The sequence below is a fragment of the Pseudolabrys sp. FHR47 genome (genome assembly GCF_005153485.1).
Lineage (GTDB): Bacteria > Pseudomonadota > Alphaproteobacteria > Rhizobiales > Xanthobacteraceae > Pseudolabrys.
The window spans coordinates 2,621,105-3,069,813 of record NZ_CP039740.1 but is presented as its reverse complement, the minus strand read 5'-3'; the positions used below and the strand labels follow the sequence as shown (position 1 = coordinate 3,069,813).

429 protein-coding genes, 3 tRNA genes, 5 pseudogenes and 1 riboswitch (2 of these 438 running past the window's edge) are annotated in these 448,709 nt (G+C 63.5%); of the genes and pseudogenes, 254 read left to right on the top strand and 183 right to left on the bottom strand.

What is annotated here, in order from left to right:
- The 14 genes and pseudogenes from E8Q40_RS15075 to E8Q40_RS15010 form a co-directional block, all read left to right on the top strand.
- Positions 1-915 (top strand): annotated as a pseudogene (locus E8Q40_RS15075) (ABC transporter ATP-binding protein); it begins 137 nt to the left of the window's first position.
- Complete coding sequence (locus E8Q40_RS15070) at positions 912-1,814, top strand: ABC transporter permease (protein ID WP_137045314.1); 903 nt, start codon at positions 912-914, stop codon at positions 1,812-1,814. Before E8Q40_RS15075 ends, E8Q40_RS15070 begins: the two are co-directional and overlap by 4 nt.
- A complete protein-coding gene (locus E8Q40_RS15065; RefSeq protein WP_137045313.1) occupies positions 1,811-2,617 on the top strand; it encodes an ABC transporter permease in 807 nt (268 codons plus the stop codon). Before E8Q40_RS15070 ends, E8Q40_RS15065 begins: the two co-directional genes overlap by 4 nt.
- An 11-nt stretch (positions 2,618-2,628) precedes the next feature.
- Entirely contained in the window at positions 2,629-3,753 is a 1,125-nt protein-coding gene (locus E8Q40_RS15060) for an FAD-binding oxidoreductase (RefSeq protein ID WP_137045312.1), read from the top strand.
- A complete protein-coding gene (locus tag E8Q40_RS15055) occupies positions 3,734-4,030 on the top strand; it encodes a (2Fe-2S)-binding protein (protein ID WP_137045311.1) in 297 nt (98 codons plus the stop codon). Before E8Q40_RS15060 ends, E8Q40_RS15055 begins: the two co-directional genes overlap by 20 nt.
- On the top strand, positions 4,027-5,451 hold the full coding sequence (locus E8Q40_RS15050; protein WP_137045310.1) for an FAD-dependent oxidoreductase: 1,425 nt from the start codon (positions 4,027-4,029) through the stop codon (positions 5,449-5,451). The genes E8Q40_RS15055 and E8Q40_RS15050 overlap by 4 nt, the downstream gene beginning before the upstream one ends.
- Positions 5,448-6,596, top strand: a complete 1,149-nt coding sequence (locus E8Q40_RS15045) for an FAD-binding oxidoreductase (protein ID WP_137045309.1) — start codon at positions 5,448-5,450, stop codon at positions 6,594-6,596. Before E8Q40_RS15050 ends, E8Q40_RS15045 begins: the two co-directional genes overlap by 4 nt.
- Before the next feature lie 263 nt (positions 6,597-6,859).
- Entirely contained in the window at positions 6,860-8,479 is a 1,620-nt protein-coding gene (locus tag E8Q40_RS15040) for an ABC transporter substrate-binding protein (RefSeq protein WP_137045308.1), read from the top strand.
- Positions 8,480-8,546: 67 nt separating this feature from the next.
- A complete protein-coding gene (locus E8Q40_RS15035) occupies positions 8,547-9,500 on the top strand; it encodes an ABC transporter permease (protein ID WP_137045307.1) in 954 nt (317 codons plus the stop codon).
- Positions 9,501-9,504: 4 nt separating this feature from the next.
- A complete protein-coding gene (locus E8Q40_RS15030; protein WP_137045306.1) occupies positions 9,505-10,392 on the top strand; it encodes an ABC transporter permease in 888 nt (295 codons plus the stop codon).
- Complete coding sequence (locus tag E8Q40_RS15025) at positions 10,389-11,459, top strand: ABC transporter ATP-binding protein (RefSeq protein ID WP_137045305.1); 1,071 nt, start codon at positions 10,389-10,391, stop codon at positions 11,457-11,459. The genes E8Q40_RS15030 and E8Q40_RS15025 overlap by 4 nt, the downstream gene beginning before the upstream one ends.
- A complete protein-coding gene (locus tag E8Q40_RS15020; protein ID WP_137045304.1) occupies positions 11,456-12,448 on the top strand; it encodes an ABC transporter ATP-binding protein in 993 nt (330 codons plus the stop codon). Before E8Q40_RS15025 ends, E8Q40_RS15020 begins: the two co-directional genes overlap by 4 nt.
- A 34-nt stretch (positions 12,449-12,482) precedes the next feature.
- Positions 12,483-13,232 carry an aspartate/glutamate racemase family protein gene (locus E8Q40_RS15015; RefSeq protein WP_137045303.1) on the top strand — a complete coding sequence of 250 codons (750 nt, stop codon included), beginning with the start codon at positions 12,483-12,485 and terminating at the stop codon, positions 13,230-13,232.
- 209 nt (positions 13,233-13,441) lie between these two features.
- Positions 13,442-14,191 (top strand): GntR family transcriptional regulator, encoded by a 750-nt coding sequence (locus E8Q40_RS15010; RefSeq protein WP_137045302.1) that lies wholly within the window; start codon positions 13,442-13,444, stop codon positions 14,189-14,191.
- Between the two features lie 12 nt (positions 14,192-14,203).
- Here the strand turns inward: E8Q40_RS15010 and E8Q40_RS15005 are convergent, their stop codons facing one another.
- Positions 14,204-14,629, bottom strand: coding sequence for a nuclear transport factor 2 family protein (locus tag E8Q40_RS15005; protein WP_137045301.1), 426 nt, complete (start codon positions 14,627-14,629; stop codon positions 14,204-14,206).
- A gap of 250 nt (positions 14,630-14,879) precedes the next feature.
- On the opposite strand from E8Q40_RS15005, the gene E8Q40_RS15000 reads away from it, so the two are divergent.
- The 4 genes and pseudogenes from E8Q40_RS15000 to E8Q40_RS14985 all read left to right on the top strand — a co-directional run bounded on the left by E8Q40_RS15000 (position 14,880) and on the right by E8Q40_RS14985 (position 20,754).
- Complete coding sequence (locus E8Q40_RS15000) at positions 14,880-16,064, top strand: ABC transporter substrate-binding protein (RefSeq protein ID WP_137045300.1); 1,185 nt, start codon at positions 14,880-14,882, stop codon at positions 16,062-16,064.
- Positions 16,065-16,145: 81 nt separating this feature from the next.
- Positions 16,146-17,017: pseudogene (locus E8Q40_RS14995) on the top strand (branched-chain amino acid ABC transporter permease).
- A 4-nt stretch (positions 17,018-17,021) separates the two neighbouring features.
- On the top strand, positions 17,022-19,517 hold the full coding sequence (locus E8Q40_RS14990; protein ID WP_137045299.1) for a branched-chain amino acid ABC transporter ATP-binding protein/permease: 2,496 nt from the start codon (positions 17,022-17,024) through the stop codon (positions 19,515-19,517).
- Between the two features lie 4 nt (positions 19,518-19,521).
- Positions 19,522-20,754, top strand: a complete 1,233-nt coding sequence (locus E8Q40_RS14985) for an amidohydrolase family protein (protein ID WP_137045298.1) — start codon at positions 19,522-19,524, stop codon at positions 20,752-20,754.
- A gap of 72 nt (positions 20,755-20,826) precedes the next feature.
- Here E8Q40_RS14985 and E8Q40_RS14980 read toward each other — a convergent pair whose 3' ends face one another.
- Entirely contained in the window at positions 20,827-21,714 is an 888-nt protein-coding gene (locus tag E8Q40_RS14980) for a helix-turn-helix domain-containing protein (protein ID WP_168197852.1), read from the bottom strand.
- Positions 21,715-22,209: 495 nt separating this feature from the next.
- Here E8Q40_RS14980 and E8Q40_RS14975 point away from each other — a divergent pair, with 495 nt between their 5' ends.
- The 6 genes from E8Q40_RS14975 (at position 22,210) to E8Q40_RS14950 (ending at position 29,143) form a co-directional block, all read left to right on the top strand.
- Positions 22,210-24,360: a TonB-dependent siderophore receptor gene (locus E8Q40_RS14975; RefSeq protein ID WP_137045296.1), complete on the top strand. Its 2,151-nt coding sequence runs from the start codon at positions 22,210-22,212 to the stop codon at positions 24,358-24,360.
- Positions 24,361-24,477: 117 nt separating this feature from the next.
- Entirely contained in the window at positions 24,478-25,314 is an 837-nt protein-coding gene (locus E8Q40_RS22250; protein WP_246662862.1) for an alpha/beta hydrolase, read from the top strand.
- Positions 25,311-26,432: an ABC transporter substrate-binding protein gene (locus E8Q40_RS14965; RefSeq protein WP_246662861.1), complete on the top strand. Its 1,122-nt coding sequence runs from the start codon at positions 25,311-25,313 to the stop codon at positions 26,430-26,432. The genes E8Q40_RS22250 and E8Q40_RS14965 overlap by 4 nt, the downstream gene beginning before the upstream one ends.
- Before the next feature lie 25 nt (positions 26,433-26,457).
- Positions 26,458-27,516 (top strand): iron ABC transporter permease, encoded by a 1,059-nt coding sequence (locus tag E8Q40_RS14960; RefSeq protein ID WP_137045293.1) that lies wholly within the window; start codon positions 26,458-26,460, stop codon positions 27,514-27,516.
- Positions 27,516-28,313: an ABC transporter ATP-binding protein gene (locus E8Q40_RS14955; protein WP_205995547.1), complete on the top strand. Its 798-nt coding sequence runs from the start codon at positions 27,516-27,518 to the stop codon at positions 28,311-28,313. Before E8Q40_RS14960 ends, E8Q40_RS14955 begins: the two co-directional genes overlap by 1 nt.
- A gap of 98 nt (positions 28,314-28,411) precedes the next feature.
- Positions 28,412-29,143, top strand: a complete 732-nt coding sequence (locus E8Q40_RS14950) for a siderophore-interacting protein (RefSeq protein ID WP_246662860.1) — start codon at positions 28,412-28,414, stop codon at positions 29,141-29,143.
- A 324-nt stretch (positions 29,144-29,467) separates the two neighbouring features.
- Here the strand turns inward: E8Q40_RS14950 and E8Q40_RS14945 are convergent, their stop codons facing one another.
- Positions 29,468-30,256 (bottom strand): alpha/beta fold hydrolase, encoded by a 789-nt coding sequence (locus E8Q40_RS14945; protein ID WP_137045291.1) that lies wholly within the window; start codon positions 30,254-30,256, stop codon positions 29,468-29,470.
- A gap of 122 nt (positions 30,257-30,378) precedes the next feature.
- On the opposite strand from E8Q40_RS14945, the gene E8Q40_RS14940 reads away from it, so the two are divergent.
- Complete coding sequence (locus E8Q40_RS14940; protein WP_137045290.1) at positions 30,379-31,230, top strand: alpha/beta fold hydrolase; 852 nt, start codon at positions 30,379-30,381, stop codon at positions 31,228-31,230.
- Between the two features lie 18 nt (positions 31,231-31,248).
- Here E8Q40_RS14940 and E8Q40_RS14935 read toward each other — a convergent pair whose 3' ends face one another.
- Entirely contained in the window at positions 31,249-32,010 is a 762-nt protein-coding gene (locus tag E8Q40_RS14935) for an enoyl-CoA hydratase-related protein (protein ID WP_137045289.1), read from the bottom strand.
- A 194-nt stretch (positions 32,011-32,204) separates the two neighbouring features.
- On the opposite strand from E8Q40_RS14935, the gene E8Q40_RS14930 reads away from it, so the two are divergent.
- The 14 genes from E8Q40_RS14930 (at position 32,205) to E8Q40_RS14865 (ending at position 46,139) form a co-directional block, all read left to right on the top strand.
- Positions 32,205-33,251, top strand: a complete 1,047-nt coding sequence (locus E8Q40_RS14930; RefSeq protein WP_205995545.1) for an acyl-CoA dehydrogenase family protein — start codon at positions 32,205-32,207, stop codon at positions 33,249-33,251.
- Positions 33,251-34,414, top strand: a complete 1,164-nt coding sequence (locus E8Q40_RS14925; RefSeq protein WP_246662859.1) for an acyl-CoA dehydrogenase family protein — start codon at positions 33,251-33,253, stop codon at positions 34,412-34,414. Before E8Q40_RS14930 ends, E8Q40_RS14925 begins: the two co-directional genes overlap by 1 nt.
- Positions 34,415-34,432: 18 nt before the next feature.
- Positions 34,433-35,350, top strand: a complete 918-nt coding sequence (locus E8Q40_RS14920; protein WP_137045287.1) for a 2-hydroxyacid dehydrogenase — start codon at positions 34,433-34,435, stop codon at positions 35,348-35,350.
- A gap of 82 nt (positions 35,351-35,432) precedes the next feature.
- On the top strand, positions 35,433-36,104 hold the full coding sequence (locus E8Q40_RS14915) for a glutathione S-transferase family protein (RefSeq protein WP_205995542.1): 672 nt from the start codon (positions 35,433-35,435) through the stop codon (positions 36,102-36,104).
- Entirely contained in the window at positions 36,104-37,306 is a 1,203-nt protein-coding gene (locus E8Q40_RS14910; protein ID WP_137045286.1) for a CaiB/BaiF CoA-transferase family protein, read from the top strand. Before E8Q40_RS14915 ends, E8Q40_RS14910 begins: the two co-directional genes overlap by 1 nt.
- 50 nt (positions 37,307-37,356) lie before the next feature.
- The gene (locus E8Q40_RS14905) at positions 37,357-37,968 is read left to right on the top strand and encodes a carboxymuconolactone decarboxylase family protein (RefSeq protein WP_137045285.1); all 612 of its coding nucleotides are present in this window, start codon (positions 37,357-37,359) and stop codon (positions 37,966-37,968) included.
- Positions 37,969-37,995: 27 nt separating this feature from the next.
- Positions 37,996-38,925 (top strand): 3-keto-5-aminohexanoate cleavage protein, encoded by a 930-nt coding sequence (locus tag E8Q40_RS14900; protein WP_137045284.1) that lies wholly within the window; start codon positions 37,996-37,998, stop codon positions 38,923-38,925.
- Positions 38,922-39,851 carry an MBL fold metallo-hydrolase gene (locus tag E8Q40_RS14895; RefSeq protein ID WP_137045283.1) on the top strand — a complete coding sequence of 310 codons (930 nt, stop codon included), beginning with the start codon at positions 38,922-38,924 and terminating at the stop codon, positions 39,849-39,851. Before E8Q40_RS14900 ends, E8Q40_RS14895 begins: the two co-directional genes overlap by 4 nt.
- A gap of 141 nt (positions 39,852-39,992) precedes the next feature.
- A complete protein-coding gene (locus E8Q40_RS14890) occupies positions 39,993-41,048 on the top strand; it encodes an ABC transporter substrate-binding protein (protein ID WP_137045282.1) in 1,056 nt (351 codons plus the stop codon).
- 147 nt (positions 41,049-41,195) lie between these two features.
- Positions 41,196-42,881 carry an iron ABC transporter permease gene (locus E8Q40_RS14885; RefSeq protein ID WP_137045281.1) on the top strand — a complete coding sequence of 562 codons (1,686 nt, stop codon included), beginning with the start codon at positions 41,196-41,198 and terminating at the stop codon, positions 42,879-42,881.
- A 31-nt stretch (positions 42,882-42,912) separates the two neighbouring features.
- The gene (locus tag E8Q40_RS14880) at positions 42,913-44,013 is read left to right on the top strand and encodes an ABC transporter ATP-binding protein (protein ID WP_137045280.1); all 1,101 of its coding nucleotides are present in this window, start codon (positions 42,913-42,915) and stop codon (positions 44,011-44,013) included.
- A 3-nt stretch (positions 44,014-44,016) separates the two neighbouring features.
- Complete coding sequence (locus E8Q40_RS14875; protein WP_137045279.1) at positions 44,017-44,649, top strand: flavin reductase family protein; 633 nt, start codon at positions 44,017-44,019, stop codon at positions 44,647-44,649.
- Positions 44,636-45,505, top strand: coding sequence for a fumarate hydratase (locus E8Q40_RS14870; RefSeq protein WP_137045278.1), 870 nt, complete (start codon positions 44,636-44,638; stop codon positions 45,503-45,505). The genes E8Q40_RS14875 and E8Q40_RS14870 overlap by 14 nt, the downstream gene beginning before the upstream one ends.
- 4 nt (positions 45,506-45,509) lie before the next feature.
- Entirely contained in the window at positions 45,510-46,139 is a 630-nt protein-coding gene (locus E8Q40_RS14865) for a fumarate hydratase C-terminal domain-containing protein (RefSeq protein WP_205995540.1), read from the top strand.
- Here the strand turns inward: E8Q40_RS14865 and E8Q40_RS14860 are convergent.
- Positions 46,136-47,362: a CaiB/BaiF CoA-transferase family protein gene (locus E8Q40_RS14860; protein ID WP_137045277.1), complete on the bottom strand. Its 1,227-nt coding sequence runs from the start codon at positions 47,360-47,362 to the stop codon at positions 46,136-46,138. The two genes, E8Q40_RS14865 and E8Q40_RS14860, sit on opposite strands and share 4 nt — an antisense overlap.
- A gap of 190 nt (positions 47,363-47,552) precedes the next feature.
- Between E8Q40_RS14860 and E8Q40_RS14855 the strand changes: the two genes are divergently transcribed.
- Positions 47,553-48,305, top strand: coding sequence for a GntR family transcriptional regulator (locus tag E8Q40_RS14855; protein WP_137045276.1), 753 nt, complete (start codon positions 47,553-47,555; stop codon positions 48,303-48,305).
- 199 nt (positions 48,306-48,504) lie between these two features.
- On the opposite strand, the gene E8Q40_RS14850 is transcribed toward E8Q40_RS14855, so the two are convergent.
- The 7 genes from E8Q40_RS14850 to E8Q40_RS14820 all read right to left on the bottom strand — a co-directional run bounded on the left by E8Q40_RS14850 (position 48,505) and on the right by E8Q40_RS14820 (position 54,773).
- A complete protein-coding gene (locus E8Q40_RS14850; RefSeq protein WP_168197851.1) occupies positions 48,505-49,233 on the bottom strand; it encodes an alpha/beta fold hydrolase in 729 nt (242 codons plus the stop codon).
- Positions 49,234-49,255: 22 nt separating this feature from the next.
- Positions 49,256-49,975: a GntR family transcriptional regulator gene (locus tag E8Q40_RS14845; protein ID WP_137045274.1), complete on the bottom strand. Its 720-nt coding sequence runs from the start codon at positions 49,973-49,975 to the stop codon at positions 49,256-49,258.
- A 102-nt stretch (positions 49,976-50,077) separates the two neighbouring features.
- Positions 50,078-50,557, bottom strand: a complete 480-nt coding sequence (locus tag E8Q40_RS14840; RefSeq protein WP_246662858.1) for a MaoC family dehydratase — start codon at positions 50,555-50,557, stop codon at positions 50,078-50,080.
- Positions 50,558-50,610: 53 nt separating this feature from the next.
- Positions 50,611-51,546, bottom strand: a complete 936-nt coding sequence (locus E8Q40_RS14835; protein WP_137045273.1) for a dihydrodipicolinate synthase family protein — start codon at positions 51,544-51,546, stop codon at positions 50,611-50,613.
- 1 nt (position 51,547) lies between these two features.
- Entirely contained in the window at positions 51,548-53,134 is a 1,587-nt protein-coding gene (locus E8Q40_RS14830) for an acyl CoA:acetate/3-ketoacid CoA transferase (protein ID WP_137045272.1), read from the bottom strand.
- A 9-nt stretch (positions 53,135-53,143) separates the two neighbouring features.
- Positions 53,144-54,286, bottom strand: a complete 1,143-nt coding sequence (locus E8Q40_RS14825) for an acyl-CoA dehydrogenase family protein (RefSeq protein WP_137045271.1) — start codon at positions 54,284-54,286, stop codon at positions 53,144-53,146.
- A 40-nt stretch (positions 54,287-54,326) separates the two neighbouring features.
- Positions 54,327-54,773: a hypothetical protein gene (locus E8Q40_RS14820; RefSeq protein ID WP_137045270.1), complete on the bottom strand. Its 447-nt coding sequence runs from the start codon at positions 54,771-54,773 to the stop codon at positions 54,327-54,329.
- Between the two features lie 91 nt (positions 54,774-54,864).
- On the opposite strand from E8Q40_RS14820, the gene dapA (E8Q40_RS14815) reads away from it, so the two are divergent.
- The 5 genes from dapA (E8Q40_RS14815) to E8Q40_RS14795 all read left to right on the top strand — a co-directional run bounded on the left by dapA (E8Q40_RS14815) (position 54,865) and on the right by E8Q40_RS14795 (position 60,247).
- Positions 54,865-55,758: a 4-hydroxy-tetrahydrodipicolinate synthase gene (gene dapA, locus E8Q40_RS14815; protein ID WP_205995538.1), complete on the top strand. Its 894-nt coding sequence runs from the start codon at positions 54,865-54,867 to the stop codon at positions 55,756-55,758.
- Between the two features lie 64 nt (positions 55,759-55,822).
- A complete protein-coding gene (locus E8Q40_RS14810) occupies positions 55,823-56,797 on the top strand; it encodes a TRAP transporter substrate-binding protein (RefSeq protein WP_137045268.1) in 975 nt (324 codons plus the stop codon).
- Between the two features lie 77 nt (positions 56,798-56,874).
- Positions 56,875-57,396, top strand: a complete 522-nt coding sequence (locus tag E8Q40_RS14805; RefSeq protein WP_137045267.1) for a TRAP transporter small permease — start codon at positions 56,875-56,877, stop codon at positions 57,394-57,396.
- A complete protein-coding gene (locus E8Q40_RS14800; RefSeq protein WP_137045266.1) occupies positions 57,396-58,682 on the top strand; it encodes a TRAP transporter large permease in 1,287 nt (428 codons plus the stop codon). The genes E8Q40_RS14805 and E8Q40_RS14800 overlap by 1 nt, the downstream gene beginning before the upstream one ends.
- Positions 58,683-58,726: 44 nt before the next feature.
- Positions 58,727-60,247, top strand: coding sequence for an AMP-binding protein (locus tag E8Q40_RS14795; protein ID WP_205995536.1), 1,521 nt, complete (start codon positions 58,727-58,729; stop codon positions 60,245-60,247).
- 155 nt (positions 60,248-60,402) lie between these two features.
- Here E8Q40_RS14795 and E8Q40_RS14790 read toward each other — a convergent pair whose 3' ends face one another.
- On the bottom strand, positions 60,403-61,179 hold the full coding sequence (locus E8Q40_RS14790; protein ID WP_168197850.1) for an AraC family transcriptional regulator: 777 nt from the start codon (positions 61,177-61,179) through the stop codon (positions 60,403-60,405).
- Between the two features lie 144 nt (positions 61,180-61,323).
- Between E8Q40_RS14790 and E8Q40_RS14785 the strand changes: the two genes are divergently transcribed.
- The 8 genes from E8Q40_RS14785 to E8Q40_RS14750 all read left to right on the top strand — a co-directional run bounded on the left by E8Q40_RS14785 (position 61,324) and on the right by E8Q40_RS14750 (position 70,503).
- Positions 61,324-62,259 (top strand): proline racemase family protein, encoded by a 936-nt coding sequence (locus tag E8Q40_RS14785; RefSeq protein ID WP_168197849.1) that lies wholly within the window; start codon positions 61,324-61,326, stop codon positions 62,257-62,259.
- Between the two features lie 393 nt (positions 62,260-62,652).
- Positions 62,653-63,870, top strand: coding sequence for a Xaa-Pro peptidase family protein (locus tag E8Q40_RS14780; RefSeq protein WP_137045263.1), 1,218 nt, complete (start codon positions 62,653-62,655; stop codon positions 63,868-63,870).
- Positions 63,871-63,948: 78 nt separating this feature from the next.
- The gene (locus E8Q40_RS14775; protein ID WP_137045262.1) at positions 63,949-65,184 is read left to right on the top strand and encodes an amidohydrolase family protein; all 1,236 of its coding nucleotides are present in this window, start codon (positions 63,949-63,951) and stop codon (positions 65,182-65,184) included.
- 45 nt (positions 65,185-65,229) lie between these two features.
- Positions 65,230-66,483, top strand: a complete 1,254-nt coding sequence (locus E8Q40_RS14770) for an amidohydrolase family protein (RefSeq protein WP_137045261.1) — start codon at positions 65,230-65,232, stop codon at positions 66,481-66,483.
- The gene (locus E8Q40_RS14765) at positions 66,480-67,337 is read left to right on the top strand and encodes an ABC transporter permease (protein ID WP_246662857.1); all 858 of its coding nucleotides are present in this window, start codon (positions 66,480-66,482) and stop codon (positions 67,335-67,337) included. The genes E8Q40_RS14770 and E8Q40_RS14765 overlap by 4 nt, the downstream gene beginning before the upstream one ends.
- Before the next feature lie 5 nt (positions 67,338-67,342).
- The gene (locus E8Q40_RS14760) at positions 67,343-68,398 is read left to right on the top strand and encodes an ABC transporter ATP-binding protein (protein WP_137045260.1); all 1,056 of its coding nucleotides are present in this window, start codon (positions 67,343-67,345) and stop codon (positions 68,396-68,398) included.
- Positions 68,399-68,477: 79 nt separating this feature from the next.
- Positions 68,478-69,539 carry a PotD/PotF family extracellular solute-binding protein gene (locus tag E8Q40_RS14755; protein WP_168197957.1) on the top strand — a complete coding sequence of 354 codons (1,062 nt, stop codon included), beginning with the start codon at positions 68,478-68,480 and terminating at the stop codon, positions 69,537-69,539.
- Between the two features lie 85 nt (positions 69,540-69,624).
- Entirely contained in the window at positions 69,625-70,503 is an 879-nt protein-coding gene (locus tag E8Q40_RS14750) for an ABC transporter permease (RefSeq protein ID WP_137045258.1), read from the top strand.
- Between the two features lie 31 nt (positions 70,504-70,534).
- Here the strand turns inward: E8Q40_RS14750 and E8Q40_RS14745 are convergent, their stop codons facing one another.
- Positions 70,535-71,542, bottom strand: a complete 1,008-nt coding sequence (locus tag E8Q40_RS14745) for a GTP-binding protein (protein WP_205995534.1) — start codon at positions 71,540-71,542, stop codon at positions 70,535-70,537.
- 864 nt (positions 71,543-72,406) lie between these two features.
- Between E8Q40_RS14745 and E8Q40_RS14740 the strand changes: the two genes are divergently transcribed.
- Genes E8Q40_RS14740 through E8Q40_RS14710 form a run of 7 tightly spaced genes read left to right on the top strand, consistent with a single transcriptional unit; the run spans position 72,407 to position 78,671 of the window.
- On the top strand, positions 72,407-73,147 hold the full coding sequence (locus tag E8Q40_RS14740; protein ID WP_205995532.1) for an IclR family transcriptional regulator: 741 nt from the start codon (positions 72,407-72,409) through the stop codon (positions 73,145-73,147).
- 49 nt (positions 73,148-73,196) lie between these two features.
- Complete coding sequence (locus E8Q40_RS14735) at positions 73,197-73,940, top strand: transporter substrate-binding domain-containing protein (RefSeq protein ID WP_137045255.1); 744 nt, start codon at positions 73,197-73,199, stop codon at positions 73,938-73,940.
- A gap of 18 nt (positions 73,941-73,958) precedes the next feature.
- Complete coding sequence (locus E8Q40_RS14730; RefSeq protein ID WP_205995530.1) at positions 73,959-74,621, top strand: amino acid ABC transporter permease; 663 nt, start codon at positions 73,959-73,961, stop codon at positions 74,619-74,621.
- Complete coding sequence (locus E8Q40_RS14725) at positions 74,618-75,394, top strand: amino acid ABC transporter ATP-binding protein (RefSeq protein ID WP_137045253.1); 777 nt, start codon at positions 74,618-74,620, stop codon at positions 75,392-75,394. The genes E8Q40_RS14730 and E8Q40_RS14725 overlap by 4 nt, the downstream gene beginning before the upstream one ends.
- A gap of 6 nt (positions 75,395-75,400) precedes the next feature.
- Positions 75,401-76,003, top strand: coding sequence for a HutD family protein (locus E8Q40_RS14720; RefSeq protein ID WP_137045252.1), 603 nt, complete (start codon positions 75,401-75,403; stop codon positions 76,001-76,003).
- Complete coding sequence (locus E8Q40_RS14715; RefSeq protein WP_137045251.1) at positions 76,000-77,385, top strand: formimidoylglutamate deiminase; 1,386 nt, start codon at positions 76,000-76,002, stop codon at positions 77,383-77,385. Before E8Q40_RS14720 ends, E8Q40_RS14715 begins: the two co-directional genes overlap by 4 nt.
- Positions 77,386-77,411: 26 nt before the next feature.
- Entirely contained in the window at positions 77,412-78,671 is a 1,260-nt protein-coding gene (locus tag E8Q40_RS14710; RefSeq protein WP_246662856.1) for a Zn-dependent hydrolase, read from the top strand.
- Positions 78,672-79,040: 369 nt separating this feature from the next.
- Here the strand turns inward: E8Q40_RS14710 and E8Q40_RS14705 are convergent, their stop codons facing one another.
- Positions 79,041-79,403, bottom strand: coding sequence for a LysR substrate-binding domain-containing protein (locus E8Q40_RS14705; RefSeq protein ID WP_168197848.1), 363 nt, complete (start codon positions 79,401-79,403; stop codon positions 79,041-79,043).
- A gap of 86 nt (positions 79,404-79,489) precedes the next feature.
- On the opposite strand from E8Q40_RS14705, the gene E8Q40_RS14700 reads away from it, so the two are divergent.
- Complete coding sequence (locus E8Q40_RS14700) at positions 79,490-80,032, top strand: SDR family NAD(P)-dependent oxidoreductase (protein ID WP_137045249.1); 543 nt, start codon at positions 79,490-79,492, stop codon at positions 80,030-80,032.
- 30 nt (positions 80,033-80,062) lie between these two features.
- On the opposite strand, the gene leuD is transcribed toward E8Q40_RS14700, so the two are convergent.
- Positions 80,063-80,680, bottom strand: a complete 618-nt coding sequence (gene leuD, locus E8Q40_RS14695) for a 3-isopropylmalate dehydratase small subunit (RefSeq protein WP_137045248.1) — start codon at positions 80,678-80,680, stop codon at positions 80,063-80,065.
- Between the two features lie 11 nt (positions 80,681-80,691).
- On the bottom strand, positions 80,692-82,107 hold the full coding sequence (gene leuC, locus E8Q40_RS14690; protein ID WP_137045247.1) for a 3-isopropylmalate dehydratase large subunit: 1,416 nt from the start codon (positions 82,105-82,107) through the stop codon (positions 80,692-80,694).
- A gap of 127 nt (positions 82,108-82,234) precedes the next feature.
- Here leuC and E8Q40_RS14685 point away from each other — a divergent pair, with 127 nt between their 5' ends.
- From E8Q40_RS14685 to E8Q40_RS22245, 13 genes are all read left to right on the top strand, one after another.
- A complete protein-coding gene (locus tag E8Q40_RS14685) occupies positions 82,235-83,128 on the top strand; it encodes a GntR family transcriptional regulator (protein ID WP_137045246.1) in 894 nt (297 codons plus the stop codon).
- Positions 83,121-84,341, top strand: a complete 1,221-nt coding sequence (locus tag E8Q40_RS14680; RefSeq protein WP_137045245.1) for an ABC transporter substrate-binding protein — start codon at positions 83,121-83,123, stop codon at positions 84,339-84,341. The genes E8Q40_RS14685 and E8Q40_RS14680 overlap by 8 nt, the downstream gene beginning before the upstream one ends.
- 66 nt (positions 84,342-84,407) lie before the next feature.
- The gene (locus E8Q40_RS14675; RefSeq protein ID WP_137045244.1) at positions 84,408-85,280 is read left to right on the top strand and encodes a branched-chain amino acid ABC transporter permease; all 873 of its coding nucleotides are present in this window, start codon (positions 84,408-84,410) and stop codon (positions 85,278-85,280) included.
- Positions 85,277-85,756, top strand: a complete 480-nt coding sequence (locus E8Q40_RS22360) for a branched-chain amino acid ABC transporter permease (RefSeq protein WP_255473851.1) — start codon at positions 85,277-85,279, stop codon at positions 85,754-85,756. The genes E8Q40_RS14675 and E8Q40_RS22360 overlap by 4 nt, the downstream gene beginning before the upstream one ends.
- Positions 85,741-86,280 carry a branched-chain amino acid ABC transporter permease gene (locus E8Q40_RS22355; protein WP_255473850.1) on the top strand — a complete coding sequence of 180 codons (540 nt, stop codon included), beginning with the start codon at positions 85,741-85,743 and terminating at the stop codon, positions 86,278-86,280. The genes E8Q40_RS22360 and E8Q40_RS22355 overlap by 16 nt, the downstream gene beginning before the upstream one ends.
- A 4-nt stretch (positions 86,281-86,284) precedes the next feature.
- Positions 86,285-87,022, top strand: coding sequence for an ABC transporter ATP-binding protein (locus tag E8Q40_RS14665; protein ID WP_205995815.1), 738 nt, complete (start codon positions 86,285-86,287; stop codon positions 87,020-87,022).
- Between the two features lie 5 nt (positions 87,023-87,027).
- The gene (locus E8Q40_RS14660) at positions 87,028-87,729 is read left to right on the top strand and encodes an ABC transporter ATP-binding protein (protein ID WP_137046745.1); all 702 of its coding nucleotides are present in this window, start codon (positions 87,028-87,030) and stop codon (positions 87,727-87,729) included.
- Positions 87,730-87,732: 3 nt separating this feature from the next.
- The gene (locus tag E8Q40_RS14655) at positions 87,733-88,617 is read left to right on the top strand and encodes an oxaloacetate decarboxylase (RefSeq protein ID WP_137045242.1); all 885 of its coding nucleotides are present in this window, start codon (positions 87,733-87,735) and stop codon (positions 88,615-88,617) included.
- Positions 88,617-90,356: a hydantoinase B/oxoprolinase family protein gene (locus tag E8Q40_RS14650; RefSeq protein ID WP_137045241.1), complete on the top strand. Its 1,740-nt coding sequence runs from the start codon at positions 88,617-88,619 to the stop codon at positions 90,354-90,356. Before E8Q40_RS14655 ends, E8Q40_RS14650 begins: the two co-directional genes overlap by 1 nt.
- A complete protein-coding gene (locus E8Q40_RS14645; RefSeq protein WP_137045240.1) occupies positions 90,353-92,413 on the top strand; it encodes a hydantoinase/oxoprolinase family protein in 2,061 nt (686 codons plus the stop codon). Before E8Q40_RS14650 ends, E8Q40_RS14645 begins: the two co-directional genes overlap by 4 nt.
- On the top strand, positions 92,410-93,009 hold the full coding sequence (locus tag E8Q40_RS14640; RefSeq protein ID WP_137045239.1) for a cysteine hydrolase family protein: 600 nt from the start codon (positions 92,410-92,412) through the stop codon (positions 93,007-93,009). Before E8Q40_RS14645 ends, E8Q40_RS14640 begins: the two co-directional genes overlap by 4 nt.
- A complete protein-coding gene (locus E8Q40_RS14635) occupies positions 93,006-94,415 on the top strand; it encodes an FAD-dependent oxidoreductase (protein WP_137045238.1) in 1,410 nt (469 codons plus the stop codon). Before E8Q40_RS14640 ends, E8Q40_RS14635 begins: the two co-directional genes overlap by 4 nt.
- A 263-nt stretch (positions 94,416-94,678) precedes the next feature.
- The gene (locus E8Q40_RS22245; protein ID WP_246662855.1) at positions 94,679-94,819 is read left to right on the top strand and encodes a hypothetical protein; all 141 of its coding nucleotides are present in this window, start codon (positions 94,679-94,681) and stop codon (positions 94,817-94,819) included.
- 308 nt (positions 94,820-95,127) lie between these two features.
- Here E8Q40_RS22245 and E8Q40_RS14625 read toward each other — a convergent pair whose 3' ends face one another.
- The gene (locus E8Q40_RS14625) at positions 95,128-95,736 is read right to left on the bottom strand and encodes a TetR/AcrR family transcriptional regulator (protein ID WP_137045236.1); all 609 of its coding nucleotides are present in this window, start codon (positions 95,734-95,736) and stop codon (positions 95,128-95,130) included.
- Positions 95,737-96,023: 287 nt separating this feature from the next.
- Here E8Q40_RS14625 and E8Q40_RS14620 point away from each other — a divergent pair, with 287 nt between their 5' ends.
- The 10 genes and pseudogenes from E8Q40_RS14620 to E8Q40_RS14575 all read left to right on the top strand — a co-directional run bounded on the left by E8Q40_RS14620 (position 96,024) and on the right by E8Q40_RS14575 (position 105,581).
- Positions 96,024-96,596 (top strand): OsmC family protein, encoded by a 573-nt coding sequence (locus tag E8Q40_RS14620; RefSeq protein ID WP_205995528.1) that lies wholly within the window; start codon positions 96,024-96,026, stop codon positions 96,594-96,596.
- A gap of 48 nt (positions 96,597-96,644) precedes the next feature.
- On the top strand, positions 96,645-97,769 hold the full coding sequence (locus tag E8Q40_RS14615; protein WP_137045235.1) for an acyl-CoA dehydrogenase family protein: 1,125 nt from the start codon (positions 96,645-96,647) through the stop codon (positions 97,767-97,769).
- Between the two features lie 214 nt (positions 97,770-97,983).
- Positions 97,984-98,826, top strand: a complete 843-nt coding sequence (locus E8Q40_RS14610) for a sulfurtransferase (protein ID WP_246663104.1) — start codon at positions 97,984-97,986, stop codon at positions 98,824-98,826.
- A 92-nt stretch (positions 98,827-98,918) separates the two neighbouring features.
- The gene (locus tag E8Q40_RS14605; RefSeq protein WP_137045233.1) at positions 98,919-100,127 is read left to right on the top strand and encodes an NAD(P)/FAD-dependent oxidoreductase; all 1,209 of its coding nucleotides are present in this window, start codon (positions 98,919-98,921) and stop codon (positions 100,125-100,127) included.
- A gap of 4 nt (positions 100,128-100,131) precedes the next feature.
- Entirely contained in the window at positions 100,132-100,980 is an 849-nt protein-coding gene (locus tag E8Q40_RS14600; protein ID WP_137045232.1) for an ABC transporter ATP-binding protein, read from the top strand.
- Between the two features lie 22 nt (positions 100,981-101,002).
- Positions 101,003-102,247 carry an ABC transporter substrate-binding protein gene (locus tag E8Q40_RS14595; protein ID WP_137045231.1) on the top strand — a complete coding sequence of 415 codons (1,245 nt, stop codon included), beginning with the start codon at positions 101,003-101,005 and terminating at the stop codon, positions 102,245-102,247.
- Positions 102,244-103,083 (top strand): ABC transporter permease, encoded by an 840-nt coding sequence (locus E8Q40_RS14590; protein WP_246662854.1) that lies wholly within the window; start codon positions 102,244-102,246, stop codon positions 103,081-103,083. The genes E8Q40_RS14595 and E8Q40_RS14590 overlap by 4 nt, the downstream gene beginning before the upstream one ends.
- 11 nt (positions 103,084-103,094) lie before the next feature.
- Positions 103,095-103,217, top strand: a pseudogene (locus E8Q40_RS22240) (cyanase); the annotation flags it as partial.
- Positions 103,218-103,733: 516 nt separating this feature from the next.
- Complete coding sequence (gene dusA, locus E8Q40_RS14580) at positions 103,734-104,699, top strand: tRNA dihydrouridine(20/20a) synthase DusA (protein ID WP_246662853.1); 966 nt, start codon at positions 103,734-103,736, stop codon at positions 104,697-104,699.
- Between the two features lie 51 nt (positions 104,700-104,750).
- The gene (locus E8Q40_RS14575; protein WP_137045228.1) at positions 104,751-105,581 is read left to right on the top strand and encodes a sulfite exporter TauE/SafE family protein; all 831 of its coding nucleotides are present in this window, start codon (positions 104,751-104,753) and stop codon (positions 105,579-105,581) included.
- A gap of 12 nt (positions 105,582-105,593) precedes the next feature.
- Here the strand turns inward: E8Q40_RS14575 and E8Q40_RS14570 are convergent, their stop codons facing one another.
- The 3 genes from E8Q40_RS14570 to E8Q40_RS14560 all read right to left on the bottom strand — a co-directional run bounded on the left by E8Q40_RS14570 (position 105,594) and on the right by E8Q40_RS14560 (position 108,210).
- Entirely contained in the window at positions 105,594-106,295 is a 702-nt protein-coding gene (locus tag E8Q40_RS14570; protein ID WP_246662852.1) for a TIGR02281 family clan AA aspartic protease, read from the bottom strand.
- A 7-nt stretch (positions 106,296-106,302) separates the two neighbouring features.
- On the bottom strand, positions 106,303-106,506 hold the full coding sequence (locus E8Q40_RS14565; RefSeq protein WP_246662851.1) for a DUF1289 domain-containing protein: 204 nt from the start codon (positions 106,504-106,506) through the stop codon (positions 106,303-106,305).
- A gap of 108 nt (positions 106,507-106,614) precedes the next feature.
- Positions 106,615-108,210, bottom strand: a complete 1,596-nt coding sequence (locus E8Q40_RS14560; protein ID WP_137045227.1) for a HAMP domain-containing sensor histidine kinase — start codon at positions 108,208-108,210, stop codon at positions 106,615-106,617.
- 213 nt (positions 108,211-108,423) lie between these two features.
- On the opposite strand from E8Q40_RS14560, the gene E8Q40_RS14555 reads away from it, so the two are divergent.
- Both E8Q40_RS14555 and E8Q40_RS14550 read left to right on the top strand, forming a co-directional pair.
- Entirely contained in the window at positions 108,424-109,035 is a 612-nt protein-coding gene (locus E8Q40_RS14555) for a glutathione S-transferase family protein (protein ID WP_137045226.1), read from the top strand.
- Positions 109,036-109,202: 167 nt separating this feature from the next.
- Entirely contained in the window at positions 109,203-109,946 is a 744-nt protein-coding gene (locus E8Q40_RS14550) for an MBL fold metallo-hydrolase (RefSeq protein WP_137045225.1), read from the top strand.
- 116 nt (positions 109,947-110,062) lie between these two features.
- Here the strand turns inward: E8Q40_RS14550 and E8Q40_RS14545 are convergent, their stop codons facing one another.
- Both E8Q40_RS14545 and E8Q40_RS14540 read right to left on the bottom strand, forming a co-directional pair.
- Positions 110,063-110,245: a hypothetical protein gene (locus E8Q40_RS14545; protein ID WP_137045224.1), complete on the bottom strand. Its 183-nt coding sequence runs from the start codon at positions 110,243-110,245 to the stop codon at positions 110,063-110,065.
- Between the two features lie 92 nt (positions 110,246-110,337).
- A complete protein-coding gene (locus tag E8Q40_RS14540; RefSeq protein WP_137045223.1) occupies positions 110,338-111,210 on the bottom strand; it encodes an NAD(P)-dependent oxidoreductase in 873 nt (290 codons plus the stop codon).
- Between the two features lie 211 nt (positions 111,211-111,421).
- Here E8Q40_RS14540 and E8Q40_RS14535 point away from each other — a divergent pair, with 211 nt between their 5' ends.
- From E8Q40_RS14535 to E8Q40_RS14520, 4 genes are all read left to right on the top strand, one after another.
- The gene (locus tag E8Q40_RS14535; RefSeq protein ID WP_137045222.1) at positions 111,422-112,558 is read left to right on the top strand and encodes an Mrp/NBP35 family ATP-binding protein; all 1,137 of its coding nucleotides are present in this window, start codon (positions 111,422-111,424) and stop codon (positions 112,556-112,558) included.
- 187 nt (positions 112,559-112,745) lie between these two features.
- Complete coding sequence (locus E8Q40_RS14530; protein ID WP_137045221.1) at positions 112,746-113,837, top strand: TRAP transporter substrate-binding protein; 1,092 nt, start codon at positions 112,746-112,748, stop codon at positions 113,835-113,837.
- Positions 113,838-114,066: 229 nt separating this feature from the next.
- Positions 114,067-115,155, top strand: coding sequence for a TRAP transporter substrate-binding protein (locus E8Q40_RS14525; RefSeq protein ID WP_137045220.1), 1,089 nt, complete (start codon positions 114,067-114,069; stop codon positions 115,153-115,155).
- Positions 115,156-115,420: 265 nt separating this feature from the next.
- Positions 115,421-116,506, top strand: a complete 1,086-nt coding sequence (locus tag E8Q40_RS14520; protein WP_137045219.1) for a TRAP transporter substrate-binding protein — start codon at positions 115,421-115,423, stop codon at positions 116,504-116,506.
- An 82-nt stretch (positions 116,507-116,588) separates the two neighbouring features.
- Here the strand turns inward: E8Q40_RS14520 and E8Q40_RS14515 are convergent, their stop codons facing one another.
- The 5 genes from E8Q40_RS14515 to E8Q40_RS14495 all read right to left on the bottom strand — a co-directional run bounded on the left by E8Q40_RS14515 (position 116,589) and on the right by E8Q40_RS14495 (position 121,833).
- Positions 116,589-118,400 (bottom strand): TRAP transporter large permease subunit, encoded by a 1,812-nt coding sequence (locus tag E8Q40_RS14515; protein ID WP_137045218.1) that lies wholly within the window; start codon positions 118,398-118,400, stop codon positions 116,589-116,591.
- 29 nt (positions 118,401-118,429) lie between these two features.
- Positions 118,430-118,972 (bottom strand): TRAP transporter small permease subunit, encoded by a 543-nt coding sequence (locus tag E8Q40_RS14510; RefSeq protein ID WP_137046740.1) that lies wholly within the window; start codon positions 118,970-118,972, stop codon positions 118,430-118,432.
- 301 nt (positions 118,973-119,273) lie between these two features.
- A complete protein-coding gene (gene moaA, locus E8Q40_RS14505; protein WP_137045217.1) occupies positions 119,274-120,314 on the bottom strand; it encodes a GTP 3',8-cyclase MoaA in 1,041 nt (346 codons plus the stop codon).
- Positions 120,315-120,537: 223 nt separating this feature from the next.
- Positions 120,538-121,029: a hypothetical protein gene (locus tag E8Q40_RS14500; protein ID WP_205995526.1), complete on the bottom strand. Its 492-nt coding sequence runs from the start codon at positions 121,027-121,029 to the stop codon at positions 120,538-120,540.
- Between the two features lie 129 nt (positions 121,030-121,158).
- A complete protein-coding gene (locus E8Q40_RS14495) occupies positions 121,159-121,833 on the bottom strand; it encodes an HAD-IA family hydrolase (RefSeq protein ID WP_137045216.1) in 675 nt (224 codons plus the stop codon).
- 165 nt (positions 121,834-121,998) lie between these two features.
- On the opposite strand from E8Q40_RS14495, the gene rpiA reads away from it, so the two are divergent.
- The 5 genes from rpiA (at position 121,999) to E8Q40_RS14470 (ending at position 128,036) form a co-directional block, all read left to right on the top strand.
- Complete coding sequence (gene rpiA, locus E8Q40_RS14490; RefSeq protein WP_137045215.1) at positions 121,999-122,706, top strand: ribose-5-phosphate isomerase RpiA; 708 nt, start codon at positions 121,999-122,001, stop codon at positions 122,704-122,706.
- 13 nt (positions 122,707-122,719) lie between these two features.
- Positions 122,720-123,229, top strand: a complete 510-nt coding sequence (locus E8Q40_RS14485) for a DUF2059 domain-containing protein (RefSeq protein WP_137045214.1) — start codon at positions 122,720-122,722, stop codon at positions 123,227-123,229.
- 56 nt (positions 123,230-123,285) lie between these two features.
- A complete protein-coding gene (gene gor, locus E8Q40_RS14480; RefSeq protein ID WP_137045213.1) occupies positions 123,286-124,722 on the top strand; it encodes a glutathione-disulfide reductase in 1,437 nt (478 codons plus the stop codon).
- A gap of 93 nt (positions 124,723-124,815) precedes the next feature.
- Positions 124,816-126,198, top strand: coding sequence for a class II 3-deoxy-7-phosphoheptulonate synthase (locus tag E8Q40_RS14475; RefSeq protein WP_137045212.1), 1,383 nt, complete (start codon positions 124,816-124,818; stop codon positions 126,196-126,198).
- Between the two features lie 65 nt (positions 126,199-126,263).
- Positions 126,264-128,036 (top strand): NAD+ synthase, encoded by a 1,773-nt coding sequence (locus E8Q40_RS14470; protein WP_137045211.1) that lies wholly within the window; start codon positions 126,264-126,266, stop codon positions 128,034-128,036.
- A gap of 115 nt (positions 128,037-128,151) precedes the next feature.
- Here the strand turns inward: E8Q40_RS14470 and E8Q40_RS14465 are convergent, their stop codons facing one another.
- From E8Q40_RS14465 to E8Q40_RS14450, 4 genes are all read right to left on the bottom strand, one after another.
- Positions 128,152-129,201, bottom strand: coding sequence for a DUF2865 domain-containing protein (locus E8Q40_RS14465; RefSeq protein WP_137045210.1), 1,050 nt, complete (start codon positions 129,199-129,201; stop codon positions 128,152-128,154).
- Positions 129,202-129,276: 75 nt separating this feature from the next.
- On the bottom strand, positions 129,277-130,158 hold the full coding sequence (locus E8Q40_RS14460; RefSeq protein WP_246662850.1) for a DMT family transporter: 882 nt from the start codon (positions 130,156-130,158) through the stop codon (positions 129,277-129,279).
- A gap of 34 nt (positions 130,159-130,192) precedes the next feature.
- Positions 130,193-130,828: a maleylacetoacetate isomerase gene (gene maiA, locus E8Q40_RS14455; RefSeq protein WP_137045209.1), complete on the bottom strand. Its 636-nt coding sequence runs from the start codon at positions 130,826-130,828 to the stop codon at positions 130,193-130,195.
- A 44-nt stretch (positions 130,829-130,872) separates the two neighbouring features.
- The gene (locus E8Q40_RS14450) at positions 130,873-131,379 is read right to left on the bottom strand and encodes a MarR family winged helix-turn-helix transcriptional regulator (RefSeq protein ID WP_168197846.1); all 507 of its coding nucleotides are present in this window, start codon (positions 131,377-131,379) and stop codon (positions 130,873-130,875) included.
- A gap of 207 nt (positions 131,380-131,586) precedes the next feature.
- Here E8Q40_RS14450 and E8Q40_RS14445 point away from each other — a divergent pair, with 207 nt between their 5' ends.
- Positions 131,587-132,030 (top strand): DoxX family protein, encoded by a 444-nt coding sequence (locus tag E8Q40_RS14445; RefSeq protein WP_137045207.1) that lies wholly within the window; start codon positions 131,587-131,589, stop codon positions 132,028-132,030.
- On the opposite strand, the gene E8Q40_RS14440 is transcribed toward E8Q40_RS14445, so the two are convergent.
- Both E8Q40_RS14440 and E8Q40_RS14435 read right to left on the bottom strand, forming a co-directional pair.
- Positions 132,027-134,246 carry a hybrid sensor histidine kinase/response regulator gene (locus tag E8Q40_RS14440; RefSeq protein WP_137045206.1) on the bottom strand — a complete coding sequence of 740 codons (2,220 nt, stop codon included), beginning with the start codon at positions 134,244-134,246 and terminating at the stop codon, positions 132,027-132,029. The genes E8Q40_RS14445 and E8Q40_RS14440 overlap by 4 nt on opposite strands.
- Before the next feature lie 145 nt (positions 134,247-134,391).
- On the bottom strand, positions 134,392-134,700 hold the full coding sequence (locus tag E8Q40_RS14435; protein ID WP_137045205.1) for a hypothetical protein: 309 nt from the start codon (positions 134,698-134,700) through the stop codon (positions 134,392-134,394).
- Between the two features lie 356 nt (positions 134,701-135,056).
- Here E8Q40_RS14435 and cysS point away from each other — a divergent pair, with 356 nt between their 5' ends.
- The 5 genes from cysS to E8Q40_RS14410 all read left to right on the top strand — a co-directional run bounded on the left by cysS (position 135,057) and on the right by E8Q40_RS14410 (position 139,774).
- Positions 135,057-136,598: a cysteine--tRNA ligase gene (cysS, locus tag E8Q40_RS14430; protein WP_137045204.1), complete on the top strand. Its 1,542-nt coding sequence runs from the start codon at positions 135,057-135,059 to the stop codon at positions 136,596-136,598.
- Positions 136,595-137,065, top strand: coding sequence for a GFA family protein (locus tag E8Q40_RS14425; RefSeq protein ID WP_137045203.1), 471 nt, complete (start codon positions 136,595-136,597; stop codon positions 137,063-137,065). The genes cysS and E8Q40_RS14425 overlap by 4 nt, the downstream gene beginning before the upstream one ends.
- Positions 137,065-137,574, top strand: a complete 510-nt coding sequence (locus tag E8Q40_RS14420; RefSeq protein WP_137045202.1) for a GNAT family N-acetyltransferase — start codon at positions 137,065-137,067, stop codon at positions 137,572-137,574. Before E8Q40_RS14425 ends, E8Q40_RS14420 begins: the two co-directional genes overlap by 1 nt.
- Positions 137,575-137,793: 219 nt before the next feature.
- Positions 137,794-139,389: a citramalate synthase gene (gene cimA / locus E8Q40_RS14415; RefSeq protein WP_137045201.1), complete on the top strand. Its 1,596-nt coding sequence runs from the start codon at positions 137,794-137,796 to the stop codon at positions 139,387-139,389.
- 7 nt (positions 139,390-139,396) lie between these two features.
- Positions 139,397-139,774, top strand: coding sequence for a VOC family protein (locus E8Q40_RS14410; RefSeq protein ID WP_137045200.1), 378 nt, complete (start codon positions 139,397-139,399; stop codon positions 139,772-139,774).
- A gap of 1 nt (position 139,775) precedes the next feature.
- On the opposite strand, the gene E8Q40_RS14405 is transcribed toward E8Q40_RS14410, so the two are convergent.
- Positions 139,776-140,414: a TIGR00730 family Rossman fold protein gene (locus E8Q40_RS14405; protein WP_246662849.1), complete on the bottom strand. Its 639-nt coding sequence runs from the start codon at positions 140,412-140,414 to the stop codon at positions 139,776-139,778.
- A gap of 113 nt (positions 140,415-140,527) precedes the next feature.
- On the opposite strand from E8Q40_RS14405, the gene E8Q40_RS14400 reads away from it, so the two are divergent.
- The 4 genes from E8Q40_RS14400 (at position 140,528) to E8Q40_RS14385 (ending at position 145,488) form a co-directional block, all read left to right on the top strand.
- Positions 140,528-142,495 (top strand): ABC transporter ATP-binding protein/permease, encoded by a 1,968-nt coding sequence (locus E8Q40_RS14400; protein ID WP_137045199.1) that lies wholly within the window; start codon positions 140,528-140,530, stop codon positions 142,493-142,495.
- A 129-nt stretch (positions 142,496-142,624) separates the two neighbouring features.
- On the top strand, positions 142,625-143,323 hold the full coding sequence (locus E8Q40_RS14395; RefSeq protein WP_137045198.1) for a phosphatidylserine decarboxylase: 699 nt from the start codon (positions 142,625-142,627) through the stop codon (positions 143,321-143,323).
- A gap of 637 nt (positions 143,324-143,960) precedes the next feature.
- Positions 143,961-144,857 (top strand): CDP-diacylglycerol--serine O-phosphatidyltransferase, encoded by an 897-nt coding sequence (gene pssA, locus E8Q40_RS14390; RefSeq protein WP_137045197.1) that lies wholly within the window; start codon positions 143,961-143,963, stop codon positions 144,855-144,857.
- Between the two features lie 22 nt (positions 144,858-144,879).
- A complete protein-coding gene (locus tag E8Q40_RS14385; RefSeq protein WP_137045196.1) occupies positions 144,880-145,488 on the top strand; it encodes an urease accessory protein UreE in 609 nt (202 codons plus the stop codon).
- A 3-nt stretch (positions 145,489-145,491) separates the two neighbouring features.
- Here the strand turns inward: E8Q40_RS14385 and E8Q40_RS14380 are convergent, their stop codons facing one another.
- The 3 genes from E8Q40_RS14380 to E8Q40_RS14370 form a co-directional block, all read right to left on the bottom strand.
- Positions 145,492-146,160 (bottom strand): glutathione S-transferase family protein, encoded by a 669-nt coding sequence (locus E8Q40_RS14380; RefSeq protein ID WP_137045195.1) that lies wholly within the window; start codon positions 146,158-146,160, stop codon positions 145,492-145,494.
- 37 nt (positions 146,161-146,197) lie between these two features.
- Positions 146,198-146,512: an AprI/Inh family metalloprotease inhibitor gene (locus E8Q40_RS14375; RefSeq protein WP_168197845.1), complete on the bottom strand. Its 315-nt coding sequence runs from the start codon at positions 146,510-146,512 to the stop codon at positions 146,198-146,200.
- Positions 146,513-146,597: 85 nt separating this feature from the next.
- Positions 146,598-148,094: a CoA-acylating methylmalonate-semialdehyde dehydrogenase gene (locus tag E8Q40_RS14370; protein WP_137045193.1), complete on the bottom strand. Its 1,497-nt coding sequence runs from the start codon at positions 148,092-148,094 to the stop codon at positions 146,598-146,600.
- Positions 148,095-148,335: 241 nt separating this feature from the next.
- Here E8Q40_RS14370 and E8Q40_RS14365 point away from each other — a divergent pair, with 241 nt between their 5' ends.
- From E8Q40_RS14365 to E8Q40_RS14345, 5 genes are all read left to right on the top strand, one after another.
- Positions 148,336-149,121, top strand: a complete 786-nt coding sequence (locus E8Q40_RS14365; protein ID WP_137046736.1) for a motility protein A — start codon at positions 148,336-148,338, stop codon at positions 149,119-149,121.
- A gap of 36 nt (positions 149,122-149,157) precedes the next feature.
- On the top strand, positions 149,158-149,985 hold the full coding sequence (locus E8Q40_RS14360; RefSeq protein WP_137045192.1) for a flagellar motor protein MotB: 828 nt from the start codon (positions 149,158-149,160) through the stop codon (positions 149,983-149,985).
- A 164-nt stretch (positions 149,986-150,149) separates the two neighbouring features.
- Positions 150,150-152,033 carry a potassium transporter Kup gene (locus E8Q40_RS14355; protein ID WP_168197955.1) on the top strand — a complete coding sequence of 628 codons (1,884 nt, stop codon included), beginning with the start codon at positions 150,150-150,152 and terminating at the stop codon, positions 152,031-152,033.
- A gap of 172 nt (positions 152,034-152,205) precedes the next feature.
- The gene (locus E8Q40_RS14350) at positions 152,206-154,119 is read left to right on the top strand and encodes a potassium transporter Kup (RefSeq protein ID WP_137045190.1); all 1,914 of its coding nucleotides are present in this window, start codon (positions 152,206-152,208) and stop codon (positions 154,117-154,119) included.
- Positions 154,120-154,193: 74 nt separating this feature from the next.
- Complete coding sequence (locus E8Q40_RS14345) at positions 154,194-154,532, top strand: rhodanese-like domain-containing protein (RefSeq protein WP_137045189.1); 339 nt, start codon at positions 154,194-154,196, stop codon at positions 154,530-154,532.
- Positions 154,533-154,539: 7 nt separating this feature from the next.
- Here E8Q40_RS14345 and E8Q40_RS14340 read toward each other — a convergent pair whose 3' ends face one another.
- The 8 genes from E8Q40_RS14340 to E8Q40_RS14305 form a co-directional block, all read right to left on the bottom strand.
- Positions 154,540-155,010, bottom strand: coding sequence for a CYTH domain-containing protein (locus E8Q40_RS14340; protein ID WP_137045188.1), 471 nt, complete (start codon positions 155,008-155,010; stop codon positions 154,540-154,542).
- A 10-nt stretch (positions 155,011-155,020) separates the two neighbouring features.
- Positions 155,021-155,944 carry a lipid A biosynthesis lauroyl acyltransferase gene (locus E8Q40_RS14335; RefSeq protein ID WP_137045187.1) on the bottom strand — a complete coding sequence of 308 codons (924 nt, stop codon included), beginning with the start codon at positions 155,942-155,944 and terminating at the stop codon, positions 155,021-155,023.
- Positions 155,944-156,966, bottom strand: coding sequence for a zinc-binding dehydrogenase (locus E8Q40_RS14330; RefSeq protein ID WP_137045186.1), 1,023 nt, complete (start codon positions 156,964-156,966; stop codon positions 155,944-155,946). The genes E8Q40_RS14335 and E8Q40_RS14330 overlap by 1 nt, the downstream gene beginning before the upstream one ends.
- A gap of 27 nt (positions 156,967-156,993) precedes the next feature.
- Positions 156,994-158,265 (bottom strand): beta-ketoacyl-ACP synthase, encoded by a 1,272-nt coding sequence (locus tag E8Q40_RS14325; RefSeq protein WP_137045185.1) that lies wholly within the window; start codon positions 158,263-158,265, stop codon positions 156,994-156,996.
- An 11-nt stretch (positions 158,266-158,276) separates the two neighbouring features.
- Positions 158,277-159,482, bottom strand: a complete 1,206-nt coding sequence (locus tag E8Q40_RS14320; protein ID WP_137045184.1) for a beta-ketoacyl-ACP synthase — start codon at positions 159,480-159,482, stop codon at positions 158,277-158,279.
- Positions 159,475-159,948 (bottom strand): 3-hydroxyacyl-ACP dehydratase FabZ family protein, encoded by a 474-nt coding sequence (locus E8Q40_RS14315; RefSeq protein ID WP_137045183.1) that lies wholly within the window; start codon positions 159,946-159,948, stop codon positions 159,475-159,477. The genes E8Q40_RS14320 and E8Q40_RS14315 overlap by 8 nt, the downstream gene beginning before the upstream one ends.
- 11 nt (positions 159,949-159,959) lie before the next feature.
- Positions 159,960-160,241 carry an acyl carrier protein gene (locus tag E8Q40_RS14310; protein WP_056912728.1) on the bottom strand — a complete coding sequence of 94 codons (282 nt, stop codon included), beginning with the start codon at positions 160,239-160,241 and terminating at the stop codon, positions 159,960-159,962.
- Positions 160,242-160,426: 185 nt separating this feature from the next.
- The gene (locus E8Q40_RS14305) at positions 160,427-160,759 is read right to left on the bottom strand and encodes a hypothetical protein (protein WP_137045182.1); all 333 of its coding nucleotides are present in this window, start codon (positions 160,757-160,759) and stop codon (positions 160,427-160,429) included.
- Between the two features lie 88 nt (positions 160,760-160,847).
- Here E8Q40_RS14305 and E8Q40_RS14300 point away from each other — a divergent pair, with 88 nt between their 5' ends.
- Complete coding sequence (locus E8Q40_RS14300) at positions 160,848-161,210, top strand: hypothetical protein (RefSeq protein WP_137045181.1); 363 nt, start codon at positions 160,848-160,850, stop codon at positions 161,208-161,210.
- Positions 161,211-161,292: 82 nt separating this feature from the next.
- Positions 161,293-161,793 carry a copper chaperone PCu(A)C gene (locus E8Q40_RS14295; protein WP_137045180.1) on the top strand — a complete coding sequence of 167 codons (501 nt, stop codon included), beginning with the start codon at positions 161,293-161,295 and terminating at the stop codon, positions 161,791-161,793.
- Positions 161,794-161,833: 40 nt separating this feature from the next.
- Here E8Q40_RS14295 and E8Q40_RS14290 read toward each other — a convergent pair whose 3' ends face one another.
- The 8 genes from E8Q40_RS14290 to E8Q40_RS14255 form a co-directional block, all read right to left on the bottom strand.
- Positions 161,834-163,156, bottom strand: a complete 1,323-nt coding sequence (locus E8Q40_RS14290) for a TRAP transporter large permease subunit (protein ID WP_137045179.1) — start codon at positions 163,154-163,156, stop codon at positions 161,834-161,836.
- Positions 163,156-163,656 carry a TRAP transporter small permease subunit gene (locus tag E8Q40_RS14285; protein WP_246662847.1) on the bottom strand — a complete coding sequence of 167 codons (501 nt, stop codon included), beginning with the start codon at positions 163,654-163,656 and terminating at the stop codon, positions 163,156-163,158. Before E8Q40_RS14285 ends, E8Q40_RS14290 begins: the two co-directional genes overlap by 1 nt.
- Positions 163,656-164,747 (bottom strand): TRAP transporter substrate-binding protein, encoded by a 1,092-nt coding sequence (locus tag E8Q40_RS14280; protein WP_246662846.1) that lies wholly within the window; start codon positions 164,745-164,747, stop codon positions 163,656-163,658. Before E8Q40_RS14280 ends, E8Q40_RS14285 begins: the two co-directional genes overlap by 1 nt.
- A 164-nt stretch (positions 164,748-164,911) precedes the next feature.
- Positions 164,912-165,553 (bottom strand): carboxymuconolactone decarboxylase family protein, encoded by a 642-nt coding sequence (locus tag E8Q40_RS14275; RefSeq protein WP_205995524.1) that lies wholly within the window; start codon positions 165,551-165,553, stop codon positions 164,912-164,914.
- A gap of 69 nt (positions 165,554-165,622) precedes the next feature.
- Positions 165,623-166,003, bottom strand: coding sequence for a septal ring lytic transglycosylase RlpA family protein (locus E8Q40_RS14270; RefSeq protein ID WP_137045178.1), 381 nt, complete (start codon positions 166,001-166,003; stop codon positions 165,623-165,625).
- Positions 166,004-166,089: 86 nt separating this feature from the next.
- Positions 166,090-166,611, bottom strand: coding sequence for a low affinity iron permease family protein (locus E8Q40_RS14265; protein WP_137045177.1), 522 nt, complete (start codon positions 166,609-166,611; stop codon positions 166,090-166,092).
- A 72-nt stretch (positions 166,612-166,683) separates the two neighbouring features.
- On the bottom strand, positions 166,684-169,341 hold the full coding sequence (gene ligD / locus E8Q40_RS14260) for a DNA ligase D (RefSeq protein ID WP_137045176.1): 2,658 nt from the start codon (positions 169,339-169,341) through the stop codon (positions 166,684-166,686).
- Between the two features lie 14 nt (positions 169,342-169,355).
- Positions 169,356-170,225: a Ku protein gene (locus tag E8Q40_RS14255; RefSeq protein ID WP_137045175.1), complete on the bottom strand. Its 870-nt coding sequence runs from the start codon at positions 170,223-170,225 to the stop codon at positions 169,356-169,358.
- Positions 170,226-170,358: 133 nt separating this feature from the next.
- On the opposite strand from E8Q40_RS14255, the gene E8Q40_RS14250 reads away from it, so the two are divergent.
- A complete protein-coding gene (locus tag E8Q40_RS14250; RefSeq protein WP_137045174.1) occupies positions 170,359-170,538 on the top strand; it encodes a DUF1328 domain-containing protein in 180 nt (59 codons plus the stop codon).
- Positions 170,539-170,628: 90 nt separating this feature from the next.
- Here E8Q40_RS14250 and E8Q40_RS14245 read toward each other — a convergent pair whose 3' ends face one another.
- Together E8Q40_RS14245 and E8Q40_RS14240 are read right to left on the bottom strand one after the other, a co-directional pair.
- The gene (locus E8Q40_RS14245) at positions 170,629-171,168 is read right to left on the bottom strand and encodes a sigma-70 family RNA polymerase sigma factor (RefSeq protein ID WP_370455191.1); all 540 of its coding nucleotides are present in this window, start codon (positions 171,166-171,168) and stop codon (positions 170,629-170,631) included.
- 5 nt (positions 171,169-171,173) lie between these two features.
- Complete coding sequence (locus tag E8Q40_RS14240) at positions 171,174-171,362, bottom strand: NepR family anti-sigma factor (RefSeq protein WP_137046732.1); 189 nt, start codon at positions 171,360-171,362, stop codon at positions 171,174-171,176.
- Between the two features lie 248 nt (positions 171,363-171,610).
- Between E8Q40_RS14240 and E8Q40_RS14235 the strand changes: the two genes are divergently transcribed.
- The 3 genes from E8Q40_RS14235 to E8Q40_RS14225 all read left to right on the top strand — a co-directional run bounded on the left by E8Q40_RS14235 (position 171,611) and on the right by E8Q40_RS14225 (position 174,159).
- Positions 171,611-172,411 carry a response regulator gene (locus E8Q40_RS14235; protein ID WP_137045172.1) on the top strand — a complete coding sequence of 267 codons (801 nt, stop codon included), beginning with the start codon at positions 171,611-171,613 and terminating at the stop codon, positions 172,409-172,411.
- A 113-nt stretch (positions 172,412-172,524) separates the two neighbouring features.
- Entirely contained in the window at positions 172,525-173,643 is a 1,119-nt protein-coding gene (locus E8Q40_RS14230; RefSeq protein ID WP_137045171.1) for an HWE histidine kinase domain-containing protein, read from the top strand.
- Between the two features lie 33 nt (positions 173,644-173,676).
- Complete coding sequence (locus E8Q40_RS14225; RefSeq protein ID WP_370455190.1) at positions 173,677-174,159, top strand: DUF992 domain-containing protein; 483 nt, start codon at positions 173,677-173,679, stop codon at positions 174,157-174,159.
- Between the two features lie 76 nt (positions 174,160-174,235).
- Here the strand turns inward: E8Q40_RS14225 and E8Q40_RS14220 are convergent.
- From E8Q40_RS14220 to E8Q40_RS14210, 3 genes are all read right to left on the bottom strand, one after another.
- Positions 174,236-174,309, bottom strand: a tRNA-Gln gene (locus tag E8Q40_RS14220).
- A 155-nt stretch (positions 174,310-174,464) separates the two neighbouring features.
- On the bottom strand, positions 174,465-175,691 hold the full coding sequence (locus E8Q40_RS14215) for an MFS transporter (RefSeq protein WP_137045169.1): 1,227 nt from the start codon (positions 175,689-175,691) through the stop codon (positions 174,465-174,467).
- 938 nt (positions 175,692-176,629) lie between these two features.
- A complete protein-coding gene (locus tag E8Q40_RS14210; protein WP_137045168.1) occupies positions 176,630-179,011 on the bottom strand; it encodes a xanthine dehydrogenase family protein molybdopterin-binding subunit in 2,382 nt (793 codons plus the stop codon).
- A 284-nt stretch (positions 179,012-179,295) separates the two neighbouring features.
- Here E8Q40_RS14210 and E8Q40_RS14205 point away from each other — a divergent pair, with 284 nt between their 5' ends.
- Together E8Q40_RS14205 and E8Q40_RS14200 are read left to right on the top strand one after the other, a co-directional pair.
- Entirely contained in the window at positions 179,296-180,360 is a 1,065-nt protein-coding gene (locus E8Q40_RS14205) for a Ppx/GppA phosphatase family protein (protein WP_137045167.1), read from the top strand.
- A gap of 31 nt (positions 180,361-180,391) precedes the next feature.
- Entirely contained in the window at positions 180,392-181,075 is a 684-nt protein-coding gene (locus tag E8Q40_RS14200) for an RlmE family RNA methyltransferase (RefSeq protein WP_137045166.1), read from the top strand.
- Positions 181,076-181,093: 18 nt separating this feature from the next.
- On the opposite strand, the gene E8Q40_RS14195 is transcribed toward E8Q40_RS14200, so the two are convergent.
- Both E8Q40_RS14195 and E8Q40_RS14190 read right to left on the bottom strand, forming a co-directional pair.
- Entirely contained in the window at positions 181,094-183,364 is a 2,271-nt protein-coding gene (locus E8Q40_RS14195) for a tetratricopeptide repeat protein (RefSeq protein ID WP_137045165.1), read from the bottom strand.
- Positions 183,365-183,490: 126 nt separating this feature from the next.
- Positions 183,491-184,906, bottom strand: coding sequence for an MFS transporter (locus E8Q40_RS14190; protein ID WP_137045164.1), 1,416 nt, complete (start codon positions 184,904-184,906; stop codon positions 183,491-183,493).
- A gap of 189 nt (positions 184,907-185,095) precedes the next feature.
- On the opposite strand from E8Q40_RS14190, the gene E8Q40_RS14185 reads away from it, so the two are divergent.
- Positions 185,096-185,842, top strand: a complete 747-nt coding sequence (locus tag E8Q40_RS14185) for a DUF5131 family protein (RefSeq protein ID WP_137045163.1) — start codon at positions 185,096-185,098, stop codon at positions 185,840-185,842.
- Here the strand turns inward: E8Q40_RS14185 and tcmP are convergent.
- The gene (gene tcmP, locus E8Q40_RS14180) at positions 185,797-186,690 is read right to left on the bottom strand and encodes a three-Cys-motif partner protein TcmP (RefSeq protein WP_137045162.1); all 894 of its coding nucleotides are present in this window, start codon (positions 186,688-186,690) and stop codon (positions 185,797-185,799) included. The two genes, E8Q40_RS14185 and tcmP, sit on opposite strands and share 46 nt — an antisense overlap.
- A gap of 333 nt (positions 186,691-187,023) precedes the next feature.
- On the opposite strand from tcmP, the gene guaB reads away from it, so the two are divergent.
- From guaB to E8Q40_RS14160, 4 genes are all read left to right on the top strand, one after another.
- Positions 187,024-188,523, top strand: a complete 1,500-nt coding sequence (guaB, locus tag E8Q40_RS14175) for an IMP dehydrogenase (RefSeq protein ID WP_137045161.1) — start codon at positions 187,024-187,026, stop codon at positions 188,521-188,523.
- Positions 188,524-188,581: 58 nt separating this feature from the next.
- Positions 188,582-189,007, top strand: a complete 426-nt coding sequence (locus E8Q40_RS14170; RefSeq protein WP_137045160.1) for an MAPEG family protein — start codon at positions 188,582-188,584, stop codon at positions 189,005-189,007.
- A complete protein-coding gene (locus E8Q40_RS14165; protein WP_137045159.1) occupies positions 189,004-190,299 on the top strand; it encodes an RsmB/NOP family class I SAM-dependent RNA methyltransferase in 1,296 nt (431 codons plus the stop codon). The genes E8Q40_RS14170 and E8Q40_RS14165 overlap by 4 nt, the downstream gene beginning before the upstream one ends.
- 99 nt (positions 190,300-190,398) lie before the next feature.
- Positions 190,399-191,403, top strand: coding sequence for a hypothetical protein (locus E8Q40_RS14160; RefSeq protein ID WP_137045158.1), 1,005 nt, complete (start codon positions 190,399-190,401; stop codon positions 191,401-191,403).
- Positions 191,404-191,406: 3 nt separating this feature from the next.
- Here the strand turns inward: E8Q40_RS14160 and aat (E8Q40_RS14155) are convergent, their stop codons facing one another.
- Complete coding sequence (aat, locus tag E8Q40_RS14155) at positions 191,407-192,306, bottom strand: leucyl/phenylalanyl-tRNA--protein transferase (protein WP_168197844.1); 900 nt, start codon at positions 192,304-192,306, stop codon at positions 191,407-191,409.
- Between the two features lie 212 nt (positions 192,307-192,518).
- Between aat (E8Q40_RS14155) and guaA the strand changes: the two genes are divergently transcribed.
- On the top strand, positions 192,519-194,123 hold the full coding sequence (gene guaA / locus E8Q40_RS14150) for a glutamine-hydrolyzing GMP synthase (protein WP_137045156.1): 1,605 nt from the start codon (positions 192,519-192,521) through the stop codon (positions 194,121-194,123).
- Between the two features lie 58 nt (positions 194,124-194,181).
- Here guaA and E8Q40_RS14145 read toward each other — a convergent pair whose 3' ends face one another.
- Complete coding sequence (locus E8Q40_RS14145) at positions 194,182-196,404, bottom strand: right-handed parallel beta-helix repeat-containing protein (protein WP_137045155.1); 2,223 nt, start codon at positions 196,402-196,404, stop codon at positions 194,182-194,184.
- A 130-nt stretch (positions 196,405-196,534) separates the two neighbouring features.
- On the opposite strand from E8Q40_RS14145, the gene E8Q40_RS14140 reads away from it, so the two are divergent.
- The gene (locus E8Q40_RS14140) at positions 196,535-196,882 is read left to right on the top strand and encodes a hypothetical protein (RefSeq protein WP_137045154.1); all 348 of its coding nucleotides are present in this window, start codon (positions 196,535-196,537) and stop codon (positions 196,880-196,882) included.
- Positions 196,883-196,892: 10 nt separating this feature from the next.
- Here the strand turns inward: E8Q40_RS14140 and E8Q40_RS14135 are convergent, their stop codons facing one another.
- Complete coding sequence (locus E8Q40_RS14135; protein WP_246662845.1) at positions 196,893-197,432, bottom strand: GNAT family N-acetyltransferase; 540 nt, start codon at positions 197,430-197,432, stop codon at positions 196,893-196,895.
- Positions 197,433-197,682: 250 nt separating this feature from the next.
- On the opposite strand from E8Q40_RS14135, the gene E8Q40_RS14130 reads away from it, so the two are divergent.
- The 3 genes from E8Q40_RS14130 to arsK all read left to right on the top strand — a co-directional run bounded on the left by E8Q40_RS14130 (position 197,683) and on the right by arsK (position 200,790).
- Positions 197,683-198,453, top strand: coding sequence for an SDR family NAD(P)-dependent oxidoreductase (locus tag E8Q40_RS14130; RefSeq protein ID WP_137045153.1), 771 nt, complete (start codon positions 197,683-197,685; stop codon positions 198,451-198,453).
- Between the two features lie 163 nt (positions 198,454-198,616).
- The gene (locus tag E8Q40_RS14125) at positions 198,617-199,477 is read left to right on the top strand and encodes a DMT family transporter (RefSeq protein ID WP_205995521.1); all 861 of its coding nucleotides are present in this window, start codon (positions 198,617-198,619) and stop codon (positions 199,475-199,477) included.
- A 104-nt stretch (positions 199,478-199,581) separates the two neighbouring features.
- The gene (arsK, locus tag E8Q40_RS14120) at positions 199,582-200,790 is read left to right on the top strand and encodes an arsenite efflux MFS transporter ArsK (RefSeq protein WP_137045152.1); all 1,209 of its coding nucleotides are present in this window, start codon (positions 199,582-199,584) and stop codon (positions 200,788-200,790) included.
- Here arsK and E8Q40_RS14115 read toward each other — a convergent pair.
- Positions 200,787-201,707 carry a hydrogen peroxide-inducible genes activator gene (locus E8Q40_RS14115; protein WP_137045151.1) on the bottom strand — a complete coding sequence of 307 codons (921 nt, stop codon included), beginning with the start codon at positions 201,705-201,707 and terminating at the stop codon, positions 200,787-200,789. The two genes, arsK and E8Q40_RS14115, sit on opposite strands and share 4 nt — an antisense overlap.
- Before the next feature lie 211 nt (positions 201,708-201,918).
- On the opposite strand from E8Q40_RS14115, the gene E8Q40_RS14110 reads away from it, so the two are divergent.
- From E8Q40_RS14110 to E8Q40_RS14095, 4 genes are all read left to right on the top strand, one after another.
- Complete coding sequence (locus E8Q40_RS14110) at positions 201,919-202,917, top strand: TerC family protein (RefSeq protein WP_137045150.1); 999 nt, start codon at positions 201,919-201,921, stop codon at positions 202,915-202,917.
- Positions 202,918-203,041: 124 nt separating this feature from the next.
- The gene (locus E8Q40_RS14105) at positions 203,042-203,476 is read left to right on the top strand and encodes a VOC family protein (RefSeq protein WP_137045149.1); all 435 of its coding nucleotides are present in this window, start codon (positions 203,042-203,044) and stop codon (positions 203,474-203,476) included.
- Positions 203,477-203,714: 238 nt separating this feature from the next.
- A complete protein-coding gene (locus tag E8Q40_RS14100) occupies positions 203,715-205,289 on the top strand; it encodes a glycosyltransferase (protein ID WP_137045148.1) in 1,575 nt (524 codons plus the stop codon).
- Positions 205,290-205,299: 10 nt separating this feature from the next.
- Positions 205,300-206,181 (top strand): glycosyltransferase, encoded by an 882-nt coding sequence (locus E8Q40_RS14095; protein ID WP_168197843.1) that lies wholly within the window; start codon positions 205,300-205,302, stop codon positions 206,179-206,181.
- A 113-nt stretch (positions 206,182-206,294) separates the two neighbouring features.
- On the opposite strand, the gene E8Q40_RS14090 is transcribed toward E8Q40_RS14095, so the two are convergent.
- The gene (locus tag E8Q40_RS14090) at positions 206,295-206,657 is read right to left on the bottom strand and encodes a DsrE family protein (RefSeq protein WP_137045146.1); all 363 of its coding nucleotides are present in this window, start codon (positions 206,655-206,657) and stop codon (positions 206,295-206,297) included.
- Positions 206,658-206,785: 128 nt separating this feature from the next.
- Here E8Q40_RS14090 and E8Q40_RS14085 point away from each other — a divergent pair, with 128 nt between their 5' ends.
- Positions 206,786-207,757 carry an AraC family transcriptional regulator gene (locus E8Q40_RS14085; protein WP_137045145.1) on the top strand — a complete coding sequence of 324 codons (972 nt, stop codon included), beginning with the start codon at positions 206,786-206,788 and terminating at the stop codon, positions 207,755-207,757.
- A 16-nt stretch (positions 207,758-207,773) separates the two neighbouring features.
- On the opposite strand, the gene yghU is transcribed toward E8Q40_RS14085, so the two are convergent.
- Genes yghU through E8Q40_RS14070 form a run of 3 tightly spaced genes read right to left on the bottom strand, consistent with a single transcriptional unit; the run spans position 207,774 to position 209,620 of the window.
- Positions 207,774-208,652: a glutathione-dependent disulfide-bond oxidoreductase gene (gene yghU, locus E8Q40_RS14080; protein WP_137045144.1), complete on the bottom strand. Its 879-nt coding sequence runs from the start codon at positions 208,650-208,652 to the stop codon at positions 207,774-207,776.
- 57 nt (positions 208,653-208,709) lie between these two features.
- Entirely contained in the window at positions 208,710-208,997 is a 288-nt protein-coding gene (locus tag E8Q40_RS14075) for a YciI family protein (protein ID WP_137045143.1), read from the bottom strand.
- Between the two features lie 23 nt (positions 208,998-209,020).
- The gene (locus E8Q40_RS14070) at positions 209,021-209,620 is read right to left on the bottom strand and encodes a TetR/AcrR family transcriptional regulator (protein WP_137045142.1); all 600 of its coding nucleotides are present in this window, start codon (positions 209,618-209,620) and stop codon (positions 209,021-209,023) included.
- Between the two features lie 202 nt (positions 209,621-209,822).
- On the opposite strand from E8Q40_RS14070, the gene E8Q40_RS14065 reads away from it, so the two are divergent.
- The 7 genes from E8Q40_RS14065 (at position 209,823) to E8Q40_RS14035 (ending at position 214,838) form a co-directional block, all read left to right on the top strand.
- A complete protein-coding gene (locus E8Q40_RS14065; protein WP_137045141.1) occupies positions 209,823-210,245 on the top strand; it encodes a VOC family protein in 423 nt (140 codons plus the stop codon).
- A 15-nt stretch (positions 210,246-210,260) separates the two neighbouring features.
- Positions 210,261-210,932 carry a DNA-3-methyladenine glycosylase I gene (locus tag E8Q40_RS14060; RefSeq protein ID WP_205995519.1) on the top strand — a complete coding sequence of 224 codons (672 nt, stop codon included), beginning with the start codon at positions 210,261-210,263 and terminating at the stop codon, positions 210,930-210,932.
- Positions 210,933-211,013: 81 nt separating this feature from the next.
- Positions 211,014-212,219 carry a S9 family peptidase gene (locus E8Q40_RS14055; RefSeq protein WP_205995517.1) on the top strand — a complete coding sequence of 402 codons (1,206 nt, stop codon included), beginning with the start codon at positions 211,014-211,016 and terminating at the stop codon, positions 212,217-212,219.
- Position 212,220: 1 nt separating this feature from the next.
- A complete protein-coding gene (locus E8Q40_RS14050) occupies positions 212,221-212,952 on the top strand; it encodes an LOG family protein (RefSeq protein WP_246662844.1) in 732 nt (243 codons plus the stop codon).
- A gap of 184 nt (positions 212,953-213,136) precedes the next feature.
- On the top strand, positions 213,137-213,526 hold the full coding sequence (locus E8Q40_RS14045) for a helix-turn-helix transcriptional regulator (protein WP_137045138.1): 390 nt from the start codon (positions 213,137-213,139) through the stop codon (positions 213,524-213,526).
- A complete protein-coding gene (locus E8Q40_RS14040; RefSeq protein ID WP_137045137.1) occupies positions 213,523-214,056 on the top strand; it encodes an SRPBCC family protein in 534 nt (177 codons plus the stop codon). Before E8Q40_RS14045 ends, E8Q40_RS14040 begins: the two co-directional genes overlap by 4 nt.
- 32 nt (positions 214,057-214,088) lie before the next feature.
- Positions 214,089-214,838, top strand: coding sequence for a thioredoxin family protein (locus tag E8Q40_RS14035; RefSeq protein WP_137045136.1), 750 nt, complete (start codon positions 214,089-214,091; stop codon positions 214,836-214,838).
- A gap of 269 nt (positions 214,839-215,107) precedes the next feature.
- On the opposite strand, the gene E8Q40_RS14025 is transcribed toward E8Q40_RS14035, so the two are convergent.
- A complete protein-coding gene (locus E8Q40_RS14025; RefSeq protein WP_168197842.1) occupies positions 215,108-215,563 on the bottom strand; it encodes a MarR family winged helix-turn-helix transcriptional regulator in 456 nt (151 codons plus the stop codon).
- 173 nt (positions 215,564-215,736) lie between these two features.
- Here E8Q40_RS14025 and E8Q40_RS14020 point away from each other — a divergent pair, with 173 nt between their 5' ends.
- On the top strand, positions 215,737-216,591 hold the full coding sequence (locus E8Q40_RS14020; RefSeq protein WP_370455189.1) for an alpha/beta fold hydrolase: 855 nt from the start codon (positions 215,737-215,739) through the stop codon (positions 216,589-216,591).
- A gap of 56 nt (positions 216,592-216,647) precedes the next feature.
- Here the strand turns inward: E8Q40_RS14020 and E8Q40_RS14015 are convergent, their stop codons facing one another.
- Complete coding sequence (locus tag E8Q40_RS14015; RefSeq protein ID WP_137045134.1) at positions 216,648-217,139, bottom strand: SRPBCC family protein; 492 nt, start codon at positions 217,137-217,139, stop codon at positions 216,648-216,650.
- Positions 217,136-217,501 (bottom strand): metalloregulator ArsR/SmtB family transcription factor, encoded by a 366-nt coding sequence (locus E8Q40_RS14010; RefSeq protein ID WP_137045133.1) that lies wholly within the window; start codon positions 217,499-217,501, stop codon positions 217,136-217,138. The genes E8Q40_RS14015 and E8Q40_RS14010 overlap by 4 nt, the downstream gene beginning before the upstream one ends.
- A 123-nt stretch (positions 217,502-217,624) precedes the next feature.
- On the opposite strand from E8Q40_RS14010, the gene E8Q40_RS14005 reads away from it, so the two are divergent.
- Genes E8Q40_RS14005 through E8Q40_RS13995 form a run of 3 tightly spaced genes read left to right on the top strand, consistent with a single transcriptional unit; the run spans position 217,625 to position 218,614 of the window.
- Positions 217,625-217,882: a type II toxin-antitoxin system Phd/YefM family antitoxin gene (locus E8Q40_RS14005; RefSeq protein WP_137045132.1), complete on the top strand. Its 258-nt coding sequence runs from the start codon at positions 217,625-217,627 to the stop codon at positions 217,880-217,882.
- A complete protein-coding gene (locus E8Q40_RS14000) occupies positions 217,879-218,262 on the top strand; it encodes a type II toxin-antitoxin system VapC family toxin (protein WP_137045131.1) in 384 nt (127 codons plus the stop codon). Before E8Q40_RS14005 ends, E8Q40_RS14000 begins: the two co-directional genes overlap by 4 nt.
- 1 nt (position 218,263) lies before the next feature.
- On the top strand, positions 218,264-218,614 hold the full coding sequence (locus E8Q40_RS13995) for an ArsC family reductase (RefSeq protein WP_137045130.1): 351 nt from the start codon (positions 218,264-218,266) through the stop codon (positions 218,612-218,614).
- Here the strand turns inward: E8Q40_RS13995 and E8Q40_RS13990 are convergent.
- Together E8Q40_RS13990 and E8Q40_RS13985 are read right to left on the bottom strand one after the other, a co-directional pair.
- A complete protein-coding gene (locus E8Q40_RS13990) occupies positions 218,580-219,509 on the bottom strand; it encodes a LysR family transcriptional regulator (protein WP_137046726.1) in 930 nt (309 codons plus the stop codon). The two genes, E8Q40_RS13995 and E8Q40_RS13990, sit on opposite strands and share 35 nt — an antisense overlap.
- A gap of 13 nt (positions 219,510-219,522) precedes the next feature.
- Positions 219,523-220,494 carry a YeiH family protein gene (locus tag E8Q40_RS13985; protein ID WP_370455261.1) on the bottom strand — a complete coding sequence of 324 codons (972 nt, stop codon included), beginning with the start codon at positions 220,492-220,494 and terminating at the stop codon, positions 219,523-219,525.
- Between the two features lie 212 nt (positions 220,495-220,706).
- Here E8Q40_RS13985 and E8Q40_RS13980 point away from each other — a divergent pair, with 212 nt between their 5' ends.
- The 5 genes from E8Q40_RS13980 (at position 220,707) to E8Q40_RS13960 (ending at position 225,636) form a co-directional block, all read left to right on the top strand.
- Positions 220,707-221,264, top strand: a complete 558-nt coding sequence (locus E8Q40_RS13980; RefSeq protein ID WP_137045128.1) for a flavin reductase family protein — start codon at positions 220,707-220,709, stop codon at positions 221,262-221,264.
- Positions 221,265-221,470: 206 nt separating this feature from the next.
- Positions 221,471-222,811: a dicarboxylate/amino acid:cation symporter gene (locus E8Q40_RS13975; protein WP_137045127.1), complete on the top strand. Its 1,341-nt coding sequence runs from the start codon at positions 221,471-221,473 to the stop codon at positions 222,809-222,811.
- Positions 222,812-222,947: 136 nt separating this feature from the next.
- Positions 222,948-223,460: an Rrf2 family transcriptional regulator gene (locus E8Q40_RS13970; protein ID WP_137045126.1), complete on the top strand. Its 513-nt coding sequence runs from the start codon at positions 222,948-222,950 to the stop codon at positions 223,458-223,460.
- A 4-nt stretch (positions 223,461-223,464) separates the two neighbouring features.
- Complete coding sequence (locus E8Q40_RS13965) at positions 223,465-223,926, top strand: carboxymuconolactone decarboxylase family protein (RefSeq protein WP_137045125.1); 462 nt, start codon at positions 223,465-223,467, stop codon at positions 223,924-223,926.
- An 81-nt stretch (positions 223,927-224,007) separates the two neighbouring features.
- Positions 224,008-225,636: a peptide chain release factor 3 gene (locus E8Q40_RS13960; protein WP_168197840.1), complete on the top strand. Its 1,629-nt coding sequence runs from the start codon at positions 224,008-224,010 to the stop codon at positions 225,634-225,636.
- Between the two features lie 111 nt (positions 225,637-225,747).
- Here E8Q40_RS13960 and E8Q40_RS13955 read toward each other — a convergent pair whose 3' ends face one another.
- The 3 genes from E8Q40_RS13955 to E8Q40_RS13945 all read right to left on the bottom strand — a co-directional run bounded on the left by E8Q40_RS13955 (position 225,748) and on the right by E8Q40_RS13945 (position 229,260).
- Positions 225,748-226,812 (bottom strand): linear amide C-N hydrolase, encoded by a 1,065-nt coding sequence (locus tag E8Q40_RS13955; protein WP_137045124.1) that lies wholly within the window; start codon positions 226,810-226,812, stop codon positions 225,748-225,750.
- Between the two features lie 79 nt (positions 226,813-226,891).
- Positions 226,892-227,860 carry a tripartite tricarboxylate transporter substrate binding protein gene (locus E8Q40_RS13950; RefSeq protein ID WP_246662843.1) on the bottom strand — a complete coding sequence of 323 codons (969 nt, stop codon included), beginning with the start codon at positions 227,858-227,860 and terminating at the stop codon, positions 226,892-226,894.
- A 29-nt stretch (positions 227,861-227,889) separates the two neighbouring features.
- Positions 227,890-229,260, bottom strand: coding sequence for an FAD-dependent oxidoreductase (locus E8Q40_RS13945; RefSeq protein ID WP_137045123.1), 1,371 nt, complete (start codon positions 229,258-229,260; stop codon positions 227,890-227,892).
- Positions 229,261-229,359: 99 nt separating this feature from the next.
- Here E8Q40_RS13945 and E8Q40_RS13940 point away from each other — a divergent pair, with 99 nt between their 5' ends.
- The 5 genes from E8Q40_RS13940 (at position 229,360) to der (ending at position 233,726) form a co-directional block, all read left to right on the top strand.
- On the top strand, positions 229,360-229,941 hold the full coding sequence (locus E8Q40_RS13940; RefSeq protein ID WP_137045122.1) for an NnrU family protein: 582 nt from the start codon (positions 229,360-229,362) through the stop codon (positions 229,939-229,941).
- A gap of 34 nt (positions 229,942-229,975) precedes the next feature.
- Positions 229,976-230,797, top strand: coding sequence for a 3-methyl-2-oxobutanoate hydroxymethyltransferase (gene panB / locus E8Q40_RS13935; protein ID WP_137045121.1), 822 nt, complete (start codon positions 229,976-229,978; stop codon positions 230,795-230,797).
- Between the two features lie 222 nt (positions 230,798-231,019).
- A complete protein-coding gene (locus tag E8Q40_RS13930) occupies positions 231,020-231,715 on the top strand; it encodes a tetratricopeptide repeat protein (protein ID WP_137045120.1) in 696 nt (231 codons plus the stop codon).
- 8 nt (positions 231,716-231,723) lie between these two features.
- A complete protein-coding gene (locus E8Q40_RS13925) occupies positions 231,724-232,212 on the top strand; it encodes a hypothetical protein (protein WP_137045119.1) in 489 nt (162 codons plus the stop codon).
- Positions 232,213-232,364: 152 nt separating this feature from the next.
- Positions 232,365-233,726, top strand: a complete 1,362-nt coding sequence (gene der / locus E8Q40_RS13920) for a ribosome biogenesis GTPase Der (RefSeq protein WP_137045118.1) — start codon at positions 232,365-232,367, stop codon at positions 233,724-233,726.
- Positions 233,727-233,856: 130 nt separating this feature from the next.
- Here der and E8Q40_RS13915 read toward each other — a convergent pair whose 3' ends face one another.
- From E8Q40_RS13915 to E8Q40_RS13880, 8 genes are all read right to left on the bottom strand, one after another.
- On the bottom strand, positions 233,857-234,597 hold the full coding sequence (locus E8Q40_RS13915) for an SDR family NAD(P)-dependent oxidoreductase (protein ID WP_137045117.1): 741 nt from the start codon (positions 234,595-234,597) through the stop codon (positions 233,857-233,859).
- A gap of 105 nt (positions 234,598-234,702) precedes the next feature.
- The gene (gene purF, locus E8Q40_RS13910) at positions 234,703-236,217 is read right to left on the bottom strand and encodes an amidophosphoribosyltransferase (RefSeq protein ID WP_137045116.1); all 1,515 of its coding nucleotides are present in this window, start codon (positions 236,215-236,217) and stop codon (positions 234,703-234,705) included.
- Positions 236,217-236,843, bottom strand: a complete 627-nt coding sequence (locus E8Q40_RS13905) for a CvpA family protein (RefSeq protein WP_137045115.1) — start codon at positions 236,841-236,843, stop codon at positions 236,217-236,219. Before E8Q40_RS13905 ends, purF begins: the two co-directional genes overlap by 1 nt.
- Before the next feature lie 275 nt (positions 236,844-237,118).
- Complete coding sequence (radA, locus tag E8Q40_RS13900; RefSeq protein WP_137045114.1) at positions 237,119-238,522, bottom strand: DNA repair protein RadA; 1,404 nt, start codon at positions 238,520-238,522, stop codon at positions 237,119-237,121.
- Positions 238,523-238,615: 93 nt separating this feature from the next.
- Complete coding sequence (gene alr, locus E8Q40_RS13895) at positions 238,616-239,797, bottom strand: alanine racemase (protein ID WP_246662842.1); 1,182 nt, start codon at positions 239,795-239,797, stop codon at positions 238,616-238,618.
- Positions 239,798-239,846: 49 nt separating this feature from the next.
- Positions 239,847-241,481, bottom strand: a complete 1,635-nt coding sequence (locus E8Q40_RS13890; RefSeq protein ID WP_137045113.1) for a GMC family oxidoreductase — start codon at positions 241,479-241,481, stop codon at positions 239,847-239,849.
- Between the two features lie 253 nt (positions 241,482-241,734).
- Positions 241,735-243,252 (bottom strand): replicative DNA helicase, encoded by a 1,518-nt coding sequence (locus E8Q40_RS13885; RefSeq protein WP_137045112.1) that lies wholly within the window; start codon positions 243,250-243,252, stop codon positions 241,735-241,737.
- A 217-nt stretch (positions 243,253-243,469) separates the two neighbouring features.
- The gene (locus tag E8Q40_RS13880) at positions 243,470-244,729 is read right to left on the bottom strand and encodes a cyclopropane-fatty-acyl-phospholipid synthase family protein (RefSeq protein ID WP_137045111.1); all 1,260 of its coding nucleotides are present in this window, start codon (positions 244,727-244,729) and stop codon (positions 243,470-243,472) included.
- A gap of 328 nt (positions 244,730-245,057) precedes the next feature.
- On the opposite strand from E8Q40_RS13880, the gene E8Q40_RS13875 reads away from it, so the two are divergent.
- Positions 245,058-245,612 carry a hypothetical protein gene (locus E8Q40_RS13875; protein WP_137045110.1) on the top strand — a complete coding sequence of 185 codons (555 nt, stop codon included), beginning with the start codon at positions 245,058-245,060 and terminating at the stop codon, positions 245,610-245,612.
- 102 nt (positions 245,613-245,714) lie between these two features.
- Here the strand turns inward: E8Q40_RS13875 and rplI are convergent, their stop codons facing one another.
- The 5 genes from rplI to E8Q40_RS13850 form a co-directional block, all read right to left on the bottom strand.
- A complete protein-coding gene (gene rplI / locus E8Q40_RS13870) occupies positions 245,715-246,377 on the bottom strand; it encodes a 50S ribosomal protein L9 (RefSeq protein WP_137045109.1) in 663 nt (220 codons plus the stop codon).
- Between the two features lie 42 nt (positions 246,378-246,419).
- Positions 246,420-247,385, bottom strand: a complete 966-nt coding sequence (locus E8Q40_RS13865; RefSeq protein ID WP_168197839.1) for a DUF2232 domain-containing protein — start codon at positions 247,383-247,385, stop codon at positions 246,420-246,422.
- A gap of 186 nt (positions 247,386-247,571) precedes the next feature.
- A complete protein-coding gene (gene rpsR / locus E8Q40_RS13860) occupies positions 247,572-247,826 on the bottom strand; it encodes a 30S ribosomal protein S18 (RefSeq protein WP_056911489.1) in 255 nt (84 codons plus the stop codon).
- Positions 247,827-247,829: 3 nt separating this feature from the next.
- Complete coding sequence (gene rpsF, locus E8Q40_RS13855) at positions 247,830-248,282, bottom strand: 30S ribosomal protein S6 (protein ID WP_137045107.1); 453 nt, start codon at positions 248,280-248,282, stop codon at positions 247,830-247,832.
- Positions 248,283-248,553: 271 nt separating this feature from the next.
- On the bottom strand, positions 248,554-248,766 hold the full coding sequence (locus E8Q40_RS13850; RefSeq protein ID WP_137045106.1) for a hypothetical protein: 213 nt from the start codon (positions 248,764-248,766) through the stop codon (positions 248,554-248,556).
- A 249-nt stretch (positions 248,767-249,015) separates the two neighbouring features.
- Here E8Q40_RS13850 and fabD point away from each other — a divergent pair, with 249 nt between their 5' ends.
- The 7 genes from fabD (at position 249,016) to gmk (ending at position 256,102) form a co-directional block, all read left to right on the top strand.
- Positions 249,016-249,963 (top strand): ACP S-malonyltransferase, encoded by a 948-nt coding sequence (gene fabD, locus E8Q40_RS13845; protein WP_137045105.1) that lies wholly within the window; start codon positions 249,016-249,018, stop codon positions 249,961-249,963.
- Positions 249,963-250,700, top strand: a complete 738-nt coding sequence (fabG, locus tag E8Q40_RS13840; protein WP_137045104.1) for a 3-oxoacyl-[acyl-carrier-protein] reductase — start codon at positions 249,963-249,965, stop codon at positions 250,698-250,700. Before fabD ends, fabG begins: the two co-directional genes overlap by 1 nt.
- A gap of 337 nt (positions 250,701-251,037) precedes the next feature.
- Entirely contained in the window at positions 251,038-251,277 is a 240-nt protein-coding gene (locus E8Q40_RS13835; protein WP_056911484.1) for an acyl carrier protein, read from the top strand.
- A 209-nt stretch (positions 251,278-251,486) separates the two neighbouring features.
- Complete coding sequence (gene fabF, locus E8Q40_RS13830) at positions 251,487-252,752, top strand: beta-ketoacyl-ACP synthase II (RefSeq protein WP_137045103.1); 1,266 nt, start codon at positions 251,487-251,489, stop codon at positions 252,750-252,752.
- A gap of 547 nt (positions 252,753-253,299) precedes the next feature.
- Positions 253,300-254,421, top strand: a complete 1,122-nt coding sequence (mltG, locus tag E8Q40_RS13825) for an endolytic transglycosylase MltG (protein ID WP_246663103.1) — start codon at positions 253,300-253,302, stop codon at positions 254,419-254,421.
- Positions 254,422-254,532: 111 nt separating this feature from the next.
- Positions 254,533-255,423: a YicC/YloC family endoribonuclease gene (locus E8Q40_RS13820; RefSeq protein ID WP_137045101.1), complete on the top strand. Its 891-nt coding sequence runs from the start codon at positions 254,533-254,535 to the stop codon at positions 255,421-255,423.
- Between the two features lie 7 nt (positions 255,424-255,430).
- On the top strand, positions 255,431-256,102 hold the full coding sequence (gene gmk, locus E8Q40_RS13815) for a guanylate kinase (RefSeq protein ID WP_137045100.1): 672 nt from the start codon (positions 255,431-255,433) through the stop codon (positions 256,100-256,102).
- 92 nt (positions 256,103-256,194) lie between these two features.
- Here gmk and rsmA read toward each other — a convergent pair whose 3' ends face one another.
- From rsmA to lptF, 6 genes are all read right to left on the bottom strand, one after another.
- Positions 256,195-257,046, bottom strand: coding sequence for a 16S rRNA (adenine(1518)-N(6)/adenine(1519)-N(6))-dimethyltransferase RsmA (rsmA, locus tag E8Q40_RS13810; RefSeq protein WP_137045099.1), 852 nt, complete (start codon positions 257,044-257,046; stop codon positions 256,195-256,197).
- A gap of 9 nt (positions 257,047-257,055) precedes the next feature.
- On the bottom strand, positions 257,056-258,090 hold the full coding sequence (gene pdxA / locus E8Q40_RS13805; protein ID WP_137045098.1) for a 4-hydroxythreonine-4-phosphate dehydrogenase PdxA: 1,035 nt from the start codon (positions 258,088-258,090) through the stop codon (positions 257,056-257,058).
- Complete coding sequence (locus E8Q40_RS13800) at positions 258,087-259,025, bottom strand: SurA N-terminal domain-containing protein (RefSeq protein ID WP_168197838.1); 939 nt, start codon at positions 259,023-259,025, stop codon at positions 258,087-258,089. The genes pdxA and E8Q40_RS13800 overlap by 4 nt, the downstream gene beginning before the upstream one ends.
- 114 nt (positions 259,026-259,139) lie before the next feature.
- Complete coding sequence (locus E8Q40_RS13795; protein ID WP_137045096.1) at positions 259,140-261,635, bottom strand: LPS-assembly protein LptD; 2,496 nt, start codon at positions 261,633-261,635, stop codon at positions 259,140-259,142.
- Positions 261,635-262,729: an LPS export ABC transporter permease LptG gene (gene lptG / locus E8Q40_RS13790; RefSeq protein ID WP_137045095.1), complete on the bottom strand. Its 1,095-nt coding sequence runs from the start codon at positions 262,727-262,729 to the stop codon at positions 261,635-261,637. Before lptG ends, E8Q40_RS13795 begins: the two co-directional genes overlap by 1 nt.
- Positions 262,726-263,895: an LPS export ABC transporter permease LptF gene (lptF, locus tag E8Q40_RS13785; RefSeq protein WP_137045094.1), complete on the bottom strand. Its 1,170-nt coding sequence runs from the start codon at positions 263,893-263,895 to the stop codon at positions 262,726-262,728. The genes lptG and lptF overlap by 4 nt, the downstream gene beginning before the upstream one ends.
- A 370-nt stretch (positions 263,896-264,265) precedes the next feature.
- Between lptF and E8Q40_RS13780 the strand changes: the two genes are divergently transcribed.
- The 3 genes from E8Q40_RS13780 (at position 264,266) to E8Q40_RS13770 (ending at position 267,043) form a co-directional block, all read left to right on the top strand.
- Complete coding sequence (locus E8Q40_RS13780; protein ID WP_137045093.1) at positions 264,266-265,795, top strand: leucyl aminopeptidase; 1,530 nt, start codon at positions 264,266-264,268, stop codon at positions 265,793-265,795.
- A 25-nt stretch (positions 265,796-265,820) separates the two neighbouring features.
- Positions 265,821-266,273: a DNA polymerase III subunit chi gene (locus tag E8Q40_RS13775; protein ID WP_137045092.1), complete on the top strand. Its 453-nt coding sequence runs from the start codon at positions 265,821-265,823 to the stop codon at positions 266,271-266,273.
- A gap of 182 nt (positions 266,274-266,455) precedes the next feature.
- Complete coding sequence (locus E8Q40_RS13770; protein ID WP_137045091.1) at positions 266,456-267,043, top strand: hypothetical protein; 588 nt, start codon at positions 266,456-266,458, stop codon at positions 267,041-267,043.
- A gap of 12 nt (positions 267,044-267,055) precedes the next feature.
- Here the strand turns inward: E8Q40_RS13770 and E8Q40_RS13765 are convergent, their stop codons facing one another.
- Together E8Q40_RS13765 and E8Q40_RS13760 are read right to left on the bottom strand one after the other, a co-directional pair.
- Entirely contained in the window at positions 267,056-268,924 is a 1,869-nt protein-coding gene (locus tag E8Q40_RS13765; protein WP_137045090.1) for an ABC-F family ATP-binding cassette domain-containing protein, read from the bottom strand.
- Between the two features lie 50 nt (positions 268,925-268,974).
- The gene (locus tag E8Q40_RS13760) at positions 268,975-269,502 is read right to left on the bottom strand and encodes a DinB family protein (RefSeq protein WP_137045089.1); all 528 of its coding nucleotides are present in this window, start codon (positions 269,500-269,502) and stop codon (positions 268,975-268,977) included.
- A 153-nt stretch (positions 269,503-269,655) separates the two neighbouring features.
- On the opposite strand from E8Q40_RS13760, the gene ndk reads away from it, so the two are divergent.
- The 3 genes from ndk (at position 269,656) to E8Q40_RS13745 (ending at position 273,112) form a co-directional block, all read left to right on the top strand.
- Positions 269,656-270,078 carry a nucleoside-diphosphate kinase gene (ndk, locus tag E8Q40_RS13755; RefSeq protein WP_137045088.1) on the top strand — a complete coding sequence of 141 codons (423 nt, stop codon included), beginning with the start codon at positions 269,656-269,658 and terminating at the stop codon, positions 270,076-270,078.
- 115 nt (positions 270,079-270,193) lie between these two features.
- A complete protein-coding gene (locus E8Q40_RS13750) occupies positions 270,194-270,913 on the top strand; it encodes a TerC family protein (protein WP_137046722.1) in 720 nt (239 codons plus the stop codon).
- A gap of 96 nt (positions 270,914-271,009) precedes the next feature.
- Entirely contained in the window at positions 271,010-273,112 is a 2,103-nt protein-coding gene (locus E8Q40_RS13745) for a molybdopterin-dependent oxidoreductase (RefSeq protein ID WP_137045087.1), read from the top strand.
- Between the two features lie 116 nt (positions 273,113-273,228).
- Here E8Q40_RS13745 and E8Q40_RS13740 read toward each other — a convergent pair whose 3' ends face one another.
- The 3 genes from E8Q40_RS13740 to purM all read right to left on the bottom strand — a co-directional run bounded on the left by E8Q40_RS13740 (position 273,229) and on the right by purM (position 275,524).
- On the bottom strand, positions 273,229-273,675 hold the full coding sequence (locus E8Q40_RS13740) for a DoxX family protein (RefSeq protein ID WP_137045086.1): 447 nt from the start codon (positions 273,673-273,675) through the stop codon (positions 273,229-273,231).
- A gap of 108 nt (positions 273,676-273,783) precedes the next feature.
- On the bottom strand, positions 273,784-274,437 hold the full coding sequence (gene purN / locus E8Q40_RS13735) for a phosphoribosylglycinamide formyltransferase (RefSeq protein WP_137045085.1): 654 nt from the start codon (positions 274,435-274,437) through the stop codon (positions 273,784-273,786).
- A 4-nt stretch (positions 274,438-274,441) separates the two neighbouring features.
- The gene (purM, locus tag E8Q40_RS13730) at positions 274,442-275,524 is read right to left on the bottom strand and encodes a phosphoribosylformylglycinamidine cyclo-ligase (RefSeq protein ID WP_137045084.1); all 1,083 of its coding nucleotides are present in this window, start codon (positions 275,522-275,524) and stop codon (positions 274,442-274,444) included.
- 161 nt (positions 275,525-275,685) lie between these two features.
- Here purM and E8Q40_RS13725 point away from each other — a divergent pair, with 161 nt between their 5' ends.
- The 5 genes from E8Q40_RS13725 to ppx all read left to right on the top strand — a co-directional run bounded on the left by E8Q40_RS13725 (position 275,686) and on the right by ppx (position 281,903).
- Positions 275,686-276,231: a CDP-alcohol phosphatidyltransferase family protein gene (locus E8Q40_RS13725; protein WP_137045083.1), complete on the top strand. Its 546-nt coding sequence runs from the start codon at positions 275,686-275,688 to the stop codon at positions 276,229-276,231.
- Positions 276,228-277,328 carry an AI-2E family transporter gene (locus E8Q40_RS13720; RefSeq protein WP_246662841.1) on the top strand — a complete coding sequence of 367 codons (1,101 nt, stop codon included), beginning with the start codon at positions 276,228-276,230 and terminating at the stop codon, positions 277,326-277,328. Before E8Q40_RS13725 ends, E8Q40_RS13720 begins: the two co-directional genes overlap by 4 nt.
- A 16-nt stretch (positions 277,329-277,344) precedes the next feature.
- Complete coding sequence (locus E8Q40_RS13715) at positions 277,345-278,049, top strand: DnaA ATPase domain-containing protein (protein ID WP_137045082.1); 705 nt, start codon at positions 277,345-277,347, stop codon at positions 278,047-278,049.
- Between the two features lie 106 nt (positions 278,050-278,155).
- Entirely contained in the window at positions 278,156-280,378 is a 2,223-nt protein-coding gene (locus tag E8Q40_RS13710) for an RNA degradosome polyphosphate kinase (RefSeq protein ID WP_137045081.1), read from the top strand.
- A 31-nt stretch (positions 280,379-280,409) separates the two neighbouring features.
- Positions 280,410-281,903, top strand: coding sequence for an exopolyphosphatase (gene ppx / locus E8Q40_RS13705; protein WP_246662840.1), 1,494 nt, complete (start codon positions 280,410-280,412; stop codon positions 281,901-281,903).
- 119 nt (positions 281,904-282,022) lie between these two features.
- Here the strand turns inward: ppx and E8Q40_RS13700 are convergent, their stop codons facing one another.
- Genes E8Q40_RS13700 through E8Q40_RS13685 form a run of 4 tightly spaced genes read right to left on the bottom strand, consistent with a single transcriptional unit; the run spans position 282,023 to position 286,648 of the window.
- Complete coding sequence (locus E8Q40_RS13700; protein ID WP_137045080.1) at positions 282,023-283,057, bottom strand: low specificity L-threonine aldolase; 1,035 nt, start codon at positions 283,055-283,057, stop codon at positions 282,023-282,025.
- Complete coding sequence (locus E8Q40_RS13695) at positions 283,054-283,806, bottom strand: LamB/YcsF family protein (protein WP_137045079.1); 753 nt, start codon at positions 283,804-283,806, stop codon at positions 283,054-283,056. Before E8Q40_RS13695 ends, E8Q40_RS13700 begins: the two co-directional genes overlap by 4 nt.
- A 3-nt stretch (positions 283,807-283,809) precedes the next feature.
- The gene (gene rnd, locus E8Q40_RS13690; protein ID WP_137045078.1) at positions 283,810-284,961 is read right to left on the bottom strand and encodes a ribonuclease D; all 1,152 of its coding nucleotides are present in this window, start codon (positions 284,959-284,961) and stop codon (positions 283,810-283,812) included.
- A 58-nt stretch (positions 284,962-285,019) separates the two neighbouring features.
- The gene (locus tag E8Q40_RS13685; protein ID WP_137045077.1) at positions 285,020-286,648 is read right to left on the bottom strand and encodes a thiamine pyrophosphate-dependent enzyme; all 1,629 of its coding nucleotides are present in this window, start codon (positions 286,646-286,648) and stop codon (positions 285,020-285,022) included.
- Positions 286,649-286,910: 262 nt separating this feature from the next.
- Here E8Q40_RS13685 and aspS point away from each other — a divergent pair, with 262 nt between their 5' ends.
- Positions 286,911-288,707, top strand: a complete 1,797-nt coding sequence (gene aspS / locus E8Q40_RS13680; RefSeq protein ID WP_137046719.1) for an aspartate--tRNA ligase — start codon at positions 286,911-286,913, stop codon at positions 288,705-288,707.
- A 28-nt stretch (positions 288,708-288,735) separates the two neighbouring features.
- On the opposite strand, the gene E8Q40_RS13675 is transcribed toward aspS, so the two are convergent.
- Entirely contained in the window at positions 288,736-289,560 is an 825-nt protein-coding gene (locus E8Q40_RS13675; protein WP_137045076.1) for a helix-turn-helix domain-containing protein, read from the bottom strand.
- Between the two features lie 127 nt (positions 289,561-289,687).
- Here E8Q40_RS13675 and E8Q40_RS13670 point away from each other — a divergent pair, with 127 nt between their 5' ends.
- The 5 genes from E8Q40_RS13670 (at position 289,688) to E8Q40_RS13650 (ending at position 295,227) form a co-directional block, all read left to right on the top strand.
- Complete coding sequence (locus tag E8Q40_RS13670) at positions 289,688-290,134, top strand: hypothetical protein (RefSeq protein WP_137045075.1); 447 nt, start codon at positions 289,688-289,690, stop codon at positions 290,132-290,134.
- An 11-nt stretch (positions 290,135-290,145) separates the two neighbouring features.
- Positions 290,146-290,550: a hypothetical protein gene (locus tag E8Q40_RS13665; RefSeq protein ID WP_137045074.1), complete on the top strand. Its 405-nt coding sequence runs from the start codon at positions 290,146-290,148 to the stop codon at positions 290,548-290,550.
- A 576-nt stretch (positions 290,551-291,126) separates the two neighbouring features.
- Positions 291,127-292,245 (top strand): HlyD family efflux transporter periplasmic adaptor subunit, encoded by a 1,119-nt coding sequence (locus tag E8Q40_RS13660; RefSeq protein ID WP_137045073.1) that lies wholly within the window; start codon positions 291,127-291,129, stop codon positions 292,243-292,245.
- Positions 292,227-294,251: a glycosyltransferase gene (locus tag E8Q40_RS13655; RefSeq protein WP_137045072.1), complete on the top strand. Its 2,025-nt coding sequence runs from the start codon at positions 292,227-292,229 to the stop codon at positions 294,249-294,251. The genes E8Q40_RS13660 and E8Q40_RS13655 overlap by 19 nt, the downstream gene beginning before the upstream one ends.
- Positions 294,252-294,330: 79 nt before the next feature.
- A complete protein-coding gene (locus E8Q40_RS13650) occupies positions 294,331-295,227 on the top strand; it encodes an amidohydrolase family protein (protein ID WP_246662839.1) in 897 nt (298 codons plus the stop codon).
- Here the strand turns inward: E8Q40_RS13650 and E8Q40_RS22230 are convergent.
- Positions 295,224-296,449 (bottom strand): annotated as a pseudogene (locus tag E8Q40_RS22230) (DUF2254 domain-containing protein). The gene E8Q40_RS13650 and the pseudogene E8Q40_RS22230 overlap by 4 nt on opposite strands.
- 229 nt (positions 296,450-296,678) lie before the next feature.
- A riboswitch (SAM-I-IV-variant riboswitch) is annotated at positions 296,679-296,785 on the top strand.
- Between the two features lie 43 nt (positions 296,786-296,828).
- Between E8Q40_RS22230 and metA the strand changes: the two are divergent.
- Positions 296,829-297,794, top strand: coding sequence for a homoserine O-succinyltransferase (metA, locus tag E8Q40_RS13635; RefSeq protein ID WP_137045069.1), 966 nt, complete (start codon positions 296,829-296,831; stop codon positions 297,792-297,794).
- Here the strand turns inward: metA and E8Q40_RS13630 are convergent.
- Positions 297,772-298,695 carry a pirin family protein gene (locus tag E8Q40_RS13630; RefSeq protein ID WP_137045068.1) on the bottom strand — a complete coding sequence of 308 codons (924 nt, stop codon included), beginning with the start codon at positions 298,693-298,695 and terminating at the stop codon, positions 297,772-297,774. The two genes, metA and E8Q40_RS13630, sit on opposite strands and share 23 nt — an antisense overlap.
- 263 nt (positions 298,696-298,958) lie before the next feature.
- On the opposite strand from E8Q40_RS13630, the gene E8Q40_RS13625 reads away from it, so the two are divergent.
- A complete protein-coding gene (locus E8Q40_RS13625; protein WP_137045067.1) occupies positions 298,959-300,635 on the top strand; it encodes an EAL domain-containing protein in 1,677 nt (558 codons plus the stop codon).
- Between the two features lie 119 nt (positions 300,636-300,754).
- On the opposite strand, the gene E8Q40_RS13620 is transcribed toward E8Q40_RS13625, so the two are convergent.
- From E8Q40_RS13620 to E8Q40_RS13610, 3 genes are all read right to left on the bottom strand, one after another.
- Positions 300,755-301,336, bottom strand: coding sequence for a glutathione peroxidase (locus tag E8Q40_RS13620; RefSeq protein ID WP_137045066.1), 582 nt, complete (start codon positions 301,334-301,336; stop codon positions 300,755-300,757).
- Between the two features lie 723 nt (positions 301,337-302,059).
- Positions 302,060-302,206: a hypothetical protein gene (locus tag E8Q40_RS21990; RefSeq protein ID WP_168197836.1), complete on the bottom strand. Its 147-nt coding sequence runs from the start codon at positions 302,204-302,206 to the stop codon at positions 302,060-302,062.
- Between the two features lie 90 nt (positions 302,207-302,296).
- Entirely contained in the window at positions 302,297-303,292 is a 996-nt protein-coding gene (locus tag E8Q40_RS13610) for an NAD(P)-dependent oxidoreductase (RefSeq protein ID WP_137045064.1), read from the bottom strand.
- Positions 303,293-303,484: 192 nt separating this feature from the next.
- Between E8Q40_RS13610 and clpS the strand changes: the two genes are divergently transcribed.
- The 3 genes from clpS to E8Q40_RS21985 all read left to right on the top strand — a co-directional run bounded on the left by clpS (position 303,485) and on the right by E8Q40_RS21985 (position 305,044).
- Positions 303,485-303,805, top strand: coding sequence for an ATP-dependent Clp protease adapter ClpS (clpS, locus tag E8Q40_RS13605; protein WP_137045063.1), 321 nt, complete (start codon positions 303,485-303,487; stop codon positions 303,803-303,805).
- 161 nt (positions 303,806-303,966) lie between these two features.
- Positions 303,967-304,725: an SDR family oxidoreductase gene (locus E8Q40_RS13600; protein ID WP_137045062.1), complete on the top strand. Its 759-nt coding sequence runs from the start codon at positions 303,967-303,969 to the stop codon at positions 304,723-304,725.
- 145 nt (positions 304,726-304,870) lie between these two features.
- On the top strand, positions 304,871-305,044 hold the full coding sequence (locus E8Q40_RS21985; protein WP_168197835.1) for a hypothetical protein: 174 nt from the start codon (positions 304,871-304,873) through the stop codon (positions 305,042-305,044).
- Positions 305,045-305,048: 4 nt separating this feature from the next.
- Here E8Q40_RS21985 and E8Q40_RS13595 read toward each other — a convergent pair whose 3' ends face one another.
- The 7 genes from E8Q40_RS13595 to E8Q40_RS13565 form a co-directional block, all read right to left on the bottom strand.
- A complete protein-coding gene (locus tag E8Q40_RS13595; protein ID WP_115517932.1) occupies positions 305,049-305,264 on the bottom strand; it encodes a hypothetical protein in 216 nt (71 codons plus the stop codon).
- A 95-nt stretch (positions 305,265-305,359) separates the two neighbouring features.
- Positions 305,360-305,914 (bottom strand): thermonuclease family protein, encoded by a 555-nt coding sequence (locus E8Q40_RS13590; RefSeq protein ID WP_137045061.1) that lies wholly within the window; start codon positions 305,912-305,914, stop codon positions 305,360-305,362.
- Positions 305,915-305,962: 48 nt separating this feature from the next.
- Positions 305,963-306,787 (bottom strand): DUF2189 domain-containing protein, encoded by an 825-nt coding sequence (locus E8Q40_RS13585; RefSeq protein ID WP_137045060.1) that lies wholly within the window; start codon positions 306,785-306,787, stop codon positions 305,963-305,965.
- 750 nt (positions 306,788-307,537) lie between these two features.
- A complete protein-coding gene (locus E8Q40_RS13580; protein ID WP_137045059.1) occupies positions 307,538-308,179 on the bottom strand; it encodes a hemolysin III family protein in 642 nt (213 codons plus the stop codon).
- Between the two features lie 102 nt (positions 308,180-308,281).
- Positions 308,282-308,563: a transcriptional regulator gene (locus E8Q40_RS13575; protein ID WP_246662838.1), complete on the bottom strand. Its 282-nt coding sequence runs from the start codon at positions 308,561-308,563 to the stop codon at positions 308,282-308,284.
- A 165-nt stretch (positions 308,564-308,728) separates the two neighbouring features.
- Entirely contained in the window at positions 308,729-309,142 is a 414-nt protein-coding gene (locus E8Q40_RS13570; RefSeq protein WP_137045058.1) for a hypothetical protein, read from the bottom strand.
- Positions 309,143-309,238: 96 nt separating this feature from the next.
- Positions 309,239-309,814 carry a hypothetical protein gene (locus tag E8Q40_RS13565; protein ID WP_137045057.1) on the bottom strand — a complete coding sequence of 192 codons (576 nt, stop codon included), beginning with the start codon at positions 309,812-309,814 and terminating at the stop codon, positions 309,239-309,241.
- Positions 309,815-309,956: 142 nt separating this feature from the next.
- Here E8Q40_RS13565 and E8Q40_RS21980 point away from each other — a divergent pair, with 142 nt between their 5' ends.
- The gene (locus E8Q40_RS21980) at positions 309,957-310,277 is read left to right on the top strand and encodes a hypothetical protein (RefSeq protein ID WP_168197834.1); all 321 of its coding nucleotides are present in this window, start codon (positions 309,957-309,959) and stop codon (positions 310,275-310,277) included.
- 59 nt (positions 310,278-310,336) lie between these two features.
- Here the strand turns inward: E8Q40_RS21980 and E8Q40_RS13555 are convergent, their stop codons facing one another.
- The 3 genes from E8Q40_RS13555 to E8Q40_RS13545 form a co-directional block, all read right to left on the bottom strand.
- Positions 310,337-311,383 carry a DUF4062 domain-containing protein gene (locus E8Q40_RS13555; protein ID WP_137045056.1) on the bottom strand — a complete coding sequence of 349 codons (1,047 nt, stop codon included), beginning with the start codon at positions 311,381-311,383 and terminating at the stop codon, positions 310,337-310,339.
- Positions 311,384-311,509: 126 nt separating this feature from the next.
- Positions 311,510-315,196, bottom strand: coding sequence for a vitamin B12-dependent ribonucleotide reductase (locus E8Q40_RS13550; RefSeq protein WP_137045055.1), 3,687 nt, complete (start codon positions 315,194-315,196; stop codon positions 311,510-311,512).
- 906 nt (positions 315,197-316,102) lie between these two features.
- A complete protein-coding gene (locus tag E8Q40_RS13545; protein WP_137045054.1) occupies positions 316,103-317,293 on the bottom strand; it encodes a mechanosensitive ion channel family protein in 1,191 nt (396 codons plus the stop codon).
- Positions 317,294-317,414: 121 nt separating this feature from the next.
- Here E8Q40_RS13545 and E8Q40_RS13540 point away from each other — a divergent pair, with 121 nt between their 5' ends.
- Positions 317,415-317,825 carry an NADH:ubiquinone oxidoreductase subunit NDUFA12 gene (locus E8Q40_RS13540; protein WP_137045053.1) on the top strand — a complete coding sequence of 137 codons (411 nt, stop codon included), beginning with the start codon at positions 317,415-317,417 and terminating at the stop codon, positions 317,823-317,825.
- 157 nt (positions 317,826-317,982) lie between these two features.
- The gene (locus tag E8Q40_RS13535) at positions 317,983-318,921 is read left to right on the top strand and encodes a DUF2155 domain-containing protein (protein ID WP_246662837.1); all 939 of its coding nucleotides are present in this window, start codon (positions 317,983-317,985) and stop codon (positions 318,919-318,921) included.
- Here the strand turns inward: E8Q40_RS13535 and aat (E8Q40_RS13530) are convergent, their stop codons facing one another.
- A complete protein-coding gene (gene aat / locus E8Q40_RS13530; protein ID WP_137045051.1) occupies positions 318,922-319,593 on the bottom strand; it encodes a leucyl/phenylalanyl-tRNA--protein transferase in 672 nt (223 codons plus the stop codon). It lies immediately after the preceding gene.
- Between the two features lie 145 nt (positions 319,594-319,738).
- Between aat (E8Q40_RS13530) and E8Q40_RS13525 the strand changes: the two genes are divergently transcribed.
- The gene (locus tag E8Q40_RS13525) at positions 319,739-320,122 is read left to right on the top strand and encodes a response regulator (protein ID WP_137045050.1); all 384 of its coding nucleotides are present in this window, start codon (positions 319,739-319,741) and stop codon (positions 320,120-320,122) included.
- Positions 320,123-320,132: 10 nt separating this feature from the next.
- Here E8Q40_RS13525 and E8Q40_RS13520 read toward each other — a convergent pair whose 3' ends face one another.
- The 9 genes from E8Q40_RS13520 to E8Q40_RS13480 form a co-directional block, all read right to left on the bottom strand.
- Positions 320,133-321,242 (bottom strand): sensor histidine kinase, encoded by a 1,110-nt coding sequence (locus tag E8Q40_RS13520; protein WP_137045049.1) that lies wholly within the window; start codon positions 321,240-321,242, stop codon positions 320,133-320,135.
- Positions 321,243-321,248: 6 nt separating this feature from the next.
- A complete protein-coding gene (locus E8Q40_RS13515) occupies positions 321,249-321,701 on the bottom strand; it encodes a response regulator (RefSeq protein WP_137045048.1) in 453 nt (150 codons plus the stop codon).
- On the bottom strand, positions 321,698-323,212 hold the full coding sequence (locus E8Q40_RS13510) for a CHASE3 domain-containing protein (RefSeq protein ID WP_137045047.1): 1,515 nt from the start codon (positions 323,210-323,212) through the stop codon (positions 321,698-321,700). The genes E8Q40_RS13515 and E8Q40_RS13510 overlap by 4 nt, the downstream gene beginning before the upstream one ends.
- Before the next feature lie 247 nt (positions 323,213-323,459).
- Entirely contained in the window at positions 323,460-324,830 is a 1,371-nt protein-coding gene (gene accC / locus E8Q40_RS13505) for an acetyl-CoA carboxylase biotin carboxylase subunit (RefSeq protein WP_137045046.1), read from the bottom strand.
- 27 nt (positions 324,831-324,857) lie between these two features.
- Entirely contained in the window at positions 324,858-325,325 is a 468-nt protein-coding gene (gene accB / locus E8Q40_RS13500) for an acetyl-CoA carboxylase biotin carboxyl carrier protein (RefSeq protein WP_137045045.1), read from the bottom strand.
- 67 nt (positions 325,326-325,392) lie between these two features.
- The gene (gene aroQ / locus E8Q40_RS13495) at positions 325,393-325,845 is read right to left on the bottom strand and encodes a type II 3-dehydroquinate dehydratase (RefSeq protein WP_137045044.1); all 453 of its coding nucleotides are present in this window, start codon (positions 325,843-325,845) and stop codon (positions 325,393-325,395) included.
- Between the two features lie 149 nt (positions 325,846-325,994).
- A complete protein-coding gene (locus E8Q40_RS13490) occupies positions 325,995-327,131 on the bottom strand; it encodes a carboxylate-amine ligase (protein WP_137045043.1) in 1,137 nt (378 codons plus the stop codon).
- 130 nt (positions 327,132-327,261) lie between these two features.
- Positions 327,262-328,026, bottom strand: a complete 765-nt coding sequence (locus E8Q40_RS13485) for a DsbA family protein (RefSeq protein ID WP_137045042.1) — start codon at positions 328,024-328,026, stop codon at positions 327,262-327,264.
- A 21-nt stretch (positions 328,027-328,047) separates the two neighbouring features.
- A complete protein-coding gene (locus tag E8Q40_RS13480; protein ID WP_137045041.1) occupies positions 328,048-329,478 on the bottom strand; it encodes a M48 family metalloprotease in 1,431 nt (476 codons plus the stop codon).
- A 240-nt stretch (positions 329,479-329,718) separates the two neighbouring features.
- Between E8Q40_RS13480 and E8Q40_RS13475 the strand changes: the two genes are divergently transcribed.
- Complete coding sequence (locus E8Q40_RS13475) at positions 329,719-330,891, top strand: pyridoxal phosphate-dependent aminotransferase (RefSeq protein WP_137045040.1); 1,173 nt, start codon at positions 329,719-329,721, stop codon at positions 330,889-330,891.
- A gap of 6 nt (positions 330,892-330,897) precedes the next feature.
- Here the strand turns inward: E8Q40_RS13475 and ampC are convergent, their stop codons facing one another.
- The gene (ampC, locus tag E8Q40_RS13470; protein WP_137045039.1) at positions 330,898-332,046 is read right to left on the bottom strand and encodes a class C beta-lactamase; all 1,149 of its coding nucleotides are present in this window, start codon (positions 332,044-332,046) and stop codon (positions 330,898-330,900) included.
- Between the two features lie 107 nt (positions 332,047-332,153).
- A complete protein-coding gene (locus E8Q40_RS13465) occupies positions 332,154-332,825 on the bottom strand; it encodes a glutathione S-transferase family protein (protein ID WP_137045038.1) in 672 nt (223 codons plus the stop codon).
- A gap of 225 nt (positions 332,826-333,050) precedes the next feature.
- Here E8Q40_RS13465 and E8Q40_RS13460 point away from each other — a divergent pair, with 225 nt between their 5' ends.
- The gene (locus E8Q40_RS13460) at positions 333,051-334,268 is read left to right on the top strand and encodes a polyhydroxyalkanoate depolymerase (protein WP_137045037.1); all 1,218 of its coding nucleotides are present in this window, start codon (positions 333,051-333,053) and stop codon (positions 334,266-334,268) included.
- Between the two features lie 8 nt (positions 334,269-334,276).
- Here E8Q40_RS13460 and E8Q40_RS13455 read toward each other — a convergent pair whose 3' ends face one another.
- Together E8Q40_RS13455 and E8Q40_RS13450 are read right to left on the bottom strand one after the other, a co-directional pair.
- Positions 334,277-334,534, bottom strand: a complete 258-nt coding sequence (locus E8Q40_RS13455) for an RDD family protein (protein WP_137045036.1) — start codon at positions 334,532-334,534, stop codon at positions 334,277-334,279.
- A gap of 36 nt (positions 334,535-334,570) precedes the next feature.
- Positions 334,571-335,017 (bottom strand): hypothetical protein, encoded by a 447-nt coding sequence (locus tag E8Q40_RS13450; RefSeq protein ID WP_137045035.1) that lies wholly within the window; start codon positions 335,015-335,017, stop codon positions 334,571-334,573.
- A 134-nt stretch (positions 335,018-335,151) separates the two neighbouring features.
- Here E8Q40_RS13450 and E8Q40_RS13445 point away from each other — a divergent pair, with 134 nt between their 5' ends.
- The gene (locus E8Q40_RS13445; protein ID WP_137045034.1) at positions 335,152-335,778 is read left to right on the top strand and encodes a YitT family protein; all 627 of its coding nucleotides are present in this window, start codon (positions 335,152-335,154) and stop codon (positions 335,776-335,778) included.
- Positions 335,779-335,795: 17 nt separating this feature from the next.
- On the opposite strand, the gene E8Q40_RS13440 is transcribed toward E8Q40_RS13445, so the two are convergent.
- From E8Q40_RS13440 to E8Q40_RS13420, 5 genes are all read right to left on the bottom strand, one after another.
- A complete protein-coding gene (locus tag E8Q40_RS13440; RefSeq protein WP_137045033.1) occupies positions 335,796-336,305 on the bottom strand; it encodes a GNAT family N-acetyltransferase in 510 nt (169 codons plus the stop codon).
- A gap of 14 nt (positions 336,306-336,319) precedes the next feature.
- Complete coding sequence (locus E8Q40_RS13435) at positions 336,320-336,964, bottom strand: helix-turn-helix domain-containing protein (RefSeq protein ID WP_246662836.1); 645 nt, start codon at positions 336,962-336,964, stop codon at positions 336,320-336,322.
- An 80-nt stretch (positions 336,965-337,044) separates the two neighbouring features.
- A complete protein-coding gene (locus E8Q40_RS13430) occupies positions 337,045-337,902 on the bottom strand; it encodes an isochorismatase family protein (RefSeq protein WP_246662835.1) in 858 nt (285 codons plus the stop codon).
- 245 nt (positions 337,903-338,147) lie between these two features.
- Entirely contained in the window at positions 338,148-338,552 is a 405-nt protein-coding gene (locus tag E8Q40_RS13425; protein ID WP_137045032.1) for a hypothetical protein, read from the bottom strand.
- Positions 338,553-338,666: 114 nt separating this feature from the next.
- On the bottom strand, positions 338,667-340,391 hold the full coding sequence (locus tag E8Q40_RS13420) for a methyl-accepting chemotaxis protein (RefSeq protein WP_168197833.1): 1,725 nt from the start codon (positions 340,389-340,391) through the stop codon (positions 338,667-338,669).
- 236 nt (positions 340,392-340,627) lie between these two features.
- Here E8Q40_RS13420 and E8Q40_RS13415 point away from each other — a divergent pair, with 236 nt between their 5' ends.
- A complete protein-coding gene (locus tag E8Q40_RS13415) occupies positions 340,628-341,650 on the top strand; it encodes a S1C family serine protease (protein WP_137045030.1) in 1,023 nt (340 codons plus the stop codon).
- Positions 341,651-341,734: 84 nt separating this feature from the next.
- Here the strand turns inward: E8Q40_RS13415 and E8Q40_RS13410 are convergent, their stop codons facing one another.
- Together E8Q40_RS13410 and E8Q40_RS13405 are read right to left on the bottom strand one after the other, a co-directional pair.
- The gene (locus E8Q40_RS13410) at positions 341,735-342,064 is read right to left on the bottom strand and encodes a PsiF family protein (RefSeq protein ID WP_137045029.1); all 330 of its coding nucleotides are present in this window, start codon (positions 342,062-342,064) and stop codon (positions 341,735-341,737) included.
- A 127-nt stretch (positions 342,065-342,191) separates the two neighbouring features.
- The gene (locus E8Q40_RS13405) at positions 342,192-345,197 is read right to left on the bottom strand and encodes a ribonuclease E/G (protein WP_137045028.1); all 3,006 of its coding nucleotides are present in this window, start codon (positions 345,195-345,197) and stop codon (positions 342,192-342,194) included.
- A gap of 832 nt (positions 345,198-346,029) precedes the next feature.
- Between E8Q40_RS13405 and E8Q40_RS13400 the strand changes: the two genes are divergently transcribed.
- Entirely contained in the window at positions 346,030-347,112 is a 1,083-nt protein-coding gene (locus E8Q40_RS13400) for an N-acetylmuramoyl-L-alanine amidase (protein WP_137045027.1), read from the top strand.
- Positions 347,113-347,284: 172 nt separating this feature from the next.
- Positions 347,285-349,759, top strand: coding sequence for a penicillin-binding protein 1A (locus E8Q40_RS13395; protein ID WP_137045026.1), 2,475 nt, complete (start codon positions 347,285-347,287; stop codon positions 349,757-349,759).
- A 110-nt stretch (positions 349,760-349,869) separates the two neighbouring features.
- Here the strand turns inward: E8Q40_RS13395 and E8Q40_RS13390 are convergent, their stop codons facing one another.
- Positions 349,870-351,285 carry a hypothetical protein gene (locus tag E8Q40_RS13390; protein WP_137045025.1) on the bottom strand — a complete coding sequence of 472 codons (1,416 nt, stop codon included), beginning with the start codon at positions 351,283-351,285 and terminating at the stop codon, positions 349,870-349,872.
- A gap of 80 nt (positions 351,286-351,365) precedes the next feature.
- Between E8Q40_RS13390 and E8Q40_RS13385 the strand changes: the two genes are divergently transcribed.
- The 4 genes from E8Q40_RS13385 to E8Q40_RS13370 all read left to right on the top strand — a co-directional run bounded on the left by E8Q40_RS13385 (position 351,366) and on the right by E8Q40_RS13370 (position 354,942).
- Complete coding sequence (locus tag E8Q40_RS13385; RefSeq protein WP_137045024.1) at positions 351,366-352,574, top strand: glycerophosphodiester phosphodiesterase family protein; 1,209 nt, start codon at positions 351,366-351,368, stop codon at positions 352,572-352,574.
- Positions 352,575-352,723: 149 nt separating this feature from the next.
- A protein-coding gene (gene prfB / locus E8Q40_RS13380) for a peptide chain release factor 2 (RefSeq protein ID WP_137045023.1) occupies positions 352,724-353,855 on the top strand; the annotation gives its coding sequence in 2 pieces (ribosomal slippage) (positions 352,724-352,792 and positions 352,794-353,855; 1,131 coding nt in all).
- Between the two features lie 74 nt (positions 353,856-353,929).
- Positions 353,930-354,511: a TMEM175 family protein gene (locus tag E8Q40_RS13375; RefSeq protein WP_137045022.1), complete on the top strand. Its 582-nt coding sequence runs from the start codon at positions 353,930-353,932 to the stop codon at positions 354,509-354,511.
- A 191-nt stretch (positions 354,512-354,702) separates the two neighbouring features.
- Complete coding sequence (locus tag E8Q40_RS13370) at positions 354,703-354,942, top strand: hypothetical protein (protein WP_137045021.1); 240 nt, start codon at positions 354,703-354,705, stop codon at positions 354,940-354,942.
- Between the two features lie 3 nt (positions 354,943-354,945).
- On the opposite strand, the gene E8Q40_RS13365 is transcribed toward E8Q40_RS13370, so the two are convergent.
- The gene (locus E8Q40_RS13365) at positions 354,946-356,307 is read right to left on the bottom strand and encodes a M23 family metallopeptidase (protein WP_137045020.1); all 1,362 of its coding nucleotides are present in this window, start codon (positions 356,305-356,307) and stop codon (positions 354,946-354,948) included.
- 123 nt (positions 356,308-356,430) lie between these two features.
- Entirely contained in the window at positions 356,431-356,841 is a 411-nt protein-coding gene (locus E8Q40_RS13360) for a peroxiredoxin (protein ID WP_370455188.1), read from the bottom strand.
- 349 nt (positions 356,842-357,190) lie between these two features.
- Between E8Q40_RS13360 and E8Q40_RS13355 the strand changes: the two genes are divergently transcribed.
- On the top strand, positions 357,191-360,868 hold the full coding sequence (locus E8Q40_RS13355; RefSeq protein WP_137045018.1) for a hypothetical protein: 3,678 nt from the start codon (positions 357,191-357,193) through the stop codon (positions 360,866-360,868).
- Between the two features lie 109 nt (positions 360,869-360,977).
- Here E8Q40_RS13355 and tyrS read toward each other — a convergent pair whose 3' ends face one another.
- Positions 360,978-362,246 carry a tyrosine--tRNA ligase gene (gene tyrS, locus E8Q40_RS13350; RefSeq protein ID WP_137045017.1) on the bottom strand — a complete coding sequence of 423 codons (1,269 nt, stop codon included), beginning with the start codon at positions 362,244-362,246 and terminating at the stop codon, positions 360,978-360,980.
- Positions 362,247-362,357: 111 nt separating this feature from the next.
- Between tyrS and E8Q40_RS13345 the strand changes: the two genes are divergently transcribed.
- The gene (locus tag E8Q40_RS13345) at positions 362,358-363,440 is read left to right on the top strand and encodes an anhydro-N-acetylmuramic acid kinase (RefSeq protein WP_137045016.1); all 1,083 of its coding nucleotides are present in this window, start codon (positions 362,358-362,360) and stop codon (positions 363,438-363,440) included.
- Here E8Q40_RS13345 and E8Q40_RS13340 read toward each other — a convergent pair.
- Positions 363,424-364,353 carry a LysR family transcriptional regulator gene (locus tag E8Q40_RS13340; RefSeq protein ID WP_137045015.1) on the bottom strand — a complete coding sequence of 310 codons (930 nt, stop codon included), beginning with the start codon at positions 364,351-364,353 and terminating at the stop codon, positions 363,424-363,426. The two genes, E8Q40_RS13345 and E8Q40_RS13340, sit on opposite strands and share 17 nt — an antisense overlap.
- Positions 364,354-364,573: 220 nt before the next feature.
- On the opposite strand from E8Q40_RS13340, the gene E8Q40_RS13335 reads away from it, so the two are divergent.
- Positions 364,574-365,650 carry an acetylserotonin O-methyltransferase gene (locus E8Q40_RS13335; protein WP_246662834.1) on the top strand — a complete coding sequence of 359 codons (1,077 nt, stop codon included), beginning with the start codon at positions 364,574-364,576 and terminating at the stop codon, positions 365,648-365,650.
- Between the two features lie 13 nt (positions 365,651-365,663).
- Entirely contained in the window at positions 365,664-365,891 is a 228-nt protein-coding gene (locus tag E8Q40_RS13330; RefSeq protein ID WP_137045014.1) for a DUF1127 domain-containing protein, read from the top strand.
- 64 nt (positions 365,892-365,955) lie between these two features.
- On the opposite strand, the gene E8Q40_RS13325 is transcribed toward E8Q40_RS13330, so the two are convergent.
- A complete protein-coding gene (locus E8Q40_RS13325; protein WP_137045013.1) occupies positions 365,956-366,618 on the bottom strand; it encodes an alpha/beta hydrolase in 663 nt (220 codons plus the stop codon).
- A gap of 258 nt (positions 366,619-366,876) precedes the next feature.
- Between E8Q40_RS13325 and E8Q40_RS13320 the strand changes: the two genes are divergently transcribed.
- The 9 genes from E8Q40_RS13320 to E8Q40_RS13280 all read left to right on the top strand — a co-directional run bounded on the left by E8Q40_RS13320 (position 366,877) and on the right by E8Q40_RS13280 (position 375,755).
- A complete protein-coding gene (locus tag E8Q40_RS13320; protein WP_137045012.1) occupies positions 366,877-368,034 on the top strand; it encodes a cysteine desulfurase family protein in 1,158 nt (385 codons plus the stop codon).
- 97 nt (positions 368,035-368,131) lie between these two features.
- A complete protein-coding gene (gene sufB / locus E8Q40_RS13315) occupies positions 368,132-369,655 on the top strand; it encodes a Fe-S cluster assembly protein SufB (RefSeq protein WP_137045011.1) in 1,524 nt (507 codons plus the stop codon).
- A gap of 98 nt (positions 369,656-369,753) precedes the next feature.
- Positions 369,754-370,521, top strand: coding sequence for a Fe-S cluster assembly ATPase SufC (gene sufC / locus E8Q40_RS13310; RefSeq protein WP_137045010.1), 768 nt, complete (start codon positions 369,754-369,756; stop codon positions 370,519-370,521).
- 9 nt (positions 370,522-370,530) lie between these two features.
- Positions 370,531-371,844 carry a Fe-S cluster assembly protein SufD gene (sufD, locus tag E8Q40_RS13305; RefSeq protein WP_137045009.1) on the top strand — a complete coding sequence of 438 codons (1,314 nt, stop codon included), beginning with the start codon at positions 370,531-370,533 and terminating at the stop codon, positions 371,842-371,844.
- Between the two features lie 2 nt (positions 371,845-371,846).
- Entirely contained in the window at positions 371,847-373,088 is a 1,242-nt protein-coding gene (locus E8Q40_RS13300) for a cysteine desulfurase (protein WP_370455260.1), read from the top strand.
- Between the two features lie 62 nt (positions 373,089-373,150).
- A complete protein-coding gene (locus tag E8Q40_RS13295) occupies positions 373,151-373,510 on the top strand; it encodes an SUF system Fe-S cluster assembly protein (protein ID WP_246663102.1) in 360 nt (119 codons plus the stop codon).
- Between the two features lie 104 nt (positions 373,511-373,614).
- Positions 373,615-373,971 carry an iron-sulfur cluster assembly accessory protein gene (locus tag E8Q40_RS13290; protein ID WP_246662833.1) on the top strand — a complete coding sequence of 119 codons (357 nt, stop codon included), beginning with the start codon at positions 373,615-373,617 and terminating at the stop codon, positions 373,969-373,971.
- A 72-nt stretch (positions 373,972-374,043) separates the two neighbouring features.
- Positions 374,044-374,451, top strand: coding sequence for a TfoX/Sxy family protein (locus tag E8Q40_RS13285; RefSeq protein ID WP_137045006.1), 408 nt, complete (start codon positions 374,044-374,046; stop codon positions 374,449-374,451).
- A 74-nt stretch (positions 374,452-374,525) separates the two neighbouring features.
- Complete coding sequence (locus E8Q40_RS13280) at positions 374,526-375,755, top strand: hypothetical protein (RefSeq protein ID WP_137045005.1); 1,230 nt, start codon at positions 374,526-374,528, stop codon at positions 375,753-375,755.
- A 26-nt stretch (positions 375,756-375,781) separates the two neighbouring features.
- On the opposite strand, the gene E8Q40_RS13275 is transcribed toward E8Q40_RS13280, so the two are convergent.
- On the bottom strand, positions 375,782-376,849 hold the full coding sequence (locus E8Q40_RS13275; RefSeq protein ID WP_137045004.1) for a GGDEF domain-containing protein: 1,068 nt from the start codon (positions 376,847-376,849) through the stop codon (positions 375,782-375,784).
- Positions 376,850-377,022: 173 nt separating this feature from the next.
- Entirely contained in the window at positions 377,023-378,492 is a 1,470-nt protein-coding gene (locus E8Q40_RS13270) for a DEAD/DEAH box helicase (protein WP_137045003.1), read from the bottom strand.
- Positions 378,493-378,728: 236 nt separating this feature from the next.
- Between E8Q40_RS13270 and E8Q40_RS13265 the strand changes: the two genes are divergently transcribed.
- From E8Q40_RS13265 to E8Q40_RS13255, 3 genes are all read left to right on the top strand, one after another.
- Entirely contained in the window at positions 378,729-379,430 is a 702-nt protein-coding gene (locus tag E8Q40_RS13265; protein ID WP_137045002.1) for an alpha/beta fold hydrolase, read from the top strand.
- On the top strand, positions 379,399-379,920 hold the full coding sequence (locus E8Q40_RS13260) for an isoprenylcysteine carboxylmethyltransferase family protein (RefSeq protein WP_137045001.1): 522 nt from the start codon (positions 379,399-379,401) through the stop codon (positions 379,918-379,920). The genes E8Q40_RS13265 and E8Q40_RS13260 overlap by 32 nt, the downstream gene beginning before the upstream one ends.
- 117 nt (positions 379,921-380,037) lie before the next feature.
- Positions 380,038-380,559 carry a hypothetical protein gene (locus tag E8Q40_RS13255; RefSeq protein ID WP_137045000.1) on the top strand — a complete coding sequence of 174 codons (522 nt, stop codon included), beginning with the start codon at positions 380,038-380,040 and terminating at the stop codon, positions 380,557-380,559.
- 33 nt (positions 380,560-380,592) lie between these two features.
- Here E8Q40_RS13255 and E8Q40_RS13250 read toward each other — a convergent pair whose 3' ends face one another.
- Both E8Q40_RS13250 and parE read right to left on the bottom strand, forming a co-directional pair.
- Positions 380,593-382,203: a hypothetical protein gene (locus E8Q40_RS13250; protein WP_137044999.1), complete on the bottom strand. Its 1,611-nt coding sequence runs from the start codon at positions 382,201-382,203 to the stop codon at positions 380,593-380,595.
- A gap of 18 nt (positions 382,204-382,221) precedes the next feature.
- The gene (gene parE, locus E8Q40_RS13245) at positions 382,222-384,291 is read right to left on the bottom strand and encodes a DNA topoisomerase IV subunit B (RefSeq protein WP_137044998.1); all 2,070 of its coding nucleotides are present in this window, start codon (positions 384,289-384,291) and stop codon (positions 382,222-382,224) included.
- Positions 384,292-384,500: 209 nt separating this feature from the next.
- Between parE and E8Q40_RS13240 the strand changes: the two genes are divergently transcribed.
- The 4 genes from E8Q40_RS13240 (at position 384,501) to E8Q40_RS13225 (ending at position 389,186) form a co-directional block, all read left to right on the top strand.
- Positions 384,501-385,031 (top strand): DedA family protein, encoded by a 531-nt coding sequence (locus E8Q40_RS13240; protein WP_137044997.1) that lies wholly within the window; start codon positions 384,501-384,503, stop codon positions 385,029-385,031.
- Positions 385,032-385,151: 120 nt separating this feature from the next.
- On the top strand, positions 385,152-386,138 hold the full coding sequence (locus tag E8Q40_RS13235; RefSeq protein ID WP_137044996.1) for an MBL fold metallo-hydrolase: 987 nt from the start codon (positions 385,152-385,154) through the stop codon (positions 386,136-386,138).
- A gap of 328 nt (positions 386,139-386,466) precedes the next feature.
- Positions 386,467-387,525: an N-acetyl-gamma-glutamyl-phosphate reductase gene (gene argC / locus E8Q40_RS13230; protein ID WP_137044995.1), complete on the top strand. Its 1,059-nt coding sequence runs from the start codon at positions 386,467-386,469 to the stop codon at positions 387,523-387,525.
- 47 nt (positions 387,526-387,572) lie between these two features.
- Positions 387,573-389,186 (top strand): isovaleryl-CoA dehydrogenase, encoded by a 1,614-nt coding sequence (locus tag E8Q40_RS13225; protein WP_137044994.1) that lies wholly within the window; start codon positions 387,573-387,575, stop codon positions 389,184-389,186.
- 4 nt (positions 389,187-389,190) lie between these two features.
- On the opposite strand, the gene E8Q40_RS13220 is transcribed toward E8Q40_RS13225, so the two are convergent.
- The 4 genes from E8Q40_RS13220 to E8Q40_RS13205 all read right to left on the bottom strand — a co-directional run bounded on the left by E8Q40_RS13220 (position 389,191) and on the right by E8Q40_RS13205 (position 391,238).
- A complete protein-coding gene (locus tag E8Q40_RS13220; protein ID WP_137044993.1) occupies positions 389,191-389,589 on the bottom strand; it encodes an MAPEG family protein in 399 nt (132 codons plus the stop codon).
- Between the two features lie 89 nt (positions 389,590-389,678).
- Positions 389,679-390,458 carry a sulfite exporter TauE/SafE family protein gene (locus E8Q40_RS13215; protein WP_246662832.1) on the bottom strand — a complete coding sequence of 260 codons (780 nt, stop codon included), beginning with the start codon at positions 390,456-390,458 and terminating at the stop codon, positions 389,679-389,681.
- Between the two features lie 31 nt (positions 390,459-390,489).
- The gene (locus E8Q40_RS13210; protein ID WP_137044992.1) at positions 390,490-390,873 is read right to left on the bottom strand and encodes a rhodanese-like domain-containing protein; all 384 of its coding nucleotides are present in this window, start codon (positions 390,871-390,873) and stop codon (positions 390,490-390,492) included.
- A gap of 26 nt (positions 390,874-390,899) precedes the next feature.
- Positions 390,900-391,238, bottom strand: a complete 339-nt coding sequence (locus E8Q40_RS13205) for a helix-turn-helix transcriptional regulator (RefSeq protein ID WP_137044991.1) — start codon at positions 391,236-391,238, stop codon at positions 390,900-390,902.
- A 104-nt stretch (positions 391,239-391,342) separates the two neighbouring features.
- On the opposite strand from E8Q40_RS13205, the gene E8Q40_RS13200 reads away from it, so the two are divergent.
- Positions 391,343-392,230 carry an MBL fold metallo-hydrolase gene (locus E8Q40_RS13200; RefSeq protein WP_137046711.1) on the top strand — a complete coding sequence of 296 codons (888 nt, stop codon included), beginning with the start codon at positions 391,343-391,345 and terminating at the stop codon, positions 392,228-392,230.
- A gap of 7 nt (positions 392,231-392,237) precedes the next feature.
- Here E8Q40_RS13200 and E8Q40_RS13195 read toward each other — a convergent pair whose 3' ends face one another.
- The 3 genes from E8Q40_RS13195 to E8Q40_RS13185 all read right to left on the bottom strand — a co-directional run bounded on the left by E8Q40_RS13195 (position 392,238) and on the right by E8Q40_RS13185 (position 394,923).
- Positions 392,238-392,639: a type II toxin-antitoxin system VapC family toxin gene (locus E8Q40_RS13195; RefSeq protein WP_168197832.1), complete on the bottom strand. Its 402-nt coding sequence runs from the start codon at positions 392,637-392,639 to the stop codon at positions 392,238-392,240.
- The gene (locus E8Q40_RS13190; protein WP_205995513.1) at positions 392,636-392,869 is read right to left on the bottom strand and encodes a type II toxin-antitoxin system Phd/YefM family antitoxin; all 234 of its coding nucleotides are present in this window, start codon (positions 392,867-392,869) and stop codon (positions 392,636-392,638) included. The genes E8Q40_RS13195 and E8Q40_RS13190 overlap by 4 nt, the downstream gene beginning before the upstream one ends.
- Positions 392,870-392,985: 116 nt before the next feature.
- Positions 392,986-394,923: an alpha/beta hydrolase gene (locus tag E8Q40_RS13185; RefSeq protein ID WP_137044989.1), complete on the bottom strand. Its 1,938-nt coding sequence runs from the start codon at positions 394,921-394,923 to the stop codon at positions 392,986-392,988.
- A gap of 280 nt (positions 394,924-395,203) precedes the next feature.
- Here E8Q40_RS13185 and E8Q40_RS13180 point away from each other — a divergent pair, with 280 nt between their 5' ends.
- The 5 genes from E8Q40_RS13180 to recJ all read left to right on the top strand — a co-directional run bounded on the left by E8Q40_RS13180 (position 395,204) and on the right by recJ (position 401,224).
- Positions 395,204-395,569 (top strand): hypothetical protein, encoded by a 366-nt coding sequence (locus E8Q40_RS13180; RefSeq protein ID WP_137044988.1) that lies wholly within the window; start codon positions 395,204-395,206, stop codon positions 395,567-395,569.
- A 71-nt stretch (positions 395,570-395,640) separates the two neighbouring features.
- On the top strand, positions 395,641-396,858 hold the full coding sequence (locus tag E8Q40_RS13175) for an LL-diaminopimelate aminotransferase (protein ID WP_137044987.1): 1,218 nt from the start codon (positions 395,641-395,643) through the stop codon (positions 396,856-396,858).
- Positions 396,859-396,862: 4 nt separating this feature from the next.
- Positions 396,863-398,173 carry a homoserine dehydrogenase gene (locus E8Q40_RS13170; RefSeq protein WP_137044986.1) on the top strand — a complete coding sequence of 437 codons (1,311 nt, stop codon included), beginning with the start codon at positions 396,863-396,865 and terminating at the stop codon, positions 398,171-398,173.
- A gap of 90 nt (positions 398,174-398,263) precedes the next feature.
- The gene (gene glpX, locus E8Q40_RS13165; protein WP_137044985.1) at positions 398,264-399,259 is read left to right on the top strand and encodes a class II fructose-bisphosphatase; all 996 of its coding nucleotides are present in this window, start codon (positions 398,264-398,266) and stop codon (positions 399,257-399,259) included.
- A gap of 153 nt (positions 399,260-399,412) precedes the next feature.
- Positions 399,413-401,224 carry a single-stranded-DNA-specific exonuclease RecJ gene (gene recJ / locus E8Q40_RS13160; RefSeq protein ID WP_137044984.1) on the top strand — a complete coding sequence of 604 codons (1,812 nt, stop codon included), beginning with the start codon at positions 399,413-399,415 and terminating at the stop codon, positions 401,222-401,224.
- A gap of 83 nt (positions 401,225-401,307) precedes the next feature.
- Here recJ and E8Q40_RS13155 read toward each other — a convergent pair whose 3' ends face one another.
- Positions 401,308-402,720 carry a deoxyribodipyrimidine photo-lyase gene (locus tag E8Q40_RS13155; RefSeq protein WP_137044983.1) on the bottom strand — a complete coding sequence of 471 codons (1,413 nt, stop codon included), beginning with the start codon at positions 402,718-402,720 and terminating at the stop codon, positions 401,308-401,310.
- 50 nt (positions 402,721-402,770) lie between these two features.
- A complete protein-coding gene (locus tag E8Q40_RS13150; protein WP_137044982.1) occupies positions 402,771-403,100 on the bottom strand; it encodes a hypothetical protein in 330 nt (109 codons plus the stop codon).
- 251 nt (positions 403,101-403,351) lie between these two features.
- Here E8Q40_RS13150 and mscL point away from each other — a divergent pair, with 251 nt between their 5' ends.
- Together mscL and E8Q40_RS13140 are read left to right on the top strand one after the other, a co-directional pair.
- On the top strand, positions 403,352-403,765 hold the full coding sequence (gene mscL, locus E8Q40_RS13145) for a large conductance mechanosensitive channel protein MscL (protein ID WP_137044981.1): 414 nt from the start codon (positions 403,352-403,354) through the stop codon (positions 403,763-403,765).
- 74 nt (positions 403,766-403,839) lie between these two features.
- Positions 403,840-404,082 (top strand): hypothetical protein, encoded by a 243-nt coding sequence (locus E8Q40_RS13140; protein ID WP_137044980.1) that lies wholly within the window; start codon positions 403,840-403,842, stop codon positions 404,080-404,082.
- Positions 404,083-404,208: 126 nt separating this feature from the next.
- Here the strand turns inward: E8Q40_RS13140 and E8Q40_RS13135 are convergent, their stop codons facing one another.
- From E8Q40_RS13135 to E8Q40_RS13125, 3 genes are all read right to left on the bottom strand, one after another.
- Positions 404,209-405,786 (bottom strand): helicase HerA-like domain-containing protein, encoded by a 1,578-nt coding sequence (locus E8Q40_RS13135; protein ID WP_246662831.1) that lies wholly within the window; start codon positions 405,784-405,786, stop codon positions 404,209-404,211.
- Between the two features lie 90 nt (positions 405,787-405,876).
- The gene (locus E8Q40_RS13130) at positions 405,877-406,170 is read right to left on the bottom strand and encodes an ArsR/SmtB family transcription factor (protein ID WP_370455259.1); all 294 of its coding nucleotides are present in this window, start codon (positions 406,168-406,170) and stop codon (positions 405,877-405,879) included.
- A gap of 145 nt (positions 406,171-406,315) precedes the next feature.
- Entirely contained in the window at positions 406,316-406,702 is a 387-nt protein-coding gene (locus E8Q40_RS13125; protein WP_137046709.1) for a transcriptional regulator, read from the bottom strand.
- A gap of 126 nt (positions 406,703-406,828) precedes the next feature.
- Here E8Q40_RS13125 and E8Q40_RS13120 point away from each other — a divergent pair, with 126 nt between their 5' ends.
- From E8Q40_RS13120 to E8Q40_RS13100, 5 genes are all read left to right on the top strand, one after another.
- The gene (locus E8Q40_RS13120; protein ID WP_137044977.1) at positions 406,829-407,563 is read left to right on the top strand and encodes a cytochrome c biogenesis CcdA family protein; all 735 of its coding nucleotides are present in this window, start codon (positions 406,829-406,831) and stop codon (positions 407,561-407,563) included.
- A gap of 71 nt (positions 407,564-407,634) precedes the next feature.
- Positions 407,635-408,765: a polyamine ABC transporter substrate-binding protein gene (locus tag E8Q40_RS13115; RefSeq protein ID WP_246662830.1), complete on the top strand. Its 1,131-nt coding sequence runs from the start codon at positions 407,635-407,637 to the stop codon at positions 408,763-408,765.
- Positions 408,762-409,859, top strand: coding sequence for an ABC transporter ATP-binding protein (locus tag E8Q40_RS13110; RefSeq protein ID WP_137044976.1), 1,098 nt, complete (start codon positions 408,762-408,764; stop codon positions 409,857-409,859). The genes E8Q40_RS13115 and E8Q40_RS13110 overlap by 4 nt, the downstream gene beginning before the upstream one ends.
- Complete coding sequence (locus E8Q40_RS13105) at positions 409,856-410,758, top strand: ABC transporter permease subunit (protein WP_246662829.1); 903 nt, start codon at positions 409,856-409,858, stop codon at positions 410,756-410,758. The genes E8Q40_RS13110 and E8Q40_RS13105 overlap by 4 nt, the downstream gene beginning before the upstream one ends.
- Complete coding sequence (locus E8Q40_RS13100; protein ID WP_137044975.1) at positions 410,755-411,567, top strand: ABC transporter permease; 813 nt, start codon at positions 410,755-410,757, stop codon at positions 411,565-411,567. The genes E8Q40_RS13105 and E8Q40_RS13100 overlap by 4 nt, the downstream gene beginning before the upstream one ends.
- A 3-nt stretch (positions 411,568-411,570) precedes the next feature.
- Here the strand turns inward: E8Q40_RS13100 and E8Q40_RS13095 are convergent, their stop codons facing one another.
- Positions 411,571-412,299 carry a hypothetical protein gene (locus E8Q40_RS13095; RefSeq protein ID WP_137044974.1) on the bottom strand — a complete coding sequence of 243 codons (729 nt, stop codon included), beginning with the start codon at positions 412,297-412,299 and terminating at the stop codon, positions 411,571-411,573.
- Positions 412,300-412,392: 93 nt separating this feature from the next.
- On the opposite strand from E8Q40_RS13095, the gene E8Q40_RS13090 reads away from it, so the two are divergent.
- The 9 genes from E8Q40_RS13090 to E8Q40_RS13050 all read left to right on the top strand — a co-directional run bounded on the left by E8Q40_RS13090 (position 412,393) and on the right by E8Q40_RS13050 (position 420,914).
- On the top strand, positions 412,393-412,968 hold the full coding sequence (locus E8Q40_RS13090) for a thioredoxin family protein (RefSeq protein ID WP_137044973.1): 576 nt from the start codon (positions 412,393-412,395) through the stop codon (positions 412,966-412,968).
- A 192-nt stretch (positions 412,969-413,160) separates the two neighbouring features.
- Positions 413,161-413,616, top strand: a complete 456-nt coding sequence (soxY, locus tag E8Q40_RS13085) for a thiosulfate oxidation carrier protein SoxY (RefSeq protein ID WP_137044972.1) — start codon at positions 413,161-413,163, stop codon at positions 413,614-413,616.
- Between the two features lie 28 nt (positions 413,617-413,644).
- Positions 413,645-413,968, top strand: coding sequence for a thiosulfate oxidation carrier complex protein SoxZ (gene soxZ, locus E8Q40_RS13080; RefSeq protein WP_137044971.1), 324 nt, complete (start codon positions 413,645-413,647; stop codon positions 413,966-413,968).
- 62 nt (positions 413,969-414,030) lie between these two features.
- The gene (gene soxA / locus E8Q40_RS13075; protein WP_246662828.1) at positions 414,031-415,290 is read left to right on the top strand and encodes a sulfur oxidation c-type cytochrome SoxA; all 1,260 of its coding nucleotides are present in this window, start codon (positions 414,031-414,033) and stop codon (positions 415,288-415,290) included.
- A gap of 123 nt (positions 415,291-415,413) precedes the next feature.
- Positions 415,414-417,102, top strand: a complete 1,689-nt coding sequence (gene soxB, locus E8Q40_RS13070) for a thiosulfohydrolase SoxB (protein ID WP_137044970.1) — start codon at positions 415,414-415,416, stop codon at positions 417,100-417,102.
- A gap of 145 nt (positions 417,103-417,247) precedes the next feature.
- The gene (gene soxC / locus E8Q40_RS13065) at positions 417,248-418,510 is read left to right on the top strand and encodes a sulfite dehydrogenase (RefSeq protein WP_137044969.1); all 1,263 of its coding nucleotides are present in this window, start codon (positions 417,248-417,250) and stop codon (positions 418,508-418,510) included.
- Positions 418,494-419,162 carry a c-type cytochrome gene (locus tag E8Q40_RS13060; RefSeq protein WP_137044968.1) on the top strand — a complete coding sequence of 223 codons (669 nt, stop codon included), beginning with the start codon at positions 418,494-418,496 and terminating at the stop codon, positions 419,160-419,162. Before soxC ends, E8Q40_RS13060 begins: the two co-directional genes overlap by 17 nt.
- A 146-nt stretch (positions 419,163-419,308) precedes the next feature.
- On the top strand, positions 419,309-419,629 hold the full coding sequence (locus tag E8Q40_RS13055; RefSeq protein WP_246662827.1) for a hypothetical protein: 321 nt from the start codon (positions 419,309-419,311) through the stop codon (positions 419,627-419,629).
- Between the two features lie 13 nt (positions 419,630-419,642).
- Positions 419,643-420,914: an NAD(P)/FAD-dependent oxidoreductase gene (locus E8Q40_RS13050; protein WP_137044967.1), complete on the top strand. Its 1,272-nt coding sequence runs from the start codon at positions 419,643-419,645 to the stop codon at positions 420,912-420,914.
- Between the two features lie 21 nt (positions 420,915-420,935).
- Here E8Q40_RS13050 and E8Q40_RS13045 read toward each other — a convergent pair whose 3' ends face one another.
- From E8Q40_RS13045 to efp, 4 genes are all read right to left on the bottom strand, one after another.
- Positions 420,936-422,183, bottom strand: coding sequence for a lytic murein transglycosylase (locus E8Q40_RS13045; RefSeq protein WP_137044966.1), 1,248 nt, complete (start codon positions 422,181-422,183; stop codon positions 420,936-420,938).
- A gap of 167 nt (positions 422,184-422,350) precedes the next feature.
- The gene (locus E8Q40_RS13040) at positions 422,351-422,641 is read right to left on the bottom strand and encodes a hypothetical protein (protein WP_137044965.1); all 291 of its coding nucleotides are present in this window, start codon (positions 422,639-422,641) and stop codon (positions 422,351-422,353) included.
- Positions 422,642-422,728: 87 nt separating this feature from the next.
- Positions 422,729-424,441 (bottom strand): peptidoglycan DD-metalloendopeptidase family protein, encoded by a 1,713-nt coding sequence (locus E8Q40_RS13035; protein WP_137044964.1) that lies wholly within the window; start codon positions 424,439-424,441, stop codon positions 422,729-422,731.
- Positions 424,442-424,517: 76 nt separating this feature from the next.
- Entirely contained in the window at positions 424,518-425,087 is a 570-nt protein-coding gene (gene efp, locus E8Q40_RS13030; protein ID WP_137046704.1) for an elongation factor P, read from the bottom strand.
- 192 nt (positions 425,088-425,279) lie between these two features.
- On the opposite strand from efp, the gene epmA reads away from it, so the two are divergent.
- Positions 425,280-426,242, top strand: a complete 963-nt coding sequence (gene epmA, locus E8Q40_RS13025) for an EF-P lysine aminoacylase EpmA (RefSeq protein ID WP_370455187.1) — start codon at positions 425,280-425,282, stop codon at positions 426,240-426,242.
- Between the two features lie 10 nt (positions 426,243-426,252).
- Complete coding sequence (locus tag E8Q40_RS13020) at positions 426,253-427,296, top strand: lysine-2,3-aminomutase-like protein (protein WP_137044962.1); 1,044 nt, start codon at positions 426,253-426,255, stop codon at positions 427,294-427,296.
- A gap of 105 nt (positions 427,297-427,401) precedes the next feature.
- Here the strand turns inward: E8Q40_RS13020 and E8Q40_RS13015 are convergent, their stop codons facing one another.
- Positions 427,402-427,608 carry a hypothetical protein gene (locus E8Q40_RS13015; RefSeq protein WP_137044961.1) on the bottom strand — a complete coding sequence of 69 codons (207 nt, stop codon included), beginning with the start codon at positions 427,606-427,608 and terminating at the stop codon, positions 427,402-427,404.
- 180 nt (positions 427,609-427,788) lie between these two features.
- The gene (locus E8Q40_RS13010; protein WP_137044960.1) at positions 427,789-428,163 is read right to left on the bottom strand and encodes a helix-turn-helix domain-containing protein; all 375 of its coding nucleotides are present in this window, start codon (positions 428,161-428,163) and stop codon (positions 427,789-427,791) included.
- Positions 428,164-428,321: 158 nt separating this feature from the next.
- Between E8Q40_RS13010 and E8Q40_RS13005 the strand changes: the two genes are divergently transcribed.
- A complete protein-coding gene (locus E8Q40_RS13005) occupies positions 428,322-429,305 on the top strand; it encodes a DMT family transporter (RefSeq protein ID WP_137044959.1) in 984 nt (327 codons plus the stop codon).
- Here E8Q40_RS13005 and E8Q40_RS13000 read toward each other — a convergent pair.
- The 3 genes from E8Q40_RS13000 to E8Q40_RS12990 form a co-directional block, all read right to left on the bottom strand.
- Positions 429,256-429,495 carry a DUF2171 domain-containing protein gene (locus E8Q40_RS13000; protein WP_137044958.1) on the bottom strand — a complete coding sequence of 80 codons (240 nt, stop codon included), beginning with the start codon at positions 429,493-429,495 and terminating at the stop codon, positions 429,256-429,258. The two genes, E8Q40_RS13005 and E8Q40_RS13000, sit on opposite strands and share 50 nt — an antisense overlap.
- A gap of 112 nt (positions 429,496-429,607) precedes the next feature.
- Positions 429,608-431,341: a cation:proton antiporter gene (locus tag E8Q40_RS12995; protein ID WP_137044957.1), complete on the bottom strand. Its 1,734-nt coding sequence runs from the start codon at positions 431,339-431,341 to the stop codon at positions 429,608-429,610.
- 165 nt (positions 431,342-431,506) lie between these two features.
- Positions 431,507-432,388, bottom strand: coding sequence for an aldo/keto reductase family oxidoreductase (locus E8Q40_RS12990; protein WP_137044956.1), 882 nt, complete (start codon positions 432,386-432,388; stop codon positions 431,507-431,509).
- A gap of 161 nt (positions 432,389-432,549) precedes the next feature.
- On the opposite strand from E8Q40_RS12990, the gene E8Q40_RS12985 reads away from it, so the two are divergent.
- Positions 432,550-433,137 (top strand): TetR/AcrR family transcriptional regulator, encoded by a 588-nt coding sequence (locus E8Q40_RS12985; RefSeq protein WP_168197831.1) that lies wholly within the window; start codon positions 432,550-432,552, stop codon positions 433,135-433,137.
- A 74-nt stretch (positions 433,138-433,211) separates the two neighbouring features.
- Positions 433,212-433,586, top strand: a complete 375-nt coding sequence (locus tag E8Q40_RS12980) for a hypothetical protein (protein ID WP_137044954.1) — start codon at positions 433,212-433,214, stop codon at positions 433,584-433,586.
- 26 nt (positions 433,587-433,612) lie between these two features.
- Here E8Q40_RS12980 and E8Q40_RS12975 read toward each other — a convergent pair whose 3' ends face one another.
- The 3 genes from E8Q40_RS12975 to E8Q40_RS12965 all read right to left on the bottom strand — a co-directional run bounded on the left by E8Q40_RS12975 (position 433,613) and on the right by E8Q40_RS12965 (position 435,053).
- The gene (locus E8Q40_RS12975) at positions 433,613-434,167 is read right to left on the bottom strand and encodes an N-acetyltransferase (protein WP_137044953.1); all 555 of its coding nucleotides are present in this window, start codon (positions 434,165-434,167) and stop codon (positions 433,613-433,615) included.
- A gap of 122 nt (positions 434,168-434,289) precedes the next feature.
- Positions 434,290-434,365, bottom strand: a tRNA-Glu gene (locus tag E8Q40_RS12970).
- A gap of 232 nt (positions 434,366-434,597) precedes the next feature.
- Positions 434,598-435,053 carry a VOC family protein gene (locus E8Q40_RS12965; protein WP_137044952.1) on the bottom strand — a complete coding sequence of 152 codons (456 nt, stop codon included), beginning with the start codon at positions 435,051-435,053 and terminating at the stop codon, positions 434,598-434,600.
- Between the two features lie 65 nt (positions 435,054-435,118).
- On the opposite strand from E8Q40_RS12965, the gene E8Q40_RS12960 reads away from it, so the two are divergent.
- From E8Q40_RS12960 to E8Q40_RS12935, 6 genes and pseudogenes are all read left to right on the top strand, one after another.
- Entirely contained in the window at positions 435,119-435,880 is a 762-nt protein-coding gene (locus tag E8Q40_RS12960; protein WP_137044951.1) for a Sir2 family NAD-dependent protein deacetylase, read from the top strand.
- Between the two features lie 303 nt (positions 435,881-436,183).
- Positions 436,184-436,696 (top strand): annotated as a pseudogene (locus E8Q40_RS12955) (cold shock domain-containing protein); the annotation flags it as partial.
- 243 nt (positions 436,697-436,939) lie between these two features.
- Positions 436,940-437,389 carry a DUF192 domain-containing protein gene (locus tag E8Q40_RS12950; RefSeq protein WP_137044949.1) on the top strand — a complete coding sequence of 150 codons (450 nt, stop codon included), beginning with the start codon at positions 436,940-436,942 and terminating at the stop codon, positions 437,387-437,389.
- A gap of 111 nt (positions 437,390-437,500) precedes the next feature.
- Positions 437,501-437,577 (top strand) — tRNA-Pro (locus E8Q40_RS12945).
- A 438-nt stretch (positions 437,578-438,015) separates the two neighbouring features.
- Positions 438,016-439,182, top strand: a complete 1,167-nt coding sequence (locus E8Q40_RS12940) for a site-specific integrase (protein ID WP_168197830.1) — start codon at positions 438,016-438,018, stop codon at positions 439,180-439,182.
- A 367-nt stretch (positions 439,183-439,549) separates the two neighbouring features.
- The gene (locus E8Q40_RS12935) at positions 439,550-440,779 is read left to right on the top strand and encodes a porin (RefSeq protein ID WP_168197829.1); all 1,230 of its coding nucleotides are present in this window, start codon (positions 439,550-439,552) and stop codon (positions 440,777-440,779) included.
- Positions 440,780-440,863: 84 nt separating this feature from the next.
- On the opposite strand, the gene E8Q40_RS12930 is transcribed toward E8Q40_RS12935, so the two are convergent.
- Complete coding sequence (locus E8Q40_RS12930) at positions 440,864-441,745, bottom strand: alpha/beta fold hydrolase (protein WP_137044946.1); 882 nt, start codon at positions 441,743-441,745, stop codon at positions 440,864-440,866.
- 55 nt (positions 441,746-441,800) lie between these two features.
- Positions 441,801-444,134 carry a lytic transglycosylase domain-containing protein gene (locus E8Q40_RS12925; protein WP_137044945.1) on the bottom strand — a complete coding sequence of 778 codons (2,334 nt, stop codon included), beginning with the start codon at positions 444,132-444,134 and terminating at the stop codon, positions 441,801-441,803.
- A gap of 271 nt (positions 444,135-444,405) precedes the next feature.
- Here E8Q40_RS12925 and dapA (E8Q40_RS12920) point away from each other — a divergent pair, with 271 nt between their 5' ends.
- Positions 444,406-445,299: a 4-hydroxy-tetrahydrodipicolinate synthase gene (gene dapA, locus E8Q40_RS12920; RefSeq protein WP_137044944.1), complete on the top strand. Its 894-nt coding sequence runs from the start codon at positions 444,406-444,408 to the stop codon at positions 445,297-445,299.
- A gap of 184 nt (positions 445,300-445,483) precedes the next feature.
- Positions 445,484-445,957, top strand: coding sequence for an SsrA-binding protein SmpB (gene smpB / locus E8Q40_RS12915; RefSeq protein ID WP_137046703.1), 474 nt, complete (start codon positions 445,484-445,486; stop codon positions 445,955-445,957).
- A gap of 111 nt (positions 445,958-446,068) precedes the next feature.
- Here the strand turns inward: smpB and E8Q40_RS12910 are convergent, their stop codons facing one another.
- Complete coding sequence (locus E8Q40_RS12910; protein ID WP_137044943.1) at positions 446,069-447,019, bottom strand: threonine/serine dehydratase; 951 nt, start codon at positions 447,017-447,019, stop codon at positions 446,069-446,071.
- A 97-nt stretch (positions 447,020-447,116) separates the two neighbouring features.
- Here E8Q40_RS12910 and E8Q40_RS12905 point away from each other — a divergent pair, with 97 nt between their 5' ends.
- On the top strand, positions 447,117-447,806 hold the full coding sequence (locus E8Q40_RS12905; RefSeq protein WP_205995511.1) for a DJ-1/PfpI family protein: 690 nt from the start codon (positions 447,117-447,119) through the stop codon (positions 447,804-447,806).
- Positions 447,807-447,826: 20 nt separating this feature from the next.
- Here the strand turns inward: E8Q40_RS12905 and E8Q40_RS12900 are convergent, their stop codons facing one another.
- Positions 447,827-448,348 (bottom strand): superoxide dismutase family protein, encoded by a 522-nt coding sequence (locus E8Q40_RS12900; protein ID WP_137046702.1) that lies wholly within the window; start codon positions 448,346-448,348, stop codon positions 447,827-447,829.
- A gap of 153 nt (positions 448,349-448,501) precedes the next feature.
- Positions 448,502-448,709, bottom strand: partial view of a uracil-DNA glycosylase gene (locus tag E8Q40_RS12895; RefSeq protein WP_137044941.1) — the 3' portion only. 479 nt of this gene lie beyond the right edge of the window; only the last 208 of its 687 coding nucleotides appear in the window; its start codon lies off the right edge, out of view; its stop codon occupies positions 448,502-448,504.

The following is a 448,709-nucleotide window of genomic DNA, read 5'->3' as shown; positions in this document are numbered from 1 at the left end:
GCAGATGATCGCCGGCTTCGTCGAACCGACAGCCGGCGCCATTCTCCTCGACGGTAAGAATCTCGTCGCGATGAAACCGAGCCGCCGCGGCCTCGGCGTCGTATTCCAGAGCTACGCGCTGTTCCCGCATATGACAGCGGCGGAGAACGTCGCTTTCGGCCTTGAGATGCAGAAGGTGGGCCGCGCCGAGCGCGCCGAACGCGTCAAAAGCGCGCTTGAACTGGTTGGGTTGAGTGGCTTCGCCGACCGCTTTCCACGCCGCATGTCCGGAGGCCAGCAGCAACGCGTGGCCTTGGCCCGCGCACTGGTTATCCGTCCGCATATCTTGCTGCTCGATGAGCCGTTGTCCAACCTCGACGCCAAATTGCGCGAGGAGATGCAAATCGAATTGCGCCAGATTCAGCGCACGATCGGCACCACCACCGTTCTGGTGACTCACGATCAGGCCGAGGCGATGGCGCTGTCGGACCGAATTGTCGTGATGAACGGCGGCCATGTCGAACAGATCGGGTCTCCACAGGAGGTCTATGAACAACCTGCAACGGCTTTCGTGGCGGGCTTTCTCGGGAGGACCAACGAACTGTCGGGCATCGCGCGAACCGAAGGCGGCGAAACCCGCGTCGCGATCGCCGACGGCCAGTGGACCAGCCGCCGACCAATCGATGGCGCGGTGATCGCCTCGATTCGGCCGGAGAAGGTTGCGTTTGCGGACTGTGCCCCGGGCGATTGACCGGGATGGTCCGGACCCGGATTTTTCAGGGCAATCACTGGCTCTATCGTATCGATACGCAAGCCGGGCCGCTTTTTGTTATCCGCCAGAATGGCGGCGAGGCGATGCCCGCGGAGAATGAAAAGGTCGGTCTCGTCTGGCGCGGCGAGGACATGGCGCTCCGAGCTGCTGGAGCGCGCTCATGAGCACGGCCGGGCTAGGCAGCGAAGGCGTTTCGCGGGGCTGGTGGAAGGGCTCAGGCGCGGCTTGGCTGCTGAGCCTGCCGGCGCTCGTCTTTTTCGCGGTCATTGTCGTCTTACCCTTGCTCATGACCGTGGCGCTCTCGTTTCACGATTGGGGAGAGTACAAGGGCATCCAGCCAGTCTTCATCCTGAAAAACTGGATCGAAATCTGGTCGGATTCGTATTTCCACGAGATGTTCGCGCGCACCTTCCGTATTGCGGCTCTGGTCACCATTATCACGGCGGTGTTCGGCGCGCCCGAGGCCTACATCCTCAATCGCATGCGTGGGCCGTGGCGCGGCATCTTCGTGCTCATTCTGCTGGGGCCGCTGCTGATTTCTATCGTCGCGCGCACGCTCGGCTGGGCGCTGCTTTTCGGCGGCAATAGCGGCGTGGTGAACGCCGCCTTGATGAAGCTCGGCATTATTTCGTCGCCGATTCCGTTCATGTTCACAGAGACCGGCGTGGTGATCGCGCTGGCGCATGTGATGATGCCATTCATGGTGCTGTCGGTATGGGCGGCGCTGCAACGCGTCGATCCGAAGATCGAGGATGCGGCGGCGTCCCTCGGCGCCGGGCACTTCACGACTTTGCGGCGGATCATTTTTCCGCAGATCGTGCCTGGTATGTTGTCGGGCGGCATCATCGTCTTTGCGCTTTCGGCCAGCGCGTTCGCGACCCCGGCGATCATCGGAGGCCGCCGCCTCAAGGTCGCGGCGACGCTCGCCTATGACGAGTTTCTCAACACCTTAAACTGGCCCCTCGGCGCGGCGGTAGCGACCCTGCTGCTGGTAGCACTCGTCATCATCATCGTTACCGCCAACCGCTTGATCGAACGGCGCTACGCGGAGGTGTTCCGATGAGCCGCAATGGGCCGCTGGCGCTGTGCTACCACGCGCTGTTCGTCATCTTCATGCTGGCGCCGATCGCCATCGTTTGCATCGTCGCCTTTACTCCGGAAGGTTACCTCTCGCTCCCGACGAACGGGCTGTCGTTGCGTTGGTTCCGCGCCATCGCCCAGTATCCGGAGTTCGTTCGCGCTTTCTGGGTCAGCATCTGGCTCGGCGCGCTATCGTCGGCGATCGCGATCTCATTATCCGTACCGGCGGCGCTTGCTATCGCACGCTATCGGTTCAAAGGCCGCGACGCGCTGGCGACGCTGTTCATGTCGCCGCTGATGATACCGCCGGTCGTTCTCGGCATTGCGTTTCTGCGGTTCTTTTCGCTGGTCGGGCTGGGCGGTTCCTTTACCGGCTTGGTGTTGGCTCATATCGTGGTCGTGTTTCCCTTCGCCTTGCGGCTGACGCTTGCCTCCGCGACCGGCATGGACCGCGCCATCGAACAGGCGGCGATATCGCTCGGCGCATCGGACTGGACGGTGTTTAAACGGGTAACGCTGCCATTGATCTTGCCGGGCGTCATATCGGGCTGGGCGCTCGCCTTCATCCAGTCCTTCGACGAGGTCACCATGACGGTGTTTGTCGCGGCGCCGGGTACGGAGACGCTGCCGGTGCGCATGTTCCTTTACATCCAGGACAATATCGATCCGCTGGTGACATCGGTATCGGCGGTCGTCATCGCGCTCACGGCGCTGGCGCTCATAGCCCTCGATCGGGTCTACGGGCTGGAACGGCTACTGTCGGGCCGCGGCGTCAACGAGCCGTAGGAGAGTTGGACTTGGCAAAGGACTATGACATTGCGGTGGTCGGCGGGGGAGTGCTTGGCTCGGCCATCGCCTTTGGTCTGGCGCGCGACGGTCAGCGTGTCGTCGTTCTCGATGAGGGCGACATCGCCAAGCGCGCCTCGCGCGGTAATTTCGCGCTGGTCTGGGTGCAGAGCAAAGGTCTCGGCATGCCGGCCTACACCGGCTGGACTATCCGCTCGACGCAAAGTTGGCCGCAGCTTGAGGCGGAGCTGAAGGAGCGGACGGGGCTGGACGTCTGCCTCGAGCAAACCGGCGGTTTCAATATCTGCCTGTCCGAGCGCGAGATGGAGGCGCGGCGTGCAATGATGCGGCAAATCCACGCTCAGGAGGGCGTGGCAAAATACGAGGTCGCGCTGCTCGATCGCAGCGAAGTCGAAAAGATGCTGCCCGGCATCGGGCAGGACGTGGTCGGCGGGAGCTTTTGCCCGCTCGACGGCCACGTCAATGCGCTGCGTCTGTTTCACGCCTTTCATCTCGCCAATCATCGCCTCGGCATCGATTATCGGCCGAACCATCGGGTAGGCGGCATTGACTATGACAGCGGACTATTTCGCATTCATACGTCGCGAGGCGAGATCGAGGCGGGCAAGATCGTGCTCGCCGCCGGCAACGCCAATGCCCATCTCGCGCCAATGGTGGGCTTGAGCGCGCCGATGCAGTTCAACTGCCGCGGCCAGATCGTGGTCACGGAGCGCCTGCAGCGCTTCATGCGCTATCCGATCGGCACATTACGTCAGACCGACGAAGGCACGGTGATGATCGGCGACAGCTACGAGGACTCAACCGACGACGGAGGTATGAACTTTGCCATTAACTCCGTCATGCTCGATCGCGCGCAGCGCACGTTCCCGTTTCTGGCCAACGTCAACATCATACGAAGTTGGTCGTGCCTGCGCGTCATGACACAGGATGGATTTCCGATCTATGACCAGTCGGAAACATGCCCCGGTGCATTCGTTGCGTGCTGCCATTCGGGCGTCACGCTTGCCGCGGTTCACGCTTATGTCCTGGCGCCAATGATCGCGCGCGGTTCCCTTGATGCTCAACAAACCCAGGTCTTCTCGGCACAGAGGTTCCATGTTCAAAAGGCTGCCTGATACCCAGGGCGCCGCGGTCGCGGTGACGATCGACGGCGAACCCTTTGATGCCCGCGAGGGTGACAGTGTCGCAGCGGCCCTGCTGGCGGCCGGTCGCAGCCACTGCCGGGAGACGCCGGTCTCCGGTGCCATGCGTGCGCCTTACTGCATGATGGGCGTCTGTTTCGATTGCCTGGTTACGGTGGACGGCATTGGCAACCGTCAGGGCTGTCTCATTCGCGTCGAGCACGGCATGCGGATTGAAACCCAGCACGGCAAGCGGGAGGCGAGGGCATGACCGCTCTGCCATTACCGAAAGAACAATACGATGTTGTCATCATCGGCGCCGGCCCAGCCGGTCTTGCCGCGGCCAGCGTTGCCGGCAAGGCGGGACTGTCGACGCTGGTGCTCGACGAAAACGCGCAGCCTGGCGGACAGATATTCCGGGCCATCAACACCACGCCGGTCAAACGCCGCGATGTTCTCGGTGACGATTACTGGCGCGGTGAAACTCTGGTCGCGGAGGCCCGCGGCAGCGGTGCAACGATCGTACAGGGCGCGACCGTATGGAGTCTCGACCGCGATCTTCAGATTGCGGTGTCGCTGCTCGGTCAATCGCAAATTCTGAAGGCACGGCGCGTGATCATTGCAACCGGCGCGCTCGAACGGCCGTTCCCGATCCCGGGCTGGACGCTGCCCGGGGTGATGACGGTCGGCGCCGGTCAGACACTGCTGAAGGCCTCCGGTCTTGTGCCTGACGGCAAGGTCGTGCTCGCCGGGACCGGGCCGCTGCTCTGGCTCTATGCGGCGCAAGTCCTGCGTGGCGGCGGCGCCATCGAGGCCATTCTCGACACCACTCCGCGTGGCAACTATTGGCGCGCTCTGCCTCATGCCTTGCCGTTCCTGATGTCGCCTTATTGGACCAAGGGGCTCGCGCTGATGCGTGAGGTCAAGCGTCGGGTGCGCGTGGTCGCGAACGTCACATCCCTGGCGGTCCGTGGCGGCGATCGGTTGAATGCGGTTGCTTATTCGGTCGCCGGCGGCGGCGAGCAAAGCATGGCGGCCGATACGCTGTTGCTGCACCAAGGTGTCGTGCCCAATGTCAATCTGGCCAACGCGGCCGGTGTCGCGCATCGCTGGGACGACAGGCAATTGTGCTGGGCACCCTTGCTTGACGCCGACGGCAATACGTCTGTGCCGGGGATCGCTATTGCCGGGGACGGCGCTGGCATTGGCGGTGCGCAAGCCGCTGTAGAGCGCGGCCGCATCGCGGCGCTTGCAGCCGTCCAGGCGCTGGCGCCGGGAAAACGCAGCCTGACGCCGGATCGTACGGATACTGCGAAGGCATTGCGGCGGGCCGAACGTGGCCGTGCCTTCCTCGATGTCCTGTTCCAGCCGGCGTCTCAATTCCGCCTGCCAGATGGCGACACCATTGTGTGCCGTTGCGAGGAAGTGACGGCAATGCAGATCAAGGACACGATCGGGCTCGGCGTCGAAGGGCCGAACCAGCTCAAAGCGTTCCTGCGTTGTGGCATGGGCCCGTGCCAGGGCAGGCTGTGCGGGCTGACCGTGACCGAAATGATCGCGCAAGCGCGGGGTATTTCGCCCGAAGCCGTCGGCTATTATCGGCTGCGGCCGCCGGTGAAACCGGTGGCCTTGAAGGAACTGGCCTCGATCCCGCATTCGGAACAGGCCGAAAAAGCCGTCGTGCGTGGATGACGAAAACCGCCGATGTGATTGTGGTCGGCGGCGGCATCCACGGCTGCTCGACGGCGCTTCATCTGGCGCTTCGTGGCGTCAAGCCGTTGCTGCTCGAGAAGGACTATTGCGGGCGCCACGCATCCGGCGTCAACGCCGGCGGTGTGCGCCAGCTTGCGCGTCACGTTGCTGAGGTACCTCTGTCGGTGGCTTCCATGGAGTTGTGGGAGCGCATCGAGGATCTGGTCGGCGACGACTGCGGCTTCGAAAGCCACGGCCAGGTGCTCGTCGCCGAAGACGAGGCCGATTTCGACAATTGCCGCGCGCGTGTCGATGATCTGCGGTTGCGCGGCTTCACCCATGAAGAGCTGATCGACCGTTCGGAGCTCAAGCGTCTGGTGCCGGCGGTTTCGGATTACTGCCCGGGTGGCGTCGTATCGCGCCGCGACGGCGCGGCCGATCCGTTTCGCACGACGCAGGCCTTTCGCCGCCGCGCGATCGAATGCGGCGCGATGGTGCGCGAAGGCGTGCGCGTGTTGAGCATCGTTCGCCGCGGCGGCATCTGGCACGTGGCGACAACCGACGGCGCCTTGGAAGCACCGGTGTTGGTCAATGCCGCGGGTGCGTGGTCGGGGAGGCTGGCGGAAATGGCCGGTGAACCGGTGCCGCTCGACGTCATCGCGCCGATGCTGATGATCACCGCCCGCGTGCCGCACTTTCTCGACCCGGTGATCATCCTGCGAGGCCGCAAGCTGTCGTTCAAGCAATTCCGCAACGGTACCGTGCTGATCGGCGGCGGCCATCTGGGCAAGGCGTATCCGGATGAAAATACGACCGTGCTCGACTGGCAGAAGCTGACGGCCAGCGCGCGGACGGTCGATGAACTGTTTCCAGTGATGCGTGCCGCGACCATCGTCCGCGCCTGGGCGGGAATCGAGGCGCGTATGCCGGACGACATTCCCGTCATCGGGCCGAGTAAGGCGGCAGACGGCTTGTTTCATCAGTTCGGCTTTTCCGCGCACGGTTTCCAGCTCGGTCCTGGAGTCGGCGCGCTGATGGCCGAGCTGATCGCGACCGGCACCACCCACTTGCCGATTGAGCCCTTCCGCGTCGATCGCTTCGTGAAAAGAGCCTACGTGACCGGCGATGCGCCGGTCCTCGAATAGGCCTGCACTCTCGCAGCGCCCCGATGATCTGCTCCTCGGCGAACCTCTTGCGCTTCATCGTCCGTCTCCCTTTGGCGGGCCGGACTCTAACTCCGCGCGAGGAAATACTCAGTGGCAGGTCAACGTAAAGGCGCTGCCTAATAGATGGGCTTGTCGCCTGAGTGGCACGGGCCCTGCTTCTCTAAGGTACTGATCCAGCGCCAGTATTTGTTGGCATGGCAATTGCTGAATACCCGAAAGATCAACGTTCGAGGTAACAGCAAATGTTCAGTTTCAGAAAATCCGCCTTCGTTGCTCTGGGGCTGTCGCTCGCGGTCGCGACATCGGCTTCGGACCCGGCCTCGGCGCAGGGTGTGTTGCGCATCGGCATGACCGCGTCCGACATTCCGCTCACCACCGGCCAGACCGATCAGGGCGGTGAAGGCATGCGCTTCATGGGCTATACGGTCTATGACGGTCTCATCAACTGGGATCTGTCGAGCGCCACCAAGCCCTCCGGATTGGTGCCCGGCTTGGCCGAGAGTTACGGCGTCGATCCGGCCGACGCCGCGAAGAATCGCTGGCTGTTCAAGCTGCGTCAGGGCGTCAAATTTCACGACGGCTCGGAATTCGATGCCAATGCCGTCGTCTGGAACCTCGACAAGCTCCTGGTGTCCGAGGCGCCGCAATTCGACAAGCGTCAGTCGGCGCAGGGCAAGTCGCGCATTCCCTCGGTCGCTTCCTACAAGGTGGTTGACAAATACACCGTCGAGATCGTCACCAAGTCGCCGGACGCGACGCTGCCCTACCAACTCGCCTGGATCATGATGTCGTCGCCGGCGCAGTGGGAGAAGCTCGGCAAGAATTGGGAAGAGTTCGCCAAAACGCCGTCCGGGACGGGGCCGTGGAAGCTGTCGCTGTTCGTGCCGCGCGAGCGCGCCGAACTGACGCCGAACAAGGACTATTGGGACAAGGCGCGGGTGCCCAAGCTGGACAAGCTCGTGCTGTTGCCGCTGCCAGAAGTGAACGCGCGCGTCGCCGCCTTGCGCTCGGGCCAGGTCGACTGGATCGAGGCGCCGGCGCCGGATGCGGTCGCCTCGCTAAAAGGTGCGGGCTTCACCATCGTTACCAATGCCTATCCGCATAACTGGACCTGGCATCTGTCGCGCGCGCCGGGCTCGCCGTGGAACGACGAACGCGTGCGCAAGGCGGCCAATCTCGCTGTCGACCGCGAGGGCATGAAGGAACTGCTCGGCGGCCTGATGATCCCGGCCGAAGGTTTCTTCCCGCCGGGACACCAGTGGTTCGGCAAGCCGACCTTCAAGGTCAAGCACGACGTTGCCGCCGCCAAGAAGCTGCTCGCGGAAGCCGGCTACGGCCCGAACAAGCCGCTCGTCGTCAAGGCGATCATCTCGCCCTCGGGCTCCGGCCAGATGCAACCGCTGCCGATGAACGAGTTCATCCAGCAGAACCTCGCCGAGGTCGGCATCAAGGTCGAGTTCGAAGTGGTGGAGTGGAACCAGGTGATCAATCTGTGGCGCGCCGGCTCGTCCGATCCGAGCGCCAAGGGTGCCCAGAGCATCAACTTCTCCTACTTCATCCAGGATCCGTTCACCGGCTTCATCCGCCACCTGCAATGCAATCTGAAGGCGCCGAACGGAACTAACTGGGGCGGCTATTGCGATCCGGAGATGGACAAGCTGTTCGATCAGGTCCGCAACACCTTCGATCCGAAGGCGCAGACCGCGATACTCGAGAAGATCCACGAGAAGTACGTGAACGAGGCGCTGTTCCTCATGGTCACGCATGACGTCAATGCCCGCGCCATGAGCGCGAAGGTGAAGGGCTTCGTGCAGGCGCAGAACTGGTTCCAGGACTTCTCGCCGATCACGGTGGCGAAGTAACGACACGAGCGGGGAGCGCGCGTGAAAATCGCGCTCCCCGATTTCTTCGAAGAGCCGGGGCACGCGCATGCTGGCCTACACCCTCAAGCGAATTCTTTACGTCACGCCGGTTGCTATCGGCGTGAGCATTATCTGCTTCCTGCTGGTGCATCTGGCGCCGGGCGATCCGCTGACCTCGGTATTGCCGATCGACGCCACCGCCGAGCAGCAGGCGCAGATGCGCGCCGTCTATGGCTTCGACAAGCCGCTGGTGGTGCAATACGGCTTGTGGCTGTGGAAGGTGCTGCAGGGCGACCTCGGCAATTCAATTGCCTCCGGCCGGCCGGTGCTCGACGAGGTATCGCGCGCCGTCACCAATTCGCTGATCCTGGCCTCGGTAGCGACCTTGATCGGCTTTACTTTCGGTACTCTGTTCGGCTTCGTCGCCGGCTATTTCCGCAATTCGCCGGTCGACAAGGGCGCGTCCGCGCTGTCGGTGTTCGGCGTCTCCGTGCCGCATTACTGGCTCGGGATGGTGCTAGTCATCATCTTCTCCGTACAGCTCAACTGGCTGCCCGCGACCGGCGCAGGACCCGGCGGCTCCGATCACTGGCGGCCCGACGCACAGCATTTGCGCTACATCATCTTGCCCGCGATCACGATGTCGGTGATCCCCACCGGCATTATCGCGCGCACGGTGCGCGCGCTGGTCGCCGATATCCTGAGCCAAGAATTTGTGCAGGCGCTCCGCGCCAAAGGCCTGTCGGAATGGGGCGTGTTCAAGCACGTGGTCCGCAACGCCGCGCCGACCGCACTCGCCGTGATGGGCCTGCAACTCGGTTATCTGCTTGGCGGCTCGATCCTGATCGAGACGGTGTTTTCCTGGCCGGGCACCGGTTTTCTGCTCAACGCCGCGATTTTCCAGCGCGATCTGCCGCTCTTACAAGGCACGATCCTGGTGCTGGCGATGTTCTTCGTCGCGCTCAATCTCATCGTCGATGTTCTGCAAACCGCGCTCGATCCGCGCATCCAGCGGGCCTGACGTCATGTCGACCATCACCGCCTCGGCGCCCATCGTCGCCGTACCGCAGGCCAGCAAGGGCTACTGGGGAAGCGTGTTCGCGCGGCTCGTCAAGGACAAGGTGGCGATGGTGGCGCTCGCCGTCATCCTGATCATCGCGCTGGCGGCGATTTTCGCGCCCTATGTCGCACCGGCCGACCCGTTCAAGGGCTCGATGCTGCGCCGTCTGAAACCTATCGGCTTTCCCGGCTATCCGCTCGGCGGCGACGAACTCGGCCGCGACATGCTGAGCCGGCTGATCTATGGCGGAAGGCTGTCGCTGTTCATGGGCGTGTTTCCGGTGCTGTGCGCTTTCGTGGTCGGCTCCGGCATCGGCGTGTTCGCTGGTTATGTCGGCGGCTGGATCAACACGGCGGTGATGCGCATCATCGACGTCTTCTTCGCCTTTCCCTCGGTGCTGCTCGCCATTGCGCTGTCGGGCGCGTTAGGGGCCGGCATTCTCAATTCGATCGTGTCGCTGACCATCGTCTTTATTCCGCCGATCGCGCGGGTCGCCGAATCTGTGACGACGCAGATCAGGACGCGCGATTATGTCGAGGCGGCGCGCGTATCGGGGGCAGGGGCTTTTACCATCGTGCGCGTTCATGTGCTCGGCAACGTGCTCGGGCCGATCTTCGTGTTCTCGACCTCGCTCATCAGCGTATCGATGATTCTCGCCGCCGGCCTGTCCTTCCTCGGCCTCGGCGTGAAGCCGCCGGAAGCCGAGTGGGGTCTGATGCTCAATACGTTGCGCACCGCGATCTACAACCAGCCCATGGTCGCGGCATTGCCGGGCCTGATGATCTTTCTGACCTCGATTTCCTTCAATCTGTTCTCCGACGGTTTGCGCACCGCGATGGAGGTCAAGCAATGAATCGTCCCATCGGCGCTCCCCTTCACGAACCGCAGATCGGCGACGACCGCGGCGGCCCGGCAACGCCGCTGCTTGCGGTCAATGGTCTGGTCAAGCATTTCGGCCTCAAGGGTGGTCTTTTCAGCAAAGACCGACCGGTGGTGCGGGCGGTGGATGGAGTCAGCTTCGATGTCGCCAAGGGCGAGACGCTCGGCATCGTCGGCGAGTCCGGTTGCGGCAAGTCGACAGTGGCGCGCCTCATCATGCAGATCATCAAGCCGGACGCCGGCGAGTTGTTGTTCGACGGCGAGGCGGTCGGCTCGCCGGAGCTCGGGCTGGTGGACTTCCGCAAACAGGTGCAGATGATCTTCCAGGACAGCTACGCCTCGCTCAATCCGCGCCTGACGGTCGAGGATACAGTGGCGTTCGGGCCGCGGGTGCATGGTGCCACCCGCGCGCAGTCGACCACGCTGACGCACGATCTTCTGCGCCGCGTCGGCCTCGAACCCGGCCGCTTCGCCGGGCGCTATCCGCACGAACTGTCGGGCGGGCAGCGCCAGCGCGTCAATATCGCGCGCGGGCTGGCGCTCAATCCGCGCCTGCTCATTCTCGACGAAGCCGTGTCGGCCCTCGATAAATCGGTCGAGGCGCAGGTGCTGAACCTGTTGCTCGATCTCAAGGCCGAGTTCGGGCTCACTTACATCTTCATCTCGCACGACTTGAACGTCGTCCGCTTCATGTCGGACCGCGTCATGGTCATGTATCTCGGCAAGGTGGCCGAAGTCGGCCCCGCGGAAGAGGTCTTCGCCAAGCCCGGCCATCCTTATGCCGAGGCGTTGCTTGCCTCGATGCCGTCGATGAATCCGGATCAGCGCACCGAGGAGGCGCCGATCACCGGCGATCCGCCGAACCCGATCAATCCGCCGCCCGGCTGCCGCTTCCACACGCGCTGCAAATATACGGCCGATATTTGCAAGACCAACGAGCCGCCGCTGTTCGGTATCGCCGAGGGACATCTCTCGGCCTGCCATATCGCCAACCCGGCACCGGGTCATCCTCTCGCCAACGCATCGAAGGTGGCGGCATGAGCGAGCCTGGCGCCATTGTCGATGTGAAGGGCCTCACGGTGGATTTTGCCACCGGCGGCGGCAACAGCGTGCGCGCGGTGGCCGGGGTCGATCTCAATCTCAAGCCCGGCGAGACCTTGGCGCTGCTCGGCGAATCCGGCTCGGGTAAGAGCGTGACCTTGCGCGCCTTGATGCGGCTGCATCCAAAGTCAGCGAAGTTCGGTGGCTCGGTGACGGTGGACGGTAAGGACGTGCTGGCGATGACGCCCGCTGGCCTGGCGCGGTTGCGCGGCAGGATCGTCTCCATGATCTTCCAGGATCCGGGGCTTGCACTCGATCCGGTTTATCGCGTTGGCGATCAAATCGTAGAGGCGGTGCTGCAACACGAGAGCATTTCAAAGGCGGACGCGCGTGCTCGCGCGCTTGGCCTGTTCGAGCGCGTGCGAATTCCTTCACCTGAAAGACGCCTCGATAACTTTCCGCATGAAATGTCGGGCGGCATGCGCCAGCGTGCCATGATCGCGCTGGCGCTCGCGTGCCGGCCGAAGGTCCTGCTGGCCGACGAGCCGACTACCGCGCTCGACGCCACGGTGCAGATCCAGGTGCTGCTGTTGTTGCGCGAGTTGCAGCGCGAGCTGGGGCTGGCGGTGATCTTTGTGACGCATGATATCGGCGTCGCCGTCGAGGTCGCCGACCGCATCGCGGTGATGTATGGCGGCCGCATCGTCGAAATGGGCAAATGCGCCGATGTCATTCGTGGCGCGGCGCATCCCTATACGCTCGGACTGCTCGCCTCGCGCACCGATCATTCGGCCGTTAAAGGCTCGCGTCTGCAGGCCATCCCCGGTTCGCCACCGGACCTCACAGCGCTGCCGCCGGGCTGCTCCTTCAGCCCGCGCTGCCCGCGCGCCATAGAAGGGTGTCATCAGCTCCAGCCGCCGCCGGTCTTCACCGGACCGGAGCATTTCGCCGCCTGCATCCGTGTTGAATCCACGCTGGCGACCGCTTGATTGAACGCGGCCTGCGGCTGTACAGAGTGCCGCCATGCGCGTGCTGCTGCTCAATGCCAATACCAATCTGGCGATGACGGAGCATTGCGTCGCCGCGGCGCGCGCCTATGCGCCGGATATCGACTTTGTCGGCGCCACCGGGCGTTTCGGCTCGCCGCATATCGGCACGCGTGCGACCTATGCGATCGCGGCGCATGCGGCGCTCGATGCCTATGCCGCGCAGACCGAACGCTTCGATGCCGTCATTCTCGCCTGCTTCGGCGATCCGGGCTTTGCGGCTCTAAAGGAGATCGCCGATGGACCGGTGTTCGCGCTGGCTGAATCCGCCTGTCGCGCGGCGGCGCTCAGTCAGAAGCCGTTCTCCGTTGTCACAGGTGGCGCGCGCTGGGAGTCGATGTTACGAGAGTATCTGACGCCGCTCGGCTTGACGGATTACCTTGCCTCGATCCGCACCGTCGATGTCACCGGTTCGCAGATATTGGCCGATCCCGACAGAAGCATCGGAAAGCTCGCGCAAGCGTGCGACGCCGCGGCGCGCGAGGATGGTGCGACCAGAGTCATTCTCGGTGGCGCCGGCCTCATCGGTCTGGCGCCGCGGGTTCAGCCGAACGTATCGGTACAGGTCCTCGATTGCCTGATTCCGGCGATCGATGCCGCGCGGCTTGCTGCAGACGTTACACCGGTGCCGGTTTCCGCAGTGGCGGCGGCCGATGCAGCCGGTTTTCCTGGCCTGACACCGGAACTGGCGAAACGACTTGCCGCGGATATCGCGAAGAATCTCTAGGCGGCCCTGCAGCCACCGCGCCCAGCCGGGCGTCCGGCCATTCGCCGCGGACGAGTTGATTTTGCCGTGCTCGCTACGCGTCGAGGAAAGCTCAACCTTGACAGTCATGCGAGGGGGGACGCTTGACCTGCGCAGAATCTACGCGCCAAACTCGTGCGTATAATTTCAATTCCGCCGGCTCCGGCGAACAACCCTTCGTCGTGATTTCAATGGGCAAGACCAAGGCTAAGTCCGTTCCGGATCGGATGAGCGTCATTTACCGGGCGCTCCGGCACGCCATCATCGAACAGGCGCTGGCGCCCGGCGCCAAGCTGCCCGAGGATGCCATCGGCGAGCGCTTCGGCGTCAGCCGGACCATCGTGCGTGGAGCCTTGTCGCAACTGGCGGCGGAGGGGCTCGTCGAACTGCGCCGCAACCACGGCGCCTCCGTCGCCACGCCCAAATGGGAAGAGGCGCGGGACACGTTCGATGTGCGCATCGGGCTTGAACGGCTGGTCATGTCACGCCTTGCGGGCCGCCTGACGCCGGAGCAGATCCGGATGCTGAAGGCGCATGTTGACGAAGAGGAGAAAGCGCGCGGCAATAACGAGCAGCTTTCAATCCGCCTTGCGACCGAATTTCACATCGTGCTTGCCGACATGACCGGAAGTCCGGTGCTGGCGCGCTACGTAAGCGAAGTGTCGTCGCGCTGCGGCCTTATCCTCGCGCTATACAGCCGGCCGCATTCATCCGAATGCGCGGTCAATGAGCATCACGACATCATCGCCGCGCTGATCGCGGGCGACGCAAGGCGCGCATCGAAGGCGATGGAAGAACATCTCGAAGCCGTGGCGTCGCGCGCGCTGATCGTGCAGGGTCCCACCCGCGACCGCGACCTCAGGGACATTCTGACGTCCTATGCGGACGAGCCGCGCGCGCGGCCCGTGCCGAAAGCCGGCGGCAAGAGCCGCAAGCGCTAAGCGTCCGAGACGTCAGGCTTCAATGCCGTGACGAGTCAGCAGGCGCTCGGCGCTGTCGTTCCAGACATCCATCTGCACGATCTTGCCGTTTTTGACGACGAAGCGATCGACGTAGCGGTTGCCCTCGAACGGCGTGCCGTCCGGCCATTCGCCGTAAAGCGTGCCGGTGTTGTAGACGACGGTCTCGCCGACGCCCGGGGCGACGTCCGAGCGTTCCATCGCCTTCTTCACCCATTTGTAGCGCTTGGCGTTGAAGGCCGTGCTCTCGCGCGGATGCGAGAATTTGCGTCCGCCGGTGAAAGTGAGCTTCAGCGGCTCGGCGATGTACTGCGCTGCGGTTTCCGGATCCGGCACCATCGACGCGATCAGGAATTTCTCGACGATCTGTGCAGCTTCGGCTGTCTCGTCGGTCGGAAGAGCGGGGGCGGCGGCGAGCATGAAGGGACTCCTGAGGGCAAAACGGCTGGCCAGCCGGGATATGCATATTTCCGGCCAACGAGATTGTATGGGAAAATGCACAATATTGTATACAATATTGCATACAAAATGCTCAAATAGCTTCCGCCGGTGCCTGTTTGTCGAGCGGCGGACAGCGAAAAAAGGGCGAAAAGCCTGAAAAATTGAGCTGCCGCGCTTGGCATACACCTTGCGAAGAGACGGCTGGGTCCAACCCTCGAGAGGTGTCGCCATGACTGTTTCATCCCGCTTTTCCCAGATTACCCGCCGCCTGCTGATCGCCGGCGCGGCTGCTGCCATCGTGTCCGTGCCGGCTTATGCGCAAGACACGCTGAAGCTTGGCCTGGTCGCGGCCATGTCCGGCCAATCTGCCAAATCGGGGGAGGCGATCGTCCGCGGCCTCTCCGTTGCGGTCGATGAAATCAACGCCAAAGGCGGCGTGCTCGGCAAGAAGGTCGAGCTGATCGTGCGCGACGACGAAAGCAATCCGGCCAAGGGTGTGCTCGCCGCCCGCGAACTTGTTCAGCGCGAGAAGGTGGCCGGTCTGTTCGGCGGCCTCGATACGCCGGTGTCGATGGCGATCGTGCCGTTCGCCAATCAGGCCAAGGTGCCCTTCATGGGCGTGTGGGCGGCGGGTACGCCGATCACCCGCAACGGTGCGGCGGAGAACTATGTATTCCGCGTGTCGGCTGTCGACGTTCTGGTCGACAAGGCGCTGCTCGCCTATGCGATCAAGAAGTACAACGCCAAGAAGCCGGGCATGATCCTGATCAACAACTCATGGGGCGAGTCCAACGAGAAGGGCCTCAAGGAAGCGCTTGCCGAAAAGAACATCGCTGCCGCCGGCATCGAGAAATTCCAGGACGCCGATGTCGATGTCGTTCCCCAGCTTACGCGGCTGAAAGACGCCGGCGCCGACGTGCTGTTTATGGTTGCCAACGTCGCGCCATCATCGCAGGTCGTGAAGTCGCTCGACCGCATGGGCTGGGATGTACCGATCGTGTCACATTGGGGTCCTGCCGGTGGCCGGTTCTCGGAACTGGCCGGCCCGAGCGGTGCCAAGGTGCACTTCATCCAGACCTACAGCTTTGCGGGCAAGCTCTCGCCCAAGGGTGAAGCTGTGCTCGCCGCTCTCAAGAAGAAGTACCCGGAAATCAAGACGCTCGCCGACGTGACGCCCGCCGTCGGCATCGCCAATGCCTATGACGCCATGAACCTGATGACCTTGGCGATCGCCAAGGCCGGTTCGACCGAGGGCCCGAAAGTGCGTGAGGCCTTCTACGCCATCGATAAATACGAGGGGCTGATCAAGACCTACAGCAAGCCGTTCACGCCGCAGAATCACGATGCGCTGACGTCGGACGACTACATCTTCACATACTTCAAGGACGGTCAGATCCTCCCCCTGATGAACTGACCTGCGACCGACGGCGGGGTTGGGTCGCGCGCCATACCCCGCCGCTTCTTTCCTTCGCTCTCGTGTCTCGCCGGGGATGTCATGCTAATGATTTCTGCGATCGTCTCGGGCCTGGCTGTTGGCAGCATGTACGGCCTGATCGCGCTCGGTTTCCACGTTACCTACGTCGTCTCCAACACCGTGAACTTTTCGCAAGGCTCCTCCATGATGCTCGGGGCCGTGCTGGGCTATACCTTCGCCGTGACCCTCGGCTGGCCAATGCCGCTTGCTGCCGCGCTGGCGCTGGCGCTGTGCGCGCTGTTTGGTCTGGTCGTCGAGCGCGCACTGGTACGGCCTTTCGCCGAGCGCGGCTCGAACGCCTGGCTGATGGCGACCGTCGCCGGGGGCATTGTCCTGGACAACATTGTGCTCTTCACCTTCGGCAAGGAGCCGCGCGCTTTTCCATCGGTGATGGGCCAGACCCGCGTCGAGATATTCGGCACCGGCGTTTATGTGCTGCAACTCATCATTCCGGTTGTCGGGATCGCGGTCACTTTGGCCCTGCGCTATGCCTTCACCCACAGCCGGGCCGGCAAGGCGTTGCTCGCTGTCGTGCAGAACAAGGATGCCGCGCGGCTGATGGGTATCAATGTGCGCACAGCCATTGCGTTGTCCTACGCGATATCGACGGCGTTGGCCGGACTTGCCGGCTTGCTGATCGCGCCGCTGTTCAGCGTGCATTCCGACATGGGGACTCTTTTTGGCATCAAGGCCTTTGCGGTGGCGATCCTCGGGGGATCACGTCGGCATCGGGCGTGATGCTGGCGGGCCTGCTGTACGGCCTGATCGAAGCGATAGTGACGGCTTTTGCCGGTTCGACCTATACCCAGATCGTCGCCTTCACCACTGTCATCCTTGCGCTGGCGATTATGCCCAACGGCATTCTCGGCCGTGCCGCAATCAACAAGGTGTAAGGTGATGCGATCCTTCGCCCCCTCGTTGACGACCGTAGCGATCGCGCTGCTGACCGTGGCCGCGCTGGCGCTGGTGTTGTGGACTGAAGGCTACATCCATTTCATCATCGCGCTGGTCGCCCTGACCACGGTGGTTGGCGTCGGCCTCAATGTGTTGCTGGGATTAACGGGGCAGGTCTCGCTCGGCCATGTCGGCTTCTACGCCATTGGCGCCTATACGGCCGCGATCCTGACCGTCAAAGGTGCGAGTTTCTGGCTGGCCTTTCCGCTGGCCGGCCTGATGGCCGGGGCGATTGGAGCGGTGCTGGCATTGCCGGCCCTGCGCGTCACCGGGCCCTATCTTGCCATGGTGACAATTGCCTTCGCCTTTATCGTCCATCATACGGCGGTGGAGTGGAAGGACCTCACCGGCGGCCAGAACGGCCTGATAGGTCTTGTTCCGCCGCAATTCGGCGGCCGTGTCTTCGCGGAACGGGAACTGGCGATGCTGGCGATCCTGCTCGCGGCAGGATCGCTCTTCCTGTTCGCCAGGCTGGCTGCGAGCGCCTGGGGCAAGGCGATGGTCGCGGTGCGCGACAGCGAAACCGCGGCGCGCTCCATTGGCCTCAACCCCGTAACCGTCAAGACGGCCGCTTTCGCGGTGTCGGCGGTGTTCGCTGGGCTGGCGGGCGCGATCTTCGCGCCGCTGATGATGTTCGTGGCGCCGGACTCATTCCCATTCTCTCAGTCGATCCTGTTCTTGCTCGCCGTCATCGTCGGTGGGGCAGGGTGGGTGTTCGGCCCGGCAGTTGGCGCCGCGGTGACGGTGATGCTGCCCGAACTCCTGTCCGGCATGGCCGAGTACCGTCTGCTGTTCGTTGGCGCGTTGTTGTTGCTGGTACTGTGGCTGGCGCCCGAAGGCGTGATCGGCACGCTCGCCCGCTATGTCCGACGCACCGAACCCGCGGGTGCGCGGGACGATCGGGATTTCGATCTGGCGGCATTTCTGGGCGGTACGCAGCGCCATCGTCTCGAGGTGGCCGGCATCGGCATTTCGTTCGGCGGCGTCAAGGCGGCAAGCGGTGTGAGCTTCATCGCCGAGCCGGGCCGTGTCACCAGCGTGATCGGTCCGAACGGCGCGGGCAAGACCACCGTGCTCAACATGATCGGCGGCTTTTATCGGCCGGACAGCGGACGCATCGTTCTTGGCGACGCCGATCTCGCGGGCGAGCCGACCTGGCGCATCTCGCGGGTCGGTGTGGCGCGCACCTATCAGACCACGCAGTTGTTCGGCGAGATGAGCGTGCTCGACAACATTCTGGTCGCGATGCGCCGCGGCAATCTCGGTAACCCTGTCATCACTGCGGCTGCCGGGGAAGAACACCGCGCCGCCGAAGCGCTACTGTCGTTTGTCGGCTATCGGGGCGCGCTGGCCGCGCCGGCGGGCGGCCTGCCGCATGTCGATCGCCGGCTCGTTGAGATCGCCCGCGCATTGGCGACCCGTCCGCAGGTCCTCCTGCTCGACGAGCCTGCGGCCGGCCTGATGCAGGCCGACAAGGCCGCGCTCGGCAAGCTCATCCGCGGGCTGGCCGATCTTGGCCTCGCGGTCATTCTGGTCGAGCACGACATGGCGCTGGTCATGGGCATATCCGACCAAGTCGTCGTGCTGGACGCCGGCGCGGTGATCGCGTCCGGCGCGCCTGCCGAGATTCGCGTCAATCCGCGCGTGATGAAGGCCTATCTGGGCGACAGCGGCATGCGCGCTAGGCCGCGCGCCACGCCGTGGAATGGTTCGCAGGATGCGATCCTGACCTGCCTGAAACTCACCGCCGGCTATGGCGCCGCGCCCGTCCTCGACAATGTGTCGTTCACCGTGAAGCCCGGCGAGATGGTGGCCTTGCTCGGCTCCAATGGCGCCGGCAAATCGACGGCGATGCGCGCCGTCACCGGGCTGCTGCGGCCCGTCGATGGTTCGATCGTGCTGGACGACAACCGCATCGATGCGTTGTCCGCCGACCGGATCGCCGCGTCGGGCCTCGCCTTGGTGCCGGAAGGCCGGCAGGTGTTCCCCGAATTGACCGTGCGGGACAACATCCTGCTCGGCTCCTATACGCGCTCAGACGCCGACCGCGACAGCGAACTCGAAGCCATGCTCAAGCGCTTCCCCCGCCTGCGCGATCGGCTGACGAGCCGTGCCGGGCTTCTGTCCGGCGGCGAGCAGCAGATGCTGGCCATTGCCCGCGGGCTGATGGCGAAGCCGCGCATTCTGCTGCTGGACGAGCCTTCGCTCGGGCTGGCGCCGGCGATGATCAATGAACTGTTCGATGTCCTTGCCGAATTGCGCGATGACGGCGTGACGATTTTGCTGGTCGACCAGATGGCCGCGCTGGCGCTCAGCGTTGCCGACCGCGGCTATGTTCTGGAGTCAGGCCGTATCGTTCGCGACGATACGGCGGCGGCACTGGCGCAGGATCCTGCGCTCGAGGCGGCCTATCTCGGCCGTGCGGAGGCTGCGCAGTAAGGCCATGGCGTTCGACTTCATTCTTCGTAACGCGCGCATTGCCGGCCGCAGCGGCGAACCCGTCGACATTGCCATCAAGGACGGCCGGATTGCCAACATTGCACCCGCGATTACGGACGATGCACCGTCGGAAGATGCCGGCGGCCGGCTGGTGGTGCCGGGCTTCGTCGATACGCACATCCATCTCGACAAGTCCTGTATCCTCGACCGCTGCCGCAGCGAGCAGGGCACCTTGCCGGAGGCGATCGCGCAGGTCGCGGCGGCAAAGCGCGCCTTCACCGAGGACGATGTCTACGCACGCGGCAGGCGCACGCTGGAGAAGGCCATCCTTCAGGGCACGACGCATATGCGCACCCATGTGGAGGTCGATCCCCGCATCGGACTGACGAGCTTCAATGCCATCAAGCGGCTCAAGAACGACTACGCCTGGGGAATCGATCTGGAAATCTGCGTGTTCCCCCAGGAAGGGCTGATCAACGATCCTGGCACAGAGGAGTTGTTGATCGACGCCTGTGAAAATGGCGCGGACCTGATCGGCGGGTGTCCGTACACCGACAGCGATCCGAATGGGCAGATCGCACGCATTTTTGCCATCGCCAGGCGGTTCGACATCGACATCGACTTTCACCTCGACTTCGACCTCGATACATCCTGGATGGATATCGACGAAGTCTGTCGCCAGACCGAGGCGAGCAGCTACGGCGGGCGCGTTGCGGTCGGCCACGTCACCAAACTGTCGGCGCTGCCGGCGGAGAAGCTTGAAGCCGTAGCCAAGCAGCTTGCCGCCGCGGGCGTCGCAGTGACGGTTCTGCCGGCGACTGACCTGTTTCTCATGGGCCGTGGCAGCGATCACAGCGTGCCACGCGGCGTCACGCCGGCACACCGACTGGCCGCGCATGGCGTGACTTGTTCGCTCGCCACCAACAATGTGCTCAATCCATTCACGCCGTTCGGCGATTGCTCGCTGGTGCGCATGGCCAATCTTTACGCCAATATCGCACAGACCGGCACAATGTCCGACATCGCCGGTTGTCTCAATCTGGTGACGGCGTCACCGGCGCGGCTGATGAACCTTGCGGGCTACGGCATCGAGGTCGGATACCCGGCCGATCTCGTTGTGCTCGACTGCCAGAGCGAAGCCATGGCAGTGGCCGAAGTCGCGCAGCCGCTCATGGGTCTCAAGAATGGGCGAAAGAGTTTCGTCCGGCCTTCCGGCTTCCTTTGTTTCCCGATGTGAAAGGCTTGGGCCGGAAACGGGTAAGGGCCGGCAACCCGTCCCTGGGCACCATCTCCAATTCGGACATAGACGTTAAAGCTGGGCCCTAACGTTTTTCGGGGAGGTGCCGAATTGTCGCTTGAAGGCGGTCGCGAAATTGGCGGCACTGGCATAGCCGGCAATAAAAGCTGCTTGCGCGACCGAGACGCCTTCGGTTTCGAGCGCCTGCCGCGCACGATGCAACTTGCGGGTCCGCGTATACTCGAACACCGTGGTGCCGTGCATGGCGCGAAACAGCCGCTGCAAGGTGTTAACGCCGATGCCCACATCGCGAGCGATCGCTTCCAGAGACAATGGCCGGTCCAGGTTCGCTTCAAGAAAGCTGCATACCATGGCGACGCGCCGGTAGTCGTGCGGACGCAGCGTGCCCGAGGCCGGCTCAGCGGCTGACCGCGTGACGGCCTGAAACGCCTCACCGATGAACTCGATGGCGCGGCTTTCGCAATACAGATTGTGCATGAGCGGCAGCAGCACGGGCGGATGCAGCATCTGCTCCGCGATCGCGACAAGCCGTGGTGAGGGTTGCCACCGGATCGATGAGAGATGATCGCGGGCGAACTGAAGAACCGAAGAATGGTTCTCCAGACCGTCGAAGCCGACATTCTCCAACCACTCCGGACTGATGTTGATGGTCACCTTGCGGATGCGATCGCCGCGTGCCGAATAGCGTACAAAAGAGTCTGGCCGCGTGCGACAGGTAGCGACAGCTTCAAGGCCATTCGGCCGGTGTTCGGCTGCCGTGCCCATGAAGAAAGGTCGATCGCCGACCCACGTCTTGGCACCGCCGTTGAGAAACAGGGCGAATGTCATGCCGGGCGGCTGAACCGCCTCGGATTTGAGATCGTGAAGCTGGCGCATGTCCGTGGCGTGCAGGATTAGCCCGGATCGCAACTGCTCGCGCCGGAAGTCGCCATGCAGCACGACATCATCGTCGCCAAGTTCCGGCTGTAGCAGCCTAAAGTTGCTGCCGCCGATCTCCGCAAGCACCTTGAGTTGCCTGTGCCGCACGTTAGGGGCCGACGATGATGCCGGCGGAAGCGTGCCCCTGTCCTGCAGCTTGCCGTTCGACGATGTGCTGTGCGAATTCATGGCAGAACACTACAGCAGAATCGACGCTGCCCGAAGTGTTCGGTACGCATAGGCGATCGTCCTTAGAATAAATCTATTCCAAACTACGTGCCGTGCCGAAGTAGTGCGTGCTTCGCAGACAAAAACTGGTTTAAGAAGTGTTTGATTTGACGATACAACAAATGAAATACGCTGTCGTGCAAACGTATTTTGTCTGGAGAGTCATGGCATCTGGCGGTTAGCTCCACCGGGCTTAAGGCCGAAAAAAAGCGGCGTCCGCGAACCGTGTACCGGCGTTGGACCTGCGTGGCTGTCGAGCCGTACTCGGGTTTTTTGGGGGCTAATTCGATGATGGAGTTCTTCGGCGACGTTCGCCGCGACCGGTGTGTGTTGCTTCTGACGACCACGATTCTGGCAGGCATGTACGGAACTGCGGCGATGGCGCAAACCGTGTTGCCGACCATCGAAGTCCAGGGCGAACGCAGCGCGGTTCAGACCGAAGGCGTCGACAGCTACACGACGCCGCGCACCACCATCGGCAAGGATGCCCTGACGCTGAAGGAAATTCCTCAATCAGTAAGCGTGGTGACCCGCCAACGCATCGAGGACCAGAACATGATAGCGCTGGAGGATGCCGCGCGCGCCGCGCCGGGCGTCGTCATTTTCCAGAACGACCGCGGCCGCTCGTCGATCTTCTCCCGCGGCTACGAGTTCCAGATGTTCAGCATCGACGGTTTGCCGGCGCCCATGAACAGTATTTACGGCACGCAACCGGATCTTGCCCCGTTCGATCGCGTCGAGATTTTACGTGGCGCGGCTGGCTTGTTCGCCGGCACCGGCGAGCCGTCGGGCACGCTGAACGTCGCGCGCAAGCGGGCTCAGAGCAAGTTCGGCGCCTCGGTGAACGGCACCATCGGCTCCTGGAACACCTATCGCACCGAGGCGGACATTACTGCGCCTCTGACCCAGTCGGGCAATGTTCGCGCCCGCGCCGTCGGCGCCTTCACCGACAATGACTCGTTCGTCAACAAGGCCGACAATCAGTCCAAGGTCGGGTACGGAACGGTCGAGGTCGATCTAACGCCTCAGACCACGATGTCGCTCGTAGCGATGCATCAGGACAGGGATATGGTGCCGCAGAACGGATTGCCGACCTTCGCCAATGGTGCGCTGCCCGACGTGTCGCGCTCCACCTTCAGCGGCCGTAGCTGGAACTACTTCAAGAACAGGGTCGACGATTATCTGGCGGAATTCGAACATCGCTTCGACAATGGCGGACATGCCAAGGCCGGTATCCGCTATTCCGATCGCTTCGTCGATTTCAAATATGCTTACGGATCCAGCGCCATTAACGCGGCTACCGGCAATTACAACTCGACGGTATTGGCGCGTCAGTACTGGGAGAAGTCGTTGTCGGCCGACGCGCATGTCAGCACGCCGTTCGCCATGATCGGCCAGACGCACAATTTCATGCTCGGCGTCGACTACCGCCGCTTCGATCAGAAGCTTTACCAAGGGACCGCATCGAACGGCACCAACAACATCTACAATCCGACGGACTCAGCGGAGCCATCGATTGCATTGACGCCGCAGACCCAGGTCAAGCCGCAGCTGACCGGCTTGTATAGCCAGTTGCGCTTCAAGCCGGTTGAGGCGATCACGACCATTATCGGCGGCCGCATGAGCTGGTACGAACAAGATACGACGACGCTGACGACCGGTGCGGTGGCGAGTGTCAAGGACAACGGCAAGGTCACGCCTTACTTCGGTCTTATCGTCGACCTGACGTCGAACGTATCGGCCTATGGCATCTATACGGAGATCTTCCAGCCGCAACCGGGAAGCCTCACCGTAAACGGTGACAATGTCGATCCGCGGACCGGCGAGCAGTACGAAGCCGGCCTGAAGGGATCATTCTTTGGCGGCGCCTTGAACACCAGCCTCGGCTTCTTCATCACGCGGGATAAGAATCGCGCGGTCCGCGATCTCACGAACACGGCTTATGTGGTCGCCTCCGGCGAAGTCGAGGTGAGCGGCATTGAAGCGGAAATATCCGGCCAGCTATCGCCGGGCTGGCAGGTGCAGGCCAGTTACGCCTATACCGACAGCCAATACCTGAACACGGTCACGTCAAGCACGGGGACGACCTACACCGCGGGTCAGAGCTTTAGCCCCGGAACGCCGCGGCACTCGTTCAATGTGTGGAGCAAGTATGAATTCCAGGATCCGAAGTGGCAGGGTCTGCACGTCGCCGGTGGAGCCCGTGTCCAGAGCGAGATTTCCGCGCTGGTCAGTTCGACGGTCCAGATCATTCAGCCGGCTTTTGCCGTATTCGATGCTCAGGTCGGCTACAAGTTCAATAAGAACCTGGAAGCGACTTTTACGGTCAACAACATCTTCGACGAGATCTATTTCACGCGTGTCGGCTCGGTCTCGACCTTCAACTTCTATGGCGAGCCACGCAGCTACTGGCTGAAGGTCGCGGCCAAGACGCAATAGTCGCCGATCGGCGAAGAACGTTCCGGTTATGGTATGCAATCCACGTTAATAGATGGGGCGGCTGGCAACGACCAGCCGCCTTCGGCTGTTGTTCTGCCGGGCGCTGAGCAGCGCGCGGTGCGTGCGCGTGGCGGCGGCGAGTATCGCATTTTCATTGCCCGTCCGGCGGCGGGGATTCCGGCGCCCGCCGGCGGCTTTCCGGTCATCTATGCGCTGGACGGCAATACCTCGTTCGCAATTTTGGCCCAGATCGTTCGCGCGCGTTCGTCCGGCCCTTTTGCCGGCATCGAACCGGCCATTGTCGTCGGTATCGGCTATCCGACCGATGCCGCCTATGACATGGACCGTCGAATCTTTGACGACACGCCGCCTGCGAAGGTGCTGCGGCTGGCGCCACGTCCAGATGGCACGCCATGGCCCGCGGTCGGCGGCGCTGACCTGTTTCTCGACTTTATCGCCGCCGAACTGATGCCGGCGATCCTATGTGACTGTCGTGGCGACAGGAATCGTCAGGCCTTGTTTGGTCATTCGCTCGGCGGATTGTTCGTGCTGCATGTGTTGTTCACCCGGCCGTCGCTGTTCCGGCACTATGTGGCCGCCAGTCCATCGATCTGGTGGAACAACTGCTACATCCACGAGGAGGAGCGGGCCTTCACGACCGGTCTGCGGTCGCAGGCCGCCGACGCCGATCTTCTCATTGCCGTGGGCGGTGAAGAGCAGACGCTGACCGCGGCGGAACGAGCGCGGCCCGACTGGGAAGCCCGCGCGTTATGGAAAAGCCAGAACCGTATGCTCGACAATGCGCGCGCGCTGTCGCAGCGGCTCGTCGTGTTCGAAACGTCCGGTCTGCGCACGAGTTATGTCGAGTTCGCCGGCGAGGACCACGGCTCGGTCGTGCCGGCGGCACTCAGCCGCGCTGTGACGTTCATCTTGTCGGCAAGGAGATCGCCGTGACCTCTGCATTTCGCTTCTTGATCGGCGCCGCGCTGCTGGCGGCAGCATGGCTTGGCACGCCGGCGGCGCCAAAGGCGCAGGAAAGCATCACGTTGACGGATGTCGCCGGCCGCACGGTGACGGTAAAGCGGCCGGTCAAGCACGTGATCCTCGGCGAGGGACGTCAACTTCTGGCGCTTGCGCTCCTCCACCCCGACCCGGTTTCGATTCTGGCGGGCTGGCCGGCGGACCTGCAACGACAGGACAAAGTCACCTACGATCTTTATCGCCAGCGTTTCCCCGGTCTCGACCGGGTGCCGATCATCGGGCGCGGCAGCGCCGATACGTTCTCGATCGAGCAGGCTTTGGCGGTTCAGCCCGATCTGGCGATCCTGAGCGGCGGTTACGGACCGTCGTCGCATTCGCCTGAAATTCTCAGGCGTTTAGAGGCTGCTGGCATTCCCGTAGTATTCATCGACTTCGTAGCCAAGCCTCTGGAACATACGCTGCCGAGCATGGAGTTGCTTGGCAAGGTGCTGGGCCAGGAGGACAGGGCGGCCGCATTCATCGACTTCTATCGTAGCCACATGGATCGTATCGCCAGACGCTTGCGCGAGGCCGATCCGCCGAAGCCGACTGTGCTGATGCATGCCCATGCCGGACTTCAGGATTGCTGCAATTCGCCGGGCCGCGCCACGATCGGCGCCTTCATCGACGCCGCGGGCGGAGAGAACATCGCGGTCGGCGTCGTCAAGCAACTGTTCGGCAAGCTCAATCTCGAATATGTCATCGCGAAGAACCCGCAGGTCTATGTCGGCACCGGCGGAATTCACTTGCAGGGCACCGGCGGCCTGGTGATGGGGCCGGGTATTCCCGAAGAGGTGTCGCGGAAATTTCTGAGCGAGGTCGTGCAACGCCCCGGCATTGCCCAGCTCGACGCCGTGAAGAACGGCCGCGTCTATGGCCTGTGGCACTTGTTCAGCAACATACCGATCAACTTTCTGGCCGTTGAGGCTCTGGCGAAGTGGTTTCATCCGAAGCTGTTCGCCGATATCGATCCCGATGCCAGCCTGCGCGAACTTAACGAGAAGTTCTTGCCGGTGCCGATGCACGGCACCTATTGGATCGGCCTGAAGTGACCTTCCGGCCGGGCGAGGAAGCCGCATGACGAATTTGAGCGCCTCCGCTTCCGTCGCGCTGACCGGGCATCGTCGGCTGGTGCGCGCGCGCATCCTGTGGCTGCTTCTGCTCGGCGCCATCGCGCTGGCGAGCTTTCTTGCCGATGTCTCGACCGGACCGTCGTCGCTGACGGTCTATGACGTCGTGCATGCGCTGCTGCGGCCGCGCGAAGTGAGCGCCGGGACGCGCGTCATCATCTGGGACGTGCGCCTGGCACAGGCCATCCTCGCGCTGCTGGTTGGCATGGCGCTGTCGCTGGCCGGCGCCGAAATGCAGACCGTGCTCAACAATCCGCTCGCCAGCCCCTTCACGCTCGGCATGTCGTCGTCGGCAACCTTCGGCGCGGCGTTGGCGATCGTGCTGGGTATCGGTCTGCCCGGCGTGTCGCCGAACTGGATCATTTCGGTCAATGCCTTCGTGTTCGCATTCGGCTCGACCCTGTTGCTGCAATGGCTGGCGCGGTTGCGCGGCACCGGCGGCGAAACCGTCGTGCTGTTCGGCATTGCGCTGTTCTTCACGTTCAATGCGCTGGTGGCGATCATGCAGTTCATCGCTAACGAACAGGCGCTGCAGCAACTCGTGTTCTGGACTCTCGGCAGTCTCACCCGCGCCGACGGCGCCAAGGATGCGATCCTGGCGATCGTCGTGGCGGTCGTGTTGCCGTGGTCGCTGGCTTCGTCATGGAAGCTGACGGCGCTGCGGCTTGGCGAAGCCCGGGCGCGCAGTTTTGGCATCGATGTCGCGCGACTGCGCTTCGTGTCGCTGATGCGGGCGAGCCTGCTCACTGGCGTCGCGGTCGCCTTTGCGGGCACCATCGCCTTCATCGGTCTGGTCGGGCCTCATATCGCACGCCTCCTGGTCGGCGAGGACCATCGGTTCTTCTTGCCGGCGAGCGCGCTGGCAGGCTGTGCGGTGATGTCGCTCGCCTCCTGCGCCAGCAAGCTGGTCGTGACCGGCATGGTGCTGCCGATCGGACTTGTGACGTCGCTGATCGGCGTGCCGTTCTTCCTGGCGCTCATCATGGCGCGGCGGGAGCGGCACTGATGCCGGACATGACGCTCATCGTCAGGAACCTGTCGGCCGGTTATCCCGGCCGGCCCATTATTCGCGATCTGACCTTGCCGGAAATTACGGGCGGCGGAGTCACCGCTCTGGTCGGCCCGAATGCCGCCGGCAAATCGACTTTGTTGCTGGCGCTGGCGGGTCTCTTGCGTGTCCGTGGCGAGGTGAGGTTCGGCGGGCACGATCTCCTGCGCCTCGGCGCGGCCGAACGAGCGAGCCTCGTCACCTTCATGCCGCAGGCCTTGCCGCAGGGCGTGGCGCTCACGGTTCTCGATTCCGTCATCGCCGCGTTCAAGGCGTCGGCTCTGGACGAATCCGGAAGCGACGACGTCCGGCGCCGCGCGGTGACGACGCTCGATCGGCTCGGCATTGCGGCGCTGGCGCTGGAGCAACTTGACCGGCTCTCGGGCGGACAGCGCCAGCTTGTCAGCCTGGCGCAGGCGCTGGTGCGGGAGCCGCGGCTGTTGCTACTCGACGAGCCGACCAGTGCGCTCGATCTGCGTCATCAGGTCATCGTGATGACGCTGGTGCGCGCCTTGGCCGCCGAAGGCCGCGCTGTCGTCGTCGTCATGCACGATCTGAACCTCGCGGCACGCTGGGCCGATCGCGTCATCGTCTTTGGTAGTGGCACCGTCGCAGCTGCCGGCAGTCCTGCCGAGGCCCTGACGCCGGAGGTGATTGCAGAAGTCTATGGCGTCGCGGCGCGCGTGGAACGCTGCTCGCAATCCTCGCTTCAGGTCGTTGTCGACCGCGCATTGCCGGATAGAGTTTCATCATGACTGGAAACACATCGGGTGCCACTCTGCCTCCACGGGCCCAGCGCTATCGCGGCATTCGCGTGCTGCGGGTGTTGCGCAAGACGATGGTTACGCCGCGCATGTGCCGCATCACGCTCGGCGGTGAGGAGATCGATGGTTTCGGCGAAGGACCGAATGTCAAGGTGCTGATCCCGCCCGAGCACCTGAAAGCACCGGAATGGCCGACAGTCGGCCCCGATGGACGTGCCGTGTGGCCGGCCGGCGATCGGCGGCCGGCGGTGCGGACCTATACGCTGCGACATCATCGTCCGGCCGCGGGTGAGATCGACATCGACTTCGTGCTTCACGGCGACGAGGGTATTGCTTCGCGTTGGGCGACGCGTGCTCAAGCTGGCGATGTCGTCGGCATCGGCGGCCCGGGAGGACGAACCGTCACGCCAGCGGATTGGTACCTGTTCGCAGCCGATCAGACCGGTTTGCCGGCGGTCTCGCGTATACTCGAAACGCTGCCGGCGGAAGCGCGCGGCCGTGCCTTCATTGCGCTGCCCGACATGACCGAGCGTCAGGAAATCGGTCATCCCGGCATCGAGGTGACGTGGCTCAAGGATGACGCGACGATGGTACTTGCGGAATCTATCATGGCGCAGGCACTACCGGCGGATGCCAGACCATTCGTCTGGGCCGGTTGTGAATCTTCAGTGATGCGACAAATTCGCCAGCATTGGCGCAGTGCCGGAATCGACCGCCGGCAGATCCTTGCCATCAGTTACTGGCGGCGCGGCATGTCGGAAACGGCCTTCCATGATGCCTTCAATCACGATCGAGACGAAGATTACTATTTGGCGGGATAAGCCTTTAAGACGTCCTGGAAACCGTCGTCCGGTTCGAGATCCGGACGAGATCGACACCTACGCCGGCACGCCCTGCAAGCTGATTGATCGGGTCCCGGTGCGCATGCCTCTGAAGTATCCCGTCGGCCGGTCGAGATCATCCAGGGTAGGGCGGTTGTCGTGGTTCTTGCTCTTGCCGGTGAGCTTTAAGATACGAAGCGCCTTCACGGCGTTGTCGAACTCGGTCTTTACCAGCGGATACTTCTAGGCAATCTCGGCGAAGTCGAAGATTGGCGATAGATGTGACAGGCGCAACGGCCCCCTTCAATTGTCTAACTTGAGACCTTAGCTAAAAAGAAACGCGTCCAAGGCGCGGTTGAACTGCTCTGGCTGGGCAATATTGGGAATGTGGCCGGCACCGGCGATCTCCACCAGGCGCGATCCGGCGATGGCATCGCGCATGCGCGCCATGGTCTCCGGTATCCTGCCGTCGTCCTTGCCGACGATCAGCAGCGTCGGCGCCGTGATACGGGGCAGCACATCGACATAAGCGTAATTTTGCAGCGCGCGGGCACAGGCTTCGAACCCGGCGAAAGGCGTTGTTGCGATCATCTTGCGCACGCAGTCGGCGCGACCTTCCTTGACCTGATCGGACGAGAACCAGCGGGCGACCGTGGCGTCGGCGAAAGCCTCCATGCCGTCGCGGCGCGCCATCTCGATGCGTTCTTCCCAGCCGGCTGCGCCGGCCGGCGCGGTGGCGGCCTGGCCGTCGCAGAGCACCAGGCGTTCGATGCGCTGCGGATGCTTCGCATAGAGGTCAAGTCCGGTCGGCACGCCCATCGACAGGCCGACGAAGGTGCATCTGTCGATGCCGAGATGATCGAGCAGGGCAGCGACGTCGCCGCCAAGCTGATCGAAATTGCAGGGCGCGGACGGCACGCTCGATCCGCCTTGACCGCGCTGGTCGTAGCGCAGCACGCGGAAATCCGCCGCGAGAGCCGCCGCCTGATCGTCCCACAGCGACAGATCGGTACAGATCGAATTGCTGAACATGATCCACGGCGCGCCGTTGCGGCCATCGATCCGATAGCGGATTGAAACTCCGCCACGGGTGAAGGTGTTCGTCTCGCTCATTCTCTGACTCCGGCATGCGATTTCGCTGTTTGACAGAACATCGACCGTGGTCAAAAATCAATGACCTAGGTTATGAGATTATAGCGTCCCGCCTCGTTGAAGGCGCGGCCGGGGAGGATGGAATGAGCTTGTGGCCCAATGGGTGCATGTTCGCCTGCGCGCTCGCTGCAATCGCTTTTGCTGCGCCGGTACGCGCGGACGATGTCGTGGTGAAATCGGTGATCACTGGCGATGCCACGATCAGCTATCGCGCGCAGGGCCAAGGCCCGCTGATCTTGTTCATCGCCTCGACCGGGCGCGGCACCGAGGAATTCGGTGATCTGGCCAAGGACTTGGCGGAGCGCGGCTATCGCGTGTTGAGGCCCGAGCCGCGTGGCATCGGCGCCAGCAAGGGGCCGATGACCGGTGTGTCGTTTCACGACTTCGCCAACGATTTTGCGGCCGTGATCCGCAACGAAGGTGGCAAGGCCATCGTCGCCGGCCACGCTTATGGCGGCTGGATCGCACGTACGTTGGCCGCCGACCATCCGGAGCTGACGCGCGGCGTCGTCCTGGTGGCTGCCGGCGCGCGGAAGTGGCCGAAGGAATTGAGCGATGCCATCACCCTGATCAACGATCCGGCCTCGACGCGCGAGCAGCGGCTCGCCGGCTTGCGGCTGGCGTTCTTCGCCAAAGGCAACGATCCGACGGCGTGGCTCGACGGCTGGCATCAGGATGTCACCAAAAGTCAGCGCGCGGCTCGCAAATTGACGAAGCAGGCCGACTGGTGGGCGGCGGGCAAGGCGCCGATCCTCGATCTGCAAGGCGGCGCCGATCCGTTCCGTCCTGCTGAATCGCGGAACGAACTGAAGGCCGAATTCGGCGACCGCGTCACGGTCGCCGTCATCGACAATGCCAGCCATGCTTTGCCGGCGGAAAAGCCGGCCGAAACGACCAAGGCAATTGCCGACTGGGCCGATCGGCTCGGCAAATAGCGCGTTCACCGCGCGTCGTCAGCGGCCGACGAATACCGGCTTGCGCTTTTCGACGACGGCGCGCGTTGCTTCGCGCGCGTCTTCGGTCGCCATCAGGCGCGTGCTGTATTGCTGTTCGCGGGCGTAGCCGTCTTCTACCGGCATGAACTCGACCTCATTCAGCGCCTGCTTGCCGAGACGCAGCCCGAGCGGCGCTTTCTGCGCGATCACCTTGGCAAGATGATCGACTGTGGCGCCGAGCTCTGCGGCCGGCACGACTTCCTCGACCAGGCCGACGCGATAGGCTTCCGCCGCAGTGATCGGCTGGCCGGTGAAGAACATGCGTCGCAGCATGCCTTGCGGTATGAGCCGGCCGATATGAGCGCCGCCGCCACAACGGCCGACATTGATTTCCGGCAAGCCGAACGTCGCGGTTTCGCTGGCGATGCGCATGTCGCACAGCGAGGCAATGACGCAACCGGCGCCGAGGGCAGGGCCGTTCACGGCGGCGATCACCGGCACCGCGGCATGGCGGATGGCGCTGAAGCAGCGGCGGATGATGGCGGCGCGCTTGGGGTCTTCTTCCACGGTCGCGGCGAGGAATTCGTTGAGATCGAGGCCGGCGCAGAACGCACGCGTGCCCGCCGCGCCCAGTACGATGCAATTGACGTCGTGCCACTCACGGGTGCTTTCGAACAGGTCGGCGATCTCGCCGTAAAGCTGTAGCGTCAGCGCATTGACGGGCGGACGATCGAGGGTGACCCGGGCAATGCGGTCGGCTTTCTCGATTTTCAGTGTCATCCTCGGTGTTCCCTTGGCTACGCCGCGATGGGGCGGCTGTTGCCGGTTCTATACAGAAGGCGGATGCCTTGCGCACCTAAAAACTAGGTCTATGAGTTTTTACATTTGTTGATATTGCTATCCCAGTGGCAGGTGTGGTTGAACTGATCCGCCATAAAAGCTAATAAGCTATGCTTTACAATAACAGAGGAAGCATGTCCCGCAAGGAAGACGACGCGGCCGAAAATGTCCGCATGATCCGCGACAGCACTCGCGCCGTGGTGGCTGCCGACGGCAGCCTCGCTCGCATTCGCGCGCAGCGCTTTCAGGAGCCCGGTTTCGATCCCGCGATATTTGCCACCATGGCCGAGATGGGATGGCTGACATTGCATCTGCCGGAAGAGGCGGGCGGGCTCGGCCTCGGCATGGCGGAATATTGCGCGCTGACGCAGGAGCTCGGCGCCGGGCTGGTGCCCGAGCCGCTGATCGGCGCCGCGCTGGCGGTTCGCATGGCCGGTGCCGACTTGTCCGCTACGGGAATTTGCATCGCGGCGTGGCAGGATGAGGCAAACGAACTCGGTTGGCGGAAGTCATGCATCGAGGGCGGCCGCATCACCGGCAGCAAGCATTTCATTCCGAACGCCACCGGCGCCGACAGCTTCGCCGTCGCCACCGCCGACGGCATCGCCATTGTGGCGAAGGATGCCTTTGGTCTCCGCGTGACGTCAGAGTGGACGCAGGATGGTTGCGCGCTCGGCACGCTGGAACTCCGGGACGTCACGCCGCTGGCGGTTCACCCCGCCGACGCTGTCGATGACGCGCTCGACGAGGCGACGCTCGCCACCGCGTCCTATCTGTTCGGCCTGTCCGAGCGGGTCTTCGCGATGACGATCGACTATCTGAAAACCCGCAAACAGTTCGGCCAGCCGATCGGCAGTTTCCAGGCGCTGCAGCATCGCGCCACCGATGTCAAGGTTCAGCTCGAACTCACGCGTGCCTCGATCGCATCGGCTGCCGCGGCGCTCGATACCGGTGCCACGAAGACGACACGCGCCGCCGCGGTGTCGCGTGCCAAATGCCGCGCCAATGATACGGCATTGCTGGTATCGCGCGAAGCGATCCAGATGCATGGCGCCATCGGCTTCACTGACGAGTACGACGCCGGTCTGTTCGTGCGCAAGGCGATGACTTTGTGCAACCAATTTGGCTCCTCGGCCGTGCACCGCAGGCGTTTTGCTACCTTACTGAAGGAGGTGGCGTGATGTCATTTGCCGCCACTGAAGACCTGCGCGATATGCCGGACGACGACTTCCGCGTCCTCGTGCGGCGATTTGCCGAAGAGAGTTACCCGAAGGACATGCCGCGCCACTCGCAGCGACGGCTGCACTGGCGCGAGGTCAAGCCGTGGTACATGGCGCTGTCGAAGCGCGGCTGGCTGTGCCCGAACTGGCCACGAGACTACGGCGGCATGGGGCTGTCGGCGTCCAAACAGCTGATCATGATCGAGGAGTTCGGCCGCCACGGCTGCGCCCGCGTCAACGACATTGGCATCGTCATGCTTGGACCGTTGCTGATTCACCACGGTACGGATGAGCAGAAGGCGCATTTCCTGCCGAAAATATTGTCCGGCGAGCATATCTGGGCGCAGGGCTACAGCGAGCCGAATGCCGGCTCCGATCTCGCTGCCGTGCGCACCGAGGCCGTGCTCGACGGCGATGAATGGGTGATCAACGGGCAGAAGACCTGGGCGACGCTCGGCAACGATGCCAACTGGGTGTTCATCCTGGCGCGTACCGACAAGACGGCGAAGAAGCAGGCCGGTATCAGCTTTCTGCTGGTGCCGATGGACGCGCCTGGCGTCACGGTGCGGCCGATCGAGAACCTCGAACTGTTTGACGAGTTCAGCGAAATTTTCTTCGACAATGTCCGCATCCCGAAAGACAACCTGGTCGGCGAGGTCAATGGCGGCTGGACCATCGCCAAGGCGTTGCTCGGTCACGAGCGCGTCTTCATCGGCGCACCGCGGCTGTCGGCCAATGCGCTGACGCAATTGCGCGCGCTGGCAACGCGCATGGGCGTCACCGGCGATCCGGCATTCGAAGACCGCTTCGTGCGGCTGAAGCTCGACCTCGATGATCTCGCGGCCTTGTTCGAAAGCTATGTCGACAAGCTGCGCCGCGGCGAAACCATCGGCGCCGACGTGTCCATTCTCAAGATATTCCAGAGCGAGCTGTTCCAGCGCATCTCGGAAGAAATGCTCGAGGTCGCCGGCGAAACCGCAGGTCTGCGCAAGCCGCTCGATGGCGACGCGCGGCTGCATGCCGCCGGCGCTTATCTGATGGCGCGGCCGACCACCATCTTCGGTGGCTCCAGCGAAATCATGCGCAACGTGCTGGCTAAGGCCGTGCTCGGTTTGCCGAACTGAGATATCGAAGGGCGAGCGATGACCGATCGTTCCGACAAGCCGCGTGTTGCCATGCTGGGTGCGCTGGCGCCCGATCTGCGCGCGGGACTGGCCGAGCGGCTCGACCTCGTCGCGCCGGACCAACTGCCGCAACTTCCCGCCGCCGAGCGCGGCGGGATCAAAGGCGCCGTGACCATGGCGATGCAGGGCGCGCCCGAGGCGCTGCTCGATCTCTTGCCGTCGCTGACGACCCTGGCGAGCTGCGGCGCCGGGCTGGAGAAGTTCGACGAGCCGGCGCTGAAGGCGCGCGGCATCGCGCTCTATCCAACGCCGCACGTCATGACCGAGGACACCGCCGACATGGCCGTGGCGCTGGTCTACGCGGTGGCGCGCGACATCGTCGCCGGCGACGCCTATGTGCGCAGCGGGCGGTGGAAAAATGGCCGGCGCAGCCGCGCCACCCGTGTCGCCGGCAAGCGCGCCGGCATCGTCGGCCTCGGCCGCATAGGTCGTGCTGTTGCTGATCGTCTGGCCGGCGTCGGTCTTAACGTCAGTTACCACGGACCGCGCCCCAAGTCGGGCCTGCTGTATCACTATGTCGCTGACATCGTTGCGCTCGCCGCGGCCGTTGATTTCCTGGTGATGACCTGTCCAGGCGACGAGACGACGCGCCACATCGTCAATCGCGATGTGCTGCGCGCACTGGGGCCTAGCGGCTTTCTCATCAATGTGTCGCGCGGCACGGTCGTTGACGAAGAGGCGCTGCTCGAGGCGCTCGAGAACAAGACCATCGCCGGGGCAGGGCTGGATGTCTTCGCACAGGAGCCGGTGCCGAATTCGCGCTTCCTCGCGCTCTCGAATGTCGTGCTGCAGCCGCATGCTTCGGTGCTGACGCACGACAATCTGCGCGAACTGGTCGACGAGGTCTGCCGCATACTTGGCGCATCGGCACAATAAATCATAAACATGATTTATTGACATATTATCCCCGAGGCAGGTAACGTTTCGCCAACAAGCCGCCGGAAGGCGGCAAGGGAGGATGACTTTGAAACTGCACTGGTCGCCACGCTCGCCTTTCGTGCGCAAAGTGATGATCGTTCTGCATGAGACCGGTCTGACCGACCGCGTGACCTGCGTGCGCTCGCCGGTGGCCGTAGCCGCGGTGCCAAATCCCGATGTGCTCGTTGACAATCCGCTGGCCAAGATTCCGACTTTGGTGCTCGACGACGGGCGGACGCTGTTCGATTCCGCGGTCATCTGCGAATACCTCGACGCCATCACGCCGCAGACGCAGCTCGTGCCGCTGGGTCTCGATGGCCGCTTCGAATGCCTGCGTTGGCAGGCGTTCGGTGATGGTCTGATTGATGTGCTGCTGTTCTGGCGTATCGAAATGGCGCGCGGCGACAAGGCGAGCCAGGTCATTTCCGACGGCTACGACGTCAAGGTGCGCGCCTCGCTCGCTTGCCTCGAACAGGAAATGCCGCAGCTTGCCGCGCGCGATTTCGGCCTCGGCCATGTCGCCATCGCCTGCGCGCTCGGCCAGCTCAATTTCCGCTTCGCCGGCTGCGGCTGGGAAGCCAAACATCCGCGGCTCGCCGCCTGGTACGACGCGCTGCAGTCGCGGCCGTCGATCGCCGCCACCGTCGTCAAGGACGACAATCATCTGGCGATGGGCGACATTGTCATGCCGCTGCGCTTCGAGGCGGCGTGATGGCGGGGCCGCTGTCCCATATCCGCGTGCTCGATCTCAGCCGCATCATGGCCGGGCCGTGGTGCGGGCAGGTGCTGGCCGATCTGGGCGCCGATGTGATCAAGATCGAGCGCGCCGGCGTCGGCGACGACACGCGGCGCTGGGGTCCGCCTTATCTCAAGGACAAGAGCGGCGCGGCGACGAAAGAGTCGGGCTACTACCTGTCGGTCAATCGCGGCAAGCGCTCGGTCGAGCTCGATCTTGCCAGCGCCGAAGGGCAGGAGATCGCCCGGTCCATCGCCGCGGAGTCCGACATCCTGCTCGAGAATTTCAAGTCAGGGGATCTCGCGCGGTACGGCCTCGGCTATGACGATCTCAAGAAGATCAATCCGCGGCTGATCTATTGTTCGATCACCGGCTTCGGCAGCGACGGCCCCAAGGCCAAGGACGTCGCCTACGATTTCATGATTCAGGCCATGGGCGGCCTGATGAGCGTCACCGGCGAGGCCGATGGCGTGGCTGGCGGCGGGCCGCAGAAGGTCGGTGTGCCGATCATCGACATCGTCACGGGCATGTATGCCGCCGTCGGCGTGCTGGCGGCGCTGGCGCGACGCAACGAGACCGGCATTGGCGACTTCATCGACCTCGCCATGCTCGATGTCTCCACCGCGATCCTCGCCAACCAGGCCATGAACTATCTGGTGTCCGACACGGTGCCGGTGCGCCGCGGCAACAAGCATCCAAACATTCAGCCGCAGGACGTGCTCGCCGTGAAAGACGGCCACATCGTGCTCGCGGTCGGCAATGACGAACAGTTCGTGCGCTTTGCCGATACCATCGGCCGGGCGGATCTCGCCGCCGACGAGCGCTTCCGTCTCAACGAGGCGCGGGTGCGCAATCTGCCCGAGCTGATGACGATCATCAGCGGGCGGCTGATGCAGAACACCGTCGATTTCTGGCTCAACGCTTTCCGCATTGCCAACGTACCGTGCGGGCCGATCAACACCATCGATCGCGTCTTTGCCGAGCCGCAGGTCGAGCACCGCCAGATGCTGCGCCATCTGCCGCATCCGCTGGCCGGCACGGTGCCGCAGGTGGTGAGCCCGCTGCGGTTCCAGAATTCGCCGCTGAGCTATGACGCGGCGCCGCCGCTGCTCGGCGCACATACGGCGCAAGTGCTGGCCGAGCTCGGCATCGGCAAGGCGAAGCCGGACGACGCGTGACACGCGACGTTTGGGCTTCAACGAACGAACAGATAACTGGAGAGCATTCCTTGGCGACACCGGCGCGCATTCCTCTACCCGAACCCGACACGATGACGCCGGAGCAGAGGAAGGTCCTCGAGGCGGTGCTGAACGGGCGTCGCGGCGCGCTGATCGGGCCGCTGCGCGCGGCCTTGCACAACCCCGCGCTGGCCGATCGCTGGCAGCAGCTCGGCGAAATCCTGCGCTTCAAGACGGTGTTTCCACCGGCGCTCAACGAATTGGCGGTGCTGGTGACGGCGCGGCGCTGGAATTCCGAGCTCGAGTGGGTGATCCACGCAAAGGCGGCGCGCGATGCCGGGCTGCCCGAGCCGATCATTGCCGCGATCCGCGATCGCCAGTCGCCGGTGTTCGCCGATGAGGCCTGTCGCGAGGTCTACGACTACGTGCGTTCGCTGCAGAACGACGGCACGGTGTCGGACGACTGCTACGACGCCATCGTCAAGCGCTGGGGCGCCGTCGGCGTCGTCGAGCTCACCGCGCTGACCGGCTACTACGTCATGGTGTCGCTGACCCTGAACGCGCACCGCATTCCGCTGCCGGAAGGCCACAAGCCCGAACTCTATCCGACCGGCCCGAGCGATCCGACGCTGACGCCGATCCCGGTCTCGGCCGGCCGCTAACAAGAAAACCGAAGGGAGACGTCAATCGTGAGCGCTGAAACGATCATCACTTGTGCGGTCACCGGGTCGAGCCTCACGCCCTCGATGTCACCTTATCTGCCGATCACGCCGGAGCAGATCGCGAAAGATTCAATCGACGCCGTGGCCGCCGGCGCTTCGGTCGTGCACCTGCACGCCCGCGATCCGAACGACGGCCGGCCGACCAACGATCTTTCGGTGTGGAAGGAGTTCGTGCCGGCAATCCGCGCCAAATGCGATGGCATCATCAACATGTCGGCGTCGCGCGGCGCTACCGCCGATGAGCGCCTGTCGGCGGTGCTGCCACTGCGGCCCGAGATTGCCACGGTGATCGTCGGCTCGATGAATTACGGCCGCTTCCGCAAGGCCGAAGATCAGAAGGCCATCGAGTTCAAATATCAGTGGGAGCGCGATCTGCTCAGCGGCCCGGACGCCTACGAAGTCGTGACCTCGAACACTTTCGGCAAGATCGGCCGCATGATCGACATGCTGATCGACGCCGACATCGCCATGGAATTCGAGTGCTACGACGTCGGCCATCTCTACATCCTCGACTATCACCTGCAGTCGAAGAACGTAAAGAAGCCGATCATCGTCCAGTTTCTCACCGGCATCCTCGGCGGCATTCCCTCGGAGGTCGATCATCTCGTCCATCTGCGGCAGACCTCGGAACGGCTATTCGGCCGCGATTGCATCCTGTTCACGCACGGCACCGGCACGCGCAACATGCGCGCGGCGGCGACCGGCGCGCTGATGGGCACGCATGTGCGGGTCGGGCAGGAGGACAATCTGTTCGACAGACCGGGCGTGCTCTTCAAGTCGAACGCCGCGCAGGTGGAGAAGGTCTCGCGCATTCTCAATGACCTTAACTGCAAGATCGCGACGCCGGCCTCGGCGCGCAAGATCCTCGGTCTCGGCGAGAGGGTAGCGCTGTCGTGATCCGCTCCTGGCAGATCGGCGAGGCGATGGTCGTCGGCCTGACCGAATATTTCGGTCCGGTCCACGTGCCGAGCCTGCTGTTTCCGGCCATGGATCACGACGTGCTGCGCGGCTTGCGCAGCCAGTTCGAAGGCGTGCACTGGTTCGAGAGCGTCGATCGCCTGGTGATCGGCTTCCAGATCTGGATACTGCATCACGCCGGCCGCGTTATTCTGATCGACACCGGCGTCGGCAATCACAAGTCGCGCACGACGCCGCGCGCCAACAAGCTCAACACGGTGGTGCCGGCTTGGCTGGCCGCCGCCGACGCCGGTCCGGATCAGGTGACCGATGTGGTCATGACCCATCTGCACAGCGATCACGTCGGCTGGAACACGCAGCTCGATGGCGAGCGCTGGGTGCCGACGTTTCCGAAGGCGACCTATCACATCCCGAAGGACGACTATGCCTGGTTTCGCGAGTTCAATCTTAGCGGCAGGGCCAAGGACGGCGGCTCGTTTTACGACAGCGTCGAGCCGGTGGTGGAAGCGGGCCTTGCGCGCTTCGTGTCGCCGGGCGACCGCATCGCCGGCTGCCTCGATGCCGTGGCGGCCTTTGGTCACACGCCGGGGCACCTGAACTACTGGCTGCAATCCGGCGGACGGAGCGCGGTGTTCGCCGGCGACGTGCTGCATCACCCGGTGCAGGTTTATCGCCCGGCGTGGAATACGGTGGTCGATATCCAGCCGGAGATCGCCGCGGTGACGCGTGCCGCGTTTCTCGAACGGGTTGCCGACAGCGGCAGCTTGGTCATGCCTTGTCATTTCGGGCCGCCGAATTGCGGTTTCATCCGCCGCGACGGCGATGGCTATGCCTTCACACCGGCCGGAGGCGAGCTCTCATCCGGATTGGCGGCGCAAGACCCGTGGTCGCGCCATGCCGCTTGAATTTGTCGCAAACACGGAGTGCGAAATTGCGAAAGCCAGTTGCCAGCACGGCCACATGAGCTATAGATATAGCTTATAAGATCAAGAGAGCGCGGACGCTCCAGACATGATGTCGAGCACGGGGAAAACAGGGAGGAAAAATTGATCGATCGCCGCCAGGTTACATTGGGTCTTGCTGCCGCCGCCGCGACCGCGGCCACCGGCCCGTTCGGGCTGGGTCGCGCCAGCGCCGCCAGCCCCGAACTCGTCGCCGCCGCCGAGAAGGAAGGCAAGGTCGTCTGGTACACGACGATGATCGTGAACCAGGCCGTGCGTCCGATCGCCGACGCGTTCATGAAGAAGTATCCGAAGATCAAGGTCGAGTTTACGCGCGCCGGCAGCGGCGACACGGCGCTCAAGATCATCAACGAACATCAAGCCGGCCGCATGATGGGCGACGTGTTTGACGGCACCGCGACGTTTTCGTCGGTCATGCCGGCGGGCGCGGTACAACCTTACAAGGCGGCGGAAGCGGCAGCCTATCCGGATGAGTTGAAAGATCCGGACGGTTATTGGACCGCGCTCAATCTCTATTTCCTCACCGCCGCCTACAACACCAGTCTGGTCAAGCCGGACCAGGTGCCGAAGAACTTTGACGATCTGCTCGATCCGAAATGGAAGGGCCAGATGGTGTGGTCCACGGTGCCGGAGCCGGTCGCCGCGCCGGGCTTCCTCGGCAACATGCTGCAGATCAAGGGCGACAAGGCCGGCATGGAATACATCGACAAGCTGGCGGCGCAGAAGATCACCAACATGTCGTCGTCGCAACGCACCGTGCTCGACCGCGTCATCGTAGGCGACTTCCCGCTCGGCTTGATGGTGTTCAACCATCATGTCGAGATATCCAAGGCCAAGGGCGCGCCGATCGAGTGGCTGCATATGGAGCCGCTGGTGAGCGCCGCGAGTCTTCTCGGCCTCATCAAGGGCGGTCCCAATCCGAACGCCGGCAAGCTGCTGATCGAATACATGCTGTCGGAGGAGGGTCAGAAGGTGCTCGCCGGTACCAGCTATCTGCCGGCGCATCCCAAGGTGCAGGCCACGATCCCGACCCTGCTGCCGACCGGACCGAAGCCGTTCAAATACACGCTGATGTCGCCGAAGATTGTCGACGCCAACCTCAAGACCTGGATCAAGCTGCTCAACGAGAAGTTCGCCTGATCGCCGAACCTCTGACGACCGGTGCGCGGCGGGTCCTTAAGTCTGCCGCGCATCTATTCCCGATATCACTCTTGCGGCTAGCGATAACGCACGATGGAGGCAAGACTGAGCGCCCTTACGCCCAGCGCGACGGTTGAACGCAAGCGCATGAGCCAGACGGCCGTGCTCGCTTGGGTACTCGGCATCATTCTCGCCGTGCTGGTGCTGCCGCCGGCGATCATCCTCATCATGCGCTCGGTCGCGGTCACCAATGCCGACGCCACCGTGGGCGGCTTCACGCTCGAGCATTTTGCGCGCTTCATCCACAGTCCGGAACTGCTGCGCACCTTGTCGAACTCGCTGATCTTCGCGGTGTGTTCGACCATCATCGGTTTGCTCTTCGGGGGTACCTTGGCCTGGCTGGTCGAGCGCACCAATACGCGCTTCAAGGGTCTGGCTTATGTCACCACCATCATCTCGATGGGTACGCCCTATATCCTCTATGTCAGCGCCTGGCTGTTCCTGCTCGGCCGCTCGGGGCCGTTCAACGATCTCTATCGCCAGCTCACCGGCAGCTTCCGGCCGCTGTTCGATCCGTATTCGCTCGGCGGCATGATCCTGATCGAAGGCTTCCTCTGGTCCCCGCTGGTGTTCCTGCTGATGTCTTCGACGTTCCGCGCTGCCAATGCGGAAATGGAAGAAGCGGCGCGCATGAGCGGCGCCACCGTCTTCCGTACCATCTGGACGATCTCGATCAAGATGGCCAAGCCCGCGATTCTGGCGCTGGCGCTGTTCGTCTTTATCCGCGCCATCGAGGCTTTCGAGGTGCCGATCCTGGTCGGGCACCCCGGCAAGGTGAACGTGCTGACCACGGAAGTCTATCAGTCGATCAAGGAAACGATCCCGCCGGATCTCGGCTATGCCAGCGCCTATTCGGTGGTGCTGCTGGCGGTCGTCGCCGTGCTGCTGCACTTTTACAATCGCCTGTCGCGCAACGCCGGCCGCTACTCGACCGTCACCGGCAAGGGTTACCGGCCGCGGCAGTTCGATCTTGGCGGCTATCGCTGGATCGGCGACCTGCTGGTGCTGTTCAACTTCTGCATCGTGCTGTTGCTGCCGCTGATGGCGCTGCTGTGGCTGTCGCTCTTGCCCTACATGCGCGCCATGAGCTTCGCCGCGATCAGCAATTTCAGCCTGGCGAACTACGTCACGGTGCTAACCTCGGATTACTACCGCACTCTGGCGGCGAACACGCTCGCCGTCGGCGCGGTCGCCGCGACGCTCGGCATGATCCTGTCGTTCTTCGTCGGCTGGCTGAGCGCGCGGCGCCGGCCCGGCGGCCAGATTCTCGATCAGCTCGCCACCGTGCCTCTGGTGTTTCCCGGCGTCGTCATGGGCGTCGCCTTCTTGATGATCCTGCTCAACGTGCCGCTGCCGATCTACGGCACCATCTGGGCGCTGATTATCGCCTATGTCGTGCGTTATCTGCCTTACGGCCTGCGCTACACCTACACGGGCGTGTTGCAGATACACAAAGAACTCGAGGAAGCCGCTGGCGCCAGCGGCGCGACGCCGATGCAGGCGTTGCGGCGGATCATCGCGCCGCTGTTGTCGCCAGCGATCATTTCCGGCTGGCTGTTCATCTTCCTCATCGCGACCAAGGAGCTCGCCGTCGCCGTGCTGCTGGCCGGACCGAGCTCGCAAGTGGTCGCCGTCGGCATGTACGATCTGTGGGTCAACGGGCAGGGCGGTGAGCTTGCGGCCTTCGGCCTGATCTGGGCGGCGGTCATGGCGCTGGTCGCGTCGGCCTTCTACTTCGTCGCCGAGAAGAGTGGCCGCGGCGGCATCCAGTGACGGCACGGACCGGGAGACAGGGATAAGGACGATGCTGAAGCTTGAGCACCTCACCAAGGTCTATGCGGCGCTGCCCAACGAATATGCCGGCGGTATTCGCGACGCCAATATCGACCTGGCGCCGGGCACGTTCTTCACGCTGCTCGGGCCGTCTGGCTGCGGCAAGACCACGACCTTGCGCTGCATCGCGGGTCTGGAAACGCCCGATACCGGCCGCATCACCGTCGATGGCCGGCCGCTGTTCGACAGCGATCGCGGCATCTCGGTGCCGCTGCACCGGCGCAACATCGGCATGGTGTTCCAGTCCTACGCCATCTGGCCGCATATGAGCGTGTTCGAGAATGTGTCGTTCCCGATGCGCGTGTCGAAGACTCAGCGTTACTCGACGGCGGAAATCGCCAAGGCGGTGGACGAAGCCTTGGAGAGCGTTGGTCTCGGCGGCTATGCCAAGCGCTCGGCGACGCAGCTCTCCGGCGGCCAACAGCAGCGCGTCGCGCTCGCCCGCGCCATCGTGCACCGCCCGAAACTGCTGCTGCTCGACGAGCCGCTGTCCAATCTCGACGCCGCGCTGCGCGAAGACATGCGCACTGAATTGAAGCGCCTGCAGCGCGAGCTCGGCGTCACAGCGGTCTATGTGACGCACGATCAGTCGGAAGCGCTGGCGATGTCCGACACCATCGCCGTCATCGCCAAGGGCCGCATGATGCAGGTCGGCTCGCCGCGCGACATCTATTTCCGCCCGGCCAACGAGTTCGTCGCCAGCTTCATCGGCCATACCAACATCCTGCGCGGCCGCCTCGATGGCGTCGGCAACTCTGTCGAGCTGGAAGGCGGCGGCACCTTGCGCTGCCGCACGGACGGCGAAGCCGGCCCCGACGTCGCCATCTCGATCCGTCCGGAAGATATCGTCTTGCAGAAGGCGGCGCCGCAGAACGGCGAGACCATGAATGTGCTACCCGGCGTGGTGACGGCCGCGAGCTTCCTGGGCAATGTCGTGCATTATGAGATCAAGACGCGCAATGCCGGCAGCACCTTCCGCGTCGAAGGCGAGCCGGCGACGCCGTTCGACACCGGCGCCGAGGTGGTGATGTCGTTCCGCCCGGAAGACACGCTCGCCGTTCCGCGTAGCTGAGCCATGTTCTACGACCCGCGCAGCGAGCCGCACGGACTGCCGCACAATCCGTGGAATGCGCTGATCTCGCCGCGGCCCATCGGCTGGATCTCGACCGTGTCGACCGACGGCGTCGCCAATCTGGCGCCGTACTCGTTCTTCAACGCCGTCTCCGGCAGCCCGCCTTTCGTGATGTTTTCATCGACGCCGCGCAAGCATTCGCTGGCCAATATCGAGGCGACCGGCGAATTCGTCGTCAATGTCGTCAGTTTGGATCTCTGCAAGCAGATGAACCAGAGTTCGGCGGTCTATCCGCCGGAGGTTGACGAGTTCGAGCGGGTGGGGCTGGCCAAGGCGCCGTGCCGTAACGTGAAGCCGCCACGCGTCGCCGCGGCGCCGGCGGCGATCGAGTGCATTCTTTATCAGACCATCCCGCTCAGGCCGAAGAGCGGCTTGCCGTCGGCGACGACGATCGTGATCGGCGAGGTCGTCGGCATCCATATCGACGATGCCATCCTCACCAATGGCCTGGTCGACACGCGGCGCCTGAAGCCCGTGGCCCGGCTCGGCTACATGGATTACTCGGTCACCGAAGAAATCTTCGAAATGCTGCGTCCCGATTTTCAGTTCGCCGGGAGGCCCAATGCCGATCACTGACGCCATGGTCCGGCAGGCCGCCGAGGACCTCTATTCCTGGGCGCTGCGCAAGGTGCCGGACGACACCAAGGCGGCCCTGGCGCGGGCCATGGAGAAGGAGACCAAGGAAGCGGCGCGGCAGACTTTGTTGCTGCAACTGCGCAGCGCCGAACTGGCCGAAAAGCGCGACACTTTCGTCTGCTCCGACAGCGGCGTTCCGGTCTATTTCGTCAAGATCGGCAGTGCCGCGCCGCTGCAATGCGACTTTCCGGCGGCGATCCGCCAGGGCTACGAGCATCTGGTCGAGACCATCGACCCGCCGATCCTCAAGCATGTCACCAACCCGCTGACCCTGGAGCGTGGGTATCACGGCAAAGACATGCCGATCGTCAGCTACGACTTCGAGAGCGGCCTGGATTACGTCGAAATGACGTGTTCTCCCAAGGCGCTCGGCTCGGGGCGCTGGGCGGCCTTGCAATTGTTCACTTTTCCGACGCTGGAAGAAATAGAGACCTACATCCTCGACGTCGCAATCACCGCCGGCGCGCAGCATTGCCCGCCGGTGGTGATGGGCGTCGGCATAGGCGGTACGTTCGATCATTGTGCTTCACTTGCTAAGAAGCAGACCTTGCGGCCACTCGGCACCGTGAATACCGATGCAACCTTGGCGGCAATGGAGGAGCGGCTGACCCGCGCCGTCAACAAGCTCGGCGTCGGGCCGATGGGCACCGGCGGCGACACCACGGTGCTCGGCGTGCACATCGATTATGCCTCCGGCCACGGCTTCACGCCGGTGGCGGTGTGCTTCAATTGCTGGATCAACCGCCGCACCCGCGCCAGGCTCTACGGCGATGGCCGCATCGAGCGCATGGAGTGACGCGATGAGCGGCATGGTCGAGCACGATCTCAAGCTGCCGCTGTCCGACGCCGATGTGCGCGCGCTCAAGGTCGGCGACATTGTTTATGTCAGCGGCGAAATCCACAGCACGGCCGGCATTCCGACGCACAAACGCATGCTCGAATGCCTCGCACGCGGCGAGGCGCTGCCGTTCGATCTCAAAGGCGGCGCGCTGTTCCACCTCGGCAGCTACAATATCGAGGACGCCGATGGCGGCCTCAAGATTCTGTATATCAACCCAACCACCAGCACGCGTTTCAATGACCTGATGCCGCAACTGATCCCGGCGCTCGGCTTGCGCCTGACCGGCGGCAAAGGCGGGCTCGACGCCCGGTCGGCACAGGCGATGAAGGATGCGGGCTGCGTCTATCTGTCGTTCCTCGGCGGCGGCGCGCCGATCCTAACCGACGCGATCAAGCGCGTCACCGGCATCGGCTGGCGCGACATGATCTCGCATTATCGTCTGGTGCGGATCGAGGTCGAACGGCTGGGACCGCTCACGGTCGCCATCGATGCCCATGGCAACAGCGTCTATGACGACACCATCAAGGCGATACAGGACAAGCGCGCTTCGATCCTGGCCGAATTGCGCGCCGATCGCGAGCGCGCTTAACGGACCGCGCCTTTGGCGCGCAACGTCGCGATCTCGTCGGCCGACAGGCCGAGGACGTTGCGCAGCACATCGTCGGTGTGCTCGGCGAAAACCGGCGGCGGCAGCTTGGTGCCGGTCTCGGTAGCGGAAAAGCGGATTGGATTGGCGACGACGCGCACGGTGCCAGCCTTCGTGTGCTCAACGCTTTGCAGCAATTCGCGGTGTTGCACCTGCGGGTGCGCGAACACGTCCTCGAAGGTGTTGAGCGGACCGCTCGGTACGCCGACCTTGTCGAGCGCGGCGTACCAGTTGTCGGCGGTGTCGGTCTTCAGGCGCTCGGCCAGGATCGGGATCAGCGCGTCGGCATTGCGCACGCGCTCGAGGTTGGACGTGAAGCGCGGATCGTCGGCGAGCTCCGGCCGACCGAGCAGCTCGACGAAGCGGCGGAACTGCGTGTCATTGCCGACCGCGATCATGATCGGCCTGTCGGCGCAGTCGAAGCTCTGCCAGGGGCAGGTGATCTGCGAGGCGGTGCCGTTGCGCCGCGGCAGCTTGCCGGACGACAGATAATTGGTCGCCATGTGCGAGGCGGCATGAATCTGCGTGTCGAGCAGGGCAATGTCGATGAACTGGCCCTCGCCCGAATGGGTGTCGCGGTGATTGAGCGCGGCGAGGATGCCCACGACGGCATAGAGCCCGGCGGTGATGTCGGAGATCGAATAGCCGACCAGGGTGGGGCCAGCGCCCGGTTTGCCGTCGGCGACGCCGGTCATGCTGAGCACGCCGCTCATCGCCTGAAAGATCGGATCGTAGCCGGGCAGGTGACTTAAGGGACCGGTCTGGCCGAAGCCGGTGATGGAGCAATAGACGAGGCGGGGATTGCGCGCCGCCACGGATTGATAATTTAGGCCAAAGCGGGCGAGGTTGCCGACCTTGAAGTTCTCGATCAGCACGTCGGCGCAGTCAATGAGTTGAAGGATCAGCGCCTGGCCTTCGGGCGTGCCCATGTCGATGGCGATCGACTTCTTACCGCGGTTCATCGCCAGGAAGGACGAGGTCTCGCCGGTCGGCTCGCCGTCGGGGCCGAGATGCGGCACGCCCATGCGGCGCACGTCGTCACCGCCCTTGACGTGTTCGACCTTGATGACGTCCGCGCCGAGATCGGCCAGCATCTGCGCCGCCCAGGGCCCGGCGAAGACCCGGCTGAGATCGAGCACCTTGATGTGCGACAGGTTACCCGGCACGGTCGTTCCTCCGGGCGCGGCTCCGATGGCCGGCCCTTCTTATAGTAATGTGCTAGGTTTATGAGTAATAAGGCGCCATGCCCGGCTGTCAATTGATTAAAAGCTAGTTTTTTCTGGGTAATTCACTATTTTGGCGTAGGGACAAAATCGCCGGCCGGTTGCGGCCGGCCGCGATCGGACGGCACCACGTATGGGACAGACGGCCCTCGGCAATAACACCGCTGAAGCGCTGCGCAAAAGTTCGGTCGCGCGCTATCTGCAACTGGCGAGCCTGTTCCGCCGCCGTATCGAATCCGGCGAATGGCTGGTCGATAGCAAAATCCCGACGGTGAAAGAACTCGCCGATCAGTGCGGTGTCGCCAGCATGACCATCCGCCAGGCGCTCGATCTGCTCGAGGCCGACGGTCTGATCGAGCGCTTCCGCGCCAAGGGCACCTTCGTCAAGAAGCAGCCGCAGCGCGACCTGTGGTGCAAGGTGCACACCGACTGGACCGGCCTGTTGCTGGCGCGCGAAAACGCGGTGATCGAGATCCTCTCGGACGAGCGCAATGTGCAATTGCCGCCGTATCACGGCGATGCCGGCATCGCGGCGCCGGCTTACCGGCACCTGAAGCGCCGGCATTCGCGCAATGGCGTCGCCTTCCTCCTGGCCGATGTCTATGTCGATGAACGTATCGTGCCGCTCATTCCCGAGAGCGCCTTCACCACAGCGACGGCAATGCGTCTGGTCGCCGATATCGCCGACCAGAAGATCGTCGATGCGCGCCAGGAACTCACTATCGGCGCCGCCGATCTGGAAACCTCGACGCGGCTCAACATCCCGCTCGGCGAGGCGGTCGCCAAGGTGCAGCGCGTTGCCGTCAACCAAGACGGCCATCTCATCCTGGTGGCCAATGGCATCTATCGCGGCGATATGGTGCGGATCGAGATGAAGCTGCGTTAGCGTGCGGTGGCTCAGGCCGGCGAGAAGCGTGCCGGACTCATGATTGTCACGAGATCGGCGGCTTGGCGGAAGCCCCAGAATGTGCATTAAGGCGAAGATAAATAACGGAAACGTAGTAAACTAGATAGACCGCCGCTTCTCGATCGCTCCCATGATGGATGGCGTGGACTGACGGAAATTCGTTATTTCCGCCAGAGATCTAGCTCAACCGTAGCAGAGCTGTGTCGTACCTTTCGACGGATTTTTTTGAGTTTTCGACCTTTCTACTCGGAATGAACAGAATGTGGCCGGCGGTAGCGATCTCCACGAACTGAGCGCCGGAAATCGTATCGCGCATGTGGCACATCGTCTCCGGCATCTTGCCGTCGTCCTTGCCGGCGATCAGCAATGTAGGCGCCGTGATACGCGGCAGCACATCGGCATAGGCGTAGTTCTGCAACGCGCGGGCGCAGGCTTCAAACCCGGCGAAGGGCGTTGTTGCGATCATCCGGCGCGCGCTGTCGGCGCGGCCTTCCTTGGCCTGATCGAACGAAAACCAGCATGCGACCGTGGCATCGGCGAAAGCGTCCATGCCGTCGCGGCGCGCCATGTCGATGCGCTCTTCCCAACCGGCGCCGCCGCCCGGCCCGGTGGCGGCCTGGCCGTCGCAGAGCACCAACCGTTCGATCCGCTGCGGTTGTCTAGCGTAGAGGTCGAGGCCGGTCGGCACGCCCATCGAAAGGCCGACAAAGGTGCAGGTCGCGATGCCGAGATGATCGAGCAGGACGCCGACGTCATCACCCAATTGATCGAAGGTGCAGGCCAAGGATGGGACGCTTGACCCGCCATGGCCGCGCTGGTGGTAGCTCAGCACGTGGAAATTCGGCGCGAGGGCGGCCGCCTGGCTGTCCCATAACGATATGTCGGTGCAGATTGAATTGCTGAACACGATCCACGGCACGTACCGATGGTCAGGAATCGGCGCCGTCGCTCTCGCCGAAGCGATTGAGCATGTCTTCTGTCGCCGCTGCATGCTGCATGCGAACGATCGCCTCGGCGAGTTGCAAGTCCTGACGGCGGATCGCATCGATCAGCAGGCGCTTTTCGCGGGCGAGCCCACGCTGCCGGCCTTCGCCGTAGCCGAAGCGCCGCCGGAAAGCACTGATCAGTTCCCAGCCGCGCAGGAAGATGCGATGCGCTTCGTAGTTGTCGGCGGTGGCAACGATGGTGGCGTGGAATTCGCGATTGAGCACGAGACTGGCTTCGAAATCGCCCTTGTCGATCGCGGCCTCGAAGTCGGCAGCGAGTTTTTCCAGCGTATCGATCTTTTCCAGCGTCATTCTGCGAATGCCGCCCTTGAGCGCGAAAACGCGCAGCTCTGTATTGATCTCGAACAGGTCATTGACGAAATGCTGATCGAGACGACGCACTGTGGCGCCGCGGTTTGGCTCGATCTCGATCATGCCTTCGCCTTCGAGCTTGCGCAGCGCTTCGCGCAGTGGCATCGGACTGAAGCCGAATTGGCTCGACAGATCGGCAACCTTGAGGCGTTGGCCGGGGCTGTATTGCCCCGACACGATGGCCTGCCGGATCATTGTCGTGGCCTGCTCGACGGATGTGAGGGACAGGTCCTCGACGGCGCCCTGATCCCGGCTGCCGTTGGTCTTTGCTCGCCCGACATGATTTGCCATCAGAGCCTCACTTTAGCGCCCTGCCGCCCGGCAGGCGGTGCCACGTCGCTTTCATAGCGGGCGATGGGGCTGCAGGCAAAGATTGAAACATTCCATCCACTGTCAGACGGCTTGTGGACGCTTGCGCACCATGGCGGCATGGTCGGCGTCGATGACGACGGTCCCGTCCTGGTTGATGAGTTCGGTCTTTTCGATGACGATGCCGTGGCCGTTTTTGCTTTCGCGCTTGCTGTCGAACACGACGCGGACATGGAGCACGTCGCCGGGGAAAATCGGCTGACGAAATCGCACTTTGTCCCAGCCGAGCGAGGCGATCGAGGTGTTTTCGTAGAGTTTCAACTCGGATTTAAGCCCCTCGATCAGCGCCAGCCCATAGAGCCCATGGGCGATGGTCCGGCCGAAGCTGGTATTTTTGCAGTAGGCCTCGTCGGTATGCAGCGGATGGCGGTCGCGGGTGACGTCCGCAAACGTCAGGACGTCGCCGGTCGTGACCTCGTGGCTATCGCTGAGAACCTCATCACCGATCACGACGTCCTCATAATAGAGGTCGATGAATTGCTCTCGCGGCTTGGTCTGCATCATGCGTCTCCGGCGATAGGTGTCGCTGACATTCTGGTTGTCGTCGTCTCGATCGATTAAACGAATTCGCGCAGACCGGCCTTGTCGACGGTCTCGATGATCTTCTTCGCCGCCGCCGGCAGAACCGGCAGCAGAGGCGGGCGCGGAATGGGGTTATCGATGATGCCGAGATGGGCGAGGCCCATTTTCAGCCGCGTATGCATGTCGATCAAGGGCGGCGCGCCATAGATCGTGCGCGTAATCGGATACAGCCGGTCATTGATCGCGCGCATCAGCGGCAGGCCCTCGGCGACGGTCGCCTTCCACAAGGCGCACAGCCAATGCGGCGTCATGTTCGCCATGCCGGACAGAATGCCGTCGGCGCCGGTCGCCATCTGCGCGAACATCCAGAGATAATTCGACGCCAGAATGGCCACATCCGGCGCCGCCGCCTTGATCTGGCGCAGATTGTCTTCGTACAGCGTGATGTCGGCGCTGCCTTCCTTGATGGCGACGACGCGCTTGCGCTGACTCAGCTCAGCCAGAATGGCGGTGCTGAAACCGCTGCCGGACGCGACCGACTGCTGGAAGATCGACACCGGAATGTCGATTTTGGCCAGCACGGCATCGACGTAATCGAGCGCGAAACGCGGGTCGTTGCCGGCGCCGGCCGAAAATTGCGGCATCGGAAACAGCACCGCGACATCGGCGCCGTTATCCTGGGCTAGCTGCGCCTGCGCGATGGCGTCGGCGGTCGAGTAGGGGATGACACCGGACATCAGCGGCTTGTCCTTGCCGATGAAGGCGCGCGTGCGTTTGAGCACTTCGGCGCGCTCGGCCGGCGTCAGAGCCGCGCCTTCGCCGGCATGACCGTTGACGAACACCGCGGCGATGCCCTCCGGGGTCGTGCAATATTCCAGCAGCCGGTCGTAGCTCTTCCAGTCGATGGAGAGGTCGTCGTTGAACGGCAGGACGGTTGCGACGGTGACGCCGGAGAGGGACAGCTTCTTCATGTCAATTCCTTCGGTGCAACGCGGCTTCCGCCAGCGTCGCTTTCGGGCTCGTTTTCAGACCCATGGGGCCCGAGCGGAAAATGCGCGCATCCATGGTCTTGAGATCGGGCGACACCGCCGGCGCGAACTTCATCTGATCGAGCACGTCTTCTTTCAGACGAACGCCGGGCGCGATTTCGATGAGGACAAGGCCTTCTTGAGCGAGCCTGAATACGGCGCGTTCGGAAACGAACAGCACGTCCTGGCCGCGCTGCCGCGCCAGTCGGCCGTTGAAGCTAATCTGGCCGACCGCCGGCACGAACTTCTTGAACTTGCCTTCGCGCGCGATCGTCAGGGCGCCGTCGCCAATCGCGATATCGAGGCCGCCGCCGGTCAGCGTGCCGCTGAACACCAGACGCTTGGCGTTCTGCGTGATATCGATGAAACCGCCGGCACCGTCATAGCGATCGCCGAACCGGGTGACATTGACGTTACCCTCGGCGTCGACTTCGGCGAAGGACAGGAAGGCGCAAGTGAGGCCGCCGCCATCATAGAAGTCGAACTGATAGGGCTGGTCGATGATAGCGCGCGGATTATAGGCGGTGCCGAATTCGCGGGCGTAGCCCGGCACGCCGCCGATGACGCCGGCTTCCACGGTCAGCGTCATGATATCTTCGATTTCCTCTTCCGCGGCGACATTGGGAATCATCGCGGAAACGCCGACGCCGAGATTGACGACGTCGCCGCGGCGCAATTCGAAAGCGGCGCGGCGCGCGATGACGCGCTTGTCGCTCAACGGATCGGGCTTGATCGAAGAGATCGGAATGCGGGTTTCGCCGCAGCGGCTCGGATCGTAGACCGTGGTGTAGGTTTGCATCTGCTCCGGCACCACGACGAAATGGTCGATCAGAAAGCCCGGGATCTTCACCAATTGCGGATGCAAAGTGCCGCGTTTGACCTGCCGCTTGACCTGGCAGACGACAATGCCGCCGGCGTTGTGGACGGCCTGTGCGATCGACAGGTCTTCGCGGGTCGTGGCTTCGTGTTCCATCGCCACGTAGCCATCTTCGTCGACGCTGGTGCCGCGCAGGAAGGCAATGGTCGGCGTCGGCGCCTGGTACAGCAGCCAGTCGCGGCCGGCCAGCTGCACGAGTTCGACCATCGGCGTAATGGTGCGCTTGTTCATGCGCCCGCCTTCCTGGCGCGGGTCCATATAGGTGTGCAGGCCGACATGGGTGACGACGCCCGGCTGCTTGGCCGCCATGCTGCGGAACAGTTGCGTCATCACGCCTTGCGGAAAATTGTAGCCCTCCATCGCCTCATCGACGATCAGTTTCATGAACGGCAATTGCAGGCCGAAATTGCTGCCGAAGACGCGGGCGACAAGCCCTGGATAAGCAAGACAGCACAGGCCTTTTTCGGTGACGGCGCCGATACCGGTCACATGCAGCAAGGTCAGATCGCGCGGGTGGCTGTGCGCGACGAAGCGCTTTTCCAGGCTTTCGAGAATGGCTTCCGGCACGCCGGTGCCGCCATTGCCGCCGACGACAAGAATGTCGCCGTTCTTGACCAGAGCGGCGGCGTCATCCGGGCTGATGATGCTGATCATGGCGCGGCCTCAGGCGAGTTCTTTCTCGAGCTGGCGCGCGATGATCATGCGCTGGATCTGGTTGGTGCCTTCGTAAATCTGCGACAGGCGCACGTCGCGGAAGATGCGCTCGATGCGATATTCCTTCGAATAGCCATTGCCGCCATGGATCTGCAGCGCATTGGAGACGTGCTGCATGGCCATATCGGTGGTGAACAGCTTGGCGTGCGCCGCTTCCTTGGCGATCGGGAAACCGGCATCGTACAGCTTGGCGGCGTGATGGATCAGCAGGCGCGCCGCCGCGATGTCCTTCGACATGTCGGCCAGCATGAACTGGATCGCCTGGAACTTGATAATCTCGGAGCCGAACTGGCGTCGGCTCTTGGCATAGGCGACCGCGTCCTCCATGGCGCCTTGCGCCATGCCGAGCGCCATCGACGACATCATCAGGCGCGAGAAGTTGAAGTTTTCCATCGCCATCTTGAAGGCCTGGTTTTCCGGGCCGATGCGGTTCGCGACCGGCACGCGCACCTGGTCGAAGCTGATCTGGCAGTCTTCCAGACCGTGCATGCCGAGCAGCTCTTCTGATTTGCCGCGGGAGATGCCCTTGTGGTCGGCCTCGACCAGAATGCAGCTGATGCCGCGGTGGCCGGCATCCTTGTCGGTCTTGGCGAAGATCATAATGAAGTCGGCGATGCGACCGAAGGTGACCCAAGCCTTGGTGCCGCTGATCACGTAGTCGTCGCCGTCGCGCAGGGCGACGGTGCGCATCGCCGCGACGTCGGAGCCGCAGTCGGGCTCGGTGGCGGCGGTGGCCGGAATGGCATCGCCGCTGAGCAGGGCCGGGATCCACATCTTCTGCGTCTCGGTACCGTGCTGGTGCAGGAAGTGCGCGGCCTCGACCGGAATGGCGTAGGCGTTGCCAAGCGCACCTGAAGCGCGTGCGATTTCCTCCATGACGATGCAGGTGGTGACGGTGTCGAGCCCGGCGCCGCCGGCCTCCGGCGCCAGAGAGACACCGAACAGGCCGAGATCGGCCATTTCCTTGTACAAAGCACGCGGAAATACGTCGTCGCGGTCGATCGCGGCCGCGGCCGGCATGATCCGGTCCTGGGTGAAGCGGCGGACGCTGTCGCGGAGCATTTTCTGGTCGTCGGTGTAGAAGTGATCCATCTCTCAGCCCTCTGGCTAATATTTGATCAAATATGCAAAATTATGCGTCAGCCAATTGGCCGGCGTGGGACACCTCGCTGGGGTCTCGCTCGAAGAAGTAGATGACGACGGCCTTGGCCGTCGTGCCATAGGCGGCGGCGAGGGCCTCGGTGACCTTGGCGGCGGCGGCGGCGCGCAGCGCGCGGCTTCGGCTGTAGGCATGAAGTTTCACGAATATGCGTTTGGTGTCAGCCGCATCGCCGTATTTTCCCGCGTGACCGTAGGCTTCCGGAGCGATGGCGAAGAAATACAGTGACACGGTTTCCGGCTCGACCGCGAAGGCTTCGCACAGGGCGGCGGTGGCGCGCTCGGTCGCCATTTTTCGCGCCGCGGGCCGGGCGTCGAAGTCGAAGATTTCCAGGAAGGGCATGTCAGTCCTGCTTACCGATTGAGCAGAAAATGCAGCTGCGCATTTTTCTCGCAATAAATCCTGTTTCTGAATTGACATTTAATCTGATCAAATGTCAATTTGATAAAATAATATTAGATCAATAGCGGTGCGACTGGATTTCGCCGCTGTTATCGGTTCACGAGGAAGCGTGATGAGCGACTTTCGCGGCAGCTACACAGTGATGGTGACGCCCTTTGCCGATGACTGCCGCCTCGACGAGGCGCGGTTGCGCGGCTTCGTCGACTGGCAGATCAAGGAGGGCGTGCAGGGCCTGATCCCGCTCGGCAGCACCGGTGAATTCCTGTCGTTGACCCGCGAGGAGCGCCACATGGTGGCGTCCACCGTGATCAACGAGGCGAAGGGCCGGGTGCCGGTGCTGGTCGGCACCGCCGCCGAATGGACCGACGAGGCCGTATCACTGAGCAAGGAAGCCGAAGCGCTCGGGGCCGACGGCGTCATGGTGGTGCCACCTTATTACTCGTCGCCAACCGAGGACGAGTTGTTCGTGCACTACCGCAAGATCGCCGAGGCGATCTCGATCCCGGTGATGGTCTACAACAATCCCAATACCGCCAATGTCGATCTGAAGGCGAGCTTCGTCGCCCGCCTCGCCGAGATCGACAATATCTCCTACATCAAGGAATCGAGCGGCGACGTCACGCGGACCACCGAGATCATCCGTCTGTGCGGCGATCGCATGACCGTGTTCGCCGGCTATCACCCGTGGGAGAGCTACCTGGTCGGCGCGCAGGGCTACGTATCGGTCTTCTCCAACATCGCGCCGGCGCTCTCGACCGAACTCTTCAAGGTGACAGTCGACCAGGCCAACCCGAACGCCGGGCGCGATCTTTATTTCCGCATTCTATCGCTGCTCGAAGCACTGAGCGGCGATCTTTACGTGTCGGCGACCAAGGCGGCGCTCGGTTTGATCGGGCGCCCCGTCGGTCCGCCGCGGCCTCCGCGCCTTCCTCTCCCGGCTGGGAAGATCGCGTCATTGAAGCCGGTGCTTGCGAGCTTGGGACTGTTGCCGGCGTCCCGATAACACCGCCGGGCACGTCGTTGGCCCGGTCCATCGGAAATGCATGGAGTCACGAAAGGGGATTCTCATGAAGATCAGAATGACGCTGCTAGCTCTGTTATTGTCCGCCGCACCGCTGATGTCGGCCTCCGCGGCCGAGGTCGTCCTCAAGGCCAGCCATAACGCCAACGCGACCGAGCCGTACAATCTCGGTCTCGAGCGCATGAACGAGATTCTCAAGAAGAAGACCGGCGACAAGGCCGAAATCAAGATCTTCCCGAACGCCCAGCTCGGCGACGAGAAGGAAAGCATCCAGGGCACGCAGCTCGGCACCATCGACATCGCCGTGACCGCGAACGAGACCCTGGTGAACTTCGTTCCCGATCTCAGCGTGTTCAGCATGCCGTTCCTGTTCGGGGACGCGGCGCAGATGAACCGCGCACTTGCCGACCCGGCGGTACGCGACGACGTCAACAAGATCCTCGCCAAGAAGGGCTTCCATCTGCTCGGCTTCTTCTCGGCCGGTACCCGTCACATCATGACCAAGAAGCCGATCAAGTCGATCGCCGACCTTCATGGCATGAAGATCCGCACCATGCAGAACCCGGCCCATATCGCCGCGTTCAAGGATTTCGGCGCCAACCCGACGCCGCTCGCCTATAGCGAGCTCTACGGCGCGCTGCAGACCGGCGTCGTCGACGGCGCCGAAGCGGCCAACACCAACTACTTCTCCAAGAAGTTCTACGAAGTGGCGCCGGACTGGGCGCTGCTCGGCTGGCTCGAACTGGTCGCCCCGGTGATCATGGGCGAACAGCGCTTCCAGGCCCTGCCGAAGAACGTGCAGGTCGCGTTGACCGATGCCGCCAACGAAGCCTCCGCCTATCAGCGCAAGGTCTATCTCGACAGCGACAACAAGCTGTTCGACGAACTGGTCAAGCAGGGCGTCAAGGTGACCAAGCCCGACCCGGCGCCGTTCCGCGCCGCCGCGGAAAAGGTCTATGCCGGCTACATCACCACCGACGGCCAGAAAGAGCTCTTCAAGTTGATCAAGGCCGTAAAGTAAGATCGGGCGGGGCCGGGCGCCTGCGGGTGTCCGGCCTCGTTCTCTGCCACGCAAGCAGCGGAAAGGGCGGGCCAATCATGCAAGCGCGGAGCGCCGTTTCGGCCGGGATCGATGGCCTGCGCCAGGCGATGTCGGCGATCGTCATTGCGCTGTTCGTCGTCATGATGGCCGCGGTCATCATCCAGGTGCTCGGCCGCTACGTCTTCAACTATTCCATCGCAATCGCTTCAGAAGTCGCGACCTACGGCCAGATCTGGCTGGTCATGCTCGGCGCCGGCATCGCCATGGCGCGGCACCAGCATGTCGCCATCACCTTGTTTCACGGCCATCTCGCCCTGCCGGTGGCGCGCGCGATGAGCGTCGTAATCGCCGCCGTCACCATCGCCTTCCTCGGCGTCATCGCCTATGGCAGCATTCCGTTGATCCGGCTCGGTTTCATGCAGACCTCGGCGGCGATGGATATGCCGATGTGGATCATGTACGCCTCGATGCCGATCGGCGCCGCCTATATCGCGCTTGAGTTGGTCGTCTCGGTCATCGCGCGCTGGGGTAATCCATTCGTCCCGCCGGCCGCCGATTTCGAAGAGGATGTGGCGTAATGAGCGTCATTCTCGTCGGTTTCCTGCTGTTGTTGCTGCTCGGCGTTCCGGTTGTCTTCGTCCTTGGCGTCTCTGCGGTGATGGCGTTGTTGACCACCACCCAGGTGCCGGTGGTCATCGTCACCCAGCGCATTTTTGCCGGACTTGATTCTTTCACACTGATGGCGATTCCGTTCTTCGTCTTCGCCGGCATCGTTATGGATGCGGGCGGTATCTCGACGCGGATCGTCAATTTTGCCACCGCGCTGGTCGGCTGGATCACCGGCAGTCTGCTGCTGGTGTCCTGTGTCGCCGCCGCCGGTCTCGCTGCGATCTCCGGGTCCGGCTCGGCCGATACGGCGGCGATATCCTCGATCATGCAGCCACAGCTCAGGCGGCGGCGCTATGACGTCGATTTCGGCGCCGCCGTCATCGCCTGCGCCGGCGCGCTGGCGCAGGTCATTCCGCCAAGCCTGACCATGGTGATCATCGCGGTAATCTCCAACCTGTCGATCGGTGCGCTGTTCCTGGCCGGCGTCGTGCCGGGCTTGCTGTGCATCGTAGCCATCATGGTTTCGGCTTACGTCTTCGCGCGCCGGGGAGGGCCGCAATATCGCGAGATCGAGTCCTTCACGGTCGGACGGCTGCTGCGTACCGGTTACGAGGCGTTGCCCGCTTTCGGGATGCCGCTCCTGATCCTCGGCGGAATCCTGGGCGGTGCCTTCACCCCGACGGAGGCAGCAGCCGTTTCCGGCCTTTACGGCGTGTTGGTCGGCCTGTTCGTCTACCGCGAACTCAAGTTCAAGGCGCTGCCGCAGCTCATCCTGCGCGCGGCGTCGCTGTCGGCGGCGGTGATGCTGATCATCGGCACGGCCAGCGTATTCGCCTGGCTGATCGCCAATGACAACGTGCCGGCGCTGCTTGGCAACTGGATCAGCCACGTCGCCTCCGGCCCGGTGATGTTCCTGATCATCGTCAACGTCCTGTTCCTGATCATCGGCATGTTCATGGAGACGATCGCGGCGATCCTGATCGTCGTGCCGGTGCTGACGCCGCTCGCCGGGCACTTCCACATCGATCCGATCCACTTCGCACTGATCGTCGTGCTCAACTGCGCCGTCGGCACGGTGACGCCGCCTTACGGCATTTCGCTGTTCGTCGCTTCCAGCGTCGCCAACCGCACGGTGCTGCAGGTCGCCAACAGGCTCTGGATGCCGCTCGCCGCGATGGTCGCCGTTCTGCTGCTGGTGACCTTTGTGCCCGAGCTGTCGCTGGCCTTGCCGCGGATGGCGGGACTGCTGAAGTAGCCGCCGATGCCGGGTGACAAATGCCAGACGATAGGGACAACCGTATGATGGCCGAGGACGCCAAGGCGATGAGCTTCGGCGAGCGGCTGCGCCAGCTCGCGACCCAGCGTGGTGACCGGCCAGCGTTGACCATCCTTGAAGCGGGCGGCGGCGTACAGACAATTGGTTGGGCTGAACTCAACCGGCTGGTCGATCGGCTGGCGCATGTGATCGCGGGCCACGCGGCCGGCAAAGGGACGGTCGTCGGCATCGGTCTGCACAATGGCCTAGCCCATGTCGCAACGGTGCTGGCCACATGGCGCGCCGGTTGCACGACCCTGGTGTTCGATCCGGGCACGCCCATCGAGCAGATGATCCTTCTGTTCGACCGTGCCGGTGCGGCTCTTGCCATCGTCGAGGACGGGCAGGCGGGGGCTGAGCCGCGGTTGGTGGACCGGGCGGCCTTGATGGCGGCCGCGCAGGCGGCGCCGGAGACGCCGTTCGCCGACCGCGTGCCGCGGCCGGGCAAGATCATGATGACGGGCGGGTCAACCGGCTTGCCGAAGCTGATGGCGGACGACCTGCCATGGAAAAGCGTGCCGGGCGCGGCCTGGGGCAACGTCGCGCGCGCGCTCGGCTTTCGTCCCGACCAGGTGCAACTCGTATGCGGAGCGATGTCGCATAATGCGCCGCTCACCTGGGCGCAGCTCGGCCTGTTCGAAGGCCATCATCTGGTCGTCATGGAAAGGTTTGACGCATCGCGTGCGCTGCGCGCGATCGACGAGTACGGCGTCCAGTTCGTCATGGTGGTGCCGACCATGATGGTGCGGTTGCTCGATGCGCTGAAGGACATCGACGTGACGTTCGCGACGCTCGAGGCCTTCTACCATACCGCAGCCGTCTGCCCGATCTGGCTCAAACACGCCTGGATCGACAGGCTCGGGGCCAGCCGCGTGTTCGAAATGTATGGCTCCGGGGAAAATGTCGGGCAGACCATCATAACCGGTGACGAATGGCTCGCCCATCCCGGGTCGGTCGGGCGTTCCTTCGAGACAGATGTGCGTGTGCTCGATGCCGACGGCAAACCTCTGCCGGAGGGCGAGATCGGCGAACTGTTCATGAAGCGGTGGTCGACTGCGGGCGGAACCAGATTTCTCGATCCGGCCCATGTCGCGCGCTCCGATCCGGACGGTTTCGTCTGTGTCGGCGACTTGGCTTGGCTCGACGGCGATGGCTATGTGTACCTCGCCGGTCGGCGCGATGATGCGATCAATTCGGGCGGAATCAAAATTCATCCGGAAAAGGTCGAGGCGGCATTGTTGTCGCACCCGGCTGTGCGTGACGTGGTCGTCGTCGGCGTGAGCGACCGCGAATGGGGCCAGCGCGTTCATGCGGTGATCGAACTGCGCGCCGGCATCGGCGACGTTACGCTCGACGATCTACGCCATCATGGGCGCGTGCAATTGGCCGCCGCCGAGTTGCCCAAGAGCATGACCGTTGTCGAGCGGCTGCCGCGTGACGGCTTCGGCAAAGTGCGGCGGCGCGCGGTGCGCGATCTGCCCGCCGTCGCGCAAGCCGCGAACTGATGCCGGCGCGGCTGCTTCTTGCTGGTGCGTGTCCGGATGACTTGGCGGGCCGCCGCTCCTTCACGGAATTGGTGGACCCGTCGGCGTATTTGCACTCCTGAATAGTCGCCAACGCGTTTTGAGTTCGGGGCGCGCGGCTGTCATTTGGTCCGCGGCTATTTCGCATCGTTAGCCGCCTCATGGTGCAACTGCTGGTATTGCGACGGCGTCATGCGGACGGATTTGCGGAATTGTCGGGTAAACGCAGCCTGGTCGCCATAGCCGCAATCCAAGGCAATGCGGCTGATCGGGTCGTTGCTCTGGCGCAATCGGCTACAGGCGAGTTCAATACGGGTGCGCACCAGATATTGTCTGGTCGATACCCCGAACAGCGCCCGCATGCGAAGATCAAGTTGGAAAGCCGAGAGTCCGGCGCGCGCCGCTAGATCGCTCACGCGGACAGGGGTGTCGACGTTTGCGTGGATGTAGTCTATCGCGAGCGATAGGCTGTTCATATCGTAGTGCGTTTGCGATAGGGACTGCAGATCGCGGGAAATGCCGCACAAACCGACGATGCGCTTGTCGCGATTGAGAAGCGGCTCCTTCCAGGTCAGGCACCAGCCTTCCTCTCCGCTGGGGTAGAGAATGAGCTCCAGCTGGCCGTGCATTGGCCGCCCGGAGCCTGCGACGCTCATGTCCTGCGCAGCGATGCGCTGCCCGAGCAAGCCGGGAAATACTTCCTGGGCGGTAAGGCCGATCAATTCGCTCTTGTGCTTGCGACCGGTGCGAGCGACCAGCGTCTGATTAACCGCCGCATAGCGTCCCTCGAAGTCCTTAAGGAAGAACACGGTATCGGGAATAGCGTCGAAAAGATCCTCGCCGGCAAACGGCCGGTCGATCGCTGTGAGCAGGTGATCGCGGATTTCGCTTGGACTGGTGCTGCGGCGCTTCATGTCCATTGTGGTCGGGGGGGCGTCGTCGGGGGCCTTGGTCGAGAGACTGGTCCAGAGTTATGCCGATTCCGGGCGGGCCGCTATGGTTTCCGCTAAGACAAACCTACCACAGATTGGCGATATAGGCTGATGCGTGACGTGCCTATGCGAGTTATCGACAGTCATACGGAAGGTGAGCCGACTCGCCTCATCATCGAAGGCGGGCCGCCTCTTGGAACCGGGCCGCTCGATCTGCGCCGTCAGCGCTTCGCCGCGCAGTTTGATCGCTACCGCAGTTTCGCCGTGAACGAACCGCGCGGATACGATGCCCTGGTCGGCGCGCTGTTGTGCGAGCCGGAAGACAAGAGCTGCGCGGCAGGCGTTATCTTCTTTAACAACGTCGGCTACCTCGGGATGTGCGGGCACGGAACGATCGGGCTTGCAGTCACGCTTGCGCACATGGGCCGCATTCGTCTTGGGGCCCACAAGATTGAAACACCCGTCGGCATTGTGCATGTGAACCTTACCTCGTCGAATGAGGCAACGATCGAGAATGTCGCGAGCTATCGCTACCGCGAGGCGGTAAGCGTGAACGTCCCCGGGATCGGCGAGCTTGCGGGAGACGTGGCGTGGGGTGGCAACTGGTTCTTCTGCGTTCATGAAGCGCCATTCGCGCTGACGATGACTAACGTCCCAAACTTGTCGCGAACAGCCGACGCCGTGATGGCCGCGCTACGGGCGCAAGGGATCACGGGCAAGGACGGCGCCACGATTGACCATATCGAGTTCTACGGCCCGCCGACGCAAAAAGGCGCCCACAGTCGCAACTTCGTACTTTGTCCCGGCGGAGCTTATGACCGTTCGCCCTGCGGCACCGGTACAAGCGCAAAAATCGCATGCCTTGCCGCAGCCGGGACGCTTGGGCCTGGTGAAGATTTCGTGCAGGAGAGCATCGTCGGCAGTTCGTTTACGGCGCGCTATCGACGCGATGCAACAGGTGCGATCATCCCGAGTATCACCGGTCGCGCTTACGTTACCGGCGAGGGCACACTTCACCGGGCCCCTGCCGATCCTTTCGCCGACGGTCTGCGCACGATTTGAGCAGTTCTCTCCCGGCCAGTCAGCGTTTCTGTTGGACGAATCGGGTTCGCTTCCTGAACCGCCGCGGTGCTTTGCGCGGTGAGTGGTCCGGGGTTGTGCCGATTCCCCACTTGCCGCTTTCGCTTCCGCAAAGACAAATCTGCTGTCGGTCAGCGATCATTTTTCCAATGAGCAGCAGCCTCGAGTCGATACCAGGTGAAGGGCTGTTGGCCTGCTTTTTGCTCCGCCATACTGGCCCGGTTTCTTCTCCGTCGGCTACCCGGAAAATGGGGTTTGTACGGCGTTCATGGATCAACCGGTCACCAGACACGAATGTGCATCACCGGCGCCGCGATCCGGCTCTGAAATTGTGTAGTTCCATGGCCTCATTCGGCCTGAAAGGATTGGCCTTGCATGACCAAAGGCGTTGGTGGCTCGACTCCTGAACAGGAGTTCGCGCGTATGGAGAAGATGACTGCCGACGTCGTGCCGATTGGAAACGAGGAACGGATGGCGCGGATAGCGCACGCGCAAGCACTTATGCGCGAACAGGGCATCGCAGCGCTTTATCTCGATACGTCGGTCAATCTTTCCTATTTTACTGGGCTGAACCTCAAAGCCACAGAACGGCTTCACGGCGCGCTGATCCCGGCCGATGGGCCGGTTGTCTATCTCAGCCCCGCATTCGAAGAGCCGAAGACGCGCTCGCTACTCCACTTCGGTGACGATATCAGGGTGTGGGAGGAACACGAGGATCCGACCGCGCTCGTTGTCGAGACGGCTGCAGGGCTCGTCGCTTCGGGAACGACTATTGCCGTCGACCCGGCAACGCCCTTCTTCACCTTCGACGGCATGCGCCGCGCCGGCAATCGGTTCGATTTCACGAACGGCGCATCGATTACTGCCGCGTGCAGGGTTGTGAAATCGCCCGCCGAGATCGCCCTCATGCAGCGTGCCAACGAAGTCTCGCTGGAGGTTCACAAGGCCGCCGCGCGTATCCTCCGCGAAGGGATCACCACGACAGAGGTGCAGACTTTCGTCCTGGAAGCGCACCGGCGCCTCGGCGCAACCCCGCCTCCTGGCACGCCGCTCGTCCTGTTCGGCGAAGCGACGGCCTATCCCCATGGCGTCAGCTACCCGCAGACGCTTGCGTATGGCGACATGGTGCTGCTCGATATCGGCGGCTTCGTCGGGACCTATCGTTCGGATATGACGCGGACCTACGTGTTCGGCGAGCCAAATGCACGTCAGCGCGAAATCTGGGATCTCGAGAAGAAGGCGCAAGCTGCGGGCTTTGCCGCCGCGGTCATTGGGGCTCCGTGCGCAAGCGTGGATAATGCTGCGCGCGGCACGATCGCCGCCGCTGGCTTCGGCCCCGGCTACAAACTCCCTGGTCTCCCGCACCGAACCGGACATGGCATCGGGTTGGAAGTCCACGAGGAAACCTACATGGTCATGGGCAATATGACGCCGCTCGAAGCCGGCATGTGCTTTTCGGTCGAGCCGACGATTTGTATTTACGGCGAGTTCGGCATTCGTCTGGAGGACTGCGCCTACATGACGGCAGACGGGCCGCGCTGGTTCACCGAGCCCTGCGCAAACGTCGACGACCCTTTCGGCTATGATGCGTGATCGGCCGCCGCGCGCCGTTCGGCGCGAGCATGTTTTCGTAGCGCCGCCAACGGGCGCAAAACTGATGGAGACCGCGACGTGAGCCAATACCTCTTCAAGAACTTCGGTATGCTCGATCCCACGCGGGATGAAGTTCTTGGCGACCACGAGATCCTGGTCGAGAACCAATTGATCCGCGAAATTGCTGATCGCCCCATCAAGGCCGCGGATGCAGCGGTGATCGATTGCGGCGGACGGACATTGATGCCCGGACTGATCGATTGTCACGTGCATGTGGTGCTGAGCGAAGTCTTCATCCGCCAGCTCGAGAATATCCCGCTGACCCTGATGACGGCGCGTGCGATGCAGGCCATGCGTTCCATGCTCGACCGGGGCTTCACGACGGTGCGAGACACCGGCGGGGCCGACTGGGGCCTCAAGACCGCGGTCGACGAGGGGCTGATCGCCGGGCCGCGTCTCTTCATCGCTGGCCGCGCCATAGGCCCAACCGGCGGGCACAGTGACAGCCGGCGTCGCACCGACACCGCCATCAGCTGTCCGTGCTGCAGTGCGCTCGCCTTCAGCATGGGCGTGGCCGACGGCGAGACGGAGGTCAGGAAGGCTGTGCGCGAGGAGATGCGCCAGGGCTGCAATCACGTGAAGATCATGATGTCCGGCGGCGTCGCTTCTCCCTACGACCCTCTCGATTCCATGCAGTTCTCCGTAGGCGAAGTGGCGGCCGCGGTCGAAGAGGCGAGGGCGTTTGGACGCTATGTCTGCGCCCATGCTTATACGCCCGAAGCCATCACGCGCGCCGCGCATGCCGGCGTGCGCACGATCGAGCACGGCAATCTCATCGACGAGCCGACGGCCAAACTGATGGCCGAGAAGGACATGTTTCTCGTCGCCAATCTCGTTGCCTACTACGCGATGAAGGAGCGGGCGGCTGAATTCGGCATGAACGCCGAGATGCTGGAGAAAAACGATCTCGTTATCGAAGGCGGCCTGCGGTCCCTGGAGATCTGCAAGCGCGCCGGGGTGCCGGTTGCCTATGGCAGCGATCTTCTGGGCCCCCTCCAGGTCGACCAGAGCCGCGAGTTCCGGATCCGCAGCGAGGTCGTGTCGCCCCTGGAGATTATTCGCTCGGCAACCACCATCGCAGCCAAGGTCTTGAGGCAGGAAGGAAAACTCGGCTGCCTCGCTCCGGGCGCTTTCGCCGACCTGATCGTGGTTGACGGTGATCCGCTGCGCAACATCGACCTTCTCGGTGGGCAGGGCGATCACATCCCGCTCATCATGAAGGATGGCGCACTGCATAAAAACACACTGAATTGATCGGAGGATAGCTCTCCCTCGACATCTCGAAAATGGATTGCGAACATGACGGCGCGAAATCTCCTGCTCCTGAAGAATCTGCGGCTGCTCGAACCCGCATTCGAGGAGCCGCGCGACGGCTATGAAATCTTGATCGAAGGCGAGCGCATCAGCGAAGTCGCTGATCGTCCAATCGCCAGTGCCGCAGCCGACGTGATCGATTGCGGCGGCCGTGTCGTCATGCCGGGGCTGATCGACTGCCACGTCCACAGTATGCACAGCGAAGTTTACATGCGGCGCATGGAGGACGTGCCATTGACGCTCGCCACCGCGCGGGGCGCAAAACGCCTCAAGGAAATGCTCGATCGCGGCTTCACCACGGTGCGAGACACCGGCGGCACCGACTGGGGCATGAAGATGGCCATCGATCAGGGCCTGATTCCCGGTCCGCGCCTCTTTATCGCGGGACGCTCGATCGGCCCCACTGGCGGCCACAGCGATGGCCGTTCGCGGACTAACCCGGGCTATGCCTGCCCGTGCTGCAACGGCATGGCCTATCTGCGGCTGGTCGCCGATGGCGAGCCCGCCGTGCGCAAGGCGGTGCGCGAGCAGATGCGGCAGGGCTGCGATCACGTGAAGATCATGGTTTCGGGCGGCGTCGCTTCGCCCTATGACCCGCTCGACTCGCAGCAGTTCTCCGCTGCCGAAATCATCGCGGCGGTCGAGGAAGCCGAAGCCTTCGGCCGCTATACTCTGGCCCATGCCTATTCGGCCGAGGCCATTATCCGGGCCGTCACGCATGGCGTGCGAACGATCGAGCACGGCAATCTGATCGACGAACCCGCGGCCAAGCTGATGGCCGAACGCGGCGCCTATCTCGTCGCCAACCTCGTCGCTTACGTCGCGATGAAGGAACGCGCCGCCGACTATGGCATGCCGGCGACGATGCTGGAAAAGAACGAACTTGTCCTGCAGGGCGGCTACAAGTCGCTCGAAATCTGCAAAGCGGCCGGCGTGAAGGTTGCTTACGGCTCGGACCTCCTTGGCGCGCTGGCTGTCGACCAGAGCCGCGAATTCAGCATTCGCACGGAGGTGCAGAAGCCCATCGAAGTCATCCGCTCGGCCACGACGATCGCGGCCGAAGTCGTGCGCCGCCCTGGTCGGCTGGGAACGATCGCGCCGAATGCCTGGGCCGACATCATCGTCGTCGACGGCGATCCGACGCGCGACGTCACGCTGCTCGAAGGTCAAGGCAAGCATCTCGCCGCGATTATGAGAGGTGGCTGCTTCCACAAAAACCGGTTGGGAGCGGCAGCTTGACAACCGCCGCCCAAACAGCACGGGCAGTTTCGCGCAGGCCGATGGCTGACCGCCGGCGGATCGGCCGGTGGTTTCTGAAGGGTAGTGCCGCGATCGCCTTTGTCTATATCCTTCTGCCGCTGATCTTCATCACCTGGCTCTCGTTCTACCGCCAGGAAATTCCCTCGTTTCCGCCCGAGGGATATTCGTTGCACTGGTACACGCAAGCGGTTCAGAACGAGCGCTTCATCGACGCCTTCTTGTTCAGCGCGCAGTTAGGTGTCATTGCGACGGTGATCGGTCTCATTCTCGCGGTCCCGGCCGCGGTAGGCCTTTCGCGCCTGCGCTTCCGCGGCCATGGCTTGGCCAGCAACCTGTTGTTGATGCCGCTGGTCGTACCCGGCATCGTGCTCGGCATCGCAATCTACGTGTTCCAGACCGAAATCCAGATCGCCACGTCGCTTCCGATTCTGGGGTCACTTCCAAGCCTCGTATGGGGTCACGTCCTCCTGATTATTCCGTGGACCTTCAGGCTGGTCACGGCGAGCCTCGCCGGATTTGACAGGACTCTGGAGGAGGCGGCGCAGAACCTCGGGGCCGACAGGTTCACGACCTTCCGCCGCGTCACCCTTCCGGCCGTGCTGCCGGGCATCGTGGCGGGCGGCATGTTCGGATTCGTCGCGTCGTTCGGCAACCTGGAGATGAGCCTTTTTCTGGTGGGCCCAGGACGTCTCACCCTGCCAATTGCGATCCTTCAGTATCTGCAATGGAAGATCGATCCGACGATCGCTTCGATTTCCGTTCTCCAGATCGCGATCATCGCGGTCACGATGCTCGTGACCGATCGATTTGTAAAACTTAGCCGAGTGGTTTGAACGTAATGGCGCAACTTCAACTCGACAACGTCTCGAAGCGTTACGGCGATTTCCATGCCGCCCGCGACATCAACCTGACTGTCAAGGACGGTGAATTTCTCGTTCTGCTTGGCCCCTCCGGGTGCGGCAAGACCACGACCTTGCGGATGATCGCCGGCTTCATCGACCCTACCAGCGGTTCGGTCCGGATCGGTGACCGCGACGTTACGCATATGCCGGCCTGGAAGCGCAATACCGGTCTCGTTTTTCAGAACTACGCACTATTCCCTCATCTCACCGTAGCGCAGAACGTCGCCTTTGGGCTCGAGATGCGACGCACGCCCAAGGCGGACATCCCGGCGAAGGTCGACGAAGCCCTGCGTCTGGTGCGTCTCGGTCATCTGGGTGAACGCCTGCCGAGCAAACTCTCCGGCGGGCAACAGCAGCGCGTGGCACTGGCGCGCGCGCTGGTGTTCCATCCCGATGTCCTTCTTCTCGATGAGCCGTTGTCCAATCTAGATGCGAAGCTCCGCAGCGAGGTACGCGTCGAAATCCGAAGCCTCCAGCAACGGCTCGGCATCACCACCGTCATGGTCACCCACGACCAGGAAGAAGCGCTGACAATGGCCGACCGGCTTGTCGTCATGCGCGACGGCGCTATCCGGCAGATGGGCTCGCAGCGCGACCTCTACGAGCGGCCGGCGGATCGCTTCGTCGCCGACTTCGTTGGGCGATCAAGCTTCATCGAGGGGCAAATGACCGGCGACCGGCTGACGACGGACGGAGGGTTGGAGATCCGTTGCTCCAAGCGGATTGTCGGCGGCGCGGTTGTCGCGTTGCGACCCGAGCGGGTTGTTATAGCCGATAGCCTCGTCGAGACTGCCGACAACAGCTTCCCGGGCGAAGTCGAATTCGTCTCATATATGGGAGGATTGATCGATATCCATGTGAAGCTCTCCGACGTCGACCGGGTCATCGCTCAAGTGCCGAACCAAGAGTCCAGTATCCTGCCTCGGGTCGGCGACCGTGTGTATGTCGGCTGGTCGGCGACGGCTGCGGTTTTCCCGGCGGGGGATGCCTAGTCCGCTTCGATGGTCGGAGCGGACTGGAAAGTCAGTCGGCGTGCCGCCGCATGCCTTAACTGCGAGATGGGAGACAGAAATGATCAATGACTTGATCAAGCGACAAATCGGCCGGCGCAACGTCCTGAAAGGGTTGGCGGCCGCCACGGGCGCGGTGACACTCGGCATGCCGAATATCGCACGGGCCGCGTCGAAGGGCACGATCGTCGTCGGTACCTGGGGTGGCGACTATGCGCGGCTGTTGAACAAAAATATCGAGAAGCCGCTCCTCATTTCGCGGGACTGGGATGTCATTCAGGCGCAGGCCGGAGACCCGGAACGCCGCGGCAAGATGCTGGCGGAGCGCCGGCTGCCGCGCGGCTCGTCGGACCTCCAAGCTCTCAACGGTCCGAACATGTTTCAAGTCTATCAGCTCGGCGTCACGCAAAGAATAGACTACAGCAAAATTCCGAATGCGACGCATCTTCTGCCATCGATGAAATACGAATACGGCGTCGGCCATATCTATTCGGGTATGGTGCCGGTCTACAATCCCAAGATTGCGTCGAAACCGACCGGCTACAAGGACGCCTTCGATCCAAAGTTCGGCAACAGGATGGGCATCATCGATATCCAGTATCAGTACACCATTGTCGCGGCGGCTCTTGCCGCCGGTGGCTCGCCGACCAATCTCGAACCCGGCAAGAAGCTACTGCTCGAGGTGCGCAAGGCGGGCGCGCGCATCTATCCGACCAACGAGGCCTTCGCACAGGGGCTGAAGACTGAGGAAATTGACATCGGCATCATGTGGAAGGCCCGCACGGTCCAGTGGCAAAACTCCGGCATCCTGGTCGAGTCGGCGGCCCCATCCGAAGGCGCCCTGTCCTATGTGTCCGGCTTCGTGATCCCGAAGAACGCGCCGACTGTCGAGGGCGCCTATGCCTATCTCAACGCCATGCTGGAGCCTTCGGCGCAGGAAGCCTTCGCCAAGGACATGGGCTACAACCCCACTATCGATAACGCGGTCATATCGCCTGAACTGAACAAGCGGATCGGCTTCTCGAAGGCTGAGATCGACAATCTCAAGAGCCTCGATTTCGCATACATGACCGAGCACGACGTCGAACTGAAAGGCTGGTGGGACAAGGAGTTCAAGGGCTAATCCACCCGGTGTTCCAAGACGCAGGTGGCCCGCGCCGGCGCGATTGCCGGCGCGGGCGCACAACCATGATCGAGAGCTCCATCGCATGACCATTGCCGCGACTCAAACCCAGTCCCGCGGACCCTCGACCCTCTTCAGTGCCGCCTCGCTAATCGGGCCGGCAACCTTCGTCGTAGCGCTCGGCGTCATCGGCCCGCTGTTGATCCTCTTCCGTTACAGCCTCGACCGCTACGATCCGCGGCTCTTCATGGTCGGTGTTTTCACGCCCGACAATTACATGACTTTCTTTTCCGATCCCTATTATCTCAACGTCTTCGCCACGACGCTGCGGGTTGCCTTCATCTGCACGCTCGTGTGCCTGGTTGCGGGCTTTCCGCTCGCTTATATCGTTGCGCGCACGCAGACCCGCTTCAAGAACATTCTCATCATCGGCATCGTTACCCCGCTCTTCGTCGGCAACGCCGTCCGCGCCGCCGGCTGGATGTCGCTGCTCGGCAGCCGCGGGTTTATCAGTGTCACGTTGATGAAGCTCGGCATCACCGACGAGCCGACCGAGATCATGTTCACCGAGATGGCGGTCATCCTGGGCATCATCGCGGTGAACCTGCCCTATATGGTCCTGACGTTGCAGAGTGTGATCGAAGGGGTCAACCGCAATCTCGAGGAAGCCGCCTTCAGCCTCGGAGCCAGCCCGTTGACCATGTTCCGGCGCATTCTCTGGCCGATGACGCTTCCCGGAATTGCTGCGGGTGTTATTCTCACCTTCATTCTCGCGATGAACGCCTATGCGACCCCGGTGCTGCTGGGTGGACCGAAGTTCAAGATGATGGCGCCGCTGGTCTACGGACAGTTCCAATTGAATAACTGGCCTTTCGCGGCCGCGGTCGCCTTCATCCTGATGGTCACGACGCTCGCTTTGACAGTCGCTGCCGGTCTGGCAACGCGGCAGCGCTTCCGCAACTGACGTGCGAACGGATGCCGGCTATCCGAAACCCTCATCCTGCAACGCAGGCGTCGAAAAGCCGGGTAAGCGCTGTGGGGTCGAAGCTGCCGCGCCGTCCGATGGCGACGACACTGCTGACACCGGGCGCGCGTTCTTGGTCCGACACCAGTTCCGACCGCTTACCGACCAGATGAAAGACGAGCCGACCTTGATTGCCATCGACTGAACGCAGGACGCCTTTGGCACGCATCAGCCCTGAAGGGAGATCCCGAATTGCAGCGCGCAGCAGGGTCTCGTCGACGGGGTGCTCGCTGCGCCAGTTCCACGCCTCGAATTCGTCGCCATGGTCATGATGGTGATCATGGTCACCGTGTTCGTGGCCGTGAGCCGCCTCCTGCGCATGCAAATGGCGATGACCGGGGGAAGGGGCTAAAGCTTCCAGTTCGTCCTTTTGCGGCCGGATGCCAAAGAGCAGGTCGTGCGGCACCTCGGCATAGCGGGCACGGACCATGCGCAGGCGCGGCATGGGGCCGCGAAGCGTCGTCTCGATGGCGTTTAGTTCGTCCGGCGTCGCCGCATCGATCTTGTTCACAATGACGATATCCGATCCGGCAGCCTGATCGAGCGCGAGTTCGGTTGCTGCGTAGTCGAGATCGGCGAAGCCAGCGCCATCAACCATGCAGAAAATCCCGTCGAGGACGACGCGCTTGGCCAGACGGTCGACAGTCAGCGCGTCGGCGATCGGCAGCGGGCGGGACACGCCGCTGGCTTCGATGATCAGCCGGTCCGGCCGTGGCTCGCGGTCGAGGATTTGCGCGATCGCTTCGACAAGATCGTCGCGAATTGAACAGCATACGCAGCCGTTTTCGAGTGAAACCTGGTCGGTCGTGCTTGCCACCACCAGCGCCGCATCGATGTTGATCGCCCCGAAGTCGTTAATCAGGACGCCGAGCCTCACACCCTGCGGTTCGGCAAGGATGTGCTTGAGAAGCGTCGTCTTGCCAGCGCCGAGAAAGCCCGTGAGGATCGTGACCGGCACCGGCACATCTTGGTCTGGCATAATTGCTCCTTGCGGATCTTCGGCACGCGGCATGATCCTACGGCAGTATGACTCTGCGTCCGGTCCGTTTTCCCTTCGTACCGAACATCGGTCAACACTTTTTCGCCGGAAGCGTTCAGCAATTCGGATCGATTTCGTCTGATCGGGTATATGCGGTTGGGAGTTGCACCGTCTCTGTCCAAGGTAAGTTTACCGGCGGCTGCGCCGATTCCGGATTGAGAGGTGAGAGAAGTAGTTGCTGCAGGTTTGCGGTTCGACATCTCGCGCCAGGTCCTTGGCAAAGGCGACCAAATGTTGGCCGGTAGTGTCGCTGCATTTGAGGTCGCCGAGATCGCTGTTCTTGATTGTCTTGAACACCTGGGCCTTGGTGACGAGAACAGCATTTCTCGACGCCGCAACATAGTGGCCGGTGACCGCCGACAGCGTTTGATTTTCTTTCTCGTCGAGTCCGCCAGGCCTTTTCAGTTCGGCCTCGCTTCAGATTATGGGGGGGCCTCTCCAAGTCGATCCGCGTGCTTGAGGTACAATGAAAGCGCAATCGAGCGGTTGGGGCGCGCGTAAGAGGGCTCCCGGCGGCGGCACGCGGCTGGCAGTGCACATGGGCAAAGCTGGTTCGCAACAGCGGACGTGAGTGCTCGCTGCCTATTTTTTTGATCTTCACCTCTTCTTTCGCTGGCGGAATAGACGTGGTATCCAAATACCGTTTGGCGTCTCGAGCGTCCTGCGACGCGATTTTTCTCAACCACAACCAGCGCGGGTTCTGTCCGTCCGCACGGCCTTGAAAAAAAGAGACGATTATTCCCATCGTATGGGACTCGTCTGCAGACAGCCGGACGAGAGTAACTCTATCGTGAGGGTATGATCATGAGCGCGTCCCGATCAGTGGCCACGGCCGATCGAGTCCTGCAGGTGCTGGCAGAACTCGCCAAACAGGGTCGCGCATTGACTGCGGCCGACCTGATGGAGATCACCAGCCTTGCCCGCAGCACGCTGTACCGCCAACTAGCGCGCCTCAAGCAATGGGGATTCGTCAGCGAAATCGATGGCAGCTACGCACCCGGGCCGCTCAGCCTGCAGCTGGCGCTCGGTTTCGACCTTGCCTCCAACCTCGTGCAGGTAGCGCGCCCGCATATGACGGCGCTTGCCAAGCAATCGCGTGAGAGTGTCGGCCTCATCGTCCCGGTCAACGGTCAGGCGGTCTGTCTGGAGATGGTGGAAAGTGAGCAGTCGCTGCGCTGCTCGTTTGAAAAAGGCCGAAGTGTGCCGCTGAAGACCGGTGCTTCGGCCGGTTGCTTGTTGGCTCATCTGCCCGCGGCGCAGCGCCACGCCATGCTGGCCCGCCATTACCGGCACAACAGCGAAGAGTGGCATGCGGCCGAGCAAGAGCTGCAGGCCATTCAGCGGGCCGGACTCGCTGTCTCCGCCGGCAAGGTCGATGCCGGCGTGTGGGGCGTGAGTGCTCCCGTCCTTGGCGCGCCGGGGCACGCCATCGCGGCGGTCACCTTGATGGCGCCACTGTCGCGCGTGCAGGGGCGCGAAGCAGCCCTGATGAAGATGACCAAGGTGGCAGCAGCCCGCATGTCCCGCCAGCTTACACAGCCCTGAGAGATACTTTGACTACCACTGAAACCCATCAGACGAGGAGCTCTTTGATATGATTCGCCGTCGTAATCTGCTTCTGATCGCCGCCGCCGCTCTGGCACTGGGCAACTCGCCGCTCCGCGCGGAGGACAACGTGTTGCGCGTCGGTACCGACGCCACATTCCCGCCGATGGAATTCACCGAGAACGGCAAGCGTACCGGTTTCGATATCGATCTGGTCGAGGCCATTGCCAAGGCGATCAACAAGAAGGTCGAATGGATCGACATCGACTTCAAGGGCCTGATCCCGGGCCTGATCGCCAAGCGTTTCGATATGGCGGTGTCGGCGATCTACATCACCGACGAGCGCAAGAAAGTCGTCGATTTCACCGAGCCTTACTATGCCGGCGGCCTGGTCATCATGGTCAAGAACGGCAACAAGGCCATCACCAAGCTTGCCGATCTCGACGGCAAGAAGGTGACTGTGCAGGTCGGCACCAAGTCGGTCGGCTATCTGGAAAAGAATTTTCCCAAGGTGCAGCGCGTCGAGGTCGAGAAGAACCAGGAGATGTTCAACCTGGTTGATATTGGTCGCGCCGATGCCGCGGTGACCGGCAAGCCGGCAGCGTTCCAGTATGTACGCACCCGCGGCGGGCTGCATGTGCTGCCGGAGCAACTGACGACCGAGGAGTACGGTATGGCGCTGCGCAAGGACACGCCGGAACTGACGAAAGCGGTCAACGGCGCGCTCGCCAAGCTCAAGGCCGATGGCACCTACGCCGCCATCGTCAATAAGTGGTTTCCCGCCGGCAAATAGGGATTTTGAGTCTTGGAGTTGGATTTCTCTCCTGTCTGGGCGGGCTGGCCACAGCTCCTCAAAGGCGCCGCCGTTACCGTCGAGGTGACGGCGGCATCGCTGCTGCTCGGGTGCGTGATCGGCCTCTTGGTCGGCATCGGCCGGCTCGACCCGCGTAAATGGCTGATCTACTGGCTCTGCACCGCATATGTCTCCGTTATCCGCGGCACGCCATTGCTGGTGCAGCTTTTCATTCTGTTTTTCGGCTTGCCGCAGTTCAATATCCTGTTGCCGGCCTTTGTCTGCGGCATGCTCGGCATGGGCATCTATTCGGGCGCCTATGTGTCCGAGATCGTGCGCGGTGCGATCCAGTCGGTCGATCGCGGTCAGATGGAGGCGGCCCGCTCGCTCGGCATGCCGTCCGGGCTGGCGATGCGCTCGGTGATTTTGCCGCAAGCGCTGGTGCGCATGATCCCGCCGCTCGGCAACGAGTTCATCGCTCTGATCAAGAATTCAGCCCTGGTGTCGCTGTTGACCATCGACGACCTGATGCATGAGGGGCAGCGGATTATCAGCGTGTCCTACCGCTCGCTGGAAGTCTATCTGGCGGTTGCGGCGGTGTATTTCGTTCTCACCGGGCTCACCACCATCGCCTTGCGCCAGGTGGAATTGCGGCTGCGCGCGGGAGGCATGGTGCAATGAGCGGCGAGAAAAACGCTGCCGAGCCGATCGTCCGCATCCGCGGCCTGCGCAAGTCGTTTGGCGCGCATTTGGTACTCAACGGTATCGACTTCGATGTCCAGCCGTCGCAGGTTGTCGTGGTCATCGGGCCGAGCGGCTCGGGCAAGAGCACGTTCCTGCGCTGCTGCAACGGGCTGGAGCAGCCGGAAGGCGGCCGGATCGACATTTGCGGCCGCACCTTGGTCAATGACGGACACTTCCTGCCGGATGCCGAGCTGAACACCCTGCGTGAAGAAGTCGGCATGGTGTTCCAGTCCTTCAACCTGTTTCCGCATTTGTCGGCGCTGCACAATATTGCGTTGGCGCCGCGCAAATTGCGTGGCCTGTCGCGCGAGCAGGCGGATGCGGAAGCGCGTGCGCTCTTGGAAAAAGTCGGCCTCGTAGACAAAGCCGACGCCATGCCGGCGAGCCTGTCCGGCGGCCAGAAGCAGCGCGTCGCCATCGCGCGGGCTTTGGCGATGAAGCCGCGCGTCATGCTGTTCGACGAGCCGACTTCGGCGCTCGATCCCGAACTGGTCGGCGAAGTGCTGCAGGTGATGAAGGTTCTGGCCGGCGAGGGCATGACGATGATGGTCGTCACCCATGAAATGAATTTTGCCCGCGAAGTGGCCGATGTTGTGGTGGTAATGGACCACGGCACCATCATCGAGACCGGCGCGCCGGAGCAGATCTTCACCGAGCCGACACAGCCGCGCACGCGCGAATTCCTGCAGGCCGTGCTCAACCGTGGCTGACTTGCCGTGACGATCACGCCCTTCGCTGTTGCCGATCTCGCGCCGTCGCCCTGGAAGAATGGCGGTGGCGAGACGCGGGAAATTGTCTGTCAGCCGGCGGGCGCTGGCGCCGATGCGTTCGGCTGGCGGGCGAGCATCGCTACGATCGCGCGCGACGGTGCCTTCTCCATTTTTCCCGATGTTGACCGGGTGACGGTGCTGCTGCGCGGCGCCGGTGTGCGGCTGCGCTCGACCGATGGTCTGATCGATCATCGCCTCGATGCGCCTCTCACGCCCTTCGCCTTCGCCGGCGAAGTCGAAATCGACGCCGAACTGCTCGAGGGTGCGTGCCAGGATCTCAACGTGATGACCCGACGCGACGGCTGGCGCAGTGAAGTTCGGGTCGTCAGACACGAACAGAATCTGGCCGCGTCAGACCAGGGGCTGCTGTTGGCGGTCGACGGCGACTGGCGTGCCGAGGGTGTGGCACAAAATTTCCAACTGACATCGGGCAGTGGCCTGTGGTGGCAAGGGCAAACAAGGTGCTGGAGCCTGCAGCCATCGGATAATCAGGCGGCATTGCTGGCCGTCGTGATCGACGCAGTCGACCGGGAAGTGGGGCTTGCATGAATCACTCCGTCACGCGTCGCCTGTTCGCGCCCCAGGCTCTGCTGCCCGATGGCTGGGCGCGAGATGTTCTTCTGGAATGGGACGAGCGCGGTCGCCTTACCGGAGTTGACGTGGGCGCACAGCCAGGTCCGGGCATCCGCCGCGCGACCGGTCCATTATTGCCCGGCATGCCCAATCTGCATTCGCACGCCTTTCAGCGCGCTTTCGCCGGGCTGACCGAATATCGCGGCGACACCGAGGACAGTTTCTGGAGCTGGCGCCGTCTGATGTATCGTGCTGCGTCGACGCTGACGCCTGAGCAATTGGAAGCGATCGCCACGGCGCTTTACGTGGAGATGTTAGAGGCCGGCTACACCAGCGTCTGCGAATTCCACTACGTCCATCACGACACCGACGGCCGGCCTTATACCGACGATGCCACGCTGGCGCTGGCGCTGCTGCGCGCCGCCGAGCGCGCCGGCATCGGCATCACCTTGCTGCCGGTGCTGTATCAGAGCAGCGGTTTCGGCGGCCAGCCGTCGCATGAGGGCCAGCGCCGTTTCATCCGCAGCACGGACTCGATGCTGAAGCTGCTGGAGCGCCTCAAACCGGTTTGTGCCACGCAAGGCGCGCGCTTGGGTCTGGCGCCGCATTCGCTGCGCGCGGTGCCGCCCGACAGTCTGCGCGAGTCCCTGGCCGGGCTCGACGCCATCGACGCCACAGCGCCGATTCATATTCACGTCGCCGAACAGACCGGCGAGGTCGAGGCGTGTTTGGCATGGAGCGGCAAGCGGCCGGTGCAATGGCTGCTCGATCACGCCGCGGTCGATGCGCGCTGGTGCCTCATTCATGCTACCCACATGGACGATGACGAAGCGCGGTGCGCGGCCGCCACCGGCGCGGTCGCCGGACTGTGTCCGACCACTGAAGCCAATCTTGGTGACGGCATCTTCGACGCCTCGCGCTGGCGCGCCGGGCAGGGGCGCTGGGGCATCGGCTCCGACAGCCATATCTGCGTCAACGCCGCCGAGGAATTGATGGCGTTGGAATACAGCCAGCGCCTGCTGACTCGACGGCGCAATGTGCTGGCGACAGCGGCGCAGCGCTTTGTCGCTACGGCGATGACATTGGAAGCGGTGGCCGGCGGTGCGCAGGCGAGTGCGCGGCCGATCGCGGGTTTCGCCGTCGGGCAACAGGCCGATTGGGTGATGCTCGATGCGAGCCACCATTTGCTCGCTGGTCTGCCATCGGCCGATGCGATGCTGTCGGCACATGTTTTCGCCAGCCACCGGCATTCGGCGATTTCCGAAGTCGTGGTCGCCGGGACGACCCGCGTCAACGATGGTGCCCACGCGCTCGGCGCCTCGGCACGGGGAGGACTAGTCGCCGCGCGTCGTGGCTGACGGCCCTGACGACAGGAGAAATTGTTTTGGCTGCATCCAATCTCCCGCTCGATGGCGATCGGCTCTGGGCCGACGTGATGGACCTCGCCGCGCTCACCGAGCCAGACCGTCCCTATACCCGCCGGTCGTTCTCGCCGCTGTTTCTTCAAGGCCGCGAACTGGTGGCCAAGCGTTTCGCCGAGGCGGGGCTCGCTGTGCGCATCGACGCCGCCGGCAACATGATCGGTCGGCTTGAAGGCGCCGATCCGGCGCGCGGCGTCATCGCGGTTGGCTCGCACAGCGACACCGTGCCCGCCGGCGGGCGCTTCGACGGCATCGCCGGGCTTGCCACAGCGCTAGAGGTGGTGCGGGCGCTGCGCGATCAGGGGGCGCGACTAGACCATACCATTGAGGTCATTGATTTCCTCGCCGAAGAGCCGAGCGAGTATGGACTTTCCTGCATCGGCAGCCGCGGCATGGTGGGTGCACTGGAACCGTCTATGCTCGACCTGACCGAACCGGGCGGTGAGACGTTGCGGGCAGCGCTGCGCCGGGTCGGCGGCGACCCCGACCGGCTTGCTGACGCCAAGCGTTCGGACATCAAGGCATTTCTCGAACTGCACATCGAGCAGGGCGTGGTGCTGGAATCGCAAAGGCTCGATGTCGGCATCGTCACCTCGCTGGTCGGCATACGCCGTATGGAAATCGTATTCGAGGGCGCGGCCGATCATGCCGGCACCACGCCGATGCATCTGCGCCAGGATGCGCTGGTCGCCGGCGCCAGTACGGCGGTCTCGGTGCGTGTGCTCGCCGAGCAGTTGGCCGGCGAGGGGCAGGGCTATTTCGTCGCCACCGTCGGCATCTTCAATGTGGAGCCGGGTGCTTCCAATATCGTGCCCGGCCGCTGCCAGCTGGTGATCGATGCGCGCAGTACCAATCCGGTGCTGAGCGCGCGCTTCTTCGACGCCATCGAGCAGGAGAGTGGCGCGCATGCCACGGCGGCTCGGGTCAAGCGCCTGCCGATCGCCACGCTGTCCGACAGCAAGCCGGTGATCTGCGACGAGACCGTGCGCGCGGCCATGCACCAGGCAGCCCGCGATCTCGGCCTCAGCGCGACCGATTTGGCCAGCGGCGCCGGTCACGACGCCGGCTTCATGAGCCGCATCTGCAGGTCGGCCATGGTGTTCGTGCCGTGCAAGGCTGGCAAGAGTCACGTGCTGGAGGAATGGTCGGATCGCGAGCAGATCGCCGCCGGCGCCGCCGTCGTCCTGCAGGCGGTGAAGGCGCTCGACAAGACGCTGCGCTGACGGATCTCCGCTCAGGCCGCGAGGTCGGAAGTTTCAAGGCAAACGGCGGAGCGTCGCCCGGCCGAACCAAGCCCTTCTTTTGCCGCACTGGAAATCAGCGGCAATAGGCGTTAATCGATGCCAATTGAAGGCTCGGTGTCGCTCCAGCGGCGCCGACTTGCTTGAGAACTTCTGAAATGCCGCAAAGACGCTTCAGTATCGCCCCCATGATGGACTGTGGCGTCTGCCGGGATTAAGCAAGAAGAGCCAAGAACTTACCGTGACCGAGTAGGCGGAGGTCATACCCGTCGGACTTAGGGCGGCTCGACTTCTATACACGCGCTAGACTAATTGCACTGAACAAACGCTGCTTACTCCTAGGACGGTGTGTCAGCTGCGCCGGTACTCTCGGTCGAATTTCCGAATGTGGGCAGCGAATTGCTCGATGAATTCGAAGGCAATCGCGGTTGGCGCATGGTGCGACGAATAGAGCGCGAAGACCTCGATCGTCACGACCGGTTGGAACGGCCGGGCGACCACGCCGCGACCGAGGAATTCGCGGGCGGTGAACGGGTCGCAGATGCCGACGCCGAGGCCTGAGGAGACCAGGCCGCAGACGATCTCGGACAGATGGGTTTCCACCCGCATTACGCGGTAAACGCCGTGCTCGGCGAAAATAGCATCGACCTGACGCCGGCTCTGCGTCGAGTGATTTAGTGAGATGAAGTTTTCGCCGTCGAAATCCTTCGGCACGACCGTCTTCAGGCGCCGACAGCGGGTTGCTCAAGCTGAAAGTGGATAATAGAGTCGTGAGCGACATTGCTGAAGCCATCTAGGCTTTGCAGCGGCAGGCGGGCCGTATTGACATTCTTGTCAACAACGCCGGCATCAGCGGCTTTTCGAAGCCTATCGAGGCGATAGCGGAGGCCGATGTCGATGGCATGTTCGACACCCATGTCAAAGGCGCAATCTTTTTTGCCAAGGCGGTGATGCCGCGGATGAAGCAACAGCGCGCAGGGCGCATCGTCAATATTGCGTCCAATTTCGCAATGACCGGTCATGATAGCATGAGCCACTATGTAGCGGCGAAAAGCGCTTTGCTCGGTCTGACAAAGGCCTGGGCGCGGGAATTCGCGCCGTTCGGCATCACAGTGAATGCGGTAGCGCCCGGATTAATCGCGACGCCGTTGACGCGAAAGAGCATCGGCGAAGCCGCGCTCGAAGAACGCGGACGCGCGATTCTGCTCGGCCGTCTCCGATTCGCGCGAAATCGCCTTTGCGGTGGCATGGCTCGCCGGTCCCGAGGCGGCGATGATAACCGGCCAGACCAAGCCCGGACGGCGGCGCGTCGATTGTCGGGATCTGATGGGGCAGACGATTAGCCCGAACCGTGTCGCTTCGATTGTCAGGATCTAACGCTTGACGAAGGCTGCCCAAGGGCGCAATTCGCAGTCCCGCTTGAGAAACGTCTCTATTTGCGCCCGATAACTGTCGGTCAGGTCGATATCGTCCCAGCCATTGACCAACTGGCTCTTGCTCACGGGTTCGATGGCGAAGCCGTAGGAGCGGTTGCCGCAGACGATCGTTTGCTGCGGCAGATCGACAATCACCATCCGCTCCGGGTCGGCTTCAATGGCGGCCGCGATTTCGGCGGCATCGGCATCGGAGACGATGGCGGCGAGGAGGCCGTTCTTGACCGCATTCTGCGCGAAGATGTCGCCGAACGACGGTGCGATGACGCAGCGAAAGCCGTAGTCGTAAACCGCGTAGACCGCTGCTTCACGCGATGACCCGCCGCCAAAATTGCGACCTGCGACAAGAATTTTCGCGTCTTGCCAGGCTGGCTGGTTGAGCGGGAAATCGGCGATTTCCTGTCCCTCGGGATTCCGGCGCAGATCGGCGAACAGCACCTGACCGAGACCCTTGTCGCGCGGCCACTTCAGAAAACGCGCGGGCAGAATGGCGTCGGTGTTGATGTTGGGCTGCGGCAGCGGACAGGCCTTGGCGGTCAGGCGGGTGAATTTTTCCATTCGCGCTTTCCTTAAGCCTTGCGGCCGGCCAGCAGGGGACGCACATCGGCGAGATGCCCGGTCACCGCGGCGGCAGCGACCATGGCGGGCGACATCAGGTGCGTGCGTGCGCCGCGGCCCTGTCGGCCCTTGAAATTGCGGTTGGTCGTCGAGGCGCAGCGTTCGCCTTCGGGCACCAGATCGCCATTGATGCCGACGCACATTGAGCAGCCGGAGGCCGCCCATTCGAGGCCGGCATCCTTGAAGATGCGATCCAGCCCTTCCTGTTCGGCCTGCTTTTTTACCAGCGATGAACCGGGCGAAATCAGCCCCGGCACCTTGCTGACGCGGCCCGCCAGCACAGCGGCGGCGGCGCGCAAATCCTCGATGCGGGCATTGGTACAGGAGCCGATGAAGACGCGATCGATGGCGACGTCAGTCAGTTTCGTACCGGGACGGACGCCCATGTAATCCAGCGCATCGCGAATATAGGCCGCGCGCGCTTCGTCTGCCTCGTCGGCCGGATCGGGTACTCGCTGGTCGATCGGCAGGGCATCGTCCGGCGTGGTACCCCAGGTGACGATCGGCGCGATAGCGGCTGCATCGAGCGTGACTTCGCGATCGAATTCGGCGTTCGGATCGGACGGCAACATCGACCAGTCAGCAACGGCACGGTCGAAGTCATCGCCGGCAGGCGCATAGGGGCGTCCCTTCAGATAGGCAAAGGTCGTGGCGTCGGGCGCGACCATGCCGCAACGGCCGCCGCCTTCGATCGACATGTTGCAGAGCGTCAGGCGGCCTTCCATCGACAACGCCCGGACGGCGCTGCCGGCATATTCGATGGCGTGGCCTTGCGCGCCGTCGGCATGGATGCGGGCAATGATGGCAAGCGCGATGTCCTTGGCGGCGATGCCGGCTGTCGCTTCGCCGTTCACGACGATGCGCATACGCTTCGGCTTCTTCTGCCACAATGTCTGCGTCATCAGGACGTGCGCGACTTCGGACGCGCCGATGCCAAAGGCGTAGGCGCCGAAGGCGCCATGCGTCGAGGTGTGGCTGTCACCGCAGACAATGAGGAGGCCGGGCAAGGTCAGCCCTTGTTCGGGACCGACGACGTGAACGATGCCCTGGCGCGGATCGCGCAATCCGAACAAGGTAACGCCAGTGTCGCCGGTGTTCTGTTCGAGCTTGCGCACCATCTCCGCGATCTCGGCGTTGGCGATCGGTCGGTCGCGGTCGCGCGTCGGCACATAATGATCGGCGATGCCGAAAGTGAGGTTCGGCTCGGCAACCTTGCGGCCGCGAGCCTTTAATTGGCTGAAGCCGTGAAACGAGCCTTCATGCACGAAATGCCTGTCGACGAAGAGCAGCGCCGAGCCGTCTTCGCGCTGCGCGATTTCATGGCTCGACCAGAGCTTGTCGAACATGGTTTGGGGCCGTTGCCTCATATTGATCCGTCTCATGCTCGCAATTGCAGCAAACGGCAGGCTTGCCGGGCGGCCTCAATATTGTATGCTAAAGAATACCAAGTAAAGAGGCCGCCTCACGGGCGTGTTCACGGCGGGAGTTCGGACTTTGCGCGACTGGCTCGGCGAAGCGAAGGCAAAGCAGGTCTATCTGATCCTGCGCGACCGCATCTTGAGCGGCGCGGCAGCCTTTGGCACCCGGCTCGCGACCGAAAATGAACTGGCCGCGCTCTACGGCGTGTCACGGGTGACCGTCCGACGCGCGCTGGGCGAGCTTGAACGCGAGCGGCTGATCGAGCGCCGCCGTAGTGCGGGCACGCGCGTGAGTTACCGGCCGGCCCCGGCGCCGATGACTGCCGACATTTCCGGCGTTCTCGCCAATCTCGCCGATATGGGCCGCCGCACGGCGGTGAAGCTTCTCTCTTATGATTACGTTCCGGCCGAAGGGGCTGTGGCCGAAGCGCTTGCCGCAGGGCCGGGCGAAATGCTGCAGCGCGCGGTGCGCGTGCGCTCCGTCGACCGCATGCCGTTTTCCTATTTGACCACGCATGTACCGGAAAGCCTTTCGCTCACCTTCTCCCGGCAGGAATTGGCGTCACGTCCGCTGCTCGAACTTATCGATCGCGCAGGCGTGAAAGTCGGCCATGCCCGGCAACGCATCAGCGCGGCGCTTGCAGGTCCCGATGTGGCGGCGGCGCTCGGTGTTCATACAGGCTCTCCGCTCATCGAACTGGTCCGCATTGTCTACGACCAGAAGGAGCGCGGCGTCGAACATCTGCACGCGCTGTACCGGCCCGATCGTTACGCATTCGAGATCGACCTCGTGCGATCCGGCACCGCGGCCGGGGCAACCTGGTCGCCGGTTATCCGGGGCGATGCGCCGGCGAAGACCAAGTCCAAGACCAAAGACGCCACAGCGAAGTCATTACGCAGCAAGACCGTTGCGGGCGGGTCCCGGCCGCAACGGCAAATCAGGAAAAGAGGGGAGAGCGACTATGTTTGAGAAGAAATTTCCGCTGAGCCGCCGCCAGTTCATCACCAGCACCGCGTTGGGCGCGACCGCTGCCATCGCCATGCCGTCGGTGCTGCGCGCCGCCGGTACGCCGGTGAAGATCGGCATCCTGCAGCCGGTCACCGGCGCCTTGTCCTACTCGGGCACGCAGGGCCAGCTCGGCGCCATGCTGGCGATCGAAGAGATCAACGCGGCGGGCGGCATCAAGTCGCTCGGCGGCGCGAAGCTCGACCCGGTCGCGGGTGATGCGCAATCGACGCCGGCCGGCGGCACGGCCGAAGTCGAGAAGATGAACTCGGCGGGCGTTGCTTGCATCGTCGGCGGCTATGCCTCGGGCATCTGTCTGGCCACGACGCAAGCGGCGGCGCGCTATGACCTGCCCTATGTCGTCGACGTCGGCGTCGTCGACAATATCGTGAACCGCGGCCTGAAGAACACTTTCCGCTTCGGTCCCGGCTTCGGCGTCATCGCCAACTCGGCATTGGAAAATCTGGTGGCGATCAACAACGCCGCCGGCAAGCCGGCCAAGACCGTGATGATCGTTCACGAGGACTCGGCTTTCGGCAGCGGCCTTGCCAAGCTCCTGAACGCGAAACTGCCCGAGCAGGGCTTCCAGGTGATCGAAACCATTGCGCATCCGACGCCGACGCGCGATTTCAACACCATCGTGCTCAAGATCAAGGCGCAGAACCCGGACCTCGTCATTCCGGCGAACTACTACAACGAATACGTCCTGCTCGCCCGCACCATGCAGCAGCAGCAGGTCAAGCCGAAGGGCATCTATTCGGTGCTCGGCGGCGCGGCGTCGTCGTACAAGTTCGTCAAGGAATTTCCGGAAGCCGCCAAGGGCATCATGGACTGCAATCACTGGTTCAACCCGCTGAGCGACAAGGCGCAGGCGCTGAAGAAAAAGGTCGAGGCGAAGGGCCAATTCTTCACCTACGAGGTCTATCTCAACTACAGCTGCGTCGGGCTGGTGGCCGATGCTCTGGAGCGTGCGGCCTCGGCCGACCGCGCCAAACTGACCGAAGCGCTGGCCGGCTCGACCTGGAGCGGTCACATCATGCCGTACGGACCAACCAAGTTCGTCAACGGCCAGAATCAGGGCGCCGTGCCGTGCAACACGCAGGTGCAGGGTAATGACATCAAGGTGATCCTGCCGGCGAAGTTCGCCGACGCGAAGCCAATGTTCCCACTCACCTGATCCATCGAGCTGTCGCGGGCGGCCCGGGTGGAACCGGGCCGTCCGCCGCTCGCGTAAAGCGTTATCGTGCTGTCGCCCATCATACTCATTCCCGCTTTGCTCAACGGTCTTCTGACCGGGGCTGTCTATGCGCTGATCGCGCTTGGGCTGACGCTGATTTACGGCGTTCTGCACATTATCAACTTTGCCCACGGCGCCATGCTGACGGCGGCGATGTTCGGGGCCTATTTCGCGTTCAAGACGCTCGGCCTCGACCCTTATTTGTCGGTATTTGTCCTTGCACCTGTCTTTTTCGCGCTGGGATATGCGATCCAGCGTTTCGTCATCGGCCCTGCGTCGCATGGCGAAGACCGCAACATGCTGCTGGTGACCTTGGGGCTTGCCGTCGTCATCGAGAACGCGCTGCTGTTCAATTTCCGCGCCGACACTCGCACCATCGACGTCGCCTACGCCTTTGAAACTATCAATCTCGGGTTCACCTTCCTGGCGGTGCCGCGGCTGGTCGGTCTCATCGCGGTGTTCGTCGTTGCGGTTGCGTTGTGGCTGTTCATGAGCCTGACCGACACCGGACGCGCCATCCGAGCGGTGGCCAAGGAAAAGCTCGGCGCGCAACTGCAGGGCATCAATGTCGCGCACATTTATGCCGTGACCTTCGGTCTCGGCACGGCCTGTGTCGCGATTGCCGCGTGTCTTCTTATTCCGACCTATTACGTCAATCCGGGCGCGGGCAACGCCTTTGTCCTCGTGGCTTTCACCATTGTCGTACTCGGTGGCATGGGCTCGGTGCCCGGCGCGCTGATCGGCGGCCTTGCCATCGGCGTTGTGGAAAGCATGTCGAGCCTGTTCCTGGGCGACTCGCTCGGGCAGGTCGGCATCTTCCTGATTTTCATCGCCGTGCTGCTGGTGCGCCCGCAGGGCCTGTTCGGAGCCAAGGCATGAGATCGCTTGTGCCTGTCGCTTTTGTCATCGCAGCACTCGCCGCGGTGCCGTTGTTCGTGCAGTCGAATGTGGTGCTAAATTTCCTGGTCGTGACGCTGATGATCGCGCTGGCCGGGCAGGGCTGGAATATCCTTGGCGGCTATGGCGGTCAATATTCGTTCGGCCATGCCATCTTCTTCGGCACCGGCGCCTATGTCACCGCGATCCTGCAGGTGAAATATGGCGTCAATGCCTGGCCGGCCTTCGGCTGCGGCATTGTTGCTGGCGCAGCCGTCGGGACGGTCGTCGGCTGGTTGGCCTTCCGCGCCGGGTTGCGCGGTTCATATTTTGCGCTGGTCACCTTGGCTTTCGCCGAGGTGTTTCGCATCGTCGCCAGTGTGGCGCCGATTACGGGGGCGGCGTCGGTACCCTTGTCAATCTCGACTTGCGCTTCTCGGCGATGCAGTTCCAAAGCCGAGCCGTGTTCTATTGGCTGATCCTGGCGCTGGTCGCAGTCACGCTCGTCATCACTTGGCTGATCGAGCGATCCCGGTTCGGCGCCTGGCTGATCGCGGTGCGCGAGAACGAGGATGCGGCGCGCGCGCTCGGCGTCAATGCGCTAACGATCAAGCTTGCGGCCATGGTCATCTCCGGTGCCATCACCGCGGCCGCTGGCTGCTTCTATGTGCAGTATTTCTTGTTCGTCGATTCCGGCATCGCCTACGGTACCTGGATCTCGGTTGAAGCCTTGCTGACGCCGATCATCGGCGGCGCCGGGACAATTTTCGGGTCGCTGGTCGGCGCGCTGGTGGTGCGGGCGCTGGGCGAAGCCGCCTTGCTCGTGACAGGTCATGCGCCAGGCCTTGACCTGGTCGTGTTCGGATTGGTGCTGATCGTCGTCGTCGGCTTCTCGCCGAGCGGCATCATCGGATTGCGGAAGACATTGATCGCGAAGTTCAGACGCAGTGGTCGCGCCGCGCAAGCGACGAATTCTCCGGAGACGGAGATCCGTCATGACTGAAGCCTTGCTCGATGTCCGTGGCCTATCGCGCCGGTTCGGCGGTCTGCTCGCGCTGAGCAGTGTATCGATGACCGTGCGCGAAGGCGGCATCACCGCGCTGATCGGACCGAATGGCGCCGGCAAGACGACCTTGTTTTCGCTGATCTCAGGCTTCCTTAAGCCGAGTGAAGGCGAAATCTATTACGCCGGTCGGGACGTGACCGGAGAACCGTCGCACAAACTGGCACGGCGCGGCATCGGTCGCACCTTCCAGATCGTGCAACCTTTTGCCGGTCTGACCGTGCGCGAGAATATTCGCGTTGGCGCCTATCTGCGTCACCCAGGCCGCGAGGCGGCGATGGCCGCGGCCGAAGCTATCGCCCGCGAGGTAGGGCTCGAGGCGTTGCTGGACGCGCCGGCGGACACCTTGACGGTGGCCGCGCGCAAGCGGCTCGAACTCGCCAAAGCGCTGGCGACCGAGCCGAAGCTGTTGCTGCTCGACGAAGTGCTGGCGGGCCTCAATCCGTCCGAAATCCGCGATATCATTCCGGTGATCCGTGGTCTGCGCGACCGCGGCGTCACCGTCCTTATGATCGAGCATGTCATGCAGGCGGTGATGAGCCTTGCCGAACATGTCTTCGTGCTGGCGGAAGGCCGTCTGATTGCGGAAGGCGCGCCGGCCGATGTGGCCGGCAACCCCATAGTCATCGAGGCCTATCTCGGCCATGGCGCGGCGGCGCGGCTGGCGAGGGCATCGCAATGACGGCGTTGCTCGCCATTGAAGGCCTGCGCGCCGGTTACGGCGAAACCGAGGTTCTGCGCGGCGTCGACCTGACGGTCGATGCCGGCGAGATCGTCACCGTGCTCGGCTCAAACGGCGTGGGAAAGTCGACGCTCAACCGCGCCTTGTCGGGTATCTTGCGTGCCAAGACCGGCACCATCCGCTTCGACGGCGCGGCGATCGAACGCGAGAAGCCGCCGGCGATTGTCGAGCGCGGCCTCATCCATGTGCCGGAAGGCCGGCGCGTCTTCCCGAATTTGACGGTGCGGGAAAATCTCGATCTCGGCAGCTACGCGCGGGGCAAGCCGCGCCGAGCGCAGAACCGCGAGCGCGTGTTCACGATCTTTCCGCGGCTTAGGGAGCGCATGACCCAACGCGCCGGCACTTTGTCCGGCGGCGAACAGCAGATGCTCGCCATCGGCCGTGGCCTGATGGCCGAGCCGAAGCTGCTGATCCTCGATGAGCCGTCGCTCGGGCTGTCGCCCTTGCTGGTGGAAGAACTGTTCGCGCTGATCAAGCGCATTCATGCCGACGGCGTTGCGGTGATGCTGGTCGAGCAGAACGTGGTGCAAAGCCTCGAAGTGGCCGATCGGGCTTATATCCTGGCCGAAGGCCAATTCGTCATGTCGGGACCGGCGGCGGATATCGCGGCCGATCCGGAGCTTAAACGTACTTACCTGGGACTATGACCGATGCCGAATGAAAGTCTGAGGGCCCGTCTGTCGCGGCCATCGATCCTCGTCGCGCCGGGCGTTTACGATCCGCTGACGGCGTTGATCGCCGAGCTGGCGGGCTTCGAGGCGCTCTATGTGTCGGGCGCCGCGATTGCCTATACGCGGCTCGGACGTCCGGACATCGGACTGGTTTCAATGAGCGAGGCGATCGAGACGGTCGGGCTGATCCGCGATCGCGTCTCGGCGCATCTGGTGGTCGATGCCGATACCGGCTACGGCAACGCTCTCAACGTCGAGCGCACGGTGCGGCTTCTGGAGCGCGCCGGAGCAAATGGCATCCAGCTCGAGGATCAGGACTTTCCCAAGCGCTGCGGCCATCTCGACGACAAGTCGCTGATCCCGGCACTGGAAATGGCGGGCAAGATCAAGGCGGCGGTCGATTCGCGCCGTTCACGCGACACGCTGATCATCGCGCGCACCGACGCGGTGGCGGTTGAAGGCTTCGACAGTGCGATCGAGCGCGTCGGCATCTACCGCGAAGCCGGCGCCGACATGCTGTTTGTCGAGGCGCCGCGCGCGAGCGGCGAGCTCAAGCGGGTCGTCGAGCGCGTCGGAACGACGCAGCCACTGATGGCCAACATGGTCGAAGGCGGCAAAACGCCGATCCTGCCGGCGTCCGAGCTCGAGGCGCTCGGCTTTTCCTTCGTGATCTTTCCCGGCGGAATCGTGCGGGCGCTGGCGAAGGCCGCCCATGATTTCTACGTGACCTTGAAGGCCGAGGGCACGACCGATGCATTCCGCCCACGCATGTACGATTTCAATGCGCTGAACGAGCTGATCGGCACGCCGGAAACGCTCGAACGCGGACAATGGTACGCCGACTACAAGCCGGGCAGGAACTGATGCGTAAGCTCGATCCCGTGACGCTGGCCGTGCTTAACGGCCGGCTGGTGCAGATCGCAGACGAGATGGATGCGACTTTGTACCGTTCGGCGTTCAACCCAATCATCGCCGAGGCGCATGACGCCTGCCACGGCCTCTATCATGCCGAGACCGGTGCGACTTTGGTGCAGGGCACCTCGGGCCTGCCGATCTTCGTCGGCGCCATGGCCTTCGCCGTGAAAGCGGTGATCGATAAGGTCACCGCGCAAGGCGGTCTTGAAGAGGGCGACACGTACCTCTTCAACGATCCGTATGACGGCGGCACGCATCTCAACGATTTCCGGCTCGTCCGTCCGGTGATGCGCGACGGCAAGGTCTTCGCATGGCTCGCCTCGGTCGGTCACTGGCTCGATGTCGGAGGCAATGTGCCCGGCAATTTCAACGCCAAGGCGACCGAAAGCTTCCAGGAAGGTTTCCGCATTCCGCCGGTGAAGCTGATCAGCGCCGGCGTGTTCCGACAGGACATAGCCGATATTCTCGCTGCCAATTCGCGCGTGCCGCAATCCAATTGGGGCGACCTCAACGGCCAGCTCAACGCCTTGAAGCTTGGCGAACAACGCGTTCATGTGCTGCTTGATGAATATGGCGACGAGACGGTGACCGTCGCGCTGACCGCGTTGTCGGACCGCGCCGAGGCGCTGATGCGCGCCAATGTCGCGTCGCTGCCGGACGGCACCTATTCGTATGACGATTTCCTCGACAATGACGGCGTCACCGACGAGCCGTTGCGCATCGCGCTCGATCTGACGATCAAAGGCGACCGCATGACGCTCGATTTCTCGCGCTCGGCGCCGCCGTGCCGGGGGCCGCTCAATATCGCGCGGTCGACGGCGGTGGCTTGCTGCTATGTTGCGCTCAAGCATCTCTTCACCGACGTCCCCGCCAATGCCGGCTGTCTGGCGCCGATCGAATTCGTCATCCCCGACACGACATTGCTCGGCGTCAAGGCGCCAAAGCCGGTTGGTGGCTATACTGAAACTATTTTGCGTGTGATCGACACCGTGTTCGGCGCCTTCGCCAAGGCGGCGCCCGAACGCGCCAATGGCAGCCCCTATGCGACCATCAACGCGCTGTCGCTCGCCGGCTGGCGTCAACACGGTGCGCGCTGGGTGATGTTCTGCTTCTTCGGCGGCGGCCTCGGCGGCAATCCGGAAGGCGACGGCCTCAATCACGGCAACAATCCGATTTCGACCGCCACGATTCCGCCGGCGGAAATTCTGGAGTCGCTCTATCCGATCATGTTCACGCAATGGGCCTTGCGCCCGGATTCGGCCGGACCTGGCCGTCATCGTGGCGGTCTCGGCGCCGTCTATGAAATAGAAGCGCTCAATGAGGGTGACACCGATGTTTTTTTGCTCGGTGAGCGCGGAAAGTTTGCGCCGTTCGGCGTCAACGGCGGCGGGCAAGCGGCGCTCAATCGCTTCTTCTACCAGACCGACAATAGCGAGAAGTCGCCCGAACTTGTGTCGAAGATCACGGATGTTCGCATCAAACAGGGCCAGCGCGTGAGGCTGGAGACGCCGGGAGGCGGCGGCTTTGGCGATCCGATGACGCGGGAAGCGTCGCGCGTTGCGCGGGACGTTGCGCTGGGTTACGTGTCGCGGGAGGTCGCGCGCGAGAAGTACGGCGTCGCTCTGACTGGGAATGGCGCGGTCGATGAAGCCGGAACGCAAGCTCTCCGCAAGGGAGCCAAGCCATGAGCGCGCGTAAACCGATCGTCGGCGTCGACGTGGGTGGCACCTTCACGGATCTGTTTCTGTTCGACGAAACCGCGCGCGCGTTCCGCACGGCCAAGGTGCCGTCGAACCGTGGCAATGAGGCAGCCGGCTTTATGCAGGGTCTCGAAGCGCTCGGCGACGTGCGCAGCTTCGATTCCATTGTCCACGGCACCACCGTCGGCACCAATATGCTGCTGGAGCGCAAGGGCACGCGGGTCGGCGTCATCACCACACGCGGCTTCCGTGACGTGCTGGAGATGCGCCGCCGGGACCGCCGGCAGACCTGGGGCCTGTGGGGCGACTTCACGCCGATTGCCGATCGCGATCTGCGTCTGGAAGTGGACGAACGTATCCTTGCCGACGGAACGGTGCGCAAGCCTGTCGACGTCGCGGCGGTGCGAGAGGCGGCGGAAAAGCTGAAAGCGGGCGGGGCGCAAGCGCTGGCCATCATCTTCATCAACGCCTATGTCAATGCCGAGAACGAGAGAAAGGCATTCGAGGCCGCGAAAGCCGTCTGGCACAACGAACATGTCTCGGCCTCGCATCAGGTGCTGCCGGAGATCCGCGAGTTCGAACGTGCCTCGACCACCGGCCTCAACGCCTATCTGCAGCCCGGTATCGCTGCTTATCTCGAGCGGCTGGAGCAGGCACTCGCCGCCAACGACTTCAAGGGCACGTTCCATATCGTGCAGTCGAATGGCGGCGTCATGTCGACCAGAACCGCACGCCGCCTGCCGGTGCGCACGGCTTTGTCGGGGCCGGCGGCCGGCGTCATCGCCGCGGCCGCAATCGCGCGCGCGGCGGGATACGAGAACATTATTACCGGCGATCTCGGCGGCACGTCGTTCGACGTGTCCGTGGTGGCCGGCGGCAAGCCGTCGCTGGCGGCGCAAACCACGATCGATTTCGGCATGGTGATCCGCACGCCGATGATAGAGATCACCACCATCGGCGCGGGCGGCGGCTCGATCGCCTGGGTCGACCGCGGCGGCCTGTTGCAGGTCGGTCCGGAGAGCGCCGGTTCGGTGCCGGGGCCGGTGTGCTATGGGCAAGGCAACGATCGTCCGACCTTGACCGACGCTCATGTCGTGCTGGGCCGCATCAATGCTGCGCGCCCGATCGGCGGCAAACTCGACTCGCTCGATGTCGAGGCGGCCAAGCAAGCCATCGCCAGGCATGTGGCCGAGCCGCTGAAGATCGACGTCATGGCCGCGGCCGAAGCCATCGTTCGCGTCGCCGATGCGCGCATGGCCGGCGCCATCCGTCTGGTGTCGATCGAGCGTGGCCACGACCCGGCGAAGTTCGTCGCCATGCCGTTCGGCGGGGGCGGGGCGCTGCATGCCAGCGCGCTGCTGAAGGAGATCGGACTTAAAGGCGCCTTGGTGCCTCGGTTTCCGGGCGTGACCTCGGCACTGGGATGCGTCATCGCCGATCTGCGCCACGATCAGGTGCAGACGCTTAATCTCATGGTCGATGGTCTCGACCTTGCCACGCTTGATCGGCGCATGCTGACAGCGGGTGAAGAAGCAAAAGCGGTCGTGGACGCGGCCGGCATCGCGGTCGAACGGATCGACGTGCTGTTCGAACTTGATATGCACTATCTCGGTCAGACGCACACGGTGGCTGTGCCGCTATCGGTGACGTTGACGGCGGACGGCACCGGCATATCCGACGCCATTATTCGTGCCGCTTTCGATAAGACCTATGAAGCTGCGTTCGGCCGCTTGTTGCCGGGTATTCCAACGCGAATCGTGTCGTTGCGTACCGCCGCGATCGGCCGGCGTCCGGCTTTCGATCTGTCGGCATTCGCGCCGGGTGCGGACGCTTCGCGCGACAAGGCGGCAAAAGGGTCGCGCCCGGTCTTCCATGGCGGCCGTTGGCATGATGCCCGGGTCTGGTCTCGTCTCGATCTGCCGGTCGGGGCGGTGATCGAAGGTCCAGCGGTGCTGGAGCAGCCGGACGCCACAATTTTCATCGATCCCGATCTCAGCGGTCGGGTCGACGCCTTCGGCAATCTCATCCTGGAGCGCAAGCCGTGAACTGGCCATCCACCGCCTTGCTTCTGGTCGATCTGCAAAACGACTTTCTGCACAAGGACGGCGCCTATGCGCGCGGCGGTGCGACCAACCCCGATACGGTCGCCCTGCCGGCCAAGCTCAAACCGCTCGTCGATGCCGTGCGCCGCAAAGGTGGCGTGGTGGGCGCGACCTTGTTCACACTGGTGCCGGGCCGTGGCGGCGAGCCGATCATTTCGCCTCATTTGAAGATGTTGCGGCCGTTCCTGCGCAAAGGCGATTTCATGCCGGGGTCGTGGGGGCAGCAACTGGTCGACGGACTGGCGCCGGCCGATTTCACGATCGAGAAGCTTGCATACTCGGCCTTCTATATGAGCCGGCTCGAATGGGCTCTGCGGAAATTCGGCATCGAGCATCTGATCGTTGGCGGTATCGTTACCAATGGCGGCGTTGCGTCGACCGTGCGGGATGCTCATGTGCGCGACATCGAATGTACGGTGCTTGAGGACGGCTGCGCGGCGCCAACGCCGGCCTTGCACGCGGCCGCGATCGAAGGCCTGCGACCGGTTGCAAGTATCAGGACCATCGACGCCGTGATGGCGGACCTTGCCGCGTCATGAGCCTGCGCGATGCAGCCGGCGTTACGTTCGACACGCACGCGCCGCTGCTGATCGTGGGCGCTGGCGCCGCCGGTCTTTGCGCCGCTTTGGCAGCGAAAGAAGCGGGCGTCGATCCGGTGGTGATCGAGCGCGATGCTCTGCCGTCCGGCTCGACGGCCTTGTCGGCCGGCCTCATTCCCGCCGCCGGGACGCGCTTCCAGCGTGCCAAGGGCATCGACGATAGCGCCGATCGCTTTGCCGATGACATTCAGCGCAAGGCGGATGGGGGGAACGATCCGGCAATTGTCAAAGTGGTCGCGCGGGAATCGAGCGCCTTGATCGAATGGCTGGCCGACTGCCGCTCTATGCCGTTTGATGTTGTCGACAATTTCAATTATCCCGGCCACTCCGCGTTGCGAATGCATGGCCTGCCAAGCCGCAGCGGCCGTGAATTGATCGATCGCTTGCGCAGTGCCGCGGAAGCCGATGACATCGTCATCCTGACCGAGAGCGTTGTCGACGATCTTTATGTCGGGGAAGGCGGCGTCATTCGCGGCATCGGCTTGACGCGCGCCGATGGCCGCCGGGAGATGCTCGGTTGCGATGCGTTGATCCTGGCCTGCAACGGCTATGGCGGCGATGCTGGTCTCGTTCGCCGTTTCATTCCGGAGATGGCGGAGGCGCTTTATTTTGGCCATCCCGGCAATCGCGGCGATGCCGTGAGGTGGGGTGAAGCGCTCGGCGCGGAACTGAGATATCTGAGCGCCTATCAGGGGCACGGCTCGGTGGCGACGCCGCACAATATTTTGATCACCTGGGCTGTAATCATGCAGGGCGGTTTTCAGGTCAATCGCGATGGCCGTCGCTTCGGTGATGAATCGCACGGCTACTCGGAACAGGCGGCGGATGTGCTTCGGCAACCCGGCGGCGTAGCCTTCGATGTTTTCGACGATCGCGTTGCCGCGGTCGCGCGGCAGTTCGAGGACTTCCAGGCCGCCGAGCGCGGTGGCGCAGTGCTGCGGGCCGACAGCATGGAAGCTTTGGCGGTCATAATGAAAGTACCGGCGGATGCTCTGGCGGTTGAATGCAGCGAAGTCGAAGCCGTAAAAGCGGCGAATGGGCACGATCGCTTTGGCCGCCGCTTCGCGCCCGAGCAGCGCTTGGCACCGCCTTATTGTGCAGTCAAGGTAACGGGCGCGTTGTTTCACACCCAGGGCGGCCTGGCGATCGACGCGAATGCCCGCGTGCTCCGCAAGGATGGCAGCGCGTTTCCCAATCTCTTTGCCGCCGGCGGCGCGGCCGCGGGCGTATCGGGCGACACGGCGGCCGGCTATCTGTCGGGCAACGGCTTGCTGACCGCCACCACCCTCGGACGCCTGGCGGGGCGGTCGGCGGCGCGGCTTATTGGCAAAACCTATCGATCTTAATCATATTGATGGTCTCTGATGCGGTCCGCGGTACTGGAAATCGCCAGCAATACGCCCTAATGACAGGAAATTGGTGTTCGGCGCTGCTTCAAGGGCGCCCAATGCCCTGCGGAAGATCTCGAACAATGCTCCAAAGGCGGGTCAGTATCGCCCCCATGATGGACTGGATCGTTCGTTCCGAATTAAAAATATAACGCCGGCGATCGGCGGCCAGCTCTCTGTCGGGCGGCGAACGTCAACAGCTCGCTTTCGCCCGCGCCTTGATGACTCGTCCTCGTGTCGTCATGCTCGACGAACCGACCGCGGCACTGGCGCCGGCGTTGGTCGATGAGAGCTTCGCCCGTATCGCGCGTCTGCCGGAAGCCGGCACGGCTGTATTGCTGGTCGAGCAACGCGCACGTTAAGCGTTGGCCATCGCGCATCGCGGCGCCATCCTGGACGCCGGCAAGGTTGTTCTGTCGGGCGATGCCGGATCTCTGCTCGCCGATGATCGTGCGGCGGCCTTGTATCTCGGGCAGGAACAATAGAGCGCCGTCGACCGGCCGAGACTCCAGGCTGCCTCAAGTTGCTCTGAGATCGCCGCATTTGATCCGGAGCAGACGTGGCGCCGTAGCACTCGCGCCAACGAGGTGCTCGCAACGTGCCTTGGCAGATGTTCTCTGCGTCCTGCGGAGTGCTATGCGATTTTGGAATGTGGTCCGTGCTCGCCAGTTTAAACTGGCGCGCTTTCCAGAATTGACTTGCACGCTCGGGCCGCGATGTCGGCGGCCGAAGGATCGCGTGTGATCAGTGCAACGACAATGGCGCCGTCCATGATCAAGCCGATCGTATGCGCGATTTTCTCGGCTTCGGACATTCCCGCTTCGTCACATAAAGCCGACAATCGGTCGATCACGATCTTCTTGTGCGAGATGGCGAGTGCCCGCATGCGGTCGTCCGTCTTGTCGGACTCGCCGACCGCGTTGATGAACGGGCAACCGAAGAAATCGTCGCGCGTGAACCAGATCTTCAGGGCAGGGCCGATGCGGTCGAGGCGCTCGCGCGCCGAGCCGCCGGGGCCGTCGATCTCGGCGAGAAACCACGAACGCCAGGCTTGGCCCTCGCGATCGAGAACCGCTTCGACCAGCCCGTCCTTGGAGCCGAACAACTTATAGAGGGTCGTCTTCGCCGTTCCGGCGCGCTCGACAATGGCGTCGACGCCGACCGAGTTGATGCCATAGCGGCAGAATAGGTTCTTCGCGCTGTCGATCAGCCGCTCACGCGGTGGCGCCCGATCCTCGCTATCGGCCTGTGGAGCGTCGATCTGGGCTGCCTCTGTCATAATCAGCCAATACCGTTATCGGCCCGACTCTGCAATCCACGATACCGAAGGGTCTGTAGGGCGACTACTGCCGCGAAAATAGCTTTGCCCGAAACGAGGGCACAAATCGGCGCCATTTGACCGCGAACGTCGCAAATACCGGCTCGTCCCCCTCGTCCGGTACGGCGGCTCCTCTGAAAAAGTTCACATTTTCGCACCGCACAAGCTTGGCACGCTTCCTGCTTAATACAGACCGGTCTGTAGCTTTATTCGTCGTCAGAGGATTGGCGGCAAGGAGAGGAGATCCCATGACCAAAGTCGCGACTGCAATGACCGGTTGTCTCGCCCCCGACAGCCCGACCGCGATGACCGGGTGCCTGGCGCCTATCGACAAAGCCGGGCTCGATGACTTGATCGCCAAGGGCAAGGCCGATCCCAAGGTGATCAAGACGCTGAAGTGCAAGACGGTGGCCGAGGGTCGCTTCCGTCACCTCAACTTCATTCGCACGCTGCCGCCCTACATCGTCGATGAGCCGCCCGGACTGCTCGGCGATGACACCGCGCCGAACCCGTCAGAAGCCTCGCTTGCCGCGCTCGGCTCGTGCCTAGCCGTTGGCATTCACGCCAACGCCGTCGCCCGTGGCATCACCGTCTTCAAGCTCGAGATCGAGCTCGAAGGCGACCTCAACATCACCGCGGTCTGGGGCACCGGCGATCTGTCGGACAAGCCGGTCGGCTTCACCGACGTCCGCGCCAAGGTGAGTTTCGAAGCCGATCGTCCGCGCGAGGAACTCGAGGCGCTGGTCGCTCACGCCCGGCTGTGGTCGCCGGTCGCCAACACCTTCTCGCGTCCGGTCAATCTCGAAGTGGCTTTGGTCTGAGCGGGCGGTTCGCCCGCATCCTTCAACCGTTCAATTGTGGGAATACACATGTTGGATACGCAAACTTTGGAGCGAAGCGGGAAGAAACCGGAAACCGGCGTCGTTGAGGCGGTTCGCGCGGCATCCTCGCGCGAACTGCCGTCACTGGTGCATAAGATCGACGCCGAGGGTTATTACCCGGAAAGCGTGATGCGCGAATTTGGTCGCCTAGGCGCCTTTGCGCATCACTTGCCTAGCTATAGCGAAAGCGTCGACCTCAATGCCGCGATCAACGCCATGGCGGCGGCCGGCGAATACTGCCTGTCGACGTCGTTCTGCGTCTGGTGCCAGGACGCGCTCGGCTGGTACATCTACAATTCCGATAACAAGGCGCTGAAGACCGGCATCGGCCCTCAAGTGGCCCGAGGCGAATTCCTCGGCGGCACCGCGCTGTCGAATCCGATGAAGACCTTCTTCGGCATCGAACCGATGCGGCTGAAGGGCAAGCGGGTCGATGGCGGCTATGTCGTCAAGGGTCTGTTGCCTTACGTATCCAATCTCGGCGACGACCATTATTTCGGCGCCATATTCGAGGTGGACGAGGGCGGCACCAAGCGCAATGTAATGGCGATCGTGCCATGCGCCGCCGAAGGCCTCAGCCTCGCCGACAACACCAAGTTTGTCGCGCTCGACGGCACGCGCACTTTCGCGGTGCAGATGCGCGACGTCATAATCACCGACTCCTGGATCGTTGCCGATCCGGTCGACGAGTACATCAAGCGCATTCGCGCTGGTTTCGTTCTGCTGCAGGCCGGCATGGCCTTCGGTCTGATCCGCGATTGCATCCGGCTGATGGAGCAGACCAAGACCTCGCTCGGTCACGTCAACAAATATCTCGACGTGCAGCCGGAAATGCTGGCCGAGCAACTGGCGGGCATGGAGACGGCCGTCGCGCAGCTTGCCGCCACGCCGTTTGAGACCGATCCGGGTTACTGGCGCGCAGTGATCGAGGCGCGGCTTGCCGCCGGCGACGCCACGGTCGCCGCAGCGCACGCGGCCATGCTCCATTGCGGTGCCCGCGGCTACGTCACCAATGGCGCCGCGCAGCGGCGGCTGCGCGAAGCCTATTTCGTCGCCATCGTTACGCCGGCCACCAAACAACTAAGGAAGATGCTGGCCGACATGTCGCATTAGGAAATTGGCGCATCAGCGAATGGCGCTGCGGGGGCGCCATTCGTGACCGCCGATCAACGATCGCAACGCATGTAGCGAGGTGAAGCAACGAAAGGGCTCAAATCAGGCTGGCCCCCTTCCGCGATCGAGATCAATGCCGGGATGCGTTGAACATCGAGCACAGGAGCGACACGTGAGTGAAAAAGTCCTCGTTACGCCAGGCGAACTTTCCGACATGCTGGGCAACCCCGGCACGGTCGTCATCGATACCCGCGATCCCGCCAGTTACGCCGCCGGTCATCTGCCCGGCGCGGTCAATATCCACGACATCTTCACGTATCTCGCGACCTCGACGCCGGAGGGCGTTGCCGCGATGCGCGACAAGTTTGCGGCAATTTTCGGTGCCGCTGGGCTTTCCGGCGAGGAAACTGCTGTCATCTACGAGCAGTCGATGAACACTGGCTTCGGCCAGTCCTGCCGCGGCTACGTGCTGCTGCGCTATCTCGGCTATCCCAAGGTCAAGATCCTGCACGGCGGTTACGCCGCCTGGACCGCCGCCGGTCTGCCGGTGACGACCGAGGTGCCGACACCGGTGGCCAAGTCATTCGCCATCGATCCCAAGGCGGCCGACATTCTGGTCGACCTTGAAGCGATGAAGGCGGCAGTCGCCGATCCCAACATCGTCAAACTCGACACCCGCGATGTTGACGAATGGATCGCCGACAGCTCGTCGCCCTACGGCAAGGACTTCTGCCCGCGCAAGGGTCGTATCCCAGGCGCGGTGTGGATCGAGTGGTACCGCATGATGAAGCCGTCGGCGGCCGGTCCGATGTTCAAGTCGAAGGACGAGATCCTCGCCGAATGCGCCAGCGTCGGCGTTACGCCGGACACGCCGGTCGTTCTCTACTGCTTCAAGGGCGCGCGTGCTTCCAACACGCTGGTGGCGTTGAAGGAAGCCGGCATCAAGGACGTCAGCCTCTACTTCGGTTCGTGGAACGAATGGTCGCGCGATCCTTCGTTGCCGATCGAAGAAGGGCTGCCTTTCGCCTCGTCGGCCTCCAAGGCCGCGGCGGCATGAACAACCGGGCAGCGCGCCGGTCGCCGCCGGCGCGCCGCCTGCAGCGTCGCGTGCAAACTAGCGATTGAACGAAACGACGGACGTGTGACGGCATGAATAAGGTCAATTCCCTACAACGGGTCGTCGTGATCGGAGCAGGGCAGGCCGCCGCACAACTGGCGACCAGTCTGCGGCAAGGCGGCCATGTCGGTGAAATCCTCGTCATCGGCGAGGAGCCCTATCTGCCGTATCAGCGCCCGCCGCTGTCGAAAAAGTTTCTTACCGAGCGCCCGGCGCCCGAGAGCCTTTATCTGCGGCCTGACAGTTTCTGGCGCGATCAGCGTGTCGACATGGTGCTTGGCGCCGCGGTCGGCGCCATCAATCTGCACAATAAGATGGTGACGCTGACGACCGGCGCCGAATTCGCCTATGAACGGCTGGTATTTGCGACTGGCACCTGCGCGCGCATTCTGCCGCTGCCGGGACTGTCGTCGCCCAATGTCTTTTCGCTGCGGACGACGAACGACGCCAGAGCGATGCGCCCTGCGCTCGATCTCGCCCGGCGGGTGCTGATCGTCGGTGCCGGTTATATCGGCCTGGAAGTCGCGGCCGTGATGCGCGGTGAAGGGCGCGCTGTGACTGTCGTCGAAGCCGAGGATCGCGTGCTCAAACGCGTCACCTCGCCGGTCACGTCCGCTTTCTTCGATGCCTTGCACCGGGAGCGCGGTACAGATTTGCGCCTGGGCACGCGCCTTGCCGGCATCATGCAGGAACGCACCGGGCTGACGGCCGCGCTCGCCGGAGGCGAGACGATTGCCGCTGATGTCGCGCTGCTGGCCACCGGCGCCCGCGCTAACGACCAACTGGCGGCGGCCTGTGGCGTCGCTTGCGACGATGGCATTCTGGTCGACGAATACGGCCGTACCTCGATCGACGGCGTCTACGCCATCGGCGATTGCACGCGCTTGCCGAGCCAGCGCTACGCCCGCCGGATACGGCTGGAAAGCGTGCAGAATGCCATCGACCAGGCGAAAGCCGCCGCAGCCACCATTCTCGGCCATCAGGCGCCATACAATCCGGTGCCGTGGTTCTGGTCCGACCAGTTCGACGTGAAGCTGCAAATCGCCGGTCTCTGCGATGGTTATGACTGCGTCGACACCGTTGGCGAAGCATCGAGCGCAAAATTTTCGGTCGAATACCGGCGCGGTGGGCGTCTTATCGCCGTTGATGCGGTGAACGATCCGCGCGCGCACATGATGGCGCGGCGGCGCATAGCGGAGGAAACCGCCGCCGATGTGGCCGCCTTCGATGGAGCGGCCTAGCCCCATGAGCGGTCAGACCAAGAAGTGCAATCGTGGGGCGCATATCTCGGTGAGCGGCGTCAGCCATCGCTATCGCCGCACCGCGACCACCGTGCTCTCGGACGTCAATTTTGAGGTGCAGCCCTGTGAGGCACTGGCGCTGGTCGGCCGTTCCGGCTGCGGAAAATCGACTTTGCTGCACATCATGGCCGGATTGACCAAGCCGACTTTGGGCGAGGTGCGGATAGACGGTGCCGTGGTCGAAGGGCCGTCGCCGCACTGGATCGTCATGTTCCAGCAGCCGCATCTCTATCCGTGGATGACGGTTGAACAGAATGTCGGCCTCGGTCTCAAATTCGCTGGCCGGCCGCGCAAGGAAATCACCGCGCGCGTCGGCGAATTGCTCCAGCTCGCCGAGCTCGACGGCTATGCAGGCCGTAATGTGCAGGATTTGTCCGGCGGCCAGCAGCAGCGCGTCGCGCTGGCACGCTCGTTGGTCGTTGGCCCCGACGTGTTGCTGCTCGACGAACCGTTTTCCGCGCTCGACGCCGTGACGCGCCGCGCCCTGCAGCGCGACGTGCGCCGCATTGCCATCGAGATGGGCATCACGCTCGTCATCGTTACGCACGATATCCCGGAAGCCGTGGTGATGGCCGATCGCGCCTTGGTGATGGCCGCTAATCCGGGTCGCATCGCAGAAATCGTATCGATCGACAGCGATCATGTCGATCGCGACCGGCGCGGACCGGTCGTGCTGGCTGCTCAGGCCAAGTTGCAGAGCGCTTTCGAGCGCGTTGCGCAGCCGGCGGGCGAAGACAATCGCGAAACCCTCGGTTCGGAAACCCTCAAAGTCATTGCGTCCGGGCGCCGTTGACCGCCACAGCAAGGAGAATGAAATGTGTGAATTCTGCGGAGTTGACAACGACCACGCTAGCGACAGCGGAAGCCGCTTCGGCCTGACGCGCCGACAGACGCTCGATATGCTTGCGGCTGGCGGCCTTGCTGCGCTCGGCACCATGCTCGGCGGCTTTGGCCGCGCGGCGCATGCGGCCGACGACGACGTGGTGCGCATCGGCTACCTGCCGATAACCGATGCGACGGCTCTGCTGGTGGCGCATGGCATGGGCTATTTCAAGGACGAGGGCCTGACCGCCGAACGTCCGACCTTGATGCGCGGCTGGTCGCCGCTCGTTGAATCTTTCGCGGCCGGAAAATTCAATCTCGTGCATCTGCTCAAACCGATCCCGGTCTGGATGCGCTACAATAACAATTTCCCGGTCAAGATCATGGCCTGGGCTCACACCAACGGCTCCGGCGTCGTGGTCGGCGGGCATACCGACATCAAGTCGTTCGCCGATCTCGGCGGCAAGCAGGTCGCGGTGCCGTTCTGGTACTCGATGCACAACATCGTTCTGCAGTACGCCTTGCGCAAAGCCGGCCTCAAGGCCGTGATCAAGGCGCAGGGCGAGGCGCTGGCGGCGAACGAATGCAATCTTCAGGTCATGGCGCCGCCGGAAATGCCGGCTGCGCTCGCGGCCAAAAAGATCGACGCCTACATCGTCGCCGAGCCGTTCAACGCGCTTGGTGAGACCAAGGCTGGCGGCCGGATGCTGCGCTTCACCGGCGACATCTGGAAGAATCATCCTTGCTGCGTGCTGTGCATGCACGAGGAGGTGACGACCAAAAAGCCGGAATGGACGCAGAAGGTGATGAACGCACTGGTGCGCGCGGAGATCTACGCCTCGGCGAACAAGAAGGATGTCGCGAAACTTCTGTCCAAGGACGGCGAGGGCTATCTGCCGCTTCCCGCCGAGATCATCGAGCGTGCCATGACGCATTACGATGCCAAGGCCTATGGCGAGACCAAGGCGATCACGCATCCGGACTGGAAGATCGGCCGCATCGACTTCCAGCCTTGGCCCTATCCGTCGGCGACCAAGCTGATCGTTGAATCGATGAACGACACCGTGGTCGGCGGCGATACGACGTTCCTGAAGAAGCTCGATCCCGACTTCGTCGCCAAGGATCTGGTGAAATACGACTTCGTGCGTAACGCCATGAACAAGTATCCGGACTGGAAGAAGGACCCGAGTGTTAATCCGGCCGATCCCTTCACCCGTACTGAGGTGCTAGCCCCGTGAGTCTCGATCTGACCCTCGATGACGCGGCCACCGCCGAGCCTCGCGGCGAAGCGGTAGGCCGGCGGCTGGCGGGCGGGGCGCGGGGCTTCAGCTTCGTGCTGCTCGGCATCGGCGTCATGTTGGCGCTGTGGTGGCTCGGCGGCTGGATCGTCGCGTCCAATCCGGCGACCGCCAACTTCGCCGACTTCGCCCCGGCGCCAACTTTCGAACGGCTGTGGCAGATGCTGACGAGCGGCGAGGCGGTGCGTATGTCGCTGCCGAGCCTGGTGCGCATCGGCAGTGGGCTGGCCTGGGCCATCGCCTTCGGCGTGCCGTTCGGTATTCTCGTCGGACGTTTCCGCACCGTGCGCGAGGCGAGTTCGGTGCCATTTCAGTTCCTGCGCATGATCTCGCCTTTGGCGTGGATGCCGATCGCGGTGATGGCGTTCTCGACCTGGGACCGCGCCATCATCTTTCTGATCGGCGTTGCGGCAGTGTGGCCCATTCTGTTTTCGACCGCGCATGGTTTTCGCCGCATCGATCCAGCGTGGTTTAAGGTGGCGCGTAATCTCGGCGCGCGACCTTGGCACATGCTGTTCACGATCATCCTGCCAGCGATCGCGCAGGATGCGCTGGCCGGCATTCGTCTCGCCGTCGGCGTCGCCTGGATCGTCCTGGTGCCGGCGGAATATCTGGGCGTGACTTCTGGCCTCGGCTATTCGATCAACGACGCGCGCGACACGCTCGAGTACGACCGCCTGGCGGCGACCGTCGTGATCATCGGCATTATCGGCTTCACCCTCGATTTCATTTGCGAGCGCGCCGTGCGGCGCGCGAGCTGGCTACGCGAAGAGTAAAGGAGATGCCCATGACTCGCGAAGGGCTGACGGAAAAGCTTCTCGACATCAAACGCGACAAAGGCTGGACCTGGAAATATATCTGCGAAGCGATCGGTGGCATGTCGCCGATCCTGGTGACCGGCAAGTTCCTGCCGTTCAAGTATTACGGCGCCAAGGGTAATGAAATGCAGCTCGGGTTCAAAGAGGAATGAGGCAGGGTTGCGGCGTCGGGCCACTGGCGTGACACGGATGATCTAAGTCCGGCTATGGCCCTTAGCGGGTATGCCGCAGTGAGCTGCGAATGTCCGCTTTCGGGAAGAAGGGGTGAGCAATTTGCGGGACTTGTTGAGGGGCCGACTCGTTCACCGATTCCGATTTTAAGAGAGCAGGGCGCCTAGTCTCATGCGTTTGTCGTACCGTGGTTGCCCTTAGAAATTTCGCTTCTACTTTGATGAGGTGCCGACTGGCATTCTAATTTCGGCCTGTGCGGACGTGTAAGGCTGCATTTCATTTGCCGGGGGCGACGCCAGATCCAATTTTGCTGGGGTGGAAATGAGCGCCAATAAGCCGTAATGAGAGGCAATCGGACGGTCGACGCCGCTCCAGCGGAGTCGAAATCGCCTCAAAAGCCTCGGAAAATGCCGCAAAGACGCTTCAGTATCGCCCCCATGATGGATTGGACGGACCGGCACTGCCGGTTCTTCCATCGCCTCATGACGCGCCGGGCGCTTCTTTATACCGAGATGGTAACGACCGGTGCTGTGATCCATGGCGACCGGCAGCGGCTGCTCGGTTTCGATGCGGCCGAGCATCCCATCGCGCTGCAACTGGGCGGCAGCGATCCGGCGGCGCTGGCCGAGAGCGCCCGGATCGGCGAGGGCTTCGGCTATGACGAGATCAATCTCAATGTCGGCTGTCCTTCCGACCGCGTCCAGGAAGGCCGCTTCGGCGCCTGCTTGATGCTCGAACCCCAACTGGTCGCCGACAGCGTTGCCGCGATGAAGGCGGCGGTGAAAGTGCCGGTCACGGTCAAGTGCCGCATTGGCGTCGACGATCAGGAGCCGGAAGAGGTGTTGTTTGCCTTCGCCGGCGAGGTGAAGAAAGCTGGCGCCGATGCGCTCATTGTCCACGCGCGCAAGGCGTGGCTGCAAGGTCTGTCGCCGAAGGAGAACCGCGAAGTCCCGCCGCTCGACTACGCCATCGTGCACCGTCTCAAGGCGGCGCACCTGGACTGGCCGATTGTCCTCAATGGCGGGCTCGGCTGCCTCGAGCAGGCGCGCGAGAACATGGGCCAGCTCGATGGCGTCATGCTCGGCCGCGCCGCCTATCAGGAGCCGTGGCGGCTCCTCGACGTCGATCCGATGTTCTATGGCGAGCCGGCCCCGTTCGCCTCGGCCAAGGCGGCGGCCGAGGCGCTGATTCCCTATATCGAGCGCGAGATGGCCAAGGGCGTGCGGCTCAATTCCATCACGCGCCACGTCCTCGGCCTGTTCCGCGCCGTGCCCGGGGCGCGTGCCTTCCGCCGGCACCTCTCGGTTGAGGCGGTCAAGCCCGGCGCTTCCGCGGCGGTCATGGCTGATGCGCTGGCGCTGCTGGTGGACACGCCTGCCGATATGGCGCACATCGCTGCCTAGCAGTTTTTGCTGCCTGATTTTCCCGCCTGCGCCGTTCCTGCCGGACCTTCCATGCTGATGGGCTATCCCGTTTCCGAGCTCGCCTGGCTGGCAGTGCTCATTATTGTCGGCGGCGTCATCACCGGCTTTCTCGCCGGTCTGTTCGGCGTCGGCGGCGGCGGCGTCATTGTGCCGATCCTCTACGAAGTCTTCCGCTTCATGGACGTGCCGGCCGATCTGCGCATGCAGCTCTGCGTTGGCACCTCGCTGGCGATCATCGTGCCGACGACGTTGCGCTCCTATTCGGTGCACCAGAAAAAAGGCGCGGTGATCCCGGGCCTGCTGCGGCTGTGGACGCCGGCGGCGGTGGCCGGCATCGTCATCGGCTCGGCCGCGGCCTCCTTCGCGCCGGCCGAAGTGTTCAAGATCGCTTTTGTCACCTTCTGCGCGCTGATGGCGGCGAAGATGCTGTTCGGCACCCACCGCGGCAACCTCGGCACCGAACTGCCCGGCCGTGTCGTGCTGTCGCTCTACGGCTTTGCCATGGGCGCGCTGTCGTCGCTGGTCGGCGTCTCGGGCGGCGGCTTCTCCACCGCGATCCTTACGCTTTACGGCCAACCGATTCATCGCGCGGTGGCGACGTCCGCCGGGCTCGGCGTGCCGATCACCGTCGTCGGCACCATCGGCTACATCATCGCCGGCTGGCCGCATTTGAGCGAGTTGCCGCCTTTGTCGCTCGGCTTCGTGTCGCTGCCGGGCTTCGTGCTGATGGCGCCGGTGGCCGCCTACATGACGAGCTATGGCGTCCAGCTGGCGCACGGCCTATCGCGCCGCCATCTGGAAGTGGCCTTCGCCTGCTTCCTGCTGCTGGTCGGCACGCGGTTTCTCGTCAGTTTGTTCTGACGCTCACCGTCGCTAAGGCGTGCCGCGCATACGCAGCTTGTTGCCGCGTACTTCCCAGCTATCGAGCCGGTTGAGAAAGCTCATGCCGAGCAGCGACTGCTTGAGCTGACCCTGCTGCGCCACCAAAGCCGGCACCGAGCGCTCGATCAGGCCGCCGACCACGATACGCTCCAGCGTGACGGGCGCGGCGCGGGTGCGGCCGTTCGCGGTGTCGACATTGACGGTGTAGTTCAGGATTTCGATCGGCAGGCCCGAGGCCTTGGCGGCTTCCTGCGTCAGCACCACGGACGAGGCGCCGGTATCGACCACCATCGGCACGCGCGCGCCGTTGACATGCGCCGTCAGCGCAAAGTCGCCGTCGCCGCCGCGAACCACTTCGGCGTCCTGGCCGTGGCGCGCGACATAGCCCGGAACCACTTCGGCGATGACGCGGTCGGCGACGTCGCGCAATTCGAAGCGATAGGTGTAGCCGACCACCAGCACCAGCCCGAGCACGCCCCAGAACGCAATTGCCTCGAACGCCTTGGCGATGCGATCGCGGAACATGACGACGACGAGCCCGCCGACGAAGACCAGCAGCACCAGCTTCACGCTCAGCGACGCCACGTCGCGGCGCAGCAGCCCGGCGATCGGGTCGCTGTCCTGCATCGCGATCAGCGCCGCCAGCGACAGCGCCACGCCGGCGATGAAGATCCAGGTGATGCGCCGGCTCATGGCCGGCCTATCCGGTGAATTCTTGCGAGGCATTGAAGGCAGCGAGTCGTTCGGGAAGTGCGTTCATCACGCGGCGGCGATCGTCCGGCGTCATGCCGGCCCAGCGGGCGATTTCGTCCACGGTGCGGCCGCAGCCGAGGCACAGCCTGCGCTGCGCATCGAGCATACAGATTTTCACGCAGGGACTTTCGATCAAAGCACTTTCGATCATCGCGGTCTCTGGAATGGGGCGGCGAAGCACCCTGTCCGGAACATAGAGAGCGTTCGCCGGAACGCAATCGCGGAATTGCCGCGCCGAATTCTGCAACGCCGGCAATCATCACGTCCCGGCGCGGAACAGCGGCCGCTGGCGCAGGCGGCGACGCTCGTCGTCATTGAGGATGGGTTCACCCGGCGCCGGCGCCTGGGGCGCGATCGGTGGGGCCGGCTCCGCCATTGGCGCCATCGCCGCGACCACGCGCTCCGGCGGGAACGTGACAATGACTTCGGTGCCGATGCGCAGCTTGGAGCGCAGCGTGAAGGTGCCGCCGTGCAGGTCCACGAGGCTCTTGGCGATCGGTAGCCCGAGGCCGGCACCCTGTTCGGCCGACTTGATCGAGTTCGAGCCCTGGCCGAACGAGGCCAGCACCACCGGGATTTCCTCTTCCGGAATGCCGGCGCCGGTGTCGGTCACGCTCATGTACTGGCCGCCCGACGCGGTCCAGCCAACCTTGAGCCAGATGTCGCCGCCCTGCGGCGTGAACTTGATAGCGTTGGACAAGAGATTGAGACAGATCTGGCGGATGGCGCGCTCGTCGGCCCACAGCCGCGGCAGGCCCTGCTCGTAAACCTCGTGCAGATTGATGCCGCGATTGGTGGCGCGCAGTTTGAGCAGATGATGACAGTCCTCGACGATGCCGACCAGCGACACGCTCTCTTCGTTGAGTTCGTAGCGGCCGGCCTCGATGCGCGACAGATCGAGAATTTCATTAATGAGGCCGAGCAGATGCACGCCCGACGAATGAATGTCGGATGAATATTCCTTGTAGGCGGCGACCGAATGTTCGCCGAACACTTCGGTCTTCATCACTTCGGAGAAGCCGAGAATGGCGTTGAGCGGCGTGCGCAGCTCGTGGCTCATCTGCGCCAGGAAGCGCGACTTCGACACATTGGCGGCTTCGGCGCGCTGGCGCGCCTCGTCGGAGATCATCTTGGCCTGCTCGAGTTCGCCGATCAGGGCGTCCTTCTCGGCGCGCGCCTCCAGCGTCGCCAGCGTGGTCGAATAGAGCCGGTAGGCCAGAATGGCGAAGTAGCCCTGTGCGGTCACTGCCATGATGGCGAGGATGGAGTCGCGCAACGTGCCGAGCAGGGCGAAGTTGAGCGCGATCGCGGCCGTTACCGGGAAAGTCGCGGCGAAAGCCGCGATCGGCAGGCTGGACGCCAGCATGCTCGACACCGCGACGACGAGCAGCATCACGAACAGCATGAACGTGCCGGAGTTCTCGTCGGTGCCGACTGGATGGATCAGCACGAACATCCAGGCCAGACCGTAGAACAGGTCGAGCATGACGAAGCGGAAGCGCCAGGCCCGCGCGTCCACCGCGGACACTGGCAGCGCGAGCAACTGTCGGCACTTGGTCACGATCACCGCATGGATGACCAGCACCGAGGCGGTCCACGCGCCGGCCGCGACCGCGCCCGTCCAAAGGCTCGACAGGAAGCCGACGGTGGCGACCAGCAGCAGGATGACGAGCGAGGCGGAGAGGCGGTTCTGGGCGTATTGGCGCAGCAGTTCGACGTCGAAGACCGGCCGCGTGCCCGACGTCGAGGTCAGGCGGTCGCGGGCGTCGCGCACATACTGCGCGGCCAGCCTGCGCTTCACCGGCGAGCTTTGCGGCGGCAGCGCGGTCAGGTCGGGTTGCTCGCCAGGAACCATGGCACCAAAATCACGGACTAAATGACGCTACCGAAACGCGAAATTATTAGCCGGCACCGTCGCGCAAAATTCTTAAGACCGGCCTTAAAAGGCGAAAATCCCCGCAGGTTAATGAGCCTTAACCTTTGGCTTTTGACAGCCATTGCAGCCTGTGTTCGGCTCGCGCCGCACAAGAAACGCCGACACCAGCCAAACCTGCCGGAAACGCCACCCATGAAGCTTTATGACGCCAAAGGCGCGCCCAATCCGCGCCGGACCCGCATTTTTCTCGCCGAAAAGGGCATCGAAGTGCCGACCGAGCAGGTCGACATGATGAAGATGGAGCACAAGACGCCCGAATATACGGCCATCAACCCGCTGCAGCGCATGCCGGCGCTGGTCCTCGACGACGGCACCGTCATTTGCGAGTCGCTGGCGATCTGCCGCTATTTCGAGGCGCTGCGGCCGGAACCGCCGCTGTTCGGGCAGGGGCCGGTCGAGATCGGTCTCACCGAAATGTGGAGCCGGCGGGTCGAGAACAATCTGTTCGCGACCGTGGCCCAGGTCTTCCGCCATCTGCACCCGGCGATGAAGGAGCTGGAAGTCCCGCAGGTACCGGCCTGGGCCGAGGCCAACCGGCCGCGCGTGTTCGACTTCCTTGCCATTCTGGACCGGCAGCTTGCCGAGCATGAATTCATCGCCGGCGAGCGCTATTCGATCGCCGACATCACCGCGCAGGTGACCATCGATTTCATGAAGGTGCCGAAGCTGGCAGTGCCGGACGAATTGACCAACGTAAAGCGCTGGCACGCGGCGGTGTCGGCAAGGCCCAGCGCGAAGGCGTAGTTCTTCACCTCTCCCATTGGGAGAGGTCGACCGCCGAAGGCGGGCGGGTGAGGGGTTATAGCCTGCGATAGTTTGTAACCCCTCACCCCGCTCGCTATCGCTCGCGACCCTCTCCCAATGGGAGAGGGTAAGAAAGCGTCTTCCGTTCACTATTAGAGTATTTCTCCATGAACCTCACCATCATCGGCTCGGGCGATGCCTTCGGCTCCGGCGGCCGTTACAACACCTGTTTCATGCTCAAGACCGCGAAGGCGACGCTACTCATCGATTGCGGCGCGTCGGTGCTGCCGGCGCTGAACGCGCAGAACGTCGATCGCAATAGCATCGACGCCATCGTGATTTCGCATCTGCATGGCGATCACTTCGGCGGCCTGCCGTTCTTCCTGCTCGACGCGCAGTTCCTGGCGCGGCGTGAGCGGCCGTTACTGATCGCCGGACCGCCGGGCACCAAAGCGCGTCTCGAGGCCGCGATGGAAGTGTTCTTTCCCAAATCCACCGGTTCGAAATGGAAGTTCGCCTGGCAGGTCAAGGAAATCGACGTCGGCGTCGCCGACGATGTGCTCGGCCATTCGGTCATCACGGCTGAAGTCATCCATCAGTCCGGCGCGCCATCGACGGCGCTGCGTCTTAGCGATGGCGAGAAGACGTTCGCTTATTCCGGCGATACCGAATGGACCGACGCGCTGCTGCCGATCGCGCGCGATGCCGACCTGTTCATCTGCGAATGCTACGCCTTTGCCGGCAAGCTGACCGGCCATCTGACCTGGGAAGTGTTGCAGCCGCGCCTTGGCGATCTCGGCGCGAAGCAGACCATGGTCACGCACATGAATCCGACCATGCTGTCGCGCCTCGACGAGGTGAGGGCCGGCGGCGTACTGATCGCGGAAGATGGATTGAAGATGGAATTCTAAATCAAGCGCGGTCATTGCCCGCTGAATCAACACCCGTCATCCCCGCGTAGGCGGGGATCCAGTTCTTGTTGCAGTGCTGGATCCTCCGCTTTCGCGGAGGATGACTAGTGAGCCGCTCAATAAGGCCCCGATTGCCCCGCGCGCTTGAGATGGCGCAGGTCTTCCTTTTTTGGCGGCGGCAGTTTTGGCTCGGTGAAGGCGCGGACGATCGCGCGCACGATATAGACGGCGAGCGCGATGAGCGACGCAAACAGGGCGATGATCTCAACGAACGCCATGGTGGAGTAGATGACAGCCATGGCCGTGCCCTAACGGCTGCCGCCGCAGGTGACAAGTGCGCCAGGGGCAGGGCCGTTACCCTCTCCCCGAAAGCGGGGAGAGGGAGAAGTCGCTACTTCCGCTCCAGCCTTGCCAGCAGGCTCGACGTATCCCAGCGGCTGCCGCCCATCTTCTGCACGTCGGCGTAGAACTGATCGACCAGCGCGGTGACGGGCAAGGTGGCGCCGTTCTTGCGCGCTTCGGCGAGACAAATGCTCAGGTCCTTGCGCATCCAGTCGACCGCGAAGCCGAAGTCGAACTTGCCTTCGCTCATGGTCTTGTAGCGGTTCTCCATCTGCCACGACTGCGCCGCGCCCTTGGAAATGGTGGCGATCAGCTTCTCGATGTCGAGGTCGGATTTCTTGGCGAAGTGTAACGCTTCCGCCAGCCCCTGAACGGCGCCGGCGATGCAGATCTGGTTGCACATCTTGGCAAGCTGGCCCGATCCCGGTGCGCCCATCAGATTGCAGGCGCGGGCATAGGCGTCGATCACGGGCTTGGCCTTGTTGAAGACGGCCTCGTCGCCGCCGCACATCACGGTGAGCACGCCGTTCTCGGCGCCGGCCTGGCCACCCGACACCGGACCGTCGATAAAGCCGAAGCCGGCCTTGGTCGCGGCGGCATAAAGCTCGCGGGCGATCTCCGCCGAGGCGGTGGTGTGGTCGACGAAAATGGTGCCTTTGCCCATGGCCTGGAATGCACCGTCCTTGCCGAGCGTGACTTCGTGCAGGTCGTTGTCGTTGCCGACGCAGCACATCACGAAATCCTGGTCCTTGGCGGCTTCGGCCGGAGTCTTGCCGACCTTGCCGCCGAACTGCGCGGCCCATTTCTCGGCCTTGGCGGTGGTGCGGTTATAGACGGTAACGTCATGGCCACCCTTGTTCTTGAGGTGGCCCGCCATCGGGTAGCCCATGACCCCAAGGCCCAGAAACGCAACCTTCGCCATTGTCGTCCTCCCAAATTGCCCGGTCGTCCGGATCGAAAAGCCTCGCGGGCCCTCAAAGGGCCGGTTCCGGCGGTATAGGTCATTGTCGGGGCGGGCGCGTCAACCGTCTAGGTCCGCCGGGGCTGGCTCTCTTGCATCGGCTGCGGCAAACGGCCAAATGGCAGGCAGACGAGACCTTGGAATAGGTCCAGCCGGCGGAAAGGGAACGATCATGGCGGTGAGCAAGGAAGATGTCTTGAGCGCTCTGGCGAAGGTCCGTTCGCCCAATGGCGCGCCGCTCACCGGGGAGAAAGTCCTGTCCGATATCGTCGCCACGGACGGCAAGGTGTTCTTCTCGATCACCGTGGACGCGGCGGCGGTGAAGGCCTGGGAGCCGGTGCGCGCGGCCGCCGAGGCCGCGGTGCGGGCCGTGCCGGGCGTCACTTCGGCGCTGGTCGCGCTCACGGCCGAGAAGGCCGCCAAGGGCCCGGCGCCGGCACACCAGGCGCAGGGTCACGCTCACGGTCACTCGCACGGCCCCGCCAAGCAGGCCTCCGGCGCGCAGACCGGCATCCCCGGTGTCGATGCGGTGATCGCGGTCGCTTCCGGCAAAGGCGGTGTTGGCAAATCCACGACGTCGGTGAACCTCGCGCTCGGTCTCGCCGCGCTCGGTCTGAAAGTCGGCCTGCTCGACGCCGATATCTACGGTCCCTCTATTCCAAAGCTGCTCGACATCAAGCAGAAGCCTGAGACCCTCGGTGGCACGCGCCTGAAGCCGATCGAGAAATATGGCCTCAAGGTGATGTCGATCGGTTTCCTGATCGACGAAGAGACGCCGATGATCTGGCGTGGGCCGATGGTGATGTCGGCGATCACGCAGATGCTGCGCGAGGTCGAGTGGGGCAGGCTCGACGTCATGGTCGTCGACATGCCCCCCGGCACCGGGGACGCCCAGCTCACCATGGCGCAGCAGGTGCCACTCAAGGGTGCGGTCATTGTTTCGACGCCGCAGGACCTGGCGCTCATCGATGCGCGGCGCGGCGTTGCCATGTTCAAGCGCGTCAACGTGCCGGTGCTCGGCGTCGTCGAGAACATGAGTTACTTCCTCTGCCCGGAATGCGGCACGCGCTCCGATCTGTTCGGCCATGGCGGCGCGCGCCACGAAGCGGAACGGCAGGGCGTGCCGTTCCTCGGCGAAGTTCCGCTGCATATGACCATCCGCGAGAAATCGGATGCCGGTCTGCCCGTCGTCGCCACCGAGCCGGAAGGCGTGCACGCAAAGATTTATCGCGACATCGCCGCCAAGGTTTTGGAACAAATCAAAGGCGGTCCCTCGCGCAGCGCGCCGAAGATTGTCATCGAGGCGTGATCCATTACCGCACTTAGACGAAAGTCTAGGCACGCATTCCGCCGCTGCGACAATGATGCCTCGCATGCTTGCAATGCAGCCATGACGCTGGTCACCCCTGCGTGGACCGGCTAGCAGGCGCGCAAGTAATCGCCGTTTCGCGGCGGTGAAAGCTGCCAAAACTTTCGCAAAAAACGGAGTATATGGAATGAAACGCCGACAATTCCTGGGGGCGGCAGGCGTGGGCCTTGCCGCGAGCGCGGTCGCCGCGCCGGCCATCGCCCAGTCGAGCCCCGAAGTGAAGTGGCGCCTGACCTCGAGCTTCCCGAAGTCGCTCGACACCATTTACGGCGCCAGCGAAATCTTCGCCAAGGCGGTTGCCGAGGCGACCGACAACAAGTTCCAGATCCAGACCTTCGCCGCCGGTGAAATCGTGCCGGGGCTGCAGGCCGCGGATGCGGTGACCAACGGCACCGTCGAGATGGCGCACACCGCGTCATATTACTACGTCGGCAAGGATCCGACCTTCGCGATGTTCACGGCGCAGCCCTTCGGCCTGAACACGCGCATGCAGTCGTCGTGGATGGAATTCGGCGGCGGTCTCGAACTCGCCAACGCGTTCTACAAGAAATACAACTATCTCGCATTCCCGGCCGGCAACACCGGCTGTCAGATGGGCGGCTGGTTCCGCAAGGAGATCAAGACCGTCGACGACGTGAAGGGCCTGAAATTCCGCATCGCCGGATTCGCGGGCCAGATCTTCTCGAAGATGGGCGCGGTGCCGCAGGTGGTCGCCGGTGGCGACATCTATCCGGCGCTGGAGAAGGGCACCATCGACGCGGCCGAGTGGGTCGGTCCCTACGACGACGAGAAGCTCGGTTTCTACAAGGTCGCGAAGTACTATTACTATCCGGGTTGGTGGGAAGGCGGCGCCATGCTGCACAACTTCATCAACCTCGATAAGTGGAACGCGCTGCCGAAGACCTACCAGGCCATCGTCAAGGCGGCCTCGGCCGAGGCGCACAACTGGATGACCGCGAAGTATGACGCGGTGAATCCGGGCGCGATCAAGCGGCTGGTTGCAAGCGGCGCCGAACTGCGCCCGTTCCCGCAGCCGGTGATGGAAGCCGCCTACAAGGCGACGACCGAGACCTACGCCGAAGTCGGCGCCAAGAACGCGGACTTCAAGAAGGTCCACGACAGCATGGTCGCTTTCCGTGGCGACGAGTATCTGTGGTGGCAGGTCGCGGAACTCAGCTTCGATGCCTTCATGGTGCGCACGCGCCAGCAGCGCGGTTGACGAAGTGACCGGCGCCTGCCCGCGCCGACCAAGATAAAACACTGGAACCCTCGCCCACTTTGGCGAGGGTTCTTTTTTTGCGCCGCAGCGAAGTGGGCAGCGTTGTTTAGATTGCTGGATTTATCGTTCAGCCTCGCTCATCCTTCAGAGGTCCCCCCGATATACGAACTCAAAAATCAATGGCGGCAACGAGGGGCCCGCCTGAAAAATGGCAAGGGAGAACGATCTCATGAAGCGAAGGCAATTTATCAAATCGGCTGGCGTCGGACTGGCGGCGTCGGCAATCGCCGCGCCCGCTATTGCTCAGTCCTCGCCGGAAATCAGATGGCGTTTGACCGCGAGCTGGCCGAAGTCGCTGGATACGTTGTACGGCTCGTGCGAGACGTTTGCCAAATATGTCTCGGAGGCGACTGATAACAAATTCCAGGTGCAGACCTTCGCCGCCGGTGAGATCGTGCCGGGTCTACAGGTGCTCGACGCGGTTCAGAACGGCACAGTCGAGATGGGGCACACCGCTGTTTATTATTACATCGGCAAGGATCCGACCTGGGCGTTGTTCTGCTCGGTACCTTTCGGCATGAATGCGCGGCAGCAGAACTCCTGGTTCTATGAAGGCAACGGCCAGAAGCTTTTCGATGAATTCGCCGGCGGCTATCAGACGAAAGGCATGCCGATGGGCAATACCGGTTGCCAGATGGGCGGCTGGTTCCGCAAGGAGGTCAAAACGCTCGACGACCTCAAGGGCCTGAAAATGCGCATCGGCGGCTGGGCCGGCAAGACCGTCGGAAAGCTTGGTGTCGTCGCCCAGCAGATCGCGGCGGGTGACATCTATCCGGCGCTGGAGAAAGGCACCATCGATGCCGCCGAATGGGTGGGGCCGTATGATGATGAGAAGCTCGGCTTCTACAAGGTCGCCAAATTCTACTACTACCCGGGTTGGTGGGAAGGCAATTCGGCCAATCATCTTCTGATCAATCAGGCGAAGTGGAACGAGTTGCCGAAGAACTATCAGGCGATCGTCACGGCGGCGGCGGGGGCTGCGAATATCGAGCAGACCGCGCGTTACGACGGACGCAATCCGCAGGCTTTGCGGCGCCTCGTCGCCAATGGTGTGCAGTTGCGGCCGTACTCGGTGGAGATCATGGATGCGTGTCTCAAGGCCTCCAATGAGGTCAACGCCGAGGAATCGGCGAAGAACCCCAACTACAAGAAGGTGCTGACCGATATGGAGGCCTACCGCGGCAATGAATACCTGTGGTGGCAGGTTGCCGAGCACACCTACGACAGCTTCATGATCCGCGCCCGGGCGAAAGGCTGACCGTACCACAAACTGCCTGAAAATTTATCATTTGCACCAAGTTTGGAAGCTAGGGGCAGGGCCGGCGTCAAATGCCGGCCCTGTCTTATTGGATCGAGCCGGCTCCGGCCCGCGCCGTGTTAACTTTCGGGGCTTTTTACCAATGAAGGGCTGGATTTAAGCTTCGGTCTCCGCCATGTTCCGGGCAAGCCCCCGGTTCAGTGGGTGCATGTGCGGGTAGTCCGGGGGCTCCCGCATTTCAAGTGACATTGGGAGGATACCAGTAATGAAACGTCGTCAATTTATTCAGGCAGCCGGCTTGGGCGTTGCCGGCGCGGCGGTCGCGGCTCCCGCGATCGCGCAGTCGAACCCTGAAATCAAATGGCGCATGCCGGCCAGCTGGCCGAAGTCCCTCGATACCATCTACGGTGGCGTTGAGGTGATGTGCAAAGCGGTCTCGGATGCGACCGACGGTAAGTTCCAGATCCAGCCGTTTGCGGCCGGTGAAATCGTGCCGGGCCTCGCCATCGTCGACGCCGTGCAGAACGGCACGGTCGAAATCGGCCACACCGCTTCGTACTACTATTTCGGCAAAGATCCGACCTTCGGCTTCGGTACGTCGGTGCCGTTCGGCCCGAACTTCCGCCTGAACCAGGGCTGGTGGATGCAGGGCGGCGGTCAGGAAGTGCTCAACGAGTTCTATAAGAAGTACAACATCCGCGGCATCCTCGCCGGCAACACCGGCGCCCAGATGGGCGGTTGGTTCCGCAAGGAGATCAACACCGTCGACGATATCAAGGGTCTCAAGCTGCGTATCGGCGGCTGGGCCGGCAAGATCATGCAGAAGCTTGGCGCCGTGCCGCAGCAGATCGCCGGCGGCGACATCTATCCGGCGCTGGAGAAGGGCACTATCGACGCGGCCGAGTGGATCGGTCCCTACGACGATGAAAAGCTCGGCTTCTACAAGGTGGCCCCGCATTACTACGCGCCGGGCTGGTGGGAAGGCGGCTCGATGCTGCTGGCCTTCGTCAACCTCGACAAGTGGAATGCGCTGCCGAAGCATTACCAGGCCGTCCTCGAGCAGGCCGGTCATCTCGCCAACACCAACATGATGGCGAAATACGACGCGCTCAACCCGCAGGCGCTGCGTCGCCTGATCGCCGGCGGCACCAAGCTGCACGTTTACTCGCAGCCGATCATGGAAGCGGCCTACAAGGCGACCGTCGAACTGCACAACGAGACCGCGGCCAGCAACGAAAGCTTCAAGAAGGTCAACGACTCGATGCTGGCCTTTACGAAGAACAGCTATCAGTGGTTCCGCTTGGCTGAAAACAGCTACGATCAGTTCATGATGCGCGTGATGAGCTCCTGATCGCTCAGGCGGCACGGACGAAAAGAGAAACCCCGGAGCGTCGCTCCGGGGTTTTTTGTTGACCGGCTTTTCCGACGCAGCGCTATTTGAATGTCGGCGGCGCGAAGTCGAGCGGCGGCATGTTGAACTGCGGTACCTCGATCTTCACGGTGTTCGGATCGACGGTGGACGCGCTTGATTTGTAGTGCATGACCATTTGCGGGAAGATGATCACCAGCGCCACCATGATGAGCTGAATGCAGACGAACGGCACCGCACCCCAGTAGATCTGGCCCGTGGTCACCGGCTCCATGCGCAGGCCGGTGACGCGATCCGTATAGGCTTCCTTCGGCGCCACCGAGCGCAGATAGAACAGTGCGAAGCCGAACGGCGGATGCATGAACGAGGTCTGCATGTTGACGCCGAGGATGATGCCGAACCAGATGAGGTCGATACCGAGCTTTTCCGCCGCTGGCCCGAGCAGCGGGATGACGATGAAGGCCAGCTCGAAGAAGTCGAGGAAGAAGGCAAGGACGAAGACCAGCGCGTTGACGAAGATCAGGAAGCCGGTCGCGCCGCCGGGCAGCGAAGTGAGCAGGTGCTCGACCCAGATGTGTCCGCTGACGCCGTAGAAGGTCAGCGAGAACACGCGGGCGCCGAGCAGAATGAAGACGACGAAGGCCGACAGCTTGGCCGTCGATTCCACGGCCTGGCGGATCAGATCCCAGCTCAAGCGCCGCTTCATAGCCCCCAGTGCCAGCGCGCCGACCGCGCCCATGGCGCCGCCTTCGGTCGGCGTCGCAACGCCGATGAAGATGGTGCCGAGCACGAGGAAGATCAGGAACAGCGGCGGCACCATGACGAAAGTGGTCTGCTCCGCCATCAAGGTCATGAGGCGGAATCCGGTCGTCTTTTCGATCAGCGCGGCAATCACCGCGTAGAGCGCGCCGGCCGACAGCGCAGCGAGCAGCAAGGCCCAGTTCTGATGGCCGTGGTGATTGAAGTAATACCAGGCGCCTGCGAGGACCACGAACAGTATGAAGCTGACGTAGAAGTAGCGGGTACCGAACACGCGGTTGAACACAGCGCACAGGAACGACACGATCACGCCGACCGACATGGTCAGGATGACGAAATCGGCGCCGCCCCGCACATTGGTCTGGGTCATGAGGAAGTAGGCGACAAGTCCCGAGAACAGGACGAGCACGCCGAGCTGCCAGACGCCGCGGGCACCGCTCGGCTCCCGAAAGCCGATCGCTTCCAGCGGCAGGCCGGGCACCGCCATCGGCTTCACGAGGGTGACGAGGAAGATGTAGCCGGCATAGAGCGCGGACAGTACGAGGCCGGGAATGAAGGCGCCTTCGTACATGTCGCCGACCGATTTGCCGAGCTGGTCGGCCATCACGATCAGAACCAGCGACGGCGGAATGATCTGCGCCAGGGTGCCGGAGGCGGCGATGACGCCGGAGGCGACGCGGCGGTCGTAACCGTAGCGCAGCATGATCGGCAGCGAGATCAGGCCCATCGAAATCACCGAAGCCGCGACCACGCCGGTGGTGGCGGCGAGCAGGGCGCCGACGAAGACCACCGCATAGGCAAGGCCACCGCGCACCGTACCGAACAGTTGTCCGATGGTGTCGAGCAAATCCTCCGCCATGCCGGATCGTTCAAGGATCAATCCCATGAAAGTGAAAAACGGAATAGCGAGCAGCGTGTCATTGTTCATCACGCCGTAGACGCGCTCGGGCAGGGCCTGCAGGAAGTCCGGCGAAAATTGGCCGAGCTCGATGCCGATGATGGCGTACAGCAAGCCGACCGCGGCGAGCGAGAATGCCGCCGGATAGCCCAGCAGCAGAAACACGACCAGCGATACGAACATGATCGGAGCCATGTTCTCGATCAGAAAGGCAATCATTGTGTTACTCCAGGATCCGCTGGCGGCGCTTAGCGCTGTTCAATCGCTTCGACAGTACGTTCGACCTCGGCTTCGAGGGCGCTGACCGAACTTTCGTGCGGATCGGGAATGTGGCCGCGCATCACTGCGATGCGCTTGATCAACTCGGAGAGACCTTGGGCGAGGAGCAAAGCGAAGCCGATCAGGACCAGCGATTTCGATGGCCATTGCGGCAGGCCGCCGGCATTGCCGGACTGTTCGTTGATCATGAAGGAGCGCCAGAAGAACGGCGCACCGGTGACGATCATCAGGATGCACCAGGGCGCGAGGAACAGCGTATGGCCGACGACGTCGATCCAGTTGCGTGCCCTCTTCGGCATCAGGTTGTTCACGATGTCGATGCGGATGTGCTCGTTGGCGAGCAGCGTCCACGGCGAGCACAGCAGGAACACGACTCCGAACAGCACCCATTGCAGTTCGAGCCAGGAGTTCGAGGAGGTATCGAACAGTTTGCGGACTGTGGCATTCACCGCCGATACGAGTACGGCGGCCAGGATGAGCCAAGCCAGCCGCTTGCCGATCCAGGTCGTCATCGCATCGATGGCGCGGGAAACCGGCAACAGGCCTTTAAGCCATGCGTCGAGAACGCTCACTTTTGAATTCCCCCTCTGGCCGGCCGGATCGGCCGGCAAACCAATTTTACTTCTGTTTTATGCGCCCCACACGCATGCGGACGGCAGGTCCACATGCCTGTTAAGCCGATGGAAATGCCAGCCGTCAATGGTGAAAATGGCGGCAACTGGCCGCCCCAATGGGACTTTTGGCTAGGGGTGAAAAGGACGGCAGGATGAGCCTGTTTTGCGCCAATATCACCTTGACGCAGGCTCGACGGCCTCAACCGCCGGTCACACTCATATGACGGGCTAGCGCCGGCCGGTGCTGCCGGCGGTCGATGACAAAGTCGTGGCCCTTGGGCTTGCGCAGGATGGCAGCGTCGATGGCGCGGTGCAGCGCTTCGTCGCTTTCCGAGGCCCGCAGCGGTGCGCGCAGGTCGGCGGCGTCCTCCTGACCCAGGCACATGAACAAAGTGCCGGTGCAGGTGATCCGAACGCGATTGCAGGATTCGCAGAAATTGTGAGTCAGCGGCGTGATGAAGCCGAGGCGGCCGCCGGTTTCCTTGACCCGGACATAGCGGGCAGGCCCGCCGGTCTGGTAGTCGATATCCTCGAGCGTATAGCGCTCGGCCAGCCGCGCGCGCAGCATCGACAGCGGCAGATATTGATCGAGCCGGTCTTCGCCGACCTCACCCAGCGGCATGACTTCGATGACCGTCAGGTCCATGCCGCGGCCATGCGCCCAGGCGATCATGTCGCCGATCTCGTCTTCATTGACGCCCTTGAGCGCGACGGCGTTGATCTTGACTTTCAGCCCGGCGGCTTGCGCGGCGTCGATACCGGCCATCACCTTGTTGAGATCGCCCCAGCGCGTAATGGCGCGGAATTTGTCGGCATCGAGCGTGTCGAGCGACACGTTGATGCGCTCGACGCCATAGCTCTTGAGCTCGGCCGCATATTTCTCGAGCTGCGAGGCGTTGGTGGTGAGCGTCAATTCCTTAAGCGCGCCGCTTTCCAGGTGACGCGACAGCGATGCGAACAAGGTCATGATGCCGCGGCGGACGAGGGGTTCGCCTCCGGTGAGCCGCAGCTTGTTCACGCCTTTGGCGACGAAGGCACTGCACAGACGGTCGAGTTCCTCGAGGCTGAGCAGGTCGGCCTTCGGCAGGAAGCTCATATGCTCCGACATGCAGTAGACGCAGCGGAAGTCGCAGCGGTCGGTGACGGAGACGCGCAAATAGGTAATGGCGCGTGCGAACGGGTCGATCAACGCGCGGGGCTTTCCGAAGTCGCCGGATGCGGCATCGAAGGCCAATGTCATAATCCCGTTTCCACCGAAACTCGTTGGCACGCGCAAGCCTCCTTGCCGTACCAGGCGTCACGGCGCTTCATCACGAAGCACCGTAGACCTATTCCATATAGGCAGTTCGGCGGGACATGGCCATAGCGCCAGGCAATGGCTCTGTTTCGCAGTGCAACGAAGCCACAAGCAAAACGGCGCGCCAATCTGGCGCGCCGGGTTCAAGTCGACAGTCTTTTGGAACTCACTGCTGGCGCGGAGCCGGCCAGGGCGAGCTGCCGCTCGGTTGTGCGGCCGGAGCAGGGGCGGGCGCCGCGGCTGCCGGCTTGGCCGCCGCCGGCTTGGCGGTCGAGGGCTTTGCGGCCGGCTTCCGGGCGCGCGGCTTGGCGGCGGGCTTGGCTGGCGGAGCCGCGGTGAGTTCGACCATCACCGGGTTCGGCCGCAACTGCGGCAGGCTGCCGGACTGGTCGACCGGCTCGAGCGTTTCCTGCTCAGGCTGATAGCCCTGCAGGGTGAAGGTGACGGTCAGCGGCGCATCGACGGGCAGCGCCAGCGCACAGGGCGTCTTGCAGGTCTGGCCGTTCGAGGTCTTGGCTTCCGCTCCCGGCGGTTCGGATTCGAAGCGGACGGTGTCGAGCGTCGGGCCCGGCTTCAGACCATCGAAAAAGTCCGAAGAAGACGAACAACCGGCGAGAAGCAAGCCGCCGACGGCAACAGCAATGACTCGGTACATCATCTAACCCCGGTCCACGCGAGCGAATTCACTCGCCCTTTGTTAAGCACATTAAGAGCCACTCAAAGATGTGGCAACAAGTTGGGTTCTGTTAACCTTACCGCGTTAACCATAATTATGGCGGCTTTTGCCTTATTTGCCCTGCGAAAGGCTGGCAATTGCCTCCGATAATTGTTCGAAATGGCTGATCAGACGGTCCGGACCGTAATCCGAGACCGGTGCCGCGCTGTAACCGAAATCGACCGCGACGACTGGCAATTCGGCTGCGCGGGCGGTGAGGATGTCGGTCTCGGAGTCGCCGATCATGATGGCATGCGCTGGATCGCCGCCCGCGGCGAGGATCGTGCGCCGCAGCACCTCAGGATCGGGCTTGGCGATCTTGAAGGTGTCCTGGCCGACAATCGCTGCAAAACGGCTCGTCATCTTGAGGGCATCAAGCAACAACAACGACTGCTTCTCGAACTTGTTGGTGCAGACTGCGAGGCGATGGCCGCGTTCGCTCAAGGCATCGAGCGCGTCGATGACCCCGGGAAAAGGGTAGGAGCGGTCGGCCACATGCGCGGTGTAGTAGTCGATGAAGTCGTTGAACAGTCTGTCGAGGACCTGCGGCGTCACCGTGCGTCCTTCGGCGTTGAGTCCGCGCGTGATCATGGCGCGCGCGCCATGGCCGACGAAGGTTCGTGCTTCCTCGAAAGGGACCGGCGGGATGCCTTCGCGCTCGAACACGACATTAAGCGTATCGACGAGGTCGGGCGCGGTTTCGACGAGGGTGCCGTCAAGATCGAAGACGATGGTCTGGAGAGCCATGGCTTGTCGCTAGCCGCCGCGACGGCGCGATGCAAGGCCGAAATACGCTTGTGATATCGGCATTTTCGGCTATCCAGCCCCGGCGTTAAACGCTAGAAAACTTCCAGATTTTCAGCGCCGCCGGCTCCAGGCGGCATCGACCCGGGACCATCGAGAAACGCTTGAATGGACGCCGAAGCTCAAAAACGGGCCGCTGCTGCGCGCGCGGTTGAATATGTACAACCGGGGATGCGCCTCGGCCTCGGTACCGGTTCGACGGCGAAGCATTTCGTTGACCTGTTGGGTGAGCGCGTGCGTGCTGGCCTGAAAGTGGTTGGGGTACCGACCTCGGAGGCAACCCATGCCCAGGCCAAGGCCTGCGGTATTGCCCTGACGACGCTCGATGAGACGCCCGAACTCGATTTGACCATCGATGGCGCCGATGAGGTGGCCCCCGATTTCAGCCTGATCAAGGGTGGCGGCGGTGCGCTGCTGCGCGAAAAGATCGTGGCCTCGGCCTCGTCGCGCATGATCGTCATTGTCGATGCCGGTAAATGGGTGGATAAACTCGGCGCTTTCGCGCTGCCCATCGAAGTGGTGCCCTTTGGCTTCGGCGCGACATTACGGGCCATCGAAAAGACCATCGGCAGCGTGCAAAGCTTGGGGCCGATGAAGCTGCGGCAGACCAAGGAAGGCCATCCTTTCGTCACGGATGGCGGCCACTGGATTGTCGATGCCGCCCTGGGCCGGATTGACGACCCCCGGGCGCTCGCGCATGCGCTGTCGGCGGTGCCGGGCGTGATGGAGCACGGCCTGTTTATCGATCTTGCGTCGGTTGTGATTATCGGCGGCCCGGACGGTGCTAGAACCGTCGAGCGGCCCGCTTCCCGCTAAACGGAGTGTAGGAATGTTTGTTTCGACCCAATCCTGGCGCGGCCTTCGCGCGGTCGTCGTGGCGGCTTCGCTCGTTATGTCCGGCTCCGCCCTGGCCCAGCAGCCGTCGCCGGCGGCGCTGAAGATGGCCGGCGAAATCGTGAAGATCACCGGGGGGCTCGAATTGTTCGCTCCGATCGTGCCCGGCGTCGTCGAACAGTCGCGACAATTCTTCGTGCAGCAGAATCCGATGATCACCAACGACGTCAACGAAGTCGCCGCTCAGGTCCGCAAGGACTACGAGGCGCGAGTGTCGGAGGTGCATACCAAGGTCATCGAAATCTACGCCGCGAACCTGTCCGAACAGGAACTGAAGGATATTCTTGCTTTCTATACGTCGCCGGCTGGCAAGAAATTTCTGGTCGCACAGCCCAAGATCATCGACGAGAGCCTGAAATTTGCTCAGGAATGGGCCAATTCGCTGTCGGACGAAGTCATCGGCAAGATCCGCGAGGGCTTGAAGAAGAAGGGCCACAAGCTTTAATGAGCTTCACCCGCCCGCGCATCTGATGCGCTAAGAGCGGTGGAGCTCAGGCGGTTATGGCACCCAGTTCGGCATCCACTTCGGCACCTGCTTCCAAGTCTTCCTACGACGTCGATCTGTTTGTCATCGGCGCAGGCTCGGGCGGTGTGCGCGCCGCGCGCATTGCGGCGAGCTACGGCGCGCGGGTGATGATCGCCGAGGAATTCCGCGTCGGCGGCACCTGCGTGATCCGCGGCTGTGTGCCGAAGAAGCTGCTGGTGTACGCTTCGCGTTTTTCCCACGAATTCGAGGATGCCGCCGGCTTCGGCTGGACCGTGCCGCAGGAACCGACCTTTAGCTGGCCGACTTTGATCGCCAACAAGGATCGCGAGATCGACCGTCTCGAGGCCGCCTATGTCGCGACGCTCGAGCGCTGGAAGGTCAAGATCGTGCGCAGTCGCGCTGTGATCGAGGACGCACACACCATTCGCCTCGCCAACGGCGACAAGGTCACCGCCGGGACCATTCTCATCGCGACCGGCGGCTGGCCGCATATGGGTCCGAATATTCCAGGACTGGAACACGCCATCTCATCGAACGAGGCGCTGCATCTGCCCGAATTGCCCAAGCGCATCGTGGTGCAGGGCGGCGGCTATATCGCCGTCGAGTTCGCCTGCATTTTCGCCGGCATGGGCAGCGAAGTAACGCTCGTCTATCGCGGCGAGAACATCCTGCGCGGCTTCGACGACGATATCCGCGAGCATCTGCGTAACGAGATGCAGACACGCGGCATTAATGTCTTGTGCGGCCACACGGTCGACGCCATCGATCGCGCTGGCGACGAATACGTCACCCATCTCTCGGACGGCCGGAAGATCGCCAGCGACAAGGTGATGTTCGCCATCGGTCGCCGGCCGAATTGCATGGGCATCGGCATTGAAAATCTCGGCATCCGTTGCCACGAGCACGGCGGCATCGAGGTCGACGAATATTCGCGCACGTCGGTGCCGAACGTCTATGCCGTCGGCGACGTCACCAACCGCGTCAATCTCACGCCGGTCGCGATCCGCGAGGGCCACGCCTTCGCCGACACCGTTTATGGCGGCAAGCCGACCCGGGTCGATCATGCCGATGTGCCGACCGCGGTGTTCTCCGAGCCCGAACTCGGTGTCATCGGTCTGACCGAAACGCAGGCGCGAGCCCAGCTCGACAAGCTGGACGTCTACAAGACCACGTTCCGTCCCATGAAGGCGACCTTGTCCGGGCGGGCGACCCGGGTGTTCATGAAGCTCCTGGTCGATGGCACGACTAACCGGGTGGTCGGCTGCCACATCGCCGGTCCGGATGCCGGCGAACTGATCCAGCTCATCGGCATCGCCGTGAAAATGGGGGCCACCAAGGCCGACTTCGACGCCACCATGGCGGTCCATCCGACCATGGCCGAGGAACTGGTGACGATGCGCGAAAAAGCGGCGAGTTACAGCCGCCAGAGCGGTGACCAGGCCGCGGAATAGGGTGCCGGTCAGGGTTAACGGTGGCTGCGCTATTGGCTGGCGCCGCGTGGCCTAAATTGTGTATAACCCCGCAAAATTGCTGGAGTAACTGCGATGCCCGAGCGTTGGGCGCCCGATAGCTGGCGCAATAAGCCCATTCTGCAGGTGCCGGACTACCCGGACAAGCAGCTTCTTGCCGATACCGAGAAGCAGCTTGCGACGTTTCCGCCGCTCGTTTTTGCCGGCGAGGCGCGCAGCCTCAAGGCGGCGCTGGCTCGCGTCGCCAAGGGCGAGGCTTTCCTACTCCAGGGCGGCGACTGCGCCGAGAGCTTTGCCGAGCACGGCGCCAACAACATCCGCGATTTCTTCCGCGTCTTTCTCCAGATGGCGATCGTCTTGACCTATGCCGGTGCCTCGCCGGTCGTGAAGGTCGGCCGCATCGCCGGCCAGTTCGCCAAGCCGCGCTCGTCCGCGACCGAGAAAAAGGACGGCATCGAACTGCCGAGCTATCGCGGCGACATCATCAACGACATCGCCTTCACGCCGGAATCGCGCACGCCCGATCCGCGCCGGCAGATGGACGCCTATCGCCAGTCGGCGGCGACGCTGAACCTGCTGCGCGCTTTCGCCAAGGGTGGCTATGCCAGCGTCGAAAACGTGCACCGCTGGATGATGCAGTCGGTCACCGACTCGCCGCAGTCGAAGGCCTACGCCGATCTCGCCGATCGCGTTTCAGGCGCGCTCGATTTCATGCGTGCCTGCGGCCTGACCTTCGCTGTCGACAGTGCGCTCGGCACCACCGATTTCTACACCAGCCACGAGGCGCTGTTGCTCGGCTACGAGCAGTCGCTGACCCGCATCGACTCGACCACGGGCGACTGGTACGCGACCTCCGGCCACATGATCTGGATCGGTGATCGTACCCGCCAGCACGATCACGCGCATATCGAATATGCGCGCGGCATCAAGAACCCGCTCGGTCTGAAGTGCGGTCCGTCGCTCAAGGTCGATGATCTCCTGCGCCTCATCGACATCCTCAATCCGGACAATGAACCGGGTCGCCTGACGCTGATCGGCCGCTTCGGCGCCGAGAAGGTCGGCGAGCATCTGCCGGCTTTGGTGCGCGCGGTGAAGCGCGAGGGTCGCAGCGTGATCTGGTCGTGCGATCCGATGCACGGCAACACCATCACCTCGGCGTCGGGCTACAAGACGCGGCCGTTCGATCTCATTCTCAAGGAAGTGCGCTCGTTCTTCGACGTGCATGCGGCCGAAGGTTCGCATGCCGGCGGCGTGCATCTGGAGATGACCGGACAGAACGTCACCGAATGCACCGGCGGCGCTCGCGCGATCTCGGATGCCGATCTCAACGATCGCTATCACACGGTCTGCGATCCGCGGCTCAATGCCGAACAGGCGATCGATCTCGCCTTCCTGCTGGCCGACCGGCTGCGCAAGGAACGCTCGGCGCATCCGCTGCCCGCGGCGGCGGGGCTTTAGGAGCAAGGCTGGCCTGCACCGGCCGGCCATTGCCCGCTCTCGGGCCGAAGCGGTAGAGGTTTCACATGAACACCCGCGGCTCCGACGGAAGACCGGCCGACCGACTGGCGATTGCCTGTGCGCAGCTGAACGCGACTGTCGGTGATATCGCCGGCAACGGCGCCAAGGTGCGCCGCGCTCGTGACGAGGCGGCGCGGCAGGGCGCCGACATCGTCGTCTTCCCCGAACTGTTTATCGCCGGCTATCCGCCGGAAGATCTGGTGCTCAAGCCGGCCTTTCAGGCCGCCTGCCGTGCCGAGATCGAGAAGCTGGCGCGTGAGACCGCCTCGGGCGGCCCGGCGCTGGTCGTCGGCACGCCGTGGGTCGAGGACGGCAAGCTCTACAACGCCGTGGCTATTTTAGAGGCCGGCCGCATCGCGGCGCTGCGCTTCAAGGTCAATCTTCCGAACTATGGCGTGTTCGACGAGGCTCGCGTTTTCGCACCGGGGCCGGTGCCTGGCCCGGTGAATTTCCGCGGCGTCCGGCTCGGCGTGCCGATCTGCGAAGATATCTGGACCGAGTCCGGCGATTACGAAGACGTGGCCGAATGTCTGGCCGAGACCGGCGCCGAAATTCTCGTGGTGCCCAACGGTTCGCCCTACGACCGGGCCAAGGACGAAGTGCGGCTCAACATCGCGGTGGCGCGCGTCACCGAGCAGAACCTGCCGCTGCTGTACGTCAACCAGGTCGGCGGCCAAGACGAGCTGATTTTCGACGGCGCCTCCTTTGCGCTCAATGCCGATCGCTCGCTGGCGTTCCAGTTGGGCGCCTTCGAGGAAACCGTCGTCACCACGCAGTGGGTACGTCAAAACGGCGGCTGGGTCTGCGAGAAGGGGCCCTTCGTCAAGGCGCTCGGGGACGACCGCGCCGATTATGGGGCCTGCGTGCTGGGCTTGCGCGACTACGTCAACAAAAACGGTTTTCCCGGCGTCGTCATCGGTTTGTCGGGCGGCATCGACTCCGCTCTGTGTGCGGCCATGGCGGTCGACGCGCTTGGCGCCGAGCGCGTACGCTGCGTGATGCTGCCGTACAAATACACGGCGCAGGAATCGCTCGACGATGCGGCGGCCTGCGCCAAAGCGCTCGGCGTGCGTTACGAGATCCTGCCGATTGCGCCGGCGGTCGAAGGCCTCGAGAAGGCGCTGGCCGCGACATTTGCCGAAACGCAGCGTGACGTTACTGAAGAGAACCTGCAGTCGCGTGCGCGTGGCACCATCCTCATGGCCATCTCCAACAAGTTCAACCTGATGGTCGTGACCACGGGCAACAAGTCGGAGATGTCGGTCGGCTACGCCACGCTCTATGGCGACATGAACGGCGGCTTCAATCCGATCAAGGATCTCTACAAGACCGAAGTGTTCCGGCTGTCGCGCCTGCGCAATGAGTGGAAGCCGTCATTCGCTCTCGGGCCGGATGGCGTCGTTATTCCGGAGGCGATCATCGTGCGGCCGCCGACGGCGGAGCTGCGCGAGAACCAGAAGGACGAGGACTCGCTGCCGCCTTACAGCGTGCTCGATCCGATCCTCGAGGCACTGGTTGAGCGCGAGGAGCCGGTTTCAAGCATCGTCGCCGCCGGCTATGCCCGGGACACTGTGCTGCGCGTCGAGCGGCTTTTGAACATCGCGGAGTACAAGCGCCGGCAGGCGGCGCCTGGTGTGAAGGTGACGCTGAAGAATTTCGGCCGCGACCGGCGTTATCCGATCACCAACCGTTTCCGCGACACCGGCGAGCCTTTGCCCAAGCCGGACGTTTCGCTTTACACCGGCCAGCCGGCGAAGTCGGAAGCGTTTGATTTTTGATGCTCAGCGTCATCGTCCGCGAATGCGGACGATCCAGTAACCACCGACGTTCTTCAAGATGGCTGGCGCTGCGGCGTACTGGATGCCCCGCTTTCGCGGGGCATGACGTAGAGACTTACTGCTGCCGCTGCGGTACGAAGGCCGGGCCGACCGAGCGCACGTCGTTTGACGGTTGCGCCGATGATTGCGGTTGCTGTCCTTGCGCTGGATTTTGCGCAGGTGATTGCGGACGGATCGGCCGGCCAGCGGCATCGCGCGGCAGGGACAGGCGCTTGGCGCTTTCCTCGGTAACGACGACATCGCCCGGCGCCAGGGTCTGGTCGCCGCCCATCACTTTCATCGCCTCGGCCCAGCTTTCGCCGGGACGTCGGCAGCCGCAGGATTTGTCGAGCGCCTTGCGATAGGCGAACGCGGTCGGCAGCGCGGTGTAGGGCTGACCGTCGAGCGAGACCGCCTGGTTCACCTCTTCGCCGGGGTTGTGATAAACGTAAAGTTGAACCTGCGCCGCCGGGCATGAGCGCTGGCAGACCTGCGCGTCGTCGTTGAAGCGGTCGGGCGAGGTCGCATAGGAAATCGGGAAATAATAGCCGTCGCAGGTGCGCACGCAGATGGTGCGATAGGTGCCGCCCATCTGGCCCTGCGGTGTCGAAAAGATGCCGCTATTGGTGTTGCCGCCGAACAGCCGGTCGAAGAAGCCGCCTTGCTGACCCTGGATCGCGGCCGAACGGTATTGCGGGCCGCAATTATTGTCGCCGAGCGCGATCATCAGCGACTGGCGCTGCGCCATACGTTCGGTATTGCCGCCGGACAATTGCTCGAGCTCAACCTGAAGGCGCTCCAACGTCGAGCGCTGCTGGCCGATCTGGCGGTTGATGCCGCCGCATTGCGGGGGCGGGTTTGAGAAGATCGAGAAAAAGCCCGAGCTTTCGCAGCCGTTCTGGCGGCTCTGCGACACCAGGCGATCGACCTCGTATTGCTGGCGGTTAACCGCGTCTTCGGCGCGCCGGATGCGGTCCGCGCGCTGCGGGTCGGCATTGCCGCGGTCGAGCGAGGCGAGCTGCGCCTCGAGCCGCTGGCAGGTCGGATTGGCCGATTGGGCATTGGCTGCGGACACCGCCGTCAGGGCGGCGAGGGCGGTGATGGCGGGACGAAGAAAAGCTCTCATGCGGCGCACTCTAATCGGAAAATCATGGCCAAGCGAGGACACCCGCCAGCCGGATTCGGAAGGCCGGGCGCGGCCTCATGTCGCCCGGCGGCGCTCGGAGCGGAGGTTCCAGAGCACCCCGGCGATGATGACCAACGCACCAACCAGGACCCAGATATCGAGGGCTTCGCCGTAGAACGCCCATCCGACGACGGCAATGAGCGGAATCCGCATGAAGTCCATCGGCACCACGAGCGTCGCATCGCCGGCGCGGAATGCATTGCTCAGACAGAAGTGCGAGGTCAAGCCCGCAAGGCCGACGCCGATTGCGGGCAAAATGTGGCGCAGGTCGTAGAGGCCGGCGTCAAGAAAGACCGCCGGATTGCTGCCGATCAGCGACAGGGGCAGCTGGATCACCGCCATCCAGAAGATGATGCTGAAGGTTGACTGCGTGCTTGTCAGCGACTTGGTCATGATCATCATCACGGCGAAGCCGACGGCCGCCAGCAGCACGATGCCCGCGGCCGGGTTGAAGCCCGTAATGCCGGGCCGCAGGATCACCAGGATGCCAAGGAGCCCCAGGATCACGACGCCGATACGGCTCGGCGTCAGCTTCTCGCGCAGGAACCAGGCAGCGAGCAGGGCGGTCCACGCCGGGGTCGTGAATTCGAGCGCGAACACCAGAGCGAGCGGCAGCATGGTCACGCCATAGGCCCATGCGAACTGCGCACCGTAGTGGATGGTGTTGCGCAGCACATTGAAGCCGAGGCGGTGCGGGCGGACCTGCAGCCGCAGCTCGGGCCGCAACAGCAGCACGATGCACAGGATGATCAGCGCAGCGCCGCTCCGGATCGTGAAGATCTCGAAGATGCTCAATCCGGCGCGCGACAATTCGCGGATCGACACCGCCATCGCCGAGAACGACAGCAGCGCGCCGGCCATCCACAACACGACGCGGACGATATGAGAGCCGCTCACCGGACGGACTTTCTGTTTTGAACAGGAGGCGGCGCTACTCGGCGTCCGGCTGGTTCTCGGGCCGTGCCTTGTCGAAGGCCGGCAGTTTCAGGCACACGGTCTCGACGGCGACGATCTTCGGAAAAGCGTCGAGGGGCACTTTGAGGCGGCGCGCGTTGAACACCTGCGGCACGAGGCAAACATCGGCCAGCGTCACATGCGAGCCGAAGCAGTACGGACCGGGCGCGATCATCTGCTCGAGCGCCTTGAAGCCCTCGATCACCCAGTGGTGATACCAGGCATCAATTGCAGTCTGCTCCTGATTGAGATTGCGTTTGAGGTAGCGCAGCGCCACGAGATTATTGAGCGGATGGATATCGCAGGCGATGACCTGCGCCGCCGCGCGCACGCGAGCGCGGTCGAGTGCCTCCGCCGGCAGCAACGGCGGATCGGGATAGACCTCGTCGAGATAGTCGATGATGGCGAGCGACTGGGTCAGGACCTCGCCGCCCGACAATTGGAGCGCCGGCACCCGCATCTGCGGGTTGATGGCGCGGAAGGCGTCGGAGAACTGCCGCCCGCCATCCTTGGTGAGGTGGATCGACTCCATCTCATAGGACAAGCCCTTGAGATTGAGAGCGATGCGGACGCGATAGGCGGCGGACGAGCGGAAATAGCTGTAGAGCTTCACGAGCGGCGTTCCCCGGCAATCCCGAATGTGGATTTTGCCGCAACCTAACCGGCTTTGCCGCCCTTGGCGACATCGGCGGTGATCGCACCGGCCCTTTCGGTGAGCTGTTTGACCACGCGGGAGAAGGCTTCGCGGTCGCCGGGGTCGATCGTGGCAATGAGACGGTTGACGAACTCCACCGCCTGCGGCGCCACGTCGTCATAGACGGCGCGGCCGTCCGGCGTCAGCGACAGGAAGGCCTCGCGCAGATCGGCGACATTGGCCCGCCGGGTCACGAACTGGCGCTTCTCCAGGACCGCCACGGCACGCGATACCTTGGTCTTGTGCATCTGGCCGTGGACGCCGATTTCCTTGGCGGTCGCGCGGCCGAATTCGCCGAGAATGACGATGACCCGCCACTCCGGCACGCCGATCTGGTAGCGCTCGGCATAGATGCTGGAGAGGGCCGCTGAGACGCTGCCGGAGCACAGGTTGAGCCGGTGCGGCAGGAACTCGTCGAGCTTGAGCACCGGCGTGGCCTGCGAGGCCTGGTCCGCGGTGATCACTGACATTGCCGGTTTATGCATCGCGCCGCAGGGTCCCTTGCGCCGGCGGGTCTTGAGGCATCGACCGGCAAATACTGACGAATTTACCGATGTTGGGATACCGCGCAACCTTCTTGGAAGCATTCTAATCGTCCGCATGGTCGCGGAACCGCTAGACTGGCGGCCACCGGCCACGGAATCCTGCTCCGAGGAGACCGCCCAAAGGAGCCTGCCATGTCGGACGATTCGCGCCTGCTCATCCCCGCTCTGGACGGGCTCTACCGGACGCTCGCGCCGGTGACCGAAACCCTGGTGCGCCTCTGCGCCGGCCTGTCACTCGCCGCCCATGGCTATCCGAAGCTGTTCGGGGCGACCGCGGCCAATGCCGCCTTCTTCGAGCAGGCTGGATTCCACCCCGCGCTGTTCTGGACCATCCTCACCGGGCTCACGGAATTCGGCGGCGGCCTGTGCCTCGCGCTCGGCCTGCTGACGCGGCTTGCCGCACTCCCGGTGCTGGTCTTCCTCGCGGTCGCGATCAAATTCCACGCCGCCAACGGCTTCTACTGGAACAACCTCGGCTTCGAATATCCGCTGTTCTGGGCGCTGGTCGTGCTGCACTTCCTGGTGCGCGGCGGCGGACGCTTCTCGCTCGACCGGTTGATCGGCCGCGAGGTTTAGGATGTGCCCTGCGGCTTGTTGCCGTCGAGCACCTCGCGCACCTTCTTGGCCATCGCTTCCGTCGTGAACGGCTTGGTCAGAAGATCGACATCGCTGTCAAGCCGGCCATGATGGATGATGGCGTTGCGGGTGTAGCCGGTCGCGAACAGCACCGGCAGATCGGGATGCGTCTCTTTCACCGCATTGGCCAGCTCGCGCCCGTTCATGCCGCGGGGCAGCACGACGTCGGTGAACAGCAGCGCGATATCGGACATGCCCTTGAGTTTTTCCAGCGCTTCGGCCGCCGTCGCCGCATGGGTGACGTGGTAGCCGATATCGCTAAGCGCATCGATGACAAAACGGCTGACATCCGGATCATCCTCGACGAGCAGGATGGACTCCGAATGTTCGCCCGAACCCGGCGCCACCGGCTCGGTCTCCTCTTCCCACGCCGGGAAGGCGGACGGATCGGACAGCCGCGGGAAATACATCTTGATCGCGGTGCCCTGGCCGATCTCGCTGTAGATCTGGATGTGGCCGTGCGACTGCTTGACGAAGCCATAAACCATGCTGAGGCCGAGGCCCGAGCCAACGCCCGCCGGCTTGGTGGTGAAGAACGGATCGAAGGCGCGGTCGCGCACGTCGGCGCTCATGCCGCTGCCGGTGTCGCTGACCGCGACCAGCACGAACTGACCGGCTTCGACATCGGCGCCCGCCTGCCGCACATAGGCTTCGTCGAGATAGGCGTTGGAGGTTTCGATCGTCAGCCGCCCGCCGTCCGGCATGGCGTCGCGGGCGTTGACGGCGAGGTTGAGAATGGCGCTCTCGAGCTGGTTGGGATCGAGGGCGGTCTTCCACAGGCCGCTGGCCAGCACGGTTTCGACCCGCACGGTCTCGCCGATGGCGCGATGCAGGATCTCCGACATCTCCGCGACCAGCCGATTGACGTTGACGGCCTTGACCTCCTGAGGGTGCTGCCGCGAGAAGGTGAGCAGGCGCTGTACCAAAGTCGCCGCGCGGGTCGAGGCCTGACGAATAGCGCTGAGCGAATTGGCGACGCGTGCGTCTTCTGAGGAGTTGCGCCGCAGCGCCAGTTCGACATTGCCGATGATGGCGGTAAGCAGGTTGTTGAAGTCGTGGGCGATGCCGCCGGTGAGACGGCCAACCGCTTCCATTTTCTGGGCCTGGCGCAGCGCCATTTCGGTTGATTGGCGGCGTGCCGCTTCCTGCCGCAACAGCCCGTTGGCGGCGGCCTCGCGCCTTGCCTGGTGCAGGGCGAAAATGCCCAGTCCGACCATCATCAGCGTTGCCGGCAGACCGAAGACCAGATGCATCGCCATCGCTCGCATCCATCGGGCACGAACATGCGGGACGTCGAGCGCGGCATAGACATAGACATCGTAGTTCGGCAGCTTGCGATAGGCGCCGATGCGGCGTTCGCCGTCGGCCGATGATGTGCCATCGGTGATGCCACCCTCGGGATTAGCCGCGACCGCGCGCATGAAGATCGAGCCCGGCGCCGAGCGCCTGAATGCCGAATTTGTTGGGTACCGCGCCAGCGCAACGCCATCGTTGCGTACCAGTCCGGCCACCGACACATCGCTGCGCGGCAGCGTGGCGTAATAGTTCGAAAAATATTCCGGCGCGATTGACACGAGATAGACGCCGTTGAACCTGCCGCCGTTGCTGTCGCGTCTGCGGGTGATGGCGAAGAAATCGGTGTTGGCGGCGCGCGCGTCAATCACCTCACTGATGAAGATGTCGATGTTCGCTTTCTTGTGCGCGTCGAAATAGCTGCGATCGGACAAATCGAGATCGCGCGGTAGGGGATAGACGGTGCCGGCCACGAGTGGCCGGCCGTCCCTGTCGATGACCCAGAGATCGCGGAGCTGGGGCAGGGACTGGATGAACGTTCTGATGCGTCCGCTGTACTGCGCTTCGTTGTCGCGGATTTCGGAACTGGGGATATTGTCGAACATTTCCTCGAGATAGCGTTCGCTGATGGCGAAGGTCTCGAACACCTTGCTGGCGTGTTCCTGCATCGCGGACACAGTGCGCTGCAGGCGCTCGGTGGCTTCCGAAATATGCTGGCCGTAGGAAATCCAGGCGGCGATGAGATAGATCGCGATGGGGAAGGCGATCGAAGCCGCGATCAACAACTTCAGCGGCCGTTCGGCGCGGCTGACCGGACTCTCGACCGGCGGCGGCGGGACCTGAGGTTCGCGTGCTTTGACCATGCGCCCGTGCGTCGGAGGAAATACAGGTTCCTTCGTACCGGGCTCGTAGTGATAACTCAACCGCGCTTAAACGCGCGCAAGCTCTTACGCCCGTTAAAAAATTTCACACGGAGGATGGAACTTTCCGCGAAGTTCCCGACCGCGATCAGCGCGAACAGACGATGGCGACAACGTCGTCGCAATTCGCGCCTTTGCAGCCGCCCGATCCGCCGGCCGGAATGGCGCCGGTGATGTCCTCGCGGTCCACCTTGCTGAAAGACATCGCGGTGGCGAAGTTCTGGCTGCGGCAATAGGCAGCGGCGGCCGGTGCCCCGCAGGCCGCGCCGCTGGCCAGGCAGCGGTCGACGCCATAACCAACGTCGGCGCTGATGATGAACATCTTGCGCTCGGCCTGGGCCGGCCCGGCGAGGGTGAGGCCGGAGAGCAAGGCGACACTGACCAGTAGGCTACGCATGGGCACGTCCGTTCCTTATCGCGCGCGCCAACGGGCCGCGCGGGCTCGATCGAGGGCTTGTCGGTGAAGTCCGGCCGCTAAAATGCAGCGAAGTTTCTTAAAAGCCGTTTAACCGCTGCGGCGATTCGAAGGCCTCTAGCAAGTACTTATGTTTGCTGTGGAATTTTCGGGCCGCTTGACGCTAGCCGGGCAATTTGCGCAATGTGCCCGACAATGAACGGCCTGACCCTCATCCGCGGTATTTGCCGCCTGATTATTAGCTAGCGCACACACGCTGGCTGAGGCCGTCTTTTCTCGAATCGAGATAATAAGGGACGCCCCCGGCCAGCGGGATCGCCGGCATTGGTGTGACCCTTATGGAATTGCGGCTCTACGATACGCTGACGCGCGAGAAGCGCCCGTTCACGCCGATCGATCCGGCGAATGTGCGCATGTATGTGTGCGGACCGACGGTCTACGACTACGCCCATATCGGCAATGCGCGGCCGGTCATCGTCTTCGACGTGCTGTTCCGGTTGCTGCGCCACATCTATGGCGAGAGCCACGTTAAATACGTCCGCAACATCACCGACGTTGATGACAAGATCAATGCGCGCGCCGCCGAGCGCGGCATCGATATCCGTGAGTTGACGGAAGAGACCTATCAGAATTTCAAGGCCGACGTCGCGGCGCTGGGCTGCCTGCCGCCGACGGTCGAACCGCGCGCGACCGAGCATATCGAGGAGATGAAGACGATCATCGAGCGTCTCATCAAGTCGGGTCACGCTTATGTCGCCGAAGACAATGTGCTGTTCAACGTGCCGTCGATGACGGACTACGGCCAGCTCTCCAAGCGGCCGATGGACGAGATGATCGCGGGCGCTCGTGTCGAAGTCGCGCCTTATAAGAAAGACGCGCAGGATTTCGTGCTGTGGAAGCCGTCGAAGCCGGGCGAGCCCGGCTGGCCGTCGCCGGGTGGCATCAAGGAGCCCGGCCGTCCCGGCTGGCACATCGAATGCTCGGCGATGTCGTGGAAGCATCTCGGCGAGACCTTCGACATTCACGGCGGCGGCATCGATCTCGTCTTTCCGCATCACGAGAACGAAATCGCGCAATCGCGCTGCGCCTTCCATCAGAACGTGATGGCGAACTATTGGATGCACAACGGCTTCCTGCAGGTCGAAGGCGAGAAGATGTCGAAGAGCCTCGGCAATTTTCTCACTATCCGGGGTCTATTAGATAAGTGGCCGGGCGATGTTTTGCGTTTGCAGATGCTGATGACGCATTATAGGCAGCCAATTGATTGGACTGAGAACAATACCAGAGCAGCTTGCAATGAACTAGAAGATTGGGCCCATCTTCTTCAATCGCGTTATACATTCAATAATAACGAGGAACCGACCGAGGTTCTCAACGCATTGTCAGACGACTTGAATACTTCAAATGCTATTTCGGCATTAAGGGAGCTTTTTGCTAAGGCAAAGGTGGGTGGCTTTAAAGACGAGATGAAGTTTGCCGCTAACTGCCACCTGTTGGGGTTCCGGCATCTCGATAAGCCGGGGTATTTTCAATCTGGCGTACAAGCCCTCAATGTAGATCAGAGTATTCTTGGCCTCGGCGCAACTGTGCAGCTCTTAAGAGCTGCAACAGCAAATAACGCCCCCCAAATTGGTCAGATAATATCGACGATTGAATCGCGTGGATTGAAAGTCGAAAGTAGCAAAAACGGCACTTTGACTATTGTCAGCGGTGATAGGCAGCTTCTGAATGAGAAAATAGAGCGTCTTGTTGCAGACCGCACCGCTGCTCGCGCCGCGAAGAACTTCGCTGAATCCGACCGCATCCGCGACGAGCTCGCGGCCATGGGCGTGGTGCTGAAAGACTCCAAGGACGGCACAACCTGGGAGATCGCGCGATGAACACCATGCATTCCGGCGGCTGCCAATGCGGCGCGGTGCGCTTTCGCGGCTCGAAATTCGGCCGCTCGTCGATCTGCCATTGCCGCATGTGCCAGAAGGCCTTCGGTTCGCCCTTCGCGATGCTGGTCACCGTGCACGATCTCGAATGGACGCGCGGCGAGCCGAAGCGCTATCGTTCGTCGAACAAGGTCGAGCGCGGCTTCTGCGCCGATTGCGGCACGCCGCTGACTTATGAATACGGTGGCCCGACCGAAATCGCGGTCTGCACCCTTGACGATCCGTCGGTCGCGCCGCCGACCATCCAGGTCAATCCCGAGAGCAAGCAGCCGTTCTTCGACGGCTTGTGCAGCCTGCCGACGCGCCCGGAAGGCGCCGAGCCCAAGCAGGAGGCCTTCAAGGCTTCTATCGTCAGCCATCAGCATCCCGACCACGATACGGCCGAATGGCCGCGACAGGGGACACGCTGATGGCGACCGCTTCACCGAAGCTCGCGCTGCGGCCGTTCCTGCCCACGGATGCGCCGCTGCTCGCGGAGATCTTCCGCGAGAGCATTCTTGAACTGACAAGCGACGATTACAGCGAGGCCCAACGGGAGGCGTGGATTTCACGCGCCGAAGATCTGGAAGCCTTCGCGGCCCGCCTCAGCAAGCAACTTACTTTGATTGCGACCTTCGATGGCTCGCCGGTCGCCTTCGCTTCGCTCGCCGGCAACACCAAGATCGACATGCTGTTCGTGCATCCGATCGTCAGCGGGCAGGGCGCGGGTGCGCTGCTTGTCGACGCGCTGGAGAAGCTCGCCGGCGCGCGCGGCGCTTCGAGCCTCACCGTGGACGCCAGCGACACCGCGCGCGGCTTCTTCGAGAAGCGCGGCTATGTCGCGCAGCAGCGCAATTCGGTGTCGGTCGGCGACGAATGGCTCGCCAACACCACGTTGTCCAAGGCGCTCGTCAAGCCGAACGCCCAACCGGAGGCCTAAGTCGCTGCCATGGAAAAACCCGACACGCCGTTCCCGCGCCACTGGCTCTATTACATCGTGCTGAAGGTCGTGGTGATCGCTGCTGCGATTGCCGTCGCCACCAAGTATTTCGGTCTCTGGTAAGCGCGTCATGCAGCGGCATCACATCGTCATGGCGGCCGTCGCGCTGCTGGTCGCCGTTGCGCTGGCGGCGAACTATTATCTTTGGTGAGGCGTATCATGTCCCGCGAGCGGCTCTATCTGTTCGACACGACCCTGCGCGACGGTGCGCAGACCAATGGCGTCGACTTCACGCTCGCCGACAAGATCGCCATTGCCGATATGCTCGACGACTTGGGCATTGACTATGTCGAGGGCGGTTATCCGGGCGCCAATGCGACCGACACGGAATTCTTCGCGCAGGACCGCAAGCTCAAGGGCAAGTTCACCGCCTTCGGCATGACGCGCCGCTCGGGGCGCTCGGCCTCGAACGATCCGGGCGTCGCCGCGCTCATCGAGGCGAAAGCCGACGCCATCTGCTTCGTCGCCAAGTCGTGGGACTATCACGTCAAGGTCGCGCTGGAGACGACGCTGGAAGAAAACCTCGCTTCGATCCGCGACAGCGTGAAGGCGGCCAAGGCCGCGGGCCGGGAAGTGCTGCTCGATTGCGAGCATTTCTTCGACGGCTACAAGGCCAATCCGAAATTCGCCCTGGAATGCGCCAAGGCGGCCTATGACGAGGGCGCGCGCTGGGTGGTGCTGTGCGACACCAATGGCGGCACGCTGCCGCACGAGATCGAGAAGATCGTCGGCGATGTGGTGAAGGTCATCCCCGGCGATCATGTCGGCATCCACGCCCATAATGACACAGAGCAGGCGGTCGCCAATTCGCTGGCCGCGGTGCGCGCCGGCGCGCGGCAGATTCAGGGCACGCTCAACGGCCTCGGCGAGCGCTGCGGCAACGCCAATCTCGTTTCCATCATCCCGACGCTGAAGCTGAAGAAGGACTATGCCGACAAGTTCGACATCGGCATCAGCGACGAGGCGCTCAAGTCGCTCGGCAAGGTGTCGCGCGCGCTCGACGAGCGGCTGAACCGGCCGTCGTTCCGCTACGCGCCCTATGTCGGCGAGAACGCTTTTGCCACCAAGGCTGGCATTCACGCCTCCGCAATCATGAAGGCGCCGGAAACCTACGAGCACGTCAGTCCCGATCTCGTCGGTAACAAGCGCAAGGTGCTGGTGTCGGATCAGGCCGGCAAGTCGAACGTGCTCGCCGAACTCGATCGTATCGGCCTCAAGGTCGACAAGGACGATCGCCGCATCGGCCGCCTGCTTGAGATCGTCAAGGAGCGCGAGGCGATCGGTTATGCCTATGATGCGGCGGACGCCTCCTTCGAACTCTTGGCGCGGCGCACGCTCGGCACCGTGCCGGATTATTTCGACGTGTCGCAGTTCGACGTCAATGTCGAGCAGCGCGACAACGCGCTCGGCCAGCGCGTCACCGTCACGATGGCAGTGGTCAAAGTGAAGGTCGGCAGCGAAAGCCTGATCTCTGCGGCGGAAGGCAACGGTCCGGTCAACGCCCTCGACCAGGCTTTGCGCAAGGACCTCGGCAAGTATCAAGACTACATCAAGGGCCTCAAGCTCACCGATTTCCGCGTGCGTATCCTCAATGGCGGCACCGAGGCCGTGACGCGCGTGCTGATCGAAAGCGAGGATGAGAGCGGCGAGCACTGGACCACGATCGGCGTGTCGCCGAACATCATCGACGCCTCGTTTCAGGCGCTGATGGATTCGATCATTTACAAATTGGTGAAGTCCGGCGCGCCGGCGTGAGGGCCGCATGATCGACCACGTCTCCATCGCCGTCCGCGACCTCGGCGCCGCCACGCGCTTTTACGAGTCCGTGCTCGGCGCCATCGGCATGAAGCCGATCGACGTGCGCGCAGCGACCGTCGGCTTCGGCAAGCAGTATTCCGAGTTCTGGATCAATCTGCGCCGTGACATGGCGCCGATTGAGGCTGGCAGCGGCGCGCATGTCTGCTTCCGCGCGCGCTCGACCGAACTCGTCGATGCCTTCCACGCCGCGGCGCTCAAAGCCGGTGGCTCAAGCGATGGCGCGCCCGGTTTGCGCGAGCATGACGGCGAGGGCGGTTATTACGCCGCCTTCATCCGCGATCCCGACGGCAACCGCATCGAGGCGGTGACGTTTACGAAGTAAGCTACAACTTCTCCGCCACAGCTTCCGGCATATCCTTCGCCGTTTCCGACACGCCCTGCATCGCCTGGCGCAGCTTCGGGATGATGTCGCTCACCTCGTCTGCGACCAGCAGTTCGAACTCCATGCCGTCGCGGATGAAGGCCAGCGCCTTCATGTGATCGAGCAGAGCGGAGAGCGGATCCCAGAAGCCCTTGATGTTGGCGAGCAGGATCGGCTTCTTGTGACGGCCAAGCTGGGCCCAGGTCATCTGCTCGACGATCTCCTCGAGCGTGCCGATGCCGCCCGGCATGGCGACGAAGGCGTCGGCCATCTCGAACATCTTGCGTTTGCGCTCGTGCATGTCGCGGGTGACGATCAGGCCGTCACCGTTGAAACCGGCGCGCTCCTTGTTGAGCAGAAACTCCGGGATGATGCCGGTCACCGTGCCGCCATGGCCGCGCACCGCCTCGGCCACGGCGCCCATCATGCCCATGTCGCCGCCGCCATAGACCAGCCCGATACCGGCCTTGGCCATGGCGGCGCCTAGGGCGGTCGCCGCGGCGACGAAGGCCGGGTCGGTGCCCGGGCCGGAGCCGCAATAGACGCAGATTCGGGCGAGCGAGGCGGGTTTGTCAGGCGAGGTCATGGTCTGGATGTGCATCGCTACCTTCCGGGCGTCAAGGTGGCCCCGAAAAATCCGTAGGAAATACAGGGCGGAAGGGTGATTGCCGGCCAGTTTAGACCTATATGAAAGTGCCTGACCCCGGACCCCGAATGACGCCTCCGCACCAAGCCGCCCAACCTGAACCCCGCGTCTCAGCCGACCGCGGCGCGCTGATGGCGACCATCGTCCATCTGTGGCCCTACATTTGGCCGTCGGATCGGCGCGACCTGAAGATGCGCGTCGTCTGGGCGACCTTGCTGCTGCTGCTCGCCAAGTTCGCCACCATCGTCACGCCCTTCACCTTCAAGTGGGCGACCGATGCGCTGGCCGGCGCCGGCAGCGCGCCCCTCGGCGCCAATGACTGGCTGCTCTGGGCGCTCGCGGCGCCCGTTGCGATGACGCTCGCTTATGGCGGCATGCGCGTCATCATGGCGGTGACGACGCAGATGCGTGATGGCGTCTTCGCCAAGGTGGCGATGCACGCGGTGCGCCGGCTCGCCTACCGCACCTTCGTGCACATGCACGAATTGTCGCTGCGCTTTCATCTCGAGCGCAAGACCGGCGGCCTGACGCGCGTGCTCGAGCGCGGCCGCAACGGCATCGAGACCATCGTGCGCATGGTCATCCTGCAACTGGCGCCGACCATCATCGAGCTGACGCTGATCTGCGTCGTGCTGATGTGGCAGTTCGACTGGCGTTACGTTGTCGTCATCCTCATCACCGTCGCGCTCTATCTGGTGTGGACCTACTACGCCACCGAATGGCGCATCGGCATCCGCCGCAAGATGAACGACAGCGACACCGACGCCAATGTGAAGGCGATCGACTCGCTGCTGAACTACGAAACGGTGAAATACTTCTCCGCCGAGGACCGCGAGTCCGAGCGTTACGACCGCGCCATGGCGCGTTACGAGGACGCGTCCACCCGGGCCTATACCTCGCTCGCGGTGCTCAATGCCGGACAGGCAATCATCTTTACGGCGGGCCTTGCCGCCGCGATGGTGATGGTGGCGACCGAGATCCGCGCCGGCGGCAAGACGGTCGGCGATTTCGTGCTCATCAACGCCATGATGATCCAGCTTTACCAGCCGCTGAATTTCATGGGCATGGTCTATCGCGAGATCAAGCAGGCGGTGACCGATATCGAGCTGATGTTCTCGATCCTCGGCCGGCCGCCGGAAATCAAGGACATTCCCGGCGCCAGGCCACTCGCTGTCAGCGCCGGCAATATCCGTTTCGACAATGTCGCCTTCGCCTATGATCCGGCGCGGCCGATCCTGAAGGGCATCAGCTTCGAGGTGCCGGCCGGCAAGACCGTGGCGGTGGTCGGCCCGTCCGGCGCCGGCAAGTCCACCATCTCGCGGCTGCTGTTCCGCTTCTACGACCTGTCGGGTGGGCGCATCACCATCGATGGCCAGAACATCGCGCGGGTCGCTCAGAAATCCTTGCGCGAAGCCATCGGCATGGTGCCGCAGGACACCGTGCTGTTCAACGACACCATCCGCTACAACATCCGCTATGGCCGCTGGGAAGCGACCGACGCCGAAGTTGAGGAGGCGGCCCGGCTGGCGCAGATCGACGGCTTCATCCGCCTGTCGCCGCAGGGCTACGAGACCGAGGTCGGCGAGCGTGGCCTCAAATTGTCCGGCGGCGAGAAACAGCGCGTCGCGATCGCCCGCACGATCCTGAAGGCGCCGCCGATCCTGGTGCTGGACGAGGCGACCTCGGCGCTCGACAGCCACACCGAGAAGGAAATCCAGGACGCGCTGGAGCGGGTGTCCAAGGGCCGCACCACGCTCGTGATCGCGCACCGGCTTTCGACCATCGTCGGCGCCGACGAGATCATCGTGCTCGACAAGGGAGAGATCGTCGAGCGCGGCAATCACGCGGCGCTGCTCGCGGCCAACGGTCTCTATGCCAGCATGTGGAACCGGCAGCGCGAGGCCGAGGAGGCGCGCGAGCGCCTGGCTCGTGCCGGCGACGAGGAGGCGGCGCCCAACCGCAACCCGCCGCCGGTCGACGATCCGGTGCTGACGGCCGCCGAGCGGTCGGCCACGCCCGCGGATGCCGCGGAATAGCTATCGAATTGCGCGCCGGCTAAGGATATAGGAACGCCAGCGGCGCGCTCCGCGCGCCGCCCTCTCCCTGATGGGGAGAGGGGAAAGAGAGATCCCGGCAACGGTCGAGAAAACGGATAAGAACTTCCCATGTCCATCTACGACTCCATCCGCAAGCAGTTGGTGCCGATCACGCCCGAAGGCTATCCCTTCATTGGCGTATTCGCGCTGGTCAGTCTGGTCCTGTTCTGGATATGGACGCCGCTCGGCTGGATCGGCACGGTGCTCACCGTCTGGTGCATCTATTTCTTCCGTGATCCGCCACGCGTCACGCCGGTGCGCGACGGTCTGATCGTGTCGCCGGCGGACGGCCGCATCAGCATGGTGACGACGACGCCGCCGCCGCACGAACTTGGCCTCGGCCCGAAGCCGATGCTGCGCATCTCGGTGTTCATGAGCGTGTTCGACTGCCACGTGAACCGCTCGCCGGTCGCCGGCCGTGTCGAGAAGATCCTTTATCAGCCCGGCAAGTTCGTGAACGCCGACCTCGACAAGGCCTCGGTCGACAATGAGCGCAATTCGCTGGTGATCGCCACGGGCGGCACCCGCATCGCCGTGGTGCAGATCGCCGGCCTCATCGCGCGCCGCATCGTCTGCTACGTCAAGGAAGGTCAGCCGGTCGGCGCGGGCGAGCGTTTCGGCATGATCCGCTTCGGCTCGAGGCTCGACGTGTATTTGCCCGAGGGCACGCAGCCCCTGGTCGCCGTCGGCCAGACGGCGCTGTCCGGCGAGACCGTGCTGGCGGACCTTTCGGGCGGCGACGAAGGCCGCGGTTTCCGGGTCGGGTAGGGATCGGTGTTCATGTAGCCCGGATGGAGCGCAGCGAAATCCGGGGACAGCCGTTGATCCCGGGTTTCGCTGCGCTTCACCCGGGCTACAAGCGAGACCACCTCGCTCAGAAAATAGTCCTTGACTCTTATTCCTAGGATATTATAGGCTCAATCCGTCCTGCTCGGCCGGGGGCGTCATCTAGAGGCGTCTCGTTGACGGAGCAGGGCGCGGTGCCCGCGGGCCTGGCGAAACGCACGTCAGGCGCTTGGGCGGCGACGGGGCTCCGCCCGGAGGCACTATGACCTCCTGCAAGGAGCTTGCTGATGGTGAGCGCTACCCGCGAAAGCGGATCAGCCGCCAGAAGCGCGGCCCGTGCGCCGTAATGACACCGCGATGGAGCGCCGCGGGGCGCAGGCGTCCTCTCGCAAGGGACGCCTCGCACCCAAAAGGTGCGATCCACAAAGGGCGCCTCGCGGCGCTCCATCCCCTCGGCATGCGCCGAGGGTGGAAGGCTTGTCCCCGCGAAGGCGGGGAGGACGGCAGGCCGCCCCGGGCCTTCAAGAACAGGGGCGGTTAAGCACGTCCGGACGTGAGTCCCGTCACAATTGGGCGCCAAACGTGGCGCAGGCTCCGCCAAACGGCTATAGAGAGGCTCATGGTGTTCCAACCGATCGACCCCACGCCGTCGCCGCGCCGCCCCCGCTTCAAGGCGATCCCGGTGCGCACTCTGGTGCCAAACCTGATCACGCTGCTCGCGCTGTGCGCGGGCCTGACCGCCATTCGCCTCGCCATCGAGAGCAAGCTCGAATGGGCGCTCGCCGCCATCGTCTTTGCCGCGCTGCTCGACGGCATCGACGGCCGCGTCGCGCGGATGCTCAAGGGCACCTCGAAATTCGGCGCCGAACTCGACAGCCTGGCCGACTTCGTGAATTTCGGCGTGGCGCCGGCGCTCATTCTGTATTTCTGGGGCCTGCACGACCTCAAATCGGCGGGCTGGATTGTGGCGCTGGTGTTCGCCATTTGCGCGGGTCTGCGCCTCGCGCGCTTCAACGTCATGGCCGACGATCCCGATGCGCCCGCATGGGCCGGCAACTTCTTTACCGGCATTCCGGCGCCGGCCGGCGCGCTGACCGTGCTGCTGCCGATCTATCTCTATTTCCTCGGTGTACCGAACGGACCGGTGACGATCTGGCTGACCTTCTTCTATACGCTGACGATCGCGCTCCTGATGGTGTCGCGGCTGCCGGTGTTCTCCGGCAAGCGCGTCGGCAAGAGGGTGCCGCCGGAGATGGTGTTGCCGGTCTTCGTGGTGGTGGTGTTGTTCGTGGCGCTGCTGATCAGCTATCCGTGGGAAGTGCTGTCGGCCGGCGCGGTTGTGTATCTCGCCTGCCTGCCGCTCGGCTGGCTGTCCTGGCGCGATTATAAGCGCAAGGATGCGCTGGCGGCCGCCGCCGGTACCCCCGCGTCGCCTGCCGGTGCCGAAGCGGCGCCGCTCGCCGAACCCGGCCCGACCCCCGGCGCCGAGGGCGACCGCCCGGCGCGGCTCAACTGACCGTTACGAAAGCAATCCGACCATGCCGCGCGCGACCACCATCATTGCCGCTCACGACGCACGCGGCCTTGCCGCGGCCGACAGCGTGCTGCTCGACCACAGCCAGCGCGCCGGCGGTACGCTCAGCGTTGTTACCGTGAAAGGGCAGACGCTCAACTTCGCCTTCCAGGGCCGGCTGCGCCATGACGACGTCATCGCGCTCGACGACGGCAGCCATGTCGAAGTCGTCGCCAGGCCGGAGCCGCTCCTTGAGGCGCGCGCCGCCGACGTCTCGGCGCTGGCACGCATCGCCTGGCATCTCGGCGACCGTCACATCGCGGTGCAACTGTTGCCGAACCGCATCCGCGCACTGCGCGAACCGGCGACAGAGGAACTGCTCAAGGCGCTCGGCGCCAAGGTGACGCCGCTCGAGGCGCCGTTCGAGCCCGAAGGCGGCGCCTATGAGGTGCCGTCAGGTCACGATCATGATCATGGCCACGAACATCATGGGCATCATCACCACGCGCATGATCATCATTCTCATGATCATCATTCTCACGGCGATGCCTGCGGTTGTGGCCACGATCATGCGCATGAGCACGGTGACGACCATGGCCATCATGGCCATGGTCATCACCATCATCACAAGTAAGAATCAGACTTTCTTGTTGCGATAGCCCTGCGTGCCGAGCGGATAGCCCGGCATGAGGTCGTAGGGGTGAGCCCAGCCGGGCAGGGCCTCGATGCGCTTGAGCCAGGCGCCGATCGCAGGATGCTCCTTGGCAATATCGAAACCGAATTCCTCGGCCGGATAATAGAGATAGGCGCACATCGAAATGTCGGCGATGGTCGGGCGGTCGCCGAGCAGGAACGGCGACTTCTCTAGCCGCTTGTTGACGATGGCGAGGTTGCCGTCGATGCGACCCTTGAGAAAGGCGAGCACGGCCGGATCGCCCGGGGGCTTGGCCAGCGTGCGCAGGAAGCGGAACGGACCGAGGAAGCCGTTGACCTTCTGGTTGTCGAAGATCATCCAGCGCAGCGCTTCGAGTTCTTCGTCCTCGCCTTTGGGCAGGAACATGCCGGTTTTGCGCGCGAGATAAGTGAGGATGACGGCCGATTGCGTCAGCTTCTTTGCGCCGTCGACCAGCACCGGCACTTCGCCCATTTCGTTGACGTCACCGCGATATTCGGCCGAGCGCTGCACGCCGGCGCCGAAAAAGTCGATCCACACCGGCTCCCATTTGGCGCCGATCAGGTTGAGCATCAGCGCGGCGCGATAGGCGTTGCCGGATTGAGCGAAGCAGTAGAGCTGGTAGTCGGCCATTGAACAGAGCCCCCTTGGAGTTTCGTTGCGGCGAAGTTTAGCGCGAAAGCGTGAGCGGTGTCGCGGTGCCGGATTTTCCCGCGAAGCGGTCTCCGGCATTGCGGAAGGCACCGAGCGCGCCGCCTTCGTCATCGACGATGGTGAGTTCGCCATTGGCGAGCCGCCAGCGCCGCGCGAGGAAAAAGCGCTCCGGGCAGCCGCCATCGGGCGTCACGCGGCCTTCCGTTGCGCCCGGCGGCCCGATGAAGGTCAGCCCGCAGGTCGGCGCATTCGGGGCGGCGAGGACCCAGCGGCCTTCCATGCCGACTTCGGCGGCGGCTACGGCTTGCGGCTTTTCATCGTCGGCGGACATGAGCGAAGCGCCGCCGCCGCAAGCCGCGAGCGCGAATGACAGCATGGCAAATGAAAGGCCGATGGCGCGGCGCAACGTCGGTCCTTTACTTCATCGTCGGGATCGTGAACTCGGCGCCGCCTTTGGTGCCGCTCGGCCACCGCGACGTTACCGTCTTGGTCTTTGTATAGAAGCGTACCGAGTCGGGTCCATGCTGATTGAGGTCGCCGAAGCCGGAGCGCTTCCAGCCACCGAAGGTGTGATAGGCGAGCGGCACTGGAATGGCGAAATTGACGCCGACCATGCCGACCTGCACGCGGTTGACGAAGTCACGCGCCGCGTCGCCGTCGCGGGTGAAGATGGCGACACCGTTGCCGTACTCGTGCGTCGAGGGCAGGGCGACGGCTTCCTCGTAGTCCTTGGCGCGGACGACCGACAGCACGGGCCCGAAGATCTCTTCCTTGTAGATCTTCATGTCGGGCTTCACGTTGTCGAACAGGCAGCCGCCCATAAAGAAGCCATTCTCGTAGCCCTGCATCTTGAAGCCGCGGCCGTCGACGGCGAGCTTGGCGCCTTCCTTGACGCCGGTGTCGACGTAGTTTTTCACGCGTTCCAGCGCCGCTTTGGTGACCAGCGGGCCGTAATCGGCCTGCGGATCGGTGGATAGGCCGATCTTCAGCGTCTCGACGCGCGGGATCAGCTTTTCCATCAAAATGTCCGCGGTCTTCTGTCCGACCGGCACCGCGACCGAAATCGCCATGCAGCGCTCGCCGGCCGAGCCGTAGCCGGCGCCGATCAGTGCATCGACCGCCTGATCCATGTCGGCGTCAGGCATCACGATCATGTGGTTCTTGGCGCCGCCGAAGCACTGCACCCGCTTGTTGTGCGCGGCCCCGGTCGCATAGATGTATTGCGCGATGTCGGACGAGCCGACGAAGCCGATCGCCCGAACGCGCGGGTCGGTCAGGATGGTGTCGACCGCCTCCTTGTCGCCATTGACGACATTGAGGATGCCTTCCGGCAGGCCGGCCTCGAGGAACAGTTCGGCGATGCGCATCGGCACCGAAGGATCGCGCTCCGACGGTTTGAGGATGAAGGCGTTGCCGCAGGCAATGGCGGGTGCCGCCTTCCACAGCGGGATCATGGCCGGGAAGTTGAACGGGGTGATGCCGGCGACGACGCCAAGCGGCTGGCGGATGGAATAGAGATCGATGCCGGGGCCGGCGCCTTCGGTAAACTCGCCCTTGAGAAGGTGCGGAATACCGCAGGCGAATTCGACCACCTCGACGCCGCGCTGGATGTCGCCTTTGGCATCCGGCACGGTCTTGCCGTGCTCGGAGGACAGCAGCTTGGCGAGGCTTTCGGTCTCTTTGGCGATCAGCTCAAGGAATTTGAACATCACCCGGGCGCGGCGCTGGGGATTGGTCGCGGCCCAGGCCGGCTGGGCGGCTTCGGCATTGGCGATGGCCTTCTCGACCTCGGCCTTTGAGGCCAAAGCGACCTTGGCCTGCACCTCGCCGGTATTCGGATCGAACACATCGCCGGTGCGGCCCGAGCTCCCCTTGACGGTCTTGCCGCCGACAAAATGACCGATTTCGCGCATGGCTCCGAATCCTCCCGGTTAATTCTTTTCTAACAGCCGTAGCCGTCCCGACGCGCATTGGAAGACCTTTTGGCAAAGATTTCCAGCGTATTTGATCCGCTGGTTGCCGATCGGTCGTGGTTCACGGTCGTCCTGTATTTCCGTTCGATTAGCCTTTACCGGGTCTTAATAGCGACCGTCTAGGGTCTCGGGACGCGGCTATGCGTCCCGTGTGTGTCGCCTTTGTTGAGTGGAGTGAATGATGGATATCACGACCGGTATCGGCCTGGTGGCTGGCGTTGCCGTCATCGCGACACTCATCCTGATGGGCGGCGACTTCGGGATGTTCTATGACGTCCACGCCATCATCATCATCGGTGGTGGTTCGCTTTCCGCAACGCTCATCCGCTTCCCGCTCTCGGCGATGCTGCACGGCCTGCCGCTCGGCATGAAGTTCGCCTTCACCATGCGCAACATCACCCAGCGCGAACTGGTCGATGAGATCGCCGGACTTGCAGAAATCATGCGTAAGGAAGGCCCGATCGGCCTGGAGAAGGCCGAGACCGAAGACCCGTTCCTCGCCAAGGGCATCCGCTTTGTCGCCGACGGCTACGATGCCGGCTTCATCCGCGACAACCTCGAGCGCGATCGCGACAACTTTCTCACCCATCTCGACGAAGGGCAGAAGATCTATCGCGCGATCGGCGACTGCGCGCCGGCCTTCGGCATGATCGGCACGCTGATCGGCATGGTGCAGATGTTCGCCAACATGACCGACCCCTCCAAGCTTGGTCCGTTCATGGCCGTGGCGCTGCTGGCGACCCTGTACGGCGCGCTGGTCGCCAATCTGTTCTGTCTACCAATCGCCGACAAACTGCACGTCAAGCTGGTGGACGAAGAAATCAATCGCACGCTGATCATCGACGGCATCTTGATGATGCGCGAAGCCAAGAGCCCGGCGCTGGTGCGCGAGATGTTGCTCGCTTACCTGCCGGAGAAACACCGTCATTCCGAAGACGCGGCGGAGGGTGCTCCGGCGACGGCCTAAGGGCAGGGCGGGGCGTCCATTTCAGAGTATTAGTTTATGGCCAAGAAACGCGGCGGCGGACACGGTGGCGGTCACGGCTGGTTCGTCACCTTCGCGGACCTCATGGGTCTGCTGATGAGTTTCTTCGTGATGCTCGTCGCGTTCTCCACCCAGGATCAGGCCAAGCTACAGGTCGTCGCGGGCTCGATGCGCGATGCCTTCGGCGTTCAGGACAAGGTCCGTTATTCGGGCGTGCTCGAGGTCATGGGCTTGCCGACCCGGCCCAAGCTCAAGAGCGTCGCCAATATCGATCCCAAGGATGCCTCGCCGACGCCGGCGCCCGACGAAAAGGGCATGAACCGGACCTACGGCGCACGCATGAAGGAGGATCGCAAATTCGCACTGGCCGCCGCGTCCTTGCGTCAGGCGTTGCAGAGCATGCCCGAGATCACCGAAGTATCGAAGCACGTGATGCTGGAAGAGACCCGGCAAGGGCTCAACATCGAAATCACCGATCAGGACGGCCGTTCGATGTTCGCCGACGGCTCCAAAGAGCCATATGAGCGCACGCGGCTTCTGATCCAGCGTATTGCGCCGGCGCTCAAGGCGATGCCGTTCCGTATTTCCATTACCGGACACACGGCAACCTCCTCGATACCGCCGCGGCCAGGCTATGGGCCGTGGGAACTTTCCGCCGACCGGGCCAATGCGGTACGCCAGATTCTCGCCGCGGAAGGCGTGCCGGCCGGCCATATCTTCATGGTTGCCGGCAGGGCCGATACGGACCCGCTGTTTCCCGACAGCCCGTCGCTCGCGCCGAACCGCCGCGTGACCATCACGCTGATCCGCGAGGAGCCGCCGATACCGACCGATCTGAGCCCCTGACGGAGCTTACGGCTGTTCGGCCGGATCGATGTGCCGTCAACAAGTCAAGCGTAAAGGCCGGTATTCTCTCTCCGGGGCCGGTGATATAAGCCCGCCTTCCAGGTCCCGTCGCGGACCCGATAGCGAAGAGAGACGGTGTGAACGAACCGGCAGCGTCGGCCGACGTGACGGCCCCGGCCACTGGCGAGACCAAGGCACCGGGCTTCTATGCGCTCGCTCTTGGCAGCGTCGGCGTCGTCTACGGCGACATCGGTACCAGCCCGCTTTACGCATTCCGCGAGGCCGCCCTGGCGGCCAGCAACGAGCGCGGCGTCACCCCGGATATCGTGCTCGGCGTGCTGTCGCTCATCGTCTGGGCGCTGATCTTCACCGTGACGCTCAAATACGTGCTGCTGCTGCTGCGCGCCGACAATAATGGCGAGGGCGGCACTTTGTCGCTGATGGCGCTGGCCACGCGCGCGGTCGGCCGCCGCACTCCGTTCATCCTGATACTCGGCGTGATCGGCGCGGCCATGTTCCTCGGCGATTCAGTGATCACGCCGGCGATCTCGGTATTGTCCGCGGTCGAAGGCCTGAAGCTCGCCAACCCTGCGTTCAGTCATTACGTCGCGCCACTCGCCGTTCTCATCCTGATTGCGCTGTTCGCGGTGCAGTCACGCGGCACGGCCAAGGTCGCGGCATTCTTCGGACCGATCATGGTCATCTGGTTCGTGTCGATCGCGATCGCCGGCGCGCTGCACATTTTTGACGATCCGCATGTCCTGATGGCGTTGAATCCGGTCTATGCGGTTTCGTTTATGCTCAGTCACGGCCATATCGGTCTGATTACCTTGGGTGCCGTGTTTCTGGTGGTGACCGGTGGCGAAGCACTCTACGCCGACCTTGGGCATTTTGGCCGCAAGCCGATCCAGTTGGCTTGGCTCGGTCTCGTACTCCCGGCATTGCTGATCAATTATTTCGGGCAAGGCGCCCTCGTGCTCGCCAATCCGGCGGCCATTGAAAATCCCTTTTATCTTCTGGTGCCGCAGGGCCTGTTGTTGCCGATGATCGTGATGGCGACAGCCGCCACCGTCATCGCCAGCCAGGCGGTGATCACCGGTGCCTATTCGCTGGTCCATCAGGCAATCCAGCTCGGCCTGTTGCCGCGCCTGACCATCCTGCACACGTCGGCATCGCAGGTCGGGCAAATCTACATTCCGCGTGTGACCTTTGCCCTGCTGGTCGGAGTTCTGCTGCTGGTCGGTCTGTTCAGGTCGTCAGGCTCGCTCGCCGCGGCTTACGGTATTGCGGTGGCGACGACGATGGTGGTCGACTCGCTCCTCGGCTTCTTCGTGTTCTGGAAGCTTTGGCGGCTGAAGGTGTGGCAGGCGGCGCTTCTGGTCGCGCCGTTTGTTGTCATCGACTCAGTGTTCTTCTCGGCCAATTTGCTCAAGGTGACGGAAGGCGCCTGGCTGCCGCTCCTGTTCGGCGCGACGGTGGTGATGATCATTCTCACCTGGCGGCGTGGCACAGGCATATTGCTCAACAAGACGCGGCGCGCCGAAGTGCCGATCGATACGCTTCTGCGCAATCTCGAGAAGCGGCCGCCGCATATGGTGCAAGGCACCGCCGTATTCCTGACCAGTGATCCGGATTTCGCCCCGACCGCGCTGTTGCACAATCTCAAGCACAACAAGGTGCTGCACGAGCACAACGTCATCCTCACGATCGTTACCGGCGATACGCCGCGCGTTCCGGATACCGAGCGCGTACAGTTCACGCCGCTGTCGGAGCACTTCGCACGGGTAACACTGAAGTTCGGCTACATGGATACGCCAAACGTGCCGAAGGCGCTGGCGATCGCACGCAAGCACGGCTGGCAGTTCGACATCATGTCCACGTCGTTCTTCCTGTCGCGGCGCACGCTGCGGCCGTCGGCGCAGTCTGGAATGCCGACCTGGCAGGATCATCTATTCATCGCGTTGGCGCGCTCGGCGAGCGATGCCACTGACTTCTTCCAGATTCCGACCGGCCGCGTCGTCGAAGTCGGCACCCAGGTGACAGTCTGAGGGCTTTATCTAAGCCTTTGTATTCACAACAAAATAATTCCGATTGTCTTGTGCTTTCGGTACGCGCCGATAGCATGGCTTGCGAAAACGCAAGGCTGGGCCTTGCAGATTTGAGTTGATTGTACCGCCGTTCCGCGGCTTTGCATGGCCGTAGCAGCAGGATTCCTATTTCATGACCCAACCCGCATCCGCTATTTCGGGCCTGTCGGCCGACGGGGCCGGTGCGCGTCATGCCGGCTTCTGGGCGTTGACGCTCGGCAGCATCGGCGTCGTCTATGGCGACATCGGCACCAGCCCGCTTTACGCGTTGCGCGAGTCTGTCGTAGCGGCGGCGGGTGAGGGTAATCCAGTGACCGAGGCGATCATCCTCGGCATCCTGTCGCTGATCATCTGGGCGCTGCTTCTCGTAGTGACCGCGAAATATGTGCTGATCCTGCTGCGCGCCGACAACAACGGCGAAGGCGGCACGCTGGCGCTGATGGCACTTGCATCGCGCGCGCTCGGCCGTTCGAGCGGTTTCGTGATCCTGCTTGGCGTCATCAGCGGTGCGCTGTTCTATGGCGACGCCATCATCACGCCGGCGCTGTCGGTGCTGTCGGCGATTGAAGGTTTGAAGATCGTGACACCGGCCTTCGAGCATTACGTCGTGCCGCTCACGGTCGTCATCCTGGTCGCGCTGTTTGCCGTGCAGTCGCGCGGCACAGCCAAGGTGGCGACGTTCTTTGGGCCGCTGACCTTGATCTGGTTCGCGGCGCTGGCTGTTGCCGGCATCGTGCATATCGCCGGCAATCCGCTTGTGCTACTGGCCTTCAATCCATATTACGGCCTCAACTTCCTCCTGCATCATGGCATCATCGGCTTCTTCACGCTCGGCGCCGTGTTTCTGGTCGTCACCGGCTCGGAAGCGTTATACGCCGACCTCGGACATTTCGGTCGCGGTCCGATCCGCTTTGCCTGGCTTGTGGTGGTGCTGCCATCGCTGACCATCAATTATCTCGGGCAGGGCGCGCTGGTGCTGGCCGATCCGAAGGCCATCGCGAACCCGTTCTTCCTGATGTATCCGCAATGGGCGCTGCTGCCGATGGTGGTTTTGGCCGCAGCGGCCACCGTCATCGCCAGTCAGGCGGTGATCACCGGCGCTTATTCGCTGACGCGGCAGGCGATCCAGCTTGGCCTCTTGCCGCGGCTTGAAATTCGCCACACCTCGGAGGAGGTGTCTGGCCAGATCTACATGCCGCGGGTCAATCTTCTGCTGCTGATCGGTGTGCTTCTGCTGGTGGCGTTGTTCCGCTCGTCGAGCGCATTGGCTTCGGCCTATGGCATCGCCGTCACGGGCACCATGGTGGTGACCGCCTTGATGGCGATCGTCGTCATCAACAAGGTCTGGCGCTGGCCGCTCGTTGCGGCGCTGGCGCTGATGCTGCCATTCCTTCTCATCGACCTGACGTTCCTCGTCTCGAACCTGCTCAAGCTGTTCGAAGGCGGCTGGATGCCGCTGGCGCTCGGCGCTGTCGTGATGGTCGTGATGTATACCTGGCGGCGCGGCAGTCGGCTCCTGATCCAGAAAACGCGTAAGCTGGAAATTCCGCTCGAGACGCTCGTCTCCAGCCTGGAGAAGAAGCCACCGGCGCGCGTGCCGGGTACGGCCGTGTTCCTGACCGGCGACCCGGCCTTTGCGCCGACCGCGCTGATGCACAGCCTCAAGCACTACAAGGTGCTGCACGAGCATAACGTCATCCTCACCGTCGAGACGGCCGATACGCCGCGTGTCGACGTTGCCGAACGGGTGCGCATCGAGCCCGTCGGCGAGACTTTCTCACGCGTCGTGCTGCGCTTCGGCTTCATGGAGCAGCCGAACGTGCCCAAGGCGCTCGCTGTGGCGCGCAAGCTCGGCTGGACCTTCGATATCATGTCGACGTCGTTCTTCCTGTCGCGGCGCCTGCTCAAGCCGGCGGCCCAATCCGGAATGCCGCGCTGGCAGGACCGGCTGTTCATTTCGCTGTCGCGCACGGCCAATGACGCGACCGACTACTTCCAGATTCCGACCGGCCGCGTCGTCGAGGTGGGCACCCAGGTGACCATTTAGCGCCTTAAAAAGCCGCGTGCGGCAGGCTGAAAACCCGGCTAAACAGGGCCATTCGGACTGAAGGAGTTGCCGTCATGGCCGACGAAATGCCGCGCGCCGGCGAGGTGATCAATCTCACGCCGCAGGAGGTGGCCGAGGGCGTGCGCGCCGGCCGCATGCTTCTTATCGACGTGCGCGAGCCCAATGAGACGGCGGCAGAAAGCTACCCGGACGCGGTGGTGCTACCGCTGTCGTCGTTTGATCCGTCCGAAATTCCCGATCCGCAGGGCAGGCAGGTGGTCTTTGCCTGCCGCTCCGGCCGGCGGTCGATCACGGCGTCGGTGGCGGCGCAGGACGCCGGTTATCCCTACAACCATCATCTCGCCGGGGGCATCCTCGGATGGAAGGCAGCCGGGTTGCCGACCCGAACCTGACCCGGAGTCAACGCCCGGTGCTGGGCAGGCCGTTCGTCGCAAGCGATGAATTGCCGTAGCGCGGATCCCCGGTCACCTCGGCGCCGAGCCAGTGCGGTCGCTCGAATTCCGCCGTCTCGGCCGGCAGTTCGATTTCAGCGATGACGAGCCCGTCCAGATCGCCGGCGAACACGTCGATCTCCCAGCGCAAGAGGCCAGCCGGGGCAATGTGGCGCCGCTTCTCGATGATGCGGCCGGTTCTCAAGGCGAGCATGGCCTCGGCATCGACGAACGGGATGGCGATTTCGAATTCCTGCCGCGTCAGGCCGGCACCGGCGCTCTTGATGGTCAGGAACGCCGCGCGGCCCGAGAGACGCACGCGCACCGTGTTGGTGTCGGTCACCGACAGATAGGCTTGCCGGATATCGAGATGATCGGTGACGGATGACCTCCATCCGTCGCCAGCGACCAGAAATTTTCGTTCGATTTCGGTGGCCATGAAACGTGCGTCAGCGCCAGCGACGGTGCAGCCATAGCCATTGCTCCGGATGCTCTCGCACCCAGGATTCGATGATGCTGGTGATCATCTGCATGGTCGCGGCGATATCCACGTTGCCTTGTGCGTCGCGCATCGGCTTGATCTCGTCGGTCAGCTCCGCAGTAAAACGATTGCCCGGCAGGCGAATGACACGCACGCCGACGATGGGACAATCGAAATGCTGCGCCAGCCGCGCGATCAGCGGATTGGCGTTGGTCTTGCGGCCGAAGAACGTCACCTCGACGCCGCGCACGTAATACTGATCGACCAGCATGCCGATATGGGCGCCGCGTTTGAGCGCGTCGGCAATTCGCACCGGCGCATCGAGACCGGTCGCGATAAGTTCACCCATGCTGGCGGCGCGGGTCTTGCGCACCCAGCGGTCGATCGCGGCGATGTTCGGCCGGCGATACAGCACGGCGCTGTCGACGCCCTGCGCGGCGGCGAACACCGCCGGCAGTTCCCAGTTGGCCAGATGGGCCGTGAACACGAGCGCCGGTTTGCCGTCATTGGCCAGTTCGAGGAACTTGTCGAACAGCGGCTGCGGAATCTCGAGCCGTCCGCGTTCGGGGTGCGCGCGGTCGTAGTCGATGAGGCGGTCGAGCTGCGTGAACTCGGCGCCGACGCGGCCGAGATTGTCCCAGACGCCGAGCAGGATGCGGTCGATTTCCTGCGGCGACTTCTCTGGAAACGCAGCGGTGAGGTTGGCGCGGCCGATCTTGTGTTCGGGGAGCAGGGGGCCGATCAACCGCATGAAGCGGCCGGCTGCATTTGCTGCTGCGTCGGGGCGTGCCAGGCGCATCAGATGAATGACGCCGATCGCCAGCGCGCCGGCGATGGCGTTGCCCGTAGCCTTCAGGCTGCGGCGCCAGGCACTATTACGGGACGATGCCATCAGAAATTGACGATAACTTTGCCGAAGACCTGGCGACCTTCGAGCCGCGCCAGGCCCTTCTCGAAGTCGGTGAGCGCGAATTCGCTGTCGATGATCGTCGACATGCCGTCCGCCATCTTGGCGAGGCTCTCGTGGATGTTGCGGATGGTGCAGCCGAACGAACCGAAGATCTTGTACTGCTGCTGGAACAGCTGCATCAGGTTGATGGTCACGGTCGGACCGGCGGTCGAGCCGCAGGTGACGAGGCGGCCGCCGCGCTTCAGGCAGAACAGCGAGGCGTTGAAGCCTTCGCCGCCGACATGTTCGAACACGACATCGACGCCCTTCTTCTGCGTGAGCTTGCGCGTCACGCCTTCGAAGCGGTCGGTCTTGTAGTTGATGACATGATCGGCGCCCAGCGCCTTGGCTTTTTCGGCTTTGGCGTCGTCGCCGACGGTGGTGATGACGGTGCAGCCGAGCGCCTTGGCCATTTTGATCGCGACCGAACCGATGCCGGACCCGGCGGCGTGGACGAGGACAGTCTCGCCGTTCTTGAGCTTCGCGTTGTCGAACAGCATGTGCTGCGTGGTGCCGAAGGCGATCGGCGCGCAGGCGGCATCGCGCAGGCTGACATTATCTGGGACGGGGACCACGAGGCGCGCCGGTATATTCATGAGGTCGCGGGCGAAGCCGTCGATGTGGAAGCCGAACACGCCGCCGACATTTTCACACAGGTTGTCGCGGCCATCGCGGCAGTTGGCGCAATGCCCGCAGGTCATCGCGCCGTACATCGTGACTTTCTGCCCCGGCTTGAAGTTGGTCACGCCGGGGCCGACCGCGGCGATCTCGCCGGAGGCCTCAGCGCCGACGATCAGCGGCAGCTTGCGCTTGGCGAAAGCCATGCCGCGAAAGCCCCAGACGTCGAGGTGATTGAGGCCAACGGCCTTGATACGGACCTGGACTTCGCCCTCGGCGGGCGCGGCGGGGTCGGGCAGGTCGACCAGTTCGAGCTGGCGGTCGCCGATCAGTTGCAATGCGCGCATGTTTTATGAACTCGGCCGTGCGGCGACTTACGCCGCCGGTTCCAGGCCCATGATCAGCGACACGTTCTGACCGCCGAAGCCGAACGAGTTCGACATGGCGTGCGTGACGCGGGCATCGCGGGCTTTGTTGGGCACGACGTCGAGCTGGATCGCCGGGTCGGGCACGTCGTAATTGATGGTGGGCGGAATACGCTGGTTCTGCAGCGTCAGCAGCGAGAACACGGCCTCGACCGCGCCAGCCGCCGACAGAGTATGGCCGATCATCGACTTGTTCGACGAGATCGGTACCGTCTTCACGCGCTCGCCAAGGGCGGCGGTGAGGCCGGTATATTCCATCTTGTCGTTTTCAGGCGTCGAGGTGCCGTGTGCATTGATGTAGTCGATGGCATCGGCGTCGAGGCCGGCATCCTTCAGCGCGTTCTTGATGCAGCCGATGATCGGCTTGCCGTCCGGGCTCGAGCGGGTGCGGTGGAAGGAGTCGGCCATCTCGCCGCAGCCTTCCATCACGCCGATGATTTTGGCGCCGCGGGCCTTCGCCGAGTCGTAGCTTTCCAAGACTAGCGCGCCGGCGCCTTCGGCCATGATGAAGCCGTCGCGGTTCTTGGCGAAGGGGCGCGAGGCGCCCTGCGGATTGTCGTTGGTGGTCGACAGCGCGGACAGCAGCGAGAAGCGGATGACCGCTTCGGGATTGATCGAGCCATCGGTGCCGATGCAGAGCGCGGCGTCGGTGTCGCCGCGGCGGATCGCTTCGACGCCGAGCTGGATGGCGCTGGCGCCGGACGCGCAGGCGGTCGATAGCGAGATCGGCGAGCCTTGCGTGCCGAACTTGTCGGCGATGTGGTTGGCAACCGAGCCGAATAGGAAGCGTTCGTGATAGGCGGGAAACTGCGGGGCCACGCGCAGCAGGTCGTCATAAGTCAGCGCGGCATTGGCGCCCGACTTGGCGCTCAATTCCATGCGTTGCGGCCATTCGATTTCGATCGGCGGCACGGCGACGAACAGCGGGCCCGGGAACGATCCGGCAGAGCCGACGCCGGACTGCGCGACGGCTTCCTCGGCGGCGAGATCGGCGAAGCGTTCGGCCAGAGCGGCGGATGTCATCTCGCCAAGAAAATCGATGGTGCCGGCGATGCGGGTCTTCATGCCGTCGGTGGCGAAACGGGTGATCTCGCGAATGCCGGATTGGCCCGCGGTGAGCTTGGCCCAGTTGTCGACTTTGCCCGCGCCCAGTGAGGTGACGACGCCCAGGCCGGTTACAACGACGATGGGCCTGCCGAACTTGTCTTTCCCGGAAGCCATTTTGCTCTCCCTCAGCCGACGCGTTCGACCAGCGCCATGCCTTCGCCGCGCCAATGGCCGACGCCGGTCACCACGACCTGATCCAGAGGGCCGCTCATCGGCTTCTCCAGTCCGGTCGGATCGCTCGGCGGGTAAAGGCTACCATGAGCGAGCGCCACAGTCGCCAGGGCCACATTCATCGCGAATTGCGGCTCCATCCCATGACCGAGATAGGTGCCGGTAGCGCGCACGGCAAGCTCACCATGCTGCTCGAGGAAGGCGCGTTCTTCGGCGGTCGCCTGGGCGGCGCCGGTCGCGCCCGACAGGACGGCAGCATGGCCGCCTTTGACCTTGTCCTTGATCTTGTCCCAAAGCTTACCCAGTGTCTGGGTGATGGTGCCAGGCTGGCGCGAGGCGCGGTCGGCGACCACCGAGGACAGACGCGCCAGCGGCTTGGCGCCGCGCTTTTCGGCGTGCTCACGCGATTCAATTACCAGGAAAGCGCCCAGCGAGCCGAGCGCGAAGCCGCCCAAAGACCCGTTAATGTCGCCGCGCTCCCAAACAGGAACGAGCTTATCCTTCAGGCATTCTCCGGCGAATTCATAGAGCATGAGCATGTCGGGGCGTTCGCCGTTGTGGGCGCCACCGACGAGGGCGATGTCACTCTGGCCCGCGGCAATGCGCGAGAGAGCGATGCGTACCGCATCGACGCCGGCGGCTTCCTCGCCCATGAACGTCCGCGACGAGCCGGTGACGCCATGCACAATCGAAATATTGCCGGCGAGAAGATTGGATAGCTGCGCCAGGAAGAGGGTGGGGCGGAGATCGCCCATCAGGCGCTCATTGAGAAACGCCGCAGGATTGGCCGCTTGCGTGTAGCCGTTCAGGATCGTTGCATCGACCTTGAGATCGCGCTCACCGCCGCCGGCCGCGACGATCATGTCCATCTGCGAGAGGATTTCGGTGTTGCCTTTGACACCGGCGGAGTCGAGCGCGAGGCCGGCGGCGTAAGTGCCGATGCGCTGCCAGTTTTCCATCTGGCGCTGATCGCCCTTCTTCGGGATCTGCGCGTCGAAGTTCACTGGCGCCAGCGGATGTACGACGAACGGCGCGAAGGTGGTCGCGTCGGCGGATGGTTGACCCGCCGACAACTTCTGCCAGTGCGCGTCAACGCCTTCGCCGAGCGTGGAGACGATGCCGACACCCGTGATCCAGGCTTCGCGCTTCGCCTCATGCATTGAGTGCCGCCTCCGGCGTGAGGCCGACGCGGGCGGCCAGTTTGAGCATTTCGCAGGCGAGCTCCTTGTTGGGGAACTCCATCACGCGCAGGGTGATGGTGGCGTCGCAAACCTGCTTGCCGTTGTTCTTCACCTTGGCGTCGAGCACGGCATAGCCGGAGCCCTCGTGCACGAGCTTGGATTCGATGTTGAGCACGTAGCCGGGCAGGACGAAGGTGCGCATCTTGGCTTCCTTGACGGAAGCCAAAAAGGGCATGCGTTCGAAGCGGTTCATCGCCGAGATCAGCCAGCCGGAGGTCTGCGCCATGGCTTCGATGAGCAGGACGCCCGGCATCAGCGGAAAACCGGGGAAATGGCCCTCGAAAACAGTGCTGGCGGACGGCACCGTGGCCTCGCAGCTGATGCGCCGCTCGGCGAGATCAAGGTCGACGATGCGGTCGATCAGCTGAAAATACTCGAGGCGCATAGCGTTAGGCGTCAGGCCCCTTTGGCGGCCACGAGCTCGTCGATGCGAGCGGCCAGGTTCTTGAGGACGAAATACTGATCGGTGGTCGCCTTGCCGTCGGAGACCTCCTGGGTCCACTGCTCGAGCGGCAGCTTGATGCCAAACGCCTTGTCGATGGCGAAGGCGATATCGAGGAAATCCAGGCTGTCGATGCCCAGATCGTTAATGGCATGACTTTCGGGCGTGATGGAATCGCGCGGAATATCGCAGGTCTCGGCGATAATATTAGCAATCGTCTCGAAAGTGGATGACATCTTAACTCTCTGATTTTATTGACATTATTGCGGCAGCCCGGTGCGGGGCGCAAAAACTGTCAGAACCGGCCTGTTAGGGTCGCGAGCCCGTATAGCGAAGCCGCACCCCAAGTTCAATGCCGGGGGCTGCCCATAACCTCGAATTACCAAGGCCTTGGCGGGGATAACGAGAGGATTTCCGAGGATTAAAAGCGTTCCCGGGTTGGAACCTCGACTGGGGTGCAGTCGCGCCGGCCGGTCAGCACGCAATCCTGGTTCTTGCGCATGGTGGCCATGGTGTCGGCCAGCCAGTAACCGACCAGGCCCAGGACCACGACAAAAGCAAAGGCGACGGCGTTGACCGCCATGCGATGGCGGTAATCGTCCGAGGTTTCGTCGCGCGTATACTTGGTCAGGTCCTCGACGACGTCGGTCGTCCGGTCACCGGTTGGCCGTGGCGGCACGGGCGTACCGGGCCGCCGGCTGAAATTGAGTATTTGCGCACCCTGTTCCGGGGCAGGGGTATCGTCGTTCGGCATGACAATGCTCAGCCTATCATGCCTGCTGACGGGTTTCGATGGGACGCGGCGATGGACGCTTCGCAGCCGGAATCATAATATGCGCGCAATGCGCGGGACCTCACATCTTCGGCGTTTGCTGGCCGTGGCGGCAGCCTATGTCGTGGCGCTGCAGCTTGTGCTGCTGCCGCTGACATTAGCGGCGGCCGATCCGTTGTCCGGGCCGCTCTGTTCGCAAGCAGCGGCGAGCGCTGCCGTCCCAGCCGATCCGCTCAAGACGAACACCGGCTGCGCCTGCGCAGCGGGTTGCGGCACGCAATGCTGCGCCAGTTCGGCGTTGGCGGCGCCTTCGTTCACGCATGCCGTAGATCGCAATCCGCTGTGGACGGTGACGCCGACCCTTGTCTTCGGCTCGGCCACGCTGGCACAGGCGCGAAGCCCGCATAATCCGCGCGCGCCCCCGGCCGCGTGATACCGGATCGCCTTGCCATTCAACTTCAATTCGCAGGTCTCGACGCGCTGTGCGCGCGCCCTGCAACTTCAGGAGCTATTCGATGTTTCGTTTCATCTGCGCCGCCGCGCTTGCGGTCACGCTCGTATCACCGACGCTTGCCGCCGACTACACAGCCGGCTCACTCAAGATCTCACAACCTTGGGCGCGCGCGACGCCCAAGGGCGCGCAGGTCGGCGGCGGCTACATGAGCATCACCAATACCGGCTCCGCGCCGGATCGTCTGGTCGGTGGCTCGACCGGCATCTCGTCCTCTTTCGAAATTCATGAGATGAGCATGGACGGCGGCGTCATGAGAATGCGCATGCTGAAAGACGGTCTCGTGATCAAGCCGGGCGAGACCGTGATGCTGAGACCCGGCGGCTATCACGTGATGTTCATGGGCTTGAAGCAGCAGCTCAAGCAGGGGGAAACCTTCAAGAGTACGCTGCAGTTCGAGAAGGCCGGCAAGGTCGATATCGAATACAAGATCGAGAGCTTTGCGGAGGTCGGCCCTGCGAGCAATGGCTCTTCCGGCCACGGCAGCACGAACATGAAGCATTGACCGACGCGAAACGTCGAAAGACTTGCGCGAAGGCCGTCGGCTACCAGCCGATGGCCTTCGGCAGCCAGGTCGAAAGGCCGGGGAAGGCGAAGACCAACGCCAATGCCAGGATTTGCATGCCGACGAACGGGATGACGCCGCGATAGATATCGCCGGTCGTGACCTCCGGCGGCGCCACGCCGCGCAGAAAGAACAGCGCCCAGCCGAATGGCGGCGTCAGGAACGAGGTCTGCAGGTTCACGCAAATCAACGTGGCGAGCCACACCATATCGACATTGGCTGCGGTGAAGACCGGCAGGAACAGCGGCACGGCGATGTAGGAAATCTCGATCCATTCGATGAAGAAGCCGAGCACGAAGATGATGAACATCAGGAACCAGATGTCCGCATTGATGCCGCCCGGCAGAAACGCAAAGAGATCATGGACCAGGTCTTCGCCTCTCAGGCCGCGGAAGGACAGCGCGAAAATCTGCGCGCACATGAGGATGAACATCATCATGGCGGTGGTCTTTACCGTTGCCTGACCGGTCTCGCGCAGCACCTTCCACGAGAGTCGCCCCGTCAGGGCGGTAATGAGGATCGCGCCCAGTGCGCCCATCGAAGCGGCTTCGGACGGCGCGGCGACGCCGGCGATGATCGAGCCGAGCACGGCGGCAACGAGGCCGACCGGCGGAGCCACGACCTTGAACAGCTTGGCCGCCAGCGCGCCGCGCGAGAGCAGGGCGCGTTCTTCCGCCGGAATCGCCGGCACCTTCTCCGGCCTGACGATGCCTAGAATGAGGATATAGGCGCAGTAAATTCCAGCCAGCATCAGGCCGGGAATCATCGCGGCGGCGAACAAGGTGCCGACCGACTGATTGAGAATGTCGGCGAGCAGGATGAGGATCAGGCTCGGCGGGATGATCTGGCCAAGCGTTCCTGAAGCGCAGATCACGCCGCTGGCGAGACCTTTGTCATAGCCACGGCGCAGCATGCCGGGCAAGGTCAGAAGGCCGAGTGTGACAACCGTTGCGCCGACGATGCCGGTCGTCGCGCCCATCAGGATGCCGACCACGACGATACCGATGCCAAGACCGCCGCGCAGCGAGCCGGCGAGATGGCCGATCACGTCCATGAGGTCTTCGGCGAGCCTGGATTTCTCCAGCATCATGCCCATGAAGACGAACAGCGGGATGGCGACCAGCGTCGAGTTCGTCACCACGCCGAACAGACGGTGCGGCAACAGGTTGAACAGCGTCATGCCGAAGCCGAGATAGCCGAAGACGAAGCCGGAAATGGCCAGCGTCATGGCAACGGGAATGCCGGCCATCAACAGAACGAAGAACGACACCAGCATCAGGACAGCAAGGACTTCCAGCGACATCATGCTCTCCGGTAGGCGATATAGCTTTTGATCGCTTCCGAGAGCGACTGCAGGAAATACAGGGCGAAGCCGAGGGGGATCAGGCCCTTGACGATATAGCGGTAGTCGATGCCGCCGGGATTGGCCGTGCCCTCATTGATGCTCCAGGACTGGTAGACGTAGGGAATGCACAGCTTGATCACGAGCGCGCACAAGAGCATGCCGAGAACGGCGGTGATCACGTCGACCAGATGCTTGGTCTTGCCGCTGAAATATTGAAAGAGGACGTCCACCCGGACGTGCTCGCCGTGCAGCAGCGCGTAGCTCATGCCGAATACGCAGATCGGCACCATGATGTGCCACTCGAGCTCCTGCATCCAGATCGAGCCGATCGAGAAACCGTAGCGCAGCAGCACGTTCGTGCCCATGATGAGCGCGAGCCCCAGCGCCAGCCAGGACGTCGCGCGGCCGACGCGATCGACGATGATGTCGATCGCGCGGGCCAGTCGCTCCGCCGTCATCAGGAGGCCTTGCGAATCTTCGTGTGGTAGACGGTCTCGCTCTTGTCGGCCCATTCGTCGTACTTGGCCTTGTAGGCGAAGTAGGATTCATGAACTTTCTTGGTGACCGGGTCTTTCTCGACGGCTTCGGCGAGGATCTTCGTGGTCGCCGCGCGCAGCGCCTTGACGACGTCGTCGGGCAGGGGGCCGGCGATGACGCCCTGGTTCTTCACGAGGTCTTCGTAAGCTTCGGCGTTATTCTTCTGGCACCAGGCTTCGCTGATGACGTTGCAGGCCGCGCAGGCGTTCTCGACAATGGCCTTGAGGTCGGCGGGCAGACTGTCCCACTTGGCCTTGTTGATGGCGAGCTCGGAGGTGGTCGCCATCTCGTGCCAGCCGGTGGTGTAGTAGTATTTCGCGACCTTCTGCAGGCCGAGCTGACGGTCGAGATAAGGGCCGACGAATTCGGCGGCATCGATGACGCCGCGCTCGAGGTTCGGGAAGATTTCGCCCGGCGCGATCAGACGCGCATCGACTCCAAGCTCCTTGTAGACGCGTCCCGCGAGGCCCGGGATGCGCATCTTGATGCCCTTGAGGTCCTCGACCTTCTCGATCGGTTTGCGGAACCAGCCGGTCATCTGCACGCCGGTATTGCCGCAGGCAAAAGGCACGAGATTGAACTTGCTGTAGACCTCGCGCCACAGCTCCTTGCCGCCGCCATCGTAGTACCAGCCGTTGAAGCCCTGGAAGTTGAGGCCGAACGGCACGGCGGTGAAGTACTGGGCGGCAAAGCTCTTGCCGGTCCAGAAATAGGAGTTGGCGTAATTCATCTCGACCGTGCCGGACGACACGGCGTCGAAGCCTTCGGCGGCCGGGATCAGTTCGCCCGCGCCGTAGAACTGTATCTTCAGGCGGCCGCCGGACATCTCCTCGATGCGCTTACACAGGTCCTTGGCGCTGCCTGGGCCGGTTGAGTAGAAGGCCGCGTTCGGCCCGTAGAAGCTGGTCATCTTCCAGTTGAAGGTCGCCTGGGCGCGAACGACGGCTGGCGCCGCGACGGTTCCGGCGGCACCGGCCAGCAGCAGTTTCGAGAAATCACGACGTCGCATCATCCTCACTCCCTTCGTGGTTGGCGCGAAGGAAAGAGCAAACGATGTGCCACTATGCGGGCCGTGGTATTTTGTATACAAACGAAAGGTCTGCGGCAGTCACCTGCCGAAAAATGCAGCTGCATCTGCCTGCTTTGTGGTCAGTCGCTACGGCAACAGGTCGTCAATCAGCGCGGTTCGCTGAAAGCCAGAGCCTCGCCCTCCGGCGGCAGCATGGCGAAGACATTGAGCGTCATCGACACGGAAGAGTAGTAGCCGAGGATGCCGACCAGTTCGACGACACCTTTCTCGCCGAGCACGGCGAGTACGCGCTGGTAGGTGCGCTCGCTCACGCGCTTGGCCTTGTACATCTCCTGGATGAAGTCGTAGATCGCGCGCTCATCCTTGGCGGCCGTTTTCGGCACGCGGCCAGCGCGCAGGTCGGCGATGGTTTTCGCTTTGACGCCTTCCTTCGCGGCGACGTTCACATGGGCGTACCATTCGAATTGGGCGCGCCACAGCCGGGCCGTGCACAGGATGGCGAATTCGGACAGCCGCGGCGGCACGCTCGACTGATAGCGGCAGAAGCCGCCAAGCGCCTGCGCCAGTTGTCCGTATTCCGGCGCATGCAGCCACACCGCGAAGGGCCCCTGCGGCATGATGGACGCGCCACGCGGACCGGAGCGGATTGCCTGCAGCAATGTGCGCTGCGCCTCGTTCATCTCGGCTTCGGAAGGCGTGACGAGCCGCGGCGCGGGGCGCTTGATCGCCTTTTTGAGCGTCTTCCTTGTGGTGGCTTTGCGCTTTGATGGCGGGCGCTTGGCGGGCATGTCGATCCTCGGCTGTCCGGATGAAAGAACGAATCCGGATAGCACATCGACGAGGGCGTTACAGCCGCTCTACTGGACCGCGGCCGTGACCTTGATCAGGCCACGATTCTCCATCTTCAGGGCCTGCGCAGCGGCGTAGGAGAGATCGATGACGCGGCCCTTGATGAAGGGCCCGCGGTCGTTGACGACCACGGTGACGCTGCGTTTCGACACCTTGTCGACCACCAGGACCTTGGTGCCGAAAGGCAAGGTGCGGTGCGCGGCTGTAAATTTGGTGGGATCGTAGCGAACGCCGGAAGCGGTCTTACCGGAATAGCCCTTGCCGTAATGCGAAGCCATCCCGGAGAATTCCTTGGTAGCGCCTTGCGCTTTGGGCCCTTGAGCGAAGGCAGCGCCGGGCTCGCCTGCGCTCAACGCCGTTACGGCCGCGATCGCCAGCCAGGTTCTCATGGTGTGGTCCCCGAATTCGAATCCTTCCGACCGATAGAGAAAAGTTGTGACGAAAAAACGAACGCGCGCTCGGGCGTGGGACGCAGTTATTCCGCGGTGGCGTTCTGCCGCGGCTGGTTCCCGAATCCATTCGTCGGTGCCGGCCGGGCACGGCTGGCGAGTTGTTCCGCCGTCATCTCGGCGCGGGCGCGGCAGTCTTCGTGCAGCTGCTGCAATTCCTCATCGCTGAGATCCTCGATGGCGGCGAATCTGTTCTCGGCGCCCTTCATGGCCAGCACCAGTTCGGACAGCTTGAGCTGCATCGATAGCATGTCGCGGTTCTGGGTGTTCTGGATCAGGAATACCATCAGGAAGGTAACGATGGTCGTGCCTGTGTTGATGACGAGCTGCCAGGTGTCGCTGAAGCCGAACAACGGCCCGCTCACGATCCAGATCACGATCGTGGCGGTGGCGAGCAGGAACGCGGCAGGATGGCCCGTATAAGAGGCGGTCTTTTGCGCAAACGCCGCGAAAGCCTGTGATAGCGGGTGGCTGCGGCGGTTGACGCCATGTTTATCGACCGACGCGATGGCGGCGGCTTCGCATTTGGTAAGTTTTCTATCGGCCATGACTGCCCGGTCCGCAATGAGAGTTCCATGAACGCGCGACCCGGTGTCGCAGTTCCCGGCCACGCGGATCGGTCAGGCGTTAGGTAACTTCTGTCGGATGCGGCCAATGCCGGCCCACGGGTCCTTGCGCAGCCGTTTCAGGCGGGAGCGGATGTTGAGCACCGTATATTGGTCGGCGCTCTTGAGGCCGCCAAGTTCCGTCCAGGTAATCGGCGCCGACACGGCGGCGCCGGGCCGGGCGCGGGTGGAATAGGGCGCGACGGCCGTCGCCTCACGGCTGTTGCGCAGATAGTCGATGAAAATGCGGTTCTTGCGTTTGCTCTTGGTCGCGGTGGCGACATAACGGTCCGGATTGTCAGCGGCCATGGCCTGGGCCAGCGCCTGGGTGAAATCCTTGGCCTTGGCCCACGGCGTCGGCGCGATCGGCAGCACCACATGCAGGCCCTTGCCGCCGGAGGTCTTGAGATAAGTCTTGAGGCCGATGTCCTCGAGGCGGTCATGCACGTCGCGAGCCGCGGCGACGACGTCTTTCCAGCCGGTGCCGGGACCGGGGTCGAGATCGAAGACGAGGCGGTCGGCGTTCTCGCGATCATCGATCGTGGTGCCGCGCGTATGCACCTCAAGTACGCCGGCCTGCACCAACGACAGCAGGCCGTCGAGACTATCGACGGAGATGATCTTGTCGCCTTTTTCCGGGACGAGATGCAGATGTTCGGTGGTGATGCCGGCGGCGGCGTGCTTCTGGAAGAAGCATTGGCCGCTGGCGCCCTCGGGGCATCGCAGCAGCGAGATCGGCCGGCCGGCGACGTGCGGCGCCATCCACTTCCACACATCTTTATAATACTGGGCGAGGTCCTGCTTGGTGACGCCGGCATCTTCCCAATAGACGCGGTCGGGATGCGACAGAGTCACGGCGCCGATCGTGGCATTGGTTGCTTTCTTGGGTGAGGTCTTTTTTGCAGCGGCCCTGGCCACCGGCGCGCTGCGCTTGCGCGCGGTGGTTCTGCTTCTCGCCGCCACGCTCTCCATTGGCTTGTCCTCACGCACGACATCGGCCGCGGCCTTGTCTTCGCGCAACCCCTGATACGAGGCTTGGCGGATGCGGTCGCCGTGGGTCCAACCGTGGAAGTCGACTTCGGCGACCAGCTTCGGTTCCACCCAGATCGGTGCGCGGACGCCGCGCTCTTCCGTCGGCACGGCGGCGAAAGGCGTGCGCTCACGTTTGAGCGCCTTCAGCTTCCTGTAGAGCTCGCGCGCGGTCTGATGGGTGAAGCCGGTGCCGGTGCGGCCGGCATAGACGAGCTTGCCCTTGTCATGGAAGCCGAGCACCAGCGCGCCGACGGCATGAGCGTCGGCCGTCGAGGGCACAAAGCCAGCGATCACCAGTTCCTGCCGGCTTGAGCACTTGGTTTTGATCCAGTCGCGGCCGCGGCCGGAGCGATAGGGCGCGTCGGCAAGCTTGGAGATGATGCCTTCAAGGCCAAGCTGGCAGGCATGCTTGAGCAGGACGGCGCCGCGCTCGGCGATGGATTCGCTGAAGCGCAGCGGCGTGTTCTTCGGCGCGCTCTTGATCAACTGCGCAAGGGCCTCCTTGCGCTCGGAAAGCGGCAGGCGCCGCAGGTCCTGGCCGTCGAGATAGAGAAGGTCGAAGACGTAATAGATGAGCCTGTCCTGCCGGCCGGACTTGAGTTCCTCTTGCAGCAGCGAGAAGCTGGTGACGCCGTCGTCGCCTTCGACGACGAGTTCACCATCGATCAGCGCGCTGTCGGCATCGAGTTCGCCAACGGCGTCGGCGATGCCCTTGAACTTGTGCGTCCAGTCGAGACCCTTGCGGGTCAGCAGCTTGGCCTTGCCGCGGCCGAGCCGCGCCTGCAACCGGTAGCCGTCGAATTTGATTTCATGGATCCAGTTGGCGCTGTCCGGCGCCTTGTCGGCCAGCGTGGCGAGGCACGGCTCGACGAAGCCGGGCAGGGCGGCGCGTTTTGCGCCTTTGAGCCTGGGCCTGCGGTCGGTGATCGTGTCGTGCTTCTGCACGAGTTGCGCCGACGCCGCCTTCTTTCGCGTCGTCTTCTTTGTCGTTTTGGTCTTCAGCGCCGACATCTTCTTCTTGGTCGAGGTCAGCACCTTCTTCATCTTGGTTTTTTCTTTGGCACTCGCCCGCTCGCCGGCGGTGATTTCCTCCATCGTGCGCCCGGTCTTGATGGAGAAATCGGCTTCCTCGAGGATGTCCTTGTCGCGCACGCCGCGCGCCGCGTCGTCGTCCGATTTGATCAGCAGCCAGTTGTTGCGCTTTTCGCCGGGACGCTTGTGCAGGCGCACAAGATGCCAAGCGCCGTGAAGTTTGCCGCCGTTGAGGTCGAAGGCGAGGTGGCCCTTCTTGAGGCCCTTATGCGGATCGTCATGCGGGGCCCATGTGCCGCGGTCCCAAACCATCACGGTGCCGCCGCCATACTCACCCTTCGGGATGGTGCCCTCGAAGGTGTTGTACTCGATCGGATGATCCTCGACTTCGACCGCGAGCCGCTTCTCGCTCGGCACCAGGCTGGGACCCCGCGTCACCGCCCAGCTTTTCATGACGCCGTCGAGTTCGAGGCGCAGGTCGTAATGCAGCCGCCGCGCGGCGTGCTTCTGGATGACGAAAGCGTGGCCGCGTTTGCGTGCCACCTTGCCCTTCGGCTCGGCGGTGACGCCGAAGCGGCGCTTGCCGTGATAGGTCTTCAGCCCCGCCATCGGTTACGTCCGGTCTAGCTCGCCTTGCGCACCTTGCGCTTGGCGCTCGTGCGTTTGGCCCGCGTCGTCGTCTTGCGGCGGGACGATGAGGTGGGAGCGGGCTTGCGACGCTCGGCTTGCGCGCTGCGGCGCAGCGCGTCCATCAGGTTGATGACGTTGCTCGGCTTGGGCTCCGAAACGGCGATCGGCTTCTTGCCGGCGCGCTTGGCCTTGATGAGGTCCATCAGCGCAGTCTCATAGCGATCCTCGAATTTCGACGGGTCGAATTTGCCTTTCTTGGTCTCGAGAATGTGGGTCGCCAGCTTGAGCATGTCGGCCGGCACCTTGGTGTCCTCGATGTCGTCGAAATAATCCGCCTCGTCTCGCACCTCATTCTTGTACCGCAAGGTCGTAGCCAACAGCCCCTTGCCACGCGGACGGAGCAGCAGCAGGCGTTCGCGGCGGTAGACGACGACGCGGGCGAGGCCGGCGAGGTCTTCCTTGCGCATGGCCTCGCGGATCACTGCGAAAGCTTCCTGGGCGACGTCGTCTTGTGGCACCAGATAATAGGATTCGTCGAGATAGATGCGATCGACATCCGTCATCGGCACGAATTCGTCGATCTCGATGGTGTGCGTGCTCTCGAGCGCGACGTTGTCGAGTTCGTCCTCGTCGAGCAGGACGTATTGCCCTTTCTCGATCTCGTAGCCCTTCATGCGATCTTCCGGCGCGACCGGATCGCCGGTCTCGGCATCGACCACTTCGTTGCGGATGCGGTTCCCGGTTTCGCGATTGATGATGTTGAAGCGGATGCGCTGGCTCGTGGAGGTCGCGGGGTAGAGCGCCACGGCGCAGGATACCAGCGACAGTTTGAGAAAGCCCTTCCAGTTCGGACGCGGCGCCATAGCGATACTCCTTGCACAGTAGGCTGAATTCGCTGACGTGACGACGGGTTCCAGTCTAGCGCCTTCCGCCGGAACATTCATCCCGAGATCGAGTTTGAATCGGCATCTAACTGGTCAACAGAGGAGACTGCTCATGTTCGGTTGGGCGCTGACCTTTCTGATCGTCGCGTTGATCGCGGCCATTCTCGGTTTCGGCGGTATCGCGGGCGTCGCGGTCGAAGCCGCCAAGATCGTCTTCTTCGTCGCCCTGGTGCTGTTCGCCATTTCGGCGGTCGTGCACCTGGTGCGGGGACGCTCGCCGACGGTGCCGTAAGGCGTCGGCGTATCCTTGAAGAGAAAAGCCCGCGTGGTTACTCCACGCGGGCTTTTTCTATTACATCGAATTAACGATGAGGCGGCATGGCTACTCGCCGCTCGCCAGCACGGCGCGGGTCTGTTCGTCCGGACCGAAATCGTCGCCGTCGCGCACATGGAGCAACTCAGCCAGGCGATTGCGGGCGCGGTTGACGCGCGACTTGATGGTGCCGATCGCGCATCCGCAGATCTGGGCGGCTTCCTCGTAGGAGAAACCCGACGCGCCAACCAGGATAAGCGCTTCGCGCTGGTCGGTCGGCAACTGCGACAAAGCCTCTCGGAATTCGCCGAACTCGATATGGCCCTGCTGCTCGGGCTGCGATTTCAGCGTGTCCGCATAGTGCCCGTCGGCATCCTCCACCTCGCGGCGGCGTTTGCGATACTCCGACCGGAAATGGTTGCGAAGGATCGTGAACAGCCACGCCGGCATATTGGTGCCCGGCTGGAACGAGTCGATGTTGGCAATCGCCCGCACCATCGTTTCCTGCACCAGATCGTCGGCACGATCCACGTTGCCACACAGCGAGATCGCGAAGGCGCGAAGGCTGGGAACGGCATCAAGGATCTGTTGTCGGACCGCGTCGTCCATGGGCACTACTGCCTGTCCTTGTTGTCTTTGTTGTCGAGCTGGCTCAGCAGGTCAGCGAAGCGGTCGGGCACACCCTGACTGACCACTTCGTCGTACATGGAGCGCAGCTGTTGGCCGAGGCGGGCTTGAACCTCCCGCCCTAGCTTGGCCGGCTTGGCATCGTTTTTTCTGGCGCGGGCAGCCCCGGTTTCCATTGGCTTTGGTTGTCCTGCGGCTTTGTCTCGGTCGTCGTTCGTCATTCTCGTAGAACCCCGAATTCCCTGGACCTGCGGCCCAGGCTCTCCCCCGTCGTCTGGGTCGGAAAACCCGCTTGGAGAAAATTGGTTCCATCCTTCGTGGAACTTTTTTGCGGCGCTGACGTTTTCGCGGCGTACGTTATTCGAGCCGCAGGCGGACCAAGGTCCGCCCGGGCTCTCGGGCCAGACCGATTCGGGAGGGATTTTTGTCTATATCTCAGATAGTTGCGCAACACCTGCCGTATCTGCGGCGCTATGCTCGCGCCTTGACCGGTAGCCAGCAGTCGGGCGACGCTTATGTGGCGGCAACGCTCGAGGCTTTGGTCCAGGACCCCTCCGTTCTGGACGCCGCGTCGTCGACCCGGGTCGGCCTGTACCGTCTTTTCACCAAGATCTGGAATTCGGTCGGGATGAACGCCGAGGCGGCTTTGGAGCCCGCCGATCAGCCGGCCGAACGTCATTTGTCGCAGATCGCGCCGATGCCGCGTCAGGCCTTCCTGCTCGTCGCGCTCGAGGGCCTGTCGGAAGACGAGGCGGCCAAGGTCCTTGATATTGAAGTGCCGGAGCTGCGCGATCTGGTCGACCAGTCGGGCCGGGAGATGGCGGCGGAAATTGCCACCGATGTGCTGATCATCGAGGACGAGACCTTCATTGCCCTCGATCTCGAGGCGCTGGTCGAAGGGCTGGGCCACAAAGTGCTCGGCGTTGCTCGCACCCACACCGAAGCGGTCACCCTGGCGCGGGCCAAGCAGCCGGGCGTTATCCTGGCCGATATCCAGCTCGCCGACGGGTCCTCCGGCCTCGACGCGGTTAACGAGATGCTGCGCTCGTTCGAAGTACCGGTCATCTTCATCACGGCTTATCCGGAACGCTTCCTGACCGGCGAGCGTCCCGAACCCGCATTTCTCATCGCCAAGCCATTCCAGCCCGCCACCGTATCGGCCGTGCTCAGCCAGGCGTTGTTTTTTGCACGCAAGGCGAAACGAAAAGAGCGCAAGGCGAGTTGAGCTACTGACCGGCGGCCGGACCAGGGGGACCAGCCGCTGTCACTTGAAGCGGCTCGCGCGCGACGTTTTCGGCTTTGATAGCGCGACAGGGGCGCAGAAATGGACACGTGCTGATGGCAAATGACATGCCGTCAGGGGAGGCCCTGCCGGGCAACCTCCCGCTGAACCAACTCCAGGAAGAAAACCGGCGGCTCGAAGCGCAGGTTAACGCGCAGGCCATTGAACTCAATTTGTTGCGGGCCCGTTTTGCCCGCTATGAAACCGCGTTGCGCGGCTCGCAAGTCGTAGTCTACACGCAGGATCGCAGTCTGCGTTACACGTCGATCAGCCAGCCGATGCTCGGGCATTCGATCGCCGATCTTCTCGGCCGCGCCGACGAAGACGTGCTGCCCGAAAGCGTGCGCGAGTCCGTCCTCGCCATCAAGCGCGAGGCGGTGTCCACGGGCCAGTCGCAGCGCCTCGAGTTTTCGCTGGAAGAGGGTGGTGCGCTACGCTGGTATGACCTGCATATCGAGGCACTTCGCAACGATGCTGGCGATATCGTCGGCATCACCTGCGCCTCCGTCGACGTCACCGAGCGCAAGGAGGGCGAGGCGCATCTGCGCCTGCTTCTGCGCGAACTCACCCACCGGTCGAAGAACCTGCTGGCGGTGATCCAGGCCATGGCGCGGCAGACCGCGCGCCATGCCGGCTCGATCGACTCCTTTCTCACCCAGTTCGCGGCGCGGCTGCAGGCGCTCGCCGCTTCGCACGATCTCCTGATCCGCGAGAGCTGGTATGGCGCATCGCTCAACGAACTGGTGCGCTCGCAGCTGTCCGGGTATCTGGATGGCGTTGCGCAGCGGATATCGATTGAAGGCCCCGACATCACGCTCAAGCCGGAAGCGGCGCAGAATCTCGGCCTTGCTTTGCATGAACTGAGCGCCAATGCCGTGCGCTTCGGTGCGTTGTCGATTCCGGACGGGCAGGTGTCGATCGAATGGCGCCGTGACGATGCGCCGAACGCGCCGGTCGAATTCTTCTGGCGCGAGACGCAGGGGCCGCGCGTCAAGCCGCGGCGCAAGCGCGGATTCGGCACGATGGTGATCGAAACCAACCTGACGCGCGCGCTCGACGCCAAGATCGATATGATTTTCGATCCCGACGGTTTGCGGTGTCAGGTGGAGATCCCGGCGAGCCAGGTCATCAAGACGCTGGACCGTAATGGAACCAGCCCGCCGGAATCGCGTTAAAAGGTCAGGATTTCCCGATTTGAGGAGATGGATATGAGAAAGCCATTGACCGCGCTTGCCGCTCTGGCAATCGCCGCCGCGGTTGCTGCACCGGTAGGCTCGCAGGCGCAGGACCGAACCAAGGTCGGCGCGCTGACCTGCGATATATCGGGCGGTATCGGCATGATCATCGCGTCGAAGAAGCAGGTGACCTGCCTGTTCACGCCGTCGGCGCCGAACGCGCCGCGTGAAGTTTATACCGGATCGATCACCAAGTTCGGCCTCGACATCGGCGCCACCTCCGGCGGCGAGATGGTGTGGTCGGTGTTCGCACCAAGCGATCGCAAGTTCGGCGCGCTGGCCGGCAATTACGGCGGCGCCAGTGCGGAAGCCACCGTCGGTGTCGGCGCTGGCGCCAACGTTCTGGTCGGCGGTTCGAACCGCACCGTGACGTTGCAGCCCGTGTCGGTGCAAGGCCAGACCGGCCTCAACCTGGCGGTCGGCGTCTCGGGCCTCGAACTGCGCCCGGCGCGTTAAGCGATCTGCCGTAAGTAATGAAAAGAGCGCCGGCGCGAGCCGGCGTTTTTTATTTGGATCGCGCTGTGAAGAAAGCTGGCTGGGGAACTAGGATTCGAACCTAGACAAACAGAGTCAGAGTCTGTTGTGCTACCGTTACACCATTCCCCAGCAGGGTCGGGCGGGGGCCTTTTGAGGGCCGCCCAACGGGCAGGGAGCCCGCGCGCCGCGCCTTCACATGGGACAATTCGGCCGATTTGACAAGCCCGCCCAAGGCGGAAACAGGGGCCGAAACGCAAAATCCTTAAGCCTGCGTTGTCAGGAGGTTACGCGGCCTGCCGCGGCCGCTTTGGCAGCGTGATCACGGCCAGGACGGCCATCAGGGCGACGACCGCCACCCCGACGAAGACCAGCCGGGGGTGACCGGCATCCATCAGCGCGCCGAAAATGATCGGCGCGACGATGCCGCCGAGGTTGAAGCCCGTGGTGACGAAGCCGAACACCTTGCCGAAGGAGCCCTCGGGCGTGGCTTCGCGCACGATCATGTCGCGCGATGGCGCGATGATGCCGGTTGAGAAGCCGGATGCCGCCATCACCGCGATCAGGGCGAAGGTGCCAAGGTCGATCGCGGCGATCAGCCCCGCCGACACCACGGCACCGGCGATGCCGAGCGCGGCGACCGTCGCATGCAGCGACGTGCGGGTCACCACCAGGCCGCCGGCGAGCACGCCGATGGCCGAGAGCACGAGCATCGCGGTGAGCGCCGTATTGGCGATCGCCACCGGCGTTCCATACAGCGCGCCGAGCGCCGCCACCGAATAATTGCTCATGCCGCTGTTCATGACGGCGAGCAGGATGAAGAACACGAGATTGAGCAGGATCGGCGGCGACAGCAAGAGGTCCCAGTTGGCCGGCTTGCTGTCGCTCGCGGCGTCCGGTTTCGGCGCCGCGGGCGCCGCGGCAGTCCGTTCGCGCACCATCAGCACGAAGGCGGCGGCGACGAATCCCATGATGCCGGCGCCGATGAAGGCGCCGCGCCAGCCCCACAGGCTCTGCATCAGCAGCAAAGTCGGCGGCGCCACTGCCGCGCCGAGCATACCGGCGAAGGTGTGCACCGAAAAGGCCTGGCCGATGCGCTGGGCCGGCACATAGCGCGACAGCAGCGCGTAATCGGCCGGGTGATAGACGGTGTTGCCGACGCCGGACAGCGCGAACATCGCCACCATGAACCAGAACGACGGCACCAGGCCGGCGAGCAGATAGGCAACGCCGCCGATCATGAGCCCGGCGGCCAGCAGCAGGCGCGCGCCGAGGCGGTCGACGAGGAATCCGGCCGGTGTCTGCAGCACCGTGGAGACGACGTTGAAGGCGGTCAGCGCCAGGCCGATCTCGGTGTAGCTCACGCCATAGTCGGCGCGCACGAAGGGCAACAGCGGCGCCAGGATGATGATGTAGTAGTGCGACACGAAATGCGCAGCGCACACCGCGCCGATCAGGGGCAGCGGCAAGGCGGGCGCGCTCAGCGTCGGCGGCGCTTGCGTCAGTGCGGTCATGCGGCGTTTCTTCCCGGCTTTGAGTCTGACTTATCGCGGCGGCATCGGCCGATCCAGCGTAATTCGGGCAGGGTGGCTATGTGTGCAGATAGGGGGACGTGATTCATCGCCCGCATTCTTTGGTCGGCCCCGGGCAGGCCGCATTTCCAACTCCCCGGATTTCGCTTTCGCTCATCCGGGCTACACGCTCTCGATAAAACGAGGGCGCGCGGAACGCCGGGGCCCGAACGACCCCGCAGCCCTGTGTACGTGTGAGTAAGAAGTACACAGGCGTAGTCACCACGGAATTGCCGAGCCTTTGGCGTTCCGCGCGCGGTGTTTATAGGTTTGCTCCGCATGGCCCCCGGTGGACTCACGACCTTTCAGGCGGGCCCTTCTTACGTCGGGGCAGCCTATCCACCGCTGTGGGATTTCTTCAGGACGTAAGGCAACCTCCCGTCACCCCACGCCCAGTTACACTCCCCGTTGCGCGCGGTTTAGCGCGCCAGGACCGATGCGGCTTGGACCGCCGGGAGGGGAAACTGCGCCGCATCTCCGACGCCCCAACCCGGCCACCGCTCCCCGCCCCAGCATCTGAAGATGCTGTACAGACACCCCTCGCAGTTGGGGCGGGATGGCCGGAATGTAAGCCTAGGCAAGTAGGAGAGTCAATAGTCCTAGGAATATTATTTTGATCGGCGGTGCGGCATTCTCTCTTCACCCTCTCCCCTTGGGGGAGAGGGTGCCTGAGCGAAGCGAAGGCGGGAGAGGGGTGCAGCGAGCTTGAGATCGGGATTCACCCCTCTCCCGGCTCGCGCTTCGCTGTCGCTCAGCGCGATCCACCCTCTCCCCCATAGCTCGCCGAACGGCGAGCGTTCGCTCGCCTATGGGAGAGGGGAAAGCGAGATCGCCGCTGGATTTCGGGCTCGCCGGCTGACACGAGCCCGCTGGAAATGGGGTTACGCCGCGGGCTTTGCGGCCTTCGCCTTCTCGATGGCTTCCCAGATCTTCGACGAGGTCATCGGCATCTCGAGATGCTTGATGCCGAATTCGGACAGCGCGTCGATCACGGCGTTGGCCACCGCGGGCAGGCCGCCCGAGGTGCCGGCTTCGCCGCAGCCCTTGGAGCCGAGCGGGTTGGTCTTCGTCGGCACCGGGCGGTTTTCGACGGCGATCATCGGCGCGTCGTGCGCGCGCGGCATGGCGTAGTCCATGAACGAGCCGGTGACGAGCTGGCCGGAGTCGTCATAGACGACGCCTTCGAGCAGCGCCTGGCCGAGACCTTGCACGATGCCGCCCTGCACCTGGCCTTCGACCAGCAGCGGGTTGAGCACGGTGCCGAAATCGTTGACCGCGTTGTACTTCACCACGCGGGTCAGCCCGGTGTCGGCTTCGATCTCGACCTCGACGACATGCACGCCGTTCGGATAGGTGCCCGGTACTTGTCCGGTGACGTGGGTGATGTCGAGCGTGGTCGGCGCGCCCTCGGGCAGCTTCACGCTGCCGCTGCGCAGTTTCTCGGCGAGCTGCATGATGCCGATCGAATGGTCGGTGCCGGCGACACGGAATGTGCCGGTTGAGAATTCGATGTCGCTGGCGGACGCTTCCAGCACATGCGCGGCGATCTGCTTGCCGTTCTCGATCACCTTGTCGGACGCTTCCGACACGGCGGTGCCCGACAGCATCGCCGAGCGCGAGCCGCCCGAGCCGCCGCCGGTGACGAGCTGGTCGCTGTCGCCCTGCAAGAGGTTGATCTTGTCGAAGGGAATGCCGAGCTTGGCGCTCAGCACCTGCGCGAAAGCCGAAGCATGGCCCTGGCCATAATCGAGCGTGCCGGTGACAATGGTCACGGTGCCGTCGGCATTGAAGCGGATGCCGCCCATTTCCTGAGTCATCGCCGCGGTGGTTTCGACATAGCAGGCGACGCCAAGGCCGCGCAGCTTGCCGGCTTTCTTCGAAGCGCGCTTGCGGGCGTTGAAGCCCTTGACGTCGGCGACATCGAGCGCTTGCTTGAACAGGCCGGGGAAGTCGCCGCAGTCATAAGTGGTGCCGGCCGGCGTCGCGAACGGCATTTCCTTCGGCTTGATGAAGTTGCGGCGGCGCAGTTCGAAGCGGTCGATGCCGAGTTCGACCGCGGCGATATCCATGCAGCGCTCGATCGACAGCGCGCCTTCGGGGCGGCCGGCGCCGCGATAGGCGGAGACGATGGTGGTGTTCGAGTAGACGCACTGCGTCGAGACTTCGAGCAGCGGCGTCTTGTACATGCTGATGATGTTCTTGGTGACGTTCAGCGTCGGCAGCATGGGGCCGAAGTTCGCGCACCAGGCGCCGAGATTGCCGTAGCCGGTGAGCCGCACCGCCTGGATGTGGCCTTCCTTGTCGAAGCCGACCTCGACGCTCATGTCGTAGTCGCGGCCCTGATGATCGGATACGAAGGAGCCCGAGCGGTCGTCGGTCCACTTCACCGGGCGCCCTAACATCTTCGAGCCGTGCAGGATGCAAACATGTTCCGGATAGGGCGTCGCCTTCATGCCGAAGGAGCCGCCGACATTGCCGGTCAGCACGCGCACCTTGTCCGCCGGGGCCTTGAGGATGTCCTTGAGCAGGTTCTTCATGCCGAAGACGCCCTGGCTCGACGAATGAAGAGTCCAGTGATCGTTCTTGCCGTCGTACTCGCCGATCGCCGAGCGCGGCTCCATCGCGGCGACCATCAGGCGCTGGTTGATCAGCGGCAGGCGCACGACATGCGCCGAATTCTTCAGGGCTTCGCCGACCTTCACCGGATCGCCGTGCTGGTAGTCGAGCGCGATGTTGTTCGGGATGTCGTCATAGAGCAGCGGCGCGCCGGGCTTGGCGGCTTCGCGCGCGGAGGTGACGGCGGGGAGGGGCTCGATGTCGAGCGCCACCGCTTCGGCGGCGTCTTTCGCTTGCGCGACGGTCTCGGCGATGACGCAGGCGACCGGATCGCCGACGAAGCGGACCTTGTCGGTGGCCAGCGCCGGACGCGGCACATGCTTGATGCCCGAGCCGTCGCGGCTCTTGATCGGCAGATAGCACTTGAGGCCGTTATAGTCCTTGAGGTCTTCGCCGGTGAGCACGGCGAGCACGCCGGGCATGCCTTTGGCGGCTTCGATGTCGATGCCGCGGATGATGCCGTGCGGTTCCGACGAGCGCACCATCCAGGCAAAGGCCTGCTTGGGCAGGTTGATGTCGTCGTTGTAGCGGCCCTTGCCCTGGACAAGGATCGGGTCCTCCTTGCGGGTGACCGGCTGGCCGATGCCGAACTTGGTCAAGGCAAGGTCGGTCTTGGAAAGGGCGGTCTCGGTCGTTCTGTCGTCCATGGCTCGCTTTTCGGGCTGGAATTCCGGGGCGGGGCTGCGACTTTCAGATAGTCTACCGGGCCTCCCGCGACAACTATGGCTTTCGGGACCGAGGGTTGCGTGTCCCACCGGCGCTGTTACACTTTTATGGACAGTAGAAAACAGCGCCGTTCCCCGCAGGGGTCAGGCGGGCGGGAAACGGCTGAGAGTCGGCCAAGAGGCCGGCTGAGAGGTTGAACGATATGAGCGGCGGGGCCGGGGATGACCCAGGCCTCGACCCCGCTATCGGCCGGGCGTCCCCCGAGATGGGGCAGCCCCGGTGGGGTCGGCGGTCGCCAGGAATCCGAGAAGGGGAACGCGAGGCTGTCAACGGCAGCGATCGTGGCGGCCCGACTTATGCCGCGCTCGATCTCGGCACCAATAACTGTCGACTGCTGGTCGCGCGCCCGAACGGCGACAGCTTCCGCGTGATCGACGCCTTTTCCCGCATCGTCCGGCTCGGCGAGGGCATTTCGGCGTCCGGGCGCCTGAGCGAGGCGGCGATCGGCCGCTCGCTCGAAGCTCTGGAAATCTGCCGCAACAAGATGCGCAACCGCGGCGTCACCCGCGCCAGGCTGGTCGCGACCGAAGCCTGCCGCGCCGCTGCCAACGGGCTGGAGTTCCGCGGCCGGGTCGCTGAGCTGCTCGGGCTGGAACTGGAAGTGATCGACCGCGAGACCGAGGCGGAGCTGGCGGCCACCAGTTGCACGCCGCTGATCGATCCCGAGGCCGAGGGCGTGGTGCTGTTCGATATCGGCGGCGGCTCGTCCGAACTGGTGCGGCTTGGCCGCTCGCCGGCCGACGGGCGCGGGCCGCCGCCGCCGCGTATCAAAGGCTGGGTGTCGCTGCCGCATGGCGTGGTGACTTTGGCGGAGCGGCATGGCGGACTTCATGTGACGCGCGATACGTATGAGGCGATGGTCGCCGAGGTCGCGGCGCTGATCGAGCCCTTCGCGCGCGAGCATGGTGGCGCCGATCTCGGCGGCGTGCACATGCTCGGCACATCCGGCACGGTGACGACGATCGCCGGCGTGCATCTCGACCTCAAGCGCTATGACCGCCACCGCGTCGATGGCTGCTGGCTCGAGGCGGGCGAGATCGACGCCGTGCTCGAACGGCTGCTGACGATGACCTATGAAGAGCGGGTGGCGAGCCCGTGCATCGGCGCCGACCGCGCCGACCTGGTGCTGGCGGGCTGCGCCATTCTCGAAGCGATCCGTCGCGCTTTCCCATGCCAGCGTCTGCGCGTCGCCGATCGCGGCCTGCGCGAGGGCATGCTGGTGCAGATGATGCGCGAGGACGGCGTCTGGGGCGGGCAGGCGGCGCAGTGATCGCGCCGGCAAAGCGTGGTAGACGCGGGCCATGACCAAGAAACCATCGAGCAGCGGCGCGCGCGACCTCAAAGTGCGGGTGAAGACCGCCCGCAAGCGCAGCAACTCATCGACGATGTGGCTGCAGCGCCAGCTCAACGATCCGTATGTCGCGCGCGCCAAACGCGAGGGCATGCGCTCGCGCGCCGCCTTCAAGCTGATGGAGATCGACGACAAGGCGCATTTCCTCAAGAAGGGCGCGCGCGTGGTCGATCTCGGCGCCGCGCCGGGCGGCTGGTCGCAAGTGGCGGTCAAGCGTGTCGGGCCGCAGGGCAAGGTGGTCGGTATCGATCTTCTCGACATTGAGCCGATCACCGGCGTTGATTTCCGCGTGTTCGATTTTCTCGATCCCGGCGCGCCGGACCTCTTGAAGGAGATGCTGGGCGGGCCGGCCGATGTGGTGCTCTCCGACATGGCGGCGAATGCGACGGGGCATCGCAAGACCGATCAGATCAAAATCGTGGCGCTAGTCGAGGCGGCGGCGGAATTTGCCCGCGAGGTGCTGGCGCCGGGCGGCACGTTCCTCGCCAAGGTGATCCAGGGCGGGCTCGAAGGCGCGCTGCTGGCGACCCTGAAGAAGGACTTCGCCAAGGTGCAGCACATCAAGCCGCCGGCGAGTCGCGCGGATTCGGCGGAGCTTTATTTGCTGGCGACGGGATTCAGGGGCGGGAGGTAGATTGTCGGCGGAGAGGTCTTAGCGCCAGATATCCGTGAACTTCGCGCCGCGCTTCCTTGCGTCGAGTTGCCGGAAATACATCTCACGCCGCTCGCGTTCGGTGAGTGCGCGCGGCGGCGGCGCGGACTCGCGGGCCACGCGCGCGGAACGCAGGCGGCGTTCGCGCTCGGCCTCCGCGCGCTGAGCTTCCTTCTGAGCTTCCTTGCGCGCTTCTTTCCGTTCCTGCGCTTCGCGCTGCTTGCGCTCTTTTGCGGTCTCGCGCTTGACTTGGTGTTTCTTCGCCGGCGCGGCGTGCTCGCTTTTGTGCTTGCGAGGTGGCGTCGAAGCGGTGACATCGTCGTCGTGCGGATCCTTCGGCGGCGGCGTGATAGCCGCGACTTTGCCGGGCTTCTTCAGTTCGGCCTCGCGCCGCGCGGCGTCAGCCGCTTCGCGCTTTGCGTTCTCCGCTGCGCGTTTGGCATTCTCCGCCTCACGCTTCCTGGCTTCGGCTTCGCGCGCGGCGGTTTCCTGCTCGCGGCGGATATCGCCTTCGAGCGCGGCCAGCGCCTGTTTCGCGCCCGACAACTTGCCGTTCAGCGAAATCGCCTTCTTGAAATCGGCCATGGCGCGGTCGCGGTCGCGCGCGGCGAGATGGATATTGCCGCGCTCATAATAGGCCTGGAAGTTGCCCGGCTCGCGCGCGATCACGATGCCGTAGTCGGCGAGCGCGCCGGCGGCGTCGCCGTTCTCGGCGCGCAGGCCGGCACGCTCGAGATAGGGCGCGGCCGGCTTGCCGTCGAGCGCGATAGCCTGGTCGAGATCGGCCAGCGCCTTGGCACGATTGCCCTTGCTGTGATGAATCTCGGCGCGGGCGCGGTAGATCGCCGGATTGGAAACCTTCAGTTCGATGGCGCGGTTGAAGTCGGAGAGCGCCTGATCGTTGTTCGCTTTCGACGCATGGATGCGGCCGCGCTCGGCGAAAGCCAGTGCGTTATTGGCGTCGGCGGCGACCGCCTTGTCGAGATCGGGCAGGGCCTTCGCATAGTCCTTCTTCTTCGCGTAAGCCAGCCCGCGCATGGCCGCCGCGTCGGTGTTGTCCGGCTCGATCTTGAGCATCATCTCGGCATCCTTCAGCGCGCCGTCGGCATCGCCGTCGTCGAGCTTGAGGTTGCCGCGCACGCGCAGACCGTTCACAGTCCATTGCTCTTTCAAGGCCTTGCCGATGTCGGCATAGGCGCGCTTCCTGTCACCCTTGTCGCGCCAGGCTTCGGCGCGCATGCGCAGGACCAGCGACTGGTTGTCATCGAGCGCCAGCGCGCGGTCGAGCACGGCGATGGTGCGGGCAAGATCACCCTTCTTGCGCCACACCGCGGCTTCGGCGGTGAGCGCGGTCACGCTCTTCGGGTTGCGGCGGAAGCTGTCCTCATAGTCGCGAATGGCGCCGTCGAGGTCGGCCGCCGCTTCGCGGGCCTGCGCGCGCAGCATCAGATTGTCGGCGTCGGGCTCGAGGCGGACCGCATTGCTGAAGTCGTCGAGCGCGCGGGCGTAATTGTTCTGCCGCATATAAAGCTGGCCGCGGCCGCTATAGGCATTGGCGTGATTGGGCCGCAGCGCGATGGCTTTCTCGTAATCCGAAAGCGCGCCGTCATTATAGCCGAGGTCGCGCTTGACCGCCGCGCGATTGATGTAAGGCGAGGCGGAGCTCGGATCGAGCGCGATGGCCTTGTCGTAATCGGCGATGGCCTGGCCGAAATTGCCGCGCGCATACCAAGCATTGCCGCGGTTCTGGTAGGCGGGGGCGAAGTCGGGCGCGAGATCGACGGCGCGGTTGAAGTCGCCGATGGCGTGCGCGATGTCATGGCGGTCGAGATAGGCAAGGCCGCGCAGCGCGTAGGCAACGCCGAGCGCTTCGCCCTTCAATTTGCCGGTGCCGATGATGCTGGTGCAGGAACTGATGCGGTAGGGCGCCAACTCCTCGGTTTGCGTGGCGCAGATGCGCGCGTTGCTGCCGCGCGGCCGCGGCGGCAGATCCTTGCGCATCGCCTGCTTGATGTCGGCATGACCGGCGTCCGGCAGGCCGCTCAGCGCGTTGGTGCCGGCAGGCCTTTTCTCGTAGCGCGCGGCGAAGGCCTGCGCGCCTTCGCTGTCGGCGCGCATCTCGAAAGTCTGGCCGTTGAGATCGCGATAGAAGATGCGCGCCTGCGCATCGGCGTCATCGGCGGAATAAACAACGAGCACCGCCGCCGCGGACGCGACAAGGCCGGCGCAGAGCGCGCCTTGAATGAGCCTTGTCGATCGCCTTGGACGCATGACGGGCCTTGCCGCGATTAACCATACTACCGGCGCGAATGTGTCAGTGCATCAATACCTTGTCCATGCCACGGGTCGGCAATCGTTAACCAACTTTGCGTCCATGGTTAACATCTAAAATTTGAATCAAATTTTGTCGGCGGGAGTCTGTGCCGGAACGGGACCGCGGCCCGACAATTCGGCGCCGGCATCGGGCGGCAGCCGCATGAAGAACAGCACCGACCAAACCGAAATGCCGGCGACGATGACGAAGGCGGCCGGGAAGTCGGCGGCGGTGAGTTGCGTGTGGCCATGCCAGGCGGCGGTGAGGTCGACCGCCAGCGCGCCGACGGCGACGCCCGACGACATTGCCAGTTGCTGGGCGACGCTCACCAGCGAGGTGGCGCGCGACACGCGCGACGGTTCGATCTCGGCATAGGCCAGCGTGTTGATCGAGGTGAACTGCAGCGAGCGGGAGAAGCCGCCGACGAACAGAAGCGCGATCATGATGGCCGGCGGCGTCACCTCGGTGAACAGGGCGCATACGGCGAGGAAGCCCGCGCCGATGAAGGTGTTGACGAGAAGGATGTTGCGGAAGCCGAAACGCCGCAGCAGGCCGGCCGTTGCCGCTTTCATGCCCATGGCGCCGGCGGCGGCGGCGAAGGTGATCAGGCCGGAATGAAACGGCGACAGGCCGAAACCGAGCTGCAGCATCAGCGGTAGCAGGAACGGCAAGGCGCCGATGCCGATGCGGAAGACGAAGCCGCCGACGACGCTGGCAAAAAACGTCGGTAACCGGAACAGAGTGAGGTCGAGCGCCGGCACCGGCGTGCGTTTGGCGTGGACGAGATAAGCGGCAATAAAGATGGTGCCGCCGACCACCAGGCCAATGACGATGCTCCACGGCAGAAAGTTGAGCCCGGCGACCGACAGGCCGAAGGCGAGCCCCGCGATGCCTAGCCCGGCATAGATCATGCCGACGACGTCGAAGCGTTCATGCGTCTCGGCGCGGATGTTCTCGATGTAGCGGCTGGCGAGGATGATGCCGGCAATCCCGATCGGAATGTTGATCAGGAAGATCCAGTGCCAGCTGAAATAGGTGGTGATGAAACCGCCGACCGGCGGGCCGATCACCGGGCCGATCAGCGCCGGCGTGGTGACCCAGGCCATGGCGCCGACCAGCTCGCGCTTGGAGATGGTGCGCACCAGCACAATGCGGCCGACCGGCATCATCATGGCGCCGCCCATGCCCTGCAATATGCGGGCGATGACGAAATCGGTCAGCGACGAGGACAGCGCGCAGCCGATCGAGCCGAGCATGAACACGGCGATGGCGGCGCGGAACACAGTCGAGGCGCCGAAGCGGTCGGCGGTCCAACCCGAGGCGGGAATGAAGACCGCGAGCGAGAGCAGGTAGGACGTAACGGCGAGCTTAAGCGCCAGCGGGTTGGTGCCGATATCGGCCGCGATTGCCGGCAGCGAGGTGGCGATTACCGTTGAGTCCATGTTCTCCATGAACAGGGCGACCGCGATAATCAGCGGGACGATGCGGTCTCGGCGCATGGATGACTTTCGGCGGGAAAAGGCGCGGCGGGCGGCCGGCGCATCTATGGATATACGGCCCCTGAAGCCGCTATATATGCCGATGGCTGGCAGTCAGCTAGCTCGGATCGCGCATGTACGCTAGACTTTGATGTCTCCGCTCACGGACGTTTTACAGTTTTGAGCTATTTTGGTTCGGGTGGTGACAACATGACCGAAACGGCGATCGAGTGGACGGATGCAACGTGGAACCCTGTCGCGGGTTGCACGGTGATTTCCCCGGGCTGCACCAATTGCTACGCTATGAGAATGGCCGCTCGCCTTGAAGCGATGCCTTTGGAGAAATACGACGGCTTGACTCGGCAGAGTGGTGGCAGAGCAGTTTGGACCGGCAAGATCAAGTTAGACGAAAAGGCGCTGGACGCGCCTCGGAAATGGGCTCGGCCAAGGCGTATCTTCGTCAACTCAATGTCCGACCTGTTCCACGATAAAGTGGACGAGAACTTCATAAGGCGTGTTTGGCGTGTAATGGAGGAGACACCGCGCCATACCTATCAGATCCTGACCAAGCGGCCAGAGCGGATGGCGTTGCTGTCAGAGCACCTGCCGGTTCTGAAGAACGTCTGGCTGGGGACGAGCGTAGAAAGCGCCGACTACCTTGATCGAATAGAGCAACTGCGCGCCACTCGCGCGGTAGTGCGTTTCGTCTCATTTGAGCCGCTCATTGGTTCGGTCTCCGGCGCCAATCTTCGCGATATTCATTGGGCCATAGTTGGTGGGGAAAGCGGTCCCCGTGCAAGGCCAATGCAAGAGCACTGGGTCGATGAGATCGAGGCCCAATGTCGCGAGAGCGGCGCCGCGTTCTTCTTTAAGCAGTGGGGTGGCAAGAACAAGAAAGCAGCTGGGCGTTCCTATCGGGGCACAACGTTCGATGAAATGCCCGTCTTGAGTATGTGATTGCCAATTCTGGTGGCCAGCCCGATAGCCTTGGGTTCTGGATTCGAAATGCACAGGAAAAGTGAAAACCGTTGAGGCTTTGAATCGATCGGCAATGCAAGCGGTTTCAGAACTTTTGGAAATATCGTTTCGAGTCGGCCCTTTACATATCGCTCCAGTCCCTGAACATTCGCCTCGCGCCGCCGCTCGGTTTGGCCGAATAGATCGGGAGACGACTCTAGCGGATACAATTCTTTCTCCCAGTCGTCAGAACCAAATATGCGGGTCAACGCTGCCCGTTTGTGGGAATCAATGTCGGACAACCTTCGAGTCGCGTTTCGAAAAAGGCCGGCCAAGGGGAAGAGAAACCAAACATCGATGGCGCGCGTTTTTGCAATTGCTTGAAGGGTCTTCCATTCGACTTCCATGCCATACGGGTCGAGGAAAATGACGCCGCGAGCGGCGCGCCATCCATCCCATTCTATCGATTCTTGGATCGCGCGGTTTGCGTCGCCCTCAACGACGATAATATCTCGATCGGGATTTTGCTCTTTCAGTCTCCGAAGTTCGGCGCAGTAAGCTGGATTGCTTTCGATAAACACGATGTGATCGAAAGCGGGCCTAACGTCGATGGCAATTCGGGCCGAGCCCCTGCGCGTCTCGACAATTTCGATTGGCCGCGACTCTAGAATCTCTCCCGCGTCGAACGTCGTTCGGGTTGTGCGGCTGCCTGTGCCAGCAAATGCGTCAATGTACCAAAGGTCTTGGAACTTATCTCTCAGCGCCAAGGTAAACGCTTTGAGGTACGCCTCAACAATAGAGAGCTTGAGTTCTGTGTGTTGCCCGCCAAAATCGTGCTCGACCGTCATCGTATCCCCCAAACCTAGTGTATCCACTCAGGGTTGAAGTACGCCAGAGGCTGTCGGGGTCATTTATGGGAATTCTGTCTTAAGTGCGGCCAGGTGGTTGCTGGTGACCGAAGGGCGGCTGTGGGCTTTCATGGCGGCGTTGCGCAAATCGCCTAGGAATCGCGGATCACCCGTGCTACGGACCCACGCCAACCCAAAAGCGGGCTCGTGAAGGACGGTGGGGATGCTTCCCCGCGGGGGCTGACTTATATCCAGTCCTCCGGTTTCGTTCCTCGGTGCCGGGCCCGGCCGCTTTTGATAACGCGCCCTTTTCGGGCAGGACGGAGTTGGCGAATGGCCGCAAACAAGCTCATCGAAGCGCTCACTTTCGACGACGTGCTGATCAGGCCCGGCCTGTCGACCGTCATGCCCTCCGACGTCGACATCAGAAGCCGCGTCACCGCCTCGATCCCGCTCAACCTGCCGCTGATCGCTTCGGCCATGGACACCGTGACGGAGTCGGCCATGGCGATCGCCATGGCGCAGGCCGGCGGCATCGGCGTCATTCACCGCAATCTCGAGCCCGAGCAGCAGGCCGCCGAAGTCCGGCAGGTCAAGAAATTCGAAAGCGGCATGGTGGTGAACCCGCTCACCATCGGACCGGATGCCACGCTGCAGCAGGCACTCGACCTGATGAAGGCGAACCGTATCTCCGGCATTCCGGTGGTCGAAGGCGGCGGCAATGCAAAGTCGGGTTATTCGGCTGGCAAGCTGGTCGGCATTCTGACCAACCGCGACGTGCGCTTCGCCACCGACCCGCTGCAGGCGGTGTCGGAACTGATGACCAAGGAAGGGCTGGTCACGGTGAAGGACGGCGTCAACCAGGCCGAAGCCAAGAAGCTGTTGCACCAGCACCGCATCGAGAAACTGCTGGTGGTCGACGAGCAATATCGCTGCATCGGCCTCATTACCGTGAAGGATATCGAAAAGGCGGTCGCCAATCCGAATGCCTGCAAGGACGAGCAGGGCCGGTTGCGCGTCGCCGCCGCGACCACGGTCGGCGAGAAGGGTTTTGCCCGCACCGAGGCGCTGATCGCGGCGGGCGTCGATCTCGTCGTCGTCGATACCGCGCACGGCCATTCGCAACACGTGCTCGACGCCGTTGGCCGCATCAAACGGCTATCCAATAAGGTTCAGGTGGTGGCCGGCAACATCGCCACCACCGAAGGCGCGCAGGCGCTGATCGATGCCGGCGCCGATGCCATCAAGGTCGGCATCGGGCCGGGCTCGATCTGCACCACGCGCATTGTCGCCGGCGTCGGCGTTCCGCAGCTCACCGCGATCATGGAGGCGGTGGAAGCGGCCAAGAAGCAGAACATTCCGGTGATCGCCGACGGCGGCATCAAATATTCCGGCGACTTCGCCAAGGCGTTGGCCGCCGGCGCCGATGTCGCGATGGTCGGATCGCTGCTCGCCGGCACCGACGAGACGCCGGGCGAGGTGTTCCTCTATCAGGGCCGCTCCTACAAGAGCTATCGCGGCATGGGTTCGGTCTCGGCGATGGCGCGCGGCTCGGCCGACCGCTATTTCCAGCAGGACATCAACGACACCATGAAGCTGGTGCCGGAAGGCATCGAAGGCCAGGTCGGCTACAAGGGCCCGGTGTCGGGCGTGCTGCATCAGCTCGCCGGCGGTTTGCGCGCCGCGATGGGTTATGTCGGCGCGAAGAACCTCGACGAGTTGCACGACAAGGCGCGCTTCGTGCGCATCACCGGCTCGGGCCTGCGTGAAAGCCACGTCCATGACGTGACCATCACGCGCGAAAGCCCGAACTATCCGATGAGCCAGGGGTAGGCGTCGCCGCGCCAACTCTGTCAACACGCAAGTCTGTCGACACGCTGGGGAACACGCCATGTCCATCGCCACGATCCTGCTGCCGCTGTTCGTTCAGGTGGCACTGACCTTTGTCCTCCTGTTCATGACGGCGCGTTCGCGCATCGCGGCCTTCAAGGCCGGGCAGGTGAAGGTTGCCGACGTGGCGGTCAATCCGACCGGCTGGCCAGTTCACGTCCAGCAGATTTGCAACTGCTACAACAATCAGTTTCAGTTGCCGGTTCTGTTCTACGTGCTGACGATCCTCGCCATTGTCACGCGGCATGCCGATCTGATCTTCGTGGTGCTGGCCTGGCTGTTCGTCATTTCGCGCATCGTGCATGCCTATATCCACTGCACCTCGAACTATGTGCGCCACCGCTTCAACGCCTTCGCCGTCGGGTTTTTCATTCTGCTGGCGATGTGGGTGATCTTCGCCGTTGAAATCCTGCTGGGCCTGCCATGACGCCGGCGGCGCGGCTGCAAGCCGCCATCGAGGTTGTGACCGCCATCATTGACGAGCGCCGTCCGGCGCCTGACGCATTGAAAACGTGGGGCCAGGCGCACCGCTTCGCCGGTTCGGGCGACCGCGCCGCGATCGGCGGTCTCGTTTACGACGCGCTGCGCCGCAAGGCGTCGAGCGCTTACGTCATGGGCGCGGATACGCCGCGCGCCATTGTCCTCGGCATGTTGAAGCGCGAGCGTGGACTCGACGCCGATGCCATCGCCAGGCTCGCGAGCGGAGCGCAATACGCGCCGGCGGCGCTGAGCGATGACGAGCGCTCGCGGCTCGACACGGCGAGCCTCGATGGCGCGCCGGCGCATGTCGCGGGTGATTATCCCGAATGGCTCGACGACGCCTTCGCGCAGAGCTTCGGCGATGCGCGGGCGGAGGAGGGCGCGGCTCTGGCGTCGCGCGCGCCGCTCGACCTGCGCGTCAACACGCTGAAGGCCGATCGCGACAAGGCAGCTTCGATGCTTGCCGATCTGAAGCCCGAGCCCACGCCATGGTCGCCCTGGGGTTTGCGCATCGCGCTGGCGGCCGATGCCAAGGCGCCGCCGATCCATGCCGAGCCGGCCTTTCTCAAGGGCCTGGTCGAGGTGCAGGATGAGGGTTCGCAGCTTGCGGCCTTGTTCTCGGGCGCCAAGCCGGGCGAGCAGGTGCTGGACCTGTGCGCCGGCGCCGGCGGCAAGACTTTGGCGCTGGCGGCGATGATGGAGAACAAGGGGCAGTTGTTCGCCACCGACGACGATAAAAGGCGCCTCGCGCCGATTCATGATCGACTGACGCGCTCCGGCGCCCGGAACGTGCAAGTCAGGACACCGAAGTCAGTCCACACCGAGATCGACGACCTCAAGGGCCGCATGGATCTGGTGCTGATCGACGCGCCTTGCACCGGTACCGGGGCGTGGCGGCGCAACCCCGACGCCAAGTGGCGGATGCGACCCGGCGCGCTCGAGCAGCGCACGAAGGAACAGGCCGATATCCTTGATCGTGCTGTCAGCTTTCTCAAACCGGGCGGGCGGATCGTCTACATCACCTGTTCGTTGCTCGACGCCGAGAACGGGGCGCAGGTGCGCGGTTTCCTGGCGCGTCACGCGGGCTTCGTGGCGGTGCCGGGGGCGGACATCGTGCAGGCCGCCGGGGTGCCAGAGGGCTTCGCGCAGGCGGCACGGTTGTCGGTGGAGGGCACCCTGCTGACGCCGCGGACCACCGGGACCGACGGATTCTTCGTTTCCGTGTTGAAACGGTCCTGAATTCCTCGATTGCGCCTCAATCCCGGCCAAAAAACCTCGCGAAGATTCGGTGTTTTCGGAACCTGATCAAGCGGATCGGCGGGGATCAAAGACGTGACCATGGCGGCAAGGCGTGAGCCCACTTTTCACGGCGTCGGACGGGCTGACGATCACCATTCGCCGGCGCCTGCCATCCATCCGGGGCAGCCGATCAAAGCGGCGTCGCACTTCACCCGCTTCATCTCGGGCTTCCAGGCTGTCAGCACCCTGATCGGTGTGCCGTTGGCGCTCGCCTCCGGCTACACGCTCTACCGTACCAATTTCGCGCCGGACACGACCTGCGCCAACCTGCGCGCCTCCATCGTGTCGATGCTCGACAAGAACGTCGATGCCGCCACCCGGCGCATGCTGGTCAAGCGCGACGTTGAGGCTTTCGAGGCGAGCTGCGGCGCGGTCGATCCCGACGCGCATGCCGCGTTCAAGACGCTGCTGTCCGTTGACAAGGCCGTGGCGCAGGCCGCCCCGGTTGCCAAGCCGGTGCCGAAAGCGGCCGTCGTGGCAAAGGATGTCGCGAAGGATATCCCCAAGGACGAAGCCAAGAAGGCCGAGCCCGCCAAGGAGAACGCAAAGGAAGCGGTCAAGGCCGAACTGCGTCCGGCCATCGTCGAGAAGAAGCCCGTCGCCGCCGTGGCTCAGCCCGAAGTGGCGGCGCAGATAGCACCAGAGGCCGCGCCGATGTCCGACAGCCGCTGGCTCGACGCCGTGCGTCATGCGCTGAAGACCGATCAGCCAGCGGAAAACGACGAGCGCGCCGCCATCCGCCACGTCGTGAACCAGGATCCGGTGGTGCCGAACAAACCGGGCGAGCCGGTGCTCAACCCGGCTTGGACCGTGACGCCGCCGCCCGTTCAGCCGGTGGCGCAGGGCGTCGCCGCGCCGCTACCGCCGGCCGTCGCGGTGAGCGACCCGCAGCGGGCGGTGCCGGCCGACCCTAACCGCCCGGTGCCGCCGGCCGCGATCCCGGCCGCGCAATATAGCAATAGCGGCGCCAATGGCGCTTCAAATGGTGGTTCCTGGGTGGCCCAGATCCCGTTCGTCGGCCGCATCATCGACGGCCGCGAGTGATCGCTAAGCCGTATCCTGCGGCTGCCAATTGGATATCTCGGCCAGCTCCGCTTCAACTTGCCAGCGGCCGCGGCGGTCGGGCTGGTCGGCGGCTGCGGCGAGCCGCGTCAGGTATTCGGCGCGCGGGATTTCATGAAAGCCTTGGTCGCGCGTGGTCGGCGTCAGCACCTTGCCGTCGTTGAAGGCGAAGCCCCATTTCGCTAGATGCCAGTTCAACACCGTGAAGCCGATCTTCGAGGTGTTGTCCTCGCGGGAGAACTGCGATTCCGTGACGAAGGAATTGCCGACCGCGACGCCGTAGCCGCCGCCCGCGAGCTCGCCCTTCTCGTTCCAGACCTCGAAGGAATGCGCATAGCCTTCGTCATGAAGTGCCGCATAGGCGTGCATGATCTTCGGCGTGATCCAGGTGACGTGGAAGCGACCGGCGCGCTGGCCGGCGCAGGCCTTGATGACGCCGTCGAAATCGCGGTCGAAGGTGACGCGGTATTGGCCCTGCCGCATCTGGCGGCGCAGGCGCTTGGCGATGTGGGTCTGGCTGAAAAATAGCAGCGACCGCATTGGCGGCGACCACCACTTGACCGGACCGATGTGGGCGAAGGGGTAAAGGCCGCGCCGGTGCGCGGCGAGCAGCGTCGGCACCGACAAATCATGGGCGAAGCCGGCAAGGCCATAAGGTTTGTCGAGCGCGGCTTGCGGGTCGGGCAGGGCGCCGGCCGGGGTGAAGAGGTCAGACAGCCACAGCCGGGTGAGAGCCGGCAGGCCGCCGATCCGGTTCGGCATCAGGCTCCAGGCCAGCCCGAAAGCCCAGCGCTCCAGCCGGTCTCGCGCGGTTTCACGAAACAACGCTGCACGCCGGTCCGGATCGCCGCCGGATAGCTCGATACGTTCGTTGTAAAAGGCCAAGGCGGCCTCCATTCCCATCAAAAGCCCCGCGCCGATTTGACACGCTGGGCGCTAACGGAGCGTTAGCCCGATCCGTGAAACCGCGGCCAATCCAGGCAAAGTGATCATTGTGTTAAAGACGCGCCGGGTCGGCGTGTCCCGCTACCGGAAAGGCCCGTGGAAGGCGCCCTTTAGGCCATTGCGGCGCGGGCGCGACTTGCTTATTTCAAAGCATGAACCAGCCCAAACAGCCCGCCGCCGCCAGCCCCGCCACCACCGGGGCTTCCGCCGATCACGACAAGGTCCTGATCGTCGATTTCGGCTCGCAGGTCACCCAGCTCATCGCCCGCCGCGTGCGCGAGGAGGGGGTCTACAGCGAGATCGTCCCGTTCCAGAAGGCCGAAGAGGCCTTCCGCACCATGCGTCCGAAAGCCGTGATCCTGTCCGGCGGACCGGCGTCTGTGCTCGATTCCAGTGCGCCTTTGGCGCCGCAGGCGATCTACGATGCCGGCGTGCCGGTGCTCGGCATCTGCTACGGCGAGCAGGCGATGGCCCAGCAACTCGGCGGCAAGGTCGAGGCCGGCCACCACCGCGAATTCGGCCGCGCCGAGGTGGAGATCACCGCGGATTCCCCGTTCTTCGAAGGCGTGTGGGTCAAGGGCGAGAAATATCCGGTCTGGATGAGCCACGGCGACCGCGTCACCGAACTCCCCGAGGGCTTCAAGGTCCTCGGCAAGGCGCCGGGCTCGCCGATCTCGATCATCGGCGACGACACGCGCAAATTCTACGCCATGCAATTCCACCCCGAGGTGGTCCACACGCCGCACGGCGCGGCGCTCCTGCGCAACTTCGTGCGCAGGATCGCCGGCCTCACCGGCGACTGGACCATGCGCGCCTTCAAGGAAGAGGCGATCGAGAAAATCCGCGCCCAGGTCGGCAAGGGCCGTGTCATTTGCGGCCTGTCCGGCGGCGTCGACTCGGCGGTGGCCGCGGTGCTGTTGCATGAAGCGATCGGCGATCAGCTCACTTGCGTGCTGGTCGATCACGGTCTGATGCGCCTCGCCGAGGCCAAGAAGGTCGTCGCCATGTTCCGCGACAGCTACAACATTCCCCTGGTACATGTGGACGCTAGCGATACGTTCCTGAAGGCGCTCGAAGGCGTCGACGATCCGGAGGTCAAGCGCAAGACCATCGGCAAACTGTTCATCGACGTGTTCGAGGCCGAGGCCAAGAAGGTGGGCGGCGCCGATTTCCTGGCGCAGGGCACGCTTTATCCCGACGTGATCGAAAGCGTGTCGTTCACCGGCGGCCCGTCGGTGACCATCAAGTCGCATCACAATGTCGGCGGGCTGCCCGAGCGCATGAACATGAAGCTCGTCGAGCCCTTGCGCGAACTGTTCAAGGACGAAGTGCGCGCGCTCGGCCGCGAGCTCGGCCTGCCGGACTCCTTCGTCGGCCGTCATCCGTTCCCGGGGCCGGGCCTGGCGATCCGCGTGCCCGGCGCGATTACGAAGGACAAGCTCGACATCCTGCGGCTCGCCGATGAAATCTATATCGAGGAAATCCGCCGCGCCGGTCTCTACGACGACATCTGGCAGGCCTTCGCCGTGCTGCTGCCGGTGAAGACCGTCGGCGTCATGGGCGACGGTCGCACTTATGAATTTGTTGTGGGACTGCGCGCCGTGACCTCGGTCGACGGCATGACCGCCGACTTCTATCCCTTCGACATGCGCTTCCTCGGCCACGTCGCGACGCGCATCATCAACGAGGTGAAGGGCGTCAACCGCGTGGTTTATGACGTGACGAGCAAGCCGCCGGGAACGATTGAATGGGAGTGAGGGCGCGCTACCGCACAACTGGTCGAATCGGCGAATAAATCGCTGTGTTTATGCCCGGCTATTTGCTCTTGGAAGAAGAGGGACTGTAGACCGTATTGGGCGGATAGGTGGAATTCTTGATCGTCAGAGTACTGGCGTCGAGATTATAGATGCTGGCGCCGGCCTGCGCCTTGTTCTTGGCGAAAGTGGATTGATCGACATCGAGAATCGTTGCTTCCAACTGCGAGGCGCGGCTGATCTCGTAGATGGCGCCGCCCTGATGGCGCGCGCTGTTGCCTGTAAAGCGGGTTTGCGTGTAGCTCAGATGTGAGCCGTAATCCTCGTAGGTTGCGCCGCCGTCCTGCGTCACCCGATTTCCGATGAACGAGCATTTCTGACAGGAGGCGACGACTCCCTCACGATTGACGTTGGCGCCGCCATAGACGGCGCGATTGTTTTCGAAAGTGGTATCTGAGATCGTGAGGGCGGCTTTGCCGTAGGCGTAGATTGCGCCGCCCTCGAGCGCTTCGTTGTGTTCGAACCGGCAATTGGATAGCGTCATTTTGAACCCGATGGCGGCCTCGCGCGGCAAAAACTTCTTACCGGCGTGATAGGCAAGCAACCCACCGCCCTTGCCGTTGTATGTCCGGCCCACCGCACGGCCATCGCGCAGCGTCAATCCGTCGAGCAACGTATCATTGGCGCCGTAGAGGACGTGCGGATACCGATAGCTGCCTTTGGCGACCTTCGCGCTCAGAATGGTCCGCGCGCCGGAGGTGGGCCGTTGTTCGAGGGTGGTTTCAGTTCCGGCAAATCCGCCGTACAGCTTCACGCCATCGTAGAGGATGAAAGCCGCGATCTTGTTGTCCTTCCTGGCGGGTCGATAGGTGCCGGATTTGATCCAAACGGCGGCCTTCGATACCGAGGCAAGATCAATCGCTGCCTGCAGGTCGGAGAGCGCGGTTGCCCAGGAAAGCCCGTCTTGCGCTTTGGCCGGATTGTCGCGGGCAACATAGATGACCGGCGCGGATACGGCCTTGGCGGTGACCGTCGGCCGTGTGTATTCGCCGTGGTACTCGACCGCGCCGTCGTTCTTCACATAGATATGAACGAGCTTTTCGACCAGGCCGTTCTTCAGCAGCCGCATCCCGTCAAGATAAGGTTGATAGCCGCGCGCGAAAGCGGGGGCGGACTTGAGCGCATCTGGCGGCAACTCATCCTTGAGGTTGCTGATCGGAAGAAACTCGGCAAGAGGCAATGTGCTGCCCGGAGGGGTAAGCGAGCTCACCTCCGACACCACGTCCTCGTGCCAATTATAGACGTTGTCGACAATGCTACGGATAAGGATCGGATTGCTGTTCGCACCGGTTCCCTGATAAAGGCCGGGGCCAAGTTGGCTGCTAGCCTTGTTGCCGGCGATTGTGACGTTGACGAGCAGTGGCGCGGAGCCGCCGTCGTTGCCGATGCCGCCGGCGCTCACGGCCGAGTTGCGGGTGAACAGCGCGTTGAAGATGAGCGGTGACGCGGCAAAATCATTGTAAAGGCCACCGCCTTTGTCGTTGCTGCGATTGCCGATGAAACGGCAATTGATGAAGCGCGGCATGGCGCCAAGATCGTTGCTTACGCCGCCGCCGCGCAGCTCCGCGATGTTATCGATAAAATCGACATTGATGAAGGTGGCCTGATCCGCGCCCGGCTTGTGCACGTTATATACTGCGCCGCCTTTGGGCGAATAGTTGTTCTTGAAGATGACATTCTGCACGACGGGGCTGGTCATAAAGTTTCGCATGCCGCCGCCAACGGCCATGTCGTTCTTGAGAATATCGGCCGGCACAAGATGCATGCGGGGCTTGTCCGTCCCGTAAGCATCCGAGACCGTGAAGCCATCCAGAATGGCCCGGTCGGCGCCCATGACGATGGTTTTCGTGTTCTTTGTCTTGTCGCCCTTACCGATATTGCCGCTGAGGATGGTCAGATTTTTTCGAAAGTTCCTTTCTTGGCGCGCCGTTTCGGTGCCCGCGAAGCCGCCGTAAAGCGCGACGTCCTCCTTGAGCACGAACGACTTGGTCTGGTCGGTCGCGTCCGGGTAATATGTGCCGCGCGCCACCCAGATTTCGTCATTTTTGGAGGCCGCCGATAGTGCCTCCTGCAGGGACTGGAATGCGGTTTGCCACGTGAGTCCGTCTCCCGAAATCTTTCTTTCGTGGTTGACGTGCCAGATCTTACCGGATGCGGCCTGTGACAGGTCCGAAGCAAGAATCAGGGCAATGACCGCGACTAGAGTTGACAGAGCGGACTTCATGTTCGTTCCGATTTTTTTGGTAGAGAGCATGCGAAAACTTGATCATGCTTTTGATTCGGGTCGGCACATTGATCCGCGTCAATACGCCGTGGCCTAGGCTCTTAGGTCCGTCCTGTCTGGAGGCTCTGCCATGCCCCGTTTCCTCGCCGTCTACACCATGAAGCCCGAAAACGTTGTGCGCTTTCGCGCGCTGCCGAAAGCGGAGCAGGACGCCGTCGACGCCGCCGGCCTTCCGCAATGGGTGGCGTGGGAGAAGGCGAACGCCGCGTCTTTTCATGACAGGGGCATGGTCGGCAAGACCAAGCGCGTGACCAAGGACGGCATCGCCGACGCGCAGAACGACATCTGCGGCTATGTCGTCGTCGAGGCGGAGAGCATCGAGGCCGCGGCCAAGCTGTTCGAGAACCATCCGCACTTCTCAATCTTCCCCGGCGACGGCGTCGACATCATGCCGTTCGTGACGGGTCCTGAGGATTAGCGGTGCGCGACTATTCGCTCATCACCTTCTCGAACCGGAAAAACTCGCCTCCGCCGGGCAGGGCGTCAATGGGAGGCTTGTCGGGCAACGGGTGATGCGCGTTGTAAAAGTCGACGATCTTGAAGCCGCATTTGTTGACGTAGAAGTGGATATTACGCTTCTCGAAATATGGCGTGTGCGTTTCCCAGACTTTCGTGTCCGGGTAGCGAGCTTCGATGGCGAGCCATGCCTTGTGGCCGATGCCGCGGCCGTGATTCTCTGGCGATATGAAGAGGAGATCAAGCGCGTTGCGATGCGTGACGTCATCGATCGTCAGCACAACGCCGCCAACCTTTCGTCCATCCGAGACGATGTGAAAGACGGAGGTGCCCGGGCTGCTGAAAGATTCCTCCACGTCGTCGTCGGAAGGGATCGAACCGTCAGCGACCGCACCGAAGGCTTCGGTCACGGCCACGGAGAATGATTGGCGCAGGGCTGTCTTGAAGTCCGGCAGGTCCGCCGGCTCGGCTGGTTCGAGCGTGATGCCGCTCGGTGCATTATCGCTCTTCAAAGCCGCCGCTCCCGGACCATGTCGTGTCTTCATCATGGGCTGCTGAGATGGTGGTTCCCTCGCGAGTTTCAAGCGCGCGCATGGGCATTGGCCCGGCGGGCGAATGACGTATGCCCCTGCCGAGGGCGGCGGATGGCACGTCATGACGCCACCAGCGCGCCGGGTGAGCGCAGCGAAACCCGGGTTGCGCTTCGCTTTACCCGGGCTACGATCCGCGCCTTCGTCGCTTCGAAGCAGTGAGGGAAACGACATGGCGCGCCTGAAGGACAAAGTTGCGATCATCACCGGCGGTGCCGGCGGCATCGGTTCGGCAACGGGCAGGTTGTTCGCCGCCGAAGGCGCGAAGGTGGTGCTGGCCGATATCGATCGGGCCGCGCTCGATGCCGTCATCGATGATATCCGCGACAGCGTGGCCGGCGCCGAGGTCTTGCCGGTTGTCTGCGACGTCGGACAGGAAAGCGCGGCGGCGGCGATTGTGTCGGCGACGCTCGCGAAGTTCGGCCACATCGATGTGCTGGTGAATAATGCCGGGGTGCGTTCCTACGAGCCGCTCGACGCGGCCAAAGCCGAGACCTGGCAGAAGATTTTGTCGGTCAATCTCCTGAGCTACGCCTACTTGGCGCGCGAGGCGTTGCCGGCGCTGCGGGAGTCGGGGAAGGGCGCGATCGTCAACGTTTCGTCGGCGCACGCCTTCTGCCCGCGGTCAGGAATGGGGCAATACGACGTCGCCAAGGCAGGAATCATATCGCTGACCAAGACGCTGGCCTTCGAAGAAGTCGGCCGCGGCGTCAGGGTGAACGCAGTTTGCCCGGGCCTCACGCTGACGCCGTTCCACGTTCGTCGCTTTGCCAAGGAGGGCAAGAGCGAGCGGGACCTGCGCGAAGAGAGGACCAATCACAACATTCAGCAGCGCTGGGCCGATCCCATCGAGGTCGCCTATCCGATCCTGTGGCTGGCTTGCGACGAGGCGTCCTTCGTGACCGCTTCGGTGCTGATGGCGGACGGCGGCACGCGGGTGTGAGCGATACGCTTGACGTGCCCGTGCGCGCTTTCGATTGACGCCGCGAGAGCCGCCTTCTATCCATAAGGCACGACGTGTTTGAATCGTCGCGCCTTATCAATGCATTGAATGAAGCGATCTGTTTCATTGATGAATTGATGGCGATGACGCCGGAGATGTTTCTGTGTCATTGATACCAGCCGGGTGGGGCAATGGGCTGCTCGGCGTCATCATCTTCAGCGGCTCGCTGCCGGCGACGCGGGTCGGTGTCGCCGATTTCTCGCCAATGTTTCTGACATCAGCGCGGGCGGCGATTGCCGCTGTGCTCGGTGCCGCCTTCCTGTTCGCGCTGCGGCAGGCACGGCCGTCGCGCGCCGACATGGTGCCGCTGACGATCGTGGCTGTTGGCGTTGTGGTCGGCTTTCCGCTGTTCACGGCGCTGGCGCTGCAGCACATCACCTCGGCGCATTCCATCGTCTATATCGGCCTGTTGCCGCTTTCGACCGCGATGTTCGGTGTGCTGCGCGGCGGCGAGAGGCCGAAGCCCGCATTCTGGATTTTCTCGGTCATCGGCGCCGCTACCGTCGCTGGCTTTGCGCTCTACAACAGCGACAGCGCCTCCGTAACGGGCGACCTGATGATGGTGGCGGCGATCCTCTTGTGCGGCCTCGGCTATGCCGAAGGCGCGACACTGTCCCGCCGGTTCGGCGGCTGGCAGGTGATTTCCTGGGCGCTGCTGATGTCGCTGCCTTTGATGGCGGCGGTTGCGCTCATGACGATGCCCGTCTCATGGAGCGGCATCGGTGTGCCGGCTTGGGTCGCGCTCGCCTATGTGTCGGTGTTCAGCATGCTGGTCGGCTTCATCTTCTGGTATCGCGGGCTGGCGCAGGGCGGCATCGCCGTGGTCGGGCAGCTCCAATTGCTGCAGCCGTTCTTCGGGCTGATGCTGGCGGCGCTGCTGCTGCACGAATCCGTGGCCTGGGGCATGATCGCCTCGACGGCGGTCGTCGTCCTGTGCGTGGCGGGCGCCAAGCGCTTTGCGTGAACGGTGCCGGCCGGTCTCTTGAGAGCGCCGGAAGAAGGCTGTAAGAGACGCTGCCGTTGCCGTCGCGCCACGCGCTGCAATCGAGGCCAAGTGAGACCATGTGAATGCGGCTTGGGACCGATGTCGCCGCGCTGGGGCTTTCCCAGATCATTGGCTACGGCACGCTCTATTACAGCTTCAGCATCCTCGCTCCGTCGATGGCGCAAGACTTCGGCTGGTCGACCGAATGGCTCTTCGGTGCGTTTTCGGTTGCCTTGCTGATCGGCGGGCTTGCCGCGCCGCTGGCGGGGCGATGGATCGATCGTGTCGGCGCCGGGCGGATGATGAGCATCGGATCGCTGGTCGCGGCAGCGGCGCTGGTGGCCTGCGCGATAGCACCCTCCGGTGCTTCATTCGTGCCGGCGCTGCTGGCGAGCGAGATTGTCTCGACGCTCGTTCAATACGGCGCTGCGTTTTCGCTGCTCGTGCAGCGTCATCACGACAGGGCCCAGCGCAGCATCGTCTACCTGACGCTGGTCGCGGGCTTTGCCTCGACGATTTTCTGGCCGCTGACCACCTGGCTGCACGGCGTTCTGACCTGGCAACAGGTCTATCTGGTCTTCGCCGCCGCGCATGTGGTGCTGTGTCTGCCCATTCATATCTGGTTGTCGCGACCGGTCACGGACAGCGTTATCCGTCCGAAGGACGAAGCGGGCAGCACATCAGGCGCCGTCCGCACGGACGACGGCCTGCTCGCACCGGATGCACGCCGCAAAGGCTTCATGCTGATGGCGGCGGCTTTCGCATTCGAGAGCTTCATCAGTTCGGCCACTCTCGTTCACATGTTGCCGATGCTCCAGGCGCTGGGGCTCGGACTGACCAGCGTTGTTGTCGGCACGATTTTCGGGCCGTCACAGGTGGTGATCCGCTTCATCAACATGGTGTTCGGCAAGGAGTTGTCGCAGGTGACGCTGGCGCTGTTTTCCGCCGCGCTGCTGCCGGCCGGGCTTGTCGTGCTGCTGGTCAGTGCGCCGTCCTTTACCGGAGCGGTGCTGTTCGCCATCGTCTTCGGCATGGGCAGTGGGCTTTACAGCATTGTCGGGGGGACCTTGCCGCTGGCGCTGTTCGGCGCGCGCGGCTATGGCGCCCGGCAGGGCCAGGTCATGTCCGTGCGACTGGTCGTCGGCTCGGTTGCGCCTTTCGCTTTCGCGGTGATGATGGACCGCATCAGCGTCGAGGGCGCGCTGGCGATGTCGGCGATTCTCGGCAGCGGTGGCGTGCTGATGCTGCTGGCGATCAAACGGCTGGTGCGCGAGCCTTCGCCTGACGTCTAAGCAGCTGCGCTGATCCCGAGCTTTGCCGCGGCGCGGCGTGCCTCGGCGGCAAGCTCTTCGAAATGGCGCTTGCGTCCGCTGGTATCGCGAAAATAGAGACCGACGGTGCGCGTCTCCTGCCAGTCCTCGATCTCGAGCAGCCGCACATCCTCCGCATTGCGAAACTCGGCGCGGGCGTAAAGTTCGGGGAAAAGCGAGCAGCCCATGCCGATCGAGACCATCTGCCTGATGGCGTCGAGGCTGGTGCCTTCATAGTCGTCGACGACGATTGCAGCGCTGACTTGCGCCAGATGGCGGACATTTTCCAGAAGCCGGTTGCCGCTGCCCAGCGCCAGCAGACGCTCGCCCTTGAGGTCGGAAACGTGCGCGGTCGCCTGCGATGCGAGCCGGTGGTCGGCGGGCACGCCGAGAAAGAACCGTTCGGTGCCGATGCGCATGAACGTCAGTCCGGGCTGCTCGCACGCCGGTCCGATGCCGCAATCGAGCAGGCCTTCGGCGACCGATGCCTCGATCGCGGCCGGGCGGTCCTCGGCGATGTAGATTTTCAGATCGGGATAGGTGCGATGGATCGGCGGCAGGAAGGTCGGCAGGAAGTAGGGGCCGAAGCTCGGCGGCGTGCCAAGCCGCACGGTGCCGCCTAGCGCGCGCGTATCGCTCGCCACCGAATCCATGAGGTCGTTCATGGCTGCGAGCGTCAGGCGGGCGCCGTGAATGAACTTTTCCCCGGCCGGCGTGATCAGTACGGCGGTCGGCGTGCGCTCGAACAACTGGACGCCGAGACCTTCCTCGACCAGCCCGATCTGGACCGACAAGGTCGGCTGGGAGGCGTGGCAGCGGCGCGCGGCCTTGCCGAAATGGCCGAATTCGGCCAGCGCGACCACATATTCCAGTTGGCGGAGGGTGGGGCGAAAGGGCATCGGACCAATAGCTAAAAACTAATACCTATATTGTCATAATCAATTTGAGCTATCAATAGTTTCGACCTATATCGGCTTCGAAGCTGCGGTTTAGGCCTCTGAGGCCGGCCGCGGCGGCCCCGCTCACTGTCCGGGCCCCTCTGGCGAGAGACACCGGTCCTCTCGCGATGTCGGACGCCAGGTTCGGAATTCGGGCCGGTTGGAGACCTTCGTGGACTTGTCGTTTCTGTTCGCCGACTGGCTGGGCACGCCGGTCTGGATGTGGCTTGGCTTTATCGCGGTCGTCATCGCCTTGCTGGTGTTCGACCTCGGCGTTCTTCACCGCGACCATCGCGAGATCGAGGTGCGCGAAAGCCTGATCCTGTCGGCGGGCTATATCGGTCTTGGCCTCGCCTTTGGCGGCTGGGTCTGGTGGCAACTCGGCGCCGAACCCGGCATGAACTACCTGACCGGCTTCGTCGTCGAGAAGACTTTGGCGCTCGATAATGTCTTCGTCATCGCGCTGATCTTCTCGTTCTTCGCGGTACCGAGGAAGTATCAGCACAGGGTGCTGTTCTGGGGCATTCTCGGCGTGATCGTGCTGCGCGCCATCATGATCGGATTAGGCGCGGCGCTCGTCTCGCAGTTCGGTTGGGTGCTCTACATCTTCGCAGCCTTCCTGATCCTGACCGGTATCAAGATGCTGTGGATGGGCGACAAGGAGCCCGAGATCGGCAACAACCCGGTCATCGGCTTCCTGCGGCGGCGCTTCAAAGTCACGGACGAGCATCACGGGCCGAATTTCTTCGTCAGGAAACTCGATCCGCGGACCGGCAAGATGGTCCGTTACATCACGCCGCTGTTCATGGCGCTGGTCATGGTCGAGATCGCCGACGTGATCTTCGCGGTGGATTCGGTGCCGGCGATTTTCGCCATCACCACCGACCCGTTCATCGTCTACACGTCCAACATCTTCGCCATCCTCGGCCTGCGTGCGCTGTATTTCGCGCTCGCCGCGATGATCCACCGCTTCACCTATCTGAAGCCGGCGCTGGCGATCGTGCTGCTCTTCATCGGCGGCAAGATCTTCGTCGCCGATCTGCTGGGCATCGAGAAGGTGCCCGCCGCGCTGTCGCTCGGTGTCACCTTCGCGATCATCGCGGCCGGCGTCGTCTGGAGTCTCGTCAAGACGCGGCACTCACCTGCATCGACCAAGGAGGCGGGTGCATAGCTGCCCGGCGGGCGGGCGCATCGCGGCGGACAGGGGAAGCTGCGGCAATGCGCTCGCTTTGCCTCGTGCAGGGGAACATGGCACGACGGACGCCGTTCTACTGGAACTGAAAAAGGAGCCCGTCATGGAAACGATGGAACTGCATCGCGGTCGCCTGATCGATCACATCCAGCTCGTGGTCGACGACCTTGCCGCGGCGCGGCGCTTTTACGAAGCGGTGTTCAAGGTGCTGGACATTCCGCTGGCGGGCAGCGGCGACGATTATTTCTGGGCCGACGAACTGTTCATCTCGATACCCAGCAGCGAGGCGGCGCTCGGCAAGACAACAGGGCGGCATCATCTGGCATTCCAGGCCAAGGACGAGGCGACGGTCGATGCCTTCTACAAGGCGGCGCTGGCAGCTGGCGGTAAGGACAACGGCGCGCCGGGCAAGCGCAAATATCATCCCGGCTATTACGCGGCTTTCGTTCTCGATCCCGCCGGCAACAATATCGAGGCCGTCTATCACGGCCCGGCGCGCCGCTCGGCGCCGAGCGTGAAGGTCGAGTTCGAGATGTAGAATGCTCGTGAGGTACGGCACCGGCTCACGCCTTTTTCGGCGCGGGTCATTCGTCCCCGATCCCACATTTCCCGCCTGATCCACGGAGTTTGGCCGTATCAAATCCAGAACGCTTCAGTTCTGGAGAGGTAGCCGGCCCGTGGACAATTCACGCCCCACCTTGTCAGCGGGCCGGCGCCTGCGCCTCGTATTCTTTGACGCGCTGAAGTCGCGCGATACGTCATTCCTGCGAGATATCATGACCGCGCTGGAGCCGGATTTCGACATCAGGTTCTCCAATGCGCGCCAAGGCGCCGAGATGGTCGAACTCATTTCGTGGGCCGACATCGTCTGGCTGGAATGGTGTCTGGAGCCGGCCGTCTGGGCCACCAGGAATGTCGATATGCGCGCGCAGGGCAAGAAAGTCATTGTGCGGCTGCATTCCACCGAGGTCATCGACGGAAGCTTCCCGCATCAGGTCAACTGGGAGGAAGTCGATGATCTGGTCTTCGTCAGCGAGGACATCCGCGACGAGCTTTTAAAGCAGATGCCACAGCTGTCCCGTCGCGTGCGGCATTCGGTCATCTCGAACGGCATCGACTGCGACCGGTTCGCACCAGGAGACAGTGCGGGAAATCCTCACCACATCGCCTGGGTCGGCGACGTCGCGATGAAGAAGAACCCGATGCTGGCGCTGCAGATATTGCGGCGCCTGGTCGATATCGACCCCGGTTATCATCTGCATGTCGCCGGTGAAGTTAACTGCCCGCGCACGGCGCGGTACCTCGCTCACCTCATCGCGACCATGGGTCTCAAGCAGTCGATCAGTTTCTATGGGCGGATCGCCGATATCGAGACCTGGTATCGCGACAAAGGCGTGCTGCTGTCGACGACACTTTACGAAAGCTTCGGAATGAACATCGGCGAGGCGATGGCGAGCGGTTGTTGGCCGGTCGTTCATGATTTCCCCGGTGCGGTGAAGACCTGGCCGTCGGAAACCTTGTTTGCGACCGTCGATCAGGCGGTCGAACGTATCCGGGAGGCCGCGCCGAATAAATATCGTTCGTTCGTGACCGAGCGTTATTCGATCGCCCGCCAGATGGAGGCCATTCGCGGCCTGCTCGGCGCCGAGCCTGCCAGCCTCTTCGATCCGCATCGCTACTGGGAAGATCGCCATACCGCGTTAAAAGGGTCGATCCGCAGCGTCGCTCACATCGGCTTGAGCGAGGAACAGAACCGGGAGGACTATGCTGTCAACGCCGAGCACCTGCGGGCGGCGCTGCTGGCAAAGTTTCCCGAGCCGGCGGGAAAGGTGTTGTTCGACGCGGGTTGCGGCACCGGCGTGGTTAGCGCGCTGTGCGCCGAGCTCGGCTTTCAAGTCGTCGGTGCCGATTTTTCGGAAGCCGCCATTGCCCAGGCCCAAACGCGGGTCCCGGCCGGCACCTTTATCGTGAAGGCCTTCGATCAGGTCGTGTTGCCGCCGGTCGATGCCGTCATCTGCCTCGACGTGTTCTTTCATATTATCGATGATGCTTTGTGGGCGCGCGCTTTCAAGAAGCTGGCGCTGGATCTCAAGCCCGGTGGCCGGCTCATTGTGCTGGAGCACTTCGCGCGGACGAAAAGCAGGGCACGTCATGTGCGCTGGCGTTCGAGGGATCTCTATGATCAGGCGGCGGCGGGCCTCGATCTGGCACTGAGCGAGGTGGTTACGTATCGTTTACCCCATGTCGACGCTGAGAAAACCCTGCTGGTGTTCGACAAGGTGATGGTGGGAGCGCCCGCCCTTGCGCCGTCCGATGCGGAAGAGCGCGCCATGCCGGTTTCGGCAGGCTAGAAGGCCGTATATGCCCCGCGTTTCCATCGTCATCCGCACCAAGGATCGGCTGCTGTTTCTGGTGCGCAGCCTGCTCAGCGTCCAGCAGCAAAGTTTCCTGGATTGGGAGATCATCATCGTCAATGACGGTGGCGATGCCGCGGCGCTCGACCAACTGCTCGAACAGGTACCCGATGTCGTTCGGGACAGGACCGGCGTCATTCATCACGCCACTTCCAAGGGCCGTTGGGCGGCCGCCAATGCCGGCGTGAGGGCGGCGCGCGGCGATCTTGTGGTCATTCACGACGACGACGACAGCTGGCATGAGGCATTCCTGGCGACGATGGTGTCGGCACTCGACAGCCAACCGTCATCGGTTGGCGGCGTCGTCTGCCATTCGCAATACATCGACGAAGTGGTGATCGACGGCAGCGTGACGCAGAAGGGTATCCGGCCGTTCAATGCCTGGTTGCAGAACGTGACGCTGTTCCGCATGGCGGCGCGGAATTTCATTCCGCCGATCTCATTTCTCTACCGCGCCCGGATGCACGAGGAGCTGGGATGGTACCGTGAGGAACTGCCGGTCCTCGGCGACTGGGATTTCTATATGCGGCTGTTGTCGCGATTCGACATCCAGCTTGTTCCGCGCGTGCTGGCCAACTATCACCTGCGGCCCGCCGATGCAGGCGAGCGGTTTGGCAATTCGGTGGCCGCCGGCATTCAGAGCCACACGGCGGTGGAAGCCGGCATCCTCAATGCGCTGCTGCGCCAGGACTTGTCCGAAGGCCGGATCGGCCTCGGTACGATCGCCAATCTCGCTTACGACCTTCGCGAGTTACGCGAGCGCGCGTCGACAACGGCGATCAATCTTGACGGCCTGATCCGAATGGCCCGAGGCCGGACACAGGTATGACGCAGCCCGCCGCACCACGGGACGATCGCGATGTCGGCGACGTATCGCGGGTCGCCGGACATCGGGTCAGGTGGCGGCTTCGGCACACACGTGCCTAGAACCTAGCGCGCCGGTCAAAAGGAAAGCGTCGCGGCGCCGGCCTTGATTTCGGCATGCATGGCAGCCGCGCCGGTGATGATCACGCCGTCGAGCAGGTCGGCCTGCTCGTAGCCGCGAGACTGTACGCAGGGCGGGCAGGCCCAGATGACGCCGCCGCGTTTCTGGAAGTCCTCGATTAGTCCGTAAAGCGACTGCAGCGGCGCCACATGGGTGAGCTTCTGGCCGCCGCGCCGGACCAGGTCGATGGCGGTGCTTGTCAGAAAAATCGAAACCTTGAGCCCGGCCGTCAGTCCGCCATTGGCGATAGTGAAGGCGACGGATGACAATTCCGAATCGATGCCTTTGGTCACGAGGATGACCAGCTTGTCGGTTTGCATTTCAGTTCTCCGCTTGTGTGTGTCCAGGATTTAATTTCGCGGATCGTGTATGCTGTGCCCTGTCAGGTGCGAATGACCGTCCGGCCGGGTTGCCTGACCGACCGTCCAAATTATCGAGTGGCGTGCAGATGGACCCGCTTTCGGACGTGCTGGGCTCGGTTCGCCTGACCGGAGGCGTCTTTCTCGACGCCCGGTTCACGGCGCCATGGTCCGTCACTGCGCGGATTTCCGCCGACGATTGCACCCGGTTTCTGACAAAGCCGGGTCAGGTGATCGGCTATCACGTCGTCATCGATGGCCGGTTGCTGCTCTCCATCGAAGGCGCGCCTTCCGTCGAGGTTCGCGCCGGCGAGATCGTTCTCCTGCCGCACAACGATATGCACATCATGTCCAGCGCACCCGGGTTGAAGCCGGTGCCTGCCGGGGAGCTTGTTCAGATGTCCCCGGACGGCGGCCTTGCCCACCTCCGCCATGGCGGAGGCGGCGAGGAGACCCAGATCGTTTGCGGATTTCTCGCCAGCGAGGGCAGTTACAATCCGGTGATCGCGGCCCTGCCGCGGGCGTTGACGCTGGATTTACGTAAGGGCATGTCGCGCGACTGGATCGAGGCATCGGTCCGTTTTGCCGCTAGCGAACTCGCGGAGGGTAGGCTGGCCTCGTCAAGCGTGATGTCGCGTCTTTCGGAAACGCTTCTGGTCGAGGCCGTCCGCCAATATGCGACGACACAGGCCGACGGCAATGCTGGCTGGCTGAAAGGGATGAAAGATGCGCATGTCGGGCGGGCGCTGGCGCTGATTCATCGGGACATCGGGGCGTACTGGTCGGCCGAAGCGCTCGCACGCGAGGTCGGCCTGTCGCGCAGCGCCTTTATGGATCGGTTCTCGGCGCTGGTCGGTGTTCCGCCGATCCGGTACCTTACATTGTGGCGGCTCGAAACCGCGAAGCTTCATCTGCGGGAGACGCAGAAGACCGTTGCCCAGCTGGCGCATCTGGTCGGCTATGAATCCGAAGAGGCATTCAGCCGGGCGTTCAAGCGCGAGTTTGGATTGCCGCCGGCGCGGTGGCGCGAGCGGCAATCCACGGCACCCGCAACTCGATGACGAAGCTCAGGCGCCGCTAGCCCGCCGGTGCCAACTTATCCTGCGTCTTCGTCTCGAAGTCGCTGGCGTCGTGGCGCTCGTGCAGCTGGCTCTTCGGATCGCCCGAGACGCGATTGACGATGCGGCCACGCTTGACGGCGGGGCGGGCGAGTAACTGATCGGCCCAGCGGTTGACGTGCTTATACTCGTGGGCGCTGAGGAAGGTCGCCGAGTCGCCGTACAGCCAGCCTTTCACCAGGCCGCCGTACCACGGGAAGATCGCGATGTCGGCGATGGTGTAGTCGGGGCCGGCGATGTATTCGTTGTCGGCGAGGCGCTTGTCGAGCACATCAAGTTGGCGTTTCGTCTCCATCGAGAATCGATCGATCGCATATTCGATCTTGGTCGGCGCATAGGCATAGAAGTGGCCGAAGCCGCCGCCGAGATAAGGCGCACTGCCCATTTGCCAGAACAGCCATGAGAAGCATTCGGCGCGTGCCGCCGGATCGGCGGGCAGGAGGGCGCCGAACTTCTCGGCAAGATAAGTGAGGATGGCGCCGGATTCGAACACGCGGATCGGCTTCGCCCCGCTGCGGTCCATCAAGGCGGGGATCTTCGAGTTCGGATTGACGGCGACGAAGCCGGAGCCGAACTGCTCACCGTCGCCGATCTTGATCAGCCAGGCGTCGTATTCCGCGCCTTTGTGACCCAGCGCGAGCAACTCCTCGAGCATGATCGTGACTTTCTGGCCATTGGGTGTCGCCAGGGAATAAAGTTGCAGCGGATGCTTGCCGACCGGCAGTTCTTTTTCGTGGGTCGGCCCGGAAACAGGACGGTTGATGTTGGCGAACTGGCCGCCGGAGGGCTTGTTCCAGGTCCATACTTTGGGCGGGGTGTAGGCGGTCGTCTCGGTCATTTCCAATGTCCTGTCATCAAGCCGATAGCGGCGGTCGAGTGAATATGTGGGCTCGGTTCAACCGAACAAGCCCTGAAGCTCCGGCCGTTGTTGCGATGGCTCGAATTCGATGATCTCAGGGGCGACAATGTCATGGGCGACGAAAGGATCGTCGCCGACGAAGGCCTGCAAGGCGTCGCGCGAAATGTTGTGCGCCATGATGCCGCCGCCGAGCTGCGGCTTGAGGCTGCCGGCCATCAGGAAAATGCCGTCGTCGAAACCGCGCTTCAGCCACGCCTTGTGGCCCTCCATGAACTGGCCGGCCTTCGCCTTGTTGTCCGAAAACTTGAGCAACACGATGAACATTTAGAATCTCCTCGATGACGCAATCAGTGGGTTTGACGTTTGCCGCGCTTGCGAGCCTTGCCGCCGGCGACCGCGGCGAGCCAGTCCTCCATCAGCGCTACTTCATGGCGAATGAAGCGCTCATCGCGGAGGGCGCTGGCCAGTGTGGCAACGCCCTGGCTGCGCGCGAGGAGGTGCATGGCGAGCGCATCGGATTGTGTGCCACACCCCAGCGTTTTGAACTGCGCGGCGAGCCAAGTGCGGAAGAGGGTGAACAGCCTGTTGGCATCGCCGCGCGCGGCATGGTCCAGCTTGGCCATTTCGGCGGCCAGCGTGCCGACGGGGCAGCCGTAACGTTTGATGGCGGTGCGATTGGCGATCATCATATGCATGAAGCGGCGTATCCGTTCGGCCGGATCGGCGGTTTCACGCTCCCAGTCCTCCAGCATCCCGCGGGTGTTGGCGAGGCGCGCGTCGATGACGGCGGTGAGGATCTCGTCCTTGGTCCTGAAGTGGTAGTAGAAATTGCCGCGCGAGATGTTCACGGCGGCCGCGATGTCGGCGAACGAGGTGTGCTCATAGCCGTTCTCATAGAACAGCCGGTCGGCGGTCGTGATGATTTGCTCGCGGGTGGTGCTGCTCATCGGCTCTTTCTTCAGGGCGGCGCGATGCCGTTGCCGGATAGGATGATCGTCCAAATAATTAGGTCAACTGTCCAAATCGGTCAAGTGCAAAGCTTCCTGGGGAAACTTCCTCGCAAGCCGCCAGTTAAGGTTGTACGAATCAGTCAATGCGGCGCGACTGGCGCCGCCATCTGCAGCCAAAGCAGCAGAAGGAGATGCGTTCATGCAGCAAATTGCCGTCATTACCCTGGGAATTGCCGAATTGCCGCGCTCACGGCGTTTTTACACGGAAGGTTTTGGCTGGACGCCTGCCTTCGAGACCGACGAAGTGATCTTTTATCAGATGAACGGTTTCGTCCTGTCGACCTGGCGCACGGCGGCACTCGCGAGCGACATGATGCGCACTGACCTGATGCGGCCCGGCGCCTTCGCGTTGGCGCACAATGTGCGCGACAGGGATCAGGTGGTCCCCCTGATCGGGCGCCTGACGGCGGCCGGCGGCAATCTGCTGCGTGCGCCCGACGAGCCCCCGCATGGCGGTTTTCGCGGCTATGTCGCCGATCCGGATGCGCATGCCTGGGAAATCGCCTGGAATCCGGCGTGGCCGATCGATGAAAACGGTCATGTTAAATTCGCGGTGTCCTGACGGAGAATGCCTGTCGTGACCTTGCGCAAATTCTCCACCATCGTCGCTCTCGCCGAGAAGCATCACGGCGCCGCCGGCGTAAAGGCAAAGCTCGCGGAGCAACGTCGCGAGTATCGCAGCCTCGACCAGAAAGACGACCGCTTTCTTGCCGGCATGGCAAAGGCCATCTTTTCGGCCGGCTTTTCCTGGGACGTGGTGGAACAGAAATGGCCGGGTTTTGAGCGCGCCTTCGATAAGTTCGATCCGAAGAAAGTTGCGGTCTATGGCGCGAAGGACATCGCGCGGCTGATGAAAGATACCGGCATCGTCCGCAACGGACCGAAGATCAAGGCGACGATCGCCAATGCCCGCTTCGTGCGCGACATCGCCGAGGAGCACCGCTCGTTCGCGGCCTTTCTCAAAAGCTGGCCGACGTCCGACCAGGTCGGATTGATGGACTATCTGAAGAAGTACGCTTCGAGGCTGGGCGGCAATTCTGTGATGTATTTCCTGCGCTTCAACGGTTGGGATGCTTTCATTCTCTCGGGCGACGTGACCAAGGCCCTGATCCGCGAGGGCGTCATCGACAATACGCCGACCTCAAAGGCCTCTATGCGCGCGGTGCAGGAGGCTTTCAACGCCTGGACCAGCGAAACCGGGCGGCCGCAGCGCGAGATCAGCCGCATTCTGGCGCTCAGCGTCGGGTAACCCGGGCGAGCGGCGCGGCCCTATTCAGCGAACGTTAAGCCGGGCCGGGCAATCTCGATCCAGCTATTTGGGAGAATGCGAATGTTCGTTCGTGCGCTGGCTGCCGTCATTCTGACCACTGTCGCCTTTACCGCACCGGCCGCCGCCCAGAGCAGCGGTGCCGTGCAGATATCGTCCGGCGTGACCTATGAACAGATCGGCCGCTGGGATACCGACAAGCTCAACAAGGTGCTGACCGACGACACGCCAAAGTTCTTCGGCGTCACCGTCAAATACAGCGCAGCCAAGAACGCGGTGAAGCTGTACCGCGTAACCTATAACTCGGTGGTGCCGGAGCGCGGCAACAAGCCGATCGTCGCGACGGGCCTCATCGCCATTCCCGACATTGCCGGCACGTCGTTCCCGCTGGTGTCCTATCAGCACGGCACGGTCTACGAGAAGACGCAGGTGCCGTCCTTTCCGGACCAGTCGCCGGAAACGCAGCTGATGCTCGCGCAGTTCGCCGGGCAGGGCTACATCGTCATCGGCGCCGACTATTTCGGCATGGGCTCTTCCAAGGAGCCGGAAGGCTACATGGTCAGGGCCAGCCATCAACAGGCGACCTATGACATGCTGATGGCGAGCCGCGCCGTTCTTGCGCATATGAAGCTGGAGAGCCCGAAGCTGTTTATCGCCGGCTGGTCGCAGGGCGGTTTCGTCACCATGACGTTCCTCGAAAAGCTCGAGGCCGCTGGCGTCAAGGTCGATGCCGCCGTCACCGCCAGCGCGCCGGTCGATATCTTCGTCGCGCTCAACGGCTTTCTGAATTTTCCGCGCAAGATCGATGCCGACTGGGTGAATTCACTCTTCATCCTGTCGTCGTTCTCGTTCGAAAATTATTACGGCGTGCCGGGGCTGGCGCGGTCGTTGATCGCAGACGCTTATTACGATGTCGCGCGCAAGGCCTATTTGCGCGAGCCGTTCAACCCGGCCGACGTGCCGACCGACCTGCGTAAACTTTTGAAGGCGGATTACTTCAATCCGCAGTTCTTCGCTGAGTCGGCCTACGGCAAGCTCGTGGCGCAAACGACCGCCTATCGCTGGATCGTCAAGTCGCCGACGCGCAATTACTATGGCGAGACGGACGAGGCGATTTCGACCGGCCTCGGCCAGCTCGCGGCGACGTATCAGCATGCCATCGGCAATGGTAATAATCAGGTGCAAGCGGTCTCGACCGGCGCGACCTCGCATCGTGGGACTTATGCGACGGCCGTGCCGCAGTGGAAAACGTGGTTCGACGGGCTCTGACGTGACGGACGAACGGAAACGCACCCCGATAACCGACCCGGAGGAGCCGCTCTGCGGTGAGTTTGGACCGGGCAACGGCAGTCGCGGCGAGCGGCTGCAAACCGAGTTCAATACGGTGGAGGAGGCACTGTGCCGCTGGCGCATCCGGTCGACCATTGTAGTGTTCGGTTCGGCGCGCGTCCGCGAGAACGGGCCGGGACGTCATCCGTTCTGGTATCAGCAGGCGCGTGCCTTCGGCCGGATCGCGTCGGAGCAGGGCGGGGCGTTGCGGCCGCGCGGCCAGATCCATGACAATGTGATCGCGACCGGCGGCGGCCCGGGCATCATGGAAGCGGCGAACCGCGGCGCGCACGACGCCGGTGCGCCGTCGATCGGTTTCAACATCGAGCTGCCATTCGAACAGAAGCCCAATCCCTACACGACGGCGGACCTGACGTTCCAGTTTCACTACTTCTCGATCCGCAAGATGCATCTTGCCATGCGCGCCAATGCGCTGGTGGTGTTTCCCGGTGGCTTCGGCACGCTGGACGAACTGTTCGAAATCCTGAACCTGCGCGTCACGCGCAAGGCGCCGCCGGTGACGACGATCATGGTCGATCGCGCGTTCTGGAAATCCATCGTGAACTTTGACGAGTTGGCGCGCGCCGGCATGGTCGACCCGGCCGAGTTCAACGCCTTCGATTTCGCGGACGATGCCGGCGAAGTCTGGGCCAAGCTGGCGGCGCCAATCTGACGTCGCGCTACGACGACGTGCCGGTAGTGCCGACGGCGAAATAGGCCACGGAGGTCTCCGGGCGGGCATTCTCGTTCTTGAGCGACCGCGGCGCCGCCAGGCCGTCGGTTCAGAGTTTGGGTATTCGCCGAAAATATTCAACCAACCGGTTGACTAATCCTTCGGTCGGTCTATATTCAACCGTATGGTTGAATTATTGGCGCCTCAGCTCGACACCGTTTTTCACGCCCTCGGCGACGCTACGCGCCGGCAGATGTTGCGTGACCTCGCCGCCGGCGAGCGCTCGGTCGGCCAACTGGCCGAACCGTTTTCGATCTCGCTCGCCGCGGCCTCCAAACACATCAAGGTGCTGGAAGGCGCGGGGCTTATCCGCCGCGAAGTGAAGGGACGAACGCACATGTGCCGTCTCGAACCCGGCCCGTTGGCGAGCGCTCATGAATGGCTCGGCCATTACGAGCGCTTCTGGCTCAGCCGTCTCGACATTCTCGAAAACCTGTTGCGTGCGGACGACGCGCGCAAGCCAGTCGCCGCTGGCAAACCACGTACCGACAAGAAGAAGGGACCGCGTCCATGACCGACATCATGCTTCCTGGCAGCTATGGCGAAGTGATCGAGCCGGCGACGCTGAAAATCGAGCGCGTATTGCCTGGGCCGATCGAGCGGGTCTGGGATTACCTGACAAGAAGCGATCTGCGCCGGCAGTGGCTGGCGTCAGGCGACATGGCGACGAAGGCCGGCACCGAATTCGAACTCACCTGGCGCAACGACGAACTCACCGATCCGCCGGGTAAGCGGCCCGATGGATTCGGCGACCAGCACAGCGCGGTCTGCGAACTTCTCGAATACGATCCGCCGCACATTCTGTCTTACACATTCGGCAAGCATGGCGAGGTGACATTTACCCTCACGCCGCAAGGGGACGAAGTGCTGCTGACGCTCGTTCATCGCCGTATGCCGGATCCCGGCATCATGTTCATGGTAGGCCCCGGCTGGCACGCCCATCTCGATATTCTGGTGGCGAAGATGCGCGGCCTGAAAGCCGAGCCGTTCTGGGATAGCTGGGTCAAGCTCAAAGCTGAATACGCCAAGCGTCTACCGAAGTGACCTGAGACCGCAAGCGAGACTGGAGAAGAGTCATGAGTGAACATATTGTATCGCGCGAAGACTGGCTGAAGCAGCGCATGGCGTTGCTCGATGAAGAGAAGGAACTGATGCGGCACAGCGACCAGGTCGCGCAATTGCGCCGCCAACTGCCTTGGGTCAAGGTCGAGAAGGACTATGTGTTCGAAGGGCCGGACGGCCATGAGACACTCTCCGATCTGTTCGCCGGCCGTCGCCAGCTCATGGTGCAGCATTTCATGCTGGCGCCGGGCTGGGAGGAGGGCTGCAAGAGCTGCTCCTACATGGCCGACCATAGCGACGGCATGATCCCGCACCTCGCGCAACGCGACGTCACGTTCGTCGCCATCTCGCGCGCGCCTTACGACGCGATCGTGCGCTTCAAGCGGCGCATGGGCTGGAAGTTCAAGTGGCTGTCGTCGGGCGGTACGAGCTTTAACTACGACTTCCGCGTCAGCTTCACGCCGGACGAGGTTGCCAAGGGTTCGCCGGTGTACAATTACGGCACCTCGCCCTTTGTCCGCGACGAATTGCCCGGCGTCAGCGTGTTCATCAAGGACGAGAACGGCAACCTCTTCCACACTTATTCGACCTATGGCCGCGGCGTCGAAGTGATGATGGGTACCTATCGCATGCTCGACCTGACGCCGAAGGGTCGCGACGAGCAGAACCTGCCGTTCACGATGGCATGGGTGCGTCACCACGACCGTTACGAGTCCGGCACGGCGAATGCTGCATCGTGTTGCGGCGCGCAGGCGCGCGGGTGAGGCGATGGACCGCGCGGTCGGCGATCGGACCTGGGCGCGACCGGCTCGGGAGCGGCGATGCCGCTCCTGACATCGTCCGACTGCTAAGCTTAGCGGCTGCGCCGGTCGTCGCGCTAATGGCATTGTGGACCGGTGCGTTCGGCGGACCGGCCGATATGCTGTGCACATATCTGGGTGGCGGTTCGCCCATGGACGGCATGGCAATGATGTATGCGTTGATGAGCCTGTTCCACGCCGGGCCGTGGCTGCGGCTTATCCAGCGTGGTTGATCAGCTGGGCCGGGGCCTGGCGCCGGCGTCGAGCTTGTCGCACAGCGTCCGGTGGATCTTCTGGAGCTGACGATTGAGGCTCGCGAGCTGGCTTTCGCTGACGCCGGAATTCTCGATCAGCGTATCGCCGAGACATTTGCACTTTGTGAGCAGCGCGCGGCCGGCAGCGGTCAGGTGCACGGTCACCTGCCGTTCGTCGGTGCTGCTGCGCTTGCGGTGAACGAAGCCGGCTTGCTCCAGCCGCTTCACCGGGGGCGTCACCGTGCTGGACTCGAGCCCCAGACGGGCGGCAATGGCGCCGATGGTCATTCCGTTTTGCTCGGCCAGCGCCGTCAGCATCAGATATTGCGGGTAGGTGATGCCTAGCTCGTCGAGCATCGGTTTGTAGGTTCGCGTAACTGCCATACTGGTGGCGTAAAGCGTGAAGCAGAAGTGTTCGTCGAGCGGACGGTGCACGGCCGGCGGTTCCCTTTGCGCGGCGCGGAGCGGCCGCTTGCGACGAAGGTATGACAGTCTGTGGCTCCGCGCAAATAGATATCGCGATAAATATTATCTTGACCGATGCGGCGATGCGCGCTAGAAAAAGATATCGCGATAATAAATATCGCAGTAACAAAATGGAGAGTGTTGTGAGCGAGACCAATGCGGGCGGCGGCTACATAACCGTCAAGGACGGCACCACAATCTTCTACAAGGACTGGGGCTCGAAGACCGCCCAGCCCATCGTTTTTCATCACGGCTGGCCGCTGAGCGCCGACGACTGGGACGCTCAGATGCTGTTTTTCCTCGGCGAGGGCTACCGCGTCATCGCCCACGACCGCCGCGGCCACGGGCGCTCCAGCCAGACCGACACCGGCAATGAAATGGACACCTATGCCGCCGACGTCGACGCACTGGCCGCGCATCTCGGCCTGAAGAACGCCATCCACGTCGGCCATTCGACCGGCGGCGGTGAAGTCGCGCGTTATGTCGCGCAGTATGGCGGCAATGGCCGCGTCGCCAAGGCCGCGCTGCTCGGCGCCGTGCCGCCGATCATGCTCAAGACCGCTGCCAATCCGGGCGGCTTGCCGCTCGACGTGTTCGACGGTTTCCGCACCGCGACCGCAAGCAACCGCGCGCAATTTTTCCGCGACGTTCCGGCCGGCCCGTTCTACGGCTTCAACCGTCCGGGCGCGGTGGTGTCGCAGGGCGTGATCGACAACTGGTGGCGGCAGGGCATGATGGGCGGCGCCAAGGCGCATTACGACTGTATCAAGGCCTTCTCGGAAACCGACTTTACCGACGACCTCAAGAAAATCGAGGTGCCGACCTTGGTGATGCATGGCGAAGACGACCAGATCGTGCCGATCGCCGACTCGGCTCTGCTTGCGGTCAAGCTGCTGAAGAAGGGTGAGCTCAAGACCTACAAGGGTTTCCCGCACGGCATGGCGACGACGCACGCCGACGTCATCAACAAGGATCTGCTGGCCTTCTTCAAGGCCTGAGATCGAAGGTTGATGAATGGAGACGCCCGCCTTGCGCGGGCGTCTCTTCATGCGGCTCAGGTCGGCTTGAAGCCGGCCTTGATGAAGGCGACCATCTGCGTCACCACGGTGCCCCAGCCGTCATGGAAGCCCATGTCCTCGTGTTTCTTGCGCGCGTCCTCGTTGCCGTGCATCGCAACCGCGGTGTAGCGGGTGCGCTCGCCGTTACCGTCGAGCAGTAGGTATGCGGTGAAGAATGGATTGGCAGCAGGCCGGTAGCCCGGCAGCAGCGTGTCGGTGAAGACGAGCTTCTTGTTGGGCACGACCTCGAGATAGCAGCCGATGTTTTCGAACTCCTGGCCTTCGGGGCCGCGCATGATCGAGCGGAAGATTCCGCCCGGCCGCAGGTCGATCTCGCATTCCGTCACCATCCACGGCTTGGGGCAAAACCAGTGCTTGAGATGCTCCGGCGTCGTCCACGCCTTCCAGACCAGATCGACCGGCACATCGATATTGCGCTCGAGCACGAGGTCGAGCTTCGGATCGGTCTTGAACGGCAGTGACGTCATTTCGTATCTCCCTTGCTTTTCATTTCGAGTAGGTATGCGTCGAGCTGATCGAGCCTTCGCTCCCACAGCTTTCTTTGTCTGCCGAGCCAGTCTTCGGCAATTTTGAAATTCTCCGGTGCCAGTGCGTAGGTGCGCACGCGGCCTTTCTTCTCCGAGCGCACGAGGCCGCAACCTTCGAGCACCTTCATGTGTTCGAGGAATGACGGCAGCGCCATACGGTAGGGCGCGGCGAGATCGCTCATCGAGGCGGGCTTCGCGCTCAGGCGCTCCAGCACGTCGCGGCGCGTCGGATCGGAGAGCGCGCGGAACACGCCGTCGATCGCGGTGGCGGTTGCATGATGTGGTGTGGTCGCCGGCGTCATGGAGGGACCTTATGATTGTTCGATACTTAGGTAAAGACCTAAGTTATATGACAGGTTGCCGCAGCCGCGTTGAAATGGACCATTCAATGGTCTAAATTGCGAGCCTGATCGGAGCATAGTCCCTTGCGAGTCCCAGTCACCGAAGCCAAAGGCCAACTGACCGAACTCGTCCGCCGCGCCGAAGCCGGCGAGGAGATCGTACTGACACGTCACGGCCAGCCGGCGGTTCGCCTTGTGCCGGTCGAGCACCAGCCGACGGCCGAAGAGAAACGAAAGATTCTCGAAGACATCAGCGAGCGCGCGAGCGCCAAGGCCCTTCCGGGACCTGATGCCGCGCGTAGCCAGGACTTCCTCTATGACGACGACGGCCTGCCGAAATGATCGCCGTCGATACGTCGGCGTTGATGGCCGTCATTCTCCGCGAACCATTGTGGAAGGCTTGCGTCGATGCGTTATCGGCGGAAGACCGCATTCTAATCTCGGCGGGCACGCTGGTCGAAGCCTTTATTGTGTCGCAGCGCCGGAACGTTGGCAGCGAGATGGTTGAATTGAGCCGCAGCATGAAAGTTCAAGCCATTGCCATCACGCAGTCGACTGCGGAGCGAATTTCCCTGATCTATTCTCGCTGGGGCCGAGGCAATCATCCGGCGGCGCTCAATTTCGGCGACTGCTTCGCTTACGACGTGGCGAAGGAGCATTCATGCCGGCTGCTCTACGTCGGCGACGATTTTGCATTAACGGATATCGAGAGCGTACTCTGACATGGCCATCACCATTTACGGCATCAAGAACTGCGACACGATGAAGAAGGCGCGCGCCTTTCTCGAAAAGAAGGGCGTCGAGTACGCTTTTCACGATTATAAGACCGCCGGTATCGACAAGGACAAGCTCGCCGGCTGGGTGAAGAAGGCCGGCTGGGAGACACTGCTGAACAAGGCCGGCACCACCTTCAAGAAACTGCCCGACAAGGACAAGGAAGGCCTGACCGAAGCCAAGGCCATCAAGCTGATGCTGGCGCAGCCATCGATGATCAAGCGTCCGGTGCTGGAGATCGGCGGCGGGAAAATCCTCGTCGGCTTCAAGCCGGACGCTTACGAAGCGGCGTTGGGCTAGCTTTTTCCGACGCCATGGCCAGCAATTCGTGCTCGGCCTGGCTGATCCAGCGCTCGCGGTGGCGGACAGCGTAGAATTGCCGCTTCGGCAAGGGGAAGTTCAACGCGGTGAGCGCGCCCGATGCCAGCGCGTCGTTGACGGCGAGTTTCGACAGGGCCGCCGCGCCGGCGCCGTGCTCGACCGCGGCACGGACCGCTTCGTTGCTCGGCAGTTCGAGCACGACGTCGAGCGTCGCGGGATCGAGGCCAAGAGCAGTGAGGGCATCCTCGAAGATCGAGCGCGTCGCCGAGCCGCGTTCGCGAAACACCCAGCGCATTTCCTTCAGATCGGTGGCACGCAACGGCTGGCGGCGTTTGGGCTGCCGGTGCTCCAAGGCCCGGTCGGCGCGGGTGACGACGATGAGTTGGTCGTCGGCGACGGGGATCGCGGTCAGGGCCGGCTCATCGATCTCGCCTTCGACAAAGCCGAGATCGACCGCGCCGTCGCGCACCATGGCCGCGACGGTTTCGGTGTTGCCGACGGTGAGATTGAGGGCGATGCCGGGATATTTTTCGCGGTAGCGTGCCATCAGTGGCGGCATCCAGTAGCTGGCGACGGTCTGGCTGGCGGCCAGGCTAAGCGAGCCGCGCTTGAGGCCCGCCAGATCGGCGAGCACGTTTTCCGCCGCCGCGGCGCGGGCCAGCACCGCACGGGCTTCGGCCAGGAACAGCCGGCCGCTTTCCGTCAGTTCGATGCGCCGGCCGACGCGGTCGAACAGCCGCACGCCGTAACGAGCCTCCAGCGCGCTCACCGCAGCGCTGACTGCCGACTGGGTGAGGTTGAGCGCACGCGCAGCCTGCGTGACATGTTCGCGCTCGGCGACCGCAACGAAGATGCGCAGTTGTTCCAGCGTCATGCTCATGGGCGGATCATGCGTAGACGAGCTTCACCAGGATCAGGCTCAACGCCGAGATGAACAGCGAGGCGACAAGCCCGAGCAGAAGCGGGCGCAAGCCTTTGCGTTTCAGTTTGGCGATGTCCGTTTCCAGCCCCATCGCCGCCAGCGCGACCGACAAGAGGAACGCGGTGGTCGGCACGATGAGTTCTTTCGCGGCGGCGGGAATGGTGACGAGGCTGTTGACAATAATGAGCGCGATGAAGCCGAACACGAACCACGGCAACGGCGGCGCCTTGCTCAAGTCTTTACCCGTGCCGAGACGGCGGCTGGCGATGACGCCGAGCGCGATGACCAGCGGCGCCAGCAGGATGACGCGCGACAGCTTGGCGATGGTGCCGAAATAACCGGCTTGCTCGCCATCCTGATAGGCGGCGGCGACCACCTGCGCGATCTCATGGATCGAAGCGCCGCTCCACAGGCCGTATTCGTGCGGCGTGAGATGCAACAGGCCGGGCAGCAGCGGATAGACGAACATGGCGATCGAGCCGAACACGGTGACGCTTGCCACGGCATAAGCGACGTCCTCGTCGGGGCCCTGCGTCACCGTATTGGTCGCGATGACCGCGGAGGCGCCGCAGATCGAGGTGCCGGCGGCGATCAGCTCGGAGAGCTTGCTGTCGACGCCGATCAGCGCGCCGAACCACTTGGTGAAGACAAACGTTGCCACCAGGGTGACGACGATGATGGCGACCCCGGTGGCGCCCACTTCGGCCACCTGCGCGGCTGTCAGTTGCAGCCCGAGCAGGATGATGGCGAAGCGCAGGATGCGGCGGAGCGAGAAGGTGATGCCGGCTTTGGCGCGCAGCGGCGTGCCGACGAGATTGTGGAAGGCGATGCCGATGAGGATGGCGAGGATCATCGGGCTCAGGATCGAGACGCCCGGGATCAGCCGCAGGCCGAAGGCGGCGGCGGCGATCGCGAAGGTGAGGGCGAGGCCGGGCAGGACGACGGTCACGCTGGCGCGCAGGCGGGCGGCCGCCGACGGGGCGGAATCGGGGGCAACGGCGGTCATGAGGGCATTTCCGGAGTTCAATTCGAGAGGGAATGCGCCGATCATGGGTTGGCCTGAATGTTCGATCCAATTCATTATATAGCACGAACTGTTCGATTTGAACGAACGAAAGTCCGGGCCGAACGGTCGAGGAGGGCCAAGCCATGAAGCCGATCCGGAAGACCGATTTCCCGGTGGCCGAGGTCCGCCGGTTTCTCGAGCCGGGCCCGGTGGTGCTGGTGTCGTCAGCCTATAAGGGCGAGCGGAACATCATGACGATGGGCTGGCACACGGTGATGGAATTCACGCCGGCTTTGGTTGGCTGCGTCATCTCGAGCGGCAATCATTCGTTCGAACTGATCCGCCGCTCGAGGCAATGCGTGATCAACGTGCCGACGGTTGATCTCGCTTCGGTGGTGGCGCAGATCGGCAACTGTTCCGGCGCCGATACGGACAAGTTCGCCACTTTCAAACTCACGGCAGAAGAGGCGGATGAGGTGAAGGCGCCGCTGATCGGCGAGTGCAACGCCAATCTTGAATGCAAGCTGCACGACGGCCGGCTGATCGATCGCTACAACTTCTTCATCTTCGAGGTGGTGAAGGCGCATGCGGCGCGCACGCCGAAATATCCCAAAACCATCCATTATCGCGGCGAGGGGCAGTTCATGGTGTCGGGCCGCTCGCTCAACCTGCGTCGCCATTTCCGTCCCGGCATGCTGTAGGGCGGTTCGGTGCTGCTGGAGAAGTAACAGCAGATCGAAGGCTTAGCCTGCTTGTCTTGGTCTTTCGTCGCAACGATCGGCATGTGCGACCCGTTTCTTTTGGCATGGCAAGCCGCATCAATTCTGCATGACTGGCCTTGCTGGACGTCGGTGCGCGAGCCTATGTGCGCAGCGAAACGTCCCTTCGAACGGCAAGAAGCAATAACATGTCGCAAATCGCAGTTCCGGCGCCGGCCACGGCGGCGCGCCCGCACACGCCCTGGTATCGCATCCTCTATATCCAGGTCCTGATCGCCATCGCGATTGGTATTCTGCTCGGTCACTACTGGCCCGATCTTGGCAAGGCCATGAAGCCTTTCGGCGACGGCTTCATCGCGCTCATCAAGATGATGATCGCACCGGTCATCTTCTGTACGGTGGTTCACGGCATTTCGTCGATGGGCGATTTGCGCCGTGTCGGCCGCGTCGGCGTCAAGACGCTGCTTTATTTCGAAATCGTCTCCACGCTGGCGCTGGCCATCGGCCTCATCGTCGGTGAGCTGTTGCAGCCCGGTGCCGGATTCAACATCGACCCGGCGTCGCTCGACATGAAATCGGTGGCGACCTACGTCACGCGCGCCAAGGAAGACGGCATCGTCGCGCATCTTTTGGCTATTATCCCCAGCAGTTATTTCGACGCGCTGGCCAAGGGCGATCTGTTGCAGGTGTTGCTGGTATCGATCCTGTCTGGCTTCGCCATCGCAGCGCTGGGAGAGCGCGGCCAGCCGATCGCTCATGCGATCGATCAAGCGGCGAAAGTGTTCTTCGGCGTCATCCGCATGGTGGTGCGCGTCGCGCCGATCGGCGCCTTCGGCGCCATGGCCTTCACCATCGGTGCTTATGGGATTGGTTCGCTCACCAGACTGGCGATGCTGATCGGCACCTTCTACCTGACCAGCCTGCTGTTCGTGCTGCTGGTGCTGGGCGCCATCGCGAAACTATCGGGCTTTTCGATCATTCGCTTCCTCGCTTACATCAAGGACGAGCTTTTGATCGTGCTCGGCACGTCGTCTTCCGAGACGGTCCTGCCGCAGATGATCCAGAAGATGGAGCATCTCGGTGCCTCGCGGCCGGTGGTCGGCCTCGTCATTCCGACCGGCTATTCGTTCAACCTCGATGGCACCAACATCTACATGACGCTGGCGACCTTGTTCCTGGCGCAGGCGACCAACACGCACCTGACCATCTGGCAGGAACTCGGCATTCTCGGCATCGCCATGGTCACGTCGAAGGGTGCCTCGGGCGTGACCGGCGCCGGTTTCGTCACACTGGCGGCGACGCTTGCCATCGTGCCGGATATTCCGATCGGCTCGCTGGCGCTGCTGCTCGGCATCGACAAGTTCATGAGCGAGTGCCGTGCGCTGACCAACCTCGTCGGCAATGGTGTCGCTTGCATCGTCATCAGCCGCTCGGAGGGCGAACTCGACAAGGAGGCGCTGCACCACACTATGGCACATCCGCTTCTGGAGGGCGAAGCCCAGGAACCGGGCGCCGTCAAAGCGGCCTGAGTCCCACATTCCTTCCGCATGCTGCCTGCGCGGCCCTTCGGGGCCGCGCTTTTCTTTGGCCAGTTGACACGCAGGATAATCATGGATATAACGTATCCATGATTAAAAAAGACTCGGACTCCACGGAGGCGAGAGCATGAAACTCGGCGACGGCGTCGAACAGGCGATCCACTGCGTGCTGCTGATGAGCGGCCTGTCGGAGACGGGCGTGCTGTCGGCTCAGGCGCTGGCGGAGTTTCACGGTGTGTCGCCGAGCTATCTGCTCAAGCACTTGCAGGCGATGGCCGGGGCGGGGCTCCTGGAATCCGTGCCGGGGCCGAAAGGTGGCTATCGGCTGGCCAAACCCGCGGACAAGATCACGCTGCTCGATATCGTGGTCGCGGTCGAAGGGCCGGAGCCGGCCTTCCGCTGTGCCGAAATTCGCCAGCGCGGACCGAACCCGGTCGCCAAACACTTCTTCAAATCGCCCTGCGCGGTGAATGCCGCGATGCTCAAGGCCGAACGGGCGTACCGCGCCGAGCTGAAGCAGGTGACGATCGCCGATCTTGGCAGCCGCGGCGGCAGTGAGCTGGGCAAAGCCATCGCGACGCGCAGCTGCGCCTTCTTCGATCTTCACGAACGTAACCGATCAACTACAGCAAAGGAGTAAAGCCATGAAGGCACGTTTCGATTTCAATGCTGTCGCGCCGGAAGCGACCAAAGCCATGATCGCGCTGGAGATGCACTGCAAGAACAGCGGCCTGCCGATGCGGCTGTTCCATCTGATCAAGCTACGTGCGTCCATCATCAACGGCTGCGCTTATTGCGTCGACATGCACGTCAAGGAGTCGCGCGCCGATGGTCTGTCCGAGCAATGGATCAACCTGGTCTCGGCCTGGCACGAGTCGACCGTGTTCACTGATGAGGAGCGGGCGGTGCTGGCCTTTACCGACTCGCTGACATTGGTGGCGCAGACCCGTGCGCCGGATGCCGACTACGAAGATCTGCGCAAGTATTTCAGCGAAGCCGACATCGCCAAGATCATCATGGTGATCGGCGCCATCAATGCCTGGAACCGGATCGCGGTCGGCACCCGCAAGAAGCACCCTGTGGAAGCGCCCGCCAAAGCGGCCTGAGCGGGGCCGGAGCCTCCCAGACCGGGCCAAAAGCAGGGAAAAGCCTTGAAATAAGGCGCTTTCCCTGCCACATGCCCGGCCATGGATCAGACTGCCGAAATGGCCGATTCGGGCCCGAAATTGCGGAATTCCTCGCCTCTGGCGGCGGAAGTCGACCGCCGCCGCACCTTTGCGATCATTTCGCACCCGGACGCCGGCAAGACCACGCTCACCGAAAAGCTGCTGCTGTTCGGCGGCGCCATCAATCTTGCCGGTCAGGTCAAGGCCAAGCGCGACCGACGCTCGACCCGGTCGGACTGGATGGGCATTGAAAAGGAGCGCGGCATTTCGGTCGTCACCTCGGTGATGACCTTCGATTACGATGGCCGCGTCTTCAACCTGCTGGACACGCCGGGCCATGAGGACTTCTCCGAAGACACCTACCGCACGCTGACCGCGGTCGATAGCGCGGTCATGGTGATCGACGCTGCCAAGGGCATCGAGGCACGCACGCGCAAGCTGTTCGAGGTGTGCCGGCTGCGCGATATCCCGATCATCACCTTTATCAATAAAATGGATCGCGAGAGCCGCGACCCGTTCGAAATTCTCGACGAGATCGAGAAGACGCTCGCGCTCGATACGACGCCGATGACGTGGCCGATCGGCATGGGCCGCGACTTCGCCGGCACCTACGATGTCCGCCGCGGAGACATGCGGCTGATGGTCGAGGACTCCAAGGATGCCCAGTCTCAGCCGCTCGATCTCAAAATGCTCGCGGCGAAGAACCCGATGCTCGATGCCGACGCCATCGCCGAGGAACTGTCGCTGATCAAGGAGGCGTGCAAGCCGTTCGATTTCGCCGCCTTCCGCGAGGGCCATCTCACGCCGGTTTATTTCGGCTCGGCGCTGAAGAACTTCGGCGTCAAGGATCTGCTCGACGCGCTCGCCGAATTCGCGCCGTCGCCGCGGCCGCAAACGTCGTCCGGCCGCACGGTGGAGCCGGAAGAGAACAACATGTCGGCCTTCGTGTTCAAGATTCAAGCCAACATGGACCCGAACCACCGCGACCGCATCGCCTTCGCGCGGCTGGTCTCGGGCCGGCTGCGCCGCGGCATGCGCGCCAAGCTGGTACGCACCGGCAAACCGATGACTTTGTCGGCGCCGCAGTTCTTCTTCGCGCAGGATCGCTCCATCGCCGATGAGGCTTTCGCTGGCGACGTGGTCGGCATTCCCAATCACGGCACGCTGCGGATCGGTGACACGCTGACCGAAGGCGAGGACATCAAGTTCATGGGCGTGCCGATGTTCGCGCCGGAAATCCTGAGGCGCGTCAAGCTCGGCGATCCGATGAAGGCCAAGAAGCTGAAAGAGGCCTTGCAGCAGATGGCGGAAGAGGGCGTCGTGCAGGTGTTTCGCCCGCTCGACGGCGCGCCGGCCATGGTCGGCGTCGTTGGCTCGCTACAGCTCGACGTGTTGAAGGTGCGGCTCAAGGACGAATACGGTCTCGAGATCGGTTTCGATCAGCCGGAATTCCAGCTCGCGCGCTGGATCTCCTGCGATGACGATAAGAAGCTGAACGACTTCGTGCAGGCCAATTACTCGTCCTGCGCCGAAGACCTCGATGGCGACAAGGTGTTCATGGCGCGCAACCAGTTCATCCTCGATTACACCGGCGAACGCGCGCCCGGCATCGTCTTCAACGACATCAAGGACGTGAAGAAGGCGGAGTAGTGGTTGTCATTCCGGGGCGCGCTGAAAGCGCAAACCCGGAATCCATAACCACGGCCGTGGAGTATGGATTCCGGGCCCGCCACTTCGTGGCGTCCCGGAATGACAACGAGATTACTGTACTCCCAAAAACTTGAACGGCGCGGCGTCCTTGAATTCCTTGGTCGCGTCGCCGGAGAAGGTGCGGTTCTGGTTCGGGCCGAGGTCGAGCTCCTTCACTTTGCCGGTGTCCTTTGAGAAATCGATCTTGTTGAGATCGACCCAGAACGTATTCGGCGTCAGCGCCGATTCGAAGAAATAGAGCCTGCGCTTGTGGTCGACGACGGTACGCCATCGCGTCGATGAAATGTTCGGCTGGTCCGGTGTCGAGATGCCGTAGGGCACCGAGGCGTTGCGAATGACGCTGAACACGGCGGCCAGCGCGAGGTTCGGGTCGTCGAACTTCGGTACGGCGTTAATGTAGAATGAGGCGCGCGCGAAGCGATCCGCGGCGCGGTTGGTGCCGGGCAGCATCACGGTGCCGCCAATGCTTTGCCAGTAGGCATTCAGTGCCAGTTGCTGGTCGAAGAGCGGCGAGTTGGTCATCACCTGATAGGTGCGGCTGTGGTGGATGACGAGCTTGCCGCCGATATATTCGAAGATCGCGCTGTCACCGCTCGCGTCCGACAGCGACATGTGCAACGTCGTCAGAAGCTGCTGGCCGGGCACATTGTCGGTGACGATGGTGAACGGCTCGTCCTTCAGCGCCGCGACCGCCTCGGCGACGGTGGCGAAATTGTCCAGCGCGTATTGCGCCCAGGCGGCGATGGTCAGGCCGGGCTTGCTGCCGTCGAACTTCGGATAATCGGATTCGACAAGCCAGAGCAGGTTGGCGGCGAGACCTGCTTCGTTGACACCGTCCGTGGTCGAGACCTCAAAGCCCGAGACGACGACGCTGCCGTATTTCGACGTCCACTTGATGGTATTGGCTCCGGTCTCGCCGCTGCGCGTCATGCCGCGGGGGAAGATCCAGAGATTGGATGTGATCTCGCTTTTCCAGTCCATCGACCGGGCGGTGATGACGATGTCGTTCGTGCCGAGATAGACCGCGCGCGTGCAGGCGTCGGCACCCAAGGGCGCGAGCGCCAGAGCGCCTGCGGTGATCCAGGTGAGGGTCGTTCGTATTTGAGAGAAAAGCATGGGATACCTCCTTCTGGTTGAAGGAGGTTTGCATTCTCTCGCGGCGGGCAAATTGATCTAGCGCAGGGTCGCCCCGGCGCTAGTTCACCTTCACATCCGACGCCTTGATCACCGGGCCCCAGCGGTCGATTTCGCTGTCGATGCGGGCGCGGAACTGCTCCGGCGTATTGCCGACCGGCACCATCAAGGTCTTGGCGAGCTTCTCTTTCACGTCCGGCATCTTGATGATGGCGACAACGTCCTTGTTGATGGCGTCAACGATCGGCTTCGGCGTGCCGCCCGGCGCGATCAGGCCCATCCAGGCGTCGGCATCGACGTCGATTCCGCTTTCCTTCAGTGTCGGCAAATCGGCGATATAAGGGGAGCGCTCGGCGGTCGAGACCGCGAGCGCCTTCACCTTGCCCTCTTTGGCTTGCGACATCACCGAGATCGCCGGCAGGCACGCCATCTGCGCGTCGTTGCGGATGACGGCGAGCACGGCTTCGGGCGACGACTTGTACGGGATGTGCACGAGCTTGGTGCCGGCCTTGATGGCCACGGCTTCCATAGCGAGGTGCGACAACGAGCCGTTGCCGATCGAGGAGAAGTTGTACTTGCCAGGATTGGCCTTCATCAGCGCGACGAGGTCCTTCACCGAATTGACGCCGAGGTCGTTCGACACCGCGAGCACGCTCGGCTGGGTGATGAGCTGGGTCACCGCCGCGATATCCTTCTTCGGATCGTAAGGCAGCGACGAGAACAGCAGCGTGTTGATCGCGAGCGGGCCACCAATCGACACACCGATGGTCGAGCCATCCGGGGTTGCCTTGGCGACGGCATCGGTGCCGGTGTTGCCGCCGGCGCCGGCCTTGTTTTCGACGACGAAGGTCGCATTCGGATACTGCTTGCCGAGCTGCTCGGCGATCAGGCGCGCCACGATGTCGGGCGTTGAGCCGGGGCCGAACGGCGCAATGATGCGCACGTTTTTCGGGGGCCAGGCGGTCTGCGCCTGAGCGGGCAGGGCCAGCGCGGCAAGCGCCCACAGGCCGAGCGCGATCTTCTTCAACATCGGGTGTCTCCTCCGGGTTTCTTATTACCTCAAGCGGTATCGCGGCCGAGATAGACGCCGTCGCGTTGCAGCATGTCCTGCAAAGCCTTGACGGAAATATCCGCGCTGGCGGCATTTCCGGCAAGCGAAAGATGCGCGGCGGTACCGGCGGCCTGACCCATGACGAAACAGCCGCCCGACACGCGCGCCGCCGACTGGCCCTCATGGGTCATCGAGGCGCAGCGGCCGGCCACCATGAGATTGTCGAAGGCGCGGCCCTGCGCATCGACCGGTAGCAGCATGCGCAAGGGCAGGTGGTTGAAGCCGCGCGACTGGGGGATATCCGGCCAGCGCCAGATCACGTCACCTTCGGCGTGGTTCTCGATCGGCCAGCCGTTGACGCCGACGGTATCGTCGAAAGAGGCGCAGGTGAGCACATCGTCGGCGGTGAGCTGGTAGCGCCCGGTGATGCGCCGCGTCTCGCGCACGCCGAGCTGCGGCGGGATATCGACGACATAGGCGTCCTTGAAGCCCGGCGCCTCGCGGCGCAGGAATTTGAAGAATTCGATGGCCTGCTTGCGGCCTTCGATCTCGCCGCCGGAGAGTTCGACGGCATCGGTGGCATCGACGGCGCGGCCAGCCAAGTTCTTGACCTGCGTGACGTTCACACGCCATTCGCTCGTATGTTTCATCGGCCGGACGATGCCGCCCTTGCGCGGAAACTTGATGCCGCGCTTTTCGGCCTCAATCATCAGCGCCGGAATGCTGCGCCAGGCTTCGCCGGCCGCGGCCGCATCGACATTGTTCACGCGGAACATCATGGTCGGGTAGAGCGTGTTGCCGGCCTCGTCGCCTTTCTCGAAGGCGGCGCCGGCGAACACGGCAAGATCGCCATCGCCCGAGCAGTCGATGAAGGCGCGCGCCAGCACGGCGCCGCGCCCGGACTTGTCCTCGATCAGCAGCGCCTTGATACGCGTATCGCTCTCCATCACAACGCCGACCGCGAGCGTGTGGAATCGGAGTTCGACCTTGTGCGCGAGCAGAAGATCGTCCGCTGCGCATTTGAACGCCGCGGTGTCATAGGCCTGCGCCATGATCTTGCCGAGCACCATATGCGGCGCGTTGAGACCGCCGAGCTTGTCGATCCGCGCCAAGAGATCGTCGGCGACGCCGTGCACGACCTGTTTGATCTCGCCATGCACGTTCGCATGGAGTCCGCAGAAATTGGTGACCCCGGCCGCCGTGCCCATGCCGCCGAGAAAACCGTAACGCTCGATCAGCAGCACGCGCCGCCCATGTTGACCGGCGGCGGCCGCCGCTGCGATGCCGGCCGGGCCGCCGCCCAGCACCACGACGTCGTATTCGCCGATCACCGGCGTCTGGCGCGCCGGTTCGGTGATGGTGGAACGGCTTGCGGGCATTGGCGGATTTCCGGAGGTTGCAGTGCGGTAAACGGCTTGCAATGCAAGCCGTCATCGCCTCTACTGCGCCGCCAATAGTTACGTCAATCCGGGTGCATTATGGGCCTCACTATCCTCATCGCCGGGCTGGCGATCTTTCATGCCTCGCATCTGTTCGTGACCAAACGCGATGCCCGCGCCGCCGCGATCGAGCGGCTCGGCACAAACGGCTATCGCGTCGTCTTCTCAATCGTGTCGCTCGCCGGCCTCGCACTGATCGTCTGGGGCTTCGCGCAATATCGCGCCACCGGCTGGATCGACGTCTGGTATCCGCCGGCCTTCACGCGCCACATCGCCGCGACGCTGATGCTGTTCGCGTCGATCTTTTTCGTCGCGACCTACATCCCCAGCCACATCAAGACAAAGCTCAAGCATCCGATGCTCACGAGCATCAAGACCTGGGCGCTGGCGCATCTCATTGCCAATGGCGATCTTGGCTCGATCCTGCTGTTCGGTTCGTTCCTGGCTTGGGGCGTGATGGCGCGCATCGCCGCCAAGAAGCGCGGCGATAACGGACCCGCCACCGCGCCATCCGGCTACCGCAATGATGTCATCGTCATTGTCATCGGCCTCGCGCTTTATGGCGTGCTCAGCGTCTACTTCCATCCTTACGTCATCGGCGTGCCTGTCTTTTCGCGATAGAGCTTTGACGCGATAACTGCCCGGGAGACCAACAGTGTCGGTTCAGGAACAGATCAAGCGCTTCACCGCGCCGGATATCCGCGCGCGCAAGGGCGGCGAGCCCATCGTGATGCTGACGTCGTATCACGCTCACACGGCGCGGCTCGCCGACAAATACTGCGACGTCATTCTCGTTGGCGACTCGCTTGGCATGGTGATGCACGGTCTCGAGACCACTGTGCCGGTGACGCTCGACATGATGATCCTGCAGGGCCACGCGGTGATGCGTGGCTCGGCGCGCGCGCTCGTCGTGGTCGATATGCCGTTCGGCTCCTACGAGGCGTCGAAGGAGCAGGCCTTCATGAGCGCGGCGCGCGTTATGAAGGAAACCGGCTGTGGCGCCATCAAGATGGAAGGCGGCGCGCGCATGGCGGAGACCATCCGCTTCCTGGTCGAGCGCGGCGTGCCGGTGATGGCGCATGTCGGCCTCACGCCGCAGTCGATCAACACCATCGGCTCGTTCCGCGCGCAGGGGCGTGATGAGACCGACTGGGCGCCGATCGAGCAGGACGCCATTGCGGTCAGCGAAGCCGGCGCCTTCTCGGTGGTGCTCGAAGCGATTGCCGAGCCGCTGGGGCGCAAGATCACCGAGACAGTGCCGATCCCGACCATCGGTATCGGCGCCTCGGTCGCCTGCGACGGGCAGGTGCTGGTGATGGAAGACATGCTGGGCCTGACGCCGCGGGTGCCGAAATTCGTCAAGCGCTTCGGCGACCTCGGCCCCGGCATCGAAAAGGCCATGGCCGATTATGCCGCCGAGGTCCGGGCCCGGACCTTCCCGGCGCCCGAGCACACTTATCCGATGAAGAAGAAGTAGGGGCGGGCGGGGCCCGTAGCCCGGATGAGCGGAGCGAAATCCGGGTTGCTCTGTCCCGCATTGCGCTTCGCTCCATGCGGGCTACGCGCTGTGCCCCGCTAACCCCCTGAATCTTAAAGACTGTCCGGGGCGCTTTTTGCCTTGCGGCCGCCATACCGCTAGGTTACGCCGCTTGCGCCCGGACCGGGTTGGGGCGGGTTTTGAAGGTGCGGGGAGCCATTCGTGGCCGATATTTTCAACGAAGTTGACGAGGAAGTCCGGCGCGAGAAGCTGAAGGCGTTCTGGGACCGCTACAGCATTTTCGTCATTGCTGCCGCCGTGCTCATCGTCGCCGGTATCGGCGGCTGGCGCGCCTACGAATATTACGTCGCCCAGAAGGCGGCGGTTGCCGGGGCGACCTTCGAGGAAGCCGTCGCCCTCAGCGAGCAGGGCAAGCACGCCGAGGCCGAGAAGGCCTTTGCCAAGGTCGCCGCCGAGGCGCCGAAGGGTTACGCCGCTTTGGCCCGGTTCCGGGCCGCTGCCGAACTTGCCGCTGTCAGCCCGGATAAGCCGGAGCAGGCGGTGAATGCCTACAGCGCGATCGCTGCTGACGGCTCGCTTGGTCAGCTCTGGCAGGATCTCGCGGCGCTGCGTGCCGGGCTGCTGGTGGTCGACACCGCGCCCTTTGCCGATCTGCGCGCAAGGCTCGAGCCGATCACGGCGGCGGGCCGGCCCTATCGTCACAGCGCGCGCGAACTGCTGGCGCTGTCGGCGTACCGCGCCAACGATCTTGCCGAAGCCAAGCGCTATATCGATATGATCACCGCCGATGTCGAAACGCCGCCGGGCTCGCGTCAGCGCGTCGAGGTCCTTTCGGCGCTCATTGCCGGCGAAGGCAAGGCTGCCGCCGAGAGGGTCGGCGACGGCAAGAAAGGTTGAGGTTTTTGATGCGCCGCCTGCCACGCATCGCGTTGTTGTCTCTGCTGGTGCTCGCCGCGCCGGTCTTGTCGGGCTGCGCCAATTTCGATCCCGACAATCTCGACATCTTCGGGCTGAACGAAAAGAAGAAGCTGCCCGGCGAGCGCAAGGACCTGTTCCCCGAGGGTGTGCCGGGCGTGAGCCAGGGCATTCCGCCGGAATACCGGATGGGCGCGCAGACGGCCGCGGGCGCGGATGCCGCGGCTGCGCAGCAACCGGCCGCCGCGCCGGTTGAACCGCAAAAGCCGAAGCCGGCACCGAAGCGAACCGTCAAGCGCACGACGCCAAAGCCGACCGCTGCGGCTCCGGTTGCGCCGGTGCAATCGCAGGAAGCGCCGGCCGCCCAGCAGACGTCGCAGCCGTCATCCGGCTGGCCGGCACCTGCGCAAGGCACGACATCGTCGTCGGGCGCCTCCGGATGGCCAGCGCCGCAGCCGTCCGGTACGTTCCAGCGCTAGATTAGAGCGGGTCCCGCTTTTTGAGGACCGCGCGAAGGCGCTAGAGCCCGGCTTTGATGGAATCAAAGCCGGGCTCTAGATTCTTGTTTGGTCGCGTTTTCTTTACGCGAACCGGTTTCCACTTCGCTTGAAAACGCTCTAAACGGCACATCATGACTTTCACCGTCGCCATTGTCGGCCGGCCCAATGTCGGCAAATCGACCCTGTTCAACCGGCTGGTCGGCCGCCGCGTTGCGCTGGTCGATGATCAGCCGGGCGTGACGCGCGACCGCCGTGAAGGCGAGGCGCGGCTCGGCGATCTCGATTTCACTGTGATCGATACCGCCGGTTTCGAGCAGGCCGGCGCGGAGACCTTGCCCGGCCGCATGCGGGCGCAGACCGAAACCGCGATCGCGCAGGCCGACGCCGTGTTCTTCGTCATGGATGCGCGGGCGGGCGTGCTGCCGGACGATCGCGCTTTTGCGTCGCTGGTGCGCAAATCCGGCAAGCCGGCGGTGCTGATCGTCAACAAGATGGAGGGCCGGGCCGGGGAGTCCGGACGGCTGGAAGCCTATTCGCTGGGCCTGGGCGAGCCGGTGCCGCTGTCGGCCGAGCACAATGAAGGTCTGCCCGATCTCTACAGTGCCCTGCGCGAAGCCTTGCCGGAGAAGACGGCGGAGGCGATCGAGAAGGTCGATGACGACGGGGAGCATCCGATCCGCGTCGCCATTGTCGGCCGCCCCAATGCCGGCAAATCGACGCTCATCAATCGCCTGATCGGCGAGGAGCGGCTGCTGACCTCGCCGGAGGCGGGCACGACCCGCGACTCCATTGCCGTGGACCTCGAATGGCACGGCCATCAATTCCGTCTGCATGACACCGCGGGCCTGCGCCGCCGCTCGCGCATCGACGAGAAGATCGAGAAGCTGTCGGTCGGCGAGACGCTCAATGCCGTGCGCTTTGCCGAAGTCGTGGTCGTGTTGCTCGACGTCGATAATGCCTTCGAAGAGCAGGACCAGAAGATCGCCGACCTGATCGAGAGCGAAGGCCGCGCGGTGGTGATCGGGGTCAACAAGTGGGACCTCAAGGACCGCAATCCCGGCGACATTTCGAAGCTGCGCGAAAAGGCGCGCGAGAAGCTGATGCAGTTGCCCGACGTACCGCTGGTCGCGGTGTCGGCGCTGACCGGCGAGGGCCTTGACCGCCTGATGCAGGCGATCATCGATGCCCATGCGGTATGGAACAAGCGCATTCCGACCAGTGCGCTCAATCGCTGGTTCGAGGACGCGACCTCCGCGCATCCGCCGCCGGCGGTGTCCGGCCGCCGGCTCAGGCTCAACTACATCACGCAGGTGACGTCGCGGCCGCCGACCTTCGTCGTGTTCTGCACGCGCGCCGATGCGGTGCCCGACGCCTACAAGCGCTATCTCGTCAATTCATTGCGCGAAGCGTTCGAACTGCCCGGCACGCCGATAAGGCTTATGCTGCGCGAGAAGGCCAACCCCTATGAGGGGAAGGCGAGAAGAAAGCATTGACGAACGGCGACACGATGGAGACTGGTCATCATCCGCGAAAGCGGATGATCCAGTAATCGCCATCGCAGCGATTGATTCCGAGGCGTTTGCGTCTACTGGATGCCCGCTTTCGCGGGCATGACGGGGGTGGTTACTCCGGCGCCTTGAACCCCAGAAACTTCCCCGCGCGATAATCGAACACCTTGCCGCTCTCGGCGCAGTCCGGCAGGCACAGCGGCAGGATCGCTTGCGCAACTTCTTCCGGCGGCGGCAGCGTGTCCGGGTCGATGCCCGGCCAGCCCGAGGCATACATCCGCGTGCGCGTCGGCCCCGGATTGAACAGGTTGACGCGCAGATTCGTGGTCGCCGTTTCGGCGGCGTAGCTGCGGGCGAGTTCGTTCAGCGCCGCCTTGCTCGCGCCGTAGACGCCGGTATAGGCGCGGCCGGCCCAGGATAGACCCGAGGTGATGAACACCGCGCGGCCCGCCGGCGCGGCGCGCAGCAGCGGGTCCATGGTGCGGATCAGTTGCCAGTTCGCCTTCACGTTGACGGCAAAGATGCTGTCGAAGTCCTTCGGCTCGGCATGCGCCAGCGGCGACAGCGTGCCAAGGATGCCGGCATTGCCGATCATGACGTCGAGGCGGCGGTAGCGATCGTTGATGGCGAGTGCGAGACGGGCGATGCCGTCCATGTCCTTCACGTCGACCGGGACGAGGGTGGCGCTGCCGCCGGCGGCCTTGATCTTGTCGTCGAGCTCTTCCAGCCCACCGACAGTGCGCGCTACAGCGATCACATGCGCGCCGGCTTCGGCGAGCTGCAGCGCGACCGCCGCGCCGATGCCGCGCGAGGCGCCGGTGACGAGGGCGATCTTGTCGGTGAGGGGCTTACTCATGCGAATCCAAATGTCCCGGCCATCCACGTCTTCGTTCTTTTCAGGGCTTTAGAAGACGTGGATGCCCGGCACAAGGCCGGGCATAACGGTCATGGACCGTAAGTCCTAAATCGCCTCTGCCAGCAGCGAGAGCTGGCGCGGGCCGGCGTCCTGCTGGCCGAGATCGGTCAGCGGCGTCGGATAGTCGCCGGTGAAGCAGTGGTCGGTGAACTGCGGCTTGGCGTTGTCGCGGCCGGGCAGGCCCATGGCGCGGTAGATGCCGTCGACCGAGAGGAAGGCGAGTGAGTCGGCGCCGATGAACTGGCGCATGCTTTCCAGATCGTGCGTCGCGGCCAGGAGCTTCTCGGCGTCCGGCGTGTCGATGCCGTAATAGTCCGGATGTTTGATCGGCGGCGAGGAGATGCGGAAGTGCACCTCTTTGGCGCCGGCATCGCGCATCATCTGCACGATCTTGCGCGAGGTGGTGCCGCGCACGATGGAGTCGTCGACCAGCACGATGCGCTTGCCGGAGACCACGGCGCGGTTGGCGGAGTGCTTCATGCGCACGCCCTGATCGCGGATGGCCTGCGTCGGCTGGATGAAGGTGCGGCCGACATAGTGGTTGCGGATGATGCCGAGCTCGTAAGGGATGCCGCTTTCCTGCGAGAAGCCGAGCGCGGCGGGCACGCCGGAATCCGGCACCGGCACGACGACGTCGGCGGCGACCAGCGATTCACGCGCGAGTTCGGCGCCCATCGCCTTGCGCACATTGTAGACGTGGCGGCCGCCGACGATGGAGTCGGGGCGGGCGAAGTAGATGTATTCGAAGATGCAGGGCCGTGCCGGCTGCGGTGGGAACGGCTTGTGCGACTGCGCGCCTTCGTCGTCGAAGATCACGACCTCGCCGGGCTCGACGTCGCGCACATACTCGGCGCCAATGATGTCGAGGGCGCAGGTCTCCGAGGCGAGGATCGGACAGCCGTCGAGCTTGCCGATGACCAGCGGGCGGATGCCGAGCGGATCGCGGGCGCCGACCAGCTTCTTGTTGGTCATGCCAACGAAGGCATAGGCGCCCTCGAGCTGGCGCAGGCCTTCGATGAAGCGGTCGACGAAACGGTTGCGCTTGGCGCGGGCGACGAGGTGGAGGATCACTTCGGTGTCGCTGGTCGACTGCATCATGGCGCCGTCGCGGACGAGCTGGCGGCGCATGGTCAGGGCGTTGGTGAGGTTGCCGTTGTGGCAGACGGCGAAGCCGCCGCCGTCGAGTTCGGCGAATAAGGGCTGCACATTGCGCAGGATGGTCTCGCCGGTCGTGGAGTAGCGGACATGGCCGATGGAGACATTGCCCGGCAGGCGATCGATGACGTCCCGCTTGGAGAAGGTATCGCCGACGAGGCCGAGGCGGCGTTCGGAGTGGAAGCGCTTGCCATCGAAGGAGACGATGCCGGCGGCTTCCTGGCCGCGGTGCTGGAGGGCGTGCAGGCCGAGCGCGGTAATGGCGGCCGAGTCGGGGTGGCCGAAGATGCCGAAGACGCCGCACTCCTCGCGTAGCCGGTCGGCGTAAAGGTCGAGGTCCTGCTCCGGTTTCTGCGGCTCGACCGCATCGCCCCCGGAGACTTGGCCGTGCGTCTGTCCTGGCATTAGCGGATTCCCAGTTTCGGGTCGTGCTGCCATACCGCAGCCACACGTGGAGTTGCGCCTAGTTCCGATCGGCGATCCGGCGCGCCCTCGGGAGCCCCTTCGTCGGCCGGTTTCGGCCGCTTCAGCTTCTGTAAGATGGTGCTTTCGGGGTCATCCGGCAACATGCTCTTGAGCCAATCCCCTGTGCTCTTGAGCACGACTTTCGACTTGGCGCCGCTGATCCAGGCTGGCTGGCTGCGATCGGGGACCAGCCAGTCGAAAAACAGGTAGGCCACCACCACAATCAGCAGGCCGCGGCCGAGGCCGAACAGGAAACCGAGCGTGCGGTCGAGGGCGCCGACGCGGCTGTCGAGAACTAGGTCCGATATCCGGACGGTAATGATCGAGACGATGAGCAAGGTCGCTACAAAGATGGCGCCGATGGTCACGGCGGTAGCGACCGTGTTGCTGGAGAAATATCCCTGCGCGATCGGCAGCGCCCGGGAGAAGCTGTAGAGCGTGACCAGCGCGGCGATCGCCCAGGCGGCGATCGAGAGGATCTCGCGCATGAACCCGCGGATCATCGCGAGCAGCCCCGAAATCAGCATTACGACCAGAAGCAGGATGTCGAGCAGGGTGACCGGCATGCCAGGCTTTTCCAAGCGCTCCGCGAATTGGCGTTGGCGCGGCCCCTTGCGACGGGCGGCCGGCGAATCCAAAGACAAGACGAATCCAAAAACGACGTTGTCCCAGCCCGTCTTGGCGGCTCACGGGCAGGGCGTCAATATCGGTTCCAAAGCGCTATCGGTTCCAGGCGCTTTGTCGCTTCCAAGTGCTTAAACGCAGGCTCTTTTTGGCCCCGGCCCGGACGCGCTCCGGCCGGCCTTGCGCGCGCCCTCTATAGCGGGGCGTCACGGAGCCGTCATCCGTCTTTTCGGCGCGGCTCGGCCACAGGGCGGGGTTTCCCCAAGGCCGCGATATCCGCCACCAGACTGGCGAGGGCGCCGACGCCCGACATCTTCAGGGCCGGGTCGCCGGCCTCGCCGCGGGCGACCTCCGGCATCACGGCGCGGGCAAAGCCGAGCTTGGCGGCTTCCTTGAGCCGGGCCGGGCTGTGGCTGACCGGCCGGATCGCGCCGGATAGCGACACTTCGCCGAAATAGACGGCATCGGCCGGCAACGGCGAATTGGCGAGCGAGGAGATCAGCGCGGCGGCGGCGGCGAGATCGGCCGCCGGCTCGTTGATACGCATGCCGCCGGCGACGTTGAGGTAGACGTCGTAACCGCCCAGCTTGACCCCGCAATGCGCCTCCAGCACCGCCAGCACCATCGCAAGCCGGCTGGAATCCCAGCCGACGACGGCGCGGCGCGGCGTGCCGAGTGACGTCGGCGCCACCAAAGCCTGGATTTCCACCAGCAGCGGCCGCGTGCCTTCCATGCCGGCGAAGACGGCGGTGCCGGGCGAGCCGAGATCGCGTTCCGACAGGAACAATTCGGACGGGTTCGACACTTCGCGCAGGCCCGAACCGGTCATCTCGAAGACGCCGATCTCGTCGGTGGGGCCGAAGCGGTTCTTCACGGCGCGCAAGATTCGGAACTGGTGCGAGCCTTCGCCCTCGAAGGACAGCACGGCATCGACCATGTGCTCGACCACGCGCGGGCCGGCGATCTGGCCGTCCTTGGTGACATGGCCGACCAGGATCACGGCCGCGCCCGAACGCTTGGCAAAGCGGATCAGCGTCTGCGCCGCGCCGCGCACCTGCGTGACGGTGCCGGGCGCGCTTTCGACCGCGTCGGTCCACATGGTCTGGATCGAGTCGATGATGATCAGCCGCGGCACCTTGCCTTCGGACAGAGTGGCGATGATGTCCTCGACCGAGGTCTCGGACGCAAGTTCGACCGGCGCGTCGGAGAGGCCAAGCCGCTCGGCGCGCAGCCGCACCTGGGCGGCGGCTTCTTCGCCCGAGATATAGACGGCGCGGTGGCCGGCGCGGGCGAGCGCGGCGCTGGCCTGGATCAGCAGCGTCGATTTGCCGATGCCGGGATCGCCGGCCATCAGGATCACCGAACCGCGGACGAAGCCGCCGCCGGTGACGCGGTCGAGTTCATTGACGCCGGAGGCGAGGCGCGGGGCGTCCTTGGCTTCGCCGGTGAGGGGCTCGAGCTTGAACAGGCGGCCCTTGGCCGCCTTGCGCGGGCCGACCGGCTTGTCGCCGCCTTCCTCGGTCAGCGAGTTCCATTCGCCGCAGGCCTCGCAGCGGCCCTGCCAGCGCGAGGCGGCGGCGCCGCAGTTCTGGCAGACAAAAGCGAGGTGGCGCTTGGACATAGCGAGAATCGTCCCCGAAACGGTCTCAGGCAGGGTAAGGGCTGCATGAGAACATTACAAGAACATTCTTGCCGAGAGGTGAAAGTTTGGGACTTAATCCCGCCGATACACCCGGTGATATCGCCGCCCGAGGCTGGTCAGGATCTCGTAGCCGATGGTGCTCGCGCCACGGGCGACTTCGTCGAGGGTGAGGGCGTCGCCGATCAAAGTCACCATGTCGCCGCGGCGCACGGCGCCTTCGGGGAGTTCGGAGACGTCGATGGTCGTGAGGTCCATCGAGACGCGGCCGGCGATCGGGCAGAGCTTGCCGGCGACGATGGCCGAGCCGCCCGGCGTTTCATCGGTCGAGCCGGACGCGCGCGATAATCCATCGGCATAGCCGGCCGCGATCACGGCGATGCGCGTCGCACGCCGTGCGGTCCATGTGGCGCTGTAGCCGACGGTGTCGCCGCGCGTCACGCTGCGCACCTGAAGAACGCGTACTTTGAGATCGACCACCGGCCGCATCGGGTTCGGCTTGTCCGGCGTCGGATTGACGCCATAGAGCGCCACGCCCGGCCGCACCACGTCGCAATGCGCGGTGTCGCCAAGGAAGATGCCGGATGAATTCGACAGCGACGCGGGAATGCCGCGATACAGGAGGCGCACTTCGCGGAACAGCTTGATCTGCTTCTCGTTGAGCGCGTTGTCGGTCTCTTCGGCGCAGGCGAAGTGACTCATCAGGAGATGAATGCCGTGGTTCTCGGCGCGGATGCGGTGCGCGAGCGCGGCGGCTTCGTTGATCGAGACGCCGAGCCGGTTCATGCCGGTGTCGACATGGAGCGCCGCGCCACCGCGCCAGCCGGAGGCGGCGCAATAGGCATCCCATTCGGCGAGTTCGACTGTCGAACTGATCACGGGCTTGGCCTTGAGCACCGAGAACTCTGGGCCGGCGCCCGGCATGACGCCGTTCAGCACATAAATCGCAGCATCGGGGGCGGCGGCGCGCACGCGGCGCGCTTCGCTCAACTCGGCGACGAAGAAGGTCTTGCAGCCTTCCTTGGCCAGCGCATGCACGACCGGCTCGATGCCGAGGCCGTAGGCATTGGCCTTGACCACGGCGGCGCATTCGGCCGGGGTGGCGCGGCGGCGCAGGGTCTGCCAGTTGGCGGTCAGCGCGCCGAGGTCGATGGTCAGGGTGCCGCCGGCCTGCACGGCGGGCGGGCCGTCCTTCTCGACAATGCCGGTGTCGACCGGCGGGGCGGTTTCGATCAGATCGATGGTGGCCATGCGCATGGTTTAATGGTCCGGGCGCGTCGCGTCCATTGCGGGCGAGCCGGTTCAATCATGCAATTGTGGCTGCTTCCGGGGCGGGCCGGCCGCGGATCATGTCGGAAGCCTTGTCGGCGATCATCAGGGTCGAGGCATTGAGATTGGCCGAGATCATGCGCGGCATGATCGAGGCATCGACGACGCGCAGGGCCTCGAGGCCGTGGACGCGGAGCGTGTCGTCGACAACCGCCATCTTGTCGGTGGACGGCCCCATGCGGCAGGTGCAGCCGGGGTGAAAGGTGGTCTGGCCGCGCATGGTCGCGGCGTGCAGGAATTCGTCGTCGCTCTGCACGTTCGGGCCGGGGAAGTCCTCGTAGTCGTAATAAGGCTGCATCGGCACCGAGGAGAGCAGGCGGCGCGCCAGTCTCATGCCGGCGATGGTGACGCGGCGGTCGAGCTCGTGGCCGAGATAATTGGTCTGGATCGCCGGCGGCTCAAAGGGATCACTGGAGCGGATGCGGACATGGCCGCGCGCTTCGGGCCGCTGCTGCCATGACGCCACCGAGACGCCGGGTTCGCGCTCGAGTTTGCCCTGTTCGCCTTCCATGTAGCTGGCCGGCGTGAAGGTGAGCTGAAGGTCCGAAGTCTCCGCGGTCTCGCCGGAATGCCAGAAGCAGTACACGAGCGTCGGCGACAGCGCGAGAATGCCGCGGCGGTTGACCGCCCAGTTCAGCGCTTCTATTGCCAGATTAAGACCGCGGGCACGCTGGTTGATGGTCTTGATGTTCTTGACGCGCGCCACGGAACGCGGCGCGTAATGATCCTGCAAGCCTTCGCCGACGCCGGGCAGCGCATGCCTCACGGCGATGCCGCGCGATTGCAGGAGTTCGGCCGGGCCGATGCCGGACAATTGCAGCAGCTGCGGCGAATTATACGAGCCGCCGGACAGGATCACTTCCTTGCGCGCACGCACCTCTTTCGTCTCACCGCCGCGGCCGCCGACCGTATAGCGAATGCCGGTGGCACGCTTGCCGTCGAACATGATTTCGGTGGCATGCGCGTGGGTGCGCACGGTGACATTGCCGCGCTTCAACGCCGGATGCAGGAAGGCGGTGGCGGCGCTGATGCGGCGGCCGTTATGAATGGTGCGCTGGGCGTAGGAGACGCCTTCCTGCATGGCGCCGTTGTAATCGGGATTGCGCGGGATACCGAGGCTCACCGCGCCGTCGATGAAGGCGTCGCACAAAGGGTCGCGCCAGTCGATGTCGGTGACGGTGAGTTCGCCGCCGCGGCCATGATAGGTGTCGTCGCCGTTGCCGATGCGGCGTTCCATGCGCTTGAAGTAGGGCAGCACGTCGGCATAGCCCCAGCCGCGGTTGCCATATTGGGCCCAGGTGTCGAAATCATTGCGCTGGCCGCGATTGTAGATGTGGCCGTTGATCGAGGAGGAGCCGCCGAGAGTCTTGCCGCGCGGCGAGAAGATGCGGCGGCCGTTGGTGTAGTCGCCGGGCTCCTGCGCGTAACACCAATTGATGCGCGTGTTGTAGAAGGTCTTGATGAAGCCCGCCGGGATGTGGATGTAGGGATGCCAGTCGGCGGGTCCGGCTTCCAGCACGCAGATGCTGACATTGCGGTCTTCGCTCAGCCGGTTGGCCAGCACGCAGCCGGCGGACCCGGCGCCGACAATCACGTAATCGAACGTTTCCATTTCCGTCCCAGGCTTTTTGTTGCCGGGATGCTAGCGCCGGGCGGGGGCGTGGGGAAGGGTGATGCCGTTGCCGCGTGCTCTGCCTGCTCCCTCTCCCCTTTTGGGGAGAGGGTTGGGGTGAGGGGGCAAGTGACTCTCGATGGTTTGTAACCCCTCACCCGACGCGCCATAGCGCGTCGAAGACGCGCGTGAACGCGCTTATGGCGCGTCGACCTCTCCCTATGGGAGAGGTGAAGCAAGAGAGCCTCGCGTCTTACTCCATCCGCTCGGGCAGATGATCGGCCGGGGCGAGCGAGAAGAACTTGGTGATCGAGCCGTCGAAGCCGAGTTCGACCGTGCCGGTCGGGCCGTGACGCTGCTTGCCGATGATGACCTCGGCCTTGCCGCCGACCTTGTCGCCTTCCGCCATCCACGCCGCGAACTTCTCGCGGTCGCTTTCCAGCGGCTTGCGCATGACGTGGTAATATTCTTCGCGGTACACGAACAGCACGACGTCGGCGTCCTGCTCGATCGAACCCGATTCACGCAAGTCCGAGAGCTGCGGGCGCTTGTCCTCGCGGCTTTCGACCTGACGGGAGAGCTGCGACAGCGCGATCACCGGCACCTGAAGCTCCTTGGCGAGCGCCTTGAGCTTGGTGGTGATCTCGGTGATTTCCTGCACGCGGTTCTCGCTCGAGCGCTTCGACGAGCCGGTGAGCAGCTGAAGATAGTCGATGATCAGGAGGTCGAGGCCGCGCTGGCGCTTGAGGCGCCGCGCCCGGGCCGACAATTGCGCGATCGACAGGCCGCCGGTCTCGTCGATGAAGAACGGGATGTTCTGCATCTCGATCGAGGCATCCTTGATGCGCTCGAAGTCGGATTCGCCGATCGAGCCGCGCCTGATCTGGTTCGACGGGATGCCGGTCTGCTCGGCGATGATACGGGTGGCGAGCTGTTCGGCCGACATTTCCAGCGAGAAGAAGCCGACCACGCCGCCGTTGACCGCCTTCATGTGGCCGTCGGGCTTGACCTCGCCGACATAGGCCTTGGCAATGTTGTAGCCGACATTGGTAGCGAGCGACGACTTGCCCATGCCGGGACGGCCGGCGAGGACGATCAAGTCGGACGGCTGGAGGCCGCCCATCATGCGGTCGAGATCGGCGAGCCCGGTGGCGATGCCGGAGAGCTTGCCGTCGCGCTGATAGGCGTGCGCCGCCATGTCGACGGCGGTGGTGAGCGCCTGGCCGAAGCGCTGGAAGCCGCCGTCGTAGCGGCCGACTTCGGCGAGTTCGAACAGCTTGCGCTCGGCGTCCTCGATCTGGGCGCGCGGCGCGAAATCGACCGGCGCGTCATAGGCGACGTTGACCATGTCCTCGCCGACCTTGATCAGGTCGCGGCGGATCGACAGGTCGTAGATCGTGCGGCCGTAGTCCTCGGCGTTGATGATCGTGGTCGCTTCGGCGGCGAGGCGGGCGAGGTACTGGCTCAGCGTCAGGCCGGCGATGACGATCGCGGAATCGAGGAAGGTCTTGGCGGTAACCGGGGTCGCCACCTTGCCGGCGCGGATCAGGTCGCCGGCGATCTGGTAGATCTGGTTATGGATCGGCTCGAAGAAGTGTTCGGGCTTGAGAAAATCGGAGACCCGGTAGAAGGCTTCGTTGTTGATCAGGATCGCGCCCAAGAGCGCCTGCTCCGCCTCGATGTTGTGCGGTGCGGTGCGATAGAGCGGGTCCGGTTCTTTGCCGAGCGGGGCAGCGACCGGTTTGCGGAGGACTGATTCGACGGGAGCCATGAGATTGATTGCAGCGCTCGTGCGGCGGATTTTTGTTCACGATTGCTTAACCACGGCAGCGGGGCGGCGCGATGGTGCGTTTGCTTTAGTCCCACTGTCCACAGACTCAACAGGACGCACGAAAAAAGCGGCTTTGGATTTGCACCGATGTGTGTCGCAACGAAAAAGGCCGGGCTCATTTTTCCCGGCCTTGAATTCGTTCGGCAATTCGCCGGTGTTACTCGCCGGCGAGACGTAGCGGTATCGGGCGCTTGTCTTCCAGGAGCCGCAGGCGTTGCTCCTCGCGCATGATGTAGTCGCGCGTGATCGGCACCACGTTCTGGCGCTTGGTGAGCTGGATCTGGAACACGAACATCTTCTGCTCGCGGAACGCCATCTCGGAGGAGGCGAGGTAGAACTCCCACATTCGAACGAAGCGCCGGTCGTAGATGCGCTCGACTTCCTCGCGATGGGCGAGGAAGCGCTCGCGCCAGTGCTTCAGGGTTTCGGCGTAGTGGAGCCGCAAAATCTCGATGTCGGTGACGAGCAGGCGGGCTTTCTCGATCTTCGGTAGAACTTCAGACAATGACGGTATGTACCCGCCCGGGAAGATATATTTGGAAATCCACGGATTGGTGACGCTCGGCCCTTCGGAGCGGCCGATGGAGTGCAGCACCATGACGCCGTCATCCTTCAGGAGTTCGGCGGCTTTGTTAAAGTAAGTCTCGAAGTGGTTGACGCCGACATGCTCGAACATGCCGACCGAGACGATGCGGTCGAACTTGTCGTCCATGTCGCGGTAGTCCTGGAGCCGGAAGCGCGCACGTCCGGACAGACCGCGCTCCTGGGCGCGCTCGTTGGCGACGGCATGCTGCTCCTGCGACAGGGTGATACCGGTGACGTCGGCATTGCCGTATTCGGCGAGGTAGAGGCCGAGGCCGCCCCAGCCGCACCCGATATCGAGGATGCGCAGGTCGTTGCGGTCTGGCGCGAGGCGCAGCTTGGCGGCGAGGTGCCGCTTCTTGGCCAGTTGCGCATCGTCGAGCGACTGGTCCTGCCGTTCGAAATAGGCGCAGCTATATTGCCGGTCGGCGTCGAGGAACAGGGAATAGAGCCGGCCGTCGAGATCGTAGTGATGCGCCACGTTCTGCCGCGAGCGCTTGCGCGGATTGAACTGCTGGATGCGGCGCCAGAAGTACCGGATCAGGAACTGGGGTTTGGCCCAGTGCGGCACTTCGCTGTCCTGGCCAAGCGCGATTGCCAGGACGTCGGCAATCGAACCTTCTTCAACGATGAAGGTGCCGTTCATGTAGGACTCGCCGAGCTTGAGCTCGGGATCGAGCAGGATGCCCCATTCGGCGGCCGGTGTAGTGAAGCGCACCGATACCGGCGGCCCGGAGCCGTCGCCGAATGTGAGGACCGTCCCGCGCGCCGTGGTCACACGGAAATTGCCGCGGGTAATAAAGGTCTTCAATAAGAACTGAAGCAACCGGTCCATCGGCCGCCTCCATCCGCCCCGAAATACACAACGCGGCGTCACCGCACGCGCTTACCCGTGCGATGCCTTAACCGGCCCGGCGGCGGCCGGTTCCAATCGCGGTATTCAACCAAAGACTGCAAGCCACAGCAATGCCGTAAATTGCGATGCTGCATGCAGGATCGGCAGATGTCGGCCTTCCGCCATCCAATTCCCGGCGCAAGAGGGTGGTCACAAGTCCTTGTGAGTCCGCTATTAAGTCAGTGCGATGGGGCGGCGCGGTCGGCTAAAGGTGGGACGGAGAGGGCTGTGGGCGCCCCTGCATCCAGGGACAAAGGGATTGGCGGCGATGATGTATGAGCGACGTGGCATTTTTCGTCTGGCAGGGCTGGCGATGCTGGTGATGACCGCTCCGGCCTGCGCCCAGGACAACCTCGACCGGGGCAAGTCGGCGCAGCAGCTTTTCGCGTCCGATTGCGCGATCTGCCACAAGAGTCCCCAGGGCCTGGCCAAGGGTGGCGGCCTGTTCGGCCTTCAGGGCTTCCTGCGCGAGCACTACACCGCGAGCCGGGAAACCGCCAATTTGCTGGCCCGCTATCTGGAATCGGCGGGTGAGGCGCCGGCACCGGCCGACAGGCGGCAGCAGCGGCGGACCGCCAAGCCTTCGGATGCCAAGCCTTCTGACACCAAGCCTTCCGATGCCAAGCCTGCGGACCCGAAGCCGGCGGACGCCAAGCCCGTCGAAGCCAAGCCCGCATCTGAATCGAAGCCGGAGCCCAAGGTCGAAGCGAAGCCCGAGCCGAAGGCCGCTGCAGAGCCGAAGTCCGAGAGCAAACCGGACACCGACATCAAATCCGGCATCGCGGTCACGCCGGCGCCGGCCGACAAGCCGAAGTCGGAGTAGTCCGGCGATCAGGCTGCCGCGACAACCGGCACCCAGGTCCCGACAAACAAAAACTCCGCCCGGGTTCGCCGGGCGGAGTTTTGCATTTCAAGCGTCGGGCGATCAGGCCTCTTCGCTCTTCTTCTTTTTGCCCTTGGCCGGCTTGGCTTCGGCTTCCGGCTCGGCGGTCGCTTCGGCGGCCTCGGCTTCGGTTTCCTCGGTCTCGGCGTCGAACAGCGCTTCGGCGCGTTCGCGGGCGGCCTGGGCTTCGGCTTCGGCGTCTTCGGCGACCGAGGCGCGGACGGTCACGTCTTCACCACGGGCGATACGTTCGGCTTCGGCTTCGCTGCGCGCGACGATGACGGTCACCGACACGTCGATGTCCGGATGCAGCGCCAGCGGCACCTTGAACTGGCCGAGCGTCTTGATCGGCGCGTTCATCTCGATCTGCGTGCGCGAGATGGTGACGCCATCGGTCGAGATCAGCGAGGCGACGTCGCGGGTGGTGACCGAGCCGTAGAGCTGGCCGGTTTCCGACGACTGGCGGATGACCGTGAAGGTCTTGCCGTCGACCTTGGCGGCGATCTTGCCGGCTTCGCCCTTGCGCTCGAGGCTCTGCTTCTCGAGCTCGGCCCTCATGCTTTCAAAGCGCGCCTTGTTGTCGGCGTTGGCGCGCAGCGCCTTGTTGCGGGGCAGAAGAAAGTTGCGGGCATAGCCGTCCTTGACGCGGACGACGTCGCCCATTTGGCCGAGCTTGCCGATGCGCTCGAGCAGGATCACTTCCATTGTCGTTACTCCTCGTTTGATCGTTCGATGAAAGACAAAAGTTCAGGTCGAAGCCGGGGGACCACGCCGCAACGCGGCGCGGGCCCGGAAGTTGAAAATCTGTTCGGCAAGGCCAACCAGGCTCAGGATCAGGACCGGCCAGCCGAAAATCAGCACCGCCGCGTAGACGCCGGCGAGCACGAAGCCGCGGGCGGTCAGACCGCGCGTCACCACATGAATGACGGCAAAACCGAGCAGGCCGTAGGCGATTAGCAGGGCCGCCGACGCAATGCCGGCAAGAATGCCGATCATGCCATCGATGAAGGTGAGGGCGATGGCGAACGCCAGCGCTGCCGCGGTGAGCGGCGGAAAGGTCATACCAGGGATGTCTGGCCACGGCCGCGTCAGACGGCCGGAGAACTTCACGATACGGCCGGCCAGCCAGAGATTGAGGGCATTGGTCAGCGTCGCCATCACCGCCGTGGCCGGCGGAATGATCACAACCAGCAAATCAATGAAGCGATCGGGATCGCGCAAGGCGGCCGGGCCCGAAGAGCCGGCTTCGGTCGCGGCGATGCGGAAGACTTCACGTAGCGCCGCACCCATGGCGTCGCGGAATGCCGTGGCATCGCCGCCCATCACCAGCACGGTGAGGACGATCAGCGCGCTGCCGAGTACCGCCGCCCAGACGATGAGGCGGCCCGGCGGATACCACTCGAGCGAAGCCGTGCCGTTCTGGCCGACCGGCCGGGCCAGCATCGCGAGATAGCCGAGCCACCAGCCGGGCAGGCCGATGCCGGCGAAGAATGCGACAAAGAACAGCGAGCCGAACAACAGCCAAATGGCAAAGCCGCCGGCGAGAGCGCCGATCAGTGCCGCCCAGTGGCTCCAGCCCAGTGCAGCAATCATGAGGGGGAGGGGCGCCAGATAGGCGAGCGGCACCGAGAGCGGCGTGCCCGAGGTCAGCGACGCGAACAGCAATGCTGCCGCCGCGCCCGAACCCAAACCTATGAGGCCAAATTGCATCATCACCAGCTGTCCCGCTCCAGGAGCGGTTAGAGGCGGATCACTTCGGATGAAGGTCCGCCCCAACCATTTTATTTTCGTCATTCCGGGGCGGGTCGAAGACCTGAACCCGGAATCCAGTTTCAAATTCCGCGGACGTTTCTGGATTCCGGGTTCACGCGCGATTGCGCGTGCCCCGGAATGACAGAACTAGCGGATCACGTAAGGCAGCAGACCCAGGAAGCGCGAGCGCTTGATCGCCTGGGCGAGCTCGCGCTGTTTCTTGGCCGACACCGCGGTGATGCGGGACGGCACGATCTTGCCGCGCTCGGAGACGTAACGCTGCAGCAGCTTCACGTCCTTGTAGTCGATCTTCGGCGCATTGGCGCCCGAGAACGGGCAGGTCTTGCGACGGCGGAAGAACGGACGGCGCTGGCCGCCACCCTGAGACGAACCGAAAGCCATGACTTATTCCTCCCCGCCAGTCGTTTCTTCGTCGCGGCGCGGACGACGCTCGCCACGGTCGCCACCACGGCCTCCACCGAAGCCACGGTCGCCGCCGAAACCACGATCACCACGGTCGCCGCGATCATCGCGATCCGACTTGCGCATCATTGCCGAGGGACCTTCCTCGAGCGCTTCGACGCGGATGGTGAGATAGCGCATGACGTCTTCGTTGATGCGCTCCTGGCGCTCGACTTCGGTCAGCGCAGCCGCCGGGGCCTCGACGTTGAACAACGTCATGTGCGCCTTGCGGTTCTTGTTCATACGATAGGAGAGAGACTTGAGGCCCCAGTACTCGGACTTGGTGACCTTGCCGCCGCCTTCGGTGATGACACCGGTCAGCTTGGCGGTGAGCTCTTCCACCTGCTGCGGGCTGAGATCAGGCCGCGCAAGATAGACGTGTTCGTACAATGGCATGGAATGCCTTTCCCTTGGTTTGCCCAGTTCCGTCGTCTCGGCGCCTAGCCCTTCGAGCCCTTCGGGAAAGGCTCGATTTGCTCTGAAGGCGGAAACACGGGACGCCGGGCTTTTCAGGGCCCTACCGCAAACCTTTGCATCTATCTGATGTTGCTAAGGATTTTCGGCCGTCCGTTCAGTCCCCAACCGGGAGCGACGGAAGATGGCGGGGTTATAGGGATTCTGGCGCAAAAGGCAAGGATTGGCGGGGGGGCCCAACTCGCGGCTCGGCTCAGCCCCGTTGCAGCCGTCCGGCGAGCTTTACCGCGAGGTCGACGCCCTCACGGATCTGGCGGGCGCAGGTGGGGTCCCGCTCGTCGCCGTCCCTGCGGGCCTTGTTGAGCGCCGCCAGCAGACGCTCAAGGTTCTTGGCCAGCAATTCCTGACGGAATCCGGCGTCGGTGCGGGCGCGCGCGATGTCGTCCTCAGAGATCAGCTCGGCCATATGCGATTCCGCCGCGCGGGGCCGGTACCGGCCGCGCTGAAGGATACGGGGTCTGTTTGACCGAAAAAGCCTAGCGGCAGAGTCTTTTAGACTCCTTACCGGCCTTGGAGGATGCCCGGCAGAGGCCGTGGACATGCCCGGTTGACATCGCGCGAGGACCCGTGTCTTTCGGCGCGGGTTTCGTCCCTGGGGCTTGGGTTCCGGGCTCAGGCGCGGTATTCCGATACAGCACAAAGGTTCCAAAGGGCGATGACGGTCGCATTCGTATTTCCCGGCCAGGGCAGCCAGACGGTCGGCATGGGCAAGGCTCTGGCCGATAATTTTCCGGTGGCCAAGGCGGTTTTCGACGAAGTGGACGCGGCGCTGTCGGAGAAACTGTCCACGCTGATCGTCGAAGGGCCGATCGAGACGCTGACCCTAACCGAAAATGCCCAGCCGGCGCTGATGGCTGTTTCGCTCGCCGCCTTCCGCGTCCTGCAAACCGAGGCTGGGCTCGACCTCGCGCGCGACGCCAAATTCGTCGCCGGCCATTCGCTCGGCGAATATTCGGCGCTGGCGGCGGCCGGTACTTTCTCGGTGACCGACGCGGCGCGGCTTCTGCGCACGCGCGGGCTGGCGATGCAGAAGGCGGTGCCGGCGGGCGCCGGCGCCATGGCGGCATTGATCGGTCTAGACTTCGATGCCGCAGCGGCTGTCGCCACTGAGGCGGCGCAAGGGCAGGTGTGTCAGGCCGCCAATGACAATGGCGGCGGTCAGGTCGTTGTATCCGGCGATAAGGCGGCGGTCGAACGCGCCGTCGAGATCGCCAAGACCAAAGGCGCCAAGCGCGCGATGCTGCTGCAGGTGTCCGCGCCCTTCCATTGCGCGCTGATGCAGCCGGCCGCCGATGTGATGGCCGATGCTCTGTCCAAAGTTCAGGTCAACAAGCCCGCCGTGCCGGTCGTTGCCAATGTCACCGCCGGCCCGCTCAGCGAACCCGCCGAGATCGTCAAGTCGCTGGTGGCGCAGGTGACGGGCACGGTGCGTTGGCGCGAATGCGTGGCCTACATGGCGTCGCAGGGCGTGACGCAGTTTTATGAAGTCGGTGCCGGCAAAGTGCTGGCCGGTCTCAACAAGCGCATCGCCGACGGTGCGACCACGACGTCGATCGGCACGCCCGACGATGTTGCCGTCTTTAAAGCCGGGAGAAATGGCTGATGTTTAGTCTCAACGGAAAAACCGCGCTGGTCACCGGCGCGACCGGCGCCATCGGCGAAGCCATTGCGCGTGCGATGCATGCGCAGGGCGCCACTGTCGCCATCTCCGGCACGCGTCAGGAAGTTCTCGACAAGCTGGCCGGCGATCTCGGCAGCCGCGTTCATGTGCTGCCCTGCGATCTGTCCAACATGGAGCAGGTCGAGGCGCTGGTGCCGGCCGCCGAAGAGAGGATGGAGAAGCTCGACATCCTTGTGGCGAACGCTGGCGTCAACAAGGACAACCTGTTCGTTCAGCTTAAAGACGAAGACTGGGACAAGGTCATCGCCGTCAACCTCACGGCGACGTTCCGTCTGACCCGTGCCGCGGTGTCGCGCATGATGCGCCGGCGTTACGGTCGTATCGTCGGTATCTCGTCGGTGGTCGGCTTCACCGGCAATCCGGGGCAGGGCAATTACACCGCCTCCAAGGCCGGCATGGTCGGCATGATGAAGTCGGTCGCCGCCGAATATGCCAAGCGCAACGTCACGGCGAACTGCATCGCGCCGGGCATTATCACCTCGGCGATGACCGACAAGCTCAACGACAAGCAGCGCGAAACGATCTTGTCCAAGGTTCCTGCGGGGAAACTCGGCACGCCGCTGGACGTGGCCGCGGCGGCAGTCTATCTGGCCTCCGACGAAGCGGCCTATGTGACCGGCCAGACCATTCATGTGAATGGCGGCATGGCCATGTTCTAGGCGGCAGCGCGCCGTTCGCCGGGGGCGGCGGTGTGTGCAGAGCAATACCGATAGCATAGCGACAAGAGGTGAATTTGCGTGGCTTTTCAGCCCTCTAACGAATAGACTGGGGCTGCTGGTCAACGCATTTGAAGTGTGGTAACCGAATTTCGGCCCGGCTGGGGCGGCCGATGGCGGAAGTCTTGATGCACCGAAAATCGGTGCCAGATGATCCCGCGATCCGGCGCCGTAGACGTCAGTGTCAGCAACGACGAGTGTCACCACGACGAGGCCGAAGCGCGATGGCTGTGAACCGACCGGGGCACAGCCAATTCTAATGAAGCACGAGGTTGGACCGATGAGTGACGTTGCCGAGCGGGTGAAGAAGATCGTCGTTGAGCACCTGGGCGTCGAGCCCGACAAGGTGACCGAAGGGGCAAGCTTTATCGATGATCTTGGCGCCGACAGTCTCGACACTGTCGAGCTCGTGATGGCCTTCGAGGAAGAGTTCGGCTGCGAGATTCCTGACGATGCCGCCGAGACGATTCTCACCGTCGGCGACGCCGTCAAATTCCTCGAAAAGAACGCCAAGAGCTGAACGCTGCGGAGCGAGCTGACGCGCATCGGCTTTCCGAGCATCGGCTGGCCGGGCGCTGTCTTGCTGCATAACGGCATCGGATGTCCGGATCGTCCAGGCGGTCGCCATCCGGGCCGTGAGCGGGCAGGCTGTATCCGCAGCGCCGCGCACCGGCGCATGGCGATGGCCGTTGCGGTTGCGTGCGTCAGCGATATTGCACGGAGCCGGGTATGAGACGAGTTGTCGTCACCGGAATGGGAATGCTGACGCCGCTGGGGTGCGGCGTTGAGCCGACTTGGTCGCGTCTGTTGAAGGGCGAGAGCGGGGCGAAGAAGGTCGACACCTTCGAGGTTTCCGATATCGCCGCCAGGGTCGCCTGCATGATTCCGCGCGGCGACGGCTCGAACGGCACCTACAATCCAGACCAGTGGATGGAGCCGAAGGAGCAGCGCAAGGTCGATCCGTTCATCGTCTATGCGATGTGCGCGGCGACCCAGGCGCTCAACGACGCCGGCTGGCATCCCAAGACCGAGGACGAGAAGTGCGCCACCGGCGTATTGATCGGCTCCGGTATCGGCGGCGTCGAAGGCATCGCCGAGACCGCCGTCATCCTGCACGAGAAGGGGCCGCGCCGCGTCTCGCCATTTTTCATTCCCGGTCGCATCATCAATCTCGCCTCCGGCTTCGTCTCGATCGAACACGGCCTCAAGGGGCCGAACCACGCGGTGGTCACCGCCTGTTCGACCGGCGCGCATGCCATCGGCGATGCGGGGCGCATGATCGCGCTTGGCGACGCCGACGTGATGGTGGCGGGCGGCGCTGAATCGCCGGTGAACAGAATGTCGCTGGCCGGCTTTGCCGCGCTGCGTGCGCTGTCGACCGCCTTCAACGAGGAGCCGACCCGCGCCTCACGTCCCTACGACAAGGCGCGTGACGGCTTCGTCATGGGCGAGGGCGCCGGCACCGTGGTGCTGGAAGAACTCGAACACGCCAAGGCGCGCGGCGCCAAGATTTACGGCGAGCTCGTCGGCTACGGTATGTCGGGCGACGCGTATCATATCACTGCGCCGACACCGGACGGCGACGGCGCCTATCGCTGCATGAAGATGGCGCTCAAGCGCGCCGGGCTGTCGCCGGGTGACATCGACTACATCAACGCCCACGGAACCTCGACGCCGCTCGGCGACGAGATCGAACTTGGCGCTGTGCAGCGCCTGGTCGGCAACGATGCCGGGCATATTTCGATGTCGTCGACCAAGTCGTGCATCGGCCATCTGTTAGGGGCCGCCGGTGCGGTCGAGGCGATCTTCTCGATTCTCGCCATCCGCGACAAGGTCGTGCCGCCGACCATCAATCTCGACAATCCGTCGGTGGAGACGCCGATCGACCTGGTGCCGCACAAAGCCCGCGAGCGTGATGTGGATGTGGCTTTGTCGAACTCGTTCGGTTTCGGCGGCACCAACGCCTCGCTGATCTTCAGCCGCTATAACGGCTAGCGTACCGTGCAGCCGCTGCGCTAACCTTGCCGCGGACGTTGGCCTTGGGGGACGGAGGAGAGGGGAACTCTGCCGGACGCGATGGCGGAAGGGGCCATGCGCTGCGGCATTGGAGATCGGGCAGCGCGGCCTCGCGCTTTCGCCACATTTCTTTCTAACCTGCGCAATCTGCTTTTGTTTTCGTGCCGCGGCCTCGGAACGCGACCGCGCCGCGCCGATGCCCAGCAGATCTGTCAGAGGCGCGAATCGAAAGTCGGGTTAAGCCAGTCGCGAAGCCTGAAGAGCTAGAGCGTTTTCGAGCGAAGTGGAAACCGGTTCGCGTGAAGAAAACGCGTCAAAACAAAAAGCTAGAGCCCCGGCTTTGATTCTATCAAAGCCGGAAAGGCTCTAGGAAAGCGAGAGCGGACGTTTGGCCAATCTTCCACCAGACCAGGACCGTCAGCCGGGCATGCGCCCTGGTTCGGCCGCGCGCAGCACCGCCAGCGCGGTGCCGCCGCCGTCTGCTAACAAGCTGCCGCGCTCGCCGCGCGTCGCGCTCGAGCCGGAAATGGTGCCCGCGCCGCGGCGTCATTCGGCCCGTGTCCGTCATCCGATGGTGGTGTTCGGCAATGCCATCTTCACGCTGCTCGTGCTCATCTCGCTCGCCGCTGGCGCCGCGCTCTATGTCGGCAAGCAGCGGTTCGATGCGCCCGGTCCGCTCGCCGAGGACAAGATCGTCAACATCCCGCAGGGTTATGGCGTCAGCGACATTTCCGATCTCCTCAAGCGTGAGGGCGTGATTGATCAGCCTTACGTCTTCATCGGTGGCGTTGCCGTCCTGAAGGCGCGCGGCCTGACGCTGAAGCACGGCGAATACAAGTTCGCCAAGCAGGCAAGCCTGTCGGACGTGGTCGAGACCTTGAGCGAAGGCAAGGTGGTGCAGCACAGCTTCACCGTGGCCGAGGGGCTGACCTCCGAACAGATCGTGCAGCGCTTGCTCGAAACCGAGGCGCTGTCCGGGCAGATCAAGGAAATTCCGCGCGAAGGCACGCTGCTTCCCGAGACCTACAAGTTCACGCGCGGCATGTCGCGCGAGCAGATTCTGCAGCGCATGCAACAATCGCAGAAGCGCGTGCTCCAGGAAGTCTGGGCACGGCGTTCGCCCGATCTGCCAGCGCAGATCCAGACACCGGAACAGCTCGTGACTCTCGCGTCGATCGTCGAAAAGGAAACCGGTCGCGACGACGAGCGTACGCGCGTCGCTGCCGTCTTCGTCAACCGCCTCAAGGCGAAGATGAAGCTGCAATCCGATCCGACTATCATCTACGGTTTGATCGGCGGCAAGGGCGTGCTCGGCCGGCCGATCATGAAGAGCGAGATCGAGCAGCACACGCCCTACAACACCTATACGATCGAAGGCCTGCCGCCAGGGCCGATCGCCAATCCGGGCCGTGCTTCGCTGGAAGCCACCGCCAATCCGGCGCGCACCAAGGAATTGTTCTTCGTCGCCGATGGCACCGGCGGTCACACCTTCTCGGACAGTTACGCCGAGCATCAGAAGGCCGTCGCCAAGCTACGTGCCATCGAGCGCGGCAATGGTGCGGCACCGGCGGCGCCCGCCGCTGCGCCGGAAGCACCGGTAGCCGCTCCGGCCCCGGAGCCGAAGCCGAAAGCGAACCTGCGGCGGTAACGGGGCGGTTTCCTTGTTCTGTGTTTATGGCCCGACGGCGTTTCCACGCCGGTGGAAAACGCTATATGGTCGCGCCGGTTTTTCCTCTGAACAGCACGTGAGTTACCTTCAATGACCTTGTCGAGCATGACCGGATTTGCCCGCGGCCAAGGCGCCGCCGGCGCCTATGTCTGGAATTGGGAGATCAAGTCGGTCAACGCGAAGGGGCTCGACGTGCGTCTGCGCGTGCCGCCGGGCTGGGACGCCGTCGAGGTCGTGGCGCGCAAGGCGGCCACCGATGCGCTGGCGCGCGGCACCGTGTACGGCAATCTCACCGTCGAGCGCAAAGGCACAGCGCCGAAGGTTAAGATCAACGAGCCGGTCCTGGCGGCGATCATCGCCACCCTCGACCAGATCGACAATCGCGTCGTCGGCGCCGGACGGCCGACGCTGGACGGCATCCTCGCGCTCAAGGGCGTCATCGAAATCACCGAGGACGATGATACGCCCGAGGCAAGGCAGGCAGCGGAGCAGGTGGTCATTGCTGGCTTCACCAAGACGCTCGCCGAGCTGGTGGCGATGCGCCGCGCGGAAGGCGCCACGCTGGGCAAAGTTCTGACCGCACGGCTCGACGAGATTGCCGCGCTTTCCGCCCGCGCCGAGGCTGCGCCGGGGCGCAAGCCGGAAGCGATCAAGGCCCGGCTCGCCGAGCAGGTGGCGAACCTGATCGAGGCTTCGCAGCGTTTCGACAACGACCGGCTTTATCAGGAGGCGATCCTACTCGCCAGCAAGGCCGACATTCGCGAGGAGCTCGACCGGCTGGCTTCGCATGGCACGCAGGTGCGCAAGTTGATCGCGGAGGGTGGTCCGATCGGCCGCCGCCTCGATTTTCTGGCACAGGAACTCAACCGCGAATCGAATACGCTGACCGCCAAGGCGAACGACGTCGAACTCGCCAATATCGGGCTCGAGCTCAAGACGGTCGTCGAACAATTTCGCGAGCAGGTGCAGAACTTAGAATAGAATTTGAATGAACGACGAAGCCGACATCACACGCCGTGGCATCATGCTGGTGCTGTCGTCGCCATCCGGCGCCGGCAAGACGACGCTGACCCGCAACCTGCTGGAGCAGGAAAACATCGACTATCCCGGCAAGCTCGCTTTGTCGGTGTCGGCGACGACGCGCGCGAAGCGGCCGAGCGAAATCGAGGGCGTGCATTATTTCTTCAAGACCAAGCGCCAGTTCGAAGTGATGCGCGACGCGGGCGAGCTGCTTGAATGGGCCGAGGTGCACGGCAATTTCTACGGCACGCCGCGCGAGCCGGTGGAGCGGGCGCTGGCCGAAGGCCGTGACGTCTTGTTCGACATCGACTGGCAGGGCACGCGGCAGTTGCTCGACAAGATGCGCGACGACGTCGTCACCGTATTCGTGCTGCCGCCAACAGCGCAGGAACTCAAGTCGCGCCTGGTGCGCCGCGCCGAGGACAGCGAGGCGGTGATCGCGCAGCGGCTGCGCAATGCGGCGGAAGAATTCCAGCACTGGAACGAATACGACTACATCCTGGTCAACCGCGACCTCGACAAGAGCTTCGCGCGGCTTCGCGCCATCCTGACCGCGGAGCGGCTCAAGCGCGTCAAGATGCCGAATCTCAGTGACTTTGTCGGCAAGCTGCTGGCGGAGTTGAAGAGCCTGACGCCGTAGCTAACGAGGCCTGACGTCATCACCCGCGAAAGCGGGTGATCCAGCAAGTTGAACAAGCGCTGGATTGTCCGCCTTCGCGGACGATGACAAAACTAGGCGCCTTTCAACTTCACATATTCCTGCGCCAATGCGACGAAGCCCGGCACGTCGATCTCCTCGGCACGCCGTGTCGGCTCGATACCGGCGGCCTCCAGAAGAGCATTGGCATCGACACCCAGCGACTTGAGGCTCTGGCGCAGCATCTTGCGGCGTTGGCCGAAGGCCGCCTCCGTTACTTTCTGCAAGGCGAGTGCGTCGCAAGGCAGCGGCTCCGGCCGCGGATCGAGCCGTACCACCGACGAGGTGACATTGGGCGGTGGCACGAAGGCCGACGGTGCGACGTCGAATAGTATCTTCGCTTCGCAACGCCAACCGGCGAGCACGGCGAGGCGGCCATACGCATCGTCGCCGACGCGGGCGACGATGCGTTCGGCGACCTCGCGCTGAAACATCAGCACCATGCGATCGTAGAACGGCGGCCACGGTTCGGCGGTGAGCCACTGGATGAGCAGCGCCGTGCCGACATTGTAGGGCAGGTTGGCGACGATGCGGCTGCGCTCGGGACCGACCAGCGCGTTGTAGTCGGCCTCCAGTGCGTCGCCCGACACGATCTCGAGCCGGCCCGGATAGTGCTCCGATATCTCCTGGAGTGCGCCGATGGCGCGCTCGTCGCGCTCGATGGCGACGACGCGGCGGGCGCCGAGCGACAACAAGGCGCGGGTGAGGCCGCCCGGTCCGGGTCCGACTTCGATAACGGTGACGGATTCGAGCGGCTCGGCGGCGCGCGCGATGCGTGCGGTGAGATTGAGGTCGTGCAGGAAGTTTTGGCCGAGCGATTTCTTCGGCCGCAATTCGTGCCTGCGGATCACATCGCGCAACGGGGGCAGATCGTCGATCGAGCCCATGGGAGCGTCCTACTGGGCGGGCACGAGTTGCCGTGTATGCGCCGATAGCTGCGCCGCGAGGATCAGCGCCGCAACGAGGCTCGACGGATCAGCCTTGCCGGTGCCGGCGATGTCGAAAGCGGTGCCGTGGTCGGGCGAGGTTCGCACGAATGGCAAACCCAAGGTGACGTTGACGCCGTGATCGAAAGCGAGTGTCTTGATCGGGATCAGCGCCTGGTCGTGATACATGCACAGCGCGACGTCATAGCCGGCGCGGGCCCGCGCGTGGAACATGGTGTCCGCTGGCAGCGGTCCAATGGCATCGATGCCTTCCGCCCGCAGCGCTGCGACCGCGGGTGCGACAATGTCGCGGTCTTCTTCGCCGAGCGAACCGTTCTCGCCGGCATGCGGGTTCAGGCCCGCGACGACGAGACGCGGTTTGGCGATGCCGAAACGGTCGTGCAGATCGTGGGCGACGATGCGGCCGGTATCGACGATCAGATCCTTGCTCAGGTGAGCGACAACATCCTTGAGCGGCAGATGGATGGTCACCGGCACGACGGCAAGTTCAGGCGACCACAGCAGCATCACCGGATGCGCGGCGCGGCCGGTAGCCTCCTCCGCGAGTCTCGCGAGGAATTCGGTGTGGCCCGGCTCGGCGAAGCCGGAGCGATAGAGCACGTTCTTGGCGATGGGATTGGTGACCAAGGCGGCGGCGCGGCCGGCCATGACATCCGCCACGGCGCGGCGGATCGATGTGATCGCCGCGGGCGCGCTGCTCTCATCCGGCTTGCCCGGCCCGGCGCTGACCTTGACGTCGAGCGGCGCTACCGGCAGCGCATGGTCGAAGGTCGCGACGGCGTCGGCCGCCACGATCGCCTTGACCGGCACGTCGAGGCCGAGGGTGCGCGCGCGGTCGCGATAGAGATCGGGATCGCCGACGACGTAGAACGGCGGGACACGAAATTCGGCACGGCGGCGCCAGACGGCGAGGGTGAGTTCGGGGCCTATCCCGGCCGGCTCGCCCAGGGTCAATGCGAGGGGAAGGCCGGAGCCGGGTGTCATTTGTACTCAATCATCGCCGACTTGCGGATGTCTTCGAGGAACTTCTTGGATTCCGCTTCGTAGCGCTCGTTGTAGATTTTTTCGCGCATTTCCTTCTTGGCGGGCGAGTCGGCGGCACTTTCACGCTTGCCGCAGAGCGCGAACATCTGCCAGCCCTGCGGCGTCGGCTCCGGCGAGCTCAGGCGTCCGATTTCGATCCGCGCCAGCATCTCGCGAAGCTGCTCGGGAAGATCGGAGGAATTGCGGGTCACGGGCTCGCGCACGGCGACGTCGCGCAGGGCGCGCGCCAGGCGGATGCCGGAGTCGCAGCTCGTGAAACGGCCGCGCAAGTTCTCGGCCTCGCGTCGCTTGGCGTCGGCAACGCCCGGGCTCGCTCCGGAAGGAATGATCACGGTGATGGGATAGAGCGTGTAGACGTAGCCCGTGACGCTTTCCTGCTGGTTCGATGTGCGCAGGGCATTGGCGACATCGGCTTCGCCGACCTGCAGGCTCGAGCCGAAGCGGCCGCGCACCAGTTGGCTCCACACGATCTGGGCCTTCAGGCGCGCTTTGAGCGCTGCCGGCGATATGCCGCTGCGCTCGAGCATCTGACCGAACTGGGCCGGCGACAGACGCTGGCGCTGGGCCATGTTCTCGAAGGCGGCGTCGACTTCCTTGTCGCCGGCGTCGAGTCCATAATATTTCGCCTTGGCGAGCTTGAGCCGATCGTCGATCAGCTCGTTGATGACCTCCTGGCGCGATGGCGTCTTGCGCGTCGAGACGGCGATCAGTTTGCTCCGCTGGGCGATATCAAGTTCGGTAATAGGCGAGCCGTTGGCGACCACCACGACCTGCGCGCGGGTTGGGCTAGGTGCGAGCAGAACGGCGAACGCGACGGCCAGCGCGCCGGCGAGCCAGGTCCGGTTCCGTTGAGGTTTCCGTGGGTTCACCGGCATCGTCAAATCCATCATATCCAGCTCGGCATCCTATCTAGACAATCTATCCAGGCAACGTATCGGGGGTAATCGGACACCGCGTGGCTCTCACGGCCGGCGCGGCGGCGAGCATCACTAATTGGTGGTGCCGCCAAAGCCCTGGCTGACCGACGTACCGCCCAGCGTGCGCAGGCTCAGCTGCAGCATCACGGTGTGGTTGTTCGAGACGTTGCCGCTGTACGTGTAATTTGTAATGTAATTCACGGCCAAGATGAGGCAATCGTCGATGTAACCGAGGCCGAGGCGGGTCTGGGCGAACTTCTTGTCGTTGATGTCGTAGAGCGCCTGACCGAGCAGCACCCAGTTGGCGTCGAGTTTGTACTGGCCGGACCCCTGGATGCCCTGGCGGCGGTCGAGGAAGCCGATCAGCGGCTGCGCCGCATAGTCGCCGTACATCACCGAGCCGCTCCACCGGTCGAAGCTGGCACTCGCTTCGAGCTCCATACGCTGCATGGCAAAGCTGCTGTTGTCGAAGCGGAAGCGCGAGGTGAAGGTGAAGATGCTGGTCGGCTGATAAGAGAGGCGGGCGACATAGTCCGACTGGCGGGTATCGAGGCCGCTGTCGAGTCCGGTATTGGTGCTGTCGGTGACGGCGAAGGAGTTCTGCCCGAACAGGCTGTAGGACTGGCCGAAAAGGGCGTTGACGAAGCCGCCATTGTTGAACTGGGCGGTGTATTGGATGCCGTAATTGGCGCGTCCGCCGCCTTCGACGCGGTCATAGCCCGAGAACTTGTCGACCTTGAAGAGGTTGCTGTCGTCGAAGATCAGGCTCTGGCCGTCTTCGTTGATCCACTTGCCGACCTGGGTTTCGTTCGGCCGCACGATCACCTGCGCGATTGGTTCGATAGTCTGCGTGCCCCAGGAACTGACATTGATGAAGGGGAAGCGGTACTCCAGGCCGACGGTCGGCATGGCGCGGACGAGGTCGCTGCGGCCGGTGTTGACGTAGTTGCCGACATTGGCGTCGTTCGTCACGTCCATGGAGCCGGCGTCGACGCGGACCGACGCGAACGGCGTGAACACCTGCCCCAGGCCGTCTGTGATGCTGCGCTTCCAGTGAGCTTCCGCGGTGAAGCGGCTGAAAGTACCGGGGGCGCCGCGCAACAGACAGTTCGACGAATTCTTCACGCGAACGTCAGCGGTGTTGCATTCGCCGCTGAGCTGGGCGGCTTTGGTGACGGCGTCGAAATTGGCCTGGGTACGCGACAGGCTGGTGAAGTTGACTTTGAAACCGAGTTCGCCGCCAACGACCGGACGGTCAACCGTGTAGTCGTAATCGAGGACCGGGTGAACGACGGGGATCTGCGCCTGCACGTCGGATTCCGAGAATCCGAGATAGTACATGCTCCGGGCATCGAAATAGCTGCGGCTGCCGCGGCCGGTCAGATAGAGCTGCGACTTGCCTTCGGCGAGACCGGTCTGGAGCGGATCGGTGACGCGGTACTGCGACAGGCGCGGGTTGTAGTCCTGCAGGAACGTGCGATCGGACACCAGCAAGGCATCCCAGCCCCAAGCCCACTTGTCGTTGATGGCGAAGCGGCCGCTCGATTCAAGGCTGCCGCGATTGTCGCGGAAGCCCGGCGTCGTCGTGCCATCGGAGCGCTTGAAATAATTCGGGTCGGCCTGGTGAATGCCGGCCGCACGGATCGAATAGGCGCCATTGATGAGCCGCTGGCGGAATTCGCCCTGCAGCAGCAAGCCCTGTTGGGTCGTGATCATCGGCGCGAAGGTCGCGTCGTAATTCGGGGCCAGCGCCCAATAATAGGGAATCTCGAAAGCGGTGCCGTATTTCGAGCTCGTCGACACCGTCGGCATCAGGAAGCCGGTTTTACGCTTCACCGTCGGATCGGGCGCCGAGAAGTAGGGCAGATACATCAGCGGCTGGCCGAAGAACTCTAGCCTGGCGTCTTCGAAATAGATCATCTTCTCGCCCTGATCGTGGAGGATCCGGGCGGCCTTTACCTGCCAGAGCGGCGGCTTTTTCGGATTGTCTTTGCAGGGCTCGCAAGCGGTGTAGACGCCGTTGTGAAACACGGTGTAGTTGCCGCCGGTCCGCTCAGCCTGGGCGGCGGCCATGCGGGTGCGATCCGGCGTCTCGACGTGGAGCGAGTCGACGAAGCCGTCACGGTAGTCGTCGGCCAGATCCATCACCTGGCCGTGCGTGACCTTGCCGTCCTCTTCGGTGAGGCGGACATTGCCCTCGGCGCGCAGACGCTTGGTCTTCTGGTTGTAGACGACCTTGTCGGCCTCGATCGTCGCGCCGCCATAGTAAAGGTGCACGTTGCCGACGGCGGCGATCAGGTTGTTCGTGTTGTCGTAATTGATCTCGTCGGCCTGAACGAGCATCTGCTTCTGGCCGGATTTATCGCGCTCGATGGCGGCGGCCGACTTCGGCCGCGGGGCGGGCGGCGGCGGGAAGTCGAGGGTCGTCTGCGCACGGGCAGGCGCCGGCACGCCGGCGCCGATGACACCAAGGCCGCAACCCACCAAGAATATGGCTGTCCAAACGCGACATACGCCGCTGGAGCGGCGGTCTGACACTGACGGACGCGTGCTCAACCGCACCGCCATCAACCGTCCTCCTGATACAACAACGCCATAAACCCCGTCAGGCCGCCAATGAGCACAGGCAGCCAGGCCGCTGCCACTGGGTGCATCAGGTCGGCCTTGCTCAGGTCCTCGGTTACCTTCTGGAGGATATAAAGCAGAAAGCCCGCGGTGACGCCACCCAAAACCATCTTCTGCACCCCGCCGAACCGGAAGAACCGTAAACTGACGGCTGCGGCAAGGAATACCATGGCCACCAGAAAGAAGGGCCGGGCGAGAAGCTTCTGAAACTGCAGCCTATAGCCTGCGGCGCCAAGTCCAGCGTGCTCGGCAATGCGGATATACAGAGGCAATTCCCAGAACGGCACGGTCTCGGGTGTTGCAAAACTTTCACGAACCTGCTCGGGAGTGAGACTCGTCTTGAGTCGGAACTCGGAGAGGTCGAGCGGCAGCTTCTGCACCTCGTGGATGCGGGCGTTGAACAGATGCCACACCCCGGGCTCGAGCACGGCGGAGCGCGCCTCGATGCGCTGGCGGAAATGGCCCTCGTTGTCGAAAGTGTAGGCGGTGACGCCGAACAGCGACACGCCTTGGTCGCGGCTCGACGCGGCGTTGATAATGGCTGTGCCGTCATTGGTCTTCTGGCTCAGCCAGAATGGGCCGCCGCTTTGGGCGCCGACCGCGTTCTGGCCGAACAGTTCGGCCTCGAAGCGTTTCGAGCGCTCCTGCAGAATGGCGGAAATCGGATTGTAAACGGCGGTCGCAAAAACGCCGAGCAGGAAGGCCACGATCAGCGCCGGAGCCACGAATTGCCATGCCGACATGCCGGCTGAGCGGGCCACCACCAATTCCAGGCGGCGCGACAGATTGAGGTAGCAGGACATGGCGCCGATCAGGACGCAGAACGGCAGAATACGTTCGGTCACCTGGGGCACGCGGAACAGCGACGTTTTTGCCACCATCAGGCCCGAGACGTTCGGAATGTCGGAGGCGCGGCGCATCAGTTCGATGTAGTCGATCAATGCCACAAGAAGGAAAATGCCCGCGAACACCAGGAGAACGGTGTTGAGGAAGCGCACGCCGAAATAGCGGGCCAATGTGCCGCCGACGACGCTCATGACGCGGCCGCACGTTGGGTCAGACGCAGGACGCGCGCCATCGCGGTTTCGATCCAGCGGTTCAGGAACGCTGGCGGCTCGATGATCAGGCCGCGCTGGACGACAAAAATGCCGCCGCCAATGGCGATGGCGAGCGCGATGTACTGCAGCACAAGCATGATCGGCAGGTTGGCGCCGAGCACAGTCGAGGCGAATCCGATGAGGCGCAGCAATGCGACGCCGCCAATGGCCCCGAGCATCGACACGTTGCGGCTTTGACGCGTGGTGCGCGGTGCACCGAGATAGGCGAAGGCAATAATGACGAAAGCGATGGGGTAGAGCGGCGCCACCAGCCTGTCATGCAATTCGGCGCGGAACTGGCCGGGCTGCTCGATGTAATACTGGTCCTTCGGGTCGGGAAACAGCAACTGCCACAGATAGCGTTCGCGGATCGAATATTTAACGGCCTGCGTGCCTCCGGCGAATTGCGACAGGTCGAAGGCATAGCGATCGAAGACCACCATCGCCGGGTCTGGCTTGCCCGTCTCCCGACGTTGCACGATGCCGTCCTGCAGGACGAGGAAGGTGCCGGCGTCGTTGTCAACCACTTCGCCGCGCTCGGCGACCACCGTCATGCGTTCATTCGGATTGCGGCGATCATCTAGGAATATGCCGACGAGTTGCCCGTTGGGGCGGCGCTCACGGATATGGATGGTGACGTTGGCCTCGATCTGCGTGAAGCGGCCCGGCTGCACGATGGTCGAAACCACATTGGCGCGCACTTCGGTCAGCCAGTCGCGCAGCATTCGCAGACCTTTCGGCGCGAAATACGCGCTGATCATCAGCACCAGGACGGAGACGACGAGCGTTGCCGACATGAAGGCGCGGAACAGTCGCCACGGCGACATGCCGGCCGCGTTCATCACGATGATTTCGGAATCTGTCGAAAGCTTGTTGAGCACATGGACGACAGCGATCAAAAGCGCGATCGGCGCTATCACCAGGACGAGGAGGGGGATGATCAGGCCGGTGATGCCGACGAAGACCAGGATGGTCTGACCCTGGCTGGTCATGATGTCGATGTCTCGTAGCGCCTGGGTCAGCCAGATCACCGCCGTGAGACTGATGAGCACGAGCGCGAAGGCACCGAAGGTGGTGCGGAAGATATAGCGGCTGATGGAGCCCATACGCGCGTCTTAATCCCCGGTCCCCGAAATCGCCCCCGCGCCGAGTCCCCATCCGGCAACGTGACGCAGCAATCTTAACCCGATCCTGTTGGTTAATCTTGTTCGCTGCACAAAATGGCTCCGCCAAGGCAAAGCCATTGAACATGCCCAACAATTGGTTAACGGCGGGGCGGTTTTCGTCGCTGGAACCAAGCGCTTTGGGGCCGATTCTGGCAAGCGGTAACGGGCCGGCCACCGGGCTCCCGCGGGCGTCCCGGCCCTCGACTGGTGAAAAGGCCGGTCTTGACCGCCGTCGGGCCTTTGCAGAGCCCGCGCCGCAGCGCATATGGGGCGGGTTGCCCCTTTTTCTACCCGTAAGGACCACCCCACCATGGCCGAAGCTCCCCGGATCTCGTTTAGCCCCGTGACCGCGTCTAAGCCGGGTGGGAGCTTGGTGCTCTTCTGCGATGATGGGTTGAAGTTTGGGCGTTATGCGACTGAAACGCTAGGAGCGGCAGCTGGTCTGGTCGCACGGGCCGCCAAAGTGGAGCAGTTCACTGGCAAGAGCGGCTCCGTCCTCCAATTGATCATGCCCGAGGGGCTTAAAGTCGACCGGCTGTTCGTCCTCGGCATCGGCAAGGTGGCCGAGTTGAAGTCCGAGGATTTCGTCAAGCTGGGGGGCGCGGCCATGGGCAAACTGCCCAAGGCAGGGGATGCGACGGTCGTCGCCGATCTGCCGGAGGCGGGCAGGGGCAAGGACGGCGGCAAAGACAGTGGCATGAATGCCGAGCAGGCCGCCGACCTGGCGCTTGGTATGCTGCTGCGTGCTTACGCCTTCGAGCAGTACAAGACAAAGCGCAAGCCGGACGAGAAACCCGCTGGAAAGCGCACCGTCGCCATCGCGACCACTGACGTCGCCGCCGCGCGCAAGGCTTTCGGCGCGCGCGAGGCCATCGCAGGAGGCGTGCTCACGGCGCGCGATCTGGTCAACGAGCCGCCGAATGTTCTCTTTCCGGAAGAGTTCGCCCGTCGCACGCTCGCGCTGAAGAAGGCCGGCTGCACCGTCGAGGTGCTCAACATGGCCGCCCTGAAGAAGCTCGGCATGGGAGCGCTGCTCGCTGTCGGCCAGGGCTCGGCCCGCGAGAGTCGCGTCGTTGTGATGCGCTGGGACGGCGGCAAGAAGGGCGAGGCGCCTGTCGCGTTCATCGGCAAGGGTGTGTGCTTCGACACCGGCGGCATTTCGATCAAGCCGGCCGCCGGCATGGAGGACATGAAGGGCGACATGGCGGGCGCGGCCTGCGTCGTCGGCCTGATGCAAGCGCTGGCCTCGCGCAAGGCCAAGGTCAACGCCATCGGCGTCATCGGTCTGGTTGAGAACATGCCGGATGGTAATGCGCAGCGCCCTGGCGACATCGTCAAGTCAATGTCGGGCCAGACCATCGAGATCATCAACACAGATGCCGAGGGCCGTCTCGTACTCGCCGATGTGCTTTGGTACACGAAGGAGAAGTACAAGCCGCAATTCATGGTCAACCTGGCGACGCTCACCGGCGCGATAATCGTTGCATTGGGCCACGAATATGCGGGCTTGTTCTCAAACAACGACGAACTCAGCGAGCGTCTGACGGCGAGCGGCGAGGCGACCGGCGAACTCGTTTGGCGCATGCCGCTGTCGGCGGCGTTCGACAAAATGATCGATTCGAAGTTCGCCGACATGAAGAACACCGGCGGCTCGCGCGCCGGCGGCTCGATCACGGCGGCGCAGTTCCTGCAGCGCTTCGTCGACAAGACGCCTTGGGCGCATCTCGATATCGCCGGCACCGGCATGGATTCGCGCCAGAACGAGATCAACAAGAGCTGGGCGTCGGGCTGGGGCGTGCGCCTGCTCGACCGGCTGGTGGCGGAGTATTACGAGGATTGAGCGCTGGCGCCGCGCCACACAAACCATGACCGAAGTTCTCTTCTACCACCTGCAAGGCCAGAAGCTCGAAGGCGTGCTGACGCCGCTGATCGAGAAATCGATCGAGCGCGGCTGGCGCGTCGCAGTGCAGGGGACGAGCGAGGAGCGCATCGAAGCGCTCGACTCCCATCTGTGGACCTACCGCGAGGATGGCTTTCTGCCGCACGGCACCTGGCGCGAACAGGAAGCCGCGCAACAGCCCGTGCTGCTCACCGTCAACGACACCAATCCGAATGCCGCGACCGTGCGGTTTCTGATCGACGGTGCCGGACTGCCGGCCGACGCCGAGGCCTATGAGCGTATCGTACTGGTGTTCAACGGCGATGACGACGAGGCCGTGGCGCAGGCGCGCGGCTTCTGGACCGACGCCAAGGCCAAAGGTTTCGCCGCCACCTATTGGCAGCCGGACGAACAGGGCCGCTGGGTCAAAAAGGCCTGATTATACTGCTTCGGCTCTATGCTGGTTAAGCGTGCTCGGCCACTGGCCGAGTTGCCGCCGCCATTGTGATGACGCAAAATAGGTTTTAAGGGACAAGACGATAGTTGGGCGCCGATCGTGTCGGCGAAAGGTCTGATCCGGGGATGGTTGTCTTGGTGCGTGACGTGAGATCGAAACTGGCTATGGCAGGCACGGCGCTCCTGGCGCTCGCTGTCGGCGGCTGCGGTAGCATGAGCGACACCTTCAAGTCCGACGCCGGCTGGTTTTCGAAGCCTATGAGCAGCCTGCTGTCCCGCGAGGACGGTTCGGGTTCGGCAGGCACGAACAAGAATTTCTCGCTGGGGCCGAGCGGCCCCGTTGCGCCGGAAGACCTGGTCAATGCCGACGGCAGCTGCGCGGCCGCAGCGCCCGAGCCGGCGGCATCGACAAGTCCCGCTGCCGCGCCGCAGGTCGGCTCCGTGGCGGGCGATCTCGCCGGCGGCGCCATGCCGGCGAGCGGTGATGCTCCGGTCCTCGGTGGCGTCGCGCTCGGCATGGCCGAGTGTCAGGTCGTGCGCCGCGCGGGCGCGCCGAGCAACGTCGCCATCAGCGCGGCGGAGAACAACGAGCGCAAGGTGGTGTTGACCTATGCCGGCGGCAACTGGCCGGGAGTCTACACGTTCGTGTCCGGTCGCCTGAAGGTGGTCGATGCGTTACCGGAAGCGCAGAAGCCCAAGCCGGTAGCGAAAAAGAAGCCGGCGCCGAAACGCACGCCGGCCCGCGTCAATTAGCGCGATAGAGGCTTACGCCTGCTCCAGTTGGCTCGAGGCCTCGAGCCATTCCTCTTCGGCTTTCGCGATCGCTTCGACGACATTGGCGCGCGTCTTCGACAGTTCCGCGGCGCGCGCGGGGTCCTTCGTGAACAACTCGCCATCCGACAGCGTGTTGTCGAGCTTGGCGAGTTGCTTGTTGAGCTGCGCGATGTCGGCTTCGGCTTTCTGGATTTTCTTGCGCAAAGGCGCGGTCTCGGCGCGCTTTTCGGCGGCGGCGCGCCGCGCTTCCGCCGGATCGACGCGTGGCGCCGCTTTTGACACGGTCGCCTGCTTGCCATCGGACAGGACGTAACGGTGATAGTCCTCGAGATCGCCGTCGAAGGGTTTGACGCGGCCGTTCGCTACCAGCCAGAGCCGATCGACGCAGGCTTCCAGCAGATAGCGGTCGTGCGAGACGAGGATAACGGCGCCGGGGAAGTCGTTGATGGCCTCGATCAGCGCACCGCGGCTGTCGATGTCGAGATGGTTGGTCGGCTCGTCGAGGATGATGAGGTGCGGCGCTTCGAAGGTCGACAGACCCAGCATCAGGCGCGCCTTCTCGCCGCCCGATAGCTTTTCGACCTTGGTATTACCGGCGTCGCCGGAAAAACCGATGGCGCCGACTTTGGCTCTTATCCTGGCTTCCGGCTCGCCGGGCATCAGGCGGCGCACATGATCGTAGGCGCTGTCCTTGAGGTCGAGTTCGTCGACCTGATGCTGCGCGAAATAGCCGACCTTCAAAGGCGCTGCGCGGGTGACAGTGCCGCGCTCGGGCTTGAGCCGTCCGGCGAGCAGTTTCACCAAAGTCGATTTGCCGTTGCCGTTGGCGCCCAGCAGCGCGATGCGATCGTCATTGTCAATGCGCAGCGACACCTCGCTGAGCACCGGGTGGCCGGGCTCGTAGCCGACCGCGACGCCGTCGGTGGCAATGATCGGCGGCGACAAGAGCTTGTCGGGCGCGGGAATGTTGATGGGCCGGACGTCGTCGATCGTCATCGAGACGATCGGCTGCATCTTCGCCAACATCTTTATGCGCGACTGCGCCTGCCGCGCCTTGGTCGCCTTGGCGCGGAAACGATCGACGAAGGCCTGCAAGTGGGCGCGCTGCGCTTCCTGCTTCTTGATCATCTTCTGGTCGAGGGCGAGGCGTTCGCTGCGCAGCCGCTCGTAATCGGAATAGCCGCCTTTGTAGAGCGTCAGCTTTTTGGCTTCGAGGGCGAGGATCTGGTTGACCGAATGATCGAGCAGGTCGCGGTCATGGCTGACCACGATCATGGTATGGGGATATTTGGCCAGATGGTCCTGCAGCCACAAGGTGCCTTCGAGGTCGAGATAGTTGGTCGGTTCGTCGAGCAGCAGGAGGTCCGGCTCGGCGAATAAGGTCGCGGCAAGGGCAACGCGCATGCGCCAGCCGCCGGAGAATTCGGTGCAGGGGCGCTGCTGGTCCGCCGGCGAGAAGCCGAGACCCGACAGGATCGCGGCGGCGCGGGCAGGGGCCGCATGCGCGCCGATATCGGCGAGCCGCGACTGGATTTCGGCGATGCGGTGCGGGTCGGTGGCGGTTTCCGCCTCGGCCAGGAGATCAGTGCGCTCGCTCGGCGCTTTCAGCACCACCTCGAGCAGGCTCTCGGGGCCGTTCGGCGCTTCCTGGGCGAGCCGGCCGATGCGCCAGCGCGGCGGGATACTCACGGAGCCGGTCTCAGCGCCGATTTGGCCGGTGATGACGTTGAACAAAGTTGACTTGCCGGTGCCGTTGCGGCCGATGAGGCCGACGCGCGCGCCGGGCGTGACCCGGGCACTGGCGTCTTCCAGCAGGGAACGGCCGGCGATGCGGACGGTAAGGTTGTCGATAATCAGCATGACGCGCGCCTTGTGGCCGACGCGCTTGCGCCGCGCAATCCCCCTTCGGTTCAGCTCATAGAGCTCAGCCCAATCCCGGTCTGGCGCTGCAGGATCAGCAGGTCGAAGCTCGGCGTCTTGTCATTGCCGAGGATGGCGGTGAGCAAAGCATGAGCCTGTCCCCGGTGATGCGTCTGGTGGTTGAAGAAATGATCGAGAGCCGGCGCCAGCGGTTGCTCGATGGTCTTCTGCGGGGTGGTGACCGTCTTGTAGCGCAGCAGCCCCGACAACTTCTCCTGATCGAGCCCGTCTATGTAGCGATTGATAAGAACGTCTTGCGAGCGGCGCGCCTTGCGTAAATCCTCAAAACTGTCGAACAGGATGGCATCGAGTCCCGGTGGTATCTCGCCGACGCCGGTAAAACGCCGCATCCAGATACGGTCGGCAACCAGGAGATGGTTCAGCGTGCCGTGCAACGATTTGAAAAAGACGCCGCGGTCGGCCCGGTATTCGGCGTCGGGCACCTTGGCGGCAGCGTCATACAGGCGCTCGTTGCACCAGGCATTGTAGGCGGCGAACATCTGGTAGCGGGATTTCATGAATGCCTCCGGCCCTCGCGGAAAAGTCCTTGAAAGGAGAGGAAAACCGGCCTTGCCGGGCCCCCTGCGGCCCCGGTATAAGCCGCCCGCAATCTCCCCTCCAATCAAAGTCGGACATCAGTCCGATCAATTCCACTGAAGGATTTAAACCCGATGGCGGTTGAGCGTACTTTTTCGATCCTCAAGCCCGATGCCACCGAGCGGAACCTGACAGGCGCGATCAATGCCATGATCGAAAAGGCCGGTTTGCGCATCGTCGCGCAGAAGCGCGTGCGCATCACCAAGGAGCAGGCCGAGCAGTTTTACTCCGTGCACAAGGCGCGGCCGTTCTTCGGCGAGCTCGTCGACTTCATGATCTCGGCTCCGGTGGTCGTGCAGGTGCTGGAAGGCGAAGGCGCCATTGCGAAGTACCGTGACGTGATGGGCGCCACCGATCCGTCGAAGGCGGCCGATGGCACCATCCGCAAAACGCACGCCAAGTCGATCGGCGAGAACTCGGTGCATGGCTCGGACTCACCGGAGAACGCGGCGATCGAAATCGCCCAGTTCTTCTCGGGCAATGAAATCGTCGGCTAGGAGCCGGCGTGATCCAGAGAAGGCCGCCCTGATGGGCGGCCTTCTCGCAAAATAAGTCTCCGCAGGCAGCGCGGCGACACATTGGGGAGAAGTGGCCTTGGCGAATTTTCTTGAGATGATCAGTTCCGGATGGGGCCAGATGGGCGGCACCGAATTCTGGGTCGCGCTGGTCAAGATCATCTGGATCAACATCCTTCTCTCTGGCGACAACGCGCTGGTCATCGCCATGGCGTGCCGCGGTCTGCCGCCGCATCAGCGCCGATGGGGGATGATCCTTGGCGCCGGCGTCGCCGTCGGCATGCGCATCGTTTTCACCGGCGTGGTCGCCACATTGATGCTGCTGCCGTGGCTGAAGATCGCGGGCGGTCTGGCGCTGCTCTATATCGCCGCCAAGCTTCTGGTGCCGGACGAGGCCGAGGACGACCACGGCGAGGCGGTGCAGAATCTGTGGCGCGCCGTCCGCATCGTCGCGGTGGCCGACCTGATTATGAGCCTCGACAACGTCATCGCCATCGCCGCTGCGGCGGGCGGCAACATGGCACTTCTGGTCATCGGCCTTGCCATTTCGATCCCGCTGATCGTCGCCGGCGCGGCGCTGATCATGGCACTGCTCGACCGGTTCCCGATCCTGATCTGGGCCGGCGCGGCGCTGCTCGGCTGGATCTCAGGCGAGGTGATCGCCACCGATCCGGTCGTGACGGGATATCTCGCGCAATACGGTTCCAGCACCGCGCATATGGTCGAATATGCCGCGGCGACGGTCGGCGCTGTGCTGGTGCTGACGGTCGGCGGCCTGTGGCGCCGGTCGCGGATGCCGGAGGAAAGCGAAGTCTAAGGCGAAAGCAGGGACGCGGGCGGCAAGGCCGATCTCGCCGCCCGTCGCCGCGACTGACGCGCGACTTGCCGCGACTCCGCCGGTATAGTCGCGGCCATGAACCAGACTGTTCGCCCCCCGAAGCAGGCCGTCCGGATCGGCCATTCGGCCTGTCCGCACGACTGTCCATCGACCTGCGCGCTCGATGTCGAGCTGATCGACGAACGGACCATCGGTCGCGTGCGAGGCGCGCGCGACAACGACTACACGGCCGGCGTCGTCTGCGCGAAAGTGGCGCGCTACGCCGAGCGCGAGCATCATGCCGACCGCCTGATGCATCCGCTGCAGCGCGTCGGCGACAAGGGGTCGCGCGAATTCCGTCGCATTGGCTGGGACGATGCGCTCGATATTGTCGCCGAGCAGCTCTTGAGGGCCGAGGCGCGCCACGGAGCGGAGAGCGTCTGGCCTTACTATTACGCTGGCACCATGGGTCTCGTGCAGCGCGACGGCATCCACCGGCTGCGTCACGTCAAGAAATACTCCGGCTTCCATTCGACCATCTGCGTCAATCCGGCCTGGGCGGGCTTTGCCGCCGGCACCGGCAAGATCGCCGGCAGCGATCCGCGCGAGATGGCCAAGTCCGATCTGGTCGTGATCTGGGGCACCAATCCGGTGAGCACTCAGGTCAATGTCATGACCCATGCGACGCGGGCGCGGAAGGAGCGTGGCGCGAAAATCGCGGCCGTCGATGTCTACATGAACGGCACCATGGAGCAGGCCGATCTGCCGGTGCTCGTGAAGCCGGGCACCGATGGCGCGCTGGCCTGCGCGGTGATGCATTGCCTGTTCCGTGACGGCAAGGCGGACTGGGCCTATCTCGACAAATACACCGATGCCCCGCGTGATCTCGAAGCGCATCTCAAATCGCGCGATCCGCAATGGGCCTCGGCGATCACCGGCACGCCGGTCGAGACCATCGAGGCGTTCGCCCGGCTGATCGGCGAGACCAAGCGCACATATTTCCGGCTCGGTTACGGTTTTGCCCGCTCGCGCAACGGCGCGGCCAATATGCACGCGGCGCTGTCGATCGCGGCGGTCACCGGCGCCTGGCAGTACGAAGGCGGCGGCGCCTTCCACAACAACAACGACATCTTCGGCCTCGACAAATCGCTGATCGAAGGCGTCGATGCCCTCGATCCGTCGGTGCGCATGCTCGACCAGTCGAAGATCGGCCCGATCCTCACCGGCGATCGCGATGCGCTGCAGGGCGGCCCGCCGGTCGATGCGCTGTTCATTCAGAACACCAATCCCATGTCGGTGGCGCCGGACCAGACTCTGGTGAAGCGCGGCTTTGCGCGCGACGATCTGTTCGTCTGCGTCCATGAGCAGTTCATGACCGAGACGGCGGAAGTCGCCGATATCGTGCTGCCGGCGACGACCTTCCTCGAGCATGACGACATCTACCGCGGCGGCGGCCATCAGTACATTTTGCTCGGACCGAAGCTGGTCGAGCCGCCGGGCGAGTGCCGCAGCAATCATGAGGTAATCGCCGCTCTGGCGCAGCGCCTCGGCGCCGAGCACAAGGGCTTTGCCATGAGCTCGCGCGAACTCATCGACGACATGCTGCGCCGCTCGAAGCGCGGCACGCTGGCGGAGCTCGAGGCGAACAAGTGGCTCGATTGCCAACCGCCTTTCGAGAAGGCGCATTATCTCGACGGCTTCAACTGGCCGGATGGCAAGTTCCGCTTCAAGCCGGACTGGCCGCGCGTGCCGTTCCGCAGTCCCTATAATTCAGGGCCGGTCGATGACATGCCGGCATTGCCGGATCATTGGGCCGTGATTGAAGCGGCGGACGCCGAACATCCGTTTCGCCTCACGACGTCGCCGGCGCGGGGCTTTCTGAACTCGACCTTCAATGAGACGCCGACCTCGCTGGCGAGCGAGAAGCGCCCGACGGTGATGATCCATCCGGACGACGCAAGCGCGCAGGGCATTACCGATGGCGACGCGGTGGTGCTCGGCAACACGCGCGGCGAGGTGCGTCTGCATGCCAAACTGTTCGACGGCGTGCGGCGCGGGGTGCTGATCGCGGAATCGATCTGGCCGAATTCGGCCTATCCCGATGGCAAGGGCATCAACACGCTCACCTCGTCGGAGTCCGTCGCGCCGTTCGGCGGCGCGGCGTTTCACGACAACAAGGTGTGGGTCCGCCGCGTCTAAGCGTCATTCCGGGGCGCGCCGTTAGGCGCAAGCCCGGAATCCTGCCGCGCACTTTGAGCATCGGTCTGGATTCCGGATCGCGCGCTTCTGCGCGCGTCCGGAATGACAGCGGAAGCTTACAGTTCCTTGCCGATAAAGCGGTCAGCCGAATAACGACCGCCGCCCTGCATGGCGATCAAGAGCAGCGCGACGCCGATCAGCAGCACGTATTCGTAGCCGCCACCGCTGGCGCCGTAGCCATTGGCGAAATGCACAGCGAACAGCGCCACGGCGATCAGGATGCCGTTGGCCGCGGCGAAGAAGCGGGTGAACAGGCCGAGGACCAGCGCGATGCCCCCGACGGTTTCGAAGGCCATGGTCACATAGGCCAGCGGAAGCGCCGGTTCGAGGCCGTTCTTGGCCATGATGTTGGCGGCGACCGCGGCCGCGCCGATCTTGTACTTGAACGCGACGTGCATCAGGAACATGACGCCAACGACGACGCGCAGCAGGGCATAGGCGATGTCGCCCATCCCGGCATAGAAGCCGGCGAGGCCGGGAATAAGCAGTTTGTTATTGTTCAAGACAGTGCCTCATTTGAGGTTATGCGGGAGCATCGAGCTAGATGAGCGTGATGCGTCTTCCAACTCACAATGACGTGTGACCAGTTACACGGATGTTAGTGCGCGGTCTTACGCCACGGGGATGAGCGCGCCGGCGTCCGGCACCGGCTTGCCATCGATCAGGCAGCGGCCATCGACGACCTGAACGCGGCCTTCGGCGACGAGCTTCAGCGACGCCGGATAGATGGTGTGCTCGACCTTGAGCACCCGCGCGCCGAGTGTCGCTTCTGTATCGTCGGGACGCACCACGACCGCCCCCTGCATGATGATCGGACCGGCATCCATTTCCGGCACGACAAAGTGAACGGTGGCGCCATGCACCTTGGCGCCGGCCTCGAGCGCGCGCTTGTGCGTATCGAGACCCTTGAAGGCCGGCAGCAGGGCCGGATGGATGTTGAGCATGCGCTCCTTCCACAGCGCCACGAATTCGGGCGTCAGGAGTCGCATGAAGCCGGCGAGGCAGACGAGTTCGATGCGATGAGCGATGAGCACCTCGTGCATCGCCCGATCGAAGGCGGCGCGATCCTTGCCGAACGGCTTGTGGTCGATGATCGCCGTTTGGATGCCGGCCTTGCGCGCGGTGTCGAGGCCGCCGGCGTCCGCGATGTTGGAGAGGACGAGCGCAATCTCGGCGGGATAGTCGGACGCCTTCGCAGCCTCGATCAGCGCCGCCATGTTGGAGCCGCGGCCGGAGATCAGAACGGCGACGCGCTTCCTCGGCATCGCGCTACAGCTTGAGATCGAGCGTGCCGTCATAGACGACGCGCTCCTCACCGTCGGCGCGGATGACGCTGCCGATGGTGGTGACCTTCTCGCCGGCCTTGGCGAAGGCGTCGGCCACCGCGGCGGCGTCCTTCGGCGCGACGACGACGATCATGCCGACGCCGCAATTGAAGGTCCGCAGCATCTCGTGAGGCGCGATGTTGCCGACCTCTGCCAGCCAGCGGAATACCGGCGGTGCGTTGACCTTTGTCAGATCGATGCGGGCGCCGAGCGCCTTGGGTAGCACGCGCGGGATGTTGTCGGGGAAGCCGCCGCCCGTGATATGGGCGAGGCCTTTCACTGCCTTGGTCGCACGGATCGCGGCGAGACAGGATTTCACATAGATGCGCGTCGGCGTCAGGATCGCTTCGCCAAGCTGCTGATGCGGCGCGAAAGGCGCCGGCGTGCTCCACAGGAGCCCGCTCTTGGCCACCACCTTGCGCACCAACGAATAGCCGTTGGAGTGCACGCCGGAAGAGGCGAGGCCGAGGATAACGTCGCCTTCGGTAATGTCCGGCCGCGGTAGTACCTCGCCGCGCTCGACCGCGCCGACGGCAAAGCCGGCGAGGTCGTAGTCGTCGCCCTGGTACAGGCCCGGCATCTCGGCTGTCTCGCCGCCGATCAAGGCGCAGCCGGCATCTCGGCAGCCGACGGCGATACCGGCGACCACTGCGGCGCCGATCTCCGGCTCCAGCTTCCCGGTGGCGTAGTAGTCGAGGAAAAAGAGGGGTTCGGCGCCCTGGACCACGAGGTCGTTGACGCTCATTGCGACGAGGTCGATGCCGATGGTCTCGTGGCGGCCGGTCTCGATAGCGATCTTGACCTTGGTGCCGACCCCATCATTGGCGGCGACCAGGATCGGGTCCTTGAAGCCGGCCCGTTTCAGGTCGAACAGGCCGCCAAAACCGCCGATCTCGGCGTCGGCGCCGGGGCGCGCCGTGGCGCGGACCATGGGCTTGATCAGGTCCACCATCCGGTTGCCGGCGTCGATGTCGACGCCCGCCTGCGCATAGGTCAGGCCGGTATCTTTTGGGGCCTTATCCGCCATCCTGGCTCTCCGGGGCGGCAAACCGTGCCCGCCCGCCTTCATTTGGCCGTCGCTTACGTGGAAAAGGCCGTTCGCGCAATGCCGCGCGCCCCGTTATACTCCACTTGAATACCTTCCGATGTGGCCCCGTGCCGGGGGCGTTACGTGAGCCGGGTCTGGCGTTGAGCATTCCGAACCTTATTACGCTGGCGCGCATCCTCATGGTGCCCGTCGTGGTCTGGGCGATCGCCTCGCATACGATGTGGCTCGCCTTCGTTCTATTTCTGGTGGCAGGCGTGAGCGACGCCGTCGACGGTTTTCTTGCCAAGCGCTTCGGCATGACGACGGAACTCGGGGCTTACCTCGACCCGCTGGCCGACAAGGCGCTGATCGTCTCGATCTATCTGACGCTTGGGATCAACGGGGACATCCCGCCATGGCTGGTGATCCTGGTGGTGTCGCGGGATATCCTGATCGTCGGAGGCATCATCTTGTCCTGGCTCATGGATAATCCGCTGAAGATCAAGCCGCTGTGGGTGTCCAAGCTCAACACCGTGGCGCAGATCGCCTTTGCCTGCGTGGTGCTGGGCTCGCTCGGCTTCAATCTCCAGGTGCCGACGCTGCGGCTGGTCCTGATGGGCGCGGTCGCGGTGCTGACGCTGCTATCGATCGGCGCTTATCTCAACGAATGGGTCCGCCACATGAACGCTCCGAAAGCGCACTCGTGACCGGCCCGGAAGCGAGCCCGCCGAATGGCGGGGTGACACTGCAGCGCCAGATGACGTTCTGGCTGGTGGCGCTCGCCATCTTCGTGCTGCTGCTGTGGTTGCTGGCCGACATCCTGCTGCCGTTCATCGCCGGCCTTGCCATCGCCTATTTCCTGGCGCCGCTTGTCGACCGGTTCGAACGCATGGGCGTGAACCGCATGATCGCGGCGCTGGGCATCATCACGTTGGTGGTGTTGTTGATCGTGTTGGTGTTGTTGCTGGTGTTGCCGCTGCTCGGCGGTCAGCTCGGCGCGCTGATCCAGAACATCCCGACTTACGTGACCAAGCTGCGCACGCTGATCAGCGACCCGGGCATTCCGTGGCTGAACAAGCTGGTCGGCAGCGGTATCGGCAGCGACAAGGGCATCAGCGATCTGCTCACGCAGGGCGCCGGCTGGATCACCACCTTCCTGACCGGACTATGGTCCGGCGGACGGGCGATCGTGTCGCTGTTTTCGCTGATCGTGGTGACGCCGGTCGTCGCCTTCTACCTGCTGTATGACTGGCACCGCATGGTGACCACCGTCGACAGCTGGATCCCGGTCCGTCAGCGCGACACGGTGCATCAGCTCGTGCACGAAACCGATGACGCCATCGCCGGCTTCGTGCGCGGCCAGGCCGCGGTCTGCGTCATCCTCGGCACCTTCTACGCGGTGGCGCTGACCCTGACGGGCCTGAATTTCGGCCTGCTGATCGGCATGATTGCCGGCCTCATCACCTTCATCCCCTATGTCGGCTCGATGACCGGACTCGTCCTGTCGGTCGGCGTCGCGGTGGCGCAGTTCTGGCCGGACTACACCTGGATCATTGTCGTCATCGTCATCTTCTTCGTCGGGCAGTTCATCGAGGGGAATATCCTGTCGCCGAAGCTGGTCGGCGAAAGCGCCGGGCTGCATCCGGTCTGGGTGATCTTTGCGCTGCTCGCCTTCGGCTACCTGTTCGGCTTCGTCGGCCTGCTGGTCGCCGTGCCGGTGTCGGCGACCATTGGCGTTCTGGCGCGCTTCGCGCTCCGACGCTACCTCGCAAGTCCGTATTATACGGGCGAGACCACAAAGTAGGCGGCAAGTAAACGTCATGTCAGTGCGTCACAACAGCGACAATCTGCAGCGCGCGAGTGCGCCGCGTCAGCTCGTGCTCGCGCTCGATCATGCAATCTCCTATGCGCGCGAGGATTTCCTCGAAGGACCGTCGAATGCCAAGGCTTTGGCGCTGATCGAGCGCTGGCCGGACTGGCCGAGCCGGTTGATGGCGCTGGTCGGTCCGGAAGGATCGGGCAAGAGTCATCTCGCCGCGATCTGGGCAGCGACCAGTGGCGCGCGCGTCATCTCGGCCAAGCGCCTCGGCGAGACCGATCTGCCGCAATCGCTGGCGACCGGGGCATTGGTGGTCGAGGACCTCGATACGCCGGAGCTGGACGAGCGGGCGCTGTTTCACCTGATCAATCTGGCGCGCGAGGAGGGGGCCGACATCCTGTTCACCTCGCGGGTTTCGCCGCCGTCGCTCCCGGTTAAAATCCGCGACCTGCAATCGCGCCTGCGCATGCTGCCGGTGGTGGAACTGGAAGCGCCGGACGACGCGCTGCTGCGGGCGCTGCTGGTGAAGCTCGCCGCCGACCGGCAACTGGCGGTCGACGCCGCGCTGGTGAACTTCCTCGCCAACCGCATCGAGCGCTCGTTCGCCGGTGCGCACCGGGCGGTGGCGGAACTCGACGAGGAAGCGCTGCGCCGGCAGCGGCCGGTGACCCGGGCGCTCGCCGCCGAGCTGTTCAGGGCGACTTAACGCCCTTACCCTAAGGTCTCGACCTCACGCATGTGCCTGGCCGCTACGTCATGCCGGGACCATGATCGTGGCCTATGTCCGTGGCAGCCTCAGGTTCAGCCTTAACATGACTGAAGACACGCAAGCTGCTGTTTCAAAACGGGAAAGCGCCGGTTCGGCGCGGGCCGCATCGGCTGCGCCGGAGCCGGCCGAACCGGCGGTCCGCGAGCGACCCGAACGCTTCATCAACCGGGAAATCTCCTGGCTGCAGTTCAACCGGCGGGTCCTCGAGGAGGCCGCCAACGAGAACCACCCGCTGCTGGAGCGGGTGCGCTTCCTGTCGATTTCGGCCAACAACCTTGATGAATTCTTCATGGTCCGAGTCGCCGGCCTCAAGGGCCAGGTGCGGCAAGGTATCACTACCCGCAGCCCCGAGGGGCTGACGCCGGCCGAGCAGCTTGCCCAAATTCGCGCGGCGGTGTCGCAACTCGCCTATGACCAGCAGCATCGCTGGCTCGAGCTGCGCGACGATCTGGCGGAGGCCGGCATCAGCCTGGTCGATGGCGTCAAGCTCACTAAAGCTGAGAAGACCTGGCTCGAAGACCATTTCCTCACTCACATTTTTCCGCTGCTGACGCCGCTGGCGATCGACCCGGCGCATCCGTTTCCGTTCATCCCCAATCTCGGCTTCTCGATGGCGCTGCAACTCACGCGCGGCCGCGACGGCAAGCTGATGAACGCGCTGATCCGTATGCCGCAGAAGATCGATCGCTTCATCCGGCTACCGGCGACGGGCGACCAGAGCATCCGCCTTATTACGCTGGAGGAGGCGACAGCGCTGCATGTCGGCAAGTTGTTCCCCGGCTATACGGTGAAGGGCGCGGGCTCGTTTCGGGTCATTCGCGATTCCGATCTGGAAATCGAAGAAGAAGCCGAAGACCTGGTGCGTCTGTTCGAGACGGCGCTGAAGCAGCGCCGCCGCGGTTCGGTGATCCGGCTCGAAATCGATGCCACGATGCCGGTCGAACTGCGCGACTTCGTGCAGCGTGCCCTGGCGGTGGCCGACGACGAGGTGTTCAATGTCGATGGCGTGCTGGCCATCAACGATCTGTCGCAACTGACGCGCATCGATCGGCCCGATCTCGAATTCACGCCTTATAATCCGCGCTATCCGGAGCGTATCCGCGATCATGGCGGCGATGCCTTTGCCGCTATCCGGAAGAAGGACTTGATCGTCCATCACCCGTATGAATCGTTCGACGTTGTGGTGCAGTTCCTGCAGCAGGCGGCGCGCGATCCGAACGTGGTCGCGATCAAGCAGACTTTGTACCGCACCTCGGCGGAAAGCCCGATCGTCAAAACCTTGGTCGAGGCGGCGGAGGCCGGCAAATCGGTGACCGCGCTGGTCGAACTGAAAGCGCGTTTCGACGAAGAAGCCAACATTCGCTGGGCCCGCGACCTCGAACGCGCCGGTGTCCAGGTGGTCTACGGCTTCATCGAACTCAAGACCCACGCCAAGCTGTCGCTGGTGGTGCGCCGCGAGGGCGGGGCGCTCGCGACCTATTGCCATGTCGGCACCGGCAACTATCACCCGGTAACGGCCCGCATCTATACCGACCTGTCGTTCTTCACCGCCGATCCGGTCATCGCGCGCGATGTGGCGCGCATCTTCAACTACATCACTGGTTATGCCGAGCCGGCCGAGCTCGAGCGCATGGCGATGTCGCCGGTGACCTTGCGCGCCCGCATTATCGATCACATCAGGCGCGAGACCGCCAACGCCAAAGCGGGTAAGCCGGCGGCGATCTGGATGAAGATGAATTCGCTGGTCGATCCCGACATCATCGACGCGCTGTACGATGCGTCGGCCGCCGGTGTGCAGGTCGACATCGTGGTGCGCGGCATATGTTGCCTGCGGCCGGGCGTACCCGGCCTGTCGGACAATATCCGCGCCAAGTCGATTGTCGGCCGCTTCCTGGAGCATGCGCGCATTTACTGCTTCGGCGACGGTCACGCGCTACCGCATCCCAAGGCCGCGGTTTATTTCTCCTCCGCCGACATGATGCCGCGCAATCTCGACCGCCGCGTTGAAGTGCTGTGCCCGATCGTCAATCCGACGGTGCACGAGCAGGTCCTCGGCCAGATCATGGTCGCCAATCTGCGGGACAATGAGCAGAGCTGGAAGGTCTTGCCGGACGGCGCATCGACGCGCATAAAGGCCGCGCCGGGCGAGGAACCGTTCAACGCCCACAAGTACTTCATGACGAATCCGAGCTTGTCGGGCCGTGGTAAATCGCTCAAGGACTCCTCGCCGCGCAGCCTCATCCGCCGTCTCATCGAAGGCGCGTAAGGCGATCAAAAGCCCGGGGAAAACCGAATCGGTGAAGGGCCGGCTCGACCACGGGCCGGCGATCGCCGTCATCGACATCGGCTCGAATTCGGTACGTCTCGTCATCTACGAAGGGCTGACGCGGTCGCCGACGCCGATCTTCAACGAGAAGGTGCTCGCCGGTCTCGGCCGGCAGGTGCAGACCACCGGGCTGCTGGCGCAGGACGCCATCGATACCGCGCTGCGGGCGCTGGTGCGCTTCAAGGCGCTGTGCGACATCCAGCACGTCCGCACCATTTATCCGATCGCAACGGCGGCTTGCCGCGACGCCCGCAACGGCCGGGCCTTCATCTCGGCGGCCGAGCGCATTCTCGGCAGCAGAATCGAAATTCTGTCCGGCAAGCGCGAGGCGCAGCTCACCGCCTACGGCGTCGTGTCCGGCATTCACAAGCCGGACGGTATCGTCGGCGATCTCGGCGGCGGCTCGCTCGAACTCGTCGATGTGCGTGGCCAGACCGTCAAGCGCGGCCTGACCTTGCCGCTCGGAGGACTGGCGCTGCAGGACCTGACCGGCCGTTCGATCAAGAAGGCCGAGAAGCTGGTCGAGCAGGCTTTCTCCAATCTCGATATCATGAATGCAGGGGTGGGGCGCACCTTCTACGCCGTCGGCGGCACCTGGCGCGCGCTGGCGCGGCTGCATATGTGGCAGACCGGCTATCCGTTCCACGTCATGCATAACTACCGCATCTCGGCGCGCGAAGCGCTGGAGTTCTCGCGGCTGGTGCACCGCGTCGATACCGAGACGCTATCGAAGATCGAAGTCGTCAACTCGGCGCGTCGTCCGCTGCTGCCTTACGCGGCGCTGGTGCTGGAAAATCTGGTACGCAGCCTCAAGCCGAAGGAAGTGATCATCTCGGCGATGGGCGTGCGTGAGGGGCTGCTCTATTCATTGCTCGACAGCCCCGAGCGCGCCCGCGATCCGCTAATCTCGGCGGCGGCCGATCTCAACGTGCTGCGCTCGCGCGCGCCGCGCCACGGCGAGGAACTGGTCGACTGGACCGACCGTTTCATTGCCTCGTCGGGGCTTGATGAAACGGCGGAGGAGGCGCGGCTGCGCCATGCCGCGTGCCTGTTGGCCGACATCGGCTGGCGCGCCCATCCGGATTATCGCGGCGAGCAGGCGATGAACATCATCGCGCATGGCCCCTTCGTCGCCATCGATCATCCCTCCCGCACCTATATCGCGCTGTCGGTGTTCCTGCGGCACACCGGATTGAACGAGGAAGAGCTGCCGTCGCGCATTCGCGAACTGGCGACGCCCTATATTCTCGACCGCGCCCGCGTGCTCGGGGCGGCCATGCGCGTCGCCTACATCCTCACCGCGGGGCAGGACGGCGTATTGCCGCAAGTGCCGATGCGGGTGGTGCGCGGCAGGCTGGTGCTGAAGCTGACCGGGCCTTACGCCAAGCTGTTCACCGAACGTGTGTCCGGCCGCCTGCGCCAACTGGCGCGGCTCATCGGCCGGGAAGCGGTGGTGGAGACCTGAGGTTTTTCACTGCTGACGGATAGTTTCTCCGGTCATCCCCGCGAAAGCGGGGATCCAGCTCTTGCTTGTTGTCTTGGCTTTCTGGGTTCCCGCTTGCGCGGGAACAAACGGAATTAAATTCAGCTCGTCCGGATCAAATCTGCAAACCGCTCCACTTCCTCCGCCGTCGTCTGGAACGACGTCACCAGCCGCACGACGACATTGCCCGCGCCGTCGGCATCCCAGCGATAGAACACCGCCCCGGCGGCCTGCAGCCTGTCGCACAGCGCGGCGGGCAGGGCGGCGAACACTTCGTTGGCCTCGACCGGCCATTTCGGCGCAAAGCCCGCTTTGGTGAGGCCGTCGCTCAGGCGGTCGGCCATGCCGTTGGCATGGCGCGCAAGGCGCAGCCACAGATCGCCGTCGAGGAAGGCTTCCATCTGCGCGGCGATGAAGCGGTGCTTGGAGAGCAGCGCGCCGCCGCGCTTGCGCCGGGCCGACATGCCCTCGGCGCGCTTGGGGTCGAAGAAGATCACGGATTCCGCACCCATGGCACCGCCTTTGGTGGCGCCGAAGGAGAGCACATCGACGCCGGCCTGCCATGTCGCTTCTGCGGGCGAAGCATTCAGCCGTACCAGCGCGTTGCCAAAGCGGGCGCCGTCCATGTGCAGCGCGGCCCCGTGTTCATGCGCGATATCGGCCAGCGCGCGGATCTCCGCGACGCGATAGATGGTGCCGGCTTCCGAGGCCTGCGAGATCGACACCGCCGCCGGCGTGACATGATGCGGCGGGCCCCAGGACGCCTTGTTGTCGAGGCGGGCTTTCAGCGTGTCGGCGGATATTTTGCCGTTGTCACCGGGCAGTTCGACGAGCTTGATGCCACCGCCGAAAAATTCCGGCGCGCCGCATTCGTCGACCGCGATATGCGCGTCTTCATGGCACAGCACTGCGCCCCAGGGCGGCGTGACATGCGCCAGCGCCAGCGCATTGGCGCCCGTGCCGGTCGGAACGAGAAACACGGCGACGTCACGCTCAAACAGCTCGGAAAACTTTTTCTCGACGCGGCGCGTCCAGTCATCATTGCCATAGCCGAGGGCGAAGCCTTCATTGGCGCGCGCCAGCGCCGCCATGATTTCGGGCGCGACGCCGGCCGTGTTGTCGCTGGCGAAGTTCATGTCCCCAGCGGCCTCACCATGATGCCGTTCGACTGCAAGGTTTCCTTGACCACGCGCGCCACCTCGGCTGAGTTGGCGCGGTCGCCATGCAGGCACAGAGTCGAGACGGAGACGTCGATGTCGCGGCCGTCGACTTTGGTCAGCTTGCCTTCGCGGACGACGCGGAGGGCACGCTGCGCCACGACCTTGGAATCGCGCAGTTTGGCGACTCTTTCGATGATCAGCCCGCCATCGTCGTAATCGAGGTCGATGAAGGCCTCGCGGGCGACCCGCGCGCCGGCCGCTTCCGCCGCATCGGCGCCGGGACCGGCGAGCAGCACGAGGAACATCTCCGGATCGTAGGCGGCGATGGCCGCGCCGAGCGCCTTCGACAGCACCATGTCGATCGAGCACGCCTTGTAGAACGCGCCATGCGGTTTCACATGGGCGACCTTCATGCCTTCGCTGCGTGCGATCGCGGTGAGGGCGCCGAGCTGATAGAGCGTGTAATCGACCATCTCGTCGGGCGCGATGGTCATCATGCGGCGACCAAAACCCATGAGATCGGGAAAGGACGGATGCGCGCCGATGGCGATGCCGGCCTGCTTGGCGATGCGGACGGTGGCGCGCATGGTCGCCGGATCGCCGCCATGAAAGCCGCAGGCGATGTTCACGGACGACACATGCGGCAGGAACGAGGCGTCGTCGCCGAGCGTCCAGCGGCCGTAGCTTTCGCCGGCATCGCCGTTGATGTCGATGGATGCCGGCATCAGTCAACCCTTCTCGCTGGCGACCACGCGGCCTTTCTCGATGGCCAGCGCCAGCTTGCCGTGCTTGAGCGCCAGCGCCTTGTCGCCGAACAGTTCGCGCCGCCAGCCCTTGAGCGCCGGCACGTCGGCGTTGTCGTCGGCGGCGATGCGGTCGAGGTCGTCCACGGTAGCGATGACCTTGGCAGCCACAGCGTGGCTCTCCGATGTCATGCGCAGCAGTACCTTGAGCAGTTCGACAATGGCCGCGCCATTTTGCGCCGGGCGCGAGCGCTCGAAGCGCGGCAGCGTCTTCGGGTCGCGTTCGAGGCCCCGCGTCACGGCCTCCACGATTTGCTCGCCCCAGCGCGAACGTTCGAAGCCCTTGGGCAGCGAGCGCAACTGGCCGAGCCGTTCGATCGTGGTCGGCATCTGCGTCGCGACATCGCCGACGACGTCGTCCTTGAGCACGCGCGAGCGCGGCACGTCGCGGGTCTGCGCCTCGCGCTCGCGCCAGGCCGCCACTTCCATCAGCACCGCAAGTTCCTTCGGCTTGCGCACGCGCGTCTTGAGCCGCTCCCACGCTCGCTCCGGGTCCATGCGATAAGTCTCGGGCGAGGTGAGCACGCCCATCTCGGACTCGACCCAGCTGGCGCGGCCGCGCTTGGCCAGATCGGCGGCTAGCTTGACGTAGACGGCGCGCAAATGCGTGACGTCGGACAGTGCGTAGGATACTTGCGCGTCGGTGAGCGGCCGGCGAGTCCAGTCGGTGAAGCGGTTCGACTTGTCGAGCACGTCGCCGGTGATGCGCTGCACGAGCTGGTCGTAGGAAATGGAATCGCCATAGCCGAGCACCATGGCGGCGACCTGCGTATCGACGATCGGATGCGGAATGGTCTTGGCCATGTTCCACATGATTTCGATGTCCTGCCGCGCGGCATGAAACACCTTGATGACCTTCTCATTGGCCATCAGTTGAAAGAACGGTGCAAGGTCGATGCCCGGGGCCAGCGCGTCGATGACGACGGCTTCGTCGTCGGTCGCCATCTGCGCGACGCAGAGCAGGGGATAATAGGTGGTCTCGCGGAGGAATTCGGTGTCGACGGTGACGAATTCGTGGCTCGCCATGCGCTCGCAAACAGCGGCGAGCTCGGCGGAGGTCGTAACAAGGGGGGACATCAACGAGAAGCCTTCTCAGCGTTGTGCGTTCATCACGCACGGTTTCGGAAACCGGATATCAGCGTTTGACCTTGCCGCGCACCGGCGGCATGTGGATGAACTCCCAGGGGCTGGGCATGGCGCCGACCGGCACCTCGATAACAGAGGGCTCGCCCGCCTTGAAGGCATCGCGCAACGCGCCGCGCAATTCTTCCGGATTCCGGGCGCGGATGCCGCGGGCGCCGAAACTCTCGGCAAACTTGACGAAGTCCGGGTTGGCGAGATCGGAGGCGATCACCCGGTTGCCGAACTGCTCCTGCTGGATACGCCGCACATTGCCGAAGGCGCCGTCGGTAAAGACGATGGCGGTGAGCGGGATGCGGTGCCGCATGGCGGTGGCCAGTTCATTGGCCGTGAACATGAAGCCGCCGTCGCCGTTGATCGAGACCACCGGCACGTCGCTCCTCGCATGCTGCGCGCCGAGCGCGGTGGCATAACCCCAGCCGAGATTGTCCTGATAGCCGGGCGACAGGAAGGTGCGCGGCTTGTAGACCGGGAGGGCGAGGCGGGCGGCAAAGCCGATCTGCGTGACCTCGTCGACATAGATGCCGTCCTCGGGCAGTTCAGTGCGAATGGCGTCGAGGAATTCCAGTTGCGGCCCGAGTTTGGCCAGCCGCGCGCGCATCCTGGCCTGCCGCTCGTGCATCTCGTCAGCGCGGGGTGCGCGCTTGTCATTGGTCTTGCTGAGCGTGTCGATGAGCCGGCGCAGCACGGGCGCGGCATTGCCGATCAGCGCCACGTCCGGCTTGTGGAATTTGGCGGCGCCTTCGGCGGTGGCGTTGACGTTGACGATCTTGAGATCACGGTCGATGCCCCATTGTGTCATCGGCGCGAACAGTCTTGTGCCGATGGCGAGCACGGCGTCCGCCTCGCCCCACAGTTCATGACCGAGGGGCAGGTTGACGGCGAAGGGGCTTCGTCCATCGAGAATGCCCTTGCCACGGCGATAGGCCAGAACGGGCGCTTGCAGCATGTCCGACAGGCAGGTCACTTCGGGGGATGCGTCAAGCGCGCCGGCGCCGACGACGATGAGAATACGTTTGGCCTTGCCGAGCATTTTGGCCGCGCGCTTGATCGCGTCGTCGTCGATACGCGGCTGGCGGGGCGGGGAAGGTGCCGGGATCGGCTCCACCTTGCCGCGCGCCCCCCAGACATTGATGGCGCATTCGAGCGCCGCCGGGCCCGGCCGGCCTTCGGCCATGGACCGGATCGCCTTGGCGACCTTGGCTGGCGCCTCAGCGGCGCCATGCAACATCACGGTGTGGTCGACCAGCCGCGACAGGATGCCGGCCTGGTCCTTGATCTCGTGCAGGTGGTCCTGGCCGCGGCCGATCGCTTCGGCCGGAATCTGGCCGATCAGCGCCAGCACCGGGGCGTTCATGCCATAGGCGGTCAGCAGCGCCGCGCCCGAATTCAGAAGCCCTGGGCCGGGCACCACCGAATAAGCCTGCGGCTTGCCGGTTGCCAGGGCCGCGCCCAGCGCCATATAGGCCGCGCCCTGTTCGTGGCGGGTATGAACGACCGCGAGCCGGTCGGCGGCGCGAGCCAAGGCGTCGAAGAGATGGTCGTTATGGACCCCGGGCAGGGCGTAAATCGTCTTCAGTCCGTGGGCGAGCAAGGTCTCGACCGTGGCCTCGGCCGTGGACATGTCGGTTAGGGCCGTTTTGGCCTTCTTTGGGGCCTTGGTGGCAGGCTTTCTGGCAGCTGATTTTGGCATTGCTTACCCGGACACTCCCCCTGGAGGGTAAGTGTGCAGGCTCCCTTCGAGTCTGTCGAGGCGCGGATTTGCAGGGCTTTCCAGCGGCTTCGGGCAGGTCCGGGCTCGGCTTGACAAAGCCCACCCCCCATGCGTTTTTCGCCCGCCTCCACCCCAATCCGTGAATCGTTTGCCGGAATAGCCCCGAATGTCACTGCATCGCTATCGTTCCCACACCTGCGGCGCGCTGCGCGAGAGCGACATCGGCAAGGAAGTCCGCCTGTCGGGCTGGTGCCACCGCATCCGCGACCATGGCGGTGTGCTGTTCATCGACCTGCGCGACCACTACGGCATCACGCAGGTGGTGTGCGACCCGGATTCCAAGGCGTTCAAGCTCGCCGAGACCCTGCGCTCGGAGTGGGTGATCCGCGTCGACGGCAAAGCCCGCCAACGCCCCGAAGGCACCGAAAACCCCGACCTCCCGACCGGCCAGGTCGAGGTCTATGTCTCCGAGATCGAGGTGCTCGGCGCCGCCGCCGAACTGCCGATGCCGGTGTTCGGCGATGCCGATTATCCGGAAGACATCCGCCTCAAGTACCGCTTCCTCGATTTGCGCCGTGAGAAGCTGCACAACAACATCATGCTGCGCGGCCGCGTCATCGACTCGATCCGCAAGCGCATGAAGGATTCCGGCTTCTTCGAATTCCAGACGCCGATCCTGACCGCATCGTCGCCGGAAGGCGCGCGCGATTATCTCGTGCCCTCGCGCATTCATCCCGGAAAGTTCTACGCGCTGCCGCAGGCGCCGCAGCAGTTCAAGCAGCTCATCATGGTGGCGGGCTTCGACCGCTATTTCCAGATCGCGCCGTGCTTCCGCGACGAGGATGCCCGCGCCGACCGTTCGCCAGGCGAGTTCTATCAGCTCGATCTCGAGATGAGCTTCGTCACGCAGGACGATGTGTTCAATGCCGTCGAGCCGGTGATGCGCGGCGTGTTCGAGGAGTTCGCGGACGGCAAGTCGGTGACGCCGAAGTTTCCGATGATCCCCTATGCCGAGGCGATCACCAAATACGGCTCGGACAAACCGGACCTGCGCAACCCGATCGTGATGCAGGATGTCAGCGAAGCCTTCCGCGGCTCGGGCTTCAAGATTTTCGCCAGCATTCTCGCCGGCGACTCCAAGGCGCAGGTCTGGGCCATTCCGGCGCCCGGTGGCGGCAACCGCGCTTTCGCCGATCGCATGAATTCCTGGGCGCAGGGCGAAGGCCAGCCGGGCCTCGGCTATATCTTCTGGCGCGAAGGCGAGGAGGGCGGCGCAGGTCCCTTGGCCAAGAACATCGGTCCCGAGCGCACCAAACAGATTGCCGACCAGCTCGGCCTCAAGGTTGGCGATGCGTGTTTCTTCGTCGCCGGCCTGCCGAAGAACTTCTACAAGTTCGCTGGAGCGGCGCGCACCAAGGTCGGGCAGGAACTCAACCTGATCGCGCAGGACCGTTTCGAATTCTGCTGGATTGTCGACTTCCCCATGTTCGAATGGAACGAGGAAGACAAGAAGATCGACTTCTCGCACAACCCGTTTTCGATGCCGCAGATGGGCGTCGAGGAATTCCTCGCGCTCGATGCGAACGACGCCGACAAAATCCTCGGCATCAAGGCCTATCAGTACGACATCGTCTGCAACGGCACCGAATTGTCGTCGGGCGCCATCCGAAACCATCGCCCCGAGGTGATGGAGAAGGCCTTTGCGATTGCCGGCTATCCGAAGGAAGTGCTGGAGGCCAAGTTCGGCGGCATGCTGAGCGCCTTCCGCCTCGGCGCTCCGCCGCATGGCGGCATCGCGCCCGGCATCGACCGCATTGTCATGCTGCTCGCCGGCGAAGAGAACCTGCGCGAAGTCGTGCTGTTCCCGATGAACCAGAAGGCCGAAGATTTGATGATGGGCGCGCCGGCCGAAGTGACGCCAAAGCAGCTCAAGGAACTGAGCATCAGGATCGATCTGCCGAAGAAGTAGTGTGGTTTCCGGCGCTGTTCACCGCGGCTCAGACGGCTTTCCGCTGCTCCTGGAGATAGCGGCTCGGCGGCTTGCCGATCATCTTGCGAAACATGGTCACGAAACTGCTGGCGCTCTCGTAGCCTAGGTCGAGCGCGACGGTCTGGACCGTCTGGCCGGCGCTCAGCCGCCGAAGGGCGAGGATGACGTGTAACTGGCGACGCCAGCGGCCGAAACTCATGCCGATCTCTTCCATCAACATGCGGCTGAGACTGCGCTCGCTGAGCGCGACCCGGCGGGCCCACTCCGCAACGGTCGCGTGATCCGCCGGGGATGTGACCAAAAGCTCGGCGAGATGCTTCAGGCGCGGATCGGAGGGGATCGGGAGGCGGAGTTCCTCGACTGGGGCCTTGGCCAGCTCATCGAGAAGTACAGAAACGATGCGACCGTCCGGGCCGTCGACCTCATAGCGCTCCGGAATCTCGCTGGCCCTGATCAGCAGATGCCGCAGCAAACCCGAGACCGCGATCGTGCAACATCTGACCGGCAGATTTGCAGCCGCATCCGGCGCAACGCAAAGGCAGATGCACTCGACTTCGCCCGAGCCGAATGCGGCATGCGGCAAACTGCCGGGAATCCAGACGGCGCATTGCGGCGGTACGATCCAGACGCCGTCATCGACCTCGATGTTGATGATGCCCCGGGTGGAATAGAGCAACTGCGCCTTTTCGTGATGGTGACGCTTTGATTGCTCCATGCTCTCCAGGCTGCCGACCCCGTTGGCCGCGACGAGATCGCGAGGGACCTCATCGACATACGAAGACCAATCTCCACGGACATCCAAATACACGGGGGCCCCGCTGCGCTGCCGCATTGGCCGGATCAAAACATACAATGTCCGAGTTGCGCAATGACGCCATTAGCGGGTCTGCCTATCGTCGGCGGCAAGGCTCCGGCCGACATCGGTCGCCGGCCCCTGACCAGATTTTGGATGGATCAAGATGGACGAAAAGAGACAAAGCCGCCTTTCGCTCGTTTGGCTTATCACGGCGGTTGGCGCGATAATCTACGCCACGATCCAGATCTTCTCCTATTTGAATGCCTCCGCCGGATCGCACGGGGCGACGCCTGCGCTCAATTTCACCGCCGCCCAAGTTTGGGTGATCTCGGCCTTCTATGGGGCCTGGGTGATCCCGGCTCTGCTGGCGCTGATCGATCGGCCGACCGCCAATTGGGTGTCGCTCATCTTCGGCGGGGTTCTCGTGGCATTGACCACGCTCTCGGGCGTGTTCGACGGCATCCGCGATGGCGGCCATCTCGTTTTCTTGGCGTTGTTAGCCATCACGCTTCCCGGCTCATTCGCGATCGCGATGTCGTGGCGGCATCTTCGCAATTGCGATGTCGGGGCGGCGCCTTCGGGCCGCATGATCAGCATCAATCCCCGATAAAGGACCAATCCATGCCAATGGACAATTCAAATTTCCCCTTCGTCTGGTTGGATTATGCAGACGCACCCGATCATGACCACGATGAGGACTTCGCATCGTTTGAAGAGAATCTGAAGCGCGGCGAGCCGTTCGTGGTGCTGACGGATTCCGCCCCGAGCGAGGACCATGAGCACAGCCAGGAAGAAAAGAAGCGCACCTCGCTGTGGATGAAGAAACATAAGGCCGAAATGCGCAAGCTCGTGCTGGCGATGATCATCGTCGAGCCGAGCGCCGCCAAGCGCCTCGCGTTCAAGGCGTTCGGCATCACCTTCGCGAAATTCTGGGGTTACCCAATGATGCTCGCCTCGTCACACGACGAGGCCATGGCGATTGCGCGAAAACTGTTGTCGGATCACGCCGGGTCGACCGCCAGCTGACGAAAATGGGTGAAACGATCGGGGGGTCGGGAAGGTGACTGGCCCGGCCGCAGGATTGTGGCTGTTCTTGAGTTAATTCACTGTCTATCGCTAGCATCGCGGAGCGCGTTCCTGTGATGGTGTGGCTCGATAGAGCAAAGCCGCGCGCTCGCCAGCCGAAGTGACGCCGAAGCAGCTCAAGGAACTGAGCATCAGGATCGATCTGCCGAAGAAATAAACCCAGCGGCGGCACGCGACGCCTCTTCAATTGAAGGCCAGTGTCGCAGGTGGTATCGCCGAAACTGATGCTGGCTTCGTCGGTAGTACAATTATATTGATATCATACGCCGCACCATGAAAAGGCAGGCGTCATGCCGTCGCTGCGCCTGATCATTCTGATTTGAAGTTTTTAATTTGACATAGGGCAACACCCGCTCTTGCGGTATTTTACAGAATATTCGGCATCGCACTTTTGGATATGCACGGATGTTCTGAAATCGCCGCAGCGTACGCATCGGTGTCGGACTGGCCCTGCTTGTCCTTGGCCTGATAGCCATTCTGCCGGGCCTTACGGGATACACGAGTCTGGATGGGACGGTGAACGCCCGCTTTGTGGTCGTCGCCGCGCCGATCGAAGGGGCCGTCGTCAATAGTCCGCCCAAAGCCGGCACAACCGTATCCGAGGGTGAGCAATTGCTGATCATACAGAATGAGCGCGTCAACCGTTCTATGCTGAGCGAACATCAGGCAGAGTTGCGCGCAACGCAGGCGGCACTGAAGGCATCGCTGTTGCGCCAAACCGGACTGCAGTCGCTGCGCGATGACATGCTGCGGCGTCTCGCCGTCTATCGTAAGGCGATGCTGGAGAATACGGATCGGGAAATTGCCAGCCAGGAGGAGCGTATCGGCTCCAGCGAAGCGCGCGGGACGGAACGCAAGAGCGATCTCGAACGCAAGCAGTCTCTGCGATCCTCCGGGCATCTGTCCGCGATGGAGCTGGAAAAATCCGTTGCCGGCGAGGATGTCGCCAAACATGAACTGGAGGGTGCGAGGAACGAACTGGATCGACTGCGGCGCAAACGTGCGGCAATCGAGAACGATGTGTATATCGAAGAAGGGCGTAACGACGTGCCGTATTCGTTGCAGCGCGTCGACGAAATCGATCTGGCGCTCAAAAGCCTTTTGGCCATGCGCGTCGAACAGGAGGCACGGATCGTCAAGTTTCAGCAACAGATTGCGGACGAGGAAGCCCGTACCGAGAGGCTCAGATTTGCATCGGTGCTGAGCGAGCTGACCGGCGTGGTCTGGCGTAATTTCGTCGCCACCGGATCGAACGTGACCGTCGGACAAGAACTCGTCAACATCCTCGATTGCCGCGACCTGTTCGTGGAGATTTTGGTCCACGAGGTTGATTACGACGACATTTATCCGGGGCGGGACGCCGAGGTTCGCTTGCTCGGGCGCAGCGATTCCATTCCCGGCCGTGTGGCCTTCGTCAGGGGCAGTCGCGCGGATTTCGAAGACAGGATACTCGCAGCCTCTCTTCCGCGGACCGAGGGGAAATACGCAAAAATTCGTATCGAATTGGTGCCGTCCGACCTCAACACCGATTATCGGAATTTCTGCCAGGTCGGCCGCACGGTTCATGTGCGATTCCGGAGGCGAAGCGTCCCCCTCTTGCGCTGGTTGCGGAGCCTATGGTTCAGCATCTCCTAGCCCTGGGGCCGGCTTTCCTGGTTCTCGCCTTCTATCTGGTCGGCGTTCTGAATTGGCCCCGCCAACGGACCTGGGCGCGCACCATTGCCTGTACGGCTGTGTTGGCTCTCGCCCTGCGTTACATGATCTGGCGTTTTACCGCGACGGTTTTACAGCAACCGTTCGACGGCAGCGCGGCCTCCATGTGGATATACTTCATCTTTCTGATTGAGTGCTTCGCGTTCATCGAAGCCGCATTTTTCATGGTGACGATGAGTCGCTATGTCGACCGGAGTACGGAGGCCGACCGGCTGGAGTCAAATCTCTTCTCCCGTGGCCGGGATTGGCTGCCGACGGTCGATATCTTTATCCCAACCTATAATGAGCCTCTGAGCGTCCTCGAACGCACCATTGTCGGTGCGTGCGCGCTGGACTACCCGAAAGAGAAGCTCAACATCTATGTGCTTGACGATGGGCGGCGGGAGTGGTTGCGCAAATTTTGCGAAGAGGAGGGCGTCATCCATGTGACGCGGCCCGACAATGCCGACGCCAAAGCCGGAAACCTCAACCATGGACTCAGCCTCAGCAGGGGCGAATTCGTCGCCGTATTCGATGCCGATTTTGTCCCCTTCCGTATCTTCCTGCGTCGCACTCTTGGGTTCTTTGCTGATCCGCGGATCGGGATCGTGCAAACGCCGCAGCACTTCTTCAACAAGGACCCGATCCAGTCCAACCTGTCGCTGGAGGAATACTGGCCCGACGAGCAGCGCCTGTTTTTCGACGAAATGGCGGCAAGCCGTGACGCCTGGAATGTGAGCTTCTGTTGCGGCTCATGCGCGGTCCTGCGGCGCGAGGCGATCGAGGCTGCGGGCGGCATACCTACCGAGTCGATCACTGAGGACTTGCTGACTACCCTCGCGTGCCTCAACAAGGGCTACATCACGCGATACCTGAATGAACGGTTGTCAATGGGCCTTGCGGCGGAAGACCTTGAGGGATTCTTCATCCAGCGTAGCCGCTGGTGCCGTGGCGCCATCCAGTCGCTTTATGTCAAGAGCGGGCCGATCCGCGGTCCCGGGTTGACGCTGTTCCAGCGCATCATGTTCCTGCCCGTGAGTTGGCTGCTGCAATATTTCGTCCGCTTTGTCGGCATCATCGTTCCGGCCGTGTTCTTGTGGACCGGATTATCGCCGCTCTATTTCACGGGCGTGGACGATATCCTCTACTATCAGGTTCCCGTGCTAGTGGCGTATTTTCTGTTCATCCGTTGGCTCGCACCGAACAGGTACTTGCCGGTCATATCGACCGCTGTCGGTGTCTTTGCTACGTTCCGGCTGCTTCCAGTCGTCATCAGCAGTTTGATCAGGCCATTCGGGGTGCCGTTTCGCGTTACGCCGAAAGGGGTCGAGGGGCAGGCGCGTTTCGACACGTACACCTTCTCCTGCATCATGACGATCCTGATTGTGACGGCGGCGGGCCTTTTTTTGAACGTTGTGCCGGAATGGGCGCCAGCCAAGAATTTTGAGTTTTCGAGCATCGCGAAGTACTGGGCGGCCTTGAGTATTCTCATCCTGCTGGTGGCGGCGCTGATGTGCTTCGAGGCGCCGCGGAGCGAGCACCAACGGTTCGCCGCCGACGAACAGGCGCAACTCGTCCTCGGTGACCGGGCGATCCCTGTTCGCCTTGTTGCCATCGCGATGGATGAATCGACAGCGCAGACGACGGCGGATCTATCCTCCTCGGTCGGGCAGCTGGCGACCTTGACGGTTTCCGATGTGGCGCCCTTTGCGGCGAAGATTGAGATGCGGGATCGGCGGGACAACGGTCGTGAACTGATACTCGTGCATCAGCCCCTTGCGCCCGACATCCGCGATCAGCTGATCGTGAAGCTTTATACGGGCGGCTATTCTCAGGACATCGAGGCGCTGAAGTTCGGCCGCATCATCGACCGCCTGTGGGGCCGCGCCTTCGGCGACGTGCCGCAGCATGCCGCCATTCCGGCCGCACACCCCAAGATGCCCGGTTGAACGCCACAATTGATCTATCGAAGATGTGATCGCGAGGCGGCACGCCCCGCGCTAGGATCGCCCCGTGGAGAGGAGGTCCATGCGTTTCGAACGGCTGATATTTCTGGCGGCTCTGGGGCTCGCCGCGCTGGTTCTGATGAGCTGGCCCGGACGCGCGCAGGCGCAAGGCGTTGTGCAAGGCGGCGCGCAAGACGCGGCGGCGATGCCGATCTTCGACGCCCACATGCACTACAACCAAGAGCCTAATCCGTTCTTCTCGCTCGACAAGGTGATCGAGGTCTTCGACCGCAACAACGTCAAGGGCATCCTCGCCACCAGCCGGCCGAACAAGGGCACGCATCAGTTGATGCAAGCCCAGAAAGATCAGAAGGCGCCGGGCCTGTGGGTGGTGCCGTTCATAAGGCCTTACCGCGTGCGCGCCGACATTCAGACCTGGTTCGGCGATCCGCTCAGCATCGAACTGATCGAGAGCGAGTTCAAGCGCGGCTACTATCGCGGCATTGGCGAATTCCATCTCTACGGCAAGTCGGCCTGGAATCCGATCGTCAAGAAGATCGTTGATTTCGCCGTCGCCAACGATCTTTATCTGCATGCCCATGCCGATGAGGAAGCGCTGCTGATCCTGTTCGAGCATAACCCGAAGGCCAAGATCATTTGGGCCCACACTGGATTCTCAACGCCACCCGCGCGCGTCGCCGAACTGCTCGACAAATATCCGATGCTGTGGGGCGAGCTTTCCTATCGCGGCGGCATCACGCGAGGAAGCGCACTCACGCCCGAGTGGCGCGACCTGTTCGCACGTTACTCCGATCGCTTCCTGCTTGGCTCGGACACATGGATCAACGAGCGCTGGGCGAGCTACGACGACATCATGGGCGAGTATCGCTCATGGCTCAAGCAGTTACCGCGCGAGCAGGCGCAGCGCATCGCCTGGGGCAACGCGGCGCGTCTGTTCGGCGCGGCGAAGGTCGATTAACCGCCGGCTCCCGATGCCTCGCCGTTGCGACCGTTCGATCGCGCAGCGTCGATGGTTGCCTTGAGGTCGTTGCGATCGTCGTCTTCCTTTATGCTGCGGCCGCCGGCGTTGACCACAAGACGCAAATGCTTCTCCAGCGCCGGGCGTTGTCGCTCGTTGGCCAGCTCCAGCAATTCCCCGATATTCTTGGCCAGACGGATCAGAACGGCGGCGTGTCCTTCGGCCGTCTGCCTGATCTGGTTGAAGGCCGCATCGGTCAGCCCCTCGAAGGTGGACACCGGAAGTACCAGACGGACGATGCCTTCGTCATCGGCGAAACGCGATTGCGCGGCGCCGCGATCCATTACCAGCCGCAGTGACAATGTCAGCCGGTCGATGACGGCGATCGCCGTGAATGGATCGTTGATCCCCGGTGACAGGGCGCGCAGGGCGACCTCGACCAATTGATGCACGGAGAATTCGAGGTCCTGCACGGCGGTACGGGTACGGCCGGCGACAAAGGCCGACTGCACCGGGCGGGCGAGATCCTCGGCCGCCATGCGCGGGGAAACACGGGCCAGCGTGGTGCCGGGAACGGCGTGCTGGCCGGGCCTAACCTGCAGTTCGATCAGCGCCTTGGCTTCGGCGGCCTGGCGCACGAGAGCCCCGATGTCGACCGCCTGGACATAGCCGCCGGTCGCGACGGGAATGATACCGGTCGCGGTTTTTCCGACGACAGCGACGGGGGCTGCTCGGCATGTTTCTCCGGCAGCAGGCGCCGGATGTCACGGTCGAGCGCCGCGCCGACGCGATCGATCACATTGTCGGCGATGATGGCGCGGGCGAGGTGATGAACGAAGACCAGCAGACTGGCAAGGCTCGCAAGCACAAGTATCGTGCCGACCGTCACCGCAAGATTGGCAACCGAGCCATCACCATACGTGCTGCGCAAAACGAGCAGCAGATAGACCACGGTCGCCATGAACAGGCCGAGCGATGCCTGGGTTTGCCAGTCGCTCATAAAATTGCGGATCAACCGCGGCCCCAATTGTTGCGCCGCCAGCGTCAGCACCACCATGGTGATCGAGATCGCGAGCGTCGCCATCGTGATCATGGCACCGACAAGATTGCCAAGGAATTGCGGGGCCTGCTCGGCGCTGCCGCTATACAGAAACCAGACCGGATCGTCGCCGATATCGATGTTGATGCTGCGCATCACAAAGGCCAGCAATGCGGCGGTCATCGCCATGACCAGCGGCATGGCCCACAGGCTGGTGCGGACATTGTCCCAGATCGTCAGCAGTCGTGGAATCAAGTGGGCTCCTATTCGGGGACGATGGAAGGGGCGGATGTGGAACCCCGGTGGGCCGGTATCGTTCCGTCGGAGGGCTGGGCCCTGGTATCCCGTCAACCTCGCGCCGGGGCCGCCAGGACCGGCTGCTTGCGGACCGGCTCCCGAACGTATATTCATTAGCCAGCATCAAGAGTTGGGCATCGCCCGACGCCAACCTGCTTCCCGAGCAAGGTGGCGCTCCCCGAAAGGGAGGATGTGGCCGAACCGGCAACGAAACGGGCTCAGTCACAGTCGGTCGCGCTCACGAGATTGAGGACCGACTGTATCCATGCCGATCAAGATTCCGAACAATCTGCCCGCGCGCTCCATTCTGGAAGCGGAAGGCGTCAGCGTCATGCTCGAGAAGGATGCGGTCCGGCAGGATATTCGCCCGATGCGGATCGGTCTGCTCAACCTGATGCCGAACAAGTCCAAGACCGAGACGCAGTTCGCGCGCCTGCTCGGCGCCTCGCCGCTGCAGATCGAGATGACGCTCGTCAAGATGTCGGAGCACGTGCCGCGCAACACCTCGGCCGATCACATCCTGTCCTTCTATCGCAACTGGGAAGACGTGCGGGAGGAGAAGTTCGACGGCTTCATCGTCACCGGCGCGCCGGTCGAAACGCTGCCGTTCGAGGAGGTGACGTATTGGGGCGAGCTGGAACGCATCTTCGACTGGACGCAAACCCATGTACACGGCCTGATGACGATCTGCTGGGGCGCGCAGGCCGCGGTCCATCGCTTCCACGGCATGCCGAAATATGCGCTCGGCAAGAAGATGTTCGGCGTCTACCGTCACCGCGTGCTCGACCGGACTTCGCCCTATCTGCGCGGCTTCTCCGACGACTTCGCGATCCCGGTGTCGCGCTGGACCGAGGTGCGCCGCGCCGATATCCCGCCGCAGAGCGGCATGAAGGTGCTGATGGAGTCGGACGAGGCCGGGGTGTGTCTGATCGACGATCCGGCGCATCGCGCGCTGCACATGTTCAACCACATCGAATACGACAGCGGCTCGCTGGCGGACGAATATTTCCGCGACCGCGCCGCCAATGTCGCCGTGGAAGTGCCGAAGAACTATTTCCCCGGCGACAATCCGGACGTTCCGCCGCTCAACCACTGGCGCAGCCACGCCCATCTGTTGTTTGGCAACTGGATCAACCAGATCTACCAGACGACGCCGTTCGACGTTGCCAAGATCGGCACCGTCGAAATGGCAGGGCCGAACGCGCGCGTCATCGCTCAGGCAGCGGAATAAACTCGATCTCGTCGCCGGGCACCTTGTCGAAGTGGCCGGCCTTCCAGTCGGCCTTGGCCTGCTCGATGCGGTCCTTGCTGGACGAGACGAAATTCCACCAGATGTGCCGCGGCCCGTCCATTGGCGCGCCGCCGAGCACGACGAAATGCGCGTCGCTCGCCGCCGTCACCGTGATGCTGTCGCCCGGCTTGAACACCAGAAGCCGGCCGGCCTCGAACCTGTCGCCGGCAATGTCAATGACGCCATTGACGACATAGACTGCGCGCTCTTCGTGATCGGCGTCGACCGGCAGCGTTTGGCCAGCCTTGAGCGTGACGTCGGCGAAGATGGTCTCGTGCAGCACCGGCACCGGCGAGGTCGCGCCGTAGAGCGAGCCGGTGACGACACGAACGATCTTGCCGTTGTCTTCGACGACCGGGAATTCGCCCGTGTCGTGATGCGCAAAGCCCGGCGCGGTTTCTTCATGCGCTTTGGGCAGCGCCACCCACATCTGCAGGCCGTGGATCGGGCTGCCGGTTTCGCGCAAGCCGGCTTCCGTGCGCTCCGAATGCACGATGCCGCGACCGGCGGTCATCCAGTTGATCTCGCCGGGACGGATCGCCAGCGCGGTGCCGAGACTATCGCGGTGCATGATTTCGCCGTCGAACAAATAAGTCACGGTCGACAGCCCGATATGCGGGTGTGGGCGGACGTCCAGCCCAGTACCGGCGCGGAATTCCGCCGGCCCGAAATGGTCGAAAAAGATGAATGGCCCGACCATGCGCGAGCGCGCCGAGGGCAGGGCCCGCCGCACCGAAAAGCCGTCGCCGAGGTCGACCGTGCGCGGCACCACGACATGGGCGAGGGCGTCGCAGCTATAGGCATTGCCGGCCTCGGGGTCCTTGCCGGGAAAGAAGCTCATGCGCCGCTCCTGTCGCTGTGTGATCGTCCAAAATACGTTAATACCGCAGAGAGCCCGTGTCATGGCGGCATTTGGCTGCTCCACCCCTGCAGTGCGGCAATCGTGTATCCAAGAGAGCTTCCACCTTAGGCGGCCATTAACCATGCATGCGTGCAGTGCCGTTTCAGCGAGTTTTCCAATAATGCCGGGCTTTAGGCTTAAGCGGCTTTTTACGGCGCCGTGGCTCACTGGGGGCCGCACCAGAATGGTCGGACGAGCCGGTAATGTTTCTTTTCGCGCGCGGTTTTACGCGCCAGAACGTTGTTGCGATTGCAGTTGGCGTATTGGTAGCCGGTGCACCTCTGGTCGCGTTCAATTTCTGGCTCAGCGGCGTCCTTGACCGGAACGGCCGGGAAGAGGCCGACATTTCCGCGCGCCACGCGATCATGCTGGTCGAGCAGCGCACCGATGCTGTTGTCAGAACACTTGATGGCTTGAGCGCGGCCGGCGTTGCCGATTGCGGCCCCACCGCGCTCGAGGCGATGCAGCGTGCCACATTCGAGACCACCCTGATCAAGGAAATTTCCATCCTCGACGTCGGCGGCCGCATGATGTGCTCGTCGCAGCAGAGGGTCGGGCCTGCCGAACGCGAGACGGTGCGCCGGATATTGTCGACCGAACCGCTGGAGGGGCAGGTCGGCTACTCGCTCGATGTATTGAATCTGCCCGGTTCGCAGCCGATGGTCCGGATTCGCCGGCCGCTCGGCTCCGGTTCCAATGCGATCGCCGCGCTGGTCCCGGCGGGGATGTTCCTGCCGCATGTGGCGGTTCATGCCTTCGACCCGAACCTTCATGATGAATTCAGTAGCGGTCCGGACATCAACGGCACGCCGCGCGGCCTCTATGCCGCGGTCGAAACCCGCGGCCAGGTCATTCTCGGTGAGCTCGGCAGGCGCCCGGCTGCCACTGCGGCCGGCGACAGCTATAAGGCCGAGCACCGCTCGCGCAAATACGGCTTCAAGGTACTCGTCATGGTGCCGAACAAGCTAATCGGTGCCAGCGGCGCCGAGCTGAAATGGCTGGGCCTGTTTCTCAGCGGCCTCGCACTGGCGATCCTCGGTCTGTTTGCCGCGCTAATCGCTCGCCGCGACCCGAACAATCCGATTCTGGAGATGGAGCGCGCGCTGGCAGCCGGCGAATTCGTGCCGTACTACCAGCCGATCGTCGACATCACGACCGGGCAGTTGCGCGGTGCCGAGGTGCTGGTGCGTTGGAAGAAGCCCGACGGCACTCTGGTGCCGCCCGCGGCCTTCATTCCGCTCGCGGAATCGAGCGGGTTGATCCGCGCCATGACGCTCGACCTGATGCGGCGGGTCGGTGACGAGGCCGGCAAGGCGATCGGCGAACGGCCGGGGCTGAAGATTTCGTTCAACTTCGCCAGCCGGCTGTTCGCCGACGAGTCCGTGGTCAAGGACGTCTACGGCATCTTTGCCAAGTCGCCGATCAAACTCGCGCAGGTCGTGCTCGAACTGACAGAGCGCGACCCGATCGAGAACTTCGCCGCGACGCGCCAGATCATCGCCGCGCTTCAGGGCTTTGGTATCCGCATTGCCATCGACGATGTCGGCACCGGCCACAGCGGGTTGTCCTACATGCTCAAGCTCGGCGTCGACATCATCAAAATCGACAAGATGTTCATCGACTCGATCGGTACCGACCGCAATTCGTCGACCATCGTCGAGACCTTGGTGGATCTCGCCAACAATATGCGCATGGATGTGGTGGCCGAAGGCGTTGAGAACTTCGAGCAGGTGATGCATCTGCGCGAAATCGGCATTCGCTCGGCGCAGGGCTACGTGTTCGCACCGCCTCTGCCGGGCAGTGCCTTCCTCAAGCTGGTGGATGCCATGGATGGGCTGGGTGACAATGCGGCCATGGCACCGGTCGTGGCGGCCGCCTAGTTTTTGCTTCACGTAATCCTAGACCATGATCCATCCAGGTTGAATCAGAGCACGGTCTAGCTTCTTTGTTTGAGCATGATCTTTTCCGAAAACCGGCTCCCACTTTTCGGGATCATGCTCTAGGCGCCAAGCTCGGTCTCGATCGCGACGATCAGGCCCGGATCCGACGGATCGACCGCCGACGTGAAAGCGGCCTTGAGCCGGCCGTCGCGGCCGATCAGGTATTTGTGGAAATTCCAGCGTGGCGTGTCGCGCGGTCGCTCAGCGGCGGCCCAGCGATAGAACGGATGCGCGCCCGCGCCCTTGACGCCGGCCTTGGCCGCGAGCGGGAAGGTGACGTGGTACTCGTCATGGGCGGTCTTGGCGATCTCGGAAGCGCCGCCGGGCTCCTGACCGCCGAAATCGTTGGACGGCACGCCGATGATGACGAGGCCCCGGTCGCGATAGCGGGCCCATAGCTTCTGCAGGCCGGCATATTGCGGGGTGTAGCCGCACTGCGAAGCGGTGTTGACGACGAGGATCGGCTTGCCGGCGAAGTCGGCGAGCGCGATATCGTTGCCGCTCAAGGCCTTGAAGCGGAAGGCGTAGGCCGACACCTGCGACATTTGGGCTTGGGATAGGGGCGGCGCCTGCGCGAGAAGGGTGCGGGGCGCGGCGACGAGTCCGGCGACGGCATAGAGCAGGGTACGGCGCATCATCATGGGGTGAAGTCTAGCGGCAGGAATCGGCGAGGCGCGCCACAATTTCCTGTGAACAGGCGTCCGTTTTTTGTCATTGAAAAGAAAAGCGGAAAAAGAAAGCGAAAGGAACCGACTTACCGCTTCTACGCCGCTGGGTTGCTCTGGGGGCGAGGGCGCGTGCGTCTAAGCCGGTTCCTTTCTGGCGTGTGCGCGACGAGCAGGGCCCAATCTTGCCTCGCCGGGCCGGGCCCGGGGCCACTCCTGCCGGTTCCAGCGCACTACGCCGCTGCGAAATGAACGGTGGTCTCGAATGTGTAGCCGCAAGCATCGCACTGCCACAGGTGCCGTGCATAGCCAGCGTCCAGCCACTCGGAGTACTCCGGCATATAAAGCGCTTCACCACATTGCGCGCATGTATTGGCCGGGCGGTACCGCGGAGATCGCCGAAGGATATTGATGTCGCTTCGGGCGTGCGGGCTCATGAACTCCTCCTTTCGTTGCGGCCGCGCTTGCGATCAATGCCGCAATTCACGCCAGCCAATGTCCGTCACTTTCCCCACACCGTCGCCGCTAACCGTATCGATGGTGAAAGACAATTGAAGCAGCAAGGCTGACGTATACCGTGCCGCTGCGCGAAAAAGTCGCGCTCGCGCCGGGGTGGCGCGAGCGGTTGTAAATTGCTGTTCGAATGTTCGTTGAAAGAGAATCCAATGCGCCGAAAATTCGCGCCGGATGTTGCGCGGTCTATTTCTTTTCGACCGAAATGCCGTTCGCACCGATATTGAGCTGCACGCCTTTCGGTTCGCGCTGCTCTTCGTAAAGCTTATAGCCAAGCGCGCCGACCGCGAGGCAAAGCACAGCGACGGCCAGGACGAGTACGTTTCGATTCATAAGCAGGTCACCCCTGTGGAGATTGCATGCCTACAACGCCGGTCGTGGAACAAAGTTCCGTCGCTCGTGCCGTCGTCGGAAATCAGCCGACTATTTGCTGAAAATACTCAGCCGATACGCAGCGCCGGCATTGGCGGCGCCGGGCGGCATCCGGCCGGCGAGGATGTCCTTGACCTGATTGACCGTGTCGAATGCCTGATGCTCGGCAGCGTCCGGCGTCAGCCCGGCGGTGTGTGGCGTGGCAATCACGTCAGGCCGTTTGGCGAGGAATAACGATGGCTTCTGGTCCGGGGCCCGGCCGACATCCATGGCGGCGCCGGCGATCAACTTGCGATCGAGGGCATCCTCAAGCGCCTTCTCGTCGACCAGATTGCCGCGCGACATGTTGATGAAGAAAGCCGACTTCTTCATGCGGGCAAAGGCGGCGGCATTCATCAGGTTCTCGGTCTCTTCATTGGCGATGACGAGGCAAACCAGAAAGTCGGATGCGGCCACGACATCCTCGAACGATGCTTGCGCGACGCCGGGTTCGCTGACGGTCTTGAAGGGATCGGACACCATCACCTTCATGCCAAAGGCGACGCCGAGGCGGGCGAGATATTGGCCGATGGCGCCATAGCCGAGAATGCCGAGCGTGGCGCCGGCCAGTTGTCGGCCCATCACCGGTTCCGGATCGTGGCCGGCGCGATACTCGGCAGTGTAGCGGGAGACGTGGCGGCCGAGATCGACCATGAAACCGATGGTCTGCTCGGCGACAGACGGGATGAAACCGGGCGTGGCGTGGGTGACGAGGACGCCGATTTTCGAGGCGGCGGCGACGTCGATGTTGCGGATATCGACGGCGACACGGAGAAAGGCGGCGAGTGAGGCGGGCGCCTGGGCGAAGAACTCTGCGGGCCCGGCGGTTTGCCGGTCGGAGACGATAATCTCGCAACCTTGCGCCAGTTTTGCCAGCGCCGCGGCGTCGAGCACCTTGCCGGTGTCGTTAAGCCGGACGTTGCAGAGCCCGCGCAGCGCAGCGAGTGCGCGGTCGCCATAGTAGTTGGCGAGCATGTCGGGCGTATGGGTGAGCAGGACGGTCGGCATGCGATTTCCCCCGGAGTTTCTTGGCCCGCATCCTTTGTCGCCATGCCGGACGGAAAACCGGTTCCCACTTTTCCTGGCATGGCGATGGCGGGGCTTTTGCATCTAGGCCGGACTTGCAAAGATAGGCAATTGGGGGAATGGCGCCGGGAACAGGAAACCGCGGCGTCGCGTGGTGACTGATGGAGCGTCCTCATGAGCCCGGCCGACAATCCCGGCACCACGACCAGGCCGCGCACCAAACCTAAAACGAAGGTCGCCCGGCCGCCTTTGTGGAAGGTGATCCTGCTCAACGATGACTACACGCCGCGTGAGTTCGTGGTGCAGGTGCTCAAGGCCGTGTTCCGGCTCAACGAAAGCCAAGCCTATCGCGTGATGATGACCGCGCATCAGAAAGGCGCTTGCGTCATCGCGGTCTATACCCGCGACGTCGCCGAGACTAAGGCCAAGGAAGCGACCGAACTCGGCAAGATGAACGGCTATCCGCTGTATTTTGCGACGGAGAAGGAGGAGTAAGGCTTCGCGTCATTCCGGGGCGCGCATGCAACGCGCGAGCCCCGGAATCCATAATCACAGACCGGGGATATGGATTCCGGGCCCGAGACTGCGTCGCGTCCCGGAATGACCGCAAATAGTATATGGTGCGCGCACAACATAAGTATTCGGGAAGGAAACGCATGCCACAGAAAGTCCTGATCACCGCCGGTGCCGCCGGCATCGGCCGCGAATTTGCGCGCGCTTTCGCCGCCACGGGCGCCAAGATATTCGTCTGCGATATCGACAACGAAGCGTTGACCGCGATCGCCAAGGAAATCCCCGGCCTGGTGGCGAAGCGCTGCGACATGGCGGTGCGCGCCGAGATCGAGAAGATGGTTCCGTCGGCAGCCGAGGCGCTGGGCGGCATCGATGTGCTCATCAACAATGCCGGCGTCGCCGGCATGACCCTGCCGGTCGATCAGTATCCGCCCGATGACTGGGACAAGGTGATGGCGATCAACCTCACTGGCATGTTCGATGTGACGCGGCTTGCCATTCCGTATCTTAAGGAGTCGGAGGCTGGCGTCATCATCAACATGTCGTCGATCGCCGGACGCTTCGGTTTCGCCAACCGCTCGCCTTACGCGGCGACCAAATGGGGCGTCATCGGCTTCACCAAGACGCTGGCCGTCGAGCTCGGCGCATGGGGCATCCGCGCCAACGCCATCGCGCCGGGGCAGGTCGAGGGCGACCGCATCCAGCGCGTCTTTCAGGGCCGGGCGCAGCTTTCGGGAAAATCATTGAAGGAAGTGCAGGACGAATCCTTCGCCTATACATCGATCAAGAAATTCGTCGATCCGAAGGACATCGCCGCCCTGGCGGTATTCCTTGCCTCTCCGGCCGGTAAGACCATTTCGGGGCAGGTGATCCCGATCGACTCCGACCGCCAACATGCTTGATTTTGTTCGGCTTTTTAGCCTTTCAGCTAATCTTAACGGGGCAGCGGAATGATGCCGGCGGTCCCCGGGGCGACAATCCCGGGCCGCCTGCAACGAGGCTGCCATGCCGGACAATGCCGCTGCCCGTACTTCCGACTTGCCCACGATGGCTTCGCCGCCATCGGCCCCGGTCGGGGAGCCGAGCTACATCGTCGAGGTCGGCGGGCGTCGCGTGTCGCAGTTCGGCTCGCTGACCCAGGCGCTGTCGGCCGGGCTGACCCTGAAGGGGCAGGACGCCGGCCTTGAGGTGAAGGTCTACGACGTCCGCGAGCGCGCCTAAAAAGCTAGAGCCGCTTTTTCTTCTTCACGGCCTTCTTCGCCTTTTTGGCGGTCTTCTTCTTTTTCTTCTTCGCCGTGGCGAGTTCAGCCTTCGACTTCGACCGCATGTCGGCGGCGTGGGCGCGCTGGTAGGTCTGGATGTCCTTGAACTTGCCGTCCTTGTCGCGCACCGCGTAGAGCTTCTTGCCCTTCGAAGAATACAAAGTCGTCCGCTTGGCCATGGCGCTTTCCCCGTGATGAACCGTTCGCGAGCGCCAAGCTATCGCCGCCGGCGATTCGTGCCAAAGGTGCGGGCAGGGCTGTGCATGACGCCTCGCTAGCGCGGGCGCGCGCGCCGCCAGTCTTCCGGATTGTCGAACGTGCCTCGCCACAGGCCGCGTCGCGCGGCACGGGCTTCGCGCTCGGCGCCGGCATAGTCGGAGGTATACCGGCCATAGTTGAGCGCATGGCCGTCGCGCACCATGGCTTCGGCGACATCGGCCACACCGGTGGCCGAGCAGGTGACGAGCATGCGGCCGTAGCGATCCTCGCCGCGTTTGGTGCAGATGACGCTGCCCTGTGCGACCAGCGCCGCCAGATGCGCGCGCGCCGCCGTCCCGCAGGACCAGGCCTGCCCCTGCGCATCGCGGCAGGTCTGCGCCAGCTCCGGCGCGTCGATGCCGGCGAGGCGGATGCGCTGGCCCTCCGCTCTTAAAGTGTCGCCGTCGATGGCCTCGACCGCGAGCAGGGCGGGCGTCGGCGGGGCGACGACCGCACGGCTCTGCCACGCCTGGAACAGGGCAAGGCCGCCGAGCATCAGCGCGAACAGCGCCAGCCCCGCAAAACGCGGGGCGCGGCGGCGCCGGCGGCCGAATTGGATGACCGTGCTCATGCGCCGACGCTAGCCGTGCGCCGGTTACCGAATGGTTGGCGGCGCGCCTCAGGCCGGCTGCGTCTCCGCGACCGGCGCGACGATGCGGCGGTAGAGGTGCCAGGTGGCGTGGCCGAGCACCGGCAGGGTCACGATCAGGCCGAGGAAGGCCGGCAGCGCCGACACGATCAGCAGCAGGACGATCGCCGCGGCCCATCCGATCATCGGCAGCGGGCTCGTCACCACCGCACGCACGCTGGTGATCATGGCGGTGATGAAATCGACGTCGCGATCGAGCAGCAGCGGGAACGACACCACGGTGAGCGAGAACAGGATCAGCGACAGCACCGCGCCGTCGAGATTGCCGATGGCGAGGAACAGGAGGCCCGAATTGGTGGTCAGCACCACGGCGATGAACTGCTCGAACGAGGCGAAGGAGGCATTGACGCCGAGCAGCAGCGCCATCAGCAGGCGCACCTGATACATCCACATCAGCATCACGAACACGGTGACGAAGGCCATCCAGCCGATCTCGCTGCGGCTCATCACCTTGCGCCACACCGCGCCGAACGTGATCGCTTCGCCGGTCTCGCGCCGCCGGCTGACCTCGTAGAGCCCGATCGCGACAAACGGCCCGATCAGCGCGAAGCCGGCGGCCAGCGGATAGGCGAGGTAGCTCAGGCCGAGCGCCGTGACACTGAGCACGATGGCGATGCCGCCGAAGGCGTAGAGCGCGCCGGATGCAAGGCCGATCCACGGCGCCGCCTGGAAGTCGCGCAAGCCGGCGGCCAGCGACTCGGCAACGTCGCGCGCCGTAATCGTGCGCACCACCGGATCGGTCTTGCCGGAGATGGATTTGCCGGAGGTGGAAGGCTCGCCCGACATGGAACTCATGGTTTCCTGCCCTGGAGATTCTTGTTGTAGAAATTATAGCGCGGCGGCGCGCGGGGAGGCGGTATCGCTGTGTCACGCCGACATGAGGGAATGAAGAAATCCGGACATGCGTCATCGCCCGCATTGTTTGGTCGGCCCCGGGCAGGCCGCAGTCCCAGTTCGCATTCCCATCCAACGCCCCCTAACGAGGGCGCGCGGAACGCCGAGGCTCGAACAGCCCCGCAGCTCTGTGCACGGTGTTTGTAGAAAGTGCACAGACGTCGTCACCACGGAATTGCCGAGCCTTTGGCGTTCCGCGCGCGGTGTTTATAGGTTTGCTCCGCACGGCCCCCGGTGGACCAACCTTTCAGGCGGCCCTTCTTCGAAGGACGGCCTATCCACCGCTTAAGGGCTGAGATACAGGCTTCTTCGGGCGCTCCGTTCCGGGACCGCGCTTTGAGAACCCTGGAGTGGAGTTCTCTCCGGCGGCGACCGGAATTTTCCTGCCCTACGACGCACAATCGTCAGCCCGTGATGCGCGGCGGGCGCATCGGGACCGAGCGGCTTGGACCTGCCGGGAGGGAAAACTGCGCCGCATCTCCGACGCCCCAACCCGGCCACCGCTCCCCGCCCCAGCATCTGGAGACGCTGATCAGACACCCCTCGCTAGATGGGGCGGGATGGATGGGAATATAGGGCTAGGCCGAACGAAGAGTCAATAGTCCTAGGAATATTATTATGGGCGCGGGGCGGCGAGGCGGTATCGGTGTCTCACACCACCGAGGTCAGCACCGCGCCGTAATGGCACGACGCGGCCGACAGCACGAAGCCGTGCCAGATCGCGTTCTGGAACCGCAGGCTCTCCCAGACATGGAAGATGACGCCGACGGAATAGAGAACGCCGCCGGCCGCGATCAGCACCAAGGTCACCGGCGCCAGCGCCGCGGCCATCGGCCCGATCACGAACAAGCCGCTCCAGCCCATCACCAGATAGAGCGCGATCGAGGCCCGGTCGAAGCGGCCGGGGAAGAATATTTTGAGCGCGATGCCGGCCGCGGCCGAGAGCCACTGCACGGCGAGGATCAAGTCCGATGCCGTGCCCTTCACCGGCAGCACGAAGGCGGTGTAGGTCGCGGCGATCAGGAGATAGATGGCCGAATGGTCGAGCCGCCGCAGCCACCATTTGACCGGCGTCAGCGGCCACAGATTGTAGGCCGCGGAAAAGCCGATCATGGCGGCAAGGCCGGCGATATAGACCGTCACCGCGGCGAACTGCGAGACATTGGCGTGAAAGGCGGCGATGACAATGAGCACCGCGCCGCCGCCGACGGCCAGCGCAATGCTTAAGCCGTGCACGACCGCATCGGCAACGATCTCGGCGCGGTCATAATTCCAAGTGACAGGCGGCTTCATGGCGCGAAGCGTGCCACGCGAATGCGGCAGGGCAGTGACCGTCAGGCGCCGTCAGTCCAAGGCGATGACGATGACCCAAGGCGAGGACGATGACGCGGCGTGCTACGGCGCGGCTTTTTTACTCTTCCTGGTCTTCGGCTTCGCAGCCGGCTCGGCCGGCTTATTGGCTGCGTCCTCGGCTTCCTTGGCGAGTCGCAATGCCCGCAGCTTGGCGGTCTTGGCGCGCATGGAGATCGCGGCCGCCTCATATTCCGCGGCGGCTTTCAGACCGTCCCGCGCCTGTTCCTGACGCCTTTTCAGCTTGGCGCCGGCGTCGTTGGGCGACGATGCGTTGATGGATTTGTTCAGCAAGACCTCCTGTTGTGGGGGCTTGGCGCCCGGCAACAACCACTGGTCGTATGTAACATATTTCGGGCGGAGTCGTTACCCGCATGGGGGGTGAAAGGCGCGCGAAAACGGCTATTTTCGCGATGTATTTCGCAGAGCCGCGATGCGTCCGGGGCAGGAAAGCGCACGGTGCCGCGATGTCCGGCGCCGGTCGAGTCGCACTTATTTGCCGCAATTCCACTGATAGCCGATCGGCGTATGCGTCCAGCACGGGCCGAAATCGCCGCCGTTCCAGCGGCCGCGATAGAATTGCGGCTGCGGGTAGCGCCAATAGGCGATGCGCCCGCCGCCGGCGCGGTAGTACGCCCGGCGCTCGCGCTGGATTTCCTTCGTGCGGTCGCGCTCGATCTGCTCCGGCGTGCGATAGCCGGGCAGGAAGCCGACGCCCTTCGGCACGCGCTTGGCGACGTGCTTCTTCCTGGTCTTTGCCGTTTTGGTGCTCTTGACCGTCTTTGCCGCCGCCGCCGGCCGGGCCTCGGAGGTCGGCGTTGCGTGCGCCCGCGACGCCACAGGCGGCGCGGCGATCAGCAGCGCAACGATCGCCGTGAGAAACGCGCGAACAACAGGGCGGGGCATGGAACGATCCGTCATGGGTGGATGACTATAGTCGGAGTCGTTCGTGGTGAAAGTGGGGAGGGGCGGGTGCTTTCGGCTTGTCCCGCAGGGTCGATTTCATAAAAGGCTCGCGGCAGAACTGGGCATAGAACTGCATAAATGTTTCGCGCCATCGACGTCGACAACAGACGCTCGAAATTTGGTCATCGTACCAAAAAGTAGCTGCTGCTGCGTGTGTCCTTCGTTCGTGTAAAAGTCGATCATCTCGACGTTGTGGCCATTTAGGCGATATTGCACGCACGAAACCATTTTTCCGATTGTAAACGGCGTTGGTATATGATCGGCAGCCGAATAACCGCCGCTCTCGATAAAGGGAATCGTTCGGCTGTTGATTTGCACCAGCCGGCCATTCGATAGCGCCCAAAGTGACGCTCGGATATTCGAGACGTCAAAATTCATCAGTGTCATAACAGTGTGAGCTGCGGTCGATGGGGACCGCATTTGCACGCGCGTTCCGACTGCGCGATCGGGTCCGATTTCCGGGAACGCCGGAATTGCGATAGTCGGCGGTGGGGTTGAGGTCGACGGTGCCCTCGCATCCGGCTGCTGCTGAGCCGAGAAGTATTGCATCACCGTAAAAACCGCCCCGATGACGCCTGCAAGCCCCACGACAATCCCAAAGACGCGCCCCATGCATCCCCCCTACATCTGCCGGGCTGGCGTAGCCCTTTCGGCTGGCGCCCCGGATTCGCTGCGCTCCATCCAGGCTACGGTGCTAGGCGCCTCGTAATTTGGCGAAGATGCTCGCGGCTTCTTCTTCGGTCAGGAATGGCGATTGCCGGGCACGCTCGATGGCCTCAACTTCTTCGGGGCTGAGCTGATAAACGCCGTTCTTGATATCGGCCTCGATATCAAGCGCGATCTCTGCCAACTGATCTTGCCACTCGGGCGGCCAGTTCTCGACGCGCTCAAGAATTTCGGTGAGGCGCTTTGTTATCATCAAAAGAATATAGTGCTTTCAATGTTGGCTGTCATGGCCGGGCAAAGCCCGTCGAAGACGGGCGTCAGCGCCCTTATGTCCCGGCCATCTACGCCTTGCCTGTACGGCGGGCGAGGCGAAGCCTTAACCCGCCAGGCGGCGTTCGCCGAGGAGTAAAGAGGGCGGATTACGCTGCGCTAATCCGCCCTACGGCTACGGGCTGCGGTTAGGGCCGGCTATAGCTTTCTTTCCTTCAAGATTGCGCGGTGAAGACTAACAAATTTTCTGCCTTTGTCCGTAATGACCCAAGCTATGTAGTGATTAGTAGTTAGGCGTCCAAACATGTCTGACGTAGATTCTTTGCCGATTGCTTGTATGAGTCCAAGTGCTTCAATATGGAATCTCAGGTTTGTGACATCGTTTGGAGAAACCTCGCCGGAGGTTTCCCTTTCATTGCGTCCGGCTATGGCGAGCAAGGCTTCGCCAATTGTTCTTCGAAGGGAATATTCTGATGGCTCTTTAATTATTTCATCGACTATGGCCAAAAGGATTTGTCCTATGGAAGCTACAACGTTGACAGTCTCGGTTTTGACGATGGCGTCACCGCCACTAGGCGTTTGCTTGTGACGGTGTAATGTTACGGCGAACGTGATTTCGTGGTCCGGTCCGGCCAAGTGATCCGGAAAACTGATATCTGCTCCGTTTACTTCGGAGAGCCTCGCTTTGAGCTCTTCGTTCTCGATGCGCAACCGCTCGAGATCCTGCAACAGCTTAGGATCGATGGCTTGATCGCCGCGAATCCAGCCCGTTCCCGGACGCAAATTTACTGCGTTCGTTACGGCGGTCAGGACCTTGGTTTTTAGATCATTAATGTCAGACCAAAATGAAACGATCCGACTTGTTTTTAGACGGGTCTTGAACTCATTAAGATGCTTAACGTGAATTGGGTCATTATCGGTTTTGTCAGTTGCAATTTTGCCCGGGTCTAAAGGCAAAAACGCTAATATAGGAATGTGTCGTGCGAGGGCGTATTCGAATTCTTTTTCAGTAAAACTCTTGTCGCCATCCAATGAGCCATATCGACCGCCCACAATGACTACGTAGTAGTCACAGCGGTCGATTACTCTTTTGATAAACTCGAGTTGTTGTTGATCTGTTGCAGGAAATAGTTCCATCCCCGCCGGGATAAAGCCCGCCTTGGCAAGCGTGTCACTGACCTCTTTGCGCTCTTCGTGAAGATCGGAGTAAGTCGAACTTACGAAGACCTGGTAGACTTTATCCATATGGATGCGCCTGCCGTACCAGAAGCCCGTCACCCTTCGAGCCGCGCCTTGCGGCGCACACCTCAGGATGACGGGCTCTAAAGTCTCAGGCTAAGGCGGCGCGCTAAGCGCCGCCTTAGTAGTCCCTCACGAACACCCGCTCGTCGCGCCGCACGTATCGCACTTCATGCAGGTGCCGTTCCTCACGAGGGTGAAGTTGCCGCATTCGCCGCACATCTCGCCTTCGTAGCCCTTGGCCTTGGCTTCGGCGCGGCGTTCGGAGGCGAGCGCTTTGGCGGAAGGCTGCGCCACGGCGGCGGCCGGGGAGGCGTGTCCGACTTCGAGCTGCTGGGCCGGCGACAGTTTCGCCTCCGGCTCGGCCTTGAGTGCGGTCGCGGCGTGCCCGCCGGAGAAGGCCGTCACGTTAGCGGTCGACACCGCCGAGGCGGTCGTCGGCGCCACCACCGACAGCGAGCGCGTCAGGCCCTTGGAGACGAAGTTCGGCGCGGCCTTGCCTTCGTGCTCGCCGGCGCCCAGCGCGTCGAACGAGCCCTGGCTCGGATCGACATGGGCGAGGTCGTAACGCTCCAGATACGACACCGCGAGTTCCCGGAACACATAGTCCAGGATTGAAGTGGCGTATTTGATCGAGTCGTTGCCCTGCACCGGGCCTTGCGGTTCGAAGCGGGTGAAGGTGAAGGCATCGACATATTCCTCGAGCGGCACGCCGTATTGCAGGCCGAGCGAAATGGCGATGGCGAAGTTGTTGAGCAAGGAGCGGAGCGCCGCGCCTTCCTTGTGCATGTCGACGAAGATTTCGCCGAGACGGCCGTCGTCATATTCGCCGGTGCGCAGATAGACCTTGTGGCCGCCGACCACGGCCTTCTGCGTATAGCCCTTGCGGCGGGCCGGCAGCTTCTCGCGCTCGCGCAGCACGGTGACGCGCTCGACGATCTTCTCCACCACCTTCTCGGCGGCGATGGCGGCGCGCGCCGCGGCCGGCTTGTCGAGGAAGGCCTCGATCGCGTCGTCCTCGTCCTCTTCGTCGGCGATGAGCTGCGAGTTCAGCGGCTGCGAGAGTTTCGAGCCGTCGCGGTACAGCGCATTGGCCTTCAGCGCCAGTTTCCACGAGAGCAGATAGGCGCTCTTGCAGTCCTCGACGGTGGCCTCGTTCGGCATGTTGATGGTCTTGGAGATGGCGCCCGAAATGAAGGGCTGCGCCGCCGCCATCATCTTGATGTGGCTGTCCACCGACAGATAGCGCTTGCCGATCTTGCCGCAGGGATTGGCGCAGTCGAACACCGGATAGTGCTCGAGTTTGAGGTGCGGCGCGCCTTCCACGGTCATGGCGCCGCAGACATGGATGTTGGCGGCCTCGATCTCGCGCTTGGAGAAGCCGAGCGCGGCGAGGAGATCGAAGGTCGGGTTGGCGAGCTGCTCGGCCGAAATGCCGAGCGTGTCGCGGCAGAAGGCTTCGCCGATCGTCCACTTGTTGAAGACGAACTTGATGTCGAAGGCCGTCGGCAGCGCCTTCTCGACCTTGGCGATCACCTCGTCGGTGAAGCCCTTGGCCTTCAAGGTCGTGTGGTTGATGCCCGGGGCCTGCGCCAGCGAGCCGTGGCCCACGGCATAGACCTCGATCTCGGCGATCTGCGCTTCGGAGTAGCCGAGCGTGCGCAATGCCTCGGGCACGGCGCGGTTGATGATCTTGAAGTAGCCGCCGCCGGCCAGCTTCTTGAACTTCACCAGCGCGAAGTCGGGCTCGATGCCGGTGGTGTCGCAATCCATGACGAGGCCGATCGTGCCGGTCGGCGCGATCACGGTGGACTGCGCGTTGCGATAGCCGTGCTTCTCGCCGAGTTCGATGGCGCGGTCCCACGCCGCCTTGGCGTGCGCGATCAAGGTTTGATCGGGGCAGGAGGCGTGGTCGAGCGGGACCGGGGCCTGCGAGAGCTTCTCGTAGCCCTGGCGTTCGCCGTAAGCCGCGCGGCGGTGGTTGCGCATCACGCGCAGCATGTGCTCGCGGTTCTTCTTGTAGCCCGGGAACGGACCCTGCTTCTCCGCCATCTCGGCCGAGGTCGCGTAGGAGACGCCGGTCATGATCGCGGTGAGGGCGCCGGCATAGGCGCGGCCTTCATCGGAGTCGTAAGACAGACCCGAGGTCATCAAGAGGCCGCCGATATTGGCGTAGCCGAGGCCGAGCGTGCGGAATTCATAAGAGAGCTGGGCGATTTCCTTGGAGGGGAACTGGGCCATCAGCACCGAGATTTCCAGCACCACGGTCCACAGGCGCACGGCGTGCTCGTAGGACTCGACATCGAAGGCGCCGGTCTTGCCGTCGCGGAACGTGAGGAGATTCAGCGAGGCGAGATTGCAGGCCGTGTCGTCGAGGAACATGTACTCGGAGCACGGATTGGAGCCGCGGATTTCACCGGAGGCCGGGCAGGTGTGCCAGTCGTTCACGGTGGTGTGGAACTGCAAGCCCGGATCGGCGCAGGCCCAGGCGGCGTAGCCGATCTTTTCCCACAGTTCGCGCGCCTGCACGGTCTTGGCGACCTTGCCGTTCTTGCGGAACGTCAGATCCCATTTGCCATCGGCTTCGACCGCCTTGAGGAACTGGTCGTCGACGCGCACCGAGTTGTTCGAGTTCTGACCCGACACGGTGAGATAGGCATCCGAATCCCAGTCGGTGTCGTAAGTCGGGAAGTCGATATCGGTGTAGCCCTGCTTGGCGAACTGGATGACGCGCTTGATGAAGTTGTCCGGCACATAGGCCTTGCGGGCGAGCTTGATCTCGCGCTTCAGCGCCGGGTTCTTTTCCGGGTTGAAGCAGTCATCGTCCGAGCCTTCGCAGTTCACGCAGGCCTTCAGCACCGCCTTGAGGTGCTTCTGGTTGATCTTGGAGCCGGTGACGAGCGCCGCCACCTTCTGCTCTTCCTGCACCTTCCAGTCGATGTACTTCTCGATATCCGGATGGTCGGCGTCAACGATCACCATCTTCGCCGCGCGGCGCGTGGTGCCGCCCGACTTGATGGCGCCGGCGGCGCGGTCGCCGATCTTGAGGAAGCTCATCAGGCCCGACGACTTGCCGCCGCCGGACAGCTTTTCGCCTTCGCCGCGCAGGTTGGAGAAGTTGGTGCCGGTGCCGGAGCCGTATTTGAACAGGCGGGCTTCACGCACCCACAGGTCCATGATGCCGCCTTCGTTCACCAGGTCGTCGCTGATGCTTTGGATAAAGCAGGCGTGCGGCTGCGGGTGTTCGTAGGACGACTTCGACTTGGTGAGCTTGCCGGTCTGGTAATCGACGTAATAGTGGCCCTGGCCGGGGCCGTCGATGCCGTAAGCCCAGTGCAGGCCGGTGTTGAACCACTGCGGCGAGTTCGGCGCGCACATCTGGTTGGCGAGCATGAAGCGCAGTTCGTCATAGAAGGCCTGGGCGTCATCTTCATTGTCGAAGTAGCCGCCTTTCCAGCCCCAGTAGGTCCAGGTGCCGGCCAGGCGATCGAACACCTGCTTGGACGAGGTCTCGCCGATATAGCGTTCCTTCTCGGGCAGGGCTTCGAGCGCGGCCTCGTCGGCCACGGAGCGCCACAGGAAAGAGGGGACGGAGTTCTCTTCGACCTTCTTGAGGCGCGCGGGCACGCCGGCCTTGCGGAAATACTTCTGGGCGAGCACGTCGGAGGCGACCTGCGACCAGAATTCCGGCACTTCGACATTGTCCAGCTTGAAGACAATGGAGCCGTCGGGATTCTTGATCTCGGACGTGGTCAGCCGAAACTGGATGCCCGCGTAAGCCTGACCCGCATCCTTGGTGTAGCGCCGTTCGATCCGCATCTTCTTCGTCCCCAAATTCCGGGCGGCTCAGCGACCGCCGACGATTATTCCAGACGGACCCGTCCTTGTCCGCCTTCCGACAACTCAAAACCCTGTCTGACACCAACCCTGGTCGTGGTCCGGGGTTCTTGAAGCGTCACCCGGTACCACCCGGTCCCCGAAGGGGCCGGCACGCAAACTTCACCCGTTCCCTGACAACGCCTGTGAGGGGCTGTCGGGGCTCAAAAACCTGACATCGCGTCGGTTTGGAGGTTCCGGCGGGAACTCTTTGGTACGCATCACCCACACCGTACTGTCACAAAACTATATGGGACTCGTCGTCGTCGTCAACAACAGATAGTGGGTAGGAGTAACTAAATCCCTAAATCTTGTGTCAGTGCGGTGACGGGATTCATGACCGAGGGTCATGTCCCGGGGCAGTATGACCCTCCAGCCCCGACCGTGAAGCCCGATTTTTTCGGCTGGTACGGTGGGTTTTGATGCCTAGCCCGGTGAAGCAAAAATGACGAAAAATGGGGCCCTGCGGACAACCCACAGCTTCTTTTTGGTATCGCCCGGAGCGGGGACAAGCGCGGGATAAACACCGGAGAAGCCGCCGACGAGTCGATGATTCTCGTTTTGAGGTCAGAGCCTTAGCCTGTGGGTGCGGCAGACTGACCAGCGGGAGAAGCGCACCCACCGCTGTTGATGATGCGCCGGGGGCCGACCTTAAGTGCTTGGCAAGGGACTCAAAGGCCCGCCGGGAGGACCAATAAAGAAGGCGGGCCTTAAGAGCCCGCCTTCTCGTTTCCCGGCACTGTCATTCTTTTCCAGCGAAATGCCCAAACAACAGCGGCATTGCTGAATTCGCGGGCACCATAACTCCAGAATCCGGGCAAATGCAATGGTGGGGCAGGCAAGGCGCCGTCAGTGCCTTTCGGTCGTCTTGCGCCCGGTCGCGGTTTTGCGTTGTTTGCCATCATCGCTGCCGCGGCCTTGCGCACCGCTGCCGTCGCGCGCCACGAGCAGCGCGCCGTCGGCCTCGAGCGCCAGATCCGCGCGCTTGCGGGGCAGGGCTTCGGGGTGCTCGCGCTGCAGGAAGTCGACAAGCTTCTCGCGTACCTCGCAGCGCAGCTCGAAGGCCTTGCCGGCCGATGGCGCGCTGACAAGGCAGCGCAATTCCATCGTCTCTTCCTTGCAGTCGGTGACCTGAAGGCCGACGACCTGGCCGTCCCAGGCCGGCGAGGCCTCCGCAATCTCCTTAAGCTTGTCGCGGATGATGCCGACCGGGGCGCGGTAATCGACATAGAGCATGGCGGCGCCGATCAGTGCCGAGGTCTCGCGGGTCCAGTTCTGGAACGGCTTCTCGATGAAATAGGTCAGCGGCACGATCAGTCGCCGCCAGTCCCAGATTTTCACGACCACATAAGTGGAGGTAATTTCCTCGACGGTGCCCCATTCGCCCTCGACGATGACGGCGTCGTCGATGCGGATCGGCTGCGTCATGGCAAGCTGCACGCCGGCGAACAGGTTCGACAGCACCGGGCGCGCGGCAAGGCCTGCAACCAGACCGGCGACGCCGGCCGAGGCGAACAGGCTGACGCCATATTGCCGAACCGGCTCGAACGTCATCAGCGCGGCGCTGATTGTCAGGATGATGATCAGGACGTCCAGCGTGCGCAGCAGCACCCGCACCTGGGTGTAGTGCTTGCGCGCCAGCAGGTTGTCCTCGGTATCGATGCGGAATTGCAGGAGATAGAGGTCCGCCGCGATCTTCAGCGCCGTCATCGCCGCCCAGCCGATCATGGCGATCAGAGCGATCAGCATGAGCCGGCCGATCCATTCCGCCGTTTGCGAATCGAACGGCGCCGCCGGCACCGCGATCGACAACGCCAACAGGATGATGGCGAGACGGGTGACGCCGCGCATCTGCTGAATGACGGTGATAACGTAGGGGAAGCGCGGAGCCAGCACTTTGCGGAGCAGCCGCCGCACCGTTTTGTGCAGCGAATAGGCGATGGCGACGGCCAGCGCGACGATGACGACCGCGACCACTTGATCCGGGACCCACGCGAGCCAGGCGGCGAGGATAGAGAGAGCCGATCTGAACGAATCCATTGCGCGGAAACTCCCAAGTTTCTGCGTTAAAAATGTGATGAATGGCGCCGGTGGCGCGCTGGACAGGGGCGTTCCGAGGTGTCACAACGCGCGCGTCTCGCAACGGAAATGCGCGTCGGCGATGAAAAGTTTCCTGCTGAAATTGTTTACCTGGTGGAACTCATCCACATTCGGCACCGATTTGTGGACCCGTCTCTATGGCGAAAAGGTCGGCACCGACGAGTTCGGCAATACCTATTACCGGACCAAAGGCGGTAAGATCGACCCGACGCTGAAGTTCGAGCGCCGCTGGGTCATCTACAACGGCTATGCCGAGGCGAGCACCATCCCGCCGTCGTGGCATGGCTGGATCCATCACACGGTCGATGTTCCGCCGACCGACGAGAACTACCAGCCGCGTGAATGGCAGAAGCCGCATCGACCAAACCTCACCGGTACTCCGGGTGCCTACCGCCCGCAGGGCTCGACGCTGGCCGCAGGCCGCCGCCCGCAGGCGACCGGCGACTACAAGGCCTGGTCGCCGGAAGGCTGAGCAGCAGATCGCAGCATTTCGGGCCGCCCTTCCGCCGCCGCATTCACCGTGTTAACCGGACCGTCAGCGCGCGCGGGCGAATCCATGCGCGGCGCTGGCCACGAGAACCCCTGATCAAGCGACATTTATGGCCCGGGTCCGGCTTCCAGCGATAGCGATGATGGTGCTGCTCGGTGCGGGTCCTGCGCTCGCCCAGTTCACCGACATCTTCAGCGATCCGCCGCCGCGCCCGCCGGGCTCCGTGCCGCGTGGACAACCGCAGCAGGGGCCATATGTAGCGCCGGCCGATCTCGGCCGCGGTCGCGACGTGCAGAGCGGTGCGACCGCCACGCAATCGGGCAACTGGGTCAATCCCGATCTGCCGCCGGCGCAGCCTCTGCCGGCGCCGATGAACCTGCCGCCGTCGAGCCGGCCGGGCCGCGGCGGCATCCAGTCGGACGAGCTGGCGCCGCTGCCGGGGACGAATTCGGGTCCTGGCGATTTGACCCCCATGACGCCGGTCGCGCCGGCGCCGCCGCCGGGTCAGCAGCCGCAGAACAACGCCAACACCAATCCGACGCAAACGCTTCCCGGTCTGCCGCCGGGACAGCGCCAGCCGCCGGGCACGCCGCAGCAACCGGCCGATACCTCGCCGCAGCCCGGCGACGAGGTCGTGGTCGAGCCGCCGCCGCAGCGGATCGCCAATCCGACGGCGGTGTTCAACGGTCTCGACAAGATCACCGGCCGCATCATCTCGTTCGACGTCGCGATCGATGAGACCGTGCAATTCGGCGCGCTCCGCGTGACGCCGCGCGTGTGCTATTCGCGGCCGCCGACCGAAACGCCGAACACCGACGCCTTCATCCAGGTCGACGAAGTGACGCTGAACGGCGAGATCAAGCGCATCTTCTCCGGCTGGATGTTCGCCGCCAGTCCGGGTCTCAATGCGGTGGAGCATCCGACCTACGACGTGTGGCTGACCGAGTGCAAAGGCGGCACCAATCCGAATGTCGCGGACGCAGGCGAAGGTCAGCCGGGGCGCAAACCAGCCGCTGCTCCGGCACAGCGGACGCCGCAGCCGCAGTCGCGCCCGGCGTTGCGTCCACCGCAGCGCTGATCATTCTTCGAGAATAGCGAGTGCCTCGGCGCCGCTGACCGGCCGATCGACCGGCAGCGCGGCGAAATCCGCCGCGCCGGTGAGCGCGTCTTCGAGCAGCTTGTGATAGCGCTTCTTCGGGACCTCGACGGCGCCAAAGGTGCGCAGGTGGTCGGTCACGTACTGCGTATCGCAGAGCGTAAACCCGCCGGCTTTCAGCCGCGCGATCAGATGCACGAGCGCGATCTTGGACGCGTCGCGCACGGTGTGAAACATGCTCTCGCCGAAATATGCGCGGCCGAGCGACACACCATACAGCCCGCCCACGAGATGGTCGTCGTCATAGACTTCCACCGTGTGGCAATGGCCGCGGTCGAAGAGGCCGCGGTAGAGCTTGCGGATGCGGCCGTTGATCCAGGTCCGATCGCGGTCGGGTGCCGGCGCGGCGCAGCCGTCGATCACGGCGTCGAAATCGCGGTCGACATGGACGGTGAGCGCGGTCGAGCGAACGGTGCGGGCCAATCGCGCCGGAACATGGAACCCGGACAGCGGAATAATGCCGCGCTGTTCCGGCTCGATCCAGTACAACGCCGGATCGTCGGCCGTCTCCGCCATCGGAAAGATGCCGCAGGCATAGGCTTTGAGCAGCACATCCGGCGTGATTTCGAATGGGGGATTGTCGCGGCTGGCCATCACTTCATCTTAAACCGGAACATGAGGTTTTGCGATATTAGGAGATTACTTACCATCATTGCCTCAAATTTTAGTCAGCCTTGAACACTTGGTTGTGGCTCGGCGTTGCCGTGCAACCTGAAACCGATGGCAAGCCGAGGACGTCATGGGCCGCGGACCGCAACCGATCAAAGTGCTGCTGGTGGAGGACGACGTCCTGATCAGTGCCATTGTCGCCGACGAATTGCGTGACTACGGCTTCGTCGTTCACGAGGCGAGCACAGGCGAACAGGCGCTCGGCTGGCTCGAGAGCGAGCCCGAGATCGCGGTCCTGCTCACGGACATCAATCTTCCCGGCGATGTCGATGGCCGGGAACTGGCGATCCGCGCCCGCGCCATGCGGCCCGACCTGCCAATTGTCTATGCGTCGGGGCGCTATGCGGCCTTCGGACTTGACGGCATGGTCACGCGCTCGCTGTTCCTGCCAAAGCCCTACAGTCCCGCCGAAGTCTGCGCCTTGCTGGCGCGACTGACCGAGCCGTCGCACTGAGCGTCCCGGATCAGGCCGCGGGCTTTGGCGCGGCCGCCGGTGCAGCCTTTGGCGCTGCGCCAGGAACAGGGGCGCAGAGTTCGAAGGTGACGATGAGGCGGGTGCCGCGATGGCTGCGGTCCTGTTCGATCTGGGCGCGGATTTTCTCCGCCATCGCCCGCACAATGCGCTGCCCTAACCCGGTTGACTTAGGTCCGCCTTTCGGCGCGATGCCGACGCCGTCGTCCTCGACGATGAGGATGCCATGGTTGGCGTCGTCGCTGGTTAGCGCGACGCGGATTGCACCCTTGCCGCCGGGATAGGCGTACTTCAACGCGTTGGTGACGAGCTCGTTGACGATCATGCCGATGGCCACGGCGTGATCGGGCGTTACTGCGATCGGGTCGGCGTGGAGCGACAACTGCGCCAGCGCGCCGCCTTCGGCGGAACGGCGCAGATCCTCGACCAGGGCTTCGAGGTAAAGGTCGATGGCAACCGTCTGCACGTCGTCCGAGGTGTAAAGGCGGCGGTGAACTTGCGCCACCGCCATGACGCGGCCGGTGGCGTCACTCAGGGCTTCCTTGACTTCGTCATTGCTGGCCGCGTTGGACTGGATGGTCAGCAGCGATGCGATGAGTTGCAGACTGTTGCCGACGCGGTGGTTGACCTCTCGCATCATGAGCGCGCGTTCGGCCGCCAGCGCCTCGAAGCGGTCGCGCGCGGCGCGGACTTCGGCCTCGGCAGCTTCCTTGGCGCGGCGCATGCGCATGGCGTCGACAGCGGCATGGAAGGCGGCCTTGAGCAGGAAGATGAACTCGCCCTGGACGTCCTTGACGACGTAGTCGAAGGCGCCGGCCTTGAGCACCGCGACCGCCATGCGCGAGTCCTGTGCGCCCGTCACCACGATGACCGGCGGATGATTGGGCACGGCGTTGATGCGCTCGGTCAACTCGACGCCGGACAGGCCAGGCATGTACAGATCGACCGCGATCACGTCGAAATCGGGATGTTCGGCGAGCAGCGCGAGGCCGGCTTCGCCGTCGCCGGCGGTCACGACCTCAATGCCGTCGCGGCCCAGGCTGCGCTTGACCAGCGTACACAGGCCTTGATCGTCGTCGATATAGAGAACTTTGCGGGGCATGGGCGCTTACTCGGGCGAGGGCACCTGGATGACCGAGAAGAACAGCCCAAGCTGCCGAATGGCGTTGGCGAAATTCTCGTAGTTGACCGGCTTGGTAATGTAGACGTTGCAGCCGAGATCGTAGCAGCGCTGAATCTCGAGGGCGTCGTCGGTTGTCGTCAGCACCACGACTGGCACGCGCTTCATGTGCTCGTTCGACTTGATGCGGCCGAGGATTTCGACGCCGGTCATGTCGGGCAGGTTGAGGTCGAGCAGGACGAGCAGGGGCTTGCCCTTGCTGGTCAGCCCGGAGCCATCGGCGCCGAACAGGTAGTTGATGCCATCGGTGCCGTTCTTGAACGGCGTGATCGGATTGTTGACGCCGGCGCGGCGGATGTTCTTCTCGATCAGGCGCGCATGGCCGTCATCGTCCTCGATCATCACGATCTCAACCGGGCGTTCCGAAGTCCGGCTGTTCATACAGCGCTCCTCTTGTCCCCGGTCCAGCGCCGCGGCAGCGTTACGGTAAAAGTGCTTCCCTTGCCGGGTTCCGAGTTCAAACCCATCGTTCCCCCCATCCGCCTGACCAGGGCGCGGACGTGCGCAAGGCCGATGCCTTCGCCCGGCCTGTCCTGCTTGCCGGCGCGCCGAAACAATTCAAATACTCGCTGAAAATCGGCCGGGTCGATACCCCGGCCATTGTCCTGAACGTCGTATATCGCATGTGTGGCGGTCAGGCGGCCACGAATGTCGATTTGCAGCTTTTCGTCATGGCGGCCATATTTGAGAGCATTATCAATGAGATTCCCAAAAATCTGTTGCGCCGCGAGCAAGTCGGTTTCAACTGGCGGCAACGCATCAACGCGTAAGGTGGCCTGAAGTTCCGAAGCCCGGTGACTAACGGTTTCGATAATCCCGCCGATCAGAGCATTCATGTCGACCGTTTCCGGATTGAACTGGCGGCGGCCCTCCCGGGACAGCCGGAGCACCGCGTTGATCAACCGGTCCATATTGGCGATCGAGGTTTTGATGAAGCCGACGGCCTCGTCGAAGTCGCGGCCGAGCTGCGCGGAGCGGTCTTCTTCTATTGCAGTGTCAGCTTCGTTTTTGAGGGCAGCCACCTCGGCCCGGAGTCTTTCCAATTCTGCGAAGATGTCCTGCCGCAGGGCCTCCAGCTCGGAGGTAAAACCCATGACGTTGACCAGCGGCGAGCGCAGATCGTGGCTGACAATATAGGCGAAGCGCTGGATCTCCTCGTTGGCCTCGGTCAGGTCGGCGGTACGATATTCGACGATGCGCTCCAGATTGGCGTTGGTGCCGGCGAGTTCCTGGCGGGCGATCTCGGCGCGACGATAATTGCGCTGGACCAGCATGATCGAGATGGCGCCGATGCCGATGATCAACGCCGTTCCTACGAGCGTCACGATCAGCAGCCGGGTATTGGTGCGGCGTGAGGTCTCGGCGCGGACGGTGGCGAGTTCGCCCTCGGCCTCCACGGCCTCCTCGATGACATCGCGCAACTTGACCATGATGCGGCGGCCTTCGCCCTCCCGCACCTGCGCCAGGGCCTCGTCGCGCTGGCCGGCCTCATTGAGCTCGACGATGCGGCGCATTTCGCGGAATTTGCCGTCGACCAGAGTGGCCACGCGGTCAAGGGTCGACGCGCGGGTGGCGCTGGCTTCCGAAAGCCCGCGCAATTCGGCGATGGTCTCCTGCGCCTCCGGCTCGGCGCCACGGAAGTCCTCGAGATAGGTGCTGTCGTTGGTCAAGAGGTAGCCGCGCTGACTGCTCTCGGCGCGGCGCACGGTGAGCAGAATGTCGGAAAGCTTGTCCTCGATGCTCAACGTAACGGCGAGTTCTCGGCTGTCGCTGGCAGCCCGCTCGACCAGATAGATCGTGGCTGCGCCGATGCCGACCAGTAGCAGAAAGCCGGCGCCAAGCAGGAGCGTTTGCAGGTTGAGAAACCGCCAGCGGGGCAGGGCCAACTTCAATTAGTCAAATCTCCATGGGCCCAAGGTGGAGCAATCCTTATCTGAGGACCGTCCTGTCGCCGTTTCTGCAATAAATCACAGAATAGCCCCGTCAAATAAAGCTGTCGAAGTGGCCCGGGTTTCGGGCGCCAGTTGGGAACTCGCGGGACCGGCATTGGTTCCATTTGGCGCCGTGGTGACGCCGGGCCGGGCAGACGTGCCTTCGCGCGCCGTGCCAGGACGATCGCGGGAATACGCTGGTCCGCTGTCACGAGGACAGCGGCTGGCTTTCCTCCATGCCACCCTGGGCCAGGAACTGCTCCAGCCAGTGGATGTGATAGTCGCCGTTGATAATGTCGGTTTCGCGCACCAGCGCCCGGAACAGCGGCAGCGTCGTCTCAATGCCGTCGACAACGACTTCGTCGAGCGCTCGCTTGAGCCGCATCAAAGCCTCGGTGCGGGTCTTGCCATGGACGATGAGCTTGCCGACCAGCGAGTCGTAATAGGGCGGGATCGTGTAGCCCTGGTACACGGCGCTGTCGATACGCACGCCGAGGCCGCCGGGCGGATGGTAATGCAGGATCTTGCCGGGCGAGGGCCGGAATGACACCGGGTTTTCCGCATTGATGCGGCACTCGATAGCGTGACCGAAGAAGTTGACGTCTTTCTGCTTGAGCGTCAGTTCGGCGCCCGCGGCGACCCGGATCTGTTCGAAGATCAGGTCGATGCCGGTGATCATTTCGGTCACCGGGTGCTCGACCTGGATGCGCGTGTTCATTTCGATGAAATAGAACTCGCCGTTCTCGTACAGGAATTCGACGGTGCCGACGCCGAGATACTGGATTTCGCGCATCGCTTTCGCGACGATCTCGCCGATCTTGTCGCGCGCCGCGACATTGAGCGCGGGCGAGGGGCTTTCCTCGAGCACCTTCTGGTGGCGGCGCTGCAGCGAGCAGTCGCGTTCGCCGAGGTGGATGGCGTTGCCCTTGCCGTCACCGAGCACCTGGATTTCGATGTGGCGCGGCTTGCCGAGATATTTCTCGATATAGACGGCGTCGCTGCCGAAATTGGCCTTGGCTTCCGAGCGCGCGGTGGACAGGGCGCTCGACAGTTCCTCGGCCGAGCGGGCAACGCGCATGCCCTTGCCGCCGCCGCCAGCCGCCGCCTTGATCAGGACCGGAAAGCCGATTTCGTTGGCGACGCGGGCGGCTTCGTTATCGTCGGTGACGCCGCCATCCGAGCCGGGCACGACCGGAATGCCGAGGCGCTTGGCGGTGCGCTTGGCCTCGATCTTGTCGCCCATGGTGCGGATGTGCTCGGCCTTCGGGCCGATGAAATGCAGGCCGTGTTCGGCGAGGATTTCCGCAAAGCGCGCATTCTCCGACAGGAAGCCGTAACCGGGATGCACGGCATCGGCGCCGGTGATCTCACAAGCGGCGAGGATGGCCGGGATGTTGAGGTAGGAGTCTTTGGCCGCAGGCGGGCCGATGCAGACGCTTTCGTCGGCGAAACGTACATGCATGGCATCGGCGTCGGCGGTGGAATGCACCGCGACTGTCTTGATGCCGAGCTCCTTGCAGGCGCGCAGCACGCGCAGCGCGATCTCGCCGCGATTGGCAATAAGGATTTTATCGAACATGGGGATTGCCCGGCGGCGTGAGAGGCGTCACTCGATAATCACCAGCGGCTCGCCGAACTCGACAGGCTGACCGTCCTCGAACAGGATCTGCGTCACCGTGCCGGCGCGCGGCGCGGGGATCTGGTTCATAGTCTTCATCGCTTCGATGATGAGCAGCGTTTCGCCGGACTTCACCTTGGCGCCAACCTCGATATAGGGGCGCGCGCCTGGCTCCGGCGCCGAGTAAGCGGTGCCGACCATCGGGGAATTGACCACGCCCGGATGCTTGGCCGGATCGATCGGCTTGGAGACGGATTCGGTGATCGGCTGCGGCACGGCGGCCGGCGCGGCGCGCGGCGCCGGGGCGGCCGACACAGCAACGCCGCCGCGGGCGACGCGGATGCGCTGGCCGTCCTGCTCGATCTCGATTTCGGTAAGGCCCGTCTCGTCGAGCAGCTTCGACAGCTCCTGAATGAGCTCGCGGTCGACCAGAGGCGATTTCGGCGGTTTTGCCATTCAAGCGGTTCCGGGTTGTGGCTTCTGTCCGGCCCGGGGCCGGCAGATGCGCATAGCGTAAGAGTTCTTAACGTTCTTTAGCGCCGATCATGCCGGCAAGGCCTTCGATCCCCAGCGCGTAGCCCTGGACGCCGAAGCCGGCAAGCACGCCGCGCGCTACTTTCGACACATAGGAGTGGTGCCGGAAGCTTTCGCGCTGATGGACGTTGGTGATGTGGATTTCAATCACCGGCAGCTCGGTGAGGGTCAGGGCGTCAAGGATGGCGACCGAGGTGTGCGTATAGGCCGCCGGATTGATGACGATGCCGGACGCCTTGTTGATGCGGGCTTCCTGGATGATGGTCACCAGTTCGCCTTCGATGTTCGATTGCCTGAACACCATGTCGAGCCCGAAGCGCTTGCAGGTGTCGGCGCACAGGCTCTCCACATCCTTGAGCGTGGCCGAGCCGTATTTGGCCGGCTCGCGGACGCCGAGCATGTTCAGGTTGGGTCCGTTGAGGACGTAGATCGTCTGGGCCATTTACGGATTTCCGGCAGTTCGGCTGCGGCGCTGCCTCGCATTGCGGGCGCGGACCGGCTGGCACGCTTTATAGGTGGCCGAAGCGGCGAGGGGAAGAGCGCCGCCCATCTCGCCGGGGATGATGTAAATATCAGAAAAATAAAGAGAAATCAGGCGGCCGAGGCGAGTTGTCCCGTTGCCAGCGTCTCCGCGGCGGCCCAGTCGACGACCTCGCGAAGGGCGGCAACGCGCGGCCGGCCGGCCGCGGTGGCTGCCTTGAACAAAGCGATCTGTCGGTCGCCGCTCGAGCCTTGGGCGATGATGTGACCGAGATGGGCGATCTCAGCGGCGCAGCCGAAGGTCTCGATATCCGGTGCGATGAAGGCACGGATCTGCTCCAGCCACTGGCCGGCGGTGATGGGCTGGCGCGAGAATGGCTCGACGAAAGTCGCCGCGATGCCGTGACGTTGCGCATGCCATTTGTTCTCGGCGGTGATGGCGCGGCCGACGCGGTCGAAGCCGGCATTCACGTTACGGTCGCGATCGAGCGCGCGCACCAGGCAGCGGAACAGCGCGGCGATGGCGATGGCATCGTCGAGCCGCGTGCAGCTGTCGGCGATGCGCAGTTCGAGCGTCGGGTTCGCGACCGACGGCCGGATCGCCCACCAGATGTAGCTCGCATCCGGGATAATGCCGGCGCCGACCAGCGCCGCGACATATTCGTCGTAGTCCTGATTGGTACGGAACAGCTCGGGCAAGCCGGTGCGCGGCAATTCGTCGTAGGCCGCGAGCCGATAACCGGTGAGGCCGGTGAGGTGGCCCTGCCAGAACGGCGAGGAGGTCGACAGCGCGAGCAACAGGGGCAGATAAGGTGTCACCCGCATCATGAGATTGATGCGCGTGTCTAGGTCCGGCACCGCGACATGGACATGGAGGCCGCACATCATGTTGCGCAGGCCGATCATCTGCAGGTCGTCCATGATGGCGCCGTAGCGCTCCTTGCGCGTCGGCGTCATCTCCGGCCAAAAGGCGAGCGGAAACGTGCCCATGGCGGCGATGCCAAGGCCGCGTTCGCGCGCGGCTTCTCCCAGCGCCTCCCGCATCCGCGCCAGATGCGCACGGGCCTCGCCCATGGTCTCGCACACCGGCGTCACGGTTTCGATCTGCGACTGCAGCATCTCGGTGGCGACGGAATTGCCGAGCGTCTGCCTCACACGCACGAGAAAGCGCTTGTCGAGGCGGCGCACCGCGCGGCGCGTCGACGCATCGAAGACGAAGAATTCCTCTTCCAGTCCGATCGTATACATGCGCGCGACAACCCGTTCCGGCGTTTCGGGTTCCCGCGCATTCTAAACGTAAAAAGCCGCCGGACCAGCGGCCCGGCGGCTTTGTGGATAAGCAGAATGCCGCAGCGCGGCGCAGCAATCAGGTCATCAATCAGCAAGTAGCCTTGCCGCAACGCGCGTTATTGACCTTTTCCTTCAGCGCTTCGAGGCCGACGGCGCCGATGACGACATCGTTGCCGATGACGTAGCTCGGCGTGCCGTTCATGCCGAGCGCTTCGGCGAGTTTGAAGCTCTCCTGCAACGTCTCCCGGACCTCGGTGCTCGCCATGTCTTTTTCCAGCCGCGCCATGTCGAGGCCGACTTCTTTGGCCGCCGTCATGGCGTGTGCCTTGTCGGCCTGACCGCGGCCGCCGAGCAGCTTCTGATGGAAGGCGAGATACTTTTTGCCGGTTGGGTCCTGCATGCGCACCGCGACCGCGACCTGCGCCGCCTCGACCGAGCCAGGCCCGAGCACCGGGAATTCCTTGAGTACGATCTTCAGGTTCGGATCCTTAAGCAGCGCCATCATGTCTTCCATGGCGCGTTTGCAGTAGCCGCAGTTGTAATCGAAGAACTCGACGAGCGTGACGTCGCCCTTGGGATTGCCGAGCGTGACTTGCCGCTTGGACGAGAAAATGGCCTCGGCATTTTGCTTTACCGCGGCCTTGTGCTTCTCGGCCTCAGCCGCCTGCGAGCGCTTCTCGAGTTCGGCCATGGCCTCCTGAAGAACTTCAGGATTGGCGAGCAGATATTCGCGCACGATCTTGCCGATCTCGTCGCGCTGCGCGCCCGAGAATTCAGCGGCGCTCGCCGGCTGGGCCAGCGCCAGCGCGAACAGGCCCGCACATACAGCGAGGATGCGGCTTGCGGTTTTCATCGGGTCGGTCCTTGTCGAGGTTCAATTGCGGGCATCGCGGGATTGCGGCTTGTCGTTCGTGATGTCGTTGGCGCGCACCCATGGGGGCGAGCCGACCGGCAGACGCCCCTTGGCGCGGGCGGCGATCTGCCGGGCCGTTTTTAAATCGCCCCGGTTAAGGGCAGCTTGCGCCGCGGCAAGATCGGCGCGGCCGAGGTCGCCCTTGCGGCCATAGGCCATGGCAAGCTGGTCGTAGGCCTCGGGGATGGTTGGCTCGCGCGCCAGTGCGGAATTCAGAAGGCCGACCGCTTCCTCGGCGCTGGCGGGGTTGTTCGAGCCGATAAGCGCTTGCGCCAGCATCACCTGGATGAGGGGGGCATTGTTCGACAGTTGTACCGCGCGGCGCAGCGGCGCCACGGCCTCGGTGCCGCGGCCGGCTTCGAGCAGGGCCTGGCCTTTGAGCTCCTGGAAATAGGCATTGCCGGGCTGGGCCTGGATGAGGCCGTCGATCTGGACGAGCGCGTTGCGCAAATCGGCATGGCGATAGGCGGCGATGGCGCGCGCGTAACGCGCGGGCATGCTCTGGTCGCTCATGGGATAGCGCCGCGCCACCGTATCCGGCCGATCGAGGAAGCCCGATAGCTTGGCGCGCATCATGTCGTGACGGGCCTGCAGCGCCGGTGGGTCCTTGACGTCGAAATAGGGGCTCTGTCTGGCGACCGCCTCCAGCGCCGCGACGCGTTCCTGCGGCATCGGGTGGCTCTGCAGATAGGGATCGACATAGCGCGAGTTGAACAGCGCGTCGTTCGACAGCCGCTTGAACAATTCGATCATGCCCCGCGCCGACTGATGCGAGGCATTGAGAAACTTGACGCCGGCATGATCGGCCTGGTCTTCCTGCGTGCGTACATAAGCAAGGAACGAGCGCTGGATGGCCGATTGGGGCGCCATGATCGCCGCCGCGCCGGCATTGCCGCCACCGGCGACCGCCGCGCCTGCACCAAGCAGCAGCGCAATGATCGACGCCGTCTGGGCGCGCGCCAGTTGCTCGCGCAATTTGAGCAGGTGACCGCCGGCGAGATGGCCGGTCTCGTGGGCGAAGACGCCGATGATCTCGTTCGGCGTCTTGGCGTCGAACAGCGCGCCGGCATTGATGAAGATGTGGCGGCCGTCCATCACGAAGGCGTTGAAGGTGCGATCGTTGAGGACGACGACGCGGACATTCTGTTGTGTGAGACCGGCGGCGCGCAGGATCGGCGCGGCATAGTCTCGCAGCAGGTTCTCGATTTCGGCGTCGCGAATGACGGTCGGGCCGCCCCCGCCGCGTTGTTGAGCGGTCGCCGGCGACCCAGCCGATCCGATACCGGCCAGCGCCACCGCGGCAGCGGTGAGAAGGCCGATGCCCTGCCGGATGCGGCGGCCGGCGGCTGGCGCGAGCGAAGCGGTCCTGTTAGGTAAGCCCGTCAATTCCATGGTCTTCTAAACGCTGGCGTTATTGCTGCTTTAAGGCGATTGGCGCGGAACTTAGGAGACACGGGCGAACCGGGTCAATGTAAGCCGATTTGGCGCGGCGCCACCGCGCTTTTGCGGCGTTCGGTCATCACGAAATGGCGATGTTGAACCCGCGAGTCATCGCGAAATCTTTCCATCCCAAGCAAGCCGCCGAATACGGCAGCAGCGGGGCGGATCAATACACCCACAGGACTTAAGGCGATGCTCGACAAGGCGAAAAATCTCATTCTCCCGTCTCGGCGCAGCGAGGTGCCGCCCTTCATCGTGATGGACGTGATGGCGGCGGCGGCGCAGGCCGAGGCGGAGGGGCGGCACGTCGTCCATATGGAAGTAGGCCAGCCATTCCAGCCGGCGCCGAAGACAGCGTTGGACGCAGCGCGCGCGGCGCTGTCCGGCCGCATTGCCTATACCGAGGCGCTCGGCATGCCGTCGCTGCGCGCCCGCATCGCGCGGCACTACGCCGACACCTACGGCCTGGACCTCGATCCGGCGCGGGTGGTGGTAACGACGGGCTCGTCCGGCGGCTTCATACTGGCCTTCCTGTCGCTATTCGAAGCGGGGGACCGAGTGGCGCTGGCCAACCCCGGATACCCACCGTACCGCCACATCCTGTCCGCGCTCGGCTGCGAGCCGGTGCTGATCGAAACCTCGGCGGCGACGCGCTGGGTCATGTCGCCGGAGGCGCTGATCGCCGCGCACCGCAAGACGCCGCTCGCCGGCCTCCTGATCGCCAGCCCGGCCAATCCGACCGGCACGATGATGGACCGCGAACATCTGGCGCAGCTCATCGCCGCGGCGGAAGCCGAAGGCATCAAGGTGATCTCCGACGAGATCTATCACGGCCTCGATTACGCCTTCGCAGCGGAAACCGCCGCCAAGCTGTCGGACCACGCCGTGATCATCAATTCGTTCTCGAAATACTTTTGCATGACCGGCTGGCGCATCGGCTGGCTGGTGATGCCGGAGCCATTGACGCGCTCGGTCGAGCGGCTGCAGCAGAACTTCGCCATCTCGGTGCCGGCTCTGTCGCAAATCGCGGCGGAGGCTGCGTTCGACGGCGCTGAGGAGATGGAAGCGGTCAAGCACGTCTACGAGGCGAACCGGCGGGTCCTGGTCGACGGCTTACCGAAAGCGGGTCTCGACAAATTCCTGCCTGTCGATGGCGGCTTCTATCTCTATGCCGACGTGTCACGCTTCTCCAACGACAGCCTCGACTTCGCCAAGCGCATGCTGAACGAGGCCAATGTGGCGGCGACGCCGGGCATCGATTTCGATCCGGTCAACGGCCACAATTATCTGCGGTTCTGTTACGCCGGTTCGACGCCCGAGATGCACGAGGCGGTGAAGCGGATTGGCAACTGGCTCAAGGGCTGAGCGCCGTTATTGCGCGGGGGCGATAGCGGCGAGGATGGCATGGGCCGCCGTGATACGCGCCGGTGTCGGCATGTTCCGGTTCGAGAGAATGACGACGCCGATCTTCATGGCCGGCACGAAGGCGGCATAGGCGCCGAAGCCGCGCGTCGAGCCGGTCTTGTTGAACAGGGTTGCGCCGGTGGGCGCGCGCGGTGGCTTGAGTGCCGTGGCTGCGTTCGGGCCGAACACCATGTTGTCGCTGTTGCCGGCGAGCAAACGTTCCAGCGGCACCGGGTAGGGGTATTGCTCCCAGCCAAGGCCCTGCACGATGGGGTCGACCTTGAAGTAGCCGACATGTGTGTCGTCGATGGCGCGGCGCATCGACGGTTCGAGCGCCTCGGGCCGCATGTTGATCTCAAGATAGCGGATCATGTCGGCGGCCGAACTTTTGATGCCGTAGGCTGGGTCCGCGAACGGCGCCGAGCCGGCACGCACAGGCTGGTTGGCGCGGTCGTAACCTTGCGCATGGTCGGCCATCGCCGATTGCGGCACGCGGATGAAGGTGTGCGCGAGGCCGAGCTTCGGCAAAATCTCTGCTTCGAGGAGCTCGGCATAGTCGCCCTTCATCGCCAGCGCCGCGACGTGGCCGAACAGCCCGATGCTGGGATTTGAGTAGCGCCGCTGCGCGCCCGGCGCGGCCGATGGCTTCCACTTTCGCAGGAACGCAATCGCCTCAGCCTCGGACTTGATCTTGGCGGAAAACAGCAGCGGCAGGCCCCCGGCAGTGTAGGTGCCGAGATGAAGCAGGGTCGCTTTGTCGATCGCCGTCCCTTTGAGCGCGGGCATGTATTTGCCGGGATGGTCGCCGGGCGACAGCCTGCCGGTCGCCGCACCGTAAGTGACGAGCGTCGCGGCGAAGGTCTTGCTGATCGAGCCGATCTCGAACAGCGTGTTCTTCGTCACCGGCGTCTGCGCTTCCCTTGAAGCTACTCCGTAGCTGAAGAAATACTGTTGGCCACCGGCTGTTACGCCAACGGCGATGCCCGGCACGTCATGCTGGGCGAGCAGCGGAGAGACAGTGCGCTCGACTGTCGCGGTGAGTTTCTCGGGCGCCTCGGCGGCGCGAAGGGCGGCGGATGACGAGGCGATTGTCATGACGGCCAAGACGGCCGTCATTGTCGCGGCGAATTTCAAGGCGCTTCCTCGTTCCGATGACGCAGGCCACGATCACGTATCGCTATTGTGGCGGCAGCGCGACGTGACAGCGGAGAACGAGGCGAGGCTCAGAACTCGACGTCAAGCTCGACCACTTCGTCCGGTTCGGCCAGCGCGCCGTCGACCCATTCCTTCACCGCCGGCAGGTCCATGATCGCCTGGCAATAGGCCGCGCAATCGGAATCGAGCTTGACGTCGTAAGTAATGAAGCGCGTCACCACCGGCGCGAACATGGCGTCCGCCATGGTCGGCGTGCCGCCAAAAAGATACGGGCCCTTGCTCTTGGCAAGGCACTCACGCCAGATCGAGATGACGCGCTCGATGTCGGCCTGCGCACCGACCCAGACCTTGAAGCCGGGGTGGCGCGCCTTCAGATTCATTGGCAGCGCCGAGCGCAAATTTGTGAAGCCGGAATGCATCTCGCCGCTGACCGAGCGGCAATGCGCACGCGCGGCGCGATCGGCCGGGAGCAGGGTGCAGTTCGGCACGTTCTCGCTGAGATATTCGGCGATCGCCAGCGTATCCCAGATCTTGACGCCGTCATGAGTCAGCGCCGGAACGAGGAAAGAGGGCGACAGCAGCAGGAGTTCGGCGCGCGTCGAAGGATCGTCGCTGGCGACCGGCTGCTCATCGAAATCGAGCCCGGCGAATTTGCACAACAACCAGCCGCGCATCGACCACGAACCGTAGTTCTTGCTGGCGATGGTGAGGGTGGCTTTCGCGGGGGCGAACGAATCCATGGGAATACGGTGTCCTCATCGATAGGCAGCCCGGCCCCGTCAGCTTAGACGAAAGTTCAGACTAATCAATCGTTTCCGCGCCAAACTGCGGGCCGCAAACGAGAATTGTCCCCATGGCGGCTGGTACCGGGCTCAATCCGCCCTTGCCAAGAAATATCTCGCAGCGCAGCATCAAATCAACTAGCGTTGATAATCGAGGGCTCGCCGGGGTCCTCCGGGGATTGGATGCTCTATCAGACCTACCAAACGCAATCGGATTTCTTCGATCCGCTGCGCAAGTTCGCAGCCATGGCCGCAGACACCGTTGGGACGCAACTCAACGGCGCGCCGAGGCCGTCGTTCTGGGGCAATCTCGGCGCCGGTTACGAGCTGATTGCGCGCGCCACATTGACACACTCGCGGCCGAGCTACGGCATCGACAGCGTCACGGTCGGCAATCAGGAAGTCGCGATCACCGAAGAAGCAGCCGACGTCACGCCGTTCGGCACGCTGCTGCATTTCAAGAAGAACATCGATCAGGCCCAGCCTCGCGTCCTGATCATCGCGCCGTTGTCCGGGCATTTCGCGACGCTGCTGCGCGCCACCGTGCGCACCATGCTGTCCGAGCATGACGTTTACATCACCGACTGGCACAACGCACGTGACGTGCCTCTCTCTGCCGGCCGTTTCGGCTTTGAGGACTACACGACGCATCTGATCCGCTTTCTCGAGAAGATCGGGCCGGGCGCGCATATGGTCGCGGTGTGCCAGCCCTGTGTGTCGGCGCTGGTCGCTGCGAGCGTGATGGCACAGGGCAATCACCCCGCGCAGCCGCGCTCGATGACATTGATGGCCGGGCCGATCGATACCCGCGTCCAGCCGACCAAGGTCAACGAACTGGCCAAGGGCAAGCCGATCGACTGGTTCGAGAAGAACATGATCGCCACCGTGCCGTCGCGTTATGCCGGCGCGGGCAGGCGGGTCTATCCGGGCTTCGTGCAGCTCATGGCCTTCATGTCGATGAACATGGACCGGCACGTGAAAGCGCATCGCGAGCTTTACGAGAACATCGCCAAAGGCAATATCGAGAAGGCCGAGCAGACCAAGGCGTTCTACGACGAATATTTCGCCGTGCTCGATCTGGCCGCCGAGTTCTATCTGGAGACCGTGCAACTGGTGTTCCAGGAGCACACGCTGCCGCTCGGCCAGTTGACCTATCAGGGCCAGAAGGTCGAGCCGGCCGCGATCAAGCGCACCACGCTGTTCACGGTCGAGGGCGAACGCGACGATATCTGCGCGGTCGGCCAGACGCTCGCGGCGCACGATCTGTGCACGTCGCTGCGCCCCTATCGCAAGCGACACCACATGCAGGCGGGCGTCGGCCACTATGGCGTCTTCTCTGGCAAGAGCTGGCAGAACCAGATCTATCCGCAGGTCAAGAACGTCATTCTGCAGAGCGATTGACGTCTTCTCTAACGCACCCCGAGCAGGCGCTGGAACAGCGTGCCGCCGAGGAAGCGCGAGAACACGATGAAATACAGGATGACGATGCCGAACAGCGCGAAGGCCGGCATCCCCTGAAGTTCGAAGCCTCCGTCGGTGGTGCCGCCGGTGAAGCGGGCAACCACGTAGCCGCCGACGATGAAGATGAAGAAGAAATCGAGGATCGCTGCGAAGACCTTGCGGGCGGTCGAAGCCTGCTTGATCGGTGCGACTTCGGGCTGTGTCATGGCAATGGGCCTGTGCGTGAAATGAGTGCGGCGCGGCTAGTTCTCGGATGCCGGCCTCACCCGGACGTTGATGGAAAGCGGTTTCCACTCTTCTTCGGAGACGAGAAAGTCGAGTTCATAATGGACGCGGCTCGGTTGCGTTTCGAAATAGCCGCGCAGTTGCAGGACGCCGCGGTTGTCGATCTTCGTCGGCGTGGCGGCGACGGGTGTCTTGATGGCGATGATCGACAGGTCGATCTGTTTCTCGGCGAAGGTGCTGAAGCCCTGTTTCAACTTGTCGGGGCTGAACTGCGTGCGGAACGGCTTGGCCAGCTTGGCATGGAGAACGGTGTAGTTGCCGGTGATATTGGCGTCGTTGAGGGTCAGCAGGCAGGTCTTGATCAGCTTTTCCTGTACGGCCTCGCTCGGCATGGCCGGTTCGGCCATAGCCGAGCCAGCCCAAAGCAGGGCGCCGAGCAAGGCAAGGATGATACGGGCACGCATCGGTCCCTCCGCATCACGGACGTGCCCCGCAGGATGCAACAGTGCAGTGGCGCAGCTTTGCGCTAGATCAATCGCTTCGTTAGAAGCAATAACGTACCGATACCTCTTTATAGCCCGATGCGAACTTCCCTCCCATGACAGCCGCCATCCAAAGCGAAGCGCCGCGCCACAGCGTCTACGAGGACGCGCTGGCGATCGTCATCGGCAGCCTGTTCGTCTCGTTCGCGCTGGCGCTATTCAAGCTCGCCGGGCTGCTGACCGGCAGCACGGCCGGGCTTGCGTTTCTGGTGTTCTATACGACGGGGCTGCCGTTCGGCGCTGCATTCTTCGTCATCAATCTGCCGTTCTATGTTCTCGCGTTCCTGCGCATGGGCTGGCGTTTCACGGTGAAGACCTTTATCGCGGTGGCGCTGACATCGGGCTTCACCGAGATGCATGCACACTTCATCCGCATGGCGGACACCAATCCGTTTTATGTGGCGGTGTTCGGCGGACTCTTGATGGGCGTCGGATTCATCGTGCTGTTCCGCCATCAGGCGAGTCTTGGCGGTGTCAATATTCTGGCGCTCTACGTGCAGGACCATTACGGCCTCCGCGCCGGCAAGCTGCAGCTAGCCATCGATCTCGTCATTCTCGCCGCGTCGTTTTTCATCGTCACGCCGCTGGCGCTGGTCGCTTCGGTGATCGGCGTCTCCGCGCTCAACATGGTTATCTGGATGAACCACCGACGCGACCGTTACGTCGCCTGGTCGGCGCCGTAACGACGACGGTGCCGCATTTACCCTGGCGTTTTCCGTTCATCCAGAAGACGCTGCATGAAGACGAGATCGAGCCAGCGGCCGAATTTATGGCCGATCTGGCGGAAATGGCCAACTTCCTCGAATCCGAGCGCGGCGTGCAAGCGCCGTGAGGGCTCGTTGTCGGCGTCGATACCGGCGACGATGACATGCTTGCCGAGCCCTTTCGCGATCGGCAGCAGGCTTTCGACCAGCGCACGACCAAGGCCTCGGCGGTGCTGGTCGGCGCGGATGTGAACGGAATGCTCGACGGTGTGCTGATAGCCCGGCCAGGCGCGGAAGGCACCGAATGACGCGTAGCCCAGAACCTCGTCCCCATCGGCGGCCACCATGACCGGATAGCCGTCGGCGCGCCGTGCTTCGAGCCAGGCAACGCGGCTTTCCAGCGTCACCGGATCGAACTCGTAGATCGCAGTCGAAGTCGCGACGACGTCGTTATAGATGGCCAGAATGGCCGGCAGATCGCCGGGAGCCGCATCGCGGATGATCATGATCTCAGTTCCTATTATCGTTGCCGGATGAAGAGGACGTATTGCGCCGGAGCTTCAAACGAGTTTTCGAAAACAAGCGGACGTTGGACGTCGAAATCGGCGCTGTCGCCTTCCGATAGGATGTGCGGGGTATCGTCGATCCAGAGGCGGATTTTCCCGCTCAACATCAGCAGTTGCTGCGAGTAGGCGGTCTCGCCCCAGGGGCTGTAGGGAACGCGAGTTTCCGCCGGCAAATCGACGACGATGATTTCGATGCCACTGGGTGCGCCCGGCGGCGATGCGTGGCGACGCTTGTAGCCGGTCTCAGGATCCCGCCAGACCGGTTGATCGGCGCGGCATACGATACGGCCGGGGCCGGATTCTCCGAGCGCTATGATCGAGCTGAGCGTTACGCCAAGGGCCGAACATATCCGGCCCAGGAGGTTGGCGGTCGCACTGCTTTCGGCGCGTTCGATGCGCGAAAGCATGGCTTTGCTGACGTTCGCGCGTTTCGAGAGTTCGTCAAGGCTCAATCCCGCCGAGATGCGCAGCGTTTTAAGCCGTGCACCGATGGCTTTGTCGAGCGAGGCTGCATCCTGCGCGGCCGGTCTGTCAAAACGCGGCGCCTCGCGCGCTTGGGATATCCTTGTAACGCTACTCCTGTTCAGTTGTCGGGGCACGGGAGCCTGCCTGTTTTCGTGGGGGGTCAGGGGGTGACGCAAGGATTGGGCCGCGGGACCGCCCGCGGCCCGAGGCCAGTTTACGCCCGCTTTTTGAGTAATTGAACGAACGTGTCGGCCGATATCACCGGCGCGAAGAAGTCGTTTATTCTCTGCATGGCCGCCGCTTCCTGCTCGGGCGTCTGGCAGGCGCAAGCATCGCCGATAACGATGGGCAGATAGCCGGCGTCACGCGCCGCTCGCGCATTGCCTTCGATGCACCAGTCGAGGTGAATGCCGGTGAGCACGATCACTTCGATCCGCTTGCGAGAAAGGACGAGAGGAAGCTGCGTGCCAGTGAAAGCGGTTTGAAGCGCGAGTTCGTTGAATTCATTGTCGCCGGACTGAACGAGTGCGCGCAGCTCGGCGACCAGCTCGTTGTCCTTCTTCTTCATCTCCGGCGTGAAATTCAGCCCCTCGACCCAGCTTGCAAATTGCACACGGTCGAAATCGGACTGCGGATAGGATTCGCGGAAAACCTCGTAGCCGATCCAGTTGAAGGAAACGAAGTTCTTCGCAGCACGGGCGGCTTTGGCGACTTTCACGGTGGCAGGAAGGCTGCCGCGATCGCGGTGTTTTTCCGCCGCCTGGGCGCCCCACGGCTCGTAGAGCGAATTGACTTGACTGACCGACATGAATGCGGCCGGACGAGATAGAATTTCAGCCAGATCGAGTTTCTTCCACTGCGGTGCAAGCTCCGGAATGGCGTGAATGCCGCCAATCGGAGCGGCTGATGCTTTGTCGGCCGATGACGCTGCGGAAGCGACAGCGAGGGCGGCGATACCGGCAACGGCATCGCGACGGGTAGGCGACGATAGGTTCATGGAGCGACTCCTTAGTTCAGATTGCAATTTTCGTTTTGAGCGGTGGCCGGGTGCGCGCGCCGCATCAAACGCCATTCGGTTGATGCAATCGGGGGACCAAGGAGACGACGATTTCGTTCAATATATTAGATAGCTGCCGCGTGCTGGCCGGAATTCAAAAACCAAAAGGCCTGCCGAACCTGTATCCGGCGGGCGCGTATGCGTCTCAAGGTGTTTTGGTGTTGCCGAGCAGCATCGGCCCAGGGAACGGCGCGGATCGAACGCCGGGGCGCAGGGCGGTTATGTCTTAGTAGATGCCGTTAGGTCATCTGACGCATTCACTAGCGGCGGAAACCTTCGACGACGCTGCGCACGCGTTCGGCGGACCGTTCGGTTTCCGACTTGCGCAACTTGGCGAGCCGGGCGTCGCAGTCGATTTGTTCCTTGTACGCGATGGCGCCGGTCCAGTTGTCGAAGCTGTGCTCGTAACACATCTCCGGATCGACAAAGAGGATCGTGCCCTCCCGGTGTGCCAGCGCCGCCTTCAGCGTTGCCTGGCGGGCGTTCTCGGCGATCTGTTCCGGTGACAGTTCGATTTGCGCCGGCTTGAGACGCGGCGCGACGAAGACCAGTACCGCCAGCACGCCCGTGAGCAGCGCGGCGCCGGCGGCGAGACGAATGACGTCGGTCGCGCGGAGTTGCTTGCGTTCTTGGGCTCGCAGCAGGCGGCTTTTGTACATGGCCATTCCAGGCAGCCGGGTAAACCGGCGTTAGCCTTGGACGTTAGGCCTGCGGACTTGCAATCGCTTGAAGAACTTGCGTCAAATTTTATGGAATTCCGGCGGCCGGAGCCGAGCCGGTCAAAGTGTATAGGCGGTGCGGAAACCGCCCCATTTCTTGCCGAAAACGCGGATCGGCGCGCCGATTTCCCACATCATCACGACCCTGTCGCCCATGTCGCGCGGGTAGTTCTGGATAATGTAGGGCCGCACCACGCGGCCGGCGGACAGCCCGGCGCGGTCGTCGAAGATGCGGCGGTTGCGGCTGTGCGCGGCGTTCCAGAGCGGATCGTCCGGCCGTTGCGGCTGGGCATAGGCAGCGTTGTGGACCGGCAGATAGCCGTTGCGATCGACCGCCGCGCAAAACACCAGGCGTGGATCGCTGGCCAACAGGGGCTCCTGGACGGCCGGCAACAGCGCTTCGCAAAGCGACAGGAATCGCGTGCGGTATTGCTGCGGATTGGTGCCGGGGATCGGCACATAATGATTGTCGAACAGATCGTCGAGCGCGATCTGGCCGGCGTTCACCGCGTCCTCGAACAGCGCTGAGATGCGGTCAGCGGCGCCGATGGCGCGGGCGATGAATTCCTTGTTGGCTTCACGAATGGCGGCGAGGCGGCCGTCGAGATTGGCTTTGGTGTCGGGCGCCAACGGACCGAACTGCAGGTGCAGGCCGAGATTGGACTGATTGACCAGATGGAGTTCGCATGGGCCGATGCCGGCGATCTCCGCATTCAGCGTGGCGCCGGTGCGCAGTTGGCTCGGCTCACGCAGCCGCACCAGAAGCCCGCCTTCGGAGATGTCGGCGGTCTGTCCGCGCAAGATCGTGCCGTTAACGTCGAGCGAGACGTCGAGCTCGCAGGGCAGGCGCTCGTGCTGGCGGCGGTCGCCGATATCCGTGAGGCGGAGGAAGATGACGCAGCGAGTCTTCAGTTTCTCGGCGAGATGGCCGGCTTCGCGGCCGGAGCGATCGACGGCGTCGCCATGGGCGGTGGCATCGGCAGCAGCCTGACGAATTTCGCCCGCGCCGTCCGCGACCGCGCCGATGAAGGACGATGTCTCGCTGGCGTTGCGCGACAGGCCGTCGGTGGTCGTGACCTGGGCCTGTACCGCCTCGGCAATCGAGGAGAACACCGGCCGCACGGCTTTGGTCGCATCCGAAATGCGATGCACAGCCGCGATCGAGGTGGCGGCAGCTTTCTGCAGCGTATCGATCTTGCGGGTGATGTCCTCGGTGGCGGCCTGCGTGCGCACCGAAAGTTCCTTCACCTCGGCGGCGACGACGGCGAAGCCGCGGCCCGCGGCGCCGGCGCGCGCCGCCTCGATGGTGGCGTTGAGCGCCAGCAGATTGGTCTGGCGCGCGACATTGGCGATGAGATTGACGACCTTGCCGATGTCGCCGATCGACGACTTGAGTTCGTCGACGCTTTTGTTGGCGGCGCTGGCTGCGGTCTCGGCATCATCGGTGAGCGCGCCGGCGGCCTTGACCCGCTGATCGATCTCGCCGGCCGATTGAGCCAGTTCGACGGTGGCCTCGGCCACCTGACCAGCATCGCGCCTGGCGTCTTGAGACTGGGTGGCGAGGTCTTCGCTGCGGGCGCGGATGGCGGCGAGGGCTTTGGCCGATGAGCTGGTGCCGGAATGGACGGCTTCGGCGGCCTGCGCGACCTCGCGGATCATGGCGCCAAGGTCGAGTTCGATCAGGTCGATGGTCTCGCGCACCGAAGCGGCGAGGGCGGCTGTCGCTGCGTCATTTTCGGAAATGCGAGTGAGGGACTCGGCGGCCGGCACGGAGACGTCAGACAAAATCTGACCGTCTCGCGTCTGCGATGGCGCCTTGAGCCTCATCCCTAGCATGGTGGTACAGGATTAGGCAGGATGGTTAATTTCGGCTTAATTCGTCCTTTGCAGCCTAGTTTCGCGGCGTTTTGACGCTTGTTGAGTCACCCGGCCGCATAACCTCGCGGCTCTCTGGTGGCTCCCTTCCAATGGCGAAGCGGATACCTACATTCGCTTTCAATCGTCACCACAAGAAACCGAACATGCTCGACTTCACGCCTCCTTCCTCAGAGGAAGACGACGGCGCGGGTGCGGCTGCGGCCGCCCTCGCGCTGCATACAGACACCGAAATTCTCGACGCCTATTCGCAGGCGGTGATGTCCGTCGCTGACACCGTCGGGCCAGCCGTACTGCGCGTCGAAACACGCGCGGCCGGCAATCGCCCTGGTGGCACCGGCTCCGGCGTCACCATCGCCCCCGATGGACTGGTGCTCACCAACTGCCACGTCGTCGAAGGCGCCAGGGAGATTCGCCTGCTCGATACCGAAGGCCGCGTCATGGAAGCACGCGCCATCGGCGTCGATCCCGACACCGATCTTGCGCTGCTCCGCGCCGGCGCAGTGCGCGACCTGCCGCATGCCATGCTCGGCGATTCCAAATCGCTGCGGCGCGGCCAGCTCGTCGTCGCCATCGGCAATCCGCTTGGCTTTGAATCGACGGTGACCGCCGGTGTCATCTCGGCCCTCGGCCGCTCCTTACGCGCGCGCAATGGGCGGCTGATCGAGGACGTCATCCAGACCGACGCCGCGCTCAATCCCGGCAATTCCGGCGGACCGCTGGTGTCGTCGCGCGGCGAGGTGATCGGCATCAACACCGCGGTGATCCGAGGCGCGCAGGGCATCTGTTTTGCCGTTGCCGCCAACACCGCGCAGTTCGTGTTGTCGGAACTGATTCAGCACGGCCGCGTGCGGCGCGGTTATATCGGAGTCTCTGGGCAGACTGTGGAAGTGCCGCGGCGGCATGCGCGCAATGCGGAGATCGAAAACCGCACGGGCGCGATGATCTCGGGCCTCGAGCAAGGCGGGCCGGCTGCGCAGGCAGGGCTGATGTCGTTCGATACTATTGTGCGGGTCGATGGCGAAGCGGTGACTGGCGTCGACGATCTGATCCGCATCTTGAATGGCGAGCGCATCGGGCGGCCGGTAACGTTCGACGCGCTGCGGCGCGGACAATTGCGGAGCTTCGACGTCACGCCGACCGAACGGCCGGCGGTGAAGGCGGCTTAGCTTAGTAGCCCGCATGAAGCGAAGCGGAATGCGGGGCCAACCAGTCCCGGATTTCGCTACGCTACATCCGGGCTACAGGTGCAATTACTGCGCCTTCTCTTCCGGCTGGTCGTCAGCGGCTGGAGCAGGGGCAGCGGCCGGCGTTGCCGCCGGCTTCTTCGACTTCGCCTGCTTGAGTGCATCCTGGCGCGCCTTCGGCTCGTAATTGCCGGCGCCCATGCACTTCTTCATGAAGGCATCGCGCTTGGCGCCCGTGAGATTGTCGTGGTCGGCGCCGACCTTGCAGGTTTCCATCTTTTCCTGCTTCGTCGCGGCGGCCGCCGGCTGGGCAGCCAGAGCCAGCGGCAGGACGCTCATCAGTGCGAGCATAGCAATCTTCGTCTGCGGCAAGCTCTTCGACAAGCTCTTCGACATGGGCGTCGTCCTTCGGCTCAGGCTCCACGCTGCGCGTGGACCAATATCAGTATAGCACGCTTTCGGCGGCTTCGGCGTCGCCGGGCTGCGGCGATTCCGCCGCGCCCGATGTGGCTGCCGATTGCGGCTAACTCTTGTCGCCGAGCAGTCGCTTGGCCCACCAGCCGCGCTTCGGCGGTTCCGATGAGGTGTCGGGTGCGGTCGACGAAATAACCGGAGCCGGTGCCGGCGCGCTCGGTGCAACGGTTGTCATCGGCTCGCTCGTGCCGACAGGCGCCGGCTCGCGGATGGTCGAGCGGCGGCGCGGCGGCGCTTCCGGCAGCGGTTCGGATGCAGCAGGTGTGCCCAGTGCGCTTGGAGCAGGTGCCGGAGCTGCTTCGTGAACCTGGGCCGGTTGCGGGAAGGGCGGCGCCATCAGACCGGCATCCTCATCGCTGAGCACCGGATGCGGCGCGCCTTCCGAGGTCTCGTGCACGCCCTGTTCGAAGGACGCTGTCGGCTGCTCGCCGGCTTCCCGGCCATTGCCCTGGTAGCCTTCGTCACCGCGTTGGCGGTTACGGCGGCCGCCGCGGCGGCCGCGACGGCGACGGCGGCGCTGTTCGCCGTTCTGGTCGGTACCTTCGGCGGCGGCTTCCTCACCGTCCTGTTCGGCGGCGATGCCTTCTTCCTCCGGCGAGCCAGCGTCATGATCCTCATGCGCGACGGCATGTTCGCCGAGGTTTTGCGGCTGCGGCTGGGACTCATCGCGCTGACGGCCGCGACCGCGTCCGCGGCCACGCCGCCGCCGACGGCGGCGGCCTCCGTCGCGTTCGCTTTCCTCGTCGTCCGTGGCCTGGGCTTCGCTTTCGTCCTCGGCGCCTTCGTCTTCATCTTCGTCGGCCGCGCCGGCGACCGTCTCGTCCTCGTATTCCGGTTCCTCCGGCGGGACGAAATCGTCTTCCTCGATCGTGATTGTCATGGGCGGCGCCGCGGCGGCGATCGCCTTGGCCTGCTCGGCGCTATGCATCTGTTCGCCACGCTCGACCATGTACGAGACCTGCGGCGACACGGTCGCGTCGGCCGCGATGGTGATGGTGATGCGGAAGCGCTCTTCAAGAGCGCGCAAATGGGCGCGCTTGTGATTGAGTACATAGAGCGCGACATCCGACCGTGTGCGCACGGTGAGGTTATGGGTGCCGCCCTTGTTCAGCGTGTCCTCGATGGCACGCAGCAATTGCAGCGCGACCGACGATACCGAACGCACATGACCGAGGCCGCCGCAGACGGGGCATTTCTCGGTCGAAGACTCCAGCACCGACGTGCGGATGCGCTGGCGCGACATTTCCAGGAGGCCGAAATGCGAGATGCGGCCGACCTGAATGCGCGCGCGGTCGTGCTTGAGCGCTTCCTTCATGCGCCGCTCGACCGTGCGGTTGTTGCGGCCTTCATCCATATCGATGAAGTCGATGACGATGAGGCCGGCAAGATCGCGAAGGCGCAGCTGGCGCGCCACTTCGTCGGCGGCTTCGCAATTGGTCTTGAGCGCGGTGTCTTCGATGTGGTGCTCGCGCGTGGCTCTACCGGAGTTGACGTCGATCGCGACCAAAGCTTCAGTCTGGTTGATGACGATGTAGCCGCCGGAGCGCAACTGCACGGTCGGCTGGAACATGGCATCGAGCTGGCTCTCGATGCCATAGCGCGTGAACAGCGGCTGGGCCTCGTTGTAGAGCTTCACGTTCTTGGCATGCGTCGGCATCAGCATGCGCATGAAGTCGCGCGCTTCCTTGTAGCCGGCTTCGCCCGCGACGATGACCTCGTCGATGTCCTTGGAATAGAGGTCGCGGATGGAGCGCTTGATCAGTGAGCCTTCCTCGTAGACGAGGGTGGGGGCCATCGATTTGAGCGTCAGGTCGCGCACCGTCTCCCACAGCCGCAGCAGATATTCGAAGTCGCGCTTGACCTCCATCTTGGTGCGGGAGGCGCCGGCGGTGCGCAGGATCACGCCCATGCCTTCCGGCACGTCGAGCTCCTGCGCGATTTCCTTGAGCCGGCTGCGATCTTCGCCGGAGGTGATCTTTCGCGAAATGCCGCCGCCGCGCGCGGTGTTCGGCATCAGCACTGAGTAGCGGCCGGCGAGCGACAGATAGGTAGTCAGCGCCGCGCCCTTGCTGCCGCGCTCTTCCTTGACCACCTGCACCAGCATCACCTGGCGGCGCTTGATGACTTCCTGAATCTTGTAGTTGCGGCGGAAGCGCGGCTTGCGATCCTCGACCTCTTCGAGTGCGTCGGCGCCGCCGACGGATTCGACCGGCTCGACCTCGTCGTCGTGGTGATCCTCGCCATTGCCGTTATCGTCGCCAATGCCGTTGTCGACGTCGTTCTCATCGCCATTGTTCTCGTCGGCAACGATCGACTGGGCATCCGGCATGAGGGTTTCATCGCCGGTCTCGGCATGGTCCTCGCCGCCTTCCGGCTCCATGACGCCGGCCGTGTCGGCCGCCTCGGCTTCAGCCGGTGCGGTTTCGATATGGGCCTGCGGCAGCGGCGGCAGGTCGATTTCCTCCGATGTCGTCAGCGGATGCTCGGCTTCGGCCGGCGTCTCGGCCGATGCTTCAACCTCGGCCGGGGCAGTGGCATCGGACAGCGGAAATTCGGTGTGCCCGGCTTCAGGTGGCGTGACGCCGCCCAGCGCTGCTTCGCCTAGAACCTCGCCCGCCGTTTCTGCCGCGGCCTCGTTCGGCGTCTCGGTCGTGTCGGCAACCGCCTCGGTGCGGCTGGCGTCGCGGGAGCGATCCGAGCGGCGGTGTCGGTTGCGACGGCCGCCACGGCTGCTACGGCTTTCATGTTCGGCTTCGGCCTGGCGGGCATCCTGCTCTTCCTGGGCGAGCAGGGCCTGCCGGTCGGCCACCGGGATCTGATAGTAGTCGGGATGGATTTCGGCGAAGGCGAGGAAGCCGTGCCGGTTGCCGCCGTAATCGACGAACGCCGCCTGCAGCGACGGTTCGACCCGTGTGACCTTGGCGAGGTAGATGTTACCGCGGAGCTGCTTGCGGTTAGCGGACTCGAAGTCGAATTCCTCGACGCGATTGCCACGCAGCACGACCACCCGCGTTTCTTCCGGGTGGGTCGCGTCGATCAACATTTTGTCGGGCATTGGAATATCTCACTGAGGCCGTCCGGCCCGCCGGTTCGCGCAACGATGGCGCGAGCCGGGACGCGACCCGATGAACGGATCGACGAAACGGGGAGGGTGCCTGATGGGGGTTTGAAGGGTGGGGCGCGTTTTCACGCCGGAACAAGCCAAGGTCCCGAAGCTGGCTGAGGCCCGTGCAGAAGCATGCTGTCACGATGGATTCGCGAAAGCGGGGGACCTCGAATGGCTTTTGCTGCGACCTTGGCAGCATAAAATTGCGACCCGTAGCGCTTGCGGCGACGCCAAAAACGGGCGCTGCCGAGATTTCTCATCGCTGACCGGCTGGAGCGCGGGTGGCCAATACGGGCCAATCGCTGTTCCGGGTGTCCTTGCACCAAGAATCTCGGAGGATCCTGGTACCAAGGGTTTCGGCTCGCTTCGCCGTCCGTTCGGCCTGCCTCCTTGGGGGGACCGATCTGGACTGGCGGGCCGGGATGCCCGAACGCGGCACAACCGGAACTAAACCGTCAGCACTAGCTATGTACGGCTGGAATCTGCCGTTGGCAAGCAAGGGGTTGGCCCGCCGCGGCGCAAACGTCACACTTTGGCGGTGAATGCCGCCAAAAACAGCCGGATCGTCAACTTCCATTAACCGGCGCAGCGGCTAATGGGGTAAAACGCGCCTCCAGAGGGACTGGATTCGGTGGCACGTCGCAAAACCGCAATTTTGGCGTTTATTGCCGCCCTGGCGGGCGGCTGGGTCGGTTCTGCGCCTGTTTTGGCCCAATCCGGCCAGCTTCCGGCCGTGACCGCCGTCCGGGTCGGGGGCGATGGTCAGAAGACCCGCTTCATCATGGACCTGAGCCAAAAGATCGACGTGGCGGCCTTTGCGCTCGCCAACCCGTACCGGGTGGTCGTCGACATGCCCCAGGTCGCCTTCCGTCTGCCGGACAAGATCGGCGAGCAGAGCCGGGGGCTGGTCAAGGCGTTCCGTTACGGCCTCATCATGCAGGGCGGCTCCCGCGTGGTGCTCGATACCGCCGGGCCGGTGAAGGTGGAGAAGGCCTTCGTCCTGGATGCCGATGCCGGCGAGCCGGCGCGTTTGGTCATCGACCTTGCCGCCACGGACCGCGCCAGTTTCATGCGCGCGCTCACGCTCGACAACGGTCCGGAGCGGCGGACGACCGCCAAACCGCCGGAACCGCCGGCCAAAGCCGATAACGACGCCCGGCCGCTGATCGTGCTCGATCCCGGCCATGGCGGCATCGATAACGGGGCGCGGGCCCAAAGCGGCGAACTGGAAAAGGACGTCGTGCTGCAGTTCGCCCAGATCCTGCGTGGCAAGCTGGAGAAGACCGGCAAATACCGGGTCGCTATGACGCGCACGGACGATACATTCATCGCACTGAGCGATCGGGTGAAGTTCAGCCGTTCGAATGGCGCGGCGCTGTTCATCTCGATTCACGCCGACAGCCTGCCGAAGGGCGAAGGACAGGCCGAGGGCGCGACCGTCTACACCTTGTCCGAGACCGCGTCTGATGCCGAAGCGGCGCGGCTGGCCGAAGCCGAGAACAAGGCCGACGCCATTGCCGGCGTCGACCTGACGATCGAGCCGGACGACGTCGCCAATATCCTGTTCGACCTCGCGCAGCGCGAAACCAAAACCTACTCAACGAAGTTTGCGAGGGGCGTGGTCGGTGAACTCAAGACCTCGGCGCGGCTGCACAAGCATCCGTTGAAGTCGGCGGGGTTCAAGGTACTGACGGCACCGGATGTACCTTCGGTGCTGATCGAGCTCGGTTACATGTCGACCAAGGGCGATCTCAAGATGATGACGTCGGATGTCTGGCAGACCAAGACTGCCGGTGCAGTGGCCCAGGCGGTCGACTCCTTCTTCGGGCCGCGCCTGGCGCGCGGGCAGGCAGGAGCCAACTGATGACGCCAAATCGGAGTGTTTGCGCTCGAAATCGGCCTCAGTTTCAACATAAAACCGGGCAAAGTTGCAGTCCTGCCATGGACTTGACCGCCTCGACCGCCTTGTCTGCGACCTCAATGTCCACGACCTTTAGGGACAGCGCCGCCAAGGGCGGCCGTTGCGTCACTCGCACATGAGATTCCTTCTGCGCTTCCTCGGCTTCCTGTTCGCAGCGGGCACCATTGTGTTCGTCGTCGGCGTGGCCGCGGTTTCGGGCCTGCTGTGGCACTATTCCAAGGATCTGCCGGACTATTCGCAGTTGCGCGACTACGAGCCGCCGGTGATGACGCGCGTTCATGCCGCCGACGGTTCGCTGGTGGGCGAATATGCGCGCGAGCGCCGGCTCTATCTCCCGATCCAGGCGGTGCCGAAGCTCGTCATCAGCGCTTTCCTCGCCGCCGAAGACAAGAACTTCTACGAGCACGGTGGCCTCGACTTCACCGGCATCGCGCGTGCCGGCGTCAACTACGTCCAGAATCTGGGCTCGAACCGCCGCCCGCAGGGCGCTTCGACCATCACGCAGCAGGTCGCCAAGAACTTCCTGCTGACCAACGAAGTGTCGATGACACGCAAGATCAAGGAAGCGCTGCTCGCGCTCAAGATCGAGCGCACCTACTCGAAGGACAAGATCCTCGAACTCTATCTCAACGAGATCTATCTCGGCCTGGGTGCCTATGGCATCGCCGCTGCCTCGCTCGTCTATTTCGACAAGAGCGTGAGCGAACTCAACGTCCAGGAGGCCGCCTATCTCGCCGCGCTGCCGAAGGCACCGAACAACTATCACCCGTTCCGCCAGCGCGAGCGCGCGCTCGAGCGGCGCAACTGGGTGATCGACCGCATGGCGGAGGCGGGCTTCATCAAGAGCGCCGACGCCGAAACGGCGAAGAAAACCTCGCTCGGCGTCACGACCAAGAGCAGCGTCGCGCACACGTTCTCGGCCGAATACTTCGCCGAAGAGGTGCGCCGCGAACTCTACGAGCGCTACGGCGAAAAGAAGCTGTACGAAGGCGGCCTTTCGGTGCGCACCACGCTCGATCCCAAGATGCAGGTGATTGCGCGCAAGGCGCTGACCGACGGTCTCGTTAAATACGACGAAGCCCACGGCTATCGCGGTGCCTTCGCCACGATCGATATCTCGGGCGACTGGGGCACCAAGCTCGCCGATGTGAAGACGCTGAACGACGTCGCGCCGTGGCGCGCCGCCGTGGTGCTTGAGGTCAGCGACCAGTCGGCGCGCGTCGGCCTGCAGCCAGGCCGCGATCCAGCCGGCCGCATCGATCGCGCGCGTGACATCGGCATTCTGCCGCTCGAGAACATGAAATGGGCGAGGGTGTCCGGCAAGGCGCCGACCAAAGTCAGCCAGGTGCTCAACCCCGGCGACGTGATCTATGTCGAGACCGACGCCAAGAAAGACGGCCAGTTCCGTCTGCGTCAGGTGCCGGAAGTCTCGGGCGGCATCGTGGTGCAGGACCCGCAGACCGGCCGCGTGCTCGCCATGGTCGGCGGCTTCTCCTACGACCAGAGTCAGTTCAACCGCGCGACGCAAGCGTTGCGCCAGCCAGGGTCGTCATTCAAGCCGCTCGTTTACGCCGCCGCGCTGGACAACGGCTATACGCCGTCGTCGGTGATACTCGACGCGCCGATCGAACTCGACCAGGGCCCGGGCCTCGGCGTGTGGAAGCCGGAGAACTACGAGAACAACTTCTTCGGTCCCTCGACCTTGCGCTTCGGCATCGAGCATTCGCGCAACGTCATGACGGTTCGTCTGTCGCAGGACGTGGGCATGCCGTTGATCGCCGAATATGCGCGGCGCTTCGGCGTCTATGACAGCCTGCCGCCTTATCTGTCGTTCTCGCTCGGTGCCGGCGAAACCACGCTGCTGCGGATGGTCACGGCCTATTCGATGATCGACAATGGTGGCCGCAAGGTGAAGCCGACTTTGATCGACCGCATTCAGGATCGCTATGGGCACACCGTCTATCGTCACGACGAGCGCGAGTGCATCGGTTGCTCGGCGGCGAAGTGGGAGAACCAGCCGGAGCCGTCGCTGATCGATCGGCGCCAGCAGGTCATCGACCCGATGACCGCCTATCAGATCACCTCGATCATGGAAGGCGTCGTGCTGCGCGGCACGGCCGGCGGCGTCGGTTTCCAGAAGGAAGTCGGCAAGCCGGTGGCCGGCAAGACCGGCACCACCAATGACTACAAGGATGCCTGGTTCGTCGGCTTCACCACCGATGTCACGGTTGGCGTCTATTTCGGCTTCGACAAGCCGCGCTCGCTTGGCCGCGGCGAGACCGGCGGCAAGCTCGCCGCGCCGGTGGTCAAGGACTTCATGAAATACGCGCTCGCCGATAAGCCGGGCGCGCCGTTCCGCGTGCCGCCGGGCATCAAGCTGATCCGCGTCGATGCCAAGACCGGCGTGCGCGCCGGCCCCGAAACGACGAAGGCGATCCTCGAAGCCTTCAAGCCTGGCACCGCGCCGCCGGACGGCTATTCGACGGTCGGCTATGACGGACAGCAAAGCGGCGGCGCACCGTTCTTCGGCCAGCGCATCTCGCCGGAATCCGGCCGCGCCGTGCGCTCGGGCACCGGCGGGTTGTATTAGCAGCGCTTGTCTCTCTGTCATGCTCCGCGAAAGCGGGGCATCCAGCACTATCTGAAAACATGATGGCTACTGGATCGCCCGCTTTCGCGGGCGATGACGCTTTGCGAGCGTCACGCGACCGGCGCTTGCGCCGGCCGTTTGCTTATGGTGTGCCACAAGTCACCGAGCAGCGAGCGCAGCGTTGCTTGCGCGTCGGTCGCCAGGAGCGCGGCGGCAAAGACAATGGCGATGGCGGCGCTTTCGCTGCGATAGGTGAAGTGCGAGTGCGTCTGGGTGTGATTGTTGAGCGCCTCGAACCACGCCATGGCGATCAAAGTCGGTGAACTCAACAGCAGGAAGCGCCGCCAGTCGAAAGCTTGCCAGTGCGTGCGCAGGAAGATCGCCATCGCGGCGGCCAGCACTGCGACAATGACGCTGCCGACCGAGATGAATGACTGCAAGATCATGGTCAGCGTCGGGACCAGCGGATACATCGGCACCACCGAGTCCGCTTCGACGCCGTAGAGGCGCAGCGTAATCTGCTTGATGATCGACAGTCCGGCCTTCTGGCCGTCCGGCGACATCCACACGGCGAGGAGCCATTCGCTCGCCCAGGTCAGCCCATAGCCGCCGAACCAGGCGAGTGCGACAAAGCCGGCCATCAGGAGCGCCGGAACGACATTGCGCTTCTCCACCGGCACCGGGCGCCGCAATTCAGCCGCCATGACAATGAACGCGAGCAGCATCGGCATCAGCGGCGGGTTGATCAGGAAGTCGATAAAGTTGAACACGGCACCGAATGCCGCCGCCATGACGATGGCGAGCGTGAGGTTGCGCGTCCGCGGATAGATGGAAGCGAACAGGGCGGTGCCGGCGAGGATGACGATGGTACTCAGCGTATGCGTGGTGATGTTCCACATACGCCAGATGTCGGTGAGGCTCATCTGCACGATGAAAAAGACAAGCGCGGGCGTCGCCCCCAGCGCGCGGCGCATGCCGAAGAAATAGAACGCCGTCGCGGCATAGAGCAGGACGAGGTTGATCACGCGCACGGTTTCGAGGCTGAACAGGCTCAGCATCGGCCACAGATAGACACGATAGCCGTGCCAGTAGCGCGCATAGTCGGTGCGCGCGGCGGTCTCGACGCCCTTGGCCAGGCTTTCGACTTCGCCGCAGGGGCCGACATAGCGCGAATGCATGACCGGATGCAGCGCGGCCACTAGCGGATCGGGCTCGGGGTCGATCGCGACGAGGAGCCCGGCGCATTCGGTGAACTGGTGGCCGCCGCCATGCATGAAGCGCGTCGGCTTCTCGTCGACTGACACATAGCCATCAGCGAAGGCCTTGACGATGTGGGCGCGGATCGCCGGCAGGTCGGCCTGGCTGCGGGCGGCGACCAGGATGCCCACGAACAAGGGTTGCAAGAGAAGGACGAGGCCGATCGCCATGAAGCCGGCAATCAACACCTTCCTGAACAGCATGTTGAGCGGCAAGGGCGCGACCTGTCTGGCGAGTAGCGTCAATCGGACGCGTCCGGCGAATGTCATAAAGGAGTATTCCGCCGTCGCTAGTTTCGGCAAGTCCTTTGGCCCGTCATCCTGCGGGCCAACGATCAGGAGGATTGGCTATGCGGTTTCTGTCGGTTCTCATCCTGGCCGGTGTGCTTTCAGGCTTTGCCGCCGCCGCGCCGGTCGAGGTTGGCGTGCGGCCGCAGTTCCTCATTGGTCAAATCCGCGATCCGGAGCTGAAGGCGAAGCTTGAGGCCTGTCTCGACAGGCCGCAGGAGCGCAAGCTGTTCTCGATCGCGCATCGCGGTGCGCCGTTGCAGTTCGCCGAGCATACGGCGGAGTCCTACGCCGCGGCGCACCGTATGGGCGCGGGCATCCAGGAATGCGACGTCGCCTTCACCAAGGACAAGAAGCTCGTCTGCCGTCACGCGCAGAACGACCTGCACACCACGACCAATATTCTCGCGACCCCTCTCGCCGCGAAATGCACCAAACCGTTCACGCCGGCCGAAGGCGACAAGCCGGCCTCGGCGGAATGCCGCACCAGCGACATCACGCTCGCCGAGTTCAAGACGCTGACCGGCAAAATGGACGCCGCCGATGCCAAGGCGACCACGGTCGCCGGATATATGAACGGCACGCCGCGCTGGCGCACGGATTTGTATGCGGCGGCGGGCGGCACGCTGATGACTCATGCCGAATACATCGCCATGGGCAAGAAGATGGGTGTGAAGTTCACCCCCGAACTGAAGACGCCCTCCGTTGCCATGCCTTACGAAGGCTGGACGCAGGAGCAATACGCGCAGGCGATGATCGACGAATACAAGGCGGCCGGCGTGTCGGCCTCCGACGTTTTCCCGCAGTCATTCCGGCTCGCCGACGTGCTGTACTGGATCAAAGCCGAGCCGGAGTTCGGCAAGCAGGCGGTGTTCCTCGACGACCGCGACGAGACCGACAAGGCGTTCGATCCCATGAACGCGGCCACCTTTAAGCCCTCGATGAAGGAATTGAAGGCGATGGGCGTGAATTATATCGCGCCGTCGATGCCGCTTCTGGTCACCGTTGAGAACGGAAAGATCGCGCCGTCGGTTTACGCGAAGGAAGCGAAGGCGGCGGGGTTGAAGATCATCACCTGGTCGCTGGAGCGCTCCGGGCCGCTGCAGAAGGGCGGCGGCTACTATTACAAGTCGATCAACTCCATCGTGAACAACGACGGCGTGATCTACGAATTGCTCGACGTGCTCGCCCGCGACGTCGGCGTTGTCGGCATTTTCTCCGACTGGCCGGCGACCGTGACCTTCTACGCCAACTGCATGGGCCTGAAGTAGCTGGCCGACGCCGCCCACCGGGCACTGGGCGCTTCGTGCGCCGGGTGGGTTGCGCCGGGGCCATTGCGCCGCTAAACCCCCGTCCTACATACGGAACGAGCCGCTTCGCGCCTTGGCGGGGCGGCCAATCCCTTGAAGAGACGGCGGAAATGCGCGCGGAAACACAGAATCTCGTCGATGAGATCAAGCAGTCGGTCGGGCTGCTGAGGAGGCATCTTTGACGTCGATGCCGCGACACGACGTCTGGCCGAACTGAACAAGGCGGCCGAAGACCCCAATCTCTGGAACGACCCGATCAAGGCCCAGAAGGCCATGCGCGAGCGCGATGCGCTGGAAGACCGGCTCAAGGCGCTGGCCCGCATCGAGCAGGACCTCGAGGACAATCTGATGCTCATCGAACTCGGCGACGCCGAGGGCGATAGTGCGACCGTGGCCGACGCCGAGGTGGCTCTCAAGGGCCTCAAGGGTGAGGTGGCGCGGCGCGAGCTTGAAGCCTTGCTGTCCGGCGAGGCCGACGCCAATGATTGCTATCTCGAAGTCCATGCCGGCGCCGGCGGCACCGAGAGCAACGACTGGGCCGGCATGCTGCTGCGCATGTATGTGCGCTGGGCCGAGAAGAAGGGCTACAAGGTCGACTGGCTGGAAGAGAGCGAAGGCGAGGGCGCCGGCATCAAGTCGGCGACCGTGCAGATCAAGGGCCACAACGCCTATGGCTGGCTCAAGAGCGAGAACGGCGTGCACCGTCTGGTGCGCATCTCGCCCTTCGACGCCAATGCGCGGCGGCACACCTCGTTCGCCAGCGTCGTCGTCTATCCGGTGGTTGATGACAACATCAAGATCGAGATCAACGAGAAGGATGTGCGCACCGACGTGATGCGTTCGGGTGGCGCGGGCGGCCAGCACGTCAACAAGACGGAGTCGGCGGTGCGCCTGACGCACGAGCCATCAGGCATCGTGGTGAAGTGCCAGCAGGACCGCTCGCAGCACCGCAACCGCGCCATGGCCTGGGACATGCTGCGCGCCAAGCTGTTCGAGCGCGAGGTGAAGAAGCGCGAGGCGGTCGCCGAAGCCGAGCAGGACGCCAAGACCGATATCGGCTGGGGCCACCAGATACGCTCCTACGTGTTGCAGCCCTATCAGATGGTGAAGGACCTGCGCACCGGTGTGTCGACCTCCGACTCTTCGGGCGTGCTCGACGGCGACCTTGACCCCTTCATGCAGGCTGCGCTGGCGCAGAAAGCCTTCGGCGGCGGGCCGCTCAACGTCGAGGACGTGGAGTAAACTCGACGCGGACTGGACGATTCGCAGTTGGCGCCTGCCGCGCCGACTGACGGGCCGCCGCCGCGAGAACGTTGATGAAGACGTTTCCCAAGGCCCGCATTGATGCCTTGACCGACGGCATTTTCGCCTTCGCGATGACGCTGCTCGTGCTCGAAATTCGGCTGCCGCCGGATGCCGTGGTCAAAGACAGCGCGGAACTGCTGGCGCGGCTGCAGGCTCTCGTTCCCGAATATCTGGTCTACATCATCAGCTTCTTCGTGCTTGCCGCGCAGTGGCGTGTCGAGATCGGGCTGCGGCGCGTCGAGGAGGTGTCGCAGGAGGCCGTAAGCTGGTCGATCGTCTACCTGTTTTTCATTACCTCGGTGCCGTTCTCGAGCGGCGTTGTCGGCCGGCATGGCGACCTGCCGCCCGCCGTCTGGCTCTATGCCGCCAACATGATCGCGGCCGCAGCGGTGTCGTTGCGGTTGCGCGCGCTCGAAGTCGTGCCCGAGCATCGTGCCCGCGCGCGGGCCGACAATATCGGCACCGCGGTGTTCATCGCCTCGGCACTGCTATCGGTGGCACTTTCCTTCATCGAGCCGCGGCATGCGATGTACGCCTATTTCCTGAACTTTCTCGCGGTGCCGCTGTCGCGCTGGCGCGGTCGCGGGGAATAGGGGGCGGGGGACGCCGCCCGTTACCTCCTTGTTTAAAAATATGAAACTTTTTCAAGCCGTTGGGCGTTTGTACGCCAACGGTGAAAGCGTGATGGCTAACACAGCTTAAGCGCGATCGCCTGCTTATTCTGACAATAAATCAAGGTCGCCAATATAAACAAGCGGCGGCCGTCAGATAACAGGAGAGTGTCGTGTTCAACGTGACCCAATCCTCCAGCGGGACTGCCTTCAAAGTCACGCATGCCGTAATCACCGCCGCCGTCATTGCCGGCATCTTCACCGCCGTAACGACCCCGGGCGACCGCCTGGTCCTCAGCGCTGTCGCCACCCCGATCGAGGCTTCGACGAAAGCCTGCGACGGCACGTGGCCCTATCTCAACTGCACCGGCGCGCAATCGGGCGAACAGGTCCGCGTGATCAGGATCAACTAAGCGTCAGATATTCGCGCCGAGCACGCTTGAACCAAGGCGCAGGCCCGCACGCAGGAACTTCTGCGGGTCGACCGCCTTGTCGTTGATGCGCGTCTCATAGTGCAGGTGCGGGCCAGTCGAGCGGCCGGTCGAGCCGATACGGCCGACCTGCTGACCAATGGCGACATGCTGGCCGACCTTCACGTCGATCTTCGACATATGGCCGTATCGGGTGGAGAGGCCATTGCCGTGGTCGATCTCGACCATGTTGCCGTAGCCGCCTTGCCAGCTCGCCGTAACGACCGTGCCGCTCGCCGTCGCGCGCACCGGATCGCCGGTGTCGCCGCGCAAGTCGATGCCGCTGTGGATTGCCGGGCCTCTCAGGAAGGGGTCCATGCGCGAGCCGAATGGCGAGCTCATATCCATCGATCCGACCACCGGCTTGCGCACCGGCACATTGGTGAGGGTGCGCATGTAGCGGTCGATCTGGGCATTGGCGACGTTGATACGGTAAAGCTGGCGGGCAAAGGCGCTGGTGTCGCCCTTAGGCGCTTTCAGGGGAATGTAGGGGCCGCCGGTCGCGCTCGGCGGCGCCGGCGAAACCTTCGGCACGCTGATGCCGAGATCGGCGAGCACGCCGCCGATCTGCCGCGCCTTGCTGTCGGCCTTCTCTTCCATGTCGGTGAGGGTGGCGGTCTGCTTGCGGTCGATGCGGTCGAGCGACAACGACACGCGGGCGAGCATGCCGTCCACACCGGCGGAGCCGGCGGCATCGGCAAGGCGGGTATTGCCGTCGTTGCCTTCGCGCGATTGCAGGCGGGCCTCGCGGTCGGGCGGGGCGGTGAAGATCACCGTGTCGCTGATGGGCGATGGCTTCACGGGCCTTGGCGCGCTCCGCAGTTCAGGCACGCGCGCCGGCTTGATGGAGCCGGTGGTGACGACGTCGCCGGCGATAGCGGCGGTGCGCTGCTCGAGCAGCTGCTGGCGGCGGAGCAGGGCCTGAATCTTCTGATCGAATTGCTCCTGGTCGAGCAACTGCCGGCTGGTGATGCGGTCGATCTGGCTGCGCAGTTCGGCGATGCGGTCCTCGTAGGCGAACTGCATCGAGGCCTGTCGCCCGATCAGGCCGGTGAGGACGTCGTCGCGGAAAGCGAAATAGGTGCCGGTCGCGATCGACCACACGCCCATGATGACCAGGGTGCCGACCACGATCCAGAACGCCACCGGACCGATGCGGACCTGCCGGCCATGATGCTGCAGCGTGTAGTCGTGAGCATGTGGCTTGTTGGTCGCGTGCGCGCGGTGCAAATGCCTCGAGACGGATTCCGCCGACGGGGGCCGGGCGTGGCCGGGGTGGTCGTACTGGGAATAGGCGACTTGCGACATAAACGCTCCACGCGAGGCCGCCGCCGCGTGGGCCGGGACCGTGTCCCGATATCAGCCTGTCATGGTTAAGAATTCCGTAAAAACCGTGAGTTACGGAGCGATTTCTGCCGTGACCTCATACCCTTATGGCGCGACCAAAGCGCGCGCCGCGGCCAGCACCTCCTCGGCATGGCCCGCGACCTTAACAGACGGCCAGACCTGGGCGATGCGCCCTTTGCCGTCGATCAGGAACGTGCTGCGGATGACGCCGAGGAATTTGCGCCCGTACAGCGACTTCTCGCCCCAGGCCCCGTAGGCCGACAGCATCGCCTTCGATTCATCCGAGCCGAGCGCGACGGTGAGCTTGTGCTTGCCCTTGAACTTGGCCTGCGCCGCGACCGGGTCGGCAGAGACGCCGAGAATCTCGGTATCGGCCTTGGCGAAAGCGCTTCGCAGCCGGGAGAAGTCCATGGCCTCCTGGGTGCAGCCCGGCGTGTCGGCCCTGGGATAGAAATATAGGACCAGGTTGCGGCCTTTGAAGTCGGACAGTGCCACCGCACTACCGTCGTCGCGGAGGAGCTTGAAGGCGGGGGCCTTGTCGCCCGGGGATAGCCGTTGAGACTTTGGAACGCTTTTGCTTGCGGACTTTTTCACAGTGGCTTTGACGGCTTTTTTAGTGGTCGATTTACCGGGCTTTTTCGCAGGCATGTGCCTTCCTTTCGTCGCTTTCGCGCGGTCATTCTCGCCATGCCATTTGCGTGAGGCAGCCGCAACGGCCGCCGCGCTTGGGGAAAGGACGGTGCGTGCCCTGTGGCCGCCGGTTCCTTAGGATGGTACCGCCGTGGCAGGGGCGCGCGGCCTGAGTCGACCTGCGGACGCGTTGGCAAAGATATTTCATGAGGGCATGAGCACCAAGCCGCATCATCCCGGCCCGCGGGCCGCGCACGAGGCCGAACCGCATGATGCGGACGCTCGTGCGCGTCAGGATCATGCGCACCATGGTCACAAGGATCATGCGCAAAGACACCGCTACGGTCGCGATCTCGGCCACGTGAAGCCGGCCAAGGACGACGCGACGGCGAGCACGCACAGGACCAAGCGAAGCGCCCGCCGGCGCTGGAGCCGTCTGCGCCGCGGCGTCGTCCGCGTGCTGCGCCATCGCACGTTCCGCCGCCTGTTTTGGAGCCTGACGCTGGCGACCGCGGTGATCATGGTCGCTGCGGCCGGCCTCTGGTGGCGGCTCAATTCCGGGCCGATCGAACTCGACATCGCCACGCCGTGGCTGAAGCAGGCGATCGAAGAGAATTTTGGCGCGGGCGACCAAGTATCGGTCGGTGGCACGCAGATCGAACGCGACGAGAAGGGACGGACGTCGCTGCGATTGCGCGATATCGAGGTGCGGAACGCCGAGGGCGTCGTCGTGGCCAGTGCGCCGAAAGCCGAGGTCGGCCTGTCGGGCCTCGGGCTGCTCTATGGCCGTGTGCGCGCGCAGAGTCTCAATCTCGTCGAAGCGGCGATGTCGATCCGTATCGAGACCGACGGCCGGATTACCGTGTTCGCCGGTGGCGAGAACCGGCCGATCGCGACGGCGCCGCCGACTGTGAAGCCGGTCGAACAACTCAAGTCGGACGCTGCACCCGCCGATCCCGGCACGGCCATCGAAGCGCCGCGCACGGCATTTGCCGATCTCGCCGGCATCATGACCTGGATCGACAATGTCGGTGCCCGCGGTCTCGACGGCCACGAATTGCGCGAGGTCGGTCTCAAGAACGGCAGCCTGCTGGTCGACGACCGTCGCACCGGCAAACGCCTGACCTTCGACCGCATCAATGCCAGCCTGACGCGGCCGGAGCAGGGTGGCGTCGTCTTCCGTCTTGAATCGGTGAACCCCGAGCGGCCCTGGATCATCAGCGCCGCCATGCGTCCGCTAGCCGATGGCATTCGCGCGCTTGGCCTTGAAGCACGCAAGGTGTCGACACGGGACCTTCTGCTCGCCGCCCGTCTCGACACCAGCGGGTTGGAGGTCGACCTGCCGATCTCCGCTTCGGTGCGCGCCGAGGTCGGCGCCGACGGCATGCCCAACGTGGTGCAAGGCGAGATATTCACGGACCCCGGCACGCTGATCGATCACGGCAAGGAGACCATCCGCTACGACATCGACCGCATTGATGCGCGTTTCAACTGGGATGCGCGGCGCGGCAATCTCATCGTGCCGTTCCAGGTCAATGCCGGGGCCAACCAGTTCACGCTGCGCGCGACTCTGGAGCCGCCAGCGTCCGGCGACCCGGTCTGGCGGCTCGAGGTGACACGCGGCGATGCGGTGATCGATCCGGTCATTCTCGGTGCTTCAAGTCCGAAGGCCAATGACGGCCTCGCACTCAATCGCGTGAACATCCGGGCTCGCATCGATACGGCGAAGAAGCGCATCGATCTCGACCAGGGCGATATCAGTCGTGTCGACAACCGGCCGCTTTTCAATGTCGCGGTGGCGGTGACCGGCAGCCTCGATTTTTCCGGCGAGCCACATATCGCTTTCGGTGTCGCTGGCACGCGCATGCCGATGCCGATCATGATGAAGTTGTGGCCCGTTTTTGCCGCGCGCGAGGTGCGCGAATGGGTCGCCGGCCATATCAGCAACGGCATCGTCGAGCGCGTCGTCGTCGCCGGCAATGCGCCGATGAGCAATTTCAAGGATGGCGGCCCGCCGACGCCCGAGGACGGGCTGTCTGTCGATATCGAAACCAGCGCCACCACGCTGCGCCCTGTGGACGATCTTCCGGAAATTCGCGACGCCGATCTCAGCGTAAGGGTTACGGGGGGTACCGCCACCATCAATCTCGGCCGTGGCACGGTCGAGGTCGGCGGCCGCAAGCTCAATGTCGCGAGCGGCGTGTTCTCGATCCCGAACACGCATCTCAAGCCGGCACCGTCGATCACAACCTTCCGCGTCGACGGCACGGTGCCGGCGGCTGCGGCGCTGCTGGCGTCCGAAGGCCTGCGCGACAAGATGGGGCTGACCATCGATCCGGCGACCAGCCGTGGCACCATGTCGGCGCAGGTGACGATCAAGCTGCCGCTCGCCAAGGAGATTCCGCCGGGTGCAACCAGCTACACGGTCGATGCCGATCTGCAGAACTTCGCCGCCGACAAATTGCTGCTCGGCCAAAAGATCGAAGCCCAGACGCTCAAGGTGAACGCCTCGAGCAACGGCTATTCGATCAAGGGCGACGTCAAGATCAACGGAACCGCCGCGAAGATCGACCTGCGTCGCGGCAAGGGCGACGATGCGGCGCAGCTCGTCATGACGGCCTCGATCGACGAGGCGGCGCGCCGGCGTCTCGGCTTCGATTTCGGCGCTTCGGTCGCCGGCACGATCCCTGTCAAGGCCACAGGCGCGGTTGGCGATAACGTCAAGGACGAGCGCCTGAACATCGAGGCCGATCTCACGCCGGTGAAGATCGAAAATCTCTTGCCCGGCTGGATGAAGCCGGCCGGCAAGACGGCGCGCGCGACCTATACGATGATCAAAAGCGCCAATCGGACACGCTTCGAGGACCTGAGCATCGAAGGCGCCGGGGCCAGCGTCAAAGGAACGGTCGAGCTCGACAACAACGGCAATCTTCAGTTGGCTAATTTCCCGACCTTCGCGCTGTCGGATGGCGACAAACTTTCGGTCAAGGCCGACCGCGGCGAGAATGGTGCACTCAAGGTGCTGATGCGCGGCGACGTTTATGACGGCCGCAACTTCGTCAAATCATCGCTGGCCGGCGCCGACGAAGGCCCCAAGGGCAAGCAGATGGACCTCGATCTCGATATCCGCATCGGCGCGGTGGCGGGACACAATGGCGAGACTTTGCGCGGCCTCGATTTGAAACTGTCGCGACGAGGCGGGCAGATCCGGACCTTTAATCTCAATGCCAAGATCGGACGCGACACGCCGCTGATCGGAGACCTACGGCTGCGTGCGCGCGACAATCATCGTGTCGTCTATCTCGAGACCGACGACGCCGGCGCGCTGTTCCGCTTCACCGACACCTATCCGCGCATCTTCGGCGGTCGCATGTGGATCGCCATGGACCCGCCGACGCAGGAGCAGACGCCGCAGGTCGGCACCATTGTCGTACGGGACTTCGTCGTGCGCGGCGAGCCTGCGCTCGACCGCATCGTGGCCACCAGCGGCGCCAGCGGTCCGCAGGGCGTGGGCTTTGCCGAAGGGAGCGCCGGCTTTACCAAGACGCCGGGACGCATGTCCGTGCGCGACGGCGTCGTCCGCGGGCCGCTGGTCGGCGCCACGGTGGAAGGACAGGTGGACTTTGCCCGCAGCGAGATGCATCTGCGCGGCACTTTCGTGCCGCTCTACGGCCTCAACAACATCTTCGGATTGGGGCAGATTCCGATTGTCGGCCTGTTCCTGGGCGGCAGCAACGAGGGCCTGCTCGGTATTACTTACGAGGCAACCGGCGCGCCCGGTGCGCCGCGCATCAGCGTCAACCCGGTGAGCGCCATCGCGCCGGGGCTGCTGCGGAAGTTCATCCCCTCGCCAGGGACGTTCGATCCGAAATTCATGCCGGCGCCGCAGTAGGCAAACAACCCGCTCACCCCCGCGAAGGCGGGGTCCAGTCTTTCGTCCCAAAACAACGCTTCGATCTGGATGCCGGCCTGCGCGGGCATGAGCGGAGTTTGGGGCCAGCTCACACCGGCTTCAGCAGCACATGCTTCTTCTTGCCGAACGAGAGCTTGATGACGCCGTCGGACGTCAAGTCTGACGGCTTGATCAACATGAGTATGCTTTCGACTGTCTCATCGTTGATTCTTAGCCCTCGTCCTTCGATAAGACGACGCGCCTCGCTCGTGGAGCGTGCGAATCCCACAAATTGCGCGGCGATAAGCGTGGGAATACCATCCTGTTCGTAGAACATCTTCTGGATATCTTCCCGCATTCGTACGGTCGGCAGACTCTCGGCAAAGGCGCCTTCCTCGAAAGTCTTGCGTGCGGTCTCGGCGGCTTCCTCCGCGGCCGCGCGGCCGTGCATCAGTGCGGTCGCTTCGGTGGCGAGGATCTTCTTGGCTTCGTTGATCTCGTTGCCCTGCAATTTACCAAGGCGCGCGATCTCGCTCATCGGCATGGTGGTAAACAGCTTGAGGAAGCGCGTGACGTCGCCGTCTTCGGTGTTGCGCCAGAATTGCCAGTAGCCGTAGGGCGCGAGCAGATCGGCATTGAGCCACACCGCACCGGCCGCGGTCTTGCCCATCTTGGCGCCGGAGGCGGTGGTGAGCAGCGGACAGGTCAGGGCATAGAGCTGATGCGTGCCCATGCGCCGGCCGAGATCGATGCCGTTGACGATATTGCCCCACTGATCCGAGCCGCCCATCTGCAGATTGCAGCCGTAGCGCCGCGCCAGTTCGACGAAGTCGTAGGACTGGAGGATCATGTAGTTGAATTCGATGAAGGACAGTTCCTGGTCACGATCGAGCCGCAGCTTGACCGAATCCATCGTCAGCATGCGGTTGATCGAGAAATGCCGTCCAACCTCGCGCAGCATCTCGATGTAATTGAGCTTCGTCAGCCATTCGGCATTGTCCGCCATGATGGCGTCGGACTTGCCGGAACCGAACGTGATGAACTTGTCGAAGGTGGTGCGGATCGAGGCCTTGTTGGCGTCGATCTGCTCGTAGCTCAACAGTTTGCGCGTCTCGTCGCGGCCCGACGGATCGCCGACCCGGGTGGTGCCGCCGCCCATCAGCGCGATCGGCTTGTTGCCGGTCGCCTGGAGCCAATGCAGCATCATGATCGACAGAAGGTGCCCGACGTGGAGCGAGGCGGCCGTGCAGTCATACCCGACATAGGCGACGACCCCGGACTTCGCCGCCAACGCGTCGAGGCCGGCGGTGTCGGAGACCTGGTGGATGAAGCCACGTTCGCTGAGAATATTAAGGAAATCAGACTTATAGGTGCTCATTGGGGGCCTGCTTGCGCTCTGCGGGGCGTGGTGTAACAGGTCCGGCGCTGGATTCAACTGACGGGGTTGGGGTTGTCGAAAAGCGGAAAAGACGGGCTTGCGATCGGCCTGATGAGCGGGACGTCGCTCGACGGCGTCGATGTTGCCGCCATCGAGAGCGACGGCGAGCGCATTTTGAGCTTCGGCCCGACCGGCTACCGCCCGTACTCGGATGACGAAAGAGCTTTGCTGCGCCAGGCCCTTTCGGACGCCAAGGCGCTGACCGAACGGACGTCGCGGCCGGGCGTGCTGGCCGATGCGGAAGCCTTCATCACGCGTGCCCATGCGGAGGCCGTGGAAGCCTTGCTCCAGGCCGAAGGTATCGTCCGCGACAAGGTCACCATCGTCGGCTTCCACGGCCAGACCGTGCTGCACCGGCCGGGCGACCGGCTCACCGTCCAGATCGGCGACGGCGTAGCGCTGGCCAAACACCTCCGCCTGACGGTCGCCTACGATTTCCGCGCCGCCGACGTCGCTGCTGGCGGGCAGGGCGCGCCTCTGGTGCCGATCTTCCATCAGGCGCTGGCGCGCAGCATCGAGCGACCGCATCCCATCGCGGTGCTGAACATCGGCGGCGTCGCCAACGTCACCTGGGTCGACGGCGGCGATCCCGTGGCCTGCGACACCGGGCCGGGCAATGCGCTGATCGACGATTTCATGCGCGCCAGAACCGGTGCGCCGCTCGACCGCGATGGCGATCAGGCCGCGCGCGGCAAGGTCGATGAGGCTTTCATTGCCCGCGTGCTCGCGCATCCGTTCTTCGATTTGCCGTGCCCGAAATCTCTCGACCGCAACGACTTCGCGCTCGCCAATATCGGACTGCCGGAGATGTCGGTGGCCGATGGCGCGGCGACCTTGTCGGCACTCACGGCGGCCTCGGTCGCGCGCGTCGTGCCGCGTCTGCCGGCCACGCCGAAAGCGTGGATCGTCGCTGGTGGCGGCGCGCGCAATCCGACTTTGATGAGGATGCTCAGCGAGCGCCTCGCGCCCGCCACGGTCGAAACCGCCGATGCCGCCGGCTGGTCGTCGCAGTCGATCGAGGCCCAGGCTTTCGCTTACCTTGCCATGCGAACGCTGGGCGGCTTGCCGATCACGTTCCCGCGGACCACCGGCGCGCCGCATGCGATGGCGGGGGGTATCATCGCGCGGCCTTAGGCGCCGAGGGCGAAGCTTCGCGGCCCATCAATACCGGCCGTAGCGTGGCCAGATGTGCCGACAGCGCATCGACGAAAGCGCGCACATGCGGCGCGCTTCGGACGTTCTCGCGGACGATCATCCAAACTTCGTTATCGAGTTCGCGGCTTGGCGGCAGGCAGCGCACGAGGTCCGCTTCACTATCGCCGACGAAGCAGGGCAACATGCCGATGCCGAGGCCGGCTCTCACCGCCGACAGCGAATTGGTCAAGCTGTTGCTGCGCGCGCTGATCTTGGCGTCGCGGGCGACCTCCGGAAGCCAGCGGAATTGCACGGCGCGGGAGACCCTGTTGTCGACCAGGATCACGGCGTGGCGGTTGAGATCGGCAACGCTCGCCGGTAAGCCATGGTCGTCGGCATAGGCGCGGCTGCAATAGGGCGCCCAGGCGACATCCGGCAGGCGCTGTCCGACGATGCCGCCGCCTTCAGGCCGGGCATTGGCGCGCACAGCGACATCGGCTTCGCCCTTGGCAATGTCGAGTTGACGATCATCGGCAAGGACTTCGACGGTGACTTCGGGGTATTGCCGGTTAAAGCTGCGCAGGAACGGCGCGACGATGAGGTCGGCGTAGACATCCGGCGATGTAAAGCGAACGGCGCCTGACACCGCGCGCAGCCGTGCGTCGACCGCGCTCTGCAACGCACGCACTTCGGCTTCGACTTTTTCGGCGCCGGCGACGACGAGTTCGCCGAGTGGGGTCAACGTCTGGCCGCTTTGCCGCGTTTCGAACAATTCGGCGCCGAGGTCTTCTTCCAGTTGCGCGATGCGGCGGGTGACGGTGGTCTGGTTGACCTTGAGCGCACGCGCTGCCCCCAGGGCCGAACCGGCGCGGGCCACCGCGAGCACGAAGCGAAGATCACCCCAATCGAACATGCGTCATTCTGCAAAAATGCAGAACGGTCTGGCAATAGTGCCGATTGAAGCTGTTTATTTGCGCGCCTATTAACCCGCGCATCCGGCCGCCGTGTCGAAACAGGCGGCCGCATCAGACGAAACATCGCGACCTTGCCGAGCCGGCTTCTGCCGGCCGGAACGACGGCCTGCGCGCTGAAACGCGCACGTCGCGACAACGAACACAAAAGGAGAGGACACCGTGATCAAGAACCACGCCGCTGCCGCCAAGCTGCAACTGGTCAATTCCGCCGCGCCGCAAGGCGACGCCATGCCGTCGCCATTGCCGCTGATGCAATTGTCGACCGGTTTCTGGGCCTTCAAGACGCTCGCCGCCGGGCACGAACTCGGCCTGTTCGCGCATCTGTCGCGCACCGGAACGACAACGGCCGATGAACTGGCCGTTGCGCTCGGCATAGACCGACGGCCGGCCGAGATGCTGCTGACCGGCTGCGCCTCGCTCGGCCTGCTCGAGACGGCCGGCGGTCGCTTTCGTAATACGCCGGCCAGCGAAGCCTATCTGGTCCCCGGCAAGCCGCATTATTTCGGCGGCTGGATCGAGATGGCCGACAAGCGGCTCTATGCCGGGTGGGGCAAGCTGACCGAAGCCCTGCGCAGCAATCGCCCCACCACGTGGAATCCGGATGTGCAGGCCTCGCTGTTCGACGGCGAGGATCCGAAGATGCTGGCTCTGTTCTGGGAGGCGATGCATTCGCTGTCGACCATGACGGCGCGCGCGTTGGGGCAGGCGTTCGACTTTTCCCCGTACAAGCGTTTGCTCGACATCGGCGGCGGCTCAGGCGCTTTCGACATCGAACTTTGCCGCGACTATCCGGGGCTTCGAGCCTCCGTGTTCGACCTGCCGCACGTCGCCGACATTGCGGCCGGCAAGATCGCCGAGGCTGGTCTGTCGGATCGTATCGATACGATCGGCGGCAGCTTCTTCTGCGAATTTCCGGCCGGTCATGACGTGCACCTGTTCTCGATGATCATGCATGACTGGGATGAGGCCAAGAACCGGGCCCTGCTGAGCAAGTCGTATCACGCGCTTCCGGCCGGTGGCGCGGTGGTGATCAGCGAGTTGCTGGTCGATGACGACAAGAGTGGGCCGGCGCCCGCCGCCTTGATGAGTCTCAACATGCTGATCGAAACCGAAGGCCGCAACTACACGCCGGCGGAATACGCCGCATGGCTGCGCGACGCCGGATTTGTCGACATCGAAACGGTGCGTTTCGACGGACCGGGCGCCAACGGTGCGATCATCGGCTTCAAGCGCTGAGCGGGGGACGATCATGAGCCTGTCCCTGTGGAACTACAAAGTTGGTGTATTTGCCCCGGACGTAGAGACGAAAGCCGGCAACGTCGCCATACGGCTGTTGCGCTGGCTGCGGCATCGGCTGCGCGTCGCCGCGGCGCGCGATGAACTCGGCATGATGTCGGACGAAACCTTGCGCGATCTGGCGCTGTCGCGCTGCCAACTCGACTACATCGCTGAGCAGTCGGCGCGCGAAGACGAGTGAGGCGAACGAAAAAGGCCCGGTCGCATGGCGGCCGGGCCTTTGAACTGTTGCGCTGGTATACGTCTTAAGCCGCCGGCTTGCGCTCGGGGGCCTTGAGGCGCTTGTCGAGATACTGCTCGACCGAGCCGAGCAGGGTGTCGACCTTGCCGTCGAAGAAGTGGTTGGCGCCGGGCACGACCTTCTGCTCGATGACGATGCCCTTCTGGGTCTTGAGCTTCTCGACCAAGGTGTTGACGTCCTTGGCCGGCACCACCGCGTCCTTGTCGCCATGGATGATCAGTCCCGAGGACGGGCAGGGTGCCAGGAACGAGAAGTCATAGAGGTTGGCCGGCGGGCAGATCGAGATGAAGCCCTCGATTTCCGGGCGGCGCATCAGAAGCTGCATGCCGATCCAGGCGCCGAACGAGAAGCCGGCGATCCAGCAGCTCTTGGCTTCCGGGTTGATGGTTTGCGCCCAGTCGAGCGCGGCGGCCGCGTCGGACAGTTCGCCGGTGCCGTGGTCAAACGAGCCCTGCGAGCGCCCGACGCCACGGAAGTTGAAGCGCAGCGCCGAAAAGCCGCGGTGCACGAAGGCATAATAGAGCTGATAGATGATCTGGTGGTTCATCGTGCCCCCGAACTGCGGGTGCGGGTGCAGGATGATGGCGATCGGCGCGTTCTTCTGCCTTGCCGGGTGATACCGGCCTTCGATACGGCCGGCCGGGCCGGTGAAAATGACCTCGGGCATGATGGTCAACCTCTAATTCAAAGCCGCGGTACAAGGCCTTGCGGCGTCGTGATTTTCTGCGTCGCTGGTGATCGAACAAGGCCAGTTTGGAATTGTTCTAATTATATGAATTCCGCTGGTCAGCGCCGCAACAATGGCTATAAGTGGCCTTGGTTGCCGCCGGCTTCTACCACAGGCGCCGGGGCAAAAAGCAAGCTTTTTGCGAGGCCTAGCGGCCGGGCCGTTGGCCGGACCGGTAACACGATACTCGAAGGTTCCATGAGCGCGCGCGCTTATTTTGACTGGAATGCGACCGCGCCGCTGCGGGATGAGGCCCGCACGGCCATGGTGGCTGCGCTGGACGTGCCCGGCGCAGCGGCTTCTGTGCATTCCGAGGGGCGTGGCGCCCGCGCGCTGGTGGAGAAGGCTCGCAGCCAAGTCGCGGCGCTGGTCGGTGCGGAAGCCAAGAACGTCATTTTCACTAGCGGCGCCACGGAAGCCAACATGCTGGCTTTGACGCCGGACCTGGTTGTTCTGGGCAAGCCCTTCACTTGCGGCCGTCTGTTCGTATCGGCCGTTGAGCATGCCTCCGTGCTCAGCGGCGGCCGGTTTGCGGCCGATCAGGTCCAGCGCCTCCCGGTGACCGCCGACGGCATCGTCGATCTTGCGGCCCTGCGTGCAGCATTGGTCCATGCCGAGCGTCCGCTGGTGTCGGTCATGCATGCCAACAACGAAACCGGTGTGATCCAGCCGATCGCGGAGATTAGCGGGATCGTTCACGAGGCTGGCGGTGTTCTGCATGTCGATGCAGCGCAGACGGCGGGGCGCATTGCCTGCGATATGGCTGCGCTCGCGGCCGACATGCTGACGGTGTCGTCGCACAAAATCGGCGGCCCGCAGGGTGCCGGCACGCTGATCATGCGCGGCGTGCAGCCGGCGGCGGCGTTGATCAAGGGTGGCGGGCAGGAGCGCGGTTTCCGCGCCGGCACCGAGAACGTGGCCGCGATTGCCGGGTTTGGCGCGGCGGCGGAAGCGGCCGCGCGCAGCCGGGAGACGGCCGCCACGCGCATGGCCGGCCTGCGCGACATGTTCGAGGCGCGGCTCAAGGACGAGGTCCTAGGGACTGTGATTTTCGGCGCTGGAGTGCCGCGCTTGCCGAACACGTCTCTTGTCGCGGTTCCCGGCCTGAAGGCTGAAACGGCGCTGATCGCCTTCGATCTCAACGGGATAGCGGTCTCGTCCGGTTCCGCCTGCTCGTCGGGCAAGGTGGGTGCTTCCCACGTGCTCGCCGCGATGGGCGTGGCACCGGCGCTGGCGGCCGGCGCGATCCGCGTGTCGCTCGGCTGGAGCACGACCGAAGCCGAGGTCGAAAGCCTTCTAAATGCTTGGAAAAAGGTGGCTGCGTCACTACTTAAGAGGCACGCGCAAGCGGCCTGAACCGAATTCAAACAGGAACGATCGCGACGAAAAACGCGAACCGACCATAACCGACTGATCCAACCCGCGGTCCTTGAAACCGTGAGCGGAGGGAAGAATGCCGGCCGTACAAGAGACCGTCGATCGGGTCCGCCAGATCGACGTTGACCAATACAAGTATGGATTCGTCACCGAGATCGAATCCGAGAAGGCCCCGAAGGGTCTGAACGAAGACACCGTCCGTTTCATCTCGGCCAAGAAGAACGAGCCGCAGTGGATGCTCGACTGGCGCCTCGAGGCGTTCCGTCGCTGGCTGACCATGAAGGAGCCGACCTGGGCGCGCGTCTCCTATCCCAAGATTGATTATCAGGACGCCTATTATTATTCGGCGCCGAAGGCGTTCAAGGCGCCGAAGTCGCTGGCTGACGTTGATCCCGAACTGCTGCGCACCTACGAGAAGCTCGGCATTCCGCTGAAGGAGCAGGAGATCCTCGCCGGCGTGCGCAAGCAAAGCGAGCCGAGCCAGCTCGACGGCGACATGATGGAGGGCATGCGCTCGTCCGGCCGCGTCGCGGTCGATGCCGTGTTCGACTCGGTGTCAGTGGCGACCACCTTCAAGGAAGAACTCAAGCGCGCCGGCGTGATCTTCATGCCGATCTCGGAGGCGATCCAGGAGCACCCGGATCTCATCAAGAAGTATCTGGGCTCGGTGGTGCCGACCTCGGACAACTTCTTCGCCACGCTGAATTCGGCGGTGTTCTCCGATGGCTCCTTCGTCTACGTGCCGAAGGGCGTGCGCTGCCCGATGGAGTTGTCGACCTATTTCCGCATCAACGAGCAGAACACCGGACAATTCGAGCGCACGCTGATCATTGCGGACGAGGGCGCCTATGTCAGCTATCTCGAAGGCTGCACCGCGCCGATGCGCGACGAGAACCAGTTGCACGCCGCCGTGGTCGAGCTCGTGGCGCTCGACGACGCCGAGATCAAATACTCGACCGTGCAGAACTGGTATCCGGGCGACGCCGAAGGCAAGGGTGGCATCTTCAACTTCGTCACCAAGCGTGGCGACTGCCGCGGCAAGAACTCGAAGATCTCCTGGACCCAGGTCGAGACCGGCTCGGCGATTACCTGGAAATATCCAAGCTGCATCCTGCGCGGCGATGGTTCGCGCGGCGAGTTCTATTCGATCGCGATTTCGAACGGCCACCAGCAGGTCGATTCAGGCACCAAGATGATCCATCTCGGCAAGAACACCGTGAGCCGGATCATCTCCAAGGGCATCTCGGCCGGCAAGTCGCAGAACACCTATCGCGGTCTCGTCACCGCGCATCGCCGCGCGACCGGCGCGCGCAACTTCACCAACTGCGACTCGCTGCTGATCGGCGACAAATGCGGCGCGCATACCGTGCCGTATATGGAAGCTAAGAATTCATCCGCCGTGTTCGAGCACGAGGCCTCCACCTCGAAGATTTCCGAGGACATGCTGTTCTACTGCCAGAGCCGGGGCATGTCGGCGGAGGAGGCGACCGCGCTCGTCGTCAACGGCTTCGTCAAAGACGTGCTGCAGCAGTTGCCGATGGAATTCGCGGTGGAAGCGCAGAAGCTGATTTCGATCTCGCTTGAGGGATCGGTGGGTTAACGACCCGTTCGTTCCCGCGGAAGCGGGAACCCAGAAGCCAAGAACTGGGCCCCCGCTTTCGCGGGGGCGAACGGAGACAGAGGATAAGTGGACCGATTATGTCACTGCTTGAGATCAAGAACCTGCATGTCGAGATCGAGGATGACGGCAAGAAGATCCTCAACGGTCTCAATCTGACCATCGAGAAGGGCCAGGTCGCTGCCATCATGGGGCCGAACGGCTCCGGCAAATCGACACTGGCTTATGTGCTCGCCGGCCGGCCCGGCTATGCCGTCACCGAAGGCGACATCCTGCTCGACGGCGAGAGCATTCTTGAGATGGACCCGAACGAGCGCGCCGCCAAGGGCGTGTTCCTCGCCTTCCAGTATCCGGTCGAAGTGCCGGGCGTCGCCACCATGACCTTCCTGCGCACCGCGCTCAACGCTCAGCGCAAGCTGCGCGGCGAGGCCGAGGTTTCGACGCCGGAATTCATCAAGCTGGTGCGCGACACCTCGGGCAAGCTTGGCATCAGCCAGGAGATGCTCCGCCGCAGCGTCAATGTCGGGTTCTCCGGCGGCGAGAAGAAGCGCAACGAGATTTTGCAGATGGCGATCCTGGAGCCGCGTATCGCCGTGCTCGACGAAACCGACTCCGGTCTCGATATCGACGCGCTGAAAACCGTGTCGGAAGGCGTCAACCGCCTGCGCTCGCCGGAGCGCTCCATGATCGTGATCACGCATTATCAGCGTCTGCTCGATTACATCGTGCCGGACGTCGTGCATGTCATGGCCAAGGGCCGCGTCGTGCGCTCGGGCGGCAAGGAACTGGCGCTGGAGCTCGAGGCGAAGGGCTACGCGCAATACACCGATACGGACGAGGCGGCGTAAGGTTTAGCGATGGCTGACGTAACTCCGATCAGGACTCCCGCCGAGCAGGGGCTCATCGCCGCTTATGATGGCGCGCGCGGCAAGCTGCCGGGGAAGGGCGCGGTCGCTTCGCTGCGCGAGGATGCTTTCAAGCGCTTCGACGCCAAGGGGCTGCCGACGCGCCGCGTCGAGGAGTGGAAATACACCGATCTGCGCACGGGCCTGCGCGAGGCGCTGCCGCTCGCCGCGGTGCCGGATGCCGCCGCGAAGGCCAACGCCAGGGATGCCGGCGCCGTATTCGCCGCGCTCAAGCCGCGCAAGCTGACCTTTGTCGACGGCGCTTTCGTGCCGGAACTGTCGGACCTGTCGTCGGAAGCCGGGCTTTCCATCGGCTCGATGGCGGAGGCGCTGACCAAGGGCGATGCCGAGGTCACGGCGAAACTCGGCAAGACCTTCGAGACCGACGACATCGCCGTCGCGCTCAACACGGCGCTGATGGGCGACGGCGTGGTGATCCGCATCGCCGCCGGCACGGCGCTCAAGCGGCCGCTGCATCTGGTGTTCGTGACGCAGAGCGAGGCGTCATCCTTCACCCGCTCGCTGATCGTGGTGGAGAAGGGCGCCAAGGTGGCGATTGCCGAAAGCCATGAAGGCGTTGCCGCGCAGGTCAATACCGCGCTGGAGCTGATCGTCGGTGACGAGGCCGAGGTCGATTACTACAAGGTGGTTGCCAATCGCGGCGTCCATCTCGGTAGCCTCTTGATGAGCGCCGGCCGGAACGCGCGTTTCGATACCTTCGTGCTCAATCACGATGTCGGCATCGTCCGCAACCAGAGCTTCATCCGCTTCGCCGGCGAGCATTCCAAAGGCGCGGTGCGCGGCGTCAATCTGCTGCGCGGCGAGGAGCATGTCGATAATACACTGCTGATCGAGCATGTGGCGGCGCATTGCGCCGGCCGCGAGCAGTTCAAGGCGGTGCTCGACGGCGAAAGCCATTCGGTGTTCCAGGGCAAGATCGTGGTCAAGCCCGGCGCGCAGAAGACCGACTCCAAGATGATGACGCGGGCTTTGCTGCTCTCCGACAAGGCCGAGGCCGACAACAAGCCGGAGCTGGAAATCTTCGCCGACGACGTGGTCTGCGGCCATGGTGCCACCGCCGGCGCGCTCGACCCGACGCTGAAATTCTACCTGATGTCGCGCGGCATCGATGAGGCGCAGGCCGAGGCGCTGCTGATCCAGGCCTTCATCGGCGAGACCGTCGAGGAAATCGCGAACGAAGGATTCCGCGACGCCATCATGAACGCGGCGCTGGCCTGGCTGGAGGCCCGCGAGGTCAAGCCATGAACATGCACGCCGCCATCGCCAACGGCGCCTACGACGTCGACAAGCTCCGCGCCGATTTTCCGGCGCTGGCGATGCAGGTGTATGGCAAGCCGCTGGTCTATCTCGATAACGCTGCCTCGGCGCAAAAGCCGCAAGCCGTGCTCGACCGGCTGATGAAGGCCTACACCCGCGAATACGCCAATGTGCATCGCGGCCTGCATTATCTCGCCAACGAAGCGACAGAGGCCTACGAGGGCGCGCGCGAGAAGGTTCAGAAGTTCATCAATGCGCCGCGCAAGGAAGAGATCATCTTCACGCGCAATGCCACCGAGGCCCTTAATCTGGTAGCCTCGAGCTTCGGCGCCGGCCGCCTGAATGAGGGCGATGAGATCGTGCTCTCGATCATGGAGCATCACTCCAACATCGTGCCGTGGCACTTCCACCGCGAGCGCAGCGGCGCCGTGATCAAGTGGGCGCCGGTGGACGAAGAGGGCAACTTCCTTCTCGACGAATTCGAGAAGCTGCTGACGCCGCGCACGAAGATTGTCGCCATCACGCAGATGTCGAACGCGCTTGGCACCGTGGTGCCGGTGAAGGAAGTGGCGCGCATCGCCCATGCCCGCGGCATTCCGGTGCTGGTCGACGGCTCGCAGAGCGCCGTGCACATGGACGTCGACGTCCAGGACATCGGCTGCGATTTCTTCGTCATGACCGGCCACAAGCTTTACGGTCCGACAGGCATCGGCGCGCTCTGGGGCAAGATGGAACATCTCGAGGCGATGCGGCCGTTCAATGGTGGCGGCGAGATGATTCGCGAGGTGTTCGAGGATCGCGTCACCTATGGCGATCCGCCGCACAAATTCGAAGCCGGCACGCCACCGATCGTGCAGGCGATCGGCTTGGGCGCCGCGCTCGACTACATCCAGTCGGTCGGCAAGGCGCGCATCCGCTCTCACGAATTGGAATTGGTCAAATATGCCCATGAGAAACTGGGTCAGATCAATTCGCTGCGCATCATAGGCACGGCGAAAGATAAGGGGCCCATTGTCTCTTTCGAGATGAAGGGCGCGCACGCTCATGATATTGCAACGGTGATCGACCGCTCGGGCGTCGCCGTCCGCGCCGGCACCCATTGCACGATGCCGCTCCTGGCGCGCTTCGGCGTCACGGCGACGTGCCGGGCCTCGTTCGGCATGTACAATACCAAGGCCGAGGTGGACACTCTGGCCAGCGCGCTGATCAAGGCGCAGGAGTTCTTCGCGTGACTGAAAACACCAGCGACGACACCGTGAAGCAGGAAGCGCCGGTCGCAACGACGGCGCCGGAGATCAGCGACCCGAATGCGGCCGTGACCGGCTCTTCGGCATTGCCGCAGGAGGAACTGAACCGGATGACCGACGAGATCATCGCCGGCATCAAGACGGTCTATGACCCGGAAATCCCGGCCGACGTCTATGAACTCGGCCTGATTTACCGAATCGACATTGGCGACGACCGCACGGTGAAGGTCGATATGTCGCTGACCTCGCCGAACTGCCCGTCGGCGCAGGAACTGCCGATTATGGTCGAGAACGCCGTATCCGCCGTTCCTGGCGTCAAAGAAACCAAGGTTTCCGTAGTTTGGGACCCGCCATGGGACCCGAGCCGCATGTCGGACGAGGCGCGTCTCGTCCTCAACATGTGGTGAGTTTAAATTTCAGGAATCGGTGCTTAGATAAGGGTCAACTGACGAGGACGATCATGGCGACTGCCACTCCGAGACCTTCTACGCCAAGACCCCGGCCCCAGGTGATGCGGCTGACCGAAGCCGCCGCCGAGCGCATCAAGGCGGTCATGGCGAATGCCGACAAGCCGGTTGCGGGCCTTCGCGTCGGCGTCAAGAACGGCGGCTGCGCCGGCATGGAGTACACCATGGAATATGCCGACGCCGTGAAGCCGACCGACGAGGTGATCGAGGACAAGGGCGTCAAGATACTGATCGATCCCAAAGCAGTGCTGTTCCTGCTCGGCACCGAGATGGATTTCAAGACCGAGAAGCTGTCGTCGCAATTCGTATTCAACAACCCGAACCAGACCTCGGCCTGCGGCTGCGGCGAGAGCGTCCAGCTCACGCCAGCGAAAGCGGGCGACGAAGCTGCCGCGCACTGAACAAAGCGTTTTCAAGCGAAGTGGAAGCCGGTTCGTGTGAAGAAAACGCGTCAAAATAGGTAGCACCGGACGATGGACCGTGAGGACATCGCCGAACTGTTTTCGTCCTACGGTCCTGTCAGCGTCAAACGGATGTTTTCGGGCTTCGGTCTTTACGCCGAAGATGTCTGTTTCGCCATGTTCCTGCGCGGCGAGCTGTACTTCAAGGCCGATGCCTCGACCATTCCGCGTTTCGAGGCGGAAGGCGCTCGACCTTTCAGCTACACCCAGCCCAAGAGCGGCAAGGTCGTTATTGTCAATTCGTTCTGGCGTTTGCCGGAGCGGCTTTATGACGATGCCGACGAACTGGCCGATTGGACGCGGGCCGCCGTGCGGGTCGCCCACGCACTTCGGGTGCGTAAGCCAAAGCAGCGCCCCAAGCGCAGCACCAAGCCGAAGCGGAAACCAATATCCAGGGCGAAGAAGCCAAAACGAGCATAAGTCGGGCCGCCACGCTTGACTCGATCCGGCCTTTGACTGCGAATGGCGAAGGGTCTCTGGGGGCGGTTGAGGTCATGGCGTGGCGTGAGGCCGGAACGATTGCCCGGATCGTTGTTTCGCTGTCGATAGTGTCGCTGGGCGCGGTGGTTGCCCGCGCGGAACCCATCGTCTCCCCCGGCGCGCCGGACTTCTGTCAGGACGCAGCCGACGACGCCGACAGCGGCGCCTTTTTCGCCGTCGGCGAGGCCTGCGCCAAGGTCACCGCCGGCGTTTCCTACAGCTACCAGCGGGCCAGCCAAAGCGCGGGTGTGCCGCGGATCGTCAACCGCAACGGCACGGTGTCGCAAAGCACAGACTCGCAGACGATCACGGCGAACACCGGGCTTGAATTGACGCGTCAGACCTCGCTCGGCTTGTTCAAGTCCACCATCGCCGGGGAGTGGTCGAAGTCGACCGGCGATGGCACGGCGAGCGGCAGCGCCTACTTCACTGGTTGGAGCGTCGGCTTCGAAGGCCTAACGGTCGGATATAACGGCACGCTGATGAGCTTCTGGGAGGGCAGCTTCCTCACCAGCGCCAGTTCGCCCGGCCGCTCCGCGACGTCGATCGTCTACGAGCACCGGCTTGATGATGCCAACAGCCTCGCTGTCGGTATCGAATCCAGCCTGCCGACATCGCCGAATGCCGACACCGATATCTGGAGCTTCGACTTTTCGAGCCCGGTCTACGCGCTGCGCTGGCGGCGCGAGACCGAAGCGTTCACCACGCATCTTTCCGGCGTCGTGCGTCGCGCCGATTTTTCGCGGTCGCCGCTGTTGCCGTTCCTGCCGAGCACGGCCACGACCCGCACCGGCTGGGCCGTGAGTGCCGGCATGACGATCCCGACGCCGTTCATTGCCGACGGTGATGCGTTCAGCTTCCAGGCCACTTACGCGGTCGACGCTTCGTCTTATCTCGGCACGACCAACGATCTCGTGGTCTATCAGAGCATCGTGCGGTCCGTTGGTCCAACCAAAGGCTGGAGCGCGGTGGCATCCTATCACCACGAATGGTCGGAGCAGTTCGAATCAAACGTGTTTGCGAGCTTCGTCTCGGTCAAGGCCGAGCTTCTCGCCGCAAAACCGCGGAGCGAAACATTTCGTACGGCGGTCAATCTGTTCTGGAAGCCGGTCGAGCGGCTGAAGTTCGGGGTCGAACTCGGCTATGTCGATATCGCCATCGAGCCGAACGGCTTTGCCGGCTATTTCAGCGGCAATAGCGGCCGCTCCTATATCGGTACGCTGTCGGTGTCGGCCGAGCTTTAGGAGGGCAGGGGCGGCGAGGAAAGCCTTTAAGCCACCTGCATCGCCTGATCGGCGGAGACTTCCGGATCGGCCTCGCACAGCACGCAGTTGCGGCCGTTGCGCTTGGCGGCATAGAGGCAGGCGTCGGCTCGTTCGATCAGGGTTGCAGCGGTGTCATCCGCCTGTAGGGAGGCAACGCCGATGGAGATGGTCACGCGGCCGAGATGCTCGCCGGTGGAGCGCTTCATCAGTTCCTTGGTCATCACGGCGCGGCGGATGTGATCCGCGACGGTGAGGGCGGATCGCAACACGGTATTCGGCAAGATCACAGCGAACTCCTCGCCGCCGTATCGTGCTGCCGTGTCCTGGCCCTTGACGTTCTGCTTCACCGACATGGCGACGAGGCGTAGCACCTGGTCGCCCGTCAGATGGCCGAAGGTGTCGTTGAATTTCTTGAAATGGTCGATGTCGGTGAGCATCAGCGACAGCGGCTCGTCATTCTCGCGCGCGAAGTTGATCGCATCCTGCAGCGTCGTGTCGAAGAACTTGCGGTTGGCGAGCTGGGTCAGCGGGTCGGTGAGACTCTCGGTGCGCACGGCTTCGAGGTTGACCTGAAGCTCGTTGATCTCCGCCTTCGAGGCGTTGAGGCGCTCTTCGAGCTTCTGGTTCGATTCTTCCATTTCCTTGGCAGTCGCCACCAGGCCTTCGACGATGGCGCGCAGCCCTTCGCGATCCGACGACGCGCCTATCGCTTCAGACATGCCGGCGAGGCTTTCGGTATAGGTCGAGGCACTGCCGGCCGCGGCGTCGATCATCGCCATGACCTGCTCAATCTCGCCCATCACCTTGGATCCGACGCTGTCGATGCGATCGGTCAGGCGGGACGGCGCCAGATAGGTCTCATAGACGCTGTCGAGATCGGCATCCGACAGGCTGCCGTTCTGGCTCAGTGTTTCGTTGATTTTCTGATTGAGCGACGGCTGATACCCGGTCGCATATGAGTACCAGATTTCGTAATTCCGGGGCGTCGCAGGCTGGCGCAGCGCCTTGATCTGGCTCAGCGCGATTTCGCAGAACGCCATAGTGCGTTCATGTTCGTCGCTGTGCCCGCTCATCCTCAAAAAACCCTCTGGAGGCGTCGTTGCCCGTGGGCCTTATGGCGCGCCAATTCGTGGCCGCGTCGCGTCCCCGACAAGAACGGTATGCGAGGGATATGAATGAGCGGTAAATACGGAACCGGTTGTGGTGGCGATACATACCACTCCGGGACGCGGCGGGCGAGGGATGCCTAAGCCTTGATGGTCACGGGCCTGAGCAAAAACGCCGGCAAATGGCTGCCATCCGTATCGTTGGCTTCGCGATTTGCGCGCTCACGATAAGGTTGTGGCTCAGCCGCCTTGGGCACGACTTCGGCACGCTGCTGCGGTGCACGCTCAGGACGCGGTTGCTCCGGGCGTTCGCCACGGCCTTCCTGGCGGCCACCTTGGCGGCCACGACCTCCACTGCGGCCGCGTCCGCCCCGGCCGGCGCCGCGATCCTGACCGCCACCACGGCGCGGACGGCCCTTGGCATCTTCCTCGCTGACCACGACCGGTTCACCCATCCACGGGATGGTCGTGCCCATCAGCTTCTCGATAGCGGCCACCGACTTGGCGTCGAATGGCGCGACCAATGAAATCGCGGTGCCGGTCAGGCCAGCACGGCCCGTCCGGCCAATGCGGTGGACGTAGTCGTCGGGGTGGTGGGGGACGTCGAAATTGAACACATGGCTCACCGCCGGGATGTCGAGACCGCGCGCCGCGACGTCGGAGGCGATCAGCAGCTTGGCGTCGCCCTTGCGGAAGGCATCGAGCGCGGCTGTGCGCGTCGACTGGTCGAGATCGCCATGCAGCGCCACCGCATTGAAGCCGTGCTTCACCAGCGACTTATGCAGCGCCGCGACTTCGAGCTTGCGGTTGCAGAAGATGATGGCGTTCTTGAAGTTCTCCGCGGTGTTAATGAGATGGCGCAAGGTGGCGCGCTTCTCGTAATCTTCGCGACCGACGGCGATCTGCAACTGCGTGATCGTGGAGGCGGCGGTGGCGGGCTTCGATACTTCGACGCGCACCGGATTGTGCAGGAAGTTGTCGGCGATGCGCTGGATTTCCGGCGGCATGGTCGCCGTGAAGAACAAGGTCTGGCGCGTGAAGGGCACCAGCTTGCCGATGCGCTCGATGTCCGGGATGAAACCCATGTCGAGCATGCGGTCGGCTTCGTCGATGATCAGCAGTTCGCAGCCCGAGAGCAGGAGACGGCCGCGCTCGGAATGATCGAGCAGGCGGCCCGGGGTCGCGATCAGCACATCGACGCCGCGAACGAGCTTGGTGTCTTGGTCGCCAAAAGAAACGCCGCCGATGAGGAGGGCGACGTTCAGCTTGTGGTTCTTGCCGTATTTCTCGAAGCTCTCGTAAACCTGCGCGGCGAGTTCGCGGGTCGGCTCGAGGATCAGCGTGCGCGGCATGCGGGCCCGCGCGCGGCCTTTCTCGAGCATGGTGATCATCGGCAGGACGAAGGCCGCGGTTTTCCCGGTGCCCGTCTGCGCGATGCCGAGAACGTCGCGGCGCGCGAGAACGTGGGGGATGGCCTGGGCCTGGATGGGGGTGGGTGTTTTGTAGCCGGTCGCTTCGATAGCGCCGAGGACCTTGTCGGACAAACCAAGTTCGGAGAAGGTCGTGGCCGGTGTCGTGCTGACTGCCGCGCCGAGTTCAGAAGAGCTCATGAAACCTCAAAGGGCGAAAATTCGCCAAGCGCCGCGCCGGACGTAAAACCGGTTGTCGAAACCGGGTACCCATTTACTGAAACGAGTACAATGCGCGGGAGCACGGTCGAATCTGATTTTGCTCGGACCGGCTGGCAGGAACATAGGGAGGACGGGCGTAAAGTCAATCCTTTCGCAGTGCAGTATGGCTAATTTTGGCTGATTTTTCGGGCTTTTTGCCCTCTGGAGGCTCTCAAATGGCGATTTCGCTGCCGCTCGTGCTGGTTCCCGGCCTTCTCTGCAGCGCCCGGCTGTATGCCCCGCAGATCGAGGCCCTGTGGCCGAACGGCCCGGTGACCGTCGCCGATCACCGCCGCGACGACACGATGGAAGCGATCGCGCGGCGCATTCTCGACAACGCGCCGCCGCGCTTCGCGCTCGCCGGCCTGTCGATGGGCGGCTACATCGCCTTCGCCATGATGCGGCTGGCGCCTGAGCGCATCGCGAAGCTGGCGCTGCTCGACACGTCGGCGCGGCCCGACACCGAGGAGGGCAAGGCCGGCCGCGAAAAATTTATCAAGATGGCTCAGGACGGCAAGCTGATGGACATCGTCGAGACGCTGACGCCCAAGTTCCTGCACCGGAACCATGCCGGCGACGAGCGGTTGAAAGGCATCGTCAAGGCGATGGCGCGCGACACCGGCGTCGAGGCTTTCGTCAATCAGGAGCGTGCGATCATGGGACGGCCGGATTCGCGCCCGCTGCTGGCCTCGATCCAATGCCCGACGCTCGTGCTGGTCGGCGATGGCGATGAACTGACGACGCCGGATCTCGCGCGCGAAATGGCCGCCGGCATTTCAGGTTCGAAGCTGGTGATCGTGCCGGAATGCGGACATCTCTCCACCATCGAGAAGCCGGAGGCCGTCAATGGCGCGCTTGTTGAATTTCTCCGCGCCTGAAGCGGGGCAGTCCGGCGATACGGCCGGCGTCATCGCGCCACCGCCCTTACTGGCCCTCATCGCCATCGTACTGGGCTTGGCTCTCGACTGGCTGCTGCCGGCCTATCTGCTCAGCGTGCTGCTGTCGTGGGGCACGCGCTTCCTGCTCGGCCTCGAGTTGATGGCGGCGGGCATCGCGCTGGTGATGGTCGCCGAACGCCAGTTCCGCCGCGCCAGCACCGAGGTCAAGCCGTGGAAGCCCTCCACGGCGGTGGTGAGCACCGGCATCTTCGGCTATGTGCGCAATCCGATGTATGTCGGCGGCACCGCCTTTGTGCTCGGTCTCGCCATCCTGCTGGCATCGGACTGGATGGTGGTGATGACGGTCGTTCTGGCGCTGGTCCTGCATTTTGGCGTCGTCCTGCGCGAGGAGCGCTATCTCACCGCCAAGTTCGGCGAGCCCTATGTGCGGTACCTGCGAACGGTGCCGCGCTATGGCCTGCCGTTGTGACGCGCGGAGCACGCCGCACAAAAAAGCTGCGACTTTGATCTGGCGCAGATTGTAGCGGCATAGCGCATTGCTATTCTGCTCAACTCGGTTGGGGCCTGAGCGGAGTCGAAGCCTTTCATGAAACGGTTCGCGGTGTTGTCGCTGATCGCGGCGCTGTCTCTCATGTCCGCCGCCGTCCTGACAGCGCGTGCCGCGACCGATCCGGCGCCCGAGCCGGGGACACTCGCGACGCCGCAATTCACCGCCGAGCCCGTGTTCCGCGACTTCAATCTGCTGGGGACCTGGGCGGTGGCCTGCGACAGACCGGCGTCGCCGATGAACCCGCATGTCGGCGTCACCGCGCCGGGCGGCGGGCTGATCGTCGAGAGCCACGATGTCGGGCCGGACTTCGCGCCCAATCTCTATCACGTCGTTGCCGCGGCGCGCGCCGGCAAGGACTTGATTGAGGCGCGGGCGCTGTTCCGCCCCGGCACCGAGGGCGAGGAGACGCAGACCTTGGTGCTGCGTATTGCGAAGGACAAGAAGGGCGTCGATACGCGGCGCACCATGTTCAACCGCGGTGAGGACGGCGTGCGGGTGAAGAGCGGCGTGGCGGTGCGCAGCGGGGCGAGGACGGCGGTGTTGAGGAGGTGTGGGTAGGTAACGCAATCTCAACACGCTGAGGTAGAAACTCTACTTCCCGCGGTGCTGATCCAGAAGTTCGCCAATCTTTTTCCACCAAGGAAGCACGTCGGCTAAGTCGAATGGAAACGGCTTCGGGGCGCCGAAACGATCAGTCGCGCCTGTATTCCGGTGTACTTCATTTAACATCCAGCCTTTATATTTAGGCTCACTTGAAGCCTTCAATGACTCTCGTAATGAAATCTCGTCCGAGGTAGTCAGGATAGATTCAAGGTCGGAAATCGGGCAAATTATTATGTGCTTGCGGTCCTGTTGTTCGATATTTCCGTCGGCATCGGCTAGTGCATTGGCTTCGGTAAGAACTTTGTTCTGCAATTCCTCTGCGATCTGCATATACGCGTCCAATGTAAAAATCATCGCGGCGCAATCGTTTGAAAGCTTCTCCTCCACGACACCACAACGAATGTGTGCAAAGAAACGCCATAGCTGAAAAACGCCTTTGGCGATCTGAGAATACTGTTTCCTCGCAGCCTCAAATGGGTCTTCTGCGAACTGTGCTAAATACGTCAATCTTGTCGCTTTGCATTCCGCGACGATTGCAAGTTTATCGCCGTCCTTGATTAGAATGTCAGGCGTGTCAAATTGCGCTCCTTTGGCACCGTATCGGTAAGCGCGTTTGACGCCGAACTGCCTCATCAATTTTTCAAAAAGTTCGGCGCAGTATTGTTCGAAACGGGAGTTAGCGTCATTGATAACAGCTTGTCCTCCGGCGAGAAGGTCGAAGTATAATCCTGCAGTGACACGAAGAAGTATCGCTTCTGGAATCGGCGCCACTAATTTGTTAGCGTCATCGACATATATAAGAGGTGATTTTCGAAGTATGCTTGGCAAGAGCGCTGTTGGTATCGGAGAGCCGTGATCATTCTGCGCATGGGCAACGAGCTTCGCCGTTTCGGCTCTGGCTTGGTTTCGAGAGCACGACAACATTGGAAATGCGCGTTGTACGATTTCTTCGGTGAGGCCCATCTCCGGAACAGATGTTTGTCGCTGGATCCACGGATTGTTGAGGTATGCAGTGAATAAGCTAAATCCGGTGAACATAAGATCGGAAACTTCAAGTCCATACGTTTGTCTGAAGTATTCCGCGCACTTTCCTTGTGCATAAAGATAGGCGTACCTATAGAATTGTGGTGTGTTGAAATACCCGCGCTGCCAATGAAATTGCCGCTGCGCAATCCTGTTCATTTCGGCCCAAATGGTGAATTCACCACTCAGGTAACGGGCCGCCTCGACATTCTCGAGAGAACGCAGGCGGTTTATCGTTTGACGGATGGCTTCAAATTTCGAACAGTCGAGAGTTAAATTGCCTGTTTCCCGAGGAAGTTCTTTCGGTACTAAAAACAACTGCACGAGCAGCGTTTCCAGTTCCCATCGATGGATTCCGAAATTAGATCTAAGAGATGACTCCGCTACGGCTTCAGGAGGGTATGCCAAAAGATATCGCTTGGCGTGACGCTCCCGACCCGATTGGAGGGCGTCGGTGGCCCAAATCATCTGAAGGAATGCGGCGTCGTTGGCCCGGGAAAATAATTTCAAGAGTTGATTTTGGTGATATGCAACTTTTGCTGCGCTGGCTCTTGGCTCCCTAAGATCGTTTGCCATTTTGCCAGCGCCGCCAGACTAAACGTCCAACAACTCCTCGCTCGCAAACTCCGCCTTCTCCTGAATGAACTCGAAGCGCGCTTCGGCCTTGTTGCCCATCAGGCGCTCGACGGATTTCTCAGTGGCCTTCTCGTCCTCATGCGCCAGCGTCACCTTGAGCAGGGTGCGCTTGTTCGGGTCCATGGTCGTCTCTTTGAGCTGCGCCGCCATCATCTCGCCAAGGCCCTTGAAGCGCGAGACCTCGACCTTGGCATTGGCGTTGAACTCGGTCTTGAGCAGGTGATCCTTGTGCGCATCGTTGCGCGCATAGGCGATCTTGCCGCCGTGTTGCAGGCGGAAGAGGGGCGGCACGGCGAGATAAAGCCGCCCGAGATCGATCAGCTTCGGCATCTGCCGGTAGAAGAACGTGATCAAGAGCGAAGCAATATGCGCGCCGTCGACGTCGGCGTCGGTCATGATGATGATCTTCTCGTAGCGAAGATCGTTCTCGCTGAAATGCGAGCCGGTGCCGCAGCCGAGCGCCTGAATGAGATCAGCGAGCTGCTGGTTCTGCGCCAGCTTGTCCTTGCCGGCGGAGGCGACGTTGAGGATTTTGCCGCGTAGCGGCAGCACCGCCTGCGTCCTGCGATCGCGCGCCTGCTTGGCCGAGCCGCCGGCCGAGTCGCCTTCGACGATGAACAGTTCGGAGCCTTGCTCGGCGGTGTTGGAGCAGTCGGCGAGCTTGCCGGGCAGGCGCAATTTGCGCACCGCGGTCTTGCGCGCGATGTCCTTTTCGGCGCGGCGGCGCAGGCGGTCCTCGGCGCGCTCGATGACGAAATCGAGCAGCTTGTTGGCCTGCAGCGGATTGCCCGACAGCCAGTGATCGAACGGATCCTTGATCGCGCTTTCGACGATCTTCTGCGCGGCGGCGGTGGCGAGGCGGTCCTTGGTCTGGCCCTGGAATTCCGGCTCGCGGACATAGACCGACAGCATCGAGCCCGAGCCAACCATGATGTCTTCGCTGGTCACGGGCGCGACGCGCTTTTCCTGGCCGATGCGCGCGGCGTGATCCTTCAGGCCGCGGAGCAGGGCAGAGCGCAGGCCGGATTCATGCGTGCCGCCATCCGGCGTCGGGATCGTGTTGCAGTAGGAATTGGTGAAGCCGTCGGCGTCCGCAGTCCAGGCGACCGCCCACTCGACCGCGCCATGTTTGCCGGCCTTGCCCGACGAGCCGGAGAAGATGTCGGGGTGCACGAAGGTCGCGCCTTCGAGATTGGTGCGCAGATAATCGGCGAGGCCGTTCTCGAAGTGGAACGTGGCCTTCTCCGGAATGTCGGTGCCTTCGACCAGCGAAGGATCGCAGGACCAGCGGATTTCGACGCCGCCATAGAGATAGGCTTTCGAGCGCGCCATCTTGAAGACGCGCGCCGGATCGAACGCCGCCTTCTTGCCGAAGATTTCCGGGTCGGGCTTGAAGCGCACGCGGGTGCCGCGTTTGTTAGGTGCGCGGCCGACTTTCTCGAGCTTGCCCTTCGGCTTGCCGCGCTCGAACGCCATGCGGTACTGGGTCTGCTCGCGCCAGACATCGACTTCCAGCCGCTCCGACAGCGCGTTGGTCACCGACACGCCGACGCCGTGCAGGCCGCCGGAGGTCTCATAGACCTTGGAATCGAATTTGCCGCCGGCGTGCAACGTGCACATGATGACTTCGAGCGCCGACTTGTTCTTGAACTTGGGGTGGTTGTCGATCGGCATGCCGCGGCCGTTATCAGTCACGGACAAGAAGCCGTCGGCATCGAGTTCGACCTCGATCCAGTCGGCGTGGCCGGCCAGCGCCTCGTCCATTGCGTTGTCGATGACTTCGGCGAACAGGTGGTGCAGCGCCTTCTCGTCGGTGCCGCCGATATACATGCCGGGACGGCGGCGGACGGGTTCCAGACCCTCGAGAACCTCGATGTCCTTGGCGCTGTAGCCGCCATCGCCGCCGCTCGCTTTCGACGCCTTGCGCGCGGCTTCCTTCGGCGCGGGACGGGCGGCGGCCTGGCGGGCGGGGGCGGCGAACAGGTCGTTCTGCTTGCCGGTCTTCTTGTTCGTTGCGGATTTGGCCATAATTACAAGACGTTCGTTGTCGGACTTCGCAGGTCGGATGAGGAAAGACAGGCCGGACAGATGGGTGTTCGGCGAATCATTTGCCAGCGACTATGCCACGGCGGGGCTTCCATGACCTCTCTTGAGGCCGAAACCAAGGCGGCGCCCGGAGGCGGGAACCTTGTGCCGCACTGGCGGGTTCCCGGGGCTCGCGCTAGATGAACGTTTGAATGGACTTCCAAAGCATCATTGATGGGATCGTCGCCTTCGCGCGCGAAAACGCGGCATGGGCGCCGGTGCTCATGTTCGTGCTCGCTTTCGGCGAGTCGCTGGCCTTCGTCTCGCTGCTGCTGCCGGCGTGGGGGGCGCTGGTGGCGCTCGGCGCGCTAATCGGCACCAGTGGCATCAGCTTCTGGCCGGTGTGGATCGCCGCGGCGCTCGGCGCGGGCTTCGGCGACTGGCTGTCCTACTGGATCGGGCAGAAGCTCGAATATCGGGTGCAGCACATCTGGCCGCTGTCGCGCCATCCGGACCTCATCCCGCGCGGCGAAGCCTTCATGCGAAAGTGGGGCGTGCCCGGCATTTTCATTGGACGCTTCTTTGGGCCGCTGCGCGCCTCCGTCCCGTTGATCGCCGGGATTTTCGAAATGCCGTTCTGGACGTTTCAGCTCGCGAATTTCGCTTCGGCTTTCGTGTGGGCCGCGGTGCTGCTGACGCTCGGCGACGGCATTTCCCGCGTGCTGTCGCTATGGCCGTGGTAACGAGGCCGTGAACGGGGTGCGGCTTATCGCGCTGGAATAGCCGTTACGCGGTGGTGTTAGCTTGTGCGCGCCAGGCGCCCCTGACGGCGCCCCACAAGAGCTTTCCAACGGGAGATCAGGATGTTCGAGCTTTCGCGCCGCAATCTCATGACCGGCACGGCCGCCGCCGCCGCCGCGCTCACCACAGCCCCGCTCATCCCCATTGCGGCGAAGGCTCAGACCGCCGGCGGCGCCGTGTCGCCGCTGACCGGCGTTTTCGCCTACAAGCTGGGTGACGCCGAGATCATCCAGGTGTTCGACGGCGCGCGCACCTTCCCGATCCCGGAGAACTTCATCGTCAACGTGTCGAAGGAAGATACGGCCAAGGCCTATGCCGGGCAGTTCATGCCGGCCGGGCAGGTGACCATCACCTTCTCGCCGCTGATCGTGAAGGCCGGTGGCAAGACCATCGCCATCGACACCGGCAACGGTCTGGCCGCCAACGGAGCGACCAAGGGCGCGGTCGGCAATGCCCGGCACAGCATGGCCGCCGCCGGCATCGATCCGAAGTCCGTGGACATCGTGCTTATATCCCATTTCCACGGCGACCACATCAACGGCCTCAAGAATGCCGACGGCACGCCGGCTTTCCCGAATGCGCAGATCATGGTGCCGTCGGTCGAGCAGGCGTTCTGGACCGACGAGTCCAATGCCAGCAAGGCCAACGGCCCGAACAAGGGCAACTTCGCCAATGTGAAGAAGGTGTTTGAAGGCCTCAAGATGACGCCATTCGAGGCCGGCAAGGAAGTCGCGCCGGGCATCACCGCGATGGCGACGCCGGGGCACACACCGGGGCATGTGTCGTTTGTCATCGCCTCGGGCAACAAGTCCGTGGTGGTGCAGGGCGACGTCACCAATCATCCGGGCGTGTTCATGCAGAATCCCGGCTGGCATCTGATGTTCGACAATGAAGCCCAGGTCGCCGAGGCAACGCGCAAGAAGTTCTACGACATGGCCTCCGCGGACAAACTGCCGATCATCGGCTATCACTTCCCGTTCCCGTCGGCGGGTTATGTCGAGAAATCGGGCAGCGGCTATCGCCTGGTGCAGGCGCACGTCCTGAGCTGACGGATTTTGCGATTTCGGTGCGAAAGGCCGTCCGGAAGGGCGGCCTTTTTGCATTCCGGCTCCATTCGGGCCGGGATTGACCGGTTCTCGCCCGCGCCCTATATGGCGCCCATGACGACGATTTGCACCCGGAATATACGTCCACGCCGCCGTATCGGCACGGCGCGGGGACTTTTGCGCGCGTAAGACGTCCCTGTGCCGCTGGATTTTGACCGCGGCCTTTTCAGTCTCCCGACCGCCGTCACCCCAGCATCCATCACGCTCCCGTCAAGGGGAGGACTACTGTGCTTGCCGCTCAAGCGGCGCTTGAATTCAAGGACCTAACGTTATGGCGACAAAGGCAAAGATCGGCGTTCTCGGCGCCTCCGGCTATACGGGCTCCGAACTGGTGCGGATGCTGTTGCGCCACCCGCGTGCTGAACTCGTTTTGCTCACGGCTGAACGCAGCGCCGGCAAGCCGATGCGCGAGGTTTTTCCGCAGTTCTCGCCCTATGAGCTGCCGACCCTCGTCGCCATCGAAGGCCTCGACTGGAAGGCCTTGGCGCTCGACGTCGTGTTCTGCGCGCTGCCGCACGCCACGACGCAGAAGGTGCTCAAGGATCTGCTCGCCGCCGCGCCGGAGACCAAGGTGGTCGATCTGTCGGCTGACTTCCGGCTGTCGGATGTAGGCTCGTACGCCAAGTGGTATGGCCACGAGCATCATGCGCCGGAACTGCAGAAGGAAGCGGTTTACGGGCTGGTCGAAATTCACCGGCGTGACATCAGGAAGGCGCGGCTCATCGCCAATCCGGGCTGCTACACCTCCGGTGCGCAACTGCCGCTGACGCCGCTGATCCGCAACAAGGCGATCGACCTCGACGAGATCGTCATCGACGCAAAGTCCGGCATGACCGGCGCCGGCCGTTCAGCCAAGGAGGCGATGCTGTTCTCGGAAGTGTCCGAGGGCTTCAACGCCTATGGCGTCGGCAAGCACCGGCATATGGCCGAACTCGACCAGGAGTTCTCGCTGGCGGCCGGCCGGCCGGTGACGGTGACTTTCACGCCGCATCTCTTGCCGCAGAACCGGGGTATCCTCTCGACCATCTATGTGCGGGGGCGGCGCGGCCGCACCGCGCAGGATCTTCATGAGATACTTTCAAAGTTCTACGCGAAGGAACCCTTCGTGCATGTTCTGCCGTTTGGCGAAACGCCGCACACCCGGCATGTGCGCGGGTCCAACATGACCATGATCGGCGTCGCCGCCGACCGTATCGAGGGCCGGGCGATCATCATCTCGGCGCTCGACAATCTGGTGAAGGGTGCCTCCGGTCAGGCGATCCAGAACATGAACCTGATCATGGGCTTCCCCGAGACCATGGGCATCGATCAGGTCGCGCTGTTTCCCTGAAGCGGCGCATGGAATAGGGTCGGGCGTCCTTGCCGGGAGGCCCGACCATGTTCGAGGTCGCGAACCAGCCGCCGCCGCTGGAGCCGTATAATCTCTTCGCCAGCGACACCGTGCTGCGCGAATGCGTGATGCGCGAGAAGGCCGACTGGGCCGAAGCAGGCCTGCAGGCGCTCGGCGCCACTTTGGGCAAGCCGGAGACGATCAAGCTCGGCTTCGATGCCAACAAGTTCCCGCCGCAACTCAAAACGCTCGACCGCTACGGCCACCGGCTTGATGAGGTCGAGTTCCATCCGGCCTGGCATGAGTTGATGGCCATCGCGCTGCGGGCTGGGCTGCATTCGAGCCCGTGGGCCAGGTCGCAGGCCGGTGCACACGTGGCGCGCGCCGCCGGCACCTACATGCTCAACCAGATCGAGAGCGGCGTCTATTGCCCGATTGCCATGACTTACGGCTCGGTACCGACATTGCAGCACGCGCCCGATATCGCCGCGGCATGGCTGCCGAAAGTGTATGGCCGCGATTACGACAAACGCTTCATTCCCGTGAAAGAAAAGAGCGCGGCGCTGCTCGGCATGGGCATGACCGAGAACCAGGGCGGCTCGGACCTGCGCACCAACACGACGCGCGCCGAAGCGACGGGCGACGGTTCGTTCCGGCTCTTCGGCCACAAGTGGTTCATGTCGGCGCCGATGTGCGACGGCTTTCTGGTGCTGGCGCAATCCGACAAGGGCCTGAGCTGTTTTCTGATGCCGCGCTTTACGCCCGATGGCGAGCGCAATGCCATTCGTATCCTCCGCCTCAAGGACAAGCTCGGCAACAAATCGAATGCATCGAGCGAGGTCGAGTTCGAGGGCGCTTATGCGCAGCTTATCGGCGAAAAAGGCCGCGGCATTCCGACCATCATCGAGATGGGCAACCATACGCGGTTGGAATGTTCGATCGGCTCGTCGTCGCTGATGCGGGCCGCCGTGGTGCAGGCGATCCATCACGCCCGGCACCGCACCGTGTTCCAGAAGAAGCTTGTCGATCAGCCGCTGATGACCAATGTGCTGGCCGATCTGGCGCTGGAATGCGAAGCCGCGACGGTTCTGACCTTCCGGCTGGCGCGCGCCTATGACGAGGAGGGCGAGGTCGCCACCGTGTTCCGCCGCGTTATCACGCCGGCGGCGAAGTTCTGGATCTGCAAGCGCACGCCGTTCGTTACGCTCGAAGCCATGGAGGTGCTGGGCGGGTCGGGCTACATCGAGGAGAGCGTGCTGCCGCGGCTCTATCGCGAGGCGCCGGTCAATTCGATCTGGGAAGGCTCGGGTAATGTGATGTGCCTCGACGTGCTGCGCGCGCTTGGCCGCACCGCGCATGCGGGCGAGATTCTGCGCGCTGAACTCGATGTCTCGGGTGAACCGCGGTTGAAGGCCTTTGCTGCGTCGCTCGAAAAGCAGCTAACCGGTGCCGAGCGCAATGACGAAAGCCAGGCCCGTGCGCTGGTGCGCGATCTGGTGCTGGCCTTGCAGGCCGCACTCCTGATCAAGCACGCGCCGGCTTTTGTCGCCGATGCGTTCTGCGCGTCGCGCCTTGGCGCTGAGAACGGCGGCGCTTTCGGTACGCTGCCGCGCGGTGTCAATACGCGGGCGATCGTCGAGCGCGCGGGGCCGGTGCATTAAGCGACTACATCTTCCCGAAAATCGCCAGCACCAGCACCACCTGCGCGCCGAAGCCGACGGCGAAGGCGAGCGTGCGCAAGACCGGCACGCCAAGCGCATAGACAATCGCATGGGCGAGGCGCGCCCAGAAATAGACGGCGCAGGCGATCACGGTGCCGCGCGTCGAATAGCCGATATTGTCCAGGATGAGCACCAGCGGTGCGAACACGACGAGATTGTCGACTGCGTTGGTGTGGGCGAAGTACAGTCGCTGCGCCCACGGGGTTTGCGGCTTGTCGTCGCGTGAGGGGTTGGCCATGCAACCCCAAAGGCCACGCACGATCGCGCGATCGATAATGTAGGGAATCCAGAGAACGCCGGTCAGGATGACCGTGAAGGTAAGCCACATCAGTTCGCGCGACATCGTTGCCTCCGTGTCCGACGCCGGCACCGGCCGGCGGCGCGGAGACTAGCCGATCCGCCTGACGGCGGCCATTCACGCACGGTGGATAATCATCCGACAATGGAACGGGCGATCACATACAGCCCGACGGCGATTACGATGCCGGAGAAGACGCGGGTCAGCGCATTCTTGTGGCTCGACAGATGTCGCGCGAGGCGCGTGCCGGCGAGGCCGCCGACAGCGCCGCCGGCAATGAACATGAGCGCCAGCGGCCAATCGACGAGGCCCGACCACGCATAGCTCGCCGCGGTGGTGAGTCCGAAGGCGGTGACCGAGACCAGCGAGGAACCAATGGCATTGATCAGCGGCATCGCCGTGGCGGCGATCAAACCCGGCACGATGACGAAGCCGCCGCCGATGCCGAAGAAGCCGGACAGAGCGCCGACGACGAGGCCGCCGCCGATCAGCCAGGGCAGCAGCGTCGTGAGGCTTTCGGCGTCGAGCTTCACATCGGGATTGCCGCCGCCGCGGCGGGGCCGCAGCATCAGGACGCCGATGACCACCATCAGTCCGCCGAACAGCGCCAGCAGCCGCGCGCCGTCGACCATCTTGCCGAGTTGAGCGCCGAGCGCGGCGCCGACGACGCCCGACACTGCGAACACCAGTGCGCAGGGCCACTTCACGGTCTGCGCCCGGGCGTGACCGGCGAGATTGATCGCCGCGCTCGCCGCCACCGCGATGGCACTGGTGCCGATGGCAACGTGCGGCGACGGCACGCCGACGACATAGACGAGCAGCGGCACGGCTAGCACCGAACCACCGCCGCCGATCAGGCCGAGCGTGAAGCCGACCAGGCTTCCCGATGCGATGGCGAGCAGGTCGTGCAGCACGGCGGCTCTCTTTCGTTCGCGGTTTCCCGCGCTAGCCTCGGAACAGGCTGGACAGGCGTTGCAGGAAACCACCCTGGGCGGTGTTGTCGCCGGGCGCGCGCGCCGGACGGGCGGACGTCGCAAAGCCGGCGCGCTTCCAGGCTTCTATGCCGCCGCCCATCACATAGGCTTCGCAGTCCTTGGCAGAGGCGGCGAGCATCCCGGCGTTCATGGCGGTGCGGCCTCCGGATTTGCAGTGAAAGATCAGCACGGTGTCGCCGGCGCGCAGCACAGTTTCCGGACCGATCAGCGACAGCGCGTGGTGACGCGCGCCGGGGATGTTCTCGGCGGCATATTCGCCGCTTTCGCGGATGTCGATCAAGGTCGCGCCATTCTTGACGAGTTCGGCGGCGCGTTCGGGCGTTATGGTCTTCATTGGGTTCCTCGGTTGGTTCCGGCGCGTCAGGAGCAGTAGATGTCCTTGAGCACCTTCAAAAGTCGGCCGGCATCCTCATCGGCGATGCGGTAGTAGATCGTCTGGGCGTCGCGCCGGGTGGCGAGAAGGCCGTCCTGCCGCATCTTGGCGAGATGTTGCGACAGCGCCGATTGGCTCAGATCGATGGCGTCGCAGAGAGTTCCCACCGATGCTTCGCCCGCGACCGCGAGCCGGCACAGGATGAGCAGGCGGTTTTCGTTGGCGAGCAGCTTGAGCAGCGAAGCGGCATCGGCTGCCTTGCGTTCGAGCTGGGCCATGCTTTTATCGGTGGCGAGGGCCTTGCCGGCCGCCGTGCGGGTGGACATTTCGGGCTCCGTGAGCGTGTGATGTTGCTAAATTAGGTATGGCTAATATATACGTCAAGCCGCGCCGCGATGTTTTCGTGCGCGAAATCGTTCAGGAGCTGCCGATGTCCGCAACCGCCAATTCCGGGAAGAAGCCGCAAATCAGGGCCTTCTTCGATGAGCCGACCAATACGGTGAGCTATCTGGTGTGGGACGGCGAAACCAAAGACGGCGCGGTCATCGATCCCGTGCTCGACTACGATTTCCGCACTGGCGAGTGCTCGACGTCGTCGGCCGATGAAATCCTCGCCGAAGCGCAGAAGCTCGGCGTCAAGATCGGGCAGGTGCTGGAAACGCATGCCCATGCCGATCATCTGTCGGGCGCGCCCTACATCAAGCTCAAGACCGGCGCCACGGTGGCGATCGGCGAGCATATCCGCGACGTGCAGCGCATCTTCCGGCCGGTGTTCAATGCGGTCGATGTGTCCGGCGACGGTTCGGAGTTCGATCGCCTGTTCAAGGACGGCGATACCTTCCGGATCGGCGGCCTCGAGGGCGAGGTGATGCATACGCCCGGACACACCCCGGCCTGCGTGTCGTACCGGATCGGCGATGCCGTGTTCGTCGGCGACACCATGTTCATGCCGGATTACGGCACCGCGCGCGCCGATTTCCCCGGCGGCGACGCGCGCGCTCTCTACCGCTCGATCAAGCGCGTCCTGTCACTGCCGGACGAGACGCGGCTGTTCATGTGCCACGACTACAAGGCGCCCGGCCGTGATAGTTATGCTTGGGAGACGACCGTCGGCGAGGAGAAGGCGCGCAACGTTCATGTCCACGATGGCGTCAGCGAGGACGAGTTTGTCAGAATGCGCGAGGCGCGCGACGCCACGCTCGCCGCACCGTTGCTGCTGTTGCCGTCAATTCAGGTGAACATCCGCGCCGGCAAGTTTCCGCCGGCTGAGGTCGACGGCGTGCATTACCTGAAGGTGCCGATCAAGCTGGCATCGTGAGGCGGGGCTACCTGGTGGCGTCCTGACGTGCGAGCTTGCCGCGCCATTTCAGCATCGCCTTGTCGGCGGTGACGAGCGTGGCACCGTGCGCCATGGCCGTTGCGACGATGAAGCGGTCGGCCGGATCGCCGTGCAGATTTTCGAGCTTCACCGCTTCGATGGCGATATCGCCCGTTATGGGAAGTTCCGTGATTCCGCTGCCGATCATTCTGGATCGGAGGTTGGCGACTGACTGATGGAATATCAGACGTTTCTTGGAGACAAGCAAAGCCAGTTCCCAGAAACTGATCGAACTTATCGCAACGCCGCTCGACAGGAGCGATTGCACGATTAGCTGTTGGCTCGCGCGGCCGAGAGACGGGTCATTGTTCGCCATCCAGAATGCCGCGTGAGTATCGAGCAGGATCACTTCATCGCATCCCATTCGACGTCGATGGGAGACATGATGTCGCCTTTGACCTCGACAAGGCCTTTCCAGATGCCGAACGGGCTGGGGCGTTCTGTCGCCTTGGCCGGTACGACTTCGGCCACCGGTTTGCCGTTCTTGGTGATCACGACGGTTTCGCCGGTCTTGGCAACTTCGTCCATCACCGCCAGGCATTTCGCCTTAAATTCCGATGCCTTCATGATTTTCGTCACGGCCGCCTCCGATCGATATGACCATGGTCATGACCATGGTCATATTTAGGCTTTCGTCGGCCGGCTGGCAAGGGATCGAGGGCGGCGTGAAGCGTCGCGGAGGAGCCCGGATGCCCTCAATCCCGCACCTTTACATAGGAACCAGGCGCGTCCTCGATCGGCTCGAACTGGCCGCCGCCGATGGCGCGCGCTGGCACCTTTTCGTCGCTGAGCCGCGCGATCCAGTCGAGCCAGTCCGGCCACCATGAGCCCGGATGCTCGGTCGCCGTTTCCATCCACTTGTCGACATCGTCGCCCTTGGGCGCGTCGCCCAGCCAGTACTGGTATTTGATTTTCGGGCCGGGCGGATTGATGACGCCGGCGATGTGGCCGGAGCCTGCCAGCACATAACGCACCGGGCCGCCGAAGAACTGCGAGCCGTACAGCACGGATTTCGCCGGCGCGATGTGATCCTCGCGCGTGGCGAGATTGTAGATCGGCACCGTCACGTCGCTCAGCTTCAGATGTGTGCCGGCGATTTCCATCTCGCCCTTGGTGAGGCGGTTGTTCTGGTAGCAGTTGCGTAGATAGAAGGAATGGTTGGCCGCCGGCATGCGCGTTGCGTCCGAATTCCAATACAGGAGGTCGAACGGGTAGGGCTTCTTGCCCTTGAGGTAGTTGTTGACGACGTAAGGCCAGACGAGGTCGTTCGAGCGCAGCATGTTGAACGTGTTCGCCATGCGCGAGGCTTCGAGATAGCCCATTTCCTTCATCTGCAGTTCGAGCTGCTGGATGCGGTCCTCGTCGGCGAAGATCTTGAGGTCGCCGGCGAAGGTGAAATCGACCTGTGCTGCGAACATGGTGGCCGAGACGACGCGTTCCTGCTTCTGGGCGGCAAGCCAGGCCAGGGTCACGGCGAGCAGCGTGCCGCCGACGCAGTAGCCGATGGTGTGGACCTTGCTCTCGCCGGTGATCTTCTCGATCACGTCCATGGCCTCGAGCGGGCCTTCCTTCATGTACTGCTCGAAACCCTTCTGTGCGAGATGGGCATCCGGATTGACCCAGGAGATCACGAACACGGTGAAGCCGCGTTCGACGCACCACTTGATGAAGGATTTTTCCGGCGTCAGGTCGAGGATGTAAAACTTGTTGATCCATGGCGGCACGATCAGCAGCGGGACCTTGAACACCTCATCCGTCGTCGCTTCGTACTGGATGAGCTGCATCAGCTCGTTCTGATAGATCACCTTGCCCGGCGTGAGCGCGAGATTGCGCCCGACCGCGAAATTGCTCGGGTCGGTCTGGCGGATGCGGAGGTTGCCGCGGCCGGCAGCGATGTCCTCGCTCAGCATCTCGAGGCCGTTGGCGAGGTTCTCGGCGTTGGAGGTCAGCGTCTCGCGCATGAGCTCCGGATTGGTCAGGAGGAAATTCGACGGCGCGATCGCGTTGGCGAATTGCTTGATGTAGAACTCAGCCTTGCGCCGCGTATGTTCGTCGATGCCCTCGGCGTCGCTCACCAGCCTCTCGCTCCATTGCACCGTGAGCAAATAGAGCTGCTTGAGGAAATCGTAGAACTGGTTCTGCGACCATTCCGGATCGGCGAAGCGCTTATCCTTCGGATCGGGGGCGACCACCGGCTTGAACTCGTCGCCGGAGAGACGGTGCATCGCGCTCGCCCACAGGTCGAGATAGGAGCGCCCGATATTCTGCTGAAGCTGGAGCGTGCGCTCGGGCTCGGCCAGCCAGTATTCGAATATCTTGGCGACCGTCTTGACGATATCGGCGATGTCGGCGGCGAAGGCGTCTTCGATTTTGCCTTCCTCGCGCGGTTTCATATAGGCGGCGAGCGCCTTGCCGCCTTGCTCGATGGCGCGGGCGAGGTTACGCGAGAATGCCTCGACATCGACCGAGCCGAAAACGACCTGATCGGCAGTGATCTTGCCGTCACCCGCGGACTTGCCTGCCTTCGGCTTGCCGGCGCCGCCCGGCTTGGCGGTCGCGCCCGGCTTGAGCGCAACAACATTGCCGGCCTCGTTTTCGGAGGGCGCCTGAGTGCCGGAACTGGACGTTTCCATCGTCATTCTTTGTTCGAGCCGCGTTTGGCCGAGTCACGTTGATGACGTCACTTGGACCAGGTGCACGAGGCATCGCAAGGCGCGTTATTAGGCAGTTCGTGCCGTTCCGGAATTCGGCGCGGCACGTTTCACACCTTGCTGCCGCCATATTAGCCGGTTAACAGCCTTATGCTATAATTCATTGAGTCTGCGTCGCTTTTTTGGCAATCGCCTTTCTGCAATGCAGCGACGGGCCGAGGTCTGGATGAGGTCTATTGAGAGAGGATGGCGGCCATCATCGTTGCTGCTGGCCATTGCGGTACCGCTGATGACCCAACTGGCGTTGTCAGGCTGCGCCGCGGGCGGCATGGGCGATCAGTTGCCGCACTCCATGGGCGGGCTGCCGCAGGCGGCGCCGGCCCGGCCGGACAAGCCCTATTCCTATCCCGGCGTTTATGACACCCCGGCCGCCCGGAGTACCAAGCCGCTCGACGATGCCGAACAACTGAGGCTCCAGCAGGACCTCCAGAATTTGCGCGACCAGCAGGAAAAGACCGCGGCGGACCCTGACGCTCCCGCCACGCCGCCGCAGACGCAAAAGCCGGCAAAAAAGGACGCGAAGGCCCCGAAATCGGGGCAGGCCACTGGCGCAAAAACGAACCCGTGATAAAAGCCAGCCGGGGTTTCCAAGGCCAGCCGGAGAGGGCGGCTTAAGGCTCCAGCCAAGGTCCGAGAACGATGGAAGAATTTTACCGCATCCGCCGCCTGCCGCCCTACGTGTTCGAAGAGGTGAACCGCGCCAAGGCCAAGGCCAGGAACGCCGGCGCCGACATCATCGACCTCGGCATGGGCAATCCGGACCTGCCGGCGCCGCAGCACGTTCTCGACAAGCTCAAGGAAACGCTCGGCAAGCCGCGCACCGACCGCTATTCGGCCTCGCGCGGTATTCCGGGCCTGCGCCGCGCCCAGGCCGCCTATTACGAGCGCCGCTTCGGGGTGAAGCTCAATCCCGACGCCCAGGTCGTCGCCACGCTTGGCTCCAAGGAAGGCTTCGCCAACATGGCGCAGGCCATCACCGCGCCCGGCGATGTCATCATCGTGCCCGATCCGAGCTATCCGATTCACGCTTTCGGCTTCCTGATGGCCGGCGGCGTCATCCGCTCGGTCTCATCCGATCCGACGCCGGATTTCTTCAATCAGGTCGAGCGCGCCATTCGGCATTCGATCCCGAAGCCGATCGCCATTGTCGTCTGCTATCCGTCGAACCCGACTGCCTTCGTCGCCAGCCTCGATTTCTACAAAGACCTCGTCGCCTTCGCGAAGAAGCACGAGATCTTCATCCTGTCCGATCTGGCTTACGCCGAGGTCTTCTTCGACAACAACCCGCCGCCGTCCGTGCTGCAGGTGCCCGGCGCGATCGATGTTGCCGTCGAGTTCACCTCGATGTCCAAGACGTTCTCGATGGCCGGCTGGCGCATGGGCTTTGCCGTCGGCAACGACCGGCTGATCGCGGCGCTTGGCCGCGTGAAGTCCTATCTCGACTATGGCGCCTTCACCCCGATCCAGGTTGCGGCCGCGGCAGCGCTCAATGGGCCGGACGATTGCGTGCGCGAAATGCGCTCGATCTACACCAAGCGCCGCGACGTGATGGTCGAAAGCTTCTCGCGCGCCGGCTGGGACGTGCCGCCGCCAACCGCCTCGATGTTCGCATGGTCGCCGATTCCGGAGCCGTTCCGCGATATGGGTTCGGTCGAATTCGCCAAGCTGCTGGTCGAGAAGGCTGAGGTCGCCGTGTCGCCCGGCACCGGCTTTGGCGAGCGCGGCGAAGGCTTTGTGCGTATCGCGCTCGTGGAGAACGAGCAGCGCATCCGCCAGGCCGCTCGCAACATCAAGAAATTCCTTGAGACGGCGCCGACGCAGCTTCACAACGTCGTTCCGCTGGCCAACCGGCGCTAAGTCCATGGTCGAACCGTTGAGAGTAGGGGTCGCCGGCCTCGGCACGGTGGGTGCCGCATTGATTGCCCAGATCGGCAAGGAACGCGAAGCCATCGCCGCGCGCTGCGGCCGCCGCATCGAGGTGGTTGCCGTCTCGGCGCGCTCGCGCAACAAGAACCGCGGCGTCGATCTCAAGAAGATGAAGTGGTTCTCCGACCCGGTCGAGTTGGCCGGATACGACGGCATCGACGTCTTTGTCGAGCTCATGGGCGGCTCGGGCGATCCGGCCAAGACCGCGGTCGAATACGCGCTCGCTTCGGGCAAGTCGGTGGTGACCGCCAACAAGGCGCTGCTCGCCAAGCACGGTTTCAAGATGGCGCAACTCGCCGAGAAGGCGGGCGTCGCACTCAATTACGAAGCCGCCGTCGGCGCCGCCATTCCGGTGATCAAGACGTTGCGCGAGGGGCTCGCCGGCAACGCCATCAATCGCATTTACGGCATCCTCAACGGCACCTGTAACTACATCCTGACGCGGATGGAGCAGGAGGGCCTGTCCTACGCCGACTGCCTGGCCGATGCGCAGCGCCTCGGCTATGCCGAGGCCGATCCGACTTTCGATGTTGAAGGCTTTGACACGGCGCAGAAGCTGGCGCTGCTGGCGAGCCTGGCTTTCGGCACCAAGGTTGACGAGAGCGCGATCTATGTCGAAGGCATCTCCTCGATCGCGCCGGCCGATCTCGCCGCCGCCGATGAGCTTGGCTATCGCATCAAGCTGCTCGGCGTCGCCGTGCGTACGGGCAAAGGCATCGAGCAGCGCGTGCACCCGACCATGGTGCGCAAGGACTCCTCGATCGCCCAGGTGATGGGCGTCACCAACGCCGTCACCATCGACGCCGACGGCATCAACCCGATTACTTTGGTTGGCCCAGGCGCCGGCGGTGCGGCGACCGCGTCGGCCGTGCTGTCCGACATCGCCGACATCGCGCGCGGCGCCAAATCCGCGCCATTCGGCCGGCCGACGGGTAAGCTCGCACCGGTGAAAAAAGCGCCGATGCAGCGCCATGAGGGCGGCTACTACATCCGCCTCGAGGCGCGCGACAAGCCCGGCACCGCGGCGACCATCGCCAAGCGCCTCGCCGAGCAGGACATCTCGCTGGAGTCCATCGTGCAGCGGCATCCGAAGGGCGAAATGGCCAAGTCGAAAAATGGTTCGGTGCCGGTTATTCTCATTACCTACGCGACCAGCGAAGATGCGGTGCGCAAGGCGCTGGCCGCGGTGGGGCGCGACAAGGTGATATCCGGACGGCCGCAGGTCATCCGCATCGAAAAGAACTAGCGCATGATCCCGAAAAGCGAGAACCGGTTTTCGGACAAGATCATGCGCGCGAGCGAATTGTAGTTTTGTAGAGACGAGAGGGGACGTCCCATGGCTGCTTCGATTACGGTTCAGCCCGAATTGCTGCTGGAGCGCATTCTGACGCTGGAGATCGTGCGTGTGACCGAACGCGCGGCGGTGTCGGCGGCGCGCCTGCGCGGACGCGGGCTGGACAAGGCTTCCGACCAGGCGGCGGTGGACGCCATGCGGCGCGAACTCAACAAGCTGCCGATCGACGGCACCGTGGTCATCGGCGAGGGCGAGATCGACGAGGCGCCGATGCTGTTCATCGGCGAGAAGGTCGGCAACAAGAACGGGCCCAAGGTCGACATCGCGGTCGATCCGCTGGAAGGCACCGTACTGTGCGCCAAGAACATGCCGGGCTCCATCGCCACCATCGCCATGGCGGACGGCGGCACGCTGCTGCACGCGCCCGACTGCTACATGGACAAGATCGCCATCGGTCCCGGCTATCCCAAGGGAACGGTCGATCTCGATGCGCCGGTTGAAGAGAACATCATCAGTCTCGCCAAGGCCAAGGGCGTGAAGCCCTCCGAGATCACCGCGATCCTGCTCGACCGCCCGCGCCATGCCGACGCCATCGCCGCGATCCGCAAGCTGGGTGCTGCGGTGTCGCTGATCTCGGACGGCGACGTCGCTGGCGTCATCCATTGCGCCGAGCCGAAGACCGGCATCGATATCTATCTCGGCATCGGCGGCGCGCCGGAGGGCGTGTTGTCGGCGGCGGCGCTACGCTGCATCGGTGGTCAGATGCAGACACGCCTCGTGATCGATACCGAGGCCCTGCAGGAGCGCATCCGCAAGATGGGCATCAATGACGCCAAGAAGAAATACGAGATCGAGGACATGGTGAAGGGCGACTGCCTGTTCGCCGCCACCGGCGTCACCACCGGCGCGATGCTCAGGGGCGTCGCCTTCGGCAAGGACGTGATCGAGACCGAGACCGTGGTCATGCGCTCGACCACCGGCACCGTCCGCCGCGTCATCGCCGAGCATCGCCAGCTTGAGAAGTTTCATCTGGATTGAGCTTGCTGTCGTCCTCGCGAAGGCGGGGACCCAGCACTTTCTTCGAGAAAGAGCTGGATTCCCGCTTTCGCGGGAATGACCGAGTTTTGAGGCTGTACACAGCCCGTCGAGGGCACCCGTGTGATACCCGGGCAAACCTCTTATATTCCCGGCATGGCCCTGCCCGCCGCCGCCTTCGACGAACGCGACCGCTATTTCCTCGGTGTGGAGAAATCCGCGACCGGGCGGGCGTGGCGCGACCGGCTGGACGACCGGGGGCTGGCGCGTGCCACCACGATCACGCAGCGGCTCGGCACGCCGGAGCTGCTGGCGCGCGTGCTGGCCGGGCGTGGCGTCGAGGTCGATGAGGTCGAGGCCTATCTCGATCCGACCGTGAAGAACCTGATGCCCGACCCGTCGGTGCTCACCGCCATGGACGCGGCGGCGGCGCGGCTTGCCGATGCCATTCAGCGCAATGAGAAGGTGGCGATCTTCGGCGACTACGATGTCGACGGCGCGACCTCGTCGGCGCTCTTGGCGCGTTATCTGCGTCAATGTGGCCTCGATCCGATCGTCCACATTCCCGATCGCATCTTCGAAGGCTATGGCCCGAATGCCGACGCCATCCGCTCTTTCGCCGAGCGCGGCGCGACGCTTCTGGTCACGGTCGATTGCGGCACCACCAGCCATGTGGTGCTCACGGAAGCCGCGGCGCTCGGCCTGCAGAGCATCGTGCTCGACCATCATCTGGCCGACGAAGTGCTGCCGCCCGCAGTCGCGGTGGTGAATGCCAATCGCGCCGACGATATTTCGGGCTTAGGTTATCTCGCCGCCTGCGGCATCGTGTTCATGACGCTGGTCGCGCTGACGCGTGAACTGCGCCGCCGCGGCTATTTCGATGCGCGCCCCGCGCCGGACCTGCTGTCGATGCTCGATCTGGTCGCGCTCGGCACCGTGGCCGACGTGGTGCCGCTCAAGGGGCTGAACCGCGCTTTCGTTGCCAAGGGGCTGATCGCGATGCGGCGGCGCGAGCAGGTGGGCCTGACCGCGCTGATGGATGCGGCGCGGCTGAACGGCCCGCCGGAAGCGTTTCATCTCGGCTTTCTGCTGGGGCCGCGCATCAATGCCGGCGGCCGCATCGGCCGCGCCGATCTCGGCGCGCGCCTGATGCTCGAGGACGACGCGACCGAAGCCGCGCGCATTGCCGTCGAGCTCGACCGGCTCAATCACGAGCGCCGCGTCATCGAGGTCGCCGCTGTGGAGCAGGCCGAAGCCGAGGCCTTGGCCGCGCTCGGCCTCGAGGAGAAGGGCGCGGTGGTCGTCACCGCGCAGGCTGGCTGGCATCCCGGCGTCGTGGGCCTTGTCGCGGCGCGGCTGAAGGAGCGTTTCGGCCGGCCGGCTTTCGCCATCTCGCTGGAGCCCGGCGGCACCGGCACCGGATCGGGCCGCTCGATTGCCGGCGTTGATCTCGGCCGCGCCGTGCGCGAGGCCGTGCATCACGGCCTGCTGGTCAAGGGCGGCGGGCACGCGATGGCGGCGGGCATTACGGTGCGCAAGGACGGCTTGGGTCCGTTCCGCGCCTTCATGGAAGAGACTTTGTCGGCCGCGGTTGAGGCGGCGCGGCGCGAGACGGCGCTGAAGATCGACGGCGCGGTGAGCGCCGGCGCGGTCAATCCCGATCTGTGCGCGCTGCTGGCGAAAGCCGGACCCTACGGCGCCGGCAATCCCGAGCCGGTGCTGGTGCTGCCGTCGCATCAACTGGCTTATGTCGACAAGGTCGGCGACAACCACATTCGCGCGCGTTTCAAATCGGGCGACGGGCAGTTCGTCAACGCCATCTGCTTCCGCTGTGTCGGCACGCCGCTCGGCCAAGCGCTATTGGATAATCGCGGCCGCTCGATGCATGTCGCGGGTTATCTCACCGTCGATCGCTGGCAGGGCGTCGAACGTGTCCAGATGCGGATCGTCGATGTGGCGGTGGGGTAGGGCCTTGTAGCCCGGCTGAGCGGAGCGAAAGCCGGGAACTGCGTCGCGGTTGAATCCCCGGATTGCGCTGCGCTCCATCCGGGCTACGAAGATCGCACCTTCTGATACCCCTCCATCGCCGCCTTGCGGGCTTCGTCATGATCGACGATGGGTTTCGGATAGTCCTTGCCGAGCACGACACCAGCGGCTTTCAGCGTCGCGTCATCCGCCTTCCACGGCGCGTGGATCAACTTGTCCGGCAGCTTTGCAAGCTCCGGGCACCAGCGGCGCACATAGTCGCCGTTCGGATCGAATTTCTCGCCCTGCGCCATTGGATTGAAGATACGAAAGTAAGGCGACGCATCGGCGCCGGAGCCGGCGACCCATTGCCAGCCGGCGGCGTTGTTGGCGAGGTCCGCGTCAACAAGTGTGTTCCAGAACCAGGCTTCGCCGAGCCGCCAGTCGAGCCGCAGATGCTTGATGAGGAAGCTCGCTGCGATCATGCGCACGCGGTTGTGCATAAAGCCGGTCGCCCAGAGTTCGCGCATGCCGGCATCGACCAGCGGATAGCCGGTGAGCCCGCGCTGCCAGGCTTTCAGGTCGTTCTTGCTGCTCCGCCAAGGATAGGCGTCGAAGGCCTCGCGCCAGTTGGCGTCCGGCAGCGTGGGAAAATGATAGAGTAGGTGATAAGCGAATTCGCGCCAGCCGATCTCGCTCATGAACTTGGCGATGCCGGCGCTCTTGTTCTTGTCGTCCTGATAAGCGGCGAGCCGCGCGTAAATCTGCCGCGGCGAGATTTCGCCCAAGTGCAGATGCGGCGACAGGCGCGACGTCGCGGGCTTGTCGGGGCGGTCGCGCAATTCGCCGTAGCCGATAAGGGCTTGCGCGACGAACTGCTCTAAGCGGTTGAGTGCGCCTTGTTCGCCGGGCGTCCATGCTTCGGCGAAGCCCATGGCCCAATCCGGCTTCGTCGGCAGCAAATTCCAGTCGTTGAGCTCTTCGCTCGAAGCCAGACGATGCGCGTCGATCTTTGTTGGCTTCGCTACCGGTGCTGCGAAGCCCCGCGCCAGCGCCGCGCGCCAGTAGGGCGTGAACACCTTGTAGGGTCCGCCGCTGCCGGTCTGGATGCCCCAGGGCTCGTTGAGCAGCGCGGCGTTGAAGCTCTCCACCACGACGCCGTCTTTCTTCAAGCGCTCCTTGATCGCGGTATCGCGCTTGATCGCATGTGGCTCATAGCAGCGATTCCAGACTACGGCGGTTGCTTTCGCTTCCGCGACGAGCTTCGACAGGATCGTCTTGGGATCGCCGCGATAAAGCGACAGCGCGCCGCCAAGGTCCTTGCGTAGCGCTTCAAGACTGTGATGCAGCCACCACAAGCTGGCCGCGCCGGGCGCCCAGTTCGTGTCGGTGTCGTCGAGAATGAAAACGGGCACGACGCGCCCGCGCGCCACCGCGGCCGCAAGGGCAGGGTTGTCGCGCAGCCGCAGGTCCTGCCGAAACCAGAGAAGCGTTGTCATGCGCCTGTTATACGCAGGCACAACGCCTTTAGGTCAGGTGGCGGCAGAATTTACTGGTTGAGAAGCGCAGCCCGGTTGGCGGCCGGAATGACGCGGCGCGCCGGCTTGCGTTCGACGACGATGGTGCGCGGTGCCGTGGACGAGCCTGTGAACACGACCGATTTGTTCGGCTCCTTGCGGGCCGGCGCCATCTTCTGAATCTCGGCGCGCACGTGGTCGACAGGCAGCCCCATCAGGGAGGCGGCGAACTCGGCCTGCTGGTCGAGATCCTCGATAAACCCCTTGGCGGCTTCGATGGCCTCGGCGAGGGTCGGCTTTTCCTCGCGCACGCGGCGCTTGCCGTACTTGGTGTTCCAAGTCTCTTTGTTGTTTTTGCTCATGATTTCGCCCCGGGCGCTCTGAATCGGCGGCACTATGGCGCATCTTGTGCGATGCAGCAAATCAACCCTGCCCCTCCAGAAATGGGGAGCGTGGGGAAAACGTTCCACTGGGCGGCGGAAAAATTTGATCCCTCTTCACCGCTGGTACGCAAGTACCAAGCTGGTGAAACGTCGTCCACGGCGATTGCTTGTCCGTCCGAGCGCGCCAACAATCGCGGCCGAAGCCGTCATTCACGACAGGGGCGACCACGATGTTTGAGGAATTCAAAAAATTCGCGTTGCGCGGCAATGTCGTCGACCTCGCGGTCGGTGTCATCATCGGCGCGGCCTTCGGTTCGATCGTCACGTCGCTGGTCGCCGACATCATCAACCCGATCATCGGCGCGATTACCGGCGGGCTGGATTTTTCCAACTACTACATTGCGTTGTCGTCGAAGGTTGAGACCGGTCTGTCCTACGCCGATGCCAAGAAGCAGGGCGCGGTGCTCGGCTGGGGCGCGTTCGTGACCGCCACGATCAACTTTCTTATCGTCGCCTGGGTCCTGTTCATCGCCATCCGGTTCATCAACAAGCTCAAGCGTGCGGAGCCGCCGGCACCGCCGCCGGCGCCGAGCGAAGAGGTCAAGCTGCTCGCGGAAATTCGTGACGCAATAAAGTCAAAATAAATTCACGGCCGGTTCAGCTTCGGAGAGCCAGGCTGACGTTATCCGGATGTGCCGGATCACAAGGGAGAGAACAAATGAAGCGTCTGATGTTGGCTGCGCTGATCACGGCCTTTGCCGCGGGCAGCGCGATGGCGCAGACCTGCGAAACCAAAGCCGTCAGCAAGGACGGCAAGCCGCTCGCCGGCGCCGCGAAGACCAGCTTCGTCACCAAGTGCAAGGAAGACACCTGCACGCCGAAAGCCGTCAGCAAAGACGGCAAGCCGCTGGCCGGCGCCGCCAAGGATGCCTTCATGAAGAAGTGTCTGGCGGAGTCGTAAGGTCGCCCCATACTCCATTCGTCCCTGCGAAAGCGGGGACCCAGTCTTGTGCGTCGTTTGCGAAAGACAAAGGCTGGGCCCCCGCTTTCGCGGGGGCGAACGGAGCATAACGCACGCGGCGTTTGACTACCGCCGCAACATCCCGCCGAGCGCGCCGCGCACGATGGAGCGGCCGATGGTCGAACCGGTGCGGCCGCCAATCGACTTGCCGAGATCGGCGGCGATCTGTCCGGCGATGCGATTGGTCACCGTGCGCGTGACTTCGCGGGCGATGGTTTGCGTCGTGGTCAGCCGCTGGCCGCGGGCGCGGTTGGTGCCGAACAGGCCGCCGAGGAAGCCGCCGATGCCGCCGAGAATGCCGCCGCCGCCCGCCGGTGCGTCGGCCGTTCCTGCTTGGCCATTGGTCGCCGCTTCCGCTTTGGCGCGCGCCTGCAGCATTTCATAGGCGGATTCAGAATCGACCGCGTTGTCGTATTTGCCTTTGAGCGGGCTCGCCTGGATGATCTTCTTGCGTTCTTCCGGCGTGATGACGCCGAGCCTCGCTGACGGCGGGCGGATCAGCGCGCGATCGACCAAAGCCGGCACGCCATTGCCTTCAAGGAACGACACCAGAGCTTCGCCCTTGCCGAGTTCGGTAATGACCTGCGCGGTGTCGAGCTTGGGATTGGGGCGGAAAGTTTCGGCGGCCGCCTTGACTGCCTTCTGGTCGCGCGGCGTGAAGGCGCGCAAGGCGTGCTGCACGCGGTTGCCCATTTGGGCCAGCACCTTGTCCGGCACGTCGAGCGGGTTCTGCGTGACGAAGTAGACGCCGACGCCTTTGGAACGGATCAGGCGCACGACCTGCTCGATCTTGTCGAGCAGGGCCTTGGGCGCGTCGTTGAACAACAGATGCGCCTCGTCGAAGAAGAACACCAGCTTCGGCTTGTCGGGATCGCCGACCTCGGGCAGTTCCTCGAACAGTTCGGACAGAAGCCACAGCAGAAAGGTGGCATAGAGCCGCGGGCTCTCCATCAGTTTGTCGGCGGCAAGGATGTTGACGTAGCCGCGGCCGTCGCGGTCGGTCTTCATGAAGTCTGTGAGCCGCAGCGCCGGCTCGCTGAAGAACTGGGTGCCGCCCTGGTTCTCGAGCACGAGAAGCTGGCGCTGGATGGTGCCGATCGTGGCCTTGGAGACGTTGCCGTAGACCGTCGTCAATTCCGCAGCGCGCTCGGCGATGTGGGACAGGATGGCGCGCAGGTCCTTGAGATCGAGCAGCAGCAGACCCTGTTCGTCGGCGACGCGGAAGGCGATGTTGAGCACGCCTTCCTGCGTGTCGTTGAGGTCGAGCAGGCGCGCCAACAGGAGAGGGCCCATCTCGGAAATGGTGGCGCGCACCGGATGGCCCTGTTCGCCGAACAGGTCCCAGAATATCGCGGGATATTGGTCGGGCTGATAATCGAAGCCCATGCCTTTCGCGCGCGAGACGAAGGCTTCCTTGGCTTCGCCCACTTCGGCGATGCCGGCGAGGTCGCCCTTGATGTCGGCGGCAAAGACAGGAACGCCCGCGGCCGAGAAGCCCTCGGCCAGCACCTGCAACGTCACTGTTTTGCCGGTGCCGGTGGCGCCGGTGACGAGGCCGTGCCGGTTGGCGAGCTTCAGTGTCAGGTATTGGGGGCTCTCGCCCTTGCCGACGAAAATCTTGCCGTCTTGCTCGATCGCCGCCATCGCCATCGACTCCGCTGCGTTGCGTGATCCGCCACTATTGGCAATGGCGGGTCGCCGTCAACAGGGCGGGGCAGGATAGGAGGGGAAGGCTCAGCGCTTGCGCTGCTTGCGGCAGAAGACGTCGTAGACGGCGCCGATGACCACGCGGGCTTCCTCGCTCGCCAGGCTGTAATAGATGGTCTTGCCGTCGCGCCGCGTCGTCACCAGCCCGTCGCCGCGCAGCCGGGCGAGTTGCTGTGACACGGTCGGCTGACGGAGCGCCAGAATTTCCTCGAGTTCGCTGACCGATTTCTCGCCCTCGGCAAGAATGCACAGGATCATCAATCGGCTTTCGTGCGCCAGCGCCTTGAGGAATTCGGCCGCGCGCTTGGCGTTGCCGGCCATGCGGTCGACGTCGGGCAGGCGTCCGGTGGTGTCGAGCTGTTGCAGGTCCATCGAAATATCCAGTGGCGGTGACGGCGCCGATGCGCGCCATGTTTAGAACAGCGGCGGTAGTGGCCATCCTTGTTACCACTGTCCGCTTTAAAACTCAGTTCAATTGACGTTGTTCACTGCCCGTTCCGGCCTGATCGAGCTTCTTAACAAGCATTCCAAGCAAGCCCCAGAAGTGGTCCTCGCCGGGGTATCCGCGAATCCGGCCGATTTCCCGGCCGCCATCGACCAGCACGAACAGCGGCGTGAACCGCTCGGTCTCGATGAAATTCAGGTCGGCCGGAAGTGCCTTGCCGGCGTCGACGCGACGAAGAGGCGCGCGCCGGCCTTCCTCCGTCTTCGGATAAGCGGGTGCGATTTCGGCATTAAAACGCGCGCACCACATGCAGCCGGCGTCCTCGAACATGATGAGCTCGGCGGCGCGCGCCGGGATGGCCGCCAGCGCCACGCCAATCAGCGCGACCAGGACGACGGATTTCGCCATTCGGAACAGGTGGGGCACGACGAGCCCTTCGACGTTTGAGCCGCGGAAACGGTGGATAAGCGCGCGCGGGCCGCGCCACAATCCTATATCACAAAAGCCGAATGTGTCGAAACGGGGGTGACCTCCATGAGTCTCGACGTCACGGCAGGCGGCGCCTTCATCGCGGGGCTGTTGTCCTTTGCCTCACCCTGCGTCCTGCCGTTGGTGCCGCCTTACCTCGCTTACATGGGGGGCGTTTCCATTGCGGAGTTGCGTGACGGCGAGGGCGGCCGTGCGCGCTGGCAGGTCATCGCCGCGGCCTTGGCTTTCGTAGCCGGCTTTTCCGTCGTTTTCGTCGCGCTGGGGGCGACGGCCTCGGTGATCGGCAAGGCGGTCGGCGCCTATCTCGGCGTGCTGGGCTATATCGCCGGCATTCTCATCATCGCGATGGGGCTGCATTTCCTCGGTGTCTTCCGCATCGGCCTGCTCGACCGCACCGCCCGTGTCGGCGTGTCGAAGAAGCCGGCGGGGCTCGCCGGTGCCTTCGTGATCGGCCTAGCCTTCGGCTTCGGCTGGAGCCCCTGCGTCGGTCCGGTGCTGGCGGCGATCCTGCTGATCGCCGGCGCTTCGGAGAGCGCGGGCGAGGGGGCGCGGCTCCTCTTTATTTACTCGCTCGGCATCGGCGTGCCGTTTCTGGTGGCGGCCACCTTCGCCGGCGCCTTCATGCGCTGGAGCGCCCGGAACCGGGCGCGGCTGGCGCTGATCGAGCGCGCCATGGGCGTGTTCCTGGTGTTCGCCGGCGTGCTGGTCTTCACCGGGCAGATGCCGGTTATTGCCTACTGGCTCATCGAGACATTCCCGGCCCTGGGGAAAATCGGCTGAGGCGTCCCGGCTTCTGGCATCGCCGGATCGCCTCCGCTAAGGTCGTTGCGTTTGAAGGTCGAGGGCCCTGAATGATGCTGACGACTGCCGTGACGCGCCTTGTTGCGCCCGCCATTCTTGTCGCCACGCTGTCGCCCGTGTTGCTTATCCTGCCTGGTTCCGCGCCCGCCGCGGCGCAGGAAGAAAAGGTGCTGAACGTGTTCAACTGGAGCGACTATGTCGCGCCGGACACGATCGCCAATTTCGAAAAAGAGACCGGCATCAAGGTCAATTACGACGTCTACGATTCTAACGACATCCTCGAGACCAAGATCTCGGTCGGCAAGTCGGGTTATGACGTGGTATTTCCGTCGGCGTCGCCATTCTTTGCGCGCCAGGTGAAGGCGGGGCTTTATCAAAAGCTCGACTTGTCGAAGATCCCCAATGCCAAGGGCGTCAATCCGAAGGTGCTGCAACAGCTCGCCGGCGCCGATCCCGGCAATGCGCACGGTTTGCCGTACATGATGGCCGGCACCGGCGTTGGCTATATCAAGAGCAAGATCGACAAGCTGTTGCCGGACGCGCCGATCGGCAGCTTCGCCATGCTCTTCGATCCCAAGGTGGTGAAGGCCCTGAAGCCTTGCGGCGTCACCGTGCTCGACGCTCCGGAAGAGGTGCTGCCGGCGGCGATGTCTTATACCGGCAAGAGTCCGGTCAGCGTCTCGACAGACGACCTTGAAGCGGCTGGCAAGACCGTGATGGCCGCGCGGCCGTTCTACCGCTACGTCCACTCGTCGAGCTACATCAACGATCTGGCGAATGGCGCGATCTGCGTCGCGCAAGGCTATGCCGGCGACCTGTTCCAGGCCCGCAAGCGCGCGCAGGAGGCCAAGAACGGCGTCGAGATCGGCATCTTCCTGCCGAAGGAGGGCGCTGCCTTCAACATCGACGTCATGGCCATCCCGAAGGACGCTCCGCATCCCGACAACGCGCACAAGTTCATCAACTATCTTCTCACGCCGAAGGTGGTTGCCGACATCACCGCCGCCGTCGGCTACGCCAATGCGGTGCCGGCATCCCTTGAATTTGTGCCCGCCGAGATCAAGAACGACCCCGTCGTGTTCCCGCCGGAAGAGGTCAAGCTCTACACGCCGGTGCTGGCGACGCCCGCTTATGAACGGGCGCGCAACCGGCTGTGGACCCGCATCAAAGCCGGGAAATGATGGCGGCCAGCGACCCGGCCGGTGAGGCGCCCGTCATCAGGATGGAAGGCGTCGCCAAGTCATTCGGCGGCGTTCCGGCGGTTGCGAATCTCAGCATCGACATCGCACGCGGCGAATTCTTCTGTCTGGTCGGCGCTTCCGGCTCCGGCAAGACCACCTTGCTGCGCCTGATCGCCGGCTTCGAGACGCCGGACCATGGCCGTGTCCTCATCGATGGCGAGGACATGAGTGACCGGCCGCCTTATGCGCGGCCTGTCAACATGATGTTCCAGTCTTATGCGCTGTTCCCGCATCTGACGGTGGCCGACAATGTCGCCTTCGGTTTGGAGGAAGAACGGCGGCCGCGCGCGGAAATTCGCGAGCGCGTCGCCGCTGCGCTCGATCTGTTCGACATGGGTGCCTTCGGTGCGCGCAAGCCGCACCAATTGTCGGGCGGCCAGCGCCAGCGCGTCGCGCTTGCTCGCGCGTTGGTGAAGAACCCGAAGATACTCCTGCTCGACGAGCCGCTGGCTGCGCTCGACAAGAAACTGCGCGAGCGCGCCCAGCTCGAACTGGTCGCCTTGCGCGAGCGCGTCGGCATCACCTTCGTCATGGTGACGCACGATCAGGAGGAGGCGATGAGCATGGCGAGCCGCATCGCGCTGATGCGCGACGGCGCACTATGCCAGATCGGGACGCCGCGCGAGCTTTACGACGCGCCGCAATCACGCTTTGCCGCGGACTTCTTCGGCGTCGCCAATCTGTTCGGCGGCCGCGTCACCAAAGCCGGCGCCGCGGTCGACTGCACCGAAGTGTGGTCAACCCTGGCGGTGACCGGCGACTGTACACAAGGCGCCGACGTTACTGTCATGGTGCGGCCGGAGCAGGTCGCGCTCGCGAAAGAGAGGCCCGCGGGACCCAACGTGCTGGCCGGGACCTTGGCCAACGTCGTTTTCCTCGGTAACGCCTATGTCTGTTACGTCGCGCTGGAGACGGGCAAGACGGTGCAGGCGCGGCTGCCGCCGCCCGACATGGCGCGGCTCGGCAAGCTGGACGCGGGCGACCGGGTCTTCGTCTCGTGGGAGCCGTCCGCTGGCCGAGTGTTGCCGTCATGAGCATGACGGCGGGAGCGGGCCGGGGGCTGCGGCGTGTCATTCTCGGCACGACGACGGCCTGGCTGGTGGCTTTCACGTTGCTGCCGGTTCTGATCGTCGTCGCGGTCAGTCTGTCGGAGCCTCGGTTAGGGGCGCCACCGTTCACGCCGCTGTTCGAATGGGGCGAGGGCGTCTGGCCGACGTTCAACGGCACGATCGCCAGCTATCTCACCGTCACCTCGGACTCGCTCTATATCGCCGCCTTGGTGTCGTCGCTGCGGATCGCTGCTTCGTCGGCCATGATCACGCTCGTGATCGCCTATCCGATGGCTTATGCCATTGCGCGCTCAAGTGACCGCACCCGCTTTGCCCTGTTGATGCTGGTGATCCTGCCGTTCTGGACCTCGTTCCTGATCCGAACTTATGCCTGGACAGGGCTGCTCAACACCAACGGCCTGATCAACACCACGCTCCTTGATCTCGGTATTATTTCGCAACCGTTGACGTTACTGCACACCGAGTTCGCCGTGCATCTCGGCATTGTCTATTCCTACCTGCCGTTCATGGTGCTGCCGATCTATGCGGTGCTGGAGCGGATGGACTGGACCCTCATCGAGGCGGCGCAGGACCTGGGCGCGCGCCCCCTGAAGGCGTTCTTCCGCGTGACCCTGCCTTTGTCGCTGCCGGGCGTGTTCGCCGGCTGGCTGCTCGTCTTCATCCCGGCGCTCGGCGAGTTCATCATTCCTGATCTGCTCGGCGGCTCGGACACGCTGATGCTCGGCCGGGTGCTTTGGACGGAATTTTTCAACAACCGCGACTGGCCGCTGGCCTCGGCGCTGGCGGTCCTCCTGATGCTGATCGTGCTGTTGTCGGCGCTGCTGCTGGTGAAGGCGCTGCAGCGCCGGGAGGCCGTATCGTGAGCGGCCGTCGTTCTATAACGCTGCTGACCGCGCTCGCTTTCGGCTATGCGTTTCTTTATCTGCCGATCGTCATTCTGATCGTCTATTCGTTCAATGACAGCCGGCTGGTGACGGTTTGGAGCCACGCCTCGCTGCGGTGGTATGCAGCGCTTCTGGAAAACGACCAGATGCTGGAGGCGGCCTGGCTGTCGCTGCGCGTCGCCACGGTCAGCGCCACCGTGTCGGCGGCGCTTGGCACGGCGGCGGCCTTCGCGCTGCAAAGACTCAAGCCGTTTTTCGCCGAGCGCGGCTATGAGGCGCTGGCGCTGATGCCGCTGATTGTGCCGGAAGTACTGATCGGCCTGTCGATGCTGCTGCTATTCGTGGTGCTGGGCGATACCATCGGCTGGCCTGAACGCGGTGCGACCACGATCATGCTGGCGCATGCGAGCTTCGGCATGGCCTATGCGACGGTGATTATCCGCGCGCGGCTGACGCAGCTCGATCCGGCGCTCGATGAAGCCGCCGCCATTCTCGGGGCCACGCCGTGGCGGACTTTCCGCCGCGTGACGCTGCCGCTCTTGGCGCCGGCCATCGCCGCCGGCTGGTTGTTGTCCTTCACCTTATCGCTGGACGACGTGGTGGTGGCGAGTTTCGTCACCGGACCGGGCGCCTCGACCTTGCCGATCGTCGTGTTCTCGAGCGTGCGCCTCGGCGTATCGCCGCAGATCAACGCGCTGGCGACCGTGATTGTCGTGCTGGTCTCGATCCTGATTGTGACGGCGACCTTGATGACCCGCACCGGGCGGGGTGTCGGCCGCGGCGCCTGACCGTCAGCCGAAGCGGAAGGCCAAGAGGTTATCGAACGAACGCAGTTCGATCAGCACGCGGTGCACCAGATTGGTGTCTTTGGTTTCGATGGCTTTCGGGATCAGGGCAAGGCCGGCACGCGCGCCATCGACCAGGCGGCGGAATTCCGGGTTGCTGCGCACATCCGGGGCGGCGATGCCGTCGCAGCGATCGAGCGTCGAGAGATAGTCTGCGGTTCGCGCCGACAGGCCTCGCGAGGTGTTCGGATTGGTCCAGTCGAGATTGCGGTCGTTATAGGCCATGATCGCGTCAGCGATCTTGTTGGCATCACGGACGCAGTCGGCCAGCACGACGACACCGGCGGATTTGCGCAAATCGTAAAGATCGCGCCGCATGCCGTCGAGCGCGGCGCGGGCCGCGTCCATGCGGCCCGACTGCAGCATCATGTCGGCGCCGACAAGCCCGGTGGAAATCTTGAGCAGCGTCGTCGTGTACAGCGTGCCGTCCTTGAAAGCCCCCGGCCGCTTGCCGCCGAAGCGCTGCGTCAACGCCGCCCATTCATCGCGCAGGCGATCGAGCTCGAGCGAGGCAAGGTCGACATTGCCCGTGCGCAAATAACCGTCGGCGACGCGATTGTGCGACGCCGCGCGCTCGACCGCGTCATTGAAGTCGGCAAGATCGTCGCCATAAGCGGCGCTGCTGGCGATCAGCAGCAAAGCGAGCAGGGCTGTGCGCGAAAATGTGAAGATCATGCTTGTTCACTCAAGGGTGCGGCGCAGATATATAACATTTTGAATATCAAGGCGCGGGCATTCCGCCTCACCGGCACGATGAAGGTAAAGGCCATGACAATATCCCGGCGCCATTTGTTGCTCGCCACCGCGGCTATCTCGGCGCTGGCGGTGGTCCCGGCACGCGCGGCCGAGCCGATTCTGACCGACGACGGCCTCTACAAGCAGCCCTGGTTCCTGGAGAGCTTCCTCGAGCTTGCCGACGACCTCGACGAGGCCCAGAAAACCGGCAAGCGCTTCGTCGTGATGTGGGAGCTCAAGGGTTGCCCGTATTGCAAGGAAACGCACTTCGTCAATTTCGCCCGCGAGGACATTTCCAGCTACATCAAAGGCAACTTTGTCGTCTTGCAGCTCAACATCATCGGCTCGCGCAAGGTGAAGGATTTCGACGGTCAGGAACTGTCGGAGAAGGAACTGGCCGCGAAATATGGGATACGCTTTACGCCGACCTTCCAGTTCTTCGATGAGAACGCCTTGGCGCTCAAGGACCGTGAGCCGCAAAAGCGGGAAGTGGCGCGCGCGCCGGGCTATCTGCGACCCGACGACTTCCTGGCGATGTTTCGTTTCGTGCGTGAGAAGGCTTATCGCGACAAGTCGTTCCGGGATTATGTGAAATCGCAGCGCAGTTGATGTTCATATTGCGCTGCGGAAAAATTTATACTGCCGGCCGCAAGGGCGGGAGCTTGTCTATTCTCCCCAATGCTGCATTGCGAAATTACATTCTTCGGTTTGAATGTGTGTTGACCTTGGTATAGTCGCCTCTATGGTCGTTTGATGCGGAGCGGGCTAGTTGCTTCGCAGAAATTCCCGGGAGGAGTCTCGATGCAGAATATCTCTCGCCGCACGGCGTTGGCGTTTGGCGCCGCCGGTGCGGCGCTTTCCTTGGTCGGCTTTGCGAAGACGGCGCAGGCGACGCCTGAAACGGCGGCGGCCGACGTCGCCAAGTTCACGGGCGGCAAGGCGCCGGTGGCCGGCAAGATCTCCATCGAGCTTCCCGAAATCGCCGAGAACGGCAACACGGTGCCGCTCGCCATTTCCGTCGACGCGCCGATGACCGAAGACGATTACGTGACCGACGTTCTCGTGCTCGCCGACGGCAACCCGAATCCGGGCGTCGCCACTTTCCACTTCACGCCGTTATCGGGCAAAGCCGACGCGTCCACGCGTATCCGCCTCGCCACCACGCAGAACATCGTCGTGACCGCAAAGACCAGCAAGGGCGCAGTCTACACCGCCTCGAAGCTGGTCAAGGTCACCATCGGCGGCTGCGGCGGCTAAGCAAACAAACAGGTTCGAGGAGGTTTTCATGGCGGACGTACCGAAGATCAGGGTGCCGAAGACGGCCAAGAAGGGCGAGATCGTCGAGATCAAGACCCTGATGCCGCACATCATGGAGTCGGGTCAGCGCAAGGACAAGGATGGCAAGCCCATCCCGCGCAAGATCATCAATAAGTTCGTCGCCGAGTTTAACGGCAAGCCTGTGTTCTCTGCCGATTTGGATCCGGCCATCGCCGCCAATCCTTATCTGCAATTCAATGCGAAAGTGAACGAGAGCGGCACGTTCAAGTTTTCCTGGACCGATGACGATGGCAGCGTGACGACTGCCGAGCAAAAGATCGAAGTCGCCTGATAACCGCCGCCGGATGGCAACACCGAGCGGCGGACTATAACGCCAATTTGGAGGACGAATTGATGCGGGCAGGGATGTTGGCGGCCGGTGCGGCCGCTTTAGCGGCTATGGCGGTCGGCGTGATGACGCCGGTTCCGGCCGCCGCTCAGACCAAAAAAGAAGCGCCCCTTGCGACTGACGGCGACGCCTCGACCCGGCCGTGGAAGCGTTATGGCAACTGGCCGTCGCGCGATTATTCCAAGTACAACACGCTGGCCAAGCTCGCGTCGGCGCCAGCGCCGAAGGAGCCGCGCAAGATCACGGCTCCGATCGCCGGCGATGCGGCCAAGGGCGCCAAGCTGGTCGCCGATCGCGCGCGCGGCGGTTCGTGCCTCGCCTGTCACGTCATGGGGCCGGCCGGCAATGCCGACCAGCCGGGCAATGTCGGTCCCGACCTGTCGGAGATCGGCAATGCCGGCCGCGAGGACGAGTGGCTGTTCAACTACGTCTACGACGCGCGGGTCTACAATCCCGAGACCGTGATGCCGCCCTGGGGCGGCCATGGCCTGTTCACCGACGAGGAGATCAACGACATCGTCGCCTTCCTCAAGACGCTGAAGAAGCCGGCAGTGTTCAGGGTGGCAATCGATAATCCAGAAAAGCGGGCGGCGCCGGTCGAGAAGCGCGACAACCTCGATCCGCTGGAAAATCCCGGCATGTGGGCGGTGGACAAGGCGCAGGAGCTCTGGAAGCAAGCCGGTGCCAAGGGGACGTCCTGCGCGACCTGCCATGCCAGCCCGGAAAGCCAGTTCAAGGCCTGGGCGGCGTCAATGCCGAAATGGGAGCCGCGCCTGAAAAAGGTGCTCGGCGTCGAGGAATTCGTGACCCGTCATGCCAAGGCGACGACCGGTGCCGACTGGCTGATGGAGACCGACAACAACCGGGCCATGGGCGTCTATCTGCGATTCCTCGCCAACGGCCAGGAGATCAAGGTCGACACGACGAGCCCGGAGGCCAAGGCTGCGATCGCGCGCGGCGTCGAACTGTCGAAGCGCAAGATCGGCCAGCTCAACATGGCCTGCACCGATTGCCACGGCCTGGTGGTCAATCGCTGGATCCGCGGCCAGTGGCTCGGCGAGCCGAAGGGCCAGTACGATCACTTCCCGACCTGGCGCACCAGCCTGCAGGCGATCTGGGATATCCGTCAGCGCTTCCAGTGGTGCTCGGTCAATATCCGCGGCGACGAACTGCCGCCGGACGCCAAGGAATATGGCGATCTCGAACTGTACCTGGCTTCGCAGAACGCCGGCCTCAAGCTGAGTGTACCGGGTATCCGGCACTGACGATTTCGCTGTGCCGGCGCCCGTCCGGCATGGTGGCGAACAGGAAAATTCAACGCGACCTGAAGTCCGGGGCCGCGCGCTGGTGACGCGCGCTCCCGGATCACGGGAGAGGATTGGCCAACGATGATCACGCGCCGCGAGATGCTGCAGGTGGGGGCCGCGACTGCGGCGCTGATGGGGGGCGCAGGCTCGCTGACGCGCGCTTTCGCCCAACAGAAGCTCAGCCAGGAGGAACTGCTCAAGTTCGACTCATACGGCAACGTGACGCTGCTGCATGTCACCGACATTCACGGCCAACTCGTGCCGGTCTATTTCCGCGAGCCGACGGTGAACATCGGCGTCGGCGAGGCCAAAGGTCAGCCGCCGCACGTCACCGGCGCCGACTTCCTCACGCGCTTCGGCATCGCGCCGAAATCGGCCGCGGCTTATGCGCTGACCGATCAGGACTTCACCGCACTGGCGCAGAGCTATGGCCGCATTGGCGGGCTCGATCGCGCCGCGACCGTCATCGCGCAGGTGCGGGCCGAACGCGGCGACAAGGTGCTGCTGCTCGACGGCGGCGATACCTGGCAAGGCTCGCTCGGCGCCAATGCCACGAAAGGCCAGGACATGGCCGACTGCATGGCGCTCCTCAAGCCGGATGCCATGACGGGGCATTGGGAGTTCACCTACGGCGAAGACCGGGTGAAGCAATTGATCGACAAGCTCGGCTTTGCCTTCCTCGCGCTCAATGTGCGCGATACGGAATGGAACGAGCCGGTGTTCGAGGCCTACAAGATGTTCGACAGAGGCGGCGTCAAGGTCGCCGTGCTCGGCCAGGCATTCCCCTATACGCCGGTCGCCAATCCGCGCTGGATGATCCCGAAATGGTCGTTCGGTATCCGCGAGGAGGAAGTCCGCGCCCAGGTGGAGAAGGCGCGCAAGGCCGGCGCGCAGCTCGTCGTGCTGCTGTCGCACAACGGCTTCGATGTCGACCGCAAGCTCGCCTCGCGCGTCGAAGGCATCGACGTCATCCTCACCGGCCATACCCACGACGCGTTGCCGGAGGCGATCAAGGTCGGCAACACGCTGCTGATCGCGTCGGGCAGCCACGGCAAATTCGTCTCGCGGCTCGATCTCGACGTGCAGGGCGGCGTCCTCAAGGGCTTCCGCTACAAGCTGATCCCGCTGTTCGCCGATGTCATCAAGCCGGATGCGGCCATGAGCGCCGCGATCGAGAAGGCGCGGGCGCCTTATGCCAAGGACCTGGCGCGCGTCGTCGGTCAGACCGAGTCGCTGCTTTATCGCCGCGGCAATTTCAACGGCAGCTTCGACGACCTGATCTGTGACGCGCTCCTGAAAGAACGCGACGCCGAGATCGCGCTGTCGCCTGGGTTCCGCTGGGGTACCAGCGTGCTGCCGGGTTCGCCGATCACCGTCGAGGATATCCACAACGCGACGGCCATCACCTATCCGCAGGTCTATCGGATGCCGATGACCGGCGAGCGTCTCAAGGAAGTGCTCGAGGACGTCGCCGACAACCTGTTCAACCCCGATCCCTACTATCAGCAGGGCGGCGACATGGTGCGCTGCGGCGGGCTCGGTTATGCCATCGACGTGTCGAAACCGATCGGCAGCCGTATCTCGGACATGACCATGTTGAAAACCGGCCAGCCGATCGATCCGAAACGAGAATACACTGTCGCCGGCTGGGCCAGTGTGAATGAAGGCACGCAGGGCCCGCCGGTGTGGGAACTTGTCGAGCGCTATATCGCAGCGCAAAAAACGGTGCGCGTTGCGCCGAATACGCGCGTGAAAATCACCGGCACTTAAAACGGCTGTGCTTGTATTTGCACTGCGGCGATAAAATAATTCTCCCCAGCCCGGTTGTGCGGCAAGCTTTCTATATATTCGTTCAGACGAATATGATATGAGCACCCCAAGGCTCTGATCATGAGCCGTGTAGTGGAGGGCGCCGATGAATCCATCCGATACTCCGACGCGACCGTCACGCCGGAGCTTCCTCGCCGGGGCGGCCGGTCTTGCCGCGGCCGGTGCTGCCGGCGCAGCGCGCGCGGACAATGCCAATCTGCCGCCCAATGTCGCGACGTGGAGCAAGACGCTCGGCGACGGCGTTGGCGTGCGGCCTTACGGCCATCCATCATCGTTCGAGAAGGACGTCATCCGCCGCGATGTGCAGTGGCTGACCGCGAGCCGCGAGTCGTCCGTGAGCTTCACGCCGCTGCACGATCTCGACGGCATCATCACGCCGAACGGGCTGTGCTTCGAGCGTCACCACGGCGGCATCACTGAGATCAATCCGCACGATTATCGCCTGATGCTCCACGGCCTGGTGGACAAGCCGCTGATTTTCACGCTGGAGGACTTGAAGCGCCTGCCGCGCGTCAGCCGCGTCTATTTCCTCGAATGCGCCGCCAACTCCGGCATGGAGTGGCGTGGCGCGCAGCTCAATGGCTGCCAGTACACCCACGGCATGATCCATTGCGTGATGTACACCGGTGTGCCGCTCAAGCTTCTGCTCGAGCAGGCCGGTCTGAAGCCGAACGCAAAGTGGCTGCATGTCGAAGGCGGCGACTCGTCCGGCATGAACCGCTCGTTGCCGCTCTCCAAGGCGCTCGACGATTGCCTCATTGCCTACCGCCAGAACGGCGAAATGCTGCGCCCCGAACAGGGCTATCCGGTGCGGCTGGTGGTGCCGGGGTGGGAAGGCAATATCTGGATCAAATGGCTTCGCCGCATCGAAGTCGGCGATCAGCCTTGGTACACGCGCGAGGAGACCTCGAAATACACGGACCTGCTCGAGAACGGCAAAGCGCGCAAATTCACCTTCGAGATGGATGCGAAGTCTGTGATCACCTCGCCGTCGCCGCAGGCGCCGGTGAAAAAGAAGGGCTTTCTCGTTATCTCCGGTCTGGCCTGGTCGGGGCGTGGCAAGGTCACGCGCGTCGACGTCTCGCTCGACGGCGGCCGCAACTGGCGAACGGCGACGATTGACGGACCGGTGTTCGACAAATCCTGCGTCCGCTTCTACGCCGAGACCGAATGGAACGGGCAGGAGCTGTTGCTGCAGTCGCGCGCGATGGATGAGACCGGCTATGTGCAGCCGACCAAGGACGACCTCCGCAAAATCCGCGGCGTTAATTCGATCTATCACAACAACGGCATCCAGACCTGGGCGGTCAAGCCGAACGGGGAGGTCGAGAATGTCGAGGTGGGTTAGTATTATTGCGGCGGCTGCATTTGCTGTCGCCGCGCCGGCGTTTGCGCAATCGCCGAAACCGCATAGTTACAACATCGGCACGCAGGCGACGCCCGAACAGATTGCCGGTTGGGACATCGACGTCCGCCCCGACGGACAGGGCCTGCCGCCGGGCAAGGGCTCGGTGCGCGACGGCGAAAAGGTCTATCTCGAACGCTGCGCCGCCTGTCACGGTGAATTCGGCGAAAGCGCCGGACGCTGGCCGCAACTGGCGCAGGGCAAGGGTTCGCTGGCCACCCACGATCCGGTCAAGACCGTCGGCTCGTACTTTCCCTACGTGGCGAGCTTCTTCGACTACATCCGACGCGCCATGCCGTTCGGCGACGCGCAATCGCTGAGCAATGACGAACTCTATGCGGTCACCGCTTTCATCCTCAACCTCAACGACATCGTCGACGACAAGTTCGTGCTGTCGAAGGAGACCTGGTCCCAGGTGAAGATGCCGAACGAGGGTGGCTTCTATGACGACGATCGCAAGACTGCCGAGAAGGCGTTCTGGAATCCAAACCCCTGCATGAAGGACTGTCGGCCGCCGGTGAAAATCACGGGGCATGCTTCTGTTATCGACGTGACGCCTGACGACAAATCCATCCGCAAAGGTGGCGTCGAATAGGACGTTTATTCGCTGCGACATTTTGTCAAAGCGTTGAAAGAAATAAGAAATTGGGCGGCATGAGGCGTCATGCCAAGCTCATTGCGACCGGGGAGGCGAAAGCAATGCGTCGTCTGGCGCATGCGCGGTTGCGCACGAATAATCGAATGGCACGGGAGGGCGGCGCTGTCGCCATCCTGACAATCGGCATGGCGATGTCCGGCGGCGCGTCGCAGGCGGCCATGGCCGGTGACGTCGAACTCGGACGTTATCTGTCGTCCGAATGCACGACCTGTCACGGCGCCGCCAAGTCCGACAGCACCATTCCTCCCATTCACGGTCTCGACCAGCGGCATTTCGTCGAAGTCCTCAAGGCCTATCGGGCGAAGACGCTTCCCAACCCGGCGATGCAGAACATCGCCGGCCGTTTGCATGACGACGACATCGCAGCGCTTGCTGCTTACTTCGCCGCGGCCAAGCCGCGCTAACCCGGGGGTGACCATGACTGAACTCACACGCCGCAATTTCGGGCTATTGGCCGGAGCCTCGCTGTCGGCGCTGGCCATGCCGAGCCTGGTGCTCGCGCAGGGCAAGCCCAAGGTCGTCGTCATCGGCGGCGGTCCGGGCGGCGGCACCGCCGCACGTTACATCGTCAAGGAATCGAACGGCGCCATTGACGTGACGCTGATCGAGCCGCAGAAGACCTTTACCACCTGCTTCTTCTCCAACCTCTATGTTGGCGGCTTCCGCGATTACAAGTCGCTCACTCACAACTACGACAAGGTTAAGAAGAGCGGCGTCAAGGTCGTGCACGCGGCGGCGACCGCGATCGATCGCGACAAGAAGCAGGTCATTATCGCCGGCGGCCAGCGCATTCCTTACGACCGGCTGCTGGTGGCGCCTGGCATCGACCTCAAATTCGATTCCGTGCCAGGGTATTCGGAAGCGGCCGCCGATATCATGCCGCATGCCTGGAAGCCAGGCGCGCAAACGCAGCTTCTGGTCAAGAAGCTCAATGCGCTGAAGGATGGCGACCAGATCGTCATGATCGCGCCGCCCAATCCCTATCGCTGCCCGCCTGGGCCCTATGAGCGGGCATCGATGTTCGCCAATGTGCTCAAGAAGAAGGGACACAAGAAGTCGCGCATCGTCATTCTTGACCCCAAGCCGAACTTCTCCAAGCAGGCCGTGTTCATGGAAGGCTGGGAGAAGCACTATCCGGGCATGATCGAATGGCAGGACCCGAAGATTCACGGCGGCATCAAAGGCGTTGACGTCAAGGCAGGCACGGTGAAGACCGATCTGTCGGACTATAAGGCCGCGCTGGTCAATGTCATTCCGGCACAGATGGCCGGCAAGATCGCGCGCGACGCTAATCTCACCAATGCCTCGGGCTTCTGCCCGATCGACGCGGCCTCGATGAAATCCACGGTCGATCCGAACATCTTCGTGGTCGGCGACGCATCGATCGCCGGCGACATGCCGAAGTCGGCTTTCTCGGCCAACAGCCAGGCCAAGGTGGCGGCGATGATCATCCGCTCCGAGCTGACGCAGTCGCGGGCGTTCCCGGCGCGCTACTCCAATACTTGCTGGAGCCTGATTGCGCCGGACGACGATATCAAGGTGGGCGCCAGCTACGAGCCGAAGGACGGCGCCATCAAGGCGACCAACACTTTCGTCAGTCAGAAGAACGAGGCCGCCGACATCCGCAAGCAGAACTACAAGGAGTCGGTCGACTGGTATAACGGCATCACGGCGGATATTTTCGGGTGATGCTCACGGTGCGCGGCAGCCTTAAGGCTGCCGCAGCCGCTCTAGCACCTTCAGTCCCGCATAGCCATCCGGATTCATGCCGACGCTTCTCTGGAAGGCACCGATGGCGCGCACCGTGTCCGAACCGGTGCGGCCGTCGATGCCGTCGGTCTTGAAGCCGCGCGCGTTGAGGCGGGTCTGGATTTCCTTGATCTCGTCGATCGTCGGGATGCGCTCGCCGCCAGGGAATTGCTGACGGAAATCGCCGTCGCCGCGAATGAGATCGCCAAGATGCACCAGCGCCAGCGAATAGCTGAGCGACGGGTTGTAGGAATAGACCGCGCGGAAATTCTGCCCGACCAGGAACGCCGGCCCGCCGGCGACCGGGATCCAGAGTTTCACCTGATCGTCGGGACGCTTGAAAGCCTCGCCATCGGCGCGGCGGAAACCGTGGCCGTGCCACGTCGCGTAAGAGCGCATGGTGCGGTTGTCGGCCATCCGCTGTCCACCTGACGGCACTTTGACCTCGCAGCCCCATGCTTGCCCGCGCTGCCACTTGCCGCGCTCGACGAGATAGCGCGCGGTGCCGGCCAGCGCGTCGTCCGGCTTGCCGAAGGGGTTGATGCGCCCGTCGCCATCGAAATCGACGCCGATCCGCAGCCACACCTCGGGCATCCATTGCGTATGGCCCATGGCGCCGGCCCATGAGCCGATCATGGCATTGGGTTGCGCCCAACCGCGATCGACGATCTTGAGCGCGTTGATGAGTTCGGCCTCCCAGTATTTGCGTCGGCGCGGCTCGCCGAAGGCGAGGGCGGCCAGCGCCGGAATGACCGGACGCATATATTTCGGGTTATCGATGACATCGCCGAACGAGGACTCCATACCCCACAGGCCAAGCAGCACATAGCGGTCGACGCCATACTCGCGCTCAAGCCGCGCCAGCAGCGCGGCATGCTCCTTCGCGCGCTGCTTGCCGGTGGTAACGCGCCAGTCCGAGCAGCGGCGGTTGATGTACTGCCACATTTCCTCGGTGAATTCGGGCTGGCGGCGTTGCAGCTCGTAAACCGCGGTGTCGGGCTTGATGTTGCCCATGACGCGGTCATAGGTCGCCTCCGATACGCCGCGCTTGACGGCCTGATCGCGGAAGCGCGCCACCCATTTCTGAAACGCCGCCGATTGGGCGAAAGCGGTGCCGTGGGTTGCGAGGGTACCGGCGAGCGCCATGGCGCCGCTCATCAAGGTACGGCGGTTGAACTGGATCGTGGGGATGTCGTCGAATCGCGCCATGCCGGCAGTCTATCGAGCAAGGCCGCCGGCACAATCGGGGGCACCCATCGATGGCGCGGCAAGTTCGCGCACGCGAACAAATGGCAAGTCGGCGCATCGTAGCCCGCCCACGAAAAAGCCTCCACGGCGCGCGGGGCCGTGGAGGCTCTACTCAACTGAACGCAACGCTACTTGACGGTTCCGCTGGCACCGACGCCGGCGGCGCCGCTGCCGGTCGTCGTCGTACCGCGCTTCTTGGCGGCCGCGTTGCCCGAGGCATCGACGCCGACATTGGCCTTGGTGCCGCCGACATTGGCGCCGGCGTCGGTCGAAGTGCCGAGCGAGCCCGAACCCTTCGTGCCGCTCACGGCCGCGCCGCCCGATGTCGAGGTTCCGGCGTTGACGCCTACCTGGGCGAAAGCCGTCGCGGTCGTCAGCGCGAAGGCGCCGGCCAGCAGTGCGGTGCTCAGTTTCTTCATGGTTCCTCCTCGGATGAATTGACGGACGCTAAAGCGTCACAGTGTCAACGTTCGAAGGAGGAGGCCGTTCCGCTGTCAAAGACGGAACTATTCGTCCGTTTCGGTGCGTGGCTTGCGGCGGTAGCGGCGAATCTTCTTGCGCACTTTTTCGATGATCGTCTTGGCCTTGGGTTTCTCAGTTTGCGCCGCCGTGCCATTGGCCGCCGCGGCTGCGCCGGCAATCGACGGATTAAGGATCACTGGCGGCTTGTCTGGAACCGGCGGCAGCGGGTCGCCTTCCTTCAGCTCGGTGCCGCGGCCCTTGATCATCTTCTCGTAGGCCAGCACCAGCGACATGTAGGGGTTGACCCAGACCCAGCCCAGTTTGGTGACGACCTGCATGTTGAAGTGCAGATGGTACGAGGTGCCGCTCTCGTAATCGCCCCAGGTGGCGACCTTGCCGATGATCTCGCCTTCGCTGACCTGACGTCCGGTGAGCAGGCCTTCGGCGTCCATGAAGTCCGGGTTCATGTGCAGGTAACGCAGGCGCACGAACTCATTGGCGTTGTTGAGCACCAGATAGGCGGCGAGGTTGCCCTTGAGGCGCCAGATCAGGCCGTCGCGCGCCGCTGCGATGGTGTGGTGATAAGGCTCGCAACGATCCGAGCCTTCGTTGGTCATGACGCAATTGGCGGGCCGTATGTCCTGGCCCTGATGGCCGCGGCCACTGGCGCATTGCCCGACCAGGAAGTCGCGGTATTCGCAGAAATTGTCGCGCCACGGATAATTGAAATTCACCGGCGCGGACTCGTTGAAGGTCAGCGGCAGGCCGTTGACCTTGCAGCTATAGGGCGAGTCCTTGCGGCCGATGCGGCCGTTGTGTCCGGTGCGATAGCAGTCGCCCCACGGCATGAAACTCTGCGACTTCACATAAGCCGGTGCGTTGGCGATGGGGAAACGCATCATCGCATAGACATGATAATCCGCGGTGCCGGGCTGCTTCTTATAGCCGGAGCCGGGAATGAGATCGCCGGGCGCGTAATAGGTGAAGTCGGACTTCGCCTCCGGACGCGTCAGATCGAGTTTCGGCTCGGCGATCGTCTGCGGCGTGCCGCCGGCGAGTTGCAGGCGCTTGAGGAACGATTCCGCGATCGGATCGGCCTCCCGGCACGACAGGAATTTCGACGACGGCCGCCGGTCGTAGCACTGGATCGACAGGATGTAGGGCACACCGAAACGTTCGAAGGCGTAGCGCACATGGGCTTCGTGCAGGATGCGCCTGATGCCCGGAAACTGCGCGACGAGGTCCTTGTCCTTCGGTGTGAAGACTTCCGCGTGGCTCGGCCCGTCGAGATCGTAGGTGAAGGCCGCGCCGGTGAACTCGATCTCGATCGGCTTTTTCTTGTAGCTGACCTTGAACGGACCGCCGCCGATATCGAGCAGATAGGTGCCGCTGTAGCCGGCCGGGCCGGGCAGGAAATACTGCGTCGGATGGAACGGACCGAAATACTTGTCAGAGGTCTTGGCGTCCGGCTTTTCAACGTCGGCCTTCAGCGCATCGAGATCGATCGGCAGCAGCACCGGCACGCTGCTCTTGGCGATGCCGGGCAAACGCTTTTCGCTAATGGCATTGAGCCGCGCGAATTGCTCGGCCGGCGTGCCGTCGCCGGCATCCTTCAGCGCGGCGGCCGCGGCCGTCCAGTCCACCGGGCTGATGGTGACCTTTGGCGCCAACATTTCCTTGGCGCCTTCCTGCGCGGAGGCGGCGCCAAACGAGACGAGTGTCAAGAGCGCAGCGCCGACAAGAACCGGAGACTTCAAGCCACGCCCCTTGATGCAACGCCCTTGATTGAAGAGTGGCCGAGCGGGGCTGAACGCCCCGCCGGACCTGTTCAGGTCAGTCCTTGGCGCGTTCGACGTAGGCGCCGTCGGCGGTCATGACCACGACGCGGGTGCCCGCGACGATGTGGGTCGGCACCATGGTGCGCACGCCGTTCGACAGGATCGCCGGCTTGAACGAGCCCGACGCGGTCTGGCCCTTCACGACCGGTTCGGTCTCGGTGATTTCGAGCGTGACCTTCTGCGGGATTTCGATCGAGATCGCGACGCCTTCGTGCATCGACAGGTTCACCTTCATGCCTTCCTGCAGATAGGCGGCGGCATCGCCAACGACGTCGGCCGGAACCTGGACCTGGTCGTAGGTCTCATCGTTCATGAAGTGGAAGCCTTCGGCGTCGTTATAGAGATAGGAATATTCCACTTCCTCGACATGGGCGCGCTCGACCTGGTCGGTGGTCTTGTAGCGCTGCTGGGTCTTCACGCCGTCGGAAATCCGGCGCATATCGATCTGGGTGGTGGGCGTACCCTTGCCGGGGTGGAAGCTCTCGGCATTGAGGACGACATAAAGCTTGCCCTCGATATCCAGGATGTTGCCCTTACGAACTTGGCTGGCGATGACCTTCACGATGACGATCCTTGAAAATGAGACGGTCCCGGCGAACGGGGCCGGATTCGGGGGCACCATAGCGATCTTCGCGTCCATTTCCAGCCTTTCCGGACCGGGCGGCGGACGCGGTAAATGGCCGGAAATCCGACCACTTTCTGGCTCCCGGGTAGGCACGCCGCTCGCCGGCCATATTTATTGGCCCGCGGCCGGGTGATGGCTGCGCTCCGGGCCTGGTTCGCCGGGGCTGGCTTCCTCGAGGTGGAGACCGCAACCCTGCAGGTCTCGCCCGGCAACGAAACCCACCTTCATGCCTTTTCGACGGCCCTCATCGGGCCCGACACCGCTGAACGGCGGCGGTACTTGAGGACCTCACCGGAGTTTGCCTGCAAGAAACTGCTGGCAGCGGGCGAGACCCGCATTGTCGATTTCGCCCGGGTGTTCCGCAACCGCGAGCGTGGCGCGCTGCATCACCCTGAGTTCACGATGATCGAATGGTACCGCGCGAACGAGCCCTATGAGGCACTGATGGACGATTGCGCGGCGATCATCGCCGAGGCGGCCCGCGCCACAGGCGCAACGCGGTTTGCGTTTCGCGGCCGCGAGATCGATCCCTTCGCCGTGCCGCAGCGCCTCACGGTGGCCGAGGCCTTTGCGCGCTATGCCGGCATCGATCTCCTTGGCACGATCGGCGAAGGTGAGGGCGACCGAGAATGTCTCGCCCGCGAAGCGGCGCAAGCCGGCATCGCCTATGGCAGCGGCGACGACTGGGGCGACATTTTCAGCCGCATTCTGGTCGAGAAGATCGAGCCTCATCTCGGCAACGAACGCGCCACGATCTTGTATGAATATCCGCTGCCGCAGGCGGCGCTGGCGCGGGCGAAGCCCGGAAGTGATAAAGTGGCCGAGCGCTTCGAGATTTACGCCTGCGGCATCGAACTCGGCAATGCCTTCGCCGAACTGACCGACGCCGCCGAGCAGCGCCGGCGCTTCAATGCGGCGATGGACGAGAAGCAGCGCATCCATGGCGAGCGTTATCCGATCGACGAGGATTTTCTGGATGCGCTCGCAATCATGCCGCCCGCCTCCGGCATCGCGCTCGGCTTCGAGCGGCTGGCGATGCTGGCTGCCGGCGCCGAGCATATCGAACAGGTGATCTGGACCCCGGTTCAGGATTAGAGGCCGAGCCATGGATGCACGAATTCAAACGCTGCGGAACATTTCGCAACTCGGTGAAACCGGCTTCGTCACACCGGAAGAACGCGCCGTGCTGGAGAAGGTCGCCGCGCGTTACGCCGTGGCGCTGCCGCCGGCACTGGCCGCGCTGATCGACCGCGACGATCCGAATGACCCGATCGCGCGCCAGTTCGTTCCCGATGCTGCCGAACTCGAGACACGCCCCGAAGAACTGGCCGATCCCATTGGCGATGACACGCATTCGCCGGTCGAGGGCATCGTCCATCGTTATCCGGACCGCGTGCTGCTGAAGCTCACTCACGTCTGCGCGGTTTATTGCCGTTTCTGCTTCCGCCGCGAAATGGTCGGGCCCGACAAGCCGAACGCGCTGTCGCCGCAGGCGCTCAAGACCGCGCTCGATTACATCCGCGCTCACAACGAGATCTGGGAGGTCATTTTCACCGGCGGCGATCCGCTGATCCTGTCGCCGCGCCGGCTGCGCGCGGTGATGAAGGAGCTCGCCGCGATCGATCATGTGAAGGTGGTGCGCATTCACACCCGCATGCCGGTCGCCGAGCCGCTGCGCATCACGCCCGATCTCGTTCGCGCGCTCAAGGCCTCGGGCAAAGCGGTCTACGTTGCCATTCACGTCAATCACGCCCGTGAACTGAGCGGTGAAGCGCGCGAAGCCTGCGCACGGCTCGCCGATGCCGGCATTCCCTTGTTGGGCCAGTCGGTGTTGCTCAAGGGAGTCAACGATACGGCGGAGGCCATGAGCGACCTGATGCGCGCCTGCGTCGAGAACCGCATCAAGCCTTATTACCTGCACCACGGCGATCTCGCGCCCGGCACCGCGCATCTGCGCACCGACATCGCGACGGGGCAGGGGCTCATGCGCGACTTGCGCGGCCGGACGTCAGGGCTGTGTCAGCCGTCTTACGTGCTCGACATTCCCGGCGGCCACGGCAAATCGCCGATCGGACCGAATTACATCGGTGAGACCGAAGCCGGCTATGAGGTGGAAGACTTCAACGGCAAGCGGCACGCTTACCGCTAGAGCATGATCCCGAAAAGTGGAAACCGGTTTTCGGAAAAGATCATGCTCTAACAAAAAGCTAGACCACGATCGGATTTGATCGAGATGGATCGTGGTCTAGTGTCATCAATGACGAATCGCGATCAGGTCGAGCACGGCGGACGCCACCGCCAGCGCGACGAAGACGACGAACACCGCGCTGATCAGCACATTCCAGATGAAGGCGGCATCGCGGCGCAGCGCATCGATAAAGCCGCTCGACGATATCTCGGTCCGGTTACGAAAGCTTTGGCCGGGGAAGCTTCTGCCAACGAAGCTCTTGCCGTTGATCATGGCTGTCGCTCCTCGTTGAGCCGTGCGCGAAACTCTGCGCCGGAAATGTAATCGCCTGCGCCGACGACACCCATAATGTCTGCGTTAAATTGCGGTCGAAATGTGCCAGATCAGCGCATGGCGGACATGTCGCGGCAGGCGAAATGACGCACCTCGCTCGGATCAGGGCGGATGGTCGCATCACGACCCGGCAGATGGCTTGTAGCTCTTTCCTGTCGCCGGGTCGTAGCGGCCGCCGCCGAGATGCCGGTGGCCCCAGGCCATGATCTGAAGCAGGACGGGCTCGAGTGATTTGCCCTTGTCGGTGAGGTGATAGGCGTAGCGCACCGGGTTTTGTTGATAGGGCGCGCGCCGGACGAGGCCCCATTCGACGAGGCGCTTCAGCCGCTCCGACAGGATATTGGAGGGAATATGCTCGGCGCTGTCCTGCAGCGCTTGGAAAGTCTGTTTGCCGTGCCACAGCAGGTCGCGCACGATCAGCAGGGTCCATTTGTCGCCGGCCAATTCGAGCGTGCGGGCGATCGAGCAGGTCGACCGGAAATCGTGCTTGGCCATCGCTAAGGGCGCCTCCGTTTTCGCCGCGGCCGTTTCGTCGTGCGGTTCCCAACTTTCTAGCAAAGTCACTTGCAAAACGAAAGGGTGTCGCGTAACGTAACTTGCATAATGAAAGTGACTCGGAAGCCGGCGCGCGGCCGGGGAGCAGGGGGCGCCGCATGAACAGAACCTTGCTGGCTCACATCGCGGCCTTCACCGCCGCGGTCAGCGCCGGTACTGCGGTTGTCGCCACTCGTTTTGTGATCGGCGAGACCGACCCGCTTTCGCTGGTCTTTTATCGCTACGTTGTATCGGTGGCTTGCCTTGTGCCGTTCCTATGGACGATTTGGGCACGCGAGCGCCTGGGCTTTGCCGACTATGCAAAGATTGCCGGCTTCGGTGTTTTGTTCTTCGTGTTGTTTCCCTGGGCCTTCAATGCATCATTGCAATATGTGCCGGCGGCGCGCGGCGCCATCGGCCTTGCCACCATTCCGATCCAGACCATGATCGTTGCCTTCATCTTCGGCCGGGAGCATTTCACGCCGGCCAAGGTGATCGGAGTCTGCATGGCCTTTGCCGGTATCGTGCTGGCCTTCGGAACGGCGGCTTTTGAGCCGGGGCATTCGGGTTACTTGTTGGGCGATGGGCTGATGCTACTCGGCGTGTTTTGCGCCGCGATCTATTCGGTCTTCAGCCGCGCCACGCTGATGCGTTACGGCCCGCTCTTCGTCACCGCGCTCGCCATGGCTTTTGCGGTGCTGGCCCTGCTGCCTATTGTCGTCATCAGGCATGGCGCGGAGCTTCCGGTCTTCAGCGCCAGAGGTTGGCTTGCGGTCCTGTTTCTCGGCACCGTTGCCGGGGCCGTGCAATTCTCATTGTTCATGTGGGCGCTGCGCTGGCTGCCGCCGACGACCACGGTTCTGTATCTGACGCTCAATCCGGTCGCGGCGATGGTGCTGGGCATCCTGCTGCTCGGAGAGCGTTTGACGCCGGAAATGCTGGCGGGCTTCGGCCTGGTGCTGGCCGGCATTCTGGTCGGTGTCGGCGTCGTGCGCATGCCGATAAAGAAACGGGCCCCGAAGGAGGCCGGTCCAACGCGGCGAAAACCTGACGTCAGATCTTGGCGCCCGAGGCTTCCATTTCCGGCACCGACGAAGCGTTGACCGACAGCTTGACCACATCGCCTTCCACCGAGCCGACCAGCTTGCGGTCGATATAGTGATGGTGGTCCTTGTGGCCGGCCGGGTTGTCGTTGCGGGTCAGCTTGATACGGTCGCCTTCGACACCGTCGACGGTGCCGACATGGGCGCCGTCTTTGCCGATGATCTTCATATGTTCCTTGATGTCAGCCATGAGAGCCTCCTGTCATTTCGTCGACAACTCACGGATGCGGCGAAATGTTCAGGCCGATTCCGAAGAACTCGGTTCCGGGCGATTGTCAGGCTGCGTCGCCAGCGTGGCGCGGCTATTCCGTCGTCACAGGCGCGGCGTTCGTCTTGCGCCGCTGGCTGGCCATGGTGCTGACGGCTTCCTTCAGTTCCGGGTGCTTCGACACGAAGCGGTTGAAGTCGCGGCTCTTGAGCACCAGGAACTCGCAGAAGTCGATGGCGACGACGTCGGCGATGCGGCGTTCGCCGCTGAGCAGCGCCATTTCGCCGAAGAAACTTCCGGCTTCGAGGCGGATGGACCGGTCGTCCAGCTTCACCTCCACGGCGCCAGCGGCGATGAAATACATGGCGTCGCCGCGCTCGCCCTTGCGCACGACGCGGTCGCCGGGCGAGGCCGAGCTCGGCTTGAACAGCAGCAGAAGCTCTTCGAGGGAATGCTCGTCGACCCCGGCGAACAGCGGGAAGGTCTGGATGAGCTTGTGCTTCTCGATCTGATGCTGCGCCTCGCGCTCCTCGCTGAGCTCCCGGATGCGCTGTAGTTCGCCGCCGAGCTCATCGATGCGTTGGCGGCCGTAGCCGGCCCACAGCGCCGGCCATTTGACGCGAACGATCTTCTGCAGCGCATCGCTCGCTGTGAAGGCGAGGGGATTGAGGAGGATGGACAGGATTGCCGCGGCGAGAATGAGGTCCTGGCCTTCGCGGGTGAGGAGGCCAAGCGAGATGCCGAGGCCGGCCAGGATAAACGAGAACTCGCCGATCTGCGCCAGACTTGCCGCCACGGTGAGGCCGAGCCCGATCGGATAGCGCAGCGCGGCCACGATCACGAAGGCGATCGCCGCCTTGCCGATCATGATCAGTGCCAGCGCGCCGAGCACCTTGCCGGGCTCGCGCAGCAGCACCCAGGGGTCGAACAACATGCCGACCGAGACGAAGAACAGCACGGTGAAGGCATCCTGCAGCGGCAGCGAGTCCGCCGCAGCCCGGTGGCTGAGCCGCGACTCGCTCATGACGACGCCGGCGAAGAACGCGCCGAGCGCGAAAGACACGTCGAACACCACGGCGGCGCCGAAGGCGATGCCGAGTGCGATCGCGAGCACGGTGAGGGTGAACAATTCGCGCGAGCCGGTGCGCGCCGCCATCTTCAAGAGGCGCGGCACGATCTTCGGTCCGAAATACATGGCCAGCGCAGTGAACGCACCGACCTTGAGCAGCGTTTTGCCGATGTTCAGCGCGATCGCGAGGCTATCCCCGCCGCCGCCACCATGGCCGCCGCCGGCGTTGCCGCCGAGCACGCCGGCGAAGGCCGGCAGCAGCACCAGCGCCAGCACCATGGCGAGGTCCTCGACGATCAGCCAGCCGACCGCGACGCGGCCGTTGATCGAAGAGACCATGTTGCGCTCTTCCAGCGCCTTGAGCACCACCACCGTACTGGCGACCGACAGGCTCAGCCCGAAGACCAGGCCGGCGCCCACGCCCCAGCCCCACAGCGCGCACAGGCCCATGCCGACGAGGGTGGCGAGGATGATCTGGCCGATGGCGCCGGGCACCGCGACACCACGCACGGCCAGCAAGTCGGCCGCCGAGAAATGCAGGCCGACGCCGAACATCAGCAGGATCACGCCCATCTCGGCGAGCTGCGCGGAGAGGCCGGCATCGGCGACGAAGCCGGGCGTCGCCGGCCCGATCAGCATGCCGGCGGCGAGATAGCCGACCAGCGGCGGCAGGCGCAGCCGGTCCGCGGCATAGCCCATGACGGCCGCGAAGACGAAGGCGAGCGCCACCGTCGCGATCAGTGTGACTTCGTGATGCACGTTTGCCCCCGCGCCCCGATGCTTCCCAGCGCGGGTAGGATAGACCATCGTCGGCGCAGCCGATCAAGGGGGATCGGCGGTTTGGCGGCAAGCCCGCCTGTCGCAGGCGGTCGAACTGCGGGCTGCTAGTCCGATCGAGAGACATCCTCCTTGAGTGGGCTGCGTTCAAGGTTTCGAACCGCTCGCGGCAATCGCGCTTAGCCGGGTCACCGCGTCGTCTGGAAGCTTGATCGCCGACGCGGCCAGGTTCTCTCGCAGATGAGCAACCTTGGAGGTCCCCGGTATGAGCAATATGTTGGGTGCGCGCGCCAGCAGCCAGGCGAGAGCGATCTGACGCGGCGTCGCCTCGAGATTGGTTGCGATGAGCGATAGCTCCCGCGACTGCAATGGCGTGAAGCCGCCCGCCGGAAAATAGGGAACGTAAGCGATGCCGTCGCGGGCCAGTTCATCGATGAGTGTATCGTCGTCGCGTTGTGCCAGATTGTAGTGGTTCTGGACGCAGACGATCTTGCACATCTTCCGCGTGTCCGAGATTTGCTTCGGCGTGACATGGCTGAGCCCAATGTGCCGGACGAGACCTTGCTGCTGAAGATCGATCAGAGCTTCGAGGTGGGCATCAAGCGAACCCTCAGCAGGGTGGTGTGGGTGGAACATGGCTCGCAAATTCACGACGTCGATCGCGTCGATACGCAGATTGCGCAGGTTGTCATGGACTGCCTCGATAATGTCCTCTCGTGAAAGCGCCGGCATCCACGCGCCCTTTGAATCGCGTTTTGCGCCGATTTTCGTGACGATCGTGAGGCCATCGGAGTACGGGTGCAGCGCTTCCCGAATAATGGCGTTCGTAATGTGAGGCCCGTAAAAGTCGCTGGTGTCGATATGATTGACGCCGCTTGCGATCGCTTCGCGCAACACGGCAATCGCTTCGCCGTGATCTCTTGGCGGACCGAAGGCCCCACGGCCCGCCAGTTGCATCGCGCCATAGCCGATGCGGTTGACGGTGCGGGTGCCGAGTTTGAAAGCGGAAGCGTTTGCAGCGTTGGACAAGGGGCAGTCTCCCAAAGATCGGGCGAGCCCTGCCGTTGTCGGGCGGCCATGACTTCGCTACGGTCATTATCTGAAGGAACCTTCAGATTTGGAATTCGCATTTGCCGCGATCCGCTTCCGCCTCGCTCCGGTCAAGAAAAACGCCCTCCCAGGCGCGGTCGGTGGCGACGGTGGATGCCGTTCATGAGGCGGCGATTCAGGTTTTGCTCCGCGATGGAGCCGAACGTCTGACAACGACGCGTGTCGCTGAGAGGGCGGGAGTGTCCGTCGGCACGCTCTATCAGTACTACCCCAACAAGCAGGCCTTGCTCTGCGCGGTCCTGGAAATCCATCTCGGCAAGGTGGCCGATGCGGTGACGGCCGCGTGCGAAAGCGCTCGCGGAAAGGCGATGAGCGATATCGTGGAGCGGGTCGTTGAGGCCTATCTGGATGCGAAGATGGCGCGCCGCGATATTTCGATGGCGCTATATCGGATTGCCGCCGAGATCGACGGGGCGGCGGTGGCGCGGCGCAGCCTTCAGAAATCCGTCAAATCTCTTGAGCAATCCCTACGGACGGCGCCGGACTTCGCATTGTCGCCCGGAAATTTCGCGGCTCAGATGATGATTGGTGCGATAGCCGGAAGCACCAGGGCCGTTTTGGAGGCGGGCGCGTCGCCCGCGATGGTGAGGAACCTCCGGCACCATCTCGTACTTATGTGCCGTTGTTACCTTGCGGCCGTAGGAAGCTGTGGTGCGGCACAACCCTAAAAACCAGGGAACGGAGATTTCAAAGGACCCGCGTGCGGGAGAGTTTGCCGGCAGAGTTGATTGCAGGATGAGCCATGACGAAACTGACGCTGATCATATCGGCGCTTTACCTGGCCCTTGTCGGCTTAGCGCTGATGTTCTTTCCGCTGCAGTTCGGCCGTGGTGCCGTTCCGGGGGATGCGGCGCCTGAGCTGCTCGCGCTGTTGCGGCTTCTGGGCGGGCCGTTTCTCGGCATTGCCGTACTGAACTGGCTGTCGAGAAACGCCGGACCTCCGACGCTCCGCGTCGTCTTGCTTGCGAACATTGTCGGCTTCGGCGCCGTCGCGGCGAACGACATCTGGGGCGTCGCAAGTGGCGAGGCGAGGGACATCGCCAGGCTGTTTCTGGTGATCCATGTGCTGTTCACGCTGGCTTTCGTGATGGCGGCTGCTCGGGGGGAGAAGGCCTGAAGGTGTTCGGGTGGCAAGCGGTCGCTCTAGGCGGGGTCGAAGCGTCCATTAGGCGACCTCATGACCTTCTCGAACTGAAAGGCTTCACCATCTCCGGGTAGGTCGTCCGGACCTCCCGGGTGGTGCGGGTCGGAATGGTGCCGATTGAAGAACTCTATGATCTTAAATCCGCACTTGTTTACGTAGAAGTGGATGTTTCGCTTCTCGAAGTATGGGGTATGCGTCTGCCATCGGACCGTCTCCGGATAACGTCGCTCAATTGCCAACCAGGCTTTCAGGCCCAGACCGCGACCATGCTCTCCGACCTTGATGAAGAACAGATCGAGCGAGTTGTGATTTGTGTCCATGTCGAGGGTTACGACCGCACCGCCAATCTTTCGACCGTCGGATAGGATGCGCAGAACCACGGCACCGGGTGCTGTGATGGCTGCGTTCAAGTCGTGGTCGGATGGAATTGGCCCGTCCGGCAGAGCTCCAAACTCGTCGACCACGGCCACCGCAAACGCATCTTGCAGTTCCTTCTTGAAGGTCGCGATATCCCTTGGATGGACGTCTGTGAGGGTCACTATTTCGCTCGTCATGGCGACGCGTTACCCTGCGCTTAGGCCGACAATTGGACAGCGCGTGTGCGTCGCGATCGATTGCCGTCCGAGCCGCCGGCTGATCGAGTCCGGGCTCTGGAAGGAAGCCATTGCGCCAGCAATGGCGCGCCCTAGGGGATTCGAACCCCTGTTACCGCCGTGAAAGGGCGGTGTCCTAGGCCTCTAGACGAAGGGCGCAAGTGGCGCCGAATGGCGCCAAGGCGGCGACCTATAAAGGGGTTCGCCGCGTCGGGCAAGTCTTGGGCCGGCCTCCGGGGCAAGTTGGCCAAGTCTTCGACAAGTCACGAGAATTGCGGTCGGGAAGGGCGGGAAAGTAGGGGCCGGGGCCAACCGGCCACCGGACAGGCCAACTGGACCCACCCGGCAGCCTTTGTTGCCTCAGCCCTCCATATCGGGTCGATGGCGGCGATTACCAGTGCCCGGTGTTCTTCATCGAGGCCCAGGGTTCCTGCGGCGGCAACGCGGCGCCCTTCTGCAGCAGCTCGATCGAGTGCTTGTCGGGCGAGCGTACGAAGGCCATCACGCCGTCGCGCGGCGGCCGGTTGATGGTGACGCCGGCCTTCATCAGCCGCTCGCAGGTCTCGTAGATATTGTCGACCTCATAGGCGAGGTGGCCGAAATAGCGTGCCTCGCCATAGTCCTCGGTGTCCCAGTTATAGGTCAGTTCGACCTCCGGCCCGGGGCGGCCCTTCTTCTTGGCGACATCGAGCGCGTCGGCGTCGTCCGGGCCGGCGAGGAACACGAGGGTGTAACGGTTCTTCTCGTCGACGCGGCGGCGCGTCTCTTTCAGGCCGAGCTTGTTGACGTAGAAATCGAGCGCGTCGTCGAGATTGCGGACGCGCAGCATGGTGTGCAGAAATCGCATGGGACAAACCTCCGGGATCGGCACGTAACGCCGTACCGCAATAGAACCTCGACGCCGACAGCGCAATGATCGCTCCCAACCTCGACGCCGCAATTGCCGCCTTGCGCGACCTCATCGAGGACGCGGAGCGGATCGTGCCGTTCACCGGGGCGGGCATCTCCACCGAGTCCGGCATTCCGGACTTTCGGTCGCCCGGCGGGATCTGGACCAAAAATCGTCCCATCCCGTTCGATGAATATGTCGCCAGTGTCGAAGCGCGGCGCGAAGCCTGGCGGCGGCGCTTCAATATCGAGGCGACCTTCGCGGCGGCCCGGCCCACCCGCGGCCATCTGGCGCTGGCGAGCCTCTACAAAGTGGGCAAGGCGTCGGCCGTGATCACGCAGAACATCGACAACCTTCATCAGGTCTCCGGTGTTGCACCGCAAGACGTCATCGAGCTGCACGGTAACACCACCTACGCCACCTGCCTCGACTGCGCGCAGCGCTACGAACTGGGGCCGATCCGGGAAACCTTCGAGGCGAGCGGAGAGGAGCCGCCGGCTTGCGATTGCGGCGGCATCATCAAGACCGCGACCGTGTCCTTCGGCCAGGCCATGCCGGAAGAACCGATGCGGCGCGCGCAGGAACTTGCGGCCGATTGCGACCTGTTCCTGTCGGTCGGTTCCTCGCTGGTGGTCTGGCCGGCCGCCGGCATACCGTTGATGGCGAAACGCAACGGCGCGAAACTCGTCATCGTCAATCGCGAGCCGACCGAACTCGACGAGTTCGCCGATCTTGTTGTGCGCAACGACATCGGCGACGTGCTCGCACCATTCATTCGCCACTGACATCCCGCACAACACAAGAGCGCCGCTGATTCGCTTTGCGACTGCGGCGCCTGAGAAGCTGTGTGCAAGAGCATTTTGGCCTTTGCGGCTTTAGACCGGGTGTTATCTTGAATCCACAGATTCGCCGAAGCGATTCCACACAAACGCCACTTCAAAGGGCGTCCGGAAGCGTCAAACGGGGCAACGCCGAAACGGTAATGATCGCCGGGCCGGCTCAGAGACGTCGAACGGGATTGATCGAATATGCCAGATACAACTCTCCGACCCGGCTTGGTCCGAGACCTTGGCGACGAGCGGGCAACTGATCTCATCGAAGTCGCCGGCGTGATCAAGTGGTTCGATGTGTCGAAGGGTTTCGGCTTCATCGTTCCCGACAACGGCATGCCGGACGTTCTCCTGCACGTCACCTGCCTGCGCCGCGACGGTTTCCAGACCGCCTACGAGGGCGCCCGGATCGTGGTGGAAGTGCAGCCGCGGCCCAAGGGCCTGCAGGCCTTCCGCGTCGTCTCGATGGATGAATCGACGGCAATCCATCCGGCCGAGATCGCGCCGCGGACCCACGTGACGGTGACGCCGACCAGCGGCCTCGAGCGGGCCCAGGTCAAGTGGTTCAACCGGCTGCGCGGCTTCGGCTTCCTGACGCGCGGCGAGGGTACGCCGGACATCTTCGTCCATATGGAAACGCTGCGCCGCTTCGGTTTCGCCGAACTGCGTCCCGGCCAGACGGTGCTGGTCCGCTTCGGGCCCGGGCCGAAGGGGATGATGGCGGCCGAGGTTCGGCCGGATGGCGGGCCGCTGGCGCTGTCGTCGCACTGAGCGACCGAAGGTCGATCGCGGTTTGAGGCCCGAACGGTTCGTTCGGGCCTTTGCTTTTTTGTCCGGCGCGCCGGTGTCCTGCCTGATCGTCTGCTCCGTCGTCTTGCCGTAGCCGCGATTGCTTGCGACAGTTCGCCGTCATCGTCCGCGAAGGCGGACGATCCAGCGCTCGTCTGCTCAGCGAAGGGCTGGATTCCCGCCTTCGCGGGAACGACGGGTCGAACGACTTCCGAGGATCTCTTCATGCACTGCTTTCGTCTGATCGCCGCGATCCTGTTTGGATTGTGGGTGGCCGTCCTGCCTGCGCGCGCCGCCGGCGACGATGTGGTGACCATCGCCAGCAAGACCGGCGTGCATTCCTTCACCGTCGAACTGGCGCGGACCGAGGCCGAGCGCGCCAAGGGCCTGATGTACCGCAAGGAGCTGGCGCCGGATCACGGCATGCTGTTCGACTTCCAGAAGGAGCAGGAAGTCGCATTCTGGATGGACAATACCTATGTCGCGCTCGACATGATCTTCATCCGCGGCGACGGCACCATCTGGCGCATCGAGGAGAACACCACGCCCCTGTCGACGCGCAATGTGCCCTCGCGCGGGCCGGTGCGGGGGGTGCTGGAGGTGGTCGCCGGGACCTCGCGCAAGCTCGGCATCGCGCCGGGCGACAAGGTCACGCACCCGATTTTCGGGCCCTGAGCGGCTTGCTTGCCGCCCGTCGGCGAAGCGTGTACCTAGCCGGCATCCCCGGCCGCAGGGAATGTCGCCATTCCGAATGGTGCCACTTGGTGGCAAATGTCGGCCGGATATCGGAGCGTAGCGCAGTCTGGTAGCGCATCTGGTTTGGGACCAGAGGGTCGCAGGTTCAAATCCTGCCGCTCCGACCATTTTTCTTGGTCTTCATTATTCTTCATAGTCATCGTTGGGCGCCAATCTGTCGCGCCATGTATTCGGAAAGTCTTCGGACCGGTAACCGAGTTCTATTTCTTGCTTTGGCAAGATAATCGCCTTGTCTGCCTACCCAGGCTTGCAAAGGCCGCCATTGCGATTTTTGCGTCGCACGCCGCTGAAAAGAGGCCGCAGTGCAAAGTAGCGATGTATAGCCATGGAAGATATAGAGAAATCGAGTTTAGGTAATTATCGAAGTATAGAAGATCATAAAATATAATTTTTCCTTGCCAAATTGCGTCACCTACATAACAATTAATAATTCGTTTATGCGCGTAACTTTAAAAGTTACGCGCCTGAGAGGGGTATTGCGCCACTGCCGACCTAAATAAACGGCGGGGCGTCAAACAGTTCGTTGAGTTATGCCAACAGTTGCGTTGACCGCGAGTTTCGTGCGGCAGGTGCAATGCGCCCCTGACCGCAAGAAGACCGATTATTTCGACCTCGGTCAGCGCGGCTTTTTGCTCGAGGTGCGCCAATCTGGAGGAAAGACCTACTACCAGCGCTACACCGACGAGCGCGGCCGCGAGCGGCAATACAAGATCGGTCCCGCTGACGTCGTCACGCTCGATCAGGCGCGCCGCAAGGCCAAGCAGGTTGTCGCGGAAGCGTTGCTCGGCGCTGATCCGCAGCAGAAGCGTCGTGAGATGCGCGCCATTCCATTGCTGCGCGACTTCGTGGCCGAGCGCTATCTGCCCTACGTCCAAACCTACAAGAGCAGTTGGCAGACCGATGAGACGGTCCTGCGCATTCATGTTCTGCCGAGTCTCGGGGCGCTTGCGCTCGACGAGGTGAAGACCGAAGCCATCTCGAACCTGATCAACACCATGCGCGCGGATGGCTACGCGCCCGGCACAATGAACCGGGTCATCGTCATTCTCCGCTACATTTACAATCTGGCGCGCAAATGGAAGACGCCGGGCGGCGAAAACAATCCGGCGGCCGGCCTGAGTGCGGGTCCTGACGTCCAGCGCAACCGGTTCCTCTCCGAAGAGGAAGCCGAGAACCTGGTGCGCGCCATCCACGCCGACGAGAATAGTACTGCGGCGCGGTCCGTCCTGCTTCTGCTGCTCACCGGTGCACGACGAAACGAAATCACCTTTGCCAAATGGGACTATGTCGACTGGAAAAACAAGACGTTGCTCGTGCCGAAATCGAAATCGGGCAGGGCGCGTGTCATCGCACTCAACCAGTCGGCGATCGCACTCCTGACTGCGACCCCGCGCGTCGACGACAATCCTTATATCTTTCCGTCGGAAGTCACGGGCCGACCGTCGGCATCGCTGTTCTTTCCTTGGGATCGAATCCGCAAACGAGCGGGGCTCGGTGACGTGCGGCTGCACGATCTGCGGCATTCATTCGCCAGCTTCCTGGTAAACCGCGGTGTATCGCTTTATGTCGTGCAGGGCCTGCTCGGACATATGCATGCGCGGACGACGCAGCGCTACGCGCATTTGTCGCAGGAGACGCTGAGCGACGCTGCCGATCTCATTCAGCAGGTCGTGACGTTCCAGGCCGAGCCACCGCCGCAACACAGCAACTGACCGTCAACGTTTGCGTCTGAGCAACCGGTATCGCGAAGGCGAGGCCGTGTGCCTTTGCGCGCGCTGCTCTGAATAAGTCTGTTTACCTCTTGCTAACGCACCGCGCGCCAAGATCGGCGCGCGGTTTTTTTGTATGCATTTCGATCCGGGTTTGGTCATCCGAGGCTATACCTATCGAGCAGTGGCCGCCTTATCGCATGTCGATCTTCAATTGAGAGTTCGATTCAATCGCTTGGCTTTTGGTGCGACCCACGGCGGGCCGAGATGACGTCATAGCGACAAAAGCTGAACACCGCCGTTCGCCTGACATGCTGCCATTGACGCGATTGCGATTCTTGCCGCCGCTGCCTTCAAACCGGTCCAGTACGTGAAGATTTGCTCGCTCTACGGAGCTGGCTTCTACTACATGCCGGGCACGGATACCTGCATCAAGATCGGCGGCTTTGTCCGCGCCGAGGTGAACTTCGGCGCCGGCGGCTCGTTCACTCCGTTGTTCCAGAACTGGGATGCGCGTTCGACCAACACCCAGAACTGGCGCACCCGCGCCGGCATCACGGCCGATGCCCGCTCGCAGACCGCCTACGGCACGCTGCGCGGCTATGCTTATCTGGCGGCGACGTCGGATAACTCGGGTACCAGCGGTACCCCGACCAACGGCACCGGCGCGTCCGCCTATGACCGCATGTACTCGCCGGCGGCGTTCATCCAGTTCGCTGGCTTCACCATGGGCCGCACCGGTTCGTTCTTCGACTTCGACAGTCAGCCCTATTCGAACCAGTCGAACGTCTGGTCGTCGTTCAACGGCGGCAACGGTGTTGAACTTTGGGCCTACACCGCCCAGCTCGGTAACGGTCTGTCGGCCTCGATCTCGGCTGAAAACAACAATGCCCATCGTATGGGCGTTGCGACCGCCACCGGTACGTCGAACACCGCGGGCGGCCAGTCGATGCCCGACATCGTCGGCAACCTGCGTATCGACCAGGCCTGGGGTTCGGCCCAGATCATGGGCGCCTACCACCAGGTCAACTACGGCGTTGTCGGCAACCCGGACGATGAAGCCGGCTGGGCGTTCGGCGCCGGTCTGAAGGTCAACCTGCCGATGCTCGGCAAGGGCGACTACATCATGGGTCAGTTCACCTACGGCGTCGGCGCGATCGACTATGTCGGTTCGGGCCTCGCTCAGGCGCAGACCACCCAGCGCGGCGGCACGATCTCCTACGGCCCGGCTTGGGATTCGGTGATTACCGGTGCCGGCACGGCCGACCTGACGACCGGCTGGTCGATCACCGGCGGCTTCGAGCACAACTGGGTCCCCGGCTGGAAGACCTCGCTGTACGGCTCCTACGGCAAGCTCGAGTACTCGACTGCCGCCAGCGCCTCGCTGCAGCTCGCTGCGGCCGGCACCACCGCTGGCTCGTCGGCCAACTGGTCGTACTGGCAGGTCGGTTCGCGCACCGTCTGGACCCCGGTCACCAACCTCGACCTGAGCGTCGAAGTGATGTACCAGGTGCAGAACACCGCGTTCACCGGCGCCAATATCGGCGACAACAGCTGGTGGTCGGGCATGTTCCGCGCCCAGCGCAACTTCTATCCCTGATCTCGCGATCTAGGAACGATGTTAAAGAGCCCCCGGCGAAAGCCGGGGGTTTCTTATTGTCGGGATAGCAGTCGCTGCCGACCGTCAGGCCGACATACCGACACGTCGCGCGTCGCAGCGATCGACGAACGCGGCAATACGGGCGATGACGTCGGCCTCGGCCAACAGAGGAGCATGACCCTGGTCGGGCACGATCAATGTCTCAAGGTCGGGATGGCGCAGGCTCATCTCGTCTAGGGTGGCGGCCGACAAGAGATCGGAATTGGCGCCGCGGATGGCCATGACTGGCACCGGCTTGAGTGCTTCGAACTGCGGCCACAGATCCGGCAGCGGCTTTGTCGGATCGAAGTCTTGGAGCGCCCGAGCGAGCGCGACGTCGTAGTCGGCGATCAGGACGCCATCCTTGTCCTTGTAGGTCCGGTAGGCGCTCTTGAGCCAGTCGTCGTGACTGAGTTTGGGAAACTGCGCGCCGAACAATCGAGCCAGAATGCGCGCGGCATCGTCGTAGCTCGCCGGGGTCGGCAACTTGCCGACATAGCCTTTGATGCGCACGAGCCCTTCGGCCTCCAGAACCGGACCGATGTCGTTGAGAACGGCCCCGGCAATCGCGGCCGGACGCACCGCAGCCATCAGCATGGTGAGAATGCCGCCGCGCGAGGTACCGACGAACACGGCGGGCTCGCAGGCCAGCGCCGTGAGCACGGTGATGACGTCGCCCAGCTCGACGGGCAGCGAATACTTGGCCGGGTCGGGATCGTAATCGGAGCGGCCGCGGCCGCGATAATCGAGGGTGACGACGCGGCGGCAAGCGGCCGCCAATGCTTCGGCCAGCGTTTCGAAATCCGCCGTCGTGCGCGTCAGACCGGGCAGGCAAACGACGGGCCGGGCGTTGGCATCGCGCCCGGCGTACTCGCGCACATGGATATTGATGCCGTCGGCAGCGGTGACGAAACGGGAAGTCGGCATATCGCTCATGGTAACGTTGAGCCTAGCCCGGCGACGTTGGGCACAACAGCGTGTCCTAACGCGGTGCGCCGCGGCGGATGTCGGCCTCGATCACCAGCTTGTTGCCGCCGCCGAAGCGAGCGCGATAAACCTGCAGGTTTTCCATGATGCGCTGGACGTAATTGCGCGTCTCGGCGATCGGAATGCGCTCGCACCAGTCGACCGGATCGACGCTGGGGTCACGCGGATCTCCATAAGCGGCAACCCACTGCCGCACCCGGCCGCGTCCGGCGTTATAGCCGGCGAAGGTCATGATGTACGAGCCGTCATAGGTCGACAGCAGCATCGACAACTCGGCCGCCCCCATCTGCATATTGTAAACCGGATCGGTGAGCAGGCGGCCGCTATTGTAGACGTACTTGAAACGCTTGGACGTGTCCTGCGCGGCGACCGGCGTCACCTGCATGAAGCCCATGGCCTTGGCCGGCGACACGACCTTCTGATTGAAGTGGCTTTCCTGCCGGGCGATCGAATAGACCAGCGCGTCTTCGACTGGCGGTGCGATCGGCTGATAGTTCGGTAGGCCGACGGAGGGGAAGGCATAATAGTCGAGAGGCAGGCCGCGGCCGAGCGCGTTCTTGCCCAGCAGCACCATGGCGCGCGGATCCTTGTACTTGGCCGCAACTTCACCCAGCATCGCCATGCCAGCGACGTCGGTGGCGCTGTCGCCGAGCTCGGCATAGATCGAGGCGATCATGTCACGGTCGTCGAGCGCGTAGAGCAACTCCACCGCGCGCACCACTTCTGTATTGGCGAGAAGATTGCGCTGCTGCGTGGTGAAATCGGGCGGGCCGACCAGACCGAGATCGCGCAGACCGAGCCGGGCGCGGGCGAGCTGGCCGTAATAGGTTGTGCTGTGTTGCGCTGCCTCAGTGTAGAAGGTGCGAGCCTGGGTACTCTGGCCCATGGCCTCGGCGGCGCGGCCCTGCCAATAGCCGCCGCGCGACAGCGCGTGCGGATTGGTGCCGGCGCCCCGGTTGATTTCCGCGAAATGACTGGCCGCCGTCTTCGGATCGTGCAGGAAACGCAGCGCAATCCAGCCGGCGGTAAAGTGTTTGTCGACGCGGTAGTTGCCCTTCGTCGGCGTCGCCGCGTCGCGGGCGACGCGGTAGGCGGTCTGGGCGTCCTTGTTGTCCAGAAGGTCGCGCACGAGGATGCGGCGCTCCTGCCACCACTCATTGACATCGACAAGAGCGTCCGGGTCCTTCGGTGCTGTCAGGATGAGCCTGCCGGCGTCTTCGGGCTTGCCATTCTTCCGCAGCCATTGGGCGCGAGCGAAGATGTAACCTGCATCACGGTGCATCGCCGCGGGCACGGCGTCGAGCAGGGCCTTGGCGTTCTTGGCGCGCTTGATGACCGCGGTCCAGGCTTTGGCGATCTGGAGATGACCGCCGCCGACGCGTTCGGCGGCGCGCAGGCCGCCTTCGGTGTCGTCGTTGTAAAAGCGGTCGTCCATGCGGACTTTGTGGTCCTCGCCGGTCAGCATCGCACCGAACATGTCGAGCACCTTGCGCTCGACGTCGGCGCTGGCGTCCTGCGTGCGCCAGGCGGTGCGCACGAGTTGTTGCGCGGCGGCGCGGTCGCCGCGCGCCAGCAGGGCGCGTGCCAGGACGTACCGGCCCTTCGCCGTCGTCGGTTGCTGGTGAGAGAAGAACGACAGCACCCCGGAGTCGCTGACGTTGTCGTTCCACAGCGTGTTTTCGGCGCGGCGGCGGAACATCGGGACATGCGGCCAGTCCGGGTTACGCTCGATGAAATTGGCGTAGCGCTCGAAGTTCGGCTTGGTGTTGTAGCTGCGCAGGATCATGTACTCGGCGAGCTTGCGCGCTACCGGATCCGCGATGCCGCGTGCGGCTGCTTCGGCTTCGGCATCGTTGCCCTTGGCGGCGGCCTCTCTGACGCGCTTGAGCGTGGCAAGATCGGCATCGGAGGTGGCGGTTGTCGGCGCGACCGCGAAGGGACCGGCGGTTGGGCGCGCCAGTGGCTTGATAACGAGGCGGCTGGCGAACACGGCGCTGCGGGCGCCGGCGCCGACCTGGGCATAGGCTTCAGTTCCACGCGATACAGGCGGGGTCGCCGGCGTCAGGTCGACGAGTTGCAGCGGACGGGTCGCAGCGTGGGTGGCGACCGTGCCGGCATCGGGCCGGGCCTGCGGCATCGGTACCGAAACGAGGTTCGGGCGCGCCGGAGGGCGGGCGACCGATTTGGTCTGGTGACCTTGCTTGCTCTTGGCCGGCTTGTCTTTGCTCTGCACAGCCGGCGCGGCGACGGCCTGCACGGCAAGCAGCGCGCCGGCGGCGATCAGCGCGAGCGACGATATCCGAAGGCGTTGTTTCGATACGTCCTGCAAACCGTTGCCTCTGTTCGTTCGGGCGTGATCGTTGTGTAGTTGTTTGACGACGCCCGACTCAGCACGACGGGCGCAACTGTCCCCCTTAGGGCAAAATGGTCAACGAGAGGATACCCCGAAGCCGCCAAACTGGAATCACGGTTATTCCATAAGCGCGGCAAAAGCTTGGCAAATCATGGTAAATTGCCTCGCGAAGGGGCTTTCATCGCCTGGCGCAAGCCGATATTGATGGTGCCCTTGCACACCGCGTAGCCGGGTAGGGAGAAACGCAATGACCGCCGCGACAACGAGCTTCCGAGGTTCCATGACCGCGCTCGTGACGCCGTTCAAAAACGGGGCGGTCGACGAGCAGGCGTTTCGCGACCTGATCGACTGGCAGATCGCGCAAGGGACGAGCGGGCTGGTTCCGGTTGGAACCACGGGCGAAAGCCCGACCCTCAGTCATGACGAGCATCACAAGGTGGTCGATATCTGCATCGACCAGGCCAAGGGCCGCGTGCCGGTCATCGCCGGGGCCGGCTCGAACTCGACCGATGAAGCCGTCGATCTGGCGCGTCATGCCGAGAAGGCGGGCGCCGACGCCGTGTTGGTGGTGACGCCGTACTACAACAAGCCGACCCAGGAGGGGATGTACCAGCACTTCAAGGCGGTGAACGATGCGATCGGCATTCCGATCATCATCTACAACATTCCGCCGCGCTCGGTGGTGGACATGTCGGTCGACACCATGAAGCGGCTGTACGAACTGAAGAACATCGTCGGCGTCAAGGACGCCACCGCGAACCTCGCGCGCGTCTCGCAGCAGCGTCACGCTTTGGGGGCGGACTTCATCCAGCTCTCGGGCGAGGACATGACGGCGCTCGCCTATATGGCGGCCGGCGGTCACGGTTGTATTTCGGTGGTGGCGAACGTGGCGCCGAAGCCCTGCGCCGACCTGATGGCCGCTGTTTTCAAGGGCGACTATGCCGGAGCACTGAAGATCCAGGACCGGCTGGTGCCGCTGCATGACGCCATCTTCAAGGAGCCGGGCCTCGCCGGCGCCAAGCATGGCCTCAAGCTGCTCGGCCGCCTCGAAGAGGAGGTGCGCCTGCCGCTGATGCCGGTGACGGCGGCGACCGGGAAGGTGATCCGCGATGCCATGGTCCATGCCGGCGTGATCAATTGAACGCCAAAAAATGACGCAATATCAACATACTGTGGCATTCTTTTGATCTGAAGTTTAACTTTAAGTTGGCGCGTTTTGTCCCGTGAGCGGGCTTGGCGAGCCAATCGTTCAATGACCTTCCTTGTCGCGTTTCCGGACGGCGAACCGGCCTCCACTTCGCCTGGAAACGCTCTATATGAGTTCCATGGCTGCCAAAGACGAGCGCCGTTTCAAGACGGTCGCGGAAAACCGCAAGGCGCGGTTCAACTATCAGATCGAGGATACTTTCGAGGCCGGGATCGTGCTGACCGGCAGCGAGGTCAAATCGCTGCGCACCGGCAAGGCGACGATCGCCGAGTCATATGCCGACGCCAAGGGCGGTGAGATCTGGCTCGTCAACGCCAATATCCCGGAATACGTCCAGGCGCACCGCGAGAACCACGCTCCCAAGCGTTTGCGCAAGCTGCTTCTGCACGACCGGCAGATTCACAAGCTGGCCAATGCGGTCGAGCGCGAGGGCATGACCATCGTGCCGCTCAAGCTCTATTTCAACGAGAAGGGCCGCGCCAAGATCGAGATCGCGCTCGCCAAGGGCAAGAAGCTCCACGACAAGCGTGAGGCCGACAAGAAGCGCACCTGGAACCGCGAGAAGAGCCGGCTGTTGCGGGACAGGGGCTAGAGCCTTTCCGGCTTTGATGGAATCAAAGCCGGGGCTCTAGCTTTTTGTTTTGACGCGTTTTCTTCACGCGAACCGGTTTCCACTTCGCTCGAAAACGCTCTAAAGGGCGCTTCACCCGCCCGCAATGTTGCTGCCGCACAGCACGGTGCCGACCGTTCGGCCCGCAAATGCCTTTCCATGCTCGAGCAGCGCGGCAATGCCGGCCACGCCAGCCGGCTCGACAATGAGGCCGTAGTGGTCGCGGCAGAACGCCATCGCGGCACGGAGACTTTGCTCGTCGACCGCCAGAACCTCGTCGACGACGTCCCGCATGCAGTCGAGCGCGTAAGGAACCGGCTCGCGCACCGCGATCCCGTCGGCGATGGTCGCCGCCGTCGCCGTCGTTTCCAGCCTCGCATTGTCGAATGACAGCTTCATCGCGGGCGCCGCCGCCGCGACAACGCCGATGACGCGGCAGGCGGGTGAGGCTGTCTTCAGCCACGCGCCCATGCCGGTGAGCAGGGCGCCATTACCCAGCGGGATGAGGGCGGCCTCCAGAGCAACGCCGCGCTGGCGGAAGGCCTCGGTCATTTCCAGGGCGATGGTGCCGGCGCCTTCGGCGATTTCCGGGCCGGCGCCGTCTTCGACAAAGGTCAGGCTGTTCGTCGCCGCGTAGGCGCGCGCGGCGCCTTTGGCGCCGTCGAAGTCGTTGCCCTCCAGGATCACCTTGGCGCCGAGGCGGCTCATGGCGTCGATCTTGCGCCGGTTGGCGTTTGTGGCCGCGAAGATGACGGCTTCGCGCCCCCGTTTGGCGGCCGCATAAGCGAGGCCCTGACCGAAATTACCGGCCGACGCGGCGACGACCGTGCCGACGGAAGCCGGTTGCGCCGCCATGAAGTAGTCGGTGCCACGTCCCTTGAACGAGCGGATCGGGTTGAGCGTCTCGACCTTGGCGAAGAGACGAAGGCCGAGTGCGTCGTCAGCGGTATGGTGCGTCATCAGGGGCGAGCCGGTGAAGACCGGATCGATGAGACGCGCAGCTTTGGCGATATTATCGGCGGAAGGAGGCGGCGGTGACTTCATCTCTAAATGTTAGGTCCATAAAAACTTGTCATCAATGCCGCCGACGACGGGAAGCGGCGTATCTGGTAAGTAGGCGCGCGCCAACGAGGAGATTTCAATGACCCGCCGCATCGGCATGCTGATCTTCCCGCGCCTGACACAGCTCGACATGACCGGGCCATATGAAGTGCTGGCGCGGCTGCCGGACACCACGGTCGAGCTCATCGCGCGAACGCTCGAGCCCGTCACCACCGATCGCGGCATGAAGATCGTGCCGACCACGACCTATGACGCCTGTCCGCCGCTCGATATCATCATGGTGCCCGGCGGACCCGGCCAGCAGGATCTGATGGAAGACGAGGTGGTGCTCGATTTCCTGCGCAAGCAGGCGGCCTCCGCGAAATACGTCACGTCGGTCTGCACCGGCTCGCTGGTGCTGGGCGCCGCCGGGCTGCTGAAAGGCAAGCGCGCGACCTGCCACTGGGCGGCGCTCGAGCATCTCAAGCCGCTCGGTGCCATTCCAGTTGCCGAGAAGGTCGTGGTTGACGGCAATGTCGTGACCGGCGCCGGTGTTACCTCGGGGATCGATTTTGCGCTGTCGCTGGCGGCGATTCTCGAAGGCGAGGCGCTGGCGCGCGAGATCCAGTTGCAGATCGAATACGACCCGGCGCCGCCTTTCGACAGCGGCTCGCCGAAAACCGCACAGCCGGCAACGCTGGCCGCACTCAAGGCCAAGCTGACCAAACTGAACGAAGACCGGCGCGAGGTCGCGGCCCGGGTCGGCCGCAAACTCGGCACCGCTGTTTAAGTGAGCGCGAGAGCGTGGTGCTACTGCACCACGCCACAGGCGATGCGGCCGCCGGCATCGCCGGTCGGATCGGTTTTGTAGTCGTCGGTGCCGGCGTGGATGACGAGGGCCGAGCCATCGGCGTCGAGCAGCGAATTCGGCTTGCCCTTGTCCAGCGTGACCGCAGCGTTCAGCACCTCGATCGTCAGGTCGCCGCTTTGCGGAATATGCAAATTCGGCATGTCGCCGGCATGCGCGCCTTCATTCGCCATTAGACCGTGCTTCTTGTTGTCCGGATTGAAATGGCCGCCGGCTGAGGTAAAGGGCGGCTCGCATTTGCCGACGGCGTGGACGTGGAACGCGTGTTCGCCCGGCGGCAGGCCTTTCACTGAAAGATTGATGAGTACGCCGCGCGGCGTTTGCATCAGATTGGCCGAGCCGACTTCCTTGCCCTGGGCGTCTTTTAGCGGCGCGCTGGCGGTCTGCGCAGTTGCGGGCAGGGCGATCGCGAGAGTTACGGCTGCGGCGAAGCTCGCCGTCAGAAGTCGATTACGCTTGTCCATGTGTCGCTCCCTGGAATTGGTTGTTGCGGCTGGTGCCGGCAGGACGGATTGGCGTTCGGTCTTGTGGTAACGATCCGTGCGCCGGAACGTTTCCCACCGCAAGGCCATGGAACCGCGGCTTTGCGTCATCTGCGTGTCCATCGGCTCAGTCCGTTAGAGGGTTCCGCTGTCCAGATACCCGCGCACTTGTTTGAATACGGCGCGGAACATCTCCGGCGTCAGAACGCCGGTGTTTGTATTGTAGCGCGAGCAGTGATAGCTCGAAAAAAGCTCGATCTGCCCGAGCCGGTAATGGCCGCCGTGCTTGAACGGATGCCCCGATTTCTTCGCCGCGAAGGCCGACAACACGGTGCCATGCGCG

What these genes read in the sequence shown, in the direction of transcription:
- E8Q40_RS15070 (WP_137045314.1), top strand. Translation starts at nt 912, where the DNA reads ATGAGCACGGCCGGGCTAGGCAGCGAAGGCGTTTCGCGGGGCTGGTGG.
- E8Q40_RS15065 (WP_137045313.1), top strand. Translation starts at nt 1,811, where the DNA reads ATGAGCCGCAATGGGCCGCTGGCGCTGTGCTACCACGCGCTGTTCGTC.
- E8Q40_RS15055 (WP_137045311.1), top strand. Translation starts at nt 3,734, where the DNA reads ATGTTCAAAAGGCTGCCTGATACCCAGGGCGCCGCGGTCGCGGTGACG.
- E8Q40_RS15050 (WP_137045310.1), top strand. Translation starts at nt 4,027, where the DNA reads ATGACCGCTCTGCCATTACCGAAAGAACAATACGATGTTGTCATCATC.
- E8Q40_RS15045 (WP_137045309.1), top strand. Translation starts at nt 5,448, where the DNA reads ATGACGAAAACCGCCGATGTGATTGTGGTCGGCGGCGGCATCCACGGC.
- E8Q40_RS15040 (WP_137045308.1), top strand. Translation starts at nt 6,860, where the DNA reads ATGTTCAGTTTCAGAAAATCCGCCTTCGTTGCTCTGGGGCTGTCGCTC.
- E8Q40_RS15035 (WP_137045307.1), top strand. Translation starts at nt 8,547, where the DNA reads ATGCTGGCCTACACCCTCAAGCGAATTCTTTACGTCACGCCGGTTGCT.
- E8Q40_RS15030 (WP_137045306.1), top strand. Translation starts at nt 9,505, where the DNA reads ATGTCGACCATCACCGCCTCGGCGCCCATCGTCGCCGTACCGCAGGCC.
- E8Q40_RS15025 (WP_137045305.1), top strand. Translation starts at nt 10,389, where the DNA reads ATGAATCGTCCCATCGGCGCTCCCCTTCACGAACCGCAGATCGGCGAC.
- E8Q40_RS15020 (WP_137045304.1), top strand. Translation starts at nt 11,456, where the DNA reads ATGAGCGAGCCTGGCGCCATTGTCGATGTGAAGGGCCTCACGGTGGAT.
- E8Q40_RS15015 (WP_137045303.1), top strand. Translation starts at nt 12,483, where the DNA reads ATGCGCGTGCTGCTGCTCAATGCCAATACCAATCTGGCGATGACGGAG.
- E8Q40_RS15010 (WP_137045302.1), top strand. Translation starts at nt 13,442, where the DNA reads ATGGGCAAGACCAAGGCTAAGTCCGTTCCGGATCGGATGAGCGTCATT.
- E8Q40_RS15005 (WP_137045301.1), bottom strand. Translation starts at nt 14,629, where the DNA reads ATGCTCGCCGCCGCCCCCGCTCTTCCGACCGACGAGACAGCCGAAGCT.
- E8Q40_RS15000 (WP_137045300.1), top strand. Translation starts at nt 14,880, where the DNA reads ATGACTGTTTCATCCCGCTTTTCCCAGATTACCCGCCGCCTGCTGATC.
- E8Q40_RS14990 (WP_137045299.1), top strand. Translation starts at nt 17,022, where the DNA reads ATGCGATCCTTCGCCCCCTCGTTGACGACCGTAGCGATCGCGCTGCTG.
- E8Q40_RS14985 (WP_137045298.1), top strand. Translation starts at nt 19,522, where the DNA reads ATGGCGTTCGACTTCATTCTTCGTAACGCGCGCATTGCCGGCCGCAGC.
- E8Q40_RS14975 (WP_137045296.1), top strand. Translation starts at nt 22,210, where the DNA reads ATGATGGAGTTCTTCGGCGACGTTCGCCGCGACCGGTGTGTGTTGCTT.
- E8Q40_RS14960 (WP_137045293.1), top strand. Translation starts at nt 26,458, where the DNA reads ATGACGAATTTGAGCGCCTCCGCTTCCGTCGCGCTGACCGGGCATCGT.
- E8Q40_RS14955 (WP_205995547.1), top strand. Translation starts at nt 27,516, where the DNA reads ATGCCGGACATGACGCTCATCGTCAGGAACCTGTCGGCCGGTTATCCC.
- E8Q40_RS14950 (WP_246662860.1), top strand. Translation starts at nt 28,412, where the DNA reads ATGTGCCGCATCACGCTCGGCGGTGAGGAGATCGATGGTTTCGGCGAA.
- E8Q40_RS14945 (WP_137045291.1), bottom strand. Translation starts at nt 30,256, where the DNA reads ATGAGCGAGACGAACACCTTCACCCGTGGCGGAGTTTCAATCCGCTAT.
- E8Q40_RS14940 (WP_137045290.1), top strand. Translation starts at nt 30,379, where the DNA reads ATGAGCTTGTGGCCCAATGGGTGCATGTTCGCCTGCGCGCTCGCTGCA.
- E8Q40_RS14935 (WP_137045289.1), bottom strand. Translation starts at nt 32,010, where the DNA reads ATGACACTGAAAATCGAGAAAGCCGACCGCATTGCCCGGGTCACCCTC.
- E8Q40_RS14930 (WP_205995545.1), top strand. Translation starts at nt 32,205, where the DNA reads ATGTCCCGCAAGGAAGACGACGCGGCCGAAAATGTCCGCATGATCCGC.
- E8Q40_RS14925 (WP_246662859.1), top strand. Translation starts at nt 33,251, where the DNA reads ATGTCATTTGCCGCCACTGAAGACCTGCGCGATATGCCGGACGACGAC.
- E8Q40_RS14920 (WP_137045287.1), top strand. Translation starts at nt 34,433, where the DNA reads ATGACCGATCGTTCCGACAAGCCGCGTGTTGCCATGCTGGGTGCGCTG.
- E8Q40_RS14915 (WP_205995542.1), top strand. Translation starts at nt 35,433, where the DNA reads ATGACTTTGAAACTGCACTGGTCGCCACGCTCGCCTTTCGTGCGCAAA.
- E8Q40_RS14910 (WP_137045286.1), top strand. Translation starts at nt 36,104, where the DNA reads ATGGCGGGGCCGCTGTCCCATATCCGCGTGCTCGATCTCAGCCGCATC.
- E8Q40_RS14885 (WP_137045281.1), top strand. Translation starts at nt 41,196, where the DNA reads ATGAGCCAGACGGCCGTGCTCGCTTGGGTACTCGGCATCATTCTCGCC.
- E8Q40_RS14880 (WP_137045280.1), top strand. Translation starts at nt 42,913, where the DNA reads ATGCTGAAGCTTGAGCACCTCACCAAGGTCTATGCGGCGCTGCCCAAC.
- E8Q40_RS14875 (WP_137045279.1), top strand. Translation starts at nt 44,017, where the DNA reads ATGTTCTACGACCCGCGCAGCGAGCCGCACGGACTGCCGCACAATCCG.
- E8Q40_RS14870 (WP_137045278.1), top strand. Translation starts at nt 44,636, where the DNA reads ATGCCGATCACTGACGCCATGGTCCGGCAGGCCGCCGAGGACCTCTAT.
- E8Q40_RS14865 (WP_205995540.1), top strand. Translation starts at nt 45,510, where the DNA reads ATGAGCGGCATGGTCGAGCACGATCTCAAGCTGCCGCTGTCCGACGCC.
- E8Q40_RS14855 (WP_137045276.1), top strand. Translation starts at nt 47,553, where the DNA reads ATGGGACAGACGGCCCTCGGCAATAACACCGCTGAAGCGCTGCGCAAA.
- E8Q40_RS14845 (WP_137045274.1), bottom strand. Translation starts at nt 49,975, where the DNA reads ATGGCAAATCATGTCGGGCGAGCAAAGACCAACGGCAGCCGGGATCAG.
- E8Q40_RS14840 (WP_246662858.1), bottom strand. Translation starts at nt 50,557, where the DNA reads ATGATGCAGACCAAGCCGCGAGAGCAATTCATCGACCTCTATTATGAG.
- E8Q40_RS14835 (WP_137045273.1), bottom strand. Translation starts at nt 51,546, where the DNA reads ATGAAGAAGCTGTCCCTCTCCGGCGTCACCGTCGCAACCGTCCTGCCG.
- E8Q40_RS14830 (WP_137045272.1), bottom strand. Translation starts at nt 53,134, where the DNA reads ATGATCAGCATCATCAGCCCGGATGACGCCGCCGCTCTGGTCAAGAAC.
- E8Q40_RS14825 (WP_137045271.1), bottom strand. Translation starts at nt 54,286, where the DNA reads ATGGATCACTTCTACACCGACGACCAGAAAATGCTCCGCGACAGCGTC.
- E8Q40_RS14820 (WP_137045270.1), bottom strand. Translation starts at nt 54,773, where the DNA reads ATGTCAATTCAGAAACAGGATTTATTGCGAGAAAAATGCGCAGCTGCA.
- E8Q40_RS14810 (WP_137045268.1), top strand. Translation starts at nt 55,823, where the DNA reads ATGAAGATCAGAATGACGCTGCTAGCTCTGTTATTGTCCGCCGCACCG.
- E8Q40_RS14805 (WP_137045267.1), top strand. Translation starts at nt 56,875, where the DNA reads ATGCAAGCGCGGAGCGCCGTTTCGGCCGGGATCGATGGCCTGCGCCAG.
- E8Q40_RS14800 (WP_137045266.1), top strand. Translation starts at nt 57,396, where the DNA reads ATGAGCGTCATTCTCGTCGGTTTCCTGCTGTTGTTGCTGCTCGGCGTT.
- E8Q40_RS14795 (WP_205995536.1), top strand. Translation starts at nt 58,727, where the DNA reads ATGATGGCCGAGGACGCCAAGGCGATGAGCTTCGGCGAGCGGCTGCGC.
- E8Q40_RS14790 (WP_168197850.1), bottom strand. Translation starts at nt 61,179, where the DNA reads ATGAAGCGCCGCAGCACCAGTCCAAGCGAAATCCGCGATCACCTGCTC.
- E8Q40_RS14785 (WP_168197849.1), top strand. Translation starts at nt 61,324, where the DNA reads ATGCGAGTTATCGACAGTCATACGGAAGGTGAGCCGACTCGCCTCATC.
- E8Q40_RS14780 (WP_137045263.1), top strand. Translation starts at nt 62,653, where the DNA reads ATGACCAAAGGCGTTGGTGGCTCGACTCCTGAACAGGAGTTCGCGCGT.
- E8Q40_RS14770 (WP_137045261.1), top strand. Translation starts at nt 65,230, where the DNA reads ATGACGGCGCGAAATCTCCTGCTCCTGAAGAATCTGCGGCTGCTCGAA.
- E8Q40_RS14760 (WP_137045260.1), top strand. Translation starts at nt 67,343, where the DNA reads ATGGCGCAACTTCAACTCGACAACGTCTCGAAGCGTTACGGCGATTTC.
- E8Q40_RS14755 (WP_168197957.1), top strand. Translation starts at nt 68,478, where the DNA reads ATGATCAATGACTTGATCAAGCGACAAATCGGCCGGCGCAACGTCCTG.
- E8Q40_RS14750 (WP_137045258.1), top strand. Translation starts at nt 69,625, where the DNA reads ATGACCATTGCCGCGACTCAAACCCAGTCCCGCGGACCCTCGACCCTC.
- E8Q40_RS14745 (WP_205995534.1), bottom strand. Translation starts at nt 71,542, where the DNA reads ATGCCAGACCAAGATGTGCCGGTGCCGGTCACGATCCTCACGGGCTTT.
- E8Q40_RS14740 (WP_205995532.1), top strand. Translation starts at nt 72,407, where the DNA reads ATGAGCGCGTCCCGATCAGTGGCCACGGCCGATCGAGTCCTGCAGGTG.
- E8Q40_RS14735 (WP_137045255.1), top strand. Translation starts at nt 73,197, where the DNA reads ATGATTCGCCGTCGTAATCTGCTTCTGATCGCCGCCGCCGCTCTGGCA.
- E8Q40_RS14725 (WP_137045253.1), top strand. Translation starts at nt 74,618, where the DNA reads ATGAGCGGCGAGAAAAACGCTGCCGAGCCGATCGTCCGCATCCGCGGC.
- E8Q40_RS14715 (WP_137045251.1), top strand. Translation starts at nt 76,000, where the DNA reads ATGAATCACTCCGTCACGCGTCGCCTGTTCGCGCCCCAGGCTCTGCTG.
- leuD (WP_137045248.1), bottom strand. Translation starts at nt 80,680, where the DNA reads ATGGAAAAATTCACCCGCCTGACCGCCAAGGCCTGTCCGCTGCCGCAG.
- leuC (WP_137045247.1), bottom strand. Translation starts at nt 82,107, where the DNA reads ATGAGGCAACGGCCCCAAACCATGTTCGACAAGCTCTGGTCGAGCCAT.
- E8Q40_RS14680 (WP_137045245.1), top strand. Translation starts at nt 83,121, where the DNA reads ATGTTTGAGAAGAAATTTCCGCTGAGCCGCCGCCAGTTCATCACCAGC.
- E8Q40_RS22360 (WP_255473851.1), top strand. Translation starts at nt 85,277, where the DNA reads ATGAGATCGCTTGTGCCTGTCGCTTTTGTCATCGCAGCACTCGCCGCG.
- E8Q40_RS14655 (WP_137045242.1), top strand. Translation starts at nt 87,733, where the DNA reads ATGCCGAATGAAAGTCTGAGGGCCCGTCTGTCGCGGCCATCGATCCTC.
- E8Q40_RS14650 (WP_137045241.1), top strand. Translation starts at nt 88,617, where the DNA reads ATGCGTAAGCTCGATCCCGTGACGCTGGCCGTGCTTAACGGCCGGCTG.
- E8Q40_RS14645 (WP_137045240.1), top strand. Translation starts at nt 90,353, where the DNA reads ATGAGCGCGCGTAAACCGATCGTCGGCGTCGACGTGGGTGGCACCTTC.
- E8Q40_RS14635 (WP_137045238.1), top strand. Translation starts at nt 93,006, where the DNA reads ATGAGCCTGCGCGATGCAGCCGGCGTTACGTTCGACACGCACGCGCCG.
- E8Q40_RS22245 (WP_246662855.1), top strand. Translation starts at nt 94,679, where the DNA reads ATGACTCGTCCTCGTGTCGTCATGCTCGACGAACCGACCGCGGCACTG.
- E8Q40_RS14625 (WP_137045236.1), bottom strand. Translation starts at nt 95,736, where the DNA reads ATGACAGAGGCAGCCCAGATCGACGCTCCACAGGCCGATAGCGAGGAT.
- E8Q40_RS14620 (WP_205995528.1), top strand. Translation starts at nt 96,024, where the DNA reads ATGACCAAAGTCGCGACTGCAATGACCGGTTGTCTCGCCCCCGACAGC.
- E8Q40_RS14615 (WP_137045235.1), top strand. Translation starts at nt 96,645, where the DNA reads ATGTTGGATACGCAAACTTTGGAGCGAAGCGGGAAGAAACCGGAAACC.
- E8Q40_RS14610 (WP_246663104.1), top strand. Translation starts at nt 97,984, where the DNA reads ATGCTGGGCAACCCCGGCACGGTCGTCATCGATACCCGCGATCCCGCC.
- E8Q40_RS14605 (WP_137045233.1), top strand. Translation starts at nt 98,919, where the DNA reads ATGAATAAGGTCAATTCCCTACAACGGGTCGTCGTGATCGGAGCAGGG.
- E8Q40_RS14600 (WP_137045232.1), top strand. Translation starts at nt 100,132, where the DNA reads ATGAGCGGTCAGACCAAGAAGTGCAATCGTGGGGCGCATATCTCGGTG.
- E8Q40_RS14595 (WP_137045231.1), top strand. Translation starts at nt 101,003, where the DNA reads ATGTGTGAATTCTGCGGAGTTGACAACGACCACGCTAGCGACAGCGGA.
- dusA (WP_246662853.1), top strand. Translation starts at nt 103,734, where the DNA reads ATGATGGATTGGACGGACCGGCACTGCCGGTTCTTCCATCGCCTCATG.
- E8Q40_RS14575 (WP_137045228.1), top strand. Translation starts at nt 104,751, where the DNA reads ATGCTGATGGGCTATCCCGTTTCCGAGCTCGCCTGGCTGGCAGTGCTC.
- E8Q40_RS14570 (WP_246662852.1), bottom strand. Translation starts at nt 106,295, where the DNA reads ATGAGCCGGCGCATCACCTGGATCTTCATCGCCGGCGTGGCGCTGTCG.
- E8Q40_RS14565 (WP_246662851.1), bottom strand. Translation starts at nt 106,506, where the DNA reads ATGATCGAAAGTGCTTTGATCGAAAGTCCCTGCGTGAAAATCTGTATG.
- E8Q40_RS14560 (WP_137045227.1), bottom strand. Translation starts at nt 108,210, where the DNA reads ATGGTTCCTGGCGAGCAACCCGACCTGACCGCGCTGCCGCCGCAAAGC.
- E8Q40_RS14555 (WP_137045226.1), top strand. Translation starts at nt 108,424, where the DNA reads ATGAAGCTTTATGACGCCAAAGGCGCGCCCAATCCGCGCCGGACCCGC.
- E8Q40_RS14550 (WP_137045225.1), top strand. Translation starts at nt 109,203, where the DNA reads ATGAACCTCACCATCATCGGCTCGGGCGATGCCTTCGGCTCCGGCGGC.
- E8Q40_RS14545 (WP_137045224.1), bottom strand. Translation starts at nt 110,245, where the DNA reads ATGGCTGTCATCTACTCCACCATGGCGTTCGTTGAGATCATCGCCCTG.
- E8Q40_RS14540 (WP_137045223.1), bottom strand. Translation starts at nt 111,210, where the DNA reads ATGGCGAAGGTTGCGTTTCTGGGCCTTGGGGTCATGGGCTACCCGATG.
- E8Q40_RS14535 (WP_137045222.1), top strand. Translation starts at nt 111,422, where the DNA reads ATGGCGGTGAGCAAGGAAGATGTCTTGAGCGCTCTGGCGAAGGTCCGT.
- E8Q40_RS14530 (WP_137045221.1), top strand. Translation starts at nt 112,746, where the DNA reads ATGAAACGCCGACAATTCCTGGGGGCGGCAGGCGTGGGCCTTGCCGCG.
- E8Q40_RS14525 (WP_137045220.1), top strand. Translation starts at nt 114,067, where the DNA reads ATGAAGCGAAGGCAATTTATCAAATCGGCTGGCGTCGGACTGGCGGCG.
- E8Q40_RS14520 (WP_137045219.1), top strand. Translation starts at nt 115,421, where the DNA reads ATGAAACGTCGTCAATTTATTCAGGCAGCCGGCTTGGGCGTTGCCGGC.
- E8Q40_RS14515 (WP_137045218.1), bottom strand. Translation starts at nt 118,400, where the DNA reads ATGATTGCCTTTCTGATCGAGAACATGGCTCCGATCATGTTCGTATCG.
- E8Q40_RS14510 (WP_137046740.1), bottom strand. Translation starts at nt 118,972, where the DNA reads ATGACGACCTGGATCGGCAAGCGGCTGGCTTGGCTCATCCTGGCCGCC.
- moaA (WP_137045217.1), bottom strand. Translation starts at nt 120,314, where the DNA reads ATGACATTGGCCTTCGATGCCGCATCCGGCGACTTCGGAAAGCCCCGC.
- E8Q40_RS14500 (WP_205995526.1), bottom strand. Translation starts at nt 121,029, where the DNA reads ATGATGTACCGAGTCATTGCTGTTGCCGTCGGCGGCTTGCTTCTCGCC.
- E8Q40_RS14495 (WP_137045216.1), bottom strand. Translation starts at nt 121,833, where the DNA reads ATGGCTCTCCAGACCATCGTCTTCGATCTTGACGGCACCCTCGTCGAA.
- rpiA (WP_137045215.1), top strand. Translation starts at nt 121,999, where the DNA reads ATGGACGCCGAAGCTCAAAAACGGGCCGCTGCTGCGCGCGCGGTTGAA.
- E8Q40_RS14485 (WP_137045214.1), top strand. Translation starts at nt 122,720, where the DNA reads ATGTTTGTTTCGACCCAATCCTGGCGCGGCCTTCGCGCGGTCGTCGTG.
- gor (WP_137045213.1), top strand. Translation starts at nt 123,286, where the DNA reads ATGGCACCCAGTTCGGCATCCACTTCGGCACCTGCTTCCAAGTCTTCC.
- E8Q40_RS14475 (WP_137045212.1), top strand. Translation starts at nt 124,816, where the DNA reads ATGCCCGAGCGTTGGGCGCCCGATAGCTGGCGCAATAAGCCCATTCTG.
- E8Q40_RS14470 (WP_137045211.1), top strand. Translation starts at nt 126,264, where the DNA reads ATGAACACCCGCGGCTCCGACGGAAGACCGGCCGACCGACTGGCGATT.
- E8Q40_RS14465 (WP_137045210.1), bottom strand. Translation starts at nt 129,201, where the DNA reads ATGAGAGCTTTTCTTCGTCCCGCCATCACCGCCCTCGCCGCCCTGACG.
- E8Q40_RS14450 (WP_168197846.1), bottom strand. Translation starts at nt 131,379, where the DNA reads ATGTCAGTGATCACCGCGGACCAGGCCTCGCAGGCCACGCCGGTGCTC.
- E8Q40_RS14445 (WP_137045207.1), top strand. Translation starts at nt 131,587, where the DNA reads ATGTCGGACGATTCGCGCCTGCTCATCCCCGCTCTGGACGGGCTCTAC.
- E8Q40_RS14440 (WP_137045206.1), bottom strand. Translation starts at nt 134,246, where the DNA reads ATGGTCAAAGCACGCGAACCTCAGGTCCCGCCGCCGCCGGTCGAGAGT.
- E8Q40_RS14435 (WP_137045205.1), bottom strand. Translation starts at nt 134,700, where the DNA reads ATGCGTAGCCTACTGGTCAGTGTCGCCTTGCTCTCCGGCCTCACCCTC.
- cysS (WP_137045204.1), top strand. Translation starts at nt 135,057, where the DNA reads ATGGAATTGCGGCTCTACGATACGCTGACGCGCGAGAAGCGCCCGTTC.
- E8Q40_RS14425 (WP_137045203.1), top strand. Translation starts at nt 136,595, where the DNA reads ATGAACACCATGCATTCCGGCGGCTGCCAATGCGGCGCGGTGCGCTTT.
- E8Q40_RS14420 (WP_137045202.1), top strand. Translation starts at nt 137,065, where the DNA reads ATGGCGACCGCTTCACCGAAGCTCGCGCTGCGGCCGTTCCTGCCCACG.
- cimA (WP_137045201.1), top strand. Translation starts at nt 137,794, where the DNA reads ATGTCCCGCGAGCGGCTCTATCTGTTCGACACGACCCTGCGCGACGGT.
- E8Q40_RS14410 (WP_137045200.1), top strand. Translation starts at nt 139,397, where the DNA reads ATGATCGACCACGTCTCCATCGCCGTCCGCGACCTCGGCGCCGCCACG.
- E8Q40_RS14405 (WP_246662849.1), bottom strand. Translation starts at nt 140,414, where the DNA reads ATGCACATCCAGACCATGACCTCGCCTGACAAACCCGCCTCGCTCGCC.
- E8Q40_RS14400 (WP_137045199.1), top strand. Translation starts at nt 140,528, where the DNA reads ATGACGCCTCCGCACCAAGCCGCCCAACCTGAACCCCGCGTCTCAGCC.
- E8Q40_RS14395 (WP_137045198.1), top strand. Translation starts at nt 142,625, where the DNA reads ATGTCCATCTACGACTCCATCCGCAAGCAGTTGGTGCCGATCACGCCC.
- pssA (WP_137045197.1), top strand. Translation starts at nt 143,961, where the DNA reads ATGGTGTTCCAACCGATCGACCCCACGCCGTCGCCGCGCCGCCCCCGC.
- E8Q40_RS14385 (WP_137045196.1), top strand. Translation starts at nt 144,880, where the DNA reads ATGCCGCGCGCGACCACCATCATTGCCGCTCACGACGCACGCGGCCTT.
- E8Q40_RS14380 (WP_137045195.1), bottom strand. Translation starts at nt 146,160, where the DNA reads ATGGCCGACTACCAGCTCTACTGCTTCGCTCAATCCGGCAACGCCTAT.
- E8Q40_RS14375 (WP_168197845.1), bottom strand. Translation starts at nt 146,512, where the DNA reads ATGTCCGCCGACGATGAAAAGCCGCAAGCCGTAGCCGCCGCCGAAGTC.
- E8Q40_RS14370 (WP_137045193.1), bottom strand. Translation starts at nt 148,094, where the DNA reads ATGCGCGAAATCGGTCATTTTGTCGGCGGCAAGACCGTCAAGGGGAGC.
- E8Q40_RS14365 (WP_137046736.1), top strand. Translation starts at nt 148,336, where the DNA reads ATGGATATCACGACCGGTATCGGCCTGGTGGCTGGCGTTGCCGTCATC.
- E8Q40_RS14360 (WP_137045192.1), top strand. Translation starts at nt 149,158, where the DNA reads ATGGCCAAGAAACGCGGCGGCGGACACGGTGGCGGTCACGGCTGGTTC.
- E8Q40_RS14350 (WP_137045190.1), top strand. Translation starts at nt 152,206, where the DNA reads ATGACCCAACCCGCATCCGCTATTTCGGGCCTGTCGGCCGACGGGGCC.
- E8Q40_RS14345 (WP_137045189.1), top strand. Translation starts at nt 154,194, where the DNA reads ATGGCCGACGAAATGCCGCGCGCCGGCGAGGTGATCAATCTCACGCCG.
- E8Q40_RS14340 (WP_137045188.1), bottom strand. Translation starts at nt 155,010, where the DNA reads ATGGCCACCGAAATCGAACGAAAATTTCTGGTCGCTGGCGACGGATGG.
- E8Q40_RS14335 (WP_137045187.1), bottom strand. Translation starts at nt 155,944, where the DNA reads ATGGCATCGTCCCGTAATAGTGCCTGGCGCCGCAGCCTGAAGGCTACG.
- E8Q40_RS14330 (WP_137045186.1), bottom strand. Translation starts at nt 156,966, where the DNA reads ATGCGCGCATTGCAACTGATCGGCGACCGCCAGCTCGAACTGGTCGAC.
- E8Q40_RS14325 (WP_137045185.1), bottom strand. Translation starts at nt 158,265, where the DNA reads ATGGCTTCCGGGAAAGACAAGTTCGGCAGGCCCATCGTCGTTGTAACC.
- E8Q40_RS14320 (WP_137045184.1), bottom strand. Translation starts at nt 159,482, where the DNA reads ATGCATGAGGCGAAGCGCGAAGCCTGGATCACGGGTGTCGGCATCGTC.
- E8Q40_RS14315 (WP_137045183.1), bottom strand. Translation starts at nt 159,948, where the DNA reads ATGCGCCTCGAGTATTTTCAGCTGATCGACCGCATCGTCGACCTTGAT.
- E8Q40_RS14310 (WP_056912728.1), bottom strand. Translation starts at nt 160,241, where the DNA reads ATGTCATCCACTTTCGAGACGATTGCTAATATTATCGCCGAGACCTGC.
- E8Q40_RS14305 (WP_137045182.1), bottom strand. Translation starts at nt 160,759, where the DNA reads ATGCCGAACGACGATACCCCTGCCCCGGAACAGGGTGCGCAAATACTC.
- E8Q40_RS14300 (WP_137045181.1), top strand. Translation starts at nt 160,848, where the DNA reads ATGCGCGGGACCTCACATCTTCGGCGTTTGCTGGCCGTGGCGGCAGCC.
- E8Q40_RS14295 (WP_137045180.1), top strand. Translation starts at nt 161,293, where the DNA reads ATGTTTCGTTTCATCTGCGCCGCCGCGCTTGCGGTCACGCTCGTATCA.
- E8Q40_RS14290 (WP_137045179.1), bottom strand. Translation starts at nt 163,156, where the DNA reads ATGTCGCTGGAAGTCCTTGCTGTCCTGATGCTGGTGTCGTTCTTCGTT.
- E8Q40_RS14285 (WP_246662847.1), bottom strand. Translation starts at nt 163,656, where the DNA reads ATGACGGCGGAGCGACTGGCCCGCGCGATCGACATCATCGTCGATCGC.
- E8Q40_RS14280 (WP_246662846.1), bottom strand. Translation starts at nt 164,747, where the DNA reads ATGATGCGACGTCGTGATTTCTCGAAACTGCTGCTGGCCGGTGCCGCC.
- E8Q40_RS14275 (WP_205995524.1), bottom strand. Translation starts at nt 165,553, where the DNA reads ATGCCCGCCAAGCGCCCGCCATCAAAGCGCAAAGCCACCACAAGGAAG.
- E8Q40_RS14270 (WP_137045178.1), bottom strand. Translation starts at nt 166,003, where the DNA reads ATGAGAACCTGGCTGGCGATCGCGGCCGTAACGGCGTTGAGCGCAGGC.
- E8Q40_RS14265 (WP_137045177.1), bottom strand. Translation starts at nt 166,611, where the DNA reads ATGGCCGATAGAAAACTTACCAAATGCGAAGCCGCCGCCATCGCGTCG.
- ligD (WP_137045176.1), bottom strand. Translation starts at nt 169,341, where the DNA reads ATGGCGGGGCTGAAGACCTATCACGGCAAGCGCCGCTTCGGCGTCACC.
- E8Q40_RS14255 (WP_137045175.1), bottom strand. Translation starts at nt 170,225, where the DNA reads ATGGCGCCGCGTCCGAACTGGAAGGGCTTTCTCAAACTGTCGCTGGTA.
- E8Q40_RS14250 (WP_137045174.1), top strand. Translation starts at nt 170,359, where the DNA reads ATGTTCGGTTGGGCGCTGACCTTTCTGATCGTCGCGTTGATCGCGGCC.
- E8Q40_RS14245 (WP_370455191.1), bottom strand. Translation starts at nt 171,168, where the DNA reads ATGGACGACGCGGTCCGACAACAGATCCTTGATGCCGTTCCCAGCCTT.
- E8Q40_RS14240 (WP_137046732.1), bottom strand. Translation starts at nt 171,362, where the DNA reads ATGGAAACCGGGGCTGCCCGCGCCAGAAAAAACGATGCCAAGCCGGCC.
- E8Q40_RS14230 (WP_137045171.1), top strand. Translation starts at nt 172,525, where the DNA reads ATGGCAAATGACATGCCGTCAGGGGAGGCCCTGCCGGGCAACCTCCCG.
- E8Q40_RS14225 (WP_370455190.1), top strand. Translation starts at nt 173,677, where the DNA reads ATGAGAAAGCCATTGACCGCGCTTGCCGCTCTGGCAATCGCCGCCGCG.
- E8Q40_RS14215 (WP_137045169.1), bottom strand. Translation starts at nt 175,691, where the DNA reads ATGACCGCACTGACGCAAGCGCCGCCGACGCTGAGCGCGCCCGCCTTG.
- E8Q40_RS14210 (WP_137045168.1), bottom strand. Translation starts at nt 179,011, where the DNA reads ATGGACGACAGAACGACCGAGACCGCCCTTTCCAAGACCGACCTTGCC.
- E8Q40_RS14205 (WP_137045167.1), top strand. Translation starts at nt 179,296, where the DNA reads ATGGGGCAGCCCCGGTGGGGTCGGCGGTCGCCAGGAATCCGAGAAGGG.
- E8Q40_RS14200 (WP_137045166.1), top strand. Translation starts at nt 180,392, where the DNA reads ATGACCAAGAAACCATCGAGCAGCGGCGCGCGCGACCTCAAAGTGCGG.
- E8Q40_RS14195 (WP_137045165.1), bottom strand. Translation starts at nt 183,364, where the DNA reads ATGCGTCCAAGGCGATCGACAAGGCTCATTCAAGGCGCGCTCTGCGCC.
- E8Q40_RS14190 (WP_137045164.1), bottom strand. Translation starts at nt 184,906, where the DNA reads ATGCGCCGAGACCGCATCGTCCCGCTGATTATCGCGGTCGCCCTGTTC.
- E8Q40_RS14185 (WP_137045163.1), top strand. Translation starts at nt 185,096, where the DNA reads ATGACCGAAACGGCGATCGAGTGGACGGATGCAACGTGGAACCCTGTC.
- tcmP (WP_137045162.1), bottom strand. Translation starts at nt 186,690, where the DNA reads ATGACGGTCGAGCACGATTTTGGCGGGCAACACACAGAACTCAAGCTC.
- guaB (WP_137045161.1), top strand. Translation starts at nt 187,024, where the DNA reads ATGGCCGCAAACAAGCTCATCGAAGCGCTCACTTTCGACGACGTGCTG.
- E8Q40_RS14170 (WP_137045160.1), top strand. Translation starts at nt 188,582, where the DNA reads ATGTCCATCGCCACGATCCTGCTGCCGCTGTTCGTTCAGGTGGCACTG.
- E8Q40_RS14165 (WP_137045159.1), top strand. Translation starts at nt 189,004, where the DNA reads ATGACGCCGGCGGCGCGGCTGCAAGCCGCCATCGAGGTTGTGACCGCC.
- E8Q40_RS14160 (WP_137045158.1), top strand. Translation starts at nt 190,399, where the DNA reads ATGGCGGCAAGGCGTGAGCCCACTTTTCACGGCGTCGGACGGGCTGAC.
- guaA (WP_137045156.1), top strand. Translation starts at nt 192,519, where the DNA reads ATGAACCAGCCCAAACAGCCCGCCGCCGCCAGCCCCGCCACCACCGGG.
- E8Q40_RS14145 (WP_137045155.1), bottom strand. Translation starts at nt 196,404, where the DNA reads ATGAAGTCCGCTCTGTCAACTCTAGTCGCGGTCATTGCCCTGATTCTT.
- E8Q40_RS14140 (WP_137045154.1), top strand. Translation starts at nt 196,535, where the DNA reads ATGCCCCGTTTCCTCGCCGTCTACACCATGAAGCCCGAAAACGTTGTG.
- E8Q40_RS14130 (WP_137045153.1), top strand. Translation starts at nt 197,683, where the DNA reads ATGGCGCGCCTGAAGGACAAAGTTGCGATCATCACCGGCGGTGCCGGC.
- arsK (WP_137045152.1), top strand. Translation starts at nt 199,582, where the DNA reads ATGCGGCTTGGGACCGATGTCGCCGCGCTGGGGCTTTCCCAGATCATT.
- E8Q40_RS14115 (WP_137045151.1), bottom strand. Translation starts at nt 201,707, where the DNA reads ATGCCCTTTCGCCCCACCCTCCGCCAACTGGAATATGTGGTCGCGCTG.
- E8Q40_RS14105 (WP_137045149.1), top strand. Translation starts at nt 203,042, where the DNA reads ATGGAAACGATGGAACTGCATCGCGGTCGCCTGATCGATCACATCCAG.
- E8Q40_RS14100 (WP_137045148.1), top strand. Translation starts at nt 203,715, where the DNA reads ATGACCGCGCTGGAGCCGGATTTCGACATCAGGTTCTCCAATGCGCGC.
- E8Q40_RS14095 (WP_168197843.1), top strand. Translation starts at nt 205,300, where the DNA reads ATGCCCCGCGTTTCCATCGTCATCCGCACCAAGGATCGGCTGCTGTTT.
- E8Q40_RS14090 (WP_137045146.1), bottom strand. Translation starts at nt 206,657, where the DNA reads ATGCAAACCGACAAGCTGGTCATCCTCGTGACCAAAGGCATCGATTCG.
- E8Q40_RS14085 (WP_137045145.1), top strand. Translation starts at nt 206,786, where the DNA reads ATGGACCCGCTTTCGGACGTGCTGGGCTCGGTTCGCCTGACCGGAGGC.
- yghU (WP_137045144.1), bottom strand. Translation starts at nt 208,652, where the DNA reads ATGACCGAGACGACCGCCTACACCCCGCCCAAAGTATGGACCTGGAAC.
- E8Q40_RS14075 (WP_137045143.1), bottom strand. Translation starts at nt 208,997, where the DNA reads ATGTTCATCGTGTTGCTCAAGTTTTCGGACAACAAGGCGAAGGCCGGC.
- E8Q40_RS14070 (WP_137045142.1), bottom strand. Translation starts at nt 209,620, where the DNA reads ATGAGCAGCACCACCCGCGAGCAAATCATCACGACCGCCGACCGGCTG.
- E8Q40_RS14065 (WP_137045141.1), top strand. Translation starts at nt 209,823, where the DNA reads ATGCAGCAAATTGCCGTCATTACCCTGGGAATTGCCGAATTGCCGCGC.
- E8Q40_RS14055 (WP_205995517.1), top strand. Translation starts at nt 211,014, where the DNA reads ATGTTCGTTCGTGCGCTGGCTGCCGTCATTCTGACCACTGTCGCCTTT.
- E8Q40_RS14045 (WP_137045138.1), top strand. Translation starts at nt 213,137, where the DNA reads ATGGTTGAATTATTGGCGCCTCAGCTCGACACCGTTTTTCACGCCCTC.
- E8Q40_RS14040 (WP_137045137.1), top strand. Translation starts at nt 213,523, where the DNA reads ATGACCGACATCATGCTTCCTGGCAGCTATGGCGAAGTGATCGAGCCG.
- E8Q40_RS14035 (WP_137045136.1), top strand. Translation starts at nt 214,089, where the DNA reads ATGAGTGAACATATTGTATCGCGCGAAGACTGGCTGAAGCAGCGCATG.
- E8Q40_RS14015 (WP_137045134.1), bottom strand. Translation starts at nt 217,139, where the DNA reads ATGACGTCACTGCCGTTCAAGACCGATCCGAAGCTCGACCTCGTGCTC.
- E8Q40_RS14010 (WP_137045133.1), bottom strand. Translation starts at nt 217,501, where the DNA reads ATGACGCCGGCGACCACACCACATCATGCAACCGCCACCGCGATCGAC.
- E8Q40_RS14000 (WP_137045131.1), top strand. Translation starts at nt 217,879, where the DNA reads ATGATCGCCGTCGATACGTCGGCGTTGATGGCCGTCATTCTCCGCGAA.
- E8Q40_RS13995 (WP_137045130.1), top strand. Translation starts at nt 218,264, where the DNA reads ATGGCCATCACCATTTACGGCATCAAGAACTGCGACACGATGAAGAAG.
- E8Q40_RS13990 (WP_137046726.1), bottom strand. Translation starts at nt 219,509, where the DNA reads ATGACGCTGGAACAACTGCGCATCTTCGTTGCGGTCGCCGAGCGCGAA.
- E8Q40_RS13980 (WP_137045128.1), top strand. Translation starts at nt 220,707, where the DNA reads ATGAAGCCGATCCGGAAGACCGATTTCCCGGTGGCCGAGGTCCGCCGG.
- E8Q40_RS13975 (WP_137045127.1), top strand. Translation starts at nt 221,471, where the DNA reads ATGTCGCAAATCGCAGTTCCGGCGCCGGCCACGGCGGCGCGCCCGCAC.
- E8Q40_RS13970 (WP_137045126.1), top strand. Translation starts at nt 222,948, where the DNA reads ATGAAACTCGGCGACGGCGTCGAACAGGCGATCCACTGCGTGCTGCTG.
- E8Q40_RS13965 (WP_137045125.1), top strand. Translation starts at nt 223,465, where the DNA reads ATGAAGGCACGTTTCGATTTCAATGCTGTCGCGCCGGAAGCGACCAAA.
- E8Q40_RS13960 (WP_168197840.1), top strand. Translation starts at nt 224,008, where the DNA reads ATGGATCAGACTGCCGAAATGGCCGATTCGGGCCCGAAATTGCGGAAT.
- E8Q40_RS13955 (WP_137045124.1), bottom strand. Translation starts at nt 226,812, where the DNA reads ATGCTTTTCTCTCAAATACGAACGACCCTCACCTGGATCACCGCAGGC.
- E8Q40_RS13950 (WP_246662843.1), bottom strand. Translation starts at nt 227,860, where the DNA reads ATGTTGAAGAAGATCGCGCTCGGCCTGTGGGCGCTTGCCGCGCTGGCC.
- E8Q40_RS13945 (WP_137045123.1), bottom strand. Translation starts at nt 229,260, where the DNA reads ATGCCCGCAAGCCGTTCCACCATCACCGAACCGGCGCGCCAGACGCCG.
- E8Q40_RS13940 (WP_137045122.1), top strand. Translation starts at nt 229,360, where the DNA reads ATGGGCCTCACTATCCTCATCGCCGGGCTGGCGATCTTTCATGCCTCG.
- E8Q40_RS13925 (WP_137045119.1), top strand. Translation starts at nt 231,724, where the DNA reads ATGCGCCGCCTGCCACGCATCGCGTTGTTGTCTCTGCTGGTGCTCGCC.
- der (WP_137045118.1), top strand. Translation starts at nt 232,365, where the DNA reads ATGACTTTCACCGTCGCCATTGTCGGCCGGCCCAATGTCGGCAAATCG.
- E8Q40_RS13915 (WP_137045117.1), bottom strand. Translation starts at nt 234,597, where the DNA reads ATGAGTAAGCCCCTCACCGACAAGATCGCCCTCGTCACCGGCGCCTCG.
- purF (WP_137045116.1), bottom strand. Translation starts at nt 236,217, where the DNA reads ATGCCAGGACAGACGCACGGCCAAGTCTCCGGGGGCGATGCGGTCGAG.
- E8Q40_RS13905 (WP_137045115.1), bottom strand. Translation starts at nt 236,843, where the DNA reads ATGCCGGTCACCCTGCTCGACATCCTGCTTCTGGTCGTAATGCTGATT.
- radA (WP_137045114.1), bottom strand. Translation starts at nt 238,522, where the DNA reads ATGTCCAAGCGCCACCTCGCTTTTGTCTGCCAGAACTGCGGCGCCGCC.
- alr (WP_246662842.1), bottom strand. Translation starts at nt 239,797, where the DNA reads ATGCGCATGGCCACCATCGATCTGATCGAAACCGCCCCGCCGGTCGAC.
- E8Q40_RS13890 (WP_137045113.1), bottom strand. Translation starts at nt 241,481, where the DNA reads ATGGAAACGTTCGATTACGTGATTGTCGGCGCCGGGTCCGCCGGCTGC.
- E8Q40_RS13885 (WP_137045112.1), bottom strand. Translation starts at nt 243,252, where the DNA reads ATGGCTCCCGTCGAATCAGTCCTCCGCAAACCGGTCGCTGCCCCGCTC.
- E8Q40_RS13880 (WP_137045111.1), bottom strand. Translation starts at nt 244,729, where the DNA reads ATGGACCGGTTGCTTCAGTTCTTATTGAAGACCTTTATTACCCGCGGC.
- E8Q40_RS13875 (WP_137045110.1), top strand. Translation starts at nt 245,058, where the DNA reads ATGATGTATGAGCGACGTGGCATTTTTCGTCTGGCAGGGCTGGCGATG.
- rplI (WP_137045109.1), bottom strand. Translation starts at nt 246,377, where the DNA reads ATGGAAGTGATCCTGCTCGAGCGCATCGGCAAGCTCGGCCAAATGGGC.
- E8Q40_RS13865 (WP_168197839.1), bottom strand. Translation starts at nt 247,385, where the DNA reads ATGATGCAATTTGGCCTCATAGGTTTGGGTTCGGGCGCGGCGGCAGCA.
- rpsR (WP_056911489.1), bottom strand. Translation starts at nt 247,826, where the DNA reads ATGGCTTTCGGTTCGTCTCAGGGTGGCGGCCAGCGCCGTCCGTTCTTC.
- rpsF (WP_137045107.1), bottom strand. Translation starts at nt 248,282, where the DNA reads ATGCCATTGTACGAACACGTCTATCTTGCGCGGCCTGATCTCAGCCCG.
- E8Q40_RS13850 (WP_137045106.1), bottom strand. Translation starts at nt 248,766, where the DNA reads ATGGCCGAGCTGATCTCTGAGGACGACATCGCGCGCGCCCGCACCGAC.
- fabD (WP_137045105.1), top strand. Translation starts at nt 249,016, where the DNA reads ATGACGGTCGCATTCGTATTTCCCGGCCAGGGCAGCCAGACGGTCGGC.
- fabG (WP_137045104.1), top strand. Translation starts at nt 249,963, where the DNA reads ATGTTTAGTCTCAACGGAAAAACCGCGCTGGTCACCGGCGCGACCGGC.
- E8Q40_RS13835 (WP_056911484.1), top strand. Translation starts at nt 251,038, where the DNA reads ATGAGTGACGTTGCCGAGCGGGTGAAGAAGATCGTCGTTGAGCACCTG.
- fabF (WP_137045103.1), top strand. Translation starts at nt 251,487, where the DNA reads ATGAGACGAGTTGTCGTCACCGGAATGGGAATGCTGACGCCGCTGGGG.
- mltG (WP_246663103.1), top strand. Translation starts at nt 253,300, where the DNA reads ATGGTGCCCGCGCCGCGGCGTCATTCGGCCCGTGTCCGTCATCCGATG.
- E8Q40_RS13820 (WP_137045101.1), top strand. Translation starts at nt 254,533, where the DNA reads ATGACCTTGTCGAGCATGACCGGATTTGCCCGCGGCCAAGGCGCCGCC.
- gmk (WP_137045100.1), top strand. Translation starts at nt 255,431, where the DNA reads ATGAACGACGAAGCCGACATCACACGCCGTGGCATCATGCTGGTGCTG.
- rsmA (WP_137045099.1), bottom strand. Translation starts at nt 257,046, where the DNA reads ATGGGCTCGATCGACGATCTGCCCCCGTTGCGCGATGTGATCCGCAGG.
- pdxA (WP_137045098.1), bottom strand. Translation starts at nt 258,090, where the DNA reads ATGACACCCGGCTCCGGCCTTCCCCTCGCATTGACCCTGGGCGAGCCG.
- E8Q40_RS13800 (WP_168197838.1), bottom strand. Translation starts at nt 259,025, where the DNA reads ATGCCGGTGAACCCACGGAAACCTCAACGGAACCGGACCTGGCTCGCC.
- E8Q40_RS13795 (WP_137045096.1), bottom strand. Translation starts at nt 261,635, where the DNA reads ATGGCGGTGCGGTTGAGCACGCGTCCGTCAGTGTCAGACCGCCGCTCC.
- lptG (WP_137045095.1), bottom strand. Translation starts at nt 262,729, where the DNA reads ATGAGCGTCGTCGGCGGCACATTGGCCCGCTATTTCGGCGTGCGCTTC.
- lptF (WP_137045094.1), bottom strand. Translation starts at nt 263,895, where the DNA reads ATGGGCTCCATCAGCCGCTATATCTTCCGCACCACCTTCGGTGCCTTC.
- E8Q40_RS13780 (WP_137045093.1), top strand. Translation starts at nt 264,266, where the DNA reads ATGGCCGAAGCTCCCCGGATCTCGTTTAGCCCCGTGACCGCGTCTAAG.
- E8Q40_RS13775 (WP_137045092.1), top strand. Translation starts at nt 265,821, where the DNA reads ATGACCGAAGTTCTCTTCTACCACCTGCAAGGCCAGAAGCTCGAAGGC.
- E8Q40_RS13770 (WP_137045091.1), top strand. Translation starts at nt 266,456, where the DNA reads ATGGCAGGCACGGCGCTCCTGGCGCTCGCTGTCGGCGGCTGCGGTAGC.
- E8Q40_RS13765 (WP_137045090.1), bottom strand. Translation starts at nt 268,924, where the DNA reads ATGCTGATTATCGACAACCTTACCGTCCGCATCGCCGGCCGTTCCCTG.
- E8Q40_RS13760 (WP_137045089.1), bottom strand. Translation starts at nt 269,502, where the DNA reads ATGAAATCCCGCTACCAGATGTTCGCCGCCTACAATGCCTGGTGCAAC.
- ndk (WP_137045088.1), top strand. Translation starts at nt 269,656, where the DNA reads ATGGCGGTTGAGCGTACTTTTTCGATCCTCAAGCCCGATGCCACCGAG.
- E8Q40_RS13750 (WP_137046722.1), top strand. Translation starts at nt 270,194, where the DNA reads ATGATCAGTTCCGGATGGGGCCAGATGGGCGGCACCGAATTCTGGGTC.
- E8Q40_RS13745 (WP_137045087.1), top strand. Translation starts at nt 271,010, where the DNA reads ATGAACCAGACTGTTCGCCCCCCGAAGCAGGCCGTCCGGATCGGCCAT.
- purN (WP_137045085.1), bottom strand. Translation starts at nt 274,437, where the DNA reads ATGCCGAGGAAGCGCGTCGCCGTTCTGATCTCCGGCCGCGGCTCCAAC.
- purM (WP_137045084.1), bottom strand. Translation starts at nt 275,524, where the DNA reads ATGGCGGATAAGGCCCCAAAAGATACCGGCCTGACCTATGCGCAGGCG.
- E8Q40_RS13715 (WP_137045082.1), top strand. Translation starts at nt 277,345, where the DNA reads ATGTCAGTGCGTCACAACAGCGACAATCTGCAGCGCGCGAGTGCGCCG.
- E8Q40_RS13710 (WP_137045081.1), top strand. Translation starts at nt 278,156, where the DNA reads ATGACTGAAGACACGCAAGCTGCTGTTTCAAAACGGGAAAGCGCCGGT.
- E8Q40_RS13700 (WP_137045080.1), bottom strand. Translation starts at nt 283,057, where the DNA reads ATGAACTTCGCCAGCGACAACACGGCCGGCGTCGCGCCCGAAATCATG.
- E8Q40_RS13695 (WP_137045079.1), bottom strand. Translation starts at nt 283,806, where the DNA reads ATGCCGGCATCCATCGACATCAACGGCGATGCCGGCGAAAGCTACGGC.
- rnd (WP_137045078.1), bottom strand. Translation starts at nt 284,961, where the DNA reads ATGTCCCCCCTTGTTACGACCTCCGCCGAGCTCGCCGCTGTTTGCGAG.
- E8Q40_RS13685 (WP_137045077.1), bottom strand. Translation starts at nt 286,648, where the DNA reads ATGTCCACGGCCGAGGCCACGGTCGAGACCTTGCTCGCCCACGGACTG.
- E8Q40_RS13675 (WP_137045076.1), bottom strand. Translation starts at nt 289,560, where the DNA reads ATGCGGCAGCGCAGCGGGGCCCCCGTGTATTTGGATGTCCGTGGAGAT.
- E8Q40_RS13670 (WP_137045075.1), top strand. Translation starts at nt 289,688, where the DNA reads ATGGACGAAAAGAGACAAAGCCGCCTTTCGCTCGTTTGGCTTATCACG.
- E8Q40_RS13665 (WP_137045074.1), top strand. Translation starts at nt 290,146, where the DNA reads ATGCCAATGGACAATTCAAATTTCCCCTTCGTCTGGTTGGATTATGCA.
- E8Q40_RS13655 (WP_137045072.1), top strand. Translation starts at nt 292,227, where the DNA reads ATGGTTCAGCATCTCCTAGCCCTGGGGCCGGCTTTCCTGGTTCTCGCC.
- E8Q40_RS13650 (WP_246662839.1), top strand. Translation starts at nt 294,331, where the DNA reads ATGCGTTTCGAACGGCTGATATTTCTGGCGGCTCTGGGGCTCGCCGCG.
- metA (WP_137045069.1), top strand. Translation starts at nt 296,829, where the DNA reads ATGCCGATCAAGATTCCGAACAATCTGCCCGCGCGCTCCATTCTGGAA.
- E8Q40_RS13630 (WP_137045068.1), bottom strand. Translation starts at nt 298,695, where the DNA reads ATGAGCTTCTTTCCCGGCAAGGACCCCGAGGCCGGCAATGCCTATAGC.
- E8Q40_RS13625 (WP_137045067.1), top strand. Translation starts at nt 298,959, where the DNA reads ATGTTTCTTTTCGCGCGCGGTTTTACGCGCCAGAACGTTGTTGCGATT.
- E8Q40_RS13620 (WP_137045066.1), bottom strand. Translation starts at nt 301,336, where the DNA reads ATGATGATGCGCCGTACCCTGCTCTATGCCGTCGCCGGACTCGTCGCC.
- E8Q40_RS21990 (WP_168197836.1), bottom strand. Translation starts at nt 302,206, where the DNA reads ATGAATCGAAACGTACTCGTCCTGGCCGTCGCTGTGCTTTGCCTCGCG.
- E8Q40_RS13610 (WP_137045064.1), bottom strand. Translation starts at nt 303,292, where the DNA reads ATGCCGACCGTCCTGCTCACCCATACGCCCGACATGCTCGCCAACTAC.
- clpS (WP_137045063.1), top strand. Translation starts at nt 303,485, where the DNA reads ATGAGCCCGGCCGACAATCCCGGCACCACGACCAGGCCGCGCACCAAA.
- E8Q40_RS13600 (WP_137045062.1), top strand. Translation starts at nt 303,967, where the DNA reads ATGCCACAGAAAGTCCTGATCACCGCCGGTGCCGCCGGCATCGGCCGC.
- E8Q40_RS21985 (WP_168197835.1), top strand. Translation starts at nt 304,871, where the DNA reads ATGGCTTCGCCGCCATCGGCCCCGGTCGGGGAGCCGAGCTACATCGTC.
- E8Q40_RS13595 (WP_115517932.1), bottom strand. Translation starts at nt 305,264, where the DNA reads ATGGCCAAGCGGACGACTTTGTATTCTTCGAAGGGCAAGAAGCTCTAC.
- E8Q40_RS13590 (WP_137045061.1), bottom strand. Translation starts at nt 305,914, where the DNA reads ATGAGCACGGTCATCCAATTCGGCCGCCGGCGCCGCCGCGCCCCGCGT.
- E8Q40_RS13585 (WP_137045060.1), bottom strand. Translation starts at nt 306,787, where the DNA reads ATGAGTTCCATGTCGGGCGAGCCTTCCACCTCCGGCAAATCCATCTCC.
- E8Q40_RS13580 (WP_137045059.1), bottom strand. Translation starts at nt 308,179, where the DNA reads ATGAAGCCGCCTGTCACTTGGAATTATGACCGCGCCGAGATCGTTGCC.
- E8Q40_RS13570 (WP_137045058.1), bottom strand. Translation starts at nt 309,142, where the DNA reads ATGCCCCGCCCTGTTGTTCGCGCGTTTCTCACGGCGATCGTTGCGCTG.
- E8Q40_RS13565 (WP_137045057.1), bottom strand. Translation starts at nt 309,814, where the DNA reads ATGGGGCGCGTCTTTGGGATTGTCGTGGGGCTTGCAGGCGTCATCGGG.
- E8Q40_RS13555 (WP_137045056.1), bottom strand. Translation starts at nt 311,383, where the DNA reads ATGGATAAAGTCTACCAGGTCTTCGTAAGTTCGACTTACTCCGATCTT.
- E8Q40_RS13550 (WP_137045055.1), bottom strand. Translation starts at nt 315,196, where the DNA reads ATGCGGATCGAACGGCGCTACACCAAGGATGCGGGTCAGGCTTACGCG.
- E8Q40_RS13545 (WP_137045054.1), bottom strand. Translation starts at nt 317,293, where the DNA reads ATGGATTCGTTCAGATCGGCTCTCTCTATCCTCGCCGCCTGGCTCGCG.
- E8Q40_RS13540 (WP_137045053.1), top strand. Translation starts at nt 317,415, where the DNA reads ATGAAAAGTTTCCTGCTGAAATTGTTTACCTGGTGGAACTCATCCACA.
- E8Q40_RS13535 (WP_246662837.1), top strand. Translation starts at nt 317,983, where the DNA reads ATGATGGTGCTGCTCGGTGCGGGTCCTGCGCTCGCCCAGTTCACCGAC.
- aat (WP_137045051.1), bottom strand. Translation starts at nt 319,593, where the DNA reads ATGGCCAGCCGCGACAATCCCCCATTCGAAATCACGCCGGATGTGCTG.
- E8Q40_RS13525 (WP_137045050.1), top strand. Translation starts at nt 319,739, where the DNA reads ATGGGCCGCGGACCGCAACCGATCAAAGTGCTGCTGGTGGAGGACGAC.
- E8Q40_RS13520 (WP_137045049.1), bottom strand. Translation starts at nt 321,242, where the DNA reads ATGCCCCGCAAAGTTCTCTATATCGACGACGATCAAGGCCTGTGTACG.
- E8Q40_RS13515 (WP_137045048.1), bottom strand. Translation starts at nt 321,701, where the DNA reads ATGAACAGCCGGACTTCGGAACGCCCGGTTGAGATCGTGATGATCGAG.
- accC (WP_137045046.1), bottom strand. Translation starts at nt 324,830, where the DNA reads ATGTTCGATAAAATCCTTATTGCCAATCGCGGCGAGATCGCGCTGCGC.
- accB (WP_137045045.1), bottom strand. Translation starts at nt 325,325, where the DNA reads ATGGCAAAACCGCCGAAATCGCCTCTGGTCGACCGCGAGCTCATTCAG.
- aroQ (WP_137045044.1), bottom strand. Translation starts at nt 325,845, where the DNA reads ATGGCCCAGACGATCTACGTCCTCAACGGACCCAACCTGAACATGCTC.
- E8Q40_RS13490 (WP_137045043.1), bottom strand. Translation starts at nt 327,131, where the DNA reads ATGTATACGATCGGACTGGAAGAGGAATTCTTCGTCTTCGATGCGTCG.
- E8Q40_RS13485 (WP_137045042.1), bottom strand. Translation starts at nt 328,026, where the DNA reads ATGAAAACCGCAAGCCGCATCCTCGCTGTATGTGCGGGCCTGTTCGCG.
- E8Q40_RS13480 (WP_137045041.1), bottom strand. Translation starts at nt 329,478, where the DNA reads ATGGAATTGACGGGCTTACCTAACAGGACCGCTTCGCTCGCGCCAGCC.
- E8Q40_RS13475 (WP_137045040.1), top strand. Translation starts at nt 329,719, where the DNA reads ATGCTCGACAAGGCGAAAAATCTCATTCTCCCGTCTCGGCGCAGCGAG.
- ampC (WP_137045039.1), bottom strand. Translation starts at nt 332,046, where the DNA reads ATGACGGCCGTCTTGGCCGTCATGACAATCGCCTCGTCATCCGCCGCC.
- E8Q40_RS13465 (WP_137045038.1), bottom strand. Translation starts at nt 332,825, where the DNA reads ATGGATTCGTTCGCCCCCGCGAAAGCCACCCTCACCATCGCCAGCAAG.
- E8Q40_RS13460 (WP_137045037.1), top strand. Translation starts at nt 333,051, where the DNA reads ATGCTCTATCAGACCTACCAAACGCAATCGGATTTCTTCGATCCGCTG.
- E8Q40_RS13455 (WP_137045036.1), bottom strand. Translation starts at nt 334,534, where the DNA reads ATGACACAGCCCGAAGTCGCACCGATCAAGCAGGCTTCGACCGCCCGC.
- E8Q40_RS13450 (WP_137045035.1), bottom strand. Translation starts at nt 335,017, where the DNA reads ATGCGTGCCCGTATCATCCTTGCCTTGCTCGGCGCCCTGCTTTGGGCT.
- E8Q40_RS13445 (WP_137045034.1), top strand. Translation starts at nt 335,152, where the DNA reads ATGACAGCCGCCATCCAAAGCGAAGCGCCGCGCCACAGCGTCTACGAG.
- E8Q40_RS13440 (WP_137045033.1), bottom strand. Translation starts at nt 336,305, where the DNA reads ATGATCATCCGCGATGCGGCTCCCGGCGATCTGCCGGCCATTCTGGCC.
- E8Q40_RS13430 (WP_246662835.1), bottom strand. Translation starts at nt 337,902, where the DNA reads ATGGCGTTTGATGCGGCGCGCGCACCCGGCCACCGCTCAAAACGAAAA.
- E8Q40_RS13425 (WP_137045032.1), bottom strand. Translation starts at nt 338,552, where the DNA reads ATGGCCATGTACAAAAGCCGCCTGCTGCGAGCCCAAGAACGCAAGCAA.
- E8Q40_RS13415 (WP_137045030.1), top strand. Translation starts at nt 340,628, where the DNA reads ATGCTCGACTTCACGCCTCCTTCCTCAGAGGAAGACGACGGCGCGGGT.
- E8Q40_RS13410 (WP_137045029.1), bottom strand. Translation starts at nt 342,064, where the DNA reads ATGTCGAAGAGCTTGTCGAAGAGCTTGCCGCAGACGAAGATTGCTATG.
- E8Q40_RS13405 (WP_137045028.1), bottom strand. Translation starts at nt 345,197, where the DNA reads ATGCCCGACAAAATGTTGATCGACGCGACCCACCCGGAAGAAACGCGG.
- E8Q40_RS13400 (WP_137045027.1), top strand. Translation starts at nt 346,030, where the DNA reads ATGGACCTGAGCCAAAAGATCGACGTGGCGGCCTTTGCGCTCGCCAAC.
- E8Q40_RS13395 (WP_137045026.1), top strand. Translation starts at nt 347,285, where the DNA reads ATGAGATTCCTTCTGCGCTTCCTCGGCTTCCTGTTCGCAGCGGGCACC.
- E8Q40_RS13390 (WP_137045025.1), bottom strand. Translation starts at nt 351,285, where the DNA reads ATGACATTCGCCGGACGCGTCCGATTGACGCTACTCGCCAGACAGGTC.
- E8Q40_RS13385 (WP_137045024.1), top strand. Translation starts at nt 351,366, where the DNA reads ATGCGGTTTCTGTCGGTTCTCATCCTGGCCGGTGTGCTTTCAGGCTTT.
- E8Q40_RS13375 (WP_137045022.1), top strand. Translation starts at nt 353,930, where the DNA reads ATGAAGACGTTTCCCAAGGCCCGCATTGATGCCTTGACCGACGGCATT.
- E8Q40_RS13365 (WP_137045020.1), bottom strand. Translation starts at nt 356,307, where the DNA reads ATGTCGCAAGTCGCCTATTCCCAGTACGACCACCCCGGCCACGCCCGG.
- E8Q40_RS13355 (WP_137045018.1), top strand. Translation starts at nt 357,191, where the DNA reads ATGAGCACCAAGCCGCATCATCCCGGCCCGCGGGCCGCGCACGAGGCC.
- tyrS (WP_137045017.1), bottom strand. Translation starts at nt 362,246, where the DNA reads ATGAGCACCTATAAGTCTGATTTCCTTAATATTCTCAGCGAACGTGGC.
- E8Q40_RS13345 (WP_137045016.1), top strand. Translation starts at nt 362,358, where the DNA reads ATGAGCGGGACGTCGCTCGACGGCGTCGATGTTGCCGCCATCGAGAGC.
- E8Q40_RS13340 (WP_137045015.1), bottom strand. Translation starts at nt 364,353, where the DNA reads ATGTTCGATTGGGGTGATCTTCGCTTCGTGCTCGCGGTGGCCCGCGCC.
- E8Q40_RS13330 (WP_137045014.1), top strand. Translation starts at nt 365,664, where the DNA reads ATGAGCCTGTCCCTGTGGAACTACAAAGTTGGTGTATTTGCCCCGGAC.
- E8Q40_RS13325 (WP_137045013.1), bottom strand. Translation starts at nt 366,618, where the DNA reads ATGCCCGAGGTCATTTTCACCGGCCCGGCCGGCCGTATCGAAGGCCGG.
- E8Q40_RS13320 (WP_137045012.1), top strand. Translation starts at nt 366,877, where the DNA reads ATGAGCGCGCGCGCTTATTTTGACTGGAATGCGACCGCGCCGCTGCGG.
- sufB (WP_137045011.1), top strand. Translation starts at nt 368,132, where the DNA reads ATGCCGGCCGTACAAGAGACCGTCGATCGGGTCCGCCAGATCGACGTT.
- sufC (WP_137045010.1), top strand. Translation starts at nt 369,754, where the DNA reads ATGTCACTGCTTGAGATCAAGAACCTGCATGTCGAGATCGAGGATGAC.
- sufD (WP_137045009.1), top strand. Translation starts at nt 370,531, where the DNA reads ATGGCTGACGTAACTCCGATCAGGACTCCCGCCGAGCAGGGGCTCATC.
- E8Q40_RS13300 (WP_370455260.1), top strand. Translation starts at nt 371,847, where the DNA reads ATGCACGCCGCCATCGCCAACGGCGCCTACGACGTCGACAAGCTCCGC.
- E8Q40_RS13290 (WP_246662833.1), top strand. Translation starts at nt 373,615, where the DNA reads ATGCGGCTGACCGAAGCCGCCGCCGAGCGCATCAAGGCGGTCATGGCG.
- E8Q40_RS13285 (WP_137045006.1), top strand. Translation starts at nt 374,044, where the DNA reads ATGGACCGTGAGGACATCGCCGAACTGTTTTCGTCCTACGGTCCTGTC.
- E8Q40_RS13280 (WP_137045005.1), top strand. Translation starts at nt 374,526, where the DNA reads ATGGCGTGGCGTGAGGCCGGAACGATTGCCCGGATCGTTGTTTCGCTG.
- E8Q40_RS13275 (WP_137045004.1), bottom strand. Translation starts at nt 376,849, where the DNA reads ATGAGCGGGCACAGCGACGAACATGAACGCACTATGGCGTTCTGCGAA.
- E8Q40_RS13270 (WP_137045003.1), bottom strand. Translation starts at nt 378,492, where the DNA reads ATGAGCTCTTCTGAACTCGGCGCGGCAGTCAGCACGACACCGGCCACG.
- E8Q40_RS13265 (WP_137045002.1), top strand. Translation starts at nt 378,729, where the DNA reads ATGGCGATTTCGCTGCCGCTCGTGCTGGTTCCCGGCCTTCTCTGCAGC.
- E8Q40_RS13260 (WP_137045001.1), top strand. Translation starts at nt 379,399, where the DNA reads ATGGCGCGCTTGTTGAATTTCTCCGCGCCTGAAGCGGGGCAGTCCGGC.
- E8Q40_RS13255 (WP_137045000.1), top strand. Translation starts at nt 380,038, where the DNA reads ATGAAACGGTTCGCGGTGTTGTCGCTGATCGCGGCGCTGTCTCTCATG.
- E8Q40_RS13250 (WP_137044999.1), bottom strand. Translation starts at nt 382,203, where the DNA reads ATGGCAAACGATCTTAGGGAGCCAAGAGCCAGCGCAGCAAAAGTTGCA.
- parE (WP_137044998.1), bottom strand. Translation starts at nt 384,291, where the DNA reads ATGGCCAAATCCGCAACGAACAAGAAGACCGGCAAGCAGAACGACCTG.
- E8Q40_RS13240 (WP_137044997.1), top strand. Translation starts at nt 384,501, where the DNA reads ATGGACTTCCAAAGCATCATTGATGGGATCGTCGCCTTCGCGCGCGAA.
- E8Q40_RS13235 (WP_137044996.1), top strand. Translation starts at nt 385,152, where the DNA reads ATGTTCGAGCTTTCGCGCCGCAATCTCATGACCGGCACGGCCGCCGCC.
- argC (WP_137044995.1), top strand. Translation starts at nt 386,467, where the DNA reads ATGGCGACAAAGGCAAAGATCGGCGTTCTCGGCGCCTCCGGCTATACG.
- E8Q40_RS13225 (WP_137044994.1), top strand. Translation starts at nt 387,573, where the DNA reads ATGTTCGAGGTCGCGAACCAGCCGCCGCCGCTGGAGCCGTATAATCTC.
- E8Q40_RS13220 (WP_137044993.1), bottom strand. Translation starts at nt 389,589, where the DNA reads ATGTCGCGCGAACTGATGTGGCTTACCTTCACGGTCATCCTGACCGGC.
- E8Q40_RS13210 (WP_137044992.1), bottom strand. Translation starts at nt 390,873, where the DNA reads ATGAAGACCATAACGCCCGAACGCGCCGCCGAACTCGTCAAGAATGGC.
- E8Q40_RS13205 (WP_137044991.1), bottom strand. Translation starts at nt 391,238, where the DNA reads ATGTCCACCCGCACGGCGGCCGGCAAGGCCCTCGCCACCGATAAAAGC.
- E8Q40_RS13200 (WP_137046711.1), top strand. Translation starts at nt 391,343, where the DNA reads ATGTCCGCAACCGCCAATTCCGGGAAGAAGCCGCAAATCAGGGCCTTC.
- E8Q40_RS13185 (WP_137044989.1), bottom strand. Translation starts at nt 394,923, where the DNA reads ATGGAAACGTCCAGTTCCGGCACTCAGGCGCCCTCCGAAAACGAGGCC.
- E8Q40_RS13175 (WP_137044987.1), top strand. Translation starts at nt 395,641, where the DNA reads ATGGAAGAATTTTACCGCATCCGCCGCCTGCCGCCCTACGTGTTCGAA.
- E8Q40_RS13170 (WP_137044986.1), top strand. Translation starts at nt 396,863, where the DNA reads ATGGTCGAACCGTTGAGAGTAGGGGTCGCCGGCCTCGGCACGGTGGGT.
- glpX (WP_137044985.1), top strand. Translation starts at nt 398,264, where the DNA reads ATGGCTGCTTCGATTACGGTTCAGCCCGAATTGCTGCTGGAGCGCATT.
- recJ (WP_137044984.1), top strand. Translation starts at nt 399,413, where the DNA reads ATGGCCCTGCCCGCCGCCGCCTTCGACGAACGCGACCGCTATTTCCTC.
- E8Q40_RS13155 (WP_137044983.1), bottom strand. Translation starts at nt 402,720, where the DNA reads ATGACAACGCTTCTCTGGTTTCGGCAGGACCTGCGGCTGCGCGACAAC.
- E8Q40_RS13150 (WP_137044982.1), bottom strand. Translation starts at nt 403,100, where the DNA reads ATGAGCAAAAACAACAAAGAGACTTGGAACACCAAGTACGGCAAGCGC.
- mscL (WP_137044981.1), top strand. Translation starts at nt 403,352, where the DNA reads ATGTTTGAGGAATTCAAAAAATTCGCGTTGCGCGGCAATGTCGTCGAC.
- E8Q40_RS13140 (WP_137044980.1), top strand. Translation starts at nt 403,840, where the DNA reads ATGAAGCGTCTGATGTTGGCTGCGCTGATCACGGCCTTTGCCGCGGGC.
- E8Q40_RS13135 (WP_246662831.1), bottom strand. Translation starts at nt 405,786, where the DNA reads ATGGCGGCGATCGAGCAAGACGGCAAGATTTTCGTCGGCAAGGGCGAG.
- E8Q40_RS13130 (WP_370455259.1), bottom strand. Translation starts at nt 406,170, where the DNA reads ATGGCCGGCAACGCCAAGCGCGCGGCCGAATTCCTCAAGGCGCTGGCG.
- E8Q40_RS13125 (WP_137046709.1), bottom strand. Translation starts at nt 406,702, where the DNA reads ATGGCGAAATCCGTCGTCCTGGTCGCGCTGATTGGCGTGGCGCTGGCG.
- E8Q40_RS13120 (WP_137044977.1), top strand. Translation starts at nt 406,829, where the DNA reads ATGAGTCTCGACGTCACGGCAGGCGGCGCCTTCATCGCGGGGCTGTTG.
- E8Q40_RS13115 (WP_246662830.1), top strand. Translation starts at nt 407,635, where the DNA reads ATGATGCTGACGACTGCCGTGACGCGCCTTGTTGCGCCCGCCATTCTT.
- E8Q40_RS13110 (WP_137044976.1), top strand. Translation starts at nt 408,762, where the DNA reads ATGATGGCGGCCAGCGACCCGGCCGGTGAGGCGCCCGTCATCAGGATG.
- E8Q40_RS13105 (WP_246662829.1), top strand. Translation starts at nt 409,856, where the DNA reads ATGAGCATGACGGCGGGAGCGGGCCGGGGGCTGCGGCGTGTCATTCTC.
- E8Q40_RS13095 (WP_137044974.1), bottom strand. Translation starts at nt 412,299, where the DNA reads ATGATCTTCACATTTTCGCGCACAGCCCTGCTCGCTTTGCTGCTGATC.
- E8Q40_RS13090 (WP_137044973.1), top strand. Translation starts at nt 412,393, where the DNA reads ATGACAATATCCCGGCGCCATTTGTTGCTCGCCACCGCGGCTATCTCG.
- soxY (WP_137044972.1), top strand. Translation starts at nt 413,161, where the DNA reads ATGCAGAATATCTCTCGCCGCACGGCGTTGGCGTTTGGCGCCGCCGGT.
- soxZ (WP_137044971.1), top strand. Translation starts at nt 413,645, where the DNA reads ATGGCGGACGTACCGAAGATCAGGGTGCCGAAGACGGCCAAGAAGGGC.
- soxA (WP_246662828.1), top strand. Translation starts at nt 414,031, where the DNA reads ATGCGGGCAGGGATGTTGGCGGCCGGTGCGGCCGCTTTAGCGGCTATG.
- soxB (WP_137044970.1), top strand. Translation starts at nt 415,414, where the DNA reads ATGATCACGCGCCGCGAGATGCTGCAGGTGGGGGCCGCGACTGCGGCG.
- soxC (WP_137044969.1), top strand. Translation starts at nt 417,248, where the DNA reads ATGAATCCATCCGATACTCCGACGCGACCGTCACGCCGGAGCTTCCTC.
- E8Q40_RS13060 (WP_137044968.1), top strand. Translation starts at nt 418,494, where the DNA reads ATGTCGAGGTGGGTTAGTATTATTGCGGCGGCTGCATTTGCTGTCGCC.
- E8Q40_RS13055 (WP_246662827.1), top strand. Translation starts at nt 419,309, where the DNA reads ATGGCACGGGAGGGCGGCGCTGTCGCCATCCTGACAATCGGCATGGCG.
- E8Q40_RS13050 (WP_137044967.1), top strand. Translation starts at nt 419,643, where the DNA reads ATGACTGAACTCACACGCCGCAATTTCGGGCTATTGGCCGGAGCCTCG.
- E8Q40_RS13045 (WP_137044966.1), bottom strand. Translation starts at nt 422,183, where the DNA reads ATGGCGCGATTCGACGACATCCCCACGATCCAGTTCAACCGCCGTACC.
- E8Q40_RS13040 (WP_137044965.1), bottom strand. Translation starts at nt 422,641, where the DNA reads ATGAAGAAACTGAGCACCGCACTGCTGGCCGGCGCCTTCGCGCTGACG.
- epmA (WP_370455187.1), top strand. Translation starts at nt 425,280, where the DNA reads ATGGCTGCGCTCCGGGCCTGGTTCGCCGGGGCTGGCTTCCTCGAGGTG.
- E8Q40_RS13020 (WP_137044962.1), top strand. Translation starts at nt 426,253, where the DNA reads ATGGATGCACGAATTCAAACGCTGCGGAACATTTCGCAACTCGGTGAA.
- E8Q40_RS13015 (WP_137044961.1), bottom strand. Translation starts at nt 427,608, where the DNA reads ATGATCAACGGCAAGAGCTTCGTTGGCAGAAGCTTCCCCGGCCAAAGC.
- E8Q40_RS13010 (WP_137044960.1), bottom strand. Translation starts at nt 428,163, where the DNA reads ATGGCCAAGCACGATTTCCGGTCGACCTGCTCGATCGCCCGCACGCTC.
- E8Q40_RS13005 (WP_137044959.1), top strand. Translation starts at nt 428,322, where the DNA reads ATGAACAGAACCTTGCTGGCTCACATCGCGGCCTTCACCGCCGCGGTC.
- E8Q40_RS13000 (WP_137044958.1), bottom strand. Translation starts at nt 429,495, where the DNA reads ATGGCTGACATCAAGGAACATATGAAGATCATCGGCAAAGACGGCGCC.
- E8Q40_RS12980 (WP_137044954.1), top strand. Translation starts at nt 433,212, where the DNA reads ATGACGAAACTGACGCTGATCATATCGGCGCTTTACCTGGCCCTTGTC.
- E8Q40_RS12975 (WP_137044953.1), bottom strand. Translation starts at nt 434,167, where the DNA reads ATGACGAGCGAAATAGTGACCCTCACAGACGTCCATCCAAGGGATATC.
- E8Q40_RS12965 (WP_137044952.1), bottom strand. Translation starts at nt 435,053, where the DNA reads ATGCGATTTCTGCACACCATGCTGCGCGTCCGCAATCTCGACGACGCG.
- E8Q40_RS12960 (WP_137044951.1), top strand. Translation starts at nt 435,119, where the DNA reads ATGATCGCTCCCAACCTCGACGCCGCAATTGCCGCCTTGCGCGACCTC.
- E8Q40_RS12950 (WP_137044949.1), top strand. Translation starts at nt 436,940, where the DNA reads ATGCACTGCTTTCGTCTGATCGCCGCGATCCTGTTTGGATTGTGGGTG.
- E8Q40_RS12930 (WP_137044946.1), bottom strand. Translation starts at nt 441,745, where the DNA reads ATGCCGACTTCCCGTTTCGTCACCGCTGCCGACGGCATCAATATCCAT.
- dapA (WP_137044944.1), top strand. Translation starts at nt 444,406, where the DNA reads ATGACCGCCGCGACAACGAGCTTCCGAGGTTCCATGACCGCGCTCGTG.
- smpB (WP_137046703.1), top strand. Translation starts at nt 445,484, where the DNA reads ATGGCTGCCAAAGACGAGCGCCGTTTCAAGACGGTCGCGGAAAACCGC.
- E8Q40_RS12910 (WP_137044943.1), bottom strand. Translation starts at nt 447,019, where the DNA reads ATGAAGTCACCGCCGCCTCCTTCCGCCGATAATATCGCCAAAGCTGCG.
- E8Q40_RS12905 (WP_205995511.1), top strand. Translation starts at nt 447,117, where the DNA reads ATGACCCGCCGCATCGGCATGCTGATCTTCCCGCGCCTGACACAGCTC.
- E8Q40_RS12900 (WP_137046702.1), bottom strand. Translation starts at nt 448,348, where the DNA reads ATGGACAAGCGTAATCGACTTCTGACGGCGAGCTTCGCCGCAGCCGTA.